The sequence below is a fragment of the Haliscomenobacter sp. genome (assembly GCF_965225875.1).
Lineage (GTDB): Bacteria > Bacteroidota > Bacteroidia > Chitinophagales > Saprospiraceae > Haliscomenobacter.
This window is the reverse complement of record NZ_CBDDBS010000002.1, coordinates 2,238,528-2,699,900: the sequence shown is the minus strand read 5'-3', so window position 1 is coordinate 2,699,900 and position 461,373 is coordinate 2,238,528. Positions and strand designations below refer to the sequence as shown.

Annotated in this window: 355 protein-coding genes, 2 tRNA genes and 1 pseudogene (2 of these 358 running past the window's edge); 191 read left to right on the top strand and 167 right to left on the bottom strand. The window is 47.2% G+C overall.

All coding sequences use genetic code 11. The features are described from left to right. Window positions 1-1,323 carry the 3' end of an excinuclease ABC subunit UvrA gene (uvrA, locus tag ACO08K_RS13420; RefSeq protein ID WP_421796916.1) on the top strand. 1,518 nt of this gene lie to the left of the window's left edge, so the window shows 1,323 of its 2,841 coding nt (coding positions 1,519-2,841); its start codon lies off the left edge, out of view; it ends in the stop codon at window positions 1,321-1,323. A gap of 140 nt (window positions 1,324-1,463) precedes the next feature. Next, window positions 1,464-1,787: a hypothetical protein gene (locus ACO08K_RS13415; RefSeq protein ID WP_421796915.1), complete on the top strand. Its 324-nt coding sequence runs from the start codon at window positions 1,464-1,466 to the stop codon at window positions 1,785-1,787. A 151-nt stretch (window positions 1,788-1,938) separates the two neighbouring features. On the opposite strand, the gene rpiB is transcribed toward ACO08K_RS13415, so the two are convergent. After that, a complete protein-coding gene (rpiB, locus tag ACO08K_RS13410; RefSeq protein WP_421796914.1) occupies window positions 1,939-2,379 on the bottom strand; it encodes a ribose 5-phosphate isomerase B in 441 nt (146 codons plus the stop codon). 199 nt (window positions 2,380-2,578) lie between these two features. On the opposite strand from rpiB, the gene ACO08K_RS13405 reads away from it, so the two are divergent. Beyond that, window positions 2,579-3,229 carry a phosphoribosylanthranilate isomerase gene (locus ACO08K_RS13405; protein WP_421796913.1) on the top strand — a complete coding sequence of 217 codons (651 nt, stop codon included), beginning with the start codon at window positions 2,579-2,581 and terminating at the stop codon, window positions 3,227-3,229. Between the two features lie 3 nt (window positions 3,230-3,232). Here ACO08K_RS13405 and ACO08K_RS13400 read toward each other — a convergent pair whose 3' ends face one another. After that, on the bottom strand, window positions 3,233-3,598 hold the full coding sequence (locus ACO08K_RS13400) for a hypothetical protein (RefSeq protein ID WP_421796912.1): 366 nt from the start codon (window positions 3,596-3,598) through the stop codon (window positions 3,233-3,235). Between the two features lie 413 nt (window positions 3,599-4,011). Between ACO08K_RS13400 and ACO08K_RS13395 the strand changes: the two genes are divergently transcribed. Then, window positions 4,012-5,031, top strand: coding sequence for an aldo/keto reductase (locus ACO08K_RS13395; protein WP_421796911.1), 1,020 nt, complete (start codon window positions 4,012-4,014; stop codon window positions 5,029-5,031). 93 nt (window positions 5,032-5,124) lie between these two features. Here ACO08K_RS13395 and ACO08K_RS13390 read toward each other — a convergent pair whose 3' ends face one another. From ACO08K_RS13390 to ACO08K_RS13375, 4 genes are all read right to left on the bottom strand, one after another. After that, window positions 5,125-6,291, bottom strand: coding sequence for a site-2 protease family protein (locus ACO08K_RS13390; protein WP_421796910.1), 1,167 nt, complete (start codon window positions 6,289-6,291; stop codon window positions 5,125-5,127). 3 nt (window positions 6,292-6,294) lie between these two features. Beyond that, on the bottom strand, window positions 6,295-6,924 hold the full coding sequence (locus ACO08K_RS13385) for a DUF4230 domain-containing protein (protein ID WP_421796909.1): 630 nt from the start codon (window positions 6,922-6,924) through the stop codon (window positions 6,295-6,297). Window positions 6,925-6,981: 57 nt separating this feature from the next. Further along, window positions 6,982-7,884, bottom strand: coding sequence for a DUF3108 domain-containing protein (locus ACO08K_RS13380; RefSeq protein WP_421796908.1), 903 nt, complete (start codon window positions 7,882-7,884; stop codon window positions 6,982-6,984). 175 nt (window positions 7,885-8,059) lie between these two features. Next, on the bottom strand, window positions 8,060-9,055 hold the full coding sequence (locus tag ACO08K_RS13375; RefSeq protein ID WP_421796907.1) for a lysylphosphatidylglycerol synthase domain-containing protein: 996 nt from the start codon (window positions 9,053-9,055) through the stop codon (window positions 8,060-8,062). A gap of 67 nt (window positions 9,056-9,122) precedes the next feature. On the opposite strand from ACO08K_RS13375, the gene ruvC reads away from it, so the two are divergent. The 3 genes from ruvC (at window position 9,123) to ACO08K_RS13360 (ending at window position 13,376) form a co-directional block, all read left to right on the top strand. Continuing rightward, window positions 9,123-9,695, top strand: coding sequence for a crossover junction endodeoxyribonuclease RuvC (ruvC, locus tag ACO08K_RS13370; RefSeq protein ID WP_421796906.1), 573 nt, complete (start codon window positions 9,123-9,125; stop codon window positions 9,693-9,695). Window positions 9,696-10,338: 643 nt separating this feature from the next. Then, complete coding sequence (locus ACO08K_RS13365) at window positions 10,339-10,683, top strand: PadR family transcriptional regulator (RefSeq protein ID WP_421796905.1); 345 nt, start codon at window positions 10,339-10,341, stop codon at window positions 10,681-10,683. After that, window positions 10,680-13,376: an FtsX-like permease family protein gene (locus tag ACO08K_RS13360; protein WP_421796904.1), complete on the top strand. Its 2,697-nt coding sequence runs from the start codon at window positions 10,680-10,682 to the stop codon at window positions 13,374-13,376. The genes ACO08K_RS13365 and ACO08K_RS13360 overlap by 4 nt, the downstream gene beginning before the upstream one ends. Before the next feature lie 36 nt (window positions 13,377-13,412). Here ACO08K_RS13360 and ACO08K_RS13355 read toward each other — a convergent pair whose 3' ends face one another. Together ACO08K_RS13355 and ACO08K_RS13350 are read right to left on the bottom strand one after the other, a co-directional pair. Beyond that, a complete protein-coding gene (locus tag ACO08K_RS13355) occupies window positions 13,413-15,098 on the bottom strand; it encodes a hypothetical protein (protein WP_421796903.1) in 1,686 nt (561 codons plus the stop codon). Window positions 15,099-15,159: 61 nt separating this feature from the next. Further along, window positions 15,160-16,473, bottom strand: a complete 1,314-nt coding sequence (locus ACO08K_RS13350) for a hemolysin family protein (protein WP_421796902.1) — start codon at window positions 16,471-16,473, stop codon at window positions 15,160-15,162. 277 nt (window positions 16,474-16,750) lie between these two features. On the opposite strand from ACO08K_RS13350, the gene ACO08K_RS13345 reads away from it, so the two are divergent. The 3 genes from ACO08K_RS13345 to ACO08K_RS13335 all read left to right on the top strand — a co-directional run bounded on the left by ACO08K_RS13345 (window position 16,751) and on the right by ACO08K_RS13335 (window position 20,112). Then, window positions 16,751-17,176: a hypothetical protein gene (locus tag ACO08K_RS13345; protein ID WP_421796901.1), complete on the top strand. Its 426-nt coding sequence runs from the start codon at window positions 16,751-16,753 to the stop codon at window positions 17,174-17,176. Between the two features lie 138 nt (window positions 17,177-17,314). Then, window positions 17,315-19,369, top strand: a complete 2,055-nt coding sequence (locus ACO08K_RS13340; protein WP_421796900.1) for a tetratricopeptide repeat protein — start codon at window positions 17,315-17,317, stop codon at window positions 19,367-19,369. 95 nt (window positions 19,370-19,464) lie between these two features. Beyond that, a complete protein-coding gene (locus ACO08K_RS13335) occupies window positions 19,465-20,112 on the top strand; it encodes a carboxypeptidase-like regulatory domain-containing protein (protein ID WP_320032692.1) in 648 nt (215 codons plus the stop codon). A 77-nt stretch (window positions 20,113-20,189) separates the two neighbouring features. Here the strand turns inward: ACO08K_RS13335 and ACO08K_RS13330 are convergent, their stop codons facing one another. Further along, the gene (locus tag ACO08K_RS13330; RefSeq protein ID WP_421796899.1) at window positions 20,190-20,492 is read right to left on the bottom strand and encodes a DUF4286 family protein; all 303 of its coding nucleotides are present in this window, start codon (window positions 20,490-20,492) and stop codon (window positions 20,190-20,192) included. 96 nt (window positions 20,493-20,588) lie between these two features. Here ACO08K_RS13330 and ACO08K_RS13325 point away from each other — a divergent pair, with 96 nt between their 5' ends. Next, window positions 20,589-22,724, top strand: coding sequence for an endo-1,4-beta-xylanase (locus tag ACO08K_RS13325; protein WP_421796898.1), 2,136 nt, complete (start codon window positions 20,589-20,591; stop codon window positions 22,722-22,724). A gap of 57 nt (window positions 22,725-22,781) precedes the next feature. Here ACO08K_RS13325 and ACO08K_RS13320 read toward each other — a convergent pair whose 3' ends face one another. The 3 genes from ACO08K_RS13320 to ACO08K_RS13310 all read right to left on the bottom strand — a co-directional run bounded on the left by ACO08K_RS13320 (window position 22,782) and on the right by ACO08K_RS13310 (window position 25,365). Then, complete coding sequence (locus tag ACO08K_RS13320; RefSeq protein WP_421796897.1) at window positions 22,782-23,414, bottom strand: hypothetical protein; 633 nt, start codon at window positions 23,412-23,414, stop codon at window positions 22,782-22,784. Between the two features lie 127 nt (window positions 23,415-23,541). Then, window positions 23,542-24,135 (bottom strand): C40 family peptidase, encoded by a 594-nt coding sequence (locus tag ACO08K_RS13315; protein WP_421796896.1) that lies wholly within the window; start codon window positions 24,133-24,135, stop codon window positions 23,542-23,544. 126 nt (window positions 24,136-24,261) lie between these two features. Beyond that, window positions 24,262-25,365 carry a DegT/DnrJ/EryC1/StrS family aminotransferase gene (locus ACO08K_RS13310; protein WP_421796895.1) on the bottom strand — a complete coding sequence of 368 codons (1,104 nt, stop codon included), beginning with the start codon at window positions 25,363-25,365 and terminating at the stop codon, window positions 24,262-24,264. A gap of 135 nt (window positions 25,366-25,500) precedes the next feature. Here ACO08K_RS13310 and ACO08K_RS13305 point away from each other — a divergent pair, with 135 nt between their 5' ends. Genes ACO08K_RS13305 through ACO08K_RS13295 form a run of 3 tightly spaced genes read left to right on the top strand, consistent with a single transcriptional unit; the run spans window position 25,501 to window position 28,900 of the window. Next, window positions 25,501-27,222, top strand: a complete 1,722-nt coding sequence (locus tag ACO08K_RS13305; RefSeq protein ID WP_421796894.1) for an ArnT family glycosyltransferase — start codon at window positions 25,501-25,503, stop codon at window positions 27,220-27,222. 2 nt (window positions 27,223-27,224) lie between these two features. Beyond that, window positions 27,225-27,638: a sugar 3,4-ketoisomerase gene (locus tag ACO08K_RS13300; protein ID WP_421796893.1), complete on the top strand. Its 414-nt coding sequence runs from the start codon at window positions 27,225-27,227 to the stop codon at window positions 27,636-27,638. 41 nt (window positions 27,639-27,679) lie between these two features. Further along, the gene (locus tag ACO08K_RS13295; protein WP_421796892.1) at window positions 27,680-28,900 is read left to right on the top strand and encodes a CotH kinase family protein; all 1,221 of its coding nucleotides are present in this window, start codon (window positions 27,680-27,682) and stop codon (window positions 28,898-28,900) included. A gap of 105 nt (window positions 28,901-29,005) precedes the next feature. On the opposite strand, the gene ACO08K_RS13290 is transcribed toward ACO08K_RS13295, so the two are convergent. Both ACO08K_RS13290 and rpoN read right to left on the bottom strand, forming a co-directional pair. After that, window positions 29,006-31,786, bottom strand: coding sequence for a DUF4394 domain-containing protein (locus ACO08K_RS13290; protein ID WP_421796891.1), 2,781 nt, complete (start codon window positions 31,784-31,786; stop codon window positions 29,006-29,008). A 173-nt stretch (window positions 31,787-31,959) separates the two neighbouring features. Continuing rightward, on the bottom strand, window positions 31,960-33,513 hold the full coding sequence (rpoN, locus tag ACO08K_RS13285; RefSeq protein ID WP_421796890.1) for an RNA polymerase factor sigma-54: 1,554 nt from the start codon (window positions 33,511-33,513) through the stop codon (window positions 31,960-31,962). Window positions 33,514-33,876: 363 nt separating this feature from the next. Here rpoN and ACO08K_RS13280 point away from each other — a divergent pair, with 363 nt between their 5' ends. Both ACO08K_RS13280 and ACO08K_RS13275 read left to right on the top strand, forming a co-directional pair. Then, window positions 33,877-34,086 carry a hypothetical protein gene (locus ACO08K_RS13280; protein WP_421796889.1) on the top strand — a complete coding sequence of 70 codons (210 nt, stop codon included), beginning with the start codon at window positions 33,877-33,879 and terminating at the stop codon, window positions 34,084-34,086. A gap of 408 nt (window positions 34,087-34,494) precedes the next feature. Continuing rightward, window positions 34,495-34,812: a hypothetical protein gene (locus ACO08K_RS13275; RefSeq protein ID WP_421796888.1), complete on the top strand. Its 318-nt coding sequence runs from the start codon at window positions 34,495-34,497 to the stop codon at window positions 34,810-34,812. A gap of 93 nt (window positions 34,813-34,905) precedes the next feature. On the opposite strand, the gene ACO08K_RS13270 is transcribed toward ACO08K_RS13275, so the two are convergent. Continuing rightward, window positions 34,906-35,889, bottom strand: a complete 984-nt coding sequence (locus ACO08K_RS13270; RefSeq protein ID WP_421796887.1) for a glycosyltransferase — start codon at window positions 35,887-35,889, stop codon at window positions 34,906-34,908. Between the two features lie 308 nt (window positions 35,890-36,197). Between ACO08K_RS13270 and ACO08K_RS13265 the strand changes: the two genes are divergently transcribed. The 6 genes from ACO08K_RS13265 (at window position 36,198) to ACO08K_RS13240 (ending at window position 42,608) form a co-directional block, all read left to right on the top strand. Further along, window positions 36,198-38,189: an OmpA family protein gene (locus ACO08K_RS13265; RefSeq protein ID WP_421796886.1), complete on the top strand. Its 1,992-nt coding sequence runs from the start codon at window positions 36,198-36,200 to the stop codon at window positions 38,187-38,189. 113 nt (window positions 38,190-38,302) lie between these two features. Beyond that, window positions 38,303-39,304, top strand: coding sequence for a sugar phosphate nucleotidyltransferase (locus ACO08K_RS13260; protein WP_421796885.1), 1,002 nt, complete (start codon window positions 38,303-38,305; stop codon window positions 39,302-39,304). 120 nt (window positions 39,305-39,424) lie between these two features. Beyond that, window positions 39,425-39,958 carry a TlpA family protein disulfide reductase gene (locus ACO08K_RS13255; RefSeq protein WP_421796884.1) on the top strand — a complete coding sequence of 178 codons (534 nt, stop codon included), beginning with the start codon at window positions 39,425-39,427 and terminating at the stop codon, window positions 39,956-39,958. A 233-nt stretch (window positions 39,959-40,191) separates the two neighbouring features. Beyond that, a complete protein-coding gene (locus tag ACO08K_RS13250) occupies window positions 40,192-40,764 on the top strand; it encodes a nucleotide exchange factor GrpE (protein ID WP_421796883.1) in 573 nt (190 codons plus the stop codon). 6 nt (window positions 40,765-40,770) lie between these two features. Continuing rightward, on the top strand, window positions 40,771-41,949 hold the full coding sequence (gene dnaJ / locus ACO08K_RS13245; protein WP_421796882.1) for a molecular chaperone DnaJ: 1,179 nt from the start codon (window positions 40,771-40,773) through the stop codon (window positions 41,947-41,949). Between the two features lie 179 nt (window positions 41,950-42,128). Then, window positions 42,129-42,608 (top strand): gliding motility lipoprotein GldH, encoded by a 480-nt coding sequence (locus ACO08K_RS13240; RefSeq protein WP_421796881.1) that lies wholly within the window; start codon window positions 42,129-42,131, stop codon window positions 42,606-42,608. 88 nt (window positions 42,609-42,696) lie between these two features. Here ACO08K_RS13240 and ACO08K_RS13235 read toward each other — a convergent pair whose 3' ends face one another. Both ACO08K_RS13235 and ACO08K_RS13230 read right to left on the bottom strand, forming a co-directional pair. Continuing rightward, window positions 42,697-44,106, bottom strand: a complete 1,410-nt coding sequence (locus tag ACO08K_RS13235) for an ArnT family glycosyltransferase (protein ID WP_421796880.1) — start codon at window positions 44,104-44,106, stop codon at window positions 42,697-42,699. A 110-nt stretch (window positions 44,107-44,216) separates the two neighbouring features. Further along, window positions 44,217-45,980 (bottom strand): S8 family serine peptidase, encoded by a 1,764-nt coding sequence (locus tag ACO08K_RS13230; protein ID WP_421796879.1) that lies wholly within the window; start codon window positions 45,978-45,980, stop codon window positions 44,217-44,219. Between the two features lie 233 nt (window positions 45,981-46,213). Between ACO08K_RS13230 and ACO08K_RS13225 the strand changes: the two genes are divergently transcribed. The 5 genes from ACO08K_RS13225 to ACO08K_RS13205 all read left to right on the top strand — a co-directional run bounded on the left by ACO08K_RS13225 (window position 46,214) and on the right by ACO08K_RS13205 (window position 54,644). Next, complete coding sequence (locus ACO08K_RS13225; RefSeq protein WP_421796878.1) at window positions 46,214-46,681, top strand: hypothetical protein; 468 nt, start codon at window positions 46,214-46,216, stop codon at window positions 46,679-46,681. A 64-nt stretch (window positions 46,682-46,745) separates the two neighbouring features. Continuing rightward, a complete protein-coding gene (locus ACO08K_RS13220; RefSeq protein ID WP_421796877.1) occupies window positions 46,746-47,348 on the top strand; it encodes a DNA-3-methyladenine glycosylase family protein in 603 nt (200 codons plus the stop codon). Window positions 47,349-47,424: 76 nt separating this feature from the next. Beyond that, window positions 47,425-49,071: an FAD-dependent oxidoreductase gene (locus ACO08K_RS13215; RefSeq protein WP_421796876.1), complete on the top strand. Its 1,647-nt coding sequence runs from the start codon at window positions 47,425-47,427 to the stop codon at window positions 49,069-49,071. A gap of 268 nt (window positions 49,072-49,339) precedes the next feature. After that, a complete protein-coding gene (locus ACO08K_RS13210) occupies window positions 49,340-51,721 on the top strand; it encodes an FtsX-like permease family protein (protein ID WP_421796875.1) in 2,382 nt (793 codons plus the stop codon). Between the two features lie 532 nt (window positions 51,722-52,253). After that, window positions 52,254-54,644, top strand: a complete 2,391-nt coding sequence (locus tag ACO08K_RS13205) for an ABC transporter permease (RefSeq protein ID WP_421796874.1) — start codon at window positions 52,254-52,256, stop codon at window positions 54,642-54,644. Between the two features lie 122 nt (window positions 54,645-54,766). Here ACO08K_RS13205 and ACO08K_RS13200 read toward each other — a convergent pair whose 3' ends face one another. Together ACO08K_RS13200 and ACO08K_RS13195 are read right to left on the bottom strand one after the other, a co-directional pair. Further along, window positions 54,767-57,130, bottom strand: coding sequence for a TonB-dependent siderophore receptor (locus ACO08K_RS13200; RefSeq protein WP_421796873.1), 2,364 nt, complete (start codon window positions 57,128-57,130; stop codon window positions 54,767-54,769). A gap of 250 nt (window positions 57,131-57,380) precedes the next feature. Then, complete coding sequence (locus tag ACO08K_RS13195; protein ID WP_421796872.1) at window positions 57,381-58,148, bottom strand: hypothetical protein; 768 nt, start codon at window positions 58,146-58,148, stop codon at window positions 57,381-57,383. A gap of 332 nt (window positions 58,149-58,480) precedes the next feature. Here ACO08K_RS13195 and ACO08K_RS13190 point away from each other — a divergent pair, with 332 nt between their 5' ends. Both ACO08K_RS13190 and ACO08K_RS13185 read left to right on the top strand, forming a co-directional pair. Beyond that, on the top strand, window positions 58,481-60,919 hold the full coding sequence (locus ACO08K_RS13190; protein ID WP_421798312.1) for an ABC transporter permease: 2,439 nt from the start codon (window positions 58,481-58,483) through the stop codon (window positions 60,917-60,919). 104 nt (window positions 60,920-61,023) lie between these two features. Further along, a complete protein-coding gene (locus ACO08K_RS13185) occupies window positions 61,024-63,411 on the top strand; it encodes an ABC transporter permease (RefSeq protein WP_421796871.1) in 2,388 nt (795 codons plus the stop codon). A gap of 19 nt (window positions 63,412-63,430) precedes the next feature. On the opposite strand, the gene ACO08K_RS13180 is transcribed toward ACO08K_RS13185, so the two are convergent. Beyond that, window positions 63,431-64,360 (bottom strand): MerR family transcriptional regulator, encoded by a 930-nt coding sequence (locus ACO08K_RS13180; RefSeq protein ID WP_421796870.1) that lies wholly within the window; start codon window positions 64,358-64,360, stop codon window positions 63,431-63,433. Between the two features lie 244 nt (window positions 64,361-64,604). Between ACO08K_RS13180 and ACO08K_RS13175 the strand changes: the two genes are divergently transcribed. After that, window positions 64,605-67,442 carry a T9SS type A sorting domain-containing protein gene (locus tag ACO08K_RS13175; protein ID WP_421796869.1) on the top strand — a complete coding sequence of 946 codons (2,838 nt, stop codon included), beginning with the start codon at window positions 64,605-64,607 and terminating at the stop codon, window positions 67,440-67,442. 125 nt (window positions 67,443-67,567) lie between these two features. Here ACO08K_RS13175 and ACO08K_RS13170 read toward each other — a convergent pair whose 3' ends face one another. Then, entirely contained in the window at window positions 67,568-68,077 is a 510-nt protein-coding gene (locus tag ACO08K_RS13170) for a GNAT family N-acetyltransferase (RefSeq protein WP_421796868.1), read from the bottom strand. A 10-nt stretch (window positions 68,078-68,087) separates the two neighbouring features. Continuing rightward, window positions 68,088-69,494, bottom strand: a complete 1,407-nt coding sequence (gndA, locus tag ACO08K_RS13165; protein WP_421796867.1) for an NADP-dependent phosphogluconate dehydrogenase — start codon at window positions 69,492-69,494, stop codon at window positions 68,088-68,090. 153 nt (window positions 69,495-69,647) lie between these two features. On the opposite strand from gndA, the gene zwf reads away from it, so the two are divergent. The 4 genes from zwf (at window position 69,648) to ACO08K_RS13145 (ending at window position 73,690) form a co-directional block, all read left to right on the top strand. Continuing rightward, window positions 69,648-71,171, top strand: coding sequence for a glucose-6-phosphate dehydrogenase (gene zwf, locus ACO08K_RS13160; RefSeq protein WP_421796866.1), 1,524 nt, complete (start codon window positions 69,648-69,650; stop codon window positions 71,169-71,171). A gap of 247 nt (window positions 71,172-71,418) precedes the next feature. After that, window positions 71,419-72,405 (top strand): 3-oxoacyl-ACP synthase III family protein, encoded by a 987-nt coding sequence (locus ACO08K_RS13155; RefSeq protein WP_421796865.1) that lies wholly within the window; start codon window positions 71,419-71,421, stop codon window positions 72,403-72,405. Window positions 72,406-72,459: 54 nt separating this feature from the next. Beyond that, on the top strand, window positions 72,460-72,963 hold the full coding sequence (locus tag ACO08K_RS13150; protein ID WP_421796864.1) for a hypothetical protein: 504 nt from the start codon (window positions 72,460-72,462) through the stop codon (window positions 72,961-72,963). A 97-nt stretch (window positions 72,964-73,060) separates the two neighbouring features. Beyond that, window positions 73,061-73,690 carry a Uma2 family endonuclease gene (locus ACO08K_RS13145; protein ID WP_421796863.1) on the top strand — a complete coding sequence of 210 codons (630 nt, stop codon included), beginning with the start codon at window positions 73,061-73,063 and terminating at the stop codon, window positions 73,688-73,690. A 76-nt stretch (window positions 73,691-73,766) separates the two neighbouring features. Here ACO08K_RS13145 and ACO08K_RS13140 read toward each other — a convergent pair whose 3' ends face one another. The 3 genes from ACO08K_RS13140 to ACO08K_RS13130 all read right to left on the bottom strand — a co-directional run bounded on the left by ACO08K_RS13140 (window position 73,767) and on the right by ACO08K_RS13130 (window position 77,592). Continuing rightward, complete coding sequence (locus tag ACO08K_RS13140) at window positions 73,767-75,107, bottom strand: dihydrolipoamide acetyltransferase family protein (RefSeq protein WP_421796862.1); 1,341 nt, start codon at window positions 75,105-75,107, stop codon at window positions 73,767-73,769. Between the two features lie 187 nt (window positions 75,108-75,294). Then, complete coding sequence (locus ACO08K_RS13135) at window positions 75,295-76,536, bottom strand: competence/damage-inducible protein A (protein WP_421796861.1); 1,242 nt, start codon at window positions 76,534-76,536, stop codon at window positions 75,295-75,297. A 285-nt stretch (window positions 76,537-76,821) separates the two neighbouring features. Continuing rightward, window positions 76,822-77,592: a biotin--[acetyl-CoA-carboxylase] ligase gene (locus ACO08K_RS13130; protein ID WP_421796860.1), complete on the bottom strand. Its 771-nt coding sequence runs from the start codon at window positions 77,590-77,592 to the stop codon at window positions 76,822-76,824. 111 nt (window positions 77,593-77,703) lie between these two features. Here ACO08K_RS13130 and rsfS point away from each other — a divergent pair, with 111 nt between their 5' ends. Continuing rightward, a complete protein-coding gene (rsfS, locus tag ACO08K_RS13125; RefSeq protein ID WP_421796859.1) occupies window positions 77,704-78,090 on the top strand; it encodes a ribosome silencing factor in 387 nt (128 codons plus the stop codon). A gap of 133 nt (window positions 78,091-78,223) precedes the next feature. After that, window positions 78,224-80,215 carry an ATP-dependent zinc metalloprotease FtsH gene (gene ftsH / locus ACO08K_RS13120; RefSeq protein ID WP_421796858.1) on the top strand — a complete coding sequence of 664 codons (1,992 nt, stop codon included), beginning with the start codon at window positions 78,224-78,226 and terminating at the stop codon, window positions 80,213-80,215. A gap of 86 nt (window positions 80,216-80,301) precedes the next feature. Here the strand turns inward: ftsH and ACO08K_RS13115 are convergent, their stop codons facing one another. The 4 genes from ACO08K_RS13115 to ACO08K_RS13100 form a co-directional block, all read right to left on the bottom strand. Beyond that, window positions 80,302-81,291 (bottom strand): AAA family ATPase, encoded by a 990-nt coding sequence (locus ACO08K_RS13115; protein ID WP_421796857.1) that lies wholly within the window; start codon window positions 81,289-81,291, stop codon window positions 80,302-80,304. Between the two features lie 124 nt (window positions 81,292-81,415). Continuing rightward, on the bottom strand, window positions 81,416-82,480 hold the full coding sequence (locus ACO08K_RS13110) for a hypothetical protein (protein ID WP_421796855.1): 1,065 nt from the start codon (window positions 82,478-82,480) through the stop codon (window positions 81,416-81,418). Window positions 82,481-82,609: 129 nt separating this feature from the next. Beyond that, window positions 82,610-83,302 carry an OmpA family protein gene (locus tag ACO08K_RS13105; protein ID WP_421796854.1) on the bottom strand — a complete coding sequence of 231 codons (693 nt, stop codon included), beginning with the start codon at window positions 83,300-83,302 and terminating at the stop codon, window positions 82,610-82,612. A gap of 169 nt (window positions 83,303-83,471) precedes the next feature. Further along, window positions 83,472-84,653, bottom strand: a complete 1,182-nt coding sequence (locus ACO08K_RS13100; RefSeq protein WP_421796853.1) for a Pycsar system effector family protein — start codon at window positions 84,651-84,653, stop codon at window positions 83,472-83,474. A gap of 219 nt (window positions 84,654-84,872) precedes the next feature. Here ACO08K_RS13100 and ACO08K_RS13095 point away from each other — a divergent pair, with 219 nt between their 5' ends. The 8 genes from ACO08K_RS13095 to ACO08K_RS13060 all read left to right on the top strand — a co-directional run bounded on the left by ACO08K_RS13095 (window position 84,873) and on the right by ACO08K_RS13060 (window position 93,971). Continuing rightward, the gene (locus ACO08K_RS13095) at window positions 84,873-85,799 is read left to right on the top strand and encodes a bestrophin family protein (RefSeq protein WP_421796852.1); all 927 of its coding nucleotides are present in this window, start codon (window positions 84,873-84,875) and stop codon (window positions 85,797-85,799) included. Window positions 85,800-85,862: 63 nt separating this feature from the next. Beyond that, window positions 85,863-86,960, top strand: a complete 1,098-nt coding sequence (locus ACO08K_RS13090) for a redoxin domain-containing protein (RefSeq protein WP_421796850.1) — start codon at window positions 85,863-85,865, stop codon at window positions 86,958-86,960. Between the two features lie 17 nt (window positions 86,961-86,977). Then, window positions 86,978-87,595: a hypothetical protein gene (locus tag ACO08K_RS13085; RefSeq protein WP_421796849.1), complete on the top strand. Its 618-nt coding sequence runs from the start codon at window positions 86,978-86,980 to the stop codon at window positions 87,593-87,595. 153 nt (window positions 87,596-87,748) lie between these two features. Further along, window positions 87,749-88,270 (top strand): gluconate 2-dehydrogenase subunit 3 family protein, encoded by a 522-nt coding sequence (locus tag ACO08K_RS13080; RefSeq protein ID WP_421796848.1) that lies wholly within the window; start codon window positions 87,749-87,751, stop codon window positions 88,268-88,270. A gap of 140 nt (window positions 88,271-88,410) precedes the next feature. Next, on the top strand, window positions 88,411-90,129 hold the full coding sequence (locus ACO08K_RS13075; RefSeq protein WP_421796847.1) for a GMC oxidoreductase: 1,719 nt from the start codon (window positions 88,411-88,413) through the stop codon (window positions 90,127-90,129). Window positions 90,130-90,242: 113 nt separating this feature from the next. Further along, entirely contained in the window at window positions 90,243-90,851 is a 609-nt protein-coding gene (locus ACO08K_RS13070; protein ID WP_421796846.1) for a gluconate 2-dehydrogenase subunit 3 family protein, read from the top strand. A gap of 167 nt (window positions 90,852-91,018) precedes the next feature. Beyond that, the gene (locus ACO08K_RS13065) at window positions 91,019-92,737 is read left to right on the top strand and encodes a GMC oxidoreductase (RefSeq protein WP_421796845.1); all 1,719 of its coding nucleotides are present in this window, start codon (window positions 91,019-91,021) and stop codon (window positions 92,735-92,737) included. Between the two features lie 340 nt (window positions 92,738-93,077). Continuing rightward, a complete protein-coding gene (locus ACO08K_RS13060) occupies window positions 93,078-93,971 on the top strand; it encodes a YwqG family protein (protein WP_421796844.1) in 894 nt (297 codons plus the stop codon). An 89-nt stretch (window positions 93,972-94,060) separates the two neighbouring features. Here ACO08K_RS13060 and ACO08K_RS13055 read toward each other — a convergent pair whose 3' ends face one another. Continuing rightward, a complete protein-coding gene (locus tag ACO08K_RS13055) occupies window positions 94,061-96,577 on the bottom strand; it encodes a DNA translocase FtsK 4TM domain-containing protein (protein WP_421796843.1) in 2,517 nt (838 codons plus the stop codon). 155 nt (window positions 96,578-96,732) lie between these two features. Here ACO08K_RS13055 and ACO08K_RS13050 point away from each other — a divergent pair, with 155 nt between their 5' ends. Then, complete coding sequence (locus ACO08K_RS13050; RefSeq protein ID WP_421796842.1) at window positions 96,733-97,470, top strand: S24 family peptidase; 738 nt, start codon at window positions 96,733-96,735, stop codon at window positions 97,468-97,470. Window positions 97,471-97,556: 86 nt separating this feature from the next. On the opposite strand, the gene rlmB is transcribed toward ACO08K_RS13050, so the two are convergent. Next, window positions 97,557-98,309, bottom strand: a complete 753-nt coding sequence (gene rlmB, locus ACO08K_RS13045; RefSeq protein WP_421796841.1) for a 23S rRNA (guanosine(2251)-2'-O)-methyltransferase RlmB — start codon at window positions 98,307-98,309, stop codon at window positions 97,557-97,559. 156 nt (window positions 98,310-98,465) lie between these two features. Here rlmB and ACO08K_RS13040 point away from each other — a divergent pair, with 156 nt between their 5' ends. The 5 genes from ACO08K_RS13040 (at window position 98,466) to ACO08K_RS13020 (ending at window position 110,006) form a co-directional block, all read left to right on the top strand. After that, entirely contained in the window at window positions 98,466-102,041 is a 3,576-nt protein-coding gene (locus ACO08K_RS13040; RefSeq protein ID WP_421796840.1) for a T9SS-dependent M36 family metallopeptidase, read from the top strand. Between the two features lie 399 nt (window positions 102,042-102,440). Beyond that, complete coding sequence (locus ACO08K_RS13035; RefSeq protein ID WP_421796839.1) at window positions 102,441-103,319, top strand: DUF2262 domain-containing protein; 879 nt, start codon at window positions 102,441-102,443, stop codon at window positions 103,317-103,319. Window positions 103,320-103,510: 191 nt separating this feature from the next. Continuing rightward, window positions 103,511-104,896 carry a B12-binding domain-containing radical SAM protein gene (locus ACO08K_RS13030; RefSeq protein ID WP_421796838.1) on the top strand — a complete coding sequence of 462 codons (1,386 nt, stop codon included), beginning with the start codon at window positions 103,511-103,513 and terminating at the stop codon, window positions 104,894-104,896. Window positions 104,897-105,070: 174 nt separating this feature from the next. Further along, a complete protein-coding gene (locus ACO08K_RS13025; protein ID WP_421796837.1) occupies window positions 105,071-107,515 on the top strand; it encodes an ABC transporter permease in 2,445 nt (814 codons plus the stop codon). 28 nt (window positions 107,516-107,543) lie between these two features. Further along, window positions 107,544-110,006, top strand: coding sequence for an ABC transporter permease (locus tag ACO08K_RS13020; protein WP_421796836.1), 2,463 nt, complete (start codon window positions 107,544-107,546; stop codon window positions 110,004-110,006). Window positions 110,007-110,202: 196 nt separating this feature from the next. On the opposite strand, the gene ACO08K_RS13015 is transcribed toward ACO08K_RS13020, so the two are convergent. Next, the gene (locus tag ACO08K_RS13015) at window positions 110,203-110,667 is read right to left on the bottom strand and encodes a GNAT family N-acetyltransferase (protein WP_421796835.1); all 465 of its coding nucleotides are present in this window, start codon (window positions 110,665-110,667) and stop codon (window positions 110,203-110,205) included. 195 nt (window positions 110,668-110,862) lie between these two features. On the opposite strand from ACO08K_RS13015, the gene ACO08K_RS13010 reads away from it, so the two are divergent. Together ACO08K_RS13010 and ACO08K_RS13005 are read left to right on the top strand one after the other, a co-directional pair. Continuing rightward, on the top strand, window positions 110,863-113,889 hold the full coding sequence (locus ACO08K_RS13010) for a DUF4062 domain-containing protein (protein ID WP_421796834.1): 3,027 nt from the start codon (window positions 110,863-110,865) through the stop codon (window positions 113,887-113,889). Between the two features lie 442 nt (window positions 113,890-114,331). Continuing rightward, window positions 114,332-117,352, top strand: a complete 3,021-nt coding sequence (locus tag ACO08K_RS13005; RefSeq protein ID WP_421796833.1) for a DUF4062 domain-containing protein — start codon at window positions 114,332-114,334, stop codon at window positions 117,350-117,352. 94 nt (window positions 117,353-117,446) lie between these two features. Here the strand turns inward: ACO08K_RS13005 and ACO08K_RS13000 are convergent, their stop codons facing one another. Beyond that, window positions 117,447-118,991, bottom strand: a complete 1,545-nt coding sequence (locus ACO08K_RS13000) for a toll/interleukin-1 receptor domain-containing protein (RefSeq protein ID WP_421796832.1) — start codon at window positions 118,989-118,991, stop codon at window positions 117,447-117,449. Window positions 118,992-119,232: 241 nt separating this feature from the next. On the opposite strand from ACO08K_RS13000, the gene ACO08K_RS12995 reads away from it, so the two are divergent. Next, window positions 119,233-122,256: a DUF4062 domain-containing protein gene (locus ACO08K_RS12995; RefSeq protein ID WP_421796831.1), complete on the top strand. Its 3,024-nt coding sequence runs from the start codon at window positions 119,233-119,235 to the stop codon at window positions 122,254-122,256. Window positions 122,257-122,472: 216 nt separating this feature from the next. Here the strand turns inward: ACO08K_RS12995 and ACO08K_RS12990 are convergent, their stop codons facing one another. Continuing rightward, entirely contained in the window at window positions 122,473-123,360 is an 888-nt protein-coding gene (locus ACO08K_RS12990; protein WP_421796830.1) for a patatin-like phospholipase family protein, read from the bottom strand. Window positions 123,361-123,595: 235 nt separating this feature from the next. Between ACO08K_RS12990 and ACO08K_RS12985 the strand changes: the two genes are divergently transcribed. The 3 genes from ACO08K_RS12985 to ACO08K_RS12975 all read left to right on the top strand — a co-directional run bounded on the left by ACO08K_RS12985 (window position 123,596) and on the right by ACO08K_RS12975 (window position 129,163). After that, a complete protein-coding gene (locus tag ACO08K_RS12985; protein WP_421796829.1) occupies window positions 123,596-126,058 on the top strand; it encodes an ABC transporter permease in 2,463 nt (820 codons plus the stop codon). A gap of 18 nt (window positions 126,059-126,076) precedes the next feature. Continuing rightward, the gene (locus ACO08K_RS12980; RefSeq protein WP_421796828.1) at window positions 126,077-128,521 is read left to right on the top strand and encodes an ABC transporter permease; all 2,445 of its coding nucleotides are present in this window, start codon (window positions 126,077-126,079) and stop codon (window positions 128,519-128,521) included. Window positions 128,522-128,623: 102 nt separating this feature from the next. Continuing rightward, window positions 128,624-129,163 (top strand): SET domain-containing protein, encoded by a 540-nt coding sequence (locus ACO08K_RS12975; protein ID WP_421796827.1) that lies wholly within the window; start codon window positions 128,624-128,626, stop codon window positions 129,161-129,163. A gap of 269 nt (window positions 129,164-129,432) precedes the next feature. On the opposite strand, the gene ACO08K_RS12970 is transcribed toward ACO08K_RS12975, so the two are convergent. The 5 genes from ACO08K_RS12970 to hemN form a co-directional block, all read right to left on the bottom strand. Next, window positions 129,433-130,668, bottom strand: a complete 1,236-nt coding sequence (locus ACO08K_RS12970) for a PQQ-dependent sugar dehydrogenase (protein ID WP_421796826.1) — start codon at window positions 130,666-130,668, stop codon at window positions 129,433-129,435. 275 nt (window positions 130,669-130,943) lie between these two features. After that, the gene (locus ACO08K_RS12965) at window positions 130,944-132,740 is read right to left on the bottom strand and encodes a family 10 glycosylhydrolase (RefSeq protein WP_421796825.1); all 1,797 of its coding nucleotides are present in this window, start codon (window positions 132,738-132,740) and stop codon (window positions 130,944-130,946) included. 188 nt (window positions 132,741-132,928) lie between these two features. Further along, window positions 132,929-133,345, bottom strand: coding sequence for an RrF2 family transcriptional regulator (locus ACO08K_RS12960; RefSeq protein ID WP_421796824.1), 417 nt, complete (start codon window positions 133,343-133,345; stop codon window positions 132,929-132,931). Continuing rightward, entirely contained in the window at window positions 133,345-134,049 is a 705-nt protein-coding gene (locus ACO08K_RS12955) for a methyltransferase (protein ID WP_421796823.1), read from the bottom strand. Before ACO08K_RS12955 ends, ACO08K_RS12960 begins: the two co-directional genes overlap by 1 nt. A 100-nt stretch (window positions 134,050-134,149) precedes the next feature. Next, window positions 134,150-135,505 carry an oxygen-independent coproporphyrinogen III oxidase gene (gene hemN, locus ACO08K_RS12950; protein ID WP_421796822.1) on the bottom strand — a complete coding sequence of 452 codons (1,356 nt, stop codon included), beginning with the start codon at window positions 135,503-135,505 and terminating at the stop codon, window positions 134,150-134,152. Between the two features lie 354 nt (window positions 135,506-135,859). Between hemN and ACO08K_RS12945 the strand changes: the two genes are divergently transcribed. From ACO08K_RS12945 to ACO08K_RS12935, 3 genes are all read left to right on the top strand, one after another. Continuing rightward, entirely contained in the window at window positions 135,860-136,999 is a 1,140-nt protein-coding gene (locus ACO08K_RS12945; RefSeq protein WP_421796821.1) for a DUF2911 domain-containing protein, read from the top strand. A gap of 156 nt (window positions 137,000-137,155) precedes the next feature. Further along, window positions 137,156-137,848 (top strand): RNA ligase family protein, encoded by a 693-nt coding sequence (locus ACO08K_RS12940; RefSeq protein WP_421796820.1) that lies wholly within the window; start codon window positions 137,156-137,158, stop codon window positions 137,846-137,848. Then, window positions 137,757-138,887: an AAA family ATPase gene (locus tag ACO08K_RS12935; protein ID WP_421796818.1), complete on the top strand. Its 1,131-nt coding sequence runs from the start codon at window positions 137,757-137,759 to the stop codon at window positions 138,885-138,887. The genes ACO08K_RS12940 and ACO08K_RS12935 overlap by 92 nt, the downstream gene beginning before the upstream one ends. Before the next feature lie 189 nt (window positions 138,888-139,076). On the opposite strand, the gene ACO08K_RS12930 is transcribed toward ACO08K_RS12935, so the two are convergent. Further along, the gene (locus tag ACO08K_RS12930; protein WP_421796817.1) at window positions 139,077-140,366 is read right to left on the bottom strand and encodes an acetyl-CoA hydrolase/transferase family protein; all 1,290 of its coding nucleotides are present in this window, start codon (window positions 140,364-140,366) and stop codon (window positions 139,077-139,079) included. Between the two features lie 250 nt (window positions 140,367-140,616). Between ACO08K_RS12930 and ACO08K_RS12925 the strand changes: the two genes are divergently transcribed. From ACO08K_RS12925 to ACO08K_RS12915, 3 genes are all read left to right on the top strand, one after another. Beyond that, window positions 140,617-141,414 (top strand): hypothetical protein, encoded by a 798-nt coding sequence (locus ACO08K_RS12925; RefSeq protein ID WP_421796816.1) that lies wholly within the window; start codon window positions 140,617-140,619, stop codon window positions 141,412-141,414. Window positions 141,415-141,606: 192 nt separating this feature from the next. After that, entirely contained in the window at window positions 141,607-143,007 is a 1,401-nt protein-coding gene (locus tag ACO08K_RS12920; protein ID WP_421796815.1) for a BamA/TamA family outer membrane protein, read from the top strand. Continuing rightward, on the top strand, window positions 143,007-143,888 hold the full coding sequence (locus ACO08K_RS12915; protein WP_421796814.1) for an NAD kinase: 882 nt from the start codon (window positions 143,007-143,009) through the stop codon (window positions 143,886-143,888). The genes ACO08K_RS12920 and ACO08K_RS12915 overlap by 1 nt, the downstream gene beginning before the upstream one ends. 38 nt (window positions 143,889-143,926) lie before the next feature. Here the strand turns inward: ACO08K_RS12915 and ACO08K_RS12910 are convergent, their stop codons facing one another. Then, window positions 143,927-145,063: a hypothetical protein gene (locus tag ACO08K_RS12910; RefSeq protein WP_421796813.1), complete on the bottom strand. Its 1,137-nt coding sequence runs from the start codon at window positions 145,061-145,063 to the stop codon at window positions 143,927-143,929. A gap of 175 nt (window positions 145,064-145,238) precedes the next feature. On the opposite strand from ACO08K_RS12910, the gene mfd reads away from it, so the two are divergent. Next, window positions 145,239-148,607 (top strand): transcription-repair coupling factor, encoded by a 3,369-nt coding sequence (gene mfd, locus ACO08K_RS12905; RefSeq protein WP_421796812.1) that lies wholly within the window; start codon window positions 145,239-145,241, stop codon window positions 148,605-148,607. Between the two features lie 11 nt (window positions 148,608-148,618). Beyond that, on the top strand, window positions 148,619-149,701 hold the full coding sequence (locus ACO08K_RS12900) for a Gfo/Idh/MocA family protein (RefSeq protein ID WP_421796811.1): 1,083 nt from the start codon (window positions 148,619-148,621) through the stop codon (window positions 149,699-149,701). A gap of 66 nt (window positions 149,702-149,767) precedes the next feature. Here ACO08K_RS12900 and ACO08K_RS12895 read toward each other — a convergent pair whose 3' ends face one another. Together ACO08K_RS12895 and ACO08K_RS12890 are read right to left on the bottom strand one after the other, a co-directional pair. Then, a complete protein-coding gene (locus ACO08K_RS12895; RefSeq protein ID WP_421796810.1) occupies window positions 149,768-150,016 on the bottom strand; it encodes a VF530 family DNA-binding protein in 249 nt (82 codons plus the stop codon). A 34-nt stretch (window positions 150,017-150,050) separates the two neighbouring features. Beyond that, a complete protein-coding gene (locus ACO08K_RS12890) occupies window positions 150,051-151,049 on the bottom strand; it encodes a DUF3500 domain-containing protein (protein ID WP_421796809.1) in 999 nt (332 codons plus the stop codon). Window positions 151,050-151,235: 186 nt separating this feature from the next. Here ACO08K_RS12890 and ACO08K_RS12885 point away from each other — a divergent pair, with 186 nt between their 5' ends. The 3 genes from ACO08K_RS12885 to ACO08K_RS12875 are packed head-to-tail and all read left to right on the top strand — an operon-like array spanning window position 151,236 to window position 155,287. Further along, window positions 151,236-152,687 (top strand): polysaccharide biosynthesis C-terminal domain-containing protein, encoded by a 1,452-nt coding sequence (locus tag ACO08K_RS12885; RefSeq protein ID WP_421796808.1) that lies wholly within the window; start codon window positions 151,236-151,238, stop codon window positions 152,685-152,687. 7 nt (window positions 152,688-152,694) lie between these two features. Next, the gene (locus ACO08K_RS12880; protein ID WP_421796807.1) at window positions 152,695-153,798 is read left to right on the top strand and encodes a hypothetical protein; all 1,104 of its coding nucleotides are present in this window, start codon (window positions 152,695-152,697) and stop codon (window positions 153,796-153,798) included. Between the two features lie 10 nt (window positions 153,799-153,808). Beyond that, a complete protein-coding gene (locus ACO08K_RS12875; RefSeq protein ID WP_421796806.1) occupies window positions 153,809-155,287 on the top strand; it encodes an O-antigen ligase family protein in 1,479 nt (492 codons plus the stop codon). Here ACO08K_RS12875 and ACO08K_RS12870 read toward each other — a convergent pair. Further along, window positions 155,241-156,467 (bottom strand): ABC transporter permease, encoded by a 1,227-nt coding sequence (locus tag ACO08K_RS12870; RefSeq protein WP_421796805.1) that lies wholly within the window; start codon window positions 156,465-156,467, stop codon window positions 155,241-155,243. The two genes, ACO08K_RS12875 and ACO08K_RS12870, sit on opposite strands and share 47 nt — an antisense overlap. A 198-nt stretch (window positions 156,468-156,665) precedes the next feature. On the opposite strand from ACO08K_RS12870, the gene ACO08K_RS12865 reads away from it, so the two are divergent. Together ACO08K_RS12865 and ACO08K_RS12860 are read left to right on the top strand one after the other, a co-directional pair. Then, window positions 156,666-157,289: a copper homeostasis protein CutC gene (locus tag ACO08K_RS12865; protein ID WP_421796804.1), complete on the top strand. Its 624-nt coding sequence runs from the start codon at window positions 156,666-156,668 to the stop codon at window positions 157,287-157,289. 16 nt (window positions 157,290-157,305) lie between these two features. After that, entirely contained in the window at window positions 157,306-157,830 is a 525-nt protein-coding gene (locus ACO08K_RS12860; protein WP_421796803.1) for a helix-turn-helix domain-containing protein, read from the top strand. 51 nt (window positions 157,831-157,881) lie between these two features. On the opposite strand, the gene ACO08K_RS12855 is transcribed toward ACO08K_RS12860, so the two are convergent. After that, window positions 157,882-158,874: an NAD-dependent epimerase/dehydratase family protein gene (locus ACO08K_RS12855; RefSeq protein WP_421796802.1), complete on the bottom strand. Its 993-nt coding sequence runs from the start codon at window positions 158,872-158,874 to the stop codon at window positions 157,882-157,884. A 155-nt stretch (window positions 158,875-159,029) separates the two neighbouring features. On the opposite strand from ACO08K_RS12855, the gene ACO08K_RS12850 reads away from it, so the two are divergent. Continuing rightward, on the top strand, window positions 159,030-160,400 hold the full coding sequence (locus tag ACO08K_RS12850) for a DUF5723 family protein (protein ID WP_421796801.1): 1,371 nt from the start codon (window positions 159,030-159,032) through the stop codon (window positions 160,398-160,400). An 83-nt stretch (window positions 160,401-160,483) separates the two neighbouring features. Next, window positions 160,484-160,557 (top strand) — tRNA-Met (locus ACO08K_RS12845). A gap of 63 nt (window positions 160,558-160,620) precedes the next feature. Here ACO08K_RS12845 and ACO08K_RS12840 read toward each other — a convergent pair. Continuing rightward, a complete protein-coding gene (locus ACO08K_RS12840) occupies window positions 160,621-161,532 on the bottom strand; it encodes an ROK family protein (RefSeq protein WP_421796800.1) in 912 nt (303 codons plus the stop codon). 179 nt (window positions 161,533-161,711) lie between these two features. On the opposite strand from ACO08K_RS12840, the gene ACO08K_RS12835 reads away from it, so the two are divergent. Beyond that, a complete protein-coding gene (locus tag ACO08K_RS12835) occupies window positions 161,712-163,202 on the top strand; it encodes a leucyl aminopeptidase family protein (protein WP_421796799.1) in 1,491 nt (496 codons plus the stop codon). Between the two features lie 196 nt (window positions 163,203-163,398). On the opposite strand, the gene nudK is transcribed toward ACO08K_RS12835, so the two are convergent. Beyond that, window positions 163,399-163,977, bottom strand: a complete 579-nt coding sequence (gene nudK, locus ACO08K_RS12830) for a GDP-mannose pyrophosphatase NudK (protein ID WP_421796798.1) — start codon at window positions 163,975-163,977, stop codon at window positions 163,399-163,401. Window positions 163,978-164,185: 208 nt separating this feature from the next. Between nudK and ACO08K_RS12825 the strand changes: the two genes are divergently transcribed. Both ACO08K_RS12825 and ACO08K_RS12820 read left to right on the top strand, forming a co-directional pair. Next, window positions 164,186-167,026, top strand: a complete 2,841-nt coding sequence (locus ACO08K_RS12825; RefSeq protein ID WP_421796797.1) for a sensor histidine kinase — start codon at window positions 164,186-164,188, stop codon at window positions 167,024-167,026. Beyond that, window positions 167,026-167,775 carry a LytR/AlgR family response regulator transcription factor gene (locus ACO08K_RS12820; RefSeq protein WP_421796796.1) on the top strand — a complete coding sequence of 250 codons (750 nt, stop codon included), beginning with the start codon at window positions 167,026-167,028 and terminating at the stop codon, window positions 167,773-167,775. The genes ACO08K_RS12825 and ACO08K_RS12820 overlap by 1 nt, the downstream gene beginning before the upstream one ends. 68 nt (window positions 167,776-167,843) lie before the next feature. Here the strand turns inward: ACO08K_RS12820 and ACO08K_RS12815 are convergent, their stop codons facing one another. Further along, a complete protein-coding gene (locus tag ACO08K_RS12815) occupies window positions 167,844-170,015 on the bottom strand; it encodes a peptidoglycan-binding protein (protein WP_421796795.1) in 2,172 nt (723 codons plus the stop codon). Window positions 170,016-170,534: 519 nt separating this feature from the next. Between ACO08K_RS12815 and ACO08K_RS12810 the strand changes: the two genes are divergently transcribed. From ACO08K_RS12810 to ACO08K_RS12785, 6 genes are all read left to right on the top strand, one after another. Continuing rightward, window positions 170,535-170,831: a muconolactone Delta-isomerase family protein gene (locus ACO08K_RS12810; protein ID WP_421796794.1), complete on the top strand. Its 297-nt coding sequence runs from the start codon at window positions 170,535-170,537 to the stop codon at window positions 170,829-170,831. A gap of 118 nt (window positions 170,832-170,949) precedes the next feature. After that, complete coding sequence (locus ACO08K_RS12805) at window positions 170,950-171,498, top strand: 5' nucleotidase, NT5C type (protein ID WP_421796793.1); 549 nt, start codon at window positions 170,950-170,952, stop codon at window positions 171,496-171,498. After that, window positions 171,482-171,895, top strand: coding sequence for a GtrA family protein (locus ACO08K_RS12800; protein WP_421796792.1), 414 nt, complete (start codon window positions 171,482-171,484; stop codon window positions 171,893-171,895). The genes ACO08K_RS12805 and ACO08K_RS12800 overlap by 17 nt, the downstream gene beginning before the upstream one ends. A gap of 92 nt (window positions 171,896-171,987) precedes the next feature. Then, a complete protein-coding gene (gene purN / locus ACO08K_RS12795) occupies window positions 171,988-172,557 on the top strand; it encodes a phosphoribosylglycinamide formyltransferase (RefSeq protein WP_421796791.1) in 570 nt (189 codons plus the stop codon). A gap of 109 nt (window positions 172,558-172,666) precedes the next feature. Next, on the top strand, window positions 172,667-174,703 hold the full coding sequence (locus tag ACO08K_RS12790) for an SPOR domain-containing protein (RefSeq protein WP_421796790.1): 2,037 nt from the start codon (window positions 172,667-172,669) through the stop codon (window positions 174,701-174,703). Window positions 174,704-174,929: 226 nt separating this feature from the next. Continuing rightward, window positions 174,930-175,733: a pseudouridine synthase gene (locus ACO08K_RS12785; RefSeq protein ID WP_421796789.1), complete on the top strand. Its 804-nt coding sequence runs from the start codon at window positions 174,930-174,932 to the stop codon at window positions 175,731-175,733. A gap of 3 nt (window positions 175,734-175,736) precedes the next feature. On the opposite strand, the gene ACO08K_RS12780 is transcribed toward ACO08K_RS12785, so the two are convergent. Then, entirely contained in the window at window positions 175,737-176,102 is a 366-nt protein-coding gene (locus ACO08K_RS12780) for a winged helix-turn-helix transcriptional regulator (protein ID WP_421796788.1), read from the bottom strand. A 124-nt stretch (window positions 176,103-176,226) separates the two neighbouring features. Here ACO08K_RS12780 and ACO08K_RS12775 point away from each other — a divergent pair, with 124 nt between their 5' ends. The 5 genes from ACO08K_RS12775 to ACO08K_RS12755 all read left to right on the top strand — a co-directional run bounded on the left by ACO08K_RS12775 (window position 176,227) and on the right by ACO08K_RS12755 (window position 180,622). Further along, window positions 176,227-176,634, top strand: a complete 408-nt coding sequence (locus tag ACO08K_RS12775) for a DoxX family protein (RefSeq protein ID WP_421796787.1) — start codon at window positions 176,227-176,229, stop codon at window positions 176,632-176,634. Between the two features lie 189 nt (window positions 176,635-176,823). Beyond that, window positions 176,824-177,984 carry a radical SAM family heme chaperone HemW gene (hemW, locus tag ACO08K_RS12770; protein WP_421796786.1) on the top strand — a complete coding sequence of 387 codons (1,161 nt, stop codon included), beginning with the start codon at window positions 176,824-176,826 and terminating at the stop codon, window positions 177,982-177,984. A gap of 67 nt (window positions 177,985-178,051) precedes the next feature. Then, entirely contained in the window at window positions 178,052-178,417 is a 366-nt protein-coding gene (locus ACO08K_RS12765) for a DUF6565 domain-containing protein (RefSeq protein ID WP_421796785.1), read from the top strand. A 95-nt stretch (window positions 178,418-178,512) separates the two neighbouring features. Beyond that, window positions 178,513-179,400: a universal stress protein gene (locus ACO08K_RS12760; protein WP_421796784.1), complete on the top strand. Its 888-nt coding sequence runs from the start codon at window positions 178,513-178,515 to the stop codon at window positions 179,398-179,400. Between the two features lie 157 nt (window positions 179,401-179,557). Further along, the gene (locus tag ACO08K_RS12755) at window positions 179,558-180,622 is read left to right on the top strand and encodes a fatty acid desaturase (RefSeq protein ID WP_421796783.1); all 1,065 of its coding nucleotides are present in this window, start codon (window positions 179,558-179,560) and stop codon (window positions 180,620-180,622) included. A 147-nt stretch (window positions 180,623-180,769) separates the two neighbouring features. Here the strand turns inward: ACO08K_RS12755 and ACO08K_RS12750 are convergent, their stop codons facing one another. Then, the gene (locus ACO08K_RS12750) at window positions 180,770-181,123 is read right to left on the bottom strand and encodes an MmcQ/YjbR family DNA-binding protein (RefSeq protein WP_421796782.1); all 354 of its coding nucleotides are present in this window, start codon (window positions 181,121-181,123) and stop codon (window positions 180,770-180,772) included. A gap of 100 nt (window positions 181,124-181,223) precedes the next feature. Between ACO08K_RS12750 and ACO08K_RS12745 the strand changes: the two genes are divergently transcribed. After that, window positions 181,224-181,937, top strand: coding sequence for an alpha/beta fold hydrolase (locus tag ACO08K_RS12745; protein ID WP_421796781.1), 714 nt, complete (start codon window positions 181,224-181,226; stop codon window positions 181,935-181,937). Window positions 181,938-181,946: 9 nt separating this feature from the next. On the opposite strand, the gene ACO08K_RS12740 is transcribed toward ACO08K_RS12745, so the two are convergent. Next, window positions 181,947-182,780 (bottom strand): energy transducer TonB, encoded by an 834-nt coding sequence (locus ACO08K_RS12740; protein ID WP_421796780.1) that lies wholly within the window; start codon window positions 182,778-182,780, stop codon window positions 181,947-181,949. Continuing rightward, on the bottom strand, window positions 182,777-183,229 hold the full coding sequence (locus tag ACO08K_RS12735; protein WP_421796779.1) for a TonB family protein: 453 nt from the start codon (window positions 183,227-183,229) through the stop codon (window positions 182,777-182,779). The genes ACO08K_RS12740 and ACO08K_RS12735 overlap by 4 nt, the downstream gene beginning before the upstream one ends. Window positions 183,230-183,395: 166 nt before the next feature. On the opposite strand from ACO08K_RS12735, the gene ACO08K_RS12730 reads away from it, so the two are divergent. Then, window positions 183,396-184,346, top strand: coding sequence for a bifunctional helix-turn-helix transcriptional regulator/GNAT family N-acetyltransferase (locus ACO08K_RS12730; protein ID WP_421796778.1), 951 nt, complete (start codon window positions 183,396-183,398; stop codon window positions 184,344-184,346). Window positions 184,347-184,451: 105 nt separating this feature from the next. Here ACO08K_RS12730 and ACO08K_RS12725 read toward each other — a convergent pair whose 3' ends face one another. After that, window positions 184,452-184,703 (bottom strand): DUF6814 family protein, encoded by a 252-nt coding sequence (locus tag ACO08K_RS12725; RefSeq protein WP_421796777.1) that lies wholly within the window; start codon window positions 184,701-184,703, stop codon window positions 184,452-184,454. 75 nt (window positions 184,704-184,778) lie between these two features. Then, window positions 184,779-186,320, bottom strand: a complete 1,542-nt coding sequence (locus ACO08K_RS12720; protein ID WP_421796776.1) for an MFS transporter — start codon at window positions 186,318-186,320, stop codon at window positions 184,779-184,781. A 156-nt stretch (window positions 186,321-186,476) separates the two neighbouring features. Here ACO08K_RS12720 and ACO08K_RS12715 point away from each other — a divergent pair, with 156 nt between their 5' ends. The 4 genes from ACO08K_RS12715 to ACO08K_RS12700 all read left to right on the top strand — a co-directional run bounded on the left by ACO08K_RS12715 (window position 186,477) and on the right by ACO08K_RS12700 (window position 189,003). Next, complete coding sequence (locus ACO08K_RS12715) at window positions 186,477-186,950, top strand: hypothetical protein (protein WP_421796775.1); 474 nt, start codon at window positions 186,477-186,479, stop codon at window positions 186,948-186,950. Between the two features lie 119 nt (window positions 186,951-187,069). After that, complete coding sequence (locus ACO08K_RS12710) at window positions 187,070-187,618, top strand: carboxymuconolactone decarboxylase family protein (RefSeq protein ID WP_421796774.1); 549 nt, start codon at window positions 187,070-187,072, stop codon at window positions 187,616-187,618. A 95-nt stretch (window positions 187,619-187,713) separates the two neighbouring features. Then, entirely contained in the window at window positions 187,714-188,145 is a 432-nt protein-coding gene (locus tag ACO08K_RS12705) for an OsmC family protein (protein ID WP_421796773.1), read from the top strand. Between the two features lie 9 nt (window positions 188,146-188,154). Next, window positions 188,155-189,003, top strand: a complete 849-nt coding sequence (locus ACO08K_RS12700; RefSeq protein WP_421796772.1) for a helix-turn-helix domain-containing protein — start codon at window positions 188,155-188,157, stop codon at window positions 189,001-189,003. A 9-nt stretch (window positions 189,004-189,012) separates the two neighbouring features. On the opposite strand, the gene ACO08K_RS12695 is transcribed toward ACO08K_RS12700, so the two are convergent. From ACO08K_RS12695 to ACO08K_RS12670, 6 genes are all read right to left on the bottom strand, one after another. Next, window positions 189,013-189,696, bottom strand: coding sequence for a lysoplasmalogenase (locus ACO08K_RS12695; RefSeq protein WP_421796771.1), 684 nt, complete (start codon window positions 189,694-189,696; stop codon window positions 189,013-189,015). A gap of 179 nt (window positions 189,697-189,875) precedes the next feature. Then, complete coding sequence (murA, locus tag ACO08K_RS12690) at window positions 189,876-191,186, bottom strand: UDP-N-acetylglucosamine 1-carboxyvinyltransferase (protein WP_421796770.1); 1,311 nt, start codon at window positions 191,184-191,186, stop codon at window positions 189,876-189,878. A 114-nt stretch (window positions 191,187-191,300) separates the two neighbouring features. After that, window positions 191,301-192,059, bottom strand: coding sequence for a DUF4290 domain-containing protein (locus ACO08K_RS12685; RefSeq protein WP_421796769.1), 759 nt, complete (start codon window positions 192,057-192,059; stop codon window positions 191,301-191,303). 11 nt (window positions 192,060-192,070) lie between these two features. Further along, window positions 192,071-193,909, bottom strand: a complete 1,839-nt coding sequence (gene glmS / locus ACO08K_RS12680; RefSeq protein WP_421796768.1) for a glutamine--fructose-6-phosphate transaminase (isomerizing) — start codon at window positions 193,907-193,909, stop codon at window positions 192,071-192,073. Window positions 193,910-194,010: 101 nt separating this feature from the next. Continuing rightward, window positions 194,011-195,363, bottom strand: coding sequence for a DUF4270 family protein (locus ACO08K_RS12675; RefSeq protein WP_421796767.1), 1,353 nt, complete (start codon window positions 195,361-195,363; stop codon window positions 194,011-194,013). Between the two features lie 167 nt (window positions 195,364-195,530). After that, the gene (locus ACO08K_RS12670) at window positions 195,531-196,352 is read right to left on the bottom strand and encodes a glycogen/starch synthase (protein WP_421796766.1); all 822 of its coding nucleotides are present in this window, start codon (window positions 196,350-196,352) and stop codon (window positions 195,531-195,533) included. A gap of 189 nt (window positions 196,353-196,541) precedes the next feature. Between ACO08K_RS12670 and panC the strand changes: the two genes are divergently transcribed. After that, complete coding sequence (gene panC, locus ACO08K_RS12665; RefSeq protein ID WP_421798311.1) at window positions 196,542-197,390, top strand: pantoate--beta-alanine ligase; 849 nt, start codon at window positions 196,542-196,544, stop codon at window positions 197,388-197,390. A gap of 22 nt (window positions 197,391-197,412) precedes the next feature. Here the strand turns inward: panC and ACO08K_RS12660 are convergent, their stop codons facing one another. The 7 genes from ACO08K_RS12660 to ACO08K_RS12630 form a co-directional block, all read right to left on the bottom strand. Next, a complete protein-coding gene (locus ACO08K_RS12660) occupies window positions 197,413-197,766 on the bottom strand; it encodes a VOC family protein (RefSeq protein WP_421796765.1) in 354 nt (117 codons plus the stop codon). A gap of 92 nt (window positions 197,767-197,858) precedes the next feature. Further along, window positions 197,859-199,103: a hypothetical protein gene (locus ACO08K_RS12655; protein ID WP_421796764.1), complete on the bottom strand. Its 1,245-nt coding sequence runs from the start codon at window positions 199,101-199,103 to the stop codon at window positions 197,859-197,861. 192 nt (window positions 199,104-199,295) lie between these two features. Further along, window positions 199,296-200,291, bottom strand: a complete 996-nt coding sequence (locus ACO08K_RS12650; RefSeq protein ID WP_421796763.1) for a succinylglutamate desuccinylase/aspartoacylase family protein — start codon at window positions 200,289-200,291, stop codon at window positions 199,296-199,298. A 293-nt stretch (window positions 200,292-200,584) separates the two neighbouring features. Then, window positions 200,585-201,829: an NAD(P)/FAD-dependent oxidoreductase gene (locus tag ACO08K_RS12645; protein WP_421796762.1), complete on the bottom strand. Its 1,245-nt coding sequence runs from the start codon at window positions 201,827-201,829 to the stop codon at window positions 200,585-200,587. A gap of 185 nt (window positions 201,830-202,014) precedes the next feature. Further along, on the bottom strand, window positions 202,015-202,500 hold the full coding sequence (locus ACO08K_RS12640) for a hypothetical protein (protein ID WP_421796761.1): 486 nt from the start codon (window positions 202,498-202,500) through the stop codon (window positions 202,015-202,017). A gap of 119 nt (window positions 202,501-202,619) precedes the next feature. Further along, a complete protein-coding gene (locus tag ACO08K_RS12635) occupies window positions 202,620-204,056 on the bottom strand; it encodes a T9SS type A sorting domain-containing protein (RefSeq protein WP_421796760.1) in 1,437 nt (478 codons plus the stop codon). 63 nt (window positions 204,057-204,119) lie between these two features. Next, complete coding sequence (locus tag ACO08K_RS12630; protein WP_421796759.1) at window positions 204,120-205,118, bottom strand: GSCFA domain-containing protein; 999 nt, start codon at window positions 205,116-205,118, stop codon at window positions 204,120-204,122. A 113-nt stretch (window positions 205,119-205,231) separates the two neighbouring features. Here ACO08K_RS12630 and ACO08K_RS12625 point away from each other — a divergent pair, with 113 nt between their 5' ends. After that, the gene (locus ACO08K_RS12625) at window positions 205,232-206,560 is read left to right on the top strand and encodes a hypothetical protein (RefSeq protein WP_421796758.1); all 1,329 of its coding nucleotides are present in this window, start codon (window positions 205,232-205,234) and stop codon (window positions 206,558-206,560) included. Here the strand turns inward: ACO08K_RS12625 and ACO08K_RS12620 are convergent. From ACO08K_RS12620 to ACO08K_RS12600, 5 genes are all read right to left on the bottom strand, one after another. Then, a complete protein-coding gene (locus ACO08K_RS12620) occupies window positions 206,557-207,891 on the bottom strand; it encodes a TolC family protein (RefSeq protein WP_421796757.1) in 1,335 nt (444 codons plus the stop codon). The two genes, ACO08K_RS12625 and ACO08K_RS12620, sit on opposite strands and share 4 nt — an antisense overlap. A 137-nt stretch (window positions 207,892-208,028) precedes the next feature. Further along, entirely contained in the window at window positions 208,029-209,150 is a 1,122-nt protein-coding gene (locus tag ACO08K_RS12615) for an ABC transporter permease (protein ID WP_421796756.1), read from the bottom strand. A 6-nt stretch (window positions 209,151-209,156) separates the two neighbouring features. Continuing rightward, on the bottom strand, window positions 209,157-210,128 hold the full coding sequence (locus tag ACO08K_RS12610) for an HlyD family secretion protein (RefSeq protein WP_421796755.1): 972 nt from the start codon (window positions 210,126-210,128) through the stop codon (window positions 209,157-209,159). Window positions 210,129-210,143: 15 nt separating this feature from the next. Then, window positions 210,144-210,827: an ABC transporter ATP-binding protein gene (locus tag ACO08K_RS12605; protein ID WP_421796754.1), complete on the bottom strand. Its 684-nt coding sequence runs from the start codon at window positions 210,825-210,827 to the stop codon at window positions 210,144-210,146. A 204-nt stretch (window positions 210,828-211,031) separates the two neighbouring features. Then, on the bottom strand, window positions 211,032-211,949 hold the full coding sequence (locus ACO08K_RS12600; RefSeq protein ID WP_421796753.1) for a glycoside hydrolase family 73 protein: 918 nt from the start codon (window positions 211,947-211,949) through the stop codon (window positions 211,032-211,034). A 255-nt stretch (window positions 211,950-212,204) separates the two neighbouring features. On the opposite strand from ACO08K_RS12600, the gene ACO08K_RS12595 reads away from it, so the two are divergent. The 4 genes from ACO08K_RS12595 (at window position 212,205) to pgeF (ending at window position 215,968) form a co-directional block, all read left to right on the top strand. Further along, window positions 212,205-212,714, top strand: coding sequence for an OmpH family outer membrane protein (locus tag ACO08K_RS12595; RefSeq protein ID WP_421796752.1), 510 nt, complete (start codon window positions 212,205-212,207; stop codon window positions 212,712-212,714). Window positions 212,715-212,724: 10 nt separating this feature from the next. Then, window positions 212,725-213,714 carry an SPASM domain-containing protein gene (locus tag ACO08K_RS12590; RefSeq protein ID WP_421796751.1) on the top strand — a complete coding sequence of 330 codons (990 nt, stop codon included), beginning with the start codon at window positions 212,725-212,727 and terminating at the stop codon, window positions 213,712-213,714. A gap of 540 nt (window positions 213,715-214,254) precedes the next feature. Next, window positions 214,255-215,190 (top strand): tetratricopeptide repeat protein, encoded by a 936-nt coding sequence (locus ACO08K_RS12585; RefSeq protein WP_421796750.1) that lies wholly within the window; start codon window positions 214,255-214,257, stop codon window positions 215,188-215,190. 16 nt (window positions 215,191-215,206) lie between these two features. Then, entirely contained in the window at window positions 215,207-215,968 is a 762-nt protein-coding gene (gene pgeF / locus ACO08K_RS12580) for a peptidoglycan editing factor PgeF (protein WP_421796749.1), read from the top strand. A gap of 52 nt (window positions 215,969-216,020) precedes the next feature. Here pgeF and ACO08K_RS12575 read toward each other — a convergent pair whose 3' ends face one another. Further along, window positions 216,021-216,371: a low molecular weight protein tyrosine phosphatase family protein gene (locus ACO08K_RS12575; RefSeq protein WP_421796748.1), complete on the bottom strand. Its 351-nt coding sequence runs from the start codon at window positions 216,369-216,371 to the stop codon at window positions 216,021-216,023. After that, window positions 216,364-217,371 (bottom strand): hypothetical protein, encoded by a 1,008-nt coding sequence (locus tag ACO08K_RS12570; protein ID WP_421796747.1) that lies wholly within the window; start codon window positions 217,369-217,371, stop codon window positions 216,364-216,366. Before ACO08K_RS12570 ends, ACO08K_RS12575 begins: the two co-directional genes overlap by 8 nt. Before the next feature lie 341 nt (window positions 217,372-217,712). Between ACO08K_RS12570 and ACO08K_RS12565 the strand changes: the two genes are divergently transcribed. The 6 genes from ACO08K_RS12565 (at window position 217,713) to ACO08K_RS12540 (ending at window position 224,334) form a co-directional block, all read left to right on the top strand. Beyond that, window positions 217,713-218,960 carry an efflux RND transporter periplasmic adaptor subunit gene (locus ACO08K_RS12565; RefSeq protein ID WP_421796746.1) on the top strand — a complete coding sequence of 416 codons (1,248 nt, stop codon included), beginning with the start codon at window positions 217,713-217,715 and terminating at the stop codon, window positions 218,958-218,960. Window positions 218,961-218,965: 5 nt separating this feature from the next. Continuing rightward, on the top strand, window positions 218,966-220,426 hold the full coding sequence (locus ACO08K_RS12560; RefSeq protein WP_421796745.1) for a TolC family protein: 1,461 nt from the start codon (window positions 218,966-218,968) through the stop codon (window positions 220,424-220,426). 2 nt (window positions 220,427-220,428) lie between these two features. Next, window positions 220,429-221,091: an ABC transporter ATP-binding protein gene (locus tag ACO08K_RS12555; RefSeq protein ID WP_421796744.1), complete on the top strand. Its 663-nt coding sequence runs from the start codon at window positions 220,429-220,431 to the stop codon at window positions 221,089-221,091. A 98-nt stretch (window positions 221,092-221,189) separates the two neighbouring features. Beyond that, the gene (locus tag ACO08K_RS12550) at window positions 221,190-222,434 is read left to right on the top strand and encodes an ABC transporter permease (protein ID WP_421796743.1); all 1,245 of its coding nucleotides are present in this window, start codon (window positions 221,190-221,192) and stop codon (window positions 222,432-222,434) included. Between the two features lie 52 nt (window positions 222,435-222,486). Next, window positions 222,487-223,644, top strand: coding sequence for an ABC transporter permease (locus ACO08K_RS12545; RefSeq protein WP_421796742.1), 1,158 nt, complete (start codon window positions 222,487-222,489; stop codon window positions 223,642-223,644). A 327-nt stretch (window positions 223,645-223,971) separates the two neighbouring features. After that, entirely contained in the window at window positions 223,972-224,334 is a 363-nt protein-coding gene (locus tag ACO08K_RS12540) for a TerB family tellurite resistance protein (RefSeq protein WP_421796741.1), read from the top strand. Between the two features lie 73 nt (window positions 224,335-224,407). Here ACO08K_RS12540 and ACO08K_RS12535 read toward each other — a convergent pair whose 3' ends face one another. The 3 genes from ACO08K_RS12535 to ACO08K_RS12525 all read right to left on the bottom strand — a co-directional run bounded on the left by ACO08K_RS12535 (window position 224,408) and on the right by ACO08K_RS12525 (window position 227,480). Then, complete coding sequence (locus tag ACO08K_RS12535; protein WP_421796740.1) at window positions 224,408-225,370, bottom strand: ion channel; 963 nt, start codon at window positions 225,368-225,370, stop codon at window positions 224,408-224,410. 83 nt (window positions 225,371-225,453) lie between these two features. Continuing rightward, entirely contained in the window at window positions 225,454-225,933 is a 480-nt protein-coding gene (locus ACO08K_RS12530) for a hypothetical protein (RefSeq protein ID WP_421796739.1), read from the bottom strand. 59 nt (window positions 225,934-225,992) lie between these two features. After that, window positions 225,993-227,480, bottom strand: coding sequence for a Gfo/Idh/MocA family oxidoreductase (locus ACO08K_RS12525; RefSeq protein ID WP_421796738.1), 1,488 nt, complete (start codon window positions 227,478-227,480; stop codon window positions 225,993-225,995). 131 nt (window positions 227,481-227,611) lie between these two features. Between ACO08K_RS12525 and ACO08K_RS12520 the strand changes: the two genes are divergently transcribed. From ACO08K_RS12520 to rpsU, 3 genes are all read left to right on the top strand, one after another. Further along, complete coding sequence (locus tag ACO08K_RS12520; protein ID WP_421796737.1) at window positions 227,612-229,138, top strand: GNAT family N-acetyltransferase; 1,527 nt, start codon at window positions 227,612-227,614, stop codon at window positions 229,136-229,138. Between the two features lie 240 nt (window positions 229,139-229,378). Next, window positions 229,379-230,116 carry a TraR/DksA family transcriptional regulator gene (locus tag ACO08K_RS12515; protein ID WP_421796736.1) on the top strand — a complete coding sequence of 246 codons (738 nt, stop codon included), beginning with the start codon at window positions 229,379-229,381 and terminating at the stop codon, window positions 230,114-230,116. Window positions 230,117-230,245: 129 nt separating this feature from the next. Then, the gene (gene rpsU / locus ACO08K_RS12510) at window positions 230,246-230,449 is read left to right on the top strand and encodes a 30S ribosomal protein S21 (protein ID WP_320027817.1); all 204 of its coding nucleotides are present in this window, start codon (window positions 230,246-230,248) and stop codon (window positions 230,447-230,449) included. Between the two features lie 161 nt (window positions 230,450-230,610). Here the strand turns inward: rpsU and ACO08K_RS12505 are convergent, their stop codons facing one another. From ACO08K_RS12505 to ACO08K_RS12480, 6 genes are all read right to left on the bottom strand, one after another. After that, window positions 230,611-231,177 (bottom strand): cyclophilin-like fold protein, encoded by a 567-nt coding sequence (locus tag ACO08K_RS12505; protein WP_421796735.1) that lies wholly within the window; start codon window positions 231,175-231,177, stop codon window positions 230,611-230,613. An 84-nt stretch (window positions 231,178-231,261) separates the two neighbouring features. Beyond that, window positions 231,262-232,140, bottom strand: a complete 879-nt coding sequence (locus ACO08K_RS12500) for a helix-turn-helix domain-containing protein (RefSeq protein ID WP_421796734.1) — start codon at window positions 232,138-232,140, stop codon at window positions 231,262-231,264. A gap of 140 nt (window positions 232,141-232,280) precedes the next feature. Further along, a complete protein-coding gene (locus ACO08K_RS12495; RefSeq protein ID WP_421796733.1) occupies window positions 232,281-232,901 on the bottom strand; it encodes a hypothetical protein in 621 nt (206 codons plus the stop codon). A 63-nt stretch (window positions 232,902-232,964) separates the two neighbouring features. Then, entirely contained in the window at window positions 232,965-233,393 is a 429-nt protein-coding gene (locus tag ACO08K_RS12490) for a hypothetical protein (RefSeq protein ID WP_421796732.1), read from the bottom strand. 123 nt (window positions 233,394-233,516) lie between these two features. Further along, window positions 233,517-234,644, bottom strand: a complete 1,128-nt coding sequence (locus tag ACO08K_RS12485) for a T9SS type A sorting domain-containing protein (RefSeq protein ID WP_421796731.1) — start codon at window positions 234,642-234,644, stop codon at window positions 233,517-233,519. A 121-nt stretch (window positions 234,645-234,765) separates the two neighbouring features. Further along, entirely contained in the window at window positions 234,766-236,886 is a 2,121-nt protein-coding gene (locus ACO08K_RS12480; protein WP_421796730.1) for a carboxy terminal-processing peptidase, read from the bottom strand. A gap of 1,042 nt (window positions 236,887-237,928) precedes the next feature. Here ACO08K_RS12480 and ACO08K_RS12475 point away from each other — a divergent pair. Together ACO08K_RS12475 and ACO08K_RS12470 are read left to right on the top strand one after the other, a co-directional pair. Further along, the gene (locus tag ACO08K_RS12475; RefSeq protein WP_421796729.1) at window positions 237,929-238,621 is read left to right on the top strand and encodes a LytR/AlgR family response regulator transcription factor; all 693 of its coding nucleotides are present in this window, start codon (window positions 237,929-237,931) and stop codon (window positions 238,619-238,621) included. A gap of 2 nt (window positions 238,622-238,623) precedes the next feature. Next, on the top strand, window positions 238,624-239,298 hold the full coding sequence (locus ACO08K_RS12470; RefSeq protein WP_421796728.1) for a metal-dependent transcriptional regulator: 675 nt from the start codon (window positions 238,624-238,626) through the stop codon (window positions 239,296-239,298). A 32-nt stretch (window positions 239,299-239,330) separates the two neighbouring features. On the opposite strand, the gene ACO08K_RS12465 is transcribed toward ACO08K_RS12470, so the two are convergent. Together ACO08K_RS12465 and ACO08K_RS12460 are read right to left on the bottom strand one after the other, a co-directional pair. After that, window positions 239,331-240,821, bottom strand: a complete 1,491-nt coding sequence (locus ACO08K_RS12465) for a hypothetical protein (protein WP_421796727.1) — start codon at window positions 240,819-240,821, stop codon at window positions 239,331-239,333. Window positions 240,822-240,907: 86 nt separating this feature from the next. After that, window positions 240,908-242,677: a DNA polymerase III subunit gamma/tau gene (locus ACO08K_RS12460; protein WP_421796726.1), complete on the bottom strand. Its 1,770-nt coding sequence runs from the start codon at window positions 242,675-242,677 to the stop codon at window positions 240,908-240,910. 184 nt (window positions 242,678-242,861) lie between these two features. On the opposite strand from ACO08K_RS12460, the gene ACO08K_RS12455 reads away from it, so the two are divergent. After that, window positions 242,862-243,728, top strand: coding sequence for an ADP-ribosylglycohydrolase family protein (locus ACO08K_RS12455; RefSeq protein WP_421796725.1), 867 nt, complete (start codon window positions 242,862-242,864; stop codon window positions 243,726-243,728). 6 nt (window positions 243,729-243,734) lie between these two features. Continuing rightward, window positions 243,735-245,372: an NAD+ synthase gene (locus tag ACO08K_RS12450; RefSeq protein WP_421796724.1), complete on the top strand. Its 1,638-nt coding sequence runs from the start codon at window positions 243,735-243,737 to the stop codon at window positions 245,370-245,372. A gap of 74 nt (window positions 245,373-245,446) precedes the next feature. On the opposite strand, the gene ACO08K_RS12445 is transcribed toward ACO08K_RS12450, so the two are convergent. Beyond that, window positions 245,447-246,901: a sulfatase gene (locus ACO08K_RS12445; protein ID WP_421796723.1), complete on the bottom strand. Its 1,455-nt coding sequence runs from the start codon at window positions 246,899-246,901 to the stop codon at window positions 245,447-245,449. Window positions 246,902-247,001: 100 nt separating this feature from the next. Then, the gene (gene truA / locus ACO08K_RS12440) at window positions 247,002-247,757 is read right to left on the bottom strand and encodes a tRNA pseudouridine(38-40) synthase TruA (protein ID WP_421796722.1); all 756 of its coding nucleotides are present in this window, start codon (window positions 247,755-247,757) and stop codon (window positions 247,002-247,004) included. Window positions 247,758-247,833: 76 nt separating this feature from the next. Here truA and ACO08K_RS12435 point away from each other — a divergent pair, with 76 nt between their 5' ends. After that, window positions 247,834-249,915, top strand: a complete 2,082-nt coding sequence (locus tag ACO08K_RS12435; protein ID WP_421796721.1) for an ArnT family glycosyltransferase — start codon at window positions 247,834-247,836, stop codon at window positions 249,913-249,915. A gap of 82 nt (window positions 249,916-249,997) precedes the next feature. On the opposite strand, the gene ACO08K_RS12430 is transcribed toward ACO08K_RS12435, so the two are convergent. The 6 genes from ACO08K_RS12430 to ACO08K_RS12405 form a co-directional block, all read right to left on the bottom strand. After that, the gene (locus tag ACO08K_RS12430) at window positions 249,998-250,381 is read right to left on the bottom strand and encodes a DoxX family protein (RefSeq protein WP_421796720.1); all 384 of its coding nucleotides are present in this window, start codon (window positions 250,379-250,381) and stop codon (window positions 249,998-250,000) included. A gap of 177 nt (window positions 250,382-250,558) precedes the next feature. After that, the gene (locus ACO08K_RS12425) at window positions 250,559-252,853 is read right to left on the bottom strand and encodes a T9SS type A sorting domain-containing protein (RefSeq protein WP_421796719.1); all 2,295 of its coding nucleotides are present in this window, start codon (window positions 252,851-252,853) and stop codon (window positions 250,559-250,561) included. Window positions 252,854-253,045: 192 nt separating this feature from the next. Next, window positions 253,046-254,317, bottom strand: a complete 1,272-nt coding sequence (gene clpX / locus ACO08K_RS12420; protein WP_421796718.1) for an ATP-dependent Clp protease ATP-binding subunit ClpX — start codon at window positions 254,315-254,317, stop codon at window positions 253,046-253,048. Window positions 254,318-254,418: 101 nt separating this feature from the next. Then, the gene (locus tag ACO08K_RS12415; protein WP_320027493.1) at window positions 254,419-255,129 is read right to left on the bottom strand and encodes an ATP-dependent Clp protease proteolytic subunit; all 711 of its coding nucleotides are present in this window, start codon (window positions 255,127-255,129) and stop codon (window positions 254,419-254,421) included. A gap of 140 nt (window positions 255,130-255,269) precedes the next feature. Continuing rightward, a complete protein-coding gene (gene tig, locus ACO08K_RS12410) occupies window positions 255,270-256,682 on the bottom strand; it encodes a trigger factor (RefSeq protein ID WP_421796717.1) in 1,413 nt (470 codons plus the stop codon). A gap of 213 nt (window positions 256,683-256,895) precedes the next feature. Next, window positions 256,896-256,980, bottom strand: a tRNA-Leu gene (locus ACO08K_RS12405). Window positions 256,981-257,260: 280 nt separating this feature from the next. Here ACO08K_RS12405 and ACO08K_RS12400 point away from each other — a divergent pair. Further along, window positions 257,261-259,495, top strand: a complete 2,235-nt coding sequence (locus tag ACO08K_RS12400) for a RelA/SpoT family protein (protein ID WP_421796716.1) — start codon at window positions 257,261-257,263, stop codon at window positions 259,493-259,495. A gap of 10 nt (window positions 259,496-259,505) precedes the next feature. Continuing rightward, window positions 259,506-260,003, top strand: a complete 498-nt coding sequence (locus tag ACO08K_RS12395; RefSeq protein ID WP_421796715.1) for a Fur family transcriptional regulator — start codon at window positions 259,506-259,508, stop codon at window positions 260,001-260,003. A gap of 135 nt (window positions 260,004-260,138) precedes the next feature. On the opposite strand, the gene ACO08K_RS12390 is transcribed toward ACO08K_RS12395, so the two are convergent. From ACO08K_RS12390 to ACO08K_RS12370, 5 genes are all read right to left on the bottom strand, one after another. After that, entirely contained in the window at window positions 260,139-261,977 is a 1,839-nt protein-coding gene (locus ACO08K_RS12390) for a hypothetical protein (RefSeq protein ID WP_421796714.1), read from the bottom strand. Continuing rightward, a complete protein-coding gene (locus ACO08K_RS12385; protein ID WP_421796713.1) occupies window positions 261,977-267,562 on the bottom strand; it encodes a hypothetical protein in 5,586 nt (1,861 codons plus the stop codon). The genes ACO08K_RS12390 and ACO08K_RS12385 overlap by 1 nt, the downstream gene beginning before the upstream one ends. An 81-nt stretch (window positions 267,563-267,643) precedes the next feature. Then, window positions 267,644-271,078, bottom strand: coding sequence for a hypothetical protein (locus ACO08K_RS12380; protein WP_421796712.1), 3,435 nt, complete (start codon window positions 271,076-271,078; stop codon window positions 267,644-267,646). An 11-nt stretch (window positions 271,079-271,089) separates the two neighbouring features. Further along, on the bottom strand, window positions 271,090-274,515 hold the full coding sequence (locus ACO08K_RS12375; protein WP_421796711.1) for a DUF6603 domain-containing protein: 3,426 nt from the start codon (window positions 274,513-274,515) through the stop codon (window positions 271,090-271,092). Then, window positions 274,508-276,874 (bottom strand): S8 family serine peptidase, encoded by a 2,367-nt coding sequence (locus ACO08K_RS12370; RefSeq protein ID WP_421796710.1) that lies wholly within the window; start codon window positions 276,872-276,874, stop codon window positions 274,508-274,510. The genes ACO08K_RS12375 and ACO08K_RS12370 overlap by 8 nt, the downstream gene beginning before the upstream one ends. Before the next feature lie 378 nt (window positions 276,875-277,252). On the opposite strand from ACO08K_RS12370, the gene ACO08K_RS12365 reads away from it, so the two are divergent. The 6 genes from ACO08K_RS12365 (at window position 277,253) to ACO08K_RS12340 (ending at window position 286,823) form a co-directional block, all read left to right on the top strand. Next, window positions 277,253-277,510 carry a hypothetical protein gene (locus ACO08K_RS12365; RefSeq protein WP_421796709.1) on the top strand — a complete coding sequence of 86 codons (258 nt, stop codon included), beginning with the start codon at window positions 277,253-277,255 and terminating at the stop codon, window positions 277,508-277,510. A gap of 187 nt (window positions 277,511-277,697) precedes the next feature. Continuing rightward, window positions 277,698-278,033 carry a PadR family transcriptional regulator gene (locus ACO08K_RS12360; protein WP_421796708.1) on the top strand — a complete coding sequence of 112 codons (336 nt, stop codon included), beginning with the start codon at window positions 277,698-277,700 and terminating at the stop codon, window positions 278,031-278,033. Next, the gene (locus tag ACO08K_RS12355) at window positions 278,030-280,738 is read left to right on the top strand and encodes an ABC transporter permease (protein ID WP_421796707.1); all 2,709 of its coding nucleotides are present in this window, start codon (window positions 278,030-278,032) and stop codon (window positions 280,736-280,738) included. Before ACO08K_RS12360 ends, ACO08K_RS12355 begins: the two co-directional genes overlap by 4 nt. 461 nt (window positions 280,739-281,199) lie before the next feature. Continuing rightward, window positions 281,200-283,659, top strand: a complete 2,460-nt coding sequence (locus ACO08K_RS12350) for an ABC transporter permease (RefSeq protein ID WP_421796706.1) — start codon at window positions 281,200-281,202, stop codon at window positions 283,657-283,659. A gap of 262 nt (window positions 283,660-283,921) precedes the next feature. Further along, window positions 283,922-284,413 carry a T9SS type A sorting domain-containing protein gene (locus tag ACO08K_RS12345; protein WP_421796705.1) on the top strand — a complete coding sequence of 164 codons (492 nt, stop codon included), beginning with the start codon at window positions 283,922-283,924 and terminating at the stop codon, window positions 284,411-284,413. Between the two features lie 34 nt (window positions 284,414-284,447). Continuing rightward, the gene (locus ACO08K_RS12340) at window positions 284,448-286,823 is read left to right on the top strand and encodes a hypothetical protein (protein WP_421796704.1); all 2,376 of its coding nucleotides are present in this window, start codon (window positions 284,448-284,450) and stop codon (window positions 286,821-286,823) included. Window positions 286,824-286,946: 123 nt separating this feature from the next. On the opposite strand, the gene ACO08K_RS12335 is transcribed toward ACO08K_RS12340, so the two are convergent. Further along, window positions 286,947-289,400: a S9 family peptidase gene (locus ACO08K_RS12335; RefSeq protein WP_421796703.1), complete on the bottom strand. Its 2,454-nt coding sequence runs from the start codon at window positions 289,398-289,400 to the stop codon at window positions 286,947-286,949. A gap of 265 nt (window positions 289,401-289,665) precedes the next feature. On the opposite strand from ACO08K_RS12335, the gene ACO08K_RS12330 reads away from it, so the two are divergent. The 3 genes from ACO08K_RS12330 to ACO08K_RS12320 all read left to right on the top strand — a co-directional run bounded on the left by ACO08K_RS12330 (window position 289,666) and on the right by ACO08K_RS12320 (window position 297,463). Next, window positions 289,666-292,140, top strand: coding sequence for an ABC transporter permease (locus ACO08K_RS12330; RefSeq protein ID WP_421796702.1), 2,475 nt, complete (start codon window positions 289,666-289,668; stop codon window positions 292,138-292,140). A gap of 24 nt (window positions 292,141-292,164) precedes the next feature. Continuing rightward, complete coding sequence (locus tag ACO08K_RS12325) at window positions 292,165-294,588, top strand: ABC transporter permease (RefSeq protein WP_421796701.1); 2,424 nt, start codon at window positions 292,165-292,167, stop codon at window positions 294,586-294,588. 424 nt (window positions 294,589-295,012) lie between these two features. Beyond that, window positions 295,013-297,463, top strand: coding sequence for an FtsX-like permease family protein (locus tag ACO08K_RS12320; RefSeq protein WP_421796700.1), 2,451 nt, complete (start codon window positions 295,013-295,015; stop codon window positions 297,461-297,463). Between the two features lie 19 nt (window positions 297,464-297,482). Here the strand turns inward: ACO08K_RS12320 and ACO08K_RS12315 are convergent, their stop codons facing one another. Continuing rightward, the gene (locus ACO08K_RS12315) at window positions 297,483-298,319 is read right to left on the bottom strand and encodes an alpha/beta hydrolase (RefSeq protein WP_421796699.1); all 837 of its coding nucleotides are present in this window, start codon (window positions 298,317-298,319) and stop codon (window positions 297,483-297,485) included. A gap of 40 nt (window positions 298,320-298,359) precedes the next feature. Then, window positions 298,360-298,908, bottom strand: coding sequence for a CopD family protein (locus tag ACO08K_RS12310; RefSeq protein ID WP_421796698.1), 549 nt, complete (start codon window positions 298,906-298,908; stop codon window positions 298,360-298,362). Window positions 298,909-299,044: 136 nt separating this feature from the next. Here ACO08K_RS12310 and ACO08K_RS12305 point away from each other — a divergent pair, with 136 nt between their 5' ends. After that, window positions 299,045-299,851: a tetratricopeptide repeat protein gene (locus tag ACO08K_RS12305; RefSeq protein WP_421796697.1), complete on the top strand. Its 807-nt coding sequence runs from the start codon at window positions 299,045-299,047 to the stop codon at window positions 299,849-299,851. A gap of 94 nt (window positions 299,852-299,945) precedes the next feature. Here ACO08K_RS12305 and ACO08K_RS12300 read toward each other — a convergent pair whose 3' ends face one another. Beyond that, window positions 299,946-300,299: a four helix bundle protein gene (locus ACO08K_RS12300; RefSeq protein WP_421796696.1), complete on the bottom strand. Its 354-nt coding sequence runs from the start codon at window positions 300,297-300,299 to the stop codon at window positions 299,946-299,948. Window positions 300,300-300,447: 148 nt separating this feature from the next. Further along, on the bottom strand, window positions 300,448-301,080 hold the full coding sequence (locus tag ACO08K_RS12295) for a M15 family metallopeptidase (protein WP_421796695.1): 633 nt from the start codon (window positions 301,078-301,080) through the stop codon (window positions 300,448-300,450). A gap of 65 nt (window positions 301,081-301,145) precedes the next feature. On the opposite strand from ACO08K_RS12295, the gene ACO08K_RS12290 reads away from it, so the two are divergent. The 3 genes from ACO08K_RS12290 (at window position 301,146) to ACO08K_RS12280 (ending at window position 305,261) form a co-directional block, all read left to right on the top strand. After that, window positions 301,146-302,729 carry an ArnT family glycosyltransferase gene (locus tag ACO08K_RS12290; RefSeq protein ID WP_421796694.1) on the top strand — a complete coding sequence of 528 codons (1,584 nt, stop codon included), beginning with the start codon at window positions 301,146-301,148 and terminating at the stop codon, window positions 302,727-302,729. Between the two features lie 25 nt (window positions 302,730-302,754). Continuing rightward, window positions 302,755-303,693, top strand: a complete 939-nt coding sequence (locus tag ACO08K_RS12285; protein ID WP_421796693.1) for a glycosyltransferase family 2 protein — start codon at window positions 302,755-302,757, stop codon at window positions 303,691-303,693. A gap of 227 nt (window positions 303,694-303,920) precedes the next feature. Further along, on the top strand, window positions 303,921-305,261 hold the full coding sequence (locus ACO08K_RS12280; protein ID WP_421796692.1) for an Nramp family divalent metal transporter: 1,341 nt from the start codon (window positions 303,921-303,923) through the stop codon (window positions 305,259-305,261). 96 nt (window positions 305,262-305,357) lie between these two features. Here the strand turns inward: ACO08K_RS12280 and moaC are convergent, their stop codons facing one another. From moaC to ACO08K_RS12240, 8 genes are all read right to left on the bottom strand, one after another. Further along, complete coding sequence (gene moaC / locus ACO08K_RS12275) at window positions 305,358-305,834, bottom strand: cyclic pyranopterin monophosphate synthase MoaC (protein WP_421796691.1); 477 nt, start codon at window positions 305,832-305,834, stop codon at window positions 305,358-305,360. A gap of 107 nt (window positions 305,835-305,941) precedes the next feature. Beyond that, complete coding sequence (locus ACO08K_RS12270; RefSeq protein WP_421796690.1) at window positions 305,942-308,350, bottom strand: FdhF/YdeP family oxidoreductase; 2,409 nt, start codon at window positions 308,348-308,350, stop codon at window positions 305,942-305,944. Between the two features lie 53 nt (window positions 308,351-308,403). Next, on the bottom strand, window positions 308,404-309,393 hold the full coding sequence (gene moaA, locus ACO08K_RS12265) for a GTP 3',8-cyclase MoaA (protein WP_421796689.1): 990 nt from the start codon (window positions 309,391-309,393) through the stop codon (window positions 308,404-308,406). 3 nt (window positions 309,394-309,396) lie between these two features. Next, the gene (locus tag ACO08K_RS12260) at window positions 309,397-311,142 is read right to left on the bottom strand and encodes a hypothetical protein (RefSeq protein WP_421796688.1); all 1,746 of its coding nucleotides are present in this window, start codon (window positions 311,140-311,142) and stop codon (window positions 309,397-309,399) included. Between the two features lie 94 nt (window positions 311,143-311,236). Further along, window positions 311,237-311,566: a hypothetical protein gene (locus ACO08K_RS12255; RefSeq protein ID WP_421796687.1), complete on the bottom strand. Its 330-nt coding sequence runs from the start codon at window positions 311,564-311,566 to the stop codon at window positions 311,237-311,239. A gap of 161 nt (window positions 311,567-311,727) precedes the next feature. Next, window positions 311,728-312,804 (bottom strand): AAA family ATPase, encoded by a 1,077-nt coding sequence (locus ACO08K_RS12250; RefSeq protein WP_421796686.1) that lies wholly within the window; start codon window positions 312,802-312,804, stop codon window positions 311,728-311,730. Further along, the gene (locus ACO08K_RS12245; protein ID WP_421796685.1) at window positions 312,805-314,088 is read right to left on the bottom strand and encodes a DUF4350 domain-containing protein; all 1,284 of its coding nucleotides are present in this window, start codon (window positions 314,086-314,088) and stop codon (window positions 312,805-312,807) included. Next, window positions 314,085-314,834, bottom strand: a complete 750-nt coding sequence (locus ACO08K_RS12240; RefSeq protein ID WP_421796684.1) for a DUF4129 domain-containing protein — start codon at window positions 314,832-314,834, stop codon at window positions 314,085-314,087. The genes ACO08K_RS12245 and ACO08K_RS12240 overlap by 4 nt, the downstream gene beginning before the upstream one ends. A gap of 186 nt (window positions 314,835-315,020) precedes the next feature. Here ACO08K_RS12240 and carB point away from each other — a divergent pair, with 186 nt between their 5' ends. After that, entirely contained in the window at window positions 315,021-317,837 is a 2,817-nt protein-coding gene (gene carB, locus ACO08K_RS12235) for a carbamoyl-phosphate synthase large subunit (RefSeq protein WP_421796683.1), read from the top strand. Between the two features lie 144 nt (window positions 317,838-317,981). On the opposite strand, the gene ACO08K_RS12230 is transcribed toward carB, so the two are convergent. Next, the gene (locus ACO08K_RS12230) at window positions 317,982-318,842 is read right to left on the bottom strand and encodes a nuclear transport factor 2 family protein (RefSeq protein WP_421796682.1); all 861 of its coding nucleotides are present in this window, start codon (window positions 318,840-318,842) and stop codon (window positions 317,982-317,984) included. Window positions 318,843-318,853: 11 nt separating this feature from the next. Then, a complete protein-coding gene (gene radC, locus ACO08K_RS12225; RefSeq protein ID WP_421796681.1) occupies window positions 318,854-319,558 on the bottom strand; it encodes a RadC family protein in 705 nt (234 codons plus the stop codon). A 178-nt stretch (window positions 319,559-319,736) separates the two neighbouring features. Between radC and rnpA the strand changes: the two genes are divergently transcribed. Together rnpA and ACO08K_RS12215 are read left to right on the top strand one after the other, a co-directional pair. Then, window positions 319,737-320,159, top strand: coding sequence for a ribonuclease P protein component (rnpA, locus tag ACO08K_RS12220; protein ID WP_421796680.1), 423 nt, complete (start codon window positions 319,737-319,739; stop codon window positions 320,157-320,159). Window positions 320,160-320,216: 57 nt separating this feature from the next. Further along, entirely contained in the window at window positions 320,217-320,732 is a 516-nt protein-coding gene (locus ACO08K_RS12215) for a hypothetical protein (protein WP_421796679.1), read from the top strand. On the opposite strand, the gene aroQ is transcribed toward ACO08K_RS12215, so the two are convergent. Together aroQ and recQ are read right to left on the bottom strand one after the other, a co-directional pair. Next, entirely contained in the window at window positions 320,733-321,155 is a 423-nt protein-coding gene (gene aroQ / locus ACO08K_RS12210; RefSeq protein ID WP_421796678.1) for a type II 3-dehydroquinate dehydratase, read from the bottom strand. A gap of 85 nt (window positions 321,156-321,240) precedes the next feature. Further along, window positions 321,241-323,439: a DNA helicase RecQ gene (recQ, locus tag ACO08K_RS12205; RefSeq protein ID WP_421796677.1), complete on the bottom strand. Its 2,199-nt coding sequence runs from the start codon at window positions 323,437-323,439 to the stop codon at window positions 321,241-321,243. A 299-nt stretch (window positions 323,440-323,738) separates the two neighbouring features. Here recQ and ACO08K_RS12200 point away from each other — a divergent pair, with 299 nt between their 5' ends. Beyond that, window positions 323,739-324,713: a KpsF/GutQ family sugar-phosphate isomerase gene (locus ACO08K_RS12200; RefSeq protein ID WP_421796676.1), complete on the top strand. Its 975-nt coding sequence runs from the start codon at window positions 323,739-323,741 to the stop codon at window positions 324,711-324,713. A gap of 89 nt (window positions 324,714-324,802) precedes the next feature. Here ACO08K_RS12200 and ACO08K_RS12195 read toward each other — a convergent pair whose 3' ends face one another. The 8 genes from ACO08K_RS12195 to ACO08K_RS12160 form a co-directional block, all read right to left on the bottom strand. Then, a complete protein-coding gene (locus tag ACO08K_RS12195; protein WP_421796675.1) occupies window positions 324,803-325,435 on the bottom strand; it encodes an outer membrane beta-barrel protein in 633 nt (210 codons plus the stop codon). Between the two features lie 234 nt (window positions 325,436-325,669). Then, the gene (locus tag ACO08K_RS12190; RefSeq protein ID WP_421796674.1) at window positions 325,670-327,967 is read right to left on the bottom strand and encodes a T9SS type A sorting domain-containing protein; all 2,298 of its coding nucleotides are present in this window, start codon (window positions 327,965-327,967) and stop codon (window positions 325,670-325,672) included. A gap of 271 nt (window positions 327,968-328,238) precedes the next feature. Next, entirely contained in the window at window positions 328,239-328,580 is a 342-nt protein-coding gene (locus tag ACO08K_RS12185) for a nucleotide pyrophosphohydrolase (protein ID WP_421796673.1), read from the bottom strand. Beyond that, complete coding sequence (gene dtd, locus ACO08K_RS12180) at window positions 328,580-329,032, bottom strand: D-aminoacyl-tRNA deacylase (RefSeq protein WP_421796672.1); 453 nt, start codon at window positions 329,030-329,032, stop codon at window positions 328,580-328,582. The genes ACO08K_RS12185 and dtd overlap by 1 nt, the downstream gene beginning before the upstream one ends. Next, window positions 329,032-329,565: a hypothetical protein gene (locus ACO08K_RS12175; RefSeq protein WP_421796671.1), complete on the bottom strand. Its 534-nt coding sequence runs from the start codon at window positions 329,563-329,565 to the stop codon at window positions 329,032-329,034. The genes dtd and ACO08K_RS12175 overlap by 1 nt, the downstream gene beginning before the upstream one ends. A 17-nt stretch (window positions 329,566-329,582) precedes the next feature. Beyond that, window positions 329,583-330,044 (bottom strand): hypothetical protein, encoded by a 462-nt coding sequence (locus ACO08K_RS12170; RefSeq protein WP_421796670.1) that lies wholly within the window; start codon window positions 330,042-330,044, stop codon window positions 329,583-329,585. A gap of 210 nt (window positions 330,045-330,254) precedes the next feature. Next, window positions 330,255-331,673, bottom strand: a complete 1,419-nt coding sequence (locus ACO08K_RS12165; protein WP_421796669.1) for a hypothetical protein — start codon at window positions 331,671-331,673, stop codon at window positions 330,255-330,257. Window positions 331,674-331,759: 86 nt separating this feature from the next. Further along, window positions 331,760-332,356 (bottom strand): 3-keto-disaccharide hydrolase, encoded by a 597-nt coding sequence (locus tag ACO08K_RS12160; RefSeq protein ID WP_421796668.1) that lies wholly within the window; start codon window positions 332,354-332,356, stop codon window positions 331,760-331,762. Between the two features lie 46 nt (window positions 332,357-332,402). Here ACO08K_RS12160 and trmB point away from each other — a divergent pair, with 46 nt between their 5' ends. Further along, the gene (gene trmB, locus ACO08K_RS12155) at window positions 332,403-333,095 is read left to right on the top strand and encodes a tRNA (guanosine(46)-N7)-methyltransferase TrmB (RefSeq protein ID WP_421796667.1); all 693 of its coding nucleotides are present in this window, start codon (window positions 332,403-332,405) and stop codon (window positions 333,093-333,095) included. 44 nt (window positions 333,096-333,139) lie between these two features. Here the strand turns inward: trmB and ACO08K_RS12150 are convergent, their stop codons facing one another. After that, window positions 333,140-333,751 carry a DUF4294 domain-containing protein gene (locus tag ACO08K_RS12150; protein WP_421796666.1) on the bottom strand — a complete coding sequence of 204 codons (612 nt, stop codon included), beginning with the start codon at window positions 333,749-333,751 and terminating at the stop codon, window positions 333,140-333,142. A 102-nt stretch (window positions 333,752-333,853) separates the two neighbouring features. Next, window positions 333,854-335,086: a glutamyl-tRNA reductase gene (hemA, locus tag ACO08K_RS12145; protein ID WP_421796665.1), complete on the bottom strand. Its 1,233-nt coding sequence runs from the start codon at window positions 335,084-335,086 to the stop codon at window positions 333,854-333,856. A gap of 473 nt (window positions 335,087-335,559) precedes the next feature. On the opposite strand from hemA, the gene aspS reads away from it, so the two are divergent. Continuing rightward, the gene (aspS, locus tag ACO08K_RS12140; protein WP_421796664.1) at window positions 335,560-337,323 is read left to right on the top strand and encodes an aspartate--tRNA ligase; all 1,764 of its coding nucleotides are present in this window, start codon (window positions 335,560-335,562) and stop codon (window positions 337,321-337,323) included. Between the two features lie 200 nt (window positions 337,324-337,523). Beyond that, a complete protein-coding gene (locus tag ACO08K_RS12135; RefSeq protein WP_421796663.1) occupies window positions 337,524-338,354 on the top strand; it encodes a tetratricopeptide repeat protein in 831 nt (276 codons plus the stop codon). A gap of 57 nt (window positions 338,355-338,411) precedes the next feature. On the opposite strand, the gene ACO08K_RS12130 is transcribed toward ACO08K_RS12135, so the two are convergent. The 3 genes from ACO08K_RS12130 to ACO08K_RS12120 all read right to left on the bottom strand — a co-directional run bounded on the left by ACO08K_RS12130 (window position 338,412) and on the right by ACO08K_RS12120 (window position 343,313). Further along, window positions 338,412-341,444 carry an efflux RND transporter permease subunit gene (locus ACO08K_RS12130; RefSeq protein WP_421796662.1) on the bottom strand — a complete coding sequence of 1,011 codons (3,033 nt, stop codon included), beginning with the start codon at window positions 341,442-341,444 and terminating at the stop codon, window positions 338,412-338,414. Between the two features lie 23 nt (window positions 341,445-341,467). Continuing rightward, window positions 341,468-342,580, bottom strand: coding sequence for a 6-bladed beta-propeller (locus ACO08K_RS12125; RefSeq protein ID WP_421796661.1), 1,113 nt, complete (start codon window positions 342,578-342,580; stop codon window positions 341,468-341,470). Window positions 342,581-342,875: 295 nt separating this feature from the next. Continuing rightward, window positions 342,876-343,313 carry a hypothetical protein gene (locus ACO08K_RS12120; protein WP_421796660.1) on the bottom strand — a complete coding sequence of 146 codons (438 nt, stop codon included), beginning with the start codon at window positions 343,311-343,313 and terminating at the stop codon, window positions 342,876-342,878. A 182-nt stretch (window positions 343,314-343,495) separates the two neighbouring features. Between ACO08K_RS12120 and ACO08K_RS12115 the strand changes: the two are divergent. After that, a pseudogene (locus ACO08K_RS12115) lies at window positions 343,496-343,882 on the top strand (AAA family ATPase); the annotation flags it as partial. A 116-nt stretch (window positions 343,883-343,998) separates the two neighbouring features. On the opposite strand, the gene ACO08K_RS12110 reads toward ACO08K_RS12115, so the two are convergent. From ACO08K_RS12110 to ACO08K_RS12060, 11 genes are all read right to left on the bottom strand, one after another. Continuing rightward, on the bottom strand, window positions 343,999-345,087 hold the full coding sequence (locus ACO08K_RS12110) for an efflux RND transporter periplasmic adaptor subunit (RefSeq protein WP_421796659.1): 1,089 nt from the start codon (window positions 345,085-345,087) through the stop codon (window positions 343,999-344,001). Window positions 345,088-345,162: 75 nt separating this feature from the next. Continuing rightward, a complete protein-coding gene (locus tag ACO08K_RS12105; RefSeq protein ID WP_421796658.1) occupies window positions 345,163-345,639 on the bottom strand; it encodes a hypothetical protein in 477 nt (158 codons plus the stop codon). A 4-nt stretch (window positions 345,640-345,643) separates the two neighbouring features. Beyond that, the gene (locus ACO08K_RS12100) at window positions 345,644-346,789 is read right to left on the bottom strand and encodes a DUF4221 family protein (RefSeq protein ID WP_421796657.1); all 1,146 of its coding nucleotides are present in this window, start codon (window positions 346,787-346,789) and stop codon (window positions 345,644-345,646) included. A 113-nt stretch (window positions 346,790-346,902) separates the two neighbouring features. After that, the gene (locus tag ACO08K_RS12095; RefSeq protein ID WP_421796656.1) at window positions 346,903-347,094 is read right to left on the bottom strand and encodes a hypothetical protein; all 192 of its coding nucleotides are present in this window, start codon (window positions 347,092-347,094) and stop codon (window positions 346,903-346,905) included. A 155-nt stretch (window positions 347,095-347,249) separates the two neighbouring features. Continuing rightward, window positions 347,250-347,474 (bottom strand): hypothetical protein, encoded by a 225-nt coding sequence (locus ACO08K_RS12090; protein ID WP_421796655.1) that lies wholly within the window; start codon window positions 347,472-347,474, stop codon window positions 347,250-347,252. 143 nt (window positions 347,475-347,617) lie between these two features. Continuing rightward, the gene (locus ACO08K_RS12085) at window positions 347,618-347,818 is read right to left on the bottom strand and encodes an HTH domain-containing protein (RefSeq protein WP_421796654.1); all 201 of its coding nucleotides are present in this window, start codon (window positions 347,816-347,818) and stop codon (window positions 347,618-347,620) included. 146 nt (window positions 347,819-347,964) lie between these two features. Further along, complete coding sequence (locus ACO08K_RS12080) at window positions 347,965-351,333, bottom strand: efflux RND transporter permease subunit (protein ID WP_421796653.1); 3,369 nt, start codon at window positions 351,331-351,333, stop codon at window positions 347,965-347,967. 302 nt (window positions 351,334-351,635) lie between these two features. Further along, on the bottom strand, window positions 351,636-353,075 hold the full coding sequence (locus ACO08K_RS12075; protein WP_421796652.1) for a TolC family protein: 1,440 nt from the start codon (window positions 353,073-353,075) through the stop codon (window positions 351,636-351,638). Window positions 353,076-353,176: 101 nt separating this feature from the next. Further along, window positions 353,177-353,638, bottom strand: coding sequence for an SsrA-binding protein SmpB (gene smpB / locus ACO08K_RS12070; RefSeq protein ID WP_421796651.1), 462 nt, complete (start codon window positions 353,636-353,638; stop codon window positions 353,177-353,179). A gap of 224 nt (window positions 353,639-353,862) precedes the next feature. Further along, entirely contained in the window at window positions 353,863-356,145 is a 2,283-nt protein-coding gene (locus ACO08K_RS12065) for a S9 family peptidase (protein ID WP_421796650.1), read from the bottom strand. 42 nt (window positions 356,146-356,187) lie between these two features. After that, complete coding sequence (locus ACO08K_RS12060) at window positions 356,188-357,675, bottom strand: helix-turn-helix domain-containing protein (RefSeq protein WP_421796649.1); 1,488 nt, start codon at window positions 357,673-357,675, stop codon at window positions 356,188-356,190. Between the two features lie 40 nt (window positions 357,676-357,715). On the opposite strand from ACO08K_RS12060, the gene ACO08K_RS12055 reads away from it, so the two are divergent. Both ACO08K_RS12055 and ACO08K_RS12050 read left to right on the top strand, forming a co-directional pair. Continuing rightward, entirely contained in the window at window positions 357,716-359,506 is a 1,791-nt protein-coding gene (locus tag ACO08K_RS12055) for a MutS-related protein (protein ID WP_421796648.1), read from the top strand. Between the two features lie 660 nt (window positions 359,507-360,166). Further along, the gene (locus ACO08K_RS12050) at window positions 360,167-360,319 is read left to right on the top strand and encodes a hypothetical protein (RefSeq protein ID WP_421796647.1); all 153 of its coding nucleotides are present in this window, start codon (window positions 360,167-360,169) and stop codon (window positions 360,317-360,319) included. 69 nt (window positions 360,320-360,388) lie between these two features. Here ACO08K_RS12050 and ACO08K_RS12045 read toward each other — a convergent pair whose 3' ends face one another. Further along, a complete protein-coding gene (locus ACO08K_RS12045) occupies window positions 360,389-361,906 on the bottom strand; it encodes a hypothetical protein (RefSeq protein WP_421796646.1) in 1,518 nt (505 codons plus the stop codon). Between the two features lie 68 nt (window positions 361,907-361,974). Beyond that, window positions 361,975-363,441: a hypothetical protein gene (locus ACO08K_RS12040; RefSeq protein WP_421796645.1), complete on the bottom strand. Its 1,467-nt coding sequence runs from the start codon at window positions 363,439-363,441 to the stop codon at window positions 361,975-361,977. A gap of 293 nt (window positions 363,442-363,734) precedes the next feature. Here ACO08K_RS12040 and ACO08K_RS12035 point away from each other — a divergent pair, with 293 nt between their 5' ends. The 5 genes from ACO08K_RS12035 to ACO08K_RS12015 all read left to right on the top strand — a co-directional run bounded on the left by ACO08K_RS12035 (window position 363,735) and on the right by ACO08K_RS12015 (window position 368,068). Then, the gene (locus tag ACO08K_RS12035; RefSeq protein WP_421796644.1) at window positions 363,735-364,163 is read left to right on the top strand and encodes a hypothetical protein; all 429 of its coding nucleotides are present in this window, start codon (window positions 363,735-363,737) and stop codon (window positions 364,161-364,163) included. Window positions 364,164-364,213: 50 nt separating this feature from the next. Beyond that, window positions 364,214-365,500, top strand: a complete 1,287-nt coding sequence (gene dctA / locus ACO08K_RS12030) for a C4-dicarboxylate transporter DctA (RefSeq protein WP_421796643.1) — start codon at window positions 364,214-364,216, stop codon at window positions 365,498-365,500. Between the two features lie 6 nt (window positions 365,501-365,506). After that, a complete protein-coding gene (locus ACO08K_RS12025) occupies window positions 365,507-366,400 on the top strand; it encodes an AAA family ATPase (RefSeq protein WP_421796642.1) in 894 nt (297 codons plus the stop codon). Between the two features lie 136 nt (window positions 366,401-366,536). After that, entirely contained in the window at window positions 366,537-367,106 is a 570-nt protein-coding gene (locus ACO08K_RS12020) for an acyltransferase (RefSeq protein WP_421796641.1), read from the top strand. After that, entirely contained in the window at window positions 367,106-368,068 is a 963-nt protein-coding gene (locus tag ACO08K_RS12015; RefSeq protein WP_421796640.1) for a Gfo/Idh/MocA family oxidoreductase, read from the top strand. The genes ACO08K_RS12020 and ACO08K_RS12015 overlap by 1 nt, the downstream gene beginning before the upstream one ends. Before the next feature lie 106 nt (window positions 368,069-368,174). On the opposite strand, the gene ACO08K_RS12010 is transcribed toward ACO08K_RS12015, so the two are convergent. Continuing rightward, window positions 368,175-370,283 carry a peptidylprolyl isomerase gene (locus ACO08K_RS12010; protein WP_421796639.1) on the bottom strand — a complete coding sequence of 703 codons (2,109 nt, stop codon included), beginning with the start codon at window positions 370,281-370,283 and terminating at the stop codon, window positions 368,175-368,177. A gap of 141 nt (window positions 370,284-370,424) precedes the next feature. On the opposite strand from ACO08K_RS12010, the gene ACO08K_RS12005 reads away from it, so the two are divergent. The 6 genes from ACO08K_RS12005 to ACO08K_RS11980 all read left to right on the top strand — a co-directional run bounded on the left by ACO08K_RS12005 (window position 370,425) and on the right by ACO08K_RS11980 (window position 373,907). Beyond that, a complete protein-coding gene (locus ACO08K_RS12005; protein WP_421796638.1) occupies window positions 370,425-371,249 on the top strand; it encodes a hypothetical protein in 825 nt (274 codons plus the stop codon). Window positions 371,250-371,253: 4 nt separating this feature from the next. Further along, window positions 371,254-371,580, top strand: a complete 327-nt coding sequence (locus ACO08K_RS12000; protein ID WP_320031767.1) for an MGMT family protein — start codon at window positions 371,254-371,256, stop codon at window positions 371,578-371,580. Between the two features lie 41 nt (window positions 371,581-371,621). After that, window positions 371,622-372,053 carry a DUF2147 domain-containing protein gene (locus ACO08K_RS11995; protein ID WP_421796637.1) on the top strand — a complete coding sequence of 144 codons (432 nt, stop codon included), beginning with the start codon at window positions 371,622-371,624 and terminating at the stop codon, window positions 372,051-372,053. Window positions 372,054-372,281: 228 nt separating this feature from the next. Beyond that, the gene (gene tnpA, locus ACO08K_RS11990; RefSeq protein ID WP_421796636.1) at window positions 372,282-372,728 is read left to right on the top strand and encodes an IS200/IS605 family transposase; all 447 of its coding nucleotides are present in this window, start codon (window positions 372,282-372,284) and stop codon (window positions 372,726-372,728) included. Beyond that, on the top strand, window positions 372,725-372,847 hold the full coding sequence (locus tag ACO08K_RS11985; RefSeq protein ID WP_421796635.1) for a hypothetical protein: 123 nt from the start codon (window positions 372,725-372,727) through the stop codon (window positions 372,845-372,847). Before tnpA ends, ACO08K_RS11985 begins: the two co-directional genes overlap by 4 nt. A gap of 691 nt (window positions 372,848-373,538) precedes the next feature. Continuing rightward, on the top strand, window positions 373,539-373,907 hold the full coding sequence (locus ACO08K_RS11980) for a hypothetical protein (RefSeq protein WP_421796634.1): 369 nt from the start codon (window positions 373,539-373,541) through the stop codon (window positions 373,905-373,907). Between the two features lie 87 nt (window positions 373,908-373,994). Here ACO08K_RS11980 and ACO08K_RS11975 read toward each other — a convergent pair whose 3' ends face one another. After that, complete coding sequence (locus tag ACO08K_RS11975) at window positions 373,995-376,592, bottom strand: adenosylcobalamin-dependent ribonucleoside-diphosphate reductase (RefSeq protein ID WP_421796633.1); 2,598 nt, start codon at window positions 376,590-376,592, stop codon at window positions 373,995-373,997. Window positions 376,593-376,831: 239 nt separating this feature from the next. Here ACO08K_RS11975 and ACO08K_RS11970 point away from each other — a divergent pair, with 239 nt between their 5' ends. The 11 genes from ACO08K_RS11970 (at window position 376,832) to ACO08K_RS11920 (ending at window position 385,085) form a co-directional block, all read left to right on the top strand. Further along, a complete protein-coding gene (locus ACO08K_RS11970; RefSeq protein ID WP_421796632.1) occupies window positions 376,832-378,061 on the top strand; it encodes an MFS transporter in 1,230 nt (409 codons plus the stop codon). A gap of 125 nt (window positions 378,062-378,186) precedes the next feature. Further along, on the top strand, window positions 378,187-379,170 hold the full coding sequence (locus ACO08K_RS11965; RefSeq protein WP_421796631.1) for a Gfo/Idh/MocA family protein: 984 nt from the start codon (window positions 378,187-378,189) through the stop codon (window positions 379,168-379,170). Between the two features lie 71 nt (window positions 379,171-379,241). After that, window positions 379,242-380,045 (top strand): RNA polymerase sigma factor, encoded by an 804-nt coding sequence (locus ACO08K_RS11960; protein ID WP_421796630.1) that lies wholly within the window; start codon window positions 379,242-379,244, stop codon window positions 380,043-380,045. Window positions 380,046-380,164: 119 nt separating this feature from the next. After that, window positions 380,165-380,572: a DUF6855 family protein gene (locus ACO08K_RS11955; RefSeq protein WP_421796629.1), complete on the top strand. Its 408-nt coding sequence runs from the start codon at window positions 380,165-380,167 to the stop codon at window positions 380,570-380,572. A 90-nt stretch (window positions 380,573-380,662) separates the two neighbouring features. After that, the gene (locus ACO08K_RS11950) at window positions 380,663-380,920 is read left to right on the top strand and encodes a DUF433 domain-containing protein (RefSeq protein ID WP_320031757.1); all 258 of its coding nucleotides are present in this window, start codon (window positions 380,663-380,665) and stop codon (window positions 380,918-380,920) included. Beyond that, entirely contained in the window at window positions 380,917-381,285 is a 369-nt protein-coding gene (locus tag ACO08K_RS11945; RefSeq protein WP_421796628.1) for a DUF5615 family PIN-like protein, read from the top strand. Before ACO08K_RS11950 ends, ACO08K_RS11945 begins: the two co-directional genes overlap by 4 nt. Before the next feature lie 2 nt (window positions 381,286-381,287). Continuing rightward, the gene (locus ACO08K_RS11940; RefSeq protein WP_421796627.1) at window positions 381,288-381,539 is read left to right on the top strand and encodes a hypothetical protein; all 252 of its coding nucleotides are present in this window, start codon (window positions 381,288-381,290) and stop codon (window positions 381,537-381,539) included. A 93-nt stretch (window positions 381,540-381,632) separates the two neighbouring features. After that, entirely contained in the window at window positions 381,633-382,316 is a 684-nt protein-coding gene (locus ACO08K_RS11935) for an energy transducer TonB (protein ID WP_421796626.1), read from the top strand. 110 nt (window positions 382,317-382,426) lie between these two features. Next, the gene (locus ACO08K_RS11930) at window positions 382,427-383,560 is read left to right on the top strand and encodes a T9SS type A sorting domain-containing protein (protein WP_421796625.1); all 1,134 of its coding nucleotides are present in this window, start codon (window positions 382,427-382,429) and stop codon (window positions 383,558-383,560) included. A 74-nt stretch (window positions 383,561-383,634) separates the two neighbouring features. After that, window positions 383,635-384,330: an ion channel gene (locus ACO08K_RS11925; protein ID WP_421796624.1), complete on the top strand. Its 696-nt coding sequence runs from the start codon at window positions 383,635-383,637 to the stop codon at window positions 384,328-384,330. Next, window positions 384,327-385,085 carry a hypothetical protein gene (locus tag ACO08K_RS11920; RefSeq protein WP_421796623.1) on the top strand — a complete coding sequence of 253 codons (759 nt, stop codon included), beginning with the start codon at window positions 384,327-384,329 and terminating at the stop codon, window positions 385,083-385,085. Before ACO08K_RS11925 ends, ACO08K_RS11920 begins: the two co-directional genes overlap by 4 nt. On the opposite strand, the gene ACO08K_RS11915 is transcribed toward ACO08K_RS11920, so the two are convergent. From ACO08K_RS11915 to ACO08K_RS11900, 4 genes are all read right to left on the bottom strand, one after another. Further along, window positions 385,078-386,301: a cytochrome-c peroxidase gene (locus ACO08K_RS11915; RefSeq protein WP_421796622.1), complete on the bottom strand. Its 1,224-nt coding sequence runs from the start codon at window positions 386,299-386,301 to the stop codon at window positions 385,078-385,080. The genes ACO08K_RS11920 and ACO08K_RS11915 overlap by 8 nt on opposite strands. A 30-nt stretch (window positions 386,302-386,331) precedes the next feature. After that, window positions 386,332-386,952 (bottom strand): hypothetical protein, encoded by a 621-nt coding sequence (locus ACO08K_RS11910; protein ID WP_421796621.1) that lies wholly within the window; start codon window positions 386,950-386,952, stop codon window positions 386,332-386,334. A 2-nt stretch (window positions 386,953-386,954) separates the two neighbouring features. Continuing rightward, window positions 386,955-387,599 carry a hypothetical protein gene (locus tag ACO08K_RS11905; RefSeq protein WP_421796620.1) on the bottom strand — a complete coding sequence of 215 codons (645 nt, stop codon included), beginning with the start codon at window positions 387,597-387,599 and terminating at the stop codon, window positions 386,955-386,957. Window positions 387,600-387,891: 292 nt separating this feature from the next. Beyond that, a complete protein-coding gene (locus ACO08K_RS11900) occupies window positions 387,892-388,533 on the bottom strand; it encodes a pyridoxamine 5'-phosphate oxidase family protein (RefSeq protein ID WP_421796619.1) in 642 nt (213 codons plus the stop codon). A gap of 259 nt (window positions 388,534-388,792) precedes the next feature. On the opposite strand from ACO08K_RS11900, the gene ACO08K_RS11895 reads away from it, so the two are divergent. Next, a complete protein-coding gene (locus ACO08K_RS11895) occupies window positions 388,793-389,383 on the top strand; it encodes a hypothetical protein (RefSeq protein WP_421796618.1) in 591 nt (196 codons plus the stop codon). A gap of 53 nt (window positions 389,384-389,436) precedes the next feature. Beyond that, window positions 389,437-389,964, top strand: a complete 528-nt coding sequence (locus tag ACO08K_RS11890) for a hypothetical protein (RefSeq protein WP_421796617.1) — start codon at window positions 389,437-389,439, stop codon at window positions 389,962-389,964. Here the strand turns inward: ACO08K_RS11890 and ACO08K_RS11885 are convergent. Next, window positions 389,954-390,496, bottom strand: coding sequence for a hypothetical protein (locus ACO08K_RS11885; RefSeq protein WP_421796616.1), 543 nt, complete (start codon window positions 390,494-390,496; stop codon window positions 389,954-389,956). The two genes, ACO08K_RS11890 and ACO08K_RS11885, sit on opposite strands and share 11 nt — an antisense overlap. A gap of 139 nt (window positions 390,497-390,635) precedes the next feature. On the opposite strand from ACO08K_RS11885, the gene ACO08K_RS11880 reads away from it, so the two are divergent. From ACO08K_RS11880 to ACO08K_RS11860, 5 genes are all read left to right on the top strand, one after another. Beyond that, on the top strand, window positions 390,636-392,549 hold the full coding sequence (locus ACO08K_RS11880; protein WP_421796615.1) for a DNA topoisomerase IV subunit B: 1,914 nt from the start codon (window positions 390,636-390,638) through the stop codon (window positions 392,547-392,549). A gap of 169 nt (window positions 392,550-392,718) precedes the next feature. Beyond that, a complete protein-coding gene (locus ACO08K_RS11875; protein WP_421796613.1) occupies window positions 392,719-393,570 on the top strand; it encodes a DUF6920 family protein in 852 nt (283 codons plus the stop codon). Window positions 393,571-394,005: 435 nt separating this feature from the next. Further along, window positions 394,006-395,790 carry an FAD-dependent oxidoreductase gene (locus ACO08K_RS11870; RefSeq protein WP_421796612.1) on the top strand — a complete coding sequence of 595 codons (1,785 nt, stop codon included), beginning with the start codon at window positions 394,006-394,008 and terminating at the stop codon, window positions 395,788-395,790. Window positions 395,791-395,955: 165 nt separating this feature from the next. Beyond that, window positions 395,956-396,345: a hypothetical protein gene (locus ACO08K_RS11865; RefSeq protein ID WP_421796611.1), complete on the top strand. Its 390-nt coding sequence runs from the start codon at window positions 395,956-395,958 to the stop codon at window positions 396,343-396,345. A gap of 72 nt (window positions 396,346-396,417) precedes the next feature. Continuing rightward, a complete protein-coding gene (locus ACO08K_RS11860; protein ID WP_421796610.1) occupies window positions 396,418-398,373 on the top strand; it encodes an OmpA family protein in 1,956 nt (651 codons plus the stop codon). 7 nt (window positions 398,374-398,380) lie between these two features. On the opposite strand, the gene ACO08K_RS11855 is transcribed toward ACO08K_RS11860, so the two are convergent. After that, window positions 398,381-399,112 carry a M48 family metallopeptidase gene (locus ACO08K_RS11855; RefSeq protein WP_421796609.1) on the bottom strand — a complete coding sequence of 244 codons (732 nt, stop codon included), beginning with the start codon at window positions 399,110-399,112 and terminating at the stop codon, window positions 398,381-398,383. Window positions 399,113-399,352: 240 nt separating this feature from the next. Then, complete coding sequence (gene serC / locus ACO08K_RS11850) at window positions 399,353-400,426, bottom strand: 3-phosphoserine/phosphohydroxythreonine transaminase (protein WP_421796608.1); 1,074 nt, start codon at window positions 400,424-400,426, stop codon at window positions 399,353-399,355. 176 nt (window positions 400,427-400,602) lie between these two features. On the opposite strand from serC, the gene ACO08K_RS11845 reads away from it, so the two are divergent. The 9 genes from ACO08K_RS11845 (at window position 400,603) to ACO08K_RS11805 (ending at window position 411,943) form a co-directional block, all read left to right on the top strand. Next, window positions 400,603-401,049: an HYC_CC_PP family protein gene (locus ACO08K_RS11845; protein WP_421796607.1), complete on the top strand. Its 447-nt coding sequence runs from the start codon at window positions 400,603-400,605 to the stop codon at window positions 401,047-401,049. A 75-nt stretch (window positions 401,050-401,124) separates the two neighbouring features. Next, on the top strand, window positions 401,125-401,688 hold the full coding sequence (locus ACO08K_RS11840; RefSeq protein ID WP_421796606.1) for a helix-turn-helix domain-containing protein: 564 nt from the start codon (window positions 401,125-401,127) through the stop codon (window positions 401,686-401,688). A 149-nt stretch (window positions 401,689-401,837) separates the two neighbouring features. Then, window positions 401,838-402,731: a DUF2911 domain-containing protein gene (locus tag ACO08K_RS11835; RefSeq protein ID WP_421796605.1), complete on the top strand. Its 894-nt coding sequence runs from the start codon at window positions 401,838-401,840 to the stop codon at window positions 402,729-402,731. Window positions 402,732-402,899: 168 nt separating this feature from the next. Then, window positions 402,900-406,580 (top strand): efflux RND transporter permease subunit, encoded by a 3,681-nt coding sequence (locus ACO08K_RS11830; RefSeq protein WP_421796604.1) that lies wholly within the window; start codon window positions 402,900-402,902, stop codon window positions 406,578-406,580. Window positions 406,581-406,990: 410 nt separating this feature from the next. Further along, window positions 406,991-408,190 carry a TolC family protein gene (locus tag ACO08K_RS11825; protein ID WP_421796603.1) on the top strand — a complete coding sequence of 400 codons (1,200 nt, stop codon included), beginning with the start codon at window positions 406,991-406,993 and terminating at the stop codon, window positions 408,188-408,190. A gap of 87 nt (window positions 408,191-408,277) precedes the next feature. Then, window positions 408,278-410,023: an efflux RND transporter periplasmic adaptor subunit gene (locus ACO08K_RS11820; RefSeq protein WP_421796602.1), complete on the top strand. Its 1,746-nt coding sequence runs from the start codon at window positions 408,278-408,280 to the stop codon at window positions 410,021-410,023. A gap of 21 nt (window positions 410,024-410,044) precedes the next feature. Then, window positions 410,045-410,425, top strand: a complete 381-nt coding sequence (locus ACO08K_RS11815) for a heavy-metal-associated domain-containing protein (RefSeq protein WP_421796601.1) — start codon at window positions 410,045-410,047, stop codon at window positions 410,423-410,425. A gap of 109 nt (window positions 410,426-410,534) precedes the next feature. Then, the gene (locus ACO08K_RS11810) at window positions 410,535-410,900 is read left to right on the top strand and encodes a hypothetical protein (RefSeq protein WP_421796600.1); all 366 of its coding nucleotides are present in this window, start codon (window positions 410,535-410,537) and stop codon (window positions 410,898-410,900) included. 14 nt (window positions 410,901-410,914) lie between these two features. After that, window positions 410,915-411,943 carry a rhodanese-related sulfurtransferase gene (locus ACO08K_RS11805; RefSeq protein ID WP_421796599.1) on the top strand — a complete coding sequence of 343 codons (1,029 nt, stop codon included), beginning with the start codon at window positions 410,915-410,917 and terminating at the stop codon, window positions 411,941-411,943. Between the two features lie 208 nt (window positions 411,944-412,151). On the opposite strand, the gene ACO08K_RS11800 is transcribed toward ACO08K_RS11805, so the two are convergent. From ACO08K_RS11800 to ACO08K_RS11780, 5 genes are all read right to left on the bottom strand, one after another. Then, a complete protein-coding gene (locus ACO08K_RS11800; protein ID WP_421796598.1) occupies window positions 412,152-412,526 on the bottom strand; it encodes a hypothetical protein in 375 nt (124 codons plus the stop codon). A gap of 97 nt (window positions 412,527-412,623) precedes the next feature. Then, window positions 412,624-414,417, bottom strand: a complete 1,794-nt coding sequence (gene lepA / locus ACO08K_RS11795) for a translation elongation factor 4 (RefSeq protein WP_421796597.1) — start codon at window positions 414,415-414,417, stop codon at window positions 412,624-412,626. A 234-nt stretch (window positions 414,418-414,651) separates the two neighbouring features. Beyond that, window positions 414,652-415,542, bottom strand: a complete 891-nt coding sequence (locus tag ACO08K_RS11790) for a UDP-2,3-diacylglucosamine diphosphatase (protein WP_421796596.1) — start codon at window positions 415,540-415,542, stop codon at window positions 414,652-414,654. 159 nt (window positions 415,543-415,701) lie between these two features. Continuing rightward, window positions 415,702-416,121, bottom strand: coding sequence for a hypothetical protein (locus ACO08K_RS11785; RefSeq protein WP_421796595.1), 420 nt, complete (start codon window positions 416,119-416,121; stop codon window positions 415,702-415,704). 150 nt (window positions 416,122-416,271) lie between these two features. Continuing rightward, complete coding sequence (locus ACO08K_RS11780) at window positions 416,272-417,135, bottom strand: helix-turn-helix domain-containing protein (protein ID WP_421796594.1); 864 nt, start codon at window positions 417,133-417,135, stop codon at window positions 416,272-416,274. 241 nt (window positions 417,136-417,376) lie between these two features. Between ACO08K_RS11780 and ACO08K_RS11775 the strand changes: the two genes are divergently transcribed. The 3 genes from ACO08K_RS11775 to ACO08K_RS11765 all read left to right on the top strand — a co-directional run bounded on the left by ACO08K_RS11775 (window position 417,377) and on the right by ACO08K_RS11765 (window position 421,287). After that, complete coding sequence (locus ACO08K_RS11775) at window positions 417,377-418,537, top strand: TIGR03364 family FAD-dependent oxidoreductase (RefSeq protein ID WP_421796593.1); 1,161 nt, start codon at window positions 417,377-417,379, stop codon at window positions 418,535-418,537. After that, entirely contained in the window at window positions 418,537-419,268 is a 732-nt protein-coding gene (locus tag ACO08K_RS11770) for an HAD family hydrolase (RefSeq protein ID WP_421796592.1), read from the top strand. The genes ACO08K_RS11775 and ACO08K_RS11770 overlap by 1 nt, the downstream gene beginning before the upstream one ends. A 474-nt stretch (window positions 419,269-419,742) precedes the next feature. After that, on the top strand, window positions 419,743-421,287 hold the full coding sequence (locus ACO08K_RS11765) for a bifunctional metallophosphatase/5'-nucleotidase (protein WP_421796591.1): 1,545 nt from the start codon (window positions 419,743-419,745) through the stop codon (window positions 421,285-421,287). 303 nt (window positions 421,288-421,590) lie between these two features. On the opposite strand, the gene ACO08K_RS11760 is transcribed toward ACO08K_RS11765, so the two are convergent. Beyond that, window positions 421,591-422,832 (bottom strand): dipeptidase, encoded by a 1,242-nt coding sequence (locus ACO08K_RS11760; protein ID WP_421796590.1) that lies wholly within the window; start codon window positions 422,830-422,832, stop codon window positions 421,591-421,593. A 169-nt stretch (window positions 422,833-423,001) separates the two neighbouring features. On the opposite strand from ACO08K_RS11760, the gene ACO08K_RS11755 reads away from it, so the two are divergent. Continuing rightward, window positions 423,002-423,391 carry a hypothetical protein gene (locus ACO08K_RS11755; RefSeq protein WP_421796589.1) on the top strand — a complete coding sequence of 130 codons (390 nt, stop codon included), beginning with the start codon at window positions 423,002-423,004 and terminating at the stop codon, window positions 423,389-423,391. Between the two features lie 285 nt (window positions 423,392-423,676). On the opposite strand, the gene ACO08K_RS11750 is transcribed toward ACO08K_RS11755, so the two are convergent. From ACO08K_RS11750 to paaZ, 8 genes are all read right to left on the bottom strand, one after another. Further along, window positions 423,677-424,900: a LamG-like jellyroll fold domain-containing protein gene (locus ACO08K_RS11750; RefSeq protein ID WP_421796588.1), complete on the bottom strand. Its 1,224-nt coding sequence runs from the start codon at window positions 424,898-424,900 to the stop codon at window positions 423,677-423,679. Window positions 424,901-425,065: 165 nt separating this feature from the next. After that, window positions 425,066-426,790 carry a hypothetical protein gene (locus ACO08K_RS11745; RefSeq protein ID WP_421796587.1) on the bottom strand — a complete coding sequence of 575 codons (1,725 nt, stop codon included), beginning with the start codon at window positions 426,788-426,790 and terminating at the stop codon, window positions 425,066-425,068. An 87-nt stretch (window positions 426,791-426,877) separates the two neighbouring features. Further along, window positions 426,878-427,210 (bottom strand): hypothetical protein, encoded by a 333-nt coding sequence (locus ACO08K_RS11740; RefSeq protein WP_421796586.1) that lies wholly within the window; start codon window positions 427,208-427,210, stop codon window positions 426,878-426,880. 13 nt (window positions 427,211-427,223) lie between these two features. Beyond that, window positions 427,224-428,183, bottom strand: coding sequence for an SRPBCC family protein (locus ACO08K_RS11735; protein WP_421796585.1), 960 nt, complete (start codon window positions 428,181-428,183; stop codon window positions 427,224-427,226). An 88-nt stretch (window positions 428,184-428,271) separates the two neighbouring features. Further along, window positions 428,272-428,796 carry a hypothetical protein gene (locus ACO08K_RS11730; RefSeq protein WP_421796584.1) on the bottom strand — a complete coding sequence of 175 codons (525 nt, stop codon included), beginning with the start codon at window positions 428,794-428,796 and terminating at the stop codon, window positions 428,272-428,274. 197 nt (window positions 428,797-428,993) lie between these two features. Beyond that, entirely contained in the window at window positions 428,994-431,063 is a 2,070-nt protein-coding gene (locus ACO08K_RS11725; RefSeq protein WP_421796583.1) for an alpha-ketoacid dehydrogenase subunit alpha/beta, read from the bottom strand. 31 nt (window positions 431,064-431,094) lie between these two features. Beyond that, on the bottom strand, window positions 431,095-431,856 hold the full coding sequence (locus tag ACO08K_RS11720) for an enoyl-CoA hydratase/isomerase family protein (RefSeq protein ID WP_421796582.1): 762 nt from the start codon (window positions 431,854-431,856) through the stop codon (window positions 431,095-431,097). Between the two features lie 104 nt (window positions 431,857-431,960). Continuing rightward, window positions 431,961-434,018: a phenylacetic acid degradation bifunctional protein PaaZ gene (gene paaZ, locus ACO08K_RS11715; protein WP_421796581.1), complete on the bottom strand. Its 2,058-nt coding sequence runs from the start codon at window positions 434,016-434,018 to the stop codon at window positions 431,961-431,963. 175 nt (window positions 434,019-434,193) lie between these two features. On the opposite strand from paaZ, the gene ACO08K_RS11710 reads away from it, so the two are divergent. The 3 genes from ACO08K_RS11710 (at window position 434,194) to ACO08K_RS11700 (ending at window position 438,391) form a co-directional block, all read left to right on the top strand. Beyond that, window positions 434,194-435,102 carry an alpha/beta hydrolase gene (locus ACO08K_RS11710; RefSeq protein ID WP_421796580.1) on the top strand — a complete coding sequence of 303 codons (909 nt, stop codon included), beginning with the start codon at window positions 434,194-434,196 and terminating at the stop codon, window positions 435,100-435,102. A 114-nt stretch (window positions 435,103-435,216) separates the two neighbouring features. Next, the gene (locus tag ACO08K_RS11705; RefSeq protein WP_421796579.1) at window positions 435,217-437,283 is read left to right on the top strand and encodes a S9 family peptidase; all 2,067 of its coding nucleotides are present in this window, start codon (window positions 435,217-435,219) and stop codon (window positions 437,281-437,283) included. A 64-nt stretch (window positions 437,284-437,347) separates the two neighbouring features. Beyond that, window positions 437,348-438,391 carry a PmoA family protein gene (locus tag ACO08K_RS11700; RefSeq protein ID WP_421796578.1) on the top strand — a complete coding sequence of 348 codons (1,044 nt, stop codon included), beginning with the start codon at window positions 437,348-437,350 and terminating at the stop codon, window positions 438,389-438,391. A gap of 157 nt (window positions 438,392-438,548) precedes the next feature. Here the strand turns inward: ACO08K_RS11700 and ACO08K_RS11695 are convergent, their stop codons facing one another. Then, window positions 438,549-439,625: a trypsin-like peptidase domain-containing protein gene (locus ACO08K_RS11695; protein ID WP_421796577.1), complete on the bottom strand. Its 1,077-nt coding sequence runs from the start codon at window positions 439,623-439,625 to the stop codon at window positions 438,549-438,551. A 136-nt stretch (window positions 439,626-439,761) separates the two neighbouring features. On the opposite strand from ACO08K_RS11695, the gene ACO08K_RS11690 reads away from it, so the two are divergent. The 4 genes from ACO08K_RS11690 to ACO08K_RS11675 all read left to right on the top strand — a co-directional run bounded on the left by ACO08K_RS11690 (window position 439,762) and on the right by ACO08K_RS11675 (window position 447,009). Beyond that, window positions 439,762-440,532 (top strand): TerC family protein, encoded by a 771-nt coding sequence (locus ACO08K_RS11690; RefSeq protein ID WP_421796576.1) that lies wholly within the window; start codon window positions 439,762-439,764, stop codon window positions 440,530-440,532. 253 nt (window positions 440,533-440,785) lie between these two features. After that, window positions 440,786-445,306 carry a T9SS type A sorting domain-containing protein gene (locus tag ACO08K_RS11685; protein ID WP_421796575.1) on the top strand — a complete coding sequence of 1,507 codons (4,521 nt, stop codon included), beginning with the start codon at window positions 440,786-440,788 and terminating at the stop codon, window positions 445,304-445,306. 260 nt (window positions 445,307-445,566) lie between these two features. Continuing rightward, on the top strand, window positions 445,567-446,154 hold the full coding sequence (locus ACO08K_RS11680; RefSeq protein ID WP_421796574.1) for a Crp/Fnr family transcriptional regulator: 588 nt from the start codon (window positions 445,567-445,569) through the stop codon (window positions 446,152-446,154). A 96-nt stretch (window positions 446,155-446,250) separates the two neighbouring features. Continuing rightward, the gene (locus ACO08K_RS11675; protein WP_421796573.1) at window positions 446,251-447,009 is read left to right on the top strand and encodes a LytR/AlgR family response regulator transcription factor; all 759 of its coding nucleotides are present in this window, start codon (window positions 446,251-446,253) and stop codon (window positions 447,007-447,009) included. A gap of 21 nt (window positions 447,010-447,030) precedes the next feature. On the opposite strand, the gene ACO08K_RS11670 is transcribed toward ACO08K_RS11675, so the two are convergent. Beyond that, a complete protein-coding gene (locus tag ACO08K_RS11670; protein ID WP_421796572.1) occupies window positions 447,031-448,446 on the bottom strand; it encodes a peroxidase family protein in 1,416 nt (471 codons plus the stop codon). Window positions 448,447-448,533: 87 nt separating this feature from the next. Here ACO08K_RS11670 and ACO08K_RS11665 point away from each other — a divergent pair, with 87 nt between their 5' ends. Further along, window positions 448,534-449,028, top strand: coding sequence for a hypothetical protein (locus tag ACO08K_RS11665; RefSeq protein ID WP_421796571.1), 495 nt, complete (start codon window positions 448,534-448,536; stop codon window positions 449,026-449,028). Between the two features lie 100 nt (window positions 449,029-449,128). Continuing rightward, the gene (locus tag ACO08K_RS11660) at window positions 449,129-452,179 is read left to right on the top strand and encodes a sensor histidine kinase (protein WP_421796569.1); all 3,051 of its coding nucleotides are present in this window, start codon (window positions 449,129-449,131) and stop codon (window positions 452,177-452,179) included. 498 nt (window positions 452,180-452,677) lie between these two features. On the opposite strand, the gene ACO08K_RS11655 is transcribed toward ACO08K_RS11660, so the two are convergent. Then, a complete protein-coding gene (locus ACO08K_RS11655) occupies window positions 452,678-454,180 on the bottom strand; it encodes a GH3 auxin-responsive promoter family protein (protein WP_421796568.1) in 1,503 nt (500 codons plus the stop codon). 319 nt (window positions 454,181-454,499) lie between these two features. Here ACO08K_RS11655 and ACO08K_RS11650 point away from each other — a divergent pair, with 319 nt between their 5' ends. From ACO08K_RS11650 to ACO08K_RS11635, 4 genes are all read left to right on the top strand, one after another. After that, on the top strand, window positions 454,500-458,828 hold the full coding sequence (locus ACO08K_RS11650) for a PKD domain-containing protein (RefSeq protein ID WP_421796567.1): 4,329 nt from the start codon (window positions 454,500-454,502) through the stop codon (window positions 458,826-458,828). 197 nt (window positions 458,829-459,025) lie between these two features. Continuing rightward, window positions 459,026-460,567, top strand: coding sequence for a GH3 family domain-containing protein (locus ACO08K_RS11645; RefSeq protein ID WP_421796566.1), 1,542 nt, complete (start codon window positions 459,026-459,028; stop codon window positions 460,565-460,567). A 232-nt stretch (window positions 460,568-460,799) separates the two neighbouring features. Next, complete coding sequence (locus ACO08K_RS11640) at window positions 460,800-461,222, top strand: amino acid permease (protein ID WP_421796565.1); 423 nt, start codon at window positions 460,800-460,802, stop codon at window positions 461,220-461,222. Window positions 461,223-461,251: 29 nt separating this feature from the next. Further along, window positions 461,252-461,373: the 5' portion of an APC family permease gene (locus ACO08K_RS11635; RefSeq protein WP_421798310.1), read on the top strand. It continues 889 nt past the right edge of the window; 122 of the gene's 1,011 nt are visible here — the first part of the coding sequence; it begins with the start codon at window positions 461,252-461,254; its stop codon lies beyond the right edge, outside the window.

Below are 461,373 nucleotides of genomic sequence, written 5' to 3'. Positions count from 1 at the left end.
ACTCAAATTGGGTCACAGCTCACCGGGATCACCTACATCCTGGATGAACCCAGCATCGGCCTGCACCAACGCGACAACCAAAAGCTCATCGAAGCGCTGCGCCAACTGAGCAACATTGGCAATACCGTATTGGTCGTGGAGCACGATAAAGACATCATGATGGCCTCCGACTACCTCATCGACCTCGGCCCCGGAGCGGGCAAACACGGTGGAGAATTGGTGGCCGAGGGCGTTCCACATACTTTTTTGGAGAAACACACCATCACCTCTGAATACCTTAGCTCTCGTCGCAACATCGAAGTGCCCAAAGTACGGCGCAAGGGCAATGGACAGGAACTGGAATTAATCGGGGCCAAAGGCAACAACCTCAAAGAGGTCTCGATTTCGATTCCGCTGGCTACTTTTTGCTGCGTAACGGGGGTTTCGGGCAGTGGTAAGTCCACGCTTATCAACGAGACCTTGTATCCTATTTTGCGCCAGCATTTTTACAATAGCCTCAAGCCACCCATGCCTTACTCCGAAATCCGGGGTTTGGAGCATTTGGACAAGGTGATTGAAATTGACCAGTCGCCGATCGGGCGTACCCCTCGCTCCAATCCAGCTACCTATACTGGAGTGTTTACGGATATCCGCAACATATTTGCCGAATTGCCCGAGGCTAAAATTCGGGGCTACAAACCCGGGCGCTTTTCCTTCAATGTCAAAGGTGGCCGCTGCGATGTATGTGAAGGTTCGGGCATGCGGGTGATCGAGATGAACTTTTTGCCAGATGTATACGTACACTGCGAAAATTGCCTGGGCCGCCGCTACAATCGCGAAACCCTGGAAGTGCTCTACAAGGGCAAATCCATCAACGATGTACTGGACATGCCCGTGAGTGAGGGAGTGGAGTTTTTCCAAAACATCCCCAAAATTTACCGCAAGCTCAAAACCCTGGAAGAAGTGGGTTTGGGCTACATCACGCTGGGGCAACAGGCCACTACTCTTTCAGGTGGCGAAGCGCAACGGGTAAAACTGGCGGAGGAATTGTCCAAACGCGACACAGGCCGTACCATCTACATCCTGGATGAGCCTACCACTGGGCTGCACTTTGAAGACATTCGGCATCTCCTGGAAGTTTTGAACAAACTGGTAGAGCGGGGCAACACAGTACTGGTTATCGAGCACAATATGGATGTGATCAAGGTAGCAGATTACATCATCGATATGGGGCTGGAGGGCGGTCAGCGTGGTGGCGAGGTAATTTGTACTGGTACGCCAGAAAAAATTGCGAAGCATAAGGAAAGCCATACGGCGCGATTTTTGAAGTTGGAGTTGAAATGAGCAGTTGTCCATTAAACCTTTCTGCATTGATTTAGTCCAAGCATCATTGCAAAAAATCACCCCTAAGTTCTAAAACCGGGAGCCGATTCTCTTGCAAATTTGTAGTATCAACAACTGTTAAACTTCAAAATCCTACAACAATGAAAAAAATACTCGTTCTATTCGCCTGCTTGTTTGCGTTGACTTTTGCTACCCAGGCACAAAATGTGCTGGACAAAGCAGAAAACAGAGTTGACCGTGCCGAAAACCGTGCCGACCGTGCCGAGAACAAACGTGACCGCGCTGAAAATCGCCGCGACCGCGCCGAGGATGTACGTGATGCCCAGCACAATGGTGGCATCAGAGACAAAATGGAAGATGTAAGAGATCGGAGAGAAGATGTTCGTGACCGTGCTGAAAACCGCAGAGACCGCAGCGAAAACAAGCGGGATCGCGCTGAAAATCGCCGGGATCGCAGGCATTAATATTTGTTGAAAAAAGATTTAGGGGCGATAAAAAACAAGTGTTCATTTTGCCCCACTGCTTATACGTTGCACTTTGCCCTTCTTGTGGGGCAAAGTGCAACGCATTTATAGACTATCCTTTTCTGCTGTTTGAACTCGGCAGAAGAACCATCTAAACACAAGCTATTTTTCCTACCCGCGTAGCATGTCGGCCCCCTTCAAATTCCGCATGTAAAAAGGCATTTACTATCGCTTCCGCCTGATTTGGCGTGATGAAACGTACTGGAAGGCACACAATGTTGGCATCATTGTGCTGGCGCGCCAGGGCGGCAATTTCTTCCGTCCAGCACAAGGCTGCTCTTATACCCTGGTGTTTGTTCGCAGTAATGGCGACCCCATTGCCACTGCCACAGAGCAAGACGCCCATATCAGCCGTACCATTTTCCACATCATTGGCCACGGGATGTACAAAGTCTGGATAATCAACCGAATCCAACGAGTTGGTACCATGGTCAATGACCTTGATGTCTTTGGCGATCAACAGCTTTTTGATCAGGTCTTTAAAAGGAAACCCGGCGTGATCACAGCCGATGGCAATGGTTTTTGTGTTCATGTTGCATTGTCTTTAGGTACAAATTAACGCAGAAAAATTAACTTCCCGATTTGGGTTTTGAATAGGAAGTCGAATGCTTCATTTCGAGTGAGCTTCCTATTCAAAAGCCTCTAAAAAAATCGGGAAGTAATTTTTTGCGCCATACAAAGGTAAACCGAAAGCCATTTTTTCAACTATCTTCGCCGCCAAATTTGTCAACATGTCGGCCATCAAAATCAAGGCGGGATCGATTACCAACCTCACCGATGCGCGTTATTTTTCAGCCTGGGAAGTGGAATGGCTGGGCTTCAACCTGAGTCAAGGTGAAGAAAATGCCATTAGCCCCTTACAGGTGGCAGCCATGCGGGAATGGGTAGAAGGGCCAAAAATTGTGGGCGAATTTAGCCTGAGCAGCAAGGAAGATATTTTGCACCAGGCGGCGGAGTTGCAGCTGGACGCAGTGCAGGTAGGCATGTTTACCGATTTGACTACGGTGATGGATTTGTCCAACGAACTACCCGTGATCAAGGAAATCGTGATCGAAAAATCGAGCAGCGCGGGAGACATTGAGTTCATGTTGAGCCATTTTTCGCCGCATGCCAGTTGTTTTTTGCTCAATTTTGACAAAGGTGGGTTTACTTGGGCTGAGGTCCAAAAAGGGGAAATGTTGAGTCCAGAAATCTTGCGCGATTTTTGCCAGCGTTACCCAATCTTGTTGGGGATTGGCGTTCAGGCCAGCGAAGTCAAAGAAATGCTGGACTACCTACAACCCGCCGGACTTAACTTATTAGGCGGAGAAGAAGAAAAAACTGGGATAAAGTCTTTTGATGATGTAGATGATATTTTTGAACAACTGTCTTTGGGATCATAAAAGTCAATAGTTGTAGTCGATTGTCCCCGCGGGATTGATTGAGTGATCGATTACCATGTCCATGACTTCATCTTCGCTATAGCCAGAATTACCTACCTCTGGGCTGAAATTTGTGGAAGCCGCATCCGCCGCACCTGCATTTTCAGCAATGGCGGCCAAAATCAACAGCAATAAAGCCGCAGCCTGCTCATCGGTAATTTCCCCCAATTCCTGTTTTTCAGCCAATTTTTGCTTGATGGCTGCCACTTGAGCGTCTTCAGGGCTGAGCTGGGTGCTGTTTTCCGTGTTGGTAGAATAAGTGCCAGATAAATCACAGCTGTTGAAAAAACAAAGGGCGAACAAGGCGGCGAAGATGATCAGGTTTTTCATGGCTTTGGTTTTTAAGTGGATCAAGATGCGTTTGATGATACAAAGTAAGGCCATCCTGAACTGTCAAAAACCATCCCTTCGAGGGGTTTGTGAAATATCCTCATTTATGGGGAGAAGAACGCTACTGGACATTTTTGTTTTTCAGACACGGAGGACATGAATAGCCCCAGGCTTCAGCCTGGGGTGATGGAGCCCCCTTTTGATTCGGCTTTAGCCACAGCCTTGATTTTTAAGTTAGGGCTAAAGCCCAAATCAGAGGGTATTATGACAACCCCAGGCTGAAGCCTGGGGCTATTCATGTCCTCCGAGCAAAATGTCAGTAGTGTGGGGAGAAGAGTACTGATTGTTCAACTTTTCTACAGCTATGAGGGTTTTATTAGATCATCTTCCTGATTTTTTAGAATACAAGCATCATGAAATACAAACTACTAGGTCGCAGCGGCCTGCGCGTTTCCGAACTTTGCCTCGGCACCATGGGCTTTGGCCAGGAGTGGAAATGGGGCGCTGATTACGATACCTCCAAACAAATCTTCGATACCTATGCCAACGCAGGTGGCAATTTTGTGGATACCGCCAACCGATACACCGAAGGCACCTCTGAAAAATGGCTGGGTGAATTCATTGCCGATAACCGCGACCACTTTGTGGTGGCTACCAAATACTCTTTGCGCGATGGTACCGGGGATCCCAATTTTGCAGGCAACTCCCGCAAGAACATGATGCGCTCCGTAGAGGGTAGCCTCAAACGTTTGAATACGGAGTTCATCGACCTGCTCTGGGTACACGCCTGGGACGGCCTGACCCCGGTAGAGGAAGTCATGCGTGGCCTGGATGACCTGGTGGCCCAGGGCAAAGTGCACTACATCGGCATTTCTGACACGCCTGCCTGGATTGTATCCCAGGCCAATACGCTGGCTGAATGGCGGGGTTGGTCCAAATTTGTAGCCTTGCAGGTGGAGTACAGCTTGCTGCAACGTACCCCTGAGCGCGACTTGTTGCCAATGGCCAATGCTTTTGGAATGGCCGTTACCCCTTGGGCGCCTTTGGCAGGTGGAGCATTGACCGGGAAATACTTGCGGGGCGAACAAGGCCGCCTACCCGAAGCCAGTGCACGGCGGGCCGATTATGCCAACCGCATCGCTCAGGAAGTTGTAGATGCTGCGGAAAAATTAGGTGCATCGCCTGCGCAAGTCGCCATTCGATGGACGATGGAGCAGGGGAAAGCGGTGATTCCTATCGTGGGGGCCACCAAAGCAGCCCAACTGGAAGATTGCCTCGGGGCAGCAAACCTGGAATTGACTGATGAGATCATGGCTCATTTGAATGAATTGAGCCGGATTGAGTTGGGATTCCCCCACGATTTTTTGCGGCAACCTGGAGTGATTGATGTCTTGTATGGTGGGGCAGAAACGTATGCGAAAATACAAGGATAACCTGTACGGGCGACCCTATGTGGTCGCCCCTATTGTACGGGCGACCCTATGTAGGATCGCCCCTATTGGATTGGCGACCACATAGGGTCGCCTCTACGGGGTTTTACCGAACCATTTCCGGTCCTTCATCCTCTTCTTCAAATCCTGAGCAAACTGATGTTCATCCAGTACCCCGACCAGCCGATTCCAGGGGTTGTAAACGGGCATGGCACCGGCGTCTGAAACCTGTAGAACACCAAAGGCGCTACGCAAATTTTCAGCACTGACCAAAGGATAAATATCCGACAACATGTATTTGCTTACAGTCGCCTGCAAATCTTTCTTTTTACGGGCATCCAGCAACTTGAACTCCGGCAATACGCCCATCAGGTTTTGCCATTGATCAAAGACCAAAAAATTTCTTTCCAAACCAAGGGCGTAAACCTTCAAAACGTCCTCGATGCTGTCGTCGAGGTAAATCCGGGAAAAGTTACCCCGCATCAGTTCATTCACTTTGATCTTACTGACCATGTCCTCCATTCGCACAGAACGGTATTCGTTTTCAGCAGTAAACAAGATAAACAAGCCAATCAGGACGTACATGGGATTGATTGGCCCGGCAGCCCAGATACCCTGAACGCCCCAAGTGATCATCCCTAGTGCCATTAACTGACCAATTCGCGCTGCAATCAGAGTGGCGTTCAGGCGCCCCAATCCGATAGAGAGTAAAGCCCGTAAAATTCTTCCCCCGTCCATCGGGAAAGCAGGGATAAGGTTGAAAGTGGCTAAAATGACATTTAGCCAGGCCATGAAAAAGATGAAACGATCCAGATTGGTGTAGGTGTCGAGAAAAAAATTGCCTTTGGCAAAGACGACACCATTCATGATTTCCCAACGTTGATCGGGGGTGAATCTGAACAAATAAAGACTAAAAAGTATAGCGAGGGCAACATTGACCAGGGGCCCGGCAATTGCCACCCAAAACTCATGCGCGGGTTTTTCGGGCAAATGATCCAAACGGGCAACTCCACCTATGGGCAATAGAATGATGTCCCGAGTATTGACCCCATACAGTCGGGCGGTAAGTGCGTGCCCAAACTCGTGTAAAACCACTAAAAAAAACAGCACCAGCACAAAAATTCCCGACCATAACATGGCCATTTTGTCCCAGTCGGTATCGAATCCAGCGTAGAGAACATAACCCAATACCAGCACAAAAAAACTCCAATGTACCCGCACTGGTATGTTGAAAAAGCGGGCAACCCGAAACGCTCCAGTCATAGTTTAATCGATTGGTTTAGCCGCCGGAGTCTCCACCTTCGGTTTTGGAACTGCAGACTCTTGCTGGACTGTCCAGCCCGCGCTTTCGCCAATGAATTGGATCAAGTCAATGATTTCAATGCCTTGTGCACGAGCCTGTTTAATCAAATCGCTTTCCTTCGCTTTTTGTTCAATCAAGTCGCGGGCTTTTTTATTGAGTTTGTTGTAGTCTTCGGGGGTGAAGGTATTGAAGGAACTCTCCGAAATGTCGTAATAATCGATGCTGTGATCGATGGAAATGATTTCGGGTTCTTTGGGAATGTTGCGGATGGTGATGGTTTTGGTGGCGGTATCTGCCTTAATGTCTAGGCCCTCCAGGTTGTAGCCCACTGATACCCGCGCTTTTACCCGCAACAGGGCTTTCTTCCTAAAGATCCACCAGTCGTAGCGCCAGTAGTCCTTGTGGCTGTACAATTCAGTGAAATAGCCTTCTACCGTGACCAGTTTGGCTACGGTTTGCATTTTTTCCAGTAGTACCGAAGCTTCCGCTTGGGTGACTACGTGTTCTTTGGGTTTAAAAACAGCTCTCGCAATCCAAAACCCGGCAGCAAAAACCACAATTAGTCCCAAAACAAGCAACAAGCGACGCAGCATAGTGTATTTTTTATTCCAAAGGTAAACAATGCTCAGGAACGGAAACAAAATCGGCTTTTATTTCTCTTCATCTTCAGGGCTGATTTCTTCACCGTCGTTTTTATCCTTCACTTTGGAACTAACCGGATAACGAACTCCCTTGTAACTTTTCAGGATCACCTTCACAGACCCAATTGAAATAGGCGACTCGATCATCAAAGGCAAACGGTTTTTGTCATCAGTTGCCCAGATGGTCAGGTTGGAACTTTCTTTAAAAATGTAGCCTTTGATCACCTCCGGGTTAATGGCTACGGTATTGAAATGCCCCAGGCCCCGAATTTTTTTATTGGCAAATTTACCTTTGTAATTCACCTTCAAGGGCCAGGTTTTTTTATCGATAAAAATTTTGATGGGGAAGTCTTGCCCTGGCTTCATTTGTTCATAATTGAGGTTGCGGGCGCAATACACCATCGACAAAATATCGTGGATGCAAGAATCTGTGTCGTATTCTGTGACTTGGGCAACATCCTTGGTTTTGCCACGCAGGGATTTTACCTTGCCATTTTCCCGATCAAAAGACAAACGATCGTACAAGGTGTATTTGCCCTCGTTTACTTCACGTACCGAAGTAATGGGCAGCAGGGTCTTTTTGTCCACATAGGCATCATACTTGTCGCGCACCTTGAAAAAGGCATCGTAACCCTTGTACGTGCCACCATGTGCCGAAAAATGGTAGCGGTCACCCATGTCTTCCACCTTAAAAGTCACCTCGCCAGCCGACATCCAGATGAAATTCCAGTTGTAAAAAACCTTGTAGACCATTTCTTCCCCATGCTTGAACACTTGGTTGTCCATGTCACATTGATCCCCTCCATACATGGGGATGTGGTTGGGTACACTTTCGGACTGCGGGCTGCGGAAGGCGCTCAAGCCCAGCAAGAGAGGAACGGCAGCAATTTTCATCATCCTGGAGAGAAACATAGACTTATCGTTTTGATTTAAGTGCATGATAAAATGGGCGCAACGCACTGTAGAGACGCACGGCCGTGCGTCTCTACAACCCGGCATCATCCGTCATTTTTTGCTTTGCCCAAATTTTGTCAATCACTCTTTTAATTTCATTTAAACAGCAAAAACCGGATTCAAGGTTCGATTTTTACCATTTTTTGACGATGTAAAACAAACCAAGTAACGCCGGGAAGGCTAAATTTAGTACGAACAAGGTATAAGAGGCCGCCAGAATGCTCAGGGCATTGGCCCCCCAAATGCCCCAAATCAGCAGCGCAATTTCACCCCTGGCCAACAAAGCCAGCACCGGCGGCAACGGGATCGCGGTCTGTAGCAAATAAATGCTGCCAACCCCGGCCAGCGCCGCATCCAGAGGCAAATCAATGCCATAAAAACGCAAAATGGCGTAATACTGGATGCAGTACAAGCCATAGCGCAGCCAGGCAAAACCAAAACCAGACGCAAAAGTGCGCCAGCTGTAGCGCTCCGTGATCTCCAGGCCCTGTTGTAGGGGCATTTGTAAAAATTTGAAAAAGCCCTGCCAGGCTCCAGCCCTGATCCGGTCCGCATAATGATGCAACAATTGGGGAATCACCACTACGCCCAATAAGAGCAGGCCTACAAATAGTACGATGATGAAGCTTAAAAAAAGCCCGGTCTGCTCAATAGGCGAATTTTTGGTGTAATACCCCAGCCACAACAAAGACGGGAAACCCATTCCCAACAACACCAAAAACTGGCAATAATTGCTGGCGATGGTCGCCAACATAATTTGGGCTTTTTGCCCCTTTGGAGCCACCAACCAGCGCCCCAGATAATCTCCACTGCGGTTGGGAAGGAGCATTGATGCAGCTACTCCAGCTAAAACGGCATGCCAACTTTGGCTGAAAGGCATCCCACTCCAGGGTTGGGTGAATACCCTCCACTTGAAGGTTTCGAGCAGCCAGTTAAACGGCATTAAAAAGCAACACAAAAGCAGATAGACCAAGGCAGTTCCCGATAGGCTTTGGCGAAAAAGCCCCCAAAGTTCGTCAAAGTTGTTGCGGCGAAAAAGTTCGGTGTACAAACCCCATATGATCGCCAATGCCAGTAAATAGCGGAACAAAACCCAGAATGGCGAAGTATTACGAGTGTTCTTGAACAAAACAAAGAGTTTTAATTAATTTGCATTAGCGTAAAAATAGTTCTACTTTGCAGCAAAATCAGCAAGGGTGGCAGAAAAATTGGAAACTTACCGCATTTTGGGCGTCGATCCAGGCACGAACATCTTAGGTTACGCCATTCTGGAGGTCAAGGGAGACGTGCTGCTCCCGGTGGACATTGGAGTGGTTTACCTCAAACAGTTTGAAGACCATCCCCAAAAACTCCAGCGCATATTTGAACGCATCACCAGCATCATTTCCCAATATGGCCCCCGCTACCTGGCCATTGAAGCGCCTTTTTTTGGCAAAAACCCCCAGTCCATGCTCAAATTGGGCCGTGCACAAGGGGTGGCCATGGCAGCGGCCATCACCAAAGGTTTGGAAATCACGGAATACTCGCCTAAAAAAATCAAACAATCCGTTACAGGAAATGGCAACGCAGCCAAAGAACAGGTAGCCGCCATGTTGCAAAACACCCTGAAAGTAAACCTCGACGGGCAGTACCTGGATGCGACGGATGCACTCGCTGCAGCGGTTTGCCATTATTATCAGTCGCGCTCGCCCTTTGGCGGTGCCGGGAAAAAATACAATGATTGGGGAGCGTTTTTAAAAGAGAATCCTGAAAGGGGGAAAGGGAAATAAGGCTAAGCCTACACTAATGGATATTTTTGTTTTTCAGACGTGGAGGACATGAATAGCCCCTGGCTTATGCAATTTTTGGAAATAAACGACCTTTTGTAGCTGCTAGCTTTTCTCAATTTCTGGCTCATTTAGAGACACTTTATTCTAAAAACTTCATCAGCTTGGAAGATAATCGAAAACCTCCAGGCTTTAGCCTGAATAATGATTGAATAGCCCCTGGCTTTAGCCTGGGGTTGGCGTAATGCCCCCCGATCTGGGCTTTAGCCCAATATTCATAAGGTGTTCAAAGAGTTGGGCTAAAGCCCAAAAGAGAGCGATTACCGTAATCCCCAGGCTGAAGCCTGGGGCTATTCAATCGCCTTGCAGGCTGAAGCCTGGAGGTTTCAAATTGTTTGATCTATGGAACCTTGAATTGATGCGCCTTCTTTAGCCAGCGGCTATTCATGTCCTCCGAGCAAAATGGCCAGTAGTGTGGCCCACCCCTGCCAAATCACCCCCGCAAGCGATTTCGTCCATTCCCGCACAAGCTACTGTCCACATTCGGTCAAATTAAAATTGCTTACACGCCTATTTGCCTCACTATTAGCAGCTTGATTTTTTGGCATGTCATTTGTTCTACAAAAGTTGATATAATGATGAAATCATGCGAAGAACTTATCTGGGAGAATTTGAAGAGATCGTTTTGCTGACTGTTGCCGTGTTGGGTGAAGGGGCGTACGGCGTTTCTATTAACAATGAACTCGACGAACAATCGGGACGCAGCGTCAGTTTGAGCGCAGTGCACGCCGCCTTACATCGACTGGAAGAAAAAGGCATGTTGAGTTCCTACCTCGGCGATGCAACAGCTGAAAGGGGAGGCCGGCGCAAACGCCTTTTTTCCGTCACTGCCCAGGGCAGTCAAACCCTGCACGAAATCCGTTCGGTGCGCGAGCGTTTGTGGAGTTCAATTCCGCCCAATTCCTTGCCTTCAATTGCCTTTGACCTATGAGTGCAAAAATTCCTGAACCACCCCGGTGGGCCGACCGGCTATTGGAGTTTTTTTGTGCGCCCCACCTGCTCGAAGAAATCCAGGGGGACTTGTACGAACGATTCCAACGGCAGGTGCAGTTATTTGGATTGCGCAGTGCCCGGCAACAGTACATCTGGTCCGTACTGAGTTTCCTCAAACCCTTCGCCCTCAAACGAAAACCCCAACCTTATTCTAACACACCCTTATTTCATCCGGCTATGTTGCAAAATCAATTAAAAATCGCTTGGCGCAAGCTTTGGAACCACAAAGCTACCGCCGCCATCAATCTACTTGGTCTCACCCTGGGCATTAGCGCATGTTTGGTATTGGGAGTGATCATTCATTTTGAACTGAGTTTTGATCGTTTTCACCCCGATCAGGAGCGCATTTATCGCGTGGTGGGGCAAGCTAAATTTGGCAAGGAGAACACCTTTAACCCCATCGGTTTTGTACCTCGGGCCGTACCTGCCAGCCTACGCGAAGAAGTGAAGGATTTAGAAACTGTTGCTTCTTTTCACAACCTGGAAAGCAATGTTGTAGTGCTCCAGCAAGGGAAAGCCGATAAAGTTTTCCCCGGACGGGACATGGATAAAGACCCCGCCCAAATCATTGTTGCCGAACAAAGCTATTTCAACATCTTCAAATACCATTGGCTGGCAGGTGATCCCGAAGGGGCTTTGAACGAGCCTTATCGGGTAGTCTTGACTGAACCCAAGGCTCGGTTTTACTTTGGAACAGGCGACCCCCAGTCTTTTATTGGCCGCGAACTCATTTACCGGGATTCCATTCGTACGACCGTGAGTGGCATCATTGCGCCCTGGACGGAACGCACGGATTTGGGCTTTACGGACTTTATCTCTGCACCGACCATCCGGGCCAGTCGATTGAAAAACGAAATCAATCTGGACGAGTGGAATGACATTTGGTCGGCTTCGCAACTGTTTGTCAAACTTGCCCCCAAAACCCCTGAAGCGCAAATAAGCGCCCAGCTCAGCGCTTTTGGCAAACGCCATTTTGGCCCCAAAGCAGGAACTGGCGATTTTGTAGTGGATTTGCAACTGCAGCCCTTGTCTGACCTGCATTTCAATCCTGCTTTTATGGACAATTATTCCCGAAAGGCCCACTTGCCCACTTTGTATGGCTTGGCAGGAGTGGCTCTGTTCATCCTGATCATTGCTGCCATCAACTTCATCAATTTGTCTACAGCTCAGGCCAGCCAGCGCTCGCGGGAAGTAGGGATGCGCAAGGTTTTGGGCAGTAGCCGATGGAGTTTAATTGGGCAATTTATGAGTGAAACCTTGATTTTGACCTTGATCGCTTTGGTTGTGGCCTTAATCATGGCCAACCCCATTTTGCACATTTTTCAATCCTTTATTCCTGCGGGTATTCATTTTACCCTTTTTAACCCGACGGTCCTGTTGTACTTGTTGGGCATTACCCTGGTTACAGTTTTTTTGGCGGGTTTTTATCCGGCCATCATTTTATCGGCTTATCGCCCGGCCATTGCCCTGAAAGGAGCTACAGCATTGGCTGGTTCTTCGAGGAGTTTTCTGCGCAGGGGGCTTATCGTTTTCCAGTTTACCGTGTCCCTGATTTTCATCATTGGAACCCTGATGGTGGGGCGGCAGTTGAACTTTATGCGCAACAAAGATTTGGGTTTTTCGACCGATCAGATCATTACGCTCAACACGCCGAGAGGCGAAAAAAGTTTGGTGTTGGCCGAAAAAGTGCGCCAAATTGCTGGGGTAAAGCAAGTGGCTACGCAGTGGGCGGCACCCTTGAGTCAGAACTATGCCTTGACCAAACTTACCTACAATCGAGAAGGGAAAAAAGAAATTGAAGTATCCGCCAAAATTGGAGATGCCAATTTCATTCCCATGTACCAACTCAAACTGATGGCAGGCCGCAATTACTACCCCAGTGATACGCTCAGGGAATTGGTGATCAACCAAAGTTTGGCCAAAATGATGGGCTTTAAACAGGAGGCTGAAGCAATCGGGCAATTGCTCAATCTTAATGGCCGGGATTACCCGGTGGTTGGCGTGGTGGCCGATTTTCATGAAAATACCATGCACCAGCGGATCAAGCCCACTTTCATTGCCTATATTCCCAATATGTCGGGTGGTTTGGGTATCAAACTAAGTGTGGCAGGGCAAAATATGAGCGACCTCCAGGCTACGCTGTCCAAAATTCAAAGCACCTGGAACGCGGTTTACCCAGATGATAAGAAATTTGAATACACTTTTTTAGACCATGCCATTGATCAACTCTATAGCCGTGAGCAAAAACTGGCAACCCTGGTCAATACCGCAGCGGCCATTGCAGTGTTAATTTCTTGCTTGGGCCTGCTGGGCCTAGCCACCTTTACCGCCGAACAACGCACCAAGGAAATTGGGGTACGCAAGGTGTTAGGTGCCAGTATCAGCAGCATTGTCTTGATGCTTTCGCGGGATTTTGTGCTTTTGGTGGGTATTGCCATTCTTATTGGCAGCCCAATTGCCTGGTGGGGTTTGCGCAAATGGTTGGACAATTTTGCGTACCGGGTCCAGTTGGAATGGTGGGTCTTCGCCCTGGCGGGAGTCATGGCTGTGGGGATCGCGCTGTTGACAGTGAGTTTTCAGAGTTTGAAAGCGGCCATCCGAAACCCGGTGGAGAGTTTGAAGGGAGAATAGGTCTGAACGAAGGAATAAGTAGCAACCCGTTGCTGCTTATTCTTTCGTTTCAATAAAATGGTCGAGGAGATCCAGTTTTTCAGAATCGGTTTCTTCAAACAAGTCTACCTCATCTGCAAAAGCAAAATAGTCAGCTCCAAAACTGTAGCCAATCAGCAGTAAAAAAAGCAAACTATATGCTCCTGGTTGAAAGCTGACACCTAACAAATTAACGATAATTGGGATCAGCAAAGGTAACGTAATGAGCAAAACATGGATCAATTGCCCAAATATATTGCGGGAAATCAATTTCCGACTCGTTTCCATCGCCTCCCACAACCTCATGTGGTAAAAGATCATCAGCGCGGGTGCCCAACGCCAGGCCATACTCAAATAAATCAAAGGCACCAGCAATAAAAATGACCAATAGGGATAGGCCTCATGCCCAATCAGGTCGAAGCGAAACAGGTTGCGCCCTACCGTAAATAAAAAAGGTAAAAACAAGATGAAGTTGACCAAAAACTGGATCAGACTAAACAGGCCAATGGTTTGTACAAATTCAAAGGCGGCAAAATAAGTGCCGATTCCCTTTTTGTGCCCCCTTTCCAAAGAAGCTCCGGCGACAAAATAGCCGGCAATGAGTTGGTTTGCCAGCAACATATTGGCAATAATGCCGACCGACCCAACCAAACGAGTAAGCAAAAGGGTGAAGAGCACGACAAAGGTATAAGGGATAAAATTCCCGATGTCGTCGGAAAATAGCCGAAAAGATTTGCCGAAATAGCCTTTGATGTCCAAACGAGACTTCCGGTTGAGCAATAATTCAAACTTTGTTCTGACCTCTTTTTCATCTGGTACATGCCAAAGGTCATCTTCTGTATCGATCACACTGTTTTCGGAAGCAACTGCCCGAGGTGCTTCTACTGGCAGTTGGGCTATTGGGGGGACTGATTTTTCAGGGATTAATGCAGCGGCAGTAGGTTCGGGCTGTGCTTCTGGCTCGGAGTCTTCCGTTGTCGAAACCTTTTCCTGTGCTTCTTCCGTAATTTGGGCAAAGGACGCATAATCGATACAGGCTGTTACGCCTACCAAAAAGAGGCTCAACACGTAAAATAGATACATGGAGAAATGAGCACCAATAATTGCCAGCACAATGGTAAACAGAAAGTGCAAAAACCAACGTGGTTTAACCAGCTTCCAACTCATGATCAAGGCCTCAGGAATGCTCATTTTGGAAAAAAGATACAGCATGGGCGCCCAGCGAAAAAAGCTGTAAAAAAAGACCACGGGTAACAACAATGGATAAGCCCCCAGGGTGAGGTACAAGGCGATTAAAAAACGGGTATAAGTCCAGTCAACCAAATGTACACCCGGCTCAAAGTAGAGAAAAGGAATACTCAGAATGCCGCAGCCTAATAGGATGATTCCACCAATAACCAACAAACCCGGCGCATGGTAATAACCCGCAAAAAACCGACTGAAGGGGACGTCTTCATCCTGATCAATATCGCGGGCTACAATGTAATAGCCGGACAAGAATGAAGGCAAAACGACCAACAGGTAATAAATGGCTTCCTGGGCAAAGGTTCGAACCAATAAAAAGAGCAGCAAATGGATCAAGGTATACCCTACAAACTGGCCTGCCTCACGGCCAAACAGGTGTAGGCCATGGCCAAAATAGCCACTAAAATTGAAAGGGTATTTTGTAGTGCTGATTGTCTGGAGCTTAGACTTATTGAGCATTTTTAGAGGATTTGGGCGCAAAGATAATGTTTGAAAACAAATTATCCGCTTATACCTGCCCTTATTCGTCCCCTTCCCTCGAAGGCACATCCAAAACCAACATCTCGATAACCGATGGGCTGTTCTGAACCATATCGATGATCCGCACCTGATAAGGATGAATGATCAATTCTTGTCCTTCTTCTGGTAATTCTTCACTGTGTTCCATGATCAAACCCGCCAGGGTGATGTAAGATTCACTTTCAGGTAGGGGGGTAGGTAGAAATGCATTGATTTCATCCAATGGATGTTGCGCCTGGATGCGAAAAATTTTATCGGATACTTTTTCCACAATGGGCATTTCGGTATCCGTTTCATCCTGAATGTCGCCCACCAGTTCTTCAATGATGTCTTCCAACGTCACCAAACCCACCATTCCACCAAATTCATTGACTACGATGGCCATCTGGTTTTTTTGCTCCTGAAACTGGCGGAGCACCTGGCTGATTTTTTTGCTGGATGATATGAACAACAATTCACGGATCATGCTGCGAAAATCGACCTGACGGTGTTGACTGCGCAAAGTGGCCAATAGGTCTTTGGTCAAAATGAAGCCAATGATGTTGTCCATGCTGCCTTCATACACTGGGTACCGCGAATACCCTTCCTGGATCGCATAGTCAATTGCCTCATCGATGGGCATGGCTACATTGATGGCCGCGATTTGGTTGCGGGGTTTGAGCACCTGTCTTACCGTACGATCATCAAAGTCAAACACATTTTGAATCAACTCACGTTCGGAGGCACGAATGGCCCCCCCCTCTGCACTCTCGGCAATGATGAGTTTGAGCTCGTCTTCTGAGTGGATTTCCGCGTGCGGAACTGGCTGAATGCCAATCAGTCGCAGAATAAAATTAGCCAAGCCATTGAGGATGTAAATGAAGGGGCGAAACACAAAGTAAAAAACCTTGAGCGGTACCGAAGTATACAGCGTGGTGGAAGTTGGGAAACGAATAGCCAGCGATTTGGGGGCCAATTCTCCAAAAACAATGTGCAACACCGTGATGACACTAAAGGCAATGGGCAGTGCTATGCGGTGTGCCAGGGCTTCATCTACTTGTATTCGAAGGCCTTCCATGGCGGCCAAAATCAATTTTGTCATAACATCTTCGCCAATCCAGCCCAAACCCAAACTGGCCAACGTGATGCCCAATTGGGTTGCTGCCAGATAACCATCCAGGTTGCTGACTACACTTTCCGCAATCCGCCCAGTAAAACTGTTTGCTGCCTTGACTTGAATTTGTGAGATGCGGACTTTGACGATGGCAAATTCCGCCGCAACGAAGAATCCGTTTAATAAAACTAAAAAAAGTGTGAGTAATATCTCAGGCCCCATTTTGATCGTTATAACAAGGCAAAGCAGCCAGACTCATCGGATGATTTTAGTGTGAGCTGTGCTATTGCTACTTTCCTTGAGATGATTTAGCCACAAAATTAGGGATATTCTTACAACTTTGTGATATTGTTTTCATTCAATAAAAAAATGAATGGCTTTTTGGGCTGATAACTGCTCTGCAAGGTGCTCAAAAAATCATGGTAAAATAATTGCGTTAAAATAAAGATGAAGCATAATTAGGTCCTTGAAAATGAGGTTTCAAAGCTAAATCCTCATCATGAAACCCTTGGTTTTAACACTTACCCTGGTTTGCTTTTTAAGCATTAACCAAAACTTATTGGCGAGCATTGCCTGCTCTACTAAGATCGAACACCGTGTTTTTCAGCTAAAAAAGAACCGTGACCGACCCAAACTGAAGACTTATCACCGCCCGGTCAAGGTGTTTGCCCCCATCACAATTGGGCGTGAAAGCGTCTGGACGGTATTCACCCTGGTATTGATTCTCGCAGGATACACGGGCCTTATTTTTCTCACGCGCAATGGTCAGACTCAATTTATGGCCATAATATTGGCTTTTCTATTGTTGATAGAAATTTCTATTGTGTTGTTGCATCCGATCATTTGGTTGATTCGCTGGATTCGGCTACTGTTTTGGCAGATGGCCTGGCGGAGGCGTTACCGGGCTTGTCCGGGGCAATATTGATGCCGCTGTCTTTTTCACGCAATGCTGAATTCAAGAACAGTTTCCAAAAGATTTACACTTTTGGAAAGCTTGTGCGCACAGCATTTTGTGTGCGACGCAATATTCTCTAACTTCGGGCATTCAAAATTAATTGTAGCCATGAGCAAAGCGCCCAAAGGAAGGAAAAATACAGATGGTAAAAATAGCCCGAATAAAAATACGCCCAAGGCTTCACCGAGTTCCAGTGCTGTACCTACGGTAGAAGATCCAGGCAATCCACCCCTTCAGCTGCATTTGATCATCCTGATGGTGTTGAGTATTTTGCTCTATGCGAATACTTTAGGGCACCAATTTGCGCTTGATGACGCGATTGTCATTACCGAAAACATGCACGTCCAAAAGGGTTGGGCGGGGTTAGCGGATATTTTTAACAAAGATACCTTCCATGGTTTTTTCAAAACGGATAAGCAAGGTTTGTTGGAAGGAGGGCGTTATCGCCCCTTTACGCTGGCGATGTTTGCAGTGGAGTTAAGCATTTTTGGCAAAGCTGCCTTTTGGGGGCATTTATTCAATGTATTGTGGTATGGATTGACGGGTCTGGTGTTTTATCTGCTGGCGAGTGGTTTGTTTGCTTACCGTTGGAACAAAACCTTGAGCTCCTGGTTGGCGTTTGCCGCAGCCATACTTTTTGTAGCGCATCCCTTGCATACCGAGGCTGTAGCCAACATCAAAGGACGGGATGAAATTATGGCTTTATTGGGCAGTTTGGCCGCTTTGTATTTTTCCTTGCGTAGTTTTCGATCCGGCAACCTGGGCTGGGAAGCACTGGCCGCAGTATCTTTTTTGATTGGTATTTTTTCCAAAGAAAACGCCATTACCTTTTTAGCAGTTGTGCCGCTCACCTATTGGTTTTTTACCAATGCATCAATAGCTCAAATCCTGCGGAGGACTGCTCCTTTTTTAGCGATCGCCATCCTGTTTTTGATTGTACGTTCCAGCGTTTTGCCCAATGCCCAAATTGGCACTGCATCCAATGAACTGATGAACAACCCTTTCCTCAAACTGGAGGGCAACCAATACGTTCCATTCACCGGGGCGGAACGGCAAGCTACGGTGTTTTATACCCTGGGTAAATACATCCAGTTGTTTTTGTTCCCCTACCCATTGACCCACGATTATTACCCCAACCACATTCCCCGCATGAGCTGGGGGCAACCGGGGGCACTACTGAGCTTTTTGCTGTATTTAGGCATGGGAATAGTAGGTGTGATGGGCTTGCGCAAAAAATCACCAGTTGCCTATGGGCTACTGTTCTACCTGGCCACCCTTTCCATCGTTTCAAACGTTTGGCTGGTAGTGGGTACCAATATGTCGGAGCGTCTGATTTTTATGCCTTCGGTGGGGTTGTGTTTTGCACTGGTGGCCATTCTGGCCAATGTCTTGTACGGAAAATCGGCTCAAACGCAGCGCCCTCAAACCCTCTTGATGGGGATTGGTGCGGTAGCCCTGGTTTTTGGCGGATTGACGATTGCTCGAAACCCTGCCTGGAAGAACAACCTGACGCTCTTTCGAACTGACGCTAAAACCTCAGTGAACAGCGCCAAAGTGCACAATGCCCTGGGTGGACAATTGATTTCGGATGCGGAAAAAATGAAGGACGACTCACTGGGGCGCATTGCCTTGCTGCAAGAGGCAGAGACCCATTTGTTGCAGGCGGTGCAAATCCATCCGGGCTACAAAGACGGTTTTTTCCTACTGGGCACTTGTTACTTGCATTTGGAAAAATATGCCGATGCGGTCAAATACCTCAATGCTTCTTATGGCCTCAACAATAGTGACGCAAACACCAAAAATAATCTGGCTGTTGCTTACCGCCTGTTGGGACAAGAGGAAGGGGAAAAACGGGGCAACCTGGCACAAGCGCTACAATACCTGCAACAATCCTTGGCTTTGAACCCCAACGATTATGCGACAGTTCGTTTGTTGGGTGTAGCCAACAGTTTTGGCGGAAATCAACAAGCTGCTCTGCCTTATTTTGAAAAAGCCAGAGACCTGGCCCCGAAAAGTGCCGATGCCTGGTTTGAGTTACAAATGGCCTATCAAAAAGTAGGCGACCTGGACAAAGCCCAACAAGCCCTGGCTCAAGCGCAACGAATTGATCCTGAGATCGCCCAGAAATTTGCTCAAAAGGGGGCAAATCCAGCGAATAAATAGGCCATAAATGGACAATCGTTGGAAAAATTGTAAATTAGCAGAGTCTTAACAAACCTTTCCAGCTTTGGCGAGGTCTTAATAGAAAATCGTTCAGAATGATGATAAAGCGCATCTGGTGGATATTGTTTTTGGTTGGCATCACCAGCCTGGGGGCTGAATTGCAGGCGCAACGGGATTCCAATTTGGTTCAGTTTTCAGGTTTGGTTCTGGACGGAAGCAATGATCAGCTCATCCCTGTCCCCTATACCAACGTGTTTATCAAAGGAAAAAATCGGGGTACATACTCCGACCTCAAAGGCTTTTTCTCCATTGTGGTAGAAAAAGGTGACGTGATTCGTTTTTCCACGGTGGGCTATGAAACGGTAGAATACAAAATCCCTAAAGATCTAAAAGACGATCGTTATTCTTTGGTGCAGCTCATGACCCAGGATGTAGTCAACCTGCCCGAAACGGTGATCTTCCCCTGGCCAAGCCGCGATCACTTCCGCCTGGAATTCCTGGCCATGGATGTCACGCCGGAGCTGCAAAAACGCGCCGCTGAAAACATCGCTAAAGAATCTTTGAAAAAAGCCGAGGTAGGTACCCGCTTCGACGGCGACGAAAATGCCGACTTCTACCTGCGCCGTCAGGCCAGCAATTACTACTATTATGGGCAAGCGCCCCCGATGAATATCTTCAACCCTATCGCCTGGGGCAAGTTCTTTAAGGCCTGGAAAGATGGGGACTTTAAGAAGAAAGAGTAAATCGTAAAGATGAGAGATGAAAGATGAAAGATTTGGGCTACCACTTTCATCTCTCATCCCTCATCTCTCATCTCTCATCAAACGATTTCCATCAGCGTCCGAAACGCCACATACCGATCCCGATACCGCTCCATGTGTTTGCGCTGAAATAGTGCAGCATCCTCCTGCTGATAGCGCCGAAAAGTTTCCATATCCGGACTGTAGTATTGAATGGCGTAGGTAACTCCGCCGTCCTCATCGTCGTGCAAGAGGCGACAAATGCGGTGCTCACTGAATTTGCCCGTAGCCATAATTTCTGGCACTTGTACGGTTTTCATCCACTCCAGCCATTCCTCGTGGATGCTTCCTTCAATTTTTATGGTTTCGTTGTACAGAATCATGGTATTTCCTTCGATTGACTACTTTTAAGGAAAAAGAAAAGCTCGTAAATTGAACGAACCTATCTCTTCTCAAAACCTGGAAACAAGTAGTCTATTATGAAAAAACTAGTTTTATTCCTTCTTGCCGGCTTGCACTTGGTTCAACTTTCTGCACAAAGTGCCTATTACACCAATTTGCAATCCCAATTGAGCAGCAAATATAACCTTTCAGGAGGGCTTTGGTTGCTTCCTGCCGATGAAAATCAAGCGCTCAATTCAATGGGCGGATATGGCGGAACCTTTAGCAGCAATACCACCATCACAGGGCAAAGCTTCACCCGTTTCCGGCAGATGACCATCAGTTCCCCGGGAACCGAACCCTGGAGCAGCGGGATCAGTTGCAGTAACACCCAGGCCATCACCAAAGGTTCAATTTGCTTGATGGTGATTTGGGTACGCTCAGCAGGTGCGGGAAAAGCCAAAGTCAATTTATTCCTGGAACGTGCCAATACGTATGAGAAAGAAATTTTCCTCACTACAGAAATTGGCTCGGAGTGGCAGCAGTTTGTTGCTCCTTTTAATGCCGATTTTGACTATGCAGCGAAGCAACTCAACTTCGGTTTCCATACTGGGTTCAAAGCCCAAAGCATCCAGATTGCCGGAATTGCCTTGATCGATTTTAAAAACCAATACACCATTGATCGTTTTCCCGTTGAGTTGCACCAAAACTACGCAGGTTCTGAAGCCAATGCCGCCTGGCGGAGTGAAGCGGATCAACGAATAGAGCAAATCCGCAAGGCCAATTTTACGGTGAATGTGAAGAAGGCCAACGGAGATCCTGTAGCAGGCGCTACGGTAAAAATGGAAATGCTGGAGCACGAATTCAAATTTGGCTCGGCCATCACCGCCAACCGCATTGCCGGAAACAAACAACAGGACAATACCTACCAGCAAAAGATCTTCGACTTTGACGGCAAAGGCCACGGGTTCAACGAGGTGGTTTTTGAAAACGACATGAAATGGGATGCCTGGGAGGAAAAATGGTTTGTTAGCAATGCCGATGTGGCCAAAGCGACTACCTGGTTAAACGATCGTGGGGTGGCGGTACGGGGGCATAATTTGGTCTGGCCCGCCTGGCAATACTTGCCCGATGACATGGAAAAGAACAAAACCAATCCAGCGTACCTGAAGCAACGCATCAATAGCCGCCTGACCGAAATTTTGAATTATCCTGGCATCAAGGGAGTAGTGAAGGAATGGGACGTACTCAATGAAATCACGATCAATGAAGAGTTAGCCAAAGCCCTGGCGGGTAGTCCGGGGTATGTTACTGGCCGGGAAATTTATGTCGATATCCTGAAAAAAGTAAAAGAAATAGACCCTTCCATCAAAATGTACCTCAACGATTACACCACCATAGACCAAGGCAATTTGCCCGGAAGCGTGGTGTATGAACGCACCAAACAGTACTTAAAGGAAATTCAAAATGCGGGCATCAAAATTGACGGTATTGGTTTTCAGGGGCACATCAGTTCAGGTTTGGTTTCGCTATACGATGTCAAAACTACGCTGGACGATTTTTACAATACCTTCGGTGCTCGCGCCAAAATCACGGAGTACGATTATGGCAATCTGGTGAGCGACAGCCTCGCCGCCCGCTTTACCGCCGATTTTTTGACGATGTGCTTTAGCCACCCTTCTGTAGACGGGTTCTTGAGTTGGGGCTTTTGGCAAGGTGCACATTGGCTAGGTAATGGCCCTTATTACCGTCTGGATTGGTCGATGCGCCCGGCGGGCAAGGCGGTTTCCGATTTGTTGTTCAACAAATGGTGGACCAATACCAGCACCAGCACGAATGCCAGCGGAGTTGCACAAATACGGGGCTTCAAAGGAAAATACCGGGTTACGGTGAGCCTCAATGGTAAAGTGGGCTATGTGGACACCCTGAGTTTGACCGAAAACACCAACATTGCCGTCAGCCTTTCTACCTCGGTGGGGGTGAATGACCTGAGCAGCAACAAATTCAAATTGCAATTTAAAAATCCAATGGAACGAGGCGCTTCGGTAACAATTAACTGTTCAGAAGCCCCCCTTCAAGCCCAGGTCATTGGAATGGATGGACGCGTTTTGCAACAAGTGAATCAACTGGGGTTGAAGTTCAATCTGACTACACCAGATACGCCCGGGCTTTACCTTTTGAGAATGAAACTAGCTAATGGTGAGCTTTGGACGGAAAAATTGTTGGTGCAATAGTTTTAAGTGCCCGATCATAAGTGCCATTTATGATCGGGCATTTATCCTTATTGATGTTTACAAAATATTGTCAAACTCATCATGATCCATGCTATCTTCCAATTTGTTGATGGTCGGTTGTAAAATCCAGATGCCAATGGGGAAAAACCATACCAGAAAAAACTCGCCGACAAAGTCGCTGAATTTAACCTTTCTTTGTAATTCAGCGGTTTTGATGGTTTTGGCTACAAAATAAATGCAGTAGAAAATACAAAAAATGGAAAGAAAATGGAACGGTAGAATTACCGCGATAATGGCAGGATTGATAGTAGGCTCCTCTCCGGGAACAAATGAGGAAATCTGACTAACAACCCCAAGGACAAAAATGGAAACGACAGTAATATATAGTGCAGGGAGGAATAAAAACACTTTGAACAGCTTGGTGGATTGTTTTAACCCATCCGGTAATTTGTTTTGCAAACCAACTCCCACTGACCAGTACCAGACCCAATACACGATCATACTAATTATGGCGAATCCCATAAAGTATTTGAGCGATCCAAAAATAACCATGGGATCAGGATCTGCTGTGCCTATCTGATTGAAGGTAGAGACAATTTGGTAAACCATATAAAGATAAATCAGGAAAGGCAATCCAAAAATTAGAATAAACAATTGCCAGTGTTTGGCCCTTAAAATGGTACTTATCATTGTTTTATGGTTTGAGGTGAATAGTAGTTTTGGCGTAAAAACAATGACAAGTTAAGGGGAATCAACATAAAATGCTGGTTCCAATAATTGGTAGGAATAACATTAAGGGAATTATTCGACTAGTTGTTTATTTCTTTGCCACTACGTCCTTTGCCGAATCGATATACGGTTTCCAGTACTTACTGGCAGTGATGTTGTCTACAATTACACCGCGTGAAGTAGTGCTGTGCACCACCTGGATGCCTTTGCTATCGTTGGAAACCACCAACGATACGTGAAAAATTGGCTCAGAAGCGCTACGGCGGAAAAAAATCAAATCCCCTGGTTTCACTTTGGCAACATCAACACTGGTGCCTTGAAGGGCCTGATCCCGGGAGCTGGCAGAAATTTTGATGCCATATTTGCTCATCACATAAGAAGTAAATCCAGAGCAGTCGAATCCGGTGCTTGGGCTTTTACCTGCGTATTGATAAGTAGCGCCCACTTGGTTTTGAGCAAAAGTGGTGATGTCTTTACGCAACAACATTTCTTTAGAGGAAACGGAGGGTGGAACCGGGCCGTAATTGGTACCCGGTTTTTCAACGGGGTCTTTGGGCCGATCTGTCGTCAAATCGCGCAGCACATTGCAGCGCACGGCCAACCATACCAAAAGCAGCAAAAACAACAAGCGTTTGGTCTTAAACATCCAGATTTGGAATTTGGTGGGTCGACGTGTGGCCATAAGGTTCTTTTTTGGATGAAATGTAAGGCTTGAACGAAAAGCATTACGCGAAGGTTACACCGCGCACTTGTTTTTAACATTATGGTAAAACTCCAGAAGCCAAATGATTATTTTTCAATTTAAAAATTAGCTGTAAAAACCCCGAATGGCCGCAGCAATAATTTCAATGTGCTCAACAGGCATACCCGGGTACAATGGCAAACTCAAACACTGTTGCGCGATGCTTTCTGCAATGGGAAACTGCCCTTTTTTATACCCCAAATCAGTATATGCGGCCTGCAAATGTGGCGGCAATGGATAATGAATCAAGGTGCCAATTCCGCGCTCCTGCAAATAAGCCTGCAAGTCATCCCGCCGCTCCGCCAATACCACAAACAAATGCCAAACCGAGCTGCAATCCATACCAAGGGCGGGCAAGCGTAAGGGGGCAACTCCCTGAAGTTGCTCCAGGTACAACTTGGCCAGTACCTCTCTTTCTGCGTTCCAGCTTGTCAAATGTGTCAATTTGATCCGTAAAATACCCGCTTGCAAGGCATCCAAACGCGAGTTTAGCCCCGGCATTTCATTGTAATACCGCTGCTTTGAACCATAATTGCGGTACATTTTGGCAAAATCGGCCAGGGTAGGGTCATTGGTCGTTACCGCCCCAGCGTCACCCAAGGCACCCAGATTTTTGGTGGGATAAAAACTCACCCCATTGATGTGGCCAAAACTTCCGGTCAATTTTCCCTGCCAGCAAGCCCCGTGTGCCTGGGCATTGTCTTCTACTACCGCCAAGTTATGACGGGTGGCCAGCTCCATGATTGGCCCCATTTCACAAGCTTGCCCGTAAAGGTGCACGGGCATAATGGCGCGGGCCCGGGGGGTGATGGCGGCCGCGATGCGCTGGGGGTCGATGTTCCAGGTACTGGGATTGGGTTCTACCGGAACTGGAGTAGCACCCACCTGCGAGACCCCCAACCAAGAGGCGATGTAAGTATTGGAGGGCACAATGACTTCGTCACCGGGCCCAATGTGCAGTGCTTTGAGCGCGATGTGCAATGCATCCAGGCCATTGGCAACCCCTACACAAAATCGCGTTTGATTGAAGGAGGCATAGGCTTCTTCAAATGCTTCCACCTCGGGTCCCAACACGTACCAATTGGAGTCGTAAAATTTCTGCCAGAAAGCCGCCAGTTCCATTTTTAAGGATTGGTGCATCGAAGCGGAGGAAAAAAAAGCAATTTGCATGGAGCTGTACGATTTTGGGATGAACAGGGAGTGCTTATTTCAAGGCAATTTACTTAACTTGTAGGCCAAATAAGGAACGGAAAATCAAAAGTTTACTTTATTTTGTTTCCGTTCCTACCAACACCTATTCACCAAATGGACAAAAACAAGGGGAAAAAAAAGCGCCCTAATCCCGGGGCCCCTACCAGGCAATCTAAGGCCATACCTACCACTGCGCCCACCAAAGTTGAACAAGCCTATGAACCATGGAAACCAGGGGTGCTACTCTGGTTGCACCTTGGCATCATTACGGTTGTTCTCCTGATTTTGCGCATCAGTTTAATCGACTTGCCGCTGGAGCGCGACGAAAGTGCGTATGCCTATCTTGGCAAAAGAGCAATCGAGGGCTTAGCGCCTTATCGGGATTTTTACGAAATGAAACCACCTTTGTTGTTTTATGGCTACGGTCTTTTGGATCTGATTTTTGGGTACAGTCACGCAGGTTTACGTTGGGGCGCCTGGTTTTTAACCTGCTTGATGTGTGGTGCGATTTATCTGATTGGGCGTAGTTTTTTTGGGCCAAAATATGGCTTAGTGGCTGCTCTGGTTTTGGCTTTATTCAGTGCGAACCCCTATACGAGTATGGTTTTTGCAGAGTCGGAGTTGTTGGTGATGGCCCTGGCTTTGTACGGGATTTGGTTTTTGTGTCGATTGCTGCAAGAAAAAGAGCATCCGAAGCAGGAGCATTGGTGGTTGATGGGCGCTGGGCTCTTAATCGGCAGTAGTGTGATGGTCAAACAGTCGGCCGTTTTTTTTCTGGGCTTTGCGGCTGTGGCGCTGATTCTGCTGGCCGAAGGGGATAATCTGCGGGCACGGCTCGGTAAGTTGATCCAGCGTGGACTTTGGTTTTCAGTTGGAGCAGTTATACCGGTTTTACTGTGCCTGGGCATCATTCTTGGTTTTGGTGTATGGGAGGAATTTGCATTTTGGAACCTGGAATACCCCAATCTCTACACCCAAAATACCAATGAAGGTGCTGGATTCGATCTACTAAAGGTCAATTTTGAGAGCCTGACGCAACGGCAATTGCTCTTGTGGATTTTGAGCGGCTTAGGCTTGCTAGCCATCGTATTAAAAGGTTTAAACAAAAAAATGAGCATTGCCTTGGTGGCTTTGGTGCTCTTTTCCTTTTTAACCCTTGTGCCAGGAAGGCGCTACTATCTGCATTATTGGATCCAGTTCTTACCAGCAGTAGCACTGCTTTTTGCCCATTTGTTTTTTCAACTGGAAAAATCGGGTGAAAGACTGAACTTAAGCATTGCCAGAAATTTAAGTTTCCCCTTAGCGGCTTTGTTTTTGCTAGTTGGGGTGGCTTTGTCCAGCGCTCATTGGTTAAAAACGGATTCGAATACCCTGATGCGAGAAATGTTTGGAGGGAACCCTTTTGTGGAGGATCAATTGATGGCACGCATGATCGAATCACAAATTCAACCCAATGAAACAGTAGCGGTAATGGGCTCAGAGCCCCAAATTTATGTGTACCTCAATCGCAAGGCACCTAGTCGACATTTTTATACCGCTTTTTTATCGCGTCCGCACCGTTTTACCAAAATCTGGCACGAGGAAGCATTGGAGGGCCTCAAGACACAAAAACCCGATTACGTAGTATTCAACATCGTATCCATGTCCTGGATGTTGCGCCCGGATTCCGATCAGGGTTTTTATCAAAACTCGTATTCCTGGGTCATTGAAAATTACAACCCTATTGCTTGGGCTGATTATGTGGATTATTACAACCCCACTATCGTTACCGATGCAGCAGCGAGCACCTACAAACCGCAAAGTGGAAGTTACGTGATGTTGTTGAAGAAAAAATAATAATGAGCAGCACCGAACCACAATTGATCCAATTCCAGACCCACGGCGAATCAGCAGTTGGTTATTTGGCGGTTGCACAAATCCAACAGGACATTCCTTTTGTGGTCAAACGTTTGTTTTGGACCTATTTTACTCCACAAAGTGTCATCAGGGGGCGGCATGCCCATCATACCACGTCAATGGTGTTGATTGCGGTGCATGGCCGAATCGAGGTGCACACGGAAATGCTCAATGGGCGAAAAAACAGTTTTTTATTGGATCGACCCGATGTTGGGGTATGGATGCCTCCGCTCACCTGGCATACCATGCAGTACAGCCACGATGCGGTACAATTGGTGTTGACAGATACGGAGTATGAGGCGACGGATTACATTCGGAGTTACGAGGAGTTTGTAGGTTTGAAGGGTGGCGAATGAAAGATTTCTCTTAAATTGTGCCAATTAAAGTCCCTTCAGCTATGAGAAAATTGTTTACCCTCCAATTCTTTGCAGTGGTGCTCCTTTTTCCACTATTGTGTTTTACACAGGTCACTACTCCACCAAGTCTGCGCCTACTGCCAGCGGAGGAAGAAGAGTACCACCAAATCGAAACCAACATCAATGCCAAAGATCTGGCTGCTTTCCGTACCTCACGGGGGCTAAAATTGAGTACCATTCCCAAAAAAATGAGCTATGACAACCAGGAATTAGCCCCTGAAACGATGAAATTGCGGGGTAAAACCTCTCTGAAATTTCGTCGAAAAAGTTACCGCGTAGAATTGAGTGCCCCCTTTACCTTCAACACCGCACAAGGACAAAAGGCGCTTAAAAATTTCCATTTGTTGAGCTTGACCATGGATCGGGGCTATTTCGGCAATCGCCTGGCTTTTGCTTGTTTGCGCGAAACGGGTGTGGCCAATTTATACCACAGTTATTTGGAGCTCAAAATCAATGGGCAATCGGAGGGTTTGTACTGCTTTATCCAGCGCCCGGAGGATTATGCCCTGGAAGATTTGGGCTCACCCTACGTGTTGCGACGCTCAGCTGTCGATTTTGTCATTGCTGATTACAAATTGGCCAAAGGGCAAGCACCTGAACTCAAAACCCAGGCCGACGAGGCTTATCAGGCCATGATTCGAGCTGCCAATGACTTGGAAGGAGAAGCCCAATTTGAGTATTTGCGCACCCACCTCGATCTGGATGCCTACTGTAGCTGGCTGGCTTTGAATACCTGGTTTCAGAATGGCGATTATACAGACGAAGTACTTTTTTACGTCCAACCGGGCAAAACGCCTACCCGTTTTGGCATCATTCCCTGGGATTTTGATGATGTATTTGCGACCAGTCCCCATGAAGACTGGCCCCGCAGGAATGCTGCATTGGGAGAGAAATTATTGTTTTCCTCTGAAGTTAGTTTGGATCGCTGCATTGCCAATAACCCCCTGCTCTACCGTTTTTACCTGCAAAAGATGAAAGCCTTGCTGGAAGCTTTACCCGAAGCTAAACTCCGGGAACTCTTCAGTACAATCTATGCGGAAATACACCCTTATTTCAAGCGTACACCCATTTTGGAAATGACCCAATACGATCGGCAAAAAACGACGAGCCTAACCCGCCTGGAATCACAAATGAATGAGTCCTTTCAGTTTTTGGTCAAGCGGCGGGGAAATTTATTGAAAATGATGGAGGGAAAGGAATGAAATACCAGGCATGTCACCGTCCTGAGTGCCGGGTTAAAAAAAGGTCCAATTTTGGATTGCGCCAAAACCAGACCCCTTTTCACCTAACAAAATTTAACAAGCAAATTATCGCACAATGACTTTAGCCAATCCTTGCAGACTTCCATCAAGGTAGAGTTGTACGAAATAGAAGCCTGGGATCAGTTGATTTTCGCGGTTCCAGTTCACTTGTTGCTTGCCGGAGGAAACTTGTTGATCCATTACCACGGCAATCTGGCGACCACTCACATCTGCTACAACTACTTTGGCACGAGCACTGGTCGTCAACTCAAAACTGATGCTACTTTGATTTACCATTGGGTTGGGGTATACCGACAAACGGTTAGCATTCCGGCTGACGATGTCACGTGTGCCAACCGTCACCACCGAATCAATTTCAATAGCGATATCCCGGATTGAAATCCCGCTGCCTATCATACCCGTCAGAGTAGCTACGCCACTGGTCAAATTCAGGGAATATAAACCATCAAAGGCCAATGCTCCGGTATTTGCCGCCAGGAATGCCAGATTGGCTTTAGCAGCGAAATCGTAATAAATATCCAGATCCGTCGACAAGTCGAGCAGGTTCAAATTGATGCCCAATCCACCCACTGTGTTCAGCGTACCATTGTTGGGTGGAATTTGCGTCAGCAACACGGCTAATGAATCATCGATGGTGTAAAGTGTAGTAGAGGTTGAGGTATGGAAGGAGTTGGTATAGGCTCCGGTACCTACCGCCGGATTTTTTCCAGCATTAAGGTCTCCGGCCGCAAATGCCAGGTTGCCATCCGTAGCAACAATTGCACCGGTTACAGGATGCAAACGGTAGTTGGTATTGTTGGCAGCAACTATCCGAATTCGATCCACTGTAGGGTTGAAATCAAAACCTACGGCGCTGCCACTACCCAAGCTTAATTGAATCGGAGCAGTCCCAACCACAGTTGCTACGGCTGTAGTTTTGTTGATGACGTACAATTGGCTCTCTCCATTGGTCGCATTGTAACCCAAAGCGTACAATTCCCCGGTAGCAGGGCGGAAGTCCATGCCCACCATGGTCTGCCCTGCCGCTACGCCGGTAATGGCTACGGCAGTGCGAATGGTTCCCGGCAAATTGGAATCAAAAGTCAAGAGGTTATTGTTCGATGACAGTGCAAAAATGGCTTGGCCCTTTATTTCAAGAGGCACTGTCCGGTCAATGGCTACCGCAATATCAGTCAGGCCAATGCCCAAACCAATCGAACCGACCAAACTGGTCGCACCAGTACCAAGATTGACCTTGTACAATTGATCAAAAACCTGGGTCAGAGGGTTTATGCACAACAGTGCCACATTGCTATTGGTCGCTTCGTTGAAAAAAATGTCCAAATCTGCCGTTTGGTCAGCCAAGTTGAGGATCAAACCCGTAGTCCCCACCGTGTTTAAAACACCATTGTTGGGTGGGTTTTGCGTTGTGAGGATGTTCAAGGAATCGTCGTAATTGTACAAAGTAGTTGCTGTAGCACCGATGTAGCTGTTGGTGTAGGCACCTGAGCCGATGGAAGGATTTTTGCCCACATTGACATCACCCGCAGCAAAGGCCAAAGCACCATCCGTAGCAGCAATTGCACCCGTTACGGGGTGCAGGCGGAAGTTGGCATTGTTGCTGGCGGTTACCCGGATGCGATCCACGGTAGGGTTGAAATCAAAGCTGATTTTGCCCAAATTAGCGCCCAGGTTCACTGCCGCCATACCAATGGCGGTAGCTGCACCCGTGGCTGTTGCGATGGTGTACAAACGCGCCTCCCCGGTGGTGGCGTTATACCCCATTGCGTAGAGTTCGCCAGTAGCTGGCCGGGTATCCAGACCCGCTAAAACTTGTCCAGCTGCTACACCAGTTACCGCTACCTGGCTGCGCACAACAGTTGGTAAATCGGAATCAAAGGAGATCAAATTGCCATTGGTGGTCAGGCCATAAACGAGTTTACCCGTCACCATTGCGGGTACGTTGCGCTCAATTTTTACCGCAATATCATTCAAGGGAATTCCCGGGCCAGCCAACCCGATCAAGGTCGCCAAGCCAGTGCTGAGATTGATGGAATAAACATTATCCAATAAGGAAGTCAAAATATTGGCTACAAGGTAAGCTTTGTTAGTGTTGGTCGCAGCATCAAAATAGATGTCCATATCCAGGGTAGCGTCCAAAAGGTTCAAACTAATCCCGGAGATACCTATGGTGTTCAAAGTGCCATTATTGGGTGGAATCTGGGACACGAGCACGTTCAAAGAGTCGTCGTAGTTATATAAGGTAGTGGTGGTTGCGCCGATGTAGCTATTGGTATAGGCACAGGCTCCAATGGAAGGATTTTTGCCCGCATTGGCATCACCCGCCGCGAAAGCCAGCGCACCGTCAGTGGCTACCAGTGCACCAGTAGTGGGGTGCAGGCGGTAGTTCGCATTGTTGCTGCCAATGACCCTAATGCGATCAACGGTAGGGTTGAAATCGAAGCTGATTTTGTCCATGTTGGCCTGCAAAATGGTGGCCGAAGTGCCAATGGCGGTGGCCGCACCTGTAGCAGGATTGATTCGATACAGCCTGGCCTCGCCATTGGTGTTGTTGTAGCCCATGGCATACAATTCGCCAGTGGCAGGGCGGCAGTCCATTCCGGCAATACTTTGACCCGCGCTTATCCCGGTGATGGTGGTGGTACTTAAAATCAGTGCCGGATTGGAGGCTTCAAATGTGATCAGACTAGTGCCCGACAATCCGTAAATGGTTTGAGCAGGCAAAGTGTTTTTTAGAAAAAAGATGCTTAGAAACAGGAGTAAAAGCAATTTGTATCGCACACTTAGGTGCGAATAAGTGTGGAGAGAAGGTGCAGAAACAATCATGGTTGCAGTGTTAGTCGTTAGGAAAATGATGAAATGACCTTATGATTGTTGCTACGAGATGGAAGCAAACTTGGATTTATCAATGGGAAAAAACCAGAATGGCTCGGGGTATAAAAAAAGCCTAAACCAAAGACAACCTTCGGTTTAGGCTTTTTAAAATATAGAAAAGAAAATTATAGTTCTTTCCGCAAACTTGCTTTGGGCACATTCAACTGCTCACGGTATTTGGCTACCGTCCGTCTGGCAATGTTGTAGCCTTTTTCCTGTAGTAGCTGAGTGAGCTTATCGTCAGAAAGCGGTTTACGTTTATCTTCAGCGCTGATGATTTCGGTAAGGATTTTTTTAACCTCCAGGGTAGAGACTTCTTCTCCTTCGCTGTTCTGCAAGGATTCCGAGAAAAATTCTTTCAGGCGACGGGTGCCATACTCCGTTTGTACGTATTTGCTGTTGGCCACCCGTGAGATGGTCGACACATCGAGGCCGGTGCGATCAGCAATATCCTGCAAAATCATCGGGCGAATCTTTTTTTCATCGCCACTCAAAAAGTATTCTGTTTGGTAGTCCATGATGGCGTACATCGATTTGTACATCGTTTCATGGCGTTGCCGGATGGCATCGATGAACCAGCGGGCGGATTCAATTTTTTGGCGGATGAATTGCAGGGTTTCTTTTTGGCTGCGGGTTAGTTTATTGACCCTGCGCTGGTCGTTGTAGGAGCGCAGCATATCGCGGAAAGAATCGCTGATGCGCAGGTCTGGAGCATTGCGGGTATTGAGCGTCAACTCCAGCTCTCCATCCCGGTTGAGCACAATAAAATCGGGAATGATGTATTGCGCCGAACGTTCCATCGATCCCGCAATGTAACCACTAGCGGGTTTGGGATTGAGCTTCAGGATTTCGTGGATGGCGGCCCGCAGTTGTTTTTCGGTCAGGTTGAACTGGCGTTGCAGTTTGTCAAAGTGTTTTTTAGAAAAAGCTTCAAACTGCCGATTGATGATTTTACAAGCTACTTTCAGCGCCTGTAATTCGTCATCATCCAGGTCTTCGCCTTGTTCTATTCTGATCAACAATTGGATGTACAGGCATTCCTGCAAATCGCGGGCACCAATGCCCGGAGGGTCCAGGCGTTGAATTTTTTTCAGGATATCAACTACCTCTTTTTCCTCAATCATCAGGTTTTGAGAAAAAAGTAGGTCATCCGCAATGGCATAAGGCTCGCGGCGCAGATAACCATCTTCGTCAATGCTGCCGATGATTTGTATGGCAATGGTTTCTTCCCGCTCGTTGGTAAGGTTGAGCAGGCCGATTTGTTGTTCGAGGTATTCGTGGAAACTGTTCTCGATGGCTACCGGAACGGTCTTTTCTTCTTCGTCGGCCTGGTAGCTTTCGCCCCGTTCTTTGTAGGAAGCAGGGTCGTCTTCCATGTAGCCGTTGAGGTAATCGTCGAGATCGAAGTTCTCGTCGCTGTACTGGGTTTCTTCGGCATCGGCCTCATTGCTGGCGGCCGCAGCGGCTTCCTCGCCAGCGGCATCGGTGCCTGATTCAAAGTCTACTTGTTCGTCGGCAAACTCGTCATTGGTTTCTTCCAGCGCCGGGTTTACTTCCATTTCCTCCTTGATGCGTTGTTCGAGCAGCGCAGTGGGTATCTGCAGCAATTTCATCAACTGAATTTGCTGTGGAGATAACTTTTGGAGTAAGAGCTGACGTTGTCCTAAACTTGTTTTCACGTTACAGTACTGGCTAGATGTCGAATCAATTAATTGTAAATACGCAAAAATCCGAGGATGGTTGCATCGTTTAGCAAAAATCGTTCCAATTTCTCAAATTTAGGGGGTATTGTGGCAAGAATCAAGGGGAAGTGGTAGAAAAAAAAGTAGTCTGTGGATTTTGAGGTATTCAAAGATATACTTTTAGGGCAATTCTTAAAATTTGGGGTGGTCTAAAACATGCAAAAGTGCCTTGATTAGAAATTTCTACCGACATATATTTGCAAGAACTGCAAAACAATGCAACCAGGTGGGGCATTGCCAAAAGTGCAGAGGCCTTGAAGAAAACAAAAAACGAACTTTTATCAATCTGAATTACACCTTATGACACAATTAGATCAAACCCAGGACTCCGCAGACCTTACGAAAGCTGGTAAAAAAAACATTTCGCCTACTTTAGCTGCCGTCATTGGCTTTATTTTGGGCATTGTACTCACGTCGATACTGAGCAATTGGCAAGATGTAAAAGAAGGTTGGGAAGATGGCTGGCAAGGTAAACCTCCCCGCCATCACACAGAACCCTCAGGGAAATAACCCCGCCGGCATAAGTGTTCGGAAGACTAGGCTCTTCAAAATCAGCTAAAAACATTGCGCTATCGCTGGTTCAAGTCTCCAGACTTGAACCAGCATCCGGGCGTCTCCAGACGCAAAATTATGCACGATGTATAACGAAAATTACAAGTCTTTGGTTGGAGTAGGCTGGCTTTTAAAGAGTAAATAACTCATTTTCTTTTGATTACACACATCAGGAGACGTGCAAATAATGATACAAGTCTGGAGACTTGTACTAGCGGTAGCACGATATTTTTTAGTTGTGGTTGGAAGACTTGGAATATCGGGGAAAATTGAAGAATCAAAATAAATCATTAAGTGATGAGCACAAAAGTTTTCTTAATTGTCTTTTTGTTCATTTTAACAAACTGTGCAACTAAGCATTCGGACATGGAAATATGTTTTGAAGGTGTTCAAAGCAGAATAAAATCGGATTCGGTTTTAAAAAAATTAGCTTATAGTCCTATTGAATACTATGCAGATTTTGCTTATATAATCAATACGGCGGTTAACGAAGAGTCAAAATCTAACTCAATATGCTCGACCGCTCTTAATGAATTTTTATTGGAAAATAATAACAATAAAAATAGCATTACTGTAAATAATTTAATCTTGTTTCAGCAATTTCAGGCATATCTGAAACATGAGAGATTTAATTATTCAAAAGCTTTAGACAATGCCTTGAAATACGAAGCTAAACGAAAGTAACCCGCTGGTACAAGTAACTTGCTCAAGAAGTCTTGCATACCAGCGGTAGACTTTAACTAGCCGGTAAGATTTGAACTAGCGGCTAGAAAAATACTAAAAACATTTTCCCAGCTCAAAATCTTCTTGTTTAGACCAAGGAAATTTCCCCTCCACCTCCAACTTCCGCGCTAAATACTCCTGCTCCGGCTGCCCCGGCGTAGGCACCAACCATGCTGGCCGCTCCGTAACCGCCAAATCCATCAAGGTACTATACCCCGAGCGGCAAACAATCAGGCCAGCTTGGGCAAAAAGCAACGACAAGCCCGCTGTATCCAGATGGGGTGCTACAGTAAGGTTACCCTCTTGTTGTTGAAAAAAAGGCACTTCCGGTTTGCCCTGTAGCAGGAAAAAATGCTCATCCGGGAAATCTCGCACTTGCTCCCGAATCTGTGCCTCCCAAATGCTGCGTTGTGGCTCGGGGCCAGAGAGGACAAATGCAACGCGGTATTGAATCGGAGCCTCCATTTTGTGCAAGCGCGACAAAGGCCCCAAATACCGGGTTTTGACCCCTCGTAAAGGCGGATGGCTCAAATCTCCCGCCAAGCCAGGATATGTTTCCCAATCTGGAATCCAGGATTCCTGAAAGTACGTCCGAATCCAAAAGGCATTGACCGATTGCACCGTACGCCCTCCGAACCAATGTTTGGCCGGCAAGTGAATTTGATGCGAAACAAAAGCATTAAAAACCCCCGGGATATAGCACCCAAAACGTTGGTCGGAGATGACCCGGTCGAAATGGAATTCTTGGTGCAAAGCTTGTACCACCCTGTATTCACGCATGATGGCCAGGAAAATCTTGGGCATCTGCCGCAGCATGGGCCAGTACAAGTTGGCTTTCGGGTAAGTAACCGCATAATCTGGCAGCTCGTGGCAGGGCAAATCCGGGAAAGTTTGCCGCAAAAAAGCCAGTGCGCGCCCATTGGAAGCCAGATGTACTTCATGCCCCATGGTTAGCTCTTGTTCAATCAAAGGCACACTGCGCGTAGCGTGGCCGAGGCCCCAGTCCAGGGGCGTAACGAGGGTTTTTACCGCTGACATCAATGTATTGTAGTTGGGCAAAAATAAATGTTCATTTTTCTTGAGCCCAAGGATTAGATAAGGCACTTGAAATGAAACGTTTACTCATCTAATCCTTTGGCAAAATGAACAATTTATTTTTTTATCGCCCCATTGGATTATTACCCGACAATATCTCGATTTTTTCATTGTGCATTGGTGTCATTCATCAACGATATTGCGCTTATTTTTGCAGGCGGACTAATGCTCAAAACAAGGCATTAAAACATCTTATTTTTTCGTTATCTTGTTAGCAGTACCAATTTATCCGCGTTATCAATCCCTTAACTATGCAGCGAATATTTACCTTCCTAGTCTTTTGTTCTCTTTTTTGTAGCAGCGACCTTTTGGCCCAGAACACGGTCACGGTCAAAAACTGCAACCGCATCAACAGCGCGGCACTTGAATTTTCTCCCGCCTTTTATGGCAATGGGATGGTTTTTGTCTCTTCCCGCAAACGTACAGGTGAGGTAGACAAAGTAACCGGAGAGACTTACTTTGAGCTCTACTACGCCGATTTTGATGAAGACGGTATGCCCATCCATCCAGCTCCTTTTTCTGCTGAAATCAATTCGGACCGCCATGAAGGACAAGTGAGTTTTACCAAAAGCTCTGATAAAATGTTCTTCAGTCGCAACAACATCAGTAAAGGGGTGCCCCAAGCTGGCAAAGACGACACCGTGCGCATGCGCGTGTATGAGGCATTTAAGGGGCCTTACGATTGGGAGCGGGTTCGCCCCCTGCCCTTCAACAACGTCAATTATTCCTGCATGCACCCCTCTCTGAATTACGATGGTACCCGTTTGTTTTTTGCTTCGAATATGCCGGGTGGATACGGTAAAATGGACATCTACTTTGTAGACTGGGATGGCAGCAAATGGTCGGACCCCATTAATCTCGGTCCAGAGGTCAATACTTCCGGCAACGAAGTTTTTCCCTATATCCATGACAATGGTGCCTTATTTTTTTCCTCCACCGGATTGCGGGGACTGGGCGGACTTGATGTCTACATGATCGATCTCAGCGGCAGTGAATGGGGCAAGGTGACCAATTTGGGGCAACCCTTTAATTCCAAAGCTGATGATTTTGGTTTGATTCTGGACAAAGAAAGTACCCGTGGCTTTTTCTCCTCCAATCGCAGTGGCGGCTCTGGGAAAGATGATATTTATGCCTTTGAGGCGCCCAACGGACTACAAGGACTCAAACCCGTCATTCAAGCTACCCTTCGCATCACCGCCATCGATGAGGACAACAACGCCACCATGCCCAACGTGAACATCCGCGTTTTTGAACGGGCCAGTGATGGTTTGATAAAGGACGGGAATACCTATGCGGCTACCCTGGTGCCTGCCAATGATCAATCGCAAGAACTGATCATGCGGCTCAACCGCAAAAACGACGAGGAATTGGGTAGCCCTACCACCGTAACCGGGCGAGATGGCTCTTCGACAATCAACCTGGCGGTCAACCGCGAGTATGTTTTATTGATTTCAAAAACGGGATTCAAAACCCAGGAACTTCCCTTCACCCCCAAAGCACAAAACCTGAAAAATACCATGGATGTGCGCATGGCCCACATCAACTGTATTCCTTTACGCGGTCTTGCTTTGACCGACAAGTACGAAAAACCCATTCCGAACACCAAAATCCGGGTGATTAGTAATTGTAATGGACAGGAAGTTTTACTCACTTCCAACCTGGATGGCACTTTCGACCATTGCCTGGACTTGGGTTGTACCTACACCATTCTGGCGGAGAAATACGGATTTAAAACCTCCCAAACCCAACTTTCTACCGAAAACGTGCGGGGTAGCCGTTCCTTTTCCATTAGCATGCACCTGGTTCCAACCAACGACGAAGTGATGCGCAAGCCCCTGGCAGAAGGTACGATCATCGTAATGGAAAACATCTATTACGATTTCAATAAAGCTGCTATTCGGACTACTGATGCGCGCGACCTGGAGGCCTTGACCCGTTTGATGCTCAAATACCCGACCATGGAAGTTGAATTGGGCGCACACACCGATTCCCGGGGCACGGCTGAATACAACATGCAATTGTCACAGCGCCGGGCTGAAGCGGCCAAGGAATTTTTGGTGCGTAAAGGAGTTGCGGCCAACCGCATTCGCACCACTGGCTTTGGTGAAACCCAAATCCGCAACCATTGTAAGGATGGCGTAGAATGTGTTGAAAAAGAACACCAATTCAACCGTCGAACGGAAGTGAAAGTGTTAAAAATAAACGAAACTGCACAGTACGAGCTGAAACCGGGTGGGAATTGAGATTTTACTATCTTAGGGGCGACAAAAAAATAAATGTTCATTTTATTTTGGGCAAAGGCAAAATGAACACTTATTTTTTGCCCCACTACTTAGGGTCCTGATACAAACAAATCATGCATACCAAAGCCATTATTCCGGTAGCAGGCGCGGGCACTCGTTTGCGGCCATTGACTTATACCCAGCCTAAACCCTTAATTCCGGTAGCGGGTAAGCCCATTATTTCCTTCATCATCGATCAATTGATCGACATTGGGGTGCGCGACTTTATTTTTGTGATTGGTTATTTGGGGGAAAAAATCAAAAACTATGTTGAACAGGCTTACCCCGACATTGAAAAGGAGTTTGTCAACCAGGAATTGCGCTTAGGTTCTGCGCACGCCATCTGGACCGCCCGGGAATCGATCCGGGATGCCGATGATGTATTCATTTTTTTTGGAGATACCATCATTGATCTCGATTTTCAATTGGTGCTCCAGGATCCTTATTCCAGTTTGGGGGTAAAAAAAGTAAATGATCCACGCGAATATGGTGTAGTAGAATACGGAGAGGAAGGCTTGGTCAACAAAGTGATTGAAAAGCCCCGCATCCCCAAATCCAATATGGCTATGGTGGGCTTTTACCACCTCAAGGAAGTTCCGTCTTTTATCGATGCACTGGAGTTCAACATCAGCAACAACATCCGCACCGATGGGGAATTTCCCCTCACCGATGCCTTGATGCGCATGATTGAAAAAGGCACCCGCTTCAGCACCATTGAGGTCGATAACTGGTTCAATTGTGGCAAAAAAGATGTATTGCTCGAAACCAATGCAATCATGTTGCGGCGTAAGGGGTATGCCTCGGCCAATCTGCCTGAATTTGACAACTCCATCATCATTCACCCGGTCAGTATTGGTGAAAATTGCCAAATCGTAAACTCTATCATCGGCCCACATGTTACCATCGGCAACAATGTTCGCATCAACAATGCCATTGTACGGGACTCAATCATTGGCAACTATGCCGCCATCCAGGAAATCATCCTCCAAAATTCGGTGGTGGGCAATGACGCGTCAATTACGGGTTTAAGGCAAAGTTTGAACATTGGAGACAATACAGAAATAGATTTTAGTTGAGAAGTTGAGAAGTTGAGGAGTTGAGGCTGCCGCAGCGACTTAGACAAAGCCCTTGTCAAAATCGCTGCGGCAGCCTCAACTCCTCAACTTCTCAACCTCTCAACTTCTCAACTTTTTTGCATGAAAATCACTTTCGATCGCCTTGTCCTCGTCCTCATCATCGCAGTGGCAGGCATCTACATTGGCAAATACTTTTACCAAAAGCCACAATTTGTCAATGGTCAAAAAGCGCTGGATTTCAAGGCGCTAACCATCAGTAATCAAAATTTTCAACTTTCCGACCTAAAGGGCAACTACGTTTTGCTCGATTTTTGGGGGTCCTGGTGCGGCCCTTGCCGGATGGAGAACCCTCAGTGGGTAGCTTTGAACAATCGTTTTTCGGGGCAAAAATTGCCCAAAGCACAGGGGTTCCACATCGTCAGTATTGCCATAGAAAGGAATGCCGAAAGCTGGAAAAGAGCCATTGAATACGATGGACTCAATTGGCCACTGCACATTTTGGATCAAACCAGCAGCATGAAATTTTTCAATTCCCCGATTGCTACATTGTACAAGGTGCGCGCCTTGCCCAGCAATTATTTGATCGACCCCCAAGGCATGATCGTTGGCGTAAATCTAAGCCCTGAAGAGGTAGAAAAGCGGATCACCCAGTAAGGCAGAAAAATCAAGTTCCCGATTTGGGTTTTGAATAGGAAGTCGAACGCTTTATTTCAAGTGAGCTTCCTATTCAAAAGCCTCAAAAAAAATCAGGAAGTAATTTTTTGCGTCATACTCGGTAAATCTTGTCATGACATGCTGTCAAAAACTGACAAGCTGACCTTTGTGTCCCCCTTTTTTCTGACATGGCAAGATAATTGATGAGGGTTCCAAAAAACAATTGTATCGTGATGGATCCAAATAAAGAAGTGGAAATCAACGAAGAAACCTTAGAAACACCCGTGGAAAACGACAACAACATCAACGCCGAAGGGCAAGGAGACAAGACCCCCGGCGGAGACTTCTCTGTGGAGGAACAACTGGCACGTTCGCAACGGGATTACGCCGATTTGCAGGACAAATACATCCGTCTGGCTGCCGAGTTTGACAACTTTAAACGCCGTACCCTCAAAGAACGGCTTGAGTTGATGCGTACCGCTGCTCAGGACACCATTCAAGCCCTGCTGCCCGCACTCGACGATTTTGACCGGGTCAAAACCGCTAGTGAGTTGCCCAACAGCACCGAGCCCTTTAGTGAAGGGGTCAAATTGGTCTACCACAAATTGTACCACATTCTGGCTGCTCAAGGTTTGGAGCCAATGGAATCCAATGGCCAAGATTTTGATACTGAAATCCACGAAGCCATTACCGAAATTCCCGCACCTACCGAAGAAATGAAAGGTAAAGTGATCGATACTTTGGAGAAAGGATACAAACTTAAAGATAAAATGATCCGCTACGCTAAAGTAGTGGTGGGCAAATAACAAAGCATGGCGAATAAGCGCGATTTTTACGAAGTGCTTGGGGTGGCAAAAAATGCTGATGAAGCAGCTTTAAAAAAAGCCTACCGCCAACTGGCGATGAAATACCATCCGGATAAAAACCCCGGAGACAAAGAAGCGGAAGACAAATTTAAAGAAGCTGCCGAGGCATACGAAGTACTCAACGATGCCGATAAACGGGCTCGTTACGATCGTTATGGCCACGCGGGTGTTGATCCCAATATGGGTGGCGGTGGTGGCTACGGTCCAGGCGGTATGAGCATGGACGATATTTTCTCGCAGTTTGGCGACATCTTCGGGGACGAATCACCCTTTGGTTCTTTCTTTGGTGGCGCTGGTGGGCGTTCGGGCGGCGGCCAGCGTGGTGGCCAACGCGGGGGCAACCTCCGCATCAAAGTATCCCTTACCCTGGAGGAAATCTCCAATGGGGTTACTAAAAAAATCAAGGTCCGCAAACAAACCACCTGCGACGAATGCCGTGGATCTGGGGCCAAAGACTCCTCTTCGGTCAAATCTTGTAACACCTGTAATGGCGCCGGCTATGTACGCCAGGTGCGCAATACCTTCCTGGGACAAATGGCGACTACTACACCTTGTCCTACCTGTGGAGGCCGCGGCCAGGTGGTAACCAGCCATTGTGCCAAATGTCGGGGTGCCGGAACCGTGGAAGGTGAAGAGACCCTCGATATCGATATCCCAGCAGGCGTTGAGGAAGGCATGCAGCTCCAAATGCGGGGCAAAGGCAATACAGGCCCCAATGGTGGTCCGGCTGGCGACCTACTGATTACCATCGAGGAAAAACCACACGAGCACTTGCAACGGGATGGGCAAAATGTGATTTACGAGTTGTTCGTCAATTTTGCCGATGCCAGTCTGGGTACCTCTGAGGAAGTTCCTACCCTGGATGGTAAGGTCAAAATCAAAATTCCAGCAGGTACTCCAGCAGGCAAAATATTCCGCTTGAAGGATAAAGGCTTGCCGTCGGTACAAGGTTACCGGGGTGAGCGCGGTGATCAACTGATTTACGTCAACGTTTGGACGCCGAAAAAACTGAACGACGAGGAACGCCGCTTGTTGGAAAGAATGCGGGAATTGCCCAACTTCAAACCACAACCTGGCAAGTCTGACCGCAGCTTTTTTGAAAAAATGCGCGACTTTTTCAAATAAGTAATGGTGCTAATCGTTGCTTGTGAGAAATCGTTTTTCACAATGTTTTTTAGCACAAAGGACACCAAGGAGGGCACAAAGAACACAAAGTTAGACGTTGACGTTTCTTTGTGTTCTTTGTGCCCTCCTTGGTGTCCTTTGTGCTAAAACATGTCGCTTTGAGTCGTCAATACATCTTTATGAAAAAAACTTTGTCCATTTGCTTAGCTCTCGCCTTCCTACTTAGCGCTTGTGGCCCCAACTACGTCTACAATGACCAAACGACCTTCGAAAACGATACCTGGACTTATCAGGCCATACAGCAGCACAAGGTAGAGATCAAAGACACCACTTTCCTCTACAACCTGATCATCGGGGTCAAACACAGTCCGGAATACGCCTTCCAAAACTTGTACGTCAAAATCAAGACCGTTTTCCCCAATCAAGAAAAACGCGAACAAGTCGTCTCGCTCAACCTGGCCGACGGCAGCGGCGCCTGGTACGGTAAATGCAGTGGCAAAACTTGTAGACTTGAAATCCCTATTCAACAAAATGCCATTTTTGAACAGCCTGGCACCTACCAATTCAGCATCGAGCAGTACATGCGGACCGAAAAAGTAGAAGGGGTGAAAGGTTTGAGTTTTAAAGTGGAAAAGACGGTAGCCAAAGCCGAGAAATAAAGCTTTGAAGCCTATTTGGTCAAATTGAGTGAGCTACTTGGGTGCCTCTTAAGTGCCTAAAGTTTCTGAGGTGGTGAAAAAGAAAAACCTACCACGGCCGCCGTTCATACACCACCGCCTTATCCCGTATCTTCTTTATTTCCCGATAACGGTACAAAAACGCCTTCGCCGCAGGTTCATCTGGCAACTCTGGCTGGAATACTACAAAGCGAGGATTGATCTTTTGAATTCGGGCCAACTCTTGACTCAAGTGAATCTGCAACACCGCCCGGTGCCGTTTTTCCCAAATCAAGGAGCGATGCACATACGGCGTAGGACTTTCCTGACCCAGCAAGTGATAAACAATCTGATGGTAATTGCCCATGTAAATCCGGTCATCGGGCAACAAAAGTGGGCGCAGGTAATTCGCGGTTTCCTGCGCGTGGTCAGGCTTGTCGAGGTAGTCTTTTTTTTGCAAAAACAAATTGACCAAAAACAACAAACTCAGTACAATTGCGCCATTGCGCAGCCTAAACAAGGGCGCAATCCAACGCGGTTTGGGCAAATCACGTGCATAAAAAGTACCCGCCAACCAAGCCACGGGCAACATCATCTGGATAAAATAATGCCCAAAAGGTTTGCCCTGCACATTGATGGCCACTAAAACGCATACCGCCCAAATACAAGCCAAAACCCAAGGCTTGACCCGCCAATATAAGCCCCAGGAAAACGCCAGGGTAATTGGTAAAAAACGCAACAAAAAATCCAATAAAAACAAAGCCCGATTCCCTACACTGAGTTCAGCCGGATAGGCACCACCTACCCCAAAAGTATAGTGTAAAAACACCTGCTCCAATCCCCAGCTGCGGTACGTCCAATACACCAGCAGGGGGACAAGCAAAAAAGCGCTGATCATCAACAAACCTTGGAGCAATAAACGCATCAGGGGAGCTTTCGCCTGCCAAAAAATCCAGATCAACATCAGGCCCATGGCTAGGGCGTCGAAGGCCACCGTGTATTTGATCATAAAACCTGCTCCCAGGCACAATCCTGCACCCAGAGCACCCCAAATTCGTTGGGGATAGCTTACAATCAGCCATAAAGCAATAGCATTGAACAAGGCGTAATAGAGTTCTGTATTTGGAGATACTCCATAAAAAGTAAACAAGGAGCACAGGAAAATGTACATCACGCCACTGGCGCGGGCCGCGTTTTCATCTGCCTGCCAGGCTTTGGCCGCGCGATACAAAAAATAGGCAGTGCCCGCCACCCAAACTGCGGTAAACAAGCGCAACAAAAAAATCGATCCCCCTCCAATTTTTAACAAAGCCGCATAAATCAGAAAAATCCCCAAGGGCTTGATGTCAACTACATCCACCCAGTAAGTCTGCCCACGCAATAAGGCATCTGCAATGACAATGTAAGTTGATTCATCGTGATTGATAACGGATGGGAAAAACGAAAAAACGCGCAGCAAAAAAGCCGTTCCTAAAAAAATGAGGAAGGGGGATTTGAACATGAGTTGAGGAGGTTGAAAAGGTTGAGGAGTTGAGCAGTTGAGAAGTTTAGATCGACGCTTCGGCTCCGCTCAGCGACCGATCTAAACTCCTCAACTGCTCAACTCCTCAACTAGATTTTTACAATTTTCTGGTACCCATAAGCACTTCCCGCCACAATCCGAATGAAGTAGGTGCCCGTTGGTAAAGCCTCCAAGTTAAGGGTTTTGCTTTGAAAATTAGCTTGTGACAAGACATGCCGTTGCAACAAACGCCCCGCAGGGTCCAACACCTCCAGTTTGCCCGCATCGGTTAAGGTGCCGACTTCGATCAGCACAGTGCCATCTACTACTGGATTAGGGCTTATTTTCATCGCTATTTTTTGCTGCTTGGGGGTATCCACCGGGGTGCTGATGCGTTGAGCGGCTTCTACTGCTGCCAGCACATTGATGCGCCCGTAACCGTACACTGGATTGGGGCTTCGATCGCTGCGCAAGCCTGAACAGCTCATGGTATCGGTGAGTGATACAGCGGTTTTTTCCAACAAGGTTTCAATTGTTTCTACCTGCCCAGCCAACTTAGGATTTGCGGAAATGATCAAGGCAACTGCTCCCGCCACGTGCGGCCCGGCCATGCTGGTTCCGCTTAATGAAGCAAACCCACCTCCAGGCACCGAAGAGCGCACCGCCTGGCCCGGTGCCGAAACATTAGGCTTGAGCACCGCTGTATCTTGCCATCGGGCCGGGCCACGCGAACTGAAGCGAGCAATTACATCACTGATATTGGTGGCACCAATGGAAAACGATTGGGGAAAAAAAGCGGGGGCATCATCTACCGAGCCACAACCCTGACTACCAGAATTGCCCGCAGAAACCACCACCACTACTCCGGCTGCCCTTAGATTGATGATGGCTTTTTCCATGAGCTTCCAGTTGTTGGGTCCACAACCTTCAATATCAGGGCAAGCCCATGAGTTGTTGATCACGTGGGGGGCCAGCTTTGGATTAGGGTTTTGATTTTTCAAATCGGTGGGGCCCAAAAACCACTGAAAACAATCCAGGTAAGAGGCCGGGCTGCCCCAACCCCGATCCATATTGCGGCAACCAATCCAACGTGCGCCTGGAGCAACCCCAATTTGGTTGCCAGCTCCGTCATCGCCTACCATGGTGCCCATCGTGTGGGTGCCGTGATTGTCGTCGTCACAAGGAAATTTGGAATTGAGTCCACAGGGGTTGATGGTGTCGTTGTTGAGCGGATTGTATTTGCTGATCCCGTCGTGCCAGTTGTAATTGTGGTTGGGCGTGGCTTCCACATTTCCCCGGTATTTTTTGATGAGGGCAGGGTGCTCCCAGTCGTAACCGGTATCCTGGCCGGCAATCACCACTCCTTGCCCGGTAATCCCCTTTGCCCACACTGCAGTAGCTCCAATTTTATCAATGCCCCACTCCACACTGGAGCGTAAACTGGCAATTTCCGTTTCCATTCGCGGTGGCGACAGGTAGGTATGTGGATTGCTGATGATGGCTTGTACTGCCGGATGAGCCGCCAGCAGAGTGGCCGTGGTCTGATCCAACTCAGGGACAAAGATGGCATTTACAATCCACAGCGGACTGGCACTGAGTTTGGCATCAATTAAAATTTTCCACAAGGGGGCCTGGCTGCGTTCAGCAGTCGCTTTTAGTTTTTGAAAAACATAAGCTCCTTTGGCTTCTTTGCTTGGGAGTTGTAGGGCAAAGCTCAAATCCACTTGTTCAGCCAGCATGATGATGGCTTCCGCGTGCCCCTGAGTATGCAGCATTTCCTGTACCTCTCGCTCTATTTTTTGTGCCTGGATTGGTGAAAACAAACCCAGGGCAATTCCAAACAGGCAAAATGCGTTAATAAAGATGTGTTTCATCGGATTATGGTTATGGCCTTTTTAAAGCCCTTGAAACAAATGCATTAACATATTTGATAATCAACAAAATAAAAAGCGTTAAATCTTTTGCAATTCTCGAAAAAGAGCTATTTTACATGCAAATGACAAAATAGCCTCACTTTACTCCATTTCCAGCTATTGAGATACAATATTCCCATTGGTGCATATCAACAGAGAGCAACAAGATCTACGTACTCAATCATTTTCACGGCATGGAACCTTCCATTCAGATGTACAACGCTTTTTCAGGGGTCAATCCACTGGAAAATAGCGCACTACTCAACTTCTTCCGGGCACATACTCCCGATACCGAATACCGCGCCATTCAAGAGGCATTGGATTATGCCCTCAAAAATAAACCTTCTTTCGGAGGATTTGTACTCACCTACACAGTCGGCAATCGAATAGTTGCTGGTGTAGTCGTCAATAAGACAGGAATGCAGGGTTTTAAGTCTGAAAACCTGTTGGTCCTTGCTGCATTACACGAAGATTTTAAGGCACAAACCAACTTATTGGAAGACCTGATCAACAAAGCAGTGGATTATGCTGATGGTGATATCGCCATTTACGCCAAACCCAATCACCCTGCCTTGATGATGGCCAAACGGATGGGTTTTAAAGAGCAGTACGTAGAGCTTAAATTTCAAAAAGCAGCTCAGGTGGCCAAAATAAGAGTTTAATCAATTTTCATTATTAAAAATAAAGTTTTATTTTGCGTGAGTTTTTAAACAAAACACCCGACTCATGCAAGAGCAAGTTATAGCTCACCTTTCCCGTGATCCACTCCTGGCATCCATCATTCCTGGTATTGCTTTTCCAGATTATGGTGCCGACAATACTGATGTTTATTTCGGTTTGTTGGAATCTATTGCGTCTCAACAGCTTTCCGTCAAGGCTGCTGATACCATTTTTAAACGATTTTTGGCCCTTTTTCCCAATGATTACCCCAAAGCAGAATTGTTGGTAGAAACGCCTCATGAAAACCTGCGCGGCGTAGGGCTTTCCAATCAAAAAGCGCAATACATGCGCAATACTGCCGCTTTTTTTCTTGAGCATCAATTGTTTGAAAAAGACTGGTCCAACTACAGTGATGCCGAAGTGGTACAAACGTTGAGCAGCATCAAAGGGGTAGGCAAATGGACCGTGGAAATGATCCTCATGTTTGTGCTGCGCCGCCCGGATGTATTTCCCATCGACGATTTAGGGGTGCGGCAAGCGATGATCCGTCTGTATAAAGTGGAATCGGAGGGTAAAGCCCAATACCAACAGCTCACAGAGATTGCGGAAGCCTGGCGCCCCTATCGCACCTACGCCTGTCGTTACCTTTGGCGCTGGAAAGACTCGTAGGGGCAACCCTACGTGCTTGCCCCGCCCTAAGGGTAGCCACATAGGGCTACCCCAACATATTTGAAAATTTCCATCAATGAAGCCATATCCGTTTTTATACTTCCTCTTCTCAGCATTATTACCAATCTTTTTATCCGCTCAACCTAAGTACGAAGCTGATGTAATTGTTTATGGAGGCACTTCCGCTGCAATTACCGCCGCGGTACAGGTGAAAAAAATGGGCAAATCCGTCATCATCGTTTCGCCGGATACCCATTTGGGCGGCCTATCTTCTGGCGGCTTGGGCTTTACCGATACAGGAAACAAAGAGGTCATCGGAGGGCTCTCCCGGGAGTTTTACCACCGCCTTTACGAACATTACCAGCAGGACAACTCCTGGGTATGGCAAAAAAAAGCGGAGTACGGCAACAAAGGCCAGGGCACACCCGCCATCGATGGCAGCAACCGCACCATGTGGATTTTTGAACCCCATGCTGCGGAAAAGGTTTTTGAAGATTTTGTCAAAGAGTATAGCCTTACTGTACACCGCAACGAATGGCTCGATCGCTCAGCCAAAGGAATCAGCAAAAAAGGAGGAAAAATCCGTTCTTTTCGCACCCTCAGCGGAAAACAGTACAGCGGAAAAATGTTCATCGATGCTACCTATGAGGGTGACCTTATGGCACTGGCCGGCGTCAGTTACCATGTAGGCCGTGAAGCGAATTCGGTGTACAACGAGAAATGGAACGGCGTACAAACCGAAGTTTTTCAACACGGCCACCATTTTAAGGCTAAAATCAGTCCCTACAAAATTGAAAATGACCCCAGCAGCGGCCTCCTGCCCGAGGTGTCCGCCGAGCCTGCGGGTGCCTATGGTTCCGGCGACAAGCGCATTCAGGCTTATTGTTTTCGCATGTGTTTGAGCAATCATCCGGACAATCGTATCCCCTTTCCCAAACCAGTAGGCTACGACCCCGCCCGTTACGAGTTGTACGCCCGGGTATTCGCCAGTGGCTGGCGCGAAACTTACGACAAATTTGATCCTATCCCCAATCGCAAAACCGATACCAACAACCACGGCCCCTTCAGCACTGACTACATTGGCAAAAATTACGATTACCCAGAAGCTTCCTACGAACGACGCAAAGCCATCATCAAAGACCACGAATTGTACCAAAAGGGACTGATGTATTTTTTGCAAAACGACCCACGCGTGCCCGCCGATGTACGCGATAAAATGCAGCAATGGGGCCTGCCCAAGGATGAGTTCACCGACAATGGCAACTGGCCACATCAACTTTACATCCGTGAAGCCCGGCGCATGATTGGGGAATTTGTGATGACTGAAGCCGATGCCCTGGGCAAAACCAAGGTACCCAACCCGGTGGGTATGGGCTCCTACGCGCTGGACTCGCACAATACCCAGCGCTATGTCAAGGCTGATGGTTACGTACAAAATGAGGGGGATATTGGAGTTCACCCGGACCGGCCGTACTCCATTGCCTATGGCTCGATTTTGCCCAAAGTCAAAGAATGCCAAAACCTCCTGGTTCCGATTTGTGTGTCGAGTTCACACATTGCTTATGGCTCTATTCGCATGGAACCGGTGTTTATGATTTTGGGGCAATCGGCAGCTACTGCTGCGGTATTGTCAATTGACAACAAAATCAGTCCTCAAAAACTGCCTTACGAAAAATTGCGGGAGGTATTGTTGAAAGATCAGCAGGTGTTGGAAAGACAATAATGTACACGACCCAGGGTAGGCATATAATTGCTCCAAAAAAGGTGTAGCCTGTATTAAATTTAGTTTTATCAAAGCAATCCTGGCTCAGGGCTACCCCTGGGGCTCAATGGAAAGCCATTGTCCATAAATGAACAAGCAATTGGATACCGTACACTGGTGTTCAAAATTGGACAAAGGCAATTCAGATGTTATTTATAAAAAACTGACAACAAAACACTTGCTTTATTGGTACAAAAATTGGGGAGTGTATTCCAAAATACACCCGACCATGTACCGCAACTATCTCAAAATTGCATTCCGCAATCTCCTCAAAAACAAGGCCTCTACATTGATCAACATTGGTGGGCTTGCCGTGGGTATGGCTGTAGCCATGTTGATCGGATTGTGGATATGGGACGAATTGTCCTACGATCGTTATCATGCCAATTACGAGCAGATCGCTCAGGTGATGCAACACAATGTGTACAATGGCGTGGTAGAAACACAGGTCTCTAACCCAGCCGTCATGGCGGAAGAAATTCGCGACAAATACGGGAGTGACTTCAAATACGTCTTACAATCCTCCTGGAATTTTGACCATACCCTGGCCTATCAAGACAAAAAACTCCTCAAACCCGGAAGTTATTTCGAGCCCCAGGTGACTGAGATGCTTTCGCTGAAAATGCTCAGGGGCACCCGCGATGGGTTGAAAGAACCTTACACGATTTTGCTGTCAGCGGCGGTAGCCAAGGCTTTTTTTGGCGAGGCTGATCCCATGGGCAAAATGTTCAAAATAGACAATCAGGTGGAGGTAAAAGTAACCGGCGTGTACGAAGACCTACCTTTAAATTCTACTTTCCGGGAACTGAGCTTTATCCTGCCCTGGCAATTGTACCTAATCAGCAACCCCTGGGTGAAAGAAATGGAAGAACCCTGGGGTAGCAATTTTACCCAAACTTTCGCCCAAATTGCCAACAATACCGATATGGCCACCGTGTCGGCCAAAATCAAAAACGTCAAATTGAATCGGGTCAGCAAAGATGAGGCGCGCTACAAACCCGTGGTTTTCCTGCACCCCATGTCGAAATGGCATTTGTACGAAGAGTTTAAGGAGGGCAAAAACATTGGCGGACGTATTCAAACCCTTTGGTTGTTTGGCATCATTGGCATATTTGTACTGCTTTTGGCCTGCATCAATTTTATGAATTTGAGTACGGCCCGTTCCGAAAAGCGGGCCAAAGAGGTGGGCATCCGCAAGTCCATTGGCTCGCTGCGCACCCAACTGGTTACTCAATTTTTCAGTGAATCGTTGCTCGTAGCCCTATTCGCTTTTGTTTTTTCCATCGTGCTGGTTCTGCTGATGCTGCCCTTTTTTAATGAAGTGGCCGATAAAAAAATGGCCATTTTATGGAGCAATCCACTTTTTTGGAGCATTGGCATTGTTTTTAGTTTGCTGACTGGTTTGATTGCGGGTACCTACCCCGCTTTTTACCTTTCTTCCTTCCAACCGCTCAAGGTCTTAAAAGGCACCTTCCGGGTAGGGCGCTGGGCTTCAGTGCCGCGTAAGGTATTGGTGGTGCTGCAATTTACAGTATCGATTACTTTGATCATCGGCACGATCATCGTTTTTCGCCAAATTGAATACGCCAAAAACCGGCCCATTGGTTACGAGCGCGATGGTTTGGTTTATTCGGGGATTACTGAACCCATTCACGCCCATTTTGAGGCCATCAACCATGAACTCCAAAGCAGTGGTGCCATCGTGGCCATGACCGGAGCGGGCAGCCCGACCACCGAAGTGTGGAATACCAATGGCGGCTTTAATTGGGAAGGCAAAGACCCCAATCTGGCCGTAGATTTCCCCAACAATGCCGTTACCCATGATTACGGTAAAACAGTGGGCTGGAAAATCAAAGCCGGACGGGATTTTTCCCGGGAATTTGCTACAGATACAGCTGCCTTTATTTTGAATGAATCGGCGGTAAAATTCATTGGTTTTAAAGATCCCATTGGTAGCATTCTGGAGTGGAACGATGAGCCCTTTCGGGTGATCGGGGTAGTGGAAGATTTGCTGGTGCAGTCTCCCTACCAACCCGTGCGACCTTCCCTTTTTCACATCGAAACGGGAAGCCCCAATGTTGCCATCATGAAGATCAACCCCGAGCTCAGTCCCAAGGCTGCACTGGGTAAAATCCAGGCCATTTTTGCCAAAAACGACCCTGCCTCCGTGTTCGAATTCCAGTTCATCGATGAGGAATACGCCCAAAAGTTTGGCGACGAGGTGAGAACGGGCAAACTGGCTACTTTTTTTGCCATTTTGGCCATCTTCATTTCTTGTCTGGGATTGTTTGGGCTGGCCTCTTTTGTGGCCGAACAACGCACCAAGGAAATTGGAGTGCGCAAGGTACTCGGAGCAACCATCCTGAGCGTGTGGGGTCTTTTGTCAAAAGAGTTTGTGGCGCTGGTATTGATTTCCTGCGTATTGGCCATACCACTTTCCTGGTATTACCTGAATGGCTGGTTGCAGCAGTTCGAATACCGCACGAACATCTCCTGGTGGATTTTTGCTGCTGCGGTAGTTGGAGCCTTGCTGATCACTTTGCTGACGGTGAGTTACCAGGCGATTCGGGCGGCGGTGGCCAATCCGGTGAAGTCGCTAAGGAGTGAGTGATAAAAACCTGGAGATATTTACGCCATCCTGGGTAATGCCATTATCCACACTACTGGACATTTTGCTCGGAGGACATGAATAGCCCCAGGCTAAAGCCTGGAAGATAATCGAAAACCTCCAGGCTTTAGCCTGAATAATGATTGAATAGCCCCTGGCTTTAGCCTGGGGGTCGCGTAATGCCCCCCGATCTGGGCTTTAGCCCAATATTTATAAAGCCGAAAGGTTGGGCTAAAGCCCAAAAGAGAGCGATTACCGTAATCCCCAGGCTGAAGCCTGGGGCTATTCAATCGCCTTGCAGGCTGAAGCCTGGAGGTTTTAAATTGTCAGATCTATGGACTTAGCTGGTACAAGATCTCCAGACTTGTTCCAACATTTTTGCGTCTCATGATGCATGATCAATGCGAAAATACTGAGAAAACATACGTCAGAGACGTGTTGATAATGGTACAAGTCTGGAGACTTGTACCTGCGCCAGTTCATGTTTCTGCGTTGATTAATTGCACAGTTTTTTAAATTGTTAACCCGACAAGCTATGTTTAAAAACTATTTCCGGATTGCCCTGCGCAACCTTTCCAAAAACAAGGTTTCGTCTTTCATCAACATTGCTGGTCTGGCCGTAGGTATGGCCGTGGCCATGTTGATCGGTTTGTGGATTTGGGATGAACTGTCCTACGACCAACACCACCCCAACTACGATCGCATCGCCCAGGTGATGCAGCACCAAACCTTCAATGGACACAAGGGCACTGAATCTTCGATTCCGATTCCACTGGAGCCAGAATTGCGCAGCAAGTATGGCCACAACTTCAAATACCTGGCCATGGCCAGCTGGCAAGGAGACCATATTTTGAGCTATGGGGAAAAAATGATCACCCAGGAAGGCAATTATATGGACAAAGACATCACCAAAATTTTGTCTTTGGACATGCTGAATGGAACCCATGATGGCTTGAAGGAGCTCAATTCGATTTTGATTTCTCAATCGACTGCCCGCGCCCTTTTTGGTGAAGTCGAGCCGATGGGAAAATTGATCAAAATCGACAATACCCAGGAAGTCAAGGTGAGTGGGGTATATGCAGATTTACCCTACAACACGACCTTTCACGACCTGCATTTTATTGCGCCCTGGGCCTTGTATGTGTCTACCCAGGAATGGGTTCAAGAGGCTCGTGATCAAAACCAGTGGGGCAACAACTCTTTCCAATTGTTTGCCGAAATCGCTGATCAGGTGGACATGGCGCAGCTCAGCGCCAAGATCAAAAATGTCAAATACGATAAGGTAGACAAGGACGAGAAAAAATTCAAAGCCGAGGTTTTCCTGCACCCAATGCAAGATTGGCACCTGAAATCCAACTGGGAGGAGGGCGTACAAACGGGTGGTTTTATGCAGTACGTAAAGTTGTTTGCCATAGTGGGCATTTTTGTTTTGCTCCTGGCTTGTATCAATTTTATGAACCTGAGCACCGCGCGTAGTGAAAAACGCGCCAAAGAAGTGGGTATCCGCAAAACCGTTGGTTCGGTACGTGGGCAACTCATTCGGCAATTCTTCAGTGAATCATTCGTGGTGGTTTTTTTCGCTTTTGCTTTGGCGGTGGTGTTCATTTTGCTGGTCTTGCCCTGGTTCAACGAAGTGGCCGACAAAAAGATGAGCTTCCCCTGGAATCAACCGGTATTTTGGCTGGCCAGTTTGGGTTTTATGGCCTTCACCGGGCTGGTTGCGGGCAGTTACCCTGCCTTTTACCTTTCTTCCTTTCAGCCCATCAAGGTCTTGAAAGGTACCTTTAAAGCGGGGCGTTTTGCTTCCATCCCACGCAAAGCGCTGGTGGTGATGCAGTTCACCATTTCGGTTACTTTCATCATTGGCACCATCATCGTGTACCAACAAATCCAATACACCAAAAATCGCCCGCTCGGCTACGACAACAAGGGCGTCCTCATGGTTCAGATGACCTCGCCGGACTTTGAAGGCAAGTTTGATTTACTGCGCAATGAGTTAAAAAGCAACGGCACCATTGTAGAAATGGCCGAATCTTCCAGTCCGCTAACCGGGGTGTGGTCCAACAATGGTGGCTTCAATTGGGAGGGAAAGGATCCCAGCCTGGATGCCGAATTTGCGACCATTTGGGTAACCCACGATTTTGGGAAAACGGTGAACTGGCAGTTTACCCAGGGGCGGGATTTTTCTCGTGATTTTACCACGGATTCTTCTTCCCTTGTCATCAACGAGGCGGCGGTGAAGTTTATGAACATCAAAGAGCCGGTGGGAAAAAAAATTACCTGGGGCGATAAAGACTTTACCATTGTGGGCGTCATCAAAGACATGGTGATGCAATCGCCGTATGACCCGGTGAAACAAACGGTTTACCTACTGAGTTATGACAATGTCAGTTGGATGAATTTGAAGCTGAATCCCGCTAAAAGTGCCACTGAATCTTTGGCTGGCGTGAAGGCGGCTTTCAAAAAATACATTCCGGCAGTGCCTTTTGATTATGAATTTGCGGATGAATCTTTTGGCGAAAAATTTGAAGCGGAAGAGCGGGTAGGTACCCTGGCCGCGGCCTTTGCCGGGCTGGCCGTGTTTATTTCCTGCCTGGGTTTATTTGGCCTGGCTTCTTTTGCTGCCGAGCAACGCACCAAGGAGATTGGCATCCGCAAGGTTTTGGGTGCTTCGGTGAACAACCTTTGGGGTTTGTTGTCGCGCGATTTTGTGCTGCTGGTGTTGATCTCTTGTGTATTGGCGGCTCCGATCGCCTATTATTACCTGCATGGCTGGTTGCAACAGTACCAGTACCGTACCGAGATTTCCTGGTGGGTATTTGGCTTTGCGGCAGTAGGTGCCATCGCGATAACCTTACTTACGGTGAGTTTTCAGGCGATCCGGGCGGCTACGATTAATCCGGTGAAATCGCTACGGAGCGAGTAAGTTTCTACAAGATGTACTACTGCTAAGGTGCCTCTTTGGTGCCTGAGGTTTCTAAGGTGGTGAAATAATATTCTTCTTTTCGCCACCTTAGAAACCTCAGGCACCAAAAGGGCATCTTAGTCTTAAAACTTCCAGGTCAAACTGGCCGAAAAATTGCGCGGAGCAATCGGGTTGACGCTGTTGTCGTCGTGAACATTGTACGACAGGACGTTGAATAGATTGGCCAATTTGGCGCGCAGCGCAAATTTGGAAAAATTGTACCCGGCCGTGGCGTCAAACTGGAAGTAATCCGAAATCTCCGTAATGCGGTAGGCATCATTGGCTACCTGTACCCGGGTGGATCTGCCTGCAAAACGGGTACCAATGTAGGCCGAGACAAACCCGAGGTTCAAACCTTTCAATGTGCCCTCGCTCACTTCGTATTGTATACTTGCATTGGCGGTATGGTTGGGGTTGTAGCGCAAGAGGCTACCTTCCACATAGGTATTGCTTTTTACATATTTGGTTTCATTAAAACTATACCCGGCGATGATGATCAGGTTCGAAGTTACCCGGGCTGAAAAGTCCACTTCTACGCCCTGGCTACGCACCGCACCGGCCAATTCCTTAATGTAAGTATACGTATTGCCATTGACCAGCGAATTCTGAGCCAGTTTATCATTGTAAATTTGATAAAGTGTAATATTGGCAGAAGCCCTTCCTTTGAACAATTCATTTTTTATCCCAACTTCATACTGATCGATGATGGAAGGTGGTAATGCTTTTCCTTCAATGTCAACCCCGGTATTGAAGCTGAAAGAATTGGAATAACTGACAAAGGCAGATTGATTTGAATTAGGCTGAAAAACAATACCCAATCGGGGTGAAAATGCACCTTCTCTGGGCGAAGGAGTGGTGGTCACTTGCCCTTCGGCAGTGGTTACGTTGCTTTCCAGTTTTTGGCTGGAATACCGGATGCCTGCCAGTACTTTAAATTTTGTACTCAGGGTAATCAAATCCTGGATAAAAACGCCATAACGGCTGGTCGGGTTATCCGAAAAATTCCCTTTCTTCAAGGTAGGGATATCGTTTCGGCTGTCGGAAGGCAGATTTTCAAAAATATTGACTGTATCGTAGCCATTCAACTGGGCATACTGCTGGGTTTGTTGGACAAAATGATCAGTATCAAAACCCAACAGGAGCTGATGACTAATTTGGCCAGTATTGAAGCTTCCATTGATGTCTCCTTGAACAATGAAATAGTTATCCGTGGAGGCGTTGCGCTGGATGTTGCGGGTCCAGAGCCCGTCCGCTTTGATCAGGGTTCCCTGGTTGGGGCGGGTAGTGCCAAAAACTTCCTGCTCGGTATCGCGGTAAGATGAAGACAGGTTGAGTTTCCACTTGTCATTGAATCGGTGGCTTAGGGTAGCAGCTGCCGCCGATTGTTTGCTGTCGACATAGCCCCATTTTACGCCCAGAAAGCGATCGCGGGGGTAATCGGGGATCACTTCGTAATTGATGATACCTGCACCAAAATCAGGGGTCCGGCGATCGTCCAGGTAATCTCCTTCCAGCAACAATTCCGTCTTTTTGCTCAATTTAAAAAGTAGGGAAGGGTTGATGTACACCCTTTCGGAATTGACGTATTGCCGGAAACTATTGGCAGTTTGGTAGGTACCATTCAGGCGGAAAGCTACTTTTTCTCCTTTGCCGATGCCTCTATATACGTCAAAGCTAGGCTTAAGCAGGCCAAAGCTCCCTACACGCAAACCCACTTCACCTCCAAAGCCAAACTTGGGTTTTTTGGTAACCAGGTTCAACACGCCGCCTGGGGCTACGTTCCCAAACAGCAAGGCCGCGCCGCCTTTTAAAATTTCTACTCTTTCCAAACTGCTCAATTCTGGCAGCATGGAATTCACAAAGCGGGTGCCATTTTTGAAAGTATTGCTGCTACTAAAGGGAAAGCCACGGCCAGCGATTTCTTCCTGGTATCCTCCAGTGGCACCCATCACGTATACCCCGTTGGTGTTCATCAACACATCTTGCATGGTCAGGGCCTGCTGACTTTCCAAGGTTTGGCGATCCAGGGTTTGAAAACTCATGGGCAGGTCCATCTGCCGGGCGGCCATTTTGCCAATCGAGGCAATTCTTTCATTCTGCGTCACGTAACCCTTGATGACAATTTCCTTGAGGGTTTCGGCATTTTCAAAAAGTTCCAAAGACAGATTGAGCACTTTGTCTGCCTCCACTTCCACTTTTTGGGTCAAGGTTTTGTATCCAATGTAGGAAGCAATCAAGGTATAAGTGCCCGCTTTGATTTCGGTAAAAACAAAGCTACCATTCACATCCGAAGATACCCCTTGCTGGGTTTCACTGAGTTGAATGTTGACAAAAGCAGATGCTTTTCCTTCACTGTCGGTAACTGTGCCACGGATTTCCCCGCTTTGAGCGCCCAGAAAAGACGAAAACAACAAAACGGCTATAGCAAGTACAAATGCTGGTCTCATGTCGAGTCTTTTATTTATTTAGACTAATCTTAAATAATGACGCAAATGTAAAGTCATGAGACAAGCTGTACAATACCGAAGTTGCTGAATGGAGCTGTAAATGTTAGGTAGGCTTTACCTAGAATTAGGTAGGTAGTTATAACTAAGAATATTATCCTTAGGTTTCTTAGGTGGTGAAAAAATGTTATACTAGTTTTCTTTCACCACCTAAGAAACCTAAGGCACCCAAGGATTCACCTAAGTAGGGAGATTACAAGCGGACGGAAAACTCAAATTCCCGCGTAGTGCCATCCGTATATTGCACCTTGTATTTGTAGAGCATTTTGCGGAGATCCTTGTCTTTTAGCTTTTTCTGAAAAGCCGAAAAGCCCTCATAGTCGTACATTCTGCGACCATCGGAGGACATTTGGTAAAATTCCTCAGCCGTGTAGGTTTTTTCGAATTTCATATAAACAGGCTCGGCTTTGCGGCCCGCCAATGTGGCGATTCTGGACAAAGTCAAATGCTGGACGGTTTTGTTGGAATCCACTCTGGCCCCTACAAAGGTGGATTGGGGCAGCGCTTGCACCTCGAGGCCTTCGGGGTGCTGGTGGTAATAAGCATCTACAGTGGTTGTCCATAGTTCGTCTTTGTCGCCGGGACCGGGAATGGCAATCCCCACCTCAGGGGTGTGCAGGAGGATGTAAGTATTCAGGATGTCCTGCCGCTTCAGGACCAGGTTTTTGTCCGGAGTGGCCTCCAGCATGTGGCTGTGGACCTCCACCTCGGTCAGGTGTTGCCCCATCGGCACCTGGGCCAAATCGAGAACAAGTTCCTGACCTTGCATCTCATTCTTGACCAGGGGGCCTGTGCCCGTAAGTCGGAAAATGGCGGAATCAATGGCGGCAGGATGTAGGTTTTGCAACTGTACGCGCAATTCTCCCTCCTGAGCATTGAGGTAGATGGACTCGTACTGTTCAGCGCAAGAGACAAGCGCCAGGGACAATGCAAACAGCATTGCCAGGTTTGTTGGTTTCATCGTGGCAGAGTTAAAAGGACTAAAAAAAAAATTTTAAAAGGACTGAATTAACATTAAATAAACCCGCCAAGGTTACTTTCTGTTTGCGAAAAGGGGGAATGATTTTTATCAAGTTTGAATACTTGTTTTTTTCACCACCTAAGCAACTGAAGGCACCGGAGGAGCACCTCAGGGTCGCTAGGTCTAAATCTCCCTTTGTTCGTGCGCGTACAAAAAATGTCCATTACCGAACGGCTTTTTTAAGATTGATAATTTTAAAATACTACAAATCAATGTCTTAATTTTTTGGCACACCTTGTGCGCAGTACTTTTGAACCAACGCACCAATGGCCATGCTGCGCAGTTACCTCAAGATTGCCTGGAGAAACCTCCTCAAGAACAAAACCTTTAGCCTGATCAATATTTTTGGGTTGGCAGTTGGGCTTGCTTGTTTCATCTTGATCGCTCTGTATGTGGTGGATGAATTGAGTTACGAGCGCTTTTATCCCGATGCTGCCCGCACCTATCGGGTACATTCCGACATTCGCTTCGGTGGTACAAACCTTGACCTTGCGGTATGCTCCGACCCCTTTGGCGCTACCCTGAAAAAAGATTACCCGGAAGTGGAACAATTCGTGCGTTTTTACGCCAATGATGGCCGCAAGTTCATCAAACGTGGGACCGAAACCATCATCGAAAACCGGGTAGCTCACGTGGATTCCACCTATTTTGACATGTTCCCACGCCCCATTTTGGCTGGCAATCCCAAAACGGCCTTGAACGAGCCCAACACTGTGGCCATTAGTGAATCAGCCGCACAGAAGTACTTCAAAACCAACGATGCGCTAGGCAAAACCCTGGAAGTAGGCATCAACGAAAAGACCCAGTACAAAGTAACCGCGGTATTCGCCGACATGCCGACTAACTCCCATTTCCAATTTGATTTTTTGTTCTCGATGGACAATGTCACGGATTACACTTTTGGAAATTACTTAAGCCACAATTTTCAGACCTACGTGCGCCTGCGCGAGGGAGCTGACCCACGTGCGCTGGAAGCCAAGTTTCCTGACCTCATCAATCGCTACATCCTGCCGCAGGCCGCGCAGTTTATGGAAATCAAAAGTATGGCCGACTTTGAAAAATCGGGCAATAAACTCGGCTACTCCCTCATGCCCGTTACCGACATCCACTTGCATTCGGATCGAATGGCCGAGTTAGGTGTCAATGGCAATATCCAGTACGTGTATGTGTTTGGCATTGTAGCGCTGTTTTTGTTGACCATTGCCTGCATCAATTTTATGAACCTGAGCACTGCCCGCTCGGCCAACCGCGCCAAAGAAGTGGGTATTCGCAAGGTGATGGGTACCGAGCGCAGCACTTTGATGGGGCAATTTATGGCCGAATCTACGCTCACCAGCGGCCTGGCTTTTGTGTTTGCGTTGCTCCTGGCCGCAATCGCATTGCCGTATTTTAATGAGTTGGCCGCCAAGGAATTTAAACTGGCCACTTTTTTCCAATCCCGTTATCTGCCTTTTTTATTGTCCTTACCCTTGATTGTAGGCGTTCTAGCGGGGTATTATCCGGCGTTTTTCCTTTCTTCTTTCCGCCCAATTGAAGTGCTCAAAAGCAAGTTGAATGCGGGAAGCTCCAAGAGCAATTTCCGCAATGCCCTAGTGACGGTGCAGTTTTCCATCTCGCTTTTGCTCATCATTGCGACGGTGATTGTGTACCGGCAGTTGAACTACATCCAGAGCAAAAACCTGGGATTCAACAAGGATCAGGTCTTGATCATCAATGCGACTTCGGGTTTGCAGGACAACAAGGAGGCGTTTAAAAATGAGGTCAAACAAATGACCGGGGTAAAGGCTGCCTGTTATGCCGGGTACCTGCCCGTGTCCAATTCCTCCCGCTCCGACAATACTTTTTCCAAAGAAGCCACTATGGGCACGGAAACGGGTTTCAACATGCAAGTCTGGAACGTCGACTACGATTATATTCCCACTCTGGGGATGGAACTGGCCAAGGGGCGCAACTTTTCGCGGAATTACGGTGGAGATTCTACGGGGATCATCATCAACGAAACGGCGGCGAGTATGCTGGGCTATCCCGATCCAATTGGTAAAAAACTCTACTCCACGCCGGATCCTACCGGTGAAGAAACCATTGCCTATACCATCGTAGGGGTGGTCAAAAATTTCCATTACGAATCGATGCGGGAAAATGTTGGTCCGCTGGCTATGCGACTCGGCTTCAATCGTTGGGAAACCGCTTTCCGGGTCAACATGAGTGAAGCGCTCAACTTGATCGCGCAGATTGAGTCAAAATGGAAACAAATGGCACCCGGGATGCCTTTCCGCTACCAGTTTCTCGATGAAGCTTTCGATGAGATGTACCGCGCTGAACAACGGATTGGCAAGGTGGCGCTCTGTTTTGCCTTTTTGACCATCCTGATTGCTTGTCTGGGCCTTTTTGGGCTGGTGACTTACATGACCGAGCAACGCACCAAGGAAATTGGCATCCGCAAGGTATTGGGTGCTTCGGTGGCAGGCATCACCACCTTGCTGGCCAAGGATTTTCTGCGCCTGGTGCTGCTGGCCATCCTGATTGCCTCGCCCCTGGCTTGGTACGTGATGAAACAATGGTTGGCCAATTTTGCCTTCCGCATCAATATCGAATGGTGGATGTTTGTGGGTGCCGGAGTACTGGCGGTATTGATCGCGTTTTTGACGATTGGTTGGCAGAGTATGCGGGCCGCGCTGGCGAACCCGATCAAGTCCTTGCGGAGTGAATGAAATTCAAGTTGTCTTTTTACTCATCCACAACATAAAACAGCAATTGTACCTGCGACCCTTTTTTGGGGTTGCAGGATTTTTTGAACTGCTCTAAATCAAAAAATATGCTCCGCAGCTACCTCAAAATTGCTTTGCGCAACCTCTTTAAAAGCAAAGTTTCTTCTTTTATCAACATCACCGGGCTGGCTTTAGGCATGGCTGTGGCGATGCTCATTGGCCTGTGGGTGTGGAGCGAGCTTACTTTTGATACCCATTTCGCCAATTATGAGCGTATCGCCCAGGTGCTACAAAACGGAACCTATGTTGACGAAGTGGGCACCCAAGCCGAAGTCCCGCCGCCGCTGGGTCCTGAACTCCGCAATGCTTACGGAGCAGATTTCAAATACGTGGTTATGGCGACCGACATAAACCCGCAAGCTTTAAGTTTTGAAGACAAAAAGTTCACCCAAAATGGAGCTTCATTCGGCGCAGAGATCACCGAAATGTTGTCGTTGGAGATGTTGCAGGGCAGTAGAAAGGGCTTGAAAGAACCCAACTCCATTTTGCTGTCGGAAACCCTGGCCAAAACCTATTTCGGCGACGCAGAGCCGCTGGGAAAAATCATGCAGATTGGCGAACAAAGTTACAAGGTGACGGGGGTATACGCCGATTTGCCCCGCAACTCCAGTTTTTACGACCTTGGCTTCATTACCCCCTGGAATGAAAATGAGCCCTACATCAAAAACCACCTCGACAATTGGGGCTACAATTCTTTCAATGCCTACGTGCAACTAACTGAAGGCGCCGACATGGCGCAGGTATCGGCTAAAATCAGAAACATCAAGTACAACAAAGTAAACGAGGACGGCAAAAAGTACAAGCCCGAAATGTTCCTGCACCCCATGTCGCAATGGCATTTGTACTCCGAATTTGAGGGGGGTAAAAGTGTGGGTGGGCGCATCACCACGGTATGGTTGTTTGGCATCATTGGGGCTTTTGTGCTGCTGCTGGCTTGCATCAACTTTATGAATTTGAGTACTGCGCGTAGTGAAAAAAGAGCCAAAGAGGTGGGCGTGCGCAAAGCGATTGGTTCGCGCAAAAATCAGCTGGTTAAGCAATTTTTGAGCGAATCCTTGCTTGTGGCCGCTTTTGCATTTGTACTGGCCTTGTTGCTGGCGCAGATCAGTTTGCCGTTTTTTAATGCGGTGGCAGATAAAAAAATGAGTTTGTTGTGGAGCAATCCGGTGTTTTGGTTTTTGGGTATTGGGTTTGCCCTGGGCACGGGTTTGTTGGCTGGCACTTATCCGGCCTTTTACCTGTCTTCTTTCCAGCCGATCGGGGTGTTGAAAGGTACGTTTAAAGTAGGTCGCTTGGCCAGCATTCCCCGCAAAATTTTGGTAGTCGTGCAGTTTACAGTATCGATTGTTTTGATCGTGGGCGTGCTCATCGTTTTTCAACAAATTCAATTTGCCAAAAATCGCCCGATTGGCTACGATACGAGTGGTTTGATTGTGCTGCCGACCCCTACGCTGGTCGTTCACGAGCATTTTGATGCCATTCGGAATGAACTCAAAAACAGCGGCGCGATCCTGGAAATGGCGGAATCACATAGCCCGATGACCGACTTGTACTTGGCGCTAGATGGTTTTGATTGGAAAGGCAAGGATCCGGGCATGCAGGTCAGCATTGGTACCGAATTGGTTTCACATGATTATGGTAAAACCGTGGATTGGAAAATCAGCGCTGGGCGCGATTTTTCCCGGGACTTCGCCTCCGATTCCACCGGGATCATTCTGAGCGAAACGGCGGTAAAATACATGGGTTTAAAAAATCCCATTGGGGAGGTCATCAAATCCCATAACTTTTCGGCTGAGCCCCTTTTCTTTCGGGTAATTGGGGTGGTCAAAGATGTGCTGATGGAGTCGCCTTATGAGGATGTCCGGCCAATGCTCTACGTGTTGAATACTTGGAAGGGCAATTTCGCAGTGTTGAAACTGAATCCTGCGTTGAGTGCGCAGGCGGCACTGGCCAAAATTGCTCCGGTCTTCCAAAAACACAATCCAAGTGCACCCTTTGACTACAAGTTTGTGGATGCGGAATACGGCAAAAAATTTGCTATGGAGCTGCGGGTTGGCCGTTTGGCGGGCTTTTTTGCCATTCTGGCTGTGTTCATTTCTTGCCTGGGTTTGTTTGGTCTGGCTTCTTTTATGGCCGAGCAGCGCACCAAAGAAATTGGGATTCGCAAGGTGTTGGGTGCTAGTTTGGGGAGTCTGTGGCAATTGCTTTCCAAAGATTTTGTGCTTTTGGTGTTTATCTCCTTTTTTATTGCTACACCTATTGCCTATTATTTCATGTCAACCTGGCTGCAAACTTATACTTATCACACCGAAATTTCCTGGTGGATTTTTGTAGCAACCGGACTAGTGATTTTGGGAATCACTTTGCTGACCGTGAGTTATCAAAGCATGTGGGCCGCGCTTACGAATCCGATTAAGTCTTTGCGTAGCGAATAAGCGCTGGTCTAAAGCTCAATCAATACTGCTTGAGGGATTGGCTATTTTCCTTTCTCAACAAAGGTTCTTTTAACAGCTCTAAAAACTCCAGTGTATGATCTAGGCTCCGCAGCACCCGCACATTTTGGGGCGCAGTCACTTTTTGTGCAACCACTTGATAACCTGAGAGCAAAACCTGACAATCAGGGAATGTTTCCGCCAACTTGTCTACGTATTTTTGCACAGGCTCTTTGGCAAAAGTTTCGCTGATCATGGTGAAGATAAAATCCGGCTTGTGCACCTTACATGCATCGCGCAGGTCAGCCACCGAAATATCCTGCCCCAGGTAGAGCACCTGGTTGCGGCGCGATTTGAGGATATAGTGCATGAAGAGCAGGGTCAATTCCTGTTTTTCACCCTCTGGCAAATAAATGATGAATTTTTTGACCTGTTTGCCCTGTGGAATGGGCTCCTGATCAATGGCAACGATGATTTTTTGGCGGATGAGGTAGCTGATGAAGTTTTCCTGTACCGGATTGATGGAGCCCGTTAGCCAAAGTACGCCCAACTTATCCAGAAAAGGGTAAATCACCTCCAACATGGTTCGTTCAAAACCCAGCTGCTGAATATTCATCGAAACGATGCGGTCGAACTTTTGCTCATCCATTTCGATCATCGAAAGGGTAAGGGCGTCGAGTTGGGTACTGTATTCGAAGTTGATTTCGGCGATGGCTGCCACCTTTTCCGCTACTGCCTGTCGCGACATTTTGGCGATCTTGGAAATCTTGATGCCATTTTTATTGAGCAGGGATACATTGAGCAAAAACTTGAGGTCATCGTCCTGATAGTAGCGGATATTCGTCTTGGTGCGCTTAGGAGCAATGACTCCATAACGTTGCTCCCAGATGCGGATCGTGTGTGCTTTGATCCCTGAAAGTTTTTCCAAGTCGCGAATTGAATATACAGCCACTTGTTAAGGCGTTTTTTTTCAGTGAATTACAAAATAGATGAAGAGTTTGAATGCGCTTTTTATTTTACCAATTAGCTAACATAAAAGCCGTTAAAATGTTTAGGGTTTTGACAAATTACTGTCGTCTGTTTTCACTCCTGGCGTTAAAGGGAGTGCAATATGGATTAAATTACTAACTTTAGCAGGCTCAAAGATACTTTCAAAGCCGGAGAGCTTGTTTAAAAAATTATACAAAACAATCATTATGAAGTGGATTAAGACTCTACTTTTTTTCTCGTTCATGGCTTGCCTTGCCCAGCAGGTTTACGCTCAAGCTAATCCCTGTATTTACACGCTGGACTTAAAAGATCAACTTGGCGATGGCTGGAACGGTGCCCAACTCGAGGTGCGCATCAATGCCAAAGCCACAGTATATACCCTTACCACTGGGAGTGCTGCCCGCCACTTTCTGACTTTGAACAATGGCGACAGTTTGCGGCTTACCTATAAGCCGGGCCCTTTTGATCTGGAAGTAGGCTACTCCCTGCTGGATCAGGAAGGAAAAGTAGTATACACCACCGGAACCGTCAACCCGGTTGCGGGTGTTGTTTTGCGCAGCAAAATCATTTGTCCTACCTGCGCCCCCCCTCCTGGCCCCAGTGTAACTTTTGAAGACGTACGTGCTTTTACCAGCCAGTTGAGCTGGGTGGGCAACGTGACTGGTGGAACTTATTTGCTGGAGTATGGACTGAAAGGATTTGTGCCGAATAAAGGGCTGGGTACAGTTGTACGGACTACCGCAACCCGCACCATTTTGCGCAACCTCAAGCAAAACTCCAGCTACGATCTCTACCTGAGTGTGATTTGTAGCAACCCAGCGGATACCAGTCTGGTGCTTGGGCCCTTTGCCTTCAAAACCCGCTGGGCGGTCGATTTGGGTATTTCGGGCATCGAAGATCCTATTACCGATTGTGGGCTGGAATCTGGCGACACTGTGAGGGTACTAATTCGCAATTATGGCGGCGAACCACAGTCTTTGGTGCCTTTTAAATATGCTGTAAATGGCGTGCCAGTATCAATTACTATGCCCAAAGATGGAGTATATACGGGTGTAGTTGGTCGTGATAGTTCGGATGTGGCCGAGTTTGACAATCCCTACTCCTTTCCTCCGGGGGACTATGTGATCGATGCCTGGACCGAGATGAAGGGGGATAGTGTGATCAAAAACGATACCCTACGTTATACGTTTACCAGCTTACCCACTATCAACACTTATCCTTATTCCAATTTGCTGGAGGACCGCTTCACCGGTTGGACTGTGGATCAAAGCAGTGTCAATGCCAGTTGGCAATTGGGCAATCCCAATAAACGCCAACTCAATCAGGCTTTCAGCGGTTCGCAGGTCTGGGCAACCAAGCTGAGCGGCAGCTACAACAGCAGCGAAGTTTCTTACTTGTCTTCTCCCTGCTTTAATTTTTCTCGCCTAACTGCTGATCCAGTCCTGACTTTTGCGCTTCAGTTGGACATGGAAGGTTGTTGCGACGGGCTCTGGGTAGAACTCAGTACCGACGGCGGTCAATCCTGGGCCAAACTGGGCGACAATACCAGTGGCATCAATTGGTACAACAACGTTACCCGCCAAATCTGGAGTAACAACGGCGGAGTGCGGGGTTGGTTTACTGCCTCTCATCCATTGCCTGGCACGGCTACGGCACCCGATGTACGCATCCGCTTTGCTTTCTTGTCTGATTTTGCCAATAACCTGGAAGGTGCTCTGATTGACAACATTCAGGTGCATGTCCCTACGCGGGACTTGTTGGCCTTGAGCGTTCGCAATACCAGTGCGGATCCTTGTGGCAATGCGGCGGATCAATTGTCTTTTTCCATTGGCAACCTGAGCCGCAACAACGCGACCAACTTCAGTGTAGCTTACCGCATCAACAATGGTCAAGTGGTGACAGAAAACGTGGGTGGTTTTACCCTGTTGCCGAATGCCAAAAATGCTTATACTTTCCGGGGTACGTTCAACTCTGCTACGCCAGGTACTTACAACATTAAGGCCTGGATTGTAGGCGATGTGCAAGCGGCCAACGATACGGCTTATTTTACCTTCAATTCGGCTTATCCGGTACCTTTTGGGGAAGATTTCGAAAGAGGGGGCATTCCTCAGGATTGGACCATCGATGCAGATGCAGTGGTGGTCAAGGATCGGGGCAATAGCAGCTTTACCTTGTCGGATAACCTATTTAGTGGAGACGCCAGTTTGCGGGTCACTACCCCAACTTTTGGCCCCGTCGCTGCCAACGACAGCATTACTTTTGAATACCGCTATGTAAATATTTCCGGAAACAACATTACTGCAACCACATTAACCGCTAATGACCGCCTGGATGTATTCGTGTCTACGGATTGTGGCCGAAACTTTGTGTTGTTGCAATCCATCACTGCCGCCAACCATGTGGCTTCAACGCAGCTGCGGCGTGTGACGGTTAAGTTGGGGACACCATATGCTAACCGTTACATCCAGATTCGCATTGCGGCAACCTGGGGTGGTGGCAATTATTGGATTGACCTGGACAACATCAACCTGGCCCGTTGCCCGGCTAAACTGAACCTGAGTTCGACCATCAACAATGCCACTGGTGCAACTATGCGCAATGGCTCGATTGCGGTACGCGGGGATGCCAATGGTGCACCTTACAAATTCAAATGGGCTACTGGGGCAACGACCTCACAGATTACCCAGGTTCCTGCCGGGCTCTACAGTGTCACGGTGACGGATCGTTTTGGTTGTAGCTCGGTTCTGGATTTGAGGGTAAACTTTACGGTTTCTGCCCGCGATCAGGAGCTACCAGTTGAAAAACTGAGCCTGGCGCCAAATCCAACTTACGATCAAACGCTGCTGCGGGTGCAACTTCGGGAGCGAAGTGATTTGAAAATACAGCTGATCAGCCCGATTGGGCAAATTCTACAACAAGTCCAATTGAACGGAGTACAACAGGCGGATGTGTCAATTAAGATGGCACAATTGCCTCCCGGGATGTACTTTGTACGTCTGGAGGCAGGTGGTAGGCAACGAGTGGAAAGGGTTGTGAAATTTTAATAAAAAAGGGCCGTCACTGAAAAGCGACGGCCCTTTTTATTCGGTACTATGTGAACTTTACAAATTCAGAATTTTCCAGTAAATTTGAAAAGGAAATTGATTCATTGACTCAAGTGAATAAACCCTTACCCAATCAATTTCTCCAACTCCAAAAACTCCAATTCCTGCGCCACAATTTCAAATTTTTCATTGTGTTTAAACGGGATCACCTTTCCCGTTTTTTGATAACCGTGCCGCTCGTACCAGGCGATCAATTCGGGCCTTACTGAAAAGACCGTCATAAAAATGCTGCGACAATTTTTGGCCAAAGCCAATTCATCGGCCGCTTTCAGCAATTTTTTTCCCAATCCCTGTGCCTGTAAAGCCGGCGATACCGTCAACATACCCAGGTAAAGCCGATCTTGTTGCTGTTGCAAACGGATGCAGCCGATTACCTGACCTTCTTCGTTGGTGTATTTCAAAAAAGTGGTTGCGGGATCGTTGATGACCTCAGCGAGGTTGTCTTCATCCGTACGTAGTCCTTGGATCAGGTCGGCTTCCGTAGTCCAACCCTGTTTAGAACCCTCACCCCGGTAGGCACTGTTGATCAGTGCTACCAAGGCTGGAATGTCTTGATTAGTTGCAATTTCGATCATGGCAAAGAGATTATTCGGCCCAATCGGTGTGGAAAATACCCGCCCGGTCGGTGCGTTCGTAGGTGTGTGAACCAAAAAAGTCGCGTTGAGCTTGAACCAGATTCAGTGGCAAACGTGCACTGCGGTAGGCATCAAAATAAGCCAAACTTGCTGACATGGCCGGTACCGGGATGCCACTGCTGACGGCGGCGGCCACTACTTTGCGGATTCCCGCCTGAGCTTCTTGTAAAGACTTGGCCAGGTCCGCATCGAGCAACAAATTGGGCAGAGCTGGATTGTTTTGGTAAGCTTTGCGGAAATCCTCCAACATAGCTGCTCGAATGATACAACCACCTCGCCAGATGCGAGCCACCGTTTCCAGATTTAAGCCATATTTGTACTCATTGGAAGCATCGGTCAACTGGGCCATGCCTTGGGCATAGGTGGCAATAAAGCTGAAGTACAAGGCCTGTTCCACGGCAGCAGCTAGAGTGGCTGCATCTTCGTTGATTGCTTGAGCCGGGCCGTAAATTTTTTCAGCGGCTACCCGCTCCGGTTTCAGTGCAGAGAGCTCGCGCAGGGTTACCGCCATATCGATGGTTGGTACAGGGATGCCCAGGTCCATAGCGTTTTGGGAAGTCCATTTGCCGGTCCCTTTTTGTTTGGCTTGATCGAGGATCATGTCGACCAATTTTTGATCGGTCAAGGAATCTTCTACCGCAAAAATATGTGCAGTAATTTCGATCAAAAAGGATTGCAAACGCCCGGCATTCCAGCCGGAGAAGAGCTCGTGTAAAGTATCATTGCTCAGACCTGCACCACGTTTTAGTACGTCATAAGCTTCGGAAATGATTTGCATCAGGCCATATTCAATGCCATTGTGCACCATTTTGACGTAATTACCCGAAGAGCTTGCCCCGAGATATGCTACACAAGGATCGCCGTTTATTTTAGCAGAAACGGCTTCCAAAATCGGCTTAACCATTTCATAAGCCTCAGCGTCGCCACCTGGCATGATGCTAGGGCCAAAACGCGCGCCATGAGAGCCTCCGGATACACCGATGCCCATAAAATGGATGCCTTTAGCACTCAGGTAAGTTTCGCGGCGATTGGTGTCGGCGAAAAAAGAGTTGCCACCATCAATGATCAGGTCGCCCTTTTCCAATAAAGGCAACAGGCTGTCGATGACCGCATCAACGGGGCCACCTGCTGGAACCAGCAACATGACTTTCCGGGGCTTTTTTAGCCCAGTGATGAATTCCTCTTTTGACGTAGTCCCTTTGACGGGTTTACCAGCACCTTCTTCTTCGAGGGCATTGGCTTTGGCCGTATCGGTATCGAGGCCGATGGCTGAGAACCCATGATCTGCTACGTTGAGGATAAAATTGCGGCCCATTACTCCCAGGCCAACCATGCCGAAGTCGAATTGCTGTGACATAAAATATAGAATGATTTTAGGGGGGCAAGATACTACTTTGTCCCTAGATTAGAAGAAACAATCTGAGGGCTAAAGATGTTGGCTCAAAATATTTGCTTCTACTGCTGTATCTTTGCTGCAGTTTTAACCTGTGTTTCACCCAAGCGAATTGACATGAAAAAAACGGATAATCATATTCTGGTGATTTTCGGTGCCTCTGGCGATTTGACCGAACGAAAACTCATCCCCGCCGTATTCAATTTACACTGCCGTGGTTTTTTACCCGAAAACTTTGCGGTGGTAGGGGTAAGCCGCTCGGCATTCTCCGATGAAGCTTACCGGGAAAAGGTCGTTTTTGAAAATGAACACCTCAAAGACGTAGGTGGGAATGGCGACCGGGCTAAGTTTGCCAAGCGCATATATTACCACGCGATGCAAACCAACAATCCCGCAGATTATCCTGCCTTCAAGGAACGTTTACAGCAGATAAATGCGGAATGCAATACCGATGACAACTATATTTTTTACCTCTCCACTCCGCCCAGTTTGTACGAAGTCATCCCACGGAGTTTGGCAGAAGTAGGTTTAAATGACGAGGGGGATGGCTGGAAAAGGTTGATCATTGAAAAACCTTTTGGGTACAATCTGGAAACGGCGCTCGATCTCAATCAAAAATTGCTGCAATACTTTAAGGAATCTCAGCTTTACCGCATCGATCACTATTTGGGCAAAGAAACAGTGCAAAACTTGTTGATTACCCGATTTGGCAACAGTATTTTTGAACCCATCTGGAATCGCAACTACATCCACCACATCGAGGTAACTGCGGCAGAAACCGTAGGGGTAGAAAAACGTGGCGGGTATTACGATGGGTCCGGGGCGATGCGTGATATGGTACAAAACCACCTGCTGCAATTGGTAGCATTGGTAGCAATGGAACCTCCTGTACAGGCTTCAGAGGCCAGCATCCGCAACGAACGGATGAAATTGTTCCAATCGTTGCGGCCTCTGTCCGAAAGAGACATCCTGAAAAATGTCATTCGGGGTCAATACACCGGGTCACACATCAATGATGAATTGGTGCCAGGTTACCGCGACGAAGAAGGCGTTGCTACGGATTCCCGAACTGAGACCTATTTTGCCATGAAGTTTTTCATCGACAATTGGCGTTGGTCAGGAGTACCTTTTTACATCCGTACGGGCAAACGCCTGCCTACCCGTGTCACCGAAATTGTGATCCACTTCAAACCTACGCCTCATCACTTGTTCAACAAAGGCAATGGTTTGCCAAATACGGAGAATATTCTGGTCATTCGAATCCAACCCAACGAGGGGATTCTGCTCAAGTTTGCCATGAAAATCCCTGGCGCAGGTTTACAGGCTACCGATGTCAACATGGATTTCCATTACAGCGACCTCACTGATGCCTACATTCCGGAAGCCTACGAGCGTTTGTTGCTCGACTGTATCCAGGGAGATGCGACCCTGTATGCCCGGGGTGACGCAGTGGAAGCCGCGTGGGAGTTTGTTGATCCGATTTTGAAGGCCTGGGAATCCAATCCTGACATCAAAATTTACGGTTATCCCGCTGGAACCTGGGGCCCGGAACATGCCGATGACTTGATCGAAGGCGAAAACATTACCTGGCGTTATCCATGCAGCAATCTTACCGAAGATTTGATTTACTGCGAACTGTAGCGGCTGTGTAGTGGGGCAAAAATAAGTGCTCATTTTTCCTGAGCCAAAGGATTAGATAAGATACTTAAAATGAAACGTTTACTTGTCTAATCCTTTGGCAAAATGAGCACTTATTTTTTTATCGCCCTATTCAAAAAATATTGCGGAATATTGTCCTGCATCACTGACACAGAGACACTAAGAATGCTTGCTTAGTGTCCTTGTGCCTTGGTGGCAAAAAACTTGATAGGCAAAAAATAAACCGCAAATGAAAATACACCTAAAAGCCTGTTCACGCATTCTCCCAGGCTCAGCCGTTTTATCCCAAGATCTGGAAATACAAAGAGGCCTTGTTCAAGGCTGGGCTGAAAAAAATACCGGAGTGCAGTCCCGCCATTGGGCCAATCCTGCAGACAACATTACCTCGATTGCGGCAGCAGCACTCCAGCAGGCACTGGATGAAGGGGGAATGACTTGTGCCGAGCTTGATTTGTTGCTTTTTGCCGGTGCTTCCTTTGACCACCCCATCCCGCACAATGCCTGTCTGATCAAACAAGTACTGGATCAAAATGGCGCTGATTTTCCCTGTTTTGACGTAGATGCTACCTGTTTGAGTTTTTTGCATGCCCTAGACATTGCCCATCTTTACCTTCAGCATCGGGGTTTAAAACGGGTGGCAATTGTTTCAGCCGAAATACCCTCAAGGGCGCTCAATCCAGCTGATGCTAAAACTTACACCTTGTTTGGAGATGCCGCTGTGGCAGTTATTCTGGAAGCCAATGAGGAGCTAGGTTACCTTCCCGCTCCAGCTTATTTCATCAACCAATCGGCGGGTGCTCAATTGGCCATCGTTCCAACGGGAGGTAGCAAACGCCGGGGATCAGAACCCGATACTGACCCCAATTCTTTCTTTTTTCAAATGAATGGCCGCCAACTGATCACGATGACCCTACGCTATCTGGATGGTTTTTTGGTCGATTTGGAGCAACAAACAGCTCAAGCCCTTCAGCGCTATGATTACATCGTGCCCCATCAAGCCAGCAAATTCGGCAACGAATATTTTATGCAGCGCTATGCCTTGACTGAGGACCAGGTGGTGAATACGTTGAATATTTATGGCAACTGTGTTTCTGCATCTATTCCGCTGGGTTTATATGAATTGTATGCACAAAGTAAATTACAAAAGGGCAAAGATGTACTGCTCATTGGCACTGCAGCGGGGCTGTCGATTGGGGCTCTACGATTAAAATTTTAATTTTTACCAACCCTTTGCACCATTAATACCCGTCTAAGAAGAAAAAAATCCGACATGAAAAAATTGAGTTTGTTGAGCATCCTTTGCCTTTTGCTGGGTGCTTTTTCTTGTTCCCAACAGGAAAGTGATGATTTGTCTACCGCTGCATTTGCGGAACTGGGTGATGTAGACCACTTTGTATTCGGCACCTATTATGGGCATTGCCTGGGCAATTGTACCCACACCTTTAACCTGAAAGCAGGGGGCTTGTTTGCGGACAAGGTAGATCGGGGTTACCCAGAGCCTGGTATGGAATTTGAAGACAAGTCACTGTCCAAGGAAGACATTGAATTGGCGACCAAATTATTGAAGGATTTCCCAGAGGGATTGTATAAGGAAGAGGGGGAAACCCTGGGTTGCCCGGATTGTGCAGATCAAGGTGGCTTCTATCTGGAGATCCAGATTGGCAAAAGTGCTCCACGGGTTTGGCGCATCGACACAGATGACAGTCGGATTCCTGCTTATTTGAGCGCGTATACGGCGAAGGTGCGCAAGGCTGTGGAGGAATTGCAGAAGTAAAATACTGGTAATACCTGGGGTGATTTTTGTTGACAGCATTGAGTGTCTATGATGGCATTCTACCAAAAATTGAATAAATTGCATAAAAAACAGCCCAATGGTAAAGCTGCAACAAAAATCATCCCTGCTGATCATGGAACTCCCGGACAACCTGCCCCTGGTTACTGCCGAAGCCATGTCGGAAGCAGCGTTTGAGCAGTTTTGTGCCCAAAACCGCGAGCTGCGCATCGAACGTGAAGCCAACGGCAAAGTTACAATTATGGCTCCTGTACATTTTGACTCTGGTTCTTTTGAACTTGATGTGGCTACTGACCTCAATATTTATGTGCGGAAAACCAAAAACGGGAAAGCACTAGGTCCTTCCACAGGGTTCAAACTCCCCGATGGTTCCACCAAATCACCTGATGCCTCCTGGATCAGCGCCGAAAAACTGGCCAATCTGCCAGCCGAGGAACGGAAAAAATTCGCCGCGGTAGTGCCCGATTTCATCATCGAAATCCGCTCGGACAGCGATAAACTCAAAAAACTCAAACGCAAAATGGAACAAACCTGGATCGGCAATGGTGTACGTTTGGCCTGGCTGATCGATCCGGTGAAGCAGAAAGCTTATATCTATCGGCAGGATGGAACTGTGGATGTGGTGCCCAATTTTGAGGGGAAATTGAATGGGGAGGATGTGTTGCCGGGTTTTGAATTGGATTTGGGGATGTTGAAGGGGGAGGAGTGAGGCAAACAGCTTAACACAACAAACGCCCACACAGTTTCCCGTGCAGGCGTCGCATATCTTTTAAAGGATAAAATCACTACACCGCTCTATCCCCATCAAAACCCTCCAAATAATCCGCCACTTTCCTTAAAAACGATCCGCCCAAAAATCCATCCACCACCCGGTGGTCATAGGACATGGACAAGAACATCATGTGGCGGATGGCGATGATGTCGCCGTACTCCGTTTCGAGCACTGCGGGTTTTTTGCGAATCGCTCCGACTGCCATAATGGCTGCTTGCGGTTGGTTGATGATGGGGGTGCCCATCACGTTGCCGAAAGTGCCTACATTGGTGATGGTGAAGGTGCCACCCTGGATTTCTTCTGGCTTCAGTTGGTTCGCGCGGGCGCGATTGGCCAGGTCGTTGACCGTTTTGGTCAAACCCGCTAGGTTCAACTGATCGGCCCCTTTGATCACGGGTACAATCAGGTTGCCAGAGGGTAGTGCAGCCGCCATACCAATGTTCACGTCCTTGCGCACGATGATGTTGGTGCCATCCACTGAGATGTTGATCATCGGGTAATCGCGGATGGCGCGGGCTACGGCCTCAATGAATACGGGCGTGTAGGTGATTTTTTCGTTGTACTTTTTCTGGAAAGCGTCTTTGACCTTTTCCCGCCATTTGACGATGTTGGTCACGTCCACTTCCACGAAGGAGGTCACGTGCGGCGAAACGTGTTTGGACATCACCATGTGCTCGGCAATCAGCTTGCGCATGCGGTCCATTTCCACAATTTCCACGTTGCCATCCAGGCTTACCGCGGGGGCGGTGTAGCTCACCTGTACGGGAGTGCCTTTAGCAGCTGGTGTAGCTTTCGCGGTAGTGACATTGGCAGGCGTTTCCTTGCGCTCGTCCAGGTAGGATAAAATGTCTTTTTTGGTGACCCGGCCTTGCATACCTGAGCCAGCAATGGCTTCCAGTTCTTGCAGCGAAATGTTTTCCTGCTGGGCGATGTTGCGCACCAGTGGCGAATAAAAACGATTGCCTTCACCTTTGCCGATGGGTTGGGGGTTGGCCACTGGCGTGCTGGTGCTCAGGGCGCCATTGCTGGCACTGGCCGCGGCGGGGCTTTGGCCATTGGTTTGCGGAGCGGGTTCAGCCAGGGCTGGTGAGGCTTTGGGCTCGGCCGCGCCGCTTTCGGTTTCAATCAGGGCGATGACTTTGCCGATGGCTACGGTGTCGTTTTCCCCAAAAAGCAATTGTACCACTTTGCCCGCTACGGGGGAAGGTACTTCTGAGTCCACTTTGTCCGTAGCGATCTCCACGATGGTTTCGTCCAGTTCCACCTGGTCGCCCACACTTTTCACCCACTTTAGGATGGTGGCCTCCATGATGCTTTCTCCCATCTTGGGCATGATCAATTCGAACTGCGCCATGTTGTTTGGTTTCTTTGCCTAAGTTGAGGAGTTGAGGAGTTGAGGAGTTGAGGCTCCGCAAACGTCACGGTGACCGTAGCTGCGGTAGCCTCAACTCCTCAACTCCTCAACTCCTCAACCTTGCATTTCTTTTTAATTTGGATTATTTGGTGCCGCAAAGTTACCAAACTTTCCAATAAGTATTCTTTTACAACTGCTTTAAGAATTGTCGCAGCTGGTTCAAGGCATGAATGGTGAAGTACTGGATGTTTTTATCCCGGTCTTTACCTGCTCGGATACTGAAAGTTTTGGTCTGTTGGCCATTGCTGACCGCAATCCAGGCCAGGCCCACTGGTTTCGTGTCCGAACCACCACCCGGGCCCGCAATACCCGAAATGGCAATGGCCACATCCGCAGGCAAAACCTTGACGGCACCTTCAGCCATTTCAATCACGGTTTGTTCACTTACGGCGCCGTGGGTATCCAGGGTTTCTGGTTTTACACCCAGAATCTGCATTTTTACTTCATTGGCGTAAGCAATGACGCTGCCTACAAAGTAATCCGAAGAGCCGGCCACCGAGGTAATCCGGTGCGCCATATAGCCCCCCGTACAACTTTCAGCTGTGGTCAGTTTCAGGCCCCGCTCTTTCAACATTTTGCCAATTGCCCCTTCCAAGGTTTCCGTACCGTAACCATAGATGATGTCGGCAAAACGGGCTTTAATGATATCCGCTTTTTCATCCAAAATCCGGTGCAAGACCGCTTCGTCTGTACCCGTACCCGTGATGCGCAAGCGAACCTGGCCAATTTGGGGCAAATAAGCCAGTTTGAATCCTTCCGGTAGCTCCTCTTCAAAGTCCTCCAACTTTTCAGCGATATGGCTCTCCCCCTCTCCAACCGTCAGGATGGTGCGGTGGGCGATGGGCTGCCCCGGGAAGAATTTTTTCAATTTTGGCAACACCTCATTTTCCATCAGGTATTGCATCTCGTAGGGCACACCGGGCATCGATACGATGACCTTGCCCGCGTATTCCATCCACATGCCGGGGGCGGTACCCATTTTGTTGGTCAAAATTTCGGCATTGGCGGGCATAAAACACTGCAGGCGGTGGGCCTCATTCATAGGACGGCCCCACACCTCAAACATCTTGGTGATGCGTTCGAAGGTGGGCTGGTGAAAAACCATGTCCACACCCATGTATTCCGACAAGGCCTTTTTGGTGATGTCGTCTTTGGTGGGGCCCAGGCCGCCCGTCATCAGTACTACGTCGCCCTGTTCCAGGGCTTCGCGAATGCCGGTGTGGATGGCCTCCATGGTATCGCCTACGGAAATGACCGTGACAACGCGGGCACCAGCCAGATTGAGTTGTTGGCCCATCCAGGCAGAGTTGGTGTCGACCACCTGGCCGATGAGGATTTCATCGCCTACAGTAAGGAGTGAGATTTTCATGTCAGATTTAGGTTCCAGCAACAGGAGTCATCCCAATTTTTTGGGAGAACGAACCGCGAAAGCGGTTGAATTTAGAATAGCCCCGGTCGTCCGGGGTCAGTCGGTAGCAAAAAGTTTCACAACCGCGGATGCGGTTGAATTTTTTGTTCAATTGAGTTCAACCACTGCCGTGGTTGTCGCCAATTTGACCTAACTATTTACCCCGGACGACCGGGGCTATTCTAAATTCAATCGCTCCGCGATTGGGTTTGAGCCCAATTTTGATTTTTCAAAATTCGGAATGACTCATATCGCTGCTATGCTGATTTCTTTCAAGTCAAAAGCCTCTTCACCTCCATCTTCAACAAGGACGAGCAATTGGCCACTGTTGGAAATGCCGCTGATTTTACCCCAAAATACACTGCCATTGATGCGCTGGAAAAGCGTCGACTCCTGGTAGCGGTACAAATGGTTTAGGTATTCAGCGTCCAAAATCGCAAACTGTCCGCTTTTGAGACGAAGGTACATCGCCTCTAAATGCTGACAAAGCAAAGGGATGAGGGAAGACAAATCATATTCTTTTCCATTTTCCAGTTGCAAAGAGCTGGGATTAGGAATATCTTTGGAAAAAATTGTCTGGTTCACATTGACGCCAATGCCTACAATCGAGGAGGCCAGGGCGTTGCGGTTCAGGCTATTTTGAATCAGGATGCCGCAAATTTTCCGCGTTCCAACGTAAATGTCGTTGGGCCATTTGACCTTAACTGTCTGTTGTGGAATCAATTCTGCAATAAAATGGCGAACAGCGAGGGCTACGGCTTTGTTTAGGGCGAAATTTTGACTTGGGGATAAAAAGCTGGGATACAAAATTACACTCAAAGTGAGGTTTTTATCCGGCTCACTCTCCCATTTACTGCCAACTTGGCCACGCCCTTGGGGCTGGCGAAAGGTCGAAATGACAGTTCCTTCAATTGGCTTGCTTTTTGCTACTAGTTCTTGGGCATACGTATTGGTAGAGGGCAATTCCTCATGATGCAGGAGAACTTTTCCGATAAAAAGTGTGTTTTGCTGGTGCAAACCTGGTATTTTTTGTAACTTAAAGCAGGATTGAGCATTCAAAAGCTAAAATCATTCTGATTGTTTCATCCTACACTAAATCTATATTCGCAAAACTAATAAAATCTGGATTTGAGTACGCAAGTAAAAGTCAAAAGACGCAGTAAGCTCGTAGCCGAAGAGCTGACGGATCTGATCGTTGACAGCATCCAGGAAATCAAAGGCAAACACATTGTAAGACTTGATCTCCGGCTTTTGGAAGACGCACCTACCGACTTTTTCATCATCTGTGAGGGAACTTCTACCACTCAGGTTAAAGGTATTTCAGACAACATTCAACGCCGCTTGAAAGAAACAGGCTTGTTGCCAAGCCATGTGGAAGGTGAACGCAATGCCCTGTGGATTTGTTTGGATTATTTTACGGTAGTTGTGCATGTTTTTTATCCGGAAACCCGTCATTTCTACGAGTTGGAAGACCTGTGGGGAGACGCAACAATAACCGAGTACGATAGTTTATAGAATTGTATTGGCATTTGGTCGAACAAAAGCAACGATTTCTAATGCTATCGCGTTTACTATTCATTTGTAACGCAGGTTCAGAACATAACTTTTAGGGACTTGCAAAAATTGCTCATGCTGTAAGCACTATTTTATGGAAAATAACGAAAATAACAATAAGCGAGATAACGGTGGCGGAGGTGGTGGTTCGCGGCTTAGCTCTTTTTGGATTTACGGCATCATTGCGGTAATCTTTCTGGGCCTCAACCTCGTTTACATGGAAAGCGCCCCGGAGCCACTTTCTCGCAATCGCCTTGGAGCAATGATCCAGAACGGAGACATCGATAAAATCGAGGTCATCAATAAAGAAGTTGCGCATATTTATTTGAAAAAGGAAGCATTGTCCAAGTACAAGGATGCCACCAAAACTACTTTTGGCGGGGATCGGTACAATTACCACATCGAAATTGGTAGTGTAGAAAGCTTCGAGAAATTTTTGCAGGACAATGAAAAGGAGGGCGATATCAGCTCTTTTGATCTTTCCTACGCCACCAAGACCAATTATCTGATGCAAATTTTGGCCTGGGTGCTTCCCTTGCTGCTGATTGTATTGGTTTGGGTTTTCATCATGCGCCGGGTTGGCGGTGGTGCGGGCGGCCCTGGCGGGCAAATCTTCAACATTGGCAAGTCAAAAGCTGCACTGTTTGACCAAAACAGTAAAGTGAACATTACTTTCGCCGACGTGGCGGGTTTGGATGAAGCCAAAGAAGAGGTAGTCGAAGTAGTTGATTTCCTGAAAAATCCTAAAAAATATACCGCTCTGGGCGGAAAAATTCCCAAGGGAGTACTGCTGGTAGGCCCTCCGGGAACGGGTAAAACCCTGCTCGCCAAAGCCGTAGCCGGTGAGGCGGGTGTACCTTTCTTCTCTATTTCTGGTTCTGATTTCGTGGAAATGTTTGTAGGTGTAGGTGCCTCCCGGGTACGCGACCTTTTCAAACAGGCCCGTGAGAAGGCGCCCTGTATTGTGTTCATCGACGAAATTGACGCCATTGGCCGTGCCCGTGGTCGCAACAATTTCCAGGGAGGCAACGACGAGCGGGAAAACACCCTGAATCAGTTGTTGGTGGAAATGGATGGTTTCAGCACCGACAAAGGGGTAATCCTGATGGGTGCAACCAACCGCCCCGATATTTTGGACAGTGCATTGATGCGCCCAGGTCGTTTTGACCGCCAGATCAGCATCGACCGCCCCGACCTGAAAGGCCGCGAAGCCATCTTCAAGGTTCACCTCAAGACCATCAAAACATCGGATGACATTAGCGCCTGGGTACTTTCTGAAATGACCCCTGGTTTTGCTGGTGCCGATATCGCCAATATTTGTAACGAAGCAGCCCTGATCGCCGCCCGCCGCAACAAGAAGTGGGTCGACATGGACGACTTCAACTATGCACTGGACCGCGTAATCGGTGGTTTGGAGAAAAAGAACAAACTCATTTCTCCGGAAGAAAAGAAAATCATCGCTTATCACGAAGCTGGCCACGCGGTTTGTGGTTGGTACCTGGAGCATGCTTCACCGCTGGTGAAAGTAACGATTGTTCCACGGGGAATTGGCACTTTGGGTTATGCACAATACCTGCCTAAAGAAGAAAACATCACTCGTACCGAGCAATTGCTCGACCGGATGTGTATGACCTTCGGTGGCCGTGCAGCTGAAAACAACGTCTTCAGCAAAATCTCTACCGGTGCTCAAAACGACCTGGATCAGGTCACCAAAATGGCATACAGCATGATCAGCATTTTTGGGATGAACGAAAAGGTAGGCCAGGTGTCTTTCTACGGGCTTTCCAATGAGTCTTACCAAAAGCCTTATTCCGATGAGACTGCTACCCTGATCGACGACGAAGTACGCCGTTTGGTGAACTCACAATACGAGCGGGCGAAAGAACTGCTGCGCGAACGCCGCCAGGAGTTGGAAGTGATTGCTCAGGCTCTGTTGGAAAAAGAAGTCTTGCTGAAATCCGACCTCGAACGTTTGATTGGCCCACGGCCATATGAGTTCCCTGAGGACAAAGCCAGAATGAATGGCCACGGCAGCGAGTCGGCTGCTCCAATTGGAGATCACGGCGACATCGTGCCGAATCCGTAAATAGAAATAGTTTTGTATGAAAATGGGAAGCGGGAATGACTGAGAGGTCGTTCCCGCTTTTTTTTGTTAGAGCATAAATCGGGCATTCACACCCAATCCACAAAGCCCTCATTCATCCACTTCCGAATCGCATTCAAATCCTCGCGGGTTTTTACCAACAAGGACAAATTGCGCAGCAAAAGCGGCTGCAAGTTTTTTAAATCTTCCGTAGGAACATCCATGGGCAGCCCCATCATGTTGAGCCAGGCAATCAACTCAGCGGTAGCGGGTGGTTTGCGTACAGCTACTTCGCGTACCTTGTAGAAATATTCGATGAGTTTGTTCAGTACTTTTTCCTGTTGAGGATTGATTTGCTCGTCCAACCCTAGTTGGGTTTTGGCAATGGCAAACAATTGTTCAGCCGGTGGAAAAGGAATATGGTAAAATACACAACGCCGCAGGAAGGCATCGGGTAGGTTTTTCTCCGAATTGCTCGTCATGATCACCACGATGCGCTGGCTGTCGTGGTGTTTGAACTCGCGATTGTCGAGTTCTTTGATGCGAAAATCCAGGTTTTCAATTTCATTCAGGATGTCGTTGGGGAAGTCGCGAGGAGCTTTGTCAATTTCGTCAATCAATACAACCGTACTACGCGGGCCATCTACCACCAGGCTACCCAATAAGTGTCCGTGTTCATTGGGGTTGGGGTAGCTCAGCGCAATGGCTTTGCCCAGGGCTTGCAACTCGATAAAATCCCCGGTTTTGGCCAATGCGGTACCATCTTCCCGTTTGATGTTGGCCGATTGGAAATGCCCGAGTGCATCGTAAGTATAAAATAGGTCGCGTGCTGCCGAGGTTGTTTTGGTATAAAAACTCAAAGGCTCCGCCAGGAACTGCACGCCGGCTGATTTATCCTGGGCCAAATCATAGGCTACTTTGTAAGCCAGTTTGGTTTTTCCGGTACCGGGTTCACCCGTCAACAAGAGCGGCTGCCCCAGGGCAATGGCCAATTCCACAGCATACTGCAAACCTTCGTCCAGTACATATTGGCTGGGGTGAAAGGGTTTTCGGCGGTAATCTTGGATTTTGAGTTTCATATGCTCAGGTTGAGAAAAGTTGAGAAGTTTAGAAGTTGAGAAGTTGAGGCTACCGCGAGCGATTTTGACAAGAACTTCGTCTAAGTCGCTCGCGGCAGCCTCAACTCCTCAACCTCTAAACTTCTCAACTCAACTTATCGTTATAACTTTTAATCAATTCCTGCAAAGTCTCCTGCACATCAATCATGTAGTGTTCCGAACCGGGGAAACGCTCCTGCAGGATCTTTTTGCGCTCGCGTGGATCGGGTTGAATTTTTTTGTATTTGCCTAGCCAGCGGTCAATGTCTGATATGGCCACTTTATTGAGTTCGGGCAAGGCCTGAATCTTCGGGTTGTCGTCCACTTTGTCGCGCACATCATTGGCCAGTTTGGCATCCTCCTCTTCAAATTCCACCGAAAAGAAAAACAACAAGCGTGGCTGATTAGGCGTGAGCGGAGAACTACAGAACTCGTCCATAAACCAACGGGCCGCTTCCGGTGTATGGTCGGAATACCAGGAATATTTGTCAATGTTGATGTACACACAAACGTAGTCATTGCCGCCCAGGTCGCGCAGTTGCGGGCTAGCTTGCAGGATATCGCTCAATCGACGGCTCAAAAGCGGGCCTAATTGATTGGGTTGTAGTGCAAAAGCGGCAAATAGCCCCTTGAGCAATTCCGTTTTATAATCTTCCAGGGGTTCATAGCCTTCAAAAGTAATCTCGATGGCTTTGACCTTGCAGGCACTGGCTAAACTGGCGTTGAGGTAATCCAGGCTGCGCCCCTCCAGGTCCAGCACAATGCGCCGAAACATGCCAGCGTGCAAGTGCAAGTCCCCACCGTAGAGGTAAAAAAACTGCACCCTTTCTTCTGGCTTGCCTTGCAATTGGGCATTGATGGCTTGCGTTTGCGGACTGCGGTCACAGGTATAGCTGTGGTGCAGGTGCAAAAGGTTGGACTGGCTTTGGTTGTTGAGCAAGTCCAGCAGAGAATTCTGAATCTGATTGAATTCCAGATTGTAGGCATCCTGACTGAGGATGCCTTTGGCTTGGCTGATTTCGAGCCTACTGTAGCGCGATTGTAAGGCTGTAGCAGTTTTGAACAGTTCTACATCGGCATTGTCTATCCCTTGAACCCACTCCGCGAGTGCTTTCTCCAGCTCGGCTTCGGCGAGCAGTTTGCGGATTTTTTCTTGTTGGGCTTGGGTCATATTGCCTTTGATGCATGATACTTATCGTAAAACTACTATTTTTTTAAAATTTATGGTACCGTAAATTTGGTGGAAAGCTGTGAAGGAAGCCCAATATTTAAAGGCTTCCTCCACAATTTTTATCTAAGCTTACTTATTTTTCGCATCCGTCTTCGCCGATTCTACCAAGGCTTTACTGGCTACGATGGCAATTTCCACCCGACGGTTTTGCTCCCGACCAGAAGCTGTATTATTGGAAGCAACGGGTTTTTGTTCACCAAAACCTTTGGTGGTTACCCGTTTTGCGGTTATGCCATTTTGCTGCAAAAAGCGAGAAACCGAAGCTGCGCGATTTTCCGACAATTTTTGGTTGTGTTCATCGCTACCCGTAGCATCCGTGTGGCCCATGACGATGATTTCGGTTTTGTCGTATTCCTTCATCGTTTCGGCCATTTTGTCCAAATTGGCTTTTGTAGAAGCCTTGAGCGCATAAGAGTCTACATCGAACATGATGCCCGAGTCAAAAGTGACCAGAATCGATTCTCCAACCCGCTCTACCTCCGCGCTTTTACCAAGGTCCTGCTTCAGTTTTTTAGCGTGTTTGTCCATATAGCTGCCGATAATGGCTCCGGCGATCCCTCCCACTGTAGCTCCAATGAGGATACCTTTGGCATTGTCGTCACCGTCGGCAATCAATACCCCAACGAGTGCGCCTGCGGCTGCGCCGATGGCCGTGCCCTGAGCGGTACGGTTGCAGGAAAAAGAATGGAGGAGGAATAAGGCCAACAAAAAGATGGGCCCTGCTTTGCGTAAGGTGGTTAAAAACATGAGCTTGATCTGCATGGTGTTGTTCATTTGGTTTATTAAGAGGAGCTTGTTTAAAAAACTTAAACAAACTCAAAAAGCCTATTTATGACGAAAAAATAAGGCGAAGCGACATTTTTTTTCGAGACTTAATAAAACAATAACATTTTACCCGTGCAGAAAAAAAATTTGTTAACGGCTCAGGGTCTTAGGATTGCAGGAAAAAAATCAGGTATTCTGCACCCGCTACACCTACCGATGCCACCATACCAATCATAAAAATGATGTAGCAAATCCGCAGTTGACGGTACTTGCGGCCCAGGGATTTACCCAGAAAAAACAGGTCGCGCATGATCGAGTCTTCGAGGTTTTCTTCTTTGGAGGTCACTTCCTGAATGCCCAATTTGTAATCAGCATAGGACATACTATAAAAGTTACCAAAAAAGAAAAGATTGGAGCGGCCAGCTTTGATGCTGTCCATATCAGTGAGACCGGTCATTTTCATAGGTACTGTAGCCAGGGTGGCGAATACCATGGAGGACAAACAAGTGCCCAAAATCATAATGAAGGGAATGATGTATTCTGGATGTTGACGCAATTGGCTGACCAAAACGGGCATAGCAATGGTGATGATCAAGGCATTGACCGAAAGCATGATGTTCGCCTTGTTGTCGGCCAGATTGCTCAGGTCCATGTGATTGCGCAAGGCGGTTTTGAACATCATTTGCGAACTGCGACTTTCCACAATTGAAACCCGGCTCGCTTCAGTATTCGAGCCTCCCCCCGATTTTCGTCCTTCTTTCACCCACTTCTTCAGCTTTTTGCGGTTCAGCTCTTTCATCGCCACAAACATCATTTTGGCGGCGGGGGTATAATATTCGTGGTTTTTGACAAAATCAAGGTTCAGTTGGTACCACTCCTTGTCTTCATCCCAACGGCCCAACACATCGCGCCATTCCAGGCGCAAGTTGTCCAATTGCTCACTATAATTGTCGCTACCCAGGTGGCCATAATCAGCATCCCGTACAATTTCTTGCAACAAACCCTGTGGGCGTGCTCCGGGGTTGGTTACGGCAATACATGCTTCGACAGCCTTGATTTTTTCTTCAGGATAGGCCTGGGTACGCAAAAACTCAGCGCCAATGCGGGCACTGGCTGGTTCGTGGTTGTGGTACACCTCGGTAATGCCCACATCGTGCAACAAACAAGCCAGTTCAACCAGCTCCAGTTCCTCTGGACTGGTTCCGCTCAGTGAGGCAATCTGCACCGCAGAATTGCGTACGGAAAGGGTATGCTGAAGGTTGTGGTAACAAATCTTTGGATCCAATTTGTTGGACAGCAATTCGGTGACAAATTGTTCTGTAGCTATTATGATTGCACTTTTGGCCATGGATGTTGCAGACTTTTCCCGCCAAGATAAAGATTTAATGATGAATGATGAATGGCGAATGTCGAGATATGTTTGGTGAGGGGTAAATGGATGACAAAATTGGGTCAGCGGAGCTTTTTTTTTGGCAATCGGTCGTTTTTTGAAACCTTTTAAACCACTCTTCCGTATAAGTGCTTCAACACTGTCCCATATTTTTACACCTGGAGAATTGTACATACTATGGAAAACACCAGCCTTAAAAGCGACTACGTCCTGTCGGCCCCAATGGCCGTAAACAACCCCCAGCATTGGTTTTCTTTTTTATTCCGCTTCAACCCCCAGGACACGGTGCGCAAGCTATTTCCCATGATTTTGCTCATCAGTGCTTATTCTGCGTTGATTGCCTACCTGGAAATTGAAGTTTGGCAACTCAGCGAAAACAGCCACGTGCGCAACATCTCCGTGATGCACTCGCTACTCGGGTTTGTGATTTCTTTTCTGCTGGTTTTTCGAACCAACACCGCCTATGAACGTTGGTGGGATGGCCGCCGCTTGTGGAGTCAACAAGTGCAACACAGCCGAAATCTGGCCATCAAACTAACTGCCATGCTTCCGCTTGACGCGCCTGAACGGAAATACTTCCGCATTTTGATCCCCGCCTATGCGGTGGTTTTGCTACGGCACCTCAACAAAAAAGAGCCCGAACAAATGGATGATTTGGACAACCTTCCCCATGACATTAAAACCCAACTGGATTTCAAAAAACACGTCCCGAACCAGTACATTGGCTTGATGCACCAGTATCTCCAAGTGATGTTTCGCGAAGGGCGCCTACAATGGGGTCAGGTCCTTTTTGTCAATACGGAGCTGCAAGCTTTTACGGAAATTTGTGCCAGTTGTGAGCGCATTCGGTATACGCCCATCCCACGTTCTTATAGCAGCTTCCTCAAGAAGTTTATCTTTTTTTACATCATGACCCTGCCTTTTGGGTACGTGTTCAATCTGGGCTACCTCATTGTTCCCATTGTAGCTTTTGTATTTTATGTATTGGCCAGTCTGGAACTAATCGCCGAAGAAATTGAAGACCCTTTTGGTGGCGACGACAATGATTTGCCACTATCTCGGATTGTGCAGGGGATCAAAAACCAGGTGGAAGAGGTGATGTAAAAAGTAGTGCGCCACAGCAACTTTTTGATTCTTCTAGTCATCCTTACTTTCAAACGTAAGGTTATGAAAGCTGTTTTTTCCCTTTTTGTAATGTTTTTTTGTACTCTATCTTCTTTTTTCCCGGGGACTGAAAAAGGTTTTACGCTAACTGGAAACGTAAGTGGCTTTTCGGATGGCACCCAACTTTATCTAGAGGACGTAACTTCGGGTATGGGACAAATGATGGACTCAACCCAGGTCCAAAACGGTCAATTCCAGTTCAAAGGCCACCTGCCTGAAGGCGTGCGCAAGGTATGGGTGCGCACCAAGGATTTCAGTGATTACAAAGCTTTTTGGTTGGAAAATTCGATCATTCAATTTCAGGCACAAAAAGGGAAGTTTCGCCAGGCAGAAATCAAGGGTTCTGCTGCCCATTTGAGCGAAGCCCAGCTGTATGCCAGCCTTAGTCCTTACGACAAAAAAATCGATAGCCTGGAAACCTTGCGACAAAAGGACACTTCCAAAGTACAGCGCATTTTGCTCAAACAGCAAATCACACAACAAGAAGAGCAAAAAAAACAGCAAGTGGTTTCATTCATACAAAACAACCCTAATTCCATCCTCAGTATTTACCAAATGAACATTTGGGCAACTACCTGGGGGCGAGAGTTGAGCAAAAAACTGTACGACCCACTTTCCGCTGCGCTCAAAAACACCCCATACGGCCAAAATGTAGGTGCGTACATCGCTTTAAACCAGGATATTAAAATTGGAGGGCCTTTTGTTGATTTTAGCCAAGAAAACTTGCAAGGCCAAAAGGTGAAGCTATCCGATTATCGTGGTAAAATAGTGTTGTTGGATTTTTGGGCAGCCTGGTGTGGCCCCTGCCGGGCCGATAATCCTAAACTAGTGGCGATTTATCAGGAATTTCACGAAAAGGGTTTTGAAGTGCTTGGCGTTTCACTCGACACCCGCAAAGAACACCTACAGGAGGCCGTGATTAAGGATAAACTTCCCTGGGTGAATGTGAGCGATTACAACGGCGACAAAAACCGAGCTGCGCTCATTTATGGTGTTACTGGCATTCCTGATAATTTTTTGATCGATAAAAATGGTAATATTGTAGCCCGAGGGCTTAGAGGAGAAAAGCTTAAGGAAAAGCTGAAAGAACTCCTGCCCTAAAAAGCTTCTAAGAAACCATGCCGATCAAGGATGTTTTTACCGCTTTAATCCAACCATATAGCACAGACGCTGAGGTGGTAAACCAATATTGGCTGGAAATTGAAAAAGCCTATAGCGGCAAAAAACGCCACTACCACAACCTCAGTCACCTGGAGCAATTGTGGCAGCAGCTCCTTCCGCTGAAAGCCACAATTGTAGACTGGGATACGCTGCTTTTTTCCCTTTTTTACCACGATGTAGTGTACAACGTGCGCCGCCAGGACAATGAGGAAAAAAGCGCAGAACTGGCCCAACAGCATTTGCAAGTTTTGCATTATCCTTCCACCGGAATCGATAAATGTGTGGCCCAAATCCTTGCCACCAAAAGCCATGCCTCAAGTCCTGATTTGGACACTAACCTATTTACCGATGCTGACCTGGCCATCCTTGGTCAAGATTGGCCAACTTACCACAATTATACCCAGCAAGTGCGCCGTGAATACAGCATTTATCCCGACCTGCTGTATAAGCCCGGGCGCAAGAAAGTTCTCCAGCACTTCCTGAACATGGAGCGCATTTTTAAAACCACCCATTTTTATACTTTGTATGAGCAAAATGCCCGCAATAACCTCAATCGAGAAATTGCTGAACTTTAAATCTTAAGCGATCATTTGTTCGTTTTTGTCCAAGCTTGCCATTTCTTTATTTTTTCCAAAAGTCAAAATGAAAAAGAATCTTACATTTAGTGCGTTAAAGGGGTAAGGCCCATTTTGATCGTCTATATCGACAAACACTAAGGTCACATCATCATGAACCGCAGACAAATCGTCAAGGGCATGGCCGCCACCGTAGGGGGCATGCTGGTACTGCCGGCCTGGGCCAGTGCCTGGAATTCGGAATCCTTGCAAGGGTTTCAAAGTAATTTCGTTGGCCTGGAAGAGGCACTATTGGCTGAAATTGTAGAAGCCATCATTCCGGAAACCGACACGCCAGGCGCCAAAAAACTGGAAGTCCACCGCTTCATCGATAAAATGCTGGCGGATTGTTTTGATCAAAAAAGCCGCGACATTTTTAGCAAAGGTTTAAAAAGTGTGGAAACCATGGCCAGCCAATCCTATGGAAAATCCTACCTGGCCTGCACACCCAAACAAAAACTGGAAGTCATCACGACCCTATCGAAGGCATCCGATGCAGACGATCAAGGCTTTGTCCGTTTGGCCAAAAATTTAACCATTCGAGGCTACCTCAGCTCGGAGTATGTGATGACCAAACTGACCGGGTACGAAATGGCACCTGGTCGGTATTATGGCTGTGTGCCGGTGAAAGCATAAGTTTTTAATTGAGTTGAGGAAGGTTGAGAAGGTTTAGGCTACCGCGAGCGACTTAGACAAAGTCCTTGTCAAAATCACTTGCGGTAGCCTAAACCTCCCTCAACCTTCTCAATCTCCCTCAACTTTCAAACCATTCAACAATGTCAAATCTCAATATATCCGCCATCAAAAGCCGCACTTACGATGCCATTGTCATTGGCTCGGGCATTAGCGGTGGCTGGGCGGCCAAAGAATTAACTGGTAAAGGGCTAAAAACGCTGGTACTGGAGCGTGGCCGCGAAGTCAAACACGTGGTAGACTACCCCACCGCTCAATTGCATCCCTGGGAACTACCTCACCGAGGCCAACTCAAAGCCGGAGTAGCCGAAGCCAACCCCGTAGTGAGCAAATGTTACGCCTTTGGTGAAGCCACCGAACAATTTTTTGTCAAGGATGCTGAGCACCCATACATCCAGGAAAAACCTTTTGACTGGATTCGAGGCTACCAAATGGGCGGCAAGTCGCTGCTTTGGGCCCGACAAACTCAGCGTTGGTCGGAGTTCGATTTTGAAGGCCCCGCCCGCGACGGTTTCGCGGTAGACTGGCCGATTCGCTACGCCGACATTGCGCCCTGGTACAGCTACGTAGAAAAATTTGCCGGCATCAGCGGCAACCGCGACGGTTTGCCCCAATTGCCCGATGGCGAGTTTTTGCCTCCTCACGAAATGAACTGTGTGGAGCAATATTTCAGCCAATCGATGGCCAAGGAATACGGCGGTGCCCGACCCATGATCATCGGCCGTTGTGCCCACATCACCCAGCCACAGCCCATCCACCTGGAGCAAGGACGCAGCAAGTGCGCTCATCGCACTTTGTGTGAGCGGGGATGTCCATTGGGCGGCTATTTCAGCAGCAATGCTTCTACCTTACCCTGGGCTGCCAAAACCGGCAAAATGACCTTCCGCCCCGATTCGGTGGTGCATTCCATCATCTACGACGAGAAAAAACAAAAAGCTACAGGTGTCCGCATCATCGATAGCAACACCAAGCAGATGGAGGAATACTACGCCAAAATCATCTTTGTGAACGCGGCAGCCTTGAATACCAACCTGATCCTGCTCAATTCTACCTCCAATCGTTTCCCCAATGGCCTGGGCAACGACAGCGGCTTGCTGGGCAAATACATCGCTTTTCACAACTACCGTGCTACCATCAACGCGACCTACGAAGGTTATCTGGATAAAACCACGGATGGCCGTCGGCCCAACTCGGGTTACATCCCCCGTTTCCGCAACCTCTTGAAACAGGAAACCGACTTCTTGCGGGGTTATGCCTCAGGATTTGGTGCCAACCGAGGTCAAAGAGAAGACCGAAATGGCTGGGGTGAAGACCTAAAAACAGGTATCCTCAAACCCAAATTGGACGACTTCTGGTCCGTAGGCTCCCACATGATGGGCGAAACCATTCCGAAGGAAAGCAACTACGTGGCGCTGGACAAGAACCAACGCGACCCCTGGGGCATTCCTCAATTGCGCATTTCGGTGGACTATGACGACAACGATGTCAAAATGACCAAAGACTTCTTTGAGCAACTCACTGAAATGTACACCAAGGCCGGGTTCAAAAACATCCGTACCTACGACTCGAACCGCACTCCTGGTTTGGATATCCACGAAATGGGTGGCGCACGGATGGGCAAAGATCCCAAAACTTCCTTGCTCAATGCCTGGAATCAAATGCACCACTGCAAAAACGTGTTCGTGACCGATGGTGCCTGCATGACCTCCACGGCTACCCAAAATCCATCGCTGACCTACATGGCTCTGACAGCACGGGCGGCGGATTACGCGGTGAAAGAGATGAAGAAAAAGAATTTGTAATGGTTGAGAAGGGTTGAGAAGTTGAGGCTACCGCGAGTGACTTAGACAAAGTCCTTGTCAAAATAACTCGCGGTAGCCTCAACTCCTCAACTTCTCAACTCCAAACTATAATCATGCACAGAAGAGAAGCATTAGCCAAAGTAAGCCTTCTGCTCGGAGGCGCACTTTCTGGCCCTACGCTGATGGCCCTGGGGCGCCTGGGTAACCCTGCCGCTGCGGCTACGCTGCGCGACAAACTCAATTTGTCGACCCAGCAAAAACAAATCATTGCTGAAGTAGCTGAAATGATCATTCCCCGTACCGATACAGTTGGGGCTAAAGATGTAGGGGTGCCCGCTTTCATCGAAATGATGATCAACGATTGTTACTACGCCCCCGAGCACCGCAGTTTTATGGCCGGTGTGACGGAGTTGGAAGGCCTGAAATTCCTGCAAATGAGCTCCGCCCAAAAAACGGATACCCTCAAGCAGATCGAGCAAAAGACCAAGGAACAAATGAAGGCCTACAATGCTCAAACCATCAAGTTTGGCGACAACCAGGATCTGGAATCCATGAACGCGGTCAAACTGGGCCTACCTTTCTGGCGCTTGATGAAGGAGTTGACGCTATTGGGTTATTACACTTCCGAAGGGGGCATGAAAGCATCCTTTGAATACGTGCCTTCGCCCGGCAAACTGGAGCTCACCAAACTCAAACCGGGCCAAAAAACCATTGTCTATTAATTAAGGCCACCAAAAAGCATTCAAAGCGCATCAGGTATTAGCCACCGGAAAATAAACCTCTGTCAACATCTAACTTTGTGTCCTTTGTGTCCTCTTTTTTTTCCTTTGTGCTATAAAAATGCCGCTTTTGAATTGCCCTCTCCGTGACCTCCACAACTCACATCGCAATGAACCAAACCAATATAAACACCCAAAAGGCCAATAAATACGACGCCATCGTCATTGGCTCCGGGATGACCGGGGGAATCGCCGCCAAGGAGCTCACCCAAAAGGGACTCAAAGTGCTCATGCTCGAGCGTGGCCGCGAAATCAAACACCCCGAAGATTACGACACCGCGAACAAAGCTCCCTGGGAATTTGAACACCGCGGCAAGGTGCCCATCAATTCCGCCGAAGAATACTGGTCGAACAACCGCTTCGGCACCCTCGCCAATGAAGAAGCAGGCGCTTTTTTTACCAACGACAAACAAAACCCCTTCATCGAAAAACGGCCTTTCGACTGGATTCGGGCTTACCATACCGGAGGCAAATCCATGCACTGGGGTCGCCAATCTTACCGTTGGGGCAAACACGATTTTGAGGCCAACGCCAAGGAAGGGGTCGGCATCGATTGGCCAATTCGCTATGAAGACATTGCTCCCTGGTACAGCTACATCGAAAAATTTGTAGGCATCAGTGGTCAAAAGGAAGGCTGGGACATCATTCCCGACAGCGACTTCCTGCCGCCGATGGCCATGCTCCCGCCAGAAATCCACTTCAAAGACGCGGTGAAGAAAAAACTCAACCGCAAGGTAACCATTGGCCGGATTGCCAACCTCTCGCAGGCGCAACCCATCCATACCGCTCTGGGCCGCGCTTCCTGCCAGTACCGCAACAAATGCGCACGGGGCTGCCCACACGGCGGCTACTACAGCTCGATGGCTGGGGCCATTCCCGCTGCGGCGCAAACCAAACGCCTGACCATTCGGCACAATGCCATCGCCGAATCTTTGATATACGACGAAAAGAAACAAAAAGCTACGGGCGTCCGCGTCATCGATCAGGTGGACAAAACGGTAACCGATTATTTTGCCAAAATCATTTTTGTCACGGCGGGTTCGATGAACTCAGCTGCCTTGATGCTCAATTCCAAATCCAGCCGCTTTCCCAATGGCTTTGGTAACGATAGTGATCAGTTGGGGCGCAACGTGATGGATCACCACCTCGGTTCGGGCGCTACGGCCACAGTGGAAGGTTTTGAAGACGATTATTACTTTGGTTCCCGCCCAACGGGCTTGTACATTCCGCGCTTCCGCAACTGGGAGGGCGACAAACGCAAGGACTACCTGCGTGGCTTCGGTTACCAGGGTGGGGCCAGCCGCAGCAGTTGGAATAGGGGAGTAGGGATGGATGGCTTTGGTGCCGAGTTCAAAAAAAGCCTCACCGAACCTGGCGGCTGGACGCTCGGTTTTGGCGGCTTCGGTGAAATCCTGCCCGACCCCAATAACCGCATTTACCTCGATCCCGAGAAAAAAGACCAGTGGGGCATCCCAATGATCGTATTCGACGCCGCCTTCAGCGAAAATGACCTGGCCATGCGCCGCGACATCATGGTAGCTGGTGCCGAAATGTTGGAAGCGGCGGGTTTCAAAAACATCACGACCTACAATCGGGAAACCCACATGGGCCTGGGTATCCACGAAATGGGTACAGCCCGCATGGGCCACGATCCCAAAACCTCGGTGCTGAACAAGTACAACCAGGTGCATGCCTGCAAAAACGTGTTTGTAACCGATGGGGCTTGTATGGTGTCGGCTTCTTGTGTGAACCCTTCGCTGACGTATATGGCGATTACGGCGAGAGCGGCGGATTACGCGGTGGGGGAGTTGAAAAAAAGGAATTTGTAGGAAATTGTAGGCTGGCCCTCTTCGGGTGATGAGCACGGAGAAGGCCAGCAGATATTGACTCCGCTCTTGGCATATGAACTAGCCCTGAAAGGGCGACATCACTCCAAGAATGGGTACGGCCCATTCTAAGCTGTACATCGTCTGATAAATTAAGCAGCCCTGAAGGGGCGACATCACTCGGCGGGATTATGCCGCCCCTTCAGGGCTGACAGTGTGCAGAGGAGCGCGTGGTGCATGGGAGCCGAAAGGGCGCTGCCCTTCCTTGGTGAGATGACGCCCTTTCAGGGCTAGTAAGTAAGGTAGGAGACAAGGAATTGATAAAAGTTCAAGATTTAATTGAATGACCGAACAAAAATTAATCGAAAAGCTGATCCATTTAGGTCTTGATGCTTATTTTAAACAATTAAAACCCCATCTTCGCAATGCTATCCATCTTGAGATAAGTGCGCAACAGGAAAGTGATATTTCAATGGGCGCGAGTAAAATTGGTGGACTGCCCGACTTACCGGATACGCTGACTTGGCCAAGCGAAACGAGAATAAAAACAAAAAGGCAATTCTTTTTCTTTGGCAAAAAGACCATCGCTGCCGAAGCTAGGCCTCTTTCTTTCATCGCGCAGATAAATTTTGCTGAAATCAAACAACTTGATTTCGATGACTTGTTGCCAAGCCATGGCATAGCCTATTTTTTTTACTGTTCCGACCAAGACAGTTGGGGCTATGACCCTGCACAGAAAGACAAATTCAGGGTTTTGTTTTATGATGGGGATAGCTCAAATTTAAAGCGGATAAATTTTCCCTCCGACCTACCAGATTTTGGAAAATACAAACCTTGTCGAGTAGAAGCCAGCCAGGCAACAAGTTTACCGTCCCTTGAACTCATAGACAATATTTTTAAAGCTGAAAGAGACTTTCAATTTTACGAGCATTTCGAAGGACATGCTTTCATCAATAAAGTTCTAGGGCATGCCGACGTCATTCAAAATGAGATGGAGTTGGAATGTGAATTGGTTAGCAATGGCCTGTATTGTGGCGATTCTTCCGGATACAATAGCCCATTGGCTAAAATCCTGGAACCCAACGCAAAAAACTGGCGTTTACTCTTGCAAATTGATAGCAATGATGAAGCTGAGATGATGTGGGGAGATTCAGGAAGACTCTATTTTTGGATAAAAACTGAGGATTTAATTGAGCGAAGATTTGATCGGATGTGGATGATTTTGCAGTGTACCTGAGCTAGATAGAAAATGCAGCTGTGGACATTTCTCTAATTTTAGACAATTTAGGCTTTTTATTGTGCAAAATCAAGCTTGGTTCATCAAGCCTACTTCCTCGCCCGTAAGTCCGCCAAAAACCGTTCCAACTCCCCCTCATCAAAAAACAACACCTCTCTAGCCTTGCTGCCCTCACTTGGTCCCACGATGCCCATGGCTTCCAGCTGGTCCATAATCCGTCCTGCACGGTTGTAGCCCAGTTTCAGGCGGCGTTGAATCATAGAAGTTGAGCCGTGTTGGCTTTGTACAATCAGACGAGCAGAATCTTCAAACATTTCGTCCAGATCTGTGTATTTCAGGTCGCTTTGGCCTGGTGGCTCGTCGTCGCCGTAGTATTCAGGCAAGAAGTAAGGCTCAGGGTAACCCTGTTGTTTGGCAATAAAATCAATGGCTTCCTCCACTTCGGGCGTATCGATGAAGGCGCCTTGCAAGCGGATCATTTCACCACCTACGGAGAGCAACATGTCGCCGCGACCAATCAATTGTTCGGCGCCACCAGCGTCCAGGATGGTGCGGGAGTCTACTTTTGAAGTCACTTTGTAACCAATCCGCGCCGGGAAATTCGCCTTGATTACCCCGGTAATGATGTTCACCGAAGGGCGTTGCGTGGCGATCACCAGGTGAATACCCACCGCCCGCGCCAATTGCGCGAGGCGACCAATGGGCAGCTCCACCTCTTTGCCCGCTGTCATGATCAGGTCGGCAAACTCGTCGATGACCAGTACGATAAAGGGCAAAAACTTGTGGCCTTTTTGTGGATTCAGGCGGCGTTGTACAAACTTGTCGTTGTATTCCCGGATGTTCCGCGCCGAAGCTTTTTTCAACAAATCATAACGGTTGTCCATCTCAATGCACAAGGAATTGAGGGTGTGGATCACCTTGGTGGTATCCGTAATGATGGGTTCGTCCTGATTGGGCAAAAAGGCCAGGAAGTGGTTCTCCAGCTTGGCATAAGGGAACAATTCGACCTTTTTGGGGTCGATCAACACCAGTTTGACTTGCGAAGGGTGCTTTTTGTACAACAAGGAAATCAAAATGGAGTTGATCCCCACCGATTTACCTTGGCCCGTGGCGCCAGCCACCAGCAAGTGGGGCATTTTGGCCAGGTCAGCTACAAAAACTTCATTGGAAATGGTTTTCCCCAAGGCGATGGGCAAGTCCATTTTGGCCTTTTTGAACTTCTCGTGCATGAGTACCTCTTTCATCGAAACGATCTGTTTCTTTTTGTTGGGTACTTCAATACCGATGGTGCCCTTGCCCGGAATCGGAGCAATGATGCGGATACCCAGGGCCGAAAGGCTCAGGGCAATATCGTCTTCCAGGTTTTTGATGCGCGAAATGCGCACCCCTGGAGCAGGAATGATTTCGTATAAAGTGACCGTTGGCCCAATGGTGGCGCGGATTTTGGTGATCTCGATTTTATAGTGCAACAAGGTCTCGATGATCTGATCCTTGTTGGCTTCCAGTTCTTCCCGGTCAATCTCTACCTTTTGATCGGAATAGTCATTGAGCAGGGCCAGTACCGGGTGTTCATAAGAAGACAACTCTAGGGTAGGGTCGTATGGTTCGCTGTGGTCCGGGTTTTCTTCCTGGGCGAGGTCGAGCGGTTGCAGGTTTAGGTCGGGGGCGTTTTCCACGATGGGCTGGCGTTCTTGCGGCTCCGTAAAGCCCATTTCCAGTTCCAAATCTGCGGGGCTATTCGCTACCGGTGGTCGATTGGCAGCTTTAGCCAGATCAAAAGCCAGTTGGCCACCTTTTAGTGCAGGAACAGGCGGCATTTCCACATCGGGGAGGGGCATGTCTTCTTCCTCATCAAACTCATCACCTTCTTCTTGGCCATCTGCTGTACCTGTATTGGTGTTGATGCGTTTTTGGGCTTTAAGGCCAGGGCGTAGTTTTGCCTGCGCTTCTTGCAGGTTTCCAGGTTTGCCCCGTCGGAACAATTTCCCCTGAATCAGGGCTTCAAAGTAAAAATAGATTTCCTGCATGGCCTGACCAAAGGACAGTTGATCGAAATTGGGGTTGAAACGCCAAACGACCAAACCAAACGCAATGGTGCCAAACAAAACAATTTGTCCCGCAGTACCTACAAAGCGGTACAACCATTGATTGATCGTGTCCCCCAAAGCTCCCCCCCAGGGAAAACCAAAGGTGCCAAACAAAAACTCAAAAATCACCGATAAGAAGATCAACAATATAACGGTGTAACGAATTCGGCTGGTGAATCGGTACAGGGAAATGCGCCGGATCAGGGCGGTGCCCATCAGGACAAGCAGGTAAACCAACAAAAAAGAAGGTAAACCAAACAAGTAGTAAAAGAAAAAGTTGGATAAAATTGCACCCAGTCGTCCCAGCCAATTGGCCATTTCATAACGGCTGTCCAACAAACGTTCCCAGGAAAAGTGAAAAACACGATCCTGATCAATTTGCCAGGTGAACAGGTAGGAAGTAAATGCAATGAATAGGTAAAGGGCAAAAAACAACAATAGCACTCCCATCAGCTTAGGGATGCGTTCATCTTCTGTGAACCGGAGTGAAAGTTGTCCTTTTTTCTTTTTTGCCGCCATAATGAATAACTGTTGTGTGCTGCCAAGCAGTGTAAACGCAAAAATAATCCTATTTCAACAAAAAAAAATGTCTTGCAAATATTTGTTGGTAACAATTTTTTGTTTACCTTGCGTACAATTCGGCACTATTATTTTTAGAATTTAAATCACACTCCATGATTCGTGAAGATCGTATATCGTTGAATGAACGCTTCCGCAAGGTTTTTGACCTGCTGGTGGAACGTGGAGACATTCAGCCCAACGACCGCAGTGGCAAAGGTATCGGCGACTTTGCCCTCAAAATCCTTGGCAACCGAGCTTATGGCCACATCATCCGCGCGTTTCTCAATCCTGATGACAAGCGTTGTCTGGATTATCGTCATGCTCGAACATTATGCCGTGAATACGGAGTTAATGAATCTTACCTCATCGACGGATTGGGTACACCCTTTGGTTTTGACTTGCCCAAACCTTCTCCTGCTGATGAAGCAAACCTAAAGATAGGCAATATTTTGTTTACTTCAGAGGAAGCTTTTGCAGGTTCGACTGTAGGAAAAGATGGTTGGGCGGTTGAAGATATCGATTATTTCAATATTCCTGGCTTGGCTGGAGGTGGCTTGGTCGCTTTCCCCATCAAAGGAAACAGTATGGAACCCATCATTGCCAATGGTGACGTGGTGATCTGCCGCGAAATCCAAAGCATGAGTGAAGTACGGGACAACAAGATTTATGCCGTGAAACACAATGGCAGCATCTGGGTCAAACACGTACAAAAAATCACCGACCGCAATGGCCGCGTGACCCGCCTGAAAATGATTTCTTCCAATCACCTCGAACATGATCCCTTCACCGAAGATGTGAACGAACACACTCGTTTGTATCAGGTGATCCGGAAAATCAGTGAACTAGACTAATGGTAAATAATGAGTGATAAATGATGAGTGATGAATAACGAATTGTCAAGATCCCAAAGGGCAGACACAATTCCATTCATAACTCATCATTCATAACTCATCACTCTTTGTCTTGTCACCTCATACAGCACAATCCCTGCCGCCACTGACGCATTTAGAGAGTCAGTTTGTCCCAATTGAGGGATGATGAACCGTTCATCAGCCATTGCCGCCACGGCTGGGCTAATTCCTTCTGCTTCTGAACCAATCACCAGTGCCACCGGGATGGTCCAATCCAATTCTGCGAGGGACGAAGTTGCACTCAAATCACTGACGTAAACATTTACACCCGAGAGTTTGAGTAACTCAATGGCACCCACCATACTTTTTTCCCGACAAACGGGTATAATGGTCAAAGCACCTGCCGAGGTTTTGACCGCTTCGGCATTGACCTGAGCACTTTTTTTACTGGAAATTACAATGGCATGAGCACCAAAAACCTCTGCCGAACGAGCAATGGCACCGAAATTACGTACGTCAGTAATGCCATCTAACAATACGATTAAGGGAGTTTGCCCATTTTCAAAAACGGAGGGCAAGATGTCTTCCAGGCGTTGGAAAGGGATCGGCGAAATAAATGCAATGACCCCCTGGTGGTTGCCTCCAGCCAATTTATTGAGTCGTTCCTTCGGAACCACCTGCATTGGCACTTCATATTCTTTGGTCAGATGCCGGATTTCTTTTTCAAATTCGCCCCGAATCCCCTGCTGCATTACCACTTTATCCACGGGCCAACCTGAGCGGATGGCATCCACTACCGGGTGGCGCCCGTATACTATTTCGGAAAGCTTCTCAGCCATGATGAGTTTTGAATTGACGCCTTTTGGGCTTTTGACTGACAAATAAACTACTTTTTAATTGATCTACAGAACAAATCCACTTCTTTGTCCGTATCAAGCCTGATTGATTTATGTATTTTTGAGACTTTACGGTTTGAATACAACAAAGGATAAAAAATGATGAAAATCTCCGCTTTATTTTCCCCCTTCTGCTTGCTGGGCCTATTGAGCGTCGTGCAAGTTACCCAAGCGCAATCACTCGATGCTAGCCGTCAGGCACTGGCACACTTACAGGAAAACCAACAAAAATGGAAGCTTAGTCCCGAAGATCTGCAAGGATTAAAGGTAAGTCATACCTACCAAAGTGAGCACAATGGGGTAACCCACGTTTATTTTACCCAAACCCATGAGGGGATCGAGATCTACAATGCCATTTCTGGCATCCACCTCAAGGATGGCAAAGTGGTTTTTGTTGCTGATCGTTTTATTGCAGATGTGGCTTCCCGGGTAAATGTCCTCAAACCCAGCCTAAAACCCGAAAAGGCCCTACTTCGTGCAGCTGAAGACCTGGGTATGAATGAAAAAAGCAAGGACATTAAAGTGTTAAAAAGTGAAAAAAACCGCTCGGCAGAATTTGCCGGGGGGAATATTTCACGAACCAATATCCCGAGTCATCTGATGTATTATCCCGGTGTAGCTGGGCGTTTGCGCCTGGCCTGGGTGATGGAAATCCAGGACCCGCGCAGTTCAGATTACTGGATGACTTTTGTAGATGCCCAGACCGGGGCGGTGTTGGAGAAAGTCAACTACACCATTTCCTGTACCTTCCCTGGGCACAACCATTCGGCGCAACTCATTTCGGATGAATGCCTGCAAGAAGCTGGCTTGCAACGCATGAGCCTGCCCGCAAAAACCGAAACAGAGGAATTGCCTCCTTTCGCTGATGGCGCAAGCTACAATGTATTTGCCCTCCCCATCGAAAGTCCTTTGCATGGCTTGCGAAAAGTCGTCAGCAATCCTGCGGATGCCACTGCTTCTCCTTATGGCTGGCACGATACCAACGGTGTACCTGGTGCCGAATACACCATTACCAGAGGCAATAATACCTACTCCTATCTGGATCAGAATGCCGATAACCGGCCTGATACCATTGTGGTCGCCAATGGTGGTGCCAATCTCACTTTTAACTATTCCTTCAACACTAGCTTACAGCCTAGCAATTCACGGGCAGCGGCCATCACCCAGTTGTTTTACATGAACAACATGATGCACGATTTTACTTACCAATATGGATTCAACGAAGCAGCGGGTAACTTTCAACAAAACAACTACGGAAAAGGCGGCCGCCCCAATGATGCGGTTAACTCGGAAGCTCAGGATGGCACTGATACCAATAATGCCAACTTTGCTACTCCGGCAGATGGCAGCCCTCCCCGGATGCAAATGTTCATTTGGAACGCTTCCGCAGGCAATGCCTTTATTGATGCCCCTGCTGGTATCGCTGGAAAATACCCGGTGCGGGGTGCAAGTTTTGGTCAACGTTTGACCACTACCCCGGTTACTGCGGAAGTGGCGGTGGGCGTAGATGGATCGGGCGCAGCGAACCTGGGGTGCCAGACTTTGTTGAACCCCGCCAGCCTGAAAGGAAAAATTGTGCTGATCGATCGAGGCACCTGTACCTTTGAAACCAAAGCCAAAAACGCCCAAACTGCCGGAGCAGTGGCCTGCGTGGTTTGTAATTTTGAAAATACACTGCCTGGTGGTTTGGCTGACGACCCGACGATAAGTGGTGTGACCATCCCGGTGGTAGGTATGCGCTCCGGCGATTGTGAGTTGATGAAACAAGCGATGGCCAGAGAAAAAGTAGTGCTGACTTTGGTTGCACCTGCAATCACCGGCCCCGATTCGATTGATGCCAGTTTCGACAACGGCATCATTGCCCATGAGTACGGCCATGGCATCTCGACTCGTCTGACGGGAGGCCCCTCCGTCACCACTTGTTTGAATAACGACGAACAGATGGGTGAAGGCTGGAGCGATTTTTTTGCACTGGTCACTACCGTAACTCCGGGGCAAAACGGTAAAGCGGCTCGTGGAGTAGGCAATTATGTGCTTTATGAAGGCCTTGACGGAACAGGTATCCGCCGCTTGCCCTATTCCACCGACCTCAAAATAAACAATCAGGTTTACGACGATATCATTGGTACCAGTTTTCCACACCCGGTAGGTGAAGTATGGGCTGCCACCCTTTGGGATTTGTATTGGGCCATGGTCGACAAATATGGCTGGGATCCTGACTTGTACCGTGGTAAAGGGGGCAACAACCGCGCTATTCAACTGGTAATGGACGGCATGAAATTGCAAAACTGTAGCCCCGGCTTTATCGATGGCCGCAACGCGATCATTGCCGCCGACGCACTCAACAATGGTGGAGCCAATGAATGTTTGATCTGGGAGGTATTCGCCCGGCGCGGTTTGGGCTGGAGTGCGGACCAAGGTAGTACCGGCAACCGTAATGATGGTTTGCAAACCTTTGACAACCGCCCCGAATGCATCAAAACGCTGAAAGTTGAAAAATTGGTTGATGGCAACATCAGTGCTGGCGACACCATCAATGTGACGCTTCTCGCTTACAACCATAAAGATACGCCTGTAAATGCCGTAGTGCTGAATGACGAACTACCCAGTGGCCTGAGCTTGGTTACGGTATCCGTGGTGGGGTCCAATAAAACCACAGTGAGCAATGGAGTTGCCTCTTTTGAAATTGGAACCCTGGCTCCTGGCGCCAGTAAAATCATCCGCTACCTGGCCATTAGCAACCGCAACCGTCCTTCCATTCGGCAGGCACTAGATGACGTTGAAGGAACTAGTAGTATGTGGGCTAAATTGGCGATCGATGGCCAGGATACTTTCCGGATTACAGCAACCAAGTCTTTCCAGGGAACCAAATCCTGGACTGTTCCCGGTGGCCGGGTCTCCGTGGATCAGGCATTGTACCTGAAAGAACCCATTCGAATCAGTGGCACTCAGCCTGTACTGCGTTTTTATCAGGATTATAGCATTGAAAGTGCATTGGACGCAGGTATCGTGGAAATATCTACCAATGGAGGAAGCACCTGGCAGTACATCCCGGATAGCCTGATTTTCCGCAATAGTTACACCCGCCCAGTGGTTTACACTACCTTTTCGGTTCCACGGTTGCGGGGCTTCTCTGGTTCAACTGGTCAATTCGTACCTACTTACATCGACTTGAAGAAATATACCGGGCAGCAGGTTCAATTGCGCTTCCGTTTCGGTTCGAATGATGATCCATCGAATGGCCCGGTTCGCACCCAGGGTTGGTTTATCGACAACATCGAATTTATGGACCTGGTGAATTACAATGGTCAGGTATGCCTCACTACCGCTGAGGGTGATAAAGTGTGTGGCAAAGCTGCTTCTCGGGGCACGCTGGTAGAGCCAGGCTCCGTGGTGAGCTCCACCCGCGACCTGCAGAGCAACATCCGCATGAACATTTATCCGAATCCAACTGGTGATCAAATCAACGTTCAACTCGAAGGTTTACCCGCCGGGCGGGCCCAAGCCATTTTGTTGAGTACCGAAGGCCGGATTTTGCAAACTCAAACCATGCAAAACCGCAATGCCGATAGCCGTTTATTGGCCTTTGATCTTTCCAGTTTACCTGCCGGTATCTACCTGATGCAGGTGAAAGGTGAAGGGGTTAATCGGGTAGAAAAAGTGGTGAAGTATTAAGGTTGTGGAGTGAGTTCCCTGCAATGAGTACAGAGGGATTGCACAATTGCATCTAATATCTTGTAACCCGCCGCTTTATCGGCGGGGCTAAATGCATACCTACCCCTCATATCTAACATCTTTCCAGAGGCTTGTATCATGAAATTTTGTATGTGTAAACCTATGAAAAGATGTTAGATGTGAAGGGTGGGGGCGCTTGGATCCACCCGTTGAAACGGGCGGTTACAAGATGTTAGATGTGATTATTGCGTTGAAAATCACCAAAGCCACATTATTTTGGAAGACCCGGAAAATTAAGCACATATCGATGGCTAAATTTGACTTTTTTAATAGTTTTATGTTCCTTGTCGTCAACTAAAACAACTACAAAGAGTTGATTAGGGTCATGAAAGAGAAAAAATGGCAGCAATTATCAACCAAATACTTGTAATAATCTTAGCAACACAAATTATGAATGGTCAATCTATTGATATCTATTACCCATTTGGTGATTTGAGCCCAAATGAAGTGGACGGTTTCGGAGGTGAATATGCAAATGAAATTATGATAATAACTGGGATTGTTTCAGGAGAAAATCAAGCAGGTCATGCAGGAAGCAAAGGATACACAACGCATATCATTGACTTACAAAAATGGAAATTAAATGGAGTACTCCAGTCCGAAAAATTGGTAGTTTTCCGCCCAATCGAAAGTAATCGAGATTTCTTTCACGAAATTCCTAAGTATTCAATAGTAAAACTTAAAGTATTTTTGAACGAGGAAAAGAATAGGTCAGTATTGATCTCTGGAGAATTTATTCTAAACCCAGAGAGTGATTTTATTGAAATGAAAGAGGAACTACAAAAACCTGTGTTTCTCAAAATCGACAATTTTAACCATTTTCAATTAAACAAAGACATTAATGTGTTTGAAGGAAATATCGAATGGAATAACGAGCAAATTAGGTTTGTCATTCAAGTTGAAAAAGAAGCAGAAATTACAGACGAAATCAAAACAATAAAAACACTTCTTGCTAGCCAAACAGAATGGAAAAAAAGGGTTGATGATTATGCAGTAAAAGAGTTATTGCCTTTAAAAAATGAATCGTGGTTAGAAGAAAATGAAAAACCATGGAGTAAAGAGAGATTTTTGAAGACTTACAAACTGGAAAGTATTTGGATTTCAAAGGATGGACAATTTCAATTTTGGCATGAAGACGGTGATATTTTCTGGGGACATTCAATCTTAATCGAAGGAACAATTAAACAAGGGCCAAATTATGCTGATATACCTGGATAAGAAAAGCATATAGGCACTAACAATTAACAATAATGTCCATGTCCCCTGTGTGACAGCACATGAGTAGCCAAACCGTCAAGCGCAATTCAACCCACCTCATTTTGGACTATACCTCCAGAAAAGTTGCAAGTTCAATTTTTTATCAATAACTTTGAATTTCAAAGTACTTTTATTTATTCAAACCCACCACCATGAAAATCGACATCATCATCGCCTACATCCAGCGCTACGAGTTCGGCCACGAGAAAGATTTTGTCCCACCCATCACGGGCATTCATTTGGCTGCCCTTACTCCTGCAAAACACCACGTGCGGGTCATTCACCAACAAGTGGAAGCCATTGATTACAATTCCGACGCCGATTTGATCGCCATTTCTTTTTTCAGTGGTTTTGCCAATGCCGCCTTTCAGTTGGCCAATGCATTCAAGCAGCGCAACAAGATGGTCATTGGTGGTGGGCCGCACGTGACCTACAACGAGGAAGAATCCCTGCAATACTTCGATGCAATCGCCACCGGGGAGGTGGAAAATGTGTGGGAGTTGATCTTGCAGGACGCAGAAAAAGGCGTGCTAAAAGACATCTACCGGGGCACCCCCTGCGACATGAAAGATCTGCCCACCCCTCGGTATGATTTGTTGCCAAATAAATTTTTCATCAAAAAAGTACTCCAAGCCACCCGCGGTTGCCCTTTCACCTGTACCTTTTGCACCGTACCCTCACTGAATCCAGGCTTCCGATTGCGCCCGATTGAAGATGTGATCCGGGATGCTGCTTACGATGATTTTCCGTATTGGTGGCAAAGAAAAGTAGTCTGGTTTTGGGACGATAACCTGACCATCCGCAGGCCTTACATCAAAGCCTTGCTCAAAGAAATGATCCCCTTAAAAAAGTGGTGGCTGACCCAGGCCAGTATGGACATCGCCAAGGATGCGGAGTTGTTGGATTTGATGAAAGCCTCGGGTTGCATCGGGGTGTTCTTGGGCATTGAATCCTTTGGCCAGGAATCATTGAAGGATGCCAACAAGCGCCAAAACAAAATTGAACATTACAAAACGGCGGTGAGCGAAATCAGGAAAAGAGGCATTGCGGTTATGTCCGGCTTCATCGCAGGATTTGACCATGACGATTATTCCAACATCGTAAGTATGGCGGATGAACTCATGAAAATAGGCATCGATGTGCCTTTTTTGAGCATTATGACCCCCTTCAAAGGCACCAGCCTGTATGAACAACTGAAGGAAGAAAATCGAATGTTGGACGACCGGGGCTGGAATTTTTACAATGGCTACAATGTCGCTTTTCAACCCAAAAACCTCACTCCATTGGCCTTGTTGCAGGCGCATCGGGACTTGTGGAAACGCAGTTTTAGTTTTAAAAACTCATTCATCAGAATCATTCGGGGCCTTCGCTTGCGCAGAGGAGCCTTTTTATTGACCTTTTTTATGAACAGCTTTTATTGTTTAAAAAAATTGCGCGGCAACTATCCGATTGATATGTCTAAAAGAGCTGCGGGTAAGGTATTGCCACTGAGGGAGCCTCAATACTTCGAGGCCACTGAACTGGGCGGCGGCATCTAGCCCAGCCCTCTTCACAAACGAACACAACTGTTCAAAACTGAACGCTTTTTAGTTGATTGAATGGCGTTAATTTTCTGATAAACAGAAGAATGGGTGATTGGTACAAAATTTGGTACAGAACCTTCTAGTTCTCACCCTTCGGTGCCTGCTTTATCGTCCTAAATAAATAACGCCATGCTGAAAAGCTATTTAAAAATCGCTATACGCGATCTTTTGAAACAAAAAGGACTTTCCTTTATCAATGTCCTGAGCCTGAGCATCGGTTTAGCTTGTTTTACCCTTTTGCTGCTTTTTGCAGTCAATGAGTTCAATTACGACCGCTTTCATGCCGACAACGAGCGCATTTTCAGGATGTATCGCTGGACGGAAGCCATGAACGATGAAGGAACTGAGGGTGATCCCTATCTACCAGTGCCGTTGGGGCCAGCACTGAAGACAGATTTCCCGGACGTAGAAAACTATGCCCGTTTCCGGGAGCCCTGGGGCGAAAGTTTTGTGCGGGTCAATGGCACGGTTTCCCGTTTGAACATCTGTTTTGCCGATCCACAGTTTTTGGATGTGTTTAGCTTCCCACTGGAGTACGGCTATAAGGCCAAAGCATTGTCGGAACTCAACAATATCGTGTTGACCAAAACAATCGCCTTGAAACTCTTCGGCGAACCCAATCCCATTGGGCGGGTACTGGAAGTCAAAATGGAAACGGACTTTGAGCCCTTTGTCGTAACTGCAGTTGCTCAGGACATGCCCTCGAATACCAGCATTCAATTTGAAGCCATTGGCAATTTTGATAAAGTACTGGCCGCGCCCAATATGATCGAGCGCAAAGCGAGTTGGAACCATTCTGCCTACTTCACTTTTGTCAAGCTGCGTGAGGGAAGTGGCCTGGCTACGGATAAAAAACGCCTCTTGCAGTTTCGCCAAAAATACTACCCTGGGGAGGAGAAAGAATTGCGCGCCAATGGTTTTTGGAAAGGTAAAGGCGCTCCGGTGACCTATGGCCTGCAACCCTTGCGCGCCATGCATACCCAGACCCTGGTGGGCGGCGGCCAGGTGCCCCCGATCGAACCCCGTAGCATCTGGATTTTGCTTGGCATTGCTGCCGGTATTTTGGCGATTGCGGGCATCAACTTTACCACTTTGTCAATCGGTCGTTCGGCTGCACGGGCGCGGGAAGTAGGCGTACGCAAGGTGATGGGCAGCGGAAGAACAGCCCTGATCGGGCAATTTTTGGTGGAATCAGTGCTACTGGCGAGTATTTCCGCCTTGCTGGGGCTGTTGTTGATGCGTTTGATGCTGCCGATGTTCAACCAATTGGCCGACCGGCAACTGGTTTTTTCCTTCCGGCAATTTCCTGAGTTGATGTGGATGCTCGGTGGCTTGGTGCTCCTGACCGGGCTTTTGGCGGGTAGTTACCCTGCGGTGGTTTTGTCGGGGTTCCGGCCGGTAGAAATTCTGAAAAGTAAAATTCGCCTGGGCGGTGCCAATTTTTTTACCAAGTCTTTGGTTACGGGGCAGTTTGTATTATCGATTGGTTTGATCGTTTCGACCCTGGTGATTTTGCGCCAATTGGATTTTATGCGTTCAAAAAATCCGGGCTTCAATCGAGAAAATGTGGTGGTGGTGGACGCGAGCGATACCGATTCAGAGCGGATTTTTCCTTTGTTCAAACAGGCCGCGAATGCCCGCCCGGAGGTCATTGGGGTAGCAGGCTCGGAGCTTGGCCTGGGGGCGGAGCAAGGTTGGAGCCGTTCGGGTTGGGTGCACGACAACGTTCACCGGGAAGTGTACGAGTACTTTGTCGATGCCGACTTCATTAAGGTTTTGAACATGCAAATCGTGGCTGGGCGCAATTTTGACCCTCAATTTGCCATGGACACCATCAACTCGGTGGTCATCAATGAAAGTATGGTGCGCTACTTCGGCTGGACGCCCGAAACAGCCATCGGGCAACAACTGCTGGGATATTACGAAGACCCATCAAACCCTCAGCCTACGGTGGTCGGCGTGGTCAAAGATTTCCATTTTTTGACGATGAAGGTGGGAGTGGAGCCCCAGATGTTTCACCAATTTCCGAGTTATGTACCCTTTAAATATTTTGTGCGCATTCATCCTGGCAACCCTGCTCCGGCTTTGGCCGCCTTGCAGCAGGAGTGGAAAAAACTGGAACCAACGCTACCTTTCAAATACAGTTTCCTCGATCAAAACCTCAACGATTTTTACCAATCCGAAGCCCGTTTGGGCCGCATCATTTCCTGGGCGGGTGGCATCTCCATTTTCCTGGCTTGTCTGGGTTTGTTTGGACTGGCGACTTTGTCGGTGTTGAACCGCACCAAAGAAATTGGCATCCGCAAAGTGCTCGGTGCCTCCATTGCCGGACTGACGTCTTTGCTTGCCAAAGACTTCCTCCAATTGGTGGTGATCGCCATCTTGATTGCTTCACCCCTGGCCTGGTACTTCATGAACCAATGGCTGGCCGATTTTGCCAACCGCATCGAGTTGCAATGGTGGATGTTTGTACTGGCAGGTGCAGCGGCAGTAGGTATCGCGTTTTTGACGGTGAGTTTCCAAAGTGTAAAGGCTGCGTTGACGAATCCGGTGAAGAGTTTGCGCAGTGAATAATTCTTTTTGATCCAATAAAAATCAAGTCATGCTCAAGAGTTACCTAATCATCGTTTGGAGAAACTTGCTCAAAAATAAGCTTTACACCGGGCTTAATGTGGCAGGATTGACCTTTGGCATGACTTGTTTTTTGTTCATTGCCCTTTTTGTATTTGACGAACTCACTTTTGACCAACAGCACAGCAATGCCGGGCAAATTTTCCGCGTAGTTGAACACAAAAACGTGAAAGGCGAGGCAACCACCATTGCCGCAGCAGGTTTGATGCTGGCTGTACAAGCCCCAAAAAGCATTCCCGAGGTGGTCAATACGACGAGGATGCAACGAGCTGGCCGGGCCAATCTGGTCAATCCCGAAAATCCGGTGAATTTTCAGGAAACGGTAACCATTGCTGATGGCAACTTTTTAAGTGTATTTGATTTTCCACTGGTTTTGGGCGATAGAAAAACAGCCTTGAAAGAGCCTAATTCGATCCTGATTACCGAAGATTTGGCCATGCGGCTTTTTGGGAAAATTGAAGTTTTGGGTAAAACGCTGGAATGGAGTCATTTGGACACGCCTTTAAAAATTACGGGCGTCCTGAAAAATCACCCAAGTAACTCCAGTTTTACCTTCAGCAACGTCATGTCGGATGCCACTCATGAAAATTTTGATTTCAGAAAAGAATTCGATCTATCCGATTGGTTGTCCAATAGTTTTTCGGTGTACATGCAGTTAAAACCGGATGCAAACCCTGAAAACGTTGCTACTAAACTGAAAAAAATGGTGCTCGACCATTTCCAACCAGAACCAGGCACGAGCTTTTCATTCAGCCTACAGCCTCTTGCGGACATGCACCTGAAATCTGAAAACATCGTGGATGGGGCCAGGAACAGCAACGTGGACGCCATCCCCCAAGGAAATCCTTTTTACATCAAAATATTTGCTTTGGTGGCCTGTTTTATCTTGCTGATCGCGGGCATCAATTACATGAACCTGGCTACGGCGCGAGCTACCAATCGTGCAAAGGAAGTGGGCGTACGGAAATCCATTGGTGCCGAGCGGAGAAATTTGATCACCCAGTTTTTGTTGGAAGCGGGGATAGTTTCCGCCTTTTCTTTTGTACTGGCTATTTTTTTGGTCAATGTTTTACTGCCCTCCTTCAATACCTTTACCCACAAAGGTTTATCGCTTGGTTTTGGCACCGATTACCGCATCTGGTTGATGGCTATTTCGGCTACAGTCTTGATCAGTTTGTTGTCGGGAACCTATCCGGCGCTCTTGCTCTCTGGTTTAAAACCCATGATCTTATTGCGCGGCATTAAGGTCAAAAGTGGGGATAGTATGAACCTTCGAAAAGGTCTGGTCGTCATGCAGTTTGCCATTTCAACGCTGATGATCATTGTTACGATTATCCTTTACCAGCAAGTCCGGTTTTTGAACAATACCCATTTAGGTTTCAACAAGGAGCTCATGGTGGTCATTGATGTCAATACCTCAACGGCAAGGGAGCGTTGTGAGACCATCAAGGCCGAAATGAGCAAAATACCCAGCGTAAAAAGTGTGTCGCTTAGCTCCAGGGTGCCCGGTGAATGGAAGACTTACCGCCGGGTGAAAGTCCACAATCAGGGCCAATCACAGGATCAAAAAGAAGCTTATTACTTTGCGGTGGACAAAGATTTTATGAACACCTTCGATGTACAACTTTTGAATGGAAGGAATTTTGACAAGCTCCAGGATTCCAGCTCGGTCATCCTCAATGAAACTGCCGCAAAATTGATGAACATTACCGAAGCTTCTGGCCAGATCGTGGCCATCCCTGCAGTAGCCGGAGATGGGGCTTTCAGCCCACTTGATGAGAACAATACCGTGTTTAGACCAAGGGTAGTGGGCATTGTAAAGGATTTTCACTTTCAGTCCTTACGAGACAAAATTGAACCTTTGGTATTGTCCTACATCAGGAATCCCATCCATAGTGTTGATTATTACACGGCCAGAATTGAGCCTACTGCGATCCAAAGCACCCTGGAACAATTGAAGTCAATTATGGTCAAGGCGGACAAAGAAGAACCCTTTGAATACCATTTTTTGGACGAACAATTGGCCCTGTTTTATGCTGAAGATGCCCGCCGCCAAACCTTGATGATCTGGGCCGCACTGGCCACCATTTTTATTGCCTGCCTGGGACTGTTCGGTTTGGCTACCTATTCGGCAGAGCAAAGAACCAAAGAAATTGGGGTAAGAAAAGTACTAGGTGCCACGGTGTTGAACCTTAGCTCTATGCTGTCAAAAGACTTTTTGAAATTGGTCCTTGTAGCCAATGTCATTGCTTTGCCGATCGCCTTTTGGGGTGGCAAACAATTGCTGCAAGAGTACTCGTACCACATTGAAATCAAATGGTGGGTGTTCGTAGTGGCAGTGCTGGTGACGGTAGTGATTGCGTTGGTAACGGTGAGTTATCAGGCGCTGAGGGCGGCGTTGTTGGATCCTGTGAAGAGTTTGAGGAGCGAGTAGGAAATGACTTGCGGCAAGTTAATTGCCAAATAATTAAAGGTATATGTACAATCTGAAACCCCGCCCCGAAAGTTTTAGACTTTCGGGGCGGTTGAGCAACGCGCTATTTCGCTGCTTTACCACCCCGAAGGTCTAAAACCTTCGGGGTGGGGTTCTGAATTTGTGCGCAAATCCTTGATTTTCAAATTATTTCAGCCTATTCAATCTCCTTCACATACTTCACCACATCCGCCCCAAAGCCCAGTTCTTCATATAGTTTCCGCGCCCGCTCATTCCCGGCAAAAACATTCAACGTCAACCTTTCATAACCCTCGCTGATGGCCCATGCCTCAGCTTTGGCCATCAGCACTTTGCCTACGCCCTGGCCTCTCCCCGCAGAAGCCACAATCAGGTCAGAAATGTGGCATTGTTTGCCTTTGAAATAATGATCACTGCCGGGGTGCAGATGGATAAAACCAAGTGGGGTTTGCGTCTGGTCTTCGGCAATAAAAATGGTCGCCCCATTTTGTAGGGCATTAACGAATACTTCGGAATCGGTTTTGACCATCACCTCGGCATCCCGCCAGGGCGGCAGGCCAAACTCTGCATAGCTGGGGAGTAGCCCCTGGATGAAGGGTAGGTCGGAAAGTGTTGCAAAGCGGATGCTGATATTGGGCTGCATGATTGTTCATTTTTAAAATCCGCACAAACATACAAATCCTGCTACATCCGAACACCTTTGCTCGATTCTGAACATCTCTCCAGCCGATTAATTTTTCTGAGTTACTTATGCTTAACTTGGTTTAATTTTTTTCTTACTTTTATAGAAATTACTTTACTATAATATATTGTCTTGATCTGAAACCTTGTTAATAGAATGGCGACAGTAAAAAATGGTTCCCGAAAATCGTTCCCTGGGGTAATGATGTCCAGCACTTTCAGAGATTTAGAGCAGCATAGAGCGGTTTTAATTGATGCCTTACAAAAAGAAGATTTGTTTCCCATTGGCATGGAAACACAAATACCCCGCACGGATGATGACGTGATCAGTTCCTCGCTGAACATGGTTGAAAAAAGCAGCGCCTATATTGGATTAATCAGCCATCGTTATGGTCAAATCCCTGTATCGGCGGCCCATAATCCCCATAATTATTCCATTACCAGGCTGGAGTTTGAAAAGGCCCAAAGCCTGGGCTTGCCCACTTTGATTTTCATCATGCACGATGATCATCCTGTAAAGAGGGCAGACGTAGAAACGGATCCGGAAAATCTAGTAAAACTGGAGGCCTTCAAAACCCTGGCAAAAGAAAGCCGCATTTACCTGGAGTTCGAAAGTTTTGAACATTTTTCAAGAGAAGCCATTCATCGGATTGCCCAACTTCGCCGGGAGCTGGAAGCACAAAATCAAGAGGAAGCACTCGTTCAGAAGCCCCAGAAGTTTACCGATCCCGATTCCCCCATCAAAGCACCTGCTTTATATGCCCAGCCGCCTTACATTGGGTCCCACCAGTTTGTGGGCCGCCGGGCGGAACTTGATCGACTCGACGATTGGGCCAATGCCTCCGATCCCTATCCGGTGCTTTTGTTTGAAGCGATTGGGGGGAGTGGAAAAAGTATGCTGACCTGGGAATGGACCACGCAGTATGCTGCAAAAACCCGGGGCGATTGGGCAGGCATGTTCTGGTATTCCTTTTATGAAAAAGGGGCGCAAATGGCAGATTTTTGCCGACATGCGCTGGCCTACATCACGGGTAGTCCCGTCAAAAATTTTGCCAAGAAAAAAACCCTGGAACTGAGCGATTTGCTGCTCCAGCACCTGCGCAGCAGACCCTGGTTGTTCATTCTGGATGGCCTCGAACGTGTACTGGTAGCCTATCATCGGATCGACGCCGCCGAAATCCCCGACGAAGAAGTCAATACCCCGAGTGATAAAATCATCCAACGGGATCCTCGTTCGGCCATCCGGCCAGAAGACGATGAACTGATCCACGCCCTGGCTTCTGCCCAGCCTTCCAAAATACTGATCAGCTCCCGGCTCATCCCCAAAGTATTGATGAACCATGCCAGCCAGCCCATTGTGGGGGTGCAGCGCATTTCCCTGACCGGCCTGCGGCCCGCCGACGCCGAGGCACTCTTCCGGTCCTGCGGGATCAGTGGTGACGCGCAGGACATCCAGGATTACCTTTCCCTCCACTGTGCCTGTCACCCCTTGGTGATTGGTATCCTGGCGGGATTGATCATCGATTATTTCCCCGATCGGGGTAATTTTAATGCCTGGGTGGCCGATCCCCAGGGTGGCGGGAAACTCAATCTTGCCGAATTGGACCTCGTCCAAAAACGCAACCACATCCTGCATACCGCCCTGGCCAACCTCGACCCTGCTTGCCGTCAATTGCTTGCGACTCTTTCTCTTTTGTCGGATGGCATCGATTATCCGACCCTTTGTGCCTTTAATCCGCATTTAAATCCTGATGCAGCTGAGGATCATGAAGATCAAGCTAAAGCGACTGCCCAATTGTCACAAAGTGTAAAGGACCTGGAAATCCGGGGCTTTTTGCAATACGATACCCAAAATCGCCACTACAACCTGCATCCGGTGGTACGGGGAGTTGTTTCAGGGGGCCTGCAGACCAAGGAACGTAAACAATACGGCCAAAAAGTAGTGGACCATTTTTCTCAAAAAGCACATAATCCATATGAGGAAGTCGAAACCCTGGAAGAGCTGCAAGATTCCTTGCATGTAGTAAGGACTTTGCTTAAAATGGGGGAGTTTCAAAAAGCGGTTGATTCATATAGTAGTGAATTATCTAGATCTCTTTTACTTAATGTAGAGGCATATCATGAAATTCTAGCTGTTTTAAAACCTTTTTTCCCTCAATCCTGGTCAGAACTGCCAAATAGGATTAGGGAAGATGATGCCTCCTATTTAATGAATGAGGCTGGTATGGCCATTAGAAATTTAGGCCAACACAATGAAGCCTTGGCTATAAATATTACAAGAATAAAGCATGAACTAATTAGAAATAATTGGCCTGGCCTTAGAATTTCTTTGGTTTCAACTTATGTGAATTTTCTCAATTTAGGTAAATTAGGAATTGCAGAACGGTTTATTCAATATGCCCTTGAATTGTCAAAATTAATTGATTCTAAAGATGGTCTATTTTTATCACTCCGATTTCATTTTGAGCATCTTTCGCAGATTGGCAAATATGCCAATGCTGAAATTGTATGGGAAAAGTTAAAGGACTATTTAGAAATGTCCTGGTCAAGAGCCCTATATCGACTAGGCGATGCCGAATTTGGTTACTGCTTTCATCTGTTAAGACAAGGGAAATTAACAGAAAAGAACCTGATCAATGCCGAAACATTATCCCTAACAGGAAAAAACCGCCGAACTATTCGCAATTTGTTGGTGCTCCGAGGAAGGTGGAATATGGATCAAGAAATGTGGGCCGATGCTACAAACAGCCTTGAAGAAGCTGTGCGAATGGCGCGTGCCGTTGGCCATATCGATGCCAGTGCTGAAACCCTCTTGGCCCTGGCGAAATTCAAGATGAGTAAATTAACTGATCACACGAATAAAGCAAATGAGCTGGCCCGGGTCCAAAATCCTGCCCTCCTGGAATTGGCCGAGTTGTGGTATGCCATCGGGGATCAGGAGGAAGCGGCCAAACATGCTGTTTTGGCTTACCAAAAGTATTGGGGTGAGGGTGAGCCCTATGTGGATCGGTATTTTTTGGATAGAAGCAAAAAATTAATGCTGGAGATGGGACTGGAACCGCCGGTACTGGTGCCTTATGACCCTAAAAAAGTGCAAAAATTGCCCATCGAGAAGGAAATTGTAAAGGCGCTGGAGAGGCTTAGGAAGGAGAAGGAAGAGAAGGAAAAGAAAGGGGAGGAGTAGTCGGGGTAGTTGGTCGGCCTTGATGGGTAATTGACCACAAAGGTGCCGGAGTTAGACTTTAAAAGAATGCCTCCAACCTACGGGGAATGGCTACCCCTAAGAGCAGCACATTTAGCAGAAGGCCTGAACAAATCACTTACGCTATAGACCTTTTTCAATAGTATAAAAAACACCTGGGAGCTATGCGGTTTCGGGTGTTGATCGAAGGGCAAAAACTAGTGGTTCCTGATCATGTGAAGGGGTTTTTAGTGCCAGGTTTTTTTGAAGATGAAATAGAATTACAGTATACGTAAGTGTTATAATTTACTTTTTTCTTGTAGCTTTAAGCCCCTTGCTGTTGTACCCGTGCAAGCTATGACCGTAAGGCCCTGGATAAAGGAGTGATGAGTTGTGATGAGAGATGTTCTCAGTAAATAGAAGTAAAATAAGTTGAAAAAACAAAATGGAATCTAAAATAATTCGGTTATTCGTATCATCCACTTTTGATGACTTTCGTAAAGAAAGAGAAATTCTCCAAACAAATGTTTTTCCACGTATAAAACAATATTGCATTAATTTAGGCTACACATTTCAGCCTATAGACCTTAGGTGGGGCATCAGCAATGAGGCACAATTCAAACAAAAAACTTTAGAGTTATGCTTGAATGAGGTGCGTTCATGTAAGTCATATCCATATCCAAATTTTTTAATCATGATAGGAGATAGATATGGATGGATACCTCTTCCTTATGCGATTGAAAAAGATGAGTTTGAAATATTGCTAAGTTTGTTGAGCCGGGAAGAGGGAAACGATTTATTAAGCTGGTATGAAGAAGACCTGAATCAGTTGCCTTCTTCCTATGTATTGAAAGAAAGAACTGAAGAATTCGTCGCTTATGAAACCTGGAATCACATTGAGCAACACTTGCGGCTGATTTTTCAGAAAGCAGCTAAAACTGCTAATATAAGTGATGAAAAAAAACGAAAGTATTTTACCTCAGCTACCGAAGCTGAAGTGATCGAAGGTATATTTCCTTATTTTGAACTGACAAAGCACCAGGAAAAGTTACTCGAAAAAACGCCAGAATTATTGATTAATGACTCAAAAAGTATTTTCGGACTTTTTAGAGATATAGAAATATCAAGCAAATGTTCAAACAGGTTTATCGCTGACGATTATGACCGAGCTCAGCGCTTCAAAAGCGCTGTAAAAGCCGAACTGCTTGGAGAAAACATGATGCAATGTAAGACGGTACAGATTGACAACGATACACTGGATGAATTTTATCTCTCAGATTTTATTGATAGGACATTTCAATTCTTAAAAGCTAAAATTGACGAGCAACAACAAAAAGAAAAAAAGGAAAAATCTTCACAGTTGCAATTAGAATTGGAAGCACAAACATACTTTGCGCAACAAAAAAGAAAAAATTTCATTGGCCAAGATTCTGTCTTAAAAAAGATTGAAGATTATATAAATGATATTCAGCCGCAGCCGTTGGTAATTTATGGAAAATCAGGGATAGGCAAATCTTCAATAATGGCGAAAGCTATCGAAAATTCAATTCATAAAGAAAGGAAAGTAATTTTCAGGTTTATTGGAGCAACACCAGATTCTATCTACACGAAAAAACTTCTCAGCTCTATTTTCCAAGAAATAGGTATTGATGTAAGAAGGGATGGTTTGCCTGAAGCATATAGATATGATAACCCTGAACACATACCTGAATATTTTTACGAAAGGGAAACCTTGGAGGAATTCAGCGAAAGAATAGCCGATAGATTCATGGCCATTGAAGATAGGATGGTGATTTTTATTGATGCTGTAGACCGATTAAGCAATGATGACCAGTTCTCATGGTTGCCCGAAAAACTTCCTGCCAATCTAAAGATGATTATTTCAGTATTATCCAATGAAGACGAAAGTATATCTAATTGGAGCGAGGACGATTTAAATTTCAAGGCTCAAGTTAAGCTTCTACATTTAAGTTTGCATAAGAAAAACGATGATAGTAGCCATCTCAATAATTTACTATTTAAGACAAAGAATATAGCTTTTATTGGGGAGTACAAAGAACCGATAAATCTTCTGTACCTACTACTGAATCAAGAAGATCGAACAATTCAAAAGCATCAAGAAGAATATTTTCTCAAACAGGTTCAAAATTCTCCTACTCCATTTTATGTTTACGTAGCCGCTCAGGAAATGAAGAGTTGGAAAAGTTATGATTCATTGGACGGGCAAAGCAACATTGAGGGTGGTGGCATTTGTCATTTAGCCGATACCCAGCAAGGAATGGTCAGGAATTATATAGAAAATCTAAACACGTTATATCATCATGATAAAAAATTGGTGCAAAAAGTATTTGGGTACATATATGCTTCACAGGATGGTTTGAGCGAGAGTGAAATTCTTGAATTACTATCTACGGATAAAAAATTTGTGCAACATGTGGCCCCAGAAACATGGCATGAAAATATAGATAAAAATATACCATTAGTAATATGGACGAGACTATTGGGCGATATAAAAGCATTTCTAAGTAAAAGGCAGCAACAAGGAGAAGAATTGTTGTATTTTTTTCATCGAGAGTTTGAAGAAGTAATTATTTCCAGTAGCAATCAAAAACAAGAACATGAAAATATTATATTGGCAACTCAAGAGGTTTTAATCAAGCAATACAGTTATAATTACCGGTGTAGAGACATTTACATCCAACTAATCACTAATTACTATGTATTTTATGACTCGAACTTAGAAGAGTATTCAATATTTGTCGCAAAAAATATTTTTGATAATGAATGGATAAAATTTAATTATATTTACCATATGCTTGACTTAAGTAAGCAATTTAAATCGTATAACCATGAAGAAAGAAAATTTAAGCTCGCATGTCTATTGAGTGCAGGATATACAACAGAAGTTCTTTTTCATTCAAATGAGCAAGGGGAATGGAGTGATCTTTATCTTATTGTTCTTGAACAGTTAGTAGAAGTATACGCAAGATCAGGCGGATATGATTATGCCTTAATGATGGCTAATGTCGCTTACAATGTGGCGGAGCATTTATACGCACAAGATCCACGAAAATACACTAATGTTTATATAAAATGCTTAAAAGCTGTTGCCTGGTATAATCACCAAACTAAGAACGATAAAGAGGCAATTGGCTTGTTTAATCTACTAGAGGAATTCACCAGTAAACTGTATAGTAAAGCCCCGGATCAATGGAGTCAAAAATATGCTTATGCTTTGTCAACTATAGCTTTGTCCTATCGGTCAACGGATAAAGAAAAGTCGCTTTATTATTACAAAGCTGCCCTCGATATTGCTGAAATTCAGTACGAAAAATATCCCTATGAATGGAATGAGATACATACAAAATATTTGAATGACTATAATTCCTTTTTTAATTACGAGATAAGCTTATTTTTAAAGATAAAATACAAAATAAAAGGAATGTTAACAAAAAAAGGTTCTTGAATGAAAGATTGAAGAACACCTGCACTGTGGGATTAGTCACTGACTTTGTCAGGGTCGACTAATTGGCAACTTTAAATATATATAGTTTTTTACACTAAAATGTTTCTTTTTTTATATTTATCTCAATTTGAAAAGTATTAGTGCGGTTCCTTACTCTTGTTACTAAAGAGCTCTTCTCAATTTTAAGTTGTTTTTTGAACTTAAAGTTTTCACCATATTCAATCAGAAAATACGGTAAAATTTCTATAGTGTTTAATTTGATTTTCAATGTATCTTTTGGGGGGTCATAGTAACTTGAAATTTCATAAACTTTATCAAGTAGAGGAAGAGCAAAAAATATATCTATTTTACTTCCAGTTAGCTCTTTTAAAGAGGAAATCTCAGTGAAAGAGACTGGAGAGTAATTTTTTCCTTCAAAGTTGATTTCTCTGATTCCAAAGTCGTCCAACGTAAATATTGGATTAACAAGATCACTATCTTCTAAAAACTCATACCTAATTTGCCTTCGAATTAAACTATCAAAGGGGCTAATAAATAAATTTTGAATTATCTTTCTTTGTTGGAATGCTCCTTTTATCAAACCTGCTGAGGGCAATTCATAGCAATACGGGGATTTATAAAAGGATATTCTTGTGTAATAAGAATTTAGAAATTGGAACTCAAATCTTTGATATTCTTCTATTTTAATCCAATCGCTTTCAAATTTAGGCTTTGAACTATAATCTGTTGTCAATATGGGGTTATTTTCTAATTCAATTTTTGAATCGTTAGCCTCCGCTCTATATGATTCATAAAACGAGTTAGAAAAAAGCGGCCCACTGCATTTATAATTAAAATAGAAGGTAAATGCCAAGGGTACTCGAGGTTTTTCAAGATTGTTTAAACTTGCAGAAGCATCATTTAAATCTCCACTAATTATTCCAAGTTTTTCCAGGTTACGCTCTAAGGAAACCTGCATTAAAGAATCATTTTTGAAAGCTTTATTTTGAAATTGATTTCCATTATCAATCAATTTATCCAATTTACTTAATTGAGTTTCCAAAGTGGACGCTTGTAGTTGCAAATCATTTCGTTGCATTTGTACATCATTATAAACCTTCTTTTGAGTTTCAAGTTGTTGATCCAAAACTTTTCTTTGCCTAAAAAGCAGTAGAAGCAAGGTTAAAGCAAATATTGCCAACAATATAGCTGCTCGCTGTTTCCAGACAAACATTATTACCTTATTCCAGAAAGGAATTGGAGGGGGCATTAATTCATTCAATCTTTTTAGTAGGTTTTTAAAACCAGGAGAATTTAAATCACCCGCCCAATTAAATAAATCAACAGCTTGTACCCGATTAAATGGGTTTTCAATTTCCATCATTTCAATTCTTACCGGAGTATATACATTCCTAGCTATTCCCTGGGATGCTTCATGCTTTACCCAAATTGAGGCCATTGATTTGTTTGACCATAAAACAACCATTGCACCCGTTTCTTGAACTGCTTTATCAATCTCACCATGCCATTCTTGCCCAGATTGAATTTCTTCTTGCCACCATACCTTGTAACCGGATACATTTAGAGCTTCTTTTAATCTAAAAGCATATTCCCTATCTTGCGTTTTAAAGCTAATAAAAATAAATTTCGATGAATTCATTTTTGAAACAATTTTTTAAAAGCAAAATTATCCATTTTTATCAAAAGTTGGTGAGCGTTTCCTTTCCAAATTACTCTGTATGATGATACCGTGGTTTTAAGGGGCTAATTTTTTAGATCGACAGACCTTAGTTCACCTTAGAATTACCCGTTAATGTTTAACAAGGTTTTAATTTTTTCTTACTTTTATAAAAATTACTTTATCATAATATTTCGTCTTGATCTGAAACCTTGTTAATAAAATGGCGATAGTAAAAAATGACTCCCGAAAATCATTCCCTGGGGTAATGATGTCCAGCACTTTCAGAGATTTAGAGCAGCATAGAGCGGTTTTAATTAGGGCTTTAGAAAAAGAAGATTTGCTTCCCATTGGGATGGAAACACATATACCCCGCACAGACGACGATGTGATCAGTTCTTCTTTTAAAATGGTTGAAAAAAGCAGCGCTTACATTGGATTAATCAGCCACCGTTATGGTCAAATCCCTACATCGGCTACCGACAACCCCCATGATTATTCCATTACCAGGCTGGAATTTGAAAAGGCCCAAAGCCTGGGTTTACCCACTTTGATTTTCATCATGCACGATGATCACCCCGTAAAAAAAACCGAGGTGGAAACAGATCCAGAAAAAATGGTAAAACTGGAGGCCTTCAAAACCCTGGCAAAAAAAAGCCGCATTTACCTGGAGTTCGAAAATTTTGAACATTTTTTAAGAGAAGCCATTCATTGGATTGCCCAACTCCGTCGGGAGCTGGAAGCACAAAATCAAGAGGAAGCAATCGTCCAAAAGCCCCAGAAGCTTAGCGATCCCGATTTCCCGATCAAAGCACCCGCTTTATATGCCCAGCCGCCTTACATCGGTTCCCACCAGTTTGTGGGTCGCCGGGCGGAACTTGATCGGCTCGACGATTGGGCCAATGCCTCCGATCCCTATCCAGTGCTTTTGTTTGAAGCGATTGGGGGGAGCGGAAAAAGTATGCTGACCTGGGAATGGACCACGCAGTACGCTGCAAAAACCCGGGGCGATTGGGCTGGCATGTTCTGGTATTCTTTTTATGAAAAAGGGGCCCAAATGGCCGATTTTTGCCGGCATGCGCTGGCCTATATCACCGGTAGCCCCTTCCAAGATTTTGCCAAGAAAAAAACTCTGGAACTGAGCGATTTGCTGCTCCAGCACCTGCGCAGCCGGCCCTGGTTGTTCATCCTGGATGGCCTCGAACGTGTACTGGTGGCCTATCACCGGATCGACGCCGCCGAAATTCCCGACGAAGAAGTCAATACCCCGAGTGATAAAATCATCCAGCGGGATCCTCGTTCGGCCATCCGGCCAGAAGACGATGAACTGATCCACGCCCTGGCTTCTGCCCAGCCTTCCAAAATCCTGATCAGCTCCCGGCTCATCCCCAAAGTATTGATGAACCCTGCCAGCCAGCCCATTGTGGGGGTCCAGCGTATTTCCCTCACCGGGCTGCGACCAGCCGACGCCGAAGCACTCTTCCGATCCTGCGGAATCAGGGGCGACGCGCAGGATATCCAGCATTACCTTTCCCTACACTGTGCCTGCCATCCTTTGGTGATTGGCATCCTGGCCGGATTGATCATCGACTATTTTCCCGATCGAGGCAATTTTAATACCTGGGTGGCCGATCCCCAAGGTGGCGGGAAACTCAATCTTGCGGAATTGGACCTCGTCCAAAAACGCAACCACATCCTGCATACCGCCCTGGCCAACCTCGACCCCGCTTGCCGCCAATTGCTTTCTACCCTTTCCCTTTTGTCGGATGCCATCGATTATCCGACTTTATGTGCTTTTAATCCGCATTTAAATCCTGATAAAGGTGAGGATTCTGAAGATCAAGCTAAGGCTACTGCCCAATTGTCACAAACCGTAAAGGACCTGGAAATCCGGGGTTTTTTGCAATACGATACCCAAAATCGCCATTACAACCTGCATCCAGTAGTGCGGGGAGTTGTTTCCGGGGGGCTACAGACCAAGGAACGCAAACAATACGGCCAAAAAGTAGTGGATCATTTTTCTCAAAAAGCACATAGCCCATATGCTGAAGCGGAAACCCTGGAGGAGCTGCAAGATGCCCTGCATGTAGTAAGGACCTTGCTTAAAATGGGGGAGTTTCAACAGGCGGCTAATTTATATAGGGGTGAATTAGCCTGGTCCCTTTTATTTAATGTAGAGGCATATCATGAAATTCTAGCAGTAATAAAACCTTTTTTTCCTCAATCTTGGTCAGAGCTGCCAAATTTGATTGAGGAAAGAGATGCCTACTATTTAATCAATGAGGTAGGTATTATCCTAGGAAATTTAGGTCAATTCAATGAAGCCTTGGCTATGCATATTGCAAACATTAAATATAAGTTAAATAAAAAAAATTGGCCAGGAGTTAGGATTTCTTTGACAGCAATTAGCAACAGTTTTAGAGGATTGAATAAATTTGGAAATGAAGAACGATTTATCCAATATGCTTTTAAATTATCAAAATTAATGGATTCTAAAGAGGACCTATTTGTTTCCCACCTTTTTTATTTTAGCCATCGTTTACGGATTGGAAAATATACTGATGCTGAAATTATATGGGAAAAGTTAAAGGACTATTTAGAAATGTCTTGGATAAGGGGCCGATATCGACCAGGTAATGCCGAAGCCACCTACTGTTTTCATTTGTATAGGCAAGGTAAATTAACAGAAAAAAACCTGATCGAAGCTGAAACATTATCCCTAAAAGGAAAAAACCGACGATCTATTCGCGATTTGTTATGGCTGCGAGGAAGTTGGAATATGGATCAAGACAAGTGGGCTGATGCTACAAACAGCCTTGAAGAAGCCGTACGGATGGCGCGTGCCGTTGGCCATATCGATGCCAATGCTGAAACCCTCTTGGCCCTGGCGAAATTCAAAATTGGTAAATTAACTGATCACACGAATAAAGCAAATGAGCTGGCCCGGGTCCAAAATCCTGCCCACCTGGAATTAGCCGAGTTGTGGTTTGCCATCGGGGATCAGAAGGAAGCAGCCAAACATGCTGTTTTGGCTTACCAAAAGTATTGGGGTGAGGGTGAGCCCTATGTGGATCGTTTTTATTTGGATAGAACTAAAAATTTAATGCTGGAGATGGGGCTGGAACCGCCCGTACTGGTGCCTTATGATCCCAAAAAAGTGCAAAAATTGCCTATTGAGCAGGAAATCGAGGAGGCACTGGAGAGGCTTAGGAAGGAGAAGGAAGAGGAGGAAAAGAAAGGGGAGTAGTAGTAGGGTAGTTGGTCAGGGCAAACGCACTAAAATTGGAGGCCAATCCGGTAAAGGCTTTACGGAGTGAATAGCACAAAACTTACGATCCCCCAGGCATATGGACGAATAAAATCATCAGCTAGGAAACATGAGCCATCCCGAATTTTTCAGAAAAACATAAAGCTTAGAATTATTTTGAAAATTCGGGATGATTCATGATTCAAGTTTTATTTATCAGGCATTGGTTATAGGCCCCAGAAATTTTTCTGTGTATTCGATGCCTGAATTGATCAATTCATTCTTCATTTTTTCACTCAGGTTAAAATCGGTGGCCAGGATGCCAAAATCGTCGAGGGTCACGCTGCGGCGGCGTTGTTCAGGGTCGCGCTCATAATCAATGACTTGGGATTCGAGCAGGGTTTCAAAGGTGTTTTTGACGTACCTCAGCCAGCGGCCATAACCAAATTTGTCTAGCTTTTTACGCTGTTCCAAATCTGACAGCCGAAAACCAAGGGTGGCAAAATTAGGTTCATCCCCATCGTCAAAGGTATTGATCGGATAATTCAGCACCATGCCTCCATCCACGTACAAATGGTCGTCGGGATTGTTGTTTCGGAACTGCCAGGCGTTGAAAAAGAGGGGGATCGACATGGAGGCGCGTACAGCTTCGGCCACTACTACATTGGGCGTTTTTTCTACGGAAAATTCCCGCACTTGATGGGTGTAAATGTCGGAGGCAAAAACGTGTAAATCCCGGCAACCTTTCGCTTCAAAGTCGGCGAAGGTGGCATTGGCGCTCAAACCCTGCGGCGCAGCGGCAATTTGTTTTTCAAGCCAGTTGAGGAAAACATCGCCAGGGTGGAAGCCATAATACCAGAATTTTTTCCAAATCCACTCTTTGTCTTCAAAGCTTTTAAAATTCAGGTTTTTTATCGTTTGGGTAATGTAGGTTGAGTCGTATCTCAAACTGACCAGACAAGCAGTAATGGCACCAGCAGAGGTGCCAGCTACTCTTTCAATTTGGGCCAATATGCCTCTGGATTCAAGTACTTGTAAGGCTCCGGCGTAGGCTATACCTTTTACGCCACCGCCTTGGAATACGAGGTTGGTGTAGGTGCTCATTGTTTATGGGAGGATTGGTGTTTTAAGATGATTAAAGGTAGTTTATTTTTTAAATAGGTTTTGAAGGGTAATCACAATTATTTTGACGCTGGTTTATTTTCGGATTCGGACAATGTTGTTCAGTTTCGAACGATTATTTGACTTTTTTGTGCTTGTAAAAATTTGACTGTTAATTGGTTAGTTGATTGGTATGAAAATTGAAGCACCAATGATTGAAACGCTAAAAGGACCAACAATGTGGAAGAATTACCTCAAAATTGCCCTGCGCAATCTCGCCAAAGACAAACTATTCAGTGCCATCAACCTCTTTGGCTTGAGCATAGGCCTGGCTGCCTGTCTGACCATCTTTGTGTACGTGCGCCAGGAGGCGAATTACGATCGTTTCCACAGCAAATCGGAACGCATTTATCGGGTGAGCCGTTCCTTTATTGATCCAGAAGGCCTTAGTGAAACGGTAGAACTAGGGGCAGTAGCTCCGCCGTTTGCGCCTTTATTGAAAGCAGAAATATCAGGCATTGAGCAGACTATCCGCTTTTTGGAATACGACAACGTGGCCATGCAAAGGGAAGATCTGGTGTTTTTGGAAAATGACCTTTTTTTCACCGAAGAGAACGTGTTTGACATTTTTGATATAAAAGTCAAAGAAGGTAACCCCAAAACAGCACTACGTGAGCCTTTCAGTGTGATGCTCTCGGAGGAAATGGCCAAAAAATACTTTCCGCAGGGCAATTATCAAAATCAGGAAATTTTACTTTTTTCTAACAAAATACCTTTTCGGGTAACTGGAGTTTATGAGTCTTTGCCCGCCAATTCGCATATGCATCCTCGTTTTTTGTTTTCCTTCAGTTCGCTGAACGACGAGCGCATGTACGGGAAAGAACGCTTACAGACCAACTGGTTTAACAATGCCTTTTATACCTATCTCCTCCTGAGTCCCAATGTTGAACCTGAAACGATAAGTAGTTGCTTCGATGCATTTTTGGATAAACACCTAGCCGCTTTTGCAGATAGCCCCAAGCCCAAATTCAAACCCCATCAAGAAACTCAATTGCACCTGCAAGCCCTCACCGACATCCATCTCGACAGCCATACTGCCAGTGAACTGGAAGAAAATGGCAGCCGCAGCCGGGTGTGGATGTTTGCCTTGATTGCGCTCTTTATTTTGGGCATTGCGGGGGCGAATTACATGAACCTTTCGACGGCCAAGGCTGCCACGCGGGCACGAGAAATTGGCGTACGTAAAGCATCGGGTGCCAATCGTGGGCTGATCATTCGGCAGTTTTTGGGCGAATCAGTGTTCTTGGCGGCCATTGCTACTTTTATTGGGCTGGTGTTGACCAACCTGGGTGGGCTGAAATTATTGAGCCTCATGTCAGGCAAAAATTACACCTTGAATGGAATCTGGCATTGGCAGGATTTGCTGCTATTGGCAGGCTTTCCAGTCTTAATAGGGGTTTTGGCAGGATTGTATCCAGCTTTTTTCCTTTCAGCCTTCCGCCCAGTTGAAGTGCTCAAAGGCAACCGAATGGCGAAATTGGCCAACACAGGAGGGGCCAAGGTGGCTAATTTGCTGCGCAAAAGTTTGGTAGTGGGGCAATTTGCCATGTCGGCGGGTTTGATCATTGCCACACTTGTGGTGTTCAAACAATTGCGTTTCATTCAAAATAAGGAACTGGGTTACGACCGCGATTATGTAGTGACCCTGCCCATGTTTACGCGCCTGGAAGAAAAATTCCCGGCCATGCGCGAAGAGTTTTTGCGGCAGCCGGGAGTAATCAACGCTGGACGTAGTTCACAAATCCCAACTGAACGTTTGCTCAATAGCTATGGACAGGCGCGGGTTGGCAGTTCCAAGGAACCCGTGGGCAAGGGCTTACAATTTGTTACCGTGGATTTTGATTTTGTTTCCACCTTGGGTATACCCCTATTGGCAGGGCGTACATTTACCCGCGAACATCCCAGTGATAGTACCCAAGCATACCTGTTGAACGAAACGGCTGCGATCAACCTGGGTTGGAAAAACCCCAAGGAGGCAGTAGGTCAACAGATCACTTATAACAATCGCCCCGGCGAAGTCATTGGGGTGATGAAGGACTTCCATTTTGAAAGCCTGCACGAAAACATCCTGCCCTTGATCTTTTTCCCGGATTTTGGAGGAGGTTACTCGTCCATTTCGGTCAAATTGGACGGGGACAACTTGCCCCAAAGCCTGGCGGGACTGGAAAGCGCCTGGAAAAAAGTAGCTCCTGATCTGCCCTTTAATTACAATTTCCTCGATGCGAGCTACAATCGCCTGTATGCTGCGGAGCTGAGTCAGGGGCGTTTGTTTACGGTGTTTGCACTGCTGGCCATTTTGGTGGCTTGTTTGGGTTTGTTTGGATTGGCAGCCTTTACCACGCAGCAAAGAGTCAAGGAAATTGGCATTCGCAAGGTGCTGGGGGCTTCGGTGTCAGGTATTACCGCCTTGTTGGCCAAGGATTTTATCAAGCTGGTGTTGATCGCCATCGTGGTGGCATCCCCCTTAGCCTGGTATTTGATGAAGCAGTGGTTGCAGGATTTTGCTTACCGGATTGAGATCCAGTGGTGGATGTTTGTGCTGGCGGGGGCGCTGGCAGTGGGGATTGCTTTTTTGACGATCAGTTTTCAGAGTATCAAAGCAGCTTTAGCCAATCCGGTGAAGTCTTTGAGAAGTGAATGAGCCATTAAACCTAGCATCATGTTCAAAAACTACCTAACCGTTGCCATCCGCAGCCTGCTGAAGCACAAGGGTTACAGCCTGATCAACATCCTGGGACTGGCACTTGGAGTAGCCTGTTGTTTGTTGATTTTGATTTATGTAGCTGCCGAAAGCAACTACGATCGGCAATGGCCCAATGCAGAGCGGATTTACCGCATGTCGTTGGAACGCATTTACCCGGATCGGAGCACGGGGTATGCCATTGTGCCACCCAGTTATGCCCAATCGGTAAAGCACGAGTGGCCGGAGGTAGAGGAGGCGGTACGCATAAGCACCAACGGCGGGGCCACCTTACTCAAGCGGGGCGACAAGGTTTTTGAAGAAGAAAATGTCCTTTTTGTGGACTCCACTTTTTTCAAGGTATTCCAAATTGAACTTTTGCAGGGCGATGCGGATAAATGTTTGCGCGACGCGAACAGCATCGTTTTGACCGAGTCGACAGCCCGGAGGTACTTCGGCAAAACCAGGGTAGTCGGTGAAAATTTGCAATTGCTGGGCGGGCCGGAACCCCAACAATTGAGCGTGGCGGCAGTGTGTGCAGATTTGCCTGAAAATGTCCATTTCAAGTTCGATCTCCTGGTTTCTAGCAAAGGCAATCAATTTTTAGCGGAGCAAAACCACATTGGCTTTGCGGCAAATACCTACTTTTTGCTGCGGGAAGGATCGGATGCCAAAGCCCTGGATGCCAAATTTCCAGCCGTTGTTGAAAAATATGCGGTAGGGGAAATCCAGCGCAATTTTGGGGTAACCTGGGCACAGTACAAGGCCGCTGGCAATGGTTACCACTATTACCTTACCGCCTTGCCCGATATCCACTTGCACAGCCACCTGGAGGGCGAACTCCAACCCAATGGCGATGCCAATACCGTGCGCATTTTTACCTGGATAGCCCTGTTTATCCTGCTCATTGCCGGAGTCAATTTTATGAACCTGGCCACGGCACGCAGCGCAGAACGAGCTCGGGAAGTAGGCATTCGCAAAGCCCTGGGTAGTGAGCGGAGTTTGTTGACTGCCCAATTTTTGATCGAAGCCTTATTGGTTAGCGCAGCTTCGGTAGCGATTGCGGTGCTGCTGGTCTTTTTGGCTTTGCCTGCCTTCAATCGATTGGCCGACAAACAGTTTTCACTGTGGGCCTATTTGGACTGGTCGACTGTGCCAGGCTTGCTGGGCTTTGCGGTGGTGCTCGGTTTATTGGCGGGCCTGTACCCGGCCAGTGTGTTGTCTGGTTTTCGCCCGATTGAGGTACTGAAAGGAAAATTTTCTTCCAAAAAAAGCGGTGCCTGGTTGCGCAACGGATTGGTGGTCTTTCAGTTTGCTGCTTCCATTGCCATGATCATCAGTACGCTGGTGGTGTTTTCTCAAATGGGATTCATCTCCAATAAAAAATTAGGCTTCCAGAAAGAGCAAATTTTTGTGTTGCACAACGCTTTTGCCTTGCGGGAAAAAACGGATGCCTTTAAACAACAATTGCTCAAAATTCCTGGTGTGGAAGCCGTAGGTGGCACCAGTGAAATGCCTGGCGGAGAAGCCTGGTTTGGCACCACCTTTAAAAAACCGGAAGACAATGAATCCGTCACCGGCCGCGCCGCCATTGTAGACGATGATTATGTGCAAACCATGAAGTTGGAACTCTTGGCGGGGCGGACATTCTCCAAACAATTCAACGATTCGCTTTCCGTCATCATCAATGAGCGCGCCGCGAAAGACCTGGGATTTGGCCCGAATTCGGTGGGCAAACGTTTGATCCAACCTGGCAGCTTTTTTGATCCCAATCAAGGGGATGTGGCCTTTACAGTGATTGGAGTGGTGAGTGATTTTCATTATCAAAGCCTGCATGAACCCATCGCTCCGCTCTTTCTCCAACACAATCGGGTGTTTCAGGGGAACAATACCTTGCTTGCGGCAAGGGTTCAAATGGCCCACAACCAATCTTTCATCCAGGAGGCTCAAAAATACTGGAGCACTTTTGCGCCAGATCAACCATTTCACTACAGTTCACTCGATGACAATCTGAATGATTTGTACGCCAATGAAAAACGCACTCAACTCATCTTTGGCATTTTTGCTTTCCTGGCCGTGTTTATCGCCTGCATTGGCCTTTTGGGTTTGTCGACATACATGACCTATCAGCGCACCAAAGAAATTGGGGTCCGCAAGGTGCTGGGAGCCTCGGTGGTGAGCATCACCAATTTGCTGGCCAAAGACTTTTTAAAGCTGGTATTGATCGCCATTGTGTTGGCTACTCCGGTATCCTGGTACCTGATGGATCGTTGGCTGGCGGATTTCGCCTACCGCATTCAGTTGCAGTGGTGGATGTTTGTACTGGCGGGCCTGTTGGCAGTGGTGATCGCCTTTTTGACGATCAGTTTTCAAAGTGTAAAGGCGGCGTTGATGAATCCGGTGAAGTCGTTGCGGAGCGAGTAAATTTTTCGCAATAGGGATTCGGGAACTCAAAAAAGCATGCCAGGGTTAAGTCTAAGAACTTAATTTTGGCATATTTTTTTGAACACATTCCAATAAAATAAAATGAACCATATCGATGACCGCACAGGAATTGCTGCCTCCTTTCGCTCTCTCAAAACAGAAATAAAAACGAGCAAAACTGAGGGTCGGGGCTTATTTGCCAAGGAACGAATCAGTAAAGGTGAAATTGTTTCCGTACGAGGAGGCCACATCATTACGCGCCAAATGGAGGCCCAAATGGAGAAACCTGTTGGTTATTGGGGCTATCCAATTTCGGATGAATTTGTGCTAGCGCCCTTTACCACAGCGGAAGTTGAAAGCGTGATGATGTTTTTAAATCATTCCTGTGAACCAAACGTGGGCATACTTGGGCAAGTTATTTTTGTCGCTATGAGGGATATTGATCGGGGCGAAGAATTGACCATAGATTATGCCATGTTTGGCGCCGATAAAGAGCCGATGCGCTGCAATTGCCAGTCTTCGGCTTGCCGTGGGCTTATTACCGATTTGGACTGGCAAACGGAAACGCTGCAAATGAAATATAAGGGGTATTTTTCTGCTTATGTGCAGGCGAAAATTGATCAGAGGAAGGTGTTTTATTGAAGGGGCATTGGAATAGCAAAAAGGCAAAATGTCATCCCGAATTTACAAGTACCACAAAGAAAAAATGAGCACAAAGAACCCAAAGGCAGCACAAAGGACACAAAGACGCGATTTTGACAAAGCAATATGCCTGGATTTTTTCTTATTTTGGATGTAAAGCCTTGTCGACGTCTAACTTTGTGTCCTTTGTGCTGCCTTTGGGTCCTTTGTGCTAAAAAATTGTCGCTTTGTGTTTTCTGAAAAATTTGGGATGACACATGTTGGTCAACTTACTTCCCTCCAATCCGATACAACCGCCCCTGATCCGTCACCGCGTACAGCGCTCCATCTTTCCCTTGGGTCACATCCCGAAAACGCTGGTATTCCCCCGACAGCAAGCGCTCTTCGCCCACCACCTTGTTGTTTTCGATGACCAAACGTGCGATGTGCATGCCGCTCAAGCAGCCTACAAACAAGTTATTTTTCCATTCTGGAATCTGATTGCCGCTGTAAAAAGTCATGCCACTTGGTGATACCGATGGGTCCCAATAATACACGGGTTGTTCCAGGCCTTCTTTTTGCTGGATCGCATCGCCCACTTTTTTACCGCTGTACTCGATGCCATAGGTAATGGTAGGCCAGCCGTAGTTTTTCCCGGCTCGAACATGGTTGATTTCATCGCCGCCTCTGGGGCCAAACTCGTTGGAGAACAGATCTCCAGTGGCAGGATTTAAGGCCAGACCTTGTACATTGCGGTGGCCATAGGAATACAGCTCAGGTCTTGCATCTGCTTGACCTTCAAAAGGGTTGCCTTTCACCGGCTTGCCATCTTTGGTGATGCGTACAATTTTCCCCAGCCCAGAATTCAATTGCTGCGCCTGTGGGCGGGTCACCAGATCGGAGCGTTCGCCGGTGCTGACAAAAAGGTTGCCATTTTTATCGAACAGAATCCGTCCACCATAGTGCAAACTCCCCTTGTGGGCAGGAGTAGCGCGGTAGATAACCGTAGCATTTTCAACTTTGCTTTCATCCGCCGAAAGTTTGCCCTTGGCTACCGAAGTATGGGTTCCACCCTCTACACTTTCCGAAAACACCCAGTACAACATCCGATTTTGGGCAAAATCAGGGTCCGTGGTAATGCCCAACAAGCCACCTTGCCCACTGGAATTTACAGCGGGTAAACCTGTAATCGCCGCGCTCAGTTCGCCAGTGGGTTTGGCGATGCGCAAGGTGCCGTTTGCTTTTTCAGTGATGATCAGCCTGCCATCCGGTAGGCTGGTGATGCCCCAGGGAGCGGACAATCCCTCTGAGAGAACTTTGAATTCATAGGATGCTTTGGTTTTTACCCCACCCACTCTTGTCTGACCAGCGAAGGCGGGTTTGTAATCCGAATTCGGAGCATTGGTCTCAACCGGAGTAGCAGTAGAGGTAGGCGCTGAATCATTTACTTTTGCGGCAGGGGTTTGCCCACATGAAGTAAATACGAGGCTGCTTAAGGCCACTAGGAATAATGCAGTTGTTTTCATAAAAGACTTGATTTTAAGAAGCTTATCTACTTGTTGAAACCAAATAGAAGCCAGATGGTTTGTTGTGATCGTTCAAGGAACAGAAATGAAATAAAGTGACAAAGTTGGCTCAACTATTTTTTGATTTGGCAAGGCAGGACGAAGGCGCATAGCGGGCCTACGCAACTGAGGAGTAACGCAACAAAAGCAAAAAAGAGTCAGCCAGATTGGCACTTTATTTTATTTCTGTTCCTAAGCACTTAAATACGGAATGGATAACGAAGGAATTGTTCAAATCAAGGTGCCTTCACCACTTTGTGCACCATTTTTTGCCGATCCACCTCCAGTACGCAGATGTATAGCCCCGTATTGGCACTCACCTCGGGTATCCACACCGCTTCATAGTCTCCCGCAGTCTTCCGCTCTTCATTCACAAGGGTGACCATTTCTTGTCCTAGCGCATTGTAAATCCGCAGCGAAAGAGTGCCCGGAGCACCAATCGAGTACCTAATGTGCAACTGCTGGTTGAATGGATTGGGAAAAACCTCCCGAATGCCAAAATCGCTACGTACGGCCCGGGTTTTGGTACTCATCGGTGCAAAAGAAGCTGGCAAACTTTCAATCGAATTGCCACTTACGGCTGAAACGGCGTACCAATATTGTTGCCCATCAATGATGCTACGATCCTGGTATTGAGTGCTACCTGTGACCGCCAATAAATTTTTAGGCTCCTGCATGGCCAGCAACCAAAAAGGCTCCTTCGCCGCCTGTACCCGGTAAATGGCGTACATCCGCGGCTTGGCTTGCCGCCCGTTGGCTTCGGGAGCGCTCCAACTCAGGTTGATTGAATTGGTGGCGGGTACCAGGTGCAGATTTTTGGCCACACCAGGGGCGTCCAGTGGTTTCCAGGGCATGACTGGCGTCAGGGCCGGATTGCTGTAAATACGGTTGCAAAGGGAATCCGCCAGGCCCTGGGAATTGAGGCGGGAAAGGTTGGCTGCCCGGAACATGATCACTCCGGGAATTTCTTTTTGTCGGGTAAAATAAATCTGGTTGGGAATTTCGGAAGGGCTATACAATGGAGCGCTGCCTGCGGTACTGGGATCTGCACGGTAAATAGCGATGCCAGGGTACAGGTGCCGCCCATTCATTTGGGTTTTCCACCAATTGGCCAGTTTTTCAAAGTCCTGATTGCCCCCAAACTTCCAGTACAATTGGGGCGCGAGGTAGTCGATCCATTGTTTTTCCAACCAAACCACTGCGTTGCCATAAGTAACATCTGCGCCAGAAAGGCCGGAAATACCCGGTGGCACTCCACTACGCCAAATGCCAAAGGGACTGACCCCATATTTGACCAGGGGTTTGAGTGCATAGGTGGCTGCGCCCAGTTCTTGCACAAAGCGATTGATGTTGTCTTCACGCCAGGCGTTGAGGGTCATGCCGTTGCCATATTTGGCAAAACTGGCCGTGTCCTGACTGCCAATGCCTTCGTAGGGGTAAAAATAATCATCGTAATGCAGCCCATCCACGTCGTACCGTTTGACAATATCGGTGGCCACATCAATGATGTATTGGCGGGCAGCTGGGATGCCGGGGTCGAGCAGCAGGATGTTTCTGATGTTGATCATCCACTCAGGGTGGCGAATGGATACATGCAGAGAGTCTTTGGGGTAAGTAGAATTGGTGCTGCGAATGACCCGGAAGGGGTTGAACCAGGCGTGCAATTCCATACCACGTTTGTGGGCCTCCTGGATTGAAAATTGGAGTGGGTCCCAGAATGGATTGGGGCTTTGTCCCTGTTTGCCCGTGAGGTAATAGGACCAAGGTTCGAGAGCAGACTGGTAAAATGCGTCACTTTCGGAGCGCAATTGGAAAAAAACGGCATTGACTCCCGCTTTTTTCAGGTCGTCAAAAATGCGCAGCAATTCGGTTTGTTGTTGCTGTGGAGAAGCGCCCCGGGTAGGCCAATCCAGGTTGATCACGGTTGAAATCCAGGCTCCGCGAAATTCGTATTTGGGCGCAGTCACAGGCTGGGCCAAACCCCAGAGGGCAAAACACAAAAAGATAGGGAGGAGGACGCAACGGATGATCATTTGGTGTTTATTTGAATATATACCCTCGAATTTAGGGTAAAGCTTGCAAATAAACGCGATAGTGTGGGGCAAAAATAAATATTCATTTTTTTCGAGCCAAAGGATTAGTTAAAACGCTTAAAATGAACCGTTTATTTATCTAATCCTTTAACAAAATGAAATATTCATTTTTTTATTGCCCTGAAATTTCAATTTTCCTTCGTCAACATTTTGATGGTGGTCTTTTCCAGGGCGCTCAGGGTTTGATCCCGAACCTGAATTAAGCTGCTGCGAATCAAACAGGTAGCTTCGTCTGGGCAATCCTGGCAAGGTTCATAAAAACGCAGAGAAGCACAGGGCAAAAGTGCAATGGCACCATCAAAAAGCCGATAGATGTCGGCCAGGTTGATCTCATGTGCATCCTTTAATAGGTAGTATCCACCACCGATACCTTGTTTACTACTTACCAGGGAGGCCCGTTTGAGATCGATCAAAATCAATTCCAGGAACTTCTTGGGGATACTGGATTTGGAGGCAATTTCGGCAGTTTTGATCAAAGCTCCCTTTTCCTGCTGGGCGAGATAAATCAAGGCTTTGATGGCATATTTAGCTTTCTGTGAGAGCATTACGATTTCTTTTGGGCAACAACCATATATTGGTGAATCAGAGAAGTGTCGTCGCTGCTGAGCAATTGAAAACCGGCTTGTTCCAGCTCTTCTTCTACCAGGTGTTGTGGTACACGAATAGCTTGGGGGGGTAAAAATTCACCTTGCGGCAAACGTTGCCGTTTTACATCCACAATGATGATTTTCCCTCCGGGAGCAATTCCCTTTTTCAGGTTTTTGAGGTATTCTACCCGATTGGCCAGGTATAGATAGGTATTCACCAGAAGCACCACGTCAGCCTCATTAACGCCCAAATGTGGATCATCGGGGTCAGCCAAACGGGTCTCCAACTTGTTTTGATCAGCATCTGACAATTCAACGGTGCGGATACTATCGATGACGTTGATCAGGTTTTGATTAATGTCGATGGCAATGACTTTTTTGGCCATGGGCGTTAGGCGGAAGGCAAAAAAGCCTGTACCTGCCCCAATGTCCGCAACTACCTTGTTTTTGATGTCGCCCATACGGTCGAGCACCAATTCTGGCTTTTGCCAAATCATCCGATTGGTATTGCTATAGTCATCGCTCATACCTGGTTGACCATTAGAGTCAATCTGGTTAGGGTCTTCAGTGTATTCTCTGGTGGGGTCTGGCCCGGAGCTCCAACATCCGGCCAGGGACAAAGACAGTAAGGCAATGGCAAAAAGGACAGGGTATTTTTTCATATCATTAAAAAGCAGTTAAAAACAACTCCAAAGTTACGAATTCAGTTGATTTGAGCACTAGCCCTCCAACAGCATTTACAATGAAATGAAAAAATTAGTTCTATATTGCCTGACTAAATAATTTTCCGCCGGGTTGTTTTTGCCAATAACGGGCGTCGAAAGCCAAACAAATGTTGCGCAGGAAGGGCCTACCTAGTTCAGTCACCTTCAAATGTTGGCCATTGACTTCAATCAAACCATCTGCTTCCAGTTCCTCCAAACGGGCTGGAATGTCTTCAAAACTTGCAGATTGTAAAGCAGGATTGCTCCAATCTGTTTCATAACGACACATGATGTTCAGGATATGTGTGCGGATGACCTGGTCTTCTTCCGACAACAAATGCCCTTTGCTAATCGGGAACCGCCCCGCCTCAATTGCTTTTTGATAATCTTCGATGATCTTCTCATTTTGCATAAATCCATCCCAGCTGTCGCTGATGGAAGATGCACCAAGGGCGATGCTCAAGCGGGTATAATGGGGCGTGTAGCCCATAAAGTTGCGGTGCAAGGTGCCTCGCCGCATTGATTTGGACAATTCATCGCCGGGTAGCGCAAAGTGATCCATCCCGATTTCGAGGTATCCCATTTCTTCCAACAGATCCCGGCCCAGCTCATAAAGGGCTCTTTTGGCTTCGCCCAATGGCAGGTCTGCTTCTGAATAGGCACGTTGACTGGGTTTGATCCAGGGCACGTGGGCGTAACTGTAAAAGGCGATGCGGTCGGGGCGCAGGGTTTCCAGTTTCCGCATGGTGGTCCGAATGTGCTCGGGCGTTTGTAGGGGCAGGCCATAGATCAGATCGTAATTGACGCTGGTGTAGCCGATTTCGCGTGCCCATTCGGTAACCTGCTGCACTTCCAGTTCGGTTTGTTGCCGATTGATGATTTCCAGGATTTCGGGTGCAAAATCCTGCACGCCTACACTGATGCGGCGGAAGCCCAGATTGTATAACGTTGCCAAGTGTTCGCGGGTAGTGCTGAATGGATGAGCTTCAAATCCAAAGTCGACCTCAGAAGCAATGTCCGCGTGTTCAAAAATTCCTCTAATGAGCGCGTCTAACTGATCAGGATGAAAAAAAGTGGGCGTTCCGCCGCCTAAGTGTAATTCTTTAATGAGGGGCCTGCCGGGTAAATTTTTGACATACAGAGCCCATTCTTTCAAAATAGAGGCGACATAAGGTTCCTCTACTGCGTGGTTTTTGGTGATGCGTTTGTTGCAACCACAATAGGTGCACAATTTTTCACAATAGGGTAGGTGGATGTACAAACTGATGCCGCGGTCTTGTGAAAAAGCCGTGCGGATATGCTGAATCCATTGTTTTTCGAAGATGGGTTTTTCCTCCCAGTAGGGTACGGTGGGGTAACTGGTATAGCGAGGAACGGGAGTATTGTATTTTTGCAACAAAAGGGAATTTGACATGGCGATCGGGAAATTTTGAGAACCAGCTCAGTATTAAAGCGGATTCGCGGGTAATGGATAATTTGCCAACAAATGTAGAATTGAGTAATTTCGCAGGAAATGACCATCGTCATTGCAAGGGGTGAAAATTGTCACCTGTTTGAGGAATACAAAAAATGTTTATTTTTACCAGAGAATAGGATGAATATTCAAGAAAGAGACCTTAAAATCGTCTGGAAGTTCCAAAAAATGCTGCTCTAATAACGCCCATGTAGGGTTGTTCTAAAATCGTCTCCACAAAACTTGCTGTCTAAACCTGCTGGGTCTTCGTGACTCAACACACTGTCATCTATTTACCTAATAAATACATTGATTATGTACAAACATTTAATCACCCTGCTTTTTTTGACTGTTACAAGTGTTCTTTTTGTGAATGCCCAAATTACCCTGCCGCCCAGTGGCGACAACCAAAAATGCGAAGTCGTTCAACACATTGGCCTGGTCAGAGCCGCTGTGATGTGGGGCAGCCCGGATGTACATGGAGCCAATGGCGAGGATCGTACGGGAAAAATTTGGGGCGAATTGGTGCCTTACGGCCTGAGCAACCTTGATTTTGGTATGAGCGACGAAAAAAATCTGATGCCTTGGCGCGCTGGAGCCAACGAAAACACCGTTTTTGCGGTATCCCACGATGTTATGATCGAAGGCAAACCATTGCCGGCTGGTAAGTATGGCCTGCACATGATCCCCGGCAAAGACGAGTGGGTGATCATTTTTTCCAAAAACCACACCGCCTGGGGTAGCTATTTTTACAGCCAAAGTGAAGATGCCTTGCGGGTAACGGTAAAACCACAAGCTCATGCCTACACGGAATGGTTGACTTACGAATTCGACGACCGGATGCCCAATGGCTGTACCGTGCGGATGCGTTGGGAGAAACTGGCCGTACCTTTCAAGGTGAGTGTGCCCAACGTCAACGAGTACTACCTGGCCAAAATCCGGCAGGAATTACAAAATGAAGCGGGCTTTGATTACCGTGGCTTCCTTGCCGCCTCGCAGTTCTGTGCCCAAAACAAAGTAGCCCTGGAAGAAGGCCTGGCCTGGGCCGAAGCTGCTATCAGCAGAAAATACATCGGTGAACGCAACTTCCAGACTTTGTCCAATAAAGCCCAGATTTTGACTTTAATGGGTCGCAATGATGAAGCCGCTGCAATCATGAAGGATGCCATCAAGGAACCAAGTGCTGGCATGCAAGACATTCACATGTACGCACGGAGCTTGCAAGCGAGTAAAAAAAATCAGGAGGCCCTGGAAATTTTCAAACTCAACAACCAGCGCTTCCCAGAGGAGTACATGACCCTTTTTGGACTAGCTCGTGGTTATTCTGCCGTTGGCGATTATAAAAATGCCTTGAAGTATGCCAATCTAGCCCTGCCCAAAGCGTCGAATGCGCAGCAGAAGACCCAAATGGAAGGGGCGATTGCCAAGCTCAAAGAAAACAAGGATTTTAATTAAATTCCCTGTGGGGGCAACCACGCAGGGTTGCCCCTACGGTTGAAAACATCAATGGGTAACCACGATGATTAAAGGGCAACCACGGAGGGTTGCCCCTACGATTCGGGAACCATTTTCCCCCATTTGCCGTTCCTCGCTTTGATAAAACGGCATCCCATGGAAACACCATCTGAAAAATACCCGCGCACTTACCATTTCCCCTTCTCGGAAGGTGCCGTCAACGATGATCGCATCCAGGACGAATGGGCTGAGCTATTGACCAAGGAGATCGTCATTACCGAAAAATTGGATGGTGAAAATACCTGCCTCAAAGCCAATGGCATTTATGCTCGTTCTCACGGAGCCGTAAACCAAAACCCCTGGGCCAAACCCATTTGGGAAATTTGGGAGCGGGTGGGGCAATCCCTGGGTGACTTGCATATTTTTGGTGAAAACCTGTACGCTATCCACAGCATTACTTACGAACGGCTCGATGGTTATTTCTACATCTTTGCTGTACGCGACAATGGCCAATGGCTCTCTTGGGACGAAGTGGAATGGTACGCACAATTACTGGATTTACCAACCGTGCCCGTTTTGGAACGTGGCCATTTTTCCAATACACAATTGTCAAACCTCATTGCTGAGCAACAAGCGCGAGGTAGTTTTTTTGGCGGAGAAAGTGAAGGGGTTGTTTGTCGCAATGCCGCTGCTTTTCCGGAATCCGATTTTTCCACCAACGTGCTGAAGTACGTTCGCAAAAACCATGTACAAACCGATGAGCACTGGACGCGCAACTGGCAAAGAGCCCAACTTTGGTTTGAACGGCCAGGTTTTTCAGCAACAGCAGGTGAATTGGGCGCTAATTGAGTCTTTTGACTGGATCGAACCCCTGCGCACTTGCCCCCAAGAACCGGAGCACCACGGCGAAGGCGACGTGTGGACGCATACCCGCATGGTGATAGAAGCCCTGCTGGGCCTGCCTGCTTTCCAGGAGTTGGCCGAGCGGGAACAGAGCTTGTTGTTTCACGCAGCCTTGTTGCACGATGTGGCTAAACCGCAGTGTACCATCATCGAAAATGGCAAAATCAGCTCGCCTCGGCACGCAAAGATTGGAGAAAAAGTGGCCCGGGAAATCCTCTGGGATTGTGAGATCGGGTTCCGAGAGGAAGCATGTGCCTTAGTACGCCAGCACGGGCTCCCCCTTTGGATCATGGACAAACCCGACCCTATCCGGGCTGCAATCCTGGCCAGTTGGCGGGTCCGCAATGAACTAACCTACCTGCTTGCCAAAGCAGATGTATTGGGCCGGATTAGTACTACTTGTGATGAACTGATGTACCGCGCCGACCTGTTTCAGGAGCTTTGCCTCGACAACCATTGTTTTGAAAAGGAAGCCACCTGGTTCAATGCCCATAGCCGCTACCGCTATTTTTGGTCGGAAGAAACTTACCCAGTAGAAATTTTTGATGACACCGCTTTTGAAGTGATCATCCTGTCGGGCATAGCGGGCAGTGGGAAGGATACTTTTTATGCCAAAAACTATGCCCATCTGCCCGTTGTGAGCCTGGACGAGATTCGGCGTGAGCTAAAAATCCGCCCTGACGACCGCGATGGTCAGGGCAAAGTGGCCCAGGTAGCCTACGAACGTGCCAAGGAATTTTGCCGCCGCAAAAAATCCTTCGTCTGGAACAGTACCAACCTGACCTCGGAACTGCGCGCCCGCCTGCACAATGCCTTGCGGGTGTACAATCCCCGATTCAAGATCGTTTACCTAGAAACGAGCCAGGAAAACATTTTTAGCCGAAGGAAGGAGGATATCAAAAGTAGCGTTTTGACAAGGATGATTGGGCAATTGGATATGCCGTTGGTGGGGGAAGGGCATGAGGTGAGGTGGGTGAGAAGTTAGGGGCAAGTTGACTACCAGGCAATTGATTAATATTTGTAACTATTTAGCACCCATCCACCTACGGTGGATTTTATATTCAATTTTTTTTACCACAAAGACACAAAGACACAACATTTTAGAGCTTAATGTCTTTGTGCCTTTGTGTCTTTGTGGTAAAAAATTCCGCCGCAGGCGGCTGCTAAATAATTCCTAAAACCTGATCTTCCAAATCTCCCATGCCTCTTTCATCAATTGCTCGCGATGATCTGGATGGGCAATATCTATCATGGCTTTGGCTCTTTCCTGAATACTTCGGCCCCACATTTCTGCCACGCCGAATTCTGTAACGATGTAATGCACGTGGGCACGAGTGGTCACTACCCCCGCTCCCGGTTTGAGCATGGAGGTGATGCGGCTGACCCCTTTATTGGTCATGGCCGGCAGGGCGATGATGGGTTTACCCCCTTTGGAAAGCGCTGCTCCCCGGATAAAATCCATTTGTCCTCCTACCCCTGAAAAAATGCGGCTGCCAATCGAATCCGCGCATACCTGCCCGGTGATGTCCACTTCAATGGCGCTGTTGATGGCGGTGGCTTTGGGGTTTTTGCGAATCACCGAGGTATCGTTGACGTATTCAATGTCCAGTACCCGCACCAAGGGGTTGTCATTGACGAAGTCGTACAGTTTTTGCGAGCCCACCAAAAAACCGGTAACAATGTGCCCAGGGTGTTTGGCTTTGTGTTCATTGGTGATGACACCTTTTTCAACCAGCGGAATGATGCCATCCGAAAACATTTCGGTATGGATCCCCAATTCCCGGTGGTTGGCCATTGCCTGTAAGGCGGCGTTGGGAATGGCTCCGATGCCCATTTGTAGCGTAGCCCCGTTTTCGACCAATCCTGCGATGTTCTCACCAATGCGTCGTTCAATCTCGCTTGGTTCCGGAATGATGTGGGTGGGCAATGGGTAATTTACATCAATAACCTTGTCAAAACGGCTGATGTGGATGTTACCATCGCCCTGGGTGCGGGGCATTTGGGGGTTGATTTCGGCAATGAGGACTTTAGCCGATTGAGCGGCAGCCAATGAGGTATCCACTGAAACCCCCAAGGTAACGTACCCGTGTGCATCTGGTGGAGAGACTTGCAAAATGGCTACATCCAGCGGAATTACTCCCCGCCGAAACAAACGAGGGATATCGCTCAAAAAAACGGGCACAAAATCGGCTCGGCCATCTTGTACCGCATCACGCATATTGGCACCAGTAAAGAGGCTATGGACGCGAAAACTATCCTGGTATTGTTCATCTGCGTAGGGCGCAGGGCCTTCGGTGTGCAACTGATAGATCTGAACATTTCGCAACTCGCCTCCACGTTCAGCGAGCGCTTTTACCAATACCTGGGGCGCAGCAGCAGCTGTATGGATAAAAATTCTATCCCCAGAGCGAATGACTGAAACAGCTTCCTGAGGGGTTACGGGTGAATAAGATTTAGAGCGCATGGCTATGACTACTTTGTTTAGGGTTCAAAATAAGGGGGCATTTTTGGCCCCGGGAATGAGTTTTCTCTCCAAAGTTAAATGACTTTTGCAAAGGGTGTAAAAAGGAAATACCTTTGGGGGAAGTTGAGGAGTTGAGGGGTTGAGGAGTTGAGGCTGCCGCAGCGACTTCGACTCGTCCTTGTTCAAGTTATTCGCGGTAGCCTCAACTTCTCAACTTCTCAACTTCTCAACTCCATCAACACAGGATTATATGGAGTTTTCCAACTATCTGCCTTTGCCCCTCCGTGGGGAACATACCATCTTTTACTACCTCTTGCTGGCAGTATTAGGGGCGCAGATTTTGTATTCACTGGGGATTGGGGTACTTTTTTTTGGAAAAAGTTCGGGTGAAAAACGATCCAACGCCTGTTATGGCATGCTGCTCATCACTTTTGCGCTCACGCTGCTGCATTATTGGTTGGTATTGGCGGGCATTTATGAGCGGTACCCAAGTTTGTATTTTATCCCCATTTATTCCACCCTTAGTTTACCTACTTTGCTTTTTTACCACGTCAAATTGCGCTTGTACCCACAGTATCAGCTGCGCCGCAGCGATTTGAAGCACTTTATTCTACCCATTGGGCAGTTTGTTTTTTTTGTGTTCATGTTTTTTTCTTCAATGGATTTTAAAGCGCATTATGGGCGGCAGTTTTTTAACCCTTTTTATGGGGCACTGGAGCAAGGTTTATTTTTAAGCCTCTTTTTTGCCTACCTCTTTTTTGCTCGCCGCTACGTGGTACAAAAGCGAAAAAACCTGCGCGATAAGTCAGAATTGCGCAAGGTTTTTTACGCCCGAAAATTATTGCAGGTACTGTTTTACCTGTTTTGTATACATACCTTTTTTGTGCTCAGCGATTTCATCAGTTACCAGTTTTGGGACCTCAATTTGCGTTCGGTGAAGGTTTTTGCGGCCCTGGGCATCCTTTCTTTTGCGGCCATTCTTTTCTGGTTGGGGGTATATGGGTTCCAGATTTTGTTGTGGGGCAGAAAAGTGTTGAATGAAGGCTAGAGGCGAGAAAAAAACAAACTGAGTAGTGGCGGGAAAATAGTACACCTGCCTTTTATATTTCATTTTCTACTTTGTTCTTTTAACTGTTAAAAGTTTGGTGGGCGACCAATAACACTAAATTTTCTTCTAGTTTTTTTTCAAAAACCTGTATATTGCCACTCCGAGTTTGAGGCCCACTTCCAATTTCAAAGTATGCGGTTTGTATTGTCACTTTGTTTCTGGTTTTTTATTGCCGGGGCCATCGCGCAAGAAGCGTATGTGGTGGTAGACAGTATTGCCATCAACGGAAACAAACGTACCAATATCCAGGTCATCCTCCGCGAACTTCCCTTCCAGATTGGAGACACCATTTTGCGCAAAAATTTAAAAGACCGCCTGGCCTGGGGCAAACAACAGGTGCTGAACACGGGCATGTTCCGCGAAGGCATCATCAGCTATACGCCTAGTGTTGCCAAGCCCGATCACATTTGTATCGCCCTGGATTTGGCGGAGAGCTGGTACATTTACCCCACGCCTTATTTTGAGTTGGCCGATCGGAATTTCAATGTATGGTGGGTAGATCAAAACCGCTCCCTCGACCGCATCATTTACGGGATGGATTTTGTACACCGCAATTTCTCGGGCAATCGCGATCGTTTTCAAATCAAATTCACCAATGGTTATACCCGTAATTATGCGCTGGGTTACAAATTGCCCTTCATCAATCGGAAAAAAACGCTGGGTATAGACGCTGCCGTTTCTTTTGCTCAAAACCGGGAGATCAACTACGCAACCACCCAAAATCGCCAGCAGTTTTTTAAAGACGAAGACAAGTTTGCCTACAATCGCTTCCGTTCACGCCTTTCTATGGTGTATCGGCCCAAGTTGCGCGAACAGCATGAGGCCAAGCTCAGTTATGAGGACAATAAAATCATGGACCAAATCGCCAAGGACCTCAATCCAGATTTTTTCCTGCAAGGGCGCAGCCGTCAACGTTATTTCTCGCTGGCTTATACCTATACCTACGATTCACGCGACTGCCGACCTTATCCGCTCGAAGGGCAATATTTTTCGGCTTCTTTGGAAAAAGACGGCCTCGGCATCGTGTCCAATGACCGCAGCGCTTTGACTTTTAGTAGCCGCTACGCGCAGTTTTTACCGCTCGGCAATCGCTGGAATTTCTCCTTTATTGGCCGGGCTAAATTCTCCTTCATCCGCAGCCAACAGCCTTACAACGACAACCGCGCCGTTGGGTATTCCGACAACGATTTGGTCGGTTACGAGTATTACGTCATCGATGGGCTGGACATGGGCATCATCAATACCAGCTTTCGGGTCAAAATTGCGGACAATCGACTCTGTTTTGGAAAAATCATCCCGGTAGAACGCATGCGCGAACTACCTTTTAAAGTATATTTGGCCGTTAACAACGACTTTGGCTACGTCAACCATCCTTTTGATTTTGGGGCCAACTCATTTACCAATCGGATGTTGTGGGGCAAAGGGATCGGCCTGGATGCAGTATTCTTTTTCGACAAGGTTTTTAAAATCGAATACAGCTTCAACCACCTCTGGGAGTCGGGGATTTTTTTTCATTTCAACATGAATATTTGATGCGGGTTGTAGTATACGCCTACGTGCTGAAGGATCATGATGTGCCGCATATCCAGCGCCTGTTTGATGCCTTGCACGAGGAAGGTATTTCGGTATACGTGTACGGCCCATATCTGGACCTGATGCGCGACAAAATCAAGTTTCAAAAGCCAGTGGGTGAATTTGATGGGTACATTGATTTTACCTTGAAAAAATTTGATTTTGTAATCGCATTGGGCGGCGACGGGACCATCCTGAGCGCCATCACGCATGTGCGCGAATCGGGCGTTCCTATCCTGGGCATCAATCTGGGGCGTCTGGGTTTTTTGGCCAGTATTGAAAAAAAACGCATCCGCGATGCTGTACAATTGCTGGCCAAAGGGCGTTACAGCGTTGAAGAGCGGGGGCTCCTTTACCTCGAAAGCAGCCTGCCTCTGTTTGGGGATACCCGCTTTGCCCTCAACGATTTTACCATTCTGAAGCGGGATACCTCTTCCATGATCACCATCCATACGTACATCAATGGTTCGTACCTCAATACCTATTGGGCGGACGGGATCATTGTGGCTACTCCAACGGGTTCGACGGGGTATTCCTTGAGTTGTGGTGGGCCAATCATTTTTCCCAACTCCGGCAATTTTGTGATCACCCCGGTAGCTACCCACAACCTGAACGTACGCCCGGTGGTCATTTCCGACGATTCAATCATTTCTTTTGACGTGGAAGGTCGGGCCGAAAACTTCCTTTGTACCCTGGACTCTCGATTTGAGACCATCACCTCGGCACACCAATTGGCGGTACGGAAAAACGACTTTTCAATCAATCTGGTGCAGCTGCACGATTATGGATTTATGGATACGATGCGGGATAAGTTGGCGTGGGGGCAGGATTCGAGGAATTAGTTTATGAAAAGGCAGGCTGATCAAAATGCTCGCAGTTTTTATTCCACTTTGATCCGAATCGGAAATTCCACCATACTTTTTTGAGGCTTTAATCGGGGGCGGTACATATCCCAATTTGGCATTTTTTTGACCATTTCAAAGATCCAGCGGTCCGTCAAGGGATGAGAATTTTTAAGGATTCGTGTATGGTAAATGCCCCCATCGGGATTGAAAAATAGTTGCAAAATGACCATGCCTTCAGGGACCTCCTCTGGTTTCATGGATTTGATAAGTGGACCAAGATGGCTTGCAAGGAATTGTAGAAACGATGCTTGCCCTCCTGGAAAATCGGCAGTAGTGGACACCTCTCGAATTTCCTCACCCGTATTTTGTTGGTAGGGATGGAAAACGAGGGTACACAAAGCGATGCGAATTTGGTTAGCTCCATTGGAAAACCCTGGAGACCACTTCGGCCCTTTCCGCAATACATTCATGACCAAAGAATCAATCACAGGGTGTAAGGGGAACAAAATGTCTATCTTTGATACGGTTCCAATGCTTTCTGCTGTAAGCCTAAGTGGTAATTTTTTACCGTTGATTTTGTGTAGCAAAGCCGAGTCTTGCGGTAATTCAATGGCATAATTGAGGTAACGTGCGAAACCTTCATGGCCATCCGGAAACTCGGAGCCATCCCCGATCAACTCCAGCGGCGCTATCCTGCGTTTGGTTGGCGCATGGATTCTTAACCCATCCACCCATACTGAATCCAGCTGATGATTGTACCATTTCAGATTGAGATCTATCCTCGAATCCTGGAGCTCGCCGTTTTTTATGCTCGGCAACCAATTTTGCAGCGGAAGCGATTCGGCAATTTCTAAAAACCGCTGAACAAGGTATAAATCCCGGCAAGAGCGAATACCATAGCCATCCAGTTCACCAATTTTGTTGATGTTGAGGTAAAATCGAGCATAGCCTGAATAAGCCTTTTCGGTTTTTGACCAATCCACTTGTTGCAGAAAAAACGCTTGGAGGGTAGCTTCCGTACATCGTTTTTGTTGCACAGCAGTTCCCGTGCTATCAAGACAATCGGGGTGAACCGGGTACAAGTAATCAAGGGGGTCTTGACCCAACAGGGGCTCGCTTAGACTTAGGACAAGCAAGAGACTTAGGGTGGAAAAGTAGGCTTTAGTAGGCATGGTTGGTGAAAATGGGTTTTGGGGAAAGATGCGGGTAGGGGAAATTTTGGCGGGAGTGGTTTTGAATTGATTTTGCCCCAAAGAAGGCTAAAGTTGGAATAATTAAACTTCATTCCACCAATATTGAACCACTACATCCCCCATACCGTTTCCCATTTTCACTATCTTTGCACCCGTGAAAAACTTACAAACACTACTCGACGCTTACCGACAGGATCGCCGCACGAGCAACATCGTACAGGAGCTCAAAAACGACAGCCCCGCCCGGGTGAAGTTACTCGAATTGGTGGGTGCCCAGCTCGCCTTTGTCATTGAAGGGGTGTACCAGCAATACCCCGCCAATCACCTCATTGTAGCCGACAACAAAGAAGAAGCCGCCTATTGGCAAAACGACCTGGCCGCGCTTTTTGGCAAAAGGCCCGTACATTTTTTCCCCGATTCCTTCAAGCAGCCCTTGCGGTTTGAGGAGTTGAACCAGACCAATGTGCTGGAGCGCACCGAGGTCATCAATGCGGTGAGCAATGCTTCGCGGGGGCAAATCATTGTGACTTACCCGGAGGCGCTGTTCGAACGAGTGGTGGCGCCCGAGGTGTTGAGCAAAACGCGGATTGAAATCGCCAAAGGTGAAAAACTGGATCCTGAGTTTTTGATTCAGGTGTTGGTGGAGTACAAGTTTACGCGGGAAGAATTTGTATTTGAACCCGGCCAGTTTTCCCTGCGGGGCGGCATCATCGATATCTTTTCCTTTGGCAATGACCTGCCTTACCGCGTCGAGTTGTTCGACGACGAGGTGGAGAGCATCCGTACCTTCAACCCCTTGAGCCAACTTTCGGCGCAAAACATCAGCAAGGTGTCGATTGTGCCCAACATCAATACCCGCTTCAAACAGGAGGACAAAGTCTCTTTGTTTCGGGTACTCAAAGAAGACACCGTCATCTGGATCCACGATTTTCAGATTCTGATCGATCGTTTGCAGCGTTGTTTTGAAGACGCCGAGAAGTTTGCCAAAACCATTTCCGTCCTGGACGAAACGGAGCTGGCCGAGGTTTTCCGCGATCGCGCCTTTTTGTACCCTGGCGATGTGGTGGAAGACGTGCGCCAGCACTCCATCGTGCTGCTTTCCAATGCACCACAACCACTCCCCAGTACAGCTGAGCTGAAATACGGCAGTAAACCCCAGCCCAGTTTCAACCGCAATTTTGACCTGCTGATCGAAAACTTTCACCAAAACAGCGCCGCAGGCTGGACCAATTACCTCTTTACCGAAAACCCCAAGCAGGTCGAACGTTTTTATACCATTTTTGAAGACCTGCGGGCCAAGGTGGAGTTTTTCCCCATCGTGCAGGGTCTGCACCAGGGCTTTATCGACCCGGAGCTCAACGTCGTCTGTTACACCGACCACCAGGTTTTTGACCGCTTCCACCGCTACAAACTCCGCCAGGGCTACAGCAAGGAACAGGCCCTGAACCTGCGCCTGCTGCGCGACCTGCAACCAGGAGACTTTGTTACCCACATCGATCACGGCATCGGGCAATTCAAGGGCCTACAAACCATCAATGTGAATGGCCACGTGCAGGAATGTGTGCGGCTGGTGTACAAAAACAACGACCTGCTTTACGTCAGCATCAACTCCTTGCACAAAATCGCCAAGTACGTGGGCAAGGAGGGCACACCCCCGCAGCTCAACAAACTGGGCTCCGATGCCTGGCGCAACCTCAAAGCCAAAACCAAAAAGAAGGTCAAGGACATTGCGGGCGAATTGATCAAACTCTACGCCCAGCGCAAGGCCACCCCAGGTTTCGCCTTTGCTCCTGACAACTACATGCAGGTGGAGCTGGAATCTTCCTTCATTTACGAGGATACGCCCGACCAGTTGCAAGCTACCATCGATACCAAAGCCGACATGACCAAGCCTTACCCCATGGATCGTTTGATTTGCGGCGATGTGGGTTTTGGTAAAACTGAAGTCGCGATCCGGGCAGCCTTCAAGGCCATTTTGGATGGCAAACAAGTCGCCGTACTGGTGCCTACCACCATCCTCGCCCTGCAACACGCCAAAACCTTCGGCGATCGCCTCAAGGAGTTTTCGGCTACGGTGGATTACGTCAACCGCTTTCGTTCGGCGGCGGATAAAAAACAAATTTTCCAAAAGCTCAAGGATGGAAAAATTGACCTGATCATTGGTACCCAGGCGTTGCTGAACCAGGAGGTGAAGTTTAAGGATTTGGGCCTGCTGATCATCGATGAGGAGCAAAAATTCGGGGTGGCTTCCAAAGAAAAACTGCGCAATTTCAAGGTCAACGTGGATACCCTGACCCTGACCGCTACGCCGATCCCCCGCACCCTGCAATTTTCCCTGATGGCGGCTCGCGACCTCTCCATCATACGCACTCCGCCACCCAACCGCCAGCCGATCCACACCGAAGTGCGGATTTTTAGCGAAGACATTATCAAGGAGGCGATTTATTACGAAGTAAACCGCGGCGGGCAGGTCTTTTTTGTACACAATCGGGTCAAAAACCTGGCCGAGGTCGAAATGATGATTCGCCGCCTTTGCCCGGATGTGGAAGTGGCTTCTGCGCACGGCCAAATGGAGGCCGACAAACTCGAAAAAACCCTGGTCGACTTCATCGACAAACAATACGATGTGCTGGTTTGTACCAACATCATCGAAACTGGTCTGGACATCTCCAACGCCAACACCATGATCATCAACAACGCCCACCAGTTTGGCATGAGCGACCTGCACCAGTTGCGCGGTCGGGTGGGACGGAGCAATAAAAAGGCCTACTGCTACCTCTTTAGTCCACCCCTGTCGACCCTCACCAGCGACGCCCGCAAACGGCTCAAAACCCTGGAAGAATTTTCAGACCTGGGCAGTGGTTTCCACATCGCCATGCGCGACCTCGACATCCGGGGGGCGGGCAACCTGCTCGGCGCCGAACAAAGCGGCTTCATTGTGGACATTGGGTACGAGACCTACCAAAAAATCCTGGAAGAGGCGATTATCGAACTCAAGGAAACGGACTTCAAGGACGTGTTCGCCGAAGAATTGGAAAAAACGACTCGGCAGTACGTTCGCGATGTGACTATCGAAACCGACGTGGAAATGCTCATGCCTGAAAAATACGTGACCAGCATCCAGGAACGCCTCAACCTCTACACCGAGCTGGATCGCCTGGAAACCGAAGAGCAGGTGGAAGCTTTCCAAAGCAACTTGCGCGACCGTTTTGGGCGCATGCCCGCTCAGGTGAAGGAACTTTTTGAAGGCCTGCGCTTGCGTTGGACTTGCAAACGCCTGGGTTTTGAACGGGTGATCCTCAAAAATGAAAAGTTGCGTTGTTATTTTGTAGAAAATCCGCAGTCGCCTTTTTATGAGAGTCCGATGTTCCACAAAATCGTGGGTTTTGTGGGTGCCAAAGGCAAGGAACATGGACTGAGTTTCAAGCAGTCACACCAGCATTTTATTTTGGTGAAAGATGGGGTAGGTAGTTTGAAAGCGGCTCGGGCAGTGTTGGATGTGATCGGGAAAAATGTGCTTTAAACTATACAAACATGAAACGTCGAGATTTTTTATCCACCACGGCCATCACGGGGGCAGCTACCCTTTTTTCGGCCAATTCCTTACTTGCCGCCACCCTACGACCCAAGGAAAAATTGGGAATTGCGCTGGTTGGCTTGGGTTATTACAGCACCGACCTGCTGGCACCAGCCTTGCAATTGACCGAAAAAGCTTACCTGGCGGGGATCGTCACTGGGACTCCTTCCAAAGCGGAGACCTGGAAAAAGAAATACAACATACCGGACAAAAACATTTACAACTACCAGAATTTTGACCAAATCGCCAACAACCCGGACATCGATGTGGTGTACGTGGTGCTCCCTCCTTCCATGCACCGGGAATTCGTAGTGCGGGCGGCCAAAGCGGGCAAACACGTATTTTGTGAAAAACCCATGGCCCCTTCTGTAGCAGATTGTGAAGCCATGATCAAGGCTTGCAAAGACAACAAGGTTAAGCTGGCCATTGGCTACCGCTGCCAGCACGACCCCAACATTCAGGCCTACATGCAAGTAGCCAAAGAACAAAAATTTGGCAAGGTTAAAATGGTAACCAGCGCCGCGGGTTATTTTGATGGTCGCAGCAACCACTGGAAACAAAGCAAAGCCCTGGGTGGTGGCGTCATGGGCGACATGGGGGTGTATGCACTCCAAGGTGCCCGTCTGGCTACGGGTGAAGAGCCCATCAGTGTGATTGCTCAGGCATCCACTACCCGGCCCGAAATTTACAAGGAGGTGGAAGAAACGATGATGTTTATGCTGGAATTCCCCAGCGGTGCCCGGGCTTCCTGTCAAACCAGCTTTGGCATCAACATGAATTACCTCCAGGTGAATTACGAAAAAGGCTGGCTTAAAATGGAGCCCCAATCCGGCTACAATGGCAACCGAGGCAGCATGTCGGATGGCACCATTATCAATTTTACGATCAAAAGCCAACAGGCCAAACAAATGGACGAGGATTGTGCGGCTCTCATGGCTGGGACTGATTTGTTGGCACCCGGTGAAGAGGGATTGCGCGACATCCGGGTGGTGGAAGCGATTTACAAATCGGTGAAAACTGGGCAATTGGTGAAGATATAGATTGGATAGTTGTCAGGAGGAGGCAAAAGGTATACTTGGTGCCTCCTCCAATTTTTGAGTCAAAAACTACCAGTCTTCGTCCAGGAATTTGGGCGTAGTTTTGATGCTTTTCAGGTACAATTGTTCCACCTGCTCCCGAGCCCAGGGCGTCTTGCGCAAAAAGGTCAAACTGGACTTAATGCTGGGGTCGAAATTGAAGCAACGAATGTTGATTTGCCGCCCCATTTCTTCCCAGCCGTATTGCTCCACCAGGTGCAGCAGGATTTTTTCCAGGGTGATGCCGTGCAGGGGGTTGTTGGGTTGTGGATTGGCCATAGCTCAAAAGGATTTATGGACTTAAAATTGATGACTATTTACTCAAAAAATCCTCCGAAATATCCCTCCAGATGGTGTGATAATGCTGGATGCCACCATCCCGATTGCTGAACTCAATGATAAAAGTGTCCGTTTTGAGGGAGTAATAGTGCAATTCATTGGTATTGAACGTACCCTGCCAACTGAAGACCAGGTTGTTTTTATTCGCCATCACGCGTTTCAACTTCTCCTGGGCGAGGCTGGGCGTCAGGTTTTCGACCCAGGCTTTGATGATGCCTTCTACAAAACCTTGTTGTTTAGGAGTCATCTCGGTATAGCGCACTCCTTTCCGATCTTTCATATGGGCCTCTTTGCCCGTTTGGGTCATCACATCGGCATTGATGGGGTGTGGGCCGAGCAGCGCTTTTTTCTGCAACTCCGGGCTCAGGTCGTTGAACAACATATTGCCAAAGTTATTTTCTTCAAACATGAGGTAGGTACCCGCATATGGCCCGGAAGTAGTGTGGGCCGGGTTGATGCCCACAAACATGGGGGTACAAGTGATGCCTTTGGGGGAATAAGTCAGGTTGAGGGAAATGTGGTGACCTTCAAATTTCCAGGCCCAGATCTTGTCCTTGCCGGGGGTGCCAAAAATAGTAAACCAGTAATTTTGGTTGCCATAACGCTGGGCAATCGGGCTTTTGGCTTTGCTGAGCCGCTCCAGAATAGCCTGGTCGTACTCAATGATGAAAGCCATTTTTTGATACCCTTGCTGGCTCAATACGCAGCGCAACAACTGATGGATGATTACCTTCTGGGAATCGGCCAGGTCTTTAAACTGGATGCCCTGGCGGTATACTTGCTCCAGCGGCAGGTTGGACCATTTGGTTCGGGAGCTGTCGCTAAAAGCCAGGTTGGCGACCGTTTTTTGGGTCGGGGTCAAAGTCGCCAGAAAGGCCGTAGCGGCTTTGAGGGAGGGTGCCTGGTCAAAAGTGCTTTGGCCGAAAAGCGTGACTGTGCAGCAGAACAGTACGATAAGGATGCTGAATTTCATTTTCATGCGATGAGGATTGCAGGTTGGGGGTAAACTTACGATTTTTTGGGGGATGGGGTTGAGTGGAGAAGTTTTTTGTAGGCTTATGGATAAAAAAGCTGGAGAGAATGCGCCCAAAATCAATCCTTTTTTCTCCCCACTTTCCCTTACCTTCGCCCCGCAAATCAAAGCACCCGCAGCGCAGGCATGAAACGCGAATTTCTGGCCAATCTCCTTTTCCTCTTGTTCATCAACTTGGTGATCAAACCCACTTACCTCTTTGGGGTAGAGCGCGTGGTGCAAAACGTGGTGACCGAAAACCTCTACGGCATCTATTTCAGCATTTTGAATCTCACCCTGATTTTGAACATCATTGCTGATTTTGGCATCCAGAATTTCAATACCCGTTACATTGCTCAGCATCCCCACTTGTTGCCCAAGTACTTTCCGGCTTTTTTGTTGACCAAGGGGCTTTTGTCTTTGGTGTATGCTTTGGTACTGGTGTTGGTGGGTTGGGCTACGGGGTATTTGCAAGAGTATCCAGGTATTTTGTTGGGCATGACCCTCTGCCAGGTGCTCAATTCACTGGTGATGTATTTCCGTTCCAATATTGCCGGACTGGGTTTGTACTGGATTGATAGTTTGGTATCGGTACTGGATCGTTTGGTGGTGATTGCGGTGTTGGGCGTTCCGCTCTGGTTGGGTTATTTTGATGGAAAAAACTTTAACCTGCAATGGTTCGTCAATGTGCAGTTGCTGGGTTTTGCCACGGGGGCGCTGGTTTCCTTTGCCATTGTGTGGTATCATGCGGGCGTTTTGCGTTTCCATTTCAACTGGTTGCGCATGTTGGCTATTGTAAAAGCGGGGGTGCCTTATGCCCTTTCTTTCATCCTGATGAACATGTACACCCGGGTGGATGCGCCGCTGATGGAACGCATGCTGGTGGATGGGCGTGAACAAACCAATATTTACGCTTCGGCCTTTCGTTTGTTGGAGGCCAGCAATGTGATCGGTTATTTGTTCGCCGGGTTGTTGATGCCCATGTACGCCCGTTTGCTCAAGGCGGGGCAAGACGTAAAACCCCTGGCCCATCTGGGCATCCAGATCATTTGGACTGGGGCAATCAGCCTGGTGGTGTGCACCATCGTGTTTCGCCAGGCCATCATGGAAGGATTGTATACCAGCGGAGGAGCGTATTCGGGCAATATTTTAGGCTGGATCATCGTCAGTTTTATTCCTGTGAGTGGAGTATACATTTTTAGTTCATTGCTGACCGCGCAAGGCAGCCTAAAGGCACTGAACCGGGTCTACGTCTGGGGTGTGCTGCTCAACATTGGGCTCAACCTCTGGCTGATCCCTATGTACAAGGCCATGGGCGCAGCGGTAGCGAATTGTATCACCCAGCTGTTGATTTTTGGGGCACAGTTGTACTTGTGCCAACAAATTTTGCAGGTGGGTTTAACGGGGAGGCAGGTATTGAAGTTTGTAGCTTTGGCGCTGGCCGCTCTGGGAATCGCCAGTTTGAGTTGGTATTATTTGCTACCGGGGCTACACTTATGGGCTTTTTTACTGGCTTTAACGGCTTGTGGCCTGACTGCATTTGTGGTACGCCTGATCAGTATTCGGGAATTGTTAACTTTATTTTCGGCAAGAACTTAGTCTTTCAATGGAGCATACAGACAATCTACTTGGGGTGATCAAAACCCTGTACCAGTGGCGCAAACAGATTTTGGGTTTGTCCTTTTTAGCAGCAATTGGCACGGCTGGCATTTCCCTCTTGTTGCCCAATTATTACAAAGCCACTACGGTTTTTTTGGCGGCCAGCCCGGATTTGGCGCGGCCAGACATCCTTTACGGGAAGTCCAATGGCGGCCAACCCTATGGTACTGCCAATGACATCGACCGCATTTTGACCATTGCCAGTTCTACCGAGCTGGGGGATTATTTGATCGACAGCTTCAAATTGTTTGAGCATTACGACATTGATCCTGATCACCCCAAATCTTACGTTTGGGCGCGGCACAAACTTTCCGCCCGGATGGAGGTGACCAAAACCAAGCGGGACGCGATTGAATTGACCTTTGAAGATGTGAGCCCTCAATTGGCCGCGCAAATCGCCAATGCCGCCCGGGAACGCATCAACTACCTATCGCAAGAAGTGCTCAAATCCAACCAGCGCAAAAATCTCGCCTCCTACGAAGCGGGTATTGCAGCGAATGAGGTGATTTTAAAAGAACTCTCAGATAGTTTATCCCGGCTGCGGGCTCGCTACCGCATTTACAATACCCGCGAAGTTTCTACCGACCTGACCGAGCGCTACATCATCGCACGGGGTAACTTTTCACGGTTTAAAGGGCGCTGGGATGCCATGCGCAACAACCCCCGCATTCCCCGCGACTCGGTAGCCTTTACCGAAGCGACCATGAAGGGCTATAAATCGGAAGTGGATAGTTTGCAAAAAGACCTGGCGCATTTGTCGGGTGGCGAAGCTGAACTGATGCTGATGGAAACCCGTTATTACACCTCCAATGGCCAATTGGGCGATGCTGTGGAAAAAGCCAAGATGCTGAGCACCGCACTTGCCGCCGACGTGCCAAGTGTATTGATTGTAGAAACTGCAGAAGTGCCCGTAGTAAAATCACGCCCGAAGCGTTCAATTTTGGTGGTAGCCGCGGGGGCGATTGCTTTTGTAATTGGGGTTTTTGGAGTCTTGTTGTTCAATGCCTACCAGGAGAACAAATGGGGCGAAGCCTTTAACGATGCGCGTTAATCCTACGTTTTTGGCACTGCGATCAGGTTCAGAACCACAAATTCTGTTTTGGGGACTGGCGCTGATCACCCTGCTGTCCATTTGGGCAGGGGTGGCGCTCAATTTTATTTACCTGGCGGGCTTGCCGCTGGCGCTTTTGGTGGTGTATTGGGCTACGATGGACATTCGTACCCTCTATTTTTTGATGTTGGCTTGTATCCCCATTTCTACCGAGGTGGTACTACCCAATGGTTTTGGCACCGACTTGCCGGATGAAGCTTTGATCATTGGTTTGTTTTTGGTGAGCATTCCCTTTGTCTTGTCCCGGGTGCACCGCATCAGTAGTCAATTTTTGTTGCATCCCATTTCCCTAATGCTTTTGCTGCACCTTGCATGGATTTTCCTTTGTACGCTTCAGTCGCAATTGTTGTTTGTTTCAGTCAAATACCTGCTGGCTAAAACCTGGTACATCGCCGTGTTTTACTGCCTGACTGGTTACTTCATTGATCGGGTGGAGCAATACCAACGTTTGTTTTGGTGGGTCTTTTGGCCGCTGATGTTTACGGTGTTGGTGACGATGATTCGGCATGCACAATCGGGTTTTTCTTTTGCCGAAATCAATTTTGTGCTTTGGCCTTTTTACCGCAATCATGTGAATTACGCGGTCTTGTTGTCTTTGTTTTTTCCACTCTTATGGTTTGCGCCAGTTTCGTATGAGCGTTTTTCGTTGCGTTGGTACGCCTGGGTAGGCACCATTGGTTTTTTGTTGCTGGCCATTTATTTCACCTATACACGGGCGGCTTATGCGGCAATTGTGATGGCGGCAGGGGCATATGTGGTCATTCGTTGGCGATTGATGCGCCCGGTCTTGGGGCTAGCGGGATTGGCTTTGCTGATTGGATTTTTATACCTCAGTTACGACAACAAATACCTTGATTTTGCACCTGAATTCAATCGAACGATCAGTCATGGGGATTTTGGTAACCTGATGGAGGCGACCTATAAACTGGAGGATATTTCCACCATGGAGCGGGTGTACCGTTGGGTGGCCGCTTTTCAAATGAGTTTGGATCGCCCCTGGATGGGTTTTGGGCCGGGCAATTTTGTCAATTTTTACCAATCCTACACCGTCACCAGTTTTCAAACTTACGTGAGCGACAACCCGGAGGGCTCCGGTGTCCATTGCTACTTCCTGATGACTTTGGTAGAGCAAGGCTACCTGGGGATGATTCTATTTATTGCCCTGAGCTTTATGGTTTTGATTCAGGCCGAAAAAATCTACCACCAATGCACCGATCTTTTCCGGCGGCGTATCATCATGGCTGTTTCCTTGTGCACCGTGGTCATGGATGCTTTTTTATTGATCAACGACATGGTGGAAACCGATAAAATGGGTTCTTTCTTCTTCATCTGTATGGCCATTCTGGTCAATCAGGACTTGGCAAATAAACGCAGCCGCCAGTCTACTCGTGCCGAATCGCATCCACCGGATTCAACCGCGCCGCTTTGATGGCTGGGAAAGTGCCAAAAACCACCCCAATCAGCAGGGCGATCACTAAAATAACAATCAGGGTATTCCAGGTATAAGCAGCTTGAAAAGGCGCTTGAGTCAATGCCTTGATAATGGGGATAAAAATGCTGGTGCCCAAAATACCCAAGCCCAAGCCCATCAAACTTCCCAATAAAGATACGGTGATGGATTCGGATAAAAAGAGGCGCATGATGTCGCGTTTTTTTGCCCCCAGGGCTTTGCGCACCCCAATTTCCCGGGTCCGTTCGGTGACCGAAATGAGCAATACATTCATCACGCCGATGCCGCCCACCAATACCGAGATGCCCACAATCATGCCCATCACGATGCGGAAAAGCAAAAAACCTTTGGCTACCTGATCCACCCGAAATTCGTTGCTCATGACCTGGAAATCCTGATACTTGTTGGGAAAATGTTTTTTCAACCAGGCCTCAGTGGCGCTTTTGATTTTGGGGACATCCTCCACCACATTTACTTCCAAGATACACATGGGGGGCGATTGCGCCAGGGAACCTGCAGGAAGACTGCTGATGGGCACAAATAGGGTGGGGGCTGGCGTCTTGCCCGGCTTCAACACCCCGATGATGGTGTAGGCTACTTGCTGATGCCGAATTTCTTGGCCGATGAGCTTATCCACAGTTCCTTTTTTGGCCAAAAGTTGGGCCAATTTGGTGCTAACGATGGCCACTTTTGCTTGATCGCTATAGTCCGAAGCGTCGAATTTGCGCCCTGCTTTTAATGCCTCGGTAGTGGGTAAATCGGGCGCAATCCCGGTCACAACAGCAGCTACTTGAGAGGAATCACCCACTCTTTGCAGGGCTGCATTGTGCTCGCTAAACAACAGTGCTTTCGCCTGATCTTGCAACTCACTTTGAAGCTCCGCGAGGTCCTGGTACTGCAAATACCCAAAACTGTCTTTTTTTACCCGAATGTTGTTGATGACCTCGTGGGTTTGAGTTTGGACCATCACGTTTTTGAGGTCGGTGGTACTGCTGATCTGATCCTTGGCGTACTGCTCCATACCGTCGATAAGGGACAAAATTGAGACCAGCGCTGCCACCCCAATCACAATGCCCAAAATGGATAAAAAGGTATGGAAAAAATTGGAGCGGATGTTTTCGATGGCTTCGGAGAAGGAAAAACGGAGTTGTTTGAACATGGTACGGCGTTGTTTGAAGTCGCGGGGGCGATAAAAAAATGAACATTTATTTTTGCCCCACTACTAAAGCCTGAAAGTAGGTGGATTGATTGACGAAAGGCTTGCTTTTTCGATGGAAGAAAAGAATGATTAGACTGGCATTCTTTTTATGTTTAGGGGCATTTTGGAATTCACCTTTCTAAGCTTACCTTTTACTCAATGAAAGCAGAAATTGAAGTTTGTGTAGATACCCTGGAAGCGGCCCTGCAAGCCCAGGCGAATGGCGCCACCCGGATTGAATTGTGCGGGCGTTTGGACCTGGATGGCCTGACTCCCGATGAAGCATTTATCCAGCAGGCTCTACGGGAACTGGCCATTCCCATCCATGTGATGATCCGCCCCCGGGGTGGCGATTTTGTGTACACTGCGGAGGAGCTGGCGCAAATGGAAAAAGAGATTGCCTATTGCAAAGCCCAAGGTGTTCCTGGGGTAGTACTTGGAGCATTGAAACCCAATGGCGAGCTCGACCTGGAAAACATCCTGAAACTGGCCGCTCTGGCCAAACCCGAAATGCTGGTGGTGGTACACAAATGCATCGACTACACGCCGGATCCGGCTGCTGCTTTTGAACAGCTCCTGGCGCACCACGACCTGATCGATTATGTACTGACTTCTGGTGGAAAACCTACTGCGCGGGAAGGTTTACCCGTATTGCAGCAAATGGTGGCGATGAGTCAGGGAAGGATTAAGGTGATGGCGGCGGGGAAAATTACGAAGGAGAATTTGGGGGAGTTAGCGGCAGAGATAGGAACTACTGCTTATCATGGGAGGTTGATAGTGTGAGAACCACCAAATAATCATGAAAGGACTAAGAAGTATACCGAGGGTTTTAAAAATTAACCAGGTTAATGGATACAAAGTATCCTGCCTATTCAACAATGGCGAATCGAGATTAATTGATTTCCAAAAATTGTTTCGGGATACATTTAAAGTTGAAGCAGGTGATCCAGCATTTGAGTTGCTAAATGATCCCAATGCTTTTCAACAGATTCAAGTATTGGGATCAACAATTGGTTGGCCCAATGTAGGTATTCATTCAAAAGATAGTAAAGGGCAGCCTGTTTTTTATCCCTATGACCTTGACCCGCTGGTTTTATATCAAAATAGCATTCATGACCCGAATAAAAACCCTGAGATTGGATTGATGGTAAAACAAGCCAGAAAGGATGCTGGATTGACCCAAGAAGAATTGGCTCAAAAAAGCGGAACTAGTAAACATTACATCTCAAGGCTTGAAAACAATAAGGCTGATATTGAATTGCTTACGTTGAAAAAAATCATTGAAGCAGGGCTGGGAAAAAAACTTCAAATAGCTATAAAATAAGCTGTAGAATGTCCTCAAAACTGAATTCGCTTTAAGCGGAAGAAATGGCTTTCACCTCCCCTGCTCCGCCGGATAAGGCCCCGTTTCAAACGCCTTATCATGATACACCTTTGATCCCACCTGCCTGGCCAGGGGACTGAAAAAATCCACCCCCGCCTTGATCGAATCCAGCACATGGCGAAAATCGTATTTCGGTTGCCAGCCCAAATCATGCCTTGCCCGCTCATTGACATACACCCGATCAAGACTTGGGAACATCGCCCAGTTTTGCTGGGCATAGATTTCGGTAAAATCCGGGTAAATCCTACTGACCACATCGTGGGCGTTTTTTTGCAAACCCAGCAAGTCTGCCGGGCCAAATGGTGTGGTAGCACTGATGATGTAACGTCCAAAACCAATCTCTTTTGCCTTATCCATTGCCAGCAGATGTGCATCCACAATGTCTGCTAGATCAACCCGGCGGTACAGGAATTCATTGGCCTTGGCATTGAGGTCTGCGAACTGGGTGCGGGTACTTTCCTGGTCGTCGGCTTCCAGGAAAAAGCGGGACGTGCGTAGGATCAAACAGGGCAATTTGTAGCGTTGATGGAAAAGCTTGCACAAGTTTTCGGCAGCAATTTTGGTCACGCCGTAAATGTTTTTGGGGATGGGGGTAACTTCCTCCGTAATCCAGGTGGCTGGCCCACCGGGAAGGGGTTTCATGGCATCGCCAAAAGTGCTGGTGGTGCTGGTAAAGATGAAGGCTTTAACCCCGGCCTGGATGGCTTCTTCCAAAAGGTTGTTGGTGCCGGAGATGTTGGTGTCGATAAAGTCCTGAATACTGTGGGTGAGTACATGGGGTTTGTGCAGGGTCGCGGCATGTAGAACTATGTCCACCCCTTGCATACAGTGGCGCACAAAATCGCGGTCAACAATTGAGCCTACCTGAGCGGTAAATGGCGAGGGTAGAATATCCAGACCAATAACGGTATGTTCGCTTTGTTGGAGGGTACGTACGAGGGCTTCGCCCAAATGCCCGGCACTTCCGGTGACTAGAATTTTCATAAGGAACGGGTTGATTTTGGCCATAACGCTGCAAAAGAATGTGGGCAAAACGCAAAGTAAGTAGCTAAAAGTTCCAAATCTTAACAAATCAAATATCTTTAACCCTCAGAAACATTGCTACCACATTCACGTTAGTGTAGAAAACCCAAAAACCGATGCGTCTCCTTTTCCTGCTTGTTTTATCTACCCTGTCTTTGCCTTTACTGGCCCAACTCGACCTGGGTTCTCACTTTATCCGTGGCAGCTGGCAAGCCCATCAAAGCAACCCTGCATTATTGCCGCAGCAACGCATTACCATTTCACTGCCCAATATTTATGGTTACGGTGAGGTAAGTGGTTTTACGCTGGATGAGGTATTGCAAAAAAACGATCAAGGGCAGACCGTAGTGGATGTAGGTAAAGCCATCAGCTTGTTGGAACCCGAAAACTACATCCGCGATCGCATTGATTTGGGTACCCTCGGAATCGGTTTTCATACGGGCAATTGGTACCTTTCCCTGAGTCACCAGGTGCGGCAAAATGCCCATTCCAAATACCCCAAGGAGTTGGCTCAACTGGCCTGGGAAGGAAATGCCCAGTTCATTGGTCAAGAAATCCAGATTGCACCACGCCTCGGAATTCAGGCCTATCAGGAATTTGCTTTAGGACTGGGGTACAAACTGGGCAAAAACTTCACCCTGGGTGGGCGCATCAAATTGCTGAATGGCGTAGGCAATATCTCTTCGCTCAACCACGATTTTCGCCTCTTCACCAGCGACGATGTATACCAACTGACCGTCAATGCTGACTACGCCCTCAACACTGCGGGCAACCAGTTGCGCTACAATGGCTTTCAAGACATCAGTGCCAATCTGGATGTGGCTACCTTTGACTGGAGCAATAACTGGACCAATAATACCGGCTTTGCATTGGACCTGGGGGCCAGCCTCCGCCTCGGCAAGGTTGAATTGGCCGCTTCCATCTTGGATTTGGGGCAAATCAACTGGAAGCAGGACGCCACTCAATTGGCCATCAAAGGAGAGTACACTTTTGAGGGTTTGGATATTTTTCCCAATGTCTGGACCGATTCAGTTAGTTTCGGCAGCATCGTTGATACCTTGGAAGCACGTTTTAAAGTCAGTCAAACCAATGGAGCCTATGCGACCAGTTTGCCTGCTTATTCTTTTTTGAGCGCCAATTTAAAAATGAATGAAAGTACCACGATTGGTGTGCTGGCGTATGGCGAACGTATTTCCGACGAGTGGTTCCCGGCCCTGGCCTTGAGTTTGCAAAAGCAAATTTTTAAAGGCTTCACACTGGGTGGTGTCTACGTGATCCGCAACAAACGTTTTGGCAACGTCGGTGTAAATACCAGCCTGAAAATTGGCCCCTTACAAATCGTAGCTGCAACCGACAACTTACTGACCCTCTTGCAAAGTTCCAACAGCAATACGGTCAATGGGCGTATCGGGATCAACCTACTTTTTGGGCAAATGGAAAAAGAAGAGCAGAAAATACTCCCCAACGAAAAAGATTTTTTCAAATAAACTGGAAAAAAATAGGGCCTAAGGTTGCTAGAAACCCCCAGGACTACTATCTTTGCACTCGCTTTTGAAGTAAAGCATTTTTTGGCGTGGTAGCTCAGCTGGTTAGAGCGTGCGATTCATAATCGCAAGGTCGGCGGTTCAAGCCCGCCTCACGCTACAAAACAATACCTAAGGACATCGAAAACAGGCAATTGCCCTTTCGATGTCCTTTTTTTATTTTTTAATCCGCCATCAAAAACGCGGCGCCAAACACCCCGGCGCTATCTCCGAGCTTTGGCTTCAGAATCTTCGTATCCAGGCGTGGGTTGAAGACGAACTGTTTCACTCGTTCAATGCCTTCGGTGTACAACAAGTCAATATTGCCTACTCCGCCGCCCAAAACAATCACTTCGGGATCGAGGATGTTGATCAAATTGGCGATGCCTTTGCCAAAAAAGTGCAACAAACGTTCGATGGTCGCCGTAGCATGCGGGTCACTATTGGCTTTGTGGCGTTCCAGAATTTCTTTGAGTTTTAGTTTTTGGCCGGATTGTGCCAGGTAAAAACGCTCCAGGGCCGGGCCTGAAAAAACCGTTTCCACACAACCTACATTGCCGCAGTAACATTTGCCGCCGGATTCGTCCAGGAAACTGTGCCCCCATTCGCCACCAATCCCTTGCCGGCCGTTCCACACTTTGCCATCGATCACCAAACCGCCACCAACACCACTGCCCATGATGACGCCAAAAACCATCCGGGCATTGGGCATTACATCCTGGACAATCCCCATTTTGGCTTCAGCCACTGCAAAACAATTGGCATCGTTGGCCAACTCGAAAGTCAGGTTCAACGCGGCTTCCAAGTCTCGTTTGAAGGGCATGTCATTGATGCAGGTGGTATTGCTGTTTTTCATGGTATGCGTGATCGGGTCCAAAGCCCCCGGTGTACCCATGCCAATAGCATCCGGCACCAGACCTGATTCTTTTTTCATCAAATCGATCAGCACGCCAATTTGCTGGATGATGTGATGGTATCCATGTTCTTGTTCGGTAGCAACACGCAGGCGAGTCAATACTTGCGGATCTTCTTTGCTCTTGAGGATCACCCCTTCAATTTTGGTGCCTCCCAGATCAATGCCCCAAAGTGGCTTCATAATTACTGATAGTTTTGTTGAAAATAGTACTAAATGCGGCTCAAAACCGATTTAACCCTTAAAAATAGCATCTTTCGTTTATTTTTACGGGCAATCTGAAAAACTGGTCAATAAGCTAGGCTTTGTTGACAATTTTTTAGGATAAAATTTCATTTAGCAGGAAAAGTTCGGTCGGGAAAATGAAAATAAACTGGCAGAGTGGCTGGGTCGCGGGAGCACAACAATTATTGATCCCTGTAAGCAACAATCAAGGTGAGTGGATACAAAACCTTGAACAAATTGGCACACAAATTGGCGTAAACTTCAAGGCTGCGCTGGAAGATTTTAAGGCGGAAACGGGCGAAACCACGGTTTTGTACGGCCCTGATTGTAAAGTCTTTCTGTTGGGATTGGGGCGAGAGGTAAATTTTGCCGAAGCATTGCGCGCCGCGCGCATGTTTGCGGCACGCCAAAAAAGCAAACTGGCTACAAGTCTGGGCATCTACCTTGATGCCACCCTTTTACCAACTGAACAACACATTGTTTGCATCGAAGCCATTGTCAATGGCCTGTACCTTGGCACTTACGATGCTGGGAAATACAAGAGTAAGTCAACTGAAATTCACCCTTTGGCTACGGAAGATGCAGCCATCGAGTTTTATTTGCCCACAAGTGTTAGTGCGAAAGCGGTGGCCAAAGCGGTAGCGCAAGGCCAGGTGATTGCCGAAGCCCAATTGGCCATTTACGACTTGATCAATGCCCCTGGTAACAAAAAACAGCCTGCACATTTGGCCAGTTTTGCCCGGGCGGCAGCACAGAGAGGGAATTTTTCCGTGCGGGTATTGGAAAAAGCGGAACTGGAGGCAGAAGGATTTTATGCGCTGTTGGGCGTCAATCAAGGCAGTGCTGCACCGCCTGTTTGTATCGTGATGGAATACACTCCAGCTCAAACTGCAACCCGGACCATTGGGCTGGTGGGCAAAGGAGTGACCTTCGACACGGGTGGAATTTCCATCAAACCCTCAGCCAATATGCACCACATGAAAAGTGACATGAGCGGCGCGGCAGCGGTGTATGGGGCGATTGAAGTGGCGGCGCGCCTGGAGTTACCCTTCCATTTGATTGGTATTACCCCTGTTACCGAAAATAGTGTAGACGCCGACTCCCTCAAGCCGGGCGACGTGATCGACTCTTACAGTGGCCGTACCATTGAAGTGACCGATACGGATGCCGAAGGGCGGATCATTCTGGCGGATGCCCTCTCTTACCTGGTGCGGAATTACAAAGTGGACAGCATTGTTGATCTGGCTACACTCACGGGGAGTGCGGCCCGGGTATTGGGTGCCCATGCAGCTTGTTTGTTTGCCAATGATGACCAATTGGCGGAATCGCTGGCTCAGGCTGGGGCTTACAGTGGCGAACGGCTGTGGCGCTTACCACTCTGGGATGTGTACAAGGACGAACTCAAATCTGACGTGGCTGACTTGCGCAATTTCAGTGGCAAACCTGCGGCGGGTGCGATCAGTGCGGCCAAGTTTTTGGAGGTGTTTGTGGATGAGCATCCTTCCTGGGCGCATCTTGATATTGCTGGAGTAGCTTATGGTGATGTGGATTTTTTGCCGCATAAATCGGCTACGGCGTTTGGGGTACGATTGTTGGTGGAGTGGTTGATGGGACAGGCCACAACTTAAATCAGGCTAAAAACGACTGAGGTGTATCTTCGTGCCTTTAGTTTCTTAGGTGGTGAAAAAAAAGCTGTGCGATGGTATGTTTTTTCACCACCTAAGAAACTAAAGGCACCAAAGGGACACCTCAGGTTGGGTAGCCTATGAATTCAGCCTAGTCTAGAATAATTTTTGAGATTAATGAAATTTAAGTAATCTATCACTAACTCAGCCACCCCTGAATCTGCACATACTGCAACAACATAATCGTCTTCGCATCTTTTATCTCCCCACTTTCGATCATTGCCAGCGCCTGCGCAAAGGGCAGCTCCATCACCTCGATGTTCTCCTGTTCGTGATCCAAACCACCGCCGTCGCTCACCTGCATGTCCTGGCTGTACTCAGCCACAAAAAAATGGAGGATTTCGGTCACGGAACCCGGCGACATGTAGGCTTCAAAAACCTTGCGCACATCGCGCACCTGGTAACCTGTTTCTTCCTCTGTTTCGCGGCGGATACAATCTTCGGGGTTGTCTTGATCCAATAGTCCTGCGCAGGCTTCAATCATCATGCCATCGGCATTGCCATTGACGTAGGTGGGCATGCGAAACTGGCGGGTCAGAATGACGGTTTTGTGCTCCGGGTTGTACAGCAGAATGGCCGCTCCATTGCCCCGGTCGTAAGCTTCGCGGCTATGGGTTTCCCAGGTACCGTCTTTTTTTTGGTACTCAAAAGTGATTTTGCGGAGGGTGTACCAGTTGTTGGCGAGGACTTCGGTTTTAGTGATGTTGACGTTAGACATGGGTGTTTAAGTGAAAAATGAAAAGTGAAAAATAAGGTGTACGCTTGGTATGCAAAGATGCTAAATGCTATGCAATAGTTTTACGGCGAATCATACAAACGCACCGAATGCTCATTTAGGTCTGCTGGATATTCATTTCAAAAGGAAAAAATGGGGCTTACACAGCAATTTAGTGGGAGAATTATTGCTAATTTTAGACATGATGATTATGAAACTCAATCCTGTAATACTGCTTTGTTGTTGCCTGTTGTCGAGCGGAATTTTGTTTGCTCAAGCGGATTTGCCTTTTGCTTTTGAATGGAAAGTGGGGAAGACATATTGGTTGGATGTGCGGCAGGAGGAGCGGAAGTACTATGAAAAACCTTATCACAGAGATTTTATTCTTTTAGAAAGAGTGACCTGGTCTTTTCAGGTATTGAAAAAAAATGGTGATAGTGTTTTTTTAAAGGCCGTTCCTCTACGTTATCGATCACAAAGAGGATCGCTCAATGACGGCGACTATTTTGACTCCCAATATCATCAAGAACCAGAAACTTATAGTTCTTGGAATTTGTGTGACAAAGAATTTTCAATAGTTGTCAACTCTCAAGGAAAAGTACTACGGCACCAAATAATGATGAAGGGTAAGTCTGTAGAAACAAAGTCCAAGTTAAAGGCTCTACCATTTCTCTGGGAAATAGAGCCTCCAGTTTTAGAAGAGCAGTTTCAATGGTCACTTGCTCATAAAAAGGATCAATATGAAGTAGAACCATTCATCCGTATATTTGACTACACCCACGTTGACAAGGAAGCCTATTTAACGCACTACCATTTTGGAAAGAACCAACAACTGAGCATTGACAATGCCAGCCGATGGATTAAATATGGGACTTTCACTGAAACCAAGGCTGATGGCACTCAAAAAAACATATGGATACGCGGCTGGAGCGATCCTGTGGCTACCGTAACAGGAAAATTTACCCATTTTAAGACAGAAGGGGGAATTAGGGAAAAAGATGAATTGCTCAGCTATCTGCGTTTTCGTTGTGGGGTGAAAGCACAAGTTGACCTGTATACGGATGGCAGTTTTTCGCTTAAAATCCCTTTAGCACGGAATATTGCTTTTGAGCTTTTTGATGTTCCCATTTTTCTTTCCCCGGGTGACCATTTAACCATTAACGCCGATTTTAACAAGCAAAGTAAAGCCATTTACCGGGGCAATTGTGCTAGTGAAAATGAATTGATACGTCTATTGATGAATAGAGATACGCTCCAAAATAAATACATGCTGAAATGGACAAACATCATCAATTCAAAAAAAGGCGCAGCGTCTTATTACAAAGAGGTCAAGCAAGATTTTATAAAAGATTCTATCTTGGTTTTTAGGCAAAAAAAAGCGGTGAACCCATTTTGTTTCTGGGATGCATTTTGGAGCCATCGTTACAAAGAAGCCTGGAATTTATTGGAATTTAATAGCATATCTAAATTTCTGGATTATGAACAATTAAATGCCAAGAAGAATTTTTCACGCATAGAGTCTCTACCAGTGCTCAATGATTGGTGCGAATACAGTTATGAGTATCCTAATTTTTTATGTTATAGATACCCTGGATTCAGGGTTGAAAAATTGCGTACCTTCCATGTTTACCCATCCAGTACTCCAAAAACCAGCATCAATTCCCTAGCAAAGTTCATACTGACGGGTGATCCTCTAATTCAGGTTCTATACCAGAACATTTCCAATACCTACATTTTTTTAAACAAAGATTATCCCAATCTTGAAGCTGAAGCAGCAGATTTCATCCGTACCTGTCCAGACACTATATTGGCTGGAAACATCCGAAAGTTTCACGATACGGAGCAAAGTTTAATCACTGGCAGACCTCTCCCCAACTTCGAGGTATACAATCTTAAAGGCAAAAAACTCAATGCCAAAAAACTACGTGGAAAAAAGACCATCTTTCACCTGGAACTCGGTAGTCATTCCTTTGGACACATCGAATACGCCAAACTAACCAAGCGCCACCCTTCCCTGAATATTGTCCACATTTACCCCTTGCCACACCACGAATTCAAGCAAAAGTTTTCAGGCAAAAATGTACCACCACCCTACACCGAAGACAATCTCTTTTTCCCAAAAGATTTAGAAGCGGCACAACTTATCCACGATCGGTTTTGCTTCAACGAAAGCACAAAATGGGATGAATCAGCCTATAATCGCTTGTATTTCGTCAACGAAGCGAGTGTGATTAGGGATTTTATGGATAATTCCGCAGGTGATCCTAGGCAAATCAGGGCTGACTTCGCCTACCGCCTCCAACCCTTTCTAGCCCAAAAATCCGCACTAAAACCCAACTTCACCTGGCTCTACATTATCCTGGCCAATCTCCTACTCCTCGGCACCACCCTCGCCCTACGCACCCGCTATATCCGCCGCCGTGAAACCCGCAAACGCCGCCTGACCGAAATAGAACTCAAAAGTTTGCGCGCTCAACTAAACCCCCATTTTATTTTCAATACCATGGGTTCTATTCAGCACCTTATTGCCAGTCAGCAGTCGGAAAAAGCCAATGACTACCTGGCGGATTTGGCGGCTTTGATGCGCCTGGTATTGCGGGCTACCCAGAAAGGCATCATTTCCCTGCGGGAGGAATTAGACCTGGTGGAACAATATTGTGCACTGGAAAATCTGCGCAAACCTTTTACTTTACACCTGGACATTGCCCCTGAACTGGATGTAAATGCCTGTGAAGTGCCAGCCTTACTTTTGCAACCTTATGTAGAAAATGCCATTTTGCACGGCTTGGCTCCCGTAAATGCAGGGGGTAAAATCGAACTGCAACTAAGGCGAGATGGCCCCAATGTCCTCATTTCCATCCAAGACAATGGAGTGGGCATTCACCAAGCTCGTCAAAAAAACAGCAATGGTACCCAAAGTGGTTTGAAGATGAACCAGGAACGATTGCAATTGATGTATGGCGCAGAGGCAAGTGTTCACGTTGTCGATTTGGCTGAAAAAGACCCTATAAAATCGGGTACCCTAGTCACCCTCAAACTCCCCTGTTGCTGATGAAAACCTTAATTCTGGAAGACGAAGCACACAATCGGGCTTTTTTACAACTGAGCCTCCAGCAGCACTGCCCGCAGGTTCAGGTTGTAGCGCAGGCACAAGGGGTGGCTGAGGCATTGGCCTTATTTCGCCAATACTTGCCGGAATTGATCCTGCTGGATGTGGAGCTACCGGATGGCACTGGCTTTGATTTTTTGGAGCAATTGCCCCAGCCCTGGCCCAAGATCATCTTCATCACCGCCTACGATCACTATGCCTTGCAGGCCATTCGTTACAGTGCGATTGATTATTTGTTGAAACCGATTCGGGTGCAGGATTTGGTAGAAGCGGTGCAGAAAGCCAGTCAGCGCCTGCATATGGAACAGGAATACGCCTTATTGCAATTGTTGCTCCAAAGTCGCCGTGAAACGACAAGCCCCAAGCGCATCGCCCTGCCCACCGCCGAACGGATTGAACTGATCCCCGTTGCCGACATCATTCGTTGTATGGCCGAAAACAATTACACCCATTTTTACATTCGCGACCAAGCCAGCATTCTGGTTTCCAAAAATCTGGGCGAGTTTGAAGAAATGCTTCAGGAATACGGCTTTTTGCGCACGCATCAATCCCATTTGGTCAATGTGGAAGCCATTAAATCATGGGAAAAAGCCGATGGAGGGTATCTTTTGATGAAGGATGGGAGTAAAATTCCGGTATCGCGAAGTCGGCGAGAAAGGGTATTACAAACTTTGCTGAAAGATGAAAGATGAAAGATGAGAGATTGTGTTACCTTTTTTCATCTCTCATCTTTCATCTCTCATCTCTCATCTTTATTTTTCTATTCAAATCGCTGCAAAAACGGGCTCACCAACGTATGCTCCGTAGCCAGCGCCAAGTACCGCGCCTTGGGCACCGGCATACCTTGATTGATGAAGTGGTTTTCCAGCTCCATTTGGGTTTGGTAGAAAACTACCCGGAAAGTGCGTACCAGCTCAGCATGGAGAGGATCTTGCGCCGCCCAGATGTTGAGTTTGTTCAGTAATTCGGTCGACCAGGAGTCCAGTTGGGTTTGTTCGGCGGCCGAAACCTGTACTTTACCCGCCAACAATTGGGTGCGGTGATCTGCAGCCTGTTTGATCAGGGCTTCAGCGGGTTTGTCTACACCAATGTCTTCGGCCAGGAGTTGCAACACCTTGCTGCTGTTCTGCTCTGTTTCATCTTGCTCATCACAAGTTTGGGTAGGCAGGGGCAGCGTAGAAGAAGCATTGAACAGCCCCTGTGCTTCGGCGCTCTCCTGGGGGTGTTTGTCGTTCAACCAGCAAGGCAGCGGATATTCTTCACCCAATGCAGCGTGTAGGTAATACAAGTGCAGGATGAATTGCCGCAAATCGGTATATGCATAAGCCGCTTTGCTATCGAAACTGATCTGGTTGCTCACATTGCGGCTGGAGAATACCTCCCGAATGGCACCGTTCATCAGGTTGTTGGTTTCAAAGCCAGGGCCCCGCGAGGTGAAACTATTGTACGCCATATAAGCCTTGGACAGCGGGTGGTTGATGCTGGCCAGACTGGCAATAGGATTGGCGTCTTTGTCCAGGCGATTCAGCATATCGTTCAGGCGAGAAGTTGTAGAATTGGTCTCTTCTTTATTCACCTGGGCAGCTGCAGTGTAGCGGGTCATCAAACGATTGCGTTCCTGGAAAAAGTCATAAGCTTGTTCGGTCGCCGCGTTGAAATACCCATCAATACCGCTGCGGTAGGCTCCTTCCTGCGCCAGAGCTTGTTGCAATTCCTTCACTGAAGCCCGATAAATGGCCACCGGAGCAGGAGCTTGATTGTTCTGCTGCACGGTACTATTGCCGTTCGTATTGGCGGGCGGTACATTGGCACCTTTTACTCCCAAGTTCGAATTGTAATTGTAGCCTGGCACTGCGTTGCCATAAGTGTTGTTAGGGTTCGCCGTACTGGTATTGGTATTGGTGTTGGGGTTATTGGGGTTCGCCGTATTGGTATTGGTATTGGTATTGGAATTATTGGGGTTCGCCGTATTGGCATTACCATTGTTTAGATTATTGGAAGCCTCGTAAGAAACGGGAACCTGCGCACCTTTTGCCTGGGTATTGGGCGGGTTGGTATTCGCGCCAGGAGTATCCCACTTGAATTGAGCTTGTCCATTGCCAGCTGGTGCCGTGCGGTTGTTATTGCCGTTGGGGGGTGGGGGCCCGGAAGCGTAAGTGTTGTTCGCGTTGGGGTTGCTGGTATTGTTGCCTGTATTGGCGGTGGTATTGTTTGGATTGCTGTTCACTCCGGGCACTCCGGCAAGATTGGTGGCTGGATTGTCGAGCTGGTAATCCACCGGCAAGAAGGTAGGCTGTGGGCGTTGTACCGGTTTGGAAACAGGCACATTGGTCTTTTTGGGGCCGATTTGTGCTGTTGCATTCACTTCTTTGTGCGGAGTACCTGTTTCAAAGCCACCAATTTGATGCAAAAACGTCGGGTGAACCGTTCGCACAAAAGCATCGGTATAACCCATCGCCTGAATTTTGGGCAATTCTCTTCGCGCTGCTTCAATAGTGGGATAAAAGCCCGTGAGCAATTTTGCACCGTTTTCATTGGGGATCACGTACAATTCTCCACTGAGCGCCTGATGCCGATTCCAGTTAAGGGAGGCATTGGCGTCAAAACTGGCGATTTGAATAGAGGCTACCGACTGGTTGTCGCGTACCACGTATTGCTGAATTTTGGCAGCTGAAAAGCCCGATTTTTTGACTTGATCCAAAATTTTCGCCGCTTCCAGCGCCGTGTCATAGCCGCCAATGTACACGTCAAAGACTTGATTGGGGCGCTCCTTGGCAAACAAAAAGCCTAGTTTTTCTACACTCTTGTAGTTCTCGGGGCGATTGCCCGAAAAAGTACCTACCAGAATGGTAAAATAGCTATTACTGCTTTGCGCCAGGAGTGCAGATGCGCTCAACAGCAGGAGAAAAAGAGAAAGTTGAACTCGTCGCATGGGAAAATGATAATTTAAGGTTGAGGAGGTTGAGAAGGTTGAGAAGGTTTAGGCTACCGCGAGCGACTTGTGAAGAGTGCTGTCAAAATCGCTTGCGGTAGCCTAAACTTTCTCAACCTCCCTCAACCTTCTAAACTCTATTGACGTAAAAATGGTATTCTCGCCACAAAAGTAGGCATAAATGTCAGGTTTTGACTCCTTTATTGTGATAAAAGTGTCAATTAGGCAGTTAAACTACAATGGAACTGAATTTGTTGTATAAACCGACGTTAAGGAGAACTTAAATATGAGAACAGTTGCCAATATTATAAAGAGTGAAAGCATTCAGATGGGTAATATTTGGCAGCGGAGGGAAAAACTTTCGTCGAAATTCCTGAAAATTATAACGCAATCGCGTATATTTTGGATGGCGAAGTGACCCTCGATGAAAATTTTTCGTATAAAGGTGAAACTTTGCTCCATTTTCGTAACGATGGGAGCGGTTTTTCGTTTAAAACTGTAGAATCCTAAGATTTCTATATGAAGCGTACTTACATGGTGGAGTTTGAGCTCCCTGAAAGCCTTTCGGAAGAGTTTCTTGCCCTGATTCCAGAGCAAAGAAACATGGTGGATTACCTCATGTCGGAAGGCAAGATTCGTTCCTATTCCCTTGCCATGGATCGTTCCGTGCTTTGGGTGATTATGGAAGCGGATTCAGAGTTTGAGGTGATGGAAACCATTGCCCAATTGCCCCTCAGCGATCACATGCATCCGTATATTTCGGAATTGATGTTTCACAATACGGCAGATTTGGCGCTGCATTTTTCAATGAATTAAAGATATTTGTGCCATCATCGTAGAGACCACGGCTGGAAAATTGCACAGACGTCTTTAATATTGCAGGCTGAGACGCACAGCCGTGCGTCTCTACGGTGCCCACAAAATCAACCCAAGCATGAAGCGCATCGCCGTAGACATGGACGAGGTAGTTGCCGACGTCCTCCCTAAATTTTTGACCCTCTTTGAACAAATCAATGGCCGCCGACCCAGCGAAGAAGAATACAATGGCAAAAAATTGTACGCCTTACCAGGTGGCGAAAACTTACGTGAAGCCTTGTACCACAAAGGTTTTTTTGCCGATCTGGCCCTGATTCCTGGTGCACAGGAAGGTATTCAGAGCCTTTTGGATGATGGCCATGAAATCTTTTTTGTAACTGCTGCGCAGGAATTCCGCAATAGCCTTGAAGACAAATACGATTGGCTGCTGCAATATTTCCCAAACATCTCCTGGCGAAACTTCGTTTTTTGTGGCGACAAAAGCATCATCGGTACCGATTACCTCATCGATGATCACGCCTTCAACCTCCGCACGTTTAAAGGAAAAGGTTTATTGTTTACGGCTCCCCACAACCTAAGCGAGACTGAATTTACCCGTGTCAACAACTGGACCGAGGTATTGGCCTTTTTTGAGCGCGAAAAACAAGGCTATGCCACTAATCGATAAACTCAAGTCCTTACTTCAACTCAAACTCAAATATGCAGCCTCAGCTGGGATTGCTACGGCAGTTGATTATGCGATTTTTTTTGGGCTGAAAAATGGATTACAATTTACAGCCACGCTGGCCCAGCCTTTTGCCTACGCGGCAGGGGTATTGGTCAATTTTATGCTACAAAAGCGATTTGTATTTGAGCTGAAGCGCTCGGTATGGTCGGCTTTTGGACTGGCTTTGCTCGTATCTCTGGGTGGATTATTGCTGAGTACTGGTATCATTTACTTATTGGACAATTACCTGCCCTTTTTTCGGCAAAATGCGCTTTTAGCTAAATTACTCACCTCTGGCATCGTGTTTTTTTACAATTTCTACCTAAAAAGGCTGGTTTTTGAAGGAAAATTCATTTAAATGTCTTATTTCATTTGTAACTTTCTCGGATTTGCTGCATTATTGTTTATGACAAAAAAGTTTGTTGTATCTTCCCGAAAACAAAGAGCAAAGTGAAAAACATTGCCATTTTTGCTTCCGGATCCGGCTCAAATGCCCGGAAGATTTTGGAATATTTTGCCGAACGTCAGGATGTGAGTGTCCAACTGGTCATTTCCAACCGTGCGGACGCCGGAGTGTTAAAAATTGCTGAAAGTTTTGGGGTAGATTCAATAGTAATCGACCGCCATACGTTCTACCAGACGGAAGATGTTGTATCTGTGTTGAATAAATATGAGATCTCTCTGATTGTTTTGGCTGGTTTTTTGTGGTTGATACCAGAATACCTGGTCGAAGCGTTTCAAGGGCGAGTTGTGAATATTCATCCTGCTTTGCTGCCAAAATACGGAGGCAAAGGAATGCACGGTAAACATGTTCACGAAGCGGTTAAAAAGGCTGGTGAATCAGAAAGTGGAATGACCATCCACTACGTGAATGAACGTTACGATGAAGGTCAAATTATTTTCCAGGCCCGTTGTCAACTTTCTCCTACAGACACTCCGGAAGAAATTGCCGGGAAAGTGTTGCAATTGGAACACAAACACTACGCCGAAGTTATTGATCAATTGCTGCAAAGGTTTTAAGGGTTTATAAACTCTAATTATTCTTTGCGATTATTTGTTTTCATATGTCTAACAACCCGATCCGTTCCTTAAACCAGGCAAAGGATCGATTGTAAGAAAAAAGCACGCTATGTTGAGAAAGCTTGTTTTTCTGCTGTTGAACTTCAGCCTCATCTGCACCCTTAGCGCTCAAAGCGCCAAAAAACTAATGAAACAAGGTGAAGAAGCCTACACCAAAGGAAACTATGTGCAGGCAGCCGATTTTTTTGAAAAATCCTGGCTAAAAGGCAAAAAGCCCGAGGCCATTTTCAAAGCCGGCGAGGCCTACTATGTACTGCGCAATTACCGCAAAGCCTCTGAAGCCTACGTCAATGTAAAGGACAAAAACGATCAGTTCCCGTTGGTGGGACTGAAATACGCCCGCAGCCTCAAGCAAGATGGGCAGTACGACAAGGCCTCTAAAGCCTTCAGCGATTTTCGGGACACCTACAGCGGAGATGGCAAATCAGTCATTGAAGATATGGTACAAACCGAACTGCAGGGCTGTGAATTGGGTAAATTATTGCCTAATCAGGCCCAGCAAGGCATTGAAGTCACCCACGCTGGCGCTGGAGTAAATACCAGCGACAATGAGTTCGGCCCACTACCTATCGATAAAGGGTTGTTGTACTTCTCTTCAACGATTGGTGGTACTGCACGCATTTATCGCTCCTCCCTGGCAGATAATGCCTGGGGCAAAGGGGCTACCCCGGACAATTTTCCGGTGATCCAGAAAGGCCAGTATTGCCACGGCTCGCTGACACCGGACGGCCAGCGCTTCTATTTCACCATTTGTGATGCGGCCAGTTCTTTTAACAACCGCACGACTCGTTGTGAAATTTACGTCATCCGCAAACAGGCGACCGGATGGTCGGCACCTGAGATGTTACCCGAAGCCATCAATGCCAAAGGGACTACTGCAACCCAACCCCATGTGGTACAGAACAACGGTAAAGAGATCCTTTACTTTGCTTCCAACCGCACTGGTGGCCGAGGTGGCATGGACCTCTGGTACGTAGAACGCCCACTGAGTGCAACAGGTAATGCCTTTGCAAATCCGATCAACCTCGGCCCATCCATCAACACACTGGGCGACGAAATGACGCCTTACTTCAGCACAAGTGAGGGTACCCTTTATTTCTCTTCGAATGGTCAAACCTCCATTGGTGGTTTTGACATTTACAGTTCTAAGGGAGATTTGAGCACCTGGGCACCAGCCGACAACCTGGGCTTGCCTTACAACTCCCCTGCTGATGATTATTATTACATCAAACACAATGACGGCGAGGGTGGCTTCCTGGTATCGAACCGGATTGTGGCAGGTGAAAAACTCACTACCAAAGACGACGATATTTTTGAGATCAAAAGCAAACTGGTGGTGGCCAAACTCCAGGGCAGTGTATTTGCCCAGGAAACGGGTGAGCCGATCAATAAATACTTGCTGACTTTGTATGAAATCCGCGCCGATGAGTCGGAATCCATCCTGCTCAACCGCGAATTCAATGCCAGTACTTACGATCTGGAATTGTTGCCCAATCGCAAGTTCAGGGTCGAGATTACCGCACAAGGCTATGCTACAGGAGCCTACAACTTTGTGACCGACAATCCTAGTGGCCAGCCCTATGGTCAACCCTTGATGTTGGTAAAACTGGGTGGCTCGGTGGTGAATACGAATCCGGGAGGAAATCCCAATAATCCAGGTACTAATCCACCACCAGGAAACCCCAATAATCCAGGTACCAATAATCCAGGAACGAATAATCCTGCTACCAATCCCCCCAATCTTAACCCAAGCGGAGGTGTATACACTGCGAAAGGAGCTGGCCCGGCCGATAAGGAGGAATACTCTACTGATGCACCACGCTACGAGGGGGAATATTACAAAATCCAGCTGGCAGCCCTTAAAACGTATAGCCCTAATGACAAGCGTTATACAGCAATGAGTCAGTTTGGTAGCGTGCAAACAGAAACCATCCTGAGCAAACAAATGACCCGGGTACTGGTGGCCACTTTTTACACCAAAGACGAGGCCAAACGCGCTTTGGCGGCGGTGAAACAAAAAGGATTTTCCCTGGCTTTCATCGTGAAATACACCAATGGTGAACGTTATGGGCGGGTAAATCTTTAATCCTGCTCTTAAACCATAAATTTGTTCTAATTTTGTCGGGGTTTAGGCTACGTGGTCTAAACCCCGAAGTTTTTTATTTTGAACCACACATATTTTTTTTTGAACCACCTAAGGCACCTAAGGGGCATCTTAGGGACTTTGCTTCCTGCGATGCCCCTTAGGTGCCTTAGGTGGTTCAAAAAAACAAAACGCCGCAGGCGTTCCAATAAAAATACTCCAAGCTTTTATGGCTAAACAATCCAAGCGCAAGCCCAGTGCTTACGGCAAAAAAAGAGTTGATCGTCGCCCACCTACTGCCCCTGAATCGACCGAGGGGATGCGGCTAAATAAGTACGTTGCGCATTGTGGTGTCGCCTCGCGCCGGGAGGCCGCTGAGATTGTGAAACAAGGACACATCAGTGTCAACAACGAACTTGTTATTGAGCCGTTCTATCAGATTAAAACAGGCGACATTGTCAAGTTCAAAGGCAAGGTGATCAAGCCTGAAATTCGCCGGGTGTATTACATCATGAACAAACCCAAAGATGTAATCACCACTACTTCCGATGAAAAAGGCCGCAAGACGGTGTTGGACCTCATCGGAGATCGGGTGGAAGAACGTGTTTTTCCGGTAGGCCGCCTCGATCGGGATACCACAGGGTTATTGCTTTTGACCAACGACGGTGAATTGGCTCAAAAAATGACCCACCCAAGTTACAAAATCAAAAAAATCTACCACGCTACCCTCGATAAAAGTATCCCCAAAGAAGACCTGGAAAAAATTCGGGCTGGATTAGAGCTGGAGGACGGCCTTGCTCCCGTGGACGAGGTGGATTACATCATGGAACGGCCCCATACCGAAGTGGGCATCACCATCCATATTGGCCGCAACCGCATTGTGCGCCGCATTTTTGCACACCTGGGCTATGAGGTGCTTAAACTGGATCGGGTGTATTTGGGAGGGCTGACCAAAAAAGACCTGCCGCGCGGGTTTGTGCGCCCCTTGAGCAAGCAGGAGGTAATCATGTTGAAACATTTTACGGGGAAGTAATACTTATACCTCAGCAGGTTTTGACATGATCCTTTTCCGGTGCTGCGTACCCCACTTGTGTAAGGCCTCAATTACATCATCCAGGGAACGGCCATAGTCGGTCAGGGAGTATTCGATCACGACGGGTATGTTGTCGTGTACGGTTCGTTTGACCAGCTCATTCATTTCCAGTTCACGCAATTCCTTCGACAACATCCGCGCGGTGATTTTTGGAATTTCACGTTCCATTTCATTGAAACGCTTATTCCCCAGCGACAATGAAATGATGATGGGTAGTTTCCACTTACCATTCAGCACATCCAGTGCATCATTCACCGGGCGGATACGGCCCATACATTCTTTGTGGTCTGATGGTTCTAATCTTTTCATTTTTAATTACTTGTGTTTTTACTATACCAAAGTATACTACTATACAAGAGTATACTACTTACAATTGTATAGCAAATGTACCTAATTTTGATCCAGATTTCAAATAACCATTAAAACAAACAGCATGAAAAATCTGGTCTTATTGGGGCGCATTTGTTTCGCACTGCTTTTCATCATGTCAGCATCCGGTCATTTTAGCGCTGAAACCATCAATAACGTTGCGGCCAAAGTACCCTTTGCAAGTGTATTGGTGCCATTGTCAGGTGTAATGGAGCTCCTAGGCGCATTGAGCATTTTATTGGGCTACAAAGCGAAATGGGGTGCCTGGCTTATTGTTTTGTTTTTGATTCCAGTGACCCTGACTTTACATCAGTTTTGGACCATTGAGGACCCGATGGCTCAACGAATGGACATGGTCAATTTTATGAAAAACATCGCTTTGCTGGGGAGCGCACTTTTGATTGGATACTTTGGCTCTGGGCCAATGAGCCTTGATGCGATTGTTCATAAAAAACCAGTGCTAGCGCACTAGTTTAGGGGAAAAAAGGAAGAAAGGGCTGCACTGGCAAGACCCTTTCTCCTTATTGCTCAATTTGAAACGTTGAGGCCAGAATTATTAAGTTAAAGGCATACCTTCGCAGTTCTGAATTCAGAGAAAACCAGTATCGATAAAACAGGGCTCCGGTGTTCACCTCAACTGAACTTTAGAACCCTGAAAACCTTGGAATCTTCAACCATGCCCGGCATTTACCTACACATCCCTTTTTGCAAACAGGCTTGTTACTATTGCAATTTTCATTTCAGCACTTCGCTGCGGCAGAAGGGGGCGATGGTTGAGGCTATTGTACGGGAACTGGAAGTGCAAAAAGACTATTTGCAAGGCGTACCATTGAGTAGCATTTATTTTGGTGGCGGCACTCCCTCCTTGTTGGATGCCAATGAACTGGAGCAGATTTTTTCCAAAATATACCAATTGCACAGCGTTCAAGCTGATGCTGAAATTACACTGGAGGCCAATCCAGATGACCTCAGTTTGGAAAAATTACAAGCCTTGCGCAATAGCCCGGTCAATCGTTTGAGCATTGGCATCCAGTCCTTTGCTGAGGAAGACCTGCGCTTTATGAATCGCGCCCACAATGCCCAGGAGGCAAGGGCATGTATTGAAAACGCCTTAGTCACGGGTTTTGAGAACCTTACCCTGGATTTGATTTATGGCGCGCCTACCACCAGCCACGAGCAATGGGCCAGGAATCTGGATACCATTTTTCAATATCCCATCCCACACCTTTCCGCTTATTGCCTGACCGTGGAGGCTAAAACAGCTCTCGATCATTTTGTACGCCAGGGTAAAGCTGCTCCGGTAGACGAGGAGCACGCCAACGCCCAGTTTTTGTACCTGATGGAAGCAACCCAGGCGCAAGGCTATGAGCATTACGAAATCTCCAATTTTGCCAAACCGGGCCGTTATGCCCGCCACAATTCCAGTTATTGGTTGGGCGAACCTTATTTGGGCATTGGTCCATCGGCGCATTCCTTCAATGGCCAAAGCCGACAGTGGAACGTAGCCAACAATGCCAAATATTTGAAAATTTTGACCGAAGACGATATTACTAAACTATCGGATACTGGGCTTTTTGAACTGGAAGAACTCAGCCCAGCTACCCGTTACAACGAATACGTGATGACGGGTTTGCGCACCATTTGGGGTTGCGATTTGCAAAAAATTGCTCCCGATTTTCAGACTTATTTTTTAGAGAACATTCAGCCTTTTATGGCCAAGGGCCAGGTGTTGGTTCAAAACCACCAATATCGTTTGAGCAATAGTGGCAAGTTTATGGCGGATTACATCGCTGCGCAGCTTTTTTTCATCGAAAATAATTGAGTGGTATTTGCACTTTGTGTTTATTGCTGCACGTTTCGATACCATTTACCACCAAAAACATACTCCAATGAGAATCCTATTGATTGGTTTTTGCGCCTTGTTTTTGTTCGCCTGTAGCGAGGAAAGCCACAAAAATGCCTACATCAAATCTTACAACGCTTTTATTGAAAAAATAGAAAAAGAAGCCCCCACTTTCACCAAAGCGGATTGGGAAGCTGCCGAAACCGAGCTGGATGAATGGACGGGGATCAAACGCCATGAAATCCAGGCGGCCTTGACCAATGAAGACGAGGAGTTTCTGAACAAATTAGACAATCGGTTTGAATACGCCTATGCTCAATTTTTGAAAGGCCGTATTTTAAATGGGCTCAACAAAACCTTAAAAGACGCCAAAAAGGAAATCCGCGAGGAAGTGGAAAAAATAGTGGAATGACCCACTTCCTCAAGCACTAAAATCACTGCGCCAACTGATCTTCTCCATTTACAGTAGTGCCTGAATGCCCCTAGCTTTGACAAAAATCAATAGCCATGACCACATTCAAGCGCACTTTGCTTGCCATGGACCTTAGCGTAATGGACCCAAAACTGTTGGAATGGGTGGGGGCCCTGGATAAAAAGCTCGGCTTTCAGAAGGTATATCTTTTGCATGTAATGCCCGACTTCAGCGCCCCTCAAAACGTTGACATTGAATTCCATTCCTTGTTTTCAGCGGATTACCCTGCCGATGAAAAAGTACGCGACAGACTGGCCGAAGATGTAGAAAAAGCATTGGGGAAACGACCTGGGCTGGAACTGTCGATCGAAGTTCGGGAGGGCAAACCCTATCAAAAAGTAGTGCACCTTAGCGCTGCAAAAGACATCCAATTGTTGGTTATCGGTCGTAAAAAACACAGCGAAGGCAGTGGCATCAGTGCACGTAGAATTACCCGTGCGGCTAAGTGTAATGTAATGGTAGTGCCTGAAAATAGTAAGGCCCAATTACACCATATTCTGGTGCCAGTGGATTTTTCAGCTTTATCGGCAAAAGCATTACGGATTGCATTGGATATTGCGTTGAAAAACACCGAAATTAAAGTCACTGCGCTGTATGTCATGGACTTACCGCCAAGCAATGCTTTCGATCGACCATATGCCAATGCTGGCCTACAACAACTATTGAAAAATGCGGCAAGAGATGCTTTTGAAAAATTCCTGACCGAATTTGCCGATAAAACGCCTTTTACCCTTGCCGAAGTCATTGTGGACAATACCTTCAACAACACGGCGCGGCACATCAGCAATTATGCCCAAACCCAGGATGTAGACATGGTAATCATGGGCGCACAAGGGCATAGTACCTGGGAAAACCTGTGGTTTGGCAGCGTAACAGAAAAAGTGGTCGAGACGGCAAATTGCCCAGTTTTGGTGGTTCGATGACGATTAGAATTTGGAGGATATGCCAAATTCTGTCCAATCTATTCTGTGTTCGATAGTATTACTTATCATTAGATCACGTAGCTTTGACCTTAGCCTTCTATGAGCAGAGTCCGCTCTGTTCATAAAGCCTGTTAATTTTGTCAAACGTTAATCGTGTATGTCCGAACAACAAATCAATGACGAGTTGCGTCAGCGACTCAAAAATTGGCCAGCTTTGTTTCATAAATACGCTCAGGCCAATACCAAAAAAGCAGTGCTGCAAATGATCACTACTTTTTTGCCTTATCTTGGGCTCTGGGCCTTAATGTACTGGAGTACCTATTATTCCTGGTGGCTTACTTTTGGATTGGCAGCCATCAACGCTTTTTTTCTCGTGCGCATTTTTATCATTCAGCACGATTGTGGTCACCGCTCTTTTTTAAACAACCAGACGGCCAATAAAATCATTGGTTGGTTTTGTAGTTTTTTCAGCACAATCCCTTATTCCTATTGGGCTGGGGTGCACAATTTTCACCATGGTCACAGCGGCCAGTTGGAGGTTGAAACCCGCGACATTGGCGATTTGATGGTGATGACCGTGGAGGAATTCCGGCAAGCTTCTTTCTGGCAACGTCTTGGCTACCGCATTTACCGTTGGCCCATCGTTACGTTTGTGATTGCCCCGGTGGTCTATCTAGGTTTGTACAACCGGATTCCATTGGTGAACCTAAGTGGCTGGAAAAAAATCCACACCCAATTGCACCTCAACAATTTAGCCTTATTGGTTTGTTACCTGTTGCTTGGTTGGGCGCTGGGTTGGAAGCGATTTTTGTTCATTCAGTTGAGCATTGTGTTCCTGTTTGGCATCATCGCCATGTGGTTCTTCTACGTGCAACACCAGCACGAAGATGCTTACAAAGAATGGAAGAGCAAATGGGAGTACGTGCTTTCGGCGGTTAAAGGAAGTACCTATTACAAATTGCCCCGCCTGGTACAATGGTTGACTGGCAATATTGGTTTCCACCATATCCACCACCTCAATTCCAAAATTCCGAATTACCACCTGGAGCAGTGTGCTAAAGACAATGCTTTCCTGGACAAATACATCACCACGGTGACTTTTTGGGAAAGTTTGAAATTGATGCACAACAAACTTTGGTGTGAAGAGACAAAGAGAATGATTACGTTCCTGGAGTTTTACCACCGGGAGTATGTGCGCAATTTGCAGATGCAGAGGGCGTAGTTTCACAAAGTGACTTTTTGAGCACAAAGGACACTAAGGAAAGCACAAAGGGCACAAAGTTAGACGTTGACGACGTTTTCTTTGTGCCCTTTGTGCTTTCCTTAGTGTCCTTTGTGCCAAAAAAATGTCGCTTTAGTATACTCAGCGTTAGCTAAAACTTGCCAGCTCCGCCTGCACTTTTTTCGGCAATTTAGCCTTCACCAAAGCATACGCTTTTTGAATATACGCCTGCCACTCCCCATCACTGAGGCAGTCAAAATCGCTTACCTGCACCCACTTGAATTTGGCCCCGCCGTAAGGCGCCGGGGCGATGCCCTCCCGCTCACAGATTTCCTCAAATTCCTCATCGTCCACCTTAAAATTGGCCTTATCCAGGTTCTTTAGATTAGAGCTGCAAAAGACCTTGCCCATCACCATGAAGCAGAGTTGATCGCCATATTTGATGCCCTCGCTGGTGCCGGGAAGGGAGAGGCATAGTTCGCGGAGTTGTTCGATGTGCATTCAATGGATTTGTTTTGGGAAAAAAGTCCGCAAGATTCGGGTTTTTATCCTCTTGATTATACCCGAATTTTGATCCATCAAATTTACAAGAATCCACCGTATGAAAACATTCATTTTGATCCACGGGTCATGGCATGGCTCCTGGAACTGGCACCGCGTTGTACCAATTTTGGAAAAGCTGGGCCATCGGGCTATCCCGATCGATTTGCCTGGCATGGGCCGCGACAAAACGCCGGTACAGGAAGTGACACTGGAAAAAAGTGTGCAAGCCGTTTGTGATTGTATCGATGCCATCGAAGGCCAGGTTATTCTGGTAGGCCATAGCAAAAATGGCATCGTAATTTCTCAGGTTGCTGAATACCGCCCCGAGAAGATCGAAAAACTGGTGTATTTGGCTGCTTACCTGATTCCCAATGGCAAAACCCAACGCGAATACTCCATTCAGGACACCGAAGGGGTGTTGAAACCTTATGTAAAACTGCAGGAAAATGGAAAAACTTCTACCCTCGATCCCGCCATTTACCACGAAGGTTTGTACGCTGATTGTGATCCTTACATTGAACAATTGGCGCGGGTACTGCTCAGCGCAGAACCGGTTGCATCGGGCATGACTCCCCTGCAACTAAGCCCTGAAAGATTTGGCTCCGTGCCCCGCGTGTACATTGAATGCACCTTGGATAAAGCCGTTACCCCTTTCATTCAACGCAAGATGTACACCGAAATGCCTTGCCAAAAGGTGTACTCCATTGAGACCAGCCACTCGCCTTTTTTTAGCAAACCTGCTGAATTGGTAGAGATATTACTGGATTTGTAAGCTCAATACCTACTCAATACGAATGCGGATTGGTAACATCATCTGCATTCGTACGGGCTGGCCTCGTTGTTCGGCAGGTAACCAATTGGGCATTTTGGCAATCAGTTTAAGGCATGCATCGTCAATGTCTGGATGAATACTTCTTACGATTTTGGGAGAAGTAATTTTCCCTTTTTCGTCTATAATAAATTGAACAACTGTCATCGTACCAGAATAACAGTCCTTAGATTTTGGTGCCAATTCTAGGTTTTCAGCAATAAATTTCATCAATGCCGTGCCTCCTCCCGGAAAAGAAGGCATATGCTCTGTAATAAAAATACAACCTGGCAGGTGCTCTTTGTAAATACTTTCACTCAACTGACGCAACAACAATACATTATCACTCGCTACATTGGGATTGTACTTCACCCAGGCCGCGAACTCAGCACTCACGGGCTGGCCATGAATATAAGCAGGCCGCCAGCCTTCGCTTGAAATTATCTTGTTAAAAACGCGCAGCACGGCACTGTCCAATAAGGGATTCAAACCTTCGATGACCTCAAAATCATACAAAGTTCCATCCGCATTGACATGGATTTTGATTTTGACGTATCCGCTATCCGCCAATTTTTCCGCAGGCCATTCCAGGTTGGCGTAGGTCAGAGTGGCCAGGCATTCGCGCGTACAGCGCAAGATCTCCTGCTCACTCAACGCAGGATCGTAACAACCCGGCCAGACCGGGAAATGCAGGGTATCCAGTGGCGGTGGTGGAGCATTCAGAAGCTCTTCATGCTGGGCGAAAAGTAAAAGTGGAGTCAGGAGTAGCACTGCTAAACTGTGGACTCGGTTGGTTCTTTGTTTCATTCCAGGCGAAATCTGATGGGTAAATTCATTTCCATTGCTATTGGAGTACCGTCTTTGGTCGTGCCGGGCAGCCAATTGGGCATTTGTTGTACCACTTGAATACTCATTGCATCACAAGCTGGATGTAAACTTTTTGCGATTTTGGTTGAGCTTACTTTCCCGGTTTTTTCAACCATAATTTTTACAACGACAATACCCTCAACACATGAATTTTCAAGCTCTTTAGGCCATTCTAAACGGTCTGCAAGAAATCGCATCATTTGTTTATGCCCACCAGGGTAGCTTGGTAAATAATTAGGATAGCTGGATATAGGACAAATAATGTCTGTGGAAGAAGCTTCTTCACAAGGTTCAGGAGACATCGGTGCCTCCACATCCTCCAATAACTCACACGACGATAGCACGAGCAGTAGCGCCAGGCTACTCACCCCAGGAAGGTTTATCCGCATTGTTTTGGAATTGAAGTTGAATGTATATCTGAGTAGATGAAGTGTCTTCCTGTTTTGGTGGGCGACACCCATTTTTTGTAAAAATCAAGCCCCAAAATTTGCACAAATCAAAATAAAAACTAGTTTTGTAACTGGTTACGTAACTTTAATTAAAAACACCCTGCTCATGTCATTTTTCGAACAAACTGGCAAAAAAGCCATTGGCACCCGCCTGCGGCGATTGAGTGAATGGATCACCGAGGACGCTGCCCAGATTTACACCCTTTACGGCGTGACCCTTCAACCCAAGTGGTTCCCGGTGTATTATGTCCTCTCTGGTGGCGAAGCAAAAACCATCACCAGCATCGCCGAAGAAATTGAACATTCCCATGTTTCAGTCAGCAAGATCATCCGCGAAATGGCGAAAAGTGGCTTGATTACCTTTGGCAGCGACGAGAATGACGCCCGCAAAAACCTGGTCAGCCTCTCCGAGCTAGGTTTGGCCATCAACGATAAAATTGCACCTCAATTTGAAGATGTAGGCAATGCCATCGAAGCCATCATGGCCCAAAGCAACCACGACTTGTGGAAGGCCATCGAAGAATGGGAGTTTTTGCTCAGCCAAAAATCATTGTTGCAGCGGGTGATTGAGCAACGTAAGGCACGGGAAAGTCAGTCTGTAAAAATTGTGGACTACACCCCCGTTTATCAACAAGCATTTCGGGACTTGAACGTCGAGTGGATTTCCAAATACTTCAAAATGGAGCCTGCCGATTACCAGGCTCTGGATCACCCTCAAAGTTATATTTTGGACAAAGGAGGGCATATTTTGGTGGCTTTGTACCAAGATCAACCCGTGGGCGTATGTGCTTTGATCAAAAAGGACCACCCGGTTTTTGATTACGAATTGGGAAAAATGGCCGTGAGTCCGGCGACCCAAGGCAAAAACATCGGTTTTTTACTCGGCAAAGCCATTCTGGACAAAGCCCGTGAGCTTGGTGCCAGAAACGTTTTTTTGGAAAGCAATACCCTGCTCAAACCAGCGATTGGTTTGTATTACAAGTTGGGTTTTGAAAAAATCAGCGGTTATCCTTCGCCTTATGAGCGGAGTAATATTCAAATGATGGTGGAGTTGTGAGTGCCTAAGTGCTCAAAGGCTAAAGCGACATTTTATTAGCACAAAGAAAAAAAGAGGGCACAAAGAACACAAAGTTAGACGTTGACGGCGCCTTTCTTTAGCCCCTTAATCCACACCTCTTTCCTCATCCAAATGGTCATAATCCCCATGCCAGGCGTAGTAGCCCATCAAGGACATGCCTGCGGCAATCGGCACAAAAATTGCCAGGATGATGATCCAGAAAGTATAGGTCTCCTGGGTTGGGGGAACGGCCGCATTGGGCGACAATTCGCGCATGGCTTGCATTACCCCAAAAACGATGCTGGCGGGGCCCAAAACCATCCAAACCAGCCCAAGTATTCTTTTGATTGAGTTCATTGCTTGTTTGTTTTCCTGAAAATTAAAAAGCTCTTCTGCCTGCCTGTGCTGTTTTACAGTACAATGATCAGCAAATCAATCCCCAACGTTTGGATCAACTTTGTTCGACAAGTAGATGGCCCCGATCACAAAACACAGCGCCGCAACGATAATGGGCCACCACAAACCCGCGTAGGGATCACTCATGCTGGTAGTCAAGCGGGTGGCAATATAAGGCGTCAACCCACCAAAAATCCCGTTGCCAATGTGATAAGGCAGCGACATCGAGCTGTAGCGAATGCGGGTCGGGAAAATTTCCACCAGGAAAGCTGCAATTGGCCCATAAACCATCGTTACATAAAGCACCTGAATGACAATCAGGAAAATCATCATCCAAAAACCATTGGAGCTAAGCGTCACTTCCTTGGTGATGACTGGCTTGGGCACCGCCGCCGCAGCATCGCTCAGTTGAGTTGTTTTGGTCGTTTCTTTATAGCTTGTTCCGTCGGTGTAGGCTTTGCTGATCACGGTGGTGGTCAAAGTTCCACCTGCTACATTTTCGGTACTATTCGTGCTGGTGGTTTGAGCCGTGATTTCCTGCTTTTGAGCCAGATCTGCAGTAGTGAACATCGCATGGTAGATCGGGCGGTATGTCACAATGGCCAGCAACATCCCCGCCAGCATGATGAACTTGCGGCCAATTTTGTCGCTCAACCAGCCAAAGAGCACGAATGCTGGTGTTGCAATAGCCAGAGCAATCAGGATGATGTTGCGCGCCTGGACAAATTCAATGCTACAGGTTTTTTCAATAAAGGAAAGTGCATAAAACTGACCCGTGTACCACACCACACCTTGCCCCATAGTAGCCCCAAACAAGGCCAGCAACACCATCTTCATATTGGCGCGTTTGGTGAAAGAGTCCTTAAGTGGATTCGCGGATACCTTGCCTTCCGCCTTAATTTTGCGGAACAGTGGCGACTCGTTCATGCGCAAGCGGATGTAGATTGAAATACCGATCAAAAAGGCCGATACGATGAAAGGAATCCGCCAGCCCCAATCGCCAAAACTGGCCACACCCATGGAGTTGCGGGTCAACAGGATCACCCCAAGGGCCAGGAACAAGCCAAGCGTGGCCGTGGTTTGAATCCAGCTGGTGTAATACCCGCGTTGATGGGCGGGCGAGTGCTCGGCCACATAGGTAGCCGCTCCGCCGTATTCACCGCCCAGGGCCAAACCTTGTAACAAACGCAAGAGCAACACCAGCAACGGTGCCGCAGCGCCTATGGCTGCATAACTTGGCACCAAACCAATGGCAAAAGTAGAGCCACCCATGATGATCAGGGTCAGCAAAAAGGTATATTTCCTACCAACCAGGTCACCCAAGCGGCCAAATACCAAAGCGCCAAAGGGTCGAACGACAAAGCCCGCCGCAAAAGTGGCCAACACCGAAAGGTAGGCTGCCGTAGGATTGGTGGCTGGAAAAAATTTGGTAGAAATGATCGACGCCAATGCGCCAAAAATGTAGAAGTCGTACCATTCGATCAAGGTACCTACCGATGAGGCCAGGATAACTGCCCGAATGGTTTTTTTCTCTTCCGTGGTCAAGTCCACGGGTTTTGCGGTTGATGTGCTTGTCATGTTTATAGTTTCAATAATTTTCAAGGTTAGTAAATAAATTTGATTCACCCAAATAACCATTCGGCGTTTTGTAGTCTTTTTTGTAAACAGTAAAAATGCAACAGGAAATAAGTAGTGCAGTTTGCCTACCTTTGCGCAGTTTTTATCAAAAATGTCATGCAAGAAATATCCAACGCACAAAAACTCCGCCTGGAGTTGTTATGGTGGTTGCTTACCGGGTTGTTTTTGGCCCTGGTATTGGCGCCCGTCTATCTATACACGGAGGGCTACCCTTTTTGGCGGATCAACATCATTTACATCGTCACCTTTATTACCGTAGCGCGGTACATTTTTTTATTGCGCACCACCTTTTTGGCCAAAATCCAGTGGTTAAAAGTGGCGTTGATTTTTTTGACCATCCCGGCCGCTTTTTTGCTCATTCAGGAAATGAACCGCTTTCAGGTTTTTCTGGATTACAACGAACCGGAAGATTTAGTGGGATTGCTGCCCATTGAAACCTCCCGGGCCATGGTGCAATACGTACGCAATGAGTTCATTTTGTTTGGTGTAGGCAGTGTCATTGCCCTGGCGATTTTGCCTTTTCGAATGATTCGTTCGGTGTGGCGGTACCGGAATACGGGGCAGCCGTAAGACTAAGACAGGGAAGAATTGATAAATTTGGAGGAAATATTGCCTAACTGCTCCATCCATTTCCCCTCCATCTTTGTGTCATCAAAAAACAGATTTACCACCATCAAAAATCTAAAACGATGACACACTTCAATGTTCCAACCCGTGACCAAGTTTCGGCCAACAATCAGGCTATTTTTGACAATTTGCAAAAAAACCTCGGGTTCGTCCCCAACTTATATGCCACTTTCGCACTGAATGAAACCGCATTGGCAGATTACCTTGCCCTGCAAAACCGCAAGAGCACCCTGCGTGCAAAAGAACGGGAAGTAATCAACCTGGTAGTAAGCCAGGTCAATGAATGTTTGTATTGCTTGAGCGCCCACACTGCTTTGGGTAAAATGCATGGTTTTAGTGAGGATCAAATTTTAGAAATCCGTACAGGCGAAGTTACTTTTGATGCCAAATTGGATGCACTAGCCAAATTTGCAAAAGACCTGACCATCAAGCGGGGTAAACCTTCACCTGAATCCATTGAAAGATTATTGGCAGCCGGCTATACTCAAGCCAACGTTGTTGACATCATTATTGTAATTGGAGACAAAATCATCTCTAACTTTTTGCACGGTGTCACACAAATTCCGATCGATTTTCCAGTTGCTGTCGAACTGGACGCAGCCTTGGTTTAGGTTGTTTAAAGGAAAATTGGTAAGGATAGAGGCAAAATTGGTAAGTGAGACTGCTGATTTTGCCTCTAATTTTGTGGTATCAAAAAAGTCAAGTCATGTCTACCAAAATCAGCATCAAAAATCTCCCCACTGGTTTTCAATCGGTAATTTCGAATGGTCGTCATTCCATTGTAAGTGATGAGCCCATTACCAGTAAAGGTACTGACCAGGGTTTTTCACCTGAAGATTTATTGTTGGCGGCATTAGCAGCGTGTAAAGTAGCAACCGTACGGTTCATTGCGCGTAAAAATGGTTGGGAAATTCGGGAAGTTGATGCCCAGCTCGAAATGTCGGTTAAACGCAACCCTGATCGAAGTTTGGCCCCGCAGGTACAAGTTGCACTCCACATTGAAGGTGATCTTAGCGATGATCAGCGCAGTGAGCTTTTTAAACAAGCCGATAACTGTTATATTCATCGCATGATTAAAGGGGAGTGGGAGATTGCAGAGGCGACTCCATTTGCTCCAAGTACTCCTGTGACTGCCTAAAACAACCTTATGCGTTACGAATATCGAGAGTCGGCGGTGGGTGGCCAATTCATCATGACGGTTGGCCAGGCCGATTTTACCCGTTATTTTTTTCAGGAACAAGATAAAAAATTCAACGCCCTCATTTGGAACCGGGGCAAATCGCAGCAAATTGTGGTGGACGAGCTGGCCTTTGAAGTACCTGAAAACACTTTTATTGCCCTCAATGTTAGCCATTCTTTTCGCCTTGAGCGTTCGGAGGATGCGGTTATTTGGCAATTCAACCGCGAATTTTATTGCATTATTACCCACGACGCGGAGGTTTCTTGTTCAGGTTTGTTGTTTTATGGCTGGAGAGAAACCTATCCTATTTTTTTGGATGAGAAACTTACCCGGAGCTTTAGCCTTCTCGTAGAGGTTTTTCGCGACGAATTTGAAACGCGGGACAATATTCAGGGTGAGATGTTGCGGGTACTTCTCAAACGCCTAATCATCAAATTAACCCGGCTCGTCAAGGAGCAATCTGCTGTTGGGCAGTTGAATAATCCGGATTTGGACACCATTCGACAGTTTAACCTCCTGGTGGAAAACAACTATAAAAAAATTCACCAGGTTCAGGATTATGCCAACCTGATGTTCAAGTCGCCCAAGACCCTGAGCAATTTGTTCTCAAAATTCAGCGATAAAAGCCCTTTGCAAATTATTGCCAATCGCATTTTTTTGGAAAGTAAAAGATTAATCTTGTACACAGATCTGTCGGCGAGTGAAATTGGGTATGAACTTGGTTTTGAAGAACCTGCTCATTTTAGCCGTTTTTTTAAAAAAATGGCCGGGCAGACCCCCTCAGCTTTTAAAAAGGAGTCCATGAATCTACATTAGTTAGTCCTTTTAACGCATCCCCTTCGCTCCCAAATAAATCAAATACTGCGCCACAATGTAGGTGAGCATAATGGCAAAAGACGCCTCCGCAAACGGGCTGGCGAACTTATTCACGGCGATCAAACTATCCGAAAGCACAAACAGAATGGTGCCGATGCTCAAATAACTCTTGGCAGGCACCGCCAGGAGGTTCCATAAATTGTGTGCGCTTGAGGTCATCACAATGATCACCAAACTATACGCTGTAACCGGAATCCGCAAATCGCCCAAACCCAGCCAAAGGATGTACATCAAAATGCCCCAAAACAACAAAAAGGGCAACAAGAGCCAGGGCTTTTGTTGAATCAGCCCCGTACGTTTGCCTTTCCAGTGCCAAAAAGCCGCTATAAAAAACAAGTGTGCCACCAAAAAACTCCCCAGGCCCAGGATGAAAAAAGGCACATCTTGCCCCCAGGCGCTCGAAACCATCATCAAGAGCAAATCTCCAAACCAGGAAAAAAGGAAGGCTCCGGCGATTAGACGATCAAAACGGGTTTTGAACGCGGTCACAGATTGCCAGGCCAACAACAAAGGCAGCAGCAAAAGGGGCTTGGTTGCATAATTGAGCATACTGGAATCAAGAACGGTAGAGGCTAAATTGCCAATGGATGCGATGGCAAAGACGAGCAGGATGGTTTTTTCTCTGGTTTGCATGGCAGGACTGATTTGTGTGATTGGGAAGGCTAAGATGAAATAAAAAGGGTTGAAACTAATTCAACGATAATAAAAGTACGGATAATTTTTAATCCAAATAAGATTAAATAATCATTTGAATTGCGTCCATACTGTGGGCGCAATTCAAATTCTACATAGAAATTATTGTATTTTGGATCTTACACCCTCGCAATCTGCGCTCCAATATTCTTCAACCGCTGCTCAATAAACTGATACCCCCGGTCAATCTGGTTTACGTTGTGGATTACACTTTTGCCTTTGGCCGAAAGTGCAGCAATCAAAAGCGCTACCCCGGCGCGAATATCCGGCGAAGTCATCGAAATACCCCGCAGTGGCTGCCGACGGTCGAGGCCAATCACAGTGGCCCGGTGGGGATCACAAAGGATGATTTGTGCACCCATATCGATCAGTTTGTCCACAAAGAACAGGCGACTTTCAAACATCTTTTGGTGGATCAGCACGCTACCGCGGGCCTGCGTAGCCACTACGAGCATGATGCTCATCAAGTCGGGCGTGAAGCCCGGCCAGGGTGCATCGTAAATGGTCATGATCGAACCATCAATGAAACTCTGGATTTCGTAATGTTCCTGGGCAGGAATGCGGATGTTGTCGCCCTGGATCTCCATCTCAATGCCCATCCGTTCAAACATATGGGGGATGATGCCCAAATCGGCCACTCCGGCCCCTTTGATGGTCAGGTCGGACTGGGTCATGGCGGCTAAGCCAATGAAACTACCTACTTCAATCATGTCGGGCAGCATGCGGTGCTCGGCACCACCCAGGCTTTCCACTCCCTCAATAATCAACAGATTGGAACCCACGCCACTGATGCGGGCACCCATGCGGTTGAGCAGTTTGCACAATTGCTGGACGTAAGGCTCACAAGCAGCATTGTAAATGGTGGTAGTACCTTTGGCCAGTACCGCGGCCATCACAACATTGGCCGTACCGGTCACCGAAATTTCGTCCATCAGGATATAGGTACCCCGGAGTTCTTTCGCTTCTACAAAATAGACATTGAGGTCTCCATCAAATTTGAACTCGGCGCCCAGCGACTGCAGGCCCAAAAAGTGGGTATCCAAACGGCGGCGGCCAATTTTATCGCCTCCCGGTTTTGGTAAAAAAGCTTTGCCAAAACGCGCCAACAACGGCCCAATCAGCATAACCGAGCCGCGAATTTTGCTCGCTTTATTCAGAAATTCAGCCGAATTGAGGTAGACCAAATTGATGTCGTCGGCTTGAAAGGTATAGGTATCGGCGCTGGTTTTTTCCACTTTTACGCCGAGACCTTCCAGGAGCTCAATGAGGAGCACTACGTCCTGGATTTGGGGCACATTGGCGATGGTAACTTTTTCAGCGGAGAGCAAGGGTGCGCACAACACCTGCAGCGCTTCGTTTTTAGCGCCTTGGGGTACTATTTCACCGGACAGGGGCTGGCCGCCGATGACTTCAAAAGCGTCGAGAGTCATTTGTGAAAAGGTTCCTGAAATTTGATTTGAAACAAAGACACCCAAGATCCAACGGCACTTCGCCTTCGCTCAGTGACCGTTGGATCTTGGGTGTCTTTGTTTCAAACCAATTCCTTATTTCCGTTTATTGTTTCTTTGTTGTTTGAAGCCGCCACTGTTGTTGTTTTGCTGGCGACCACCGTAGGAGGAGCGACCACCGCCCCCACCATTGTTGCTGCGCTGCTGGCGGTTGTTGCTGCCACCCTGGTTATTGGTGCGGCGGCGGTTGTTGTTGTTCATGTTATTGCCTTGGTGAGCGGGCGTCAGGTTTTCGATGGAACCCAGTTCGTCCAAAGACAATTTGCCTTGAGAGATGATCTCCAGGTCGGTTTTGATGACATCGTCGCTGACGAAGTGCTCCTTGTTCCAGGTGCGGTAAGCCAACTTCATGTAGGAAGCAATGGTGGCTACGAAGCCATTGCGCTTAGGGCCTGGTTCCATTTCCAGGGCACGACGGATCAGGCGTTGCACGTTGTTGCCATAATGCCGAAAACCTGGCTCTGCAGTCGGGTAATTGACCTTGTCCGGTTTGCGGTTGTCGTCTGCCGCTGAAGGGGTAATGCCATTGGGTGGCGTTACGCGGAGGTCGTAATTGGCAATTTTAAAAACGTGGCGCCAAAGTTTGACGCGGTAATCTTCCAGGTTCCGGTTTTGAGGGTGCATCATCATCATCATGTTGACGATTTCCTCTACAACGTGCTGGCGGGCGCGATCGTCCGCTATTTCTTTAGCGTAAAGTATCATGTTTTGTACATTTCTCCCATACTCGGGGATGATTAGCTCATCCTTTTGAGAGTTGTACCCCATGGTGGTTACGGCTTCTTTGTTGCTCATTTTTATGGTTTCTATTCTACCGTGACTGATTTGGCCAGGTTGCGTGGTTGATCTACATTACATCCTCTCATTACTGCAGTGTAATACGAAAGCAATTGTAAGGGAATCACCGACAACAGAGGCGAAAGCGGGTCTTCGGTTTCGGGTATTTCAATGGTGTAGTCGGCAATCCGGCTGATGGTATCATCGCCTTCTGGCACTATCGCAATAACTCTGCCTTTGCGTGCTTTGACCTCCTGGATATTGCTGACGATTTTATCGTAGGCGCTGCGATTGGTAGCAATGACAATGACTGGCATGTTTTCATCGATGAGCGCAATTGGGCCATGTTTCATTTCCGCAGCCGGATAACCTTCGGCATGGATATAGGAAATTTCTTTTAGCTTGAGTGCTCCTTCCAGCGCAACCGGAAAATTATAACCCCGTCCCAAATAAATGGCGTTGTGGTGGTCTTTGATTTCCGCTGCAATATACTTGATCTTATCGTCTTGTTGCAATACCCTTTTAATCTTTTCTGGAATTTGGGTCAATTCCACAATCAATTTGCGGTAATATTGCTCCGAAATGGTGCCTCGGTGGTGCGCCAGGTACAAGGCCATGAGGGTCAGGAGGGTAACTTGACCGGTAAATGCCTTGGTGGAGGCTACTCCAATTTCCGGTCCAGCGTGGATGTATGAGCCTGCATGGGTAGTACGCGCAATGGAAGAACCAACCGAGTTGACCACGCCATACAGGAACGCACCTTTCTCTTTGGCAATCTCCAAAGCGGCCAAAGTATCGGCAGTTTCTCCGGATTGAGAAATGGCAATGACCACGTCTTTTTCCGAAATGACCGGATTGCGGTAACGAAACTCGGAAGCGTATTCTACTTCCACAGGTATCCTCGCCAGGTCTTCAAACAGGTATTCTCCAATCAAACCAGCGTGCCAGGAAGTACCACAGCCAATCATCACAAAGCGTTTGGCCTTGGCTATTTTGGCGGCGTAATCGGCCAGGCCGCCCAGGTGAATCCAGCCCTCATCCGCGTTGATGCGCCCCCGCATACAATCGCGGAGGGTATTGGGCTGTTCCTGGATTTCCTTGAGCATGAAATAATCGTAGCCGCCTTTTTCCAGCAACTCGATCTTCATCTCCAACTCATGGATAAAGGGTGTTTGTTTTTCGTTGTTGATGCCGCGAATGTCGTAGTGCCCATCCCGGTGCAGTACCGCAATTTCTTCGTCATTGAGGTATATCACCCGATTGGTATGCTCTACAATAGGGGTAGCATCCGAGGCTACGAAAAACTCCTGGTCGCCCAGGCCCAGTACCAAGGGGCTGGCTTTGCGGGCAGCAACCAATTTATCGGGCTCCTGCTGGTCCATCACTACAATCGCATAGGCACCGACTACCCGGGTAAGCGCCAAACGGACTGCTTCCTCCAGAGGGAGTTGATCCCGGTCTTGTACGGCCTGAATCAGGTTGACCAAAACTTCGGTATCGGTATCGCTGTGAAAAACGTGTCCTTCTTTCAGGAGCGCCGTTTTTAACAAGTCGTAGTTTTCAATGATACCATTGTGCACCAGGGCCAGACGGCCATTGGAAGAAAGGTGCGGGTGAGCGTTTACGTCATTGGGTTCGCCGTGGGTAGCCCAACGGGTATGGCCAATGCCGATGGTAGCGTGCAGCGGTTTTCCTGCCGCGTGGGCTTCCAGATCACTGACTTTTCCTTTCTTTTTGTAAACCAATAAGTCGCCGTTGTGAAGGGCAACTCCCGAGCTGTCGTATCCACGGTACTCCAGCCTTTTTAATCCTTTGATGAGTTTGGGGTAGGCGTCCGCAGCGCCTAAATAAGCGACGATTCCACACATGTTCTACTAGCTATTAAGTGAAAAGTGAAAAGTGAAAAATGAAAAATAGAGCAGCAAACCCCAGATAGTCTGCTTGCTTTTCACTTTTCACTTTTCGCTTTTCACTGTCCCAGTTGGGTATAATACAACTTCAATTTTGCGCCATACAGGGGGTGATCGGCCCGGTACAGGGTGGTTCTTGCGGCTGATTCGGCTAATGGAAAGGCCTTGAGGTAAATGTCATTAGGCACTTTCCCTTTGATTATATTTTGAACGTGTGCGCTCAGGTTGATAGTATATGTACCTGGCTCATTGTTTACTCCACTGACGTAGTTGCCACCATAATAAAGATCAAGATTATTTGTTTGGACGGCAGCATCAAAATCTTCAACTACGGTAAGTCGGCCTTTATCATTGCGGTACATGGCCAGAATACGCGGGCTGGGGGTAAAGAATACAGGTTCATCGCCGGGGACATTGGCCACTTTGAGTACCAATTCGGCTTTGTTGACGATGACGTTTTTCAGGTTTTTGAGGCCAGGGATGGTAAACTTGCTATTGGCTCCTTCTTGCCCCTGGAGCAGAATGTACTCCTGATTGGGTTCACCGGCCAGGTATTTGCCCAACAAACTGGTGCCTCGGTCGCGGGTAATGGAATTGGCTGCTACAAAACCAAATACATAGCGGTATTCTTGAGTGCTACCGGTCGATGTTTTGAAATACATGTACAAACCTGCGCGACTAGAAGTAAGATCAAAGGCAGCCAGTGCTTTGCCAATATTGGTCGTTTTTAATTGCAAGCCGTAAAAGGCTTTGATGAATTTGACCCGGCTTTTGTACACTGCTGTATCGATGCCCAACAATTTAGCCTTAAACTCAGGGTCAGTGATAGGGATGCGCAATTGAGCGGGTACTTTTGTTTCAACGGCGGTGTTGGTGGAATAGTCCTTGATTTTAATTGAATCAAAGTTGACAGCAAAGGTTTTGGCCTGCAAGACCCCTGCATTAGCTGGCAATTTTTGATTACCGTAATAGTTTTTATCCAATGCAAAGGAGTCGGCCAATTCCCGAATTTCCAGGTCATACCGTTGAGCCTTATCGCCGTAAATGTTGGCAGTACTGTAAGGAAGGACCAATACGATGGAGTCAACGGTAATGCCCAAACCAGGATGGGTTTGGAACGCGGGCACCAGCTGAGTTTGGATTGCCACATCCGTCAAGCCCATGATTGGGTCATTCATTTTACCCAAAAAGTATCGGGATATAAAACCACTTGAAGCAGCAGTGGGAATGGAATAAACCAATAAAGAATCTCCTGGTACAGCCGTAGTCGTGATTTTGAAGGTATCGATATTTTGAACGTTGACCAGGTCTTCATCCAATAAATCCGAACCCGTATCGATGGGGTTGGTACAAGAAAAAACAGTAGCCAGGCTCAAGCCTAAAACAGTCAGGTAACAACTAAAATGCTTCATGGTGAAGTGTGAAAATTAATCGAAATGGTTAAGAAGGTTGAGGAAGGTTGAGAAGGTTGAGGCTACCGCAGCGATGTTGACATTGTCCTTGTCTAAGTCGCTCGCGGCAGCCTCAACCTTCCTCAACCTCCCTTAACCTTCTCAACTAAATTTGAGCAGTGTAGCACTTATTCTGCCACAATCTGGCCCATTAAAGTTTGGTAGAATTCCATAATTTCAGGCAGATCCTCCGGACTTTGGCCATTGATCACCGGTTTATCGGTTTGTGCCAAAATCGCCTGGATGTCCTCATTGTAGCTGTGGCTGCCCTTGACTACTCCATCGGCGAAAGCAATCGCCCCTTTGTGGAGGGTTACTGCGCCATCCGTTTCGTAAGCGGCCAGTTCTTCGGCGGAGATGTTGTTGATGCCTGCTTTAGCCAAAAAGGTCTCCAGATTGAAAGAATCTTCCAATGCTTCATTGTACACCGAATAAACTACTTTGGTGTTTTGAAACAAAGGATCACTTTTGTAGGCAGACTTGAGGTAGAATGGAATCAAACTGGTCATTGGCCCCAGGCAATGTACTACATCGGGTGGCCAACCAAATTTTTTCACTGTTTCGATGACCCCCTTGCAGAAAAACACGGCCCGATCGGCGTTGTCATCAAAAGGAACCCCACTATCGTCTACAAAAACCGACTTGCGTCGGAAAAAGTCATCGTTGTCCAAAAAGTAGACTTGCATCCGTGCTTCTTGCAACGAGGCGACCTTGATGATGAGTGGGTAGTCGTCATCGTCGACAATAATGTTCATCCCGGAAAGCCTCACCACTTCGTGGAGTCGATGCCTTCGTTCGTTGATAGAACCAAATCTAGGCATTAAAACCCTGATTTCCAGCCCGTTTTCCTGGATGTGTTGTGGCAATTTTCGAGCCATAGCTGCAATCTCAGAAGCGACAGTATAAGGCTCCATTTCTTGCGTCACAATCAGCACTTTCTTCTTACTCATATAGCCGGGACATTATTTTGCCCTGTTTTTACCTCTGTACAACAGATTTTTGACAAGGCAACTGCGAACGAGTTGCAAAAGTAAGAAATATTGAGCACTTTTCCTTATTAATGAGCAACTTGTTTCCAAGTCATTCCTAAATTGCGCCAATTTTCTTATCCTCAATATAATAACACTTCATTGCCAACGATGTTTTTGTACCACACCCTTAGTGAACTTCAGCAGTACCTCAATTCTCGCCGCCGATTGGGCGAGCAGATTGGATTTGCACCAACCATGGGGGCCCTTCATTCAGGGCACCTCGATTTGATTCGCCACAGCAAAGCGCACAATGCTTGTACAGTGTGCAGCATTTTTGTGAATCCTACGCAATTCAATGATCCCAAAGATTTGGAAAAATATCCGCGTACACCTGAGAAAGACCTCGCAATGTTGGAATCGGTTGGTACAGAAGTTGTTTTTATGCCCGCTGTAGAGGAAATTTATCCGCCGGGCCTGGAAACGACATTACAACTGGAGTTGGGGCAATTGGACAAAGTGATGGAAGGTGCCTTTCGCCCCGGGCATTTTCAGGGCATGGCCCAGGTGGTCAAACGCCTGCTCGACATCGTGCAGCCCGATCGTTTGTACATGGGGCAAAAAGATTTTCAACAATTCAGCATCGTGGGGCACATGATCCGGCAATTGAACTTGCCAGTAGAATTGGTGATGGTACCCACTGTAAGGGAAGCAGACGGGTTGGCGATGAGCTCGCGCAATGTGCGCCTGAGTGAAGCTCAACGGACGGTAGCTCCGGTGATTTACCAAACTTTGAGCTGGGCCAAAACGCAGTTGGGCATTCAACCCATTGCTGAAATCGAAGCGGAAGCGATGCAACGACTGAGTTTACCTGAATTTCGGCCAGAGTATTTTCAAATTGTAGATGGGCGGACTTTATTGCCAGTTATTGAGCCTACAGAGCACAAATGGATTGTAGCTTGTGTGGCAAGTTGGGTAGGGGAGGTGAGGTTAATTGATAATTTGGAATTGAAAAAATAAAAATACTCAGCAGTGTGACACGTTAGCCCTTTGATCGCAAACCTAGTCGATTCCCTTCCGTATCCAACAATACCGCCATGTACCCTTGCTCAGGTGAAATTTGCCGTTTTTCAATTAGAATTTCTCCCCCCGCAGGAGTCACTTTATCCAAAATACTGCTTAAGTCTGGATTGGCATTCAGGTAAACCAAAACTCCATCCGTACTGGGCTTATACACTCCCGGATACTGGCAAAGCGCAAAGCCTCCGGTGGTAAAAATGGCCATTTTGAACTCGCCCATATCGAGCAATTGGGTTTTTTCTTCAAAAACGGCTTCGTAGAAGGTTTGCGCCCGCTGTATGTCGGTAGCCGGAATTTCAATCCAGGTTGGTTTCATGGTTATTGATTTTAGTGCAGGGTAAATTTAAACAAAAAGCCCAAGTTGCAAATGCTTGCGCAACTTGGGCTTCAAATATTATGAGTAGTTGTTTACACAAAATCTTCGCTGTCCTTTTCTTCGTCCGAATCGTGAGAAGCAGGTGCGCTAGGGTCAATCTTTTTGCGGATGATCATGTAGATGTAGCCAAATGCAATTGCGGCAGCAGCAAAGCCCACAATCCAACCTACAACTGGGATGTGAGACACCAAACGCAAACCTAGGAACAGCGCCATAGCAACCAGGGTGACAGCACCGCGGCTCCAGGTTTGATCCTTCAATTTACGCCATTCATAAGCGGCGATCACCGCAGGAAGCGCGACTGAGGTACTCATCATGGCACCGTATACACCCATGCCGATTACTCCAACAGGAATACCTATTACAGTTGCAAAGGCAATACTAGCCAAAAATGGAATCCCAATCAGCAACATCGTACCCAGTCCAAAAGCAGGCCCGGCATTGCGGGAGGCTTGGCCAGCATAACGGGTAAACATTTTATCTCCAAAGGCAATCAGCAAAATGGTCATGAACAAACCGCTAAATACCTGGAAGAACCCAATGCCCCGTTTTACTTTGTGGGATACATCTTTCAATTTGAATTCCCAATCGGCCCAGTCAGGCTTTAGGGCAGAACTGTAAGATGCTTTGACTCCGTCGGCGAGTTTACCACTAAAACTTGGGTTGTGGCGCTCAGTCCAATATTTTACATTGCCACCAAAAAAGGCGGAAGAGCCCAGGACCAGCCTTTTTGCCGCGAGTTCACTTTCACCATTGACCCGGCCATTGATCTCAATGAATCCAGCCTTGGCTTCAATACCTCCTTCTACATCGCCATTGAGATACAATTTACCACCAGCAATGTGTACTTTGCCAAGCACATTACCATTGAGTCGGACTTCGCCACCAGCAATAATCAAATCGCCGCCAATGCTTACGCCTTCGTCAATGGTGATTTCCCCGCCAGTTATGGTAAGGTCGCCTTTTACGTTTTGGGTCACCCGTACTTCGCCACCCAGGATGCGTACATCGCCTTCACTTTGGCCGTTCAATCTGATCTCGCCACCCGCCAGTAAAACATCCTGCTGAGTAGCACCATTGACGCGGATATTGCCACCCGCGCTGACCAAATCTCCGTTGACTTTGGCGTTGATGTTCACATCGCCCGCAGCGACGTATACATTATTGGGTGCATCTTTGGAAAGGGTAACTGTTTTACCCGTTTTTACATCTGATGCTCCGGCGATTCCTACATTGAGCAGCAGGAAGCTAATGAGTAAGGTGCCCGTTTTTTTCATTCTTCAAAAATTGTGTCGGTGATGACTTACAAGTCGGTTATATGTCGGGCAAGTTGTTATCAAATCGTTAAGATGTCCAGTTTTTTCTCTGAAGGTGGGTTTTTTATCGACGGTGGGAAGAATGACTTTGTTTTATAGCTTAGTAGACCTATTCTATTTATCTGTTTATTCAAAAGTTATGAAAGACGAACACTAGGCTTCAGTACTTACAATCGACGTCTTCACCCCCAAATGTATAATCCGGCTCCCTGTCGGATTAATCGGATCCACACTTTTGCCAATGATGATACCGTCTTCGGGTGCGTGATATTCGCGGTTGAGTTTGCCAAAAATGCTACGGACTTCGGCCACCAATTGTCCCTTTTTGACTTGTTCGCACACCCGGGGGATCACGTGCAGGATTCCACCTTCATCCGTGTGCATCCAGTAGGAGCGTTGGCAGAGAATAATGGGGTCATTGCAAACGATGATTTCACCCTTCAACATGTTGAGGTAATAAATGACGTTGTTGATGCCTTGTAGGGCATCTTCGATGACTTCAAACTGAAAGATATGGGGGTCGCGCAATTCGAGGGTAATTGCGTGAATGCCTAGTGAACTGGCCGCACCACGGAAAGTACCATCGTTGGGCTTGTTGTGTAGAATAATCTCCGGATTTTGCAGACGTGCCATCCAGGCGGTGATCTCTGAATTCATATCAGCGCGAATGTACCAGGAGTTGACCCGCCCAAAGCTGGCCGTATGTAAATCAATCAGGTAGTCGAAGTTTTTGAGGATACGATCCACAATGCGGTTGATGTACACCTCACTGACGTTGCCATCGGGTTTGCCCGGAGCAATGCGGTTCAGGTCGGCTCCGTCGTTGAAGCGGCGGGTTTCGCGCAGCAGCCCGGGTACATTCATGACTAGTACCCCTACAATCGTTCCATGCAGTTTTTGGACATCGATGGTGCGGAACAAACGTTGGATCACAGGAATGCCGTTCAGCTCATTGCCATGGATAGCAGCGGTAAGGCCCAATACCGGGCCATCGTGTTTGCCGCGTGCAACCATAATTGGCAACAATACGGGTTCACCAATTCCATTGTCGCTGAGGTGAAGCCAATATTCGCCGATGGTACCTGGGGCGGTGGCGCCCAAATCCAGTTGGGTGATGCCCTGACCCGCTAAACCCTTCAATTGCAGCATAGGGAAAATCATTGTGTACAGCGGTAAGTATAACAAAAAAAAATGACCTCCCAAATGGAAGGTCACGAATTACACTCACTAGTTTATGAAACTTAAGCCGACTAAAATCATATTGTATGAAAGAATAACATCCGAAGTCTGGAAAAATTGCCTGTATAATACTTAAATTTTTCCTAAAATTCTAGCACAATCGCTAAGAAAATGTGAAATCGGCAGTATTTCTTTCAAAAAATTACAAACTCATAACTTAATAGACTCGATTTGGGCCAATTTGGTTGTTTGGATTTGAAATTTTAGCTTTTTTTTAACCACATTTTAATCCAGAACCAGGGCTTGACCAATTTTTCGCGCAAATCGAAATCGGTGTACATCGCCGAAAAATACTCCAGGATTTTTCGGTTGCCATCGATGATATTAGATACGAAATTTAATAGTGAAGGGTTACCTCCAATCTGCTGCATTTTATAACTTAGCTTCATTTCGGAGCCTAAAACTCTTTGAATACGAACATCATATGCAATTAAAAAAATATCAGAAAAATTTTTCTCCTGCAAACATAGCACCGCTTGTTCCGCAGCAATGATGCCACTATAGAAGGCATTGCCGATGCCTTCTCCGGTAAGTGGGTCAATCAAGTGTCCGGCATCACCTACCAACATGAAATGATCGCCAGAAATCCGACGGGTTTTAGACCCTAAGGGCAGGCCATAACCTTCAAACTTGCCAATCAGTTCCGCATTTTTAAAACGTGGACTGATCGCCGGATCTTCTGCGATGATGCGGGCCAATTCTTCGCGAAGGTTTACACCCCGTTTTTTGACAATATCGCTGCGCATACCGATGCCTACATTGGCTTCACCGTTGGGCAGGGCAAAAATCCAGAAGTACCCGGGGGTAACATTTTTGATGAAATGCAATTCGATAAAGTTGTCGGTGGGAATCTCACTCACATTGCGGTAGTAGGCCCGTACAGCTGCGGCATGGTGTTTGGGGTCTTTTTCCAGTCCCGCGTATTGTCGACTGAAGGGAGAGTGGGCACCTGATGCGTCGATCAGGAGCTGGCAATCGATGTGGACGTCTTTGAGCTTGCTGTGCAGGCGGAATCCCAGGTCGGTCCGCTCATAGGCATCAATGGGCGTTTCCAATAAAAGTTGGATGTTATCCCGCCGCTTTACTTCTTCGATCAAAAAATTGTCGAATTCCATACGTTTGCTGACGTAGCCAGGAGCCATTTTTTCATTGCGGACATACCCGGCTTTAAAGGGGATATCCAGTTTTTTGCGGTTCGGCGCTACAAAACGTACGCCCCAAACGTCGGTTTGAATGGGTTCGGCGTGAAAGCGCTGCATGATCTCGGGATCGAGGCGATTGAGCAAGGTGGTTACTTTGCCACTGATGGCGTCGCCACAGATTTTATCGCGGGGGAAAGTGGCTTTATCCACCAAAATACAAGGAATGCCCAAGTAGCTTAATTTCAAGGCAGTAGCCACCCCTCCTGGGCCAGCTCCCATGATGCAGACATCAGTTTTGAGATTCAAAGTAGTAGAATTTTTGGTAATATCGGGAAAAGCTTGCAAAGCATCATCTTCAACAACCCAAGACTTTAGTTGTTGTAAAAACAGTTACGGCGCCTGAGGGACAAGCCCCCCGCGCCGATAACTTACCAACCATTATGAATCAATAGCTACTATAAATCTTTCTTAGACCTTGTCTAAAAGCAGATTTAAGCTGCTTTTTTATTCTTTTTAGCAGCTTTAAAAGCTTTTTTCGAGGTTTTGCGCTCAGCCTTTGCTTTTTTTAAGTTGGCATCCAAACTGGCTTTCGCTTTGTCCTTGCCCTCTTTTTTCTTCAGCTTTTTAAAGGCTTTTTTCAATTCATCAACTTGTTCAATCGCAGTAACCCATTGCTTTTTAAGCGCCTTGATCTTCTGCTTGATGGCCTCCAGTTTTGCTTTTGAGTTGGCTTTGTCTTTAGCCTTCTCTTTTTTTGCCTTCGCTTTTTTGCTGACAGCATCTGGGGTTGGCGAAACTGGTGTAGTCAAATTGGCTTTGGCTTTTGCTTTGGTTGAAGCTCCAGCTTTGGGGCTACTTACTTTTGCAACAGGTTTTTTGGCTTCCTTTGGTTTGGCAGAAGCTCCTTTTTTACGTTCAGGAGTAACTTCTTTGATTTGTGTTTCTGGAATGGGCTCCATTACCTTTTTCTTTCCCATTAAAAATTGACTTTTTACATGCAATTAAAAAATAGTTTACATTCAATTAACACAAAGGTAAAGGGAAAAACCCAAGAAGTAAATAGCCCGGCAAAAACTTAACATTGGAATCCAATGCTTTACTGCACCAATAGCTTGTTGTGCCAAATTCCCTGCGCGGAAAGCAGTTGTACCGAATAGATTCCTTTACTCAAACCTTGCAGGGGAATGTCCATGTAGGGATTATTGATGATGCTGCGAAAAACAATTTGCCCTTGGACATTGGACAATATTACCTGCCCTGATTTGGGTAAGCCATCCAGGCGGGTAAATTCACGGGCGGGATTGGGGTACATGCGAACGGGTAAGGTAGGTAAATCACGCGTGCTAGTGGCAATCTGTGCTTGTACCGTAGCAAAGAAAAACACAGTTTGAAACACGGCGGGTTGAACACATTGCCCGTGGTTTGCATTGCTCTGCACATCGGCTGATTTGACATCCTTTGCTCCCCGTAGTTGCATGATTGAGTCGGCCAATACACTATTCCGATAAGTGACCTGATCATCTGCTTTGCAATAAAAGATACGGGTAGGTGCTTTTGGGGCCCAATCGTATACATCGTTATCACGCATGGCCAACAAGAAGGGGTGATTTGGATTTTTGGAGACATTTTCCAACAAACTATCCTGAAACATAAGGCGAGAAATGGGTTTGCCATGGCGCTTGGTCAGGGTATCGATCAACCCACGATTGAGTTCAGTCAGATCAATCTCACGGCGATAAAATTTCATGGCCATATCGGCATAGGGTTGCTTGAGCAGTTTTTCGACATTGTCGTGGATCTTGTACATCTGGTTGTACGATAGTGCGACCCAGGCCGTATACCCTACATAATTATAAGGCTCATCACTGAGCAAGCGTTTGAAGGTTTCGCCGGAAATGCTGTAGGGGCCCGACAAATGTGCAGCAGCAGTTACCGGGAAAATCTGACTGTAATTGCGTTCCAATTCCCGATGTAAGGCCATTGAAGCGTGCCCGCCCTGGGAGTATCCAGTTAGGTACAATTGGCCATTGAGTGGGAATTTTAACTTTTCGGCAAATTCTTTGGTAGCGTACAGCAAGTCGACGGCGGCACTGGCTTCGGTAGCAGCATGCACGTAAGGGTGGAAACCACGGGATTCTCCTAACCCCAGATAATCGGGAGCAAGGGCAACATAGCCCAAAGCTGCTCCAACTCCAGCCAATTCCCAGCCGCCCCGGCGTTCGGAAGGCACATCGCTGGGGCCACTCACGGTACCATGTTGATAACAAAGGAGCGGAAGTGATTTATCTTCCACAACCGGAAAAACGACCAAGCCCGTAGCCGTATCTGGCTTGCCATCAATACCCGTAGTGAGGTACCAAACCTTATAAGTGGTGATGCTGTATTGCACCAGTGGGCCATAGGCCTGCACCAATTCATTTTTGGTCACAGTACCCATCGGGCGGGTTTTGATCAGGCGACTTTGGGCAAGCGCCCCGGTGGTCAAGAGCAGTATACCGAGGCTTAGGTTTAAAAGGAGTAATGCTTTTTTCATGGGCTTCATGACTTTAGTTGTGGGCAAAAATAAGTGCTCATTTTTCTTGAGCCAAATGAGCACTTATTTTTTATCGCCCTTTAGTTGTTGATGAAAAATTGACTTTTCAGCCGAAAAGTCCAATGTGGGATACTTATTCTCCAAACGTGTAATGTACTCAAGTTGTTGATGTAAAAATGTTTGATGAGCGACAGTATCTGGATGCAGTGGTCGATGTTGCACTGCTTGGTTGAGTTTTTCCAGCTCCTGAATTTGGGCTTGGGTGGCGGCATCAAAAAACGCATTTGCGAAATAGGCCCAAATATAATCAGTCGCTTGAGTACTGGGGTGAGCAAGGTCTTCCGCGTAAAAACGGTAATCCCTCAAGTCATCCATCAGAAGTTCGTAAGCAGGGAAATAATGAACTTGTGCAAAAGCATGACACAATTGTTCCGTAGCCAATAATAAGGTGGCTTTGCTGCGGGCATTTTCCACGATGCCCTCACGCAGGTAACGAACTGGGCTTACGGTAAGCACTACTTTTAGCTCAGGATGCACCGCAAAACAGGATTCAAGTGTGGCACCGAGTATTTCTACAATTTCGGGCAGCTCCATGCGTCGCTGCTGAAAACTGGACTTGGGCAATTTGTGGCAATTGGAAACGCTGCGTTTTTCTGCCAGGTGGTCCCACACATTGGCCGTGCCCAAAGTCAAAATCAATACGCTTGTTTTTTGGAATTGGGTGTTTGCAGCCCTTTGTGCCAATTCAATATTGGCGAGCGTTTGATCAGCGGAAGGTGCCGAAAAACTGCCATGGTGATCAAAACTATGCCAAAGCCCCTGGTATTCAAATAAATCAGCAACTTGATGGTTTTTGGGCTGGCTGGCTCGGGTCAAACTCAGGGCAACAGAGTAAGGATTAAAAGCAATCCCCAAAGGGTTGTACAAACTCGAAAACTTACGCGCCATTAAACGCTGCCCAATTTGTTCGACAAAACAAGAACCGATGCCTAAAAAGTGATCGGCATAGCTCAAGTGAAACGGATAAGCGGGTGGAGGCAAAATGCTCCGAAAATGCTCCATTTTGCTGCTTTTGGTGGCTCCATCAAATCTACTGACAGCTTTTTTGCCAATTGAATCAACAATTTTATTCAATTTATCGTAAATTTCCTCGCCAAAATCATTGATAACTGCTAATGAGCCTATTTGATCGACTGTTCAGAACTTCCAATACAGGTGTTTCCACAACTCAATTGGACATAAAGTTTGGCCGCTACACGGATTCTTATAAAACTCCGCTGAATTATCAGGCCTGGGAACAGTCATTGGCATTGTTTGAAGAAGACAAATACCTGGATGCCTACCGCGCGTTTTTTCAATACCTGCGTGACGAGCGCGAAGACAATGTTCGTTGGTGGACTGAAGAGGGAACACTGCGTTTTGAATTCTATCAAGGTTCAAAAAAAATAACTGGCTACGCCAATGAAGCAAAATTTCTGGCGGAATCCAGAATCGCTTACTCGGAGGCGTTGAATGTAGGGTTTATGCGGCGGCTCATCGAGCGTAACTTTATCCTGCAATTCAGTCGTTTTGCGCTCGATCCCGAGAATAATCTGACCATTCTTTTTGACACGCCCAAGGTCGACGCTTCGCCACACAAGTTGTACATGGCGCTGCGGGAACTGGCCATCAATGCCGATAAACAGGACGACCTCCTCTTGGATGAGTTCAAAATGTTACAGGCAGTTGAGGCCGATCACTTGCAGGAAATTCCACTCCTGGAAAAAGAAGCCAAGTACAAATTTATCCAGGAAGCCATCAGCAGTACCCTCCGCGAAGTGATGGAAGGCCCCCTCAACCGGGAGCAGTACCCTGGCGCCATTGCTTACTTGTTGTTGAACCTGGTGTTTAAACTCGACTATCTGGTTAAACCTGAAGGGTACATGATGGAGGAATTGGAACGGATTCAACGGCAATATTTCACCAAAGACAACAAGTCGAATATCGATAAAAACCTCCTTCTTGCGAAAGACCTGCAAAAACTGTCTGAACGCCCCAAAGAGGAGCTTTTTAAAGAAATGTACCGGGTGCGTAGCACTTTTGGCATCACTACTCCAGTTACGCATGACAAACTCGTAGCGCTCATCGATACGGAATTGCCCCAAATGGATTGGTATTGCGAAAATGGTTATCTATCGGTAGCCTTATCCATTACGGGATACATTGTTAGTTCGGGTTTGTTCAATTATGCCTTGCCAAAACCTGACCGCGATCTGCTCCACCTCTATATGCAGATTGTTGAAGGGGAGTATTTCCGTTCGCTGGGCTTCAAAAACGATTTTATCGATGCCAGCAGTGGCACAATCAACCGGCGTGCCATTAAAAGGGCGATTGAAGACATTGTTGAAGAAAACAAGGGCCTGTTCCCACGCTTTAGTCCCCGTGCAAGCGAAGTGGACTTTAGCTCCTTGCCCAATTTTTGTCGGACTTACTTGTTGATGATTAAAGGCCTGGAATTGAATTAATTCCCCATCGCCTTTTCCCAACGCAACTTCGCCACCAGGTAGTTGTACCAGGCACTGAGCGCATTGTTCTCGGCCTCACGCAGTGAGAATTCAGTATTCAGCAAGTCGGCAAAAAGTAAATTTCCACCCACGTAGCGTTCCTTTTCCAATTCCAAAATTTTGCGCGCCGTCGCGAGGTTTTGCTGGGTACTTTGCCATTGTACCACACTGTTTTGTAGCGCGGTTTGGGTAGAAGCCACTTCGTAGCCAATGTCCTGGCGAATGCGCTCGATGGTGTGTTGGCTGACCTGGTTTTGCAACTTCAAAACTTCCAGGTTCTTCTGCTTGAGGTTACCGTCAAACAAAGTAAAATTGGTCTGCAACCCAAGGTAAACGGCCGGAAACCATTTTTCCCAAACCGCAAAATTGTTGCTCAAATGTTGCACCGATCCATTGGCAATGGCACTCAAGTTAGGACGGTACTGCTCCTTGATGCGTTGCTGATCGAGCAGATTAAGGGCCAGGCGTTGTTCTTCCTCCTTGAGCTCCCAACGCTGGCCTGTACTTGCTGTAGTTGAATTCGCAATAAGGTCGTTGGTCGGCGGTGCAATGGCACCCACTTCCAAAGCTGTTTCCAAGGGTAACCCTACGCGGTAGGCCAGGTTTTGGCGGCTCAAGCTCAGGTTGTTTTTCGCCTGATCACGCGAGGCTCGACTATTGTCCCTTTCCAGTTGGCTGCGTTGTACTTCACTGGGCAATAGTGCACCCGCATTGAAGCGGTTTTGGCTGATTTGTAAAAGGGACTCCGCCCGTTTGAGCTTTTCTTCAGCGATATTGAGTTGCTCTTGCTTCAAAAATACATCGTACCAGGCTTCCGCAATTGTGAGCCGAAAATTGGCCTTTTGTTTCTCCAAAGTGGCTTCCTGCAACATTCTTTGCCCATCGGCACGCAATTGATCAGTGCGCAAAGTAGGGTCGATGAGGGAATAACTGACATTGAGTGCGCCAGTGATGTTAAATACAGTGCCAAAGCGCAATTTCTGATCTTCGCCAGTGCCACTACCGCCAAATGCACCGGCGGGGATGATGGTGGTAGGTAAAACGAGGTTGCTGCGGAATTCACCATTGGCACTCACAACTGGGCTGCGGCGGGCATCAATTTTGTTGCGTTCTCCCTGGGCAATTTGTACCTGCAAGTTTTGGTTTTTCAAGTCCAAGTTATTGCTCTGTCCCAAAGTAATGGCTTCCTCCAGGCTAATTACCCGGTTGCCGAGCGTAGCCGAGGTACGAGGGGATTGGGCACAAATGAATAAGGAGGTCAAAAAGGATATGGTGAAAAATAGTGGTTTCATGAGTTGAGAGGTTTTACGGGGCGAAAAAAAATAAGTGATTCATTTTGTCAAAGGATTAGATGAGTAAACGGTTTATTTTAAGTGTCTTATCTAATCCTTTGACTCGGAAAAAATGAACACTTATTTTTGCCCCACTACTACGTTCTAAATATTGCCGATGGCTCCAATCCGGTAATCCTGCGAATGGCAAACAAGCTGCCAAATAGTGCAATGAATAAGGTAAGCGCCAAAAAGCCAAAACGCATCCACAAAGGGAATTCAAAAATGGTACCCGCCTGAGCGACTCCGACCTTAAAGCCATTGACAAAAAAGTAGCCGATCAAAAAACCAATGATGGCCAAAATCATGGCCTGCATCAGGATGAGGCGGGTGATGTAGCCGTTGGTGGCCCCAATGGCTTTGAGTGTACCGTAATCCCGAATGCGGTCGATGGCCGCAGAGTAAAGCGTCAGGCCAATGATGACAAAGCCAACGATTAGTGCAAATACAATCAAAGTGCCAAAAGACAGGGCAATGCCACTGGAACTCAACACAGTCAGGATGGTCTCACGGGTGAAATCTTCGCTAGCCCATGCTCGTACCCCTTTCAGGTTTTGGTTGATGTAAAAAATAACTTGCTCGCGGGAAACCTTAGGGTCCCAGGTCAACAAAAAAGCACTGGCCTGATTGTTGGGGATATTGCCCAGGTAGCGGGCTCTTTCAATGGAGGTGAAAGTATAAGTTCCCCCAAATGAACGTACCCCCTTGGTGTTTCCGGCAATGAAGACCTTTTTACCATTGATTTCAAAGTAGTCCCCAATTTTGGCACTCCCCAAAGCTTCGCGGTCAAATACATCCGTGATGATGGCGCCATCTTTAAGCAGATCTGTCGTACTACCCTCACTGAGCATCCAGGGGCCTCCGGCACACTCGGGGTATTGCACTCCGATGAGCACTACACCAGCATTTTTGCCATTGGCAAATCGGGCACCACCCGCTGCCAGCACCAACGGACTGACCCGGGTAACGCCTGGCACACTCGCTAACTCGCGTGCTTTGCGCATATCCAAGGTCGCTAAAGAGTTGACATCATTCGTTGTGTCATCAACCACCCAGATGTATTGCTGATTGTTGCGCACCAGTGCTGACATGGCGTTGGTCAAAAAGATAAAAATACCACATTGTTGTCCAATCAGAAAAACCGAAAGGATCACGCCAAAGAGCGCACCAAGAGACTTGGCTTTGTCATAAAGCAAAAAACGAAGCGCAGTTCTGAACATGATGCTTTAATTTTCTAGTTCAATGACACATTCCACCCGACTACCAATCAATACCTGGCTGTTGTCCTCCAGGCGTACGTGTACTTCGCGCACCCGGCGATCTTCCAGGTTGTCGGCCCGATCAGAAAACAGGGATTTTTGTTTGAGGTAGGCTCCGGTAAATACCACCGTTCCTCGTGCAAGGATGTTGCGCTCCCCTTGTGGGCGGATGTAAGCTTTGTTGCCGTTTTTGACCCGGAGTGCAAACAGTTCGTCTACTTCTCCTACTGCCAGATATGGGCCTTCTTTGGCAAATTCACCCAAAACAGTGGAGGTGCTGATGTAATTTCCCGGTTTCACATCGCAAGAGAGAAAGGTGCCGGACAAAGGTGCACGCAGGCTTTTTTTGCCCAATTGGGTTTGGCTCAAGCTGATGTCGGCTCTCAGCTCTTCCAATCTTGCTTCCTGTTGTTGGATGTTTGCTTGTTGAGCAGTGAGTTGTTTTTGGATATCTTCCACTGTAAAGCGGCTGTCATCCACACTTTGCTGTGTGGCGGCATTGCCTTGCAGGAGTTTGAGGTTGCGTTCGTAGGTATTCTGGGCATTAGCCAGTTTCACCTTGAGCGACTCCAGGTTAGCTTTGGTCGCAGTGATGGATGCCTGCTGGGTTTTGATGCGACTTTGGGTCTGGTGCAATTGAGCATTTTCAATTGAAGATTCAAGCACCACCAATACGTCACCCTTTTTTACCCGGGCATTTTCAGCAAACAAAACCTCCTTGACAAAACCTGCGGTCTCTGCATTGATGCTGATGATTTTGCCATCGGGTTCGATGCGGGCGATTCCCACTACTTCTTTGACCTTCATGGTGGAATCCAGGGGTACTTCAGTGGAGGTCAGGGGTTCTTTTTCGGCAGTAGCTGAGCTTGCATCTTTTTTACCCCCACAACTGCACAATACTCCGATCAGAGAAAAGAGGAATAGATATTTTGTTTTCATGATATAAAGACTAGGCTAGTGATCAAATTTTTGGACCTGGGTAACGATTCCATTGTTGACTGCTACGATCCGATGGGCGTACTGCTCCAGGCGTGGATCGTGGGTAACGACGCATACCGCTTTGCCCTCATTCGCCAGATGACGCAATTCCTGCATGACCACATCCAAGGAGTCCTTGTCCAGGGAGGCGGTAGGTTCGTCACAAAGGATCAGTTTGGGATTGGTTACCAGGGCACGCGCAATGGCAACCCGCTGCTGTTGCCCGCCGGAGAGTTGTTTGGGCAATTGTTTGCGCCGGTCCATCATGTCCACCATTTCCAGGGCAGCATGAGCGCGTTTGCGGCCTTCAGTATTGCTAACACCTTGCAAACGCATCGGCATCATGACGTTGTCTTCAGCAGAAAGGGGGGCTAGTAGATTGAAGCTTTGAAAAACAAACCCAATGGTGTTGAGGCGCAGGCGGGCCAATTGGTTTTCTTTCAAACGATTGATTTCCTGTCCGTCTACCCACAAGCGCCCTTCAGTGGGGTAGAGCACACAGCCCAAAAGAGAGAGTAGGGTCGTTTTGCCCGATCCGGAGGGACCGATGATCAGCAACAACTCACCCTCATTCACCTGCATTGTGGTGGGCTGTAGCGCAACTATTTCCTGATCCCCGACTCGGTATACTTTGTTGACATTTTCCAGTTTGGCAATCATCAGGTATGATTTACAATTTTTTCACAATGAAAAATTATGTTTTCATTGTATTTTAATGTGAAACTGGAAAAAGGAGAAAAGGTTTAGAGGATTGGAAAAAAAAGTTCAAAAAAACAAAAAGGGCAAGACACGAACCTTTCGCATCTCGCCCATTAGCGCAGAAAAAAATGGTAAAATTCTTTGTACAAGCTCAATTGAATTGGCTCAATCGTATTGGTATAGCTCCAAATCTTCAATCAAGTGAATCAGTTTTTGTGCATATTTTTTGTCCGTTGCGTAGCCTGCTTTAGACAAACCATGTGCCCAGTCGGTATAATTGTCTGCTCCGAATTTTTTCAAACCCTTGTAACGTGCACCTTGCAGCAGCATACTGTGTGAACGGAAACTTTCCCAGGCGGAGGGAAAAACGCGGAAAAAATCCTTGTGTGAATCATCTGTGAAATTCCGACAGTGCCCCCGGCCACATGTTCGGGAGAAACATTTGATCCCGAAATGGTTGTTGGCCTGAGCAGAAAGTGGGCTTTCTCCCGCGTCACTTTCCAGTAAGCCCTGAGCTAAAGTAATGCTAGCTGGAATGCCGTATTTGCTTTGTTCCCCCTTGGCGATATCCGCAAAGCGCTGCACATAGGCCAATTGCTTTTGTCGTTTGGCCTGGCGCTTGGTGGCAGGCTCAAATACCTCGTCCTGATCCGGGAAGCTCACATTTTGGAAGGTGTTGGCCAGTTCGCCTAAGGAATTGGCTCGGGTGATGGCAGCGGCGCTCCGCCCGGGCGGCCCGCTCTCTATGGGTTTAGAAGCAGCCGAGGAGCGAGGCGCAGTTGCCTCCCCCTCGCTGCTAAAAGAGAGCATAGAAACGTTCATAGGATGTAATGGTTCTTTGGTGTAAGCGGTTTTTTGGGCATTGGATGTTGAACCGGGGCTTAGGCTTTGAATCTGCACCATTGGCTCAGCGCTGTTCAATTGAAGGTTTACGCTGAGTTCCCGCGAACTGAAGCCATATACCGCAATTGAACAAAGGGCAGTTTGAAACCAATAGCGGTTGACTGCTCGGCGCAAGTCGCGATGGGTTTGTTGTAACTTGGATTGTACCACAGTCAGGTGATCGAGTTTGAAAGTTTTCATAGTTTTATGTTTCGGCTGTTGTATAATCGGAGCTTGTTTTAAAAACAACAATGCAAATAAAATAAAAACTTTTTGTTTTGTCAAACAAAAAATACATTTTGTTTTTTGTTTTTCGTTTGCACCTGATACAACCACAGAAGACCAACGATACTCTTTAAGTGTTGTGACGCTATCACAGAATCTGCGTTTAATAATTGGGAGAGTTGCATACTCCGTCTAACTTTGCACCTTAAAATTTTGAAATCTGCTAAGGAAATGAAAAAAATCACATTGGCTCTTGTAGCATTGCTTGCCGTAATCGGTTCAGTTTCAGCTCAAAAGTATGGACACCTCAACTATGGCAATTTGCTGAATGCCATGCCTGCGGTTAAAGACGCAGATAAACAATTGGAAGATTTCCAAAAAGCCTTGGTCACGAAAGGCGAAGAAATGAGCACCAAGCTCAAGGACGGGTATTTGGCCTTTTTGAAGGATCAACAATCTGGGAACTTTTCTCCGGCCAAACTCCAGGAAAGACAAGCCCAATTGGAAGCTGAACAAACGGCTATTCAATCGTATGAAGAAGCGGTGCGCAAACAAATCTCGGACAAGCGGGAGGCATTGTTAAAACCAATTTTGGATCGGGTCAACAAAGCAATTGAAGACACGGCCAAAGAAAAAGGCTTTGCCATGGTTTTTGACACCAGCTCTTTCAACGCCATTTTGTTTGCTAAAGACTCGGAAGACTTGTTTCCGGTGATCAAAGCCAAACTGGGCATCCAATAAGAAGGACAACATGCTAAGGGTCACCCCACGGAAAATTTGGAATGCGACAAAGGTGCTGAGTTCTTATTACCTGAGTCGCCTGCTTCAAAAACCAATTCAATGGGGTGTCCCTTTCAGCATTTCTATTGAGCCAACTACGGCTTGTAATTTGCGTTGCCCCGAGTGTCCCAGCGGCTTGCGGGCTTTTTCCCGGCCCACGGGAAACTTGCGCTCCGATTTTTTTCGAAAAACCATCGATGACCTCCACCGCGATCTCTCCTTCCTGATCTTCTATTTCCAGGGCGAGCCCTACATCAATCCCGATTTTTTGGGCATGGTGCAATACGCCTCCCAGCGCGGCATCTATACCATTACCTCCACCAACGGCCACTTTTTGAATGAAGAAAATGCCCGGAAAACCATTGAATCCGGGCTTGATCGGCTGATCATTTCAGTGGATGGCAGCACCCAGGAAGTGTATGAGCAATACCGCAAAAGTGGGAAACTGGAAGTGGTGCTCCAAGGAGCCCGCAATGTGGTGAAGTGGAAAAAAGAGTTGAAGTCAAAAACGCCGCACCTGATTTTTCAATTTCTGGTGGTTCGCCCCAACGAGCACCAAATTCCAGAAATTTACAAACTGGCCGAAGAAATTGGCATCGATGAGGTTAGGTTAAAAACGGCCCAGATTTACGATTACGCCCAAGGAAGCCCCCTTATCCCAAACCAGGATCGCTACTCCCGCTACCGCAAACAAGCCGATGGAAGCTACCGCATCAAAAACCAATTGCTCAATCACTGTTGGAAATTGTGGCACGCCTGTGTGATCACCTGGGATGGAGTGGTCGTGCCTTGCTGTTTTGACAAAGATGCCCAATACCGCATGGGTAATCTTCAGGAGCAATCCCTTCGTGAGGTATGGCAACAACAACCTTATCGGGAATTTCGGCAACAGCTCCTAAAAGGCCGGGATAAAATTGACATTTGTACCAATTGTACGGAGGGTTGTAAGATTTGGGCTTAGTTGAATTAATTTTTTTCACCGAATTTTATTCCGCCAATTCCAACAATACAGATTAAGAATAGTCGCATCCATTTCTTTGCCCTTTCCAACAATATTCTTCGGTGTTTTTTCCAAAATTCTACTCGGTCATATTTATGTCATTGTTAAGTAAAGTTTAAAAAAATAAAAAGAAAAAGATTGTATTGTTTGCTGAAAGTCGCGACCTTTATCCTCACGTCGCTGAAATAACTCAGCGATTTTCCTATTTGTGCAGTTGAAGTGTAGCATCCTAAGGCTACCAGCGGGATTTTTTCTTGAGACCACTAGATTTTTTATTTGCTTTTGGTTTTTTCTGAAGTGTGTGAACCCTATCGCCTGTTGAAGCACTGCGATCGAGTAATGACGTACTTTTGGAATTGACGAGAACACCTTTAACGCATTTTGAGCTTGTGCAGTTGGTGTAGTGCATTACCTATTGTGTATGTACCGAGTGATTTTTTCAAGGGAAGCAATTGAACAGTAAGCAACCATATTTAAAAGAGGCTTTCAAAACTCAGCAAAATGTTATTCAAAATCATCCTGTCCGGTCATCTGGAGTTCGGATCCGACAGAACATTTGAGCTCGCACTCAATATGTTTTTGCAACGTGCAGAAACATATTACAAAAACGACATCCTGCTGAAACCCGAGGAGGTTTTTATCTCGGAAAAAAGTATGCTCGACGTTCCTCGTAGCATCATCAACACCGCTGCCGAAAAATCCTGGCGCAATACCGTACACCTGTTGGATACCATCGCTCAATATGCCATTGCAGGCAATATTGGGGCCTGGAAATTGGACAATGGTGCGCTGGTAGAGCATGCATTTATTGAACCCAAAGGTGACAAATCCGCGGTTCAGTCCTTCCTCCGTGGGCGTGAACTCCTGACTCAAGGGCAACAAAGTGAAGCCAAAGACGCACTGAGCAGCGCCATCGAAAAATACACCCGCAACGCTTTAGCTTACGAGCGGAGAGGGTACGTCAACTACAAATTGGGCAACGTTGGTGATGCCCTGTACGATTTCACCAAGAGTATTGATATCTATCCACATAGCCCCGACGCCTACATGGGGCGCGCCATCGTGAATTTACACCAGAAGAACTACGCTGCTGCTGCTGCTGACTTGGATATGGCCATCAGAACTTCGATTCCACACCAACCGATCCACTGGCGGGCTCGCCGGATGAAAGGAGAGTGCCACGTGGAGCTCAACGAATTTGCCAAGGCAGAATTTGAGCTCAAACTGGTGACCAACAAGACCTTCAAAGCGGAGGACTCCAACGCTGCATGGCAATCCACTGCTTTTTACAATTACGGTCGGGCACTTTATGGCATTGGGAAGTACAAAGAAGCTTTCCAGGCTGCCAGCAAAGCGCGGACGCTTTCTCAGGAGCCTTCTGCCGATTTGTTGCAATTCGTCAGTGTAGCTGCCGAAAAAGCAGGCGTCAGTAACTAATTGTACATTGGATTTTATGGTGAATCTAGCGGGGAACTGCTACCTCCAACCACTGATTTTTACTTCCATTCCTGATCTAATTGCTGCGGAAAGCACCCGACACGGGGGGCTTAGCCAAGGGGCTTATGCTGCCCTGAATGTGGGGATTTCTACTGAGGACGACCCGGCAGTGGTAGCAGAAAACCGACGCATTTTTTTCAATAGCCTGGGGCTTCAACCCGAGCAGATTGCCAGTTCCTATCAGGTACATGGCGATGCCGTGCTCAAAGTAGAAGCTCCCGGGCGCACCGATGGCTACGATGCCTTGATCACCCAGATGCCCAATGTTTTTTTGACGGTTACCATCGCCGATTGTACACCTATCCTCATTGCCGACCCTCACACGCGCGCGGTGGCGGCCATTCATGCGGGCTGGCGCGGTACGGCCGCGGAAATTGTGCGCAAAACGCTCATCCGAATGCAGGAAGAGTATGGCACCAAACCAGGCCATTGTTATGCCTACATTGGCACCTGTATCGATGAATGTTCCTTTGAGGTTAATGCAGACGTGGCGGATCATTTTGCCGCGGAGCACAAACGCTGGGACGAATCATTGCAGAAATATTTTGTGGATTTAAAAGCGGCAAACCGTGCACAATTGCTGGCCGCGGGTGTTCCTGCCGAACAAATTGAAGTCTCACCTTACTCTACGGTGCTGCACAATGAACACTTTTTCTCGTATAGGAAGGAGAAAGGGGTGACGGGCAGGATGGTAAATTTGATTGGGTTTAAGGGGTGAAGCTCAACATGTTTTTTTGTATTATTTTAACACTTCAGCTTCCTCATGATGCTTACCTACCCAGTAGCCCCCGTTGATACACGTCTTCAAATTTATTCCGCAACAGTACAATCAAGCTTTCATCCATAAAGGCATATTCGTCGGGAATGTACAGGCAAACTATTTTTTTCTGCGCATAGTACTCCGGGAATTTTGCTCGGATAAAATTGCGATGGCTCTTTTCCATTACGACAATGGCATCCGCCCAGTCCAACAAGTCCTTGTCCAACACCCGATCTGCCAACTGATGGGTACCTGCTGATTGCACTTCAAAACGAACGTCATCCCGGTAGATTTTTTCAGCGGTCGCGCTGCGCATTCGATTGGCTGTGCAGATGAAGAGGATTTTGCGCCGTTCAGTCATGCAAGTCCGCTTTTGCTTCGTTTAAAAAATAGAACACCAATTTTCGTTTGCGCTTATCCTTCAACAGTTGTTTGAGCTTTTCATAATGCGCCCTAATGAAAAAAAGATCATTTCCAGTACCCAAATTATAGGCCAAAACTTGATTCTGGCTCAGTTTGGAGTGCTCGTAATCCCCCTTAAGCATCTTGGCTTTTAAGTCCCAGCGATACTGCACATTGGTAGAGTCATTGATGATGTACTCTCCATTTTCACCAGATACGTAATACACCATCTTCAAAGTAAGTGGCTTCGTGTCGATGATTGTTGATTCCAACCATTTGCTGCGGTATGCTGGAATCATCGATAAATTCCCATTTTGTAACTCGCTCAAAACAGGCAATAGCTCACCCTCTTCATACCGATAAAAGTAATAATCAAACCACCAGATGCCGGTGCCACTAGCAAAATTTTCCTTGTAATATATTACCGTTTTGCCTGCTTCATCTACGTAATGTTCTATCTCCAAGCCGTAGCGATGCTCAATATGTTGTTTTGCTATACAGCGAGAGTTTTGGAAAAAATAAACTTCGGCACCCCAACTTGCCCCTGGCCCGAAGCTTAAAGCGAATTCACCTTTTTGGATGTTAAAAATGAACGATTCGGCTGGGAGTTTCCCTTCATGAAGCATTTCTTTTTGGTAGTTCAAATGGTATTTTTGGGCCAGACTTTCGCTTACCCATCCTTTTTTTGCCTCTTTCAGTAAGCGGCTAAAGTCTTCTTCACTCCAGCTTACTGCCAATGGCTGTATCCCATAAAACACCGAATCCGAATAATGCCTTGCTTCCTTCACCATCGGTTCAATCGGCAAACGCCCTACACTATCCAAAAAACTTTCCAACTGCTTTTCACTGTATGTCATTGGCCGGGCATTTTCGTCAACTGGTGCTGCGTTTTGCTGACAACCCACAATGGAAAACACCCCAAAGCACCCCACTACCAGATGATATAAATATGGTCGCATAAATTTTAGTTTGACAAATTGAATAAGGTAATTAATCCCCTCAGATTACAACTCAGCAAATAAGCCCTGAAAGGGCGGCATCTCCCAAAAACTGGGCATAGCCCGGTTGAATAACGCAACTAATTCCCTTCGGTTACACTCCGCAAATAAGCCCTGAAAGGGCGACATTCCCCCAAAACTGGGCATAGCCCGTTTTTTCTCACCAACCCGCCAGTGCGCTTCTACACCCCAAAGTGCGAAATCGCACAATTTTCACTTTTAAGTCGAAAATAATTAACTCAAAATCAACAACTTAATTTTGGCATACCTTTGGCTTTTACTCTTACAAAAGAGCCAAAAAAATGGATCGTGAACTCGCACCCGAAATCATCCGCAAACAACGCTTCAAAGGCTGGGGCTTCGCCCTCGTAGGCATCCTCGTGCTCGGTGGAGCCTATTTTCTGCTCAGCAAAATTCTACGCACCAACATCCGTACATCCGAACTCCGGATAGCCGTAGCCGAGTTGGGCAGCGTCGAAAACACCTTGACCGCCAGTGGGGAGGTCATCCCGGCATTTGAACAAGTACTCGCCAGCCCGATTCGAGCAAGTGTCAAACAGGTATTACTCAGCCCCGGCGCATCGGTTCGGCCAGGGCAACAAATCCTGGTGCTCGACAAATCCCTGTCCCTCATCGAACTCGAAAAACTGAAGGACCAGCTGGAACTCAAACGCAACGGCGTAGAAAAATTGAAGTACCAACTGGAAAAAGATGCACTCGATGCAGAACTCGATAACCAGATCAAAGGCCTTAGCATCAATCGCCAAAAAGCCGAATTGGAAGATACCCGCCGCTTGTTCAAAGTAGGTGGCCGTACCCAGGAAGACGTCAGCCGTGCCGAAAATGCCCTGAAAATTTCAGAACTTGAAAAAGACAAACTCGAAAATCAGGTGCGCTACAACCGCCAAGCCAAAAGCACGAACCTGCGCGAATCCGAACTCCAGGTCCGCATCGAAGAAACGGGTATGAAAGAACTCCAGCACAAGCTCAAAACTGCCGACATGGTGGCTGACCGCCCGGGTGTCCTAACTTGGGTCAACGACAAGGTGGGCACCACGGTGAATGAAGGCGAGATGCTGGCCAAAATTGCCGATTTAAAAAGTTTCCGTATCGAAGGTTCCGCCTCTGATGCCTATGCTGAACAAGTACAAGTGGGGCTGCCCGTGATCGTGCGGGTCAATGAAACCGACCTGCGCGGGATGATCACCCAAATCAAGCCTGCGGTTGAAAATGACGTGGTACAGTTTTCGGTACAACTCGACGACGCCCAAAACGCCATTCTGCGCCCGAGTATGAAAGTGGAAATTTTTGTAGTCACTAGCGATTCCAAACAATCGGTGCGGGTAGCCAATGGCCCTGCCTTCAATGGCAAAAAGCGCCAAACCGTTTTTGTGCTAGAAAATGGCATTGCCCGGCGCCGCGAAATTGAAGTGGGCTTGTCCAACTTCGATTATGTAGAAATCAAAAATGGGATTCGCCCCGGCGAGAAAGTCATCGTCAGCGACCTGAGCCGTTTTGAACACCTCCGTGAAATCACCCTGAAACCTTAATACCCATGCGTGTATCAATCACCCGACTGTTTTTACTTTTTTTGGGGAGCATGGCCCATTGCTGGTCCGTTGCGCAGGCACCTACACGTGCCTTGCGCCTGGACGCAGCCGTTGAACTGGCGCGTGGCCAATCCATTTCAGCCAAACAGGCCGCTACCCAAAAAGAAACCGCCTACTGGCGCTGGCGCAGTTATCAGTCTGATTTCAAGCCCCAATTGAGCTTGAGGGGCTCATTGCCCAGCTTCACCCGCTCCTTTTTAGAAGTGACGCAGCCCGATGGCAATATTGCTTTTTTGCCCGTTTCCTACAACAATTCTTCGCTCAACCTCGAACTGAGCCAAAGGATTTCGCGCACGGGAGGCACCGTTTTTGCCCAAAAGCAACTCCAGCGTTTTGATAATTTTATCCAAAACAGCACCTTGTACAATGGGATTCCTTTTGCCATCGGTATCCAGCAACCCCTCTCACAGTTCAACCTCTGGAAATGGGACAAACAAACCGAGCCACTCCAGTACAACGAAAGCCAACAGCAATACCTTGAAAACATGGAACAAGTGGCCCTCGACGCCACGGTGTATTATTTCAATCTGCTGATTGCACAGGTCAATTTGCAAATTGCCCAAACCAACTTAAGCAGCAGCGATACCTTGTACAAAATTGCCAATCAGAAGTTGGCTTTGGGTAAAATTTCACAAAATGACATCCTGCAATTGCAACTGGGTGTATTGAATGCACAAAAAGACCTGGCCAGTGCAACCCAGGCTGCGGAGGTGGCCCAATTGCAACTCAAAACCCACCTTTCGTACCGGGGTGATGAAAAGCTGGCGTTGGAAGTACCAACTCCTGGTCCGGCTTTCGCAGTGGATGCAAGCAAAGCCAGCCAGGAAGCCCTGAATAACCGCGCCGACGCCATTGCCTTCAAACGTCGCCTGCTCGAAGCTTCCCGCGAATTGAACCGGGCCAAAAGCAACAATGGCTTCAATGCAACCTTAACCGCTGCTTTTGGCCTCAGCAATCGGGGCAATCAGCCGCTCGACATCTACCAAAAGCCGCAGGATCGGGAATTCATCCAACTGGAGTTTTCCATCCCCCTGATGGACTGGGGCCGCAGCCGCTCACGCACCGCTACTGCCAAGGCCAATCTGCAATTGACCCAGCAAACCGTAGAACAAGACCGCATGAGTTTTGAGCAAGAGGTATTCACCCAGGTCACCTTGATGGGTATGCTACAACAGCAAGTAAGCCTCAACGCCCGCGCCGATCAAATTGCGGCAGAACGTTTCAAAATTGCCCAGGATCGCTTTTTGCTCAGCGACCTCAGCATCACCGATTTGAGCATCGCCATCCAGGAAAAAGACCGCGCCAAACGCGATTACATCCTGGTGTTGCGCGATTATTGGCGGGCGTATTACACGCTGCGTTTGTTGACTTTGTATGATTTTGAACAAAACAAAAAAATCCAATAGCGATGATAAAGTTATCCGGCATCGAAAAAGTGTACCGCACCAGTTCCATTGAAACCCTGGCCCTGGACAACATCAATGTAGACATTCAGAAAGGGGAGTTTGTGTCCATCATGGGCCCTTCGGGCTGTGGCAAAAGTACCCTGCTCAACATCATGGGGCTGCTCGATGAACCCTCCAAAGGTGAGGTGACCATCAACAATCGTCAACTGAAAGGATACAAGGACAAAGAATTGGCCCGGATCCGCAACCAGGAGATTGGCTTTATTTTCCAAAGTTTCCACCTCATCAACGACCTCTCAGTCTTGGATAATGTGGAAATTCCCTTGCTATACCGCCCAGGAAGCGGCAGCAATCGTCGGGAGTTGGCCAAAGAAGCTCTGGAAAAAGTGGGACTCAGCAACCGTATGAAACACTTCCCAACCCAACTTTCCGGGGGGCAAAAACAACGGGTCGCCATCGCGCGTGCCATCGTAGGTCGCCCCTCCCTCATTCTGGCCGATGAACCTACCGGAAACCTGGACAGCAACATGGGCAACGAAATCCTGAACATCCTGCTCCAACTCAACCAGGAAGGCAGCACCATCATCATGGTCACCCACGATGAAAACATGGCCAAACGCACCAATCGTCTGATCCGTCTCTTCGACGGTCGCCAGGTTTCATGATAGCATCCGCCAACCCACGGATTCATCCGTGGGAGGCCACCATAAAGCCCCACCCCACGAATTTATTCGTGGGCTATTCACGGGAAAAAACCTAGACTATGCTAAGCAATTACATAAAAATCGCCTGGAAGGTTCTCCTCCGCAACCCCTTCTACACCTTCATCAGCCTCTTCGGCATCAGCTTCACGCTGATGATCCTTTTGGTGTTGAGTGCTTTTCTGGACCACATGTTCGGGAGTCATTACCCTGAGCAACAACGCTCCCGTACACTGTATGTCCATTCCATTACTTTGAAGGATTCTTCCCGTACTTCGACCATGAAAGGCCCTATGTCGTACAAGTTTTTGAAAAAAAACCTGAGTGCACTGGGCGGCATCGAAGATTACGGCATCAGTGCCATATTCAAGACCACCAATGCTTATGTGGGTAGCAAGCGCATCAAACTCATGGTGAAATACGCGGACCCCGGGTTTTGGCGGGTCACCGATTTTGAACTATTAGAAGGCAAGTTTTTCAATGAATCTGACATCGACCAGGGTCAACACATTGCCGTCATCACCCAAAAAGTACGCGATGAGTACTTTGGGAAAACTGAATCGGTAGTGGGAAAACCCATTGAATTCAACGGGCTAAAATACCGCATCATTGGGATGATTAAAGGTGGGCCAGTGACCCACCCTTACACTTATTCGGACATTTTCCTGCCTTACAACAGCCCCAAGAGTGAATACGAGAGTGACTCAAAAAACGGCGCTTACATCGGCATTATCCGGGCGCGCAGTGCACGTGATCTTCCCGGCATCCAGCGCGAATTTGACGAACTGACTCAAAGAGGGTTGAAATTCCCTTTTATGGAAAATGGCATGAAAGTCGCTTATTTGGAAGCCAAGGCCCAGCCGTTTTTAACAGGTTTTATTTACGAATTTTTCCAATCCGAAAGCACCGAAATCTTTTTCACGGTTGTGTCGCTGTTTATGCTTTTGTTTATGGCCTTGCCAGCCATCAATTTGATCAACCTGAACATCAGCCGCATCATTGAGCGCTCTTCGGAGATCAGCATCCGCAAGGCATTTGGAGCACCTTCCAAGACCATCCTGTGGCAATTTGTGATTGAAAATGTATTCGTCACTTTGCTTGGGGCCATTATTGCGCTGGTATTTGCCCAAATTATTCTGAGCATTTTTAACCGTAGTGGCTTGATTCCCTATGCGGTGTTGAATGTCAATTACACGGTTTTTGGGATTGGTTTGTTGTTGGCTTTGGTGTTTGGCCTGATGTCGGGAGTAGTACCCGCCTGGCGCATGTCCAAACTAAAACCGGCAGAAGCTTTAAAAGGTGCTTAGGCTACTACTGTTTAGCTGTTTGCACATTCACTCATCGACTTATTCCAAACATATGATTCGGCATTTTTTTAAACTCATTTGGAACAAAAAACGCAGCAATGCTTTGCTGATCGTAGAAATACTGGTCGCATTTTTGGTCCTTTTTGGCGTCATGAGCCTGATGGCTTACAACTACCAAAACTACTCGCGCCCCTTGGGCTTCAAATACGAACAAGTCTGGTGCATCAACATCAGCTGGAACCAGGATACCGCCCAGATTGGAGAAAAACTCAAAAGCATCTACCAGCGCATCCGTTCCTACCCAGAGGTGGAAATTGCCAGCCGCACCAATGGCAATACCCCCTTTGCCAACAATCAGTCTAACCGGAATGTCAAATACAATAAGGTAACCATTCAGGGCGACATTTTCAGTACGGACGAGCACTACGCCAAAACACTGGGTATTGAGCTGGCAGAAGGCCGTTGGTACACCCGTGCCGATAAAGGAGCCAAACACACACCCGCAGTGATCAACCAGATGGCCAAAGAAAAAATGTTTGGCAATGAGAATCCTCTGGGGAAAGTCATTCAACTGGAAGGAGACGAACGTTGGAAAATTGTGGGCATCGTAGAGAATTTTAAACAACGCGGAAACTACCAAGCCAATACCCCTGCTTTTTTCAACCTGAGTGACTGGGACATGAGTTCTGTTTTGGTCAAGGTGAAACCAGGCGTGGATGCTAATTTTGAAGCCAAACTCATGCGCGAAATTGGGAACATGCAACCTGACTGGGTATTTGAGCTATCCTATCTCAAAACCTTGCGCAAGTCCATGAATCAACAAACCTCCATTCCTTCCCTGATTTTCAGCATCGTGTGTGGGTTCTTTTTGCTCAATGTGGCTTTGGGGCTTTTCGGTGTACTCACGCTTAACATCGCCAAGCGTAAGGATGAAATTGGTTTGCGCCGTGCTCTCGGGGCACCTGCACCCGCCATTACAGCCCATTTCGTAGGTGAAATGTGGGTAATTGCTACCTTGGCTGTGCTGGTAGGCTTGATTCTGGCCGTTCAATTCCCCTTGCTCAATGTGTTTGACCTGGAGGCCAGTGTTTATGTGATAGGTATGTTGTTGGCTACGCTTACAATCTACTTGCTGGTGACGCTTTGTGCACTGTACCCAAGTATTCAGGCTGCGCGGATACAGCCGGCTACGGCCTTGCATGAAGAATAGATTCCAAACAGTTCTTCATCCCGAATTTTAATTTCAAGAAAGTATCAGAATCACGGAGTGATTTAATTTTGAATAGCCGCGGTCGTCCGCGGAAAAATGCCCAGCGGAATGTACCACAACCGCGGCAGCGGTTGAATAAACCGGGCAGAAATTCAACCGCTGCCGCGGTTGTGAAACGGCGCAAAATCGCTAAATCCGCGGACGACCGCGGCTATTCAAAATTCAACCGCTGCCGCGGTTAGATGTGCAAAATTCGTGATATCGAACAGTTTCTTCAATCTGCTCAACTATTTAGATTTTTTCCGATCTTGCCCCAAAAATAGCCCAATGGAAACAACCCAAACCCAACTCTACGATGCCCTCGGCGAACTCATTTATGCCCTAGCCAAGGTAGATGGCCTGATCGACGAAGCCGAAATCGGCAAATTGGAAGAAATATTGCGGAGCCACCCCTGGTCCAATGAAATCAAGTGGTCATTTGACTACGAAAACCGTAAGGCCAATAGTGTAGACGAAGCTTTTGCCAAAGCCCTACAAACCTGTAAAGACTTTGGGCCTTCTCCCGAGTATACTTTTGCGATTGAGGTGCTCCAGGCCGTGGCTGAGGCAAGTGAAGGAACCAGTGTGCAGGAGTCGGGGATGATTGAGCGTTTTCAGCGGGAGTTGACAGATTATTTTCAGGGGCAGTGAAATCTTCCCCTAGCTTCCCAAATTACATTTGAGAAAAACCAGTTTACGCTTCAGATGAGCTGATTGTAACAATTCAGGCCACTTCTTTCGGCATTGGCAGCATTTCTATATCATCGATCAAATCCAGTTGCAGTACACTATGTCCATCTTCTTCGTGGTACATGGGTTTGAACTTCCCATTACACACTAGATCAGCATAGACATAAGAGGTTTTGCTGTGTACGTTTTGAGAAAAGGTTTCGTCAAAACCGCTGATGAGGATGACGAATTCGGGTTGCATTTTTTCCAGCGCCGCCCCCATCTTTCCATACAAAGGGCTAGATTCATCAATTGGATGTACAATGGTCCAGTTCAACGGAAACAAATTCACTTTATCCCGATCCAGTGGAAGCGCCAGAAATTTGCGGGTAAAATGCCCATTGTGTTCCTCCAACCAGGCCATGGTAACCTTTGCTTCCAGGTTGATGATGCTGTTGTTGCGCAGGTTGGCGATGCGAAACATAAAGGCAGATCCATCCCGAAAAGGGCTAATCACTGCTTTTTTGCTGAATAAAATCCGGCCCTTGGGACGAGAAAACCGCGCATACAACAACCCCGTGGCGATCGCAAAAGTCATTAAACCCAACAGTGCCTCAAAAGAAGCCAAAGCACTGGCCATAAAACCATGTGGACTGATGTGGCCGTAGCCTACGGTTGTAAGGGTTTGGGCGCTAAAAAAATACAAGTCGGCAAATTGGAGCATTTCAGTATTGTCGGACAGTCCATTAAACTGTTCGGGGCCAAGCAGATAAAAGAATGCGGCGAAAATAAAATTGGCCGTAATGTAAAAAAGTAAAACCAGGAGGATGAACTTGCCCCAGGACATTTCCACCAGACTTTGGTACGGATTCCAGGTCCAGAGCCCCTTGCGCACCACATTGAAGCTGCCATCCTGATTCAGGAGGCGGTCGCCGGGAGTGTTCAGTTTGTTGCCAAAACCAAGATCGTTTTCTTCAGGGCGATTGTTTCTTCGCCCACTAAAACCAGACATTCGCATAGGTCAGCACTTATTTAGAATAAAAATGGTCTGAATCTTTAAAAGTTCAAGCACCTTTCAACTTCAGGCCATCTTGGCAAGTATTAATTGTGAACTGCCTTTCTTTTTTTAAAAGTTATGATCAAATTGATGATGAATAAAAGTTGGATTAAGAAAAAAGCAATCATGGCCACAAAAATGGCTTTATTTACTAGACTGAAAGTCAAATAAGGCCGTATATCATTGAATAAATAATATCTTCTTGGTGCCATAGGATTCATCCCAATTCCTATTTGCATAACCCCTACATAAAAAACAATACTTGAACTGATTGATCCAAATAAGTGCAAGTTTTGTAACCATTTGTTCCATTTATATCCTAAAAGATAGAATTTCCAATAGACAAAAAGGTAAAAAATAATCAACATGGGGTATGCACCATAAATAATTGCCTTAGCGAATGCATTACTTTGGTGTACAATAAATAATTGGTCAAAAAACAATACACTACTTATGCAAAAAAAATTAATGCCCAATAATGGCCATAAACTAAGGTGGAATTTCCAGAATGAAACTGAGATCATTGTTTTCAAGGTTAAAAACAGGAGGTGAAATTTTTGATTTCACCTCCTGAAACACTATCCTATGCTTGCAGATTCCATCCACTGCGGTATTCTCTACCCACAAATTGGTTGGCATCTTCAAAGTTGGTGATTTTCATAGAAGTCCCATCCCACAACAGTTTCTGACGACCATAGAAACTCATGCTATTGTTGGCATTCTGTTTGCGCAGGTTGTAGCTGCGGATGGCCAGGTTACCCATCAGCACCGTTTCGGTGAGTGGTCCGGAGTAGTCGAAAGAGGATGTCAAAGCCAGGTGTTCCTTGCTTCCGAAACCCGCTTTACAAGCTTCCGTCCAGGAGCGTTGGTGGCCGTATTCGGGCACCGTTGGCGTTCCGGGAGCTGGTGGAGTAACCGGTGGCATTTCCAGTTTGGTGCCATTTTTAAGGTACACCTTGGGCACCAGACCATAGGTTCCACAAGTCATTACCCCTTTGGTACCAACCATAATTACCCCGTTGGAGCTATCGTTGTCGCCAATTGGGTCGCTAGCTGGAATCAAGTCCGGGTGGAAAGCGCGAATCCCGCCATCGGTCCAGATCATGGTCACCGGCGAAGCATTCCGCTTGGTTGCCGGGAATTTGATTTGCACATGCGAGGAAGGAGGGCAACCTTCAGGAATGTATTCAGGCGTCCAGTCTTTGAGGAAAACCTGGCCTACACTACATTCAACTTCAGTTGGATAACCCAGACCCAAAACGCGGAAAGCAGGATCGATCAGGTGGCAACCCATGTCACCCAGTGCACCAGTACCAAAGTTCCACCAGCCCCGCCACTTGAAGGGGTGGTATAGTGGATGGTAGTCTACATAATTGGCCGGGCCGATGAACAGATCCCAGTTCTCCTTGCTCATGGTTTCGGGCAGAGCTGGTTTTTCGGTAGGCACAGGGATGCCTTGTGGCCATACGGGGCGGTTGGTCCAAATGTATACGGTGTGCACCTTACCCACCAAACCCTTGTCCAACCAAGCCATCATTTGTTGTTGGGTAGGGTTGGAGGCACCCTGGTTGCCCATTTGCGACACCACTTTGTACTTGCGGGCTGCTTCGGTCAACATCCGCGCTTCCTTGATGTTGTGGGTCAAGGGCTTTTGGACGTACACGTGTTTGCCCAATTGCATTGCTGCCATCGCCGCTGCTGCGTGGGTATGGTCGGGAGTGGAAATGGTTACCGCGTCGATATCGTTTTTCATTTCCGACAACATCACCCGAAAGTCAGCGTACTTTTTAGCAGTTGGAAACTTGTCGATACTGGCTTTTGCGCGGCCAAAATCCACGTCGCACAATGCCACAACATTGTTGGCTCCGTTGGCCCAGGCATTGGCAATGTCGGAAGTACCCTTGCCACCTGCGCCAATGGCGGCAATATTGAGTTTATCGCTAGGTGGAATAAAGCCACGCCCCAGTACATGCCGGGGTACAATGGTTAGGCCACCAATCGCCAAGGCAGCATTTTTGACAAACTTACGCCGCGAAGCACCTGACGTAGTTATTTGTTTGTTCTTGCTCATGATTAGGTAATGATTAATCGATAGTCAAAAGAATTGGCTGAATTTATGGAATTAAAACAGAAAGCCCAAAGCAAAGCGCCTGTTTAAATTGTCGCTTTGTTAGCTTACCTTTGTATTTGAATTTCATATGTATGAAAATAGAATTGCGTAACCTCCAGTATGAAGATTACTTCATGCAAAAAGATGCCATGATTGAAGCGTATGCTGGCATTGGAGGCGATTATTGGCATGAAAAAGACATTCAAACCCTTTTGCGCATTTTCCCCGAAGGACAGTTGTGTGTTTTGGTAGACGGGAAAGTGGTAGCCTCCGCTTTGTCCATCATCGTCAATTACCGTAAGTACGGCGATAGCCATAGCTTTGAGGAAATCACCGGGGCTTATACCTTTTCTACCCATGATCCCAACGGAGACGTTTTGTACGGTATTGAAATGTTTGTGCATCCCGATTATCGAGGCTTACGCCTGGGACGCCGCCTGTACGATGCACGCAAGGAACTGTGCGAAAACCTCAATCTGCGGGCCATTATCGCCGGAGGCCGGATTCCAAATTTTAAAAACTTTTCCGATAGCCTGACCCCCCGGGAATACATTGAAAAAGTCAAACTAAAGGACATTTACGACCCAACCTTGACTTTTCAGATGTCTAACGGTTTTCACGTAAAAAAAATCCTCAAGAACTACTTACCGGGTGATACCGAATCCAAGGAGTTTGCAACCCTACTGGAGTGGAACAATATTTATTACGTCGAAAACCAACAAGTACAACTCATCAACGTACCCAAGCAGGTGGTGCGCCTGGGTTTGGTACAATGGCAGATGCGTTTGTTCGACAACTTTGAAGCTCTGGTAGAGCAGGTGGAATTTTTTGTGGACGCAATCAGCGATTTTAAGTCGGACTTTATTCTTTTCCCGGCTATGTTCAACGCCCCTTTGATGGCTGATTACAACCACATGGGGGAGGCCAAAGCGGTACGGGAATTGGCCAAACATACCGAGCCAATGCTCAACAAGTTTGTTGAAATGGCCATGGCTTACAATACCAACATCATCACGGGCAGTATGCCCATTGTGGAAAATGGCTCTTTGCTCAATGTGAGTTATGTATGTCGCCGCGATGGTACCTGGGAAAGTTGTTACAAAATCCATCCGGTACCATCCGAGGAGTCGGCCTGGGGGATGGTCGGCGCCAGCAAGATCAAAGTTTTTGATACTGATGCGGGGCGGATTGGAATTTTGATCGACTATGATGTTTGTTTCCCAGAGTTGGCGCGTTGGTTTACCAAGCATGGTGGTGTACAAATCATCTTTGTTCCCTTCCTGACTGAAACCCAAAATAGCTATAACCGCATTCGCATCTGCGCCCAATCGCGGGCCATTGAAAACGAATGTTACGTGGCCATTGCCGGTTGTGTAGGTAATTTGCCGAAGGTCAACAACATGGATATCCAGTTTGCCCAATCAGCAATCTTCACGCCCTCCGATTTTTCTTTCCCCAGCAATGGCATTCGGGCCGAGGCTACGCCCAATACCGAAATGACCGTAATTGCGGATGTTGATCTGGAATTGTTGAAGGAATTACACGAATTTGGAAGTGTGCAAGTGTTTAAAAATCAACGCAAAGACTTGTACGAGGTGCGTTTCAAAAACAAACCGTAGGGACGACCCTATGTGGTCGCCCCTACGGTGGGGTAACCACGTAGGGTTATCCGTACCGGGCGGCCAAAATATTTTTTCATGCTGATCAAACTAAAAAATGATTCGTGACGTTTCCTAATGGTTCTAAAATCCGGTGCCCAAAACCCAGCGCGAAGCCAAAATATAATTTTTGGTAATCTCCTTATTTTGTGGCATTAAATTTTATATTTGCGCTTTATTTTGATAAGTAAAATTCCCATTATGGAGAATGAAGTAGTAAGGTATTCAGATGCTGAGTTGGATGAATTCAAAGTGCTGATTGAGACCAAACTGGAGCGTGCAAGTACCCATCTGAGCGGGCTTCAAGAACAAATTCTTGAAATTACCGAAAATACCAGCGACGAACACGGAGGCGACTGGGTAGACGATAGTAGCATCAACAACGACGTTGAAATGCTCAACAATATGGCTATTCGCCAGCGGATGTACATCCAGGATCTGGAGAATGCCCTGGTGCGGATCAAAAACAAGACCTACGGCATTTGTAGCCTCACCGGTCAGTTGATCGATAAGCGTCGTTTGTTGGCGGTGCCTACCACTACCAAAAGTTTGGCTGCTAAAGTGGCCGAACAAGTGCCTGCACCTGAAAAGAAAGAACGGGTTGAAATTGAAAGACCAGTGGTGGAGAAAAAGCCAGTGGAAAAGAAACCCGTCGAAAAACGCATCACCACCACGATTATTCGCAAATCTTCACCAGGTAAGAAAAAGTCGGTTGACATTGAAGACCTGGAAGACGAAGACGATGAACTGGGCATTGGCAAAGACATGTTCTTTGACGATGATCAGGATATTTTATACGGTGCGGTTTCCGATCTTGAAGATGATCTGGAAGATACTTCCTCCAGTGGTGCCGACGACGACGATGAAGACCTCATGGGTGGCATCGGTATGGGTGGAGCTGACGATGGTAGCGACGACGACGACGGTGATGACTATTAATCTACAGCCTAGATTAAAAAAATTATACCTAGTTCGTTGCTAATTCTTTATTGTTTTTTTACCTTTGCGTTCCCAAATGGGGAGTAAGCAATATTTTTCTGTCAGAACCATCAAATATCATCATTCATTATGCTGATCATCGAAATCAAAGATGGCGAAAGCATCGACAAGGCGCTCAAACGCTATAAGCGGAAATTTCAAAATGCAGGCGTAATCAAAGAATTGCGCAGACGTAAGGAATTCGTGAAACCATCCGTTAAGCGCAGAGGCGAAGTGTTAAAGGCAGTTTACCGCGAGAAAATGCTCGACGAGCAAGAAAACACGCCAAACTAAGTTCTACCGAATTCTTTTCGGCGGACAGCCGATTGCTATACACGCCAAGAGAGGAAATCCTCTCACAAAAAAAGCAGTACCAATCATCCACGTGTTGATTGGTACTGCTTTTTTTGTGGTAGTTGCAAATGAAACCTTTGCGAAGGGATTCGTTTAGCCCCTTACTCCAACTCAAAACTAACCTTTACATTTCCGGCACCCAATGCAGCAGCAAGACCTGAAGCGTCATCAATCCGTCCAATCTTGGTGTAAGTATAAGCTGTTGAAAAAGACTCGTAGAAAAGCACCAAAGTATTCGAGCCATAAAGCATCAAATCCCCTGTATGGATTGTCCCTGGGTTGGATGCGTTTGCGGGTAAGTTGCTGGGCAAGCGAACATATTTTTCGTTGCCGTTCAGCTCGATCATTTCCAGGGTCATTGGTAGCATTTTTTTCAGCGCAGTTGCTGTGGCATTATCCCCAAGTGTTGCGCTAAAGGTTTTTGCGCCAACCACGATTTTTAGTTTGTTTTGCATGTCAGCGTTGTTGTTTTGGATTGTTGTTTCCTCCGTAATTGGGTTAACATTCTTCGAACAAAATGATGTTCCTGCAATAAAAATTGTCATCAATACAAAGCTTATCCAAGCGTGTTTCATGGGTTGATGGTATTGAGGATCATCCAATCTAATTGGCTCTCCGGCTCTCATCTTATCGAAGATGTCCCGATTGTGTGGTTCTGCTTTGTCCATTTTCTTTGTGCTTCTAGTACGGCACAAAGGTACTTTGGTCATTACTCCTGAACATAATGACAATCAAACCAATCATTAAGCAATTCAAATCATTTCAGCCCGAACTGAGGAGGGAACTTTTCCGGTAATGCGCTTGAAATAGTTGTTGAAGTAGGTAGGATATTCAAAACCCAAGGCATAGGCAACCTCGGCAATGGTCCAGTCGGTGTGCAGCAGCAATGCCTTGGCTTCGGTAATGATGCGGGCGGAAATATGCTTGGAGGTAGATTTGCCGGTGATCTCTTTCACCGAACGGTTCAGGTGATTGACGTGCACAGCCAAACCATTGGCAAAATCTTGCGGCGTTTTTAGGCATAGCGGTTTGTCTACCCTCTCAATAGGGAACTGCCTTTCCAATAGTTCCAAAAAAACCTGGGTAATTCTGGACGCCGCGTTTTGGTGTTGGTAGTAATTTTCGGAGGGCCGTAACTTTAAGGCTTCATGAAGGATCAAATGGATGTAATTGCGCATCAGATCGGCTTTGTGCACATAATCAGACTGTTGCTCTTCAATCATCTTTTGAAAAATCACATTTAGAAAGGCTCGTTGTTCGGTACTGATGTTTAAAACAGGTGTACCACCAACCTTGAACAGGGGAGATTGTTGCAGGCTTTCGGCGCGTTCAGACAGGTTGAAAAACTCTTCGGAAAAGAGACAGGTGTAGCCCACATACTCGCTGGAGATGGTTTCCCAGGAGTAGGGGATATGTGGATTGCCAAAAAACAAAACTGTACCCTTGGTTTCAAAACTCCGGTCGGCGTAGTGAATGATGCTCTGGCCGGTGGTCAGGCAAATTTTATAAAAATCCTTTCGGCTGTAAATGCGGGTTGCATTGCCGTCACTTTCGATTTGGAAGACATTGAAGCCTTTTAACTTTAGTTCATTGTTGAAGGCCGAAAGGGAGCGTGTGGCTTTGTTTTGCATGGGGTGAAGTTAAGAAAATCAAATAAGGTGGGGGGATTTTGTTGTGGTGACTACATTGTCACCTGTTCGGGGCACAATTGTTGATGTCGTTGATATGCCTCGTAGCCCAGATTGGATGGGGTAAATCAAGCTAGGAGGGGTTAGTTAGATGTTAAATTTATAATTTGGATTTCTGATCGTCCTTTTCCATTTAACGAGAATTTTTTTAGACTAACCAGCATAAGACCATCACTTGGGATAGTTGACATAGGCGCATAAAAAAGGTCACTCTCACCAGATACTTTTTGCAAGGATTGAGCTCCAGCTTTGGTCAAAGATTTTTTTAACAACTCAAAATTTCCAATAAAAGCAACTGCAAGTTCAAGTTGTTTAACTCTTTTTGAGTAATTAAGGTCATAAACTACATGTTCATCGGGCTCTATTTTCCTAAAATATAGGGGTGATAGTAAGCTCAGGTCAGGTGCGAAATAAACACTAATCATGTCTCCGTTCTCACCTTGATCATTGTTTTCACATAGCCATATTGCTGAATTGGAAAGGTTCTCGAAAACAATCTTTATCCCAGTTTTCTTCTGCTCATTTGAAAGCATGATGCTCAATCCGATTTTTTTTGGGAAAACGTAATGAAAATTATGCTTTGTTTTTACCTCTATTATGGTATCCTTCAAACCAAAGGTTGATATTTTTTCCAGATCATTTTGGGAAAAGCAATATCCCTGAATTGAAGCTAGGCACATACTGAAGAAGAGTAATCTAATCATATTAATTTTTCTTTTGATTCTAATAGGCTATCAATTGTACTTTTTTAACCGTCGGAGCATAACCTAGTCTGACGAATCAATGATTTTAAATAAATACCACTTACCATCTCTATTTACAAAGTAATGCTCAAAAAAAAGACCAGTGTCCACTCCTTGTAACTCTACCGAAACAGTATCTCTAGCAATTTTTTTTGAATTGATTAGAAGCTCTACATTCCAATCAATTTCATCAAATGATGTATGATTTACAATCATTTTTTTTGTGACTAGTTTATTTTCAACTAGGTCATGTGTGGTCTGGATTGATTCAAGAATAAGAGGCTTATCAATCCTCGAAACTTGGAAGATTGAATCTTTTTTAAAATTTTCGAAAAACAAGTTAAAGTTTTCTCTATTTAACTTTGATAAATTATTCTCATCACTACTTTTATCTCGAAATTGATTGCAACCAATGGAGAAAAAAATCATGGATAAAAAGGCAACTATCCTCATTATTAATCTTTTTCTTTAGTTGTGAGCTTTCGCTTAGGAATAAAATATCTCTATAATTACTTGATTCGCAATGGTTTTATCATTTAGCAGGTCATACAGGAACTGGTTCTAATCAACATCCCCCTACGGCCTGATCACCATCAACCTTTTCGTACTCAAAGTCCGCCCCCGCTCATCCTTCAAACTATACAAATAAGCTCCTTTTTTCAATTGCGAAATGTCTACCTGCTCGGCATAATTCCCGGTGATGGTGTACATTTTGCTCCACTCCTCCTGGCCAATAATGTTGAAGATCGATAACTTGTAGGTGCCGGGAGGCAGGTTATAAAACTCAAAACGTACACTGGCGATGGCTGGATTGGGCGACACATAAATATCGGGGCGTACGCTGGTGATGTTTTGGATGCTACTTTCTCGTTCACGGGGTTTGAACTCTATTTTGAGGATCTTTTTTTCATTGCTGCTCATCCAGACCCGCGCTACCGGTTCTTTGGAGCTGCTAGCATAAAAGTGGTAGGAAATTTTCTTTTGAGTGCGCAGAAGTTCCTTGTCTTTGACCGATTTGGTCACCTCCTGCCAGCGGCGGCGGCCTACTTTTACTTCAAGGCGCATCTCAATGATTTCGATGCGGCGTTCGCGGATCACATCAAAAATTCCGCCCGGCACAATCATTCGTCCGTAACTGTCTACGTCATATTGGCGGTCGTAACTCACGCGCAGTCGCAAGGAATCGGGGCTGACGGGTAGTTTTTTGCGAAACCAGCTAGGGATTTCATCCTCTCCCAAGGTCAGTACCAGGTTGCCATCCGCCTGGAATGCATCTCCGTAGCGCAAATTATAACGGCGCTCGACCAGACCCGGGCTATACCGCAACACCGATTTGCGACTCAAATTCAGCGGATCAGGTCCAATTGCGCCCAGCAAGAGCAGATCATTTCCCTGGGTACGATAATAGCCTTCGGTATGTTCATCTACTGGCGCAGCAAATTCCGCATTCTTGAACAAAGTGGCAGCAGTGCCTTTTGAAGCGGGTTTCCACACTGCACTGCGAATGTAGGGCGCTTCCAGCATGGCAAAATCCCAACGCTGATTGCGGCCTGAGCTGATGTTTTTGATGTAAGTGGGAAGATTGTCTACTGCAGTCAAAAGGGTATCACCCGCCCTGGGCATCAATGATGTAGGAACAAAAATTTGGGCTTGGATAAAATGCCAGCTTAAACAGCTAATTAGGCATAGGAGCAGGTGCTGCATGCGTTTTCGGGTTGTCGACAAGGCAAAGGTAGGAAAAAAGTTGAGGAGTTTGCACTCCCGGCGCTTCGGCTTTGCTCAGCGACCGGGAGTACAAACTCCTCAACTCCTCAACTTTTTAAAACTACTTCTGCGCAATCATATCATGCATAATGCGCAGGGTTTCCCGAATATAAATGTCTTTAGAGACCCCTTCCATGAAGTCTTTATTGCGGGCGAGGGTCTTTTCATTGTCGGGGCTGGCTTTCATTTTTTGCTCATCCACGCTGATGTTGCGCACCCCTTTGTTGACAACTTCTTTGAAGGCATTGCGGAAATCGCCAGCCATTTTTTCTTCAGCAGCTTCATCCTTGCGGAACTGGTCGATGTTGAGCATCACCGCTGAATTTTTGCGTTCTGCCTCGATGTACTTTGCCTGTCCCAACACCTTTTGGAAACCTGGATCTTGTTCGATCCGTGCCTTGCTGCGGCGTTTGATTTCTTCCAGGTTTTTGATTTTGTAGGCATTTTGGCTATAAGAAACCGGGGCAATTTCCGTCCAATTGAGCGGATAATCTTCCTCACGTTCCCCTACGGGCAAGTAGTGATAGGTATCCGGCAGGACGATGTCGGGCGTAACCCCACGCAATTGGGTTGAACCACCATTGATGCGGTAAAACTTTTGCAGGGTAATTTTGATGTCGCCGAGTGGTTTGTATTCATCGTAACCACTGATGGCCTGATCCAGACTGAACACCCGCTGTACGGTGCCTTTGCCGTAGGTTGACTTGCTACCTACAATTATGGCGCGGCCATAATCTTGTAGCGCAGCAGCCAGGATTTCAGAAGCTGAAGCCGAGAATGAGTTGACCATGATCACCAATGGGCCACCGTACTGCACCGCAGGGTTGCGGTCGTAGTTGACTTCTGCTTGGGCGGTGCGGCTCTTGACTTGTACAATCGGGCCACTTTCGATGAAAAAGCCCGACATTTTTACCACATCGTTCAAGGAACCACCGCCGTTGTTGCGCAAGTCGATGATGACGCCACTGACGTTTTCACTTTTGAGTTTTTCCAATTCCTTGGCTACGTCGGGGGCACAAAAACGCCCGTCGGCACGTTGGAAGTCGGCATAAAACTTGGGCAAGTAGACGTAGCCGATTTTTTCTTCGGGTGTCGAGCCATCCAGAATCAAGGACTTCACATAACTTTCCTCAAATTCTACCACATCGCGGATGATGGTGATTTCTTTGGTGCTGCCATCTACTTTTTTGACCAGCAGGCGTACTTTGGTGCCTTTTTTGCCTCGAATGTGCGAAACAACCTCGTTGCTCAACATCCCGGTAAAATCCAACCATTCGCCATTGTCGCCTTGAGCAGCTTTGAGGATGAGGTCATTTTCTTGTAGTTCTTTTCCTTTCCAGGCTGGGCCACCTACTACTACCTCCGATACTTTGGTATAATCTCCCACTGTTTGAAGCCGGGCACCAATCCCTTCCAGGCGACCAGAGATGTTCAGGTCAAAATCCTGTTTGTCCGCAGGCTCCAGAAAATCGGTATGAGGATCGTATAGGTGGGTAAAACTATTGAGGTACATGCTCAAACGATCCGAACGTTTGGTTTTGGTCAAACGATTGAACCAGTCATCGTAACTTTTCAACAGTGCCTTACGGGCTTCTGCTTCGATGGCTTCAGGCGTGCTAGGTGCTGCTTCTTCACCCGATTTTGCCGATTTTAGCCCCTCTTCCTTATCCATAATGCGGGCCAGGGTCTCGTATTTGAGCATCTTGCGCCACATTTCTTTCAATTCGGTATCGTTTTTGGCGAATGGCCGCTTTTCCGGATCAGTCTCGTAAACATCATTGACGTTGAAATCAAAGGGCTGAGCCAGGATATCGCGATAATAACCCTGCGTTTTTTGCAATGCAGCTTCCGTAATACTAACTGAAAGATCAAAAAACTCGGAACTTCCACTGTTGATGGCATCATCCAGTTTCAGGCGATAAGTTTCCAGTTTTTTGGTATCCTCCTGGGTCAGGAAGCGTTTGCTGGGGTCCAGCGATTCCAAATACAGGGTATAAAATTTTTCAGAGAAGGTATCGTCCATGGTCTTGGGATCGAAATGCAGCTCATTCAAAAATGATACGAGCAACTTCATCAATACCGCGTCTTTTTCGGCACTCTCTGCTGCTTTACGTGGGTAGAATGCCACCAGTAAAAAACCGGCTACTACTACCGACAAAAATATTGGTCCTCTAAACTTCATGATCATCGCTTTAAACGATTGAAAATATGTTTTTTTAACGAATTGATTCTGCTCCATGGGCTTTGCTCCAAACATTTAACGAATTAATAACAACTTTACCAAGTGCTCAACTAAATTAACGCAATATTTCATTTCTTAGTTGAAAAATAAATTTTCAATATTTTCAAAATAAATTGAAAGTCTGGTTTATTTGGGTTATTTTTGCCCCAATCAACGCTGCATAAACTATGGTATCCCGCCTACGCATGAAACTTGACCTGTTGATACAGGGTGTTTTTCTGATCATATTTGGGCTATTCTCTTCGCTGGAGCCCTGGCGAACAACTGCAATTGTTGCACTCCTTGTTCTTGGTTGTATCCAAATTACCAGTGCTGCACAATTGTGGTTATGGCATCATTATCGGCCGGCTAGGATGTATTTGTGGCTTTTTTTGGGAGCTGCGATAGTGCTGCCATTCGGCTTGTATTTTTTCGATTCACTGGCTTGGTTGTGTTTAATTGCGATGGGAATTGCCTATTTTTCGCACACCATATATATGGCGGTTGTAGTACTAAGGAGGCCCCGTTCTTTTTGGGACATCACCTAGGAAACTTGTCAGGCAGCCTTATGATTTTACTATCAATTATTATAGTTTTACTTTTACTACACCGAAAAAATAAAGTTTCCTGCCAAAAGCAGTAAAAATCCCCCCAAAAACCTAAAAGAATAACACAGTTTCAGAGTCTACTCCTATATTTGTTCTATCACAATGACGTTGTGGTGCTGACGATAGACACTGAAACATCAGCAAGGCTCATTTAGCGGCTGATCCATATAAGATATTCTTGGCAACTTGCACACGCGAGTGTGTATTGTCAAGGGTTTTGGGAATAGGAAGTTTGGTTGCCCCACTTCAGGCCGGTGAGACGGTTCTAAAGTGGGCAACTTTTTTTTAGGGCACCTCTTATTGTTCTTTCCATTAACATCTTCTCAGTCTTTAATGTTACCTTTGGCGTTCTGCGGTTCATATTGTATCCTTACATTACATCTAAGTTCGTTCCCATGCTCAAATGTATAATCGTAGATGATGATCTGATGTCCCGTACTGCAATGGAAAATCTGTGCAAACGTGCAGAAAATCTGGAAGTTGCAGCCAGTTTTACTTCTGCTGAAGATGCCTTGCAATTTTTGAATACGGAACAAGTCAATCTTATTTTTTTAGACATCGAAATGCCGGGTCTGAGTGGCATCGAGTTTATGGATCGCCTTTCCAGTTTTCCCCACATCATCATTACGTCGTCTAAAACGGAATATGCCTTTGAGGCTTTTGAATATCAGGTAATTGATTATTTGAAAAAACCAATTACCTTTTTGCGTTTCCAACGAGCCCTGGAAAAAGCACTGGATGCTGAACGCCGCATTCAAAAGTATAAGGAAGAAGCCAAGGATGTGTACATTCGGGAAGAGGGGAAATTGGTGCGCATCAGTTTGGACGATATCCTTTTTTTCGAAAACCTGGGCGATTACGTGACCATCCGCATTGCCAATGGCAAACGACACATCATTCACGGTACGATGAAAGGGATTGATTCCAAAATGAAAGATCCACGTTTTGTGAAGGTACACCGCTCGTACATCATCAATCTGGATAAAATCAAAGACATCGAGGAAAACACTTTGGTTATCGCCGAAACCGTTATTCCCATTAGCCGCAGCCACAAACAGGCTTTGCTCAACCGGCTCAACTTTTTATGATCATGGACAATATCTCGCACACCGAGGAAAATTACCTGAAAGCCATTTATAAAATTTCGGAAAATAGTGCGGCCAAAGCCAGTACGAACGCCATCGCTGCGGACATGAATACCAGTGCAGCCTCGGTCACAGATATGATTAAACGGCTGAATGAAAAAGGCCTGGTACTTTATGAAAGCCGCCGAGGTGTCAGCCTTACCGAAGAGGGCGCCCGCATTGCCACTGCGCTGATTCGCAAACACCGACTTTGGGAGGTTTTTTTAGTAGACAAATTGCGTTTTTCCTGGGATGAAGTACACGATATAGCGGAGCAGTTGGAACACATCAAGTCGGATGAGTTGATCAAACGATTGGATACTTACTTAGCACATCCCAAATTCGATCCCCACGGAGACCCCATTCCCGATGCTGAAGGCAATTTCACCTTCCGCAAACAAGCACCTTTGGCCGACTCAAAAGTGGGGGATAAAGTGATCGTGGTAGGAGTACAGGATCATGCTCCGGCGTTTTTGCAATACCTGGATCGCCTGCATTTGGGTTTGGGCGCAGAATTGGAGGTATTGGATTTGCACGAGTACGATGAATCGATGAAGGTACGTTTGCAAAGTACCCTGGAAGAAACCCTCTCGCGGAAGGTATGTGAACATTTGCTGGTGCAGAAACGGCAGAAGACATAGTAGAGTCCAATTTGTACGGTTGTCTTGGCGCCTTATTTAATCAAGCTAGCCATCTGCTCAACAATATACACCAAAGACAATCCTCCCTCCTTATTCGGCTCAGTGCCCATTAAAAACACCTCATCGTCATTGATTTGTCGACAGTGCTGAGGTTCCAGCGTGGCATTGGGGCGCAGGTTAAATTTGGATTGTAGGGGGCGTGTTTCGAGGCGCCCGATCTCTTTCATTTCCACCAAAAAAGCACGGCCGGGCGTATCGGTGCGGATTTTTTTGCCCCGGTCGTCGGTTGCGCCATTGTTGGGGTCTACAAAAATGAAAAAGAACTTATCCCCCTGGCGGAAATAAAAGCCCGCAAGGAAGCCCTGGGCAACTTCGCCCGGTCGAGGTTGTGAAAAGGAAAAAGGAGTGGGCACCACCCGAATGCGTTGCAACACCATATCCGGTCGAATATCGAGGACCAAGGTGTTGTCCCGTCGACCCGCCATCAGCGCGTAACTTCCATCCGCATCAGCATGCAATTTGCCCAGTTCGTAACCAAAGAGCGTCCGATCAATTTGGCCACGGCTCAAAAACTTATCCTCTGATCCGATATTCAGCGCAGTGGTGAAGGTCTTTTTATCGATCATGTTCAAACGCTGGATGGTTTGATTGGACTCGGCGGCGATTTTGATGGTAAATAATCCTTTGTATTCCGAGGTCTCGGATTTTCGGAAAAAACCACTTGCCACCATATCGCCCTTTTGGTTCATGGAGTAAGCCAAATTCGCCAGGCTATACTCTCCCAGTTCCAACTGAATCAAGTCCACCCGAGAAGTTTTGCCCGACATCAACAAAATGATCCGTTCGATGTTTTTTTCCTGCACCTGGGTAGCAGCGGTGTACTTCGCTGAATAATTTTCACCAAAAATAAAGGCACTACCGTCGTTGCGCATTAAACATCCGTACACCAAAAAATTGCGGTTGGCGTAGCCCAGGGTGTATTTTCGTGCCCAGAGGGTCTCCATTTTTTGATCAAAAACCTGCACCAATAAGTTCACCGAATCCTGCGGGGGCCCGATCGGCCAATTGAAAAACATCATTTTGGTGCTGTCTGGCGATACACTAAAGCCACAAAATGCGTAGACAGAAATAGGTGGAGTACGCACCTTACCCAAGGGTTTCACCAGAGTGGTTTTGAGGCTATCCAAAGTGAGCTGAACCAATTCATATGCGGTACTGCGCTGGGTAGGGTAGTAGTGGGCAAACAACAAATTGAGCCGATTTCCCCATTTGAATACGGATTCTACCTTGGAGCGAGCACCTTCTGTGCGGAGGTTGATTTCGGCAAAGGCTTTTTCGACGCCCCCTTTTCCCAAAATCTGCAGGTGGATGATACCTGGAAATTTGAGATCGTTTTGCCGGATTAAAGCAACGTCACTGCCCCCCAAAGGTAAGGCTTCTCGAAACTTGAACTCTGCGTTTTGGGCAAGCAACCGGGCAGCAATTAGACTGGACAAAGTTAGAAGTAGGTAGAATTTTTTCATGCTGGGCTAATCATTTCTAATACAGGCTAAAAACCATTCAAAATACGAGACAATAAGCGAAAAATGTATTAAGGTCTTGTTAAATTTTAATCTCCATCGAAGCGCAAGCCAAATTTTTCAGCCAAATCCTTGACTTGAGGGTTTTTTTCGTACATCGCCAGCAGCCGTTCTTTGTTGTTGAGTGGACGGGTAGGTTTGGGCTTTTCGCTTTGTAAGGTTTTTTCCAGTTCAATTTGTAAAACCAGATCTTTCCGACCAAAAACCTGGCGCAGGTATTCCATCAGGTTGCGTTCCTGGCGCAGGGTGCTTTCTACCAGGCTGGAGCTTACTTTGGCCGTAAGCGTTGGATCAGACCAATGTAAGGGGATCCCTTTTAAGATGTTGCGGGTGGTCTCTTGTTCAACTTTGTCCAAATAATCTATCCAGGCTTTTTCTATGTTTTCCTGATGGATTTCCAAACTAGGTGCAGCTTCGGATAATTTGGATTCAGCATGCACTTCGGCCATGAGGTCATCCAGTCGGCCAATTCGCGGAGTGGTCACCAGATGGGAGGGCGTTTTTGTACTGGTAGTTGGAGTAGGAGATACTGTGGTGCTTTCTTGTTCCGGGGAGGCGGTATTGCTTTCTGAAGGGGCGCTGCTGCCACTATTTTTGCTGTGTGGGGCAGAAACAGGAGTGTCTCCCGCCTTTACAGCTGTTGTAGAGGGTGCTAGCTCGGGTTCAGGATTTTTTTTTTCAGCCGCTTCTGTAGAAATATTCACCGCCCGATTGATGTAAGTCATCTTGATCAGGGTCATTTCTACGTGCAGGCGTTTATGGCGGGCCATCCGGTAATTGATGTCGCAATCGTTGCACAAATTAAGCGCCGTCAGCAAAAATGAACTTGGCGAGATGTGTGCCTGAGTGCGGTACCGCTCTTTGAGGTTGTCGGTCAGCTCCAACAAAGTAAGGGTTTGTGGATCTTTGCACATCAACAAATTGCGGAGGTGTTCAGCCAGGCCATTGATGAAGATGTCTGCTTCAAAACCCTTGTTGAGGATTTCGTCAAAAAGCAGCATAACCTGCGCCAGATTCTCCACCAAAAGAGCATCGACAATTTTGAAGTAATAGTCGTAGTCGAGTACGTTCAGGTTGAGGATGACGTCTTCGTATTTGACATGTGCGCCAGAATACGAAACAATGCGGTCAAAAATAGAGAGCGCATCACGCAAAGCTCCATCCGCTTTTTGCGCAATGACGTGCAGGGCATCTTCGTCGGCCTGAATGTTTTCCTTGCCGCTAATTCCCTGCAAGTGACGCACCATCGAAGGTGCCTGGATGCGTTTAAAATCGAAGATCTGACAACGCGACAAGATGGTGGGAATGATCTTGTGTTTTTCAGTAGTAGCCAGAATAAAGATGGCGTAACTCGGTGGTTCTTCCAATGTTTTCAAAAAAGCATTAAAAGCTTGTTGAGAAAGCATGTGCACCTCATCAATTATAAAAACTTTATATTTACCTTGCTGTGGTTGAAAGCGCACTTGCTCGATCAAAGCACGGATGTGCTCCACGCTGTTGTTGGAAGCCGCATCGAGTTCGGTAATGTTGAAAGAAGCATTGTCGTTAAATGAAGTGCAGGAAGAGCAAGTATTGCAGGGCTCCAGCTCTACTCCGGGGTTTTGACAGTTGATGACTTTGGCCAAAATCCGGGCACAGGTCGTTTTGCCAACTCCACGCGGGCCACAAAACAAAAACGCATGCGCCAGGTGATCATTGCGCAGGGCGTTTTTGAGGGTATTGGTCACGTGTTCTTGACCAACGACATCCTCAAAGGTGACCGGACGGTATTTGCGAGCCGAAACGACAAAATTACTCATGGATGTAGTTTTGCTGTGCTTTCACACAGGAGACTTTATGAACAAAAAGTCTAGTTTGCAAACTTACAAAATTTGTACCGTGCAGGGAAGAAGTTATACCGAACTGGGGATAAAAAAATTTATTCGACACTTAGTTTGACTTTTAAACTAAGTTCGCTTAATTTTGAACTATAAAATCAAACTTATGCTGCTGGAAGGCGCCATTGGGGATGCATACGGAGCGGGGTTTGAGTTTGTCTACCGCCTGATTATCCGGCGGCGCAACAAACTAACGAAATACAAACGTCACCCGTTTTACCGAACCATCTGCGGACACTACACCGACGACACGCAAATGGCGCTGTCCTTGGCAGAACTGATTGTGGAGGGCAGGGAATGGACGCGCCTCAGTGTGGCGAATAAGTTTGTGGAGGTGTTCAAACGAGACACCCGTCAAGGCTACGCTTTCCGCTTTTTTGGTTTGCTCAAAGAGGTAGCTTCTGGTCAGGAACTCCTGGATAAAATCATCCCCAGTAGTGAACGCAATGGATCAGCCATGCGTGCTTATCCAATCGGCGTGTTGGGTTCGGAAAAAGAAGTATTGGAAAAAGCAACGCTCCAGGCCAGAATTACCCATGATACCGAATGGGGGGTGAGAGCAGCCCAAGCCATTGCCTTGAGCGCACATTTTTTTTTGTACCGAAGGGGCAGTAAAGCAGAGTTAATTGCTTATTTGGCCGACTGGCAGGGCGTGCAATGGCCGCTGGACTGGCAGGGTGAAGTGCCCATGAAGGGTAAAGAAACGGTCGAAGCCGTACTGAGCCTTCTGATGCAGGGTGAACGGATGAGTTCCATTCTTTGGGAAGCGGTGGATTTAGGGGGTGATACAGATACAGTGGCTTCATTGACGCTGGCCCTGGGGAGCATTTGCCCGGAGATTGTACAGGATTTACCCGATTGGATGTTTGAACAACTGGAAAATGGCCCCTACGGGCGCAGTTATATCGAAAACCTGGACCGACAACTGTTGGCACAATTGCCGATTACAGGACACCTCAACAGAAATTTATAAATCACCATGCGTATTGCTATCGCCCAATTCAACGCCCACATCGGCAACTTTGAGGGCAACCTATCCAAAATGTTACAAATGACCGAAACGGCCAAAACCCAGGGTGCAGACATCATCTGTTTCCCGGAATTGGCTACTTGTGGATATCCCGCCCGCGACTTTTTGGAATTTGATGATTTTATTCGCCAAGCCGATGCATGTGTTCAGACACTTGCCAAGGCTGCTCAAGGCATTGCCATCGTGCTGGGTTCGCCCACCCGAAATCCGCAGGTGGAAGGCAAGGACTTGTACAACTCCGCTTATTTTCTAGCCTATGGGCGGGTAGAGTACGTCCAGCACAAAGCCCTGCTTCCTACCTACGATGTATTTGACGAATACCGCTACTTTCAGCCCGCTTCCGAGTTTGGGATTGTAGAATACATGGGCAAACGCATTGCCCTCACCGTTTGTGAAGACATCTGGAACGTGGGCAACGAAAACCCACTCTACACCATTTGTCCCATGGATGAGATGATGCCTTTCAAGCCCGAGTTGATGATCAATGTATCGGCATCCCCTTTCTCCTATGACCACGCTCCGGAACGCATCCACGTAATTCGGGCCAATGTGGAGCGCTACAATGTGCCGATTTTTTACGTCAACCACGTGGGTGGGCAAACCGAATTGTTGTTCGACGGTGGCTCGGTGGTGATGTCGCCCAATGGGAATGTTTACGACGAGATGCCCTTTTTTGAAGAATGTATCCGGGTTTACGAACTGGATGATGTGATGAAGGGGGAAAAACAGGTAGAGCTGCCGCGTGAAAAAACGCCACTCATGCACGATGCGCTGCTGATGGGGATTCGCGATTATTTTGGGAAACTGGGGCTCAAAAAGGCCATTTTGGGACTTTCTGGCGGGATCGACTCAGCAGTAACTGTCGTGCTGGCGGCTCGTGCCCTGGGTGCCGACAACGTGCGGGTGATCCTGATGCCTTCGCAATATTCCTCCGACCATTCGGTAAACGACGCCCGCAAACTGGCCGAAAACCTGGGGGTACAATACGACATCATTTTCATCGAGCCGATGTATCAGGCTTACATGGAAACACTCAAGCCGCACTTTTTTGGTTTCCCTTTCAACGTTACCGAAGAAAACCTCCAGGCCCGGATTCGGGGCATGCTGGTGATGGCTTTTTCCAATAAATTTGGACATATCCTGCTCAATACCAGCAACAAGAGTGAAATGGCAGTGGGCTACGGCACTTTGTACGGGGACATGTGCGGCGGCCTTTCAGTACTCGGTGATGTGTACAAAACCGAAGTGTACGAACTGGCCCACTACATCAACAAGGATGGGGAAGTAATCCCGGAAAATTCCATCGTAAAACCACCTTCTGCGGAGCTTCGCCCCGGACAAAAGGACAGTGATAGTTTACCGGATTACGATATTCTGGATGCTGTACTTTACAACTATATTGAGCGCCACCAAGGCCCCAAAGAACTGGTCGACATGGGATTTGACGATGCGCTGGTGCGTCGGGTACTGCGTTTGGTGAACATCAACGAGTTCAAACGGCATCAAACTGCACCCGTACTGCGGGTGTCGTCCAAGGCATTTGGCATGGGGCGGCGGATGCCGATTGTGGGGAAATATTTGTCGTAGGATTTAATCGTAGGGATCGCACTACTGGACTTTTACACAGCTCGTCCAGTAGTGCGAGAATCTATAAAATAAACTTATTCCACAGTCCCACTAGGTCGTGCATTCGTTCGTGGACGTTGAGTGATGTCATCCCCCAGATCAGCCCGCGCTTCTTCTGCCACTTGCAGCAGTGACTTCAGCACCTCGGGGTACTTGGCTTGTACATCGTAAGCTTCGCCCGGGTCGCGCCGCAAATCGTAAAGTGCCATCGGGAAGGGTACGTCTTCGGGTGATCCACCCGGGAAACCGTCTTCGCCAGGCATTTGATTGACATAAGAACGTCCCTTGTGTGGCAAGATCAGCTTCCAATGCCCACTGCGCACCGCGTGCAGGTCATTGCGGCGGTAGTAATAGTAAAAGTTTTTGCGCACCTCATAGTCCAGATTGCCTTCCAAAATTGGCAACATACTCCGCCCATCGATCTTTTTGGCAGGTTGAGGAATTTTGCACAAATCGGCAATAGTCGGCAATACATCAATGGTGGAACTCAACTGATTGCATACCACTCCTTCTGGCAGTCGTCCTTTCCAGCGCATGATGCAGGGCACCCGTAAGCCTCCTTCAAAGGAAGTGCCTTTACCTTCCCGCAAGCCCCCATTAGATCCAGCATGGTTGCCAAAATTGTACCAGGGGCCATTGTCGCTGGTAAAAATGACCAGGGTATTTTTATCCAGGCCATTAGCGGTCAAAGTCTGCATAATTTGCCCGACCGACCAGTCTATTTCCATCAATACATCGCCATACTCCCCTTGCTTACTTTTGCCCTTAAATGTTGAGGACGCCGCAATAGGCACGTGCGGCATGGGATGGGGCAAGTACAAAAAGAAAGGCCGGCTTTTGTTTTTTTGGATGAAAGAAACGGCGCGTTCGGTCAGGCGTTTGGTCAATAAGCCTTGATCTTCCAGGGTTTTGATCTCCCCAACTTTGTTGTTCCCCTCCATTAAAGCCAGGGGTGGAAATTGAAATCTACCTTTCTGCTCAGGAGTGGCTGGTTTGCCATCGTACCACACTGGCCACATGTCGTTGGAAAAGGGGATGCCGAAATATTCATCAAAGCCATGTTGTAGGGGCAAAAATTTCTGGTGATCGCCCAGGTGCCATTTCCCAAAAATACCCGTAGCGTAATTTTTTTCCTTGAGTAACTCTGCCAGGGTCGTTTCATCTGGATTGATGCCCACTTTCGCATTGGGAAACAAAGCCCCGGAGATGTTCAGTCGATTGGGGTAACAGCCCGTCAGCAGCCCTGCCCGGGAAGCTGAGCACACAGGTTGAGCCGAGAGGAAATTGGTGAAACGGATTCCTTGTGCGGCCAGTTGATCCAGGTTTGGCGTTTTATAGTCCAGTGCGCCATAACAACTCAGGTCGCCGTAGCCCAAATCGTCCATAAAGATGATCACGATATTGGGGAGTTTTTCCTTAGGGGCAGATTTTTGCCGACTCTCCACAAATACCGACAGGGCCAACAACAGGATGGTAATGCTTGATTTCATGGCAATCTGATGTTTTATGATTTTTCAAACCACTCGACTCGCTGAGGTGCATCTTAAGTGCCTAAGGTTTCTTAGGTGGTGAAAAAAATGCTTGAGGTTTTTAATTCTCATCCCCGGTTTTGTACAAAATCCCCCCAAGGTACAAACCCTCCGGAGGCGCACTCGTCGCCTTCCGCAAACGGGATTGTTTCTCCATAGCCACTTTGACCTCCTCCAAGGAAATTTGCCCCGTTCCAACACCCAGACACATGCCAACAATCAGGCGAACCATACCCCGCAAAAAACGATTGGAAGTGATGTGGAATACGGCCCGATGCTCCTCGGGATAAAATTCCCATTCCGAACGGGTCAAATTGCAGATCATCGTTTTGGCATCGTGGTTGCTTTTGCAGAAAGGAGCAAATTCTTCAAATTGAAGCAAAAGTGCCGCCGCAGTTTGCATCAGTGCCGGATCAGGCTGCTGGGTGTAGGGGTAAAAATGGGCCAAATGCTCCGTAAAAGGGTCTTTGCGAAAACTCAGGTGGTACTCGTAACTGCGCTGATAGGCATCAAAACGGGCATGGGCATCGGGTGCTACTTCAAAAATGCGAAACACCGCGATGTCTTTGGGCAAAAACTTATTGAGCCGGCGCACAAACTCGGCGGGAAACTCCCCTTCAAAATCAAAATGAGCAAAGTACTGTTTGGCATGTACCCCGGTATCCGTACGGCCACAGCCAGTAATTTCCAGCTCGGTGCCCAAAATAGTGCCCATGTATTCTTCCAGGGTTTGTTGCACAGAATTTTTACCGGGTTGGCGTTGCCAGCCGAAGTAATGGGTGCCATTGTAGGCGAGTTCGATGAAATATCGTTTCATAAAAAGTAATTCCACGTGTAAATTACAAAACCAGGGTCAAACGTTCTAAATTTAACCCAATTAGCCGCAAAAGTAAATGAGAAAAAATAGACCTATCCCGTATTTTATCCTTGCTGTTTTTATCCTTTTCACCATTGCCCATCATGGGTATGCTTTTTTTGGCCATTATGGTTTTGACGATTTGCATTACGCACGTTTGGCCAATGCGCTTTTACACGGAGCAGTCGATTATACAGATCATTACAGTTATCGCTTTGCCATTTTGATCCCTACCGCCCTGGCTTATGCCCTTTTTGGGGTCAATGACTTTGCTTCGGCCCTGCCGCCTTTGTTTTGCTCTTTTTTGATCTTATACCTGGTTTTTGCGGCCTTGCGGCAGTATTCCAGCTATACACTTGCGCTGGGGCTCGGGCTTACCGCCTGCTCCAATTGGTTTTTGTACTATTCGGACAAATTGATGCCCGATATTTACGTGGCCCTGGCGGTGATGTTGGCCGTATTCAGCGCGGATCGGTACAAATATTTTAGTGACCACAGCCAAACTCAACGTTATGCCCTGGGTTTGGTGGCAGCACTGGGCTTCGGCTGGCTGGCCAAAGAGACCATCGTTTTGACCCTGCCGATGCTCCTTGCCTGGGTGTTGGTAGATTTGATCCAGCGGCGGCAGCTCAAATTTTGGGGCTATACCTCGCTTTATGGACTGCTTGTTCTGGGGGCTTATTTCACCTTCATTTGGGCACTCACAGGCAATTTTTTTGAACGCCTCGATGCCATTGCCAGCAACAGTTATTTGAATGCCTGTAGCTACGATCAACAACCCACTCAGGTTTTGCTCCAACGTTTGTATTACGATTTTTTTGCCCTCACGAGTACCGAAGGGATCTTGTTCAGCTTTGTTTTTATTGGGGCTTACCTGTTTCGCAAGGAAGGGTGGAAACTGTTTAGGCAAACCGATTCTCTGAGTTTTTATGCCTGCTCGGCCCTTGTGCTTTTTTTAGCCTCCAATTTTATGAGCATTTCGCTCAAGGCTTATGTGCCGATGTGTTTGGACCCCCGACATTATTTGTTTTTGATCCCAGTGGCGGCGGTCCCAGCGGCCAGAATCCTTGGTGAATTTTTGGAAGAGAAAAAATATGGATGGCAGTTATTGCTGACGCTTGCTTTGGCTACGCTATTTTTATTCTACATCAATGGGCAGCTTTTTGAAAAACCTTATTTGCCTGCCCTCATTCTGCTTGCGGGTTTTTATTATCTACCTAGCAAAGCGCCAGTTTTTAAATTGCTTTTTACCCTACTGTTTTTGGGCATCCTGCTGATTGGCCTGATTCAACAAATGCAGTACGCCCGCAAGGTGCAGTACCCGGCGCAACGGGCCATCACTTATCAGCAGTTTATTGATAAAAATGAAGCTTGCTACATCATCACGGATCCCGTGCAGCAACGATTGGGCGAGTATTACGGTGGGTTTAATCCAAATCGCAAGAATCAGTTCTTGAGTTTTGAACAAGTTAATTTTGATAGCCTGGACGGGCGCAAGCAGTATTTGTATCTGAATTGGCATACCCAGTATTTGAGCGGCCTGAGCAGTGCAGATTTGCCGGATTATGTGCGCAACCTGGACACCACGGCCAATCCAGCCATTTACCAAAACAAGGCCCTGAACCTGGCGATTTATGAGCTGAAAGCAAAACCGAAAACCTACACAGCAGGGGCAACTTTGTTACACAATTTAAATGATTTTGAACGGAGTGGAGCTACCTATTGGGAACAAAGCGCCACGAGCTTAAAATACCAGGGAAAACAGGCCCATCACTTCAATGAATTCTCCGCTACCTTTAATTATTCACTGGATGCTATAGGTAAAATACCAGCATCAGGCATTCGTATTGCTGCTAAAGCCCTGATCAATGTACCCAGTGCCACCCAATGCAAACTGGTCATTTCGATTGAAAACCCGGATGGGGCCTACTTCTGGCAGGCACAGGATTTGGCAAAATTCATCAAGGTGTATGACAATTGGTGGCCCGTGAATTTTGAGGTGGATTTGGTAAAAACGGCGCTAAAACCCAATTCGAAGTTGAAGGTTTATTTGTGGAATGAGGATAAAGGGGAGGCCTGGGTGGATGATTTTGAGGTGGAAATTCGGGAGTTAAATTGATGTTGACAATCGGTTATAGCCCCAAAAAAATAGGAAGTAAAACCATTCGCTTCACTTCCCATCTTCTTGAACAAACCGCTATTTACCCAATAACCGACTTGTCCTTAGCCATACCAATGGCGTACATCCAGGCACCGCCAGCCAGGCCAATGTCTTTTAAAAAGCCGCCCATAAAACCTTGCCTTGCCATACCATCTGCGGCATTGATCAGGCCAGGAAGGTGAATGGAGCAGGCAAAGATGAGCAGCATTACGCCCAGCAGAGTAGCCCCTAATTTATCTAACTTACCAATGAGGATGCTCAGCGCTCCGGCAATCAGCGCAACTCCAGTTATATATACCCACACTTCCCCCGCAGGGATTGGAACCATACCCGCCATAGCGCTGGCATTGCTCAAGTGTCCAAAACCAAAAACCATTAAACTGGCAGCAAATAAATACCTGCCCAATCCTAGAATTGTATTCATGATGTGAAGGTTTTAATGGTGAAATTAGATTTTGAAAAAATAAAGGTTAACCAAATATACTATTTTATTTTTTTATTTTCTTGGATTTTTATTACAGTTTGACCAAAAGAAAAGCGGCTGCCTCCGAACAGGAAACAGCCGCTTTTCTTTTATAAAAACCTTGCAGAATAAGCTTGATTAAAGAATCACGAATTTGTGGTTAAAAACCTGCCTGTCTTTGGACATCTTCAATAGGTAGACTCCTTTGGGGAGTGCATCCAATTGAATGGGCATTTCTCCCTGGGTTGACAAATTGATTCGGCTATTCCGTAGCTGCTTACCCGTCAAATCCAGCAATTGCAGCTCCCAGTTGCCGGGTTCAATGTCTTGATAAGAGAGCTTGATCGGCTGTCCTGTCGGCACTGGATTGGGGGCCAAACTGATTGCACCTTGAGCCACCCTATCACGCACGCCAGTGGTAAATGGCACCACAAAGCGGTAATTTTTGAAACAACCTTGCTGGTCACTCAGGGTAAGTGTGTAAGTGCCTGCGGCCAGATTACGCCGTGTACGGACCGTATCCCCATTTTCCCACAACAATCGGTAGGGTGGAAATCCTCCGCTGATTTGCTGGACACCAATTTCCCCCAAAGCCTGATTGATAGGGGTGCTACGGATTTGGACTTTAGTACTTAAGCTATCTTTAGCGGGTAGGATGCCGGGGCTTTCGTAAGCACCCATATCTACTTTGCAATCTTGCACCCGTGACTGGCCAGCCAAGTCCAGTGTTGGTAGCTCGGGATGCCAACGCCCGGCATTGATGGCGATGGAACCGGGGGCCAGTTTTAATCCAGTGACCGAGCTGCTGTCGACAAATTTTGGATATTGCCCAAAGATGTTGCCGATGCCACAGCCGAGGGTGTCGGTGGTGGTTTTGCAGGACGGGACGCTGAAGAGGTTGTGGTTGAAGTGGAAGCCTGAGAGGCTGGGGCGTAGCGTGCTTTGTAACATTGAGGAAAGTGTGGGTGCTTCGTCGTAAAAAATATTGTTCTGCAACTGTACTTCTGCTTGCTGAGATGGGTTTTTGTCCCGCTTGACGATGGTCCCCAATTTATTGCCAATAAAGGTAGAATTTAGAATGGAAATCCTAGTCGGCCCCAGGTTATCGTGATGAATGGTGAAGGGGCGGTCGTTTTTTAAAAATACGCAGTTGCTGATGGTGCCAGTTACACCTCCGGCAATATCGGCATTGTTAAAGATATTGATCATACCTAAGTCGGGGTTACGTGGCCGGCCATTGGTGCCATTGCCTTCAAAAATGCATCGATCTATTTGAAAAAAAAGTTTACTTCTGCCTCCATTGACCATGTTAATCAATGCATATTCAAGTGTGTTTTTATTGTTTTTAAAACTACATTGCTGAAAGAGTATATCTATTGGATCTTCATTTCGTGATGAGAAACTGATTAGTCCAACATCAACATTAGCTGTATTCGCAATGAATGAAGTTCTTTTAACCCATAATTTTGCTTTTACCGGGTTAATACTGAAAGGCGCGTTAATGCTAATGAGCGACTCCAAAACACTGTTGTTCTTGGTAAACACACAGTCTTCAGCACACAAATTTCCCGCTATAGTGATTGCACCACCCCCTCTTTGACTTTCATTTTCTTCAAAAATACAGTTGTGGATCGTCAAATTGCCATTCCAATAACTATATATACATGGCCCTTGCTGTGAAGCCTGATTTGTCTTAAATGTACAATTGTTCAACTCAAAAGAACCATCTAGGTCTATGCTCTCAATAAAAATCGCACCTCCAAGAGACGCAGTATTGTTGTAAAAGCTGCAGTTGTACATTTTTACGCGCCCAATCCGATTCCCGGCAGTTATGCTGATTGCTCCGCCTCGGATAGCGCTATTGTATTGAAAAACACAATTTCCAATCCGTGGATTGCTTATAAAAAGAGAGCTATTCGCCATGATCATGATCCCACCGCCGCGGTAGCTCAGGTTATTCCCTGGAGTGGTACTCACACCCCGTTCAATCCAGAAGCCATCGATCAGGCTGCTGGAATCTACACTGATAAGCTCCATTACATGATAGGCATTGTCGGTGTCGCTGGTTTTACTTCCAATGTTTCCGGATAAAACGGAAGGATTCGCTTGCCAGTTTCTTTGCTCAAGGTGGTTTTCCAGCCCTTTAAAACCACCCATCAAAATTACGCCGTTGGGCACTTTAAAGGAGGCCTTTTGATCCAGACCAGAGGTAGGGTAATAAGTACCTTTGGCCACCCAAATACTGTCTCCAGCTTTGGCAACTTTTAGAGCTTGTTGAAGATCGGGAAAAGCGCGTTGCCAACTGCTACCGTCGGGATTGCTACGTGAAATGGCTGTGGAGTCGACGTGCCAACGTTTTGCCTGGGCAAAAAAACAGGTGCTGGTCAATAGCATAAAGCTAGCGCTAAGGCAAGCTTTGAAGAGGTTGTTCATGGGATGATGATTTGTAAAAGTAATTGTTATAAATAAAATTCAAGGATATTAATATTTGTAAGCTATTCCAAATTCACGATGTTAAAAAAATAAAAATTAACATTTATCTTCCGGATGTAATAAAAAAAATAGGAAGTGAAACCTTCCGCTTCACTTCCCATTTTATTGCTGCTTTATTTCTATTTGCAGGCTTTACGCAGCCTTCAACTGCCCCAACTTTGATCTACTCAATTTCTCCAAGGCGTATTCCGCATCAATCACCAAAGTCCGCACCTCCGGCGTAGATGGCAATTCAAACATCGCATCGGTCATGATGGCTTCACAAATAGAACGCAAACCGCGGGCGCCCAGGTTGAATTCTAGGGCTTTGGTGGCGATGAACTCGATGGCATCGTCGGCAAAGGTTACTTCGATTCCTTCCAGCGAAAACAGTTTTTGGTACTGCCGCAACAAGGAGTTTCTAGGCTCGGACAAAATCCGTTTCAGCGTCGCCAGATCGAGCGGATCCAGGTAAGTCAGGACCGGCAAACGGCCAATCAATTCCGGGATCAAACCAAAACCTTTCAAGTCCTGGTGGGTGATGTATTGCAGGAGGTTGTCCCGATCGATGCGCTCTTTTTCGCTGGCTTTAAAACCAATCACCTGGGTATTGACCCGGCGGGCGATGATTTTTTCGATGCCATCAAAAGCACCACCACAAACGAAGAGGATGTTTTCGGTATTGACCTTGACCAGTTTTTGCTCGGGGTGTTTACGGCCACCTTGGGGGGGCACGTTTACATCGGTACCTTCCAACATCTTGAGCAGCGCCTGTTGGACACCCTCGCCCGACACGTCGCGGGTGATGGAAGGATTGTCGCCTTTGCGGGCAATTTTATCAATTTCGTCAATGTACACGATACCGCGTTCGGCAGCCGCTACATCGTAGTCACAAACCTGGAGCAAGCGGCTGAGGATACTTTCCACATCTTCACCTACATATCCAGCTTCGGTGAATACCGTAGCGTCAACGATGGCAAAAGGTACATTGAGGTATTTGGCGATGGTTTTGGCCAGCAGGGTTTTTCCGGTACCCGTGCGCCCAACCAGCACAATATTCGATTTTTCGATTTCCACATCATCGCTCGATGGTTGCATCAGGCGCTTGTAGTGGTTGTACACCGCAACGGAGAGGAATTTCTTGGCGTCGTCCTGGCCGATCACGTATTGGTCCAAGTGCACCTTGATGTCGCGCGGGGTAATGGAAGGATTGAACTGAAAAGGGCTGCTGCTCTTTTCCTTGGGGGCCGGAGCTTCAGCATTGGGGTTCTTCCGGTCGTAGAGTTCTTCCTGAATGATGTCATAGGCCTGCTCTACACATACCTCGCAGATGTGCGCATTAATGCCGGCGATGAGCATTTGGGTCTCGGACTTGTCCCGACCACAAAAAGAACAACTGTACGTTTGTCTACCTTTGTTGCGCATTTTGAATCCTGATTAGTTTGGGCACGTAAGCACTTTCACGACCAAAACCATGAACGGGTTGACCACTTTGAACCTATCAAAGCAATCAACCCGCCCTAAAATTAAGAATTTTTTTGAGGAGTATTGCGAACCAATACTTCATCAATCAAACCATAAGCTTTTGCCTCTTCGGAAGTCATCCAGTTGTCGCGATCACAATCCTTTTCGATGGTCTCGTAAGGCTGTTTGGTGTGCTGCGCCATGATCTCGTACAACTCGCGTTGGTTTTCCTTGATCAACTTGTAGTAGATCTCCATTTCGGTCACCTGGCCTTGCATGCCACCCAATGGTTGGTGGATCATAACGCGGCTGTGTTTGAGGGCCGAACGTTTACCTTCGGTACCGGCGCACAGGAGCACAGCGCCCATAGAGGCAGCGATACCTGTACAAATCGTAGCAATATCGGGTTGAACGTACTGCATGGTATCGTACATGCCCAAACCTGCGAATACCGAACCACCAGGGCTATTGATGAACATTTGTACATCGCGCTTGGGATCCGTAGATTCGAGGAACAGCAGTTGGGCCTGGATCACGTTGGCTACATAATCCGTAACCTGAACGCCGAGGAAGATGATGCGGTCCATCATCAAACGGGAAAAAACATCCATTCCCACTATATTCATCTGACGCTCTTCGATCACCTGGGGCGTGAAAGCCTGGATGTTGGGGTAGGCGTAGGCGGTAGACAGTTCCGCGTACTTTTCAAGGTGCATGCTACTCATACCGAGGTGCTTGGTAGCATACTTCATGAATTCATCCTTGTGAAACATAAGTTGTAATTTTTTGAGGATATAACATCGCCCAACAAATAAGAGTTGATCGAGGGATGTTTTTTTCCCGTTGCGTACAGACAAAATAAAAAGCGCCAAGGTGACAAAGTAGTACACCTTAGCGCTTTATTGAAGTTTATTTATTCTTCTTCCAGCAGGTCAGCCTCTGCTTGCTCGGTTTGAGCCTGAGCTTGAGCCTGGCGAAGCACTTCCAAAAACTCCTCTTCTGCGATGGGTTTTGGATTGATGGTCACCACAGCGCTGATGGCAGCTTGTAGTTTATCAAGCAGTACTTCGTCTCCAGCCTGGTCTACCTGCTTTTCGTCTTGCATCAAGCGCTCTACCATGCCATTGATCAGAGTCATATCGTTCAGCTGGCCGCCGAAATAAGACAAAACCCGATTGGCAAAATAAGCTTTCAGGTCTTCCTCCGTCACCTGGATGCCAAACAAACGGGCTGCTTTGTTGCGGATCAAAGACCACTGTAAACTTTTGGTAAAGGATTCAAAACCTTTGTCCACCGTTTCAGGCGTAGCATTTTCGTTAGAAGTCAAAATCCAGCGCTTCAGGAAACCTTCTGGCAATGGCAATTGGTTCAATTCCAACAAACGCTCCTGCAAATCGCGGAACAACAAGGCGTTGGCTTGCTGATCAAAATATTGGCCATAATCCAAACGGATGGCCTCACGAGCTTCTTCTTCACTGGTCACACGGCCTTCACCGAAATAGGTGTTGTAAAACTCTTCGCCCATTTCAGCTGGTTCTACCCGACTGGCCTCTTCGATGGTGATTTGGTAAACCCGCTCGCTGATTTCACGCTCGTCTTCTTTTTCCAATCCCAGGAAATAACGGCGGACGAAGTCGTCATCACGGTCTTTTTCCAGTTCGAATACATCCATTTTCAGGGTGTCACCTACTTTGTGGCTCAACAAAATAGCTTTGGCGCTATCTTGTGCATTGGCCAGCAGCAAGCTGAAGCTGTTCTGGATGCCTCCTTCTTTGACACTGTCAGCTTCCAACTCGGCGAGTTGAAGTTTGACCATGTCTTCTTCCTGGATTTCAGATTCGGAGACGATGCGTTTGCCAAAACGTTTGCGCGCTTTGAGCATTTCCTCATCCACCCGCTCGTCGCCGATTTCTACTTTGTATTTTTCGTAAACGTCGCTTGCATCGATGCCTTTGATTTCGAACTCGGGGGCGATACCCAGGTCGAATTTGAAGGTATAGTCGCTGACCTGAATGGGGTCGAGGTGAACCTCAGGATGGTCTTCTGAAGGAATGGGCTGACCCAAAACTTCCAACTTATTCTCGATGATGTGATCGTAGAGCTGGCGTTGCAGGGAATCGTTGACGATATCCGCCAACAGACTTTTACCATACAACTTGCGCAGCATGGTATCGGGGGTTTTTCCTTTGCGGAAACCCTTCATCGCCGCCTTTTCACGGTATTTATTGAGTTCTGTTTTCAGTTTCTGTTCTACCTCTGCCTTTTCCAATGTGATGGTCAGGACAGCATTTAGATTGTCGATCTCCTCTCTGACAACATTCGGCATAATCGCAATAGATTTATAGAAAGTCAAATAATGTGCAGCGAATAGAAAAGCGGTGGAAGTTTATGGGTTGAGAAGCTGAGGGGTTGAGAAGTTGAGGCTACCGCAGCAACATAGGCAGAGGCTGTTCTTAACTCCTCAAGTTCTCAATTTCTCAACTAAAATATCCACGCCGAGCAATCAGCAATTTTGCTCTTTTAAACGTTCTATTATTGATGGTGCGGGTAGAGGGACTCGAACCCCCATGCCTTGCGGCACCAGATCCTAAGTCTGGCGCGTCTACCAATTTCGCCATACCCGCTAATATTGGATTAAAACCCTTGATTTTGAACGGTTTTGCCCTCCTTTGGGTTCCCGTTTTTGAAAAAGCGTTGCAAAGATAAAATGTTTTTTGTAATTTCAGAGATTCTCTCTCGAATATTTGTTTTTTGCTGGGTACATCAACGCGCAGGTTTTTTTATAACTTTGTAAATCCAGCTTTGATCAATTTTTGTTTTATTTTATTACACGTTTTTCGAAAAACACCACTCAGATTTACTGACAATTCCCATGATTTGAAAACCAGGTAAAAGGAAGCCAAGATGGCAGAGCTACTGACAATACAGGATGAAGAGAAAAAGCTGATTCAAGATGCTTACCGACAATTGCTGCGTTCGATCAAGTCCGAAATGGACGAGGACGACAGCAAAATGATCCGCAAAGCTTATGAAATGGCAGTGCAAGCCCACGCCGAACAACGGCGAAAATCGGGTGAGCCCTACATATTGCACCCCATCGCGGTGGCGCGCATCTGTTCGGAGGAAATTGGATTGGGGCCCACCGCAGTCGCTTGTGCCCTCCTGCACGATGTGGTGGAAGACACCGACATCACGCTTGACGAAATTGAGCACGAGTTTGGCATCCGGGTACGTAAGATCGTGGACGGTCTGACCAAATTGGACAACGCTTACAACTCGGAAAGTCCCCAAGCGGAAAACTTCAAAAAAGTACTCTCCACCCTCGTGGAAGATGTGCGTGTGGTGCTCATTAAAATGGCCGACCGCCTGCACAACATGCGCACCTTGGGCTCAATGCCCCGCCACAAGCAACTCAAAATAGCTGCGGAAACCAGTTACATGTACGCTCCACTGGCGCATCGCCTGGGTTTGTACAACATCAAAACGGAGTTTCAGGATCTGTGCATGAAAATCATCGATCCCGACAACTACCGCCTGGTAGCCGATAAACTCAAAGTAACCAAAAAGGATCGGGAACAATACATCCAGGAGTTCATCGCGCCCCTGAGTCAAAAACTGGAAGAGGCCAAGATCAAAGCGCAGATTTACGGGCGGCCCAAGTCGATTTACTCCATCTGGAATAAGTTGAATACCAAAAAGGTTCCCTTTGAGGAAATTTACGACCTTTTTGCCATTCGCATCGTCATCGACGCGCCACCGGAAAAAGAAAAATTGAAGTGCTGGCAGGCCTATTCCATCGTGACCGACGTACATACCCCGCTGCCCGAACGCCTCAAGGACTGGATCACCATGCCCAAGTCCAACGGCTACGAGTCTTTGCACACCACAGTCATTGGACCCGGTGGGCGCTATGTGGAAGTACAGATTCGGACGGAAAGGATGGATGAAATTTCGGAACGCGGTTATGCAGCCCACTGGAAATACAAAGGCGTCAACAACCAACCCGACGTGTACGAGCGTTGGCTGGATAGTGTCCGCGAAGTACTGGATGACCCCAACAGTGACGCCATCGAGTTTATGACCGACTTCAAGAACAACAGCTTGTTCCAGGAGGAAGTCTACGTCTACACACCCAAGGGGGACATGAAAATGTTGCCCAAAGGAGCCACCGCCCTCGATTTTGCATTCAACATCCACACCGACATCGGGTACCACTGCATCTCCATCAAGGTGAACAACAAGTTGGTGCCAATGGGCTACAAACTGATCAACGGCGATCAGGTACAGATTTTTACCAGCAAAAATCAAAAACCCACCGAAGATTGGCTAAAAATGGTCGCCACGGGTAAGGCTAAAGCCAAAATCCGTTCGGTGATGAAAGAGGAGCGCCGCCGCAAGGGCGAAATTGGCAAAGAAGCGCTGGAGCGCAAATTGCGCAACCTCAAGGTGGATTTTGAAGAGGGGGTAGAGGTGTTGCTCAAATACTTCCAGTTGAATTCCAAAATTGACCTCTTCTACATGATTGCAGTAGAGGACAAAAGTATTGCCGACATTTTCCGCAAATTCAGGGTGGAAGCAAGTAAACTGGTGGAAATTGCGCCAGAAATTGCCAAACATGTCACCGATCATGTTGCTGGTCATGTTACCGAAGTCCACCAGGAGCAATTCCGCAAACCGGGGGTCAAGGCGCGTTTGATGATCAACGGAGAACCCGCCGAACGTTTTGAATACACTTTTGCCACTTGTTGCAATCCGGTGCAGGGCGACGATATTTTTGCCTACCTCACCGCAAGCGCAGGTTTAAAAATTCACCGCTCCAAATGTCCAAATGCCTTACATTTGATGGCCCAATACGGCTATCGGGTCATGAAGGCCGAATGGGTGGTGACCGAAGATGCTAGTTTTGTGGCTGAACTCAAAATAACCGGCGTAGATGAAGGGGTAGGGGTGATCGAAAGATTGACCCACCAATTGTCCAGCCAACTGGGGCTCAACATCCGCAAGTTTACCATCGAAGGAGACGAAGGTTATTTTGAAGGCACGATCAAGTTGATGGTAAAAAATACCGCCCAATTGGAACGTGCCATCCAAGAACTAGGCAACCTGGAGAACATTTCAACTGTTACAAGGGTAAGTTAAACTAAAGAAAATGTCTGACAACAAACTCGACGATATCCTCCGGGAGGTAAAAAGTATCTTTTCAGCGCACCTGGAACAACACGCCCTGCGCAAAACCCCGGAACGTTACGTCATCCTGGAGGAAATTTACAAACGCAACGACCACTTCGACGCGGATACCCTATACATCCACATGACCAACCAAAACTACCGGGTGAGTCGTGCCACAGTGTACAATACCCTGGAGTTATTGGTGAGTTGTGACCTGGTGAAAAAACACCAGTTTGGCAAAAACCTGGCGCAGTACGAAAAGTCCTACGGCTTCAAGCAACATGATCACCTGATTTGTGTGGACTGTGGCAAGGTGCTGGAGTTTTGTGACCCCCGGATCCAGAACATCAAAAACATGATGGGGGATTTGTTGAAGTTTAATGTCTTGCACCATTCGTTGAATTTGTATGGGCAGTGCGCCGGGGCTTGTGAAAGGACAAGGGTGAAAGAAGAGGAGAAAGTGGAGGAGGCGGGTTGAGCCGTCTCACCTGCTTTGTGGGGCGTCGCAGTACATTCCAATCATAGCAGTCGCCATTTGGAAATAAAAAAATTCTAAGCAGCGCTAATTGCCAAAGAGCCATCTGGTTGGCAGGCATAAGCGCTTGCTCAAAATTTATTTTACGGTAATGATCCGATCAAAAGCTAACCCACTATTTGCTTCGCCGCGTCCTGTCATTTTTCTAACACCAAGCCAGTTATATACCCGGCCATCATACCATCGTGTACGCTGGTAGCGGTGTGATACAAGTGTGCCGGCCCGGGTAACTTCTTCTTCGTGTATAAAATACGAAAGAGTCTGATCCAAACCCTCGCGAAGGATAATGCTGCGGGGCGTCACTCGTTTGGGTTGAGTAGCATCACCTTCGAGCAGACGGGGCATAGCAGCTCGTTGAAGGCGGACTTCACGATTGTTACCTGGCTCGTGTACGGCAATGAAAGGAATCCAGTTTTCCGGCACGCTGTTCATTACTTGATATTGGATAGGTGCAGCGGGATCGGGTCGTGCCTGAACAACAGTGGGAACCAATTGTTGATAGAAGGTTTTTGTTTCGGTAGCCGCCTCAAAGCCCGATTTACTGCGCCCCGTGGGCGTAGGTATAATGCGCTCAATGCCCCATACCATATTGGCAATCTCATCGCGCACCAGCAGCACCTCATCGATGGCTGCGCTTTCCTGCACTTTCGGAACAGTGGGCAACAACAACATACTCAGGTCCTCTATCCCCCGAATACCTTTGTTGCTCAGCGTAAACATGCGCCAGCGCAGCGTAGGGCCGGCAGCAGGTTTGGCGGCGGCAGGCTCAATCCAGATGCGCTCACCAAACACATTGGTTACGCTCAAACCGCGGACCAGTAAGGTTTGCCCCGCTTCGACTTGTACTGGCATGATAAACCAGTCGTTGGCGTATACAAGACCAAACTCCATCAGGAGCATTTTACCCAAATCAGTTTTATTGGGAGTAAGTGCTCCGAAGTTGGTTTTCCCATCCTCAAAGGTCCACCAGCGGGTATTTGGCATCCCGTCGAAGGTCAACGCAGTGGGGATGAACACGTCTCGAATAATGGTTGAAGCAGCAGGAGTAACACCGTCCGGATCGGGCAGTGTTTTATTTCCCACGAGGTCGAAATTGTACCAATCTAAACGCCCTTGGAAGTATTCTGCGGCTTCAAGCGTTTGTACGCTGCGATCGCCAGCCGCTTCGCATAGTACCTGATATTCTAAATGTGAGACTTGCCATGCGTTTTCCTCCGGGTTTTCTGGCTGGAAGTACAATGCCTCGTACCACTGCACAAATTTTACCCCCTCTGCATCGATCAAAGCGGCATTGGGTGGAACGGGATTTATTACATCAGAGGCTTTATTGCCAGGCGTTTTTAAATGCTGGTACAATGCATAACCGTCCATTGCGCGACCCGCCACAGCGGCAAATTGTTGCCAAACCTCCTGATGCGCACAGATACCCGCATCAGTCGCTTGTTTCGGGTCAGGCTTAGCAATGGGGAATGCCAGGCGGTAAGCCACTGTGAAATTGCCTAGTGGAGTGATCATTTTGAGCCATTGGCGCCCCATTTGCAGGCGAATATCCAGTGACATTACCTGTTCTTTTTGTACAAAAGGCAAAGGTCGCTGTTCCACAAGAGCTTCCATTGGCACATCTGGATTGTATACCTGTACAAGTTTTCCCCCTGGCTGATATTTGCGCAGGGGCTGAGCGTCAATCATGATCTGCGCTTCTATGGGCGAACCTGCGTCGTCACCCTGAAATTCACCCAACTGCCACTGTCGACAAATCATCCATAATGCGTCACGCACCTCAGCTCGCAAAGAACGGTCAAAAGTATCCTGTCGCCGCGGGCGACCTTCCAGCCGATTCCAGGTCAGGACAGTGGGAAACAAGCGTTCGATCAGTACTTCTGTTTGAATATTTTGTACAACATAGTTAAGTTCCATCACAGTACTTGTTTTATGTCCGTTGCCAAGGCAAAATTGGTAAATATACTCGTCTCTCTCCTTGCAGTAGAAGCAATAATGGCTGGTAAAAATGCCGCATAAGGCGTACCGTCGATGTGCATGGGTTCAACGGCGCGTAAACGGGCCGAGTCTAAGGTGTCATGCAGGCAATCCACTAAATCATTCCATTCCCAGGTGCCTCTGAAACCCGCAGGCATGGCCAAGAGCCAGGTTTGTGGTGCTTCATTATTTGGGCGATCGTAGTGAAATGCCAAGCCCGCTGTCTCTTGTCGAACGGGAATAACTTCCGTCCACTCATCCACGAGGGCACCACATATCGGTGCTGCTGTATTGAAAAAATTAGGGTCGACATAGTGCGCCGTGTACAACAGCGGATCCGCCGTGTCCATTTTCATGGTATTGGAAAATGCCATACCAAGCCAATTGTAGGTTTCAGGGGCAGGAACGTAAGGGAATTGCACTGGTATTAGCTCTGGCGCAGTACGCTCAAAAGCCTGACTAAGCATCAAAATATTTTCGTAGTGGCGCATTTTGTCCCGCACACGAGCTACGCCGTACAGCCAGTCGTCGGTTGGGAATGGTGTTGATGCTTTGGCGAATTGCAATAAACGATCACGATCTGCAAAGGCATTTGCCCATTCGTTGCCATGTTCGTTGCGCAGGGTAAAGGCAGGGAACAAGCGAAAATCTTCCCCCAGCAATGCTTGCCCGGCACTTAGTAGCAAGGATACACGGGCATTAGCGTCCGCAGCTGTTGGCAATCCTGCCAGGAAACCATCAGCTGTATCTAAACGTTTTTGCAGTACCGTTTGAAGGGCTTGAACTTGCAGGCGAATTTTATCGGCCAACAATACCACGCTTTGTTTTTCATCGGATAAATTGAGCGAAATAGAGGTAAAAGCAGAATTGTCCAAAGCCTCAGCCGCTGCAATCAACGCCGACAGCGCTTGACCATTGGCACTTACTAAAGCGCGTATCTGGGTCAGTCGGTTGGCAAAGGCCACTTTAGTCGTGGTTTGAAGGGACAAACGGAACGTCTCCAAGTCGACAATCGTGGTGGGATCGGTAGACGTAACTGACAAGGTGCGTTCGGCACGCAGAAGCAAGTCTTTTTGCTGATCTGCCGGAGCAGTCTGGTATTCGGTAATCAGGTCATCAAACTCTGTTACACGCAAATCCCAACTGTCCGCGTAGGTTTTTATTCTGTTGATAAGGGCAGTAAAAATTTGTTGCCGCGTATCCCAGGCGTCAGCTATACCGCTGTTGCGAAGGCCAAAAAGGCTGGCTGGTCCGGTCGTGGCGCGGAGTCGAAGGATAAACTGGTCGATATTTTGAATTAAAAACGCCTCTTGAACTGGCAGTGGGTCGAATCTCGACTGTAAATCATTGAGCAATGGCGTCACATCGTTGGTCAAAAAAAGAGACAAGCTTGTGCGCACGGCCGTAACTCGTGTTTCAGGCAAAGAAGGTTCGGTAGCATAATCTCTTGAAGCTTCAGCCGGAGGCAATACATCGGTAGCCGCCAATGGCCGCGCCGAGAGCAATACCGTACTGACGCTTTCCAACAGCGGATTGATCTCAAACAGACTGATTTTGTTAAGTACAGGGGTCGTGTATTGGATGGTAATGCCTGAACCGGGGTGTATATCTTGCGTTCCGACCACATGAGCCAACAACAGATCGTCCAGTACAGACATGGACTGTCGGCGTTCTGTCGCCTGAAGATACAGCAGATCGCTTACCTGCAAGCCCAACTGTGCAGCATCGATGGTTAAGGTTGTTGTACTTGCGGCGTTGCGCGGCAGAAACTCTACGACGCAGGCGATATTTTGTGGTTCTGGTAGTGTTTTTTCCAGCCAGCGCTGAACGCCAGGTTCTGCCATAGCCCGTGGATTGGAACCAGGTGGCGCTATTGCTGCCGGATCAAAATGGATGCCGATGCGATGCGTGAGCGCTGTTCCGCTACGCGGCGTACGCACGACTTCGGGTTCAGTGGGCACCGACGCACCTGCATAGCCGTCCAGGTTGGCTGCGGTGCGCTCGTGGTTCCCCATCACCGCCTGATGTACACTTTCAGCGATAGCTAAATCGGCAACGGCGTCGCGAAGGTCAACAATATGCTTTACAGCGACGTCTAATGCGCTGCGTTCGGCGGCGGTTGTGGTAGTGGGCAAAATTCCAGCTTTGCCATATGGATACATCATTGGGCCCGTTTCGGTAACATGTTTTACCAAAGCAAGGCCATCAGGTACATTACGCGCTTCTACAGCCGATATACCAACGTCTTGTTTGACGGTTTTCTTTATGCGATTGGCGACCAATGGAAATGCCTTTCTCAGCGGGAAAATGAACCGATCAAGTTCGAGGTTGTCGTCGCGGTCGTGCAAAATACGTTCCAGGCGATAGCCCAATAAAGCACCTAATTTTTGTCCGTTGCGCATGCCTTCGAGGATCGCAAGCGCCTGTCGCACCCGTTCTGAACTTAAGTCAACCGCCAAAGCGTCGGGGTCTCCAGGTGCAGCGTTGTTTTTGAAGCCGTTGCGCAACACGGCTGCAGTGATGGCATGGTTGATGGAGGGGGCCATAATGTGCCCCCCATTGGTATTGTCACTTAAGAGGGGCTGCCGATTGTCCTGCTCGAAGAAATCTTTCAAATCGGAGGGCAATTCAACGGGAGAAAGAACACGCGGATCGGGGCGGAGGTTCTCAACCCAACCATAAGCACCAATGTAGATGCCCTGGCTATCTTGTTGTTGTTGGTTTTGGCGCATAAAGCCCAGTTGAACAGCCTGCAAGCCCATGCGCCATGCATCGTATCGGTATGCGCAGCAGTCGATGTGCTCGGCCAGCAAGCGCTCCAGTCGCGCCGTCGGGGCATTTTCAAGATGCTTCAAGGCATCAATTTGTTCCCGCAACTGGCGCGCCTCTTCCAGCTCATGTAAATTGAGTCGAATGTGATCCTTCATCAGTTTTGGCTCCTGTACACTTACAGGAGAATAAAGGGTTTCCCAGCGGCTTTCCGTGACGGTCTTTTGCTCCGTTACATTGATAAATGGCGTTTCTTTCAACGCCGCTTTGAAGGTAATGTCATCAAGTTGTTTTGCGGCATAACGAATATTCAGGCTTGTTTTGTGATAACCTTGTAAAAATGCTGTACGCAACAAAATATACAACAAAGCTGAGGGAGGTGTGTTATTGAAAAATCCTTTTTGCAGCCGCAAATTTTCCATATCGGTGTTGACTGCTTCACGCATCCATTGCAGATAATTACGCGAAGCTGCCGTTGGTGCCAATGCAGGATCAGTGGTGTAGGTGCGGATGACTTCCGTTTCGGACAAGGGGCGGTCGTCAATAAGGAATCTTCCTAGCGCTTGCTGCTTTCCAAAAAATACTTTTTCCAATATCACTGGTGGTTCATCGTCGTAACCGAGTTGATTCAATAGTGAGAGCGCGTCCAAGGTGTATTTCCCGTCCTTGGAAAGTTTGACAAAGTGCCCCCCCAGTTCTAAGATTTGATAGAAATTGTACAGATAATCTATCGTATGTGCATACCGATAAAAATATTCTTCTGATGTCGGGTGCAACCCAAGGATATCCAGCAGGATCTGGTGCGCGTCGGGGCCACCAGCTTGCAGCGGCTTGCCCACCCATGACACCTTATTGGAAAGCAGGCGCCATGTCTCTTCAATCTTCAACAGCAGGTTGTACAAAGGCAATAAGCGGCTGTTTTGAAGTACCGCATGGGTTGTGTTGCTTGGTGTATCAGCCATCTGACGCACCCAACTCAATCGTTTGAATGGGGAAGCGGGTAATATGCCGTAAGGTTGTTTGCCGATGCGCAGAGCGGGTACAGGGCCACGCCCACTCACCTGGCGTGTAAAGAATTGCCGCACAAACCGCTCGTCGCCTTCCGTAAATACCCGATCCATTTCTGTGTTCATAAAATGCCCGAATGTCACGGGCCAAAGAGCGGTATTCATGGCACGGGCTTCACACTGGTCGGTTTGACCAGCATTGGGCGTTTTTTGAAAAACAGACAAAGGCACGCCTAAGGATTCAGCGAGTATTTGGCCATCCCGCTTCAACGTGGGGTTGTTTTCCGGCTCAAACTGATTTTTAGTTTTTAAAAAAACTTCAAAACTATCGTCAACATCATCGGTGCGCAGGAAAAAGGAATCGCCGTTTTCGGTGTTGTTGGTAGCAACACCCTGCGGCAATAAGGCCAGTCCACTCTTGCTGTGCGAATGCTGTTCGAGTAAAGCTCCGAGTTCAGTCTGGCCTTTTTCGGCGTCAAATGCAATGCGCACACCTAACACAAGCAAACGGTCAAACCCTCCGGCAATATCGGCGGCGCTCAGGTTGATCCTGAAGCCCATGCCCTGCTCAACCGCTTTGTCGAAATCAACCATCCAGTCGAGTTTATTGCCCCAATCGATTGTGCCTTTTTCTTTGTTTTTTTGCCATTGTTCTTCATTTCCAGGGTCGGGGCCGATCTGTAAATCCGTTGGGATAAGTTTGCCCAATTCCTGATGTACCAATTCCCCATTCCGGTAGGCCAATACCACAAAACGTTCAGGCAACAGCTTTGCTGTAGCGGGTCTCGACCAAGAAAATCGCTTGGTAGGGAAGTCATCCTCTGTTGGAAAATCAACAAACACAACCCGGACATCTGCCTGCGATTTAGGCAATGTTGGTGGGCGCTCGGATAAGTTACCAGGACGATAGTCGCGGCGCAGTTGATTGGCCTTGTCTTCGTTGCCTGCTGCAATTACCAAGTCATTCCATGCATTGTCGGTTTGGACAGGTTCTCCGTCGGCTTTCCAGATGGCTTTCCAATAGGATTCGAGCGCTAATCTGCTGCTTGCGTTCAGTTCCATATTGTCGGCGATGGTCAGAATCACTTCTTCAGCAGGTGCAGGCACTTTGACTGGCGCACTGGCTTCATTCAGCGGGCGGTATTTCTGGATGATGTAGCCGGCTCTGCCAGCTCCATGTGCGCCAACAAAATTACGCCAGGCGCTTTTTTCATTTTCAACCACCCCTCCGGCAGCCCAATACCCCGCCCAAAATTTGCGGGCATTGGTGGCTTCAGTTTCCGAAATATCCGGTTCAAAATTGTCAATGCTGCAATCGTCAGGATAAACCCGCACCCATAACTGCTGCATCTCGACGGGCGTGCCGGGGGTGTTTAATTTTTTAAAACGTGTCTCAATCCGTACCGGTAACATCAAAATGGGGACGCGGTCATTGAGCCGGTTGATATTTTCTCTTGGGTCAGTAAATGGCAAAAATGTCTGCCACAGGTCGCTCAATCGGCCGTTTATGTCGCTAGCCAAGCCATTCAGATGATTGTAACGTTCGTTGTTTCGATCCAAACGTTCCTTGAGTTTTGCCTGATCCCGGATTGACTCTTGGTCATTGGGTTGGAACGTCCGCCCCAGGTTGTTAAGGCCCTCCACGCTTTTTTTGGCCTGTTCGCGAGCCATGAATTGTTCGCGTTGAGCCTGTTCGAGCGCTGTCGAGTCTTTGGCCAATTGATCCCGTATTTGTTCGAATGTTGCCATTTTATTGCGCGTTTCGAGTTTAGGGGTTTAAGTTAGGTAGTTGATTAAGGTGAAGTTGTTTTCAATCTCTCATTCCATTTTTCAGTCATCCTCGCAGGGCACATCCGATTGCTTAGGGAGCATTTCGGCGGCGTGTACTGCAACCATAACGGGTACCTGATACAAGATGTAGGCCAGTTCAGCGGCACTGACATTCGTTGCCCAGGTGACGTTTTTATCGTCATTGTATTGCTCCCAGACTGGGTTGAGCACGCCGTTATCCATTTGATCGGGTTCCACAAAATTGAGATTGACGTTTTGAGCCGCTTTTAGGTGCTTGCGCGAATTGAGCAATTCGTCTTTCCAACTTAAGTCATTCCAACCATCAATGACGCTTGGAATTCCAGCATTGCTGATTGGGCTATCTAATCCAAAGCGAGGATCGCCCGGACGTTCTTTTAAGACGAAGAACCATCCAGCATCATCATCGGGATTTTCGCCGCTTTCGCCTAATGCAACTTCTGCCGTGAGGTCAAACCCAAAAAAATAAATATCCGGCTGTACCTGTGCCTCATACAAAGGTGTGCGTACAATGCTGCGAGGTGGTTTGTCTTCCTGACCGGTCGGTATAGGTCTGAGGACGCGTGGTTCGGTAAGGTCGTTTTGGTTGGAGCCGTCCTCTTTTTTGACCCAATCAGCTTTTTGTGCGTAAATGACCGTATTGGGATATTTTTTCAATAACTCCCCGCGGATGACCAATACCACTTCCTCCTCGCTGGTACCACTAAGCACTTCACGATTGTCGTGGGTGCCAAGTTTGGATGCACCTGGCCAAATATGAAGTTCCGGTATATCCCGAAGTTCTTCTTTCTTTTGTTCAGTAGGTTTTTCATTGGGTTCATAATACCCTTTGGTGTCCCAGAACTGCCGAAAATAACTGCCCCGCTGATCGGTTGGGTATTCCCTCCACAGCAATTCGCGGGCAAACTCATGGTTTAGACCCACCATATATGCCTCAATGAATTTTTGGTTCGTTTCCAACAGCGAAATGGTATTGGGGCCAATCAAATGGATATTGGGCAGGAATAGTTCGGACGAAATGTTTTTGAGCGGTTCGTACATCGGCTGGTCGATGATGGGGTATTCCATGACATCGTCGAAGATTTCAAATACAAAATCCAATAAACGCTTCGGGATCGCCACAGTAGCGAGTACACGGGCCGAAACTGTCTTTTGGGGTACGATTTCCGCATTGAACACTTGGGCGACTTCCTTCACTGCTATCGCCTTTTTGGGTAGCGGCTCAGGGGCCGCTTCTTTACTAATCAACAACAATTCATTTAGACCCGCAATCGCATTTTTGAAGCGTATGGCTTCGGTGCTGTCCTTGTCGCCGGGTCGTGGACGATATTCTTCCCCAGGTTTTGTGATACGGAAATCTGGTATTTTGGGCAGCTTACTGACCATTTCCGGCGTCTGATCCTCCTCTCGAAGTGTACTCGGTTCATCAGTGGAATAACCACTCAATCGCCAATACAAGCTCAATAGGCCAATAACCGTCGCCGCGCCTATGCCCGTCAATGTCCAACTCAGGTTAAAAACAAAATAAAGTACAAGTAAAACGACCAGAATGAGGGTAGCCAAAATCAGGACTATGTTTTTCAATAATGGGTTGACAAGGAGGTGTGGAAGGGTCGGGCCGCCCAATTCTGGATTGACAACTAAACTGTGTTTAATATCATCATCTACCTTGTTGATCGTTGGTAACCCAGGGGGCACAGCTTTCGGCGGTGCCACCAAAACCTCGCCTGCATTAATACGGGTAAGAAGGTTGGCAAGAGATGTTTTTTCGTCAAATGGAAGCTTTTTGGACAATCGGTTACCAGGGCGGATGGCTCTGCGCATAGGTGCTGACAAGAGCGTTTGAGGAATAGGGCTTTCTTTTACAGCATTATAAATGGTTAAACCCTGGTTGATGACCCGTTTTTGGATTGGGGCAGCGCGCATCATAAACAGTTCGGGTCGTTTCAGCGCCAAGGGCGTAAAATACCTCTCGTGCCATGATCCACTGGCAAACGCGCTCAACTGTCCCCAGCGGATGCGGCGGTTAACTTCCAATACCCGACCGATCTGGTTCCAGGCAGCGTCCATGTATTTTTCCTGATTGGTCTGCACCACTTTGGTACCAAAACCGGCTGCTACGCGGAAGCGTGGGTCCAAGTTGAGTTCATGCACCCAGTTGTCCGCATTTGAGACGGGTGTCCCATCTGATTTGACCAAAAGGCGCTCTGTCAGCGCATGCCATTGTGCGTAGAGCGGGGCAGTGATGAGTGGATCTCCGATTTCGTCAGGTGGAATATTCAGGTTTGGGTCAGCATTGGCAGTGGCTACATCTACCTGGCGATAGTCGTCGGCCAGGTTGATGAAACTCGCCAATTTTTGTTGCCAGGGGTGTGGTATGGTACCCGCACGAGTGGCCCAGTTTTCGTATTTTCTATATTCCTTTTGATCCTCACACTCCATTGTTTTTACGGGTACACGCAATGCTCCACCAAGACGAAGGATGTTTTGTACATTAGGGTCGTTCAGTGCAGGAATCAGATCGCTGCCGGGCAAAGGTTTGGAAACGTCCATGTCGCGGCGTCCGACTCGGGAATCGACCGGTTTGGGTTCGAGCAGCCGAACCAGGTACTCGAAATCACCGATGGTGCTGGTGTGAAACTGCCAGCGATAATAGTAAGGAAAGTTTAGGGCTTCGGGCTTGTTTTGATAGGCCTCTGAAGCGGGTTGTGTTGCAAACGGCGCGTCGTCAGGGTTCAACCCAAGTCCCGCTAAACGACCGCTCTCAAAAGCAGGCATTAAAAAGGCATGATACCGCGTGCTTGGCTCCAACTGCCGGGGGCAAAGGATGCGCGAACCTGCGAGATCTGGGTTGCTGTTTAACATGTTTTCTAAATTTCCACTCAGGGTATTTCCATTGCTTGAAATGATTGGCATATCCAAACTACCGTTGACATGGACATGCGCCCAAGCCCAAAGCTCTGCCGGATCAGGAAACTTCGTTTCAGGGTTACTGACCGTGATAAATGCTAAGGGGCGGTCTTGCAGATTTTTGCCCTCCTCAAATTCAGCATCCTGAAGAATGCCCTCTTCCAGCACACCTTCTTTAAGGACTACCAATTGTAGCCAGGGAAACAAGCGGTGGCCGTTGGGAGCAGCAGGAGTGTAACGCCACGGGAAGTCTTCATCGTAAAACTCGATGAAGGCCATGTAATTTGGTTCAAAGTTGGTTACCCAGTCGCGCGGTTCTGTTCGAACAATGGCCTTCGATTCAACCCCGGTCAGATCACCAGGACCATATATTTGTACAGCTCGGCTGACATTCTTTTTTCCACCTGCATTTGAAGTAATTTCGAGCGCCACATTGACTTCAGCTCGCAATTTGACGTTGGTATCGCCGTGGGCAGCGGTGATTTTCCCGGCAATACCTTGCCGCAGCCAAGGAAGAAAGGTATAGTTAGCTAAGGGTTGGCTCATCTTGTTGTCGTTTAGTTGTTCATTTCATATTGAGGGATCACATGCAAGGTTTCCGCTTCTAGCGGATCGGCTATTGCGCGGGCAATCAGAAAATCGCGGGCTTCTGCTTCACTGTCGAACAACATCAACTGATTATCGCGGGAAATTGCTTTGTTGTTCGACTGGAGAGCTACGGCATAGCCTTCGCTTTGCGCATTGACCTTTTCCGCTACGGAATAGGGCTGTAACAATTCCTTCGAGGCTTTCGATAGTGGCGATACCGCAATGGAACTGCCCTTCAGCCAGTGGGTAAACAAACCGCTAATCCAGAGAGAGAGGAACAACCGCTTCTTCTTTTTCGGTATATCGATGATCTCCAATTCGTAGCGTACCGTACGGCGTACGCCCTTCGATACCTGATTTTGCAGGCCCTGAACCGACAAATCCAAGCCGCCTTTTTCTTTTTGGTAAGCTGGGCGCGACAGTTTTTCACTGTCTTTCATCGTTTGATATTGCGCTATGGCAAAATCTTCCTTGCTGTCGCCTTTTTTGCCGAAACCAGTATTGATGTCCGATGTTACTGTAAAAATTTTTCCATCCGTGACCGTTTCTGAGCCAACTTTGTCGACGTTAATCCCTAAAGGCGCTTTGCGTTGGGAAATGCGCAGGAAGCCAGCAGGATGCAAAATGAGTTGGGGCGGATCGGTCTCTGGTAATTGGCGCAGGGCAACCAACAAGTTGCTCGACGGCGGCAATTCTGCTTTCCAGTTTTCATTTTTGTTGAATTCTGCCTCTAATACAGGTAACAGTTCGATCGGATCGATGGTCGTGTCGGCGCTGTCGCCCCAGGTTTCGTCGAAATCAACTGAAACGTCGAAGAACAGCAACGAAATGGAAGCCGAACCACGCGCACGCCATGGCGCCGGGCCTTCGAGGGCAAATGCCAGACGTACGGAGAACAAGCCTATCCCAAATACACTGAACGATACACCGCCAGATATTTCTACGATAAAATAAAATGGAGAGAACTGGAACAAGGCATCCATTTGCAGGAAACCCGAAACATTGGCTACGTCGAAGCCAAAGAAGAGATCGATTTTAGCACCAAACTGAACGGTATTGGACGTAACTGCCTGATAGCCTTCCACCCGGATACGTGCCCACGAAAGATTGAGGATTGATACGGCAATGCGCATCGGGCTTGGGAAAGGCAAAGGCGGTGGCGTATAAGAGGGATGAAAACCGCCTATGCTTACTACAAAGTTGGCATCATTGCCAAAGGCCATCAACAAGCCCATTTCGCCTTCAATGGTCAGGAACAAAATGCGAGATCCGTACATCGAGGCAAAAAACCATACGCGACTTTTATCGAATTCGATAGCACCGATAAACTGCACCTGTAAAAGGATCAGGGCGGCCTCTTCGGTTGGTAAGGCCACCTTGAGGATACCGACAATGGCAATATTCCCCGGAATTTCGATGATGACGCCAAGTGAAAGACTGATCAGCGTAGGGGTACCCCATCCAATTTTGACCATTGGACCAATCAGGAACTTGTCGTTTTCGGGTGGGAAATAGTTTTTCAAGTCGCTAATGATGCGAGGCGCATTAGCTACAATGTTCTGCGGGAACATGATGCTGTCCAAACCACCCGTACGGATACCCTGGGCAATGGTCTCCAGCTTCATCGTGCGATTGAGGCCCAGTAATCCACCCACACCAAGCAGTGTAAAGCCAAATCCCAACTGGATGCCAGTACCAAACTCTGCCGTCAGGATAATAAGTAGAGAGAAACCATCCGAACCATCGGGCATCTTGGTCGAGATGATGCCGATGGCCTTGACCGTCACAATGCTGAGCAGGTTGATCTCCAAGGCTCCTGCATATTCCCCTTTGTCAAAGTCAAAATAAAGATAACCACCACCTTTCACTACACCAGCGTCGATGGACAGGCCCACGCCATTGGGCGGTTTAAAACCGAGATCAAACTGCACTGGGCCAAGGTTGCCTTTACCATCAGCAGGAAAGTCGAACGAGGCTAAAGCACCAAGACGATCGACTGAAGCCTGCAAAGGCCCAAGACTGAGTTTAATAGCGGATGAAAGTTCCAAACCAAGCGGCTTAGGGGAGCCGAAAGTGCCCACAAAATACAGGCGATCGATCTCGATAGGCCCAAGTGTAATGTGCGAAGGGAAAGCCAGTTCGATGCCGCCACTACCCTCTAGCCGGATTCCTGACGCGCGCAAGTCTCCAGTTAACGAGAACTCGGCAGAAATGGCTTCAAACGGTATGACGGTACTCAGGAAACCGTCGCTGCCACTAAAATCAATGGTTAATTTACCATGCTCTACCCGGAAGGTAACACTTGGTGTAGCCTGTGCATTGGCCCCATTCAGGCTGGCCTCTATGTTCAAGCCGAAGGCAATGGTTCCTGCTTCAAGGCGGGTGCCGCCCGGAAGTCCAATCAATAACAAGGGGCGGTCATTACGATGGGCAACTAAACTATTCGTTAGGTTTAAGGACAAGCCGCCTGATAGGGGTTGCATGGTGATTTTGGCGGGTGCTTCTATTAAACCTCTTACGCCAGGATTGAATGAGCCCGAAAATGTTGATACAAAAGACCACGGCTCGGGGAGCTGAAAAGTCTGATTGATGGGTTGTAAGCCTGGAAACCTCAGTTCAAATCCAAGTCCAGGTGGGTTCACGGAGGTATTTGCCTGTAAGCCCAATAAAAATGCCTCTAAGATCACAGGCTGTGGGCCCGCTTCGACCAATTGGGCGGGGAATCCCAATACTTCAAAGAACTGATGTATTTTGGTAAGCATTTTGCGCCCGTCAAAGCCAGGGGCGGCCCAATCATAAACGCCCAGGGCGTATTTTGGAGGGTCTTTAATAAGGTCGACTATTCTATCAAAATGGAGACTGCGCTTGATATACGGAGGGGTTATGTCATCTGATGCATTGGCATTTTCAATTGTACTTTCAGCAAAACCAAGCATATTGAGCAAACCCGCCAGTTGTGGCAATTTTTTTTCCAATAAACGTACGGCAAATGACTCCAAAAGGCGCGGTGCGAGCTCCGTGGCTAATCCCTGGATTTTTGCTTGTTGTGCAGGAGTTAATCCCGCCGACAAACTATTTAAGGCATTTGCAGTCTGCACCATAGAGGCAATCACCTCCGCAACTTTCTGGCCCAGCGCCACACTTTTGGCAATGATGTCCCCAATATTGTCAGCTGATATCGCCTGCGACAACTGTGTCACTGCACCCGGTAATGATTGGGTGGAAGACCGAAGCGATTGCATGGAGCTATTCAGGGCTCCATTGTTTTGAACCGAGGGTGGCAATGCAATGCCCAGGTTATGGATCAGTCCCGAGCCTACCTCTTCAGCCATTGGTTCCAAGGCATCGGCCAATTGGCCCAAAATCGTTTCAATGGTACCAGCATTATTAGGCATATGCACTGGGATTTTCTTCTTGCAAAAAATGAGTTGCTTCGTTCAGACTTTTGCCCGGTAGTTGCACCGCAATGGGTAACACCAAATCAAGTGACGCTTTTAATTCTTTACTGCCATAACGGTGAAGTATTTCCGCAAATCGCTCCACGCGGGCAACAACAGAGGTGCCTGCAAATTCTGAGGGGAATACGACATCGGGAATCATGACACATCGGATGGCCTGATGACCCAACCACGGACCATTGTTGCGGTGCCATACGGTAGCTACTCGTTTGTTGGTGTTAATCAAGGTGCGTACTTCTTCAAAATGTCGCTTTCCCAAGTCGTATAACATCTGTCCGGCTTCGGTTTCAGCAAACTTGCCCAATACTCCGGTAGGAGCCAATGCATCTTGGATATTCCCAGTCCGGGTTTCTGAGGGTTGAGCTACAACGACAGGTATGTTGGAGGGCGTTGCGCTTACCGGAGTTACCATTTCGACGGCAGCTTTAACATCTAATTTGCCAAATCCAAAGTTGTTGTTAGGGGCATTGGTTGTATGTGCATCCCGAACAGTGGACGCAGTCAAAATATTCCGAATAGTTGTAAATGACTGATTGGAATTTTTTTCAAACATGAGCGCTATGGCACCTGTTACATGTGGCGCAGCCATACTGGTGCCCTGATCGTCACGATAGTAGTCAACACAACAACAACACTTGCAACAATCGTCGCCATCTGATCGATATTTGGCAATTGCGGGAGCTGTTATATCAACACCAGGTGCCGTTAAGTGGGGTCTGATCGCAGCGAATGGATCGGCTGGGTCGAATGAAAAAAGTGCAGGGCCTTTATCCGAAAAAGAAGCGCGCTCACCGCTTGATTTACCATTTATGATGTGCGCTCCGACAGCAATGATATTTCGACCCGTTGATTGTCTGGAGAGTGTAGAATCGGTAGAAACATTGTTGGCAAAACCAGGTCCTTTTTTTTGCGTACTCCAGGCGTGAAAACTCACCGCGCTTGCCGTGGGATTGCGAAGCCGCAAAATCCAATTACCAGGCGCATTGTTCCCGTTTACAGGCGGCGTGCCGCTTGAGGGAGGAGTAAATGAGATTCTAATCGTACTGTTTGATACACCTACCGTAACGGATCCTCCAGCAGTTGGGTTTACAGTAACCGGAGTCCCGATGGAAGCAAATCCCGAGATTGGAGTATTAGGCGCTTGAAGTGCCGCTTGAAGCGGCCCGCCAGCATAGCGTACATCTATTTCCACCGGAGAATTATTTCCAGCGGGGATACTAAAACCCAGGTCAAAAGTGCCGTTATTGGGAGGAACCGAGGCTGCTGCATGTCGCTTGTCATCATTCTCATTACCTGTAATAAAAACAATGGCAACTTTTTGTCCAAAGGCGTTAAGAATGGCATCAATGGCAACTTCTCCACCGCCCGTACCATCACGTGGGCCAATATTACTGTAAATACTTAGGTTGATGGCCACAGGTTTGGAGCCAGCCCGGTCAATAATATATCGAATTGCGTCAATTGTTTCTGATCCTGTGGTCGCTGGATCGCCTTGTGTTAACCCTCTCAGGCGAACGATAATTAGGTCTGCCTCCGGGGCAACGCCTATATAGTGATATTCGCCATGGCAATTCCCATTTTGTTTGCCATTGCCAGCAGCCGTACCAGCTACATGTGTACCATGTCCATCTGTATCGCGGTGGCGAACGATACTAAAAGGATTGTCGCTATTGGCTAAAGCGCGGGCGATTGTAGGGATGGTGTTATTGCTATCCTGGTCCTTGTATTCAACCCCATAAGGTGAAACGATGGCCTGTCCAAGGGTCGCATGGTTGAGCGTTGCCGGGCTGGTTTCGGGACTGCCATTTGCAGGATTTATGGTCTGATCCCATATGCGCAAGATGCGAGTGGATCCATCTGCTTTACGAAAAGACCGATGGGTATAATCACACCCCGTATCAATAATGCCAACTACTACTCCATTTCCAGAAAAACCAGTAAAATCGTCCCCACTTCGCGTCCATACTTGATTTGCACGGATATGGGGTATGCTATCATCTAGGCCAATTTCGGGCGAATCCGGGCGCTCAATTTTCAATACATTTGGATGAGCTGCCAGTGCTCTCAATTTATTTAAGGCTATTGTGCCAACAGCGATATTGCCTGCTTGCGTAAGCAAATTGAAACCTAGCGCTAATAAAGGATTCAAGTCATTTTCAAAGGTGATAAAAACCGAAGTAGAGGGCGATTCAGCACGATCCTCCGCAACATCAGAGAGAGAACGCTCACCAATAGCTGATAAGTTAGTTTCGTATTCATACAAAAGAAGTAGTACTTCTGCAGATAGATTACTCATTCTTATGGATTTTAGTTGACTTTAGCCCTCTTGAAGCCAAGTCCAGTGTTTAAGGCGTGTTCGAAAAGATTTCTTTGGAGGTAAGAATCGGCCTTGTTTGGCAAAACTAAAGCGTGATGGAATGAGAGCTATTAGCGTACGAGAGATTTCAAAGGGTAATTTATTGAAAAATAAACAACTGCGCAAGAGGGGGAAACAAGATAAATCTACGGGGCGCAAAAAACACCGTTCCTAATTGGGCTTGAAAGTGTTTCGAATTCAACAAAAGTCTATTGATTGTTTCTCCCACTCCCTTTCTGTAACCAAAATCACTGTTCCTCAACTTTCTTTCCCCGACATTTGTAGAAATCAAACTCAATCTGCCTTCAACAAACGACCATGAAAGAAAGAATTTTAACCGGATGGACCCTCACCCGAGTATTGTACCTGGCAATGGGCACTTACATTGTTTTCCAGTCTGTATTGGAGCAGCAGTGGATTGGCATTTTGTTGGGTGGGTATTTTGCCTCAATGGGCTTGTTTGCCTTTGGATGTGCTGCAGGCAATTGTGGGGTGGGCCGCTATTCTCAAGGGCATAAAAATCACGATTCCGCTAATTTTGAGGAAGTAGTGTTTGAAGAGGTGAAGGGGAAGTAGAGTCCCTTGCTCCCGTCGCTTTAAAAAATAAGCAGCGAAGCTGCGTCTCCCCGCGTCCGAAACCGCACAAAAACTGTCCAATCCCGAACAACCCCTCTTTTTTATTTCTTCCGCAATCCACTCAATAACAATCATATACGCTCTTGGCACGCCATTTGATCAGCAAAAGTAGATATAATACTTTTGCATGAAAAGAACCTACCTGGGCGAATTTGAAGAATTGGTACTCCTGACCGTCGCTGTACTGGAAGCTGAAGCCTACGGCGTGGTGCTGCTCCACGAGCTCATTGCCCAAACCGGGCGCGCGCTCCGGCTCAATCAGGTGCACTCTGCCCTGCAACGCCTGGAAGACAAGGGCATGCTCAGTTCCGAAATGGGTGAGCCCACCGCCGAGCGTGGCGGTCGCCGCAAGCGCTTCTTCAAAGTCACCGCCTATGGCATCCGTACCTTGGAGGAAATCCAGGAGATTCGCAGCAGTTTGTGGAACCGTTTTACCAACCCTAAAACCGATCCAAGCCTATGAGCCGCCTCGAACAACCTACGCCGCAGCCACCCCGTTGGGCCGATCGCCTGTTGGAGTGGTTTTGTGCTCCCCACCTGTTGGAAAACGTGCAAGGTGATTTGCACGAAGAGTTTTTTTATCAGGTGGAACAGATTGGGGTGCAAAAAGCAAAATTTCAATACATCCTCGAAGTGTTGGGCTTCATCAAACCTTTTGCCATCAAACGTAAGCCCAGCCCATATCCATCATCCAACACCACATTTCATCCGACCATGATCCGCAATTATTTCAACATCGCCATCCGCAATTTGGCCAAAAACCGCCTCTACGCTGGGCTCAATATTTTTGGGCTTACCATCGGCACGCTCTGTTGTTTGTACATCCTTTTGTATGTGCAGGACGAGCGCAGTTACGACAAACACCATACCGCTGCTGAGCGCCTGTACCGGGTGACCACTGAGCTAAACTTTCCCGATACCAAAGACCCTCGTCGGATGTCAACCTGCTCACCTCCGATTATTCCGGCCATGCAAGCAGAGTTTCCTGAGGTGGAAAGTTCTACCCGGGTACTTGATCCCGCGCCGTTTGGGGTAGAGCGCTACCTGTTTAAAGTGGGCGATAAGGTTTTTTACCAAAATACCGGCTATGTAGTGGACAGTACTTTTTTTGAAACCTTCGACTACCATTTTTTAGCTGGCAATCCGAAAAAAGCCCTGAATGCACCACAGTCGATGGTCATTTCGGAAGCCCTGGCCATTAAACTCTTCAATACCACCGATGCCTTGAACAAGACCTTAAAAGTCACAGGACAAGTGGAGGAGGAAACCTATAAAGTCACCGGAGTATTCAACAATTCTTTGGGTAAAAGCCACCTGATGCCCGACTTTTTTACCCCGATGAACTCGCGGGGTATGGGCGAATACGTGCGCAGCGACAACAGCTGGGCAGGCAACAACTTCTTGTACGGCTACCTAAAATTTAAACCTGGTACCGACGTCCAGGCTTTTGAAGCCAAACTGGCGGCTTTTATCGAGCGCAATGGAGGTGATCAACTGCGGCAAATGAAGATGCAGAAAAAACTCTTCCTGCAACCCGTCCGAGCCATTCACACCAGTGCCGAGGGCCTGGAAGTATCTAAAGGCACCAGCGAGCGCTTCCTGAACATGTTGCTTTTAATTGCCGGGTTCATACAGCTGGTGGCCTGCATCAACTTCATGAACCTGAGCACCGCCCGCAGTACCCGCAGGGCCAAGGAAGTAGGGGTTCGCAAAGCGGTTGGCGCCGGGCGCTCCTCACTCATGGGTCAGTTTTTGAGCGAAAGTATGTTGATGACCCTGATTGCAGTAGGCCTAGCCGTACCGCTGGTTTGGCTCTTGTTGCCTTTGCTCAACCAAATTACGGGAGCATCCTTGAGTTTGCAATTGACGCAGGATTGGTCTACCTGGGGCATTATTGTGGGGCTGGTATTGCTCACCGGGGTGATTGCGGGCAGTTATCCGGCTTTTTACCTTTCTTCTTTCAATCCCCTGAGCATTTTTAGAGGCATGCGGGATACCAAAACATCCAGAGGTGCCATCAATTTCCGCAAGGTGCTGGTGGTAAGCCAATTCGTTATTTCTTCGGTATTGATCATTGGCGCAGTCGTCATCCAGCGGCAGTTGAATTATTTGCTGAAAGAGGACATGGGTTTTGAAAAAAATCAAAAAATTGTCTTTCCGGTACGAGCCAACGAAAGTCGCCCTCAGTTGGGTGCCTTCCGCAATCGACTGGCCGCGCTGCCCGAAGTAGCAGGGGTAACTGGCATGTCGGCTTATCCAGGGCAGTTTGTGCCCAACGACATTTCGATGTACAAAGATGGGGAAGACATGAACAGCACTACGGTCATTCGTTTTGCTTTTACCGATGAAAAATTCCTGAACACTTTGAAAGTCAAACTTTTGGCTGGCCGAAATTTTACTGCAAGAGATACTTCTAGCGACGAATTTAAAGCCAAAGTCATCGTGAATGAAACGGTGCTCAAGGCAATGAATATTCCGCTGGAAAAAGCACCGGGTATGGTTCTACGCAGTGACCGGGGCGAAGGGGTGCAAATTCAATTGACCATTATCGGCGTAATGCAAGACATCAATTTTGAGCGCATGTCTGAAAAGGTTGTTCCTTACATGGTGCGGGTATCTCCGCCCGAATTTTTGCCTCAAGTGATTACCGATGTAACGACTACAGATTACCCCGTTTTTGTACAAAAAGCCCAGCAAATCTGGGGCGAATTATTCCCTGGAATCCCCTTTGAATATACGTTCCTGGATCAGGAAGTGGCTAAGCTCTATCAGGCGGAACGAACCTTTTCGGACATCATCGGCACCTTTACCCTGGTGGCCATCTTTATTTCCTGTTTAGGTTTATTCGGTTTGTCGGTTTTTGCTGCGGAGCAACGCATGAAAGAGATTGGGATCCGCAAGGTATTGGGGGCAAGTGTAGGCAGCTTGACAGGTTTGCTGGCTAAAGATTTTATCATCCTGGTGGTGCTCTCCATTTGTATTGCCTCCCCCATCGCCTGGTATTTGATGAACCAATGGCTCAAGGATTTTGCCTATCGGATTGAAATCCAGTGGTGGGTTTTTGTCTTGGCGGGGCTGATTGCGGTGGCGGTCGCGTTTTTGACGGTGAGTGTGCAGAGTGTGCGCTCGGCATTGGCGAACCCCGTGAAGTCGCTGCGGAGTGAGTAGGAATGAATTAGGCTACGAACAGAAGGCATCGAAAATTTCAGCATTCAATCACTTAACAACCGAGCATTTTTGATGAATCTACTGAGGTGAATCTAGGGTTTCTAAAGTTTCTTAGGTGGTAAAAAAGAAAAAAACCTGCGAAGCAGGGTATTGATTAACCACCTAAGAAACCTAAGGCACTCAAGAAATCACTTAAGCAGCGATGCAGTAGAGGAACTTGCAAGCGCCGCAAGGTGTTTTGGTCAAAAATCACCAAAATTCGGGGTGCCGAACTGTTGTAGCCAAAAAATTCTGCTGTACACTTGCGTACAAATTTTGTCTCAAAACCGTACACTTTTGGATTTTGTCTCGAAATAAATTTTTGACAACCAACCACTTATTGCTTCGGCATGATTTGTGAGGTTAAAATCCAGTGCTAATTGTATACAAGCGAAGGATTTTCAACCATTTAAACCCGACTCATGCTGACCAACCTCTTCAAACTCGCCTGGCGTAATTTGTTGAAAAACAAAAGTATTTCTGCCATCAATTTACTTGGCTTAAGTGCTGGATTGACCGCGGCGCTATTGATTTTCCAATACGTATTGTATGAACGCAGTTACGACTCTTTTACCGACCATGCGGATCGGGTCTGGAGGTTACAAATTGACAAAACCACCAAGGGTGAATTAGAGTGGCAATCCGCTACCGTTTTCCCCGCCTTTGGGCCCACCATGAAAAAAGATTTTCCCGAGGTAGAAGATTTTTGCCGCTTGATTGATGCCGAGACCTTACTGGCCAATGAAACCCGGAATATTCGTTTCGCAGAAAAAAAAGGCTATTACGCTGATCCAGCCACTCTGGATATTTTAGGGGTAAACTTGCAACAAGGTAACCCGGAAACGGCGCTAAGTGGACCAGATAAAATTGTATTATCCGAAAAAACGGCTAAAAAGTACTTTGGCGTAGAAAACCCGCTGGGCAAAACCTTGACCGTTCCCGATGCCAATTTCCCCAGAAAATATGAAGTGACCGGGGTATTTGAAGATTATCCGGTTAACTCTCATCTGATCCTGGATTACCTGGTATCCTATAGCACCCTGGGCAATATTTTGCGCATGTCGGGCGACACCACCAACGCGACCGAAACAGCCTGGGGCTGGTACGACTTCTACATTTATTACAAATTGCGCCCCGATGCGGACGCCAAGGCACTGGAAGCAAAATTGCCTGCCTTTTGTGACCGCTACATGAACAATGAGGAACGGCTCAAACAAGCCAATATCCGCTTTGACGCCTTTTTGACGCCCTTGCGGAGCATTCACCTCGAGTCGCATGTCAATCAGGAAGCCGAAGTCAATGCCGATGGGCAGGGAGTCAACTTTTTGTACCTCATCGCCTTTTTTGTGTTGGCCATCGCCTGGGTCAATTTTATCAACCTTTCTACGGCGCGTTCCATGGAGCGAGCGCGGGAGGTCGGTGTACACAAGGTGCTGGGCGCTTTCAAACGACAGTTGATAACTCAGTTCATGGCCGAAAGTTTTGTGCTCAACCTGGTTGCTGTGCTAATCGCCATAGGTGTGACCTGGGTAATGATGCCCACTTTTGGGCGTTTGGTGGAACGCGATTTCAGCGGGATGGGGCTATTCGGTCCTCTCAGTGCTCAGTTGTGGACTACCTTTGGGCTGACCTGCCTGGTGGGTATTGTGCTTTCGGGTTTGTATCCTGCCTTTGTCATGTCGAGTTACCAGCCCATTGCCGTACTGAAAGGTGCTCTGAAAGGAAGCCCCCGTGGCAATTGGTTGCGCAAGGGGTTGATTGTATTTCAATTCGCCGCCTCCATTGCCTTGATGGTGGGTACAGTGGTGGTCCTGCGCCAACTCAACTACATGCGCAATCAACCCCTTGGCTTTGAGGTCAAACAAACCATGGTATTGGAAGGGGTACAAAGTTTGCAAGACAGTGCCTACACTAGTGCTTTCTCTGCCTTCAAACAAGACCTGCTACAAATTCCCGGCATCCAGGGTGTGACCGCTAGCAGCACCGTGCCGGGCAATGAAATCTATTGGACCAGTTCTTTTTTCCGGGCTGGCCAGGACGCGACCACCGCATCGCGGATTACCATGTACCGTATGGCCTGTGATTACGATTTTTTAAAAACCTACAATATTGAAGTACTGGAAGGGCGGCCTTTTGACCCAAAATTTGGTGAAAACAATCGCACGGTGCTCCTCAACGAATCTGCCGCCAAAGACCTTGGCTTTGCCTCTTCTGCTGAAGCTGTAAATGGCTATATCATGGCTGGCACCGATTCCATTAAAGTAATTGGAGTAGTGAGTGATTTTCACCAGGAAGGTTTACAAAAAGTAGTGATGCCCATGATGATCAGTTACCGGGAGGGCATGCGCAATTTTTATTCGGCTAAAATAGAAAGCCGGGATTATGCCTCCACCATTGCCTCGGTGCAGGGACTCTGGGCCAAACATTTTCCGGCTGATCCCTTTGATTATTTTTTCCTGGACGATCATTTTCAAAAACAATACCGTTCGGATATCCTGTTTGGGCAGGTATTTGGCTTCTTTACCTTGTTGGCCATTTTAGTGGCTTGTCTGGGGCTGTTTGGCCTGGCTTCCTATCAGGCGCTGCAACGCCGCAAAGAAATTGGCATTCGCAAAGTACTGGGGGCAACGGCAACACAAGTAACCAGCATGTTGGCCAAAGAATTTGTGCGCCTGGTTTTGGTTTCCATTGTGATTGCGGCTCCCCTTTCCTTTTTCATCATGCAAAAATGGCTGCAAAACTTTGCCTACCGTACCAATATCCCTTGGTGGGCTTTTGTTGTGGCAGCAGTCCTGGCGGTGGTGATTGCGGTGGTGACGGTGAGTTTGCAGAGTGTAAGAGCGGCTTTGGCCAATCCTGTGAATGCCTTGCGCAGCGAATAATACAATCTGAATTTTGAATAGTTTATTGGGTTAAGGCGGTTAAAAGCTGGTGTAGCTTTTGACCGCTTTGCTTTTTTAAGCAGCGTTAAAAAAATGTGCAGATATAAAAAAAAACGTATATTGCTGACTCAGAGCACTTTTTCGTCCTCCCTTCTCTGATTCTGTAAATTACTTAAAACAAAAACAAGACGGCCCGTATCAGGATTCAAAGTTCCATCAGTGAGCTATTGGTTAGTTATATCTATTTCAAAAACCATACGTCATGAAAAAAATCCTTTTTATCCTGCTCGCCGGTATGTTGGCACCCTACATCCGGGGGCAAGGCCTGGAGCGATCAGTGCTGGGGGCAGCGGGTAAAACCGATGCCAACAAGACCTTCCGGCTGGAATGGACATTGGGAGAAGTAGCAGTTAGCCGCTATGAGCACCCCGATGGCGAAATCAACGAAGGTTTCCATCAGCCTTACCTAAGTGTTGAGCCCGATCAGACACTGACCACATCTGACCAACGCTTTCAGATTTATCCCAATCCGGTAAGTGCCGATTTGTTCGTCAAGGCCAAGCTGCGGGCTAATGAACAAGTTCGTTTGCGCTTGATCGACCCCGCAGGCCGGCTGCTTTTGCCCGATCGGCTTACGGGAGGATTGGTCGATGAGCAATTGGATTTACAGCGCTTCCCTGCCGGGCATTATTACCTGCTGGTACTGAATGCCAAAGGAAAGGTGTTGCAGTCTGCTAAAATTCTCAAGCAATAAATGATCTTTTTTAAACACCCAAAACTTCATCATTATGCAAAAGTTTTTCGCCCTATATGCCCTTCTACTTTGTTGGGCAGGTTTTGTTCAAGCTCAGCAACTCAGCTCCTTGCCAGGCATGAACTACCAGGCAGTTGCCCGCGACGCTGCGGGTAAATTGCTCTCCAAAAAGACCGTTTTTTTGCGGGTCAACTTATTGTCTGATGGCCCCTCAGGAAATGCCGTTTATTCGGAAGTGCATCAGGTCACCACCAATGAAAACGGGCTCTTTAACCTAGTCATCGGAAAAGGAGAAAGTAAAGGAAGCACCTTCCAAACCATCCCCTGGGCTGAAAAAAACATTTGGCTGGAATTGGCCCTGTCCGAGAGCAAAAAAGAAGCGTTTAGCGTGATTGGAGCAAGCCAGTTGTTGGCAGTGCCCTATGCTTACCACGCTGGATCAGCAGAAACCCTGCATTTTCACGAAAACAATGAAAAAAGCTCCTGCAGTCGGGTGGCCGCCGGAATGCCCTTTTGGACCGTCAATGGCAACGACAAAGTATCCGACGAATGCCATTTTATTGGCACAACAGTAGATGAAGACCTGGTTTTTAAAACCAACAATGTGGAAAGACTGCGCATTTTGGCGGATGGGACGATAAACATGCCGGGCAACCTTTTTATCCACGGTAACCTAACTGTAGATGGCGATGGCAGTTTTTTTAATGTAAAAGTTAAAAACGACCTCAGCGTCGGTAACAACGGCTCCATTGCTAAAGACCTGAGCGTCGGCAACCAAACTACCACCAAAACCTTACAAGTCAATGAATCGGCCAACGTGAATGGTCCGTTGACTGCCAATGGCCGTTTGATTGTAAATGGAGGTGCCGATGGCAGTCAAAGCAAACAGGCAAGTTACCCCTTATTGGTCAAGGGCAGCACCCAGGGGATTGCCATCGAAGTTACCCCAACTACCAACAGCAACCTGGAATCTGGCCGTGGCAACAATTACATGTCCTTTTGGAAAAATGGAGAAATGACTGGCCGCATTGAGGGCATGAATACGGGCGATCTCGACCCTTCAGGTTTGGTTGGTCTGATCACTAAAATGGTGACCAGCCCACCTCCGGGTATCAGTTACAATTTTGGCGAATTGGTCATCAATCTGTTGCCAAAAGTGGATGTCAATGTAGATGCAAGTTTGGATCCCTTTGGGGTAGATGTGGATGTAGATGTTACTTTGCCCAACCTCAATCTGGACAATCCCTTCACCCGCCTACCTGGGAATTTCTTGGACTACATCGAAAACCCTACGGGTGGGCCGGCCAGTTTCATTTATAAAAACATCTTTGAACCCATCGCCTGCGACCCCAAAACTGGACTTTTCACCCAAGGAGTAGGCCCGGAAGCGGCCAACAACTTTAAGGCTCAGGTTTTTTCCAATTACACCCTGGATATCCTCACCAATTCAATCACGGTTTTTGGCTCCATCGTACAAACGGTGACCAGTGTAGCCAGTGTGCTCGACCCAGAAGACATCTTTAGTGATGCTTTCGATTTGGTGATCGACATTACCAATCTAACCCTGGTGGCTACTTACGCCGATTTGAGTTTGGGCGTAGCTTTTGAGTCGGGCTCGGGTGACTATGCCGAGTGGCTACCTCGCGTGGACCCTGCCGAAGCAATGAGTATTGGCGATGTAGTGGGGGTGAATGGGGGCAAAGTGTCCAAAAAATTCAGCCAGGCGGAACGCTTTATGGTCGTATCGGCCTCGCCGATTGTGTTGGGGAATATGCCCAACACGAAGGAAGGAGAAAAGAACTCCGAAAAAATTGCCTTCATGGGGCAGGTGCCTGTAAAAGTACGGGGCGTCGTACACATTGGGGATTACCTGCTGCCTTCGGGGGAAGGTGATGGTTTGGCCATTGCCGTAGCACCCGATAAGATGAAAGCCCGTGATTTTAAACGCATCATTGGGGTAGCCTGGGAAGCCGCTGATGGCAGCGAGTTTTTCAAATTGATCAATACCGCAGTGGGTTTGAACCAAAATGACACCGGAAAACTCATCGAAGAAATGCAAATGGTGATCAATCAAATGCAAAAGGCAATTCAGGAATTGAAGCCCGATTATCAGCCGCATTTGTTCGAAGTGGGGGAAACAACTTTGGCAAATCGTCCCGCCGCACCTGACTTCACGGTTTCTAATACCCACCCTTCGCAAATGGATAATTATTTTCAGGGTAAAAAATACGCGAATCGCCAGGAGATGTTGCAAGATGTGAAAAAAGCCCTGGTTGAACGGGCGAACATCAATCTGGATAAATACCCTTTGATTGGGTATATGTTTGATCACCCGGAGCAGGCCCAGGATATGGCGAAGTATTACGGCCAGGTGAAGGAGACGGTGAATGAAATGGTGAAAAAACCTTAATGAATACTGGGTAAGTTCCTGAAGTGCTTCTTCGGTGCCTTAAGTTTCTTAGGTGGTGAAAATTGTGTTTTTTACCACCTAAGAAACTTAAGGCACTAAAGAAGCACCCTAGGAATGGAGCGCTTAAGGCTTTGGACTCACCTTACCTGCATCAACATTGGCATTCTTCACGTACTTCTCCAGCCAGCCAAACTGCTCCTGCAACATGTGCAAAATGTTTTCCCGGCCAGCATAACCGTGGCTCTCATGGGGCAGGCTCACAAATTTCACAGTACCCCCATGTCCTTTGATCGCGTTGAACATCCGCTCACTTTGGATCGGGAAAGTACCCGTATTGTTGTCCGCTTCGCCGTGGATCAGCAGGATCGGCGTTTTGATTTTATCCGCAAAGCTAAAGGGGCTCATCGCGTGGTACAAATCGGGATTTTGCCAATAAGTCCGGTCTTCGTTTTGGAAACCAAAGGGAGTCAAAGTCCGGTTGTAGGCACCACTGCGTGCAATACCGCCTTTGAATAGTGTGGTATGCGCCAGCAGGTTCGCCGTCATAAAGGCACCGTAGCTGTGGCCACCCACCGCCATACGGTTGCGGTCACCCACACCCATTTCGGCCAGTTTGTTAACGGCTGCTTCGGCGTTCATTTTCACCTGATCGACAAAATTGTCGTTGGGTTGTTTGCTCGGGTCGGTGGACACGATGGGCATTTCCGCGTTGTTGAGTACCGCGTAGCCCTGAGTCACGTAGAAGATCGGCGAGCCCCAGTTCAACAAGGTGAAGCGGTGCTCGCTACCCCGAATTTGGGCTGCATCGGCCGCAGAGTTGAACTCGCGGGGATAAGCCCAGATGAGTGTAGGCAATGGCCCGTCGCGTTTGGCGTCGTAACCCTTGGGCAAGTACAAATCCCCGGTAAGGTCAACTCCATCGGCGCGTTTGTAAGTGATTTTTTCTTTGGTTACTCCGTCCAATTGTGGATAAGGATTGGTGAAATTGGTGATTTTCCGGTCGGCAATGCGCAATTTCAAATCCTTGAGCCAATAGTTCGGCATCGTTTTTTCATCTTCCCGGCGCGTCAGCAGCGTCAACTTATCTGCATCCAGTACACTCACTACCGATTCAAAAGTACCCTCCGGGCAACGCCAGATGATATCGGTTTTTTTGGTATTCAAATCCAGGGTAGCCAAAAACGGCAGGTCACCTTTTGGAGATGCTCCGGTGGTATTGTTCATCAGAATTTTGCTGCCATTTTCGATGGTTTTGATGACGCGGCGATTGAACTGGTTAACCTCAGTAACCGGAAAGCCGGGATTGCCGTAAGCATCGGTGGTATTGCGCTCCATCAGCATGGACAATTCACTAGTGCTAGGGTTGTAGCGGTTGGTGCGGGTCATTTGTTTGCTGCCCAGGCCCTCGGTGACCAGTGCCAGACTGGCATTGCCCCAGGAAGTATTGAAGTAGCGCAACTTGGTTTTGAACAGTTCTTTTTCATTGCCCGTAAAAGGGGCGCTGAGGGCATATACTGCATCGTGGTATTCCACATTTTTTTTGATCATGCCACTATCGAGGGGCATACACCAAACGACTGTAGCCGCTTCGTCATCGCGCCATTCGATACCTCGGGGCACATTTTGTACGTTGTCGCGGCCGCTTGGAGTCGTTTCACCGGATGGCAAATCAACTAGTTTTTTCACCACTTTTCCCGTAAGATCCGTGATGGTTACAGTAGAAGCGAAACGGTTCGCTGTGACCAAATAGGAGAAAGGTTTGTTCAAAGTCCGGGTCAGCAAGTACTTTTTATCGGGGGAAATGTCGATGCTGGCGTAAATGGCAGGTAGTCCGATTTTCGTTTCCACCCCATTCACGTTTTTCACCAGTTGAGACTTTGCGTAAAAGCCAAACAACTGCTCATCGTGAGGGCTTTTGATCAAGTCCTGGAAGGTGGGCTGAGGGGCCGCTTTGCCGTAATTCTCCTGCGTAGTTGGGCCTTTGGGCATGGCAGGTTTGGGCGGTGCAGTTGATGCAGGAGCCAGGGTACCTTTGTACAAGATGGTGTTGTCGTCGTACCATTGGTAACTGCTGCCTAACACGGCATTGACCCCCATTTTGTTGATTTTGGTGGCTTTTAGTGTTGCAATGTCGATGACGTACAAATCGACGTGATCGCCAAGGGTGTTGGTAAAGGCGATTTTTTTATCGGTTGGACTCCAGCTTACACTTCCTGCAAAAAGGGGAACTGGCAAACCCGTGATTTTGGATTCCTTGCCCGTAGCGATGTTTTTCAGGTACAGATTGTTGATGAAATTTTGGCGACTGGGCGAGTAGTTTTTGGGGTTGATCCGCAAACCCGCAATGCGCAGTTCAGGTTGAGCCAATTCTTCCACCGAAGGGTAGGTACTCACTTCGGTGAGCAACATCCATTGGCCTTTTTCATCTACACTCACATTGGGTGCAGGTTTGGCCAACAACATATCGGAAATGGTTTTGGGCGGTACTTTGTAAGCTACATCCTCCTGGGCGCACAGGGGCGCCGCAGCACATAGTAAAAATCCGGTGATGAGAGAAAATAGTTGTCGTGTTAGCATGACAAATTGGTTTTATTTACGATTAAATTAGCCACAATCTAGCATTTGAACAACTTAGAGAAGTGGGTATGTCGTCGATTGGGCGTTTTGGCGGGGGATATGTTGGGATGGTGAAGATGAATGCTTGTAGGTATTTTCCAAAATCGCACATACCTGTTCAAAATCGGACACGAGGAGATGATGTGCATTTTGATAAAAAACTGAAAAACAACACCTTATTTGTTTGGCATAAAAATTGGCCTATTCCTTAACAAATGCCTTCCCAATGCTTACAACTGCTCTAAAAATTGCCCTTCGCAATTTTCAAAAAAATCGCCTTTACACCCTCATCAACATTAGTGGTCTGGCCGTAGGTCTGGCAGCAACCTGGCTCATCGGCTTGTTTGTGTTGCATGAAAATAGTTATGACAACTTTGTACCCGATGTGAATCGGATTTATTCAGTGGGTTTGGACATCAAAGTTGGAGAAGAAGAGGCTCGGACCACCAATACACCACCACCCCTCGGGCCACGTTTGGCGCAAGATTTCCCGGAAGTGGAACTGGCTGCCCGCACTTTTTACCTGGCTGAAACTGTGGTACGCCGCGAAATCCCGGGGCAGGCGCCCCTGGTTTTCAACGAAAATACGGCGTATGCTGCGGACAGTTCTTTTTTGGAGTTGTTCAACTTTCCGATGCGCGAAGGCAATGTGGGTTCGGCCCTGGACCGCTCGGGCAGTTTGGTGCTGGGTGAACGGATGGCGGAAAAATATTTTGGCAAAAAATCGCCGCTGGGGCAAACCCTGATCCTGAACGATGCCCAATATACCGTGACTGGTGTGGCCCAAAACCTGCCTTTAAACTCAACCGTACAGTTCGATTTTCTGCTGCCCATGAGCAATTTTAGAGTGGTTGAAAACTTCTCCTGGAGTTGGTTGTGGTTGCAAATGGATACCTGGGTGAAACTGAGAGAGCCGCTAAATCCGGAAAGTTTGGCGGCGCTGGAGGCCAAATTTCCGGCGATGGTAAAAGCCCATGCGCCAGCAGCCTACAACCGGATTGGCATCGATTTTTTGGAAAAATTAAAAAAGGGCGATCGTTTCAATGTGGAATTGTTGCCCCTCAGCACCATCCACCTGGCCGAAGCGGGGCTGGTATCCCGATTGACTACCCTTGGCGACGGCAAAAAGGTGCGGATGTACGCCCTGATTGGCGGCTTGATATTGCTCTTGGCCTGCGTCAATTTTATGAATCTCGCCACTGCACGTTCGATGCAACGCGCCCGGGAAGTTGGCGTCCGCAAAGCCTTGGGTTCCCAACGAAGTACCCTGGTCGGCCAGTTTTTGGCAGAATCCTTGTTCTTTAGTTTTGCCGCCTGGCTGTTGGCTTTTGTGCTGGCGGGTGCCGCTTTGCCCTTGTTCAATCAGTTGACGGGTATGCAAATGGGAGTACCTGCTTTGTTGACTACCAAAGTATTGGCTATTGGATTGGCGCTGACTTTTGTAGCAGGTTTATTGGGAGGCTCCTATCCAGCCTTTTTCCTGTCTCGTTTCAAGGTTTCAGAAATATTTAGCAAGATCAGTAGCTCTACCCGTGGTGGACATGCGGGGATTCGCAATGGTTTGGTGGTATTCCAATTTGCGGCATCGGTGGCCTTGATGTTGAGTTCCTGGGTGGTATACCAGCAGTTGGAGTTTGCGCGGAACCAATCCCCGGGTTTGCAACGTGAAAATGTGCTGGTTTTGCCCATGTTGCGCTACTTGCAAGAACCAGGCAAAATGGAAGCCTTCCGTCAGCAACTGCTACAAATGCCCGAAGTGAAAGCCGCCTCCCATTCTTCCTTTGTGCCATCCTTGGGCAGTTTTGGCGACTACTATGAACCAGATCAAGGCAACCAAAGCCGTGCCGTACCTAAAAGTGTGTTGCTTAGCTCCTTCCTGACTGATGCCGATTTTGTGTCAACGCTGGGCATTCAAATCCTTAAGGGACGTAGTTTTTACCCAAATAATGCAAAAAGTGATTCCACCTCGGTGATCTTAAATGAGGCTGCAGTACGGGCGATTGGATGGGAAGACCCCATTGGCAAATGGATGAGCTATCCTGGCAATGATAATCAGCGTTTTCAGGTAGTGGGAATCATGAAGGATTTCCATCTGGGTTCGGTGCGGACGGCCATCGAACCAGCGGCTATTTTTCACGAGTCCTCCCAGACTTACCAAACCTGGGGCTCCTTTATGTCCATTCGACTACAGCCTGGTTCCGAAAAAGCGGTGATTGAAAAAACCCAGGCCTTGTGGAAAACGGCGGTACCCGAAGGGCCGTTTGATTATGATTTTCTCGACGCCTCATTTGGACAACTGTACCTCGTAGAACAACAAGCAGCCACCTTGCTCAGCGTGTTCACGGCCCTTGCATTGTTCATTGGTTGCCTGGGACTATTTGCCCTGGCTGCTTATACGGCGGAGCAGCGCACCAAAGAAATTGGCATTCGCAAGGTGCTGGGTGCTTCGGTTTTTGGCATCACTTCGCTGCTCGCCAAGGATTTTCTTAAACTCGTACTGTTGGCCATTCTGATTGCTTCACCCATTGCCTGGTACTTTATGAACCAGTGGCTGGCTGAATTTGCGTACCGCATTAACATGCAATGGTGGATGTTTGTGGTGGCGGGGCTAGCTGCCGTTGGGATTGCGTTTTTGACCATTGGTTTTCAAAGTGTAAAGGCGGCATTGGCGAATCCGGTGAAATCTTTGAAAAGTGAATAAGTTTTTATTCAAAATAACATAGTCATGTTTAGAAACTACCTTACAGTTGCCCTGCGCAACCTTAGCAAGAATAAAATCTACGCCACCATCAACATCGCTGGACTGGCGATGGGTATCACCGCGTTTTTGTTCATTCTGGAATACGTCAGTTTGGAAAAAAGTGTGAACCAATTTCACGCCAAATTGCCCAATCTGGCCCGGATGATGTGCCAAAATGCGCAAGGTGAAAACTGGCCACAGGTGGAACCTGGCTGGGCGGAAGTAGCCAAATCGCGGTTGCCAGAAATCAAATCTTATTGCCGTTTTTCAGATGGGATTACCCAAGGTGTAGTGCAAAACCAGCTCAAAAATCTCTCCTTCCGCGAAGAAAGCCTGAGCTATGTAGAAGGCAATTTTTTTGATTTCTTCAGCTTTCCGCTCGTAGCAGGTCAAGCCAAAGACTTGAATCAACCCGATGCAGCTTTTATTTCCGCCTCGATGGCCAAAAAATACTTCGGAGAAGAAAGCCCACTGGAACAGACCCTGAAACTGAACAACCAATTTGGCAACCATGTGTACGTGGTAAAAGGGGTATACGAAGACATGAAGGACAATTCGGATATCCGCTACGACATGGTATTTTCGCTGGAGACCCTGAAAAACAAGGAGAACCTCAACGGGAATTTTTGGGCAGACCTGAGCAATCTGGACAATCAGTACATCAACATGCTGTTTGAACTCAGCCCTAATACCAACCTGAAGGCTTTGGAAAAGAAGCTTACAGCACTACGCAGGGAAATCCAAAGTGAAAAAGACGCTACCGTGTTTAGGCTGCAGCCCCTGGCCGAAGTACACCTGGCCAAATCAGCTCAGGATAACCTGCAACACACTGGCAACTATCGCTACGTATTGATGCTGATGGGCATTGCTTTCCTGATTTTGCTGATCGCCTGGTTCAACTACATCAACCTGAATACCGCTAACTCCATCAAACGCGCCAATGAAGTAGGGGTGCGCAAGGCAATTGGTGCGAGCCAGCAGAATTTATTGGGCTTGTTTCTGGTGGAGTCTGTGTTGGTCAATCTTTCTGCCTTTGTGCTGGCCATTGTACTGGTGGTACTTTTGCAGCCATTGTTCAACCAGCTTTTTGAAAAGACCCTCAGCTTACAGACTTTGTTTCTCAATCCGGTTTGGGCTTTGGGTGTAGGTTTGCTGCTTTTGAGTTCAGTGGTATCTGGCGTTTACATTGCCCTGGTTTTGGCGCGATTCAAACCAGTGGATACCTTAAAAGGCAAATTGGCCAAAACCAGCTCCGGTGTTTTCCTGCGTAAATCTTTGGTAGTCATTCAGTTTAGCATCTCTGTTGCCCTGATCATCAGCACCATGTTGGTATTCAAACAACTGAAGTTCATGCAACAGGCCAATCTGGGTTTCGATAGCAAACAACTGGTGCTGATTCCTGCTCCTCAATTGAACCTGGATGAGACCTACAAACAGCGCAGCGCAGCCTATCAAGACGAAATAGCTCAACAAAGCTTTGTAGAAGGCTTTTGCACCTCGGGCAGTGGCCCCGGGCGAGGCTACAATTTTGCTACCGATGGCTTTAGTTCGCCCAAATCAAAAAAGGGCACCGAAACCCAATCTTTTGCCTTTGCCATTATTGGCGAGAACTATTTGCCTACCTTCAAAATCCCACTCAAAGCTGGCCGGAACTTTACCGCGATAGAAACTGATGTAGAATGGAACGATAACGACAAAGTGATCCTGAACGAAAAAGCGGCTAAAGCCCTGGGTTTTGAAGACGTAAAAGATGCTTTGACTACCAAAATCACCTGGGATGAGCGCAAACTGCAAGTGATCGGTGTAGTGAAGGATTACCACCACGAAGGTTTACAAAAAGCCATCGGCCCGATGATTTTTTATCCTGCCCAGGTCAACGACCTCACCATCAAACTGAGCACCGACAATCTCCCGGCAAAATTGGCCAAGCTGGAAAAAATTTACAAAAAATACTTCGTCGGCAACCCCTTCGAATACTTGTTCGTAGACGAATTGTTCAACAAGCAGTACAAAGTAGAGGCGCAGTTTGGTAAAATTTTTAGTGCAGCTTCTATCCTGGCGATCCTGATTGCCTGCATGGGTTTGTTTGGCCTGACGGTTTTCACGGTGGAATCACGCACCAAGGAAATTGGCATCCGCAAGGTATTGGGTGCCAGTGTGGGCAGCATCAGCAGTTTGTTGACGAAGGATTTTCTCAAGCTGGTCTTTGTCGCCATCGTCATTGCTTCGCCCATCGCTTATTATTTCATGAACCAATGGTTGGCCGATTTTGCTTATCGCACACCCGTGCAGTGGTGGGTTTTTGCCCTGGCTGGAGGGTTGGCGCTGTTGCTGGCTTTGGTGACGATTGGGTTCCAAAGTGTGAAGGCAGCGCTGGCAAATCCGGTGGAGAGTTTGCGGAGTGAGTGAGTTTGAAAAATTAACCAGAAAAGATTCGCTAAAGGGGATTGGGTTGTAGTGTTAACATGAGTCGTCCCGATTTTTCAAAATTATTCACAAACGACATAATTATCACAAAGGAAAAAAAGAGGCACAGAGGACACAAAGTTAGACGTAGATGACGCTTCGCTTTGTGTCCTCTGTGCCTCTTTTTTTCCTTTGTGATAAAAAAATGTCGCTTTGGTAGTCTTTATGAAAAAATTCGGGATGACGAACTGTTATCCCACCTCCGAACACCCCCTGTCCAATTTTGAACATTTTCACAACGCCTATTTTCTTCTAAATCGCTGGCCAACAAACAACTGCATAATTGGTACGAAACTTGTCGTACTTTATCTATACCCAACTGAAGTCCCTCGGATCATCGAGGAATGGTTGCTAAAATTGGAAAACCATGTGGACAGATCAACTCAAAAATGCCCTACGCCTCACCCTACGCCGTTTGTCTCGTCAGCGGCTCAATACCAGCTTACACATCGCCGGGCTGACCATTGGTATGTCGGTTTGTTTGATGATCGGACTGTTTTTGCGCCATGAATTGAGCTTTGATGCCTATCACGCCAAAGCGGATCAGATTTACCGCATCAACACGGTATGGACCGACAACGGCAATAAAAGTCCTCATTTCTCCACGCCCGTTCCTTTGGGCGATGCCTTGCGCGAGGAAGTGCCCGGTCTGGAATTTGTAGCCCAATGGCACCCCATAGGCGAGGCAGTGGTGGAAATCAATCCCCAACGCCGTTTTGCCCAGAAAAACATCATGTTGGCCGAGCCGGACATGCTCAATGTATTTGACATCAAACCCGTGCAAGGCGATGCTTTTGCCGCGCTGCGCAAGCCTTATCAAGCCCTATTGACACGTTCTACCGCCAAAAAGTTTTACGGCGAAGAAAATCCGATCGGGAAAAGTTTCAAATTCCGCAATGAATTTGACATCACCGTAGCGGGAATCATCGAAGACTTTCCCGCCAATACCCACATGAACGCCACCATGGTGATGTCCTTTTTTAAGGATGAAAAATTCATGCAAAACAGCGTAACGAGTTGGACCTTTGTAATGGGGACCTCCACTTATATCGTATTGCCAGCCAGCACCACATTGGCTGACCTCAACGTCCGCTTGAAAGCCATTGCTGATAAGTACATCAATAAGCAGGAAAGTCGGCCCGGTTCCCGCACTGATTTTGACGCGCAGCCCCTGCACGACATTCACTTCAATTCCACTTACGCTGGTGGTGGGCAGTGGGTGCAAGCCGTCAACGCCAACTGGTTGTGGGTATTTGGAATCATTGGTTTGGCGGTGTTGATTTTGGCCTGTATCAATTTCATCAACTTATCTACCGCTCAGGCGCTCACCCGTACCCGGGAAATTGGCGTATCCAAAGCCCTGGGCGCAGGACGGATGCTGCTGATCCGGCAATTTATGGTCGAAGCCTGGGTACTGGCATTTGCCTCAGGGGTATTGGCCTTGGGCGTAAGTTATGTATGCATGCCATTGATCAACACCTTGATGGAGAAGCAGATTGATTATAACTTTATACAAAATCCAGCCTTGATTACAGCCTTGTTGCTGGGCATTGCCCTTACTGGTTTATTGGCAGGCTTGTACCCCGCCTGGATACTCACCCGGTTCAATCCGGTAGATGTACTCAAAACAGGAAGCCAGGTGGCAGGAGATCATCGTTCTACCTGGTTGCGCAAGGGCTTGGTGGTTACGCAGTTTAGCATTTCTATCATTTTGCTGGTTGCCGTGGCATTGATGGCACAGCAGGTGAATTATTTGCGGAGTAAAAATTTAGGATTTGACCACGACAATGTGGTCACCGTCAGTCTTCCTCAAATGGATAAAGCTGCGCTGTTCCGCTCAAAATTGAATGAGGTAACAGCCATCAAAAACGTCAGTTTCTCCACCTCTACCCCGGCTGCGGAAGGCCATTGGGGCACCATGATGAGTTTGACCAACGGCGATGACCCCCAAAGGCAAGAGGTGACTCTGATTTTGGCCGATCCCCAGTTCCGGGATTTGTACAACCTGAAATTGGTAGCAGGGAGGTTTTTAGAGTCTGCGGATACCAATTTGATTTCGCGAAAACTGCCCAACGAGCAGCAAGTTTTTAATGTAGTGATCAATCAAAAGAGTGTCCAATCGCTGGGATTTGCTTCGGCAGAAGACGCCTTGAATAAAAAATTCTGGTTTGGTATGAATTCAGGCAATGCGCGCATTGTGGGTGTGGTAGCCGATTTTAATGCCACTTCCCTGCACAATGCCATCAAACCCATTTTGATGACTCAAGTCTCCGATTATTATAGCCTGGCGGGGATCAAAATTGAGGCCAACAACAACATTCCACAAACCATTGCAGCGATTGAAAAAGCCTGGAAAACCAGTTTCCCAGATCAGATTTTTGATTACAAATTTCTGGACGAACAAATCGATAATTTTTACAAAGCAGAAACGCGCTTGTTTACCCTATTCAAAATTTTCGCCCTATTGGCCGTTGTCATTTCCTGTTTGGGATTGTACGGTTTGGCCACTTTTGCGGCGCAACAACGCACGAAAGAAATTGGCATCCGCAAAGTATTGGGCGCCAGTGTAGCCGGCATTACTGGCTTATTGACCAAAGAATTCCTGGCCCTGGTCCTGATTGCGCTACTGATTGCTTCGCCGATCGCCTATTACGCCATGCAACAATGGCTCGCTGATTTTGCCTATCACATCAGCGTGCGTTGGGAAGTGTTCGCGGGAGTAGGGGTTGTAGCCATGGCCGTGGCTTTTTTGACAGTGGCAGGCCAGTCGATTCGGGCTGCTACGATGAATCCGGTGAAGAGCCTCAAAAGTGAATGAAGGCAACATTTTAAAGCCCTTACTTCGTATACATGACCAGTGCCTCCTGCTCGTTGAGAATATCGTACAAGTGCTCGTGGTACTCCGGAAAATTGGGCAAATTGTTGTGCCCGCCGCCTTCGATGGTGATGAGGGTGCTGCGGTCGGCGCTAATTTCGTGCAGGCGTTTGCCCTGGGCATAAGAAATCAGGCGATCTTTATTGCCGTGGATGATGTAAATCGGACAGCTTACTTTTTTGAGAAATTGGTCGGTGCGCAAATGGTAGCGCAACAAATAGCGCAAGGGCAACCACCATCCGTACTGGCGAATTTGGTGGTAAAAGCTGAAATAAGGTGAGTCCAGAATCAACATTCGGGGGTCGTTCCAGGATGCCAATCTGGCCCCAATCCCACTGCCGAGGGAGCGACCATAAACGACGATTTGTTCCTCGGGGTACTCCTTGCTCAGCCATTTGTACACCGTTTGGGCATCGTTTAGCAGGATACTTTCGGTGCGGCGGCCCTTACTTTTGCCAAAACCCCGGTAATCAATCATGAAAAAATCGTAGCCCTTGCTGACAAAGTCTTTGGCGAATTTTCCCCATCCTTTGAGGCTGCGCGAGTTGCCTTTGAGGTAAAAAACGACACCTTGCGAATTGGGTACCTTGAATTGCAGGGCATTGATCACTCCGCCATCCTCCATTTCAAATGTATGTTCGGTGAAAGGGAAGGGATAGCGGTATTCAAAGTTTTTGGGCAACATCTCCGGGCGAAAGAAAAAATAGTCCTGGAAAAAATAAAAGAACAGGCAGAGCCCCCCGTAAATCACGGCAGGCCAAAACAAAACATTCGCCCAAAAAAATGGTGATAACAACATATGCCTGTATGGGTGCCCCTTTGTGGGCGCCCACTGGTTTTTAAATATTCGGATTCCGCTCCCTCGCCTTTCTATACGCCCTTACCCCCATCATCAACAATATCATGAAGCCCATGATTCCCGCCAGCGCATAGGCAAAATCCAGGGCATTGCGATAAACAGCCAAGAGCACAATCGCCAGCAAAAAGACGGTTGGCACTTCATTGAGCAAACGCCAACGATGAGAACTCATGCTGAAGTCGCCTTTTTCTAACTTGACAATCATTTTTTTGCACCAAAGGTGGTAATAGGTCAGGCCCAAAAGTAGTACGAGTTTGATGTGCAACCAGGAATTGACTTTGAACCATTCCCAACCGTATAGAAAGATCATCGCCAGACCACAAATCCAGGTCAGCATCATCGCCGGATTACAAATGATCTTGTAAACCCGCCACTCCATAAGTTTGAATTGCTGGGTGAGGATGTCACGTTTGGGTTGGACTTCATCGTGGGCTTCGCGGTGGTACACAAACATGCGCACCAGGTAAAACAAACCGGCAAACCAGGCTACAAAACCAACAATGTGTAAAGATTTGAACAAAAACAACATGGAAAAGGGTCTAAGAACCAGCGCTGAGGCTATGCCCGGCGACAAGTGTGATGAATTTCACGAAAATTAGTGATTTGTGATACAATATCCAATCATAAATTGATCTAAATTGCCCGCAAATAATCAGACACTCCCGATGGACTTTCAAAAAGACGTAATCGAGCGCAGTTACAGCATCCCCGTAGTCATTGATTTTTGGGCTGAATGGTGTGGCCCTTGCCGGGTTTTAGGCCCTGTCATTGAAGAAATGGCAGCAGAGCAAGCGGATCGCTGGGCGTTGATCAAAATAGATACCGAGGAATATCCTGAAATGGCGCAAGCCTTTGGAATCAAAGGTATTCCTGCTGTTAAAATGGTTTTTGAAGGCAAAATTATTGCCGAGTTTTCGGGAGCAATTCCGCGCGCCCAAATCCAAAAATGGTTGGATACTCACCTGCCTCAAATCGCCGAGGCAGAAGAGGTGGAGGAAGGACAAGAGGACTTGAGCGCCCTCATCGAAGCAGTGGAAGCAGGTTACCCCGGAGCACTCGAAGCGTTGGTGGAAGTGGTGGAAGAAAATCCGGAAATCCTGATTGCCCGCATTACCCTGGCCAAACAACTGGCGATTCCTGACCCGGCTACCGCCCGTCAACTTGTTCACGACATCACCCTCGATCACGAATTGGCGGAAGCCGCTGCCGATATCCGCACCATCGCCGACTGGATTCAAAGTGTCCCTTCTGATGTATCTCCAGCTGCAGTAGCCATGGGCGAAGCGCAGGAACTGGCTTTGGCGGTTGATTATGAAGGAGCCATCAAAAAAATCATCGAAGCGGTGATGATCGATAAAACGTTCAACAACGACCAGCCTCGCAAAACGGCCATTGCACTGTTCCGCACCTGGGGTGTGCAAAATCCGCTGACGGTGAAGTACCGGAAGCGGTTTGATATGGCGTTGTATTAATGACGAATTTTTCGAATGACGAATGACGAATTGGGAGCGTTGCCCCTAAATATTAGAGGCAACGCTCCCAATTCGTCATTCGGGAAATTCGTCATTACTTATTGCTTCTTACCTTTTTTATCGACGCGACGGTTATTGCTAGCAGTTCATTAGCTTCTTTCCAAACTGGAGTGAGTTGATTTTTGCAATTTGGGTATAAACTTGCCAAGATTTCAAGCCAGTACATGGTTTCGTCTAATTCCTCTTCTACAATTTTCATTTTGTTGATGAAATCTGCCGGGGATTTTGCCCTACATGCAGCTCGATAATTCGCTCCAGTGGAGCTAGCCGAGCGGATGATTTGCCCTTGGATAATTTTATACTCAGTACCTGTTGGTAACTCTCTGGCAAACAAAATGATTTGAATTGCAAATTCTTTAATGCGATTTTTTAATTGTTCGATGTCCATTGGGGGAACTTTTGGGGAACACTTTATAAATGCTGAACGAATTTAATGACGAATTTTTCGAATGACGAATGACGAATTGGGCGCGTTACTCCTAACATTAGAGGCAACGCTCCCAATTCGTCATTCGTCATTCGGGAAATTCGTCATTTTATTCACATTTCCATTGATAATTGGAAATCGGATACGATTTTTTCGTGTACGAAAAATGCCACCATTCCGTTCTTGTCGTCCGAAATCCCTCGGCGATCATCGCGTCCTGAAGTACCTTGCGGTTGTTGTTGATGTTGGCGGGATGCCCCGTGTAATCGATGTAGGCTTTTTTGTCAAAAACATCATAGCCCGTGCCCATGTCCAGCTCTTTCCCGTTTTTGTCTACCACCGTTAAATCCACTGCGGAGCCCCGATTGTGCATGGAGCCTTTACGTGGGTCAGCAACGTACTGCGGGTTCGGTACTTTTTTCCACAATTTCCATTGAGCTGAATGAGGGCGATAGCAGTCGAACATTTTGAGGCCGCCGTAGCCCTGGGCTTTGAGTCGTTTGTGTACCCGCGAAATCGCGTCCGATACTTCTTTGCGCAAGTAACACTCGCCGCAATCATAGACTTTTTCGGACATGAAATTATTGGTCGTAGCGTAGCGAATGTCGAGCACCACATCAGGGGCCACCGTGAGCAGGTCGACCCAATCGGCATCTGGATTGGTCGTTTGAGCCGAAAGTATTGATACTGATGGGCTAGCAAAAAAGCTAAGGATTGTGAACAAGAATTGTAGCTTCCTCATTATCAAAATTTTAGAATTCATTGAATTTAGCTTATTTTTGCGCCTTCAATTTACCCGCGCACTGAATGAACGACCAACAACGCAATAAACTGCTGTACGTCCTGAGTATTTTATTGTTGTTTCCAGCCTTGCTGATTAACCTGGGCCTGATGACCTTCATCGATGATGAGGGAATTCGTACCCTGGTGGCACTGGAAATGAAACTCTCCGGCAACTACATCACTCCGACCCTACACGGCGAGTTCTATTACAACAAACCGCCTTTGTACAACTGGATGTTGTTGGGCTATTTCCAGCTTTTGGGGCAAATTAACGAATTTAATGCGCGCATTCCAACCCTGGTGAGTTTGTTGGGTTTTGCGGCGACCGTTTTTTACAGTTTTCGCAAGCAGTATGGCTCTTACACCGCCTTTGTGCTGGCCATGACCCTGATCACTTGTGGGCGGATTTTGTTTTGGGACTCCTTGTTGGGGTTGATCGATATTACCTTTTCCTGGCTGGTTTTTGTGCAGTTTATGGTCATTTACCAGCAATTTCAGCGACGCAATTGGTTGTGGCTATTTGCTCTGTCCTACCTGTGTACGGCTTTGGGCTTTATGCTCAAGGGCTTGCCAGCGGTGGTTTTTCAGGGTTTTACCTTGCTGGCTTACTTCATTTACCAAAAAGAATTCAAGCGTCTGTTTTATTGGCAGCACATCCTCGGGGGAATGGTTTTTGTGGTGATAGTGGGTGCATATTATGCCGTATATGTACAGTACAATGGATTGGATACGGTCTTTCAAACGCTGTTCACTGAATCATCCAAGCGGACTGCTGTGCAATTTGGCTGGTGGAGAACCTTTCTGCATCTTTTTACCTTCCCCTTTGAAATGGTGTATCATTTTATCCCCTGGTCGATCATGATTGTGTATTTGTTGCGCCGAGACCTTTGGAAGGTGTTGAAGCAGGATAGTTTTATGGTCTACTGCGCCTTGATCTTTTTGGCAAACATTTGGGTCTATTGGGCATCGGTGGAGGTGTACCCACGTTATTTGCTGATGTTTTGCCCGCTGCTGTTTGGCATTTTTTTGCATTTGCACCAAAATGCAGTTGTGCAACAGCCCTGGGCAGCCAAGGTGGTGAACGGATTTATGGCAATATCAGTAACGCTGATGGTTTTGACCCCAATTATTCCCATGGTTTTACCTCAAACCCAAAGCACCCCTTATTTGTATCTTAAGTCGGGTGTGTTGCTGCTCCTGGCGGGAGGGCTTGCTTACTTGTATCGCTATTGGAAGCCGCAGCGTTTGTTGATCATCGCCATGCTATTGTTGGTGGGGCGGATTGGTTTCAACTGGTTTGTGTTGCCCAATCGCAATGCCAACGATTACGGCGATGCTTGCCGGAAGTCTTCGATTGAAGCAGGCGAACGTTTCCGCGATCAGGACTTGTATGTTTACCGCAAAACGGGGATGCAATGGACCAACTCCATTTACCTGACCAATACCCGGGGCAAAATCATTCCGGTAAAAATGGAAAAAATGGACCCCAAGGCCTTATACATCGTAGACCCTGCGCGCTATTTTGATGCAGTAGATTCGGTATCGGAGCTCAAAGTGCGCCATGGCCACCGGCATTTTATCATTGGAACTTTAAAGACTAAACACTAGTTCAACGAGCATTCAATTAAGGATCATGTCAACAATCAAACTGTCAGTTGTCGTTTGTGTCTACAACGAAGAAGAAAACATCAAGCCGCAGATTCAGCGCATTGCTGAAGCACTGGAGGGATATGAATATGAAATGGTTTTTGTGGATGATGGCTCCAAGGACAATACCCTCAAGGAGTTGTACAGTGTGGAGCACCCTCGCCTGAGGGTGGTGGAGCTGAAAAAGAACTATGGCCAAAGTTTGGCCCTCATGGCTGGCATCGACTATGCCCAGGGTGAATACATCGCGACGATGGACGGCGACTTGCAAAATGACCCCAGTGACCTGCCCCGCATGCTCAAAATTGCCGAAGAAGAAGGTTTTGATATGGTGGCCGGCAACCGCGCCAATCGCCAGGACGGCATGGTTTTGCGTAAAATCCCCAGCCGCATTGCCAACTACATCATCCGCAGTACGACAGATGTGCACCTCAAAGATTACGGCTGTGCATTGAAGGTGTTGAAGGCTGACCTAGCCAAAGACTTAGGACTCTATGGTGAGCTGCACCGCTTTGTACCTGTGCTCGCCCACCTCGAAGGCGCACGGCTCACCCAGGTGGATGTGAAGCACCATGCCCGGCAGTTTGGCAAATCCAAATACGGACTCAGCCGCACCTTCAAAGTCATCAGCGATTTGCTGTTGATGCTCTTTTTTAAAAAATACATGCAAAAGCCCATGCACCTCTTCGGCAACGCTGGGGTGATTTTGTTTGTGAGTGGGTTATTGATCAATTTGTACCTGCTGGTGCTCAAACTGATGGGGGAAGACATCTGGGGACGCCCGCTCATCATCTTGGGCATGATGCTGCTTTTTGGCGGTATCCAATTTATTACCATTGGAATAGTAGTAGAAATCCAAATGCGAACGTATTTTGAGTCGCAACAGAAAAAACCATACAAGGTTAGAAGGGTGAAGGGATTTTAGGGCTTAGCTGGTATAAGTCCTGGTGCTGGTACAAGTCTCCAGACTTGTACCAACATTTTCGCGTCTCCAGACGCATGAGCAACGCGAAAATACTGAGAAAACACACGTCAGAGACTTGTTCCAGCGCCAGCGCCTAATATTAGAACTGATCGGTGTGTATAACTTTTTGTAGCATCAACTTCGAAAAACTTATAGTCAGTCGACAAACCTAAAAACCTTCAGCCCTCATGTCTAAACGCATTTCCTTCAGCCAAGGCTTTTCCTCCGTCCTACTCTGGTCGGTACTTTCTGCTGCCTTCATTGGTCCGGGCACTGTCACCACTTGTTCACAGGCTGGTGCGGCTTATCGCCTGCAATTGTTGTGGGCATTGACTTTTTCCACCATCGCGGCCATCATTTTACAAGAAACTGCTGCGCGGATGACGATTGCTTCGGGCAAAAACCTGGGGCAAATCATTGCCTTGAAATACGCTGGAAACCGTGGGCGCAACATCAAATGGGCCTTGTTCATCGCAGTTGCTTTTGGTTGTGCGGCGTACCAAACCGGGAACTTATTGGGGGCCATCTCTGGTGCTTTATTGTTCATTCCAGGCTTATCCCGTGAGGTGCTCACTCTGATTTTGGCAGTGGGTTGTGCGGCTCTGTTGTGGGTCAACAACTTCCAGATTTTATCGCGTGCACTCGGCATCATGGTGGCCGTGATGGGCATTGCCTTTATGTATGTAGCAGTTCAAATCCCGGCAAGTGTAGGAGAGTGGGCGCAAAACCTGGTTTGGCCCAGTGTGCCAGATGGTTCGGGCTTGCTGATCATTGGGTTGATTGGGACGACCATTGTGCCTTATAATTTGTTTTTGGGTTCCAGCATTGGGCAAAACCAGAGTTTGTCGGAAATGCGTTGGGGAATAGCGATAGCCGTGACGATTGGGGGCCTGATTTCGATTGCAATCCTGGCAGCCGGTATGTTGGTTACGGGTACGTATTCTTACGAGGCTTTAGCTACGGCGTTGAATGGTAAGTTAGGCGGAATGGGGGTGTTGTTGTTTGGCCTGGGCTTGTTTGCAGCAGGTTTTAGTTCCGCAATTACTGCACCACTTGCCGCCGCCATTACGGCCCAAAGTATGTTCAGCAGTGAGGGCAATGGCCGGGATTGGTCGGCCAAATCTTCCAACTTTAAACTGGTTTGGGGCGCAGTGTTGCTGGTGGGTACCATTTTTAGCATCATCGGGATTCGTCCAATTCCTGCGATCATTTTGGCGCAGGCCATCAATGGGGTTTTGTTGCCGGTGGTGACGATTGCTCTGCTTTTTGCGGCCAACGATAAAGTACTGCTGGGTGCAGCTTATGCGAATGGGTTTTGGTCTAATTTTTTCACTTTGTTCATTGTGGGGGTGACTTGCTTTTTGGGGCTGAATAACATTTGGCGGGCGATCAATGAGGTGGGGCAGTTTTTGCCAAAGGAGGCGATGGAGCCGATTTGGGGGATGTTGGGAGTTACCTTGCTGGTTTTGGTGTATTTGGGAGTGAGGGTTTTTGGGAAGAAGGGAGCTGAAACACAAGGAACTGAATAGCTAAAGCGGCATTTTTTTAAGCACAAAGAAAAAAATAGAGGGGCACAGAGGCCACAAAGTTAGACGTTGACAAGGCTTCGTGTTGGTTACGTTGGATTACTCGCGTTTAAAATCTTTTTTCCCTCCAGTCTTTTCCATCAACTTGATTTCCTTAATCAGGATGTCGTGGGAAAAAGCCTTGCACATGTCGTATACGGTGAGGGCGGCAATGCTGGCACCAGTCAGTGCCTCCATTTCGATCCCGGTTTTAGCCGTAACGGAGGCGGTACAATCGATGATCACCTCCCGTTGTTCATTTACCTGAATGTGAATCTGGCAGTTTTCCATACCCACTGGGTGGCAAAGGGGAATGAGCTCGCCCGTTTTTTTGGCGGCCATGACTCCAGCAATGATGGCTGTCTGGAACACTGGCCCCTTTTTGGTGTGGATTTCTTCTTTTTCCAAACGATCCATGATCTCATCACCCAACACCATGATGGCACGGGCGCGGGCCAGGCGTTTGGTAGCGGCTTTTTCGCCTACATCTACCATGGAGGGGTTGCCGGATGCGTCGAGATGGGTGAATGAAGGCATATGAGGAGTTGAGGAGTTGAGGAGTTGGAGTTGAGGAGTTGAGGAGTTTGGCTGCCGCAGCGGCTTAGACAAGTACATTGTCAAAATTACTGCGGTAGCCAAACTCCTCAACTTCTCAACTCCTCAACTTTTTTTACTTTAATTATTACCGACTTCGAAATCGGCGTTTTGCTCTCCCGGGCGTAATGGTTCACGGGGATCAAAACGTTGGCTTCAGGAAAATAAGTAGCAACACACTTGGACGGAATATCGTAGGCAACGGCGATGAACTTGCGGGCAATGCGTTGCTGACCGTCGTATTCGCTAATCAAATCCAGTACATCGCCGGGTTTGAGTTGTTCCGCTTCCAGGTCCTCGGGGTTCATCAGAATTACCCGGCGTTCGCGGTAGATGCCCCGGTAACGATCGTCCAGGCCGTAGATGGTCGTGTTGAACTGGTCGTGTGTACGGATGGTCATCATCAGGTACTGATCGGGCTCCAGCTTGTGGCTTGGTAGGGGATTGCAGGTAAAATGAGCCTTGCCATCGGCAGTGCTGAATTCTTGATTGCGGTTGGGGTTGGGTAGGTAAAAACCGCCCGGTTCCCGTACCCGCTCGTTGTATTGTTCAAATCCGGGAATGACTTTTTCGATCAAATCGCGGATGTGGTCGTAATTGCTGATCATTAGGTCCCAGTCCACTTTGGACTTGCTGCCCAAGGTTGCTTTGGCTAGTTTAGCTACAATCGCAGGTTCGCTGAGCAGGGCGCCCGAACAAGGACTGAGAATGCCTTTCGACATTTGTACCACGCCCATCGAATTCTCGGTACTGACAAACTGCTCGCCACTTTCCTGAGCATCTGTATCCGTGCGACCCAGGCAGGGTAGAATGAGGGCCTGTTTGCCGTGTACCAGGTGGCTGCGGTTGAGCTTGGTAGATACATGCACCGTCAGGTTGCAATTGCGCAAGGCTTGAGCGGTGACTTCGGTATCGGGAGTAGCGGAAATAAAATTCCCCCCCAGTCCAAAAAAGACCTTGGCCTGGCGCTTGTACATGGCCTGAATGGCGTCAACGGTAGAAAAACCGTGTTTGCGCGGTGCCTTGATGCCTACGACTTCTTCCAGCTTATCCAGAAACTCAGCTTTGGGTGCTTCCCAAATGCCCATCGTGCGGTCGCCTTGCACGTTGCTGTGCCCGCGTACGGGACAGGTGCCGCCGCCCTGAATGCCGATGCTGCCTTTGAGCAACAGCAAGTTCACAACTTCCCGGATGTTGTCGACCCCATTTTCGTGTTGGGTCAAACCCATCGCCCAGCAGGCAATGATGCGTTTGGATTTTTTGATCATCCGCGCCGCCTTGCGGATTTGGCCACGGGAAATGCCACAGTCTTCCTCTAAATCTCGGAAGTCGAACTGTTGCAGGTGCATGGCAAAATCTTCGTAGCCTTCGGTGCGCGAGGTGATGAAATCCATGTCAAAAATATCGCCCAGTTCCTGTTTTTCCTGAAACAACAACATAGACATGATGGCTTTGAGCAGGGCTACGTCGCCATTGATTTTGACTTGTAGGTACAAATCGGCTAGTTGGGTGCCGCCGCGCAGGATTTTCATGGGGCGTTGCGGATTGACAAAATTGGTCAAACCAGCTTCTTTGAGCGGATTGATGGCCAGGATTTTGCCGCCTCTTTCTTTGCAGCGCTCCAGGGCGGAAAGCATCCGCGGGTGGTTGGTGCCGGGGTTTTGCCCTAGAATGATCACCAGGTCAGCGTGGTCAAAATCTTCCAGGGTGACCGAACCTTTGCCCATGCCCAGAGTTGTGCTTAGGGCCTTGCCCGAAGATTCGTGGCACATGTTGGAGCAATCGGGCAGGTTGTTGGTTCCGAATTCGCGGACGAATAGCTGGTACAAAAACGCAGCTTCATTGCTGGTGCGGCCTGAGGTATAAAAAACCGCCTCATCGGGAGATTGCAGGGCGTTAAGTTCTTTGCCGATCAGCTGAAAAGCCTCATTCCAGGGAATGGGGGAGTAGCGGTCGGAACCGGCGCGCAGGATCATTGGCTCGGCCAAACGCCCTTTTTTTCCCAATTCAAAATCGGATAATGCTTGTAAATCACTGATGCTGTGCTGCGCAAAAAAATCAGCTCCGATGCTGTTGCGCTGGGCTTCTTCGGCAATGGCTTTGATGCCATTTTCGCAGTATTCGCCGAGGCGGGAGCGGTCATCGTCGGGGTCGGGCCAGGCGCAACCTGGGCAATCAATGCCCCCTTTTTGGTTGAGGGCAAACATGGTTTTTTTCGCATCACTTACCCGCATGTACTTGCGTGCGTGGTTGAGTGCAGTGCTCACTCCCTTCAGTCCGGCGGCCTTGGTTTTTGCTTTGCGCTTGCGCATGCCCGTAAAGGATTCAGGCGGTTGCGCTCCAGTATTTTCGGTAGAAGTGACTACGATGATTTCGTTTCCTTTGCTTTCAACAGCGGGGGAATCAACAATTGTCGTCTTAACCTTCTTGCTACGGCTCTTTTTGGTTTTTTCCTCCATGTTCCAAATGGCGATGAAACGCCTAGTGCTCAAATATTATTCTTAGTAGCCCATCACCCGCCAATCGTCGACATCGACTCCGAAACAGGCAGGCCAAAATTACGATTTTTTTCAGCTTCCCAACCATCTTTGGCCCGGTTCCCTAGTGCAACTAAAAAAGTATCGCGAATTTGGGCGTCGGTGGCCCCTTCGCGCATCAAATCACGGACGTTGAACACACCCGTGTCGTACAAACAGGTCTTCAAACCACCCTGTGGCGTCACCCGAATGCGGTTGCAGGTACCACAAAAGGTACGACTGTAAGCCGCGATGATGCCAATGTCTCCTTTGAAACCTGGAACCTGGTAATTGCTGGAGGTTGAGTTGGGCGGATCGGGCAGTTTTTCCAAATTCGGAAAAGCGCCACGCAGGTGTTCCAAAATCCGACGATGGTTCCATTCCAGGGTGGTGTAATGGCTCCCTTCGCCATTAAACGGCATTTCTTCGATGAAGCGTACACTCACGGGGTAGTCCTTGGTGAGTTCAGCCATGGGGATCAGGTCGTCGATGTTTTTGCCATCCATCACCACCGCGTTGATTTTGGTTTTGATGCCGTGTTCCAACAGGGCGTGGAAGGTATTCATCACATCCTTGAATACGTTCCTACGGGTGATGGCAAAAAAACGATCGGGGTCCAGGGTATCCATGCTGAGGTTGACCGACTTGATGCCGATGGCTTTCAGTTCGGGTACCAGGGGGGCCGTGGTGGTGCCGTTGGTGGTGATGTTGATTTGGCGAAGGCCTGGAATTTGACCGATGTGGCGCAAAAAATCCATCATGTCCCGCCGCACAAAGGGTTCCCCTCCTGTAATCCGCACTTTATCGATGCCCATATCGACGAGTAACTGCACCAAACGGATCATTTCCTCGTACGACAAGAGTTCGTGCTTGTCTATGTAGGTGATGCCTTCCTCCGGCATGCAGTAAAAGCAGCGCAGGTTGCAGCGGTCGGTAACCGCCAGGCGAACGTAATTGATTTTGCGACCGTGGTTGTCGTAGAGCATGTTTTAGTATTTCCAGGACTTGAGATCTGCTCCTGCTGGTGCCCGACTTTCTACTTCCTTCGCCCACTTGGGGATGAACATGCGGTGGTAACGCAGGCGGGAGATGGCATTGGGTTGGGTGTGGTCCCCATTCCAGCAATGTTCTGCCCGATCCCCGTAGTCTACCTCGCCGTCGTAGGAAGGATTGGTCGTTTCTTTCAGGATGTCCTCCATCAGGTAAACCGCATTATTGAGGTAGTAGTTGTCCATATCCCCACAATAAATGTGGATTTTTCCCCGCAGGCTGTTGCCAATTTTGGGCCAATCGCGCTTGAGGATGTAAGCAAGGTCGTAATTTTCTTTCCAAAACTCCGCAACCTTGTGGTTTATTTCTCCGGTGTATTTGTCCCAAATAGGTTGCGGATAACCATCGGCACCTACCGGAGAGTAAACGGCTTCCCAAATGTCCCATTGTTGGCCTCCGCGGCTTTTGGTGCCGAGCACCAGTTCCCGCATGTTTGCTTCTCTCAGCGTGGCGGATACGTGCCCCAGGTAGTCGCGCATGCCGGGGCGGGGCGTCTTTTTGAACTCACTATCCAGCCAGTAGGCGTTTTTGTCCTTGTAAATGTCTACAACCGTATAAGCCCGGAAATCAATCGGGTCGGGGCAGGCGGCATAACAACCATTGTATTCATTGGGGTAAAACAACTGAGCAGCCAGTGCTTCCCAACCTCCAGTAGACCCGCCGTACATAAAACGTGCCCAACCCTGGCCAATGCCGCGGAACTGCTTTTCGATGTAGGGGATCAATTCGTAGGTGATGGCGTCGCCGTAAGGCCCCAGGTTTTGGGAATTGACGGCGTAGGAATCGTCGTAAAAGGGGTTGGCGTGCTGGATCTCGATGGCGATCATGCGGGGAAAATTCGGCCCGGTCCACATTTTGTAAAAATCATAAGCCTCCTGCTGCTCGATGCGGTTGTAGCAGTCCAGTTTGAAACGGGCGCTATAAGTGCAGGGGATGGTGGTATCGGGCGGAGTGGTGCGCCAGCCACTAAAATCATCGGGGAAATGGCCGTGGAAAATGGCGAGCGGGTAGCGGGCATTCGGGTGGGTATCAAAGCCCTCCGGGAGCAAAACATGGGCACCGAGGTAGATGTCGCGACCCCAAAACTTGGACAACCTTTCGCTCTTGATTTTGATGTGTTTGACGTATTTGGTATCGGCGGGTTCAGGAATGGGCGGAATTTCCTGATCCAGTTCAAGGATAATGGGCTTGGCAGATTTGGGGTCGAATTTGATTTTGATGGGTTTGGAATAAAGGTTTCCGGGTGCCTGGTTCCATTGGCGGCCTTCGCCACGATCCCAGCCGAGTTTGACCACCTTGCCGTCGGAGCGGTGGTAGGTTTGGTATTTGTCGAGCAAAACCTGAACGGTGTATTCCCCGGCGGGGACGTTTTTCAGGCTTTCGATGGGGTAACCAAAGGCGCTGTGGTTGAAGGCCTTGAGTTGTTCGGCCTTCCAATCTTCTACGTCGATGCCAAAAGCGAGTTGGCTTTCCGGGCCATCGACGATCTGGAAGCGGGGCTCGGCTTTGTCGTTTTTGGAAAGCATCAACAGCAGTCGGCCATCAAATTGAGCACCCTTGCTGGCAGGGAAACGCACCAGAAATTGGGCAGGGGTGGGAGCGGGTTTGGGGCTTTGGGCAAAAGCCAATTGACTCAAAAAGAGGATGGGCAAAAGGAATGCCCAGGTATTGGTTTTAGAGGTCATACAGGTGGTATTTTGGGTTTGAGGGTTAAGATAGGAAAAAAATGAAAAGGGAGGAATTCAGATTTTAGGCTGGGTGGCTGTCTGGTTCAAGGTATTAGTGTTTTTCCAAAATTAATTTTGTTTTCCTGACCACTTTCTCTGCAAGTCGCTCAAAAATCTCGATTTGATTGCCTTCTCGATTTATTTTGTAGATATTTCCAGTATTCAATTCGTAGTAACAATCTGCTCCGTCCAACATCATTATACCCCCACTGACTCTGATTCTTGAAGAAACTAAGCGTAATTCAAATTTAGATTTGGTCGTAAAGTGCCGGTCAAAATTCTCATCATTTATCGAAATTTCTTCAACGATTGAAACCAGTGATTTATGGGAATCGAGTTCAATGAGAACTTCCCCTAAATCTTCAATGAGCTTATTTTTCATTTTATTATTGGATACGAAGATAAAGTCGGGCGCAGTAGACAGACGCACAGCCGTGCGTCTGTCTACTGCGCTTTACGTAGCGCAACAGTTTGTGTTTATCTCGAAATAACGAAATCTAGAGTTAATAAACCGATTGGAAACTGCCTATTTAACCCAATTTCCTACCTCGGCACCTCAATCTTCCCCAAAATATCCTTAATCACATCCTTCGTCGCAAAACCCTCCATTTCCCGCTCCGGCTGCAGGATAATCCGGTGATTCAGGACCGGATACGCCACGTACTGAATGTCCTCTGGCGTCACAAAATCCCGCCCATTGATCGCTGCAACTGCTTTGGAGCTGCGCAAAATGGCCAGCGAAGCCCGTGGGGAAGCCCCCAGGTACAAGTCACCGTGGGTACGGGTTTGGGTAACGATGTGTGCGATGTAGTCCAGCAGGTGGTCTTCTATGAAAACGGATTCCACCAGGTCGCGGCATTCTTTGACCAGTTGGGGCGACATCACTTTTTGGACTTCCTTTTGCAAGTCCGTTTTAGAGCCCGTGCGGAAGCGGCGCAGGATGCTTTTTTCCTCTTCCAGATTGGGGTAATCGATGTTGATTTTCATCAAAAAACGGTCCAGCTGGGCTTCCGGCAATTTATAAGTGCCTTCCTGTTCGATGGGGTTTTGGGTCGCCATCACGAAGAAGGGGTATTCCAATTGGTAAGTAGTGCCATCCACGGTAATCTGGGCTTCTTCCATCACCTCAAACAAGGCCGCCTGCGTTTTGGCCGGGGCGCGGTTGATTTCGTCGATCAGCACCACGTTGGCGAAGATTGGGCCAGCTTTGAAGGAAAAGTCTACCGTTTTTTGGTTGAACACCGAGGTGCCAATCACGTCGCTGGGCATCAGGTCGGGGGTGAACTGGATGCGCGAAAATTCCACGTCCATGGTTTGAGCCAGCAACTTGGCGGTCAGGGTTTTGGCGATGCCGGGTACCCCTTCGAGCAGGACGTGTCCATCCGCGAGCATGGCCGTGATCAGCAGGTCAATGATTTCCTGTTGCCCCACAATGACCTTGCTCAGCTCGACGCGCACCTGATCAATGGCGGTATTGACCTTACTCAGGTCCAGGCGGTTGCGGCCCCAATGGCCAGTAGTGGTTTCGGGCACAAATTGAGACTCAACAGGCGTAATTGCTTCCGGGGTATCCAACGACTGCTCAGCAGGGTTTGGGTTCATTTCTTCTGGCACTAGCATTTATTTACAGTTTTTATAAAAGCTTTCAATTTGTTGATGAAAATCCGCCAGGATGCGTTCCTGGATTTCCGGCGAAAAATCAATTGCCCGGTACGAGTCCAGGATTTTTTGAATCTTTTCGGCTTTGATTTCGGATTTTATACTGAGTTGATAGACAAAATCTTCGTGCAATTCACGGGTTTGGATTTTATAACGATCGCGCACAAATTGCAAAAAGAGTTTCATTTTTTGCAGCACCAATTGGCGGTGGTTGTTTTGTAAAAAATACAAACGACCAATGGTGCGGATAAAGGCCAGGGAGTTGTTTTTGTTGCTGGGCAAAACCGGAATGATGCGTTGTCGGCGTTTGATCCGGAACAAAAAATACACCAGTGTAGTGCCCAGAAGAGTATACCAGGCCCAGGCCAAAGGCGGCTGGCTCAGTACGTAACTCAGGGGGCTGGGACGGTTAAAATCGCGGCGCGGCCGACCCTGGCTATCGTTGTTCATGTTCTCTGCCACATTTCGGTCAACCTTACTCGTACAATCCCAATACACCGGACCAGCGGATAAGTGGCCTAAAGCGGCCTCAGCATATTGTTTGCCAGATTGATCGATCATAAACAGGTTGGTAAAAAACAAGGGATTGGTGTGAAGGTAAAAATGCCCTGTGCCGTAGCGAATCCGCACAAAATTGGTCTTGCTTCCATTGATTTGCCCAAGGGCGACAAAACCATCCGGGTCATCACAAAAATAACCCCGATCAAAAAAATGCCAATCGTAGATGCTGTCGGGACTGGTGGTGCGGTAAGTAAAGTCGAAAGGCTTGTTCTGGCGCAAGTCAGGATGCAAAAAATTGGCTTCCACGCCCCGATCCTGGTAATAATTCAGGTTTTCCCAACGGTCCTCCTTACAAGTTTTGGGGTACAATTTGGACATTAGCCGGAACGGTAAAACCTGGGTAGCAATAAAGGCATCGTTGCCGTTGTACACAAACTTCAACAAGGTTTGAACATCCGCGGAATCCAGGAACTGCCCACCCCCGACAAATACATAGTTTGATTTTTCGCTGGGCTCGGTTGGCAATACTTTTTGAATCCGCTTTTTCAGCAGGGTGAAGCTTTCCGTTTTTGCCTGTGCTTTGAGGAGTTTAAATACGACAGTCAGGCCATAGGGCCCTTTGCTTTGTTCTTTGTAATTTTCCTTCCAGGTATAGGCCTGGCCACCATTTGTGCTGATCAGGTAAATAAACAGGCTGACCATAATAAGCACTACCGCGAGGAAAAAGAAATTTTTTGATCTCATACGGCTACATTAACGGAGGGTGGAGAAGAAATGGGGGCTGGGTGATGTTTTAAAAATGATTGAAAACCTGGTTTAATTTGTTCAAACTGCCCCTGATCCAATTGTTGGCCACCGTAACGCACCCGTTCAAAAATCAGGGTCAATATCCGAAACTCCCCGTATTGCTTCGAGCTGCGCATTTCCTGCAAATACTGGCGGTTGGTTTTGTTTTTTCGCCAGGTGATGGCTCGTTGGGCCGACAATTGTTTGAGCACCTCCAGGTAATACAAACGTACGGCCAAAGCATAATCATTGTGGTCAATGGCCTTATTGATGTAGGGATACAATTCCGTTTCTTCCAGGTTTTCTTCAATCTCCTCAATGCTCATGTCCTCAACGATGGCTTTTTTGACGGCGCGGTTTTTGGGCGCATTGAGGTAATGCCGCAGGAGCAAAGCTAAGATGACAATCACAATCAAAGCCGCTAAAACCTTAAGTACTACGATTATTCCTGGCCCGAGCTCGGGCCATTTGAATTCGACATTGTCTTTTGGTTTGATGGGTTTGGGTGGCTTCTTTTTTTTGATGCTGTAATTCAGTCCTTCGATGGATTTTTGCCAGGTACCATCATCAAAACGTTGGGGTTGAATGGGCTCGGAAAGGTATTTTTCCTGTTGGGGATTGACATAACCCTCTTGGGCAAAAACGGCATGGGTTGCAGCGTTTGCCAATAAAAAAAAGAGGATTGACCAAATTTGGTAGCGCATATAGATTTTTAGGGTTTGCCCACTGCTTAGTTCCGTTCAAAAATAAGCAATTCTTTTAAGTTGGGGGACAAATTTCCAGGTCAGGGGCTGTAAAACCTTTAAATTTATTGTACGAAATTTTATCTTACTGTACTTAAATCCTTTAGCATTGATTACCTTTGCGGGCAATTTGGAAACGAGTAAGCCATGCCTAAGGACAATTCCATCAAATCAGTGCTGATCATCGGGAGTGGGCCCATTATTATTGGTCAAGCCTGTGAATTCGATTATTCCGGTTCTCAAGCATCTCGCTCCCTGCGCGAAGAAGGAATCGAAGTCACCCTCATCAACTCCAACCCTGCGACCATCATGACCGATCCGGTTACGGCAGACAATGTCTATTTGTTGCCGCTGACCGTTGAAAGCATTGTGCAGATTTTGGAAGAACGCAAAATCGACGCCGTATTGCCTACCATGGGTGGACAAACTGCGTTGAACCTTGCGATCGAAGCCGATAAGTTGGGCGTTTGGGAAAAATACGGGGTGCGCATGATCGGGGTCGACATTGCCGCCATCGAGTTGACCGAAAACCGCGAGGCTTTCCGCCAACACATGATCGACATCGGGTTGGATGTTGCACCTTCCCACATTGCCAATTCCTTTTTGGAAGGTAAAGAAGCTGCGCAAAAAATTGGTTTCCCCTTGGTAATCCGCCCTTCCTATACCCTGGGTGGAACCGGTGGTGGCTTTGTGCACAAGGAAGATGAATTCGACGCAGCCCTGCGCCGTGGTTTGAATGCTTCTCCAACTCACGAAGTTTTGGTGGAAAAAGCCGTGTTGGGCTGGAAAGAATTTGAGTTGGAGTTGTTGCGCGACATGAATGACAGTGTAGTCATCATTTGTACCGTAGAAAACTTCGACCCCATGGGTATCCACACGGGCGACAGCATCACGGTGGCACCGGCCATGACCCTTTCGGATACAGCTTACCAGGACATGCGCGACCAGGCCATCAAGGCGATGCGCTCCCTGGGTAACTTCTCCGGGGGCTGTAACATCCAGTTTGCCCAGGACCCGGTCACCGAAAAGTTGATTGTCATTGAAATCAACCCTCGGGTATCGCGCTCTTCAGCTTTGGCCAGTAAAGCGACGGGTTACCCCATCGCCAAAATTGCCGCCAAGTTGGCCATCGGCTATAACCTGGACGAGCTCAAAAATCAAATCACCAAAACCACCTCGGCATTTTTTGAGCCTACGCTCGATTACGTGATCGTAAAAATGCCGCGTTGGAACTTTGATAAATTCCCCGGTGCGGACAATTCCCTGGGCCTACAAATGAAATCGGTAGGAGAGGTGATGGCCATTGGGCGCAATTTCCTGGAGGCACTTCAGAAGGCCTGCCAGTCTTTGGAAAATGGCCGTAAGGGCCTGGGTGGCGACATCAAGGAATGGATCAAGGTCGAAGATGTACTGACCCGCCTGGAGGTTGCCAGTGATGACCGGATTTTCCGCATCAAGGACGCAATTCGCCTGGGGGTTCCACTCCAGACGATTCAGAAACTGACTCGCATCGATCCCTGGTTCCTCAAACAAATCAAGCGCCTGGTCAAGTACGAAAACCAGTTGCTCAAGTTCAATGTACCGGATGATATCCCTGCCGATTTCTTCCGTGAACTGAAGGAAGTAGGTTATTCCGACGCCCAGATTGCCTGGACCATGCGGGTCAAGGATGAGGATGTAACCAAGGTGCGCAAAAAACTGAACATCCGCCGGACCTATAAAATGGTGGATACCTGCGCCGCTGAGTTTGAAGCCAAAACGCCTTATTTTTACTCTACTTTTGATGGTGAAAACGAAAGTATTCCCTCAGATAGGAAAAAGGTAATCGTGTTGGGCTCTGGGCCTAACCGGATTGGACAAGGCATCGAATTTGACTACTGCTGCGTACACGGTTTATTGGCCATTAAAGAAGCAGGTTACGAAGCCATCATGGTCAATTGTAACCCTGAAACGGTTTCGACCGACTTTGACATGGCTGACAAACTCTACTTCGAGCCCGTATTCTGGGAACACCTCGAAGAGATCATCGAGTTGGAAAAACCGGAAGGAGTCATTGTCCAATTGGGTGGCCAAACGGCCCTCAAACTGGCCGAAACCCTGCATAAAAAAGGCATCAAAATCATCGGTACCAGTTTCGCTAATATGGACTTGGCCGAAGACCGTGGTGCTTTCTCTGACCTGCTCAAAGCGCTGGACATCCCTTATCCCGACTACGGCGTAGCCGACGATGTGGATGAAGCCATTCGTATTGCCAATAAGGTAGGTTATCCGGTGCTGGTGCGCCCAAGCTACGTATTGGGTGGCCAAAGCATGCGCATCGTGATCAACGACCAGGAGGTGGAACGCCACGTGTTGTCCATCTTCAAACACATGCCTGAAAACAAGGTCTTGATCGACCACTTCCTGGATCGGGCCAAAGAAGCGGAAATCGACGCCATTTTTGATGGCGAAGACATCCACATCATGGGCATCATGGAGCACATCGAGCCCGCAGGGATCCACTCTGGCGACAGCTCGGCAGTGTTGCCGACCTACAGCCTTTCGGTGGACGCGGTGGCAACCATGGTGGAACACGCCGAAAAACTGGCGCGCGCCCTCGACATCCGCGGCTTGATCAACATCCAGTTTGCCATTAAGGACAATAAGGTGTACGTAATCGAAGCCAACCCACGGGCTTCGCGGACAACACCCTTTATTGCCAAAGCCTATAAAGTACCGTACCTGAAATACGCCACGCTGGTGATGCTGGGCACCCACAAACTGAAAGACTTCGACATCAAGCCACAACCAAGTGGTTATGCGATCAAAGTTCCGGTGTTCAGCTTCGAAAAATTCCCGAATGTGGATAAGCAGTTGGGACCAGAAATGAAGTCAACGGGTGAGGAGATTCGGTACATCCGCGATTTGAGTGATCCGTTCTTCCGGGAGTTGGATCGGAATCGGTCGATGTATTTGACGCGGTAAGCAGGGCTGCCACTATAAGCTGTGGTGAACCTAGGGTTTCTAAAGTTTCTTAGGTGGTGAAAAAGAAAAAACCTGCGAAGCAGGGCATTCTTTAACCACCTAAGAAACCTAAGCCACCCAAAAAATCACCTAAGTAATGGTGCTTTATTTAATCAACTTCATCACCTTTTTGATCTTATCATTGGGCACCATCAGCGCCAGATTGTACTGCTTGATTTTCCATTCTTTGCCACTGCGCTCCAATACCCCCGAGCCCCGGCACACGCCCATCCAGGTATCCAAGAGTTCATCCCACCAAGCGTAGCGTCCATCCGCTGATACAGCAATGTTGCGGTTTTTGGCCTTAAAATCCCAGGCGCTGTCTTTGTCAAAAGCCTTTTGCATGTCTTTGCGCATGGCTTCCCGCAACCAACGTTCGCTGGCATCGGTGCCCAGGAAAACGCCATCGGCACTCATGGCGCCAAAAAACTTGTCCTCATCGGCCTTTGCCGCGGCCTGATGCCAGGCGTCGATTGCCGTAGCAATCTCTTTTTGGCTATCTGGTGCGCTGGTGATGCAATTGTCCTTGCGGCGGGTGTCGGTGATGCCAATGATTTTCCAACCTTCCAGCGTTTTCATCAATTGGAAAGCATTGACGCCGCAGTGGCTCATTTGATCACCCAGGTAAAAGGTGTACTCGGTCCAAACCGTGGCGAGGTTTTGATCAATCCGGACATCGTAGCTCCAGATGCGTTCATCCAGCATTTTGGGTGCGGGTTTGCCTACGGAGGAGATGAAACGGCTGAAAGATTCGCTGACCATGCGCGGCTTTCCTTCCCGATCAATCAAGGTGGTGCGCAATTGTGCTTCGGGGTGGCTAATGGCTTTGATGCGTACACTGTCGTTGGCGCGCATACCATCAAAAAGTTGTTTGATCACGTTGATCACCGCAGTGCTCTCGTCGGTTTGGGCACTACATACGGTACAGCAGGCGCTGAAAAGTAAGACTAAAGGCAAAAATTTCATGTTGTATGGTTTTACATTAATCCTTCATCGGCAAAACTATAATAGCCCGATTCACCGACGATCAAATGGTCTTGTACCAAAATATCCAGTTGCAGGCCGGCCTTGCACAGGCGTTGGGTCAAATCCAGGTCAGGTTGGCTAGGGCGCAAACTCCCGGAGGGGTGATTGTGGCACAAAACCAAACTAGCCGCATTGTATTCCAGAGCTTTTTTAAAAATCACCCGGGCATCTACCACTGTGCTGGTCAAACCTCCCGCGCTGACTTTTTCTCGCCCGATCATCCGATTGGCCTGATTGAGCAACAAAATCCAGAACTCCTCAGTGCTCAAATCGAGCAACAATGGCCCCAGCGCCAGATAGGCATCCTTACTGCTGCTGATCTGGGGGCGTTTTTGCAGGGGCAACAATTGTCGGCGTTGCCCCAACTCCAGGGCGGCGATGATGGAAATGGCTTTGGCTTCTCCGACTCCATTGAAGCGATCGGTGAGTTCTTTGATGCTGCTACGCCCCAATTCATTCAAATCGGCGTTGTAAGCCTGCAAAATCCTCTGCGCCAAACCCAGGGCCGATTCATCCCGGTTGCCAGAACCCAGAATGATGGCCAACAATTCCGCATCAGTCAGTTGTTTTTTTCCTTTGAAGAGCAGTTTTTCGCGTGGACGGTCCTCTTCCGCCCAGCCTTTGATGCTGATTTTTTCCTTTGGATCGACATACATAACAAACAATTTTACAAGAATGAACAAATCAAAACAATCCAAAGGCAGTGTAAATGTGCAAGGCAAATGAGCGGAACGGTAACAAGTCGTAAGGCAAAATGAACACTTTTTTTTAAATCGCCCCTAATCTCCGTTCCGTTTCTTATGTTTGAGCTAAAATAGAAGATATTTTTGAAAAGTGGAAAAAGATTTGCGGTTTAGGCGGGAAGAAAGGCTCAAAAGCTGGACAGCGATTGGGCGGATGTTTAAGGAGGGGCAATCTTTTGGCCAATATCCCTTGCGCTTTGTATGGCTCCCTATGGAGGCTGGGAGTGCTGATTTTCCTGTACAATTCACGGTGAGTGTCCCCAAAAAGAAGTTCAAAAAAGCGGTAGACCGCAATCGCCTGCGCCGCCAAATCCGGGAAACCTACCGGCTCCACAAACAGATTTTGTACCGCAATCTCGATCCTTCCCAACAAGTTTTTGCCTTGATGGTTATTTATGTAGCCAAAGACATGCTGGAATATCCCGAGATTGAAAACAACATGAACCGGGGCTTGCGGCGCTTGTCAAAAATTTTGCGTGAGCTTCCGCCTCAACCAACGCCAAAGGAAGATTAAAGCTCTTTACAGGGCGAAAAACTAAGGCTTTATTTTTCACCTGATTATTCTTTGCCAATGAATACATTTTTACGCTATATCCTTTTGAGTTTAGTCTTAGTTTGTGGGGTGCTGGCCCCCGCTTTTAGCCAAAAATTCCTTGCCCTCGAACGTTATGGCAAAGCCAAAAACATTCGAATCCCTATCGGTACGGTGATCACTTACCAAATCCGCGAAGGACAAGGTTGGTATACTTCGGAAATTGTGGATTTGAACTTTAAAGATTCGCTGGTGATTTTTCCCAGGATTGCCATGCCGCTCAAGAACATTGTGGCCCTGCGTTACGATCAAAACTGGGCAAAAGGAATAGGTACTTCGCTCCGGATGTTTGGATTGAGCTGGTCGGGTCTGGCGCTGGTGGGGACTTTAACCGATAAAAATCCGAGCACCAACTATGAATGGGGCGATGCCATTGTTACGGGTAGTGCATACGCTACGGGCTTTTTACTGCCTCGTATTTTTAAACATAGGGTGGTGGAATTGGGCAAACGCAAGCGGCTGCGCATCATGGATACCCGGCCTTCAGAGCGGTAACTACTTTCTAAGCAAAAAATATTCAATCCCCAATCGGTATCCGTTCAAACCCAACCCTACAATACTGCCCACACAACGTGAGGCCAGGTAGGAATGGTGGCGAAATGCTTCCCGTGCATGGATGTTGGAAATGTGCACCTCTACTACCGGGGTCTTAACTGCACTGATGGCATCGGCAATCGCCACTGAAGTGTGGGTATACGCCCCCGCATTGATGATGATGCCATCGAAGGAAAAACCTACCTCGTGGATTTTGTCAATGAGCTCACCTTCGTGATTGCTTTGAAAATAATGGAGGTCCAGGTCAGGAAAAGCCTGAACCAAAGTCTCAAAATAATCCTGAAAAGTCTGTTTCCCGTATACCTCTGGCTCGCGTACGCCGAGGAGGTTGAGGTTGGGTCCGTTGAGGATGAGGAGCTTCATATGAGCGATCAGCTATGAGCAGTCAGCCATCCGCTATGAGCGATTGGCTAACTGCTGATGGCTCATAGCGGATGGCTGACTGCTGTTAATTGGCGAGTTCCGACAAAAATTTCACCCGCACCATCAAGATTTCGTCCATGGTAATGTCGTCGTCTTTAAGGGCTTTGTAGGCTACTTTGGCGTCGTCGGTATCGGTACTCATGAAATAATCGTAGATATCGTCGCGAATGGCTTCGTCCATGGTGTCGTCCAGGTAGTAGTCGATGTTGACTTTGGTGCCGGAGAGCACGATGGCGTAAAGTTCCTCCAGCAATTCATCCATCGTAATGTCGTTGGACTCGGCGATGTCTTCCAGTGGAACTTTGCGGTCGATGCTTTGGATGATGTTGACCTTGATCTTGGATTTGTTGGCCACTTGTTTGACCACAAAATCGGTAGGCCGATCAATGTCATTTTCTTCAACGTACTTTTTGATCAGTTCGACGAAGGCCTTGCCGTAACGCACCGCTTTACCCCGGCTGACCCCCGAAATATGGACCATATCGTCCATTGAGATGGGGTACTGTGTAGCCATGTCTTCCAGAGAAGGATCCTGGAAAATCACGTAAGGTGGCACATTGTGGCGCTTGGCTTCTTTGCGCCGCAGGTCTTTGAGCAAGCCAACCAAGGTTTCGTCCAGTACCGAAGTACGGCCGGTTTCTTCAGCGTTGATGTCGATTTGCTCTTTTTCGTAATCGTGGTTGAGCGGAATTTGAATGGGGTAAGTCTTCTTCAGGAAATCCCGGCCCTTATCGGTCAGTTTGAGCAAGCCGTAACTTTCGATGTCTTTGTACAAAAGGTCTTGCAACAAGGCATGGCGGTAAACGGATTCCCAAAAATTGACATCCTTTCCTTTACCAACCCCGAAGGAGGGCTTTTTGGTAAAGAGGTAGTCTTTGATTTCTTTGGTTTCCGTGCCGTTTACAAAATCGAGCAGGGTTTTGATGGTGAAGTTTTCATCCAGTTCATCAACCACCTTGAGTGCATCCTGCATCTCTTTGGTGACCTCGATCTTTTCTTTGGGATACCGGCAATTGTCACAGAGGCCACAATTGCTCCGATCGTATTCTTCTCCAAAATAGTGCAACAAGAACTGACGGCGGCAAGCGGTAGTTTCCGCGTAAGCCATTACTTCCTGCATCAGCTGGGAACCCATTTCACGCTCGGCCACCGGCTTGTCGCGCAGGAATTTCTCCAACTTGAGCATATCTTTATAGGCATAAAAGGCGATACAACGCCCTTCCAACCCGTCCCGTCCGGCACGCCCGGTTTCCTGATAGTAGTTCTCGATGCTTTTGGGCATGTCGAAGTGAATCACAAAACGTACATCCGGCTTGTCGATCCCCATCCCGAAAGCGATGGTAGCCACAATGACGTCCACTTCTTCCATCAAGAAATCATCCTGGGTCTTGGTACGGGTTTTGGCATCCAAACCAGCGTGATAAGGTGCGGCTTTGATGTCGTTGACCTGGAGTACCTTGGCAATGTCTTCGGCGGCCTTCCGGCTTTGTACGTAGATGATGCCGGATTGGCTGGGCAAACTTTTGATCACCTGGATGATCTGGCGCATGGCTTGCTCCGGTTTTCCTTTAGGGCGTACCTCGTAATACAAGTTTTCGCGGTTGAAGGAAGACATGAAGGCATGCTCGTTGCGCAGGCCCAGGTTTTTCAGGATATCCGATTGTACCTTGGGAGTAGCAGTGGCCGTCAGGGCAATGATGGGCACTTCCTGACCGATCCCGTCCAGCATCGAACGAATGCGGCGGTATTCGGGGCGAAAATCGTGTCCCCATTCTGAGATACAGTGCGCTTCATCCACTGCAACGAAAGACACGTTGACGGTGCGGAAAAATTCGATGTTCTCATCTTTGGTGAGGGTTTCGGGGGCAATGTAAAGCAACTTGGTATTGCCGTCATTGATGGCTTGCTTTACCAGCTTCATTTGCGCTTTAGTCAGCGAGGAATTCAAAAAATGGGCTACATCGTCGCTTTGGCTATAACCGCGAATGGAATCCACCTGGTTCTTCATCAGGGCGATGAGGGGTGAAATGACGATGGCGGTTCCCTCAGCCATGAGGGCGGGCAATTGATAGCACAATGATTTACCTCCTCCGGTGGGCATGATCACAAAAGTATCTTCGCCGCTGAGTAAGTTATTGATTATTACTTCCTGGTTGCCTTTGAACCCGTCAAAGCCGAAGTATTTCTGCAAAGCCTCTTGCAATGTTTCTTGCGTCACTGTCATGGCTCTCGTGCTTTGATCTTTTGTTTTAGCGTACTTTTGCGCAGCGCCACCGTTCAGTTATACCGTGGTGGATGCGTTTCGGTAGTTTTTGTGAATTTCTAAAAACTAAATATAACCAGAAATTAGGATAAAACATATACCTAACTGGTTTTTTTAGTGCAATTGTCTGGTTTTTTCCAGCCACGGTGAAGGGGCTCGAAAAAAGCATGCGAAGATAATCAATGATTTCACAAAAACAATTGAATTTTAACCAATTATCTAAAAGCTTTGAAAAAAGCAACAAGTAGAGAAACATCAGGATGAAGGCTGCCGAAAACATTATTTTGAGTACCGCCCGCGAAACAATAGATATTGAGGTGACAACGCTTCAAGACCTAAAAAATAGCTTGAACGAGGGCTTTGTAGCAACAGTGGAAGCCATCTACAATTCTCCTGGTCGGGTGATCCTGACGGGGATTGGAAAAAGTGCCATCGTGGCCCAAAAAATTGTCGCGACCTTGAACTCTACGGGTACCCCGGCTATTTTTTTGCACGCTGCGGATGCCATCCACGGCGATTTGGGCATGGTGCAGGCGCATGATGTGGTGATTTGTTTGTCCAAAAGTGGCGAAACCCCGGAAATCAAAGTATTGGTGCCCCTGGTTAAAAACATGGGCAGCATGCTTATCGGTATGGTAAGCAACAAGGAATCCTACCTGGCCAAACAAGCCCGCTACATTTTACATACCCCGATCGATAAAGAAGCTGATCCAAATAACCTGGCGCCAACGGCCAGCACAACCGCCCAAATGGCGATGGGTGATGCGCTCGCTACTTCTCTATGCGCCTTACGTGGGTTTTCCCCGCGCGATTTTGCGCAATTTCATCCCGGAGGGTCATTGGGTAAACAGCTTTACTTGCGGGTAAGCGACCTCTATCCGCACAATGCTTGCCCCAAGGTCAGCCCTGATGCCAATCTCAAACGAACCATTTTGGAAATCACCTCCAAAAGACTGGGGGCTACGGCCGTAGTAGACGAGCAGGAAAAAATATTGGGCATAGTGACCGACGGCGACCTACGCCGGATGTTGGAGCGTTTGGACAATTGGACCGATGTACTGGCCAAAGACATCATGACGGTACAGCCCAAAAGTGTGTCCGAGCACACCATGGCCGTTCATGCGCTGGAGATCATGCGCAACCACAGCATTTCACAATTGTTGGTGGTGGATGAAGCGCAGCGATATGTTGGGGTGGTGCATTTACACGATTTGATCCGCGAAGGGATCGTGTAGGGGCGATCTTTAAGGTTGTTCAGCCATAATAAGCCTTAAGTAGACCAAAATCACTCGGTTCTGCCAAAATCACCTTCGGTTTAAAAAATCTATTTTGAAATTTTATAATAGGCTGCAAGTGATCCTATGCAACCCTGATGTTTAATTGCACTATCAAGTGGTTTTATTCCAATTGTTGTCCAACTTCGGTAATATCTGTACTCCATTTGAAAAGTTAGCTTTCCCTTTGTGGATAATCTTAACCCTGCTCCACCAACCCAGCCAAAATCGAAAAGTGGTTTTTTATCTTCAGGAAAGATAAAATGAACTGGGGGAGCTCCATTTCCTGTTTTGCTTTTACCTCCAATGCGAAGGGAATTGTTGATGCCTGTATTGGCAAAGATTTCTATTGTTTTTCCTAAATTAAATTCGATGAGTACAGGGGTCGTTATGAACGGATACACAAAATCTTCACTAATTGTATATACATTTTTTTCACGCCATCCTCGTTCTTCATAAAGTACCGCAGAATGAAGAGAAATATTTGGGTTGATCCTATAATACATTCCTATGCCGAACAAAAGTGTACGCTTTTTATCCTCTTTTTGTCTTTTTCCCAGGCCATCTACATCTGAGTGTAAATCTGGAAAGTTGATGCCACTTGATACTCCAACCTGTAGATTTTGTGCAATTATAGGCAGAGCTATTGACACAATTAAAAATAAGGTGACTATCGATTTCATGATGATATTTTTTACAAAGCCTAAATTAATATACCGTTCGGGTTCAGGTTTTGTGCAATGTGATCTAAAAAAACCGATTTTAACGGATTCCTCCAAAACGATTTGCACAAAATCTCACACCCCTAGATATAATAACCTGAAGATTATTTTATGATGTCCTTGTCAAGCTTTGTGCATTATCAATTTGCTCATAAAAGCTTTTGATTACACACAAAACTTGACAAAGACAGGTGTCTACAGTTTACTAACAACTAATTTTTGGGTTTTTGAAAAATGTTGATCTTGTGCACAAACAAAATATACGCCATTGGTTAATTGAGAGATGTCCAGATTTTCCAAAAGGCTCTTTGGTTTAAAAGACTTAATTAAAACTCCACTTTGGTTAAATACCTTAATTTGGCCAGAAAGGAAATCAAAATCTTTGGCCAGTTTTATTGTCGCCCAGATTTTGCTTGGATTAGGAAATACTTCAATGAAATTTTGAGAAATAAGAGATGCTTCAAGTTGGGCTTTTAAAAGAGAACCAGTATTAGAGAAACCCGCAGAACAAGAAGTTCTTATATCGAGGGTATATGATTCACTAACACCGGTTAGACAACCTTCACCATTTACTACTGAACAAGTAATAGTAGCAAATCCAGAAGAATTAGCAGTGAAAGAACAACCAGAGGTGCCAGGATAAAGAGTAATGGGACCTGTTGAGCTCCACTGAAGTTGATAAAAACTGGACAATGGTAGGCTAGCTAGAGAGGTAGAAATACTATAAGTGCCGTTGGCACAGATAACATTGTAAGAGTTAAGGATACTTCCATTATTGTTAGTTGCAGGATTAATTGTTTGTTTCAACTTAGCATCACTAGACAAACCCCAAGAATAATTCCTTCTTACCGATGTTGCTATAAGTTGGCTCCCACAAGTAGACGGTAAGCTGATGTCACATTCAACCCATGTCGAACAGCCTACACAGCTGCCATTTGCTCTAACTTGCACAGCACTTCCACTACCTGAAATTGTCAAATTATTGCTACTGCGCCATGTATAGGCATAAGGTAATCCAGCAGTTGTTTGTAAGTTTATTGCACTAACATCTTGTCTTAAATTGACACATGGGATAATGGTGCTTCCTGAGAAAAGTTTATACGAAGCATTTAAATTTTGAACATTGCTTGAAATAGGATCGAGCCAATCACGGAGTCGCGTTGCGGGTGTTGTCCCCGAATTGTATGAAACATCAAAGCGCCCAAACCACTTGTCTACGCTGCTGCCATTACTTCCATTGCAAGATTGTGCTAAACCTCCAGATAATTGACCCACTATTCTATGCGAAGGGTTGATTAGAGCAGAACCTGATGAGCCCCCCTCAATTACTCCAAAATCACCACCGGCTATATTATTTCCAGAATTAAATCGCCAAGCGGTTTGTGGTTGTAAATCCAGAGGTCGAACTACAGGCTCTGTATTCGTGATAGATGCATCAACATCACCACTGATTTTCATGAATGCTCCTTGAGGATGATGCAATACTCTTGAGGCATTAGGGGGTGAGGTTGCTCTATCCCAACCCATGAAAAATAAACGATGTTCAGCACTAGGTCTTTGATTCATTTCAAGAAGTGAGGCGTCTGTTGATGTACCAGTTTGTGCACGCTGCGAAGTTCCAATAAAAGTTACATAGCTGCCACTATTGTAATACAAAAACCTTACCCCTAAATTAGCGAATACAGGATTCCCTCCAACGAAAGAGCAATGTTCGGCTGTTAGTAAGTAAGCTGGTAAGTCATTATTAAAATTGGTGCTGTTGATCAAAGTTGCTGTACAATATGCTGTAGAGTTATTGTATAATGTAACTGCGACCGCTCTCTGTTCCATTTTGTAACAATCACTCCGGCTATCAGTCACATCAACATTACAAGCTAGTGCACTTTTTTCAAGTATATCTCTGCTAGTAAATGCGGCTCCACCGTTTCTATAGCCATACCCTACATAAGAGATATGTATATTGTTTTCTTTAAGGGAATGTTGAGATGTTCTAAACAATATGGTTATGGAATTCCCTTCAATAACTTCAGTTGATATTTCTTCCGTAGATGAAAAAGATTTGTTGGTTAATGGACCATAAATCACATCTTTCTTGTCTGAATATATAAATATTTCTGCGTCTTCCGAAAGTTTCAAGTTTTGGAAAGTAAGACTTAGACTTTGAGCTTTATTGGCATTAAGCTGCAACGTCCAAACTAATTGATCATCTAATGAATTCCAAACTCCACTATTCTTAGGTGTCAATTCAACTTCTATCAGTTGAGCAAATCGATAGGGTACATTTTTTTTCTCGTTTTCTTCATCTGACCGTTCCAAATTAAGCAACTCTGAATCAGATAAATCTCGAATGTTGATAGATGGAGTCTTGTTGACCATTTTCTTAATGTTGAGTAAAAGGTCAAGAGATTTTTCATCTGTAAGCGAGGTCACAACTTGAGATTTTAGTTGGTACGCGCAGTTAAACAAAAGAATAAAAAGAATTAGCTTTTGCATGGTTTTAAATTTAAATTGGTAAATCTTGAATCTTTCTTGAAATAGTCGCAAAATTGTATTTGTGCTATGGGCTAAATGTGCAAAGCCAATAAGAGTTGAGCGGCAAATTCTAACAATAGTGTTCAAACTCACCGAAGGCTAACACCGGTTCTGTTTTGGTCTAAAAACAAAGAATAAACGGATGAATCTGCATAGGATTATGCAAAATCTAAAAATTAACATTTAAATTTCGTTAATAATTGAATTGGTATTTTTAGATTTGAGTATAGGGCTATGATTTCAATTTTTCATTATCCGCGTGCCGCTGTGCGTCCCGCTTCGTCTTTTTTTCCAAATTTTTCCGCAGCGCCTCCGTCAAATCCACCCCGGTTTGATTGGCCAGACAAATGAGCACAAACAACACATCTGCCATTTCATCGGCCAAATCCTCTTCAGCAGTCAACGCATCCGCTGGATTTTTGAAAGACTGCTCGCCGTACATCCGGGCCATCAGGCGGGCGACTTCACCCACCTCTTCCATCAGGATGGCTGTATTGGTCAATTCCTGGTAGTACCGGATGCCGATGGTGTTGATCCACTCGTCTACGGTTTTTTGGGCTTCACTTAACTGCATTATTCCTTGTTTTTGCTGTCGATGAGGATGGTGACCGGGCCGTCGTTGAGCAGGCGGACTTTCATATCCGCACCAAATTCACCAGTGCCGACGGAAATACCGGAAAGGGTTTCGAGTTTTTGTACAAAAGCCTCGTACATGGGGATGGCAAAATCGGGTTTGGAGGCTCGGATGTAAGAGGGGCGATTGCCTTTTTTGGTGCTGGCGTGCAAGGTAAATTGGCTGACCACCAAAAGGCCTCCTTGGGCCTCCAATACCGAGCGGTTCATTACGCCGTTATCATCTGGAAAAATCCTTAGGTTGATCACTTTATTGCACAACCACTCAATGTCTTCGGCGGTATCGGCATCCTCAATGCCTACGAGGATTAAAAGCCCCGTTTCAATGGCTGATTTTATTTTTCCCTCGATGGTGACGGAGGCTTCGCTGACTCTTTGGATGACGAGGCGCATTATTTCTTTTTGCGTTTCAGGATGGCTTTTTGGTAACTGCGTACGGCGTAACTATCGACATTGGGCGACTCCTGGGTACCGTTGCCACTTTGCCGCACTGCTTTGGTCTGCAAGCTGTAAAATTCAACGATCAGGCGGTCTTTCTCCAGCTTATAATTGTTGATGATGGTGCTCCCTTGCACGCTGAATGCACCACTGAATACTGGCCCGGTCCAAAATTGATCCAAGGCAATACCATTGCGTTCATCAATCACCCAATGCCCTTTTGAGGCATCCACTGGTTTGAGGATATAGGGCCGATTGTCTTCGGATTGTTCGCCGTAGATCAGTTGCCAGGTATAGTGTCCAAGGGTGTCAGCAGGCTGAATATTGAGCTGCATCTTCACTTTTTTGGGAGAATTGCTGTTTCCAGCGTACCAGCTTAGCTCACCCTCCCAATTGCCCAGCCAGTTTTGAGGAAAGTCTACGGCAGACTGCCCCTGGCTCAATTGTACCAACAATAAAGCCAGGAACAGCATAAACCCCTTTTTCATATGGAATTGGTTTAACCCTACTTGGCACTTTTCACCAACTCTGCATCTTTAAGCCCATACATCAGGCGGTTGATGTCGTTGGCGTTCAAGTCCAGTTTTCCCTTGATGGTGATGGCTTCGGTCGTGTATTTGATGGGCTCTTTGGAAATGACTTCCATCACCGTTTCTGGCCCTGCGCCTCCACAAAAGAAACACATGTTGTAAGGGAAGGCAGAAAAGACAAACTCTTTTTGCCCCCGGTAGCCTTCCACTGGAATGATGTAGCCTTTGATTTCGACTGCTTTTCCTTCGAGGGACTTGATTTCGGGGCTAAAGATGGGTACATCCACTTTGAAGCCCAACATTTCGTCGTATTGCTTCTTAAAGGTGACTTTAGCCAGGGTCGTCCAGAGGCTTTTGGCATCCTGGGCTTGTACACTTGAACCAATCATACTCACAAAACCAAGCACGAGACTGGCTATCAACAAAGTTTTTTTCATTTTGTACGCCATTTTATTTGTTAGGGCAAAAGTATAAAAATTAACCATGCTCTGAAAAAACGATCGATCAGAGAATTAAGTTTACTTAGTAGTGGGGCAAAAATAAATGTTCATTTTTCCTGAGCCAGAGGATTAGATAAGACACTTAAATTGAACCGTTTACTTATCTAATCCTCTGGCAAAATGAACAATTTATTTTTTTATCGCCCCTTATAGACTAATTTTTGCCACCCGCAGTTGGCCCCGTCGTTCGCTGGGCACCACCATTTTATCACCAGCAATTTGAATGGCATCCCGAAAACGCAGGCGCAATTTGAGCAATTCGGTGCTCAACAAACTGTGCCGCTCGTTGTCGCCAGTTCCTTTTACTACGTATTCGCTGACGGTATTTTCAAATTTGATTTCGTCATTAAAAATCAAGCGCACATTGGCGGGCGTTTTAAACAGGAAAAAGGAAGAATAAGCCCCATCGTCATCCTGCGAATATTGCTTTTTGTACAACACCTTCTTCCAATGCTCTTCACCATCGGGGTGTATAGAAATGGCAAAAATATCATTGTAGTAATAATCAATGGTACTGCGGCTTACGTTGTCAAAACCCATGCGGGGCACGTTGGTAGAAAAACGGGTTGAGTTGCGATTTTCTTCCCCGAGGATGAGCATGCCGCCATCCTGGCGCAAAACAATTTCATTGATGCCCACTTCGACGAGCCCTCGATTCTGGCGAATTTCCTTCCCTTCCAGATCAGAAACGAAGCTGTCGTCGAAGGGATGAAAGCGCAAGCGGTGGGTCAATAAATCGCTACGCGGTATACTAAGGTGGAAATACCCTTCGGCACGTTCAATATTGCGTTCGAAGTAGAGGCCACCTGCACAGAAACGTTTGTTGCGGTTGTCGATGATGAATTTGACGTCGTAAGTCACCTTATCCTGCATAAACAGGGCAATCTGGTTCAGGATTGGGGTGCTGCTGTCCGCTATAAATAGGTCAAAGCGGTGTTTTTCCCGCCGGCTAAGTACATTGTCCTTTTCGAGTACCATGTACATTTCGCCGTCATTGCTTACCAACATATGCAAGACGTCAACCCCTTCGGTAAAATCGTCGACCTGGAAACTTTTTTCCCACAAGACCTTGAAAGAGGCATTGTCAAACACCAGTACATTGAAAGTGTTCCGGTCGATGTGGTAGACCAAAACCTTGCTGCGGTCTTCGCTGCGTTCCCAGTGGAAATTGGGGGTAAAAAAAGTGAAGCCGTAATCTTTCAGCAACAAAGTTTGTTTTTTATTGGCCGAAGGATCGAAATGATCCGCCCGAAGAATGGTATTGCCCTTATCGCGGTGGTGGTAAATGACGGTGAAGCTATCGCGCAAATTGTTGACTCCAATCACCGAAGGCTGGCGTTTTTCCAACTCAATCTCCTTGCTCCAACTGCTGCGCATGTTTTCGTCAAAAGCCTGGATTTCAAATTTATCCATGCGGTTGCGGAACAAGAGCACCCGACCTTTGAGCTCTCCAATCACATCATAGGACACATCGTTGCGCAAGGGCAATTCCTCGGATACCACAACCTGTTGTGCCGATATTTTTAGCGTTGCCAACAAGGCGAAAATGAGCAGCAAATACTTCATAACCGATGGTTTTATCTAAAAATAACAATTGTAGTTGGATTTCGGCTACAATTTCCGTGGAATTTGTCTGCCTGTGGGCAGGAATTTTACAATTCTGCCAGCAAAATCTTCCGATAGCTGATTGACATTTCGTTGCCAGGGTGCAGTTGGATGCCAATGGGGCCAGAAGTTGCCATCCCTTCTGAGGTGTAGGTCATTACTTGTTTGCCATTGAGGTAGGCGGTGTAAGTATTGCCGATCACCTTGATTTGGAGTGAATTCCAATCTTTGGGCTTGAGTAACTCCTTGACTCCAGTAGCTTCAACCGGGTAGCGCAGTTTGGGAATGTAAGGCGAGCCCGTCATGTCTCTTTTGAGGGAACCAGAAATGCCAATCTGGATCTGGTCATTTTCGGAGCGCAGGAAAAAACCCGAATCTACGGTACCTTCACCCATCAAAAATTCGGCCTGCAGGACAAAGTTTTGATAGGATTTTTCCGTCCACAAGATGGCTCCCTTTTTGGTGGGTTCACTTTTGACCAACAACACTCCCTTGGATACTGTCCAGCAAGATTCTGGCGCTGGAACGACCCAACCCTCGAGGTTTTTACCGTTAAAAATCTTTTTCATCTTGGATTTCTGGGCATTCAATTGCCCAAAACCGAGGATCAAGAGGAGAAAAAAAAGGGTATGTGAAATTTTCATGCGCTAATGTTTTAGTTTTGCACCCCAAAATAGGACAATACCCGTTATGAGCAAGCGGAATAAGCTACAGAAATTTGCAGAGTTGTTGTCATTCCCGAATGTTTATGAAAACTTCGATTCGGGAAATCCCCAATTGGCTGGAGAGAACGGCCAAATTGTGGACTTGAAAGGCCAGTGGAAGGCTGGTCATTTTAAAAATGATGCCCCACTTACCCTCGAACTGGCTTGTGGCCGGGGAGAATATTCGGTGGCGCTGGGTGAAATGTATCCCGAACGGAATTTCATTGGGGTGGACATCAAAGGGGCCCGTATTTGGAAAGGGGCACTGGCCGCCTTACAAAAACAACTGCACAATGTAGCCTTCCTGCGTACACGCATCGAACAAATCATGTATTTCTTTGCGGAAGGGGAGGTGGATGAGATCTGGATCACTTTCCCGGATCCTTTTTTGCGCAACAGCAAAACCAATCGCCGCCTGACTTCGCCTGCTTTTTTGGATCGGTACCGCAAGATGATGCCCGCCGGAGGTATCGTACACCTCAAAACGGATGACCCCACCTTATATGAGTTTACGTTAATGGTGATCCGGGATTACCCCGAAGCGACCTTGCTGTACAATGATGATGATATTTATGCGAAGGAGTTGCCGCTGCCTGAGTTGGAAATCAAAACGTATTACGAGCGGATGCATTTGGCGGAGCAAAAAACCATAAAATATGTGCAATTTCGGTTATCGTGACGGGCGGCCCGTCACGATAACCGGGCAACCATGTAGGGTTGCCCCTACTGTTTTTTTTGCCCGTAGGTCAGGTTCAAATCATCCAGCACGATATCCAGCATTGGATCTTTGCCTCGTTCGTAGCCCTCTTTGAGGTGGTGGCCATAAAATCCCCCCAACACATTCCAATATGTCGCTGTCCAGCCGCCGCGCAATCCTTTTACCAAATCATACATTGGCGTATCCAGTTCACGCTCGATCATTTTGATCAGCAGCATGCCTTGGGTGCGGGTGAGTTTTTTGAGGGGCTGTTCAAATTTTTCCTCCAGGTCTTCCTGTTGTGCTTTGATGTATTTGCGCTTTTGGCCTTTTTTGATGTCATTGGTTACGGCTTCCACTTCCCGAAAAATGCGTACCGCTTCCACTGCATACGGATAGACAGAGTAAGCATAACGGCGGTATTTGCGGTATTTTTTATAATCCTCTTCAGAATCGAAGGAGCGCAGGGAAGTGATGGATACCTCACCCAAACCTGCCATAATTAAGGTATCTCCACCGTCGTCAATGATGTAGTCGTAAGTCTGGCCTTTGATGGTCACTTTTCCTTTGTTGCTTTCCTGGGCAAAGCTCCAGACGAAGGCCAACAAACACAGCAGCAAGGTGAAGAAATATTTCATGATTTACGTTCTACATTAAAACAGGAATCTCCTTTGCATGTTCAATGCAAAGGAGATGGTAAATATTGTTCAAGATGGAATATACTTTATGATCAGGTCTACCTAAAAAATCACTTCTTTAGCTGCCTTCATCGGGATACCAATGCACTTTTTCTCCATGTATTCCAGCATGCGCTCCAGCAAATCGCGGGTATTGGTGTCCAACTGGGCGACCTCTTTGTGGAATACTTCGTTCAGTGCACGATCTTTTACGGCTTTGATTTCAACGGGAACCTGACGCATCGCAATTTCCAAACGGCGTTGTTGGAACACTTTAGGCAGTTCTTCGATGAAATCTTCCAACATCGCTTTGGCTTTTTGTACCTCTAGTTCGCGGAAAGCGAGGTTTTCTTTAGCTAAAGCACGCAGGCCTTCAATTTCGATGTAGTGGTTTTCGTAAGTGTTTACGACTTCGGGGGCGATATTGTGTGGAATGGATAAGTCGATTAAAACTTTGGCGCCAGTTTCCCCATTCAACAATTGTGGATAAAGCTCAGGGGTGATAACTGGTTCAGTGGCAGCAGTACAAACGATGAGTGCATCAAAACCTTCGCTGTAGCTGTGCAGCGCATTCAGGTCAAATGCACGACCATGTGGGAAAATAGCAGCAATTTCTTCCGCTTTGGCAACCGTACGGTTGAATACAGCTACTTCGGTGTAATGGTGTTTGTCCAAAAACTTGGCGATCAAGGCGTTGGTCTGTCCAGCACCCACTATCAGGATACGCGCCTCCTTGGGCAGGTGGTAACGCATCATTTTTTGGATGGCCAATGAAGCTACTGAAACAGGCTTATCGCCGATGCGGGTATTGGAGTAGATCGACTTGGCAACGGCTACGGCCTGATCCATCGCCATGCGCAGGTTGTCGCCGATGAGGCCCCATTCTTTGCATTGGTCGTAAGCGTCGCGGAGTTGACCCAAAATTTGGCGCTCTCCAATCACCATCGAATCCATCGAAGCAGAAACAGTGAAGTAATGCTCCAGGGCATCCATACCTTCCAGAATCTGTACGCTATCTTCCAGCGTGCCTAAAACTTCGTCTTCGAGTTGTGGATTGACTTGCTTGAAAAACTCTACGGCAAAAACCAGGTCCAATTTGCGTTCGGTGTGAAAGAAGTACATCACCCGATTGCAAGTAGACAAATACAAAAGCTCATCCAAACCAAATTGTTCCTTAAGGTCCTGCAAGCGCATCTTCAACGCCGAGGGGTCGGAGGTTTTGACCACAAACTCACTGATGCTGTGTAAGTTTACACGTTTGTGGGTGACCGTAAGGATTTTGTAATTGTCTAACATAACCTTGTTTGCTTAAAAAAAATGACACTGTTGAATTACTAAGCGGTTAATTCTCGCAAGGGTTTGGGATGATTGACTTTTTATCCGGTACTTACGGTGTCTACTGAATGAACGATGCAAAAATAGAATGCCGCTTGGGAAATAATGTCACGGTTCTGTAACAACATTATACAATTCGATTATTTGGACGAAATCTAAATTGTATTTCTGAGACCTTGGATTTCTTGACATTTTCCCTGCAAAAAAACGGCGGTGATTTTTAGCATGCACTGACAAAAGTCAACCCTTTCCGCTGATATAAACGCAATAAATTTAAGGTCGGATTCGGTTTTGCGTCAAAACAATTTCAAATTTGTCATTTCCAAAAGTATTTTGACCTTCTTATGACGTAAAGCCTTACTTTTGCGCCACGCTTTCAGGGAACCTGGCACTCAGGGACTTTGTTAAGTTGGAACTTTCAAACCTTTCATTTTATGTACCGTACGCATACCTGCGGCGACCTGCGTATCGCCGATGTCAGCAAGACTGTGAAATTGAGTGGATGGGTGCAAACCACCCGTGATTTTGGTGCCATGACCTTTTTGGATCTGCGAGACCGTTACGGCATTACCCAGTTGGTGTTCAGCATGGAAGAAAATGCTGGCTTGTGTGAACAGGCCCGCAAATTGGGCCGCGAGTTCGTCATCGAGATTGAAGGTACCGTGCGTGAACGCAGCAATAAAAACCCCAATCGGGCTACTGGCGATATTGAGATTGTGACCCAATCCCTGCGGGTGCTCAATTCCTCCAAAGTGCCTCCCTTCACCATTGAAGATGAAACCGACGGTGGCGACGACCTCCGTATGAAATACCGCTACCTGGATTTGCGGCGCAGCCCGGTGCAAAATAACCTGATCTTCCGCTCCAAATTGGCGCTGGAAGTGCGCAAGTTTTTGTCTGATCAAAACTTCATTGAGGTCGAAACACCTTTTTTGATCAAAAGTACACCAGAAGGTGCCCGCGACTTTGTAGTACCTAGCCGCATGAACCCAGGGCAGTTTTATGCCTTGCCCCAATCTCCACAAACCTTCAAGCAGATTTTGATGGTAGCTGGTTTCGACCGCTATTTTCAGATCGTGAAGTGTTTCCGGGATGAAGACTTACGCGCAGATCGTCAGCCGGAGTTTACCCAAATCGACTGCGAGATGGCATTTGTCACTCGGGAGGATATTTTGAATACCTTCGAAGCGTTGACTCGCCATTTGTTTTTACATACCCTGGGTTTGGAATTGGGCGATTTCCCCCGGATGTCTTACGATGATGCCATGCGCCTGTATGGTTCCGACAAACCCGACCTGCGCTTCGGTATGCCTTTCGCTGATCTGACCGATTTGACCAAAGGGAAAGGATTTGTGGTGTTTGATAGCGCAGAATTGGTCGTAGGCATCAATGCCACAGGCCAGGCTGACTACACGCGCAAGCAGGTAGATGAGCTGACCGAGTGGGTAAAACGCCCCCAAATTGGTGCAAAAGGTTTGGTGTACGTTCGCTACAATACCGACGGAACCTTGAAGTCTTCCGTCGACAAGTTTTTCAGTGAAGATCAACTCCGCGATTGGGCGAAGCACCTGGATGCAAAACCGGGTGACTTGATGCTCATCATGGCAGGTGAAGAAGAAAAAACCCGCAAACAACTGGGCGAGCTGCGCCTGGAAATGGGGCGCCGCATGGGCTTGATGAAAGCTGGCGACTTCAAACCACTCTGGGTGCTGGACTTCCCGCTTCTGGAATGGGACGAAGACACCGAGCGTTTTTATGCCATGCACCACCCCTTCACTTCACCCAAGCCAGATGACGTGGCCAAAATGGCTTCTAACGACCGCGATGTCCTGAAGGGCTTGCGCGCTGACGCCTACGATTTGGTGTTGAACGGTGTCGAAATTGGCGGGGGCTCGATTCGGATTTTCGATCGTGACCTGCAAATGAAAAACTTTAGCCTTTTGGGCTTCAGTGACGAAGAAGCTGAAGCGCAGTTCGGCTTCTTGCTGGGGGCATTTGAATTTGGCGCGCCACCACACGGGGGCATCGCCTTTGGTTTTGACCGCCTTTGCTCCGTAATGAATGGCCAAAACTCGATCCGCGACTTTATCGCCTTCCCGAAAAACAACCAGGGTAGAGATATGATGATTGATGCACCTTCCGGGATTGCGGATGCGCAGTTGAAGGAGTTGAACTTGGCGGTGACGGTGAAGCCTTAAGGCAATGGTCAATATGAACACTTATTTTTTTGTCGCCCCTTAAAAGGCACAGAAGAGCAATAAAGCCAATTAAAGCTGAAATTTTGGATGAGTCCTTGGGCGCTGCAAAAGCACTGCCCAAGGACTTTTTTTTATCAAATCCTCCCTTGCTGTCACTTATTGCCTATTATTGCAACAGAAAGATCTCTAGAACAACAAACATGTCCGACCACGCCCTCTTGCTCGCTCAAGCCCGCGAATACGATGCCCGCGGCGATGTGTACAACGCAGTGAAGTTGTACAAACGCTGCATTAAGCTGGCTCCAGAGGTCGTGGAAGCGTATGTGCAGTTGGCGGAGATTTACAAAAAACGGGGGGAGTGGAAACCGGCCATGTATTACGCCAAAAAAGCCCTTTCTCTCGATGCAAGTTTGGCGGATACCTGGTGGACCTTAGGCATTACTGCGGTGGCGCTGGGAAAAGATCGATTGGCCAATTCGGTATGGTCAAAATTCGGCCCCAGTAACCCGCGCTCAGCTCTGATCTCATTACAACTTACCCACAGTGGTTTATTTGAAATGATTTGGGCTAAACCTCTTGACCCCGCCCGGGCACAAATCACCAGCATTCCACACCCAGATTCTGACCGCCACTTTTTAGATGTTGTGGTCTTTGACCGGCAAGTAATTGGTTACAATGTGGCCAAACGTCGCCGCTATCCGGTACATGCCGAATTGGGCCTTCAGCAACGCTCCCTTTATTTCACCTTCTCCTGCTGGCTGGAAAGCCCAACGAAAAAGGACATCCAAACTCTGGAACGTTTGTGTGTGGAAGCGCATTTGGGCTTTGAAATCTGGTCAAAGGCTGCACGGGTGCAAAAACAGGTGTACAACGATAAATTGCAGGAGTTTTACAGCGGAGACTTATTCCAAAAGGAGGAGGAAAATTTGCTGGTGGCCATCGCGGCCAAACAGGAAGCGCATGTCGAACAGGTGCTGCGGGCCTGGACAATCATTACCTTGAGGCAGTATTTCGCTTTGGAGCGGCATTAGTAGTGGGTTAAAAATAAGTGTTCAACCTACCTTAATTCTTTTTATCCTTTCCTTTCCTCAGGAACTCTTTTTCGCTGCCAGCCAATAAACCAGCGGAATAAAACAAGTGGTAAAAAACGTACCAATGGTCAAGCCACCTACAATGACGTACACCAGCGTTTTTTGCAAATCGGCTCCGATGCCACTGGTGAAAAGCACTGGCACCAGCGCCAAACTGGTAGTCAGCGAAGTCATCAAAAGTGGCTTGAGGCAAATTTCACCTGCATCGTGAATGGCGCGATCCAAGGCCTGCCTACGGGGCATACCCGCCAGCTCGTATTGCGCCAAAAGTCGATTGATGGTGTCCACTTTCAGAATAGGGTCATCCACAATGATGCCCAACACGACAACAAAACCAATGGCCGCCATCACATCCAGGGCTGCCCCATTGGCATACAGCAGAAGCATGGCTCCAAAAACCCCCAGGGGCATGGTCAGCATGACTAGCAAGGGTTGCACCAGGTTTTCAAACTGTACTGCTAAAATGAAATAAAGGAGCACAATGGAAATGGCGAAAATCTGGAGCAACAGACGCAGGTTTTCCCTGGACTCAAAATAGCGCCCGCCAAAATCCAGGCTGAACCCATATTTTTTTCCCCAGGTAGCCAACTGATCTTGCACTTGTTCATAATTCAAGCCCGGGTCACTAAAATCAACCGATTTGTACTCTCCACTTTTATCGGCGGTGATGAATTTAAAATTGCTCCGGCTTTGCACCTGTACGAAGGTCTTTAAGGGGTAATATTGATTGTTTTGCCCCACAATGTTTTGTTCCAGTTTTTCCTGCCAATTGCTGGTCTCTTTGGCTTGAAATCGAATCGGCTTGACCTCGCCAAAACGTTTGATCTCGGTGATGTTGAACTGGCCAAAGAGGCGCTGCAATTGATCCCGTACACTGGCGCTGGAAATCCCATAAAACGCCATTTTATCCGCATCAATCAACAATTCAATGCCCGGTTCTTCCTGCAAGCCTGCCCCCTTTTGCCCTTTTAAGGCCAACAATTGGGGCAGCTGGGCATTGAGGGCTTCTAAAGAGCTAGCATTAAAGCGGCCATTGGCAGGTTTGATTTTGGCTTCAAAATATGGCGCATTGCTGCTGAACAATTGGGTGAAAGCATTGGGGGCATCGCGCAATTCAAAAATGCAGCGTGGATAATGCCGCTTTAGCCATTGAGCCATACGTGCATCCAGTTCTTCGCGAGCTTGTTGATTTTTACAGGCGTAATAAAAATCGGCGCGGGCAACCGCATTGTCTTCTTGCTGGAGTAAAAATTGGCGTAGCCCAATTTCCACTTCGCGTACCTGGGCAGATTTGCCCATACTTTTGTCCAATTCCCGCACCCGCCGTAGGTTCTCTTCGGCATCAATGGGCTCGTTCCAATCCAGGTGCAAGAGGGTTTCGCGGCGCTCAATGCGGGGCAGAGCGGATACTGGCGACTTCGCCAACATCCAAAAGCCCAAGCCCATGAGCAAGAGGGTGAAAGTCAGGACCACAACCTTGTGCCTGAATACCCAATGAATCATGCGGTGATAGCCCTTCGCTACCCAGCGGAAAAAGCGGGTATCCTCGCGTAATTTTTCGGGTTCGCTGCGCAAAAACAAACTGTAAAGCAGCGGTGCCAATACAAAAGCCACCAATAGCGAAACGCCCAGCGAGATGCTCAGGGCGATGGCCTGGTCGTATACCAAGGCACCCGCCAAGCCGCTCATTAGCACCAGCGGTGCATAAACGGCCACGGTGGTCAATACCTGACTGATGACGGGGGCGGTGACTTCCTGTACCCCGACCACACAGCTGTCGAGCATGCTCAACCCGCTGCGGCGCTTGCGGGTGATGTTGTCCAGCACCACGATGGAGTTGTCGATCAACATGCCGATGCCCAGTGCCAAACCCGACAAGGAGATGATGTTGAGCGAGATGCCAAAGGCCCAGAAGAACACAAAAGTAATGATCAAAGACACTGGTATGCTGATGCTCATCAGGGTAGGTGAGGCCCAATTGCCCAGAAAGAGAAAAAGCACAGCAACGGCAAGAATGCCGCCATACAACAGGTCTTGGTACAAATTGTCGATGCCCGCGTGGAGCAAAAAACTTTGATCCTGGGTCATGGCAAAACGCACCTGGGGGTAATCCTTGCGAAAAGATTCGACCACCTCCACGATGCGTGGGGTCAGTTCGTTCATTTTGGACAAGGGTTGTTTTTGCACCGTAATGACCAGCCCTTCTTGCCCATTGTAGAGGTGGTAGCCACTGGGGCGTTCGGTGATGGGTTCGACCCGGGCCAGGCGCTCCAGGGGTACGATCCCACCGGGTGTACGCACGGGCAGGCGTGCGATGTCGCTCGGGGTTTCGAGCCGATTGGCGACTTTGACGAAGTAGCGGTATTGCCCATCGCGAATGGAAAGGCTGCCCAACTCCTGATTGGCCCCCTGGATGGCGGCGCTAAGTGCCGATTCGTCGGTGTTCAAGGCGCGTAGAGCTGCTGGGTTGGGCGTCACCGCGATCAGTCCGCTACGTTTGCCATTGATGTCTACCAGGGATACCCCTTCCAACTGTTCGAGGCGTTTTTTGAGTACTTTTTCGGTTAGTTCTGCGATTTCGAGGTATGTTTCGCGACGCTGCGGAATGACCTGAACGCGCACAATAGGAATGTCGGAAGTATTGATGCGCATCACCTGCGGGCGAGGCATATCGCGGGGCAGGAAGCTACTGAGCCGATCGATTTTTTCGTTGGCCTCGATGTAAGCCAGATCCATGCGGGTTTTGAAGTCAAAAGTGAGGTAGAGCAAAGCACTGTGATTGGCACATTTGCTTTCGATGTTTTGAATGCCCTGGAGCGAGAGCAGGTTTTCACGAATGCCCTTTACCACGTTTTCTTCCAGGGTAGCAGCAGAAGTATTGGGGTAGTTGACCCGGATGAGGATTTGGGGAACGTCGATGTTGGGGAGCAGGGAAATAGGAAGCAGGCGCAAGGCGGCCAGGCCGAATACGATCAGGACGCTGAAGCAAAGGAGAACGGCGATGGGGCGTTGGACTAAATATCGGGTCATCTGTTTTGGGAATAGGGCGCAATTTAAAGTGTTTTAAATTTAATAAATTGTAAAACACCTAAGGGCTTTATACTAAAATCAATTTTCGCCATTTGATCTTCATTCAGTGTACTAATAAAATAGTCTTGATAATTAGCGATAAAATTTATGGACAATGGTTGTTTTTTAATATATTCTACGTTTTCTAAATTTTTATATCGTCCAGTTTTTTTATCAAAAAGAATATCATTGTATTTCTTGTTTTTACTCATTGTACTTAGCCAAAAAGAACTAGTGTTTTCTTGGAGATTAAAGATTCTCAAATAATTTTGAAGGTTATTCATGAGTTCGGTTGCTGAAGTCCTCTCTATTCTTTTTTTATCGTCATTTGTCAACTTATTGTCACACAAATCTACGACCAATTTGGGCAAAATTCTATTGTTCTCATCAAACCCAAACAGAGTATCATTGAACATTAAGTTTACAGTCATTTTTTTGTTATTTAAAATCAAAGGCTTAGGAGGCACCAAAAGCATCCTTTTGTTGTTGACTACATGACTTAATAACTTATATTTAAGTTTGAAATCGTATGAATAAACATGCAAGGCATTATCTGATAAAGCACTAGGAGCGAAAAAGAACCATTGTTCATTGCAATAAGCCAAGTCGCTATAAGTAAATTCAGGGGCTAAATTTATATTTTTAATGTATTCGAAGGTTTTTCCGTCATATACTTGTAAGAAACTTTTAGACATTTCTAACGTATAAACTTTTCCATTTAGAACCTCAAAATCCGATATTTGCAGTGTTCTCCCGGGTCCGTCTCCATTTTTATTTACCTGACCAATTATTTGACCATTTTTTTGGAAAGCGAATAAATTAAATTTCGAGTCTAAAACCCATAGGGTATCATTGTGTATTTTTACATCATTCAAGTCTCCCAATGTATTAAAGAAGCCCGTTTTATCGTGCAGGGCTATGTAAAAAAAAGTATCAATTATGGTATTTATTTTAGATGTGTTTTCAAAATTACAAGTCTTTAGTGTTAAAACTCCATTTTTTACAAATATAGCTTTCTTATTCAGAAACAGAATATAACATAAAAAAATCAACATTGAAATAGTGGCGAATGTTAAAAAATATCTTGACTTATTCATATAGATTCATTTAACGTATGGTTAAGCTAACCGAGTATTGTGCAATGATATTTTGAAGAAAAAGGAAGTGATTAAGTGATTTTAACCTCTTCCCTTATTTTTGTTAGATTAAACCTCACTACCCAGAAAATGGTGCAAGTATTTCTAAAAGTGCTAAAGCCCGGTAATTTTATACTGCGCTCCGCCGAGTTTTGTGCATAGAGTAGTGGCAACAGCTTAAGGAGGCTAGGAGGTGTGCATAGGCATGCACAATACTTGGCAGAGTGCAATATAACAATTCAAACAAACTGCGTATTCAACCACAAACTGATTGGACGCAAGCGCAACATGGTCCCACTTCCATCTTCACATACATGCATGAATATGGTGTTACATAGCACCTTTTTTCTACTTTTACACTGACTGTAACATATTTAAGCTGAGTCCAACTCCATACTGACCTTAATTCGGCTTTCCAAATAGTAACCTCCTTAGATTGACCCGCAATAGGCATCGCATTTTTGACAGCAGGTACTCCGCAATTACAAGAAGAGCTTCCACTAGTAGATTCTTCATATGCACTGTCATACGGATTTGTCCCGCCGTCATCGCCTGATGATGAAGTTGCTTGATGCCAAGCATCTGATGCGCCATCAGCAAATTCATTAAAGCTTTGAGAAGACAAATTGTTTGGCATCCCTCCCAGTACAAGAAGAGTTAGAACGGCTGTAATTTTAAAAATTGTCTTGATCATTTTTCATCCAATTTGCATATTCCTACTCTCTCGGCTTTTCGGAATCCGCCAAGTCCAATCTGGTGTTGAACTCTAAACAAATAAAACCGCACTTGGGGACAAAAAACGGAATGAGCGAGAAAAAATGAAATTTTTTTCAACATCACCTGGATTTTCCTTACCAATTTTCTCCCTAGCACATCATGCAAAATTTGCAAATTATTCCAAGTAATCACCTCTACCCAGCTTTAATATTATCTCGTCCTAAAATCACTAAACACGCAAAAGGGGGTGTTCTAAAATTGGTTTACGTCGCCCGGCCAGAACCACGTCTTTTTATTTATCTCTGTCATCAAACTCAGTCTGGTATGGCACTCAAAAAGCTTCCCGTTGGTTTACAAGATTTTCGGAAGATCATCGAATACGATTTCAAGTACATTGATAAAACGCGGTGCATCTACCAAATTTGTCAAAGCCCTGGAGCGTATTTCCTCTCCCGTCCTCGCCGCTTTAGCAAGTCCATCACCATTGCTACGATGCAGGAGTTGTACCTCAGGAGCAGGGAATTGTTCAAGGGGCTGTGGATTGAGGATAAATGGAACTGGGGTTTGAAGTGTCAGGCCCTTAATACTTTATGGCGTACGACAGCCCTCCGATTCTCATTAAAAGATGCCAATCTTGTCAAAGATGCTGCGGTAGCCTCTTTTCAATGTTTCAACTTTTCAACTTTCGCATCATGCGAAATCTGCAAATTATTCGAAGTAATCACCTCCATTCCAGCCTTAATCCCCTCCACAATTTCAATTTCCCGGCCATTGTCCAGCCCAGTCGTCACGTAGTTCCACTTGGCCAAGCCATCCTCATAGGTGAACACCACGGGGCGGCCTCCACGTAGTACGACCGCCGCTTTGGGTACCACCACCGCTTTCTTTTGCGGGACATTTACACTGGCTTCTACATTCATGCCGGGCAGCAAACCCGCTGGGCTCCTGATTTTTAAACGAACCTGGATCATGCCATTTGCATCCACACCAGGGTTGATCTCGCTAAGGGTAGCGGCGTAGGTTTTGGCGGGCATAGCCAGGGGCTGTACCTCCGCACTTTGCCCGATGCGCAGCAAGGGTAGGTCTGATTCCAATACCTTCACCTCCGCGTACAAATCCTGCGCAGAATGGATGCGGAACAATTCCTGCCCCGCCTTGATGTGCATGCCTGCCTGTACCTTTACATCACTGAGTACCCCGCTGACTGGCGCACGGATAGTGCTTTGTTGCTTTTCGTAGTCCAGTTCCTTGAGTTCTACTTCAATGCCCGACAGCCCGGCGGAAGCGCGTAGTTTTTTGCGTACTTCTTCGGCTTCCTGGGGGCTTTTACCCTTGAGTAGGCTTTCATAGCCGAGTAGCTGGCTTTCGTATTCTTTTTGGGCGTTGTACTGCTGGATGAGGAGTTTTTCACGGCGGAGCTCTAGAGCGGTGCTTTCGATTGTGGCAATGATTTCATCTTTTTTGATGGCCTGGTTGTTGTGGGCACGGCAAGTGAGGAGCAGGCCAGAGCGCTCGGAGAGGAGCAGTTCGGTGAAGTGGGGTTGGATACGGCCAGAGGCGTGGACGGTGTAGGCGAGGGTGGAGAAGGTGGATGGGGTGGTGGTAACACTCGTTGTGGTGCTGCCTATAGAGGCAGTGGCAGCTTTGCCTTCTTCGATTTTGGGCGAAGAAGGCTTACACTGGAGTAAGGTGCAAAGAATTAAACCGACACACGTGTATTTGATCAAACTTATGAATCGACAATAGGTCATGTTTACTTTATTTTAAGTCTCTTCAACTTTCGCATCTAATTCACAAAAAAGTAAGATACTTAAATAAATTTATGATTATTTAATAGATTTCAAAACGCCTTCTATATTTAGTGGCATTAATTCAGTTATTTTGACCATTTCATTTTCACATTGCAAAACCATGGGTCTGAACAACATTTTTTTCTTTTCAAGGAGTTTTTCATACCCATTAACTACTACGTTTTCGTTTAACAAAAAAAACTTATCAATCTCTTTTTTCATCAGTATTGCGTTCAAAAGCTTGTTGGATTTTCGATAAATCACGATTTTACAGTTTCCATTTTGCACATATTCAGAGGCCCATTTCAATGAATATTCTGAACAACTACTGCACATCACCTCATCTAATGGAACAATTAGCATGAATTTGTATTCACAAACGTCAGGAAAAAAATCAACCGCATTTTGAGCGCTAATCGAATAATCACTTTCGTTTGACTCAATAGGTTGTTTTGTGACTTGTTTACAAAAACATAATGATAACAAAAATAAGAATAGAAGGTATCTTTGCATAAGTTTATTTTTGTGTGTAGTTCATAAAATGAAGATAAAAATTATTTTCATCTTGTTCTTTCCACTCTAGAAGAATGATATTCTTTTTTGTGAAACCCCAAAAAGGGATATAAAAGCTTTCCTCTAGGTCTTGCTCCCCAATAACATTAAATTGCCCATCTAAAATCATTGCTGAAGCTTGTTTCTTCCATTTTTTATTAATAAAATCATCTTCGCTGATTTTTTTCATTAATATCCTTATGTAATTATCTCTAAATTTATCGTAAAATATAAAGTCGTAAGAATTGTTAGTTAAGTAAAATTTAGTTCTTTCCAAAAAAGAAGTTTCCATTTTTTTTGTACCTTCTAGAAAGGTACTTTGCTCATATCGAGAATAACACTCAAGCCGATCAATAGCATCTCCATTTAGGTTAAACTGATAAACATTACTTGAGATGGGATACGTTACTGATAGTAAATCTGATTTAGAATTAAAACAAAAACCTCCTATTAAAAAGTTGGGCGCATAGTTTTCTTTTGAATACTGCTCCGGCAACTGGCAGACGAACCGTTTACTTGAGTTCTGAAGATTAAGCTCTAATATTACAGGAAAATATTCAAAATTACTAATAGTAAAAGGATCTAAATCTGGGGCAACTTCCATGTACATCTTACCATTTTGAATGAAAGGTAAAGATGTTAAATTAAAGAAAGATATTGCAGATGGATCAAGGCTTTCCAATGAATAAGAATTCTTTTTAATTCCTAATGAATCAAGCAGGAAAATTTTATAGTTGTCTGAAACAAATATAGAGTCGAGCCGATGTAAAAAAACTCCGCCTTTACACTCTCCTATTCCATTCGGGCCGTCTTTAAATAATTTTATTTTTTTCACTAATTTCAATGATTCCAAATCATATAAATACAACTGATAAGAATGGCTATTAAAGAAGGTAAAATACTCACCGTTTGAGTCTGTAACAATTTGAGGGCTCGACATGGTTTGAAAACTGGTGTATTCATCTGCTCGAATTTTTTCAATTTTGACAGGCTTAAGCGTGTAATTATAGCTATAACTCACTGCACTACGATCTTCTTTACCACAAGAAAAAAATGCAGTTGATGCAATTATGCAACTCAACAGAAAATATGGTTTGCTCGCAATTGACATTTTGAAGAAAATCAAAGTTGTTACGAAAATCCAAGTACCTAAATTGCTTAGGTACCTGGAAGAAGCTTTTGCAAATTTTACAGGAAAAGAATTACAAGAGACATGATCGATTGTTACTTGCAATCTTTAATACCTGCACATTCTGAACCGGAATTCTTACACGATGTCTCACATTTACAACTGTTGTAAACGCACAGTTTATCCTTACAGCCACACCCACCATCACCAGCGTCTTCATCAACATAAGCATTTAAAGTAAAAAAAGAACTTCCTGCTAACACTAGCATTAAAAAAAACTTTTTCATGATATTTGAATTTAGTTAAGTAATCGAAATCTTAGATTCCAATAGAAACGAACTTCTTAGCATTTTGCAAGCTGATGAAGTTCAGCTTGTTTCTTCTATAAGTCTATACAAATAAAAAATCCTTCGGGGACAAAAAACGGAATAATCAAGAAAATTCAAACTTTCTCTTCTTTCTCCATTCCCCTCACCTCATACCTATTCGCCAGCCGGCAGTATTCAATATTCCAGCCCTCATATTTCCTGATTTCCGCGATCCATCTTTTCATCGTCCGGGTGGATACATCAAAAGCATCCGCCAGTTCTTTCAAGCTTCCCCCGCGCCCTTTGCGCAGCCACTCCTTCAGCCTTTCCAGGCATTGGTGTTTTTCTACAAAAGTCATACACTATGGTGTGTTTTATTGGAAAAAATAGGAATAACCAGTTTGGGGTTTGGGGAATGACGAATTTCTCGAATGACGAATGACGAATTTGGTGCGTTGCCTCCCCATTTGTCATTCGGAAAATTCGTCATTCGAACCACTTGTCATTCGATCAGAATATAAGCTCGTCGTTTTCTGCAAAACTCAATCTCATGTCCCAGGCTCTGTAGTCGTTCAATGTCGCGGGTCAGCGTCGTTCGGGGTACCTGCAGGGATGCAAGCAATTCATCAATACATACTTCTTTGTGTTGCTGTAAACAGTCCAGCAAGGTGTTTAATCGATAGAGCGTTTCTTGATACTTCATACTGTATTTAATTTATGGTTTATAGTTGAAAAGTTGAAGGGTTGAAGGGTTGAAGAGAGGCTGCCGCAGCGTTTTTGACCAAGCCCTTGTCTAAGTCGCTGCGGCAGCTTCTTTTCAACTCTTCAACTCTTCAACCCTTCAACTCTTCAACTCCTTTCCCAAAGCATTACCGGCAATACCCAAAAGACCACCAGCAATGAAAACACCAGCCCTCCAGCCGAGCCCACCGCCAGTGCAAACCAAAACACCTCAGTATCGCCCTCCAGCATAAAGGGGATCAAGCCACAGATGGTCGAAACCACCGTCAGCAAGATGGTGCGGGCGCGGCGCAGCGTTGCCTTGAGCAAAGTCCGATTGGCGTGGCGAGTTTGCAGCAGCAAATGGCGGTGGTCACTGATGATGAAAATAGCAGCATTGACCACCATCCCACCCAGCAGTACAATGGCTGCATAGCCGCCCTGGTCAAAGTAAAAATCTCCCCAGGCGAAGATGAGAAAGAGGCCAATCAGCGAAAGTGGGATCACCAGCACGACGGCCAGTGGTAGCCGCAGGCTCTCGAACAATACTGCACAAATGATGTAATTGCTGAGCAACAGCAGCAGGATCAAGCCATACTGGCGACGCGTTTTTTGGGTATCCCAGCGGTAACTTTCTTCCTTTACTTCATAACCTGCGGGCAGGCGGGGGCGCAGGGTTTGTAGTTGTTCATCCAGGTGTTTGCTGCCAAAAGTGGGGGAGCCCACATAATCAAAACTCAGTAGCCGCACGTAGCGCCGATCTTCGCGGTGAATGGAAGGCGAGCCTTTTTCCCAACTCAACTCTGCCAAACTTTGCAAGCTCAAGCGGCGGCTGGTATCCAGGCTCAGCGGATTGCGCAACAAGGCATCAATTGAAAAGTCCTCGGCCTTTTTGGCGCTGAGGAATACGGGGATGAGTTGGGAGTTGTTTTGTTCCTCCCTGGGGGCATTGCCAATGTTTAAGGGGATTTCGAGGCTTGCTCGATTGGGCAGGGTTTGTTCCCGTAAGGCGCTACTCAACTCACTGCGTAAAGCCCCAGCCTGCGCCAGTCGGGCAGCATCCAGTTTGAGGTGATAGGCGTAGGTTGCTTTTTCCTCCCAACTCAGCAGGGCATCGGTATTGACCTTTTGCACCCGGGGGTGTTGCTCCAATAAGGTTTTGAGGTTTTGGGCCTGGCGTTCCAGTTCATCGTAATTGTAGCCCAGCATTTTGACGCGGAAACTGGGTGTTCCTTCTCCCGAGGCATTGGAAAAGCCCTGCCCTACACCATATACACTCCATTGTACCCCACTCCAATCCAGGGAGCGGGCCACCAGGCGGGATTTGAGTTGAAAAGGTAAGGCTCCTGTTTCATAAGCCTTTTCAAAAGTGATTTCAATGCTGCCATACTCGCCGGAGTAGACATTGGTCACGTATTTTTCGACCCCTTTTACACCGGCCAGATAGTCTTCCATGCGCCGCAGCAAATAATCCATTTGCGCAGGCGTATTGCCATGGGGTAGCTCTGCGGTGATGTACAGGCGGGTACGTTCGGGGTCGCGGTAGCTGTAGCGCTCATATACATCGCGTACAAAGAGGCGCAAGGCACCACCCAGCAGGCGGTCTACCCAAGGGCGAATGTCTTCCTGGTAGCGGTCGCTGCCGATGCTTTGGTTGTACCAGGCTTGCCCTTCCCATTTGCTGGGCAGCAGGAATACGGGTAGGCCAAAGGCGAGTAGCCAGAGGGTAAGAAAGGCGGGGCGGTAGCGGGCGCAGAATGCAATCAGGCGGTAATATCCTCGAAAAAACGCCACGGTGCTGCGTCCCTGGCGGGTGCTTGAACGATGTTCGTTTTTAGCGCGAGGTCGTGCGGAGTTGAAGACCCTAAAGGGGAGTACATTTTCGTGTTTCCCGGCATTTTCTGTTTTGTCAACAAAGGACTCAACCTCAGACTTACCTCCAATGTACTCCCCTTTAGGGGTCGGGGGTTGGTCAGCCCCAGCACTATCTTGCGCCAAAAGCTCCGCTTTTTGTTGGGGAGGCTTTGGGTGTTGGGCGCCCGCAATGCGCGCGTCAACGAGTTCGTGCATCCCCGGAATAAATCCAAATGCAACAACCAGCGAAGTCCCCAGCGCCAAACAAATCACCACACAAAAATCACTCAAATTCTGCCGCTCCTCCGCAGGCAACAAAAACACCAACAACAGCGCGGCAGCAGTAGTGAAGGTAGCCCCCAAAAGTGGGATGATCACCCCGTGCTGTTGCTCCTGGCGGTAGTAGTCCAGCATCACAATAGCATTGTCGATCATGATGCCAAAGGCGATGGCCAGGCCAGCCAGGGTGTACAGGTGCACCTCCACCCCGAGCAGCCATACCGCCAAAATGGTCAGAGCCAGATTGATCAATAAAGCGCTCAACAAAATGAGCAAATGCCGCCAATTGCAGTAAGCCAGGAGGATGAACAGGGATAAAATCGCCATCGAAAGGGCGGTGCGGCGATATGTTTTGCTCAGTTCTTTGGCCAGGTATTCGGTATTGTCGTAATCGAGGCGAACCCGATAGCCAGCGGGTAAGTTTTGGGCGATCTTGGGAATGTATATTTTGAGGGTTTGGGCCAGCACAATGCTGTTTTCGGCACTGCGAGCATAGAGGCTCAAGTTGACCGAATTTTTGCCATTGATCCGGAAATACTGTTGAGGTTCTTGTTCTTCAAGGTAGATTTCGGCTACTGCTTTTAAGGGGATATTGGCTCTATTTTTTCCAGCCAAATGAATTGTTTCTACTTGGTCGAGGCCAAAAGTTTGGCCGCCTTTTGAGGCCAATCGCAGCGCCAAAAAATATTCTCCGCCTTGTTCCGTGCGCACTGCCCCGGGATAAGCAATCGCAAAATGATCTTGTAAGGCGTTTTCTATTTGTTGGGGGCTAAGCCCGTAGGCCCGCAGGCGCTCGGGGAAAAAGTTGATGCGCAACTGGATGTCTTCCGTACCCGAAATTTGGACTTCCCGCAGGCCATTCACTTCAGCCAGAGCTTTGCGAAAGGTTTCTTCGGCTATTTTTTTGATCTGGAAGGCCGCAGCCGGGCCTTCAATGGTGTACACCAGTAGGGGGCTTTGGCGAATGGCGGCGTTTTCTCCACCTCCACTGCGTTGTACTTCGGGGTAGGATACGCCAGTGGGCAGGCTGGGAAATACCTGCCGGATCAGGGCATTGAGTTCAAATTGTTTGAGCTCCATGTCGACTTTGCGGTCGAAAAGTAGGGTGATGCGCCCCTGGTTGTAACTGGATACGGATTGAATGGACTTGAGCTCGCTCAACTGGGCCAGAATGCCCTCCAATACCGAGGTAGCTTGTTGCTCTACTACCTCCGGGGTGGAGTTGGTTACCGCAAATGAAACGATGAACTGCGTAGCATGATCCTTGGGTAAGAGATCAACTTGCAGGCGAGGGAGGGCCACCATGCACAAACTGGCAATGGCAACGAACAGTAGTACAATGCGTATTGGGGATAGGGGCCCCATGGGAACTTAGGATTACTGCTATTTAGTTGAAGGGTTAAAGAGTTGAAGGGTTGAAAAGTAGCTGCCGCAGCGACTTACACTTCGACTTCGCTCAGTGATCGCCTTGTCAAAAACACTGCGGCAGCTACTTTTCAACTCTTCAACCTTTCAACTTTTCAACTGAAAGCGAGGGTTTTGAGAAATTAATTCATATGAAAAGGAAGTAAGTAGTGGAGGTTTAGCAGATTGTTACCAATAGAACAACAATATAGTGCACATATTGTAAAAAAAACAAGCTGGTCTGCAAAAATTAACATTTGTAGTCAAAGTTTGCTTCCTGTGCTCAAGTCATACAAGGTCAATTTGCGCAAGGCAAAATACGCTTCCCAAAAAGAGCGCAGCGCGGCAAAATAGGTTCGTCGCGCTTCGTCTTTTTCTACCAGGGCCACGTTCAGGTCGGTTACCGACAATTTGCCCAGGCGGTATTGCTCCAGGGCGAGTTGGTAGCGTTCGGCACCAATGGCATCGGTGCGTTCACCAATGCTGATGCTGGCCCGCAGCAGGTCGAGGTTGTTGATGATGGTGGAGATTTCCTTGCGCAGGTTCAGTTCTTCTTGGGCGATGGTGTATTCTACCACTTTTTGGTTGGCCTCGGCGATGCCCCGTTGGGCTTTGTTGCGCCCCCAATCCATAATTGGCACATTGACCCCGATGCTAAAGCGTTGTTGGTTCAGAAGAGGATTGAAGGCTTCGTTGAGTTGGGCTCCGGCACCATTGAAGCCCAGGGAGGCGGTAAGGTTCACCTGGTTGCGGCTGGTGCGGGCCTCGTTGAGATCCCGCTCTGCCTCCAGGCGGCGGCGTTCAAAGGAGATGTACTCGGGGCGGTTTTCTTTGGCCTCGCGAAAAGCAGTTTCTTCGTCCATACTTTGAATAGGCAATTGGTCGGGCGTAAGCAGGTTGAGGGCGTCTTCTTCTTGTAGCCCCAGTTGTACTTTGAGGTTGAGCAGCCCGGTGCGCAAGTCGGCGGCGGCTTTTTTTTGTGCCTGGGACGCGCGCAGGATTTGTAACTCGATTTGCAGGATTTTTTCCCGCGAGGTGGTGCCGAGCAGTATCCGTTTTTCTTCAATTTCTTTGATCAAGCTGTTGTTGCTCAAATTGGCTTCGGCAATGCGCAAATCTTGTTGTGCATCAATTACCTCAAAAAACAGGCGGATGGTTTGAATGGCAATTTCCTCCATCCTGAATTTATAATCCTTTTGGGATTCTTGCAGCTTGAGTGGCTCGATTTTGCGCTCCCACTTGAAGGCATTGAACCCAAATAAAGGTTGATCAAGCCGAACATTGAGCGGTGTGGCATTGTAGGCCCGCAGGTTGTCGCTGAAGTCATCAAAACGGGTAAAATCGGTATTGAAGGATACGCGCCCACCAGTAAGTGGAATGTTTTGGGTGAGGCTAAAACCTAAATAACTGTTGTTTTGGCGGACTGGAATGAACTTGATTTCCCCGTCGGGTTGGCGCACGTCCAAATAGCTGCGGCTATAGGTTGGTAAACCCGCCAGAAAGCTGAGTTGAGGGCGATAATTGGCTAGGTAGGTTTGGTACAAAAAGAAGCGGTTTTCCCGGATGTTTTCGGCTAGTTTGGCCTCAATGGATTGGGCTTGCGCAATGCTGATGGCTTCATTGAGGCTGAGGCTGCGTTGGGCCCACAAGCAAGAGCTTTGCCAGAGGAGCAGGGCCAGCAAAAGGAATTTTTTGGAGGTCATCCGATCATTTAATTTTTCCGAGCAACAAGATGCGGAAAATTAAGGTCTGTCGGGGACAAAAAATGGAATATGCGACAAAATTGAAGTTTAGAACCTGTTTCTTAAAGCTTGATTTTTTTAAGCCGATCCAATTCCCGCTTGTTGTCTTTTTCCCGAATGGAGTCCCGCTTGTCGTAAGATTTTTTACCCTGAGCCAGGGCAATTTCCACTTTTACAAAACCTCTTTCACTCAAATACACGCGGTAAGGCACAATGGTGTAACCTTTTTCACTCGATTTGCGCTCCAGTTTGCGCAATTCCTGGCGGCGCAAGAGCAGTTTGCGCAAGCGACGGGGGACGTGGTTGGAATAAGTGCCGTTTTCGTACTCGGCGATGTATAAATTGTGGATGTACAACTCACCTTTATCAAACACACAATAGGCGTCGCTCAGGTTGAGGTGCCCAGCCCGGTAGGATTTAATTTCGGTCCCCATCAAGGCAATTCCTGCCTCGAAGCGACTTTCAAAATGGTATTCAAAGGTTGCCCGGCGATTCACAATTTCCGGAGCGGCTTTCTTTTTCATTGTTCTCCAAACTTTTGGGCCAGCGAGCGCAAGAATGCGCTCGCTGGCTGCAAATATAACCTGTCAGGTACTGGAAAGTTCCATTCTAACATACTACAAGGCATTTTTATTTTTTTGCCACAAAGGCCCAAAGGCACTAAGCGAAAACTTGCAGATTAACCACTTTGTGTCTTCGTGTCTTTGTGGCGCAAAAAAAACGTCCAACAGTATGCCCTTCTTCTGTATTATTGTTTGATTTGCGGTGGCTGCTGCTGCGTGGTTCTCGGCTTGATCGGTTGCTGGCGGTATTTGGTCAAATCCCGGTCCAGTGCCTCACGAGCATAAGCACCATTGGGTTTTTGCTCCGGTCCTTTCAGTTTATCGTCCAGAAATTGCGTCATTTTGGTGTACAAGTGAAAGCGGGTATTGCCGCCATAAATGCCATGGTTGCGGTTGGGGTAAAAATAGGTGTCGTACTGTTTGTCGGCATCTACCAGGGCATTGACCAGTTCGGCGGTGTGTTGAAAATGAACATTGTCGTCGCCCATTCCGTGTACCAGCAGGTATTCTCCGTTCAGTTGGTCCACAAAGTTGATCGGAGAATTGTCTTTATACCCATTGGGGTTTTCTTGGACGGTGCGCATGTAGCGCTCGGTGTAGATGTTGTCGTACCATTTCCAGTTGGTCACCGGCGCCACTGCAATGGCGGCTTTGAAAGTACCCGCGCCTTTGAACAAACAAAGCGAAGACATGTAGCCACCATAACTCCAGCCAAAAATGCCAATCTTACCCTGGTCTACATACCTCAAATTGCCCAGGTATTTGGCGGCGTCGATTTGGTCTTCTGTTTCGTATTTGCCCAATTGCAGGTAGGTCATTTTTTTAAATTCTTCACCGCGGCCACCCGTACCACGATTGTCTACACAAGCAACGATGTATCCTTTTTGGGCCAATAGTTGGAACCACCAGTAATTCTGGCCACGCCAACTGTCTTTCACCTCTTGGCTGCCGGGACCGCCGTAGAGGAACATCAGAACGGGGTGTTTTTTAGTTGGGTCAAAATTGGCAGGTTTGATCATCCAGCCATTGAGGTCTACACCTGCGCGAGATTTGAAGGCAAAAAACTCTACGGGTTGTACGTTGTACTCCTTTTGCAGGTTTTTGACAAAAACATTGTCCTCAATAACCCGAACCTTGATGCCTTTTTGGTCAAAAACGGTGTAGGTACTTGGTGAATTGGCCGTGGAATGATCGATCACATAATAGGAAAACGTAGGACTAAATTGAGCCTCGGCCCAGCCTTTTTCAGCAAACAGCGCCTTTTTGTTTTTGCCGTCCAATCCAATTTGGTACACCTGCCGCTCCAGTGCCGAGTTTTCAGCTGCCTGGTAATACAGGGTCCCCGTTTTTTCATCCACCCCATAATAACTGCTCACTTCCCATTTGCCGCTGGTGATTTGACGCACCATATTGCCGCTAAGGTCGTAAAGGTAGAGGTGATTCCAGCCATCCATTTCGCTGGTCCAGATGAAGTGTTTGCCATCCTGCAAAAAACTGAGGTTGTCGTGGATGTCCACGTAGTATTTGCTGTCTTCTTGCAGGATGAGTTGGGTTTTGCCCGTGGTGGCATCCGCAAATACCAGGTCCAGTTGGTTTTGGTGGCGGTTCAGCAAAAAGATACTGAGTTTGTTGGGGTCATTGGTCCATTTGATGCGGGGGATGTATTCGGTGGCAGGGTCGGTTTCGGTTTTTACGGTCCGGCCTGTGCTCAGATTGTAAATGTGGATGCCAACTTTCGAGTTTTTTTCGCCAACTTTAGGATACTTAAAGGTCACGTAATCGGGATACATGCCCGCTTCAAAATTGGTCAAGGTAAATTGGGGCACCTCTTGCTCGTCGAAGCGGAAAAAGGCAATGCTGCTGCCGTCGGGCGACCAGGCGAAACCTTTATCCATCGAAAATTCTTCCTCGTATACCCAGTCCGTAGCGCCATTGATGATGGCGTTAAGGGCACCATCCTTAGTGATTTGGGTGGTTTTACCCGAAGTCAAGTCCTTGTAATACAGGTTGTTTTTGTACACAAAAGCCACCTTGTCCGCTTTGGGAGAAAAACTGGCGTACATGACTTTTCCTTCAGCAAATAAAGGAGTCAACTGTTTTTGACTGCGGTCGTACACATAAAAGGTAGCCCTGCTGGAGTGCCGATAAATCGGTTCAATGCCAGTAGCCAGCAGGATTTTGCTTTCGTCGGCACTAAACTGGTATTCTTCAATTTGGACGTTGTTGCTCAAGGTGGCCGGATCGAGAATGGTAGCGGTGGCCGCCCCGGTGGTCAGATCCAATTGCACAATTTTGTTGCGGTCCAATTTAGTGTAATGGCGACCGTCATTCTGAAAAGTAAAGCCGGGTACACTACGCGTAGAGAACGTGTATTTTTTCCAAATATCTTCCAGAGTAATGGCCTTTTGAGCCTGTAGTGTGAGTAAGGACAAACAGCTCAGGGTGACAAACAGTAAATGCTTGAACATTTTTTTCGTGTTTTGTTGTAATAAATTACTGGTGGTGCAAAACTAACTCAGTAACTTATTCAAACGCTCCTGGATTTGTTGAAATTGCTGCTTTTTCTGGACAATCGAGGGTTCTGCCGCGCGTTCGACACAATTTTCGAGTGGACAGCGCTCGCAAGTGGTATGTACTTCACGACTAGGGATGTTTGGATCGTTCAAAAACTGCACTTTAGCGCGCAGTTCATCATCGATCAGTAAACCAATGGTCACACTCACATTTTTATTGGGTGAAGGATAGGAGGGACGTGCAACCGTAATGCACAAGTATTTGTCGGAGGTATTGAGGTAGTGTGAAATTTGAGGCCGGATCAACAACTCACTGGGTTTGCCCACTGATTTGAGTTGCGCCAGTTCTTGCAACAAGTCAATGGATACCCAACGCCGACAATAGTGTTCATAAATGCCATTGCCATGCGGATGGTGTTTGTGATTGAGGTGCAGCTCTTTGTCGACGTCGAAACTGTTTTGAGTGGGATCGTGTACAAAGCGCAAAAAGAACAATTTGCGAATGCCAAAAAAGCCTGGCAGCAAATTGGTCAAGCGATGGTAAAACATCTCTGGCGTCGCATCGTACTTGCGCATGATGTCCTGGAAAGCTTCACTATCCCATGTTTTACGCTGGAAAAACAACTCCAAGTCCTGTACGATGGCTTTGAGTGGCAGGTGCAGCGCTACGGAAAAATAAATGGCCTGCGAGTGATTCAATACCTCCTCGAAGGTACGACCCCGCAAAATGGAAGAAGTATAGGCCCGTTCCTTGATGTTGAGAAATTGGAAGCCCAATTCTTTGCCGTACTCAAAAGTCCGCTGAATGGGTGAAAGTTTACTACTCAGGAGCAATTCCTTGCGCTTGGGGATAAACAGCGAGCGCAAATGCTGCAACTCGGGATAACGGTCCAGACCGTTTTCGTGGATGATGTAGTCGTATTTTTCTTCCAGGATATTGCGCAGCTTTTCGCCGGTCAAAGGACGTTTGGCGGGTATCTGGAACTCCAATAGAAACTGATCGGCCGCTTTTTCGAGTCCGTCAAAGTAGTTGTTGTTCAGTTCCAGGTAAGAGCGCAGGGCACTGAAATAAAAATGCTCCTGCCGCAAGGCGTAATTGCGCGACAACTCGAGCAAGGTGGAAATAAATGCCCCTACCCGCGAAGGAGCACCAGCAATGATTTCGACTACTTTAGCCAAATCGATGCCGAAACGCTCCAAAGGGAGTTCGTTTAAAAAATTGGATTGCAGCAAATCGTGGACGGGTGCTAAACTTTCATCTACGTCAAATGAGGTCAAATCCTGGGGGGCCACGTTTAAGGCTTTGGCCAGGGTTTGGATTTTTTCTCCTTTGGGGTATTTTTTCCCCTTTTCAATTTCGTTGAGGTATGACACCGACATCCCTGCCTTCTCCGATAAATCTGCGAAAGATAGGTTCAAATGCTGTCGAAGTTGTTTTACCTTCAAGCCGAAAAGAATCCGTTCGTTTTGTGCTTTTGTACTCATACCGGGTTAAAAATAGTTTTTTCCAGCGAATATTCGCAATATGAATTATCAGGAAAGAGAGAAACAGTTTCGGCAAGCGGCCGATCAATTGAAAAAACGCTACAACTTGCTCTCCTTGGGGCGCTTAGTGTACTTCGTTTTTGCCATTGCTTTGATCATTTTTTTGGCCCAGCAGCACTGGAGTTTAGCGCTGAGTTGGACGATTTTGGCCATTGCACTTTTTTTGTGGATGATCCTGCGGCACCGCAAGGTACAGGAAGCGGAACAACACAATCGGCATCTGGCGGAAGTCAATCGGCAAGAACAGGCCGCGCTGGACTACCATTTTTCGGAATTCCCCAATGGGGAGCAGTACGCTGATCCACTGCACCCCTATTCCGGCGATCTAGACTTGTTTGGCCCCTATTCGATTTTCCAATTTTGCAACCGGACGGTCACGGCAGCAGGTAGCAATCAATTGGCCGAGTGGTTAAAAGATGCGGCCACACCCGAAGTAGTACTCGAACGCCAAAAGGCCATCCAGGAATTGGCCCCTCAACTGGATTGGCGGCAACATTTTAGGGCTTACGGGATGGCTCAAACGGATGAACCAGCCTATCAATTAGCCTTGCAAAAATGGATGGACTTACCCTTTTTTGTATTTGGCAAAAAATGGATGCGTTGGGCATTGTGGCTATTGCCCATCTGGGCGGTGGCCGGCTTGATTGTGATTTTGCCCAATTTCCCTTTTGGCCTGGTTTTTATCCTTATTTTACCAGCGGTTTTGCTGTTGCGCCAAACCTTTGAACAAGTCAATCTTACCCTCGAATACACTGGGAAAGCCGAGAGCTGGTTGCAGCGTTACGCAGTATTGATCCAGCAAATCGAAAAGCTGGAGGTCGAAACGCCATTGTTGCAAAACATGCGGGGCGCTTTTCGCAATACCGAAGCTCAATTTGGTGCCTCCCGGGCCATCAACCAGCTGTCCTACTATCTGGGGCAACTCAATGTGCGCAATAACCCTTTTGCCATTTTGCTCAACCTGATCGGGGTATGGGATTTGCAATGGGTGTATCAACTGGAAAAATGGAAGGCCGAACACCGCGCGGACCTGCACCACTGGTTTGCTGCCCTGGGTGCAATGGATGCATTGAATAGCCTGGCCAACTTGCACTACAACCAGCCAGATTGGGCTTTCCCGGTACTCCACTCAGAAGCTAGCCTGTCGGCCAAACAATTGGGTCATCCTTTGATCCCGGGCAATCGCCGCATTGGCAACGACTTAAAGATGCCCACCCAACGCCACTTGAAATTGCTTACTGGCTCCAACATGGCGGGGAAAAGCACTTGGTTGCGTAGCCTGGGGGTCAATCTGGTCTTGGCACAAATGGGCGCACCAGTATGTGCACAGGCTATGAGTATGCCGCCCTTGTTGGTGTTTACGGGTATGCGTACACAGGATGACCTCTCGGCCAGTGCCTCCTCTTTTTATGCTGAGTTGCGCCGTTTGCGGGCCATGCTTGATGCAGTAATTGCGCAAGAAGGCCAGAGCACTGGGGTGTTTTTTCTTTTGGATGAAATTTTGAAAGGGACCAATTCCCGCGATCGACACCAGGGTTCACGGGCACTGATGTTACAGTTGTTGCGCCATGGTAGTGCTGGCTTCATCGCCACCCATGATCTGGAACTTACCGCAATGGAAGCGGAAAACCCGGGTTTGATTCAAAACCTGTGTATGGAAGTGGATATCCAGGGGGATGAGTTGCACTTTGATTATACCTTAAAACCCGGTATAAGCCAAAGTTTTAATGCCTCTTTATTGATGCGACGGATGGGGATTGGAGTGGACTAAAAGAAGCGTACTGTATTGAAATTCAAACAATAAAAAAAGGGATCCATTTGTAGCGGGAACAAAATCAATGACAAAAAACGCTACATTTGGACCCCTTTGTGAATAATATAAACACTATATTTACAGTGTTATATTGTACAAAATCAAAAAACTTATGGTGTTCTATCGTTGGGCATATCAACTCGCTTGTGGAAAAGCGTAGCCCTTGGGCTACGCTTCGGATTTTGGCAACAGGTATTAAGAAGGAACTTATGGGGAAGCATTTTCTTCCCTCTGTGTTTGTTTGTACAACAAAGTACGTGTAAAATTCGCCCAGCATCAGTAACGTTTTACCGCTCAAAAAGACAGGTCAGTTTATGTGTGTTTTTTTGAAATAAGAAGTATTAATTATTTGACTAACAATATTTAACAAGATTTAAACAGCCTTATTCTCCTACGATTTTGCCCTATCTTTTATTTTCCCCTTTTGATTAGATTTCAATTTTCGATGGGAAACAGGGTCAATTCTCTTTTTTTGGGTTGGTCACTATCCGTCGTTTTGGGGCAAAGTCCAAAATATGACCTGTGCCGGATTTTGTAAAAGTGACGTGACTGGGTGAAGGTTAATAGATAGATTTGCTATTGTAATTACGCTTTTTCTCAAACCCAAAATATCAAGCTATGAAAACTTTACGTATTGATGCAATGGCTATGTTGATTTACCAGCTATTGAAAGAAGGTGAATTATTGGATTCATTTGGATTACAGCATGACACAGGCCCTCCCCAAATAGTCTTAAATCGGACAGGGATAGAACTTGATTTAATCCTATGAACAATGGCGGCTGTCTCCCAAGCGGAGATGGCCGTTCAGCGTAGTGGATTAACATATCTAAAGCGACCCCTAGTCCAGGTAATTCAGAACCCATTGCCACAAGACCTCATAGGGAATGATTTCGATTTTAAAATGTTGGTCAGGGTGACCTTTGGGAATTTGAGTGACGGTTTTGATCATATCTGATGTTTTTTTCAGAAACATTTTTTTAGTAAAAGAGGTCCCAACCACCGAGCATAACATCCTAATGAATAGTTGGGTACGATAGTATCCGTCTTCGGTGTTGAAATGTTTTACTCGATATTTTCGTAGTGCAATCAATTTATTATGTGCTTCGTCAAATTCCTTTGCTTGCAACAAGAATAAAAACTGGGCAATCAGAATGGGAACATTCAGCCCTTTTTTGTCCTTGGAGTAGTTGGGTACTTGATTCAAAAACCTACTCAACTTAAAATTCAAGACTTTTTCAAGTGGAATATCAGGATTGATCAATTGATTGCGATGTGCTAAAATCAAATAAGCAGCCAAAAGGGTCCAGGACTCTTTGATGGATTCCGGCATTGCGGCAAAATTTTTATTCGAGTATATTTTTATAGCGGCCTCATAGGCAAATTGGTAATTGGTAGCTTTTAGTGAAACGAGCATTTGGTTGTCCAGATACAAGAACCAATTCCTTGATCCCTCTATTTCAGCTTGAATGACTTCGGAGTTCAATTGTAAAGCTTCGACATATCGATCCAACATGGTCAGGCAGATCACTTTATGGACTTTAAAAACAGCCATGATCCGCGGCGAAGTACATGATTTTTCATCCAAAATACGGATCGCTTCGTCACAAACCGCAATGGCATCATGCCAATGGAATCTTGACATTTCCCCGATGTACTTCGTGGCATAATACCCACTTACAAAGATGATGGTGTTGCATTTTTCTTTATAAACTGACAATGAATCCACCAAAGCCTGCGCCCGCCGGGAGATTTGTAACTGGGTTGATTTAGATTTTACGGCTGGGGCAATGACGGCCTGATAACTCTCCATGGCCTTGTTTTCAGCTACCCAGTCCAGGCGCAATCTTTCTACATATTCCTTGTAATAGAGGTATTGTGCCGAATCCGGCACCCGTTCGACATAGTAGCGTTTCAAAAAAGTGGCCATTTCGAGCGCGACTAGAGTAACGTCATTGTTTATGGCCAATTCGATGATCGTTTTGGCAAGAATGCAGGCGTTTTCAGGGCAGTGGCGGTACACGAGGGTTTGAAAAGTGGCGAGTTTGCGCAGGCACTCAAAATTGGCTTTTTGGGTGGGGTTGAAGTTTGGACTATTCTCGGTATCCAAAAACAGAATTGGAGCAAACAAACGCCGTCGGAATTCCATTAAAAACCGTCGGAAGGGACGGCCTTTTGCGTCCAATCCCAACAATTTGGCAGCTTCAGCTTTATTGCGTACCTGTCCTTCCGCGAGGGCATGATACATGATTTTGTAACGTGTTTCTTGTGCTCCTGTGCGAAGGGGCCTGGTCAGCACTTCAATTTGGCGCAATTTGTACCCATCAATAACCTGGGCAAACTCTTTCAGGTCTGTCATTTTACAGTGATTTGATGAACAATGGCGTAGATGGCATTTGGGGTCCGGCTCCTATAACTAACAGTCGTTTAAATTTCAATCAGCGTCTGCAAAATCTGTTCAATCCGAATGATTTCCGGAGCGGCTTCAGGGCTGCTGTAATCCAGGGGCAGGTTTTTCAATTGCCTTACACCATCCTGGGCCACCTCCGCCGAGGGGTTCCCCATTTCAATTTTCAGTAGGCAGGTGATCAATGTTTGTATACGTGCGGATTGGGGCATACAGGCACCACTCAATTCCAGGTATTGCTGAAACCAATTTGCCACCTGCCCACTTGCCCCATTTTGGACCCATTTTGGCACTTGCAAGAGCAATAAAGCAGCTTTAATATCCAAATTCGAGCTACTCATTTCAGGTAAATACAAGCTGCGAAAGGGCAGGCAATTGGCCATCAACATGCCTTTGATCCGGTTCGATATAGGAAGCGCCCCTGTATCGGTTAAACTCAACAAAACACTGTTGTACAATCGCTTTTGCTCCTGAGGCCATTCGGGGTATTTGTTTTTCAGATTTAAGGTTTTGGTCAGATCTAAGGCCGCAGTATGTTCGCCCTGGTGTAAAAGCCAGGTCAGTTTCATTTCTTGCAGGCGGTACCAATTGGGGCTGCCTGCCGCTTCATCGGCAATGGCGGTGTTCAATGCTTCCAGCGCCTGATCCAGCTGGCCCAGGTTGGCCCAGCCCAGGGCTTTGCTCAGGAAAAAGGCACTGATTTTGGCGGGACTGGAGATGCTTTTACGGTTCAACAATTGGGTAGCCTGGTTGCTGATTTGTACAACTGCTTCCCATTCAGCTACCAAAAAGGCAGCTTGTAGTTTTAGAAAGTAAAAATTGAGCACAAAGGCGTTAGTGGTGCAGGACTGTGCATGAGTTTGGAGCCTTTGACAAGCTTCTCTGGCGTGTTTAGCCAGTGAGTGGGCGCTGTGCGAGGCCTGATTTTGCAGAAATAAAAACGTGCAGTATTCATCATCTGCGGCTTGTTCGGCCTGCAATATGCTTTCGTATCGATTGATGATTCGAGAATATTTCTCGAACCCTTTAGTATTTCCATTGTGCAGGGCACAAAATTGCCGAAGTTGCGCGGCTGTTTCAATCACAATCGTGGTAAGCTCATAGGCTGTGGCCATTTGCAGAATTGACTCAGCTATTTCACGTAGAGACTTAAAAGCGCCTGCCGCCATGAGGGTTTTTAACACCGCAAGCCGTTGCCAACAGAGGTACGCTACCCGCCGGGGATCGTAATGATCTTCCTGGGTCAAATCCAGGAACAACATAGTATTCCAAAGTCGTTGACGCGACTGGTTTGAGTCGTGGCTGATCGTTTTTGATTGGCCATTCATCCCTGGTTCCACTTGATGGTCAACTTCGGTATGCCCATTTTCAAATGGCCCAGCAGTCCAAAAAGGCATTTGTTTGATAGATGTGCTATCAAATACATCAATGTGCTGATCGGCTGAGTAATTTTTTAACAATAGAGCAAGCTCTCTGAATTCTTCCATGAATCAGAAAATTTAAAAACCCGCAAAAAGCACAAGTGATAGACGATTTAGGTAAGATCCAAACTTAAAAACTTCATTAGCCGATTACCAAAATTAACATTTTTTTGATATTTACAAAAAAATGACCATTGATTTCCCGGAAAAAATGTCGGCAACTACATTTCCATGTATTTAGGCTGGTCATTTTTGTGCAAAAATGCCTTGCTTTGTTGAAATTTAAACCTCAGATTTGGACATAAAACATACCTTATCTTTTAACAGGCAAGCTAGAGAAAATGACCAAACATACTTCAATGCAGACCATAAACTGTGGCTCCAGAAGAGTTGACGAAAAAGGGGGGCAAACCCAAATTTTGGCAGAAGTGGTATATGGTTTAAGCAGCAGGAACTGCAAAGGTCTGGGCATTTGTAAAATCAATGCAGTGGATTCTCCAGATTATCAGGCCAGCAACTCTCCTTGTGGAGCAAGTTTAGCATACATTCAAACGCCCAATTCTTCGACGATTCGGTTTGAATTTTTTAAAGATTCGATCACTCCGGAGCAGTATGCGCTGCGTTTTGCCAGTGGGTATTTTTGTTTGGAAGAGGCTTTTTGTTTTTCGGAGAGCCTATTGACCGCATTGGGAACGAGTAAGCTAAGCATTGCCGACGGAACTTACCCGATTCAAGATAGTGCTCAATTTATTACCATAGACTTTTTTAGTGCCGTTCAGGGCTTTTAAAACAGCTTCTCGGATTTTCGGTTATATTTACGCAACAAGTACCGAAATCTATGATCCAATCCTACATCCCCGACCCAAATGCTGAAGGGCCGGAAGTCCAGTTAGCACGGCCCAAACGTTTTTACAACAACCTTACGTTCAGGGTCTTGGTAGCCATCGCACTAGGGGTGTTGCTGGGGGCTTTTTTTCCAAAAACGGGAGAAGCCATGCAACCCATCGCCAAAACCTTCATCAACATGATCAAGATGGTCATTGCGCCCATCATTTTTTTGACCATTGTGACGGGCATTGGCAAGGTGAGTGACCTCCGGCAATTTGGGCGTATTGGTGGGAAGGCCTTATTGTATTTCATCACGGTCACGACCCTGGCCTTGTTCATTGGGTTGGTGGTGTCTAACGTAATTCAACCGGGTGCGGGGCTGGATACCGCCCATCTCAACAGTGGTGATGTCAGTGAGTATGTAGAAAAAAGCAAGGAAAAAACCTGGGTTGATCACATCACTGAAATTGTGCCCCCAAACGTGTTGGGCGCTTTTGCGGAAGGGAACTTGTTGCAGGTATTGTTCTTTTCGATCCTTTTTGGCATCGGGATTGCCCAACTGGGGGATACCGGGCATGGGCTACTCAAAACCTTTGACAAAATCCTGCAGGTCTTGTTCAAAATCATGGCTATGATCATGGTGCTGGCCCCCTTGGGCGCATTTGGGGGGATGGCCTACACCGTGGGCAAATACGGTCTGGGTACCCTCAAGCCACTCGCCATGCTCATGCTAACAGTTTACATCACTATGGCCTTGTTCATTTTTGTGGTATTGAACCTGATTTGTTATTTTTCCAAAATCAGTTTGTGGAAATTGCTGGGCTTCATCAAAGAAGAAATTTTGATTGTGTTGGGCACTTCTTCTTCAGAATCAGTGCTACCTCGCATGATTGAAAAAATGGAACGCTACGGTGCCTCCAAACAAGCCGCTGGCCTGATCATTCCCACCGGGTATTCCTTCAATCTGGACGGAACCAGTATCTATTTGTCGATGTCGGTGCTGTTCATTGCCCAGGTTTTTGGGGTAAAACTGAGTATTCAGGAACAATTGTACATCGTTGGCATTTTAATACTGACTTCCAAAGGGGCCGCTGGGGTTACCGGAAGTGGATTTATCGTTTTGGCGTCTACATTGTCTTCATTTCCCCAAATACCGATCGAGGGTTTGGGCCTGCTGGTGGGGGTGGATCGATTCATGTCCGAAGCAAGGGCCATCACCAACCTGATCGGAAATGCGGTCGCTACGATTGTGGTGGCCAAAAGTGAAGGAGAGTTTACGCCACTGATTCATAAATAGGCTACCATGGTAACACTGGAACAAGTGCAGGATTTATTGGCTGCACAAGGCTACATCACCGAAAAACCGATTGTATTGTCCATGTTCTTGTCGATGCGCCTGGGCAAACCCCTCTTGATAGAAGGGCCGGCAGGAGTTGGCAAAACAGAGATTGCCAAGGTGATGGCCAAAGCCCTAGATACAGACTTGATCCGTTTGCAGTGCTACGAAGGGCTGGATGCCAATCATGCCCTCTACGAATGGAATTACCAGCAGCAATTGTTGTACCTGAAAATGGAAGAAGGCCTGGAAATGGATCTGGCGGAACGGGAAAAAAACATCTTCAGCGAAAAATTCCTGCTCAAACGCCCCTTGCTCCAGGCCATTACCCACCATAAAGCGCCAGTTCTGCTCATTGACGAGATCGACCGGGCTGACGAAGAGTTCGAAAGTTTTTTATTGGAGGTGCTTTCCGACTGGCAAATCACGATCCCAGAGATCGGCACCATTCATGCGACCCACCGCCCCCACGTCATCGTGACGAGCAACCGGGTGCGAGAGTTATCCGAAGCCTTGCGCCGCCGTTGTTTGTACCTGTACATCGATTACCCCGATTTTGATAAGGAGTTACAAATTGTACGCAGCAAAGTGCCGGGGATCGATGCCAAATTGGGTGAACAAATTTGCGCCTTCATGCGCGAATTGCGCCAACTGCGGCTCGATAAAGTGCCAGGTGTAGCCGAAACCCTCGACTGGGCCACGGCCCTGGCCAACCTCCACATTGAACACCTGGACAAAGAAACCGTAGAATCAACCCTCGGCATCATCCTCAAAGATTGGCAAGACATCCGTCAAACCCAAATGTCTTTGACGGAGTTGTTTGAAAAAACGGGGGCGATTTCGAAATTTGATAGCTTATAAGGTTTGAGAAGGTTGAGGGAGGTTTAGAAGGTTGAGGCTACCGCAAGCGACTTAGACGCGTCCTTATCCAAGTCGCTCGCAGTAGCCTCAACTCCTCAACTCCTCAACTCCTCAACTTCTCAACTTCTCAACTCCTATGTTCTACCAACATCCCACCGCCATCATCGACTCAGGTGCCCAAATTGGAGCAGGCACCAAAATCTGGCATTTCTGTCACGTCATGCCGGGTGCTGTCATTGGTGAACAGTGCAGTTTGGGACAAAATGTATTTGTTGCCGATGGGGTGGTTTTGGGAAAAAATGTCAAAGTGCAAAACAACGTATCGCTGTATTCAGGGGTCATCTGTGCAGACGATGTGTTCCTGGGGCCTTCGATGGTATTCACCAATGTGTACAATCCACGCAGCGCCGTCAACCGTAAGGGAGAGTACCGCGAAACCCGGGTAGAGCGGGGCGTTACCATTGGCGCCAATGCCACCATACTGTGCGGCATCCGCATTGGCGCTTATGCCTTTATCGGGGCGGGGGCCGTTGTTTTGAAAGATGTTCCAGCTTACGCCTTACTGGTGGGCAATCCTGCCAAGGCCATCGGCTGGATGAGTGAATACGGCGAACGCCTCTATTTTGATGAACAAAACCTGGCTACTTGTCCGGGCTCTGGCGATAGGTATCGGTTGGAAGAGGGGCAAGTAAAAAAAATAGACTAGTGCAAAATTTTGCCCTGATTGGAGTAGCTGGCTACGTGGCGCCCCGCCATTTGCGCGCCATTAAGGAAACGGGTAATCGTTTGATTGCAGCTATGGATCCTACCGATTCCGTTGGGGTTTTGGATTCATATTTCTCTGAAGCAGCCTTTTTTGTGGAGTTCGAACGTTTCGATCGACACTTGGAAAAATTTCGGCAAAAAGGGCAAACTTTGCACTACGTGAGCATTTGCTCCCCCAATTACCTGCACGATGCGCACATTCGCTTTGGATTGCGGCAGGGGGCAGATGTCATTTGTGAAAAGCCGCTGGTGCTCAATCCTTGGAACGCCGAAGCCCTCCAGCGCAATGAACAAGAAACGGGCCATAAGGTCTTCACCATTCTCCAACTGCGCCTGCACCCGGTGATCAAGGCTTTGAAACAACAGGTCGAAGCCCAAACCTCCGCCAAAAAATACGACATTGACCTGACGTACATTACTTCCCGTGGTGCCTGGTACTTTGCCAGCTGGAAAGGAGAGCTGTCCAAATCCGGGGGTATTGCTACCAACATTGGCATTCATTTTTTTGACATGTTGATCTGGATTTTTGGACCAGTCCAAAAAAGTGAAGTACACCTGCATAGCCACGATCGGGCTGCCGGTTACCTAGAATTGGCGCAAGCCCGGGTACGCTGGTTTTTGAGCATCGACGAAAAAACCTTACCAGCAGCAGTTCAGGAAAAAGGGGGGCGCACCTTTCGATCCATTAGCATCGATGGTCAGGAGCTTGAATTTAGCGAAGGTTTTACCGATTTACACACAGAGAGTTACCGGGGAGTATTGGCGGGCGAGGGTTTTGGCCTGCGGGATGCTGCGCCTTCGATTGCATTGGTGCATGAGATTCGCGAAGCTGAAGTGCATGGACTGTCAGGTGAGTACCATCCGCTGGCCGCCTTGCCGCAGGCGAAACATCCTTTTAAATGATTAGAGCAAACGTTTACTAAATCTTTGAGGTTTAGTAAACGGCATAAAAAAAGCGGACGTTAGGGTTACCCAACGTCCGCTTTTTTGATCAAAATAAACTATTCGCTTAGAAATATTTCGAGCGGTTGTCCTTAATCTTAGCCATTTTACGGAAGGCAGGCATGAAACGAGTCCCTACCTGAGCCCGTGCACTGGTGGCAAGTGTAGACTTCAATTGGTTCACATCAGAAGCCGAACTAGGTGTGGAAACATTAAATGCATTAACCACATACACACCATTATTGCCTACAAACGGTTTGCTGGTTTGACCCTGCTTCAATTTGAAGGCGTAGGCATTGAAGCGAGGCTCGCTACCTACGTTATTGGGCAGGAAAGACTGATTGAAACGGATGTTGCGCAGGGTGTCCACTTTAGCACTGTATTGAGCTGCTGCTGCTTCTACTCCTTTGCCCTTGATCTTGTCGATGATCAGTTCCCCTTTTTTGCGGTTGATGACCACCGTTTCGATGTCTTCCTTCACCTGGTCTGCCGTGGCATTGCCTGGCTTGAAGATGGTTTTTACCCCAGCCAATACGTACTTGTTGGTGTAAAATTCGGTTGGATCAGTGAAAGTGTAGATATCAGGAGCAACTTCACCTTTGGAAGCACCGAAGGCCCAACGAACGATTTCCCGAGAAGTTTGGCCAGAGCCCAAAGAACCCACAAAGAATTCATTGGCATTTACCGCTGGGCTGGTTTCTTGAGTAACGCCTTTTAATTTTTTCGCAGCAGCCAACATGCTATTGATGTCTTTGTTGTTGGCATTCAGGAAACGCTGTGCTTCGTCAAAACGTTTGGTCTCGGTTTCCTTGGAAGGTTTGATGACCTCATTGAGGTAAGCGACCCGTACGCCTGAGCTATTGGAAGTAATTCTTTTGCCAGTTACTTCTACCAGGTGCACGCCGAACTGAGTCTCTACGGTGTACAATTTTCCTTGTTCCGCCTGGTAGAAAATCAGGTCATCGTAAGGTTTAACCATTCCACCAGGAGCAGAATAACCCAAATCGCCACCACTCATGGAAGTACCATCCTGGCCAAAACGGGCAGCCATGGCTTCGAAAGTAGCAGTTCCTTTTTCGATGGCACCTTTGATACTGTCGATACGCGCCTTAGCTACTGCCAATGGAGTTGTAGCATCAGGACGGATCAAAATATGGCGAGATTTTACACTGTCAGGTACAACTTTGCGGTCCAGCAGTTTTACAGCACGGTAAGCGTTGCCTTCTACATATGGGCCAAAAATTCCGCCGATTGGCAAGTTGAAGATGCTGTCCGCATTTTGCAACAAACCTTCTCTTTTGACATAGGCACCGTCGATGGTTCCAAGGTATTGCTCCACAAATACGGTATCATTAGTGGCCTTTTTCCACTCCTTAATCAGGTCAGCAATTTTTTTGCGATGTGCAGCTGAGTCTGCTTTGGTTGGTTTTACGTCAAAAATAACCAGACCGAGCTTGCGGGCTTCTTCCGTGAATTTGAACAAACCTGGGTTTTCTTTCAGGTAGTTGGCATAATCTTCGTCAGAAACCGATACTTCGGAGTTGTCGATGGCGTCAAATGGAATGCGGGTGTAAACCAGCTCCATCATGGTTGCACTTTCTTTCTGGCTCATTTCAGCCGCCCAGCTAGGCATGTACATCCCCTTGGACACCATATTGACCAACTTGGTCTGAATGCGATCCTTGATGATCTCCTGCTCCTGAATTGCCCAGTATGAGCGAGCAGTTGCAGTCATGGTATTGGAGGTGATTTGCTGCTTCAGGGAGTTCAATTGTTCCCGGTTGAGTTGCCCGGTCGTTTGATCCATGAAACGCTGCATGATGATTGGACTGGGTTCTGGGCCAAATTGAAGGTCATTCAATTCGTTTTTGCTTACCCCAAGGCCGAGCTTTTCGCCTTCCTGATCAATCAGCGCCTTTTCCACGAAATAATCCCACAGCGCACTGCGACGAGCATAAATGTCACCAGTTGATCCAGCATAGAGGATACTTTCGGTGCGGTTAAACTCATTCAGGTCTACTTTTTGGCCATTAATTTTGCCAATGCTAGGTTGTATACTGCCAAAGATACTATTCTGGCCACCCATCATATCCTGAATAATGAAGCCAAGTAGGCCAAGCGCGATCAACACCACAATCAAAGCGCTATTCTTGCGAATTGTACTAATCAGAGCCATCTTTTCTAATTAACTTTGAAGAAAAACGACGCAAATGTAAACAAATAAAATTTGAAAGCAGTACTTTTCCTAACTCATGATCCCAATAAATGTATGAATTTTAACAATTTTATTGGTGTCTTGTGCTAAAAAACAAACCCGATGCGCATATTCCTGGTATTGATCCAAATGATCTGGCTATTTTTACTCACCGTGCTTACCCAGGTGGGTGGCCTGATTTGGTTGCTGAATCGGGCCTTCTGGATGAGGCGCAAGTCGATCAAGGGGCGCTGGGCCTGGCGCAGTTTATCCTTTGCCCTGCTTTATTTTTTTTCCGCCATCGTATTGGTACCTTTGCTGGCCCGGCTCAATGGGCGTGTGGCCCTGCCCTTGGGGACGAGGTCGGAGCGCCCTGTAGCGCCACTCAGTTGGTGGACTTGCCTGAGTAACCGCCATTACGTAACCCCGGCTTTGTATGAGCTGGCAATACGACAAGGCCGTTTTTTACAAAAACTGGATGCCGAACAGCACCTGGTGTACCTGGACGCCAATTTTCCTTTTGGCCGAAAATTCCCCCTTTTTCCCCATCTCAGCCATGGTGATGGTAGAAAATTGGACCTCGCCTTTTTTCGCTACGATACCCGGGAGCAGAGGAGTACGACCCAATACCCCAGTTTTATGGGCTACGGTTTCTCGGAGCCACCTGCTGAAGGGGAATTGAACCAACCTGAAATATGTGCCCAAAGAGGGGCTTGGCAGTACAGCCTTTTACAGACGTGGGTAAAAGCCGACCCCAAACGTTATCCTTTTGATGTGGAGCTGAATACCCAACTGCTGCAAAATTTGTCACAAGACCCTGCAACCGAAAAAATCTTCATCGAACCCCACCTCAAAGGCCGCCTGGGTTTGGGCCGCCTCAACAACATTCGCTACCACGGCTGTCAGGCAGTTCGCCACGACGATCACATTCATGTACAGGTAAAATAACCGTATGGCTAAAGCAAATTATCAGGAACTTGTTTTTGACATCACCCGCCTGATTCCACCCGGACGGGTAAGCAGTTATGGCGCCATTGCCGATTATTTGGCCCTGGGTTCGGCGCGGATGGTAGGCTGGGCTTTGAACAACTGTTCTGCCTTTGGTGATGTTCCCGCCCACCGGGTGGTCAATAGCAAAGGTGAACTGAGCGGGCGTGCGCATTTTAAGCCGCCTAGTTTGATGCAACAACTTTTGGAAGCAGAAGGCGTTAAAGTGGAAAATGACCGGGTAGTCAACTTCAAGGAAGTATTCTGGCACCCGGAGGAATTAGGATGGTAGCGCAAGCGCTTGTCTAACAACTAACCAAATCAAATTGACCAATGAAGTATTGCTTTTTTAGCTTCTTGATGCTACTTGGCATCACTAACTTAACTGCGCAAAGCAACAGCCCCTTCGGTGTTTGGAAAAGCATCGACGACAAAACGGGCGAAGCCAAATCACACGTAGAGGTGTACCAAAAAAATGGTAAAATGTACGGCAAGATCGTCAAAATCCTGACCGACAAACCCAATGCCAAATGCGACGAGTGTAAAGGGGATAAAAAAGGCCAACCGGTAAATGGGATGGTCATCATCGAAGGGATGCAGGAAGTGGAAGGCACCTGGAAAAACGGAACCATCCTCGACCCCCAGAATGGGAACGTCTACGGCTGCGTGGTTTGGGTGGAAGCCGACAAACCGAATGAACTCAAAGTGCGCGGGAAGCACTGGACGGGGATTTATCGGACACAGACCTGGTTTCGGGTGAAGTGAATTGCTGCCGTGGTTGGTAGAGGCTAATTTTAGTGGCTACTAACCGCGGTAGTGGTTGTACAAAGCAACTCTTTTTGGAAAATCCCCCAGAATCTTTTACATTTGAACATCTTTTTTGCCTGAATAAACAACTATTCTTTACGCTCCTTTCTGGCTGCAATCGCAGCATGCCCCAATCTATTGCGGGCAAGATCAATCCAATGTTGTTCAATTCAAATTTTTTCAGGCATGCGTACCTACACTCAAATTTTGTACCACATCGTATTTGGCACCAAATACAGGGAAGCTGTTTTGGTCAAGGAAAATCGGAGAGAGTTATTCAATTACATCTATGGCATTTTGAAGAAGAAAAAATGCTACCTGTATCGCGTTAATGGGGTGGAAGACCATATCCATTTGGCCCTAGATCTTCACCCTACTATTGCACTGGCCGACTTGGTCAAAGACATCAAATTAGCGAGTAGTGATTTTATCAAGGAGAAAAATCTGTTCCCGGGCTTTGAACGCTGGCAAGATGGTTATGGGGCATTTACCCTCTCTATTCATGGGAAAGCCGATTTGGTGCAATACATCAAAGATCAGGAGGAGCACCATCGGCACAAGACTTATCGAGAGGAATTGATTGAGTTATTGACCGAGTATGAGGTTGATTTTGATGAAAAATACTTGGATTGAATGGGGCTGATGGTGAGTTCAACCGCATCCGCGGTTGTGAAACATTGACCGAACATTTTACCCCGGACGACCGGGGCTATGGTGAATTGAATCGCTACCGCGATTCTCGAGATCTTTGATGGTGAGTGGTTTATGCTCGATTTTCGTGTGTGATCTCCACCAAAATGGGATGACCATGCCCTCGATTTTTTGTCGCTTCAAACCGCGGAGCGGTTGAATTCACCATAGCCCCGGTCGTCCGGGGACAAGGAATGGTTGGGGGTGGGCGGCAACCGCGGGAGCGGTTGAATTGATTCTCAGGGTGTTTGAATCTCCATTGGACATCGAATTTTGTTGTGTTTTGGTGTTGCGAATCTCTATGGTTCAACCGCTGCCGCGGTTGTGGAAGCCCGAGTTGCCTATTTTACCCCGGACGACCGGGGCTATGGTGAATTGAATCGCTACCGCGATTCTCGGGAGGTTTGATGGTGAGCGGTTTATGCTCAATTTGAGTGTGTGATCTCCACCAAAATGGGATGACCATGCCCTCGAATTTTTAGTTGCTACAAACCGCGGTAGCGGTTGAATTCACCATAGCCCCGGTCGCCCGGGGACAAGGAAATGGTTGGTGTGGGCGGTAACCGCGGGAGCGGTTGAATTCACCGTAGCCCCGGTCGTCCGGGGACAAGGAAATGGTTGGTGTGGGCGGCAACCGCGGGAGCGGTTGAATTTCCCAACCAAAGGATTCTAACAATTTTTTAGGCACATATTGATTGTTGAATAAATTTATTCTAATTTTTCATCTCTTTTTAACCTCAAAACAGCCTTCAAATGTCTTATGCCGAACAATTACTTGCTACTAAATCACATTATCCATTCCAAAAATGGCAGGCTAATTTCCCTATTATGGAGCAATACACGCAGGAGAATTGTATGGCGGCGCAAGCGATATTAGATGATTTGATTGATGGCCTTATACAATTGGGTGAAGATGCACCAAAAGCTCAAAAAGTTGAGCAATTTAGAATCTCCGTGGAAGCTCTGAATGCGTTGAATGAAGAACTAGACCATGTCTTGATAGAAACAGGAGAACGTGAAGAATTGTGTGATTTATTGGATGCGATTACCGCAGCAGCAAACTTAAATCCCGAGGACTATGCAGATGGGGAGGGAATTGCCGATGAATGGAGAGATTGGTAAAACGGCAATATTTGCTATTCTAATCGTCTAAATAAAGAAAAGCCGGATCACTCCTCTGAGTAACCCGGCCTTCTTTATGATATTCAATCAATTACACTTCGAATACCCACAACTCACACAACTCAAACATCCCTCCTTATACACCAATCCATGTGCATCCCCGCACGATGGGCACTCTGCTTTCGCTGCTTTTGTCCCATCGGGCACCAGCGTTTTTAGCGCGCGAACCACCCCGTTTTTCCAGGTGTTGATGTAATCCTCGTCGGCATTGAGGCCTTCGACTAGGTCGACCACTTTTTGGATGGGCATACCCAGGCGGAGCACGCCGGAGATCAGTTTGGCGTAGTTCCAATATTCCTTATTGAAGCTGCGGCTGAGGCCTTCGATGGTCACGCGGTAGCCGTCACGATCCATGAACTGGAAGTCGTAGCGGTTGCGGCCATCTTCACCTTTGGCTTTGTTGACCCAGCCCGTTTCCACGTAAGGTGGCAGTTTGAAGGTATCGATAGCAGCGCCAGTGAAAACTTCATAAGGGCGACCTTCCAGCAGACCGATTACGGCGATCCACTGCTTGTCGTTGTTCATGAAGCGTACAATTTTTGCTTCCAGGCGATCGGGGCGCTCGGGATAGTGAGCTTCCCCAAACTTGGCGTGGCCATTGCCATTGGAAGACTGGCCGTTGCTACCTTTTTTGTCTTTTTTGTCTTTTTTCTCCGAAGAGATCAACACACCAGAGCGAGAACCGTCGCGGTAAATGGTGCAACCCTTGCAACCTTCTTCCCAGGCCGTTTGGTAAATGCGCTTGACCATGTCCACGGAAGTATCTTCGGGGATGTTGACCGTTACGCTGATGGAGTGATCCACCCATTTTTGGATGGCACCCTGCATTTTTACCTTTTGTACCCAGTCTACATCGTTGGCACTGGCCTTATGGTAAGGCGACTTTTCGATGATCGGTTGCAGTTCCTCGGCGCTCATTTTGGTTACCTCGTCTACATTGTAGCCGTTTTGCTGGAGCCAATCGAGGAATTTGTGGTGGAACACGTTGTATTCTTCCCAGTGGTCGCCCACCTCATCGATAAAGGCCACTTTGACATCTTTGTCGTTGGGGTTCACCTTCCGGCGGCGCTTGTAGCTCACCATAAATACAGGTTCGATCCCTGAAGTCGTTTGGGTCATCAAACTGGTGGTGCCCGTAGGTGCGATGGTCAGCAGTGCGATGTTGCGGCGACCATAGCGCTGCATATCGGCGTACAACTGTGGATCGGCAGCCGCAATGCGCTGGATGAACGGATTGTTCGCCTCCCGCTGGGTATCGTAAATGGGGAAAGCTCCACGGTCACGCGCCATGTCTACCGAAGCGCGGTAGGCATTAACGGCCAGGCATTGGTGAATTTTTACAGACATTTCGATGCCTTCGTCGCTGCCATAGCGCAAACCCAATGCGGCCAGGGTATCGCCCTCAGCGGTGATGCCCACACCCGTACGGCGACCGCCGATACAAGCGGTGCGTACCTTATTCCAAAGCTCGTATTCCACCTCTTTCAGGTCGCGGGCTTCCGGGTCTTTTTCAATTTTTTCGATGATGCGGTCAATTTTTTCCATCTCCATGTCGATGATATCGTCCATGATGCGCTGGGCCAATTGAGCATGTTCCGCAAATTTTTCGAAGTTGAAACGTGCTTCAGGGGTGAAGGGCTTTTCAACGTAGCTGTACAAGTTCAGCGCCAAAAGGCGGCAGCTGTCGTAGGGAGAAAGGGGAATTTCGCCACAAGGATTGGTTGAGCTGGTACGGTAGCCCAGATCAGCATAACAATCTGGCACGGATTCCCGAATCACGGTATCCCAGAACAATACCCCCGGCTCTGCAGATTTCCAGGCGTTGTAGATGATTTTGTCCCAAAGGGCCGAAGCATCGATCTCCTTGGTCATTTTGGGATTGGGCGAATCGACCGGGAACTGCTGCTTATAAGGTGTGCCACTCATGGCGGCGCGCATAAATTCGTCGTCGATGCGGACGGATACGTTGGCACCGGTTACTTTGCCTTGCTCCAGTTTGGCGTCGATGAAAGCTTCGGCATCGGGGTGCTTGCTGGATACACTCAGCATCAGTGCACCGCGGCGGCCATCCTGAGCCACTTCGCGGGTGGAATTGGAGTAGCGCTCCATGAAGGGTACGATCCCGGTAGAGCTCAGGGCCGAGTTCATCACTGGGCTACCCTTGGGGCGGATGTGGGACAAATCGTGCCCTACACCACCGCGGCGTTTCATGAGTTGCACCTGTTCTTCATCGGTACGGATGATCCCACCGTAGGAATCGGCAAAGTTGCCAATCACAAAACAGTTGGAAAGCGAGGATACCTGCAGGTTATTGCCAATGCCTGCCATCGGACTACCTTGAGGCACGATGTAGGCAAAATCTTTCAACAAATCGTAGGCTGCTTCTTCACTCAATGGGTTAGGATACTTGGACTCGATGCGCGCGATCTCACGGGCGATGCGTCGGTGCATGTCCTCCGGTGTTTTCTCATAAATATTGCCAAAGGAATCCTTTAAGGCATACTTGTTTACCCATACGTTGGCGGCAAGGCTGTCGCCTTTAAAATATTCCGTGCTTGCGGCAACTGCCTCTTCGAAAGAATAGGTTTGTAGTTGCGTGATGTTCTCTTGGTCTTTGGCTATCATAAAACTTTTGGTTTAATCAGGAGTCCAATTTCCCTCTTTTTTTACACTAAACCAAAACAAAACTGTGGAAAAGACTAACATCTTTTCCACACTCGGATAAAAAATATTTGACTGTTTCAGAAAAAAGTGTATGTACAGGTAGGAAATGCGAAAGACTTGAATAGGAATGAAACCGGAAACTGATTTTTCGTGTTCCTATCCTTATCTCGATTTATATACCCGAACACAACTACTACATTATGAATTGGAAAGAGCGGATTATCCTGATCCTTTTAGCTGCCTTGAACTTTACCCACATCCTTGATTTTATGATCTTGATGCCCTTGGGGAATTACCTGATGCCTTATTTTGACTTGTCACCCAAGCAATTTTCGATCCTGGTTTCAGCATATACCATCAGCGCAGCGGTGTCTGGCTTTGGTGCTGCTTTTTTTGTGGATCGTTACGACCGCAAAAAAGTATTGCTGTATGCATACATGGGCTTTTTGATCGGTACCATTGCCTGCGGCCTTGCTCCTACATTCATCACCTTATTTATAGCTCGAACCGTTGCTGGCTTGTTCGGGGGTCTGATTGGGGCACAGGTACTGTCCATCGTAGCAGATAGTTTCCCTTACGAGCGGCGGGGGGCTGCAATGGGGGCCATCATGTCGGCCTTTGCGCTGGCTTCCACTTTTGGGGTACCTTTTGCCTTGTATTTGGCCAATTTGATTTCCTGGCATGCTCCATTTTTGTTGGTAGGCATTCTGGGGATTGTATTGATTCCCTTGTTGATCCGCTACTTGCCCAATATGACGGGGCATATCCAACCTGAGGGGGCCGAACGACACAGCAAGTGGAGCGTCATCACGAATGTTTTTGCGGATCGCCGCCAATACACCGCCTTACTTTTTAGTGGATTGATCATGTTTGGACATTTTTCCATCATTCCCTTCATCAATCCCTTCATGGAGTTTAATGTTGGTTTTTCCAAAAACATTACACCTTTAATATATCTCGTTGGCGGGGTTGCGGCCTTTTTTGCTTCCAACATTTTGGGACGGCTGTCGGATATTCACGGGAAGGTGTTCATTTTTATGATTTGTACTTTTTCGGCGCTACCGATGGTTTTTGTCATTACCAACTTGCCGCCCTTAGAGGCCTATATTCCGGTGTTGATTTTGTTTGGACTCTGGTTTTCGGTGGCAACTGGTCGGGGTGTGACCTCCAGCGCAATGATCACCAGTGTGGTGAATCCGGAGCACAGAGGTAGCTTTCAGAGTTTCAACAGCAGTTTGCAGCAGTTGGGTAGTGGCCTGGCGGCTTTGGTAGCTGGGTTTATTGTGACCAAAGACCCTGAGAGCGGAAAATTAATCCATTACAACTGGGTAGGTTACATGAGCATTGTGACCTTGCTGTTTTGTGTGTATTTGGGGTATACCAATTTCCGGCACCTGGAAAAAGATAAGTTGGCCATTGCCAAACCGTAGGGGCAACCCTAGGTGGTTGCCCCTACGATTTGGGTGAGGGGCAACCACCTAGGGTTGCCCTTACGATTATTCTTTGCTATTTTAGCGGTGGGGCAACCACAAAGGGTTGCCCCTACATAAATAACATGTCTTTATCCCACATCTACTGGGGCATGATCGGCTGCGGAAACGTAACCGAGAAAAAAAGTGGCCCGGCATTCAGCAAAACTCCTCATTCTACCCTGGTGGCGGTGATGGCCCGCGACCGCGATAAAGCCGCGGATTATGCCCAACGCCACCAGGTGCCCCGCTGGTATGACGATGTGGATGCCCTGCTGCAAGACCCCGAAGTCAACGCCATCTACATTGCAACTCCCCCCAATGTGCACGCTGACTACGCCATCCGGGCCATGCGTGCGGGCAAGGCAGTATATGTGGAAAAACCGATGGCCATGAACAGCGCCGAGTGTGCGGCGATGAATCAGGTGAGCCAGGAAACCGGGATGCCCCTTTTTGTAGCCTATTATCGGCGTTCCTTGCCCAATTTTCTCAAAATTCAGGAATTGGTACAATCCGGGGTCATTGGCGACATCCGCTTTGTGCACCTGCGTGTACACAATCCACCACAAGCCGAGGAAATTGCGGAAAATCCCCAACCCCGTTGGCGGGTAAACCCTGAGATTTCCGGTGGGGGACATTTTCACGATCTGGCCTCCCATCAAGTGGATTTTTTGGAGTATTTGTTTGGAGATATTTATCAGGTGCAAGGGATGGCGCGCAACCAGGCTGGGCTTTACACTGCGGATGATATGGTGGTGGCCAATTTTGAGTTTGCTTGTGGCGTGATGGGCTCCGGCACCTGGTGCTTCACGGTCAATCCCGAACAACGTACGGATGAAACCCAGATCATCGGTTCAAAAGGCAAAATCAGCTTTGCTTTTTTCAACGATTCACCCATTCGGGTGGAAACGGTGGAGGGTTCAGAGGAATACCCCATTCCTTACCCGGAGCATGTGCAACAACCCTTGATTCAAAGCATCGTGGAGGAATTGCGAGGGGAGGGGACTTGCCCGAGTAGTGGCGCCAGTGGGGCCAGGGCCAATTGGTGGTTGGATCAGATTGTAGGTTAACAATGGATTAAATCTCTTCATTTTAGTATTATTTCTACTGGCATTAAAATTTTGCAAAAACCTAGATACCCATGTCCAGCACCCACCTAAACACCGAATTTGAACAAATCCAGGGTCAGCTCAAATCCTTTATCCTCAGGATCACGGCCAGTGTAGCTGATGCCGAAGACATTGTTCAGGATACCTACCTCAAGGCAGCTGAAAAAATTGAGAGCTTACGGGGCGATTCTTCGCTCAAAACCTGGATATTTTCGATCGCTGCCAATCTAGCTAAAGACAATATTAGGGCTAAAAAACGCTGGACGGAAGACGTAACCGATATCTGTAAAACGGCGGCTTTGTCTAACCTTCAGTTCTTTCAGGAAGCCATGCAGATCCGCCACAGCTCCACCCAAGGCACTTTCGAAATCAAGGAACACATTGCTTTTTGTTTTACTTGCATCGCCAAATCACTGCCGCTGGAGCAGCAAATCTGCCTTCTGCTCAAGGAAGTGTACGATTTTAAGGTTGCCGAAATCTTACAAATTGTGGACACCAGCGAGGCCATGGTCAAATATTACCTACATACCGCTAGGACCAAAATGATCAGCATATTTGAAGGGCGTTGTGCCTTGATCAATAAGGAAGGGACTTGCCACCAATGTTCGGAGTTGAACGCCGTGTTTAACCCCCAACAAAAATTTCAGGAAGAGGCGGTCAAAATTGACATGGTCAAGGCTGCGGAAAAAGGGGACAAAGAGCATCTTTTTGACCTCCGTATGCAAATTTTACAAGGCATTGATCCCTTTACCTCCGGTGCTGCTGAGTTACAACTACATCATTTAGAGCACAATCGAAAAGTGATGGAAAGTTTTTTGAAAAAAAATGAAGTTTAGCCTATCGTTTTTATTTGCTCGTTCGTCAGAAACGCAAACAAGCATTTCGCCACCGACCTGAAAAAGGAAGCCGAAAGCATTATGCAAGCCAATTGATTCAAACCCAAAATCCAGATATCATGAAAGACAAAATTGGAACCAAAGCCAACCCGATGTTGCTTAAAACTCCGCCGCTGTCCGGAGAATACACCATGCACGTGGATGAAAAAGACGGCAAAGAAATCCTGGTATGTACCGTGGGGAAAACCGTTTTACACTACGATATCCGCTGCCTGGAAGACTTGCACGCCATGCTCAAAGCCCATGGGGACTGGATGGAACTAGGCAGTGCCGATGAGCAAAAACCAGCGAAAGAGGGTACCGTAGAAGCCTGGGGCCGTGCTGAAAACAACCCGGTAGGAGGGTGGTATGGCTTGAAAAAAGGCTATCGGGGCCGTTTTGGCATGTACGTTCCGCCGTTGATGGAGGCATTGGGGCTGGCGGAAGTGACGCATGACGCGAAGGGGAATAAAATGCGGGCGATTTAGGGCTTAAGCGTCTCCACTAAATCTGCTTGGTAAAACAACAATGACTTGATTGTACAAAAAAATCCTGCTATTTTTGTATAAATAATGCTTATGCCAGACGTACATTTTGCAGGTTTCAAAAGGATAGTAGCGGATCCAGACTTCTGTGACGGGCAACCCCGTATTGAACATACACGTATTACGGTTGTCGCTATTTTATCGTATTTAGCTGGAGGTATGAGCGTAGAAAAAATTGTCGAGGCGTATCCAAAGCTATCAACTACTGATGTTTACGAGAGTATTGCTTTTGCGGCTGCTCATTTTAAGGATCGTTATCTTCCACTGAAGCTTACTCCCGCTGCTGCATGAATTTACTGCTTGATGAAAATCTTCTGCCTTCTTTTCGCGATATTTTGCTGAGTTTGGGATATTCAGCCCGACATGTTTATGATGTTGGGCTGGATCAAACTCCCGATGAAGACATTGTCGCTTTTGCTCGAAAATCAGGAGAAACGATTTTGACGAATGATTTGGATTTTTCCAGAATAATGGCGCTTTCTAAAGAAGAATTCCCGTCCATTATAACTTTTCGCCTTGGCGCCATAAATGAGGCTTTGTTCAGAGAGATCGTAGTGTACAACTTCTCTGATTTGGTCGAAGCCGCCGAACAAGGTCATTTGATGACCATTGATGAAGGAGGTATTCGCGTCCGAAAGTTACCACTTTATAAATAAGCATGAACAACAAACACTACCGCAATTGGATGATACAGGCTCCACTGGGCCTGGTCATCCTCGGGTTTGGCGTCTGCCTGGTGGCAGAATTGGCCATGCTCAAAGCTTCTGGCGCATCGTGGATGCAATGGGGGCCTGCGGGCACTGTATCGCTTTGTGTCTTTAATGCAGGCCTTTGCGTTTTTGGGAATTCTATTCTGGAACGGGTTCGGTATGAGCGAAAAACAGAGCAAAAAAGTAAGTCAGAATATTAATTGTTTTTATCAAATTATTGAAAGCTGCTGCACGCCAAATTTATGACCCTTTGCATCTGATCGGATGTAATTACCTCTAATTCAATTCTTTCCATGAAAATATTTCACTTTCCATGGTCTATTTTTTGTTTACTCTTCTTTATTACGACAGCCAGCTACGCTCAAAAGACCAAGCTCATTGTTAACTATTTTCCTAGTACCAAACAGATAGCTGAACGTTACACCATGCTCAAATCTAATAGAGCTATCAAACATGGCTCGTATATTGCTTATTTCAAAATGAGCAAAAAGGATTACGAACACTTCCAAATGGGCGTGTTAAAATTGGAGGACTTTGTCAAAATCAAAGGCAGTTACCAGTTGGGAAAAAAAGGTGGAGAATGGGAAGAGTTTATTCAACCTCAAGTATTAAAATCCAAAGGGAACTACCATGGTGATAAAAAAATTGGCGTTTGGTTTATCGCACATGAAGAAGCTCAAGTTATAGAGCGCTACGACTTTGACCTTCAGAAAAAGCTCAGTCCCATTTTTCAGATCAAAGTTGTTTATCCCGAAAATGCCCGAAAAGCAGGGCAAATGGGAACGATCAGTATGAGTTTTCAAACATCCTCAGACTGCACGGTCTCCAATATCACCCTCCTTCAGTCTATATCTCCGGCACTCGATAATGCGGCAATGGCATGGATGAAAAAATATGCTATCTATTTAAAGAACTATGGCGTAAAGTGTACTGAAAAAATAGATACACAAGTTATAGTCTTTAATTTAGAGCGATAACTGATCATAGCTTTGTTTGGCAACGCTAGACAGTAGTAGTGTGGTCTGAATTAAACCATCAGCCGAAAATCAAGTCTAAGTGCCATTGCTCATTCCCAACCCAAGCTAGCATGAAGACCCTAAAATTTACCCTACTCTTTTTAATGACCTGTCTGAATTGCGCCGCCCTTTTTGGCCAAAAAGATTCCATTTTTGACCAGGGCGAATACCGCAACTACATTGTACACTTGCCCAAAAGTTACAAACCGAGTATCCGCTACCCACTGGTTTTGAATTTGCACGGCCTTAATTCCAATGCAGCCCAACAACAAGCCTATTCCCAGTTTGATAAAATAGCGGATACCGCAAATTTTATCGTGGTTTATCCCAACGCCATTGGAGGCTCCTGGAGCTTTACGGGGGATAAAGACGTCAATTTTTTGAGTCACTTGGTTGATTCCCTGAAAAAAGACTATTCCATCAACAATAGCTTGTTTGCTACGGGTATGTCGATGGGCGGTTTCATGGCGTACCGACTGGCTTGTGCCATCCCGCTTAAAGCGATAGGTGTAGTTTCGGGCAACATGAGCACGAACTTGCAAAACAATTGCCCCCTGCCTACAGGATTGCCGCTGATCCATTTTCATGGCACCACAGATCCCCTGGTCAATTACAACGGCACTATTGGCATCCCTCCGGTCGAGACAACCATCAAATGGTGGGTAGATCGAAACAAATGCACCAAGACGCCCATCATTACCCCCATTCCCAATAGCAATGCCAATGACGGATCCACGGCGGAGCAATATGTCTACGCAAATGGAGCCAACAAGAGTGAGGTCATTTTTTACAAAATCACCAATGGAGGACATACCTGGCCTGGTGCGCCAACCAATTTACCGTTCGGCAATACCAATCAAGACCTCAATGCAAGTCAGTTGATCTGGGCTTTTTTCAAACGGAATTCCAGCAGTAGCGTTGCAACCGCAGTTGCAGACCCGAAAAAGGTTGAACGCATCAAAGTGTTTCCCAATCCGACTCAGGAACAAATCAATGTGCGGTTTTCAGAACGCGGTTTGGATGTGGCGGCTGAACTTTTTTTGTACAATAGTTATGGCCAAATGGTGTTCAAACAGGGGATTGAAAACCCCAATGCTCCAATCTCCATACAGGTATCAGCCTTCCCCAAAGGCGTGTATTTGCTTTGTGTCAAAACCGAACAGCACCAATTGTACCATCAAAAAATAGTAGTAGGATTGAAATAGCACCTGGTTTTTGAGCTGGCTTGAAAACAGGTGTATTATCTTTAGGCACTAAAAAGTTGCCTAAAATTCACTCCATGCCCCGATTAAGATCAAAAATTGACCAGTTTTTGCGGAGACGTAAATACGAACTGCTGCTCTTTGCACTGCTTCAACATCTTTTTATTGGTGTTTTTTTGCAAAATCTACCCTTGTATACCAAAGTCATTTGGCCGATTAACATGCTGATTCTGGGTATTGCCAGTGTGGGGGTGTTTGTTGAAAAAGGCAAGTGGAAAAATGTTGTGCGCAACTTCTTGTTTATCCTGGTGTTTGGTTTTCCCATTGCGCTGACTTTTGCCTCCGGGGTCCCCAATTTTATGCTTGCTTTGAATGTGACCTATGTGATCTATTTTGCGTTCATATTTTGGGAAATCATCAAGTTTTTAATCCGGCCAAGTTACATCAATGTGGATGTCATTTCCGCTTCCGCCTGTGGTTACTTGCTGCTTATTGAAATGGCGGTTTTTCTATTGCAAATTTTTGTCTATACCAATCCCGACTCCTTCAAAGGGGTAAGTACTAGTGGTACGGCTGCCACCTACATGGACCTGGTCTATTTTTGCAGCATCACCCTAACCAGCATCGGTTTTGGAGACATAACACCCAACACCCATCATACCAAACTGATCACGGCTTTGTTTGGGATCGCCGGGCAGTTTTACCTCGTCGTCTTGATGGGGATTTTAATCAGCAAATTTTCATCCATATCTGACCATAAACGCCAATTATGAAAAAACGCGAAAAACTGGCCATCATCCGCCAATATTACCACGATGCCATCACGACTATTGATGGCGTCAATCGTTTGATCGATTTTGTGGAAGAAACATTAGACTTAGAGCCGGGGCAAGTCATGCTGGCAGATAGCATCTGCAGCGACGATGTCAATAGTATCCAGTACCCCGCCCGTGCCCACGAGTTTTTAGGCCCTTTTAAGATGGGCGGCCTGGATGGGTTCCCTTTCACCGGACTTACCGGAATGGGGGCTTTTGCCAGCCATGTACCTGACGATGGAGCCGTATTTGTGTATTACGGACCACATGTAGGGGTATCCAAAAATGGCGCTTTTGGAGAAATTCACCGCTTTGGACAAAGCAAAAATTCGGGTTGTTGTGGTGCCGCAAAGGGTGCACTGAACAAATTGATCAATGGCCAGGTCACTGCCGGAAATGTAACCGACATAGACTACCAGATGAATACCATTGAGCAGATTTTGCTGAAAGAAAAAGACAGGGTTTTGAGTGCGGCGATCCCGCTGAAAGAAGCTACCGAGGTCATTTATGAGGCGATCGACCGTCGGATTGAAGAATTGGTAGCGGCAACTCAATACAATTGCCGCTACGTTATTTTGATGGGCGCCATTCTGATCAACAGTGACTCGGACATGGGCTCATTCAATTGTGCCCGCAAGTTTGATGTCATCAATCTAAAAACGAATGAACGCCAGAGTTTACTGCATTTGATGAAGCCAAACCCAATCAATTAAAGGGATTGGAATACCGAGGATCTTTGGTGATCGATTCGTCGGTCAAAGTCTTTAGGAAAGCCACCAGTGCTTTCTTTTCAATCGCATTCAGGTTCATTTTCAACGGCTTGCCATCCTTGTCGATGAATTTGGGGTCAAGATCAGGATGAGCCTGAATGCCACTGTTGTAGTGATCTACCACCTGATCCAGGCTGGCAAAACTGCCATCGTGCATGTAAGGCGCGGTCAGGCCCACATTGCGCAAGCTCGGGATACGGAAGGCGCCATTGTTTTTGCCTTTGTCTTTGGCCGAAAGTTCTAGACCAATAACCGCTGTTCCACCAATTTCAGGCGAGCCATAAGGATCATTGGAATGGGGATTATCGGGAGCAGAAAAGTTGCTGCCTGCATGGCATTCGGAGCACTTGGCTTTGGAACTAAAGAAAAGGGCGCGGCCCATTTTTTCCAGTTCGGTGAAATTGCTGAAATTGCTGGCTACTCCTTTATCAAATTTGGAGTTGCTGGAAATGATGGAACAGACAAACTGCGCCATGGCGTCAGCAATGGATGCGCTGGTGATGGCTGATTTGCCGTATGCTTTGGCAAAAAGTTCGGGATAAAAGTCGGTTGCCGCTAATTTTTTCTCCAAAACCTCCATCGATTCCATCCCCATTTCAATGTGGTTGCGCACCGGCTCAAGGGCCAACTGGGTCACGGAATGCACGCGGGAATCCCAAAACAGGTTGTGGTTCAAACCCGAATTGATGATGGCCATTGAGTTCCGTGGGGTGATTTTGCCCCCAAAACCCTTGCTAAATTGGGCATTATCAGAAAAGGCCAACTCCTGCTTGTGGCAGGAAGCACAGGAAATTGAGTTGTTGATGGACAAACGGGTATCGTAAAACAGCACCCGACCCAGGGTGGCGCCATGATTGCTAACCACGGGATTAGCGGGGCCCATGGTGGCAAAGCGAACATTGTTTGGGTCATTGATGAAATTTGGGCTGTTCATCAACCCAAGATTGAGTTGCTCTGCGGGTTTTCCAAAAATATTATTACTGAAATTCAGGAAAGTATTTTTCATGTGCTCAGGCATCTGTAGGGATGCATAATCCATAACCTGATCGGGCAATTTGGGCTCCGCCAGGGAATCCTCAAATTCCATTTTTTCGTAACACGCGGTCAGGCCGATGAGCAGGCCAATCGTGAGTAAGGAGAGTAGTGTAATTTTCTTCATAAGACAGGTGGTTATTCAGCTATAAAAGAATTATTCATTTGAAATAACTTGTCGCTCTCGTTTAGGCGACCAAAAATTGAGGTTGAGGGCCACGGGGGGAATGAACTCAAATTTGGGTCCAAAACCAGCAGTTCCAATTACCAGCGCAGTTTCCAGCGAAAGACTCACTTTAGGGGAAACGAAAAAATCGACACCCCAATGTGGCCCTACGCCTAAAAAAACATCGTTGTTGGGTTTAGAACCCGGGGTATTAAAATCTCCGGAACTGAAAAAGCCATTAAAACCTCGGGTATACCCCCAACGTGGGCTGATCCGCCGGTAACTTTCAAACCCCAATCGGAAATTGAAAAATGCCTGAACTGGATTTATGTCATCAACATCAGAAAGATCAACACCTAGGCTTATTTTAAAGCCCTTCAATTTGTCATTTTTTTGCACGTAACTGCGCCAATTGACATAGTAAGGCCCCACTACCCTGGGGTCAGAACGGTTAAAAGGAATCAACTGCACCAACAGTGGTGTAGTATTGAATCCCATGACCTTGTACCCTCCAGGGGGTAAAAAACGATCTTGCTCATTTTGAGCATTCAACACGTTTGCCATCAATAGGCCAATGAACAGGCTTGCAGTAAGTATCGTCAGGTAGCGCATGGTCAAAAGCGGAAAAACACGTACAAGGAATTCGGTATCGAAGGCAGCATTTCAAACTGCCGGATCTTCTGCTCGGTCGGGGGTACACCAGGATCGGTTTGATCCTTTTCTTTACCCGAACTCGCCATTCCATACAAACTACTTTCGGTACTCAGCATGATTTTGGACGAAAGGTGAAACATCAACCCCATCAAAGGGCCTCCACCAAAACCAATACTATTGCTGCCCAATTCAATCGTTCCGCCATTGGTAGTGAAATCAACATCTTCCTGTTGATATCGCATAATGGCATCAATGCCGTAGTAAAAACTGAATTTTTTAGTCAAAGTCCGCCGCCATTCCAGCCCTGCGCGCAGGTGAAAGTCTCGTTCATAGATCAGGCGTTGGCCGGTATTGGATTCTTCTTCCCGATTGCGAAAACGGGCGTTGAAACCCGTGCGAAAAGTACTTCGGGCGCCAGGAATTTTGAGGCTGAACAAATAAGGATCAGTAGGCAAACCCTGGCCGCCGGAATTAAAAAAACCAGCGAGAGTTTGGGTAATGTTCATGCCCAATTCCAACTTTGGCCAATACAATAGCGTATCCTGAGCAAAGAGTTTTCCCCATACCGTCGTCGTCATCAGCAGTAAAAGCAGCAGTCGCAACATCCTGTGTAGTTGTAGTCTTGTAAAAATACCACATATTAGGATAAACCCAAGAATTTTAACAAGATAAAGTGGGAATAGGAAGTTACTTTAACATAAGACGGGGCTAAAGGAAAATGCGTTGGAATTTTTTTTAAGTACCAGATCATAATTAATGATGTCTATTTGAAGGAGTAAATTTTAAACCAGACAAGGCAAAAAAACCTAGCCATAGCAGGGCTACGGCGAGGCTTTTTAACGAAGTATGGGTTGAAATTTACCATTCAAATAGTATCAATTAATTGTGGGCTGGTACTTAACGTTTGTATTGACTGATGTACTCAGGTACAGGAACCCCGGATTGTGCACCATCTTGTTGAGGGGTACCTACACTGAGTTGTAAAGGCAACAATCCTGCCCACACTGGTGCTTCCATATCTTCTGGATCGTCGCCAACCCCCATGTCGCGTACTTTCGCCGAAACTTCTTCCATTTCGACGGCAATGAACATCGTTTTTTTGAGTTCACTTTTTGAAGGTTGTCGGGCATCGTTCCACCGCCCCGGAATGACGTGTTCGGTAAAACGTTCGGCAGCCATCCACCTTTCCGCCGGATCATCCACCAAACGAGTGGTTCCAAAAGCCACCACCGAGCGATAATTGAGCGAGTGGTGAAAAACAGAACGCGCCAGCACCAATGCATCAACCAAAGTCACCGCAATACAGACTGGGATGCCCTTGGCCATTTGCATAAAAAAATGACTACCTACAGAACCATGCAAATAAATGGTGTTGTCCACTCGGCAATAAGCGGTCGGGATGATAAAGGGTTGCCCTTCCAATACATAGGACACGTGGCAGACCAGCGATTCATCCAGAATTGTATGAATAGTCCCTTCGTCGTTGCGCATCCGCTTGGCGTATCGACTGGGTTCAATGCGAGAAGTCTTCGGTTTCATGTGTTTATTTTTTACAAAACTACAGTGGAATAGGACTAGTAGAAACAGCCAGTTTTGAGAAAAAGAATAGACCAGTTGTAAGGCTGCCTGGCTTAATGTTGTTAATCAACTTGAATCGGTTGAAAAAAGCAACAGAATCCCAATTGAGCGAAAATCCTTGCCCATTGGTCGATACAAAGGGTACTGTATGGCATAAGTAAGCTACTTTTGTCGAAAAGCAAGGTATACTATTTGAATGTGCTTCAAGATTGAGAAGACTATGCAGATTTGGCTATTTATTCCCGCATTCCTTCAACTCAGCTGGGCAGAACAACTGCTCTGGGTGGCTGCGGTGGTATTTACCATCTTGCTGAGTATTTTTTTGATCATGCAGTTTTTTAACGAAGAACATGATCACAGCGAGACCCGCCCTAAAATTACGGGTGCCCGTTTTATCCTGACTTTTTTCACCTTTTGGGCCTGGACAAGTTTGTTGGCCCATATCTGGGAGCCGGGCTTGTTGATTTCTTTAGTGGATGGCTTGCCTTTTGGCATTCTTGCGGCCTTGTTCCCCTACCTGATTTTGCGATTGCGCAAGCCCGTAAAAAAGATCGTTCCATCCAATCGCCCTGAGTTCAATTATCAAGAAGCACTCACAAGCACTGGTGAGGTACTGCAATACATTCCGCCCCACCAGGAAGGACTGGGAAGGGTACACCTCAATTTGCGCAAAGCCCCCTATGCGCTCGATGCTGTTTCGATTGGTGCCGAAATTCGCCCTGGCGATTCCGTGCGGGTGGTGGATATTGTTGATGACCACATCTTGGTGGTGGAGCCCCTGCAGCACATTGGCCCGCAGTCTCCATTTTAATTTCCTGTCAGACTTTATATCTTTGGGTTTATTCAGATCAAAATCATTGCACCATGACCTTGAATGACCTGCTCATGTACCTGGGCAATCATCCCGAATCAGTAGTCCTTTACTTTGCCATTTTGCCAGTGGCAGCTTTGCTTTTGGCTTGGATAGCCGGAGTTGAAGGGCGTGATGCACCTTGGAAGTTCCTGTATTCTGCTATCATTTATTTGAGTGCAGTGCCGGGTATTTTTGCCCTGTCGCTCAATGTGTATATCTTTTTATTCGAACGCACCAGCATTTTGAACATGGATATCTACACCCAGGTTTTGCCCATCGTATCCATGATTTTGACTTTGAGCATCGTGCGGCGGAATGTGGATTTGAGTTACATTCCTGGATTTGATAAATTGTCGGGATTACTCATGCTGATTGCCGCTACGATAGGATTGATGTGGCTGGTAGATCGCACGCGGATCTTTGCCATTATCAGCATGCCTTTTTCAGTGGTGGTATTAATTTTTGCCGGATTGCTGCTGGCACTGAGTTTTGGCTACCGCCAATTCTTTGGAAGAGGTTATTCAAAAACTAGAAATTAAAATCGCTATCGTCTTCTTTGCTCTCTTCCTTGCGCAGGCGCTCGGGACTTACGCGGAAAGTGTACTCTCTATCGACAGTATACCCAAAAGTAGCATGGGGCAAGAGGCGCATCAGAAATTTGCTAACCAGTTTTAATTTACTAGCTTGCATGCCAACCGTATAATCACTGCCATCAGCGAGCTTGAAGTGCAGTGTGCCCTTGCGGAACAGGTGAATACCAAAGGGTGCGCGCTCGGTGATGATGGAATAAACCCACACAATTTGTTGAGGTTGATAGCGGAGATAATTGAGCAAAAGGTGGTTGTCGATGCGTAGATTAGTGGTGGTGTCCACGACCAATTTGCCACCTACCATACTTAAACCCAAACCAATAATGGAAAAAACAATGCTAATTTTAAAGGTCAATACGCATAATCCTGAACCAAAAGCCAGCAATACCAAACTCATGGCGAACTGCATCCGCAGCTCGCGAAGGATGGCATTGCGCAGGTTGCGCATGGCAGGGTGACGGTATAAAGTTTCTCGGTTCAAGCTGATGAAATTAAAAATAAACAACAAATTGTTGCTCGAAAAAGTTTTTTTGCTGTATATTTAACGCAAATTTACCACTCTTTTCGTTCTTTGGAACTGATTTGCAGTAGTTTTTAATATTTTTTTAACATCGGAGCACATGGCAGAACAGCAAGTGAGTTACAACGAGGACAACATTCGCTCTTTAGACTGGAAAGAGCACATTCGGTTACGTCCCGGGATGTACATTGGCAAGTTGGGAGACGGAGCTTCTTCAGATGATGGCATCTATATTTTACTCAAAGAAGTGTTGGACAACTGCATCGACGAATACGTCATGGGACATGGTAAGGAGATCCACATCAAAATAGAGGAAAACTCCGCCGAAATTCGCGACTATGGCCGGGGTATTCCCCTCGGCAAAGTCATCGACTGCGTGTCCAAAATCAATACAGGCGGTAAATACGATTCCAAGGCTTTTAAAAAATCGGTGGGTTTGAACGGGGTAGGTACCAAGGCCGTGAACGCCCTTTCAGATTATTTTTTGGTCAAAGCCGTGCGCGAGGGCCAAATGAAAGTTGCCGAGTTCAAACAAGGCGAGCTACTCAAGGAACATCCGATTGCCAAAACCAATGAACCCAACGGGACCCTGGTTTCTTTCAAACCCGATAATGGAATCTTCCGCAACTACCGTTTTCACCGGGATCACCTCGAAAACCAGTTGTGGAACTACGCTTACCTCAACTCAGGCTTAAAACTCAACTACAACGGGCAGATCATCGTCTCCAAAAATGGCCTTTACGACCTCCTGGAGCGCAAAAGCAAAAACGAAGACCTGCGTTACCCCCTGATTCACCTCAAGGGCGAAGACATGGAAGTGGCCATGAGCCACGGCAACCATTACGGCGAGCAATATTACTCTTTTGTCAATGGCCAAAATACCACCCAGGGCGGTACCCACCTCAATGCCTTCAAGGAAGCGGTGGTAGAAACGGTGAAGAAATTTTACAACGCCAATTACGACCGCACCGATATCCTGGGCTCCATTGTGGCTGCCGTGAGCGTTCGGATTGAAGAACCTGTGTTTGAGTCCCAAACCAAGACCAAACTCGGCTCGGTCAATACAGCTCCCGAAGGCGGACAAAGCATCCGCACCTTCGTCGGCAACTTCATCAAAGAACAACTCGACAATCACCTGCGCAAACACCCCGAAATAGCCGATGCCCTGAAAAAGCGCATCCTGCAATCGGAACGGGAACGCAAGGAAATTGCCGACATCAAAAAACTGGCCAACCAACGCGCCAAAAAGGCCAACCTGCACAACAAAAAGCTGCGCGATTGCCGCCTGCACTTCAGCGACTCGACTAAAAAAGTTGCTGAAGACATGCGCCTGGCCACTACCTTGTTCATCACCGAGGGGGATTCGGCCAGTGGCTCAATCACCAAAGCGCGGGATGTTCAAACCCAGGCCGTGTTTAGCTTGCGGGGCAAACCGCTCAACTGTTATGGTTTGACCAAAAAAACGGTCTACGAAAACGAAGAATTCAACCTGCTCCAACATGCCCTGAGTATCGAAGACGGGATGGATGATCTGCGTTACAACCGCGTGGTCATCGCTACCGATGCCGACGTGGATGGCATGCACATCCGGCTTTTGATGTTGACTTTCTTCTTGCAGTTTTTCCCTGAATTGGTCCGGGGCAACCACTTGTATATCCTCGAGACACCCCTCTTCCGGGTACGCGACAAGCAGCAGCGTTTTTACTGCTACTCTGAAGCGGAAAAACAGGCGGCCATCAAAAAACTGCGGGGCAAACCGGAAATCACCCGTTTTAAGGGTTTGGGTGAAATTTCTCCGGATGAGTTTTCAGCTTTTATTGGTGCTGACATTCGCCTGGAACCGGTCATCATTACCGAGAATACCGACATTGACGACGTGTTGTCCTACTACATGGGCAAAAACACGCCAGAGCGCCAGGATTTTATCATTGGCAACTTGCGGGTGGAGTTGAATGAGATTGAGACTGAGGCGGTGGATGCTCCGGCGCTGGAAACGGCGGATGTGGAGGATTAAAGCCTCATTATTGATAGCCTTCGTGCCTTAACTACTTAGGTGAATCCTTAAGTGCCTTAGGTTTCTTAGGTGGTAAAAAAACACTCTTTCACCACCCAAGAAACCGAAGGCACTTAAGGAGTCACCTAAGAAAGTGTGCGCCTGTAGCGCGCCAATGAAACCCTATAGTATGGCCAAGATTTTATACTACCTACCCGAGATTACCTATTTCATCACCGCTTGGCTACTATTGGACTTATTCGGCAGTGGCCTCTTTCGTTTGTTGGTGCGCCCCCGTGCCAAACAGCATTGGGAAGCTGCACAATCCTCAATTGATGCTCCAACAATTCAAGAAGAGCAATCCCCTCAATCCTGGCTGAACTACCTCGCTCAAAGCAATCCAACGACCCAAGCGGAGCCCAGCACTCGGGTACGCCTGCGCATGAAAGGAATTGTGCGAAGCAGTTCCAAAAGCAAATGGCATCCCGCTGAAATCAAGGTTTTTTTTACCTTACGACCTTTGACCATGGTTTGGTATGCCGACATCACCAGAGCCTTTATGGTGTCGGTCAAAGCCACCGAGCAATACGGCGAATCCCAGGCCTTCAGTACCCGTTGGTTGTTGTCTACTTTTCCATATCGGTGGAAAAAAGCAGCGCTGCCTTTGGAATTGGCTCATCGCAATGCTTTTTACAGTCTCGCCGCCGCCGTTTGGCAACCCCATGGGTGGTTGTTTTACCAGCTCAATTGGAGTGAAACAAAGGTTGATGGCCTGGCATTTACCTGTACTATTGATGGCCAGCTCTTTTTTTTTAAAGCCAAAATCAATGATCAACAAGAATTGGAAGAACTGAGCCTGTGGAGCGAAAACTGGCAGGAATGGCAGGCTGCACTTCGCTGGAGCGACTACCGACTTTTTCAGGAACAAAAAATGCCCTTTCAGGTGGAAGTTTTGCGGAAAGATAAGGCTGGAGAGGTGTTTGTTCAGGCCGATTTGCAAGTGACGGATGTGGTGCAAAAAGGGAAATACGCTTGGTGGTAGGTTATTGGAATAAATAGGCATTTCAACTTACTAACTGACATTACGCAGGTTTAAACCGCAGAGTGCACGCAGAGTTTCACAGAGTTCCTTTTAGTTTTAAGGAGTTTGCCACCTGCGGTGGCGAGCGTTCGGGCACTACTGAACTTTGATTTTTTCGTACCAACTGCTGTTCGGTGCGGCCTCTGAGTACTCTTTGCCATCGCAGATGGCCTAACTTAAAAACTCTGCGGGTACTCTGCGAAACTCTGCGGTTTAAAAAACTGAAGTTAAATAGATTAAAGCTTGACATTTTAGTTGCTCCTTTCAGAATCAAACTTGCGTAATGTGAGTTATTTTTCAAGCTAAGCATTAGAGGCCAAAAAATAGTCCATATGAATGGAGGTGTCCAACTTTTGCGGTATTTTACCTCAGATCATCTTTCAAATCACCAAAATCATGCGGCGAATCCTCCCTTTGCTTTTTCTCCTCTCTTGTTGTGTGGGTACAGCTCTGTTGGCACAATCCCCCCAAATCCTCAAGACTGAAATCCTGATCGCAGGAGGAGGCGCTTCCGGTACGGCCGCAGCACTACAAGCCGCACGTATGGGCCGCAAAGTCATCTTGGTGGAAGAAACACCCTGGCTGGGTGGTATGCTCACCGCTTCAGGGGTAAGCGCCATTGATGGCAACCACAAAATGCCCTCGGGCATCTGGGGGGAATTCCGCAGCAAATTGGAACAACATTACGGTGGCCCCAAAGCCCTGGCCACCGGCTGGGTAAGTGAAACCCAATACGAACCCGCCGTTGGCAATCAAATTTTCAAGCAACTACTCGACCCCTATCCGAACTTGAGCCGCATGCATGGCTATTTCCCTGTCCAGGTACTGAAATCGGGCAATGCTGTAAGTGGAGCGGTCTTCGAAAATGCCGCAGGGGAAAAACTGGAGATCCACGCCAAAATCACCATTGATGCCACCGAATTGGGCGATGTGCTCGCCACGGCGGGTTGCGAACATTACATCGGGCAAGACCCGCGCAGTTTGACCGGAGAAGAACTTGCCCCCCTGGAGCGACAGACCAACAACATTCAAGACCTCACCTACGTAGCCATTTTGAAGGATTACGGCGCTGGAAAAGCCCCCCTGTTGCCGAAACCACTAAACTACGACTTGTACGATTTTGAATGCACCTGCAAAGAGGTTTGCCCCGACCCGGCCAATGCCCGCCATGCTTGTGCCGCCTTGATCACTTATGGCAAACTGCCCAACAACAAGTACATGATCAACTGGCCGCTCAAAGGCAACGATACCTACCTGAATTTGATTGGACTAAGCCACTCGGAACAGCAAAAGGCATTACAAACCGCCAAAACAAAGACTTTGGCCTATGTCTGGTTTTTGCAAAACAAAGCAGGCTTTAATCACCTGGGGTTGTACAACGAGTTTGGCACGGTGGACAGTCTGCCCTTTATCCCGTACCACCGCGAAGCCCGCCGGGTCAAAGGGCTACAGTTTTTTACCATGAATGACCTATTGGATCCTTATGCCCCCGGAGGCAAGGCTTTTTACAAAATTGGCATCGCCGTGGGCAATTACCCCATCGATCACCACCATGAAGAAAACCCGGCAGTGAGTAACGAAAAAAACTACTACCAAATCCCACCTTTCACCGTTCCTTATGCCTGCTTGATCCCGGAGCAGGTGGATGGACTGATTGTGGCTGAAAAAAGCATCAGCGTGTCACACATGGTCAATGGTTGTACCCGCCTGCAACCCGTCGTGCTGGGCATCGGGCAAGCAGCTGGTGCAGCGGCAGCCATGGTGGTGAAAAAAGGCGTTCAGGCGCGGGAGCTGAAGGTGCCAGTCTTGCAGGAAACATTACTCGCTGCGGGTGCCTATGTGTTTCCCTTGACCGATATAAGGCCTCAAGACCCCGATTTTCGGGCCATCCAAAGGGCCTGTGTACGCGGCTGGATCAGAGCGGAGCCGAAAGCAGTGGATTGGGCCAATGAGATGTTTTTTTACCCGGATAAATTGGTTGAGCAGTCGGATTTGCAACTGTTATTGGATCAGCTTCAACCTGGTCGGAAGGTGATAGAACAGGGTGCTTTGAGTGGAGCGATGGTAGTGAAATATTTGCAGGAATTGGGTTTCAAGGTGAAAAAAACGGAACTGGCGCAGGTAGGGGTTACGAGAAGGCAGTTGGCGGTTTGGTTGGATCGGGAATTGGGGAAAAAGTAGCTGGGCAAAATCGATAGGCATTAAAAAGGCACAATGTGTTGTTAGTCAATATTTTGTTGATTTACAGGTTTGGAACTGTGAATTCATTAATCCATTTTGTAGCCCATAAAACCTTTCCCTGAACATTGTGCTTCCTGGTTGAGTTGAATGTAAAAACCGAGAAGCATGAAAAAGAATTGTTTAATCGCGCTAATATGGTTCATCGGGCTCAGCACACTTAATGCCCAATGGACGCCTGATGTCGCTACCTTGAACTACAAAACAGGACTTAACGAGGACAGCACCAGCACCCGTGCACTATATGCCATTCGCATCATTCCAAACGAGACTTACCACAACGAATTCCTGATTTTTGTACCTGAACGCCTGGACCGCCAGTACCTTCGCAAGGAGTTTTTTAACCTCTCAACCCTACAGAAGGTCAAACCCCATATCGAACGGGTCAACAGCAATGTGTACCGGATTTCCAAATTGAACCTACCAGTCGGGGAGTATTTTGTACACTTTAGGTACAAGGGTGATATTGCAGTGCATCGCTTCAGGATAGTGATGTAAGTTGTTTCCTTGTTCATCAACGTACCGATTTCCCCCGCTCTTACGTTATGATGCTACTGAATCTAGCCATCCATGCGTTATACCATCATTTTATTCTTCGGATTGTATTGCTTGCTACAGGGGACATTAGCCTTTGGCCAAAACTACACTACCCGTACCACCCTTGCCCCCAAACTCCAAAAACAATTCGAAAAAGTCCGCACTCAGGCCGAAGCCAAAAACTTCACAGATGCCCAGAGCGGACTCGAGAAAATCCTCCAGGAAGACCCTACTTTCATCGATGGCATCATCCTGCTGGCCAATATCCACTACGACGAGCAAAACTACCCTAAAGCCATTCAACGCTACCAGGAAGCGCTACAATTGGGCCCAGATTACCAAACCCGTTTGTACTACCAACTGGCTTTGGCCCAAATGCGATCCGATGATTTTACGGGCTCTTTGAGTACCTGGGATCAATTTTTGCAACGCGAAAAAAAGAACACCGAGCTGATCAAACGCGCCCAACGCAACCGCGCCGACGCCGTTTTTGCCGCCGAGGCCATCAAAAAACCAGTACTCTTCAACCCTGAAAAACTCCCTTCCAGCATCAATAACCCTGAGCAAGCCGAATTCCTGCCTGCGGTTAGTGCGGATGGGCAAACGATGGTCTTCAGTCGCCTGGTACAAGGGCAGGAGGATTTTTTTGTGAGCAAAATGGAAAATGGGGTTTGGCAAAACGCCGAACCGCTAATAGCCCTCAACACCCCCTTCAACGAAGCTGGACACTGCTTGTCGGCAGATGGCAAAACCTTGTATTTTACAGGCTGTAATTTGGCCAAAAGCCTGGGCGGTTGCGACCTCTACGTGTCATACTTTCAAGACAGTTCCTGGACCGCTCCCGCTAACCTGGGTGCCCCCATCAACTCCGGTGCCTGGGAATCCCTGCCTTCCATTTCAGCCAGCGGCAAGGTCATGATTTTTGCCTCTGACCGTGCAGGCGGAGTAGGTGGACGTGACCTGTGGCTGAGCCGACAATTGCCCGACGGCAAGTGGAGCAATCCCCGCAACTTGGGGCCTAAAGTCAACTCTCTGGGGGATGAACAAGCGCCTTTTCTGCACCCCGATGGTGCCACCCTCTACTTTATGTCCAACGGCCATCCTGGTATGGGAGGCTTCGATTTATACCTGAGTCGCCTGGACAGTGCAGGCAACTGGGGCACACCCCAAAACCTGGGCTATCCCATCAACACCCGCGCCAATGAGGGGGCTTTATCTGTAAGTTTGGACGGCAGCCGCGCCTGGTTTTCGACCGATGTGGAGGACACCCACAACGCCGAAGGCCTCAAACAAGGGCGCTCAGATATCTACACTTTCACGATGCTGGAAATCAATCGTCCCAAGGTGGTCACCTTTGCTCGCGGCAAGGTGTTTGACCTGGCCACTCAAGCGCCCCTGGCCGCCGAGGTAGAAGTACAGGAATTGGCTACTAAACGGGTTTTTTACAAAGCAAAAGCCGCCACAGATGGCAGCTTTATGGTTTGTTTGCCCCTTGGACAAAACTACGCCCTCAATGCCAACCACCCTGGTTATACCTTTTATTCTGCCAATTTTGAACTGGCCGAAGTGCGCAATGCCGCACAAGCATATGAGTTGAGTGCAGGGTTGCAAGCCTTGCCCGCTGAAGGGGTAAGCACGGTCCCCGCAGATAAAACTCCGGTAATCTTGCGCAATGTGTTTTTTGCAACAGGTTCAGCGGTTTTGAGCCCTGAATCAGCCCCTGAATTGGATCGCCTGGCGGAGCTTTTGCAACAAAATCCTGCCTTGAAGATCCAAATCAATGGCCATACGGACAATGTCGGTTCCGATGCCGATAACTTGAAATTGTCGGAGCAGCGCGCCAAAGCGGTGTATACTTACCTGGTTGGCAAAGGGATTGTCGCAACGCGTTTGAGTTTCAAAGGTTTTGGCGAAACCCAGCCGATTGCGGATAATGCGACGGAAGCGGGACGGCGGGAGAATCGGCGGACGGAGTTTGTGCTGCAATAAATGATGCTCAAAACCCCAACCCAGCCCCATGTTTTTTCAACCACTTCTCCTGCAGCACATAGTTGGGCATGGCCTTTTCCACCAAGGCCCAAAAACGATCCGAGTGGTTCATTTCTACCAAATGGGCTAGCTCGTGGATGATCACGTAATCAATCACTTCAGCGGGGGCAAAAAGCAGGCGGGTAGAAAAATTGAGGTTGCCCGTATTGGAGCAACTGCCCCAGCGCGAACTCGTGTTTTTGAAACGAATGTCTTTGATCGGTTTGGCAAAATGCAGCTGGTTGAGTTCCAATACGCGACGAGAAAATTCTGGCAAAAAATCCTGACCAATCAGTCGGCTGAGTAAGGTTCCAGCAGCTTTGTGCTGTTCCTCTGTGGAGACGGAACGCACCAAATTCAATTGAATATAGCGATTGGGGTGCAACTTGGCGGTATGGGAAGCCCGGTCTTCGAGATTGATGCCGATGGTATACTGGCGACTGCCCACCTGCACGACATCACCATCCTTGTATTGTTTGCTCAAAAAACGCTGAAAAAAATCGGGCTTATCCCGGTGGAGCGTTTTGGCCCAACTTTCAAACCATTCCCAGGCACTTTTTTCTCCTTTTTTGTCCAGGCGTTTGGGCAAACGTAAGATGAAACCTTCCTTCCCAGTAGCTGCACGGAAGGAACTCCGGCGTTCGTGGATGACTTTGACCGGGATGTGTTGACCGCCTAGTTCAATGGAGGAGGAGAGCACGGTGATTTTTTTCGTGGGAATAATTGTATTTCAGATCGACCATCCAAAACTACCAAAGCGACATTTTTTTACCACAAAGGAAAAAACAAGGACACAAAGGACACAAAGGACACAAAGTTAGACGTTGACGGCCTTTGTGCCCTCTGTATTTCTTGGTGTTTTCTCTGTAAAAAAAATGTCGCTTTGGTTGTATTTTGAAAATTTGGGGTTTTGATTCAAAACCCCAAATCCGAGACCAAACTAGCCCATTTTCTGCGCAATATCCCGCATCACATCCACCAACACCTGCACACCTTCCAGCGGCATGGCGTTGTACATGGAAGCGCGGAAACCACCTACCGAGCGGTGCCCACGGATGCCATCGATGCCCGCCGCTTTGGCTGCAGCATCAAAAGCCTTATCGACTTCCTCGTTGATGGCCAGGAAAGTCGGGTTCATCAAGGAGCGGTCGCCTTTTTCAGTAACGGTACCGTTGAAGAGTGGGTTAGCGTCCAGTTCGTTGTAGAACAAGTCACCTTTGGCTTTGTTGCGAGCTTCCATTGCGGCAAGGCCACCTTGATCTTTAACCCACTGCATGGTCAGCATCGAAACGTAGATGGGGAATACCGGTGGGGTATTGTACATGCTATCGTTAGAGTCGTGAATGCCATATTGCAGCATGGATGGAATGGCGCGGTTTACTTTGCCGAGCAAGTCCTTGCGCACAATCACCAGCGTAGTTCCTGCAGGGCCCATGTTCTTTTGTGCCCCAGCATAAATCAACCCGAATTTCTCAACCGGAATTGGACGGCTGAAGATATCCGAAGACATGTCACATACAATCGGCACTTCGGTATCTGGCCACCAGTGGTACTGGGTACCGTAGACGGTGTTGTTGCTGGTGATGTGCAGGTACTTGGCATGGCTGGGCACCGTCCAACCTTTGGGGATGAAGGTGTAATTTTGCTCCTTCGACGAAGCCAACACTTCAACCTTGCCAAAGAGTTTGGCCTCTTTGATGGCTTTGTCAGCCCAGGTGCCTGTATTGACGTACGCTGCTGTCTCGTCCTCGTTCAGGAGGTTCATGGGTGCCATGAAGAACTGAGTGCTGGCCCCCCCGGAGAGGAACAACACCGCGTAATCGTCGCTGAGGTTCAATAAGTCACGTACCAGTTGCTCAGCTTGAGCAGCGATAGCGATGAAGTCTTTGCTACGGTGGGAAATCTCTAAAATAGATAGTCCACTGTTGTTGATATTGAGTACGCCACGAGCGGCTTCTTCAATGACCGATGCTGGTAAAATAGCCGGCCCAGGACTGAAATTGTGTTTCTTCATTGGGTGTGCAAATTTTGGTGGTGCAAAAATAGGTTTTCTAGGTGGTGCCCGCTTGGAAAAAATGGAAGTTTTGTGGCTTTTTTTACGATGGGAAAGCGTTCGAAGGTCCGGGGCTAAAAACAAAATCTTCTTTCTCTTCGTTTTCAACTGTATATTTGTGCTCAAATAGCAACCCAATGCTAAAAATTTTGCACCTCATCTTGGCACTCAACATCCTTTTATCCTCCAGCGGGATAATGGTGTTTGAGCATTTGTGCCAAATGCGGGGCAAAAAAGTAGCCTTGTTTGTACAGCCTAAAAGTTGCTGCCAAAAGCGAGCACAACTCCAAAGCTCCTACTGTGAAAAACAAGAAGGGGCCAACATGGAGGAAAGCTTATCACGCATTCCCTGCTGTTCGGACAAATCCTCTTTCCTCAAAACCGACACCCAGCCAACCTTACAAAAAGTAATAGAATTCAGCCTTGTCGCTGATCCCTTTGCTTTGCTTCCAAGTTTAGATTTTGCCTTTGAATTTCCCCGGGATATTCTCCCACACAACCAAAAAATTCTACGTTTTTACCTGTACAAGCCACCGCCCCGAATGCGTGACATTCCCGTGCTTGTACAATCCTTCCTTTGTTAGTCTCTTCCAACGTTAAGCCTTCATCGTCCTGATGAAGCCCTGCATTTCCTTTTTATCCTGATAAGATTTTGAACTATGGCAATGCTATTTGTAAAAAACATGGTTTGCAATCGTTGCAAAATGGTGCTGCGCACTGAGTTGGCAAAACTAGGCGTAGAACCCATTCGCATTGATTTGGGTGAAGTACAACTCGAAACCGAGCTGAGTACTGCTCAGAAACAGACCCTGAGTCAAAATTTACAGGTCCTGGGTTTTGAATTGATTGACGACAAAAAAAGCCGCGTCATCGAGCGCATCAAAACCATCATCATCGAATTGGTCCATCAGCAGAACAGCGCCTTGAGCAAGAACCTCTCTGTTTACCTGACCGAGGCCTTGCACTACGAATATTCGTACCTGAGCAACCTGTTCACCGCAGTGGAAGGCACCACCATTGAGCAGTATTTCATCACCCAAAAAATTGAGCGGGTGAAAGAACTGTTGGTTTATGACGAGCTTTCCCTGAATGAAATTGCTTATCAACTGAATTACAGCAGTGTAGCCCATTTGAGCAATCAGTTCAAAAAAATCACGGGTTTGACCCCCAGCCATTTTCGACAACTCAAGGATAAAAAGCGCAAAGCGCTGGACGAGCTTTGAATTGTTAACTAAGTATGACGCAAAAAATTACTTCCCGATTTTTTTGAGGGTTTTGAATAGGAAGCTCACTTGAAATGAAGCGTTCGACTTCCTATTCAAAACCCAAATCGGGGAGTTAATTTTTCTGCGTTACTAAACAAAACGATACCATGAAAAATACCATCATAACCTGCCTGTTGAGCGCGTTTGCCATCGGCATTTTTGCACAAGCCAACGACACAAAGGCTACTTTAAAAGCACCCACGGCCAGCCCGGATGCTACCCTGGTGCAAAATTTTGGGGAAAGTGACATCACCGTAACCTACGGTCGGCCTTCCGCGCGGGGGCGGAAAATTTTCGGCCAGCTCATTCCATTTGACAGTTTATGGCGCACCGGTGCCAACGATTGTACAGCTTTGGCCTTGCGCGAAACGGTGATCATCGGGGGCAAAAAAATCCCGGCGGGCAAATATTCCCTATTCAGCATCCCTGCCCAAGAGGAATGGACCCTCATCCTCAACCGCGATGCTACCTTACACGGCGCTTTTGGTTACGATCCACAAGTGGACATCCATCGTTTCAAGGTGAAACCAGAAGCTACGGGGCGATTTTATGAAACCTTCACCATCGAGTTTGGAGACTTTAACCCACGCGGAGAAAGTTCACTGAATTTGATGTGGGAAAACACCATGGTCAAAATTCCGCTTCAGACCATTGCTGATTTCAACAACATGGCGGAAATTCAAAAGCGCCTGATTGACAAGCCGGAGAAAAATGCTGACTTGCTGTTTCAGGCTGCTGCTTATTACTATGCTACCAAGCGGGACATTCAGCAAGCCAAAACCTGGGTAGAAGCAGCTGAAAAAATGGATGATAAAACCTTTTCCATTCCCAACTTGGCGCAAAAAATCTATGCGGACCTCGGCGACTATTCAACGGCATTGGCTGCTGCCCAACGCGCATTGGCTCTGGCAGAAAAGGAAAAACTGAGCAGTTCGATCAAAGATTTAAGCAAACGTATTGCCGATTTGCAAAAACGGGCGAGCGCGGGGAAGGAACGATGAAGAAATAAATGGCGCATTTAAACGCAGCTATTTTGCGCTTAGTCAACTATCTTTTGAGGTGAATAGCAAGCCTATTTAACGAAAAAGATAGGATGAATAAGCGCAAAAGAGCAAAGTGAAAATGGGTCAGTTATTTTTTCATCGTTCCTAATAATTAATCAGCATGCCATGTTGAACAAGATCATCTATTTTTTCCTGCACAATAAGCTCATGGCCTGGGTGGTACTGCTGCTTTTTACGGGTTGGGGATTGGTGTCGGCACCCTTCGATTTCCACATTCCGGGTTTGCCCCGTGATCCGGTAGCAGTAGATGCCATTCCCGATATCGGTGAAAACCAGCAAATTGTATACGCCGACTGGTCAGGGCGTTCGCCGCAGGACATCGAAAACCAAATCACTTATCCGCTGACGACTACTTTGCTTGGGCTTCCCGGAGTGAAAAGTATCCGTTCCACTTCCATGTTTGGTTTTTCCAGCATTTACATCATTTTTGAGGATCAGATCGATTTTTACTGGAGCCGTTCGCGGATTTTGGAAAAACTCAATTCCTTGCCCTCCAGTTTATTGCCACAGAATGTACAACCCACTCTGGGGCCGGATGCTACCGGATTGGGGCAAATTTTCTGGTATACCCTCGAAGGCCGTGACCCACAAGGCAAAGCCACTGGCGGTTGGGATGCCCACGAATTGCGCAGCATCCAGGACTTTTACGTACGCTACGGCTTGACCTCCGCTGCCGGGGTGTCAGAAGTAGCCTCGATTGGTGGTTTTGTCAAAGAATACCAAATTGACGTTGATCCGCATGCCTTGCGTACCTACAACATCAGCCTGGAAGAAGTGATGACCGCGGTGCGCCAATCCAACCTCGATATTGGTGCCCAAACCCTGGAACTCAACCTCGTGGAGTACTACGTGCGTGGGCTTGGCTACATCAAAACCCTCGCCGATTTGGAAGAAACGGTGGTAAGGGTGAGTAACAACATTCCCATCCGTATTCGCGACATCGCCAAGGTCAACATCGGCCCTGCAGAGCGGCGAGGGATTTTGGACAAGTCTGGTGCCGAGGCCGTAGGGGGAGTAGTGGTGGCGCGTTTTGGCTCCAACCCACTAGAGGTCATTCAAAAAGTAAAAGAACGGATTGCCGAGATTGAACCCGGTTTGCCCAGCAAAGTACTGGCCGATGGCACCCTTTCCCAGGTGAAAATAGTGCCCTTTTACGACCGTACCCACCTGATCAAAGAAACCCTGGGCACCCTTTATGGCAACCTGATTCAGGAAATCCTCACCACCATCATTGTGGTCATCGTACTCTTGTTCAACCTGCGGGCCTCCCTGGTCGTATCCGGGCTTTTACCTATTGCGGTGTTGATGACTTTTATTGTGATGAAGTTGGTCGGGGTGGATGCCAACATCGTGGCACTTTCGGGTATCGCAATTGCCATTGGAACCATGGTCGATGTGGGGATTGTCATGTCGGAAAACATTGTGCGGAGGTTAGAGACCCACGGCGATAAAGAAGATTTGTTCACTACAGTGTATGAAGGTTCGGCAGAAGTGGGGTCGGCAGTGGTGGCGGCAGTATTGACGACTATCGTGAGTTTTTTACCCGTATTCGCCTTGGAGGGCGCTGAAGGTAAATTGTTCCGCCCCCTGGCTTTTACCAAAACCTTCGCTTTAGGTGCTGCGATTGTGCTGTCTATTATGGTATTGCCAGCCTTGGCGCATACTATTTTTTCCTGGAAAGTAACACGGCGCTTTTGGCATTGGCTAGGTGCCGGGGCATTGCTATTGGGAGGGATTATTGCTTTGATTTTTCAGCAAAATACCTTAGGCTTTATTTTGCTCATCATTGGCATTTCGACGGCCGTATTGGTGTGGAGTGAAAAACGTTTTGGCGGGATTTTACACGAAAGGATCAAACAGGGCATCAATTTAGTATACGCCGCAATTGTAGCCGCCCTGATCACCCGCATGTGGATGCCGCTTGGGGTGGATCAATCCTTTTTCCTCAACTACTTGTTTGTAGGTGGGATCATTGCAGGCTTGTTAGGGCTTCTGTACGGAATGACGGTTATATACCGCCCCCTATTGGCTTTCTTCCTGGAATACAAGCTGCTGTTTATGCTCATTCCCTTGGGCATTTTGAGTGCAGGCTATTTCATCTTTAGAGGAATTGGGCGCGAATTTATGCCCGCACTGGATGAAGGCTCTTTTTTGCTCATGCCCAGCGCGATGCCCCATGCGGGTACACAGGAGAATGCCCGCAATTTGCGGATGTTGGACATGGCGGTTACTGCTATTCCCGAGGTAGAAACCGTGGTGGGTAAAGCTGGTCGAGTAGAAAGTGCCCTCGATCCTGCCCCCTTGCCCATGTACGAAAACGTGATTTTGTACAAATCCGAATACAAAACCGACGAAGACGGCAATCGCCTCCGCTTCAAGGTGGATGCAAGGGGAGAATATGTGCGCGATAAAAAGGGGGAATTGATCGAAGACCGCAACGGCCAGTATTTCCGCCAGTGGCGCGATCACATCCAATCTCCCAACGACATCTGGGATGAAATCAGCAAGGTGACCCAACTGCCAGGGATTACCTCCGCACCCAAGTTGCAACCCATCGAAACCCGTTTGATCATGTTGCAAACGGGGATGCGCGCACCAATGGGCATCAAAGTCAAGGGGCCGACGCTGGAAAGCATCGAAGCCTTTGGCCTCGAAATTGAAAAATTACTTCGTGAAGTAGAAGGGGTAAAAGATGCCGCCGTTTTTGCAGATCGGATTGTCGGCAAACCTTACCTCGAACTGGAAATAGACCGCGCCGCCATTGCCCGACATGGGCTGAGTATTGCCGAAGTACAAAGCTACATCGAGGCCTCGATCGGCGGAACCCAGGCTACCCAAACGGTGGAAGGTCGCGAACGCTACAACGTGCGGGTGCGTTATCCCCGCGAACTGCGCAACGACCCCGAGGCGGCCAAGCATATTTTTATCCCCTCCAAAAATAGCGACAGCCCCATCCCGCTGAGTGATCTGGTCAAAACCGAGTACACCGCCGGGGCACAAATGATCAAGAGTGAAGACGGTTTTTTGGTGGGTTATGTGCTTTTTGACAAAGAAAACAACTACCCCGAAATCGACGTGGTGACCAATGCCAAAAAATTCCTGGATGAAAAAGTGGCTACAGGCGCCTTACAAGTGCCGCACGGAGTGAGCTACCGTTTTGCAGGCAATTATGAGCAAAACCTGCGCGCCAACGCGCGGCTCCGCATCATTTTGCCCTTGACTTTGCTGATCATTTTTATGATTCAGTACCTGGAGTTTCGTTCCTTGACTATCTCAGCGATGGTCTTTACAGGAGTACTCGTGGCTTTCGCCGGAGGCTTTATCATGATGTGGTTGTATGGGCAGCCCTGGTTTTTGGATTCCAATTTGTTCGGGGAAAGTTTGCGGGATTTGTTCCACGTCCATCCCGTCAACCTCAGTGTGGCGGTTTGGGTAGGTTTCCTGGCCTTATTTGGCATTGTGACCGACGATGGTGTGTTGATGGCTACTTACCTGCGTGAGCGGTTTGCGGCCTTAAAACCTGGCAACAAAAATGAAATCCGGTCGGCAGTACTCGAAGGTGCGGTCCGTCGGGTGCGCCCTGCTATGATGATTACGGCGACCACCTTGCTGGGTTTTTTACCGATTTTGACCTCCACTGGGCGGGGTTCCGACATTATGGCGCCTATGGCCATTCCGGCATTTGGTGGCTTATTGATTGAAATCATTTCCATCTTCATCGTTCCTGTGTTGTTTTGCCTGTGGAAAGAGGCAGGACTGCGTGGGAAAAAAACTGGGGAGATATGAATAAGGTGAAAAATGAAAATTTGAAAATTTTGGGGCGTTTGGTGCAAGATGGTGCGCAGGTCTCAGAACCCCCGACCCCTAAAGGGGAGCACATTTGTGGATTACAAGAAATGCTACCTTTTAGTAAAAGAAGCAATATTTTAAATAACCCGAGAATGTACTCCCCTTTAGGGGTCGGGGGTTCTGAAGCATTTGCAGAATGTGCAAAAATAACCCTCCGCTGGGTCAAGTCTCCAGACTTGAACCATTATCCGCACGTCTCCAGACGTGTTAAAATTACAATTGCTTCTTTGTTAAGTGTTTTTGAAGTGTTTTTGCGTTGCTTGTGCGTCGGAGACGCGGGGATAATGGGTACAAGTCAGAGACTTGTACCAGCGGCGTTCCACCGTTGGGCCATTTTACTTTTCATCGTGGCGACAGGAATATTAGGGTTAAAAGCCCAACCGCTCGACAGCCTTGTCCAAATTGCGCTGCGCCAAAACCCCGAGCTCAAAGCCCGCTACACCCGCTACCAATCCCAACTAGAACGAGCGCCACAACAAAGCCAGTTGGCCGATCCTCAACTGGATTTTAGTACCCAATTCCTGCCTTTGCGTATGCGTACTTGGGAGCAAGCAGCCATCATTGGGGGTATGCAGGAATTTCCCTGGCCGGGCACCTTGTCAACTCGCTCGGCTTTGACACTCAGTGAAGCACGGGTGACTTACGAACAGGCAGAAGTTGAAGCACTCAACCTTCGTTATGAAGTCAAAATGGCCTGGCTGGAATATTACTTGGCGGTCAACAGCATTCGTTTTTTGGAAGAAAGCATCACCTTAAGTCGCTCGGCTGAACGCCTGGCCCTGGCCCGGGTAGAGAGCGGTCGTGGAAATGCAACTGAAGTGTTGAAAGTGCAGTTGAAAATCCGCCAACAGGAGCAGCAACTCAACCTGCTGAAAAACCGTACCCAATTCCCGCAGTATCGCCTGAACCAATTGCTAAATCGACCGGCCCAAACCCCCATTCAATTGAAGGAAACCCTGACTTTTGAAATACTGCCTTTTCAAATGGATTCCTTGTTGCAACAGATCAAACAAGAACACCCGGCCATCAGCAGTTTGCGTTACGAAAAGGAAGCTTCACGTCAAATGGAAGCCTTGAATCGACTAGAAGGCAAACCGGACATTGGCCTGGGCTTGGACTACGTGGTGATGAGCAAAATAACCGAACACGGCCTGACTTCCGACGGCAAAGACATGGTGATGCCCCGCATTGGCATTCGTTTGCCCCTTTACCGCAAAAAATACGAGGCCAAAGCGCGGGAAGAACAACTCCGTCGCGAGAGTTTAGACCTGGAAGCCCAGGCATTGGGCAACGATTTTGCCGCAAACCTTGGTCGGGCTATGTCCCTGCAAGAGGAGGCGCGTTTGACCCACGAGTTTGTACAAGAACAGCTCAAAACCCTAGATGCATTGATCAAAATGCAGGAGGGTAACTTCAGCACCAACGCCGATTTGTACGAGAGTTTATTGGAAAATTACGAGCTACGCCTGGAGTACCAATTGATGGATCTGGATGCCATTGTGAAGGTGCAGCAAGCGAAGGCGGAAGTTGAGAAGCTGAGGAGTTGAGAAGTTGAGGCTGGTCACTGAGCCTAGCCGAAGTGCCAGCCTCAACTTCTCAACTCCTCAGCTTCTCAACTCCTCAACTAAAAAAGCATGAAACCAAAATATCAACTTTCACCCCGTACCTTTTTACCTGCCGTAACCCTCCTGGTTGGTCTGGTACTGGGCTATCTCATTTTTGGACGCAATCACCAACACCAAAGCAGCACCGTAGGAACCGAGTCAAGTTCCACAGCCACGACTTACACCTGCTCCATGCACCCCCAAATTCGCCAACAGGAACCAGGCATTTGCCCCATCTGCGAAATGGATCTTACCCCAATGAATGCTAGTGCAAGTACGGATCCTTTGGTGATGGAAATGAGCGAGGATGCCATTCGCCTGGCTGACATCCAAACTACGGTGGTAGGGCAGGGGCAAAGCGCAGGGAAAAAATTGAGCCTCAGTGGTAAAATCCAACCCGATGAACGAGCTATTTCCACCCAGGTTACTCACATCCCTGGCCGGATCGAGCGACTGTTCATCACCTTTACGGGCGAGCAAGTGCGCAAGGGGCAAGCGGTAGCCCGCATGTATTCGCCGCCCTTGGTGGCTGCTCAGCAGGAATTATTGGAGGCCATTCGTTTCAAGGGCAAGAGCTCGGAATTGGCTGAGGCGGCGCGCAGCAAGTTACGCTATTGGAAAGTGTCGGATGAATTCATCCAAAAAATAGAAGAGGAAGGCAAAATCCAGCGCGAAATCACCCTTTATGCCGACCACAGCGGTATAGTGATGACTCGAAAGGTGGCCGTAGGGGATTATGTAGAGGAAGGTTCTGCACTATTTGAGTTGAGCAACCTCAATCAGTTGTGGGCGCTGTTTGAAGCATATGAAACGGATCTCGCCCATATTCGGGTGGGCAATACGGTGCAGTTCAGCACCCCTTCAGTACCCAACCGTAACTTCAGCGGGCGGATTACCTTTATTGATCCACTGATTGATGCCCAATCACGCACAGCATCCCTACGGGCAGAAATCCAGAACCATGGAGGCTTATTGAAGCCGGAAATGTTCATTCAAGGTGAAGTAAATGCCAACGCAAGTGGAAAAACTGCCTTGGAAGTGCCCAAAACTGCTGTGCTTTGGACGGGCAAACGTTCGGTGGTGTACCTTAAAAAGGCAGATGCAGAAGTGCCCAGTTTTGAATACCGCGAAATAGAACTGGGGGAATCTACCTCCAATGCCTATCTCGTGCTCAAGGGCCTGCAAGCTGGTGACGAGGTGGTAACCAATGGTGCATTTGTGATCGATGCCGCAGCCCAACTCAACAACCAACAAAGTATGATGAACAAACTGGTGGCCAAAACGGAGGCTGCGGCCATGGAAATGCCGGATTTCAGATCTGTAGTTTCACCCGTATTCCGCCAGGATCTGGATGCATTGTCAAAAACCTATTTAAAAGTTAAGGATGATTTGGTCAAAACCAATGCCAAAGCCAGCTCCACTCACGCTGTAGATTTAGCCAAACAATTGGAGAAAATGCAAAACCCCAACTTGCCCGCTGAAGCCCTGGCTTTTTGGAAAACCCAGTTCAATGCCCTGCGCCAACACGTGGCCCGCATCAAAGCCAGCACTGATGTAGAAGCCCAAAGGGTACAATTCGATTTTGTATCTCAACTCCTGATCCACACATTTAAAGTATTTGGCTCTGGAAAAGAGGCTTTGTATGTTCAACATTGCCCCATGGCTTTCAACAACCGTGGGGCTGACTGGCTCAGCAATGAAGAAAAAATCCTCAATCCCTATTTCGGCGATGAAATGCTGAATTGTGGATTTGTCAAAGAGAACGTTAATCAATAACCAAATTTAAATTTTAATCCAATGAAACAACTGACTTTCCTCCTACTGTGTGTAGGAATGCTGTTTGGTGCCAGCCAGGCATCGGCTCAAACCGCCGACAAAAGCAAAGGTGGCCCCAATGCCGAGGTGAAAGAATCCACCTTTAAAGTGTACGGCAACTGCGGCATGTGCAAAAAACGCATCGAAACCGCCGCCAAAGAACTGCCCGGGGTAAGCAAAGCGAACTGGGACATGGACGAGAAAAAACTCACCGTGAGTTATGAAGACACCCCAGGTGCCTTGAAACAAATCAAGGAAAAAGTAGCTTCTGTAGGCCACGATACGGATGAAACCCGTGCTAAGGACAAAGTATACAAAGCGCTACATGGTTGCTGCCAGTACGATCGTCCGAACAGCAACTAAAGCTTAATAGGCTTAAAATCAGCTGAATGGTGAAATTGTAGAGATTCTCTATTCACCATTCAGCTTTTATCTTTAATTTTGCGGCTCAAAAGTTATAAATCAGTGTACCATGAATAAAGTTTCCATGCGCATTAGCTTCAGCATGTTGGTATTGGTGCTCAGCATTTGGGCTTGTGGCGGCTCGGATAAAGCAGCGGATCAAACCGGCGAAACCAACAAAACCGAAGCCAAAGCAGCTGGTTCAGAACCAACTGCCGAGGGCATCGAATTTACCGCCAAATACCAGTGTCCGATGCATTGCCCCGGTAGTGGAAGTGAAACCTACGGTAGCTGCCCCGTTTGCGGCATGCACTACATGTACAACCCCAACCTGCCGGATGCAGCTGTAATCAATAAAAAGTTGTTCAAAGAAAACCCTCAAATCGATCCAGACAACCCCAAACCAGCAGCTGGACACGAAGGGCATGGCCATTAATTGTTGTAAGTACCATGAAGAGATTATTCAATCGCGTCAATAACCGAGAGCTAAAACAACGTTTGGAGGAGAGTAATGAGCCAAGAACAACCTTGTCTTTTTACCAATACTACCAACTCGAAGCCCCCCAGGCCTTCCGGGATGAGTTGTACCTGTTGTTGAGCGAATGTGGCGTATTGGGGCGGATTTATGTGGCCAAAGAGGGAATCAATGGTCAGATTTCGGTGCCTACCGAAAAATTTGAAGCATTTAAAACTGCCCTTTTCAGCATCCACTGGCTGAATGGCATTCGGTTGAACATAGCTGTCGAAAAAGACGGCAAGTCCTTTTTTAAACTGGCCATCAAAGTGCGGGAAAAAATCGTTGCCGATGGCCTGGATGACGCCACCTTTGATGTGACCAAAAGGGGCAAACACCTGCGCGCACCCGAAGTCAATGAACTTCTAGATAAGCCCGAAACCATTGTGGTTGACATGCGCAACCACTACGAGAGTGAAGTCGGCTATTTTGAAGGAGCGATCCGCCCGGATGTGGAAACTTTCCGGGAAGCTTTGCCTCTGGTCGAAGACTTACTGAAAGAAGATAAGGATAAAAACATAGTGATGTACTGCACGGGTGGAATCCGCTGCGAAAAGGCCAGCGCCTACTACCTGCACAAGGGCTTCAGCAATGTGTTTATGATCGATGGGGGCATTATTGAATATGCCCACCAATGTGAAGAGCAAGGTTTGCCCAACAAGTTCATCGGCAAAAATTTTGTCTTTGATGAACGCCTGGGAGAACGAATTTCCGAAGATGTTGTGGCCCATTGCCACCAATGCGACCAACCCTGCGATACCCACCGCAACTGTGCCAACGACGTATGCCACGTACTCTTCATCCAGTGTGAGGATTGCGCGGCGAAATACCATGCTTGTTGTTCCCAGGAATGTGCCGACTTTAGTCAATTGCCAGCAGAGGAGCAGGAGAAATTGAAAGGGACGGTAGAATTCAATGGGACGAGGTTTGGAAAGGGGAGGTATCGGGCGCTGCGGAGGACATGAGTCTTTGCTCTATTTCAAACCGATACTTTTAAAGAGAAGGATAGCCCTTTGTATGCCTTTTCGAAAGGTCCAGCCTTTACAACTTTGTGGCGTACATCACCTTTCGAAAAGTTCTTTAGCGCACAATGGTGCAAATAAAAAACCCTCCGAAAGTCTGAAACTTTCGGAGGGGCGTTTTGGAGCTTTACATCACCTGTAGTCAATAGTTTTACTGTTTTTCTTGCCCGGATGCGAGTACTTTGACTGCCTCTTTGCATTTGTTTAGTTTCTTTTTGGTCTTTTCAAGCTTTTCAGCTAGTTCTGCATTTTCCTTTTGCAGTTGCTTAATCAAGTAGATTGGGTCTAAAACTTCTTTGTCTCTTATTAACATCGGTTCCGATTCATAAGCGAAGTATTCGGGGTTAATCCCCTTTTCTTCAAGCCTCCTTAGCTTTTTTAAAATAGTAGGGCTAAATCTTTCCTTTTTACTCCATGTGGATACCTTTGACTGGTATCCCCCGACAATTGCTGTTAAGTCGGTCTGGGTCATTTTTAAATATTCTAACACTGATAAGAGGCGTAAACCAGCGTTGAAGTTTGCCATTTCTTGTTGGTTTAAATATAAATTCGATTCGTTTCTTGCTTTATCAACAACATCTATTTTTGAAAAAATAGATGTTGTTGATAGCTCTGGAAAATAATTAATCCGTCAATTTCAATACATCTAAAAACGCCTTCTGTGGTACCTCTACGCTACCAATCTGACGCATCTTCTTCTTACCTTCTTTCTGCTTCTCAAGCAGTTTCCTTTTACGCGAAATATCCCCACCATAACACTTGGCAGTAACGTCTTTGCGCAGGGCCGAGATGGTTTCACGGGCGATGATTTTGGCACCTACCGCAGCCTGAATGGCGATCAAAAACTGCTGACGAGGCAGCAATTCTTTCAAACGGGAGCAGATTTTGCGGCCAAAAGACTCCGCTTTGGTGCGGTGCACCAGTGCGGAAAGGGCATCCACATTTTCAGCATTCAGCTTGATGTCCAGCTTCACGAGATCGGAAGCGCGGTAATCGAGCATGTAGTAATCGAAAGAAGCGTAACCCCGGGAGATTGACTTGAGGCGATCATAAAAATCGAAGACGATTTCTGCCAGCGGCAACTCAAAAGTCAGCTCTACCCGACTGGTCGTCAAGTAGCTTTGACGGGTCAAAATCCCCCGTTTATCCATACACAGGGTCATAATGGTCCCGATGTATTCCGGTTTGGTGATGATTTGAGCGCGGATATAAGGTTCTTGTACTTCTTGCAAATAGTTGGGGTCTGGCAGGTCGGTTGGGGTGCGTACCGCGAATTTTTCGCCCTTGGTATTGGTGGCAAAATAAGACACGTTTGGTACGGTGGTGATCACCTCCATGTTGAACTCCCGAGACAGACGCTCCTGAATGATTTCCAGGTGCAACATACCCAGGAAGCCGCAACGGAAACCGAAGCCCAAGGCAACCGAGGTCTCAGGCTCGAAGACCAAAGAGGCATCGTTCAACTGCAATTTCTCCAAACTATCGCGCAGGTCTTCAAAATCGTCGTTGTCGACCGGGAAAATCCCGGCGAATACCATCGGTTTTACATCCTCGAAACCGTGGATGGCTTCGGTACAAGGATTGATGGCATTGGTAATGGTATCCCCAACCTTAATCTCGCGCGATTCTTTGATCCCAGTGATGATGTAACCTACGTTCCCGGCTTCCAGATGGGTTTGAGGAATCAGGTTCATTTGCAGGATCCCTACCTCGTCTACTTCGTATTCTTTGCTGGTGTGGAAAAAGCGAATCTTTTCTCCTTTGCGCATCCGACCATTGAGGATACGGAAATAGGCAATTACGCCCCGGAAAGAGTTGAACACGGAGTCAAAAATCAAGGCTTGCAGGGGCGCTTCAGGGTCACCCTTAGGAGCGGGAATCCGCGCCACTACCGCGTCCATAATTTCCTGAATGCCAGCTCCCGTTTTACCGGAGGCCAACAATATATCTTCCCTTTTGCAGCCAATCAAATCGATGACCTGATCGGCCACCTCTTCGACCATGGCACTTTCCATGTCGATTTTGTTCAGGACCGGAATGATCTCCAGGTCGTGCTCGATGGCAAGGTACAAGTTTGAGATGGTCTGCGCCTGAATGCCTTGGGTGGCATCCACGAGCAGTAGTGCACCCTCACATGCAGCAATGGAGCGAGATACTTCGTAAGAAAAGTCGACGTGCCCGGGGGTGTCGATCATATTGAAGGTGTAACGTTCCCCATCGCTATGAACATAGGCCATCTGGATGGCGTGGCTCTTGATCGTGATGCCACGTTCGCGTTCCAGGTCCATGTTGTCCAGGGTCTGGGCCATCATGTTGCGCTTATCAATGGTTTTGGTAAACTCCAACAGGCGGTCCGACAGGGTACTTTTACCGTGGTCGATATGAGCAATTACACAAAAATTTCGAATGTTCTTCATATTCCTCAATGTGCTACCTACACGAAACAAGTTTCGGGGCAATTGGATCGCAAAGTTCTAAAAAAATCCTGAAATCTAATCACAAGTCAGCGTTTCGGAATTTTGCTGCAAAGGTAGGCTAATTAATTATTTAAATGGGGAAAAAACTAAAAACAAAAAGGTACAAAACCATAAAAGTTCTGTACCTCAAACAGCTATTGAATGGTTAAAGTAAGTCATGGATAGAAAAAGTGTTTACACTGCACGCCGCCGTGGTGCCGCTTGTTGGACTATCTGTTCAAACATGGCCGCAGTGCTCAGCGCTTCACCCGCAGTGGCTTGTTCATCTTCCTCTTCATCTACGCCGACCGCATGGAGGGTGAAACTAGAGCTATTGGCAAGGAAATCGGCTTCGTTGTATTCGTAAATCGACCACTCGCCCCATTTGTACTCGAGCGCGGTCAGGCTTTCGACCCAATCCCCGGAATTGAGGTAGGTGACGGGTTTACCCTGGCGCTCCAAGGTTTTGATCTGGGCGCGGTGAATGTGGCCGCAGACCACATAGTCATAGCCTTTTTCCGCAGCCAGTTCGATGGCTTTTTCTTCAAAATCATCTACAAATTTGATGGCTTCTTTGACGCTGTATTTGATTTTTTGCGAAAAAGACAAACGAGGCAAACCCAAAAAGACCCGAATTTTATTGACCCAGCGGTTGAATAAAATCAGGTAATCGTAACTTTTGCCCCCTAACTTGGCAATGAAAGGAGAATATTTGATGAAGATGTCGAAAATATCGCCGTGAAAGATCCAGTAAGATTTGCCTTTGATTTGTAATTCGAGGGTATCGCGCAGGTGAATGTTGCCCGAAGAAAAATTGGAGTAACGTCGCAATGCGTCGTCGTGATTCCCGGTGATGTAATACACCTGGGTACCTTTGGCCGCCATGCGCAAAATGCGCTGAATGATTTGCAGGTGCTCCTGAGGAAAGTAGTTTTTCCGAAATTGCCACATGTCAATAAAATCGCCATTGAGCACCAGGGCATTTGTTTTGATGTGTTTCAAATAATTCAAAAGCTCTTTGGCGTGGCAACCATAAGTTCCTAAATGAATATCTGACAGTATTACAAGATCGAGTTCCTTTTTCATTTTGCAAATCACATGAGATCGTCCGTATTTGACAAAACAAAAGTCAGCACTCAATATTAACTGTATGTGAATATTTGATTATGAAATGATTAAAATTCAGTAAGAAATTGACCTTGCTCCAAAATTTGCATATTTGTAAAAATTGGAACAAGGTTAAAATCAATTGGCGGGTACCAAAATACGCGTGAACTGCGGCCCTGGTGCGGATACTGGGTCGAGGAAAATGGTGTCTTGTGCAATGCGTTGAATACGTGATACTTGTGGGCCATCTTTCAACTGCATCACCAGCTCTTTTCCGTTGTTTTGCACATGCCAATTGCCTTTTTGCAGGGTATCATCCAAGCTGAATACAGCAGATCCATCATCGAGCAGATCAATCTTAGCCATCCGCAGTGCCAGCATCATACTCTCCATGTAACTGCGTTGGGTTGGGTCGGCTTGGTTGCGCAGGTTCTCCTTTTTCATGGAATCCAGATCGTAACGCCAACTTCCAATCAATTCTTTTTTCACCTTGGGCCCTTGACACCCACAAAGTAAGATCAAAAAGAACAAAAACAGGGTACTGAGATTTCGGGACATAATAGTTCTTTTGGATGTTTTTAAAATCAGGGATTATATGGAGTTGAGAAGTTGAGAGGGTTGAGAAGTTGAGGCTACCGCGAGCGATTTTGACCATCTTGTCTAAGCCGCTTGCGGTAGCCTCAACTTCTCAACTCCTCAACCTATCAACTATTCAACTATTTGCCGCAGGTTTTGGCGGAACGCCCGAGGGCTGGTTCCTACCACCAAACGGAACTGCTTGTTGAAATGCGACAGGTTGTTAAAGCCACTGTCAAAACTGACTGCAGCAATGCTCAAATGCTCATTGGCCAGCAAACGACAGGCATGAGCAACCCGCACTTCGTTGACAAAATGGGTGAAAGTTTTGCCCGTCAATCGTTTGAAATAGCGACAAAATGCGGGCACAGTCATATTTACTCGACGGGAAACTTCGTCCAGAGTCACTTCTTGTTGAAAATTGGCTTCCACGTATTCGTACACTTCCTGGATGCGTTCCAGGTGCTGCGCCTGGACATCAAAAGCAAAACCATCGGCATTCAGGGAACTGAATTCTTCAGTTTTTCCCAGTTCACGCAGCACTTTGAGCAATTCCACCAAACGGTCGAAAGGTTCCATATGCGCCATTGCCTGCAATTGGGCACCAGCCCATTCACGCGTTTTGCCATGAAAAATGATGCCTTTGCGCGAACGTTCGAAGAGGTGGTGTACCTCACGCATTTCAGGAGCTTTGAGGAACTCTTTGCCCAAAAAATCCTCTTTCATTTGTACTACGATTTCAACCTGGTCCTTAAAATGACCTTCTGTAAAGCCCAGGTGAGGCAAATTAGGGCCAAGAAAAATCAGGTCGCCGTCTTCGTAATAGGAGATGTGGTTGCCAATGTGCCGCTTGCCCTTCCCTTTGGAAATGTAGACAATTTCGTATTCAGGGTGAAAATGCCAAAAGGGCTTATAGACAGGATCCAGGTCCGTAAATTCCCTGATTGCAAAGGAACTGCCAAATACGGGATCAATCTTTTCTAAAAGTGGTTTCATACACAATACTTGAACTAAAACTAAATTAACTTCTTTTAGACGGAAAAATTGTTAAAAAGTCAAATTTGCACCATAAAAACGCCTGGACTTGCCAAGAAGTTGCTTGGTATTGTCGAATGGATGTAAAAAATTAACCCAAACTTTGCTAAGATTTAAAATCAAAATAAGCCCTGTTTTAACGAACTGGGCTACCTTTGGAAAGTTTTACTATTAGACAAAAAAGTTAATTCTAATCAAATTTATGGTCAAAGTAGCTGATCTGTTGGTTGTTGGCGCAGGCATTTTGGGGACTGGACATGCCTTGCAGGCCTTGCGCAAAGGCTATACGGTGATTTTAACCGAAAAAGACAATGCACCCCAGGAGGCTACGGTGCGCAATTTTGGTCAGGCTGTTATTTCTGGCCTGTCTGCTGGCAAATGGCAGCAATATGGTTTGGACAGTTTGGCGTTGTATCAGAGCATCCAAGCGGAGTTTGATCTGGGCTTGCGCAACAATGGGTCTTATTATATTGCCTCTAATCTAGGTGAGCTGCAATTGATCGAAGAACTTTACCAAATCAATCAACAGAACAATTACCCTTGCCAGTGGCTCAGCAAAGCGGAGTGTTTACAACGTTTGGCGCCATTGCGGGAAGATTATTGTCTGGCTGCCTTGTATTTTCCCCTGGAGCTCAGCATCGAGCCTCGTACCATGATTCACCGTTTGTTGGAGTACCTGAAAAAAAAATATCCGGATACCTTCACTTATCTCCCCAACACCCCAGTAGTAGCCTGCATCTCAGAGAATGGGTCGGCAAAGGCAGAAACCAGTACAGGATTGTATTTGCAGGCAGAAAAAATCATCATCTGCTCGGGGCGCGAGTTTCGATTCCTCTATCCCGAGCTTTTCCGCAGCAGCAATCTGGTGGTTTCCAAATTACAAATGATGCAAACCTATCCCATGCCAGCAATTGCCCTGCCGGGCAATATCCTAACTGGTTTGTCGATCCGGCGGTATGAAAGTTTTCAGCAATGCCCTTCCTGGGCGAGTAAAGACGATAGTGTTTATGCTCAAGCCTTGCTGGATTATGGCATCCACATTCTTTTTAAACAAGCCATCGACGGATCCATCATCATCGGTGATTCACATGAATATGCCTCAGCCGCAGAGGTAGATCAACTGGGATTTGATACCAATCAGGAAATCAATGAACTCATCCTGGAAGAAGCCAAACGTATCCTGAATTTGCCCAATTGGAACATTCACAAATACTGGAATGGGTACTATGCCCAGGTCAAAGGGGCGGATTTGTTTCACCACCATATTGACGAACACATTCAAATTGTCACCGGCATTGGGGGCAAGGGTATGACTTCAGGAATAGGTTTGGCCGGAGCCATCATTCAACAAACTTGGTCATGATGAAAAATAAAATCAAACTTGTCGCTTTTGATATGGCGGGTACAACCGTTCGTGACGAACATGAAGTGGAACACTGCTTTCGGCAGGCTGCGCTACAAACCGGGCTGGAAATGAGCGAGGCTGAAATTTTGGCTGTACAGGGTTGGGGCAAGCGCTTTGTTTTTGAAACCTATTGGGAACGGCAATTGGGTCAACGAGATGAAAATTGGTTGCAGCAAGTAGAAAATTCATTCTACACTTTCACTCAAATACTTGAAAACCATTATCTTACTCAGCCTATTGAGCCTACTGAAGGAGCTTTAGAGGTCTTTGCCTTTTTGCGCGAGCAAGGCATCAAAATAGCGCTGACTACTGGCTTCTACCGCAAGGTAAGCGACATCATTTTGGAGCGTTTGGGGTGGTTGCAGGGACTGAACGAGCTGTACATCAACACTGGAAATGCAGTGATAGATTGCTCTATTACCAGTGATCAGGTTGCCAGTGGGAGGCCCGCGCCAGATATGATTTTCAAGGCCATGCAGCTGCTGAAAATTGAATCTGCCGCGAATGTACTGTCGGTTGGGGATACCCCCTCTGATATCCAGGCAGGTCACAATGCCCAGCTTGAGCATAGTTTGGCGGTCGCCAATGGGACGCATCCCGCGGATTTGCTAATTCCTCACCAACCAACAAAAATGTTAGGTACTCTACGGGATTTGATCCCTTATTTGAAAGAAAATGATTTGTGCTAATTTTTTTTGAAAAAAATTTAGTAATTTACAGAAACTATTTAGTTTTGCACCGCACTATTTGCAAAAAGTTGCATGTGGTTCAAAAAAGCGCTGGTTTTTTTACTGTTTTTTGCTAGAAAGAGACAATGCGTGTTTTTTTTGTGCAAAAAAATAACTTAGTTCGCTTTTTTGTTTGCATCTTAAGAAGATTACTTTTATATTTGTCCAGTGTTTCTTTTGACTGAGGTCCGTTCCTACAACTAGGCGAAGTCAATAACAAATTGTTGTTATTGACTTCGAGAATTTCGAAAAAGAACATTAACTGGGGTTTAGTTTTACTTAGGGCCGGGGAACTTATTGATCCTCGGTCTTTTTTTTTATACTAAAGTTGTTATCTGGTGTTTAGTTTATTATTTTTATCCATACATTCTGTGGATTAAATAGGACTCCTGCCTATTTTTCTTTCCCTGTCTTCATTTAGCCTAAAACTTTTTTATGAAAAAATTGCAACCTTTAGGGCTCTTGCTCCTCTTGTTCCTGGTAGGAAGTTGTGCGGTAAAAGTTCCACAACAACGTATACCACAGCCCATCGACTTCATCATTCTTCAACTCAACGACGTTTACGAGATAGCCCCACTGGAAGGTGGCAATGCGGGTGGTTTAGCCAGAGTCGCCAGCATTCGGAAAGAACTGCTCAAAGAAACCCCTAATGTAGTTACCGTCATTGCTGGGGATTTCCTTTCACCTAGCCTTACGGCAAATCTCAAGTTGGAAACCGGGGAAAAAATTGCTGGCCTTCAAATGGTCGAAACCCTGAACACCATGGGGCTGGACTATGCCACTTTTGGCAATCATGAATTTGACGAAAGGGACTCAGCGCTGATCCAGAAGCGCTTCAACCAGTGCTCTTTCCGTTTTGTGAGTGCCAATGTGCGGCGGGTGTATACTGGGGGAGCCATTGCGCCTTTCAAACAAACTGTCAAGGGAAAAACCGAACTCGTTCCCGATTTTATCAATCATACCTTTAAAAATAGCGCGGGTGACTCCATGAAGCTGGCCTTCACGGGCGTATTGTTGCCTTTTACAAAACGACCTTATGTGCATTATTTGCCACTGGAAGAAAACTTTCGCCGTGCCGTTGCCCAAGCCAAAACCCAGAGTGATGTAGTGGTAGCGTTGACTCACCTTGCTGCTGCCGACGATCGGGCACTGGCTGCTGCGGTGCCGGGTGTGCCCCTCTTCATCGGCGGTCACGACCACGACCATCAGGATCACTATGTAGAAAACACCATCATCACCAAGGCAGATGCCAACGCAAAAACGGTGTATATTCACCGCTGTAGGTTTGATCCCAACTCAAAATTGGTGCGGATTCAATCTTCACTTAAATATGTCAATGCCTCAATCCCTGCTGACCCTGCAACGGAGGCGGTAGTGAACAAATGGGTATCGAAGGTAGACCAAACGCTCCGCAACAATGGCTATCAACCCGAGCAAAAAATTGCTACGCTACGCGAACCCCTCGAATGTAAAGAAACGGATATCCGCAGCCGCCAAACCAATTTTGGCGCTATGACTACCCAAGCCATGGAATACGCCATGCCGGGCGCTGATGCCTATTTGATCAACTCTGGTTCCATGCGCATGGACGATAATCTGACGGGTACAATGACGGTATACGACGTTGTGCGCTCTTTCCCATTTGGTGGGGGCTTCGCCCGTCAGGAAATTCCGGGGTCAGAATTGAAAAATTTACTGGACAATGGCCTGAAAAAGAACAAAACCGAAGGGGGCTACTTACAGGTGAGCCACATCAGCGAAGTGAACGGTAACTGGCAGATCAATGGTAAACCCATCGACGATAAACAAATCTACAAACTGGTGATTTCTTCTTTTGTAGCGGCGGGTAGTGAAGCCAACCTGGGCTTTATGGGCAAATACAAAGCGGATGAACCCAAAATGTTGACCACCACCAAAGGCAAACAAATCAAAAACGACGTCCGGGATGTGGTGATTGAGTACATGTCGACGGCTTATTAGTTCAATAACCCAAATTTGGGCTGGTCATTTCAAACACAAAGTGCCTTGATTTTCGTCAAGGCACTTTGCATTTTTACACTATGGAAATTGTAATAAAGGTCAAGCAATCTTTGTGACCCGGTTTAGGCCGGGTCTTTTTTTTGGAAGCTGTTTGAATTTACATCACGGGCTGCAAAGGGTCTATTTAAGGCCAAATATCGTTCCAAAAATGCTCATTTAGCGCTGCTAAACTCCGCTTTTTGTGCCTCATTTGACCTAAAATAGCCTCCTTTTCGCTTCCGCGATATAAATTCAAACAGCTTCTTAACTTTTACTTGCCGCTTTTTCTACAGCTTTCCATACGCGCAGTACGTTTTTGGAGCAAATTTTGGCGATGTCTTCTTCGCTGTAGCCGCGTTTCAACAATTCAAAAATCAGGTTGGGGTATTGGGATACGTCTTTGAGTCCAGTGGGCAGAGAATCACCTACCCCGTCAAAATCAGAACCTATTCCCACATGGTCAATTCCGATCAGTTTCACCACATGATCAATGTGATCGGCTACTGTTTTTACGTCGGCGTACAATTTTGGATTCTTTTTGCCAAACTCTTCGATGAGTGGTTTCGCCGCAGCGTCAGAATCTTTTAGACCAGCTTTTTTGAGGATCTCGTTGAGCTCGTCGCGTTTTTTGTTGTTGTATTCCGGGATTTTGGAGTCCAGAAAGGTAGAGCCAAAATTGATTTGGATGACGCCACCATTTTTACCCAAAGCCTTTAGTTGATCATCACTCATGTTGCGTTGCCAGCCTGGGGTGAACTTGCGGCAGGAAGAGTGAGAAGCGATGACCGGGACTTTGGTGAGTTTAACTACGTCAAAGAAAGAACTATCGGAAATGTGCGATACGTCTACCATGATGCCTACCCGGTTCATTTCTTGCACTACTTTTTCACCAAAAGGGCTCAGGCCATTCCAGGTTCCAGTTGTATCGTAAGAAGAATCACAAATCTGGTTGTCTTTGCCGTGTGTGAGGGTGATGTAACGAATACCCCGACGGTGAAAGTAGGCCACATTGGCGAGGTCGTCCATCATCGGGGCACCGTTTTCCATACCCATAGGCAGTGAGATCAAGCCTTGTTTAAAATTGGCTTCTACCTCAGCAGGGGAGAGGGCAAGTCTAAACTTGTCGGGGATCTCGCGGGCAATGCCACTGACCATGTCGATCAGAGAATCGGCCAAAAGTTTGGCTTTGCCATTGAGCTGGTAGGAGGAAGGGATGTAAATTGACATGAAGGGGCAACTCAGGCCTCCTTTTTTGGCGCGCACATAATCGAAGTCACCTTCCTTGGTTTCCACTGGAATCCCGATGTATTGGCGGGTCAGTTGGAAATTGGTCACTTTGAGCCGGTAAGGCAAATCTACGTGTCCATCGATGATGATGTACTTGTGGGCCAATTGGTCGGCCAAAGCACGGGTAGCTTCGTCCGATTGGTTTTTTAGGGCTACCTTGGGTGAACAACTCCAGCTCAACACCAAGAGTAGACAGAGGTAGGGCAATTTTCTGAGCATGTCTGCAAAATTTTAAAAACAAAGTAGTTTTGTGAAAATGACTTATTCAGTCTATTTGAGTTGGAAATGTAGCTACTTTTCGGCGTTTTTGCGTCAAAATCGATGCGAGTTCTTTTAATTTACATGCAAGAAAAACGCAACTGTTCAATCATAATCTAAAGAGTGAATCATGTTTGGAAAAATCCTAGTCCCAACCCTATGTATTTTGGTTTTTGGTCTAAAAGGTTTTGCACAAAGTCCGGTCAAAGCGAAACCGGTTTACTGCGACAACTTACCTAGTGCTTACGATGCCAAAGCCAAACCCAAAGCTTTGCCCGTTTTTAACACCAAAACCGGACTGGAATACCGGGTGCAGGTAGCTGTACTCAAAGATACCGACCCCCGCAATTACCATTTTCACAATAGCCTGGCCGCCCGTTATCAGCCCTGTGAGCAGGTGTGGATTGTGGAGTCTAAAAAAACTTTTAAAAGCCGAGCCGAAGCAGAACGCCTGAAAGCAGAGTTGGAAAGGTTGGGGTACCCGGGGAGTTACATCACGACGATTGTGTCGTATGAGTAGGTAAAGAAGGTTCCGGGGGGCAAAAGTTTAAGCACCTAAAATCACGGAGTGATTCAATCTTGAATAGCCGCGGTCGTCCGCGGTAGAATCCCAAGCTGAATGTTTCGTAACCGCGGTAGCGGTTGAACAAATTAGTGCGAAATTCAACCGCTACCGCGGTTGCAAAACGGCGCAAAACGGCTAAATCCGCGGACGACCGCGGCTATTCAAGATTCAACCGCTGCCGCGGTTGGGGGTAAAATTCGCGAAGAATCTTGTTGCTAATGCTTTATTTCGTGCTATGCATTAGTGCTTCATTACTCGCTGCGTCACGATGCCTTTCTCCGATTTCACCTGCACAAGATACATCCCTGCTTGCAAAGCCGACAAATCCACCTGATTGCTCCCTTTCGCTGTCAGCAGCAATTGTCCATTGGTACTGTATACAGAAACTTGCGGTAGTTCTTCCCCGTAATTTTTAATCTTTACGACGTCACTAGTGGTGGTTGGAAAAATCTGTGGCCGTATTCCAACTCCCTCCAGGGCAACAAACACCACCTTAGAAAACTCAAAACGCCCATCGAAATCCACCTGCTTGAGGCGGTAATAGTTTCCGGCGCTACCTGGATTAAGGTGTTGAAAGTTATAGGTGCGCCCTTCTGCAGTAGTGCCGTATCCCTCTACGAAACCGAGTGCCTGCCACTGGATTGCATCGCTGCTTTGGAGCACTTCGAAGCCCTGGTTGTTGGTCTCACTGGAGGTACGCCATTCCAACTGCACGGATTTCTCCTGGGCTGTGGCTTGAAAAGCACTCAACTCCACCGGAAGTACACTTGGGCCACTTACCCAATTGGAATTGCTGCCACTCAAACTAAAATTATTCAGGGTCCCATTGTTATTGTTTCCAGTTGCATCTGTCAAGGTGGTAACACTGGAATTGTTGCCATTGGCGGTACCCTGATTGAAATGATAGGCGGCTACCAGGCCAGTTCCAGATGATATTGCCGAGTTCATGGAGGCCTGGATTTGGGCTTGGGTACGGGCTACATTCCAGATGCGAACCTCGTCGATAGACCCATTGAAATATTGACCAGCACCGGGGCCGCCTTCACCAATTAACACATTTGAATCTTGATTGACGATGGAATAGCCCGACTGGGAGGCTTTGGCGACGCCGTCCAGATATACAGTTGCGGTTCCTGCGGATAAAGTGAAAGCTACGTGGTGCCAGATTCCATCGGCTACATTGACTCCAGTACTCAAATCCCCCACATTGTACAAATGGGAAATGAGGATGTTGTTGCTCAGGTAGAGGCCATAAGCCCACTGCTTGGTAATAATGGCGCGATACCCGGAGGCAGGATTGGCTTTGATCCAGGCTTCGAGGGTAATAGAATTGGATTGAAAAGCCGCAGGGTTTCCGCAGTTGATAAAGTCATTAGAGCCATCAAAATTTAAGGCATTGTACTGCGCCTGGGCTTGACAAAGGAAGAGGGTAAATAAAGCAGTCAGGATTGTTGATTTTTTCATGTGCTACCCATTTAGAGGAGTGGTTAGCACAAAGAAGCGGATTCATCCAAGAGGGATTAAAAAGAAGGGCTTGACAAAAAGATGACAACTTCCCCGACTTGGATTATTCATTTAACAATTAGGATATTACAAAAGCAGAAAATTGATAGGTATTAAAGGGCAGATCTATGGAGATTCTGCCTCCATTTTGCGCCGCAAACGGAGCCTGGTCTGATGAATGGTGTTTTTGTTGACCCCCAGCATATTGGCCATATCGGCGGTACTTAAGCCCAATTTTTCAAGTACCAGCAGGCGGGTTTCGGCGTGGGTAAGGTCAGGGAATTGCTCTTTTTGCGCGGCGATAAAGCCGGGATGTACTTTTTCAAATAGGCCTCGAAATTTTGTCCAATCAGCTTCGGTAAGGATGGTTGCCGTGGTCAATTGTTCCAGATAATCGCTGTGTTTGCCTTGCTGGGCCAATTTTTCGTTTTCGAGGCGGAGGTTTTCCACCAGTTCCGATTTTTCCCGAAAACCTTGAGTCAGTGCTTCCAGACTGGCTTTAGCGGCGCTCAACTCGATTTCTTTTTGGCGGCGTTGGGCTCGAAAATACTGATAGCGCCAGCCCATTAAAATCAGCAGGATGGCGAAGGCGGAGAGGCCGAGTTTTTGCTGCAATTGCTTTTCCTTTTCTAACAAGTGCAATTGTTCAGCATGTTTTTCGGCCTCGAAGCGCAGCTGGATTTGGGTCAGTTTTCGAGCGTCATTTTTTCGATCGAGGCTATCCTGTAAAGTTTGTGCAAGGTGGGTATAGCGCAAAGCCTCCACCGCCTGGCCACGCAGCTCATAGTAGTTGGAGTAATGCTGGTAGAGCCGAAGGGGTTTGAAATACTCCAATTGACCTAGTGGTTCCAGTTTTTCTTTGATGAAAGTGGCACGATTCAACAGTGTTTCTACTTCATCTAATTTGCTGAACTTTAGTTTGACGGAGATCAACACCTGCAAGGCATCGTACTCGGCCTGGTAGGGCGCTACGGCATCCGTTGCTTCTTGTACCTTGCTCAGGGTATAGCCTAGATTGGCAAAGTGTTCACTTTGGTTGAAATTGACCTGCTCAGTGAGCAAATCGGCAATTTCAATAGCCGCAAAACCTTTCCAAAAGCGATTCCACCACTGGCTATCCGGATTGTTGGGTTTGAATTTTTGGTGAAAATGCAGGATTTTTTCCGCATACTGGATGGACTTTTTGAAGTCTTTTTTTCGCTTCCAATAAGTTTGTAAATAGCTCAAGGCCTGGGTATAATGGTGCCCGCCCTCCACAGTTGGCTGGATAAAGCGCTCTTCGACGGAGAGGTATTGAAAGGCCTGCTCAAAATCCCCCAATTCCCACATGAAATGGTTGAGATTGAACAAAATGGCGTCTACCCCGTAATCCTTGAATTTTTCAAAACCAATGGCCCGCATCCGTTCGAAGGTTTTTTGAACCTCCACGTAGCGCTCTTCATAGCTCAGTTTGTTGGCAGGACTAAGGTCATTGGACAAATAATGGTGGGCGACGACTTCCTCTACCTCAAAGCCCCGTTTTTTGGCTTCGGTTTCTATTTCCTGATGAAGTTCCCGTACGCTTCTTCCTCCAGGCATACTGAACCCTTCGTTCCCGGCAATTTGCCCCAGGTAGTATTTTATGGCAAGTACACTGTGGTGGTCTTTTTTGGCTTCAGCGATGACCAACATACGCCCCAGTAAGCTTGATTGTTTTGCACCACTGCTCATTTTCCAAAAAGGGTAATCGTGTACAAAACGGTAACGTTCCGCAGGATTGAAATCTCGGAATGCCTGCTCATCCCAGGCTTCCTTAGCAGCGGAAATGTGCTGAAGGCCGAAGAAAAAAAGGAGTACGAATAGGTAGCGCAATAGTTTGGGTGTAAAATGATCGCTTCAAAAATAGGGAACTTATCCCAATAGTTGACCAGAGAGGTGTGGAGATGAAACGTATAAAAATTACAGTCCCATGTCAAGGATAGCAGCATATAATAAAGAGCCCAAAATCAGCGCCAAAATCAAAAAATTCAAAAAAGCCCCTATTGCCTTAAAATAGCGGAGTTTTTCTTTTCTAATCAGACTAACTGCAGCAAATATTACTCCTAAAAGACAGGTGATTTCAATGCTCCAAACAAGTATCTCGGGAGAATAACGATAGTAAAAAAAGCGGGTCCAGATAAATAGTAAGATAAAGAAAAATGAAGCCAGGATGGAAAAGGAAAAAGATAAAATTGAAAATACCTTTCCTGGAACTGGTTTTTCGGGTTCGACTTCGTCAAGGACTTCACGCATTTGTTCCTGGTTTTTATTGCTGCTCTGAATTTTTCTTGATGTGGGTTAAAACCCGATTATGAATGGCATGGACGATCTCGTTGCTCCACAACTGCCAATAAAATGCGGGTTTGATGCGGTGATGGTACCAGGTTGTTCCTTCCAGCAGGGTTTTGCCGTTGGGCAAGGCCGTCAATTTAAATTGCCCTTGTTTGGACACAAAAAAATCGTGAAGGTGAGGTGCATCGATGTCCCAAAAACTCAGCTCTTTCATCGGCTCGGGTTGGTCGAGCACGTCGAATTTTAAAAGTCGGGGTTCATCCCAAACCGTGATGGGTTCTACAAAACTCCCGGTGGTGAAATTGCAGTGCCGGATTGCACCTACTCCCGTGCCTTCAATTTTGGCGTTGATGGGATAGGCAATGCCCGTTTTAAAAATGAATTCGCTGGGTTCCTCCAGTTGAGGGAATTCAACCACGTTTTTCCAGACGGTTTGAGGATCGGCGTCTATTTCAATGGAGCTGACCACGGTAGTCAGTTTGATGTCTTGTTCTTTTTCTACAAAAGCTAAACCGGGGATAGCACAAAGCAGAACCAACATTGCGGTTGGCGCATTGCCCGGGGTGTTTTTGATGATGGCGTAGCCGATCAGGCTGCCAATCCAGGTGAAAAACAAGCCGATTGGAGCAGCCATGGCAACACACAAGAGGCCTTCGATGGCAAAAATGATTAAGGCAAGGGTAAAAACCAAAAGGCTCAGGAATGCTATGGATGCGGCCTCCCGGCTGCTGATTTCTTTTTTTATGCCGTATAAAATGCACGGCGCTGCACCGATAAACAATGGGGTCAACATGAATAAGGCCAGGCCGTATTCCCCAATTTGATAAATTCCCCAGAGGGTCAATAGCCCTGCTAATAAGACGGTTACGCCGATGGCGAGGCACTTGCGAGTAAAATCGTTTTCAGGGAGTATTTTTTGGAGGAGCTGGCGCATAGTGTTGGTGGTTTTAGGGTTATATCAAGGGTGTAGGTGTGAAAGTAGGGAATTTTGCTGGAGTTTTTAAGGGGAATTTTTTACCCAATCACTCTCTTGATTTTTTTAACAGCCCTCGCCTTTCCTGCAATCTATCTAACGCAGCGATAGCTAATTTTTTACAATCCCAATCAATCATTTCTGGTGTAACAACCCAAAACATGAAATCAATCACGGGTATCTCGCTACCCTTGCAACCCTCAATCTGGTAGACTAATTGCTCATCTGCGGCATGCGACATGATGATTACTTCCAATTTTTCATAATGTTGTTTGGCCAAGCCCCAAAACGCATAACCTCTAACAGCTGGATTGGGGTGCTCGACCAGCTCAAGCAATTCTTCCGAGCTTGCCTTTATATACAATTCCACAAACCGGAGATATTGTGGGGTTTTTGCCGCCACAATTGACACCGCATCTCCATGAATTTCATTTTTCTCGGCAATGTCTTTGACGATTTTGCGGATGGGTTTGCTGATTTTTTGTGGGTCGTAAGTGGATGTCGGGCTTTGCGCGGGGAGGAGCGGGGGTAAGACTATGAAAGATAAAAATAGGTGGATGAAGGTTTTATTCATTGGAATTGCAATTGGTTCATGTATACAAGGGAATCGTCTATTCGTCGAGCGAGCCCTGAAGGGGCGGCATCTCTTGGCCGGATGATGCCGCCCCTTCAGGGCTGGCGAGAAGGTGCATCATTCTTGTCTATCGAAAGGGCGCTGCCCATTCTTCAGAGATGTCGCCCCTTCAGGGCTAATCCGATCTGCAAAAAAACTCAATACCCCAACACCTTCCCCATCTCCACAGCCACCTTCTCCGCGCTCAACAACATCTCTCTTTCTAATACTTCACTTAACGGGATTGCCGGAACATTCGCTGCTCCAATGGTCACCACTGGAGCATCCAGGAATTTAAAGCAGTTCTGTTGAATGCGTGCGGCGATGCTTTGGGCAAAACTACAATTTACGGGCTCTTCGGTAATCACCAGCACCCGTCCGTGTTTTTTCGCTCCGGTATAAATTGCTTCTTCATCCAGTGGAGCAATGCTCCGCAAGTCGAGGATTTCAATGCGGCCGGGGTAACTTTTGGCCGCGTTCAAGGCCCAGTGCACACCCATGCCGTAGGTGACCACAAAGAGCGTATTGCTTGGAGCGCTGGCTTCCAGGGCCAATCGGGCTTTACCCAGGGGTACAATGTACTCTGCATCCGGCTCAATGACTTTAGCCGCTTCGGTGCCTTTTACTTTGGACCAGTACAAGCCCTTGTGTTCCAGCACGATTACCGGGTTGGGATCGTGGTAGGCCGCTTTCATCAGGCCTTTCATGTCGGCACCATTGCTAGGGTAGGCAATTTTGATGCCTCGGATATTGCTCAGCACCGATTCGACGCTGGAGCTGTGGTAAGGGCCACCACTGCCATAAGCACCCACTGGAATGCGAATCACACAACTCACGGGCCATTTGCCATTGGAGAGGTAACAAGAGCGACTGACCTCGGTGAACAATTGATTGAGCCCCGGCCAGATGTAATCGGCAAATTGCACCTCTACGATGGGTTTGAGTCCCAAGGCCGACATGCCAACCGTACTTCCCACAATAAATGCTTCTTGAATGGGCGTATTGAACACGCGTTCCTTGCCAAATTTTTGGGCCAAAGTAGCTGCTTCGCGAAACACGCCCCCCAGGCGCATACCCACATCCTGCCCGTACAGGAGGCACTCGGGGTATTTTTGCAGCAGCTCCTCTACGGCGTGCAGAGCACAGTCGACCATCAGGCTTTCTTCAGCTTGGGCGGGTTGGCGTTGGCCTTTTTCAGTGGTGACCGGAGTAGGCGCAAAATCGTGCAAATACAGTTCAGCAGGCGCGGGATCTTCCGCTTCCTGGGCCGCCGCAAAATCGGCCCGGACTTGGGCTTGAGCTTGTTGATGGATGCTTTCCAATTCATCTTCACTCGCCACGCCTTCTTCCACTAGGTGCTTCCAAAACAAGGGGAAAGGATCACGGGTGAGGTGGTAATCCATATCGTCGCGGTACCATTCCTTGCGCACCCCGGAGGTATGGTGACTCAGGAGGGGTACTTCTGCGTGCACCAAAAATGGCCGCCGTTCCTTGCGGATGGTATTGATGACCTCTCGCAGGGTTTCGTAACATTCAAAAAAATCGTTGCCACCAATACTGCGGGTTTCCAGGCCCTTAAACCCGGCCGCGTATTCGGCAGCGCTTTGGGCGCGTACTTCAGCGGCACTGGCGGAAATATCCCAGCCATTGTCCTGCACCAGGTAGAGGATGGGCAGTTTTTTCAACACCGCCATTTGCATGGCTTCCGATACCTCACCCTCGGTCATGGAGGCATCGCCAAGCGAGCAAACTACGATGGGTTTGTCAACAAGGTATTCTTTGGTCAAAGCCCGGGATTCCTTGTACCAAAAGCCCAAGGCTACCCCTGTGGCCGGAATGGCTTGCATGCCAGTGGCGGAAGATTGGTGCGGGATTTTAGGTTTGTCGGCATCCCTCAGACTGGGGTGCGAATAATAAGTGCGACCGCCGGAAAAAGGGTCGTCGCGTTTGGCCAACAATTGCAACATCAAGTCATAAGGCCGCATCCCGATGCTCAGCAACATGGCGTCGTCCCGATAATAAGGAAACAAATAATCCTGGGGCAACATTTGCATGCCCAACGCCAGTTGCACGGCTTCGTGCCCGCGGGAGGTAGCGTGGACGTATTTGGACACCAGCTTGAAGTTTTCTTCGTACAAGTCCGACATACTTTTGGCGGTAGCCATCAGTCGAAAGGCTTCAAGTAGTGTTTTGGACGGAATGGATAATTTGGTTTTAATAATGGTCATGGTTTATTTGGTTCGAATGCTTGGCCTTTTGTCAGGACTTTTTTATAGCTCGTTTTGCATACTCCGTCAACACCAATCTGCCACTTATGGCGGCCCGGTCTTCCAGGAATTGATCCCAATGATTGGTTCCTTCCCAAAAAATGGCTTTCAGTTCGCGCATGGCTTCGGGGCTGGATTGAGCGAGGTTGTGAGCCAGGACTTGTACACCTTGATCCAGTTCCAAAATGCTGGGGTAAACGTTGGCGAACAAACCACGTTCCATCGCCCAGTGCGCCGAGTACCATTCAGTAGCATTGATGGCCATTTGGGAAAAGGCAGAGGTGCCAATTTTGCGCTCTACCGCAGGCCCAACTACAAAAGGCCCAATACCTACGGCCAACTCGCTTAGTTTGACCGCAGCATCCTGCGTGGCCAGGCAGTAGTCACAAGCAGCAGCCAGGCCTACCCCGCCACCAACTGCTTTGCCCTGGATACGCCCGATCACCAGCTTGGGACTTTTGCGCAAGGCATTGATGACCTTGGCAAAACCCGTGAAAAAACGTTTCCCAGTAGCAAAATCTTCAATGGCTGCCAATTCATCAAAACTGGCTCCAGCACAAAAAGTACGGTCACCCGCACTTTTGAGGATGATGACCTTCGCTGCAGGGTCCTGACTGGCCTGCTCAATGGTTTCGCATAGTATTTGCAGCAGGGGGCTGGGCATGGAGTTGTGGGCGGGGTGATGAAAACTGATGACCCCAATTCCATTTTCGACATGATAGCCCACCTGGCCGGATTGAATCGTTGTTGACATACACTTTTGTTAGGAGTTGAGGAGTTGAGAAGTTGAGAAGGTTGGGGCTACCGCAGGAACTTAGACAAGGGCACTGTCTAAGTCGCTGCGGTAGTCTCAACTCCTCAACTTCTCAACTCCTCAACTTTTCTCACCATCGTGAGAATAGTGGCAATGGCCACCGTCTCATTCGTTTGGTCAAATACTTCTACCAACCATTTAACGATTCCTTTGGGCACATCGTTCTCATCGCGCTGCTCTTGGGCGATTTTTTCTTTCACAGTAAGGCGCACCCCGATGGTCATGCCGGGATAAACGGGTTTGGTGAAGCGGCATTCTTCCAGGCCATAGTTGAGCAAAACCGGGCCTTTGCGCGGTTCTACAAACATTCCCGCCGCTTTGGAAAGGATCCAATAGCCGTGGGCAACCCGGCGCTCGAAGGGAGTTCCTTCCAGCGCAGTTTCGTCCACATGGGCATAAAAATGATCTCCGGTTAGGTTGGCAAAATTGATGATGTCGCTTTCCGTGACCGTGTGTTTGTGCGTACTCAGGGTTTCGCCGATTTGCAGGTCTTCGAAGTATTTGCGGAAGGGGTGAATTGTTGCTTCGGGTTGGGCCCCACCCACCTGGTAAACTTCGGTGATCTGCCCCAGCATGCTTGGGTGCCCCTGAATGGCGGTGCGTTGCAGGTAATGTTTGATGCCCCGCAAACCGCCCAATTCTTCGCCGCCACCTGCCCTACCTGGGCCACCGTGAGACAACAAGGGCATGGGTGATCCATGGCCTGTGCTTTCCTTCGCACTAGCTTCATTGAGGATCAGGATACGCCCGTGGTAGGGGGCTGCTTCCATGACGTACTCCTGCGCAAAACGCGGATCGGCCGTGGCAATGGTGCTGACGAGCGAGCCTTTGCCCAGGTTGACCAATTCAATGGCTTCAGCCAAATTGCGGTAAGGCATCAAAGTGCTCACGGGGCCAAAAGCTTCAATTTGGTGGGTATTGGTGTATTTCGAGGGTTGATCGTTGCGCAAGAGAATGGGGGCAAAAAAGGCTCCTTTGGTTTTGTCGGCACCGAGTACTTCAAATTGGTCCAGGTTACCGAAGGCCAGGCTGGAATGTTGGAGCAATTTTTCCACCTGTTGGCGGACTTCCTGCTGCTGGGGTTTGCTGACCAAAGCACCCATACGTACCCCTTCAGTACGTGGATCGCCCAAGGTGGTTTGGGCCAGCATTTTGGACAAGGCATTTTGAACTGCTTCAATCCGGTCCTCAGGTACAAAAATGCGGCGAATAGCGGTACATTTTTGCCCGGTTTTGGCCGTCATTTCACGGCGAATTTCTTTGAGGAAAAGATCAAAATCCACACTGCCAGGTTCTACATCAGGCCCCAAAACAATGGCATTGAGGCTATCAGCTTCCATGTTGAAAGGAACGCTGTGCTGGATGATGCTGGGCAAAGCCCGCAATTGTTGGCCAGTTGCTGCCGAACCGGTGAAAGTGACAACGTCCTGCTCACATAAGTCATCAAGAATACCAACTCCACTGCCACAAACCAATTGTAGTGCACCTTCAGGTAAAATGCTGGAGGCGATGATGTCGCGCACCATAATTTCACTCAAATACGAGGTAACTTCGGAGGGTTTGACTACGGCGGGCATTCCTGCCAGCAAATTTGCCGACAATTTTTCCAACATACCCCAAATTGGGAAATTGAAGGCGTTGATGTGGATGGCAACCCCGTGTTTGGGCACCATGAGGTGATGGCCAATAAAACTACCTTCTTTCGACAATTTGGCCGCTTCGCCATCCAGGTACCAGCGGGTATCGGGTAACTTGCGCCGCAGGCTGGCGTAGGCAAAGAGCGTGCCGATGCCCCCATCGATGTCGATCCAGCTATCGGCCCGGGTGGCACCGCTACGATAACTTAAGGTATAGTATTTTTCCTTTTGTTCATTGAGGAACAAGGCCAGTGCCTTGAGCATTCGCCCGCGTTCCTGAAAGCTCATTTTGCGCAAGGCAGGCCCACCCACTTTGCGGGCGTAGTGGAGGGTGGCACTGTAGTCCAACCCTTCACTCCCGCAAGTACTAATGAGTGTACCATCGATGGCGTCAAATTGAGGGATACCCTCTCCATCATGGGGTACCCAGGCTCCCTGTAAGTAATTGTGGAGCTTGGTAGACATGTTTTGGTTCTATTTGGTCACGAACTGAGTAATACGAATGAATGTTCGTTTGCAAAGGTAGGTGATTTTTGGAATTCAGTACAATTAATTTGTGTTTTGTCGTAAGCTTTCAGGTTGGAGGTTGTATTTTACCTTTAATTTCAGACAAACAATAAGCATTTAAACCACCTGCATCATGCTAAAGATCTTTCAAATTGGAATTTTGCTCAACTTAATCTGTGTTATGTCCAATGCACAAACACCCTCTGAAATTCCACTTTATCCAGGCCCCATTCCCAACTCAAAACCCACAGCGGCAAAGGAAAGAGTTGACAAAAGGCCAAATGGTACCCGGTTTATATTCGGTACCGTTGAGCCAACTTTAACTGTTTATGTTCCACAAAAACCAAATGGGCAAGGCGTCGTAATTTGTCCCGGAGGCGGCTACTCGGGCACCGCCATTGACCATGAAGGGTTCGACGTTGCCAAGGCTTTTAATGCCATAGGTGTGGCTGCTTTTGTGCTCAAATACCGTATGCCACTGGACACTTCCTGTATTGATAAAAGTCTTGCCCCACTCCAGGATGCCCAACAAGCCATACGTCTGGTGCGCAACAATGCGGCGAAATGGAAGGTGAATCCGCGCAAAGTGGGGATCATGGGCTTTTCGGCAGGCGGGCACCTGGCTTCCACTGCGGCGACTCACTTTTACGAAAATGCTGATCCTAATGAAAAGGATACGACCAGTGTTCGGCCTGATTTTGCCATTCTGATTTACCCGGTCATTAGTCTCAGCTACGAATTGGCACACGGGGGCTCCCGGAATAATTTGCTGGGGGTAAAACATACCACGGCCCAACAGTTCAAATTTTCCAATGAACTTCAAGTAACGGCTCTTACGCCACCAAGCTTTTTGGTACATTCCGCCGATGATGGAACGGTGAAAGTGGACAACAGCATTGCTTTTTACCAGGCCTGCAACAAGTTTAAAATTCCAGTAGAAATGCACCTTTACCCAAAGGGGGGACATGGCTACGGTATGAACAATCCAACGACTACGGATAAGTGGTTTGATCGACTGGGGAATTGGTTGAAGAGTTTATAATATTTTTGGTTGAGGAGTTTAGAAGTTGAGGAGTTTAGAGTGGTAGCCCTAAGTCACTGCGAAGCTTCAACTTCTTAACCCTCAACTTCCTAACTTAAATAAAACCGACTGATGATGAAAAAGAGCACCTTATCCATGTTGGTGTTGGCACTTAGTGCTTTGCTGTTCAATCCAACCTTTGCCCAAAAAGGAGCCAGCACAAGTTTCGAGCAAGTAATCGCGCTGCGCAATGTGGGCACTCCCATTCTCTCTCCTGATGGTCAACACATCCTCTATACCGTGACCAGTACGGACTGGAAAGAAAACGGCTACGATACCGAAATCTGGCTGGCGCGCAATGGAGAGGAACCTTTTCAGTTGACCCGGAGCAGTAAAAGCAGCAGTACTTCCCCGAAGTGGTCGCCCGATGGGAAATGGATCGCTTTCAGCAGCAGTCGGAACGATAAAAATCAAATCTTTGTAATTCGCCCCAATGGTGGTGAAGCGCAACAAGTGAGTTTTGAAGAAGATGGGATAGGCGGTTTTGAATGGTCGCCGGATGGCAAACAATTTGCCCTCTTTAAACAAGACCCAGAGAGTAAAGAAGAAAAAAAACGCAAGGAACGCTTTGGGGGCTGGGCTGCTGATGATGCAGAATACCGCCTCTCTCACCTTTGGCTATTGGACTTTAAGCCCGATTTGCTCCCCTCACCGAATGAAATGCCTTGCTACGAAGAGAAAAAGGATTCAAGCAAAAAAAGCGATTGCATCAATTACCCCAAAGCTGTACGCCTCACCGAAGGCCCCTTTACCATCAGCAACTTTGATTGGTCGCCGGATGGGAAAATGATCGCTTACACCCGACAGCCCAATCCATTGATCAATTTTTCGCTTTACTCCGATATTGAGGTGATGGAGGTGGCGAGCAAAAAAGTGGTTTTCAGTGTGAAAAATCCATCCGTGGACAATTTTGCGGCCTGGTCTCCCGATTCCAAAAAGATCCTGTACACCAGCAACCTGAATGACACTACGGCATATTATTACAAAAACGATCAGGTGCTGGTGGTCGATTTGCAAGGAGGAAAACCCAGTCAACTGGCTCAGTACTTTGATGAAGACATCAGTGCTTTGAGTTGGAATGCTGCGGGCGTCTTTTTTACTGCTTTTCAGGGTGCCAAAAGGTGGCTTTTCCAACTTGACCCCCTCAGCGGGCAATACAAAGCATTGCTCAGTGGGAACGAAGTGCTGGGCGGCTACAGTTTTTCAAAAGACGGCAAAACCCTGGCTTATAGCAGCTCCAGTGCTACCACCCTCGGTGAAATTTTCAAAACGCCAGTTTCGGTTCTCAAGCCTGTGCAGATAACCCAGATGAGCAAACAAATTGCGGGCTGGAAAACTGCGCTGAGTGAAGTGATTCGTTGGAAAAGCAAAGACGGTGCCGAAATAGAAGGAGTGCTTCACAAACCGCAAAACTACGATCCCGCTAAAAAATACCCATTGCTGGTGATGATCCACGGCGGCCCGACTGGTATTGACTTGCCTCAGCCAGTACCGGGCAGCGTTTATCCGGTAATCCAATGGCTGGAAAAAGGAGCCCTGGTGTTGCGGGTGAATTATCGGGGTTCGGCAGGCTATGGCGAAAAATTCCGCTCACTCAACGTGCGCAACCTAGGGGTAGGCGATATGTGGGACGTGATGTCGGGGGTAGACCACCTCATTGCCAAAGGCATGGTAGACGAAAACCGTATGGGCTGTATGGGCTGGAGCCAGGGTGGCTACATCTCGGCATTCCTGACCACCAACACCGACCGCTTCAAAGCGATTTCGGTAGGCGCTGGTATTTCCAACTGGATGACTTATTACGTCAACACCGATATCCACCCCTTTACGCGCCAATACCTGCAAGCTACGCCCTGGAGCGACCCGGAGATTTACCAAAAAACCTCGCCGATGACGAACATCAGGAACGCCAAAACGCCTACCCTGATTCAGCATGGGGAGTTCGATCGTCGGGTGCCCCTTGCGAATGCATATGAGTTATTGCAAGGCTTACAAGACAATCGGGTACCCGCAAAATTGGTGGTGTACAAAGGTTTTGGCCATGGCATCACTAAGCCAAAGGAAAGATTGGCAGCCATGTGGCACAACTGGGAATGGTTCAATAAATATTTGTGGGGGGAGGATGTGGTGATGGGGGAGTAGGGCAAAATCTTTACCTTGCCGTACAGGTTTAATTCATTCCAGTCGTCTTTTCAAAAACAAAACAATGAAAAATAGTCTTGCCAAGTGGCTTGTTACCCTCTGCTGTTTAACGACCATGACCCAAATTTCTGCCCAAAAAGTAAATGTCGTCTCCAAGCCGGGTGAACGGAAAGTCGACATTTTGGTGGATGGAAAACCCTTCACTTCCTACATCTATCCGAGTGATTCGGTGCTCAAAAAACCGGTACTTTTCCCCGTATACACCCCTCAGGGTACGATGGTAACCCGAGGCTACCCGATGATGCCCCGTGCTGGTGAACGAGTGGATCACCCCCACCATGTTGGCATCTGGCTCAATTACGAATCAGTCAATGGTAATGATTTTTGGAACAATTCCACCGCCATTAAAGACCGCTCCAAATACGGCACCATCAAACACAAAGCGATACTCAAAACCAAAAGTGGCAAAGGAAAAGGTTCTTTGTCGGTAAGCACCGATTGGTATTTGTCGGATGGCAAGGGCAAACATGTGTTGGTTGAAAAAACGGACTTCGACTTTTATGCCCGCCAAAATCTACGCATCATCGACCGCAGTACTACCCTTACTGCTCAGGGAGATACCGTGCATTTTAAAGATGTAAAAGATGGTTTTTTCGCCATTCGACTGGCTCGCGAATTGGAGCACCCTTCCAATGCAGCTGATAATTTTGTGGATGCCAACGGCATTGTAACCCGGGTAGAAAAAATGGACAACACCAACATCACCGGGAATTACCGCAGCAGCGAAGGGATCGAAGGCGAAAAGGTGTGGAGTACCCGTGGCAAATGGATGAACCTAAGTGGCCGTATTGGCAATGAGGACATTGCCGTTTGTATCATCGATCATCCACAAAACCTGAAATATCCGACCTATTGGCATGCGCGGGGGTATGGGCTTTTTGCTGCGAATCCGCTGGGTGCCAAGATTTTTTCCAATGGCAAAGATGAACTCAACCTCAAATTGGCACCAGGACAATCGGTGACCTTTAAGTACCGGGTAGTGGTGGCTACCGGGAAATTGAGTGATGAGGAGATCAATGGATTGGCGAAGGAATTTGGGGGGAAGTGATCGCAAAGTTAGCATAGAACCTGAGCGGCATTTTGTTATCACAAAGGGAAAAAAGAGGATACAAAGGACACAGTGTTAGACGTTGACGACGCTTTGTGTCTTTTGTGTCCTCTTTGTTTTTCCTCTGTGATAAAAATTATGTCGCTTTAGCAATCCTTCACTCCGTGCGCCACACCGCACCGTACTCCTCAACCAAAACATTATCATAGTGATCCGCTTGTTCAAACAGGTTTTGGAACATCTTGAGACCCGTTTCAACATTCAAATACCGATCATGGATGATCAGCGAAAGGATGATGGCCTGGTCTTTAATGCTGAGTGAAAGCCCTTCCAGGATATAATTTTGGCGCAGTAAAAATTCGTAAAGTGGCTTAATGTTGGTTTTGGGCAAGGAGCAAAGATAGGCGTCGCCCGTAATGATGCCATTGCCTTCGTGGTAGTGGATATTGATTTTGGCACTGCCCTGAGTGATGGTCCAACAATTGGGGCCAGAACGGGAAAGTGGGGCTTGGTGCCCTGCTTGTTCGATCATTTCTTCCAATGTAGCAGCCACGCCCATGGGGTCAAATTCCTCAACCCCATCAGGCAAACTCAACTTAGCACCACAATGGGGGCAATACTGTCCTTCAATGTTGGACTTGAATACGCCATTGCTACAAGAATGACACCGTACCCCCAATTGGCCATTTCCTTTTTGAAACTCAGCCAAAGCCTCTGCCAGGTGTTGCACCGGCAAACTGATGCCAATGCTGTTGCCATCTTTTACCTTAAAAGTATTGACGCCGACCACTTCACCTTTTTCATTGATCAATGGGCCGCCGCTGTTGCCTGGGTTAAGGGCTGCATCGTGCTGGATGTACAAAATCTGCTCGATCTCATGCCGCGTATTGGATACGATGCCCTGACTAGCAGAATATTTGAATCCAAATGGGTGACCAACTGCAACCACCGTATCACCCTGGCGAACGGGGCTATCCACTCCTAGTTTGATGCTCGGCGTATCGGTAGCCGGAGCCGCAACAAAGGCCAGATCGTGCCGCTCATCAATGAACAAAACCCTGGCTAATTGTTTGGGAAAATGCACACCATTGATCACTACCTCGCGGTTGTCGCGCACAATATGCTCATTGGTGACAATGATGCCAGCATCACGCAGATAGAATCCAGTGCCAATGAAGTAAGGTGTGGCGATCTCAATAACGACAGAATGGTATAGGTCGATGGCGTTTTGCATGCTATACTTAATAAAATTTGCGGCTGAAAGATAGTGAATAGTGAATTTAAAATCTGTGCTTTTATTTCTTTTCCGTTCCTGAGCTGTTTGTTTTTTAGGGCAAGGAGCTATCTTTGCGCTTTTAAAACCATACGGCATGACCGAATTTTTACAGTACATCTTTGGTTCCGATATCCAAGCAGGCCTCCTAGTGGTGCTCAATCTCATCATCATCGAGAGTCTGCTTTCGGTAGACAATGCCGCGGTTTTGGCCACAATGGTCATGGATTTACCGGCCCATCAACGCAGTCGGGCCCTGCGTTATGGCATCATTGGTGCTTATGTATTCAGAGGCCTTTGCCTGATTTTCGCGGCATGGTTGGTCCAAATTTGGTGGTTAAAGCCAGTAGGAGGTTTGTATCTTTTGTACCTGACGTACAGCTATTTTAAAGGGAAATCCACTCCAGATGACCCATCTGACGACTATGTTGATAAAAAAGCCAATTGGTTGTACCGTGCCACGCTGGGGTCGCTGGGGCAGTTTTGGGCGACAGTAGCATTGGTGGAATTGATGGATCTGGCCTTTTCGATCGATAATGTCTTTGCAGCGGTAGCCTTTACTGACCGGATTCAATTGATTGTAATAGGCGTTTTTATCGGCATTTTGGCGATGCGTTTTGTGGCACAGGGTTTTGTGGGTTTGATGGAACGCTTTCCTTTTTTGGAAACCGTCGCATTTATCGTGATAGGTATTTTGGGCTTGAAATTGACCTTGTCGGCGATTAGTCATTATTTCCCGGGGTCGACTATGGCTATCCTTACCGACGGAGAAACTGCCGACCTGTACACTTCGATTTTGACAGTAGCCTTGTTTGTTTTGCCTCTGGCCAGTGCCTATTTTTTTAACTGGCCGGAACGGAGAAAATAATTTTCGAAATAGTAGAGAGCTGACTACTCTAATTTAGGTATTTACACTGACTTACGCTTGTTTTTGTCAAATTGTGACTATCTTTAAGTGTTTTTTTTTGCAAATCATTGATCTCATGAAAAAGTGGTTCCCGAAGCTGTCAAGTGCAGCTCAAGCATCATTATTTGGAATAAGCTTCCTACTTCTTCCCTTCTTGTGGCAGCACACCTGGGTGAAAAACCAAAAAGGTGCTAATACTGTCGCACCAAATTCCGTGCCAAAGATTAGTGCAAAGCAGAAAAAATCATTCAGTGGTGTTGCCTGCTTGGATGAGGTGAGAATTACCCTTGGAGCAGATTGTGCCTTCAAGGTAACGGCCAACATAGTCGCCGAATTCAATGCCATAGATTGTAATCCGGATGGTATGGAATTATTGATCACCGACAAAAGTGGCAAAGCCGTAACCAACAACCGCCTGACCGGAGAACACGCCGGGCAACGGCTCAAGTATTTTTTGAGCCATCCCATCTGTAACCCTGAAGGCTGCTGGGGGATCATTGCTGTTGAAGATAAAAACATGCCCCGGGTAGACCTAGTGCAGTTTGATACAACTCCAGTTATTTGCAATAAGATAGAAACCATTCTAAATAACCCCAAAACCATTGGCCACACCACTCGTACCAGTAGCCCTCGCCAATTGATTCCGGGCACACTTTTGAATTACTCTGAGGTAGAGGACAACGTCCCCAACCTGGGTATTGTAAAATTCGCCAACTGCGACCCTGATTGCCCACTTACCATTAAATGGAGTGACCGACTCATCGTGTACGGCTGTGATTCTTTGGCCAAAAATGGTCTCTATGCGCGTATTTTCCGCACCTGGGTAGCCACCAACTGCAAAGGAAAATTCATCGATACGGTTCAAACCATCAATGTTTGTCGTCCGCCTGTTTCTGATTTCTATTTCAATGGACCGGATACGCTGGGTTACGACCGGGTTGTAACCTATGCTTCTTGCACGCCCAATAAGGCCTTGATTCGACGCATTGATGTTACTCCATTTGCAATTAAAAAACGTGGCTTGTCCGGTACGGTTATCGACACCATGTTTCTGGATAAACAACCCTGTAGTTACTCCATGCAGATCAAAGACCAGGAGTTCTCCATCTGCGATGGACGGGGATTAAAAATTGACCGCCAGATTTACATTTTTGATTGGTGCAATGGAGGCATAGTGGATACCTTCCACGTGTTGATCAAAATTGGGGATTTTGAAGCACCTGTAATCAGCATGCCGCATCACCCGGTTGAATTGTCTACCGGACCGATCAATTGTGAGGCCTCTATCCCTCTAAGCGTTAAGGGACTAAAAGAAGCAATTGGGGTTGATGTAATCGACAATTGTTTCTTGTCCAACCTGAGTGTTAAAGTCAAGAGTGAAGATTTATACACCAAGGGTTTTCTTGTAGCAACTAAAAAACCTGGTGAACCCTGGTTTGAGACTACTTATCCCATTACCAACGGTGCACTCGGTGGCCTGAATCCTGGCCGCCATTGGGTGATCATTGATGCTTTTGATGCCTGTTACAACAGTGTGAAAGATTCAGTGATGATTACGGTTGCAGACCGGATTTCGCCGATTATGGTGATCAACGATGAGCTGCACGTTTCATTGAGCAATGGCCTCAATAGCATCCGAGGATACGCCAAGGCTTGTGTAGGAGATGTGAACGAAGGCTCTTCAGACAATTGTAACCTGAAATGGATGAAGGTACGGCGCAATGTGCCACAAAGCTGCGTACAGTCTTTCATCGGTAAAGGGTATGATAGCAATAACAATGGAACCCTGGACCCACTCCCCGCAGATGGTGACTGGACCAAAGCTGACGGATTTGACTATGATGGAGATGGTAAGCTGGCCAGTTTTGGCGAAACCTTTGTGAAGGCTGATGATGGAAGATTGTTCAGCCCTTTAATGGCTTGTGCTGATTTTTTCTGTTGTGATTTGGCTGCAAAAGTAACCATTGAGTTGTGGGGTGAAGACAATAGTGGCAATCGGAATTTTGCCTGGGCTGAGATATTATTGGAAGATAAAATTGCACCACGTTGTGCGGCTCCCTACGATGCTACCATTTTTTGTACGGATAAATGTATCGGATCAATAGACGATCAGGCTGCGGCCAACAGTTGCTTCGGAGATGTAATTGTATTGAGTGGAAATGACTGTGAAAGCAACGTCGATACGACGTACAAAGTCATCAAAAAACTGAAATGTGGTGTTGGTACCATTGAGCGCATTTGGACCATTACCAAACAATCGACCAAAGGACCAATGTCGACCACCTGTACGCAGATCATTAAAGTTTTGCCGCTGCATGAATACAACATTTGTTTTCCCAAGGATGCAGATCAAAAAACCTGCGCCAAACCATTGGTGGATAGTTTGGTCAAAGACGAGCTCGCCTGCGACCTGCTTACGGTCAATGTAATCGATAAACGTTATGATGCCTCTGATAATGAATGTTACAAAATCTTCCGCACGTTTACGGTATTGAACTGGTGTGCTTATGATGACCGTTGTGGCGACCCGATGAGCGTTGATCACGTGTATTCGGTAGATCGGGCCGTGTTTAACAATTATGGCAAAGCACCTATTTATGTTTTGGTAAGAGACAAAGACAAGAATGGTAATGAGGAATTTTGGTTGTCCCAAAATTTGGTTCCAGCGGAAAATGTGGATATACCATTCATTCCTGCCTTCTGCGACCAAGCCTACGTAGGTAGCGAACTGGGCAGACCCACTGGTGAATATTTCCACTCCTTTATGTATACCCAAATCATCAAGGTTTACGATGAAGAAAGGCCTTTGGTGAATATTCCCAAGTTGGATAAAATTCCTTCCCGACCCACGGATTGTAAAGCAGATGCGATCATCAATTTTACGGCCAAGGACAATTGTACCGATAAAGTGGAATTGGAGCGGGCGCAACTGATGGTAGCACCTTTCCAAACGCTCGATCCTGGTTTGATGATTCCTTACGCCACTCCGCGCTGGAATATCCGGGAGAGTGCTGGCAATGCTTATCAAGTGACGATTCGCGATTTGCCTGAAGGCAAACATGATCTGATTGTGGTCGTTCGTGATGAATGTGGCAACCTTAGCTTACCTACGCGGATTCCATTCGAAATTCGTGACTTGAAAGGCCCCGCACCAATTTGTACGAATGGCTTGAGCACCGACCTGATGTCAGATGGCAATGGTGGGGGAATGATTTCGGTTTGGGCTACGGATTTTGTTGCGTCCAAAATTTACGATTGTAATGGACAAGGCCCTGAAACGCTAAACGGGCTGAAATTGGTAACCAAATACTCGATCAACCGGGTAGGCGAAACACCCAACCCTAAACAAACTGGGCTGAATTTGACCTGTGCTGATGCAGGGGTCACCATCAATGTTGAAGTTCACGCCTGGGACGAGGCAGGGAACCACGATTTCTGTGTGACCTATCTCCTTGTGCAAGACAACCGCAAGGTGTGCCCGGCAGGCGCGAGTTATACGGGCGAAATCAGTGGTTTGATCACCACTTTGGATGCTGAACCACTTTCCGACATAAATGTCCAAGTTAGCGGCAATGCCAGTCAAAGCCAGAACTCGGATGCTACGGGCAAATTTAACTTCTCCAAATTACAACTAGGAGCAGATTACACCATTACCCCGCAGTACGATAAAGCTTATTTGAACGGCGTATCTACCCTGGATTTGGTGCAAATCCAAAAACATATCCTGGGAAGCCAACTCTTCAAAGATCCTTTCCAAATCGTTGCTGCTGATGTGAACAGTTCCAAAACCATTACCACCATCGACGTGATTTTGGTGCGCAAATTGATTCTCGGGATCGAAGATAAATTCCCTGCTGCGCCAAGTTGGCGATTTATACCTTCGTCTTACAAATTCCCCGACCCAAGCAACCCCTGGAAAGAGGAGTTTCCGCAGTTCATCAACATCAATGACCTGAAAGATAAAGCTAGTAGCGATTTTGTAGGGATTAAAATGGGGGATGTGAATGGTAGTGCTACCAAAAGTACGGCAACTGCCAGTTCCTTGCGCAATAGCCAGGCTCTACACATCAAAGCAGAACAACTTAACCAAGTGCAGCAAAACTTTAATGCGGGAGAAAGTTTGACTTTGGCATTGAGCTCCACGGAACTGGCTTCCGTACAGGGATATCAATTCACGCTAAACTTTGATCCAAAGTTGTTGGCTTTGGAAAACTTGGAATACCACCGCATCAAAGCCGAAAACCTTGGCGTTTTTGCCCGGGATGGAGCCATTACCCTGAGCTGGGCCGGAAATGGCAAACAACTCGCCTCCGAGGAAACCTTATTGGTCCTTCACTTTAAAGCAAAAGCTGGCGGTAATCTTCCAGAAGCTTTTCAGCTCAATGGCCGCCGCACTCCTGCTGAAGCCTATACCCATAGTGACGAAGTCATTGGGGTGCAGTTGGATTGGGGTAAGGCCCAGGTGAGCCCAGCCGGAGCCTTGCTACAACAAAACACGCCCAATCCATTCAAAGAAGAAACCACAATAGAGTTTAGCCTGCCAAAGGCCACTCATGCGACCCTAAGTATTCGGGATGTAGCCGGGCGTTTGTTGTGGTCAAACAGCAGTTTGTTTGCCAAAGGAAGCAACCGGATCAACATCAATGCGGAAGCCTTCAAGGGCAATGGGGTACTTTATTATACCCTGGAAGCAGATGGTTTCACCGCTACCCGTAAAATGATAGTCCTGGATTGATTGATTTTTTACTGGTACAACACAAAGTGGGGAGCGAATGTACATTTTCTCCCCACTTTGTATTATACTTGTTGGATTACTTGTATTTTTCTTCTTAAGTAACGTAGAAAAATTAACTTCCCGATTTGGGTTTTGAATAGGAAGTCGAACGCTTCATTTCAAGTGAGCTTTCTATTCAAAAGCCTCAAAAAAATCGGGAAGTAATTTTTTGCGTCATACTATGTTTCTGCCTCACACGGTGAAAATTCCCCGAAAATAATATGGACCAAGCAAGAACGGAAGAGTACATCTCCCTACTCTGCGCCAATGGCTTTATGCCTCAAAAAACCGCAGAGAAGCTGATGCAAATGGGTGAAGTTGTAAGATTAGAGCGACGCAGCTCCTTTTTAAAAATCGGAGAACAAAAACCAGTAGTCGGTATCGTCTTACGTGGGCTGATGAAGGTTTTTTACCTCAAAAATGACAAACCCGTCAACATCTTTCTGATTCCAGAGCAGGCATTAGCCACCAATTTTGATATGTTGTTCAACCGAATGCCGAGTAATCAGGAAATTGATTGTATTGAAGATACTGAAATATTGAAGCTGGACTATGCCCAGGTACTGCAAAAACAACTGGACGATCACGAATTTTGCTTCGACATTTATCAAATTGTCCTGCGCCAATTATTGGATTCTTTATACCGCATCGAAACATTTCTGCTCATGGATGCTGGGGAACGTTTGGATCGTTTTTTGGAAGCACAACCCGATCTGGCCCAGCGTGTACCACTTAATGTATTGGCTTCTTTTATTGGGGTTTCCGAGGTACATGTAAGCAGGATAAGAAAGAAGAAGGGGCGGAAATGAAGTTGATAGGCTCGAAAATATCTAAATCTGTGTATTTTTACTTCACTAGAACAAAAGAGCGCACTACGCAATCATAATTACAAAAGAGGGGAAAGCATGAAAGCAATAATCGTTGATGATGAATTGGACATCATTGCTCCAATTCTAGAGCGCTATATGCAAAAATATGCTGCCGACATCGAATTGTGTGGACAAGCAGACAATGTAGAAGATGCTTATCAAATGATCCTTAGCCAAAAACCGGATTTAGTGTTTTTGGATGTGGAGATCGGAAGTGAAACGGGTTTTGATTTACTGAAAAAGTTTGCTGAACCTGACTTTATGGTCGTCTTTGTAACTGGTTTTGAAAAATATGCAGCTAGAGCGATCAGATTGGGCGCTTTGGATTTTTTGCAAAAACCAGTTGACCAAGAAGAGTTTGTCGAAGTGATTCAAAAAGTTCGGAAAGAGCGAAATAAGCGGGAGTATAAAAAACAGATTGAACTGGTAATAGAAGCTTTTAATAACTTGAAACAGAATGTGCGCCCTAGTCGACTCAGCATTCCAGACTCTGAGGGTATACTCTTCATAGATATCGAGAAACTGATTAGATTGGAGGCGGAGGGTATCAATACCCAGTTTTTTCTAAAAGAAGAAAGTAGAAAAATCATTTCTAGTCGTAATATCGGCACTTACATCCCACAATTGGAACCCTATGGTGAGTTTATGAAAACCCACCGCTCTCACCTGATTAATTTAAAAGAGGTAAGAAGGTACTTAAGAGGAGACAAAAGTGTGGTCATGACAGATCGTGCCGAGATACCTGTTTCCGAACAATATCGTGAAGAGTTATTGATGCGTTTAAGGAAATTGTGATTTCAGGTCTGGTTTTAAACCTTACCAGTTGTCATAATCTGGAGGGCCTTCAACTAGTTTTTCCATATCAAAATCTTTTCCCCAGTAGGGTGAAACCCAATTGGGGTCTTGGTTGATGTAGCTGTTTTTATCACCTTGCAGTAAACCAATTATTACCTCTCCAACGATGATACTACCCACCGGGCCCAAAGTATTGGAACTTTTTTGGTAAATGTCAGAATACTCTTTGGCTTCATGTAAAATGTAATACCAAAGTGGTGTAGGTGTATAACCTGCCTCATAAGATGGTACATTAAATCTAGGGTCACCTCGTTGAAGATCAACGGGAATAACTTTTTGATTCAACGCTTTTGCTACGTCTTCTCCACTAGGTAATCCCATCATCTCACCACGTTTTATTGTGCGAAATGGCAAGCTATTTCTATACTCAAATCCATTATCTAAATTTTCAAGCCCGGGAATATTATACAGGCCTGCTGATATTTTTGGTTCAATGAGGTGATTGCGTTGTGCACGGGAGCCAAAAAACAAAGAGAGGTCGATGTTAACTTCAACATCGCTTGTATTCCGATTCATCAACGATTCTAATCGGAGTGTACTCTGTATAGGCTTCGAATTCCTAGCCTTTCTTGATTGCTGTTGAATATTTTTTCTACTAATAACTTTATATGCGTTTCTTACTGTTGCGTGGCCAAACCTAAATGCTGCTGCGGCAAATTCCACTGGAACAAACGGTTCGTTCCTCCACTCATAATATTTTCTTTTGACGTTATAGGGTGCACTAAATTCGAATATTTCTTGATAAGTTTCCTGATCAAGAATGCGCGGTAAATAATCATACAGAATGATCCATTGGTAATGCCATTTGGTTAATTTTTGAGCTTCATCAAACCTTTTTGTTTTCTTTAGAAAAAAATTATGCAGTTTTTGAAACAACAGATGAATTTGGGCAATTATTTTATTTTCATCATTTCTTGGGTCTGGGATCACCGCCATAATTGGATCACCACCGTCTTCGATCGGTTTTCTGAATAAATCCTTTCCGTCTTTCCCCAATAAGAAATAACCTTTATCGGACGCATAAAAGACTGGGTTAACTTTTGGATGGGAACCATATAATGAATCCAAGTCAAGTGCTGGTGTTCTAAAATTCCATAAAAATTCAGGATCTATTTGCCTTTCTGAAATAGAAGTTGGGTCATAAGTTAGGTCATGGCTGATGAATTGCCCTAAATAAGTATAGCCTGCTGGTATGGAATTTAAATCATCAGTAGGGTTTTCATCGTCAAAACGACGCATTTTCTGAGCGATGGCATTGATTAATTCAGGCTTAAAACGAGCTTGAGGTAAACTGGGAAACATACGTCCGAACTTCCCACGTTCAAAAGATCGAGAATTAGGGACATTAAAACTGAAGTTGGAATCAGAGTGTGACATTTTATTGAGGTTTTAGTGAACTATATTAGCTCCGCAGAGCATTTCATTGGTTTTTGATGTAGTTTATTATCAAAGTTATTTAATTTTATGTACAATAAAAAAAAATTAATTATGGCAGACGATAATTTTTCGCCTCTAGTTAGGCTTCTTGATTTTTCAAATCAGGGTGAATTGGCAAGTTTTAAGGAACAAGTCAACTTAATTTATAAAGCATTTAGGCAGAGAAAAATTTTGATGCCTCATAGTGTGTTTATGCCTAAAAAAGAGCTTTTAAGAGCATTAGGGGTGGTTGAGAGAGATGGTGAATTGTTTGATACCAACCCTGAAAGAACAGGTCTATTGGTTTATGTAAGCAGCAGTTCAGAAGAAGCTACTCCTAACTTGGATGAGCTAATCCAAGAACTCTTCCCTGTAGGGCCTTTAGACCCTGATACAAATGCATCAAGTTTTACAATGGCTATTGTGGCTACAAATGACGAACGTGGTAGCTATCAAGCCACGGGTGCCAATTTTGTTGCGCTATCCGAGTGTCCACCTAGAGACGATTGCCCCCCCTGGCATACACCCCCTCCAGTGAATTAATAGATTATTACTCAAGATTTGAGTAATAATAAATGTTAATCACTACTATTTAATACCTATCTCTATTTTTTCTTAATTTAGGAGCTGGAAAGAACAATTTATGGCCAGCTCCTATGTTTCGTTTTTGAATCGGATACAATACTTAAGCATAGTTTTAATTTGTACTGTACTTGTGCCAATAGATGCACAAGACAGCTTAGGGAATTTTGTCTTTAAACATTTGGGTCAAAGTCAGAATCTGGTTGACTTTCAAGCATCTTTTTTTCATCAGGACGCAAATGGATACCTCTGGATCAGCAGCACCGACGGTTACAATCGGTTTGATGGCCATAAAGTAAAATTGTATAAACCCAACAATAAAATATTCAGCCATAATCCAATTATAACCAGTAACATATTTGGAGATGCGGGAGGAGACTTTTGGTTTTCTACTCAAAGTGGAATACATCGAATTGACAATAAAACAGACACAATCTCTTCCTATAGAATTTACAGCCCTTCTGAAGAAAAATATTTAGCACTACCAAAACTATTTTACATCAATAAGAGCAATGAAATATGGATTTATGCCGACCCGAATTGGTATGTTTTATCTAGAACCAATCCTGGAAAAGCCACTTTTAAAACCAGGCTGGATTCAAAATTTCAGCGAGTAAAGGTCATCCAAGATGCACAAGGTCAACCTAAAATGATTGCTGGCTCCTATTTTGGAAAGGGTTTTTATTTGAAATACTTGCAACAAAATAAGGATAGAACATCAAGAAGACTTTCTCCGCATATGATTGCCAATTTAACCAATGAAGCAGACTCGATTTTGTGGATTGCCTCCATGAGTGGCCTGATCAAATATGATTTAGTCAAGGACACTATAAAAAGTTTATACCCACCTCCGGCTGGGAAAAAAGGTTTTTTTGATGTCAATATATTTAAAAAAAATAAGCTTTGGATTGGAGCAATAGATGCTAGGTTTTACCTATTTGATAAGGAAAAATCATTTACTCCTCTTGAAAAATACATAAAAATTGACCAAAAATATCTACCCATTCTGAGTTTGGACAAATCCTTTATTGATCAGATGAATAATTTATGGTTGGTTGATTGGAACTCGGGAATTTACCACACCAATTTGCATAAATACTTTTTTCAGCACCTGATTCCAGATAGAGTTAACTCATTTCAGCGGCAATATGATGTTAATAGTATAGTCGTTGATCATGATAATAGAGTTTGGGCTAGTATGGGTGATGCCTATGCCGTTTATTGTTTTGAAGACGACCATCTGATTAGCAAAAATACGCTTAACATACCTAATTCAAGCCATTTAGTTACCGATGCTATGGGAGCTGTTTGGGGAGTTAATGGTAAAAACATACAAGCCTTAGAGTCAAAAAAATCTATTCCTACTGGAGGAACGATCCAACAAATTGCAAAACTCCCCAATGGCTTTGCGTTAGCTAGTACTAATGCTGGTTTCTTTTTAATAGATTTCAAAAACAGGGTTGCTTCAAAATTGCAGTTAAGCAGCCCCAAAAATTCAGCATTTGCACTTGGCTCTATCAATACAATTTTTGTTGATAAACAAGGAAATTGTTTTATCAATCATGAGACCAAAGATTTATCCATATTTAAAATAAGGGGTCAGAGTCTGGTATTTGAAACTAATTTGACCAATGTTGGTAGAATCAACAATCTAATTGAAGATATTACTAAAAATGGATATTGGTTATCATCTTCCCTTGGGTTGATGCATTTAATTAAAACCAAAGGGAGTTGGAGTTTTGACAACAGCTATAGACAATACAAGTTTTTAAATGCTGCCCTCAATGGAGTACTGCAAGATCAGAAGGGTTATCTATGGTTATGTGGTAATGAGCAATTGCTAAAATTAGACCCAAAAAAACCTAAAAATATCAGAAAGTTTACAGCGAGCGATGGAATCATGAGCGGTCAATTCCTTACGAATAGATCCCTTCGAGACCATACTGGCAAACTTTATTTTGGAGGGACCTATGGAATCACCATGATTGACCCTGAACGCTTGAATACTGACACCATCCAACCTAGGTTACTCTTAGATGGGATAAGCATCAATGGCCGAGAAAGTTTTTCACATTTGAATGTCAATCGCTTAACTTCCTGGAAATTTAAACCTAACCAAAGAAACCTCTCTTTTCGATTCATTAACATTGATTACCTTAGTCCAGATGAAAATGAATTTAAATATCGTTTAACCAAAAGGTCATTTCTAAAAAAAGGAAACAACGAATCCCCCTGGGTTTCTTTAGGCACTACACCTTTACTCTCTTTGGCCAACCTTTCTAAAGGGCATTACACCTTAGAAGTAATTGCTGCGAACTCAGATGGATTGTGGATGAAAAAAGAGCATGCACTCCGCTTTTCTTTTTACATTCAACCCAAGTGGCATGAAACAAACCTATTTTATTTTTTGCTGCTTGCTTCAATTGTATTCCTCTCTTATGGCATTCATCGAAGACGTATCAAACGGCTGAAAGAGCAGGCTGAAACCGAACTCAAGGTGCTGCGCTTACAAATGAATCCACATTTCATTTACAATTCCCTTTCCGCAATTCAAAGCTATATCATTCAGCAAAATATAGACAAAGCAGATCGTTTGATCAGTAACTTTGCCAAGTTGATGCGCAAAATACTCACTGATTCAGTCAAGGCCAATTTGAGTTTACAAGAGGAAAAAGACTTATTGGAATCCTACCTGCTTACAGAGTCGCTTCGCTTCGAAAATAAAATTAATTTCGAGATCAACATTGCCGAAGATTTAGATCCCGATGGCGTGTTTATTCCCACTATGATTGTTCAACCGTTTGTAGAAAATGCAATTGTACATGGACTAAAAAGAAAGAATGGGCAAGGTAAAATCAGGGTAAACTTTAGTCAAAATAATGGCATGTTGGAAGTTGTCGTCGAAGACGATGGGGACGGGTTTATCAAAAAAGAATCAGCTAATACTCATCAATCTAAAGCAATTGAGATCACCCAGCGGCGTCTAGCCTTACTTCCTAATTCAGGTAAAGAATCAGCCTCTTTAAAGTCTTTCAATTTAGCAGACAAAGACCCTTCTCGATCGGGGTTCAGAATAGAGATACGTTTGCCTTTGGCTTATAAGGCAATATAGAGCTGTTATTCTAATTGTTATAAACTGCTTGCTTTGTTGAAACACTCCATTCATTCAATTTTCACGTAGTTTGAAATATTCTTGGGTTCATCATCAAATTGCAACTTGTAATTTTGATTTAGAAGCTGAGTAAAATGTACAAGAATTACTAAGGTTGACTGTACATGCCAACACTTTAAAATACAATCTCTAAATCCTTCGATTGTTTTCAACAAACAGGTGTTTTTTCCACATCCGTTATGGTTTACAAATTCAGCCTGGAATTCCTGAGAAATACTGTCCCAAAATCCTAGTTAAATAATTAATAAACTATTGCCCCAGTATTGTCCGGCCCTGGTAGAACTATACCCTCTTATAATTAGGTACCTATAATTAAAAAATTCTAACGAATTAGGAAAATATCCTGAAAATTTAAGGTGTAATTACCTGTATTTTTTTGTAAAATGGAGGTAGAGTTTGTCAAAACCTGCCTCCATTTTTTTATGTCGATTCCTTCTCTTAACCTAAGTGAAACCCCATCATCCCCTCCGCAATCACCCGATCATTTGCCAATCTCGGCACTTTATTCTGCCCTCCCAATTTTCCCTGGCTTTTCATGTACTCCCGGAAAGCATCTCTGCGCAGGGGGGTAATCACCAGAGGTTTGAGGATATTTCCTTCGATCAAATCCTGGTAATAAATATTTTGCACGATCATCAATTCGTCCAAACGGGCGGCAAAAGCGGATAAGTTTTCTGGAACCTCATCGAACTCAACCAACCACTCGTGATAGGGAAGCCCGCCAGCAGGGGGATTCACCTGTGGGGCAACCGTAAATTCTACCACTTTAACCCCTTGCTCTTTGCATACTTGCAGCATAGCCTCTTCTACCTCTTTGCCAATCACATGTTCTCCAAAGGCCGAGATGAAGTGTTTGATGCGCCCACTGACCACCAGGCGATGCGGATTGGTGGAAACAAACTGTACGGTATCCCCGATGTTATAGCCCCAAAGACCCGCGTTGTTGTTGATGATGAGTGCATAATTGACGCCTGCTTGTACATCTTTGAGCCAAAGCCGGGTGGGGTTTTCGTTGAAAATTTCATCGGCGGGCACAAACTCAAAAAAGATGCCCGATGCTGAGTTGAGCAAAAGCCCTGGCTCGCTTTGACTATCCTGAAAAGCGATGAACCCCTCCGAGGCTGGGTAGGTTTCTACACTCGGGATACTGGCCCCTACCAGTTCTTCCAGCTTGGCGCGATAGGGTTCGTAATTGACCCCGCCATAAACAAAAACCGAGAAATTAGGGAAAATGTCCAGCACCCTTTTTTTGCCCGAGCGTTCGAGCAAACGCTCGTAATACATTTGCACCCAGGGAGGAATGCCGCTGATGAGGGTCATGTTTTGGCTGAGGGTTTCGCTTACAATTTTATCGAGTTTGGTTTCCCAATCTTCGATGCAGTTGGTTGCGTAACTCGGCATTTGGTTAGTCTTCAACCAGGCTGGAATCATGTGATTGGAAATGCCCGACAAACGCCCGGTGGGAATACCTGCTGTTTCCCCCAATTCTGGACTACCGGATAAAAAGATCACTTTGCCATCTAACCAGGCACCGTTCCCGGTTTGGGCAAAATAATTGAACAAGGCATTGCGCGCTGAACCAAAATGATTGGGAATGCTGTCTTTGGAAATCGGAATGTATTTGACACCAGAGGTAGTGCCCGAGGTTTTGGCAAAATAGGCTGGTTTGCCCCGCCACAATACATCCTGTTCTCCCGCTTTGATGCGTTCTATATAGGGTTTGATGCCTTCGTAGTCGCGAATAGGGACTCGTTCAACGTAATCCTGGTAACTGCGAATCTGATCAAATCCATGGGCTTTGCCAAAAGCAGTGGTTTTGCCCACTTCGACCAAACGATTAAAAATTTTTTCCTGCTCCTGCACTGCATGAGCAGACCAACGCTGAATGTCGCGGGCAATTTTGTTGGCAAAAGGTCTGATAATCCTCGAACGAAACCCCATTTTTATAAATCTATTTAAGTCGCGCAAAAATAAGTTTTTACGGGGTTTTGGACGGTATCATTTTTTTGCTTTCCTTTTTAGCAAAAAAATTAACATAAAATGACTCAAAAATCACCTAAACAATAAATACACCATTTATATGAAATAAAAAAATGTGCTTTCTTTGCGTTACTCTTACGATGCCCGAAAAATATTAGACTAGCTCGCCCTGTTCAATCTTTGCACTTTTATGAAACAGGTTTTGCGAACAACAGCTTAAAAGATCACTTTCTGGCCTGATAAGCTTCTGTTCTTAAAGCCTGACCAAAACCCATGGATCATGTCACTGAAACACGTTGCAGGCTTTTTAGTCTTGATGGCGGCCGCTTTTGTTGTTAAAGCTCAAACTGTACAAATTACGGTACTGAACGGGAAAGAGGTTCGTTGTGTCGCCGACAGTGTTGTAGAAGTACAAATTACCCCCAACCCAAGTCTGGACTTACGCAACATTACCCTCAATTGGGGTGACGGCACTGCTCCAATCACCATTGCCAAGGGTGATTCTTTAATCTTGCGCCACAAATACAACACCAGCCAATACCTCAATGAATGCGCCTACGCGTGCCCTTTGGGCGATTTAGGCGGGTTCTGTGTGCAAGTCACCGTTTTGGCAACTTATTCCAATAGTGTGCCCGAAAACGTGAGTAAATTCTTGACCTACAAAGTCCCCCCCCGACCCGAGATCCTGATCAACTCCAATAATGTAGTTTGTACAGGTAACGAAGTTCAATTCAACAACCAAACCTGCCCCAACAATGACATGGAGATGCAGTTTACCTGGGATTTTGGGGATGGAACTACCAGTATAGAAAAAAGCCCCAAGCATACTTATGCTGATTTGGGTAACCGTACGGTAAAACTCACGGCTAAAAATACCTGCGGCACTGAAAGCATCGAACAACCCATCCGGGTTTTGGGTGAACCCCAGGCCGTGGCAAAAGCCGACTCTAATGTAGTCGAAGTAGCTGCCGACCGGTATGTGTTGTGTTTGTCGCAAGGCAACATCGTACGGCTAAACGGTATGGGCACCACAAACGCCACCTTGTACAACTGGAGCATTTCAGGCGGCGGCCGCACTCAATGGGTTCGAGGCAACAACCGCAGCGAAATTGTCCGCCTTGACATCATCGACCCTGGAACCTATACGATTACCCTTACCGCGAATAATGCCTGTGACCGCCCCAGCCGGAAAGTCCTGACCATCGAAGCCAAGGCTGCTGAAGCTCTTCTGCCGCTGAGATTACAAGAAGATGGTTGTATCTCACTGAACTATCGCCCGGAACCATTCAATACAAATGCAGCTTATAAAATCAATGGCATTGATGTACCCGTAGCGAATTTTCCGGTCACTTTATCCGCTACCAGCGCACCCTACGTTGTAGAAGTTCGCCTCAACAATGAATGCGGCAACCAAATGCGTGCAGATACCTTTTTTGTGCTACAGCCCGAAAATGTAAGCATTTCAGCTCCGAGTAAAGACACCACCGTATGTGAAAAAACCAGCGTCATTACCCTCAATGCTGGACCCATTGGCGGGCGTTGGCTTGGGAGCAATGTCAGTCGGCAAGGCAATCGGGATGTATTCAACCCCAACCAGGCTGGGGTTTTTCCATTGATATATGTACGAGGCAACGGCGCTTGTGAACGCCGCGATACCGTGCAGGTAACGGTAGAAGCAAACGTTCGCCTGAATATTCGCCCCCAAACGGATGAGTGTGTGGATTTTGATTATACCACCATTCCCCAAATCAATAAAGCGCAGTATATCCTAAATGGTGCCCCCATCACCACCTTCCCGGTGCCTATTACGGTGAGCACCAATCGAGATGTGTACACTGTGGTGGCTACTTTGGAAAACAGCTGTGGTCGACAGGAGTCTCGGGATACCTTTGTGGTCACCGGGGCGCTTCCGGTGGGAATTACCCTACCCTTGTTGCCCGTAAATCAAGTGTGCCAGGGCGATACTGCCCGCAGTCTGGCTGCATTACCCGGCGGCGGGGAATTCCGTGGAGACCAAGTCATTAAGGTTGGTTCCGGGTATGCCTTTAATCCGGTCAACACGGGTACTTTTCCGGTCATCTATGTGCGTGGGGATGGCAGCTGTGAACGCCGCGATACCACTACGTTCGAAGTACAAGCTAAGGTTGTACTGCGCCTTACACCACAACAAGACGAGTGCAACCAGATCAGTTATACGCCCAATCCCATTATCCCGAATGCAGTTTACAGTGTGAACGGGGTGCGCGCCCCAAATTTCCCACTGGATTTGGGGGCCACCAGTGCGCCTTATGTCGTTGAAGCTACTTTGACGGATGTTTGTGGGACACAGGTAGTGACCGACACTTTTTTTGTGCGCACACCGGACCCTTTACAGATCACCAGCCCTGCCCGCGACACTTCGGTGTGTGAAAGATCTGGTTCCTTCAATCTGGCAGTATCCGCTGCTGGGGGCACCTGGCAGGATACCCGCTTCATCAGCAACAATGCCGGACAATTCAGTTTTAACCCCCAGGAAGCGGGGTCGTTTAAAATCATCTACAACAACGGCACGGGAACTTGTGCACAACAGGATTCCGTAATCATTGATGTGCAAAGGGTTACCCTAGAAGCTCAGGCTGGGGATGTTTGTTTCAACTCGGCAACACCATTGCAAGGCTTACCATTGGGAGGGACCTGGACTTCCAGCACTTGCCCGGCTTGTATCGTAGGGGACAATTTTGACGCCCGCCAATTGAGCGCGCCTGCCGATTCGGTAGCTGTATTTTATACCGTGATTAATCCCATTGGTTGCCGCAGTACCGACACGGCTTTTGTAAGCGTTACCCGTCCACAGGCAGGCTTTCAGCCTCAGGGTAATTTATGTTCCAATCAATTGATCCAGATTGACTTAAGTGCTACCAAAGCAGAACGCTCGCGTTGGTTGCTGGGAAATATTCCCTTGGACCCTCCACCTTTTCAGTTTATCCCGGATGGCGATCAGCAGATTACCCAAATTGCCATCATTGGTGCTTGTGCGGATACTTTAACCCAAACCCTTACGGTTATTGCTCCGCCACCTTCGGCAGCTTTTACCTCAAGTGGGGATGAAGGTTGCTCACCTTTCAGTGTGAGTTTCCGACCCAATGAGCCGCAAAGAGATGGACTGACTTACACCTGGAATTTTGGTCGTTCAACCGCTGATTCGTTGCGTGCCTTTGTACCTGACTCCAATTATGTGTATACCAATGACAGTAGTCGGATCCGTAGTTTTGTGGTCTCGCTCAACATTGTGAACCAATGTGGTTCGAGCAAGGAAGAAAGCACCATTAGTGTATTGCCTTTTCCCAAAGCATTGATTGGCCTGGACTCATTGAGCAACCAGTGTTCTCCGGTTACCGCTACCATCACCAACCGTTCTACGGGCGCACCTGATGCCTGCTTTTGGGATTTTGGCAATGGTACCCGCGACAGCACTTGCCGCAATGTTTTTGTGCAAAAATACGTGGCAGATACCACCACGCTCCAGTATTTGATCAAACTGGAAGTGAGCAACTTGTGTGGGGTGTCGATGGATACTTTCCAACTGACCGTTACCTCTCCTGGAGTGCAGGCCTTTTTTAGTCTGGACGATTACAACATTTGCCCCAATAAACCGATTCAATTCAGAGACGCGTCTACGCCTTTACCAGGAAGAGTATTTTGGAAATTTGGGGACGGTGGCGTTTCACAAGACCCCAACCCAACCTACGTTTATCGGGATCCAGATACCACCCTTACCGTAACCCTCATTGCCCGAACGGGTTGTGGATATGATTCCCTGAGCCGAAAAGTAAACATCCAGTCTTTGCCCGATGTCAACTTTGCTACTGAGCGTTATGCTTGTGAGGGACAACCTACTCAATTTCTCAATCGATCGGACGAACGGGCAGCTTTTCGCTGGGATTTTGGGGATGGGCGAATTGATTCGGTGTCTTATTCTCCGCAACACAGTTACCAATCCGGGGGAGGAATGGTAACTGTGAGTTTGACCATCAAGGATTTTCCGAATGGCTGCGAAAATACCATCACCAAACCGCTCTTGGTACGGAGCAAACCGGAAGCCAATTTTACCATCAACGGTGACTCTACCGGCTGTGCTCCTTTTACGGTTATCCTGCAAAACCTCTCGCGTGGTGCCAACCGCTGGGAATGGGATTTGGGCAATGGTGAACGATCGGAACTGGAAAACCCGGGCACCGTATTCAGCGCCGGGACTTACGACATTACCTTGATCGCCAGTTACGAAAATACTTGTCGAGACACCTTCCGTCTCGACGATGCCATCAATGCCGATGATTGTGGGGTGTTTATCCCCAATGTATTTTCCCCCAATGGCGACGGCAAAAACGATTTTTTCACCATTTACGGCGGTCCATTTAGCGCCACCAAAATCCGCATGATGCGCATTTATACACGTTGGGGCGAGATGATTTTTGAGAAAAAAGATTTTAATATGGACAACCTGAGCGGCTGGGACGGCCGTATCAAAGGTGATGTACCAATCCCGGGTGTATACGTTTATTGGATTGAAATTGAACAGTTGGGTGGCCAGACAAAAACCTATAAGGGAGATGTGACGTTGATGAGGTAGGGGCGATTTCGGAATTCAGATTTTGGATTTCGGCCTGCCCTAGGCTTGGAATTCACCGAAATCCAAAATCTGAATTCCAAAATAACTATGTACCTTTACACGTCCCATAGTACACAACAGACCTTATGACCAAGCAATTTTGTGTGCGTAAAGTCTACTGAGTGGGGTAATCGGTTGCGATCTAAAACCAAATTTGTATGGCGATAATTGGGGCCCTAATCAAGAGAGGAGCAAGTTTGGGACAAATTCTGTCCAAGCGCCGGGGGCAAAGCATCAAACCCGTTCAACATCAAATCAGAACCTTGCGCTGGCTACTGCGCAAAGCCCAACACACTGCCTTTGGGCAATATTATCAGTTCAACGACATCCTCAACAGCCCCAATCCGATTGAGGCATTCAAACAAAGTGTACCAACCTTTGATTACAATACCCTCTACGACCGTTGGTGGCACATGACCCTCAACCAGGTAGAAGACGTAACCTGGCCCGGGCGGGTCAAATATTTTGCACTGAGTTCGGGTACTTCGGGGGCTCCCAGCAAACACATTCCGATTACCAAAGACCTTTTTAGAGCCAACAGCCGTGCCGGATTGCGCATGTTTTTTGCCCTTTCCCGCTTCAATCTCGATCCGGATATTTTTACCAAAGACATGATGATGCTGGGGGGATCAGCAGACCTGGAACAGGGCAATGGTTATTTTGCCGGCGACCTGAGTGGCATCAACGCCAGTCGACCACCTTTTTGGTTGCGTTCTTATTACAAGCCGGGCAACCGCATTGCCAGCATCCGCAGTTGGGACGAACGAATCGCTGAGATTGCCAAAAATGCTCCCAATTGGGACGTGGGTTTCATCGTAGGTATTCCTTCCTGGTTGCAATTGATGATGGAAAAAATCATCGAATACCACGGCCTCAAAACCATCCACGACATTTGGCCCAACCTCTCGGTTTGTGTACATGGTGGTATCCACTTTGAACCCTACCGCAAGGGTTTTGAACGACTGATGGCGCGTCCCCTGGTTTACATGGATTCGTACCTGGCCTCGGAGGGTTTTATGGCCATTCAAGATCGCCCGGAAACCAATGCCATGCACCTGATGATCGACAATGGCATCTTTTATGAGTTTGTACCCTTTAACGATAACAACTTTGATACGGAAGGCAACCTCCGTGCGGATATCGAAACCCTCAGCATCGAAGAAGTGAAAGAGGGCGAGGATTACGCCATGCTCATCAGTACCTGTGGCGGGGCCTGGCGCTACCTGATTGGTGACACGGTGCGCTTTACGGACAAACGCCGCTCGGAAGTGATCATCACGGGCCGCACCAAACATTACCTTAGCATCTGTGGCGAACACCTTTCCGTGGACAACATGAACCACGGCGTCCAACACGTAGAAGAGGAGTTGGATGTGGTCATTCCAGAATACACAGTTTCAGCAATAGAAGTAGGCAGTTTTTATGCCCACAAATGGTACATCGGTTGCGATACTCCCTGCGATGCAACCCAGGTCAAAACCCTGATTGATACCAAACTCAAGGAAATCAACGATGACTATCGGGTAGAACGGGCTTCTGTGCTGCGTGACATGGAGGTAGAAATTATCCCGGTACACATTTTTTACAAGTGGCACGAACACCAGGGCAAAATGGGCGGACAGCACAAATTCCCAAGGGTGATGAAAAAGGAACGTTTTCGGGATTGGGAGGAGTTTGTGAGGAGGAGTTTGGTGAGCTGAGCGCTGGCGCTGGTACAAGTCTCCAGACTTGTACCATTATCAACACGTCTCCTGACGTGTGTTTTCTCAACATTTTCGCGTTGCTCATGCGTCAGGAGACGCAAAAATGTTGGTACAAGTCTGGAGACTTGTACCAGCTAAGAGCGATATCATTCTGGACATTGCCGCAAAGAGTCCGGTCAAATTGTTACTTTATTCTGAACCCGTTCCCTATATTGCTTGAAAAAAACACATGACCAATACCCCCCTAAGCCGCAAACTTGGGCTAATGGGCTTGATCGCCACCGGCGTATGTTCAATGATTGGCGCCTCCATTAACATCATGCCTTTTATGATCCAGCGCAATGTACCGGGGATTGGCCCCTATGTATTGCCTGCATTCATGTTTGCGGCCTTACCCGCCTTACTGGCAGCAATAGCGTATGGCCTTTTGGCAACCGCCATGCCGCGCGCAGGAGGCAGCTACCATTACGTAAGCCGGGGGGTGAATACCTATCTGGGGTTTGTGGCCAGTTTTTCACAATGGTTTGGGCTTTCCATTGTCATCGGGGTAGTAGCGTATATGATTATTCCCTTTTTTCGCGACATCGCCTTGACCCTTAACTGGACAAGCGGGGCAAAGCCCTGGAAACCGGCTTTGTTCGGGTTGGACTAGCCCTAGCTTTGCTTTGGTTTTTTGCATGGGTGAATATTCGGGGTGGAAAATTTTATGAGCGTACGATTATCCCTTTGATGCTATTGATGTTTTTGCTGGGGAGCATCGTCATCATTGCCGGGTTCAGCTTTTCGCAACAGGATTTTTTATT

Excerpts from the sequence above, each read along its gene's own strand:
- ACO08K_RS13415 (WP_421796915.1), top strand. The coding sequence starts at position 1,464 with ATGAAAAAAATACTCGTTCTATTCGCCTGCTTGTTTGCGTTGACTTTT.
- rpiB (WP_421796914.1), bottom strand. The coding sequence starts at position 2,379 with ATGAACACAAAAACCATTGCCATCGGCTGTGATCACGCCGGGTTTCCT.
- ACO08K_RS13405 (WP_421796913.1), top strand. The coding sequence starts at position 2,579 with ATGTCGGCCATCAAAATCAAGGCGGGATCGATTACCAACCTCACCGAT.
- ACO08K_RS13400 (WP_421796912.1), bottom strand. The coding sequence starts at position 3,598 with ATGAAAAACCTGATCATCTTCGCCGCCTTGTTCGCCCTTTGTTTTTTC.
- ACO08K_RS13395 (WP_421796911.1), top strand. The coding sequence starts at position 4,012 with ATGAAATACAAACTACTAGGTCGCAGCGGCCTGCGCGTTTCCGAACTT.
- ACO08K_RS13390 (WP_421796910.1), bottom strand. The coding sequence starts at position 6,291 with ATGACTGGAGCGTTTCGGGTTGCCCGCTTTTTCAACATACCAGTGCGG.
- ACO08K_RS13385 (WP_421796909.1), bottom strand. The coding sequence starts at position 6,924 with ATGCTGCGTCGCTTGTTGCTTGTTTTGGGACTAATTGTGGTTTTTGCT.
- ACO08K_RS13380 (WP_421796908.1), bottom strand. The coding sequence starts at position 7,884 with ATGTTTCTCTCCAGGATGATGAAAATTGCTGCCGTTCCTCTCTTGCTG.
- ACO08K_RS13365 (WP_421796905.1), top strand. The coding sequence starts at position 10,339 with ATGCGAAGAACTTATCTGGGAGAATTTGAAGAGATCGTTTTGCTGACT.
- ACO08K_RS13360 (WP_421796904.1), top strand. The coding sequence starts at position 10,680 with ATGAGTGCAAAAATTCCTGAACCACCCCGGTGGGCCGACCGGCTATTG.
- ACO08K_RS13355 (WP_421796903.1), bottom strand. The coding sequence starts at position 15,098 with ATGCTCAATAAGTCTAAGCTCCAGACAATCAGCACTACAAAATACCCT.
- ACO08K_RS13350 (WP_421796902.1), bottom strand. The coding sequence starts at position 16,473 with ATGGGGCCTGAGATATTACTCACACTTTTTTTAGTTTTATTAAACGGA.
- ACO08K_RS13345 (WP_421796901.1), top strand. The coding sequence starts at position 16,751 with ATGAAACCCTTGGTTTTAACACTTACCCTGGTTTGCTTTTTAAGCATT.
- ACO08K_RS13340 (WP_421796900.1), top strand. The coding sequence starts at position 17,315 with ATGAGCAAAGCGCCCAAAGGAAGGAAAAATACAGATGGTAAAAATAGC.
- ACO08K_RS13335 (WP_320032692.1), top strand. The coding sequence starts at position 19,465 with ATGATGATAAAGCGCATCTGGTGGATATTGTTTTTGGTTGGCATCACC.
- ACO08K_RS13330 (WP_421796899.1), bottom strand. The coding sequence starts at position 20,492 with ATGATTCTGTACAACGAAACCATAAAAATTGAAGGAAGCATCCACGAG.
- ACO08K_RS13325 (WP_421796898.1), top strand. The coding sequence starts at position 20,589 with ATGAAAAAACTAGTTTTATTCCTTCTTGCCGGCTTGCACTTGGTTCAA.
- ACO08K_RS13320 (WP_421796897.1), bottom strand. The coding sequence starts at position 23,414 with ATGATAAGTACCATTTTAAGGGCCAAACACTGGCAATTGTTTATTCTA.
- ACO08K_RS13315 (WP_421796896.1), bottom strand. The coding sequence starts at position 24,135 with ATGGCCACACGTCGACCCACCAAATTCCAAATCTGGATGTTTAAGACC.
- ACO08K_RS13310 (WP_421796895.1), bottom strand. The coding sequence starts at position 25,365 with ATGCAAATTGCTTTTTTTTCCTCCGCTTCGATGCACCAATCCTTAAAA.
- ACO08K_RS13305 (WP_421796894.1), top strand. The coding sequence starts at position 25,501 with ATGGACAAAAACAAGGGGAAAAAAAAGCGCCCTAATCCCGGGGCCCCT.
- ACO08K_RS13300 (WP_421796893.1), top strand. The coding sequence starts at position 27,225 with ATGAGCAGCACCGAACCACAATTGATCCAATTCCAGACCCACGGCGAA.
- ACO08K_RS13295 (WP_421796892.1), top strand. The coding sequence starts at position 27,680 with ATGAGAAAATTGTTTACCCTCCAATTCTTTGCAGTGGTGCTCCTTTTT.
- ACO08K_RS13290 (WP_421796891.1), bottom strand. The coding sequence starts at position 31,786 with ATGATTGTTTCTGCACCTTCTCTCCACACTTATTCGCACCTAAGTGTG.
- ACO08K_RS13280 (WP_421796889.1), top strand. The coding sequence starts at position 33,877 with ATGACACAATTAGATCAAACCCAGGACTCCGCAGACCTTACGAAAGCT.
- ACO08K_RS13275 (WP_421796888.1), top strand. The coding sequence starts at position 34,495 with ATGGAAATATGTTTTGAAGGTGTTCAAAGCAGAATAAAATCGGATTCG.
- ACO08K_RS13270 (WP_421796887.1), bottom strand. The coding sequence starts at position 35,889 with ATGTCAGCGGTAAAAACCCTCGTTACGCCCCTGGACTGGGGCCTCGGC.
- ACO08K_RS13265 (WP_421796886.1), top strand. The coding sequence starts at position 36,198 with ATGCAGCGAATATTTACCTTCCTAGTCTTTTGTTCTCTTTTTTGTAGC.
- ACO08K_RS13260 (WP_421796885.1), top strand. The coding sequence starts at position 38,303 with ATGCATACCAAAGCCATTATTCCGGTAGCAGGCGCGGGCACTCGTTTG.
- ACO08K_RS13255 (WP_421796884.1), top strand. The coding sequence starts at position 39,425 with ATGAAAATCACTTTCGATCGCCTTGTCCTCGTCCTCATCATCGCAGTG.
- ACO08K_RS13250 (WP_421796883.1), top strand. The coding sequence starts at position 40,192 with ATGGATCCAAATAAAGAAGTGGAAATCAACGAAGAAACCTTAGAAACA.
- dnaJ (WP_421796882.1), top strand. The coding sequence starts at position 40,771 with ATGGCGAATAAGCGCGATTTTTACGAAGTGCTTGGGGTGGCAAAAAAT.
- ACO08K_RS13240 (WP_421796881.1), top strand. The coding sequence starts at position 42,129 with ATGAAAAAAACTTTGTCCATTTGCTTAGCTCTCGCCTTCCTACTTAGC.
- ACO08K_RS13235 (WP_421796880.1), bottom strand. The coding sequence starts at position 44,106 with ATGTTCAAATCCCCCTTCCTCATTTTTTTAGGAACGGCTTTTTTGCTG.
- ACO08K_RS13230 (WP_421796879.1), bottom strand. The coding sequence starts at position 45,980 with ATGAAACACATCTTTATTAACGCATTTTGCCTGTTTGGAATTGCCCTG.
- ACO08K_RS13225 (WP_421796878.1), top strand. The coding sequence starts at position 46,214 with ATGGAACCTTCCATTCAGATGTACAACGCTTTTTCAGGGGTCAATCCA.
- ACO08K_RS13220 (WP_421796877.1), top strand. The coding sequence starts at position 46,746 with ATGCAAGAGCAAGTTATAGCTCACCTTTCCCGTGATCCACTCCTGGCA.
- ACO08K_RS13215 (WP_421796876.1), top strand. The coding sequence starts at position 47,425 with ATGAAGCCATATCCGTTTTTATACTTCCTCTTCTCAGCATTATTACCA.
- ACO08K_RS13210 (WP_421796875.1), top strand. The coding sequence starts at position 49,340 with ATGTACCGCAACTATCTCAAAATTGCATTCCGCAATCTCCTCAAAAAC.
- ACO08K_RS13205 (WP_421796874.1), top strand. The coding sequence starts at position 52,254 with ATGTTTAAAAACTATTTCCGGATTGCCCTGCGCAACCTTTCCAAAAAC.
- ACO08K_RS13200 (WP_421796873.1), bottom strand. The coding sequence starts at position 57,130 with ATGAGACCAGCATTTGTACTTGCTATAGCCGTTTTGTTGTTTTCGTCT.
- ACO08K_RS13195 (WP_421796872.1), bottom strand. The coding sequence starts at position 58,148 with ATGAAACCAACAAACCTGGCAATGCTGTTTGCATTGTCCCTGGCGCTT.
- ACO08K_RS13190 (WP_421798312.1), top strand. The coding sequence starts at position 58,481 with ATGCTGCGCAGTTACCTCAAGATTGCCTGGAGAAACCTCCTCAAGAAC.
- ACO08K_RS13185 (WP_421796871.1), top strand. The coding sequence starts at position 61,024 with ATGCTCCGCAGCTACCTCAAAATTGCTTTGCGCAACCTCTTTAAAAGC.
- ACO08K_RS13175 (WP_421796869.1), top strand. The coding sequence starts at position 64,605 with ATGAAGTGGATTAAGACTCTACTTTTTTTCTCGTTCATGGCTTGCCTT.
- ACO08K_RS13170 (WP_421796868.1), bottom strand. The coding sequence starts at position 68,077 with ATGATCGAAATTGCAACTAATCAAGACATTCCAGCCTTGGTAGCACTG.
- gndA (WP_421796867.1), bottom strand. The coding sequence starts at position 69,494 with ATGTCACAGCAATTCGACTTCGGCATGGTTGGCCTGGGAGTAATGGGC.
- zwf (WP_421796866.1), top strand. The coding sequence starts at position 69,648 with ATGAAAAAAACGGATAATCATATTCTGGTGATTTTCGGTGCCTCTGGC.
- ACO08K_RS13155 (WP_421796865.1), top strand. The coding sequence starts at position 71,419 with ATGAAAATACACCTAAAAGCCTGTTCACGCATTCTCCCAGGCTCAGCC.
- ACO08K_RS13150 (WP_421796864.1), top strand. The coding sequence starts at position 72,460 with ATGAAAAAATTGAGTTTGTTGAGCATCCTTTGCCTTTTGCTGGGTGCT.
- ACO08K_RS13145 (WP_421796863.1), top strand. The coding sequence starts at position 73,061 with ATGGTAAAGCTGCAACAAAAATCATCCCTGCTGATCATGGAACTCCCG.
- ACO08K_RS13140 (WP_421796862.1), bottom strand. The coding sequence starts at position 75,107 with ATGGCGCAGTTCGAATTGATCATGCCCAAGATGGGAGAAAGCATCATG.
- ACO08K_RS13135 (WP_421796861.1), bottom strand. The coding sequence starts at position 76,536 with ATGAAAATCTCACTCCTTACTGTAGGCGATGAAATCCTCATCGGCCAG.
- ftsH (WP_421796858.1), top strand. The coding sequence starts at position 78,224 with ATGGAAAATAACGAAAATAACAATAAGCGAGATAACGGTGGCGGAGGT.
- ACO08K_RS13115 (WP_421796857.1), bottom strand. The coding sequence starts at position 81,291 with ATGAAACTCAAAATCCAAGATTACCGCCGAAAACCCTTTCACCCCAGC.
- ACO08K_RS13110 (WP_421796855.1), bottom strand. The coding sequence starts at position 82,480 with ATGACCCAAGCCCAACAAGAAAAAATCCGCAAACTGCTCGCCGAAGCC.
- ACO08K_RS13105 (WP_421796854.1), bottom strand. The coding sequence starts at position 83,302 with ATGCAGATCAAGCTCATGTTTTTAACCACCTTACGCAAAGCAGGGCCC.
- ACO08K_RS13100 (WP_421796853.1), bottom strand. The coding sequence starts at position 84,653 with ATGGCCAAAAGTGCAATCATAATAGCTACAGAACAATTTGTCACCGAA.
- ACO08K_RS13095 (WP_421796852.1), top strand. The coding sequence starts at position 84,873 with ATGGAAAACACCAGCCTTAAAAGCGACTACGTCCTGTCGGCCCCAATG.
- ACO08K_RS13090 (WP_421796850.1), top strand. The coding sequence starts at position 85,863 with ATGAAAGCTGTTTTTTCCCTTTTTGTAATGTTTTTTTGTACTCTATCT.
- ACO08K_RS13085 (WP_421796849.1), top strand. The coding sequence starts at position 86,978 with ATGCCGATCAAGGATGTTTTTACCGCTTTAATCCAACCATATAGCACA.
- ACO08K_RS13080 (WP_421796848.1), top strand. The coding sequence starts at position 87,749 with ATGAACCGCAGACAAATCGTCAAGGGCATGGCCGCCACCGTAGGGGGC.
- ACO08K_RS13075 (WP_421796847.1), top strand. The coding sequence starts at position 88,411 with ATGTCAAATCTCAATATATCCGCCATCAAAAGCCGCACTTACGATGCC.
- ACO08K_RS13070 (WP_421796846.1), top strand. The coding sequence starts at position 90,243 with ATGCACAGAAGAGAAGCATTAGCCAAAGTAAGCCTTCTGCTCGGAGGC.
- ACO08K_RS13065 (WP_421796845.1), top strand. The coding sequence starts at position 91,019 with ATGAACCAAACCAATATAAACACCCAAAAGGCCAATAAATACGACGCC.
- ACO08K_RS13060 (WP_421796844.1), top strand. The coding sequence starts at position 93,078 with ATGACCGAACAAAAATTAATCGAAAAGCTGATCCATTTAGGTCTTGAT.
- ACO08K_RS13055 (WP_421796843.1), bottom strand. The coding sequence starts at position 96,577 with ATGGCGGCAAAAAAGAAAAAAGGACAACTTTCACTCCGGTTCACAGAA.
- ACO08K_RS13050 (WP_421796842.1), top strand. The coding sequence starts at position 96,733 with ATGATTCGTGAAGATCGTATATCGTTGAATGAACGCTTCCGCAAGGTT.
- rlmB (WP_421796841.1), bottom strand. The coding sequence starts at position 98,309 with ATGGCTGAGAAGCTTTCCGAAATAGTATACGGGCGCCACCCGGTAGTG.
- ACO08K_RS13040 (WP_421796840.1), top strand. The coding sequence starts at position 98,466 with ATGATGAAAATCTCCGCTTTATTTTCCCCCTTCTGCTTGCTGGGCCTA.
- ACO08K_RS13035 (WP_421796839.1), top strand. The coding sequence starts at position 102,441 with ATGGCAGCAATTATCAACCAAATACTTGTAATAATCTTAGCAACACAA.
- ACO08K_RS13030 (WP_421796838.1), top strand. The coding sequence starts at position 103,511 with ATGAAAATCGACATCATCATCGCCTACATCCAGCGCTACGAGTTCGGC.
- ACO08K_RS13025 (WP_421796837.1), top strand. The coding sequence starts at position 105,071 with ATGCTGAAAAGCTATTTAAAAATCGCTATACGCGATCTTTTGAAACAA.
- ACO08K_RS13020 (WP_421796836.1), top strand. The coding sequence starts at position 107,544 with ATGCTCAAGAGTTACCTAATCATCGTTTGGAGAAACTTGCTCAAAAAT.
- ACO08K_RS13015 (WP_421796835.1), bottom strand. The coding sequence starts at position 110,667 with ATGCAGCCCAATATCAGCATCCGCTTTGCAACACTTTCCGACCTACCC.
- ACO08K_RS13010 (WP_421796834.1), top strand. The coding sequence starts at position 110,863 with ATGGCGACAGTAAAAAATGGTTCCCGAAAATCGTTCCCTGGGGTAATG.
- ACO08K_RS13005 (WP_421796833.1), top strand. The coding sequence starts at position 114,332 with ATGGAATCTAAAATAATTCGGTTATTCGTATCATCCACTTTTGATGAC.
- ACO08K_RS13000 (WP_421796832.1), bottom strand. The coding sequence starts at position 118,991 with ATGAATTCATCGAAATTTATTTTTATTAGCTTTAAAACGCAAGATAGG.
- ACO08K_RS12995 (WP_421796831.1), top strand. The coding sequence starts at position 119,233 with ATGGCGATAGTAAAAAATGACTCCCGAAAATCATTCCCTGGGGTAATG.
- ACO08K_RS12990 (WP_421796830.1), bottom strand. The coding sequence starts at position 123,360 with ATGAGCACCTACACCAACCTCGTATTCCAAGGCGGTGGCGTAAAAGGT.
- ACO08K_RS12985 (WP_421796829.1), top strand. The coding sequence starts at position 123,596 with ATGTGGAAGAATTACCTCAAAATTGCCCTGCGCAATCTCGCCAAAGAC.
- ACO08K_RS12980 (WP_421796828.1), top strand. The coding sequence starts at position 126,077 with ATGTTCAAAAACTACCTAACCGTTGCCATCCGCAGCCTGCTGAAGCAC.
- ACO08K_RS12975 (WP_421796827.1), top strand. The coding sequence starts at position 128,624 with ATGAACCATATCGATGACCGCACAGGAATTGCTGCCTCCTTTCGCTCT.
- ACO08K_RS12970 (WP_421796826.1), bottom strand. The coding sequence starts at position 130,668 with ATGAAAACAACTGCATTATTCCTAGTGGCCTTAAGCAGCCTCGTATTT.
- ACO08K_RS12965 (WP_421796825.1), bottom strand. The coding sequence starts at position 132,740 with ATGATCATCCGTTGCGTCCTCCTCCCTATCTTTTTGTGTTTTGCCCTC.
- ACO08K_RS12960 (WP_421796824.1), bottom strand. The coding sequence starts at position 133,345 with ATGCTCTCACAGAAAGCTAAATATGCCATCAAAGCCTTGATTTATCTC.
- ACO08K_RS12955 (WP_421796823.1), bottom strand. The coding sequence starts at position 134,049 with ATGAAAAAATACCCTGTCCTTTTTGCCATTGCCTTACTGTCTTTGTCC.
- hemN (WP_421796822.1), bottom strand. The coding sequence starts at position 135,505 with ATGTCAAATTCCCTTTTGTTGCAAAAATACAATACTCCCGTTCCTCGC.
- ACO08K_RS12945 (WP_421796821.1), top strand. The coding sequence starts at position 135,860 with ATGTACAAACATTTAATCACCCTGCTTTTTTTGACTGTTACAAGTGTT.
- ACO08K_RS12940 (WP_421796820.1), top strand. The coding sequence starts at position 137,156 with ATGGAAACACCATCTGAAAAATACCCGCGCACTTACCATTTCCCCTTC.
- ACO08K_RS12935 (WP_421796818.1), top strand. The coding sequence starts at position 137,757 with ATGAGCACTGGACGCGCAACTGGCAAAGAGCCCAACTTTGGTTTGAAC.
- ACO08K_RS12930 (WP_421796817.1), bottom strand. The coding sequence starts at position 140,366 with ATGCGCTCTAAATCTTATTCACCCGTAACCCCTCAGGAAGCTGTTTCA.
- ACO08K_RS12925 (WP_421796816.1), top strand. The coding sequence starts at position 140,617 with ATGGAGTTTTCCAACTATCTGCCTTTGCCCCTCCGTGGGGAACATACC.
- ACO08K_RS12920 (WP_421796815.1), top strand. The coding sequence starts at position 141,607 with ATGCGGTTTGTATTGTCACTTTGTTTCTGGTTTTTTATTGCCGGGGCC.
- ACO08K_RS12915 (WP_421796814.1), top strand. The coding sequence starts at position 143,007 with ATGCGGGTTGTAGTATACGCCTACGTGCTGAAGGATCATGATGTGCCG.
- ACO08K_RS12910 (WP_421796813.1), bottom strand. The coding sequence starts at position 145,063 with ATGCCTACTAAAGCCTACTTTTCCACCCTAAGTCTCTTGCTTGTCCTA.
- ACO08K_RS12900 (WP_421796811.1), top strand. The coding sequence starts at position 148,619 with ATGAAACGTCGAGATTTTTTATCCACCACGGCCATCACGGGGGCAGCT.
- ACO08K_RS12895 (WP_421796810.1), bottom strand. The coding sequence starts at position 150,016 with ATGGCCAATCCACAACCCAACAACCCCCTGCACGGCATCACCCTGGAA.
- ACO08K_RS12890 (WP_421796809.1), bottom strand. The coding sequence starts at position 151,049 with ATGAAATTCAGCATCCTTATCGTACTGTTCTGCTGCACAGTCACGCTT.
- ACO08K_RS12885 (WP_421796808.1), top strand. The coding sequence starts at position 151,236 with ATGAAACGCGAATTTCTGGCCAATCTCCTTTTCCTCTTGTTCATCAAC.
- ACO08K_RS12880 (WP_421796807.1), top strand. The coding sequence starts at position 152,695 with ATGGAGCATACAGACAATCTACTTGGGGTGATCAAAACCCTGTACCAG.
- ACO08K_RS12870 (WP_421796805.1), bottom strand. The coding sequence starts at position 156,467 with ATGTTCAAACAACTCCGTTTTTCCTTCTCCGAAGCCATCGAAAACATC.
- ACO08K_RS12865 (WP_421796804.1), top strand. The coding sequence starts at position 156,666 with ATGAAAGCAGAAATTGAAGTTTGTGTAGATACCCTGGAAGCGGCCCTG.
- ACO08K_RS12860 (WP_421796803.1), top strand. The coding sequence starts at position 157,306 with ATGAAAGGACTAAGAAGTATACCGAGGGTTTTAAAAATTAACCAGGTT.
- ACO08K_RS12855 (WP_421796802.1), bottom strand. The coding sequence starts at position 158,874 with ATGAAAATTCTAGTCACCGGAAGTGCCGGGCATTTGGGCGAAGCCCTC.
- ACO08K_RS12850 (WP_421796801.1), top strand. The coding sequence starts at position 159,030 with ATGCGTCTCCTTTTCCTGCTTGTTTTATCTACCCTGTCTTTGCCTTTA.
- ACO08K_RS12840 (WP_421796800.1), bottom strand. The coding sequence starts at position 161,532 with ATGAAGCCACTTTGGGGCATTGATCTGGGAGGCACCAAAATTGAAGGG.
- ACO08K_RS12835 (WP_421796799.1), top strand. The coding sequence starts at position 161,712 with ATGAAAATAAACTGGCAGAGTGGCTGGGTCGCGGGAGCACAACAATTA.
- nudK (WP_421796798.1), bottom strand. The coding sequence starts at position 163,977 with ATGTCTAACGTCAACATCACTAAAACCGAAGTCCTCGCCAACAACTGG.
- ACO08K_RS12825 (WP_421796797.1), top strand. The coding sequence starts at position 164,186 with ATGAAACTCAATCCTGTAATACTGCTTTGTTGTTGCCTGTTGTCGAGC.
- ACO08K_RS12820 (WP_421796796.1), top strand. The coding sequence starts at position 167,026 with ATGAAAACCTTAATTCTGGAAGACGAAGCACACAATCGGGCTTTTTTA.
- ACO08K_RS12815 (WP_421796795.1), bottom strand. The coding sequence starts at position 170,015 with ATGCGACGAGTTCAACTTTCTCTTTTTCTCCTGCTGTTGAGCGCATCT.
- ACO08K_RS12810 (WP_421796794.1), top strand. The coding sequence starts at position 170,535 with ATGAAGCGTACTTACATGGTGGAGTTTGAGCTCCCTGAAAGCCTTTCG.
- ACO08K_RS12805 (WP_421796793.1), top strand. The coding sequence starts at position 170,950 with ATGAAGCGCATCGCCGTAGACATGGACGAGGTAGTTGCCGACGTCCTC.
- ACO08K_RS12800 (WP_421796792.1), top strand. The coding sequence starts at position 171,482 with ATGCCACTAATCGATAAACTCAAGTCCTTACTTCAACTCAAACTCAAA.
- ACO08K_RS12790 (WP_421796790.1), top strand. The coding sequence starts at position 172,667 with ATGTTGAGAAAGCTTGTTTTTCTGCTGTTGAACTTCAGCCTCATCTGC.
- ACO08K_RS12785 (WP_421796789.1), top strand. The coding sequence starts at position 174,930 with ATGGCTAAACAATCCAAGCGCAAGCCCAGTGCTTACGGCAAAAAAAGA.
- ACO08K_RS12780 (WP_421796788.1), bottom strand. The coding sequence starts at position 176,102 with ATGAAAAGATTAGAACCATCAGACCACAAAGAATGTATGGGCCGTATC.
- ACO08K_RS12775 (WP_421796787.1), top strand. The coding sequence starts at position 176,227 with ATGAAAAATCTGGTCTTATTGGGGCGCATTTGTTTCGCACTGCTTTTC.
- ACO08K_RS12765 (WP_421796785.1), top strand. The coding sequence starts at position 178,052 with ATGAGAATCCTATTGATTGGTTTTTGCGCCTTGTTTTTGTTCGCCTGT.
- ACO08K_RS12760 (WP_421796784.1), top strand. The coding sequence starts at position 178,513 with ATGACCACATTCAAGCGCACTTTGCTTGCCATGGACCTTAGCGTAATG.
- ACO08K_RS12755 (WP_421796783.1), top strand. The coding sequence starts at position 179,558 with ATGTCCGAACAACAAATCAATGACGAGTTGCGTCAGCGACTCAAAAAT.
- ACO08K_RS12750 (WP_421796782.1), bottom strand. The coding sequence starts at position 181,123 with ATGCACATCGAACAACTCCGCGAACTATGCCTCTCCCTTCCCGGCACC.
- ACO08K_RS12745 (WP_421796781.1), top strand. The coding sequence starts at position 181,224 with ATGAAAACATTCATTTTGATCCACGGGTCATGGCATGGCTCCTGGAAC.
- ACO08K_RS12740 (WP_421796780.1), bottom strand. The coding sequence starts at position 182,780 with ATGAAACAAAGAACCAACCGAGTCCACAGTTTAGCAGTGCTACTCCTG.
- ACO08K_RS12735 (WP_421796779.1), bottom strand. The coding sequence starts at position 183,229 with ATGCGGATAAACCTTCCTGGGGTGAGTAGCCTGGCGCTACTGCTCGTG.
- ACO08K_RS12730 (WP_421796778.1), top strand. The coding sequence starts at position 183,396 with ATGTCATTTTTCGAACAAACTGGCAAAAAAGCCATTGGCACCCGCCTG.
- ACO08K_RS12725 (WP_421796777.1), bottom strand. The coding sequence starts at position 184,703 with ATGAACTCAATCAAAAGAATACTTGGGCTGGTTTGGATGGTTTTGGGC.
- ACO08K_RS12720 (WP_421796776.1), bottom strand. The coding sequence starts at position 186,320 with ATGACAAGCACATCAACCGCAAAACCCGTGGACTTGACCACGGAAGAG.
- ACO08K_RS12715 (WP_421796775.1), top strand. The coding sequence starts at position 186,477 with ATGCAAGAAATATCCAACGCACAAAAACTCCGCCTGGAGTTGTTATGG.
- ACO08K_RS12710 (WP_421796774.1), top strand. The coding sequence starts at position 187,070 with ATGACACACTTCAATGTTCCAACCCGTGACCAAGTTTCGGCCAACAAT.
- ACO08K_RS12705 (WP_421796773.1), top strand. The coding sequence starts at position 187,714 with ATGTCTACCAAAATCAGCATCAAAAATCTCCCCACTGGTTTTCAATCG.
- ACO08K_RS12700 (WP_421796772.1), top strand. The coding sequence starts at position 188,155 with ATGCGTTACGAATATCGAGAGTCGGCGGTGGGTGGCCAATTCATCATG.
- ACO08K_RS12695 (WP_421796771.1), bottom strand. The coding sequence starts at position 189,696 with ATGCAAACCAGAGAAAAAACCATCCTGCTCGTCTTTGCCATCGCATCC.
- murA (WP_421796770.1), bottom strand. The coding sequence starts at position 191,186 with ATGACTCTCGACGCTTTTGAAGTCATCGGCGGCCAGCCCCTGTCCGGT.
- ACO08K_RS12685 (WP_421796769.1), bottom strand. The coding sequence starts at position 192,059 with ATGAGCAACAAAGAAGCCGTAACCACCATGGGGTACAACTCTCAAAAG.
- glmS (WP_421796768.1), bottom strand. The coding sequence starts at position 193,909 with ATGTGTGGAATCGTCGCTTATTTAGGCGCTGCGGACGCCTACCCCAAA.
- ACO08K_RS12675 (WP_421796767.1), bottom strand. The coding sequence starts at position 195,363 with ATGAAGCATTTTAGTTGTTACCTGACTGTTTTAGGCTTGAGCCTGGCT.
- ACO08K_RS12670 (WP_421796766.1), bottom strand. The coding sequence starts at position 196,352 with ATGAGTAAGAAGAAAGTGCTGATTGTGACGCAAGAAATGGAGCCTTAT.
- panC (WP_421798311.1), top strand. The coding sequence starts at position 196,542 with ATGTTTTTGTACCACACCCTTAGTGAACTTCAGCAGTACCTCAATTCT.
- ACO08K_RS12660 (WP_421796765.1), bottom strand. The coding sequence starts at position 197,766 with ATGAAACCAACCTGGATTGAAATTCCGGCTACCGACATACAGCGGGCG.
- ACO08K_RS12655 (WP_421796764.1), bottom strand. The coding sequence starts at position 199,103 with ATGAAAAAAACGGGCACCTTACTCATTAGCTTCCTGCTGCTCAATGTA.
- ACO08K_RS12650 (WP_421796763.1), bottom strand. The coding sequence starts at position 200,291 with ATGCTGCAATTGAAGGGTTTAGCGGGTCAGGGCATCACCCAACTGGAT.
- ACO08K_RS12640 (WP_421796761.1), bottom strand. The coding sequence starts at position 202,500 with ATGGGAAAGAAAAAGGTAATGGAGCCCATTCCAGAAACACAAATCAAA.
- ACO08K_RS12635 (WP_421796760.1), bottom strand. The coding sequence starts at position 204,056 with ATGAAAAAAGCATTACTCCTTTTAAACCTAAGCCTCGGTATACTGCTC.
- ACO08K_RS12630 (WP_421796759.1), bottom strand. The coding sequence starts at position 205,118 with ATGGAGCATTTTCGGAGCATTTTGCCTCCACCCGCTTATCCGTTTCAC.
- ACO08K_RS12625 (WP_421796758.1), top strand. The coding sequence starts at position 205,232 with ATGAGCCTATTTGATCGACTGTTCAGAACTTCCAATACAGGTGTTTCC.
- ACO08K_RS12620 (WP_421796757.1), bottom strand. The coding sequence starts at position 207,891 with ATGAAACCACTATTTTTCACCATATCCTTTTTGACCTCCTTATTCATT.
- ACO08K_RS12615 (WP_421796756.1), bottom strand. The coding sequence starts at position 209,150 with ATGTTCAGAACTGCGCTTCGTTTTTTGCTTTATGACAAAGCCAAGTCT.
- ACO08K_RS12610 (WP_421796755.1), bottom strand. The coding sequence starts at position 210,128 with ATGAAAACAAAATATCTATTCCTCTTTTCTCTGATCGGAGTATTGTGC.
- ACO08K_RS12605 (WP_421796754.1), bottom strand. The coding sequence starts at position 210,827 with ATGATTGCCAAACTGGAAAATGTCAACAAAGTATACCGAGTCGGGGAT.
- ACO08K_RS12600 (WP_421796753.1), bottom strand. The coding sequence starts at position 211,949 with ATGAAAACTTTCAAACTCGATCACCTGACTGTGGTACAATCCAAGTTA.
- ACO08K_RS12595 (WP_421796752.1), top strand. The coding sequence starts at position 212,205 with ATGAAAAAAATCACATTGGCTCTTGTAGCATTGCTTGCCGTAATCGGT.
- ACO08K_RS12590 (WP_421796751.1), top strand. The coding sequence starts at position 212,725 with ATGCTAAGGGTCACCCCACGGAAAATTTGGAATGCGACAAAGGTGCTG.
- ACO08K_RS12585 (WP_421796750.1), top strand. The coding sequence starts at position 214,255 with ATGTTATTCAAAATCATCCTGTCCGGTCATCTGGAGTTCGGATCCGAC.
- pgeF (WP_421796749.1), top strand. The coding sequence starts at position 215,207 with ATGGTGAATCTAGCGGGGAACTGCTACCTCCAACCACTGATTTTTACT.
- ACO08K_RS12575 (WP_421796748.1), bottom strand. The coding sequence starts at position 216,371 with ATGACTGAACGGCGCAAAATCCTCTTCATCTGCACAGCCAATCGAATG.
- ACO08K_RS12570 (WP_421796747.1), bottom strand. The coding sequence starts at position 217,371 with ATGCGACCATATTTATATCATCTGGTAGTGGGGTGCTTTGGGGTGTTT.
- ACO08K_RS12565 (WP_421796746.1), top strand. The coding sequence starts at position 217,713 with ATGGATCGTGAACTCGCACCCGAAATCATCCGCAAACAACGCTTCAAA.
- ACO08K_RS12560 (WP_421796745.1), top strand. The coding sequence starts at position 218,966 with ATGCGTGTATCAATCACCCGACTGTTTTTACTTTTTTTGGGGAGCATG.
- ACO08K_RS12555 (WP_421796744.1), top strand. The coding sequence starts at position 220,429 with ATGATAAAGTTATCCGGCATCGAAAAAGTGTACCGCACCAGTTCCATT.
- ACO08K_RS12550 (WP_421796743.1), top strand. The coding sequence starts at position 221,190 with ATGCTAAGCAATTACATAAAAATCGCCTGGAAGGTTCTCCTCCGCAAC.
- ACO08K_RS12545 (WP_421796742.1), top strand. The coding sequence starts at position 222,487 with ATGATTCGGCATTTTTTTAAACTCATTTGGAACAAAAAACGCAGCAAT.
- ACO08K_RS12540 (WP_421796741.1), top strand. The coding sequence starts at position 223,972 with ATGGAAACAACCCAAACCCAACTCTACGATGCCCTCGGCGAACTCATT.
- ACO08K_RS12535 (WP_421796740.1), bottom strand. The coding sequence starts at position 225,370 with ATGCGAATGTCTGGTTTTAGTGGGCGAAGAAACAATCGCCCTGAAGAA.
- ACO08K_RS12530 (WP_421796739.1), bottom strand. The coding sequence starts at position 225,933 with ATGATCTCAGTTTCATTCTGGAAATTCCACCTTAGTTTATGGCCATTA.
- ACO08K_RS12525 (WP_421796738.1), bottom strand. The coding sequence starts at position 227,480 with ATGAGCAAGAACAAACAAATAACTACGTCAGGTGCTTCGCGGCGTAAG.
- ACO08K_RS12520 (WP_421796737.1), top strand. The coding sequence starts at position 227,612 with ATGAAAATAGAATTGCGTAACCTCCAGTATGAAGATTACTTCATGCAA.
- ACO08K_RS12515 (WP_421796736.1), top strand. The coding sequence starts at position 229,379 with ATGGAGAATGAAGTAGTAAGGTATTCAGATGCTGAGTTGGATGAATTC.
- rpsU (WP_320027817.1), top strand. The coding sequence starts at position 230,246 with ATGCTGATCATCGAAATCAAAGATGGCGAAAGCATCGACAAGGCGCTC.
- ACO08K_RS12505 (WP_421796735.1), bottom strand. The coding sequence starts at position 231,177 with ATGGACAAAGCAGAACCACACAATCGGGACATCTTCGATAAGATGAGA.
- ACO08K_RS12500 (WP_421796734.1), bottom strand. The coding sequence starts at position 232,140 with ATGCAAAACAAAGCCACACGCTCCCTTTCGGCCTTCAACAATGAACTA.
- ACO08K_RS12495 (WP_421796733.1), bottom strand. The coding sequence starts at position 232,901 with ATGATTAGATTACTCTTCTTCAGTATGTGCCTAGCTTCAATTCAGGGA.
- ACO08K_RS12490 (WP_421796732.1), bottom strand. The coding sequence starts at position 233,393 with ATGAGGATAGTTGCCTTTTTATCCATGATTTTTTTCTCCATTGGTTGC.
- ACO08K_RS12485 (WP_421796731.1), bottom strand. The coding sequence starts at position 234,644 with ATGCAGCACCTGCTCCTATGCCTAATTAGCTGTTTAAGCTGGCATTTT.
- ACO08K_RS12480 (WP_421796730.1), bottom strand. The coding sequence starts at position 236,886 with ATGAAGTTTAGAGGACCAATATTTTTGTCGGTAGTAGTAGCCGGTTTT.
- ACO08K_RS12475 (WP_421796729.1), top strand. The coding sequence starts at position 237,929 with ATGCTCAAATGTATAATCGTAGATGATGATCTGATGTCCCGTACTGCA.
- ACO08K_RS12470 (WP_421796728.1), top strand. The coding sequence starts at position 238,624 with ATGGACAATATCTCGCACACCGAGGAAAATTACCTGAAAGCCATTTAT.
- ACO08K_RS12465 (WP_421796727.1), bottom strand. The coding sequence starts at position 240,821 with ATGAAAAAATTCTACCTACTTCTAACTTTGTCCAGTCTAATTGCTGCC.
- ACO08K_RS12460 (WP_421796726.1), bottom strand. The coding sequence starts at position 242,677 with ATGAGTAATTTTGTCGTTTCGGCTCGCAAATACCGTCCGGTCACCTTT.
- ACO08K_RS12455 (WP_421796725.1), top strand. The coding sequence starts at position 242,862 with ATGCTGCTGGAAGGCGCCATTGGGGATGCATACGGAGCGGGGTTTGAG.
- ACO08K_RS12450 (WP_421796724.1), top strand. The coding sequence starts at position 243,735 with ATGCGTATTGCTATCGCCCAATTCAACGCCCACATCGGCAACTTTGAG.
- ACO08K_RS12445 (WP_421796723.1), bottom strand. The coding sequence starts at position 246,901 with ATGAAATCAAGCATTACCATCCTGTTGTTGGCCCTGTCGGTATTTGTG.
- truA (WP_421796722.1), bottom strand. The coding sequence starts at position 247,757 with ATGAAACGATATTTCATCGAACTCGCCTACAATGGCACCCATTACTTC.
- ACO08K_RS12435 (WP_421796721.1), top strand. The coding sequence starts at position 247,834 with ATGAGAAAAAATAGACCTATCCCGTATTTTATCCTTGCTGTTTTTATC.
- ACO08K_RS12430 (WP_421796720.1), bottom strand. The coding sequence starts at position 250,381 with ATGAATACAATTCTAGGATTGGGCAGGTATTTATTTGCTGCCAGTTTA.
- ACO08K_RS12425 (WP_421796719.1), bottom strand. The coding sequence starts at position 252,853 with ATGAACAACCTCTTCAAAGCTTGCCTTAGCGCTAGCTTTATGCTATTG.
- clpX (WP_421796718.1), bottom strand. The coding sequence starts at position 254,317 with ATGCGCAACAAAGGTAGACAAACGTACAGTTGTTCTTTTTGTGGTCGG.
- ACO08K_RS12415 (WP_320027493.1), bottom strand. The coding sequence starts at position 255,129 with ATGTTTCACAAGGATGAATTCATGAAGTATGCTACCAAGCACCTCGGT.
- tig (WP_421796717.1), bottom strand. The coding sequence starts at position 256,682 with ATGCCGAATGTTGTCAGAGAGGAGATCGACAATCTAAATGCTGTCCTG.
- ACO08K_RS12400 (WP_421796716.1), top strand. The coding sequence starts at position 257,261 with ATGGCAGAGCTACTGACAATACAGGATGAAGAGAAAAAGCTGATTCAA.
- ACO08K_RS12395 (WP_421796715.1), top strand. The coding sequence starts at position 259,506 with ATGTCTGACAACAAACTCGACGATATCCTCCGGGAGGTAAAAAGTATC.
- ACO08K_RS12390 (WP_421796714.1), bottom strand. The coding sequence starts at position 261,977 with ATGGAACTTAACTATGTTGTACAAAATATTCAAACAGAAGTACTGATC.
- ACO08K_RS12385 (WP_421796713.1), bottom strand. The coding sequence starts at position 267,562 with ATGGCAACATTCGAACAAATACGGGATCAATTGGCCAAAGACTCGACA.
- ACO08K_RS12380 (WP_421796712.1), bottom strand. The coding sequence starts at position 271,078 with ATGAGCCAACCCTTAGCTAACTATACCTTTCTTCCTTGGCTGCGGCAA.
- ACO08K_RS12375 (WP_421796711.1), bottom strand. The coding sequence starts at position 274,515 with ATGCCTAATAATGCTGGTACCATTGAAACGATTTTGGGCCAATTGGCC.
- ACO08K_RS12370 (WP_421796710.1), bottom strand. The coding sequence starts at position 276,874 with ATGAGTAATCTATCTGCAGAAGTACTACTTCTTTTGTATGAATACGAA.
- ACO08K_RS12365 (WP_421796709.1), top strand. The coding sequence starts at position 277,253 with ATGAAAGAAAGAATTTTAACCGGATGGACCCTCACCCGAGTATTGTAC.
- ACO08K_RS12360 (WP_421796708.1), top strand. The coding sequence starts at position 277,698 with ATGAAAAGAACCTACCTGGGCGAATTTGAAGAATTGGTACTCCTGACC.
- ACO08K_RS12355 (WP_421796707.1), top strand. The coding sequence starts at position 278,030 with ATGAGCCGCCTCGAACAACCTACGCCGCAGCCACCCCGTTGGGCCGAT.
- ACO08K_RS12350 (WP_421796706.1), top strand. The coding sequence starts at position 281,200 with ATGCTGACCAACCTCTTCAAACTCGCCTGGCGTAATTTGTTGAAAAAC.
- ACO08K_RS12345 (WP_421796705.1), top strand. The coding sequence starts at position 283,922 with ATGAAAAAAATCCTTTTTATCCTGCTCGCCGGTATGTTGGCACCCTAC.
- ACO08K_RS12340 (WP_421796704.1), top strand. The coding sequence starts at position 284,448 with ATGCAAAAGTTTTTCGCCCTATATGCCCTTCTACTTTGTTGGGCAGGT.
- ACO08K_RS12335 (WP_421796703.1), bottom strand. The coding sequence starts at position 289,400 with ATGCTAACACGACAACTATTTTCTCTCATCACCGGATTTTTACTATGT.
- ACO08K_RS12330 (WP_421796702.1), top strand. The coding sequence starts at position 289,666 with ATGCTTACAACTGCTCTAAAAATTGCCCTTCGCAATTTTCAAAAAAAT.
- ACO08K_RS12325 (WP_421796701.1), top strand. The coding sequence starts at position 292,165 with ATGTTTAGAAACTACCTTACAGTTGCCCTGCGCAACCTTAGCAAGAAT.
- ACO08K_RS12320 (WP_421796700.1), top strand. The coding sequence starts at position 295,013 with ATGTGGACAGATCAACTCAAAAATGCCCTACGCCTCACCCTACGCCGT.
- ACO08K_RS12315 (WP_421796699.1), bottom strand. The coding sequence starts at position 298,319 with ATGTTGTTATCACCATTTTTTTGGGCGAATGTTTTGTTTTGGCCTGCC.
- ACO08K_RS12310 (WP_421796698.1), bottom strand. The coding sequence starts at position 298,908 with ATGTTGTTTTTGTTCAAATCTTTACACATTGTTGGTTTTGTAGCCTGG.
- ACO08K_RS12305 (WP_421796697.1), top strand. The coding sequence starts at position 299,045 with ATGGACTTTCAAAAAGACGTAATCGAGCGCAGTTACAGCATCCCCGTA.
- ACO08K_RS12300 (WP_421796696.1), bottom strand. The coding sequence starts at position 300,299 with ATGGACATCGAACAATTAAAAAATCGCATTAAAGAATTTGCAATTCAA.
- ACO08K_RS12295 (WP_421796695.1), bottom strand. The coding sequence starts at position 301,080 with ATGAGGAAGCTACAATTCTTGTTCACAATCCTTAGCTTTTTTGCTAGC.
- ACO08K_RS12290 (WP_421796694.1), top strand. The coding sequence starts at position 301,146 with ATGAACGACCAACAACGCAATAAACTGCTGTACGTCCTGAGTATTTTA.
- ACO08K_RS12285 (WP_421796693.1), top strand. The coding sequence starts at position 302,755 with ATGTCAACAATCAAACTGTCAGTTGTCGTTTGTGTCTACAACGAAGAA.
- ACO08K_RS12280 (WP_421796692.1), top strand. The coding sequence starts at position 303,921 with ATGTCTAAACGCATTTCCTTCAGCCAAGGCTTTTCCTCCGTCCTACTC.
- moaC (WP_421796691.1), bottom strand. The coding sequence starts at position 305,834 with ATGCCTTCATTCACCCATCTCGACGCATCCGGCAACCCCTCCATGGTA.
- ACO08K_RS12270 (WP_421796690.1), bottom strand. The coding sequence starts at position 308,350 with ATGGAGGAAAAAACCAAAAAGAGCCGTAGCAAGAAGGTTAAGACGACA.
- moaA (WP_421796689.1), bottom strand. The coding sequence starts at position 309,393 with ATGCTCTACGACAACCACGGTCGCAAAATCAATTACGTTCGCCTGGCG.
- ACO08K_RS12260 (WP_421796688.1), bottom strand. The coding sequence starts at position 311,142 with ATGACCTCTAAAACCAATACCTGGGCATTCCTTTTGCCCATCCTCTTT.
- ACO08K_RS12255 (WP_421796687.1), bottom strand. The coding sequence starts at position 311,566 with ATGAAAAATAAGCTCATTGAAGATTTAGGGGAAGTTCTCATTGAACTC.
- ACO08K_RS12250 (WP_421796686.1), bottom strand. The coding sequence starts at position 312,804 with ATGCTAGTGCCAGAAGAAATGAACCCAAACCCTGCTGAGCAGTCGTTG.
- ACO08K_RS12245 (WP_421796685.1), bottom strand. The coding sequence starts at position 314,088 with ATGAGATCAAAAAATTTCTTTTTCCTCGCGGTAGTGCTTATTATGGTC.
- ACO08K_RS12240 (WP_421796684.1), bottom strand. The coding sequence starts at position 314,834 with ATGCGCTACCAAATTTGGTCAATCCTCTTTTTTTTATTGGCAAACGCT.
- carB (WP_421796683.1), top strand. The coding sequence starts at position 315,021 with ATGCCTAAGGACAATTCCATCAAATCAGTGCTGATCATCGGGAGTGGG.
- ACO08K_RS12230 (WP_421796682.1), bottom strand. The coding sequence starts at position 318,842 with ATGAAATTTTTGCCTTTAGTCTTACTTTTCAGCGCCTGCTGTACCGTA.
- radC (WP_421796681.1), bottom strand. The coding sequence starts at position 319,558 with ATGTATGTCGATCCAAAGGAAAAAATCAGCATCAAAGGCTGGGCGGAA.
- ACO08K_RS12215 (WP_421796679.1), top strand. The coding sequence starts at position 320,217 with ATGAATACATTTTTACGCTATATCCTTTTGAGTTTAGTCTTAGTTTGT.
- aroQ (WP_421796678.1), bottom strand. The coding sequence starts at position 321,155 with ATGAAGCTCCTCATCCTCAACGGACCCAACCTCAACCTCCTCGGCGTA.
- recQ (WP_421796677.1), bottom strand. The coding sequence starts at position 323,439 with ATGACAGTGACGCAAGAAACATTGCAAGAGGCTTTGCAGAAATACTTC.
- ACO08K_RS12200 (WP_421796676.1), top strand. The coding sequence starts at position 323,739 with ATGAAGGCTGCCGAAAACATTATTTTGAGTACCGCCCGCGAAACAATA.
- ACO08K_RS12195 (WP_421796675.1), bottom strand. The coding sequence starts at position 325,435 with ATGAAATCGATAGTCACCTTATTTTTAATTGTGTCAATAGCTCTGCCT.
- ACO08K_RS12190 (WP_421796674.1), bottom strand. The coding sequence starts at position 327,967 with ATGCAAAAGCTAATTCTTTTTATTCTTTTGTTTAACTGCGCGTACCAA.
- ACO08K_RS12185 (WP_421796673.1), bottom strand. The coding sequence starts at position 328,580 with ATGCAGTTAAGTGAAGCCCAAAAAACCGTAGACGAGTGGATCAACACC.
- dtd (WP_421796672.1), bottom strand. The coding sequence starts at position 329,032 with ATGCGCCTCGTCATCCAAAGAGTCAGCGAAGCCTCCGTCACCATCGAG.
- ACO08K_RS12175 (WP_421796671.1), bottom strand. The coding sequence starts at position 329,565 with ATGAAAAAGGGGTTTATGCTGTTCCTGGCTTTATTGTTGGTACAATTG.
- ACO08K_RS12170 (WP_421796670.1), bottom strand. The coding sequence starts at position 330,044 with ATGAAAAAAACTTTGTTGATAGCCAGTCTCGTGCTTGGTTTTGTGAGT.
- ACO08K_RS12165 (WP_421796669.1), bottom strand. The coding sequence starts at position 331,673 with ATGAAGTATTTGCTGCTCATTTTCGCCTTGTTGGCAACGCTAAAAATA.
- ACO08K_RS12160 (WP_421796668.1), bottom strand. The coding sequence starts at position 332,356 with ATGAAAATTTCACATACCCTTTTTTTTCTCCTCTTGATCCTCGGTTTT.
- trmB (WP_421796667.1), top strand. The coding sequence starts at position 332,403 with ATGAGCAAGCGGAATAAGCTACAGAAATTTGCAGAGTTGTTGTCATTC.
- ACO08K_RS12150 (WP_421796666.1), bottom strand. The coding sequence starts at position 333,751 with ATGAAATATTTCTTCACCTTGCTGCTGTGTTTGTTGGCCTTCGTCTGG.
- hemA (WP_421796665.1), bottom strand. The coding sequence starts at position 335,086 with ATGTTAGACAATTACAAAATCCTTACGGTCACCCACAAACGTGTAAAC.
- aspS (WP_421796664.1), top strand. The coding sequence starts at position 335,560 with ATGTACCGTACGCATACCTGCGGCGACCTGCGTATCGCCGATGTCAGC.
- ACO08K_RS12135 (WP_421796663.1), top strand. The coding sequence starts at position 337,524 with ATGTCCGACCACGCCCTCTTGCTCGCTCAAGCCCGCGAATACGATGCC.
- ACO08K_RS12130 (WP_421796662.1), bottom strand. The coding sequence starts at position 341,444 with ATGACCCGATATTTAGTCCAACGCCCCATCGCCGTTCTCCTTTGCTTC.
- ACO08K_RS12125 (WP_421796661.1), bottom strand. The coding sequence starts at position 342,580 with ATGAATAAGTCAAGATATTTTTTAACATTCGCCACTATTTCAATGTTG.
- ACO08K_RS12120 (WP_421796660.1), bottom strand. The coding sequence starts at position 343,313 with ATGATCAAGACAATTTTTAAAATTACAGCCGTTCTAACTCTTCTTGTA.
- ACO08K_RS12110 (WP_421796659.1), bottom strand. The coding sequence starts at position 345,087 with ATGACCTATTGTCGATTCATAAGTTTGATCAAATACACGTGTGTCGGT.
- ACO08K_RS12105 (WP_421796658.1), bottom strand. The coding sequence starts at position 345,639 with ATGCAAAGATACCTTCTATTCTTATTTTTGTTATCATTATGTTTTTGT.
- ACO08K_RS12100 (WP_421796657.1), bottom strand. The coding sequence starts at position 346,789 with ATGTCAATTGCGAGCAAACCATATTTTCTGTTGAGTTGCATAATTGCA.
- ACO08K_RS12095 (WP_421796656.1), bottom strand. The coding sequence starts at position 347,094 with ATGAAAAAGTTTTTTTTAATGCTAGTGTTAGCAGGAAGTTCTTTTTTT.
- ACO08K_RS12090 (WP_421796655.1), bottom strand. The coding sequence starts at position 347,474 with ATGACTTTTGTAGAAAAACACCAATGCCTGGAAAGGCTGAAGGAGTGG.
- ACO08K_RS12085 (WP_421796654.1), bottom strand. The coding sequence starts at position 347,818 with ATGAAGTATCAAGAAACGCTCTATCGATTAAACACCTTGCTGGACTGT.
- ACO08K_RS12080 (WP_421796653.1), bottom strand. The coding sequence starts at position 351,333 with ATGGGGCCCCTATCCCCAATACGCATTGTACTACTGTTCGTTGCCATT.
- ACO08K_RS12075 (WP_421796652.1), bottom strand. The coding sequence starts at position 353,075 with ATGACCTCCAAAAAATTCCTTTTGCTGGCCCTGCTCCTCTGGCAAAGC.
- smpB (WP_421796651.1), bottom strand. The coding sequence starts at position 353,638 with ATGAAAAAGAAAGCCGCTCCGGAAATTGTGAATCGCCGGGCAACCTTT.
- ACO08K_RS12065 (WP_421796650.1), bottom strand. The coding sequence starts at position 356,145 with ATGTTCAAGCATTTACTGTTTGTCACCCTGAGCTGTTTGTCCTTACTC.
- ACO08K_RS12060 (WP_421796649.1), bottom strand. The coding sequence starts at position 357,675 with ATGAGTACAAAAGCACAAAACGAACGGATTCTTTTCGGCTTGAAGGTA.
- ACO08K_RS12055 (WP_421796648.1), top strand. The coding sequence starts at position 357,716 with ATGAATTATCAGGAAAGAGAGAAACAGTTTCGGCAAGCGGCCGATCAA.
- ACO08K_RS12050 (WP_421796647.1), top strand. The coding sequence starts at position 360,167 with ATGAAAACTTTACGTATTGATGCAATGGCTATGTTGATTTACCAGCTA.
- ACO08K_RS12045 (WP_421796646.1), bottom strand. The coding sequence starts at position 361,906 with ATGACAGACCTGAAAGAGTTTGCCCAGGTTATTGATGGGTACAAATTG.
- ACO08K_RS12040 (WP_421796645.1), bottom strand. The coding sequence starts at position 363,441 with ATGGAAGAATTCAGAGAGCTTGCTCTATTGTTAAAAAATTACTCAGCC.
- ACO08K_RS12035 (WP_421796644.1), top strand. The coding sequence starts at position 363,735 with ATGCAGACCATAAACTGTGGCTCCAGAAGAGTTGACGAAAAAGGGGGG.
- dctA (WP_421796643.1), top strand. The coding sequence starts at position 364,214 with ATGATCCAATCCTACATCCCCGACCCAAATGCTGAAGGGCCGGAAGTC.
- ACO08K_RS12025 (WP_421796642.1), top strand. The coding sequence starts at position 365,507 with ATGGTAACACTGGAACAAGTGCAGGATTTATTGGCTGCACAAGGCTAC.
- ACO08K_RS12020 (WP_421796641.1), top strand. The coding sequence starts at position 366,537 with ATGTTCTACCAACATCCCACCGCCATCATCGACTCAGGTGCCCAAATT.
- ACO08K_RS12010 (WP_421796639.1), bottom strand. The coding sequence starts at position 370,283 with ATGGCTCTGATTAGTACAATTCGCAAGAATAGCGCTTTGATTGTGGTG.
- ACO08K_RS12005 (WP_421796638.1), top strand. The coding sequence starts at position 370,425 with ATGCGCATATTCCTGGTATTGATCCAAATGATCTGGCTATTTTTACTC.
- ACO08K_RS12000 (WP_320031767.1), top strand. The coding sequence starts at position 371,254 with ATGGCTAAAGCAAATTATCAGGAACTTGTTTTTGACATCACCCGCCTG.
- ACO08K_RS11995 (WP_421796637.1), top strand. The coding sequence starts at position 371,622 with ATGAAGTATTGCTTTTTTAGCTTCTTGATGCTACTTGGCATCACTAAC.
- tnpA (WP_421796636.1), top strand. The coding sequence starts at position 372,282 with ATGCGTACCTACACTCAAATTTTGTACCACATCGTATTTGGCACCAAA.
- ACO08K_RS11980 (WP_421796634.1), top strand. The coding sequence starts at position 373,539 with ATGTCTTATGCCGAACAATTACTTGCTACTAAATCACATTATCCATTC.
- ACO08K_RS11975 (WP_421796633.1), bottom strand. The coding sequence starts at position 376,592 with ATGATAGCCAAAGACCAAGAGAACATCACGCAACTACAAACCTATTCT.
- ACO08K_RS11970 (WP_421796632.1), top strand. The coding sequence starts at position 376,832 with ATGAATTGGAAAGAGCGGATTATCCTGATCCTTTTAGCTGCCTTGAAC.
- ACO08K_RS11965 (WP_421796631.1), top strand. The coding sequence starts at position 378,187 with ATGTCTTTATCCCACATCTACTGGGGCATGATCGGCTGCGGAAACGTA.
- ACO08K_RS11960 (WP_421796630.1), top strand. The coding sequence starts at position 379,242 with ATGTCCAGCACCCACCTAAACACCGAATTTGAACAAATCCAGGGTCAG.
- ACO08K_RS11955 (WP_421796629.1), top strand. The coding sequence starts at position 380,165 with ATGAAAGACAAAATTGGAACCAAAGCCAACCCGATGTTGCTTAAAACT.
- ACO08K_RS11950 (WP_320031757.1), top strand. The coding sequence starts at position 380,663 with ATGCCAGACGTACATTTTGCAGGTTTCAAAAGGATAGTAGCGGATCCA.
- ACO08K_RS11945 (WP_421796628.1), top strand. The coding sequence starts at position 380,917 with ATGAATTTACTGCTTGATGAAAATCTTCTGCCTTCTTTTCGCGATATT.
- ACO08K_RS11940 (WP_421796627.1), top strand. The coding sequence starts at position 381,288 with ATGAACAACAAACACTACCGCAATTGGATGATACAGGCTCCACTGGGC.
- ACO08K_RS11935 (WP_421796626.1), top strand. The coding sequence starts at position 381,633 with ATGAAAATATTTCACTTTCCATGGTCTATTTTTTGTTTACTCTTCTTT.
- ACO08K_RS11930 (WP_421796625.1), top strand. The coding sequence starts at position 382,427 with ATGAAGACCCTAAAATTTACCCTACTCTTTTTAATGACCTGTCTGAAT.
- ACO08K_RS11925 (WP_421796624.1), top strand. The coding sequence starts at position 383,635 with ATGCCCCGATTAAGATCAAAAATTGACCAGTTTTTGCGGAGACGTAAA.
- ACO08K_RS11920 (WP_421796623.1), top strand. The coding sequence starts at position 384,327 with ATGAAAAAACGCGAAAAACTGGCCATCATCCGCCAATATTACCACGAT.
- ACO08K_RS11915 (WP_421796622.1), bottom strand. The coding sequence starts at position 386,301 with ATGAAGAAAATTACACTACTCTCCTTACTCACGATTGGCCTGCTCATC.
- ACO08K_RS11910 (WP_421796621.1), bottom strand. The coding sequence starts at position 386,952 with ATGCGCTACCTGACGATACTTACTGCAAGCCTGTTCATTGGCCTATTG.
- ACO08K_RS11905 (WP_421796620.1), bottom strand. The coding sequence starts at position 387,599 with ATGTTGCGACTGCTGCTTTTACTGCTGATGACGACGACGGTATGGGGA.
- ACO08K_RS11900 (WP_421796619.1), bottom strand. The coding sequence starts at position 388,533 with ATGAAACCGAAGACTTCTCGCATTGAACCCAGTCGATACGCCAAGCGG.
- ACO08K_RS11895 (WP_421796618.1), top strand. The coding sequence starts at position 388,793 with ATGCAGATTTGGCTATTTATTCCCGCATTCCTTCAACTCAGCTGGGCA.
- ACO08K_RS11890 (WP_421796617.1), top strand. The coding sequence starts at position 389,437 with ATGACCTTGAATGACCTGCTCATGTACCTGGGCAATCATCCCGAATCA.
- ACO08K_RS11880 (WP_421796615.1), top strand. The coding sequence starts at position 390,636 with ATGGCAGAACAGCAAGTGAGTTACAACGAGGACAACATTCGCTCTTTA.
- ACO08K_RS11875 (WP_421796613.1), top strand. The coding sequence starts at position 392,719 with ATGGCCAAGATTTTATACTACCTACCCGAGATTACCTATTTCATCACC.
- ACO08K_RS11870 (WP_421796612.1), top strand. The coding sequence starts at position 394,006 with ATGCGGCGAATCCTCCCTTTGCTTTTTCTCCTCTCTTGTTGTGTGGGT.
- ACO08K_RS11865 (WP_421796611.1), top strand. The coding sequence starts at position 395,956 with ATGAAAAAGAATTGTTTAATCGCGCTAATATGGTTCATCGGGCTCAGC.
- ACO08K_RS11860 (WP_421796610.1), top strand. The coding sequence starts at position 396,418 with ATGCGTTATACCATCATTTTATTCTTCGGATTGTATTGCTTGCTACAG.
- serC (WP_421796608.1), bottom strand. The coding sequence starts at position 400,426 with ATGAAGAAACACAATTTCAGTCCTGGGCCGGCTATTTTACCAGCATCG.
- ACO08K_RS11845 (WP_421796607.1), top strand. The coding sequence starts at position 400,603 with ATGCTAAAAATTTTGCACCTCATCTTGGCACTCAACATCCTTTTATCC.
- ACO08K_RS11840 (WP_421796606.1), top strand. The coding sequence starts at position 401,125 with ATGGCAATGCTATTTGTAAAAAACATGGTTTGCAATCGTTGCAAAATG.
- ACO08K_RS11835 (WP_421796605.1), top strand. The coding sequence starts at position 401,838 with ATGAAAAATACCATCATAACCTGCCTGTTGAGCGCGTTTGCCATCGGC.
- ACO08K_RS11830 (WP_421796604.1), top strand. The coding sequence starts at position 402,900 with ATGTTGAACAAGATCATCTATTTTTTCCTGCACAATAAGCTCATGGCC.
- ACO08K_RS11820 (WP_421796602.1), top strand. The coding sequence starts at position 408,278 with ATGAAACCAAAATATCAACTTTCACCCCGTACCTTTTTACCTGCCGTA.
- ACO08K_RS11815 (WP_421796601.1), top strand. The coding sequence starts at position 410,045 with ATGAAACAACTGACTTTCCTCCTACTGTGTGTAGGAATGCTGTTTGGT.
- ACO08K_RS11810 (WP_421796600.1), top strand. The coding sequence starts at position 410,535 with ATGAATAAAGTTTCCATGCGCATTAGCTTCAGCATGTTGGTATTGGTG.
- ACO08K_RS11805 (WP_421796599.1), top strand. The coding sequence starts at position 410,915 with ATGAAGAGATTATTCAATCGCGTCAATAACCGAGAGCTAAAACAACGT.
- ACO08K_RS11800 (WP_421796598.1), bottom strand. The coding sequence starts at position 412,526 with ATGGCAAACTTCAACGCTGGTTTACGCCTCTTATCAGTGTTAGAATAT.
- lepA (WP_421796597.1), bottom strand. The coding sequence starts at position 414,417 with ATGAAGAACATTCGAAATTTTTGTGTAATTGCTCATATCGACCACGGT.
- ACO08K_RS11790 (WP_421796596.1), bottom strand. The coding sequence starts at position 415,542 with ATGAAAAAGGAACTCGATCTTGTAATACTGTCAGATATTCATTTAGGA.
- ACO08K_RS11785 (WP_421796595.1), bottom strand. The coding sequence starts at position 416,121 with ATGTCCCGAAATCTCAGTACCCTGTTTTTGTTCTTTTTGATCTTACTT.
- ACO08K_RS11780 (WP_421796594.1), bottom strand. The coding sequence starts at position 417,135 with ATGAAACCACTTTTAGAAAAGATTGATCCCGTATTTGGCAGTTCCTTT.
- ACO08K_RS11775 (WP_421796593.1), top strand. The coding sequence starts at position 417,377 with ATGGTCAAAGTAGCTGATCTGTTGGTTGTTGGCGCAGGCATTTTGGGG.
- ACO08K_RS11770 (WP_421796592.1), top strand. The coding sequence starts at position 418,537 with ATGAAAAATAAAATCAAACTTGTCGCTTTTGATATGGCGGGTACAACC.
- ACO08K_RS11765 (WP_421796591.1), top strand. The coding sequence starts at position 419,743 with ATGAAAAAATTGCAACCTTTAGGGCTCTTGCTCCTCTTGTTCCTGGTA.
- ACO08K_RS11760 (WP_421796590.1), bottom strand. The coding sequence starts at position 422,832 with ATGCTCAGAAAATTGCCCTACCTCTGTCTACTCTTGGTGTTGAGCTGG.
- ACO08K_RS11755 (WP_421796589.1), top strand. The coding sequence starts at position 423,002 with ATGTTTGGAAAAATCCTAGTCCCAACCCTATGTATTTTGGTTTTTGGT.
- ACO08K_RS11750 (WP_421796588.1), bottom strand. The coding sequence starts at position 424,900 with ATGAAAAAATCAACAATCCTGACTGCTTTATTTACCCTCTTCCTTTGT.
- ACO08K_RS11740 (WP_421796586.1), bottom strand. The coding sequence starts at position 427,210 with ATGCGTGAAGTCCTTGACGAAGTCGAACCCGAAAAACCAGTTCCAGGA.
- ACO08K_RS11735 (WP_421796585.1), bottom strand. The coding sequence starts at position 428,183 with ATGCGCCAGCTCCTCCAAAAAATACTCCCTGAAAACGATTTTACTCGC.
- ACO08K_RS11730 (WP_421796584.1), bottom strand. The coding sequence starts at position 428,796 with ATGAATAAAACCTTCATCCACCTATTTTTATCTTTCATAGTCTTACCC.
- ACO08K_RS11725 (WP_421796583.1), bottom strand. The coding sequence starts at position 431,063 with ATGACCATTATTAAAACCAAATTATCCATTCCGTCCAAAACACTACTT.
- ACO08K_RS11720 (WP_421796582.1), bottom strand. The coding sequence starts at position 431,856 with ATGTCAACAACGATTCAATCCGGCCAGGTGGGCTATCATGTCGAAAAT.
- paaZ (WP_421796581.1), bottom strand. The coding sequence starts at position 434,018 with ATGTCTACCAAGCTCCACAATTACTTACAGGGAGCCTGGGTACCCCAT.
- ACO08K_RS11710 (WP_421796580.1), top strand. The coding sequence starts at position 434,194 with ATGCTAAAGATCTTTCAAATTGGAATTTTGCTCAACTTAATCTGTGTT.
- ACO08K_RS11705 (WP_421796579.1), top strand. The coding sequence starts at position 435,217 with ATGAAAAAGAGCACCTTATCCATGTTGGTGTTGGCACTTAGTGCTTTG.
- ACO08K_RS11700 (WP_421796578.1), top strand. The coding sequence starts at position 437,348 with ATGAAAAATAGTCTTGCCAAGTGGCTTGTTACCCTCTGCTGTTTAACG.
- ACO08K_RS11695 (WP_421796577.1), bottom strand. The coding sequence starts at position 439,625 with ATGCAAAACGCCATCGACCTATACCATTCTGTCGTTATTGAGATCGCC.
- ACO08K_RS11690 (WP_421796576.1), top strand. The coding sequence starts at position 439,762 with ATGACCGAATTTTTACAGTACATCTTTGGTTCCGATATCCAAGCAGGC.
- ACO08K_RS11680 (WP_421796574.1), top strand. The coding sequence starts at position 445,567 with ATGGACCAAGCAAGAACGGAAGAGTACATCTCCCTACTCTGCGCCAAT.
- ACO08K_RS11675 (WP_421796573.1), top strand. The coding sequence starts at position 446,251 with ATGAAAGCAATAATCGTTGATGATGAATTGGACATCATTGCTCCAATT.
- ACO08K_RS11670 (WP_421796572.1), bottom strand. The coding sequence starts at position 448,446 with ATGTCACACTCTGATTCCAACTTCAGTTTTAATGTCCCTAATTCTCGA.
- ACO08K_RS11665 (WP_421796571.1), top strand. The coding sequence starts at position 448,534 with ATGTACAATAAAAAAAAATTAATTATGGCAGACGATAATTTTTCGCCT.
- ACO08K_RS11660 (WP_421796569.1), top strand. The coding sequence starts at position 449,129 with ATGGCCAGCTCCTATGTTTCGTTTTTGAATCGGATACAATACTTAAGC.
- ACO08K_RS11655 (WP_421796568.1), bottom strand. The coding sequence starts at position 454,180 with ATGGGGTTTCGTTCGAGGATTATCAGACCTTTTGCCAACAAAATTGCC.
- ACO08K_RS11650 (WP_421796567.1), top strand. The coding sequence starts at position 454,500 with ATGTCACTGAAACACGTTGCAGGCTTTTTAGTCTTGATGGCGGCCGCT.
- ACO08K_RS11645 (WP_421796566.1), top strand. The coding sequence starts at position 459,026 with ATGGCGATAATTGGGGCCCTAATCAAGAGAGGAGCAAGTTTGGGACAA.
- ACO08K_RS11640 (WP_421796565.1), top strand. The coding sequence starts at position 460,800 with ATGACCAATACCCCCCTAAGCCGCAAACTTGGGCTAATGGGCTTGATC.